The 421,037-nt window shown below is 61.1% G+C and carries 371 protein-coding genes, 1 tRNA gene, 1 other RNA gene and 4 pseudogenes (1 of these 377 running past the window's edge); 210 read left to right on the forward strand and 167 right to left on the reverse strand.

The window, feature by feature from the left end; genetic code table 11:
• A protein-coding gene (gene atpD, locus ACVWYF_RS13960; protein ID WP_457068982.1) for a F0F1 ATP synthase subunit beta crosses the window boundary here: on the reverse strand, positions 1-182 show its start. Its footprint begins 1,324 nt before the window's first position; only the first 182 of its 1,506 coding nucleotides appear in the window; the start codon lies at positions 180-182; the stop codon falls past the left edge of the window.
• Between the two features lie 275 nt (positions 183-457).
• On the opposite strand from atpD, the gene ACVWYF_RS13965 reads away from it, so the two are divergent.
• The 5 genes from ACVWYF_RS13965 to pth all read left to right on the forward strand — a co-directional run bounded on the left by ACVWYF_RS13965 (position 458) and on the right by pth (position 4,292).
• Positions 458-530: transfer RNA gene (locus ACVWYF_RS13965), tRNA-Gln, on the forward strand.
• 145 nt (positions 531-675) lie between these two features.
• Complete coding sequence (locus ACVWYF_RS13970) at positions 676-1,602, forward strand: ribose-phosphate pyrophosphokinase (RefSeq protein ID WP_457068984.1); 927 nt, start codon at positions 676-678, stop codon at positions 1,600-1,602.
• Between the two features lie 155 nt (positions 1,603-1,757).
• A complete protein-coding gene (locus tag ACVWYF_RS13975; protein ID WP_457068986.1) occupies positions 1,758-2,822 on the forward strand; it encodes a DUF6340 family protein in 1,065 nt (354 codons plus the stop codon).
• 121 nt (positions 2,823-2,943) lie between these two features.
• On the forward strand, positions 2,944-3,513 hold the full coding sequence (locus ACVWYF_RS13980; protein ID WP_457068988.1) for a 50S ribosomal protein L25/general stress protein Ctc: 570 nt from the start codon (positions 2,944-2,946) through the stop codon (positions 3,511-3,513).
• 212 nt (positions 3,514-3,725) lie between these two features.
• The gene (pth, locus tag ACVWYF_RS13985; RefSeq protein ID WP_457068990.1) at positions 3,726-4,292 is read left to right on the forward strand and encodes an aminoacyl-tRNA hydrolase; all 567 of its coding nucleotides are present in this window, start codon (positions 3,726-3,728) and stop codon (positions 4,290-4,292) included.
• A gap of 80 nt (positions 4,293-4,372) precedes the next feature.
• On the opposite strand, the gene metG is transcribed toward pth, so the two are convergent.
• Positions 4,373-6,415, reverse strand: coding sequence for a methionine--tRNA ligase (metG, locus tag ACVWYF_RS13990; RefSeq protein WP_457068992.1), 2,043 nt, complete (start codon positions 6,413-6,415; stop codon positions 4,373-4,375).
• Between the two features lie 237 nt (positions 6,416-6,652).
• Between metG and ACVWYF_RS13995 the strand changes: the two genes are divergently transcribed.
• The gene (locus tag ACVWYF_RS13995) at positions 6,653-7,384 is read left to right on the forward strand and encodes a hypothetical protein (RefSeq protein WP_457068994.1); all 732 of its coding nucleotides are present in this window, start codon (positions 6,653-6,655) and stop codon (positions 7,382-7,384) included.
• A gap of 77 nt (positions 7,385-7,461) precedes the next feature.
• Here ACVWYF_RS13995 and ACVWYF_RS14000 read toward each other — a convergent pair whose 3' ends face one another.
• The 3 genes from ACVWYF_RS14000 to msrB all read right to left on the reverse strand — a co-directional run bounded on the left by ACVWYF_RS14000 (position 7,462) and on the right by msrB (position 9,404).
• Positions 7,462-7,833, reverse strand: coding sequence for a hypothetical protein (locus tag ACVWYF_RS14000; protein ID WP_457068996.1), 372 nt, complete (start codon positions 7,831-7,833; stop codon positions 7,462-7,464).
• A 72-nt stretch (positions 7,834-7,905) separates the two neighbouring features.
• Positions 7,906-8,697, reverse strand: coding sequence for a DUF3050 domain-containing protein (locus tag ACVWYF_RS14005; RefSeq protein ID WP_457068998.1), 792 nt, complete (start codon positions 8,695-8,697; stop codon positions 7,906-7,908).
• Positions 8,698-8,855: 158 nt separating this feature from the next.
• On the reverse strand, positions 8,856-9,404 hold the full coding sequence (msrB, locus tag ACVWYF_RS14010; protein WP_457069000.1) for a peptide-methionine (R)-S-oxide reductase MsrB: 549 nt from the start codon (positions 9,402-9,404) through the stop codon (positions 8,856-8,858).
• Between the two features lie 228 nt (positions 9,405-9,632).
• Here msrB and typA point away from each other — a divergent pair, with 228 nt between their 5' ends.
• The 4 genes from typA (at position 9,633) to galB (ending at position 15,191) form a co-directional block, all read left to right on the forward strand.
• Positions 9,633-11,444: a translational GTPase TypA gene (typA, locus tag ACVWYF_RS14015; protein ID WP_457069002.1), complete on the forward strand. Its 1,812-nt coding sequence runs from the start codon at positions 9,633-9,635 to the stop codon at positions 11,442-11,444.
• A gap of 241 nt (positions 11,445-11,685) precedes the next feature.
• Positions 11,686-12,129, forward strand: a complete 444-nt coding sequence (locus ACVWYF_RS14020; RefSeq protein WP_457069004.1) for a hypothetical protein — start codon at positions 11,686-11,688, stop codon at positions 12,127-12,129.
• A 12-nt stretch (positions 12,130-12,141) separates the two neighbouring features.
• A complete protein-coding gene (locus ACVWYF_RS14025; protein WP_457069006.1) occupies positions 12,142-12,666 on the forward strand; it encodes a DUF6630 family protein in 525 nt (174 codons plus the stop codon).
• 74 nt (positions 12,667-12,740) lie between these two features.
• Complete coding sequence (gene galB, locus ACVWYF_RS14030; protein WP_457069008.1) at positions 12,741-15,191, forward strand: beta-galactosidase GalB; 2,451 nt, start codon at positions 12,741-12,743, stop codon at positions 15,189-15,191.
• Positions 15,192-15,212: 21 nt separating this feature from the next.
• On the opposite strand, the gene ACVWYF_RS14035 is transcribed toward galB, so the two are convergent.
• Positions 15,213-16,040, reverse strand: coding sequence for a TrmH family RNA methyltransferase (locus ACVWYF_RS14035; protein ID WP_457069010.1), 828 nt, complete (start codon positions 16,038-16,040; stop codon positions 15,213-15,215).
• An 80-nt stretch (positions 16,041-16,120) separates the two neighbouring features.
• Between ACVWYF_RS14035 and ACVWYF_RS14040 the strand changes: the two genes are divergently transcribed.
• From ACVWYF_RS14040 to ACVWYF_RS14075, 8 genes are all read left to right on the forward strand, one after another.
• On the forward strand, positions 16,121-17,611 hold the full coding sequence (locus tag ACVWYF_RS14040) for a sensor histidine kinase (RefSeq protein WP_457069012.1): 1,491 nt from the start codon (positions 16,121-16,123) through the stop codon (positions 17,609-17,611).
• A 117-nt stretch (positions 17,612-17,728) separates the two neighbouring features.
• On the forward strand, positions 17,729-18,139 hold the full coding sequence (locus tag ACVWYF_RS14045) for a response regulator (protein WP_457069014.1): 411 nt from the start codon (positions 17,729-17,731) through the stop codon (positions 18,137-18,139).
• Between the two features lie 179 nt (positions 18,140-18,318).
• Positions 18,319-19,299, forward strand: a complete 981-nt coding sequence (locus ACVWYF_RS14050; RefSeq protein WP_457069016.1) for a hypothetical protein — start codon at positions 18,319-18,321, stop codon at positions 19,297-19,299.
• 100 nt (positions 19,300-19,399) lie between these two features.
• Complete coding sequence (locus ACVWYF_RS14055) at positions 19,400-20,161, forward strand: endonuclease III domain-containing protein (protein ID WP_457069018.1); 762 nt, start codon at positions 19,400-19,402, stop codon at positions 20,159-20,161.
• Positions 20,162-20,296: 135 nt separating this feature from the next.
• Positions 20,297-20,563: a DUF167 domain-containing protein gene (locus tag ACVWYF_RS14060; RefSeq protein WP_457069020.1), complete on the forward strand. Its 267-nt coding sequence runs from the start codon at positions 20,297-20,299 to the stop codon at positions 20,561-20,563.
• Between the two features lie 78 nt (positions 20,564-20,641).
• Positions 20,642-22,012 (forward strand): AAA family ATPase, encoded by a 1,371-nt coding sequence (locus tag ACVWYF_RS14065; RefSeq protein ID WP_457069022.1) that lies wholly within the window; start codon positions 20,642-20,644, stop codon positions 22,010-22,012.
• Entirely contained in the window at positions 22,012-23,256 is a 1,245-nt protein-coding gene (locus ACVWYF_RS14070) for a tetratricopeptide repeat protein (RefSeq protein WP_457069024.1), read from the forward strand. The genes ACVWYF_RS14065 and ACVWYF_RS14070 overlap by 1 nt, the downstream gene beginning before the upstream one ends.
• Positions 23,257-23,291: 35 nt before the next feature.
• Positions 23,292-24,311 (forward strand): tetratricopeptide repeat protein, encoded by a 1,020-nt coding sequence (locus tag ACVWYF_RS14075; protein WP_457069026.1) that lies wholly within the window; start codon positions 23,292-23,294, stop codon positions 24,309-24,311.
• A gap of 34 nt (positions 24,312-24,345) precedes the next feature.
• Here ACVWYF_RS14075 and ACVWYF_RS14080 read toward each other — a convergent pair whose 3' ends face one another.
• From ACVWYF_RS14080 to ACVWYF_RS14090, 3 genes are all read right to left on the reverse strand, one after another.
• On the reverse strand, positions 24,346-26,172 hold the full coding sequence (locus ACVWYF_RS14080) for a polysaccharide deacetylase family protein (RefSeq protein WP_457069028.1): 1,827 nt from the start codon (positions 26,170-26,172) through the stop codon (positions 24,346-24,348).
• A 92-nt stretch (positions 26,173-26,264) separates the two neighbouring features.
• Positions 26,265-27,467, reverse strand: coding sequence for a threonine synthase (locus ACVWYF_RS14085; protein ID WP_457069030.1), 1,203 nt, complete (start codon positions 27,465-27,467; stop codon positions 26,265-26,267).
• A gap of 63 nt (positions 27,468-27,530) precedes the next feature.
• Positions 27,531-28,436, reverse strand: a complete 906-nt coding sequence (locus ACVWYF_RS14090) for a LysR substrate-binding domain-containing protein (RefSeq protein ID WP_457069032.1) — start codon at positions 28,434-28,436, stop codon at positions 27,531-27,533.
• A 93-nt stretch (positions 28,437-28,529) separates the two neighbouring features.
• Here ACVWYF_RS14090 and ACVWYF_RS14095 point away from each other — a divergent pair, with 93 nt between their 5' ends.
• Together ACVWYF_RS14095 and ACVWYF_RS14100 are read left to right on the forward strand one after the other, a co-directional pair.
• Positions 28,530-29,030 carry a hypothetical protein gene (locus ACVWYF_RS14095; protein ID WP_457069034.1) on the forward strand — a complete coding sequence of 167 codons (501 nt, stop codon included), beginning with the start codon at positions 28,530-28,532 and terminating at the stop codon, positions 29,028-29,030.
• 9 nt (positions 29,031-29,039) lie between these two features.
• Positions 29,040-30,446: a M64 family metallopeptidase gene (locus ACVWYF_RS14100; protein WP_457069036.1), complete on the forward strand. Its 1,407-nt coding sequence runs from the start codon at positions 29,040-29,042 to the stop codon at positions 30,444-30,446.
• Positions 30,447-30,522: 76 nt separating this feature from the next.
• Here ACVWYF_RS14100 and ACVWYF_RS14105 read toward each other — a convergent pair whose 3' ends face one another.
• On the reverse strand, positions 30,523-31,149 hold the full coding sequence (locus tag ACVWYF_RS14105; protein WP_457069038.1) for a CatA-like O-acetyltransferase: 627 nt from the start codon (positions 31,147-31,149) through the stop codon (positions 30,523-30,525).
• A 49-nt stretch (positions 31,150-31,198) separates the two neighbouring features.
• On the opposite strand from ACVWYF_RS14105, the gene ACVWYF_RS14110 reads away from it, so the two are divergent.
• Positions 31,199-31,894: an HAD family hydrolase gene (locus tag ACVWYF_RS14110; RefSeq protein WP_457069041.1), complete on the forward strand. Its 696-nt coding sequence runs from the start codon at positions 31,199-31,201 to the stop codon at positions 31,892-31,894.
• Positions 31,895-31,918: 24 nt separating this feature from the next.
• Here ACVWYF_RS14110 and ACVWYF_RS14115 read toward each other — a convergent pair whose 3' ends face one another.
• On the reverse strand, positions 31,919-32,929 hold the full coding sequence (locus tag ACVWYF_RS14115) for a 2-hydroxyacid dehydrogenase (protein ID WP_457069043.1): 1,011 nt from the start codon (positions 32,927-32,929) through the stop codon (positions 31,919-31,921).
• Positions 32,930-33,060: 131 nt separating this feature from the next.
• Here ACVWYF_RS14115 and ACVWYF_RS14120 point away from each other — a divergent pair, with 131 nt between their 5' ends.
• The 3 genes from ACVWYF_RS14120 to pbpC all read left to right on the forward strand — a co-directional run bounded on the left by ACVWYF_RS14120 (position 33,061) and on the right by pbpC (position 41,528).
• Positions 33,061-38,622: an alpha-2-macroglobulin family protein gene (locus ACVWYF_RS14120; RefSeq protein WP_457069045.1), complete on the forward strand. Its 5,562-nt coding sequence runs from the start codon at positions 33,061-33,063 to the stop codon at positions 38,620-38,622.
• A 198-nt stretch (positions 38,623-38,820) separates the two neighbouring features.
• The gene (locus ACVWYF_RS14125; RefSeq protein ID WP_457069047.1) at positions 38,821-39,132 is read left to right on the forward strand and encodes a hypothetical protein; all 312 of its coding nucleotides are present in this window, start codon (positions 38,821-38,823) and stop codon (positions 39,130-39,132) included.
• Between the two features lie 62 nt (positions 39,133-39,194).
• Complete coding sequence (gene pbpC / locus ACVWYF_RS14130; protein WP_457069049.1) at positions 39,195-41,528, forward strand: penicillin-binding protein 1C; 2,334 nt, start codon at positions 39,195-39,197, stop codon at positions 41,526-41,528.
• A gap of 50 nt (positions 41,529-41,578) precedes the next feature.
• Here the strand turns inward: pbpC and ACVWYF_RS14135 are convergent, their stop codons facing one another.
• The 4 genes from ACVWYF_RS14135 to ACVWYF_RS14150 form a co-directional block, all read right to left on the reverse strand.
• Positions 41,579-42,448: an SMP-30/gluconolactonase/LRE family protein gene (locus ACVWYF_RS14135; RefSeq protein ID WP_457069051.1), complete on the reverse strand. Its 870-nt coding sequence runs from the start codon at positions 42,446-42,448 to the stop codon at positions 41,579-41,581.
• 10 nt (positions 42,449-42,458) lie between these two features.
• Positions 42,459-43,451, reverse strand: coding sequence for a 2-dehydro-3-deoxygalactonokinase (locus ACVWYF_RS14140; protein WP_457069053.1), 993 nt, complete (start codon positions 43,449-43,451; stop codon positions 42,459-42,461).
• Between the two features lie 168 nt (positions 43,452-43,619).
• A complete protein-coding gene (gene dgoD, locus ACVWYF_RS14145) occupies positions 43,620-44,768 on the reverse strand; it encodes a galactonate dehydratase (RefSeq protein ID WP_457069055.1) in 1,149 nt (382 codons plus the stop codon).
• 70 nt (positions 44,769-44,838) lie between these two features.
• Positions 44,839-45,465 (reverse strand): bifunctional 4-hydroxy-2-oxoglutarate aldolase/2-dehydro-3-deoxy-phosphogluconate aldolase, encoded by a 627-nt coding sequence (locus ACVWYF_RS14150; protein WP_457069057.1) that lies wholly within the window; start codon positions 45,463-45,465, stop codon positions 44,839-44,841.
• Positions 45,466-45,571: 106 nt separating this feature from the next.
• Between ACVWYF_RS14150 and ACVWYF_RS14155 the strand changes: the two genes are divergently transcribed.
• The 5 genes from ACVWYF_RS14155 to ACVWYF_RS14175 all read left to right on the forward strand — a co-directional run bounded on the left by ACVWYF_RS14155 (position 45,572) and on the right by ACVWYF_RS14175 (position 50,001).
• Positions 45,572-46,177 carry a 2,3-bisphosphoglycerate-dependent phosphoglycerate mutase gene (locus ACVWYF_RS14155; protein ID WP_457069059.1) on the forward strand — a complete coding sequence of 202 codons (606 nt, stop codon included), beginning with the start codon at positions 45,572-45,574 and terminating at the stop codon, positions 46,175-46,177.
• A 112-nt stretch (positions 46,178-46,289) separates the two neighbouring features.
• Complete coding sequence (locus ACVWYF_RS14160; RefSeq protein WP_457069061.1) at positions 46,290-47,609, forward strand: family 1 glycosylhydrolase; 1,320 nt, start codon at positions 46,290-46,292, stop codon at positions 47,607-47,609.
• Positions 47,610-47,682: 73 nt separating this feature from the next.
• Positions 47,683-48,426, forward strand: coding sequence for an SDR family NAD(P)-dependent oxidoreductase (locus ACVWYF_RS14165; RefSeq protein ID WP_457069063.1), 744 nt, complete (start codon positions 47,683-47,685; stop codon positions 48,424-48,426).
• 120 nt (positions 48,427-48,546) lie between these two features.
• Complete coding sequence (locus tag ACVWYF_RS14170) at positions 48,547-49,317, forward strand: DUF4197 domain-containing protein (RefSeq protein WP_457069065.1); 771 nt, start codon at positions 48,547-48,549, stop codon at positions 49,315-49,317.
• A gap of 216 nt (positions 49,318-49,533) precedes the next feature.
• Entirely contained in the window at positions 49,534-50,001 is a 468-nt protein-coding gene (locus tag ACVWYF_RS14175) for a MaoC family dehydratase (RefSeq protein ID WP_457069067.1), read from the forward strand.
• 103 nt (positions 50,002-50,104) lie between these two features.
• On the opposite strand, the gene ACVWYF_RS14180 is transcribed toward ACVWYF_RS14175, so the two are convergent.
• Together ACVWYF_RS14180 and ACVWYF_RS14185 are read right to left on the reverse strand one after the other, a co-directional pair.
• Complete coding sequence (locus tag ACVWYF_RS14180; RefSeq protein ID WP_457069070.1) at positions 50,105-50,500, reverse strand: DUF779 domain-containing protein; 396 nt, start codon at positions 50,498-50,500, stop codon at positions 50,105-50,107.
• 182 nt (positions 50,501-50,682) lie between these two features.
• Positions 50,683-52,212 carry an aldehyde dehydrogenase family protein gene (locus tag ACVWYF_RS14185; protein WP_457069072.1) on the reverse strand — a complete coding sequence of 510 codons (1,530 nt, stop codon included), beginning with the start codon at positions 52,210-52,212 and terminating at the stop codon, positions 50,683-50,685.
• Between the two features lie 164 nt (positions 52,213-52,376).
• On the opposite strand from ACVWYF_RS14185, the gene ACVWYF_RS14190 reads away from it, so the two are divergent.
• Positions 52,377-53,312 (forward strand): AraC family transcriptional regulator, encoded by a 936-nt coding sequence (locus ACVWYF_RS14190; protein WP_457069074.1) that lies wholly within the window; start codon positions 52,377-52,379, stop codon positions 53,310-53,312.
• A gap of 16 nt (positions 53,313-53,328) precedes the next feature.
• On the opposite strand, the gene ACVWYF_RS14195 is transcribed toward ACVWYF_RS14190, so the two are convergent.
• Both ACVWYF_RS14195 and ACVWYF_RS14200 read right to left on the reverse strand, forming a co-directional pair.
• A complete protein-coding gene (locus ACVWYF_RS14195) occupies positions 53,329-53,952 on the reverse strand; it encodes a response regulator (RefSeq protein WP_457069076.1) in 624 nt (207 codons plus the stop codon).
• On the reverse strand, positions 53,949-55,976 hold the full coding sequence (locus ACVWYF_RS14200; protein ID WP_457069078.1) for an ATP-binding protein: 2,028 nt from the start codon (positions 55,974-55,976) through the stop codon (positions 53,949-53,951). The genes ACVWYF_RS14195 and ACVWYF_RS14200 overlap by 4 nt, the downstream gene beginning before the upstream one ends.
• A gap of 194 nt (positions 55,977-56,170) precedes the next feature.
• Here ACVWYF_RS14200 and ACVWYF_RS14205 point away from each other — a divergent pair, with 194 nt between their 5' ends.
• From ACVWYF_RS14205 to ACVWYF_RS14215, 3 genes are all read left to right on the forward strand, one after another.
• Entirely contained in the window at positions 56,171-57,109 is a 939-nt protein-coding gene (locus ACVWYF_RS14205) for a T9SS type A sorting domain-containing protein (RefSeq protein ID WP_457069080.1), read from the forward strand.
• Positions 57,110-57,238: 129 nt separating this feature from the next.
• Complete coding sequence (locus tag ACVWYF_RS14210; RefSeq protein WP_457069082.1) at positions 57,239-57,943, forward strand: hypothetical protein; 705 nt, start codon at positions 57,239-57,241, stop codon at positions 57,941-57,943.
• Positions 57,944-58,002: 59 nt separating this feature from the next.
• Positions 58,003-58,698 carry a hypothetical protein gene (locus ACVWYF_RS14215; protein WP_457069084.1) on the forward strand — a complete coding sequence of 232 codons (696 nt, stop codon included), beginning with the start codon at positions 58,003-58,005 and terminating at the stop codon, positions 58,696-58,698.
• Positions 58,699-58,748: 50 nt separating this feature from the next.
• Here ACVWYF_RS14215 and ACVWYF_RS14220 read toward each other — a convergent pair whose 3' ends face one another.
• Positions 58,749-59,285, reverse strand: a complete 537-nt coding sequence (locus tag ACVWYF_RS14220; RefSeq protein ID WP_457069086.1) for a GreA/GreB family elongation factor — start codon at positions 59,283-59,285, stop codon at positions 58,749-58,751.
• A 121-nt stretch (positions 59,286-59,406) separates the two neighbouring features.
• Between ACVWYF_RS14220 and ACVWYF_RS14225 the strand changes: the two genes are divergently transcribed.
• The gene (locus ACVWYF_RS14225; protein WP_457069089.1) at positions 59,407-60,618 is read left to right on the forward strand and encodes an MFS transporter; all 1,212 of its coding nucleotides are present in this window, start codon (positions 59,407-59,409) and stop codon (positions 60,616-60,618) included.
• A 3-nt stretch (positions 60,619-60,621) separates the two neighbouring features.
• Here ACVWYF_RS14225 and ACVWYF_RS14230 read toward each other — a convergent pair whose 3' ends face one another.
• The 5 genes from ACVWYF_RS14230 to ACVWYF_RS14250 form a co-directional block, all read right to left on the reverse strand.
• Complete coding sequence (locus tag ACVWYF_RS14230) at positions 60,622-60,909, reverse strand: hypothetical protein (RefSeq protein ID WP_457069091.1); 288 nt, start codon at positions 60,907-60,909, stop codon at positions 60,622-60,624.
• A 101-nt stretch (positions 60,910-61,010) separates the two neighbouring features.
• Complete coding sequence (gene rfbD, locus ACVWYF_RS14235) at positions 61,011-61,874, reverse strand: dTDP-4-dehydrorhamnose reductase (RefSeq protein ID WP_457069093.1); 864 nt, start codon at positions 61,872-61,874, stop codon at positions 61,011-61,013.
• 109 nt (positions 61,875-61,983) lie between these two features.
• Positions 61,984-62,919 (reverse strand): TIGR03915 family putative DNA repair protein, encoded by a 936-nt coding sequence (locus ACVWYF_RS14240; RefSeq protein ID WP_457069095.1) that lies wholly within the window; start codon positions 62,917-62,919, stop codon positions 61,984-61,986.
• 72 nt (positions 62,920-62,991) lie between these two features.
• Positions 62,992-63,267 carry a hypothetical protein gene (locus tag ACVWYF_RS14245; protein WP_457069097.1) on the reverse strand — a complete coding sequence of 92 codons (276 nt, stop codon included), beginning with the start codon at positions 63,265-63,267 and terminating at the stop codon, positions 62,992-62,994.
• Between the two features lie 7 nt (positions 63,268-63,274).
• Complete coding sequence (locus tag ACVWYF_RS14250; protein ID WP_457069099.1) at positions 63,275-64,543, reverse strand: putative DNA modification/repair radical SAM protein; 1,269 nt, start codon at positions 64,541-64,543, stop codon at positions 63,275-63,277.
• 219 nt (positions 64,544-64,762) lie between these two features.
• On the opposite strand from ACVWYF_RS14250, the gene ACVWYF_RS14255 reads away from it, so the two are divergent.
• A complete protein-coding gene (locus ACVWYF_RS14255; RefSeq protein ID WP_457069101.1) occupies positions 64,763-66,694 on the forward strand; it encodes a hypothetical protein in 1,932 nt (643 codons plus the stop codon).
• Positions 66,695-66,777: 83 nt separating this feature from the next.
• Here ACVWYF_RS14255 and ACVWYF_RS14260 read toward each other — a convergent pair whose 3' ends face one another.
• The gene (locus tag ACVWYF_RS14260; protein ID WP_457069103.1) at positions 66,778-67,230 is read right to left on the reverse strand and encodes an energy transducer TonB; all 453 of its coding nucleotides are present in this window, start codon (positions 67,228-67,230) and stop codon (positions 66,778-66,780) included.
• A 366-nt stretch (positions 67,231-67,596) separates the two neighbouring features.
• On the opposite strand from ACVWYF_RS14260, the gene ACVWYF_RS14265 reads away from it, so the two are divergent.
• The 5 genes from ACVWYF_RS14265 to ACVWYF_RS14285 are packed head-to-tail and all read left to right on the forward strand — an operon-like array spanning position 67,597 to position 70,120.
• Complete coding sequence (locus ACVWYF_RS14265; protein WP_457069105.1) at positions 67,597-67,947, forward strand: ArsR/SmtB family transcription factor; 351 nt, start codon at positions 67,597-67,599, stop codon at positions 67,945-67,947.
• Between the two features lie 54 nt (positions 67,948-68,001).
• Entirely contained in the window at positions 68,002-68,463 is a 462-nt protein-coding gene (locus ACVWYF_RS14270; protein WP_457069107.1) for a DUF6428 family protein, read from the forward strand.
• Between the two features lie 42 nt (positions 68,464-68,505).
• Positions 68,506-68,928, forward strand: coding sequence for an arsenate reductase ArsC (locus ACVWYF_RS14275; protein WP_457069109.1), 423 nt, complete (start codon positions 68,506-68,508; stop codon positions 68,926-68,928).
• Positions 68,929-68,957: 29 nt separating this feature from the next.
• Complete coding sequence (locus ACVWYF_RS14280) at positions 68,958-69,464, forward strand: N-acetyltransferase family protein (protein ID WP_457069111.1); 507 nt, start codon at positions 68,958-68,960, stop codon at positions 69,462-69,464.
• Positions 69,464-70,120 carry an MIP/aquaporin family protein gene (locus tag ACVWYF_RS14285; RefSeq protein WP_457069113.1) on the forward strand — a complete coding sequence of 219 codons (657 nt, stop codon included), beginning with the start codon at positions 69,464-69,466 and terminating at the stop codon, positions 70,118-70,120. Before ACVWYF_RS14280 ends, ACVWYF_RS14285 begins: the two co-directional genes overlap by 1 nt.
• Before the next feature lie 86 nt (positions 70,121-70,206).
• On the opposite strand, the gene ACVWYF_RS14290 is transcribed toward ACVWYF_RS14285, so the two are convergent.
• Together ACVWYF_RS14290 and ACVWYF_RS14295 are read right to left on the reverse strand one after the other, a co-directional pair.
• Positions 70,207-70,626 carry a hypothetical protein gene (locus ACVWYF_RS14290; RefSeq protein WP_457069115.1) on the reverse strand — a complete coding sequence of 140 codons (420 nt, stop codon included), beginning with the start codon at positions 70,624-70,626 and terminating at the stop codon, positions 70,207-70,209.
• A 113-nt stretch (positions 70,627-70,739) separates the two neighbouring features.
• Positions 70,740-71,411 carry a helix-turn-helix domain-containing protein gene (locus ACVWYF_RS14295; RefSeq protein WP_457069117.1) on the reverse strand — a complete coding sequence of 224 codons (672 nt, stop codon included), beginning with the start codon at positions 71,409-71,411 and terminating at the stop codon, positions 70,740-70,742.
• 186 nt (positions 71,412-71,597) lie between these two features.
• On the opposite strand from ACVWYF_RS14295, the gene ACVWYF_RS14300 reads away from it, so the two are divergent.
• The 13 genes from ACVWYF_RS14300 (at position 71,598) to ACVWYF_RS14360 (ending at position 81,369) form a co-directional block, all read left to right on the forward strand.
• Positions 71,598-72,827: an AAA family ATPase gene (locus ACVWYF_RS14300; RefSeq protein ID WP_457069119.1), complete on the forward strand. Its 1,230-nt coding sequence runs from the start codon at positions 71,598-71,600 to the stop codon at positions 72,825-72,827.
• The gene (locus ACVWYF_RS14305) at positions 72,824-73,528 is read left to right on the forward strand and encodes a DUF4276 family protein (protein WP_457069121.1); all 705 of its coding nucleotides are present in this window, start codon (positions 72,824-72,826) and stop codon (positions 73,526-73,528) included. Before ACVWYF_RS14300 ends, ACVWYF_RS14305 begins: the two co-directional genes overlap by 4 nt.
• A gap of 51 nt (positions 73,529-73,579) precedes the next feature.
• Positions 73,580-74,416, forward strand: coding sequence for a CvfB family protein (locus ACVWYF_RS14310; RefSeq protein WP_457069123.1), 837 nt, complete (start codon positions 73,580-73,582; stop codon positions 74,414-74,416).
• 11 nt (positions 74,417-74,427) lie between these two features.
• Positions 74,428-74,745: a hypothetical protein gene (locus ACVWYF_RS14315; RefSeq protein WP_457069125.1), complete on the forward strand. Its 318-nt coding sequence runs from the start codon at positions 74,428-74,430 to the stop codon at positions 74,743-74,745.
• 78 nt (positions 74,746-74,823) lie between these two features.
• Complete coding sequence (locus ACVWYF_RS14320; RefSeq protein ID WP_457069127.1) at positions 74,824-75,477, forward strand: NAD-dependent epimerase/dehydratase family protein; 654 nt, start codon at positions 74,824-74,826, stop codon at positions 75,475-75,477.
• A gap of 238 nt (positions 75,478-75,715) precedes the next feature.
• Positions 75,716-76,324, forward strand: a complete 609-nt coding sequence (locus tag ACVWYF_RS14325) for a peroxiredoxin-like family protein (protein WP_457069129.1) — start codon at positions 75,716-75,718, stop codon at positions 76,322-76,324.
• A 23-nt stretch (positions 76,325-76,347) separates the two neighbouring features.
• Entirely contained in the window at positions 76,348-77,037 is a 690-nt protein-coding gene (locus tag ACVWYF_RS14330) for a spondin domain-containing protein (RefSeq protein ID WP_457069131.1), read from the forward strand.
• A gap of 269 nt (positions 77,038-77,306) precedes the next feature.
• Positions 77,307-77,906 carry a hypothetical protein gene (locus ACVWYF_RS14335; RefSeq protein ID WP_457069133.1) on the forward strand — a complete coding sequence of 200 codons (600 nt, stop codon included), beginning with the start codon at positions 77,307-77,309 and terminating at the stop codon, positions 77,904-77,906.
• A 152-nt stretch (positions 77,907-78,058) separates the two neighbouring features.
• Entirely contained in the window at positions 78,059-78,706 is a 648-nt protein-coding gene (locus tag ACVWYF_RS14340; RefSeq protein WP_457069135.1) for a zinc ribbon domain-containing protein, read from the forward strand.
• A gap of 88 nt (positions 78,707-78,794) precedes the next feature.
• Positions 78,795-79,157 (forward strand): glyoxalase superfamily protein, encoded by a 363-nt coding sequence (locus ACVWYF_RS14345; RefSeq protein WP_457069137.1) that lies wholly within the window; start codon positions 78,795-78,797, stop codon positions 79,155-79,157.
• A 319-nt stretch (positions 79,158-79,476) separates the two neighbouring features.
• Positions 79,477-79,896, forward strand: coding sequence for a response regulator (locus ACVWYF_RS14350; protein WP_457069138.1), 420 nt, complete (start codon positions 79,477-79,479; stop codon positions 79,894-79,896).
• A gap of 63 nt (positions 79,897-79,959) precedes the next feature.
• The gene (locus ACVWYF_RS14355; protein WP_457069140.1) at positions 79,960-80,373 is read left to right on the forward strand and encodes an STAS/SEC14 domain-containing protein; all 414 of its coding nucleotides are present in this window, start codon (positions 79,960-79,962) and stop codon (positions 80,371-80,373) included.
• A gap of 528 nt (positions 80,374-80,901) precedes the next feature.
• Positions 80,902-81,369 carry a hypothetical protein gene (locus ACVWYF_RS14360; RefSeq protein ID WP_457069142.1) on the forward strand — a complete coding sequence of 156 codons (468 nt, stop codon included), beginning with the start codon at positions 80,902-80,904 and terminating at the stop codon, positions 81,367-81,369.
• Between the two features lie 101 nt (positions 81,370-81,470).
• On the opposite strand, the gene ACVWYF_RS14365 is transcribed toward ACVWYF_RS14360, so the two are convergent.
• Positions 81,471-82,460 (reverse strand): GlxA family transcriptional regulator, encoded by a 990-nt coding sequence (locus tag ACVWYF_RS14365; protein WP_457069144.1) that lies wholly within the window; start codon positions 82,458-82,460, stop codon positions 81,471-81,473.
• A 193-nt stretch (positions 82,461-82,653) separates the two neighbouring features.
• Between ACVWYF_RS14365 and ACVWYF_RS14370 the strand changes: the two genes are divergently transcribed.
• Genes ACVWYF_RS14370 through ACVWYF_RS14385 form a run of 4 tightly spaced genes read left to right on the forward strand, consistent with a single transcriptional unit; the run spans position 82,654 to position 84,495 of the window.
• A complete protein-coding gene (locus ACVWYF_RS14370) occupies positions 82,654-83,082 on the forward strand; it encodes a DoxX family protein (RefSeq protein WP_457069146.1) in 429 nt (142 codons plus the stop codon).
• A gap of 52 nt (positions 83,083-83,134) precedes the next feature.
• Positions 83,135-83,557: a VOC family protein gene (locus ACVWYF_RS14375; protein WP_457069148.1), complete on the forward strand. Its 423-nt coding sequence runs from the start codon at positions 83,135-83,137 to the stop codon at positions 83,555-83,557.
• Between the two features lie 21 nt (positions 83,558-83,578).
• Positions 83,579-84,112, forward strand: a complete 534-nt coding sequence (locus ACVWYF_RS14380) for a dihydrofolate reductase family protein (protein ID WP_457069150.1) — start codon at positions 83,579-83,581, stop codon at positions 84,110-84,112.
• Between the two features lie 5 nt (positions 84,113-84,117).
• On the forward strand, positions 84,118-84,495 hold the full coding sequence (locus ACVWYF_RS14385; RefSeq protein WP_457069152.1) for a VOC family protein: 378 nt from the start codon (positions 84,118-84,120) through the stop codon (positions 84,493-84,495).
• 7 nt (positions 84,496-84,502) lie between these two features.
• Here ACVWYF_RS14385 and ACVWYF_RS14390 read toward each other — a convergent pair whose 3' ends face one another.
• The 5 genes from ACVWYF_RS14390 to kdpC all read right to left on the reverse strand — a co-directional run bounded on the left by ACVWYF_RS14390 (position 84,503) and on the right by kdpC (position 90,663).
• The gene (locus tag ACVWYF_RS14390) at positions 84,503-85,648 is read right to left on the reverse strand and encodes a hypothetical protein (protein WP_457069154.1); all 1,146 of its coding nucleotides are present in this window, start codon (positions 85,646-85,648) and stop codon (positions 84,503-84,505) included.
• Positions 85,649-85,717: 69 nt separating this feature from the next.
• Positions 85,718-87,514: an ATP-binding protein gene (locus tag ACVWYF_RS14395; RefSeq protein WP_457069156.1), complete on the reverse strand. Its 1,797-nt coding sequence runs from the start codon at positions 87,512-87,514 to the stop codon at positions 85,718-85,720.
• 147 nt (positions 87,515-87,661) lie between these two features.
• Entirely contained in the window at positions 87,662-88,828 is a 1,167-nt protein-coding gene (locus ACVWYF_RS14400; protein WP_457069158.1) for a sensor protein KdpD, read from the reverse strand.
• 126 nt (positions 88,829-88,954) lie between these two features.
• Complete coding sequence (locus tag ACVWYF_RS14405; RefSeq protein WP_457069160.1) at positions 88,955-90,079, reverse strand: porin; 1,125 nt, start codon at positions 90,077-90,079, stop codon at positions 88,955-88,957.
• A gap of 23 nt (positions 90,080-90,102) precedes the next feature.
• Positions 90,103-90,663: a potassium-transporting ATPase subunit KdpC gene (gene kdpC, locus ACVWYF_RS14410; protein WP_457069162.1), complete on the reverse strand. Its 561-nt coding sequence runs from the start codon at positions 90,661-90,663 to the stop codon at positions 90,103-90,105.
• A gap of 28 nt (positions 90,664-90,691) precedes the next feature.
• On the opposite strand from kdpC, the gene ACVWYF_RS14415 reads away from it, so the two are divergent.
• A complete protein-coding gene (locus ACVWYF_RS14415) occupies positions 90,692-91,291 on the forward strand; it encodes a hypothetical protein (protein ID WP_457069164.1) in 600 nt (199 codons plus the stop codon).
• Here the strand turns inward: ACVWYF_RS14415 and kdpB are convergent.
• From kdpB to ACVWYF_RS14485, 14 genes are all read right to left on the reverse strand, one after another.
• Entirely contained in the window at positions 91,254-93,299 is a 2,046-nt protein-coding gene (gene kdpB, locus ACVWYF_RS14420) for a potassium-transporting ATPase subunit KdpB (RefSeq protein WP_457069166.1), read from the reverse strand. The two genes, ACVWYF_RS14415 and kdpB, sit on opposite strands and share 38 nt — an antisense overlap.
• A gap of 126 nt (positions 93,300-93,425) precedes the next feature.
• Positions 93,426-95,129, reverse strand: a complete 1,704-nt coding sequence (gene kdpA / locus ACVWYF_RS14425) for a potassium-transporting ATPase subunit KdpA (protein ID WP_457069168.1) — start codon at positions 95,127-95,129, stop codon at positions 93,426-93,428.
• Between the two features lie 70 nt (positions 95,130-95,199).
• On the reverse strand, positions 95,200-95,280 hold the full coding sequence (kdpF, locus tag ACVWYF_RS14430) for a K(+)-transporting ATPase subunit F (RefSeq protein WP_457069709.1): 81 nt from the start codon (positions 95,278-95,280) through the stop codon (positions 95,200-95,202).
• Positions 95,281-95,629: 349 nt separating this feature from the next.
• The gene (locus tag ACVWYF_RS14435; RefSeq protein WP_457069170.1) at positions 95,630-96,982 is read right to left on the reverse strand and encodes a sigma-54-dependent transcriptional regulator; all 1,353 of its coding nucleotides are present in this window, start codon (positions 96,980-96,982) and stop codon (positions 95,630-95,632) included.
• Between the two features lie 84 nt (positions 96,983-97,066).
• On the reverse strand, positions 97,067-97,444 hold the full coding sequence (locus tag ACVWYF_RS14440; RefSeq protein WP_457069172.1) for a hypothetical protein: 378 nt from the start codon (positions 97,442-97,444) through the stop codon (positions 97,067-97,069).
• Positions 97,445-97,466: 22 nt separating this feature from the next.
• Positions 97,467-98,075, reverse strand: a complete 609-nt coding sequence (locus tag ACVWYF_RS14445) for a hypothetical protein (RefSeq protein ID WP_457069174.1) — start codon at positions 98,073-98,075, stop codon at positions 97,467-97,469.
• A gap of 183 nt (positions 98,076-98,258) precedes the next feature.
• On the reverse strand, positions 98,259-98,552 hold the full coding sequence (locus ACVWYF_RS14450) for a hypothetical protein (RefSeq protein WP_457069176.1): 294 nt from the start codon (positions 98,550-98,552) through the stop codon (positions 98,259-98,261).
• Positions 98,553-98,642: 90 nt separating this feature from the next.
• Positions 98,643-99,632 carry a DUF4249 domain-containing protein gene (locus ACVWYF_RS14455; protein ID WP_457069178.1) on the reverse strand — a complete coding sequence of 330 codons (990 nt, stop codon included), beginning with the start codon at positions 99,630-99,632 and terminating at the stop codon, positions 98,643-98,645.
• 12 nt (positions 99,633-99,644) lie between these two features.
• The gene (locus ACVWYF_RS14460; protein WP_457069180.1) at positions 99,645-102,014 is read right to left on the reverse strand and encodes a TonB-dependent receptor; all 2,370 of its coding nucleotides are present in this window, start codon (positions 102,012-102,014) and stop codon (positions 99,645-99,647) included.
• A gap of 229 nt (positions 102,015-102,243) precedes the next feature.
• A complete protein-coding gene (locus ACVWYF_RS14465; RefSeq protein ID WP_457069182.1) occupies positions 102,244-102,939 on the reverse strand; it encodes an OmpH family outer membrane protein in 696 nt (231 codons plus the stop codon).
• Positions 102,940-103,068: 129 nt separating this feature from the next.
• Complete coding sequence (locus ACVWYF_RS14470) at positions 103,069-104,031, reverse strand: succinylglutamate desuccinylase/aspartoacylase family protein (protein ID WP_457069184.1); 963 nt, start codon at positions 104,029-104,031, stop codon at positions 103,069-103,071.
• 245 nt (positions 104,032-104,276) lie between these two features.
• Positions 104,277-105,230 carry a 30S ribosomal protein S6--L-glutamate ligase gene (gene rimK, locus ACVWYF_RS14475; RefSeq protein ID WP_457069186.1) on the reverse strand — a complete coding sequence of 318 codons (954 nt, stop codon included), beginning with the start codon at positions 105,228-105,230 and terminating at the stop codon, positions 104,277-104,279.
• 100 nt (positions 105,231-105,330) lie between these two features.
• On the reverse strand, positions 105,331-105,807 hold the full coding sequence (locus ACVWYF_RS14480) for an ATP-dependent zinc protease family protein (RefSeq protein WP_457069188.1): 477 nt from the start codon (positions 105,805-105,807) through the stop codon (positions 105,331-105,333).
• Positions 105,808-105,982: 175 nt separating this feature from the next.
• A complete protein-coding gene (locus ACVWYF_RS14485; protein ID WP_457069190.1) occupies positions 105,983-106,306 on the reverse strand; it encodes a 2TM domain-containing protein in 324 nt (107 codons plus the stop codon).
• 220 nt (positions 106,307-106,526) lie between these two features.
• Here ACVWYF_RS14485 and ACVWYF_RS14490 point away from each other — a divergent pair, with 220 nt between their 5' ends.
• Positions 106,527-107,063 (forward strand): O-acetyl-ADP-ribose deacetylase, encoded by a 537-nt coding sequence (locus ACVWYF_RS14490; protein ID WP_457069192.1) that lies wholly within the window; start codon positions 106,527-106,529, stop codon positions 107,061-107,063.
• A gap of 5 nt (positions 107,064-107,068) precedes the next feature.
• On the opposite strand, the gene ACVWYF_RS14495 is transcribed toward ACVWYF_RS14490, so the two are convergent.
• Both ACVWYF_RS14495 and ACVWYF_RS14500 read right to left on the reverse strand, forming a co-directional pair.
• Positions 107,069-107,809 carry a hypothetical protein gene (locus tag ACVWYF_RS14495; RefSeq protein WP_457069194.1) on the reverse strand — a complete coding sequence of 247 codons (741 nt, stop codon included), beginning with the start codon at positions 107,807-107,809 and terminating at the stop codon, positions 107,069-107,071.
• A gap of 50 nt (positions 107,810-107,859) precedes the next feature.
• A complete protein-coding gene (locus ACVWYF_RS14500; RefSeq protein ID WP_457069196.1) occupies positions 107,860-108,915 on the reverse strand; it encodes a hypothetical protein in 1,056 nt (351 codons plus the stop codon).
• Between the two features lie 217 nt (positions 108,916-109,132).
• On the opposite strand from ACVWYF_RS14500, the gene ACVWYF_RS14505 reads away from it, so the two are divergent.
• From ACVWYF_RS14505 to ACVWYF_RS14515, 3 genes are read left to right on the forward strand one after another with little or no spacing between them, the layout of a single operon-like run.
• Complete coding sequence (locus tag ACVWYF_RS14505; RefSeq protein WP_457069198.1) at positions 109,133-109,753, forward strand: class I SAM-dependent methyltransferase; 621 nt, start codon at positions 109,133-109,135, stop codon at positions 109,751-109,753.
• The gene (locus ACVWYF_RS14510; protein ID WP_457069200.1) at positions 109,747-110,253 is read left to right on the forward strand and encodes a hypothetical protein; all 507 of its coding nucleotides are present in this window, start codon (positions 109,747-109,749) and stop codon (positions 110,251-110,253) included. The genes ACVWYF_RS14505 and ACVWYF_RS14510 overlap by 7 nt, the downstream gene beginning before the upstream one ends.
• On the forward strand, positions 110,250-110,984 hold the full coding sequence (locus ACVWYF_RS14515) for a TIGR04283 family arsenosugar biosynthesis glycosyltransferase (protein WP_457069202.1): 735 nt from the start codon (positions 110,250-110,252) through the stop codon (positions 110,982-110,984). Before ACVWYF_RS14510 ends, ACVWYF_RS14515 begins: the two co-directional genes overlap by 4 nt.
• Before the next feature lie 27 nt (positions 110,985-111,011).
• On the opposite strand, the gene ACVWYF_RS14520 is transcribed toward ACVWYF_RS14515, so the two are convergent.
• The 6 genes from ACVWYF_RS14520 to ACVWYF_RS14545 form a co-directional block, all read right to left on the reverse strand.
• Positions 111,012-111,893, reverse strand: a complete 882-nt coding sequence (locus ACVWYF_RS14520) for a 4-hydroxy-3-methylbut-2-enyl diphosphate reductase (RefSeq protein WP_457069204.1) — start codon at positions 111,891-111,893, stop codon at positions 111,012-111,014.
• A gap of 108 nt (positions 111,894-112,001) precedes the next feature.
• Positions 112,002-112,694: a (d)CMP kinase gene (cmk, locus tag ACVWYF_RS14525; protein WP_457069206.1), complete on the reverse strand. Its 693-nt coding sequence runs from the start codon at positions 112,692-112,694 to the stop codon at positions 112,002-112,004.
• 31 nt (positions 112,695-112,725) lie between these two features.
• Positions 112,726-113,130, reverse strand: coding sequence for a hypothetical protein (locus ACVWYF_RS14530; protein ID WP_457069208.1), 405 nt, complete (start codon positions 113,128-113,130; stop codon positions 112,726-112,728).
• A gap of 32 nt (positions 113,131-113,162) precedes the next feature.
• On the reverse strand, positions 113,163-113,747 hold the full coding sequence (locus ACVWYF_RS14535) for a hypothetical protein (RefSeq protein ID WP_457069210.1): 585 nt from the start codon (positions 113,745-113,747) through the stop codon (positions 113,163-113,165).
• Positions 113,748-113,762: 15 nt separating this feature from the next.
• Positions 113,763-113,972, reverse strand: coding sequence for a hypothetical protein (locus ACVWYF_RS14540; RefSeq protein WP_457069212.1), 210 nt, complete (start codon positions 113,970-113,972; stop codon positions 113,763-113,765).
• 34 nt (positions 113,973-114,006) lie between these two features.
• The gene (locus tag ACVWYF_RS14545; protein ID WP_457069214.1) at positions 114,007-114,156 is read right to left on the reverse strand and encodes a hypothetical protein; all 150 of its coding nucleotides are present in this window, start codon (positions 114,154-114,156) and stop codon (positions 114,007-114,009) included.
• A gap of 87 nt (positions 114,157-114,243) precedes the next feature.
• Between ACVWYF_RS14545 and ade the strand changes: the two genes are divergently transcribed.
• Both ade and ACVWYF_RS14555 read left to right on the forward strand, forming a co-directional pair.
• Entirely contained in the window at positions 114,244-115,899 is a 1,656-nt protein-coding gene (gene ade, locus ACVWYF_RS14550; protein ID WP_457069216.1) for an adenine deaminase, read from the forward strand.
• A gap of 71 nt (positions 115,900-115,970) precedes the next feature.
• Positions 115,971-116,480 (forward strand): hypothetical protein, encoded by a 510-nt coding sequence (locus ACVWYF_RS14555; protein ID WP_457069218.1) that lies wholly within the window; start codon positions 115,971-115,973, stop codon positions 116,478-116,480.
• A gap of 145 nt (positions 116,481-116,625) precedes the next feature.
• Here ACVWYF_RS14555 and ACVWYF_RS14560 read toward each other — a convergent pair whose 3' ends face one another.
• Together ACVWYF_RS14560 and ACVWYF_RS14565 are read right to left on the reverse strand one after the other, a co-directional pair.
• Positions 116,626-117,036, reverse strand: a complete 411-nt coding sequence (locus tag ACVWYF_RS14560; RefSeq protein ID WP_457069220.1) for a response regulator — start codon at positions 117,034-117,036, stop codon at positions 116,626-116,628.
• A gap of 74 nt (positions 117,037-117,110) precedes the next feature.
• Positions 117,111-118,085, reverse strand: a pseudogene (locus tag ACVWYF_RS14565) (PLP-dependent cysteine synthase family protein); the annotation flags it as partial.
• Between the two features lie 266 nt (positions 118,086-118,351).
• On the opposite strand from ACVWYF_RS14565, the gene sucD reads away from it, so the two are divergent.
• Together sucD and ACVWYF_RS14575 are read left to right on the forward strand one after the other, a co-directional pair.
• Positions 118,352-119,233 carry a succinate--CoA ligase subunit alpha gene (sucD, locus tag ACVWYF_RS14570; RefSeq protein WP_457069222.1) on the forward strand — a complete coding sequence of 294 codons (882 nt, stop codon included), beginning with the start codon at positions 118,352-118,354 and terminating at the stop codon, positions 119,231-119,233.
• A gap of 210 nt (positions 119,234-119,443) precedes the next feature.
• Positions 119,444-120,580, forward strand: a complete 1,137-nt coding sequence (locus ACVWYF_RS14575; protein ID WP_457069224.1) for a hypothetical protein — start codon at positions 119,444-119,446, stop codon at positions 120,578-120,580.
• An 8-nt stretch (positions 120,581-120,588) separates the two neighbouring features.
• Here the strand turns inward: ACVWYF_RS14575 and ACVWYF_RS14580 are convergent, their stop codons facing one another.
• Positions 120,589-121,323 carry a hypothetical protein gene (locus tag ACVWYF_RS14580; protein WP_457069226.1) on the reverse strand — a complete coding sequence of 245 codons (735 nt, stop codon included), beginning with the start codon at positions 121,321-121,323 and terminating at the stop codon, positions 120,589-120,591.
• Positions 121,324-121,483: 160 nt separating this feature from the next.
• Here ACVWYF_RS14580 and ACVWYF_RS14585 point away from each other — a divergent pair, with 160 nt between their 5' ends.
• Positions 121,484-122,884, forward strand: a complete 1,401-nt coding sequence (locus ACVWYF_RS14585; protein ID WP_457069228.1) for a mercuric reductase — start codon at positions 121,484-121,486, stop codon at positions 122,882-122,884.
• 98 nt (positions 122,885-122,982) lie between these two features.
• Positions 122,983-123,459 carry a hypothetical protein gene (locus ACVWYF_RS14590; RefSeq protein WP_457069230.1) on the forward strand — a complete coding sequence of 159 codons (477 nt, stop codon included), beginning with the start codon at positions 122,983-122,985 and terminating at the stop codon, positions 123,457-123,459.
• A 33-nt stretch (positions 123,460-123,492) separates the two neighbouring features.
• Here the strand turns inward: ACVWYF_RS14590 and ACVWYF_RS14595 are convergent, their stop codons facing one another.
• Together ACVWYF_RS14595 and ACVWYF_RS14600 are read right to left on the reverse strand one after the other, a co-directional pair.
• On the reverse strand, positions 123,493-124,122 hold the full coding sequence (locus tag ACVWYF_RS14595) for a hypothetical protein (protein WP_457069232.1): 630 nt from the start codon (positions 124,120-124,122) through the stop codon (positions 123,493-123,495).
• A gap of 336 nt (positions 124,123-124,458) precedes the next feature.
• On the reverse strand, positions 124,459-124,677 hold the full coding sequence (locus ACVWYF_RS14600; protein WP_457069234.1) for a hypothetical protein: 219 nt from the start codon (positions 124,675-124,677) through the stop codon (positions 124,459-124,461).
• 34 nt (positions 124,678-124,711) lie between these two features.
• On the opposite strand from ACVWYF_RS14600, the gene ACVWYF_RS14605 reads away from it, so the two are divergent.
• Positions 124,712-125,407: a hypothetical protein gene (locus ACVWYF_RS14605; protein WP_457069236.1), complete on the forward strand. Its 696-nt coding sequence runs from the start codon at positions 124,712-124,714 to the stop codon at positions 125,405-125,407.
• An 83-nt stretch (positions 125,408-125,490) separates the two neighbouring features.
• Here the strand turns inward: ACVWYF_RS14605 and icd are convergent, their stop codons facing one another.
• The 3 genes from icd to ACVWYF_RS14620 form a co-directional block, all read right to left on the reverse strand.
• Positions 125,491-126,756 carry an NADP-dependent isocitrate dehydrogenase gene (gene icd, locus ACVWYF_RS14610; RefSeq protein WP_457069238.1) on the reverse strand — a complete coding sequence of 422 codons (1,266 nt, stop codon included), beginning with the start codon at positions 126,754-126,756 and terminating at the stop codon, positions 125,491-125,493.
• Between the two features lie 135 nt (positions 126,757-126,891).
• Entirely contained in the window at positions 126,892-129,945 is a 3,054-nt protein-coding gene (locus tag ACVWYF_RS14615) for a M16 family metallopeptidase (protein ID WP_457069240.1), read from the reverse strand.
• Positions 129,946-130,252: 307 nt separating this feature from the next.
• Entirely contained in the window at positions 130,253-132,358 is a 2,106-nt protein-coding gene (locus ACVWYF_RS14620) for a DNA polymerase III subunit gamma/tau (RefSeq protein WP_457069242.1), read from the reverse strand.
• A 333-nt stretch (positions 132,359-132,691) separates the two neighbouring features.
• Here ACVWYF_RS14620 and ssrA point away from each other — a divergent pair.
• From ssrA to ACVWYF_RS14735, 23 genes are all read left to right on the forward strand, one after another.
• Positions 132,692-133,064, forward strand: a transfer-messenger RNA (tmRNA) gene (ssrA, locus tag ACVWYF_RS14625).
• A gap of 241 nt (positions 133,065-133,305) precedes the next feature.
• Positions 133,306-134,562, forward strand: a complete 1,257-nt coding sequence (locus ACVWYF_RS14630) for a site-specific integrase (protein ID WP_457069244.1) — start codon at positions 133,306-133,308, stop codon at positions 134,560-134,562.
• 356 nt (positions 134,563-134,918) lie between these two features.
• Positions 134,919-136,454, forward strand: a complete 1,536-nt coding sequence (locus tag ACVWYF_RS14635; RefSeq protein ID WP_457069246.1) for a hypothetical protein — start codon at positions 134,919-134,921, stop codon at positions 136,452-136,454.
• 126 nt (positions 136,455-136,580) lie between these two features.
• Positions 136,581-136,862: a helix-turn-helix domain-containing protein gene (locus ACVWYF_RS14640; protein ID WP_457069248.1), complete on the forward strand. Its 282-nt coding sequence runs from the start codon at positions 136,581-136,583 to the stop codon at positions 136,860-136,862.
• Between the two features lie 2 nt (positions 136,863-136,864).
• The gene (locus ACVWYF_RS14645; protein ID WP_457069250.1) at positions 136,865-137,692 is read left to right on the forward strand and encodes a helix-turn-helix domain-containing protein; all 828 of its coding nucleotides are present in this window, start codon (positions 136,865-136,867) and stop codon (positions 137,690-137,692) included.
• Positions 137,689-138,327, forward strand: coding sequence for an ATPase (locus tag ACVWYF_RS14650; protein ID WP_457069252.1), 639 nt, complete (start codon positions 137,689-137,691; stop codon positions 138,325-138,327). Before ACVWYF_RS14645 ends, ACVWYF_RS14650 begins: the two co-directional genes overlap by 4 nt.
• A 207-nt stretch (positions 138,328-138,534) precedes the next feature.
• Positions 138,535-138,966 carry a Fur family transcriptional regulator gene (locus ACVWYF_RS14655; RefSeq protein WP_457069254.1) on the forward strand — a complete coding sequence of 144 codons (432 nt, stop codon included), beginning with the start codon at positions 138,535-138,537 and terminating at the stop codon, positions 138,964-138,966.
• A gap of 534 nt (positions 138,967-139,500) precedes the next feature.
• Complete coding sequence (locus ACVWYF_RS14660) at positions 139,501-139,971, forward strand: hypothetical protein (protein WP_457069256.1); 471 nt, start codon at positions 139,501-139,503, stop codon at positions 139,969-139,971.
• Entirely contained in the window at positions 139,968-140,900 is a 933-nt protein-coding gene (locus tag ACVWYF_RS14665; RefSeq protein ID WP_457069257.1) for a hypothetical protein, read from the forward strand. The genes ACVWYF_RS14660 and ACVWYF_RS14665 overlap by 4 nt, the downstream gene beginning before the upstream one ends.
• A gap of 161 nt (positions 140,901-141,061) precedes the next feature.
• Positions 141,062-141,412 (forward strand): hypothetical protein, encoded by a 351-nt coding sequence (locus tag ACVWYF_RS14670; RefSeq protein WP_457069259.1) that lies wholly within the window; start codon positions 141,062-141,064, stop codon positions 141,410-141,412.
• A 106-nt stretch (positions 141,413-141,518) separates the two neighbouring features.
• The gene (locus ACVWYF_RS14675; RefSeq protein ID WP_457069261.1) at positions 141,519-143,945 is read left to right on the forward strand and encodes a TonB-dependent receptor domain-containing protein; all 2,427 of its coding nucleotides are present in this window, start codon (positions 141,519-141,521) and stop codon (positions 143,943-143,945) included.
• A 68-nt stretch (positions 143,946-144,013) separates the two neighbouring features.
• The gene (locus ACVWYF_RS14680; RefSeq protein WP_457069263.1) at positions 144,014-145,195 is read left to right on the forward strand and encodes a DUF4374 domain-containing protein; all 1,182 of its coding nucleotides are present in this window, start codon (positions 144,014-144,016) and stop codon (positions 145,193-145,195) included.
• 2 nt (positions 145,196-145,197) lie between these two features.
• Positions 145,198-145,899, forward strand: coding sequence for an ABC transporter ATP-binding protein (locus tag ACVWYF_RS14685; protein ID WP_457069265.1), 702 nt, complete (start codon positions 145,198-145,200; stop codon positions 145,897-145,899).
• A gap of 166 nt (positions 145,900-146,065) precedes the next feature.
• A complete protein-coding gene (locus tag ACVWYF_RS14690; protein WP_457069267.1) occupies positions 146,066-147,481 on the forward strand; it encodes a DUF3526 domain-containing protein in 1,416 nt (471 codons plus the stop codon).
• A 171-nt stretch (positions 147,482-147,652) separates the two neighbouring features.
• Entirely contained in the window at positions 147,653-149,086 is a 1,434-nt protein-coding gene (locus ACVWYF_RS14695) for a DUF3526 domain-containing protein (protein ID WP_457069269.1), read from the forward strand.
• Positions 149,087-149,133: 47 nt separating this feature from the next.
• Complete coding sequence (locus tag ACVWYF_RS14700) at positions 149,134-150,921, forward strand: erythromycin esterase family protein (protein ID WP_457069271.1); 1,788 nt, start codon at positions 149,134-149,136, stop codon at positions 150,919-150,921.
• Positions 150,922-150,969: 48 nt separating this feature from the next.
• On the forward strand, positions 150,970-153,417 hold the full coding sequence (locus ACVWYF_RS14705) for an outer membrane beta-barrel protein (RefSeq protein WP_457069273.1): 2,448 nt from the start codon (positions 150,970-150,972) through the stop codon (positions 153,415-153,417).
• 64 nt (positions 153,418-153,481) lie between these two features.
• Positions 153,482-154,591: a WD40 repeat domain-containing protein gene (locus ACVWYF_RS14710; RefSeq protein ID WP_457069275.1), complete on the forward strand. Its 1,110-nt coding sequence runs from the start codon at positions 153,482-153,484 to the stop codon at positions 154,589-154,591.
• A 62-nt stretch (positions 154,592-154,653) separates the two neighbouring features.
• The gene (locus ACVWYF_RS14715; RefSeq protein WP_457069277.1) at positions 154,654-155,064 is read left to right on the forward strand and encodes a MerC domain-containing protein; all 411 of its coding nucleotides are present in this window, start codon (positions 154,654-154,656) and stop codon (positions 155,062-155,064) included.
• Positions 155,065-155,260: 196 nt separating this feature from the next.
• On the forward strand, positions 155,261-156,175 hold the full coding sequence (locus ACVWYF_RS14720) for an NAD(P)/FAD-dependent oxidoreductase (protein WP_457069279.1): 915 nt from the start codon (positions 155,261-155,263) through the stop codon (positions 156,173-156,175).
• Entirely contained in the window at positions 156,172-156,627 is a 456-nt protein-coding gene (locus ACVWYF_RS14725; protein WP_457069281.1) for a hypothetical protein, read from the forward strand. Before ACVWYF_RS14720 ends, ACVWYF_RS14725 begins: the two co-directional genes overlap by 4 nt.
• A gap of 50 nt (positions 156,628-156,677) precedes the next feature.
• Positions 156,678-157,853, forward strand: a complete 1,176-nt coding sequence (locus tag ACVWYF_RS14730) for a GTP-binding protein (RefSeq protein ID WP_457069283.1) — start codon at positions 156,678-156,680, stop codon at positions 157,851-157,853.
• Positions 157,854-157,942: 89 nt separating this feature from the next.
• Positions 157,943-158,377: a Fur family transcriptional regulator gene (locus ACVWYF_RS14735; protein WP_457069285.1), complete on the forward strand. Its 435-nt coding sequence runs from the start codon at positions 157,943-157,945 to the stop codon at positions 158,375-158,377.
• A gap of 69 nt (positions 158,378-158,446) precedes the next feature.
• Here ACVWYF_RS14735 and ACVWYF_RS14740 read toward each other — a convergent pair whose 3' ends face one another.
• Positions 158,447-158,821, reverse strand: a complete 375-nt coding sequence (locus tag ACVWYF_RS14740; protein WP_457069287.1) for a DUF6799 domain-containing protein — start codon at positions 158,819-158,821, stop codon at positions 158,447-158,449.
• A 235-nt stretch (positions 158,822-159,056) separates the two neighbouring features.
• On the opposite strand from ACVWYF_RS14740, the gene ACVWYF_RS14745 reads away from it, so the two are divergent.
• The 5 genes from ACVWYF_RS14745 (at position 159,057) to ACVWYF_RS14765 (ending at position 164,091) form a co-directional block, all read left to right on the forward strand.
• The gene (locus ACVWYF_RS14745; protein ID WP_457069289.1) at positions 159,057-159,443 is read left to right on the forward strand and encodes a hypothetical protein; all 387 of its coding nucleotides are present in this window, start codon (positions 159,057-159,059) and stop codon (positions 159,441-159,443) included.
• 378 nt (positions 159,444-159,821) lie between these two features.
• On the forward strand, positions 159,822-160,424 hold the full coding sequence (locus ACVWYF_RS14750; protein WP_457069291.1) for an RNA polymerase sigma factor: 603 nt from the start codon (positions 159,822-159,824) through the stop codon (positions 160,422-160,424).
• A 95-nt stretch (positions 160,425-160,519) separates the two neighbouring features.
• Positions 160,520-162,646, forward strand: a complete 2,127-nt coding sequence (locus ACVWYF_RS14755) for a TonB-dependent receptor (protein WP_457069293.1) — start codon at positions 160,520-160,522, stop codon at positions 162,644-162,646.
• 105 nt (positions 162,647-162,751) lie between these two features.
• Positions 162,752-163,462 (forward strand): DUF4198 domain-containing protein, encoded by a 711-nt coding sequence (locus ACVWYF_RS14760; RefSeq protein ID WP_457069295.1) that lies wholly within the window; start codon positions 162,752-162,754, stop codon positions 163,460-163,462.
• 41 nt (positions 163,463-163,503) lie between these two features.
• Complete coding sequence (locus ACVWYF_RS14765; protein ID WP_457069297.1) at positions 163,504-164,091, forward strand: RNA polymerase sigma factor; 588 nt, start codon at positions 163,504-163,506, stop codon at positions 164,089-164,091.
• Positions 164,092-164,491: 400 nt separating this feature from the next.
• Here ACVWYF_RS14765 and ACVWYF_RS14770 read toward each other — a convergent pair whose 3' ends face one another.
• From ACVWYF_RS14770 to ACVWYF_RS14795, 6 genes are all read right to left on the reverse strand, one after another.
• Positions 164,492-165,013, reverse strand: coding sequence for a hypothetical protein (locus ACVWYF_RS14770; RefSeq protein WP_457069299.1), 522 nt, complete (start codon positions 165,011-165,013; stop codon positions 164,492-164,494).
• A 37-nt stretch (positions 165,014-165,050) separates the two neighbouring features.
• A complete protein-coding gene (locus ACVWYF_RS14775) occupies positions 165,051-165,986 on the reverse strand; it encodes an NAD(P)/FAD-dependent oxidoreductase (RefSeq protein ID WP_457069301.1) in 936 nt (311 codons plus the stop codon).
• Between the two features lie 99 nt (positions 165,987-166,085).
• Positions 166,086-166,625 (reverse strand): hypothetical protein, encoded by a 540-nt coding sequence (locus ACVWYF_RS14780; RefSeq protein WP_457069303.1) that lies wholly within the window; start codon positions 166,623-166,625, stop codon positions 166,086-166,088.
• A gap of 220 nt (positions 166,626-166,845) precedes the next feature.
• A complete protein-coding gene (locus ACVWYF_RS14785) occupies positions 166,846-167,403 on the reverse strand; it encodes a hypothetical protein (protein WP_457069305.1) in 558 nt (185 codons plus the stop codon).
• 118 nt (positions 167,404-167,521) lie between these two features.
• A complete protein-coding gene (locus tag ACVWYF_RS14790) occupies positions 167,522-169,948 on the reverse strand; it encodes a TonB-dependent receptor (protein ID WP_457069307.1) in 2,427 nt (808 codons plus the stop codon).
• Between the two features lie 108 nt (positions 169,949-170,056).
• Positions 170,057-170,368 (reverse strand): hypothetical protein, encoded by a 312-nt coding sequence (locus ACVWYF_RS14795; protein WP_457069309.1) that lies wholly within the window; start codon positions 170,366-170,368, stop codon positions 170,057-170,059.
• A 206-nt stretch (positions 170,369-170,574) separates the two neighbouring features.
• Here ACVWYF_RS14795 and ACVWYF_RS14800 point away from each other — a divergent pair, with 206 nt between their 5' ends.
• Positions 170,575-171,789: a GTP-binding protein gene (locus tag ACVWYF_RS14800; protein ID WP_457069311.1), complete on the forward strand. Its 1,215-nt coding sequence runs from the start codon at positions 170,575-170,577 to the stop codon at positions 171,787-171,789.
• Positions 171,790-171,793: 4 nt separating this feature from the next.
• Positions 171,794-172,198 (forward strand): MerC domain-containing protein, encoded by a 405-nt coding sequence (locus ACVWYF_RS14805; RefSeq protein WP_457069313.1) that lies wholly within the window; start codon positions 171,794-171,796, stop codon positions 172,196-172,198.
• A gap of 411 nt (positions 172,199-172,609) precedes the next feature.
• Here ACVWYF_RS14805 and ACVWYF_RS14810 read toward each other — a convergent pair whose 3' ends face one another.
• From ACVWYF_RS14810 to ACVWYF_RS14835, 6 genes are all read right to left on the reverse strand, one after another.
• Entirely contained in the window at positions 172,610-172,915 is a 306-nt protein-coding gene (locus ACVWYF_RS14810) for a hypothetical protein (RefSeq protein WP_457069314.1), read from the reverse strand.
• 102 nt (positions 172,916-173,017) lie between these two features.
• Positions 173,018-173,245, reverse strand: coding sequence for a hypothetical protein (locus ACVWYF_RS14815; RefSeq protein WP_457069316.1), 228 nt, complete (start codon positions 173,243-173,245; stop codon positions 173,018-173,020).
• Positions 173,246-173,322: 77 nt separating this feature from the next.
• Positions 173,323-173,604, reverse strand: a complete 282-nt coding sequence (locus ACVWYF_RS14820) for a hypothetical protein (protein ID WP_161787100.1) — start codon at positions 173,602-173,604, stop codon at positions 173,323-173,325.
• Positions 173,601-174,131, reverse strand: a complete 531-nt coding sequence (locus ACVWYF_RS14825; RefSeq protein WP_457069318.1) for an N-acetylmuramoyl-L-alanine amidase — start codon at positions 174,129-174,131, stop codon at positions 173,601-173,603. Before ACVWYF_RS14825 ends, ACVWYF_RS14820 begins: the two co-directional genes overlap by 4 nt.
• Before the next feature lie 126 nt (positions 174,132-174,257).
• Positions 174,258-175,073 (reverse strand): S24 family peptidase, encoded by an 816-nt coding sequence (locus ACVWYF_RS14830; protein ID WP_457069320.1) that lies wholly within the window; start codon positions 175,071-175,073, stop codon positions 174,258-174,260.
• An 819-nt stretch (positions 175,074-175,892) separates the two neighbouring features.
• A complete protein-coding gene (locus ACVWYF_RS14835; RefSeq protein WP_457069322.1) occupies positions 175,893-176,252 on the reverse strand; it encodes an SLOG family protein in 360 nt (119 codons plus the stop codon).
• Positions 176,253-176,418: 166 nt separating this feature from the next.
• On the opposite strand from ACVWYF_RS14835, the gene ACVWYF_RS14840 reads away from it, so the two are divergent.
• From ACVWYF_RS14840 to ACVWYF_RS14875, 8 genes are all read left to right on the forward strand, one after another.
• A complete protein-coding gene (locus ACVWYF_RS14840) occupies positions 176,419-176,748 on the forward strand; it encodes a hypothetical protein (protein WP_457069324.1) in 330 nt (109 codons plus the stop codon).
• On the forward strand, positions 176,741-177,031 hold the full coding sequence (locus tag ACVWYF_RS14845) for a hypothetical protein (RefSeq protein ID WP_457069326.1): 291 nt from the start codon (positions 176,741-176,743) through the stop codon (positions 177,029-177,031). The genes ACVWYF_RS14840 and ACVWYF_RS14845 overlap by 8 nt, the downstream gene beginning before the upstream one ends.
• 52 nt (positions 177,032-177,083) lie before the next feature.
• A complete protein-coding gene (locus tag ACVWYF_RS14850; RefSeq protein ID WP_457069327.1) occupies positions 177,084-177,398 on the forward strand; it encodes a DUF3846 domain-containing protein in 315 nt (104 codons plus the stop codon).
• Between the two features lie 72 nt (positions 177,399-177,470).
• Positions 177,471-178,175: a hypothetical protein gene (locus ACVWYF_RS14855; RefSeq protein WP_457069329.1), complete on the forward strand. Its 705-nt coding sequence runs from the start codon at positions 177,471-177,473 to the stop codon at positions 178,173-178,175.
• Between the two features lie 84 nt (positions 178,176-178,259).
• Entirely contained in the window at positions 178,260-178,943 is a 684-nt protein-coding gene (locus ACVWYF_RS14860) for a PD-(D/E)XK nuclease-like domain-containing protein (protein WP_457069331.1), read from the forward strand.
• A gap of 283 nt (positions 178,944-179,226) precedes the next feature.
• Positions 179,227-183,819, forward strand: coding sequence for an NACHT domain-containing protein (locus ACVWYF_RS14865; RefSeq protein ID WP_457069333.1), 4,593 nt, complete (start codon positions 179,227-179,229; stop codon positions 183,817-183,819).
• Between the two features lie 84 nt (positions 183,820-183,903).
• Positions 183,904-188,241, forward strand: coding sequence for an NACHT domain-containing protein (locus ACVWYF_RS14870; protein WP_457069335.1), 4,338 nt, complete (start codon positions 183,904-183,906; stop codon positions 188,239-188,241).
• 6 nt (positions 188,242-188,247) lie between these two features.
• Positions 188,248-189,066, forward strand: a complete 819-nt coding sequence (locus tag ACVWYF_RS14875; RefSeq protein ID WP_457069337.1) for a hypothetical protein — start codon at positions 188,248-188,250, stop codon at positions 189,064-189,066.
• Between the two features lie 81 nt (positions 189,067-189,147).
• On the opposite strand, the gene ACVWYF_RS14880 is transcribed toward ACVWYF_RS14875, so the two are convergent.
• Positions 189,148-189,903 (reverse strand): hypothetical protein, encoded by a 756-nt coding sequence (locus ACVWYF_RS14880; protein WP_457069339.1) that lies wholly within the window; start codon positions 189,901-189,903, stop codon positions 189,148-189,150.
• A 112-nt stretch (positions 189,904-190,015) separates the two neighbouring features.
• On the opposite strand from ACVWYF_RS14880, the gene ACVWYF_RS14885 reads away from it, so the two are divergent.
• Positions 190,016-190,219 (forward strand): hypothetical protein, encoded by a 204-nt coding sequence (locus ACVWYF_RS14885; protein ID WP_457069341.1) that lies wholly within the window; start codon positions 190,016-190,018, stop codon positions 190,217-190,219.
• 416 nt (positions 190,220-190,635) lie between these two features.
• A complete protein-coding gene (locus ACVWYF_RS14890; RefSeq protein ID WP_457069343.1) occupies positions 190,636-192,753 on the forward strand; it encodes a glycoside hydrolase family 97 protein in 2,118 nt (705 codons plus the stop codon).
• A gap of 20 nt (positions 192,754-192,773) precedes the next feature.
• Here the strand turns inward: ACVWYF_RS14890 and ACVWYF_RS14895 are convergent, their stop codons facing one another.
• From ACVWYF_RS14895 to ACVWYF_RS14930, 8 genes are all read right to left on the reverse strand, one after another.
• Positions 192,774-194,687: a right-handed parallel beta-helix repeat-containing protein gene (locus tag ACVWYF_RS14895; protein WP_457069345.1), complete on the reverse strand. Its 1,914-nt coding sequence runs from the start codon at positions 194,685-194,687 to the stop codon at positions 192,774-192,776.
• A gap of 78 nt (positions 194,688-194,765) precedes the next feature.
• Positions 194,766-195,149, reverse strand: a complete 384-nt coding sequence (locus ACVWYF_RS14900; RefSeq protein WP_457069347.1) for a DUF3037 domain-containing protein — start codon at positions 195,147-195,149, stop codon at positions 194,766-194,768.
• The gene (locus ACVWYF_RS14905) at positions 195,127-195,921 is read right to left on the reverse strand and encodes a HipA family kinase (protein ID WP_457069349.1); all 795 of its coding nucleotides are present in this window, start codon (positions 195,919-195,921) and stop codon (positions 195,127-195,129) included. Before ACVWYF_RS14905 ends, ACVWYF_RS14900 begins: the two co-directional genes overlap by 23 nt.
• A 209-nt stretch (positions 195,922-196,130) precedes the next feature.
• A complete protein-coding gene (locus ACVWYF_RS14910) occupies positions 196,131-198,707 on the reverse strand; it encodes a DUF5916 domain-containing protein (protein WP_457069351.1) in 2,577 nt (858 codons plus the stop codon).
• A 321-nt stretch (positions 198,708-199,028) separates the two neighbouring features.
• Entirely contained in the window at positions 199,029-199,727 is a 699-nt protein-coding gene (locus tag ACVWYF_RS14915) for a hypothetical protein (protein WP_457069353.1), read from the reverse strand.
• A gap of 141 nt (positions 199,728-199,868) precedes the next feature.
• Positions 199,869-200,636, reverse strand: a complete 768-nt coding sequence (locus tag ACVWYF_RS14920; protein WP_457069355.1) for a DUF4097 family beta strand repeat-containing protein — start codon at positions 200,634-200,636, stop codon at positions 199,869-199,871.
• Positions 200,637-200,786: 150 nt separating this feature from the next.
• Positions 200,787-201,635 (reverse strand): zf-HC2 domain-containing protein, encoded by an 849-nt coding sequence (locus ACVWYF_RS14925; protein WP_457069357.1) that lies wholly within the window; start codon positions 201,633-201,635, stop codon positions 200,787-200,789.
• A gap of 4 nt (positions 201,636-201,639) precedes the next feature.
• Entirely contained in the window at positions 201,640-202,188 is a 549-nt protein-coding gene (locus ACVWYF_RS14930) for an RNA polymerase sigma factor (protein WP_457069359.1), read from the reverse strand.
• A gap of 180 nt (positions 202,189-202,368) precedes the next feature.
• Here ACVWYF_RS14930 and ACVWYF_RS14935 point away from each other — a divergent pair, with 180 nt between their 5' ends.
• A complete protein-coding gene (locus tag ACVWYF_RS14935) occupies positions 202,369-205,143 on the forward strand; it encodes a choice-of-anchor I family protein (protein WP_457069361.1) in 2,775 nt (924 codons plus the stop codon).
• Between the two features lie 93 nt (positions 205,144-205,236).
• Here the strand turns inward: ACVWYF_RS14935 and ACVWYF_RS14940 are convergent, their stop codons facing one another.
• The 4 genes from ACVWYF_RS14940 to ACVWYF_RS14955 are packed head-to-tail and all read right to left on the reverse strand — an operon-like array spanning position 205,237 to position 208,430.
• Positions 205,237-206,103 carry a DUF4097 family beta strand repeat-containing protein gene (locus ACVWYF_RS14940; protein ID WP_457069363.1) on the reverse strand — a complete coding sequence of 289 codons (867 nt, stop codon included), beginning with the start codon at positions 206,101-206,103 and terminating at the stop codon, positions 205,237-205,239.
• A 21-nt stretch (positions 206,104-206,124) separates the two neighbouring features.
• On the reverse strand, positions 206,125-207,006 hold the full coding sequence (locus tag ACVWYF_RS14945) for a hypothetical protein (RefSeq protein WP_457069364.1): 882 nt from the start codon (positions 207,004-207,006) through the stop codon (positions 206,125-206,127).
• Positions 206,954-207,889, reverse strand: coding sequence for a zf-HC2 domain-containing protein (locus tag ACVWYF_RS14950; protein ID WP_457069366.1), 936 nt, complete (start codon positions 207,887-207,889; stop codon positions 206,954-206,956). Before ACVWYF_RS14950 ends, ACVWYF_RS14945 begins: the two co-directional genes overlap by 53 nt.
• Positions 207,879-208,430 carry an RNA polymerase sigma factor gene (locus tag ACVWYF_RS14955; RefSeq protein WP_457069368.1) on the reverse strand — a complete coding sequence of 184 codons (552 nt, stop codon included), beginning with the start codon at positions 208,428-208,430 and terminating at the stop codon, positions 207,879-207,881. The genes ACVWYF_RS14950 and ACVWYF_RS14955 overlap by 11 nt, the downstream gene beginning before the upstream one ends.
• A gap of 295 nt (positions 208,431-208,725) precedes the next feature.
• On the opposite strand from ACVWYF_RS14955, the gene ACVWYF_RS14960 reads away from it, so the two are divergent.
• Both ACVWYF_RS14960 and ACVWYF_RS14965 read left to right on the forward strand, forming a co-directional pair.
• Complete coding sequence (locus ACVWYF_RS14960; RefSeq protein ID WP_457069370.1) at positions 208,726-209,070, forward strand: hypothetical protein; 345 nt, start codon at positions 208,726-208,728, stop codon at positions 209,068-209,070.
• Between the two features lie 90 nt (positions 209,071-209,160).
• Positions 209,161-209,574, forward strand: a complete 414-nt coding sequence (locus ACVWYF_RS14965; protein WP_457069372.1) for a hypothetical protein — start codon at positions 209,161-209,163, stop codon at positions 209,572-209,574.
• Positions 209,575-209,648: 74 nt separating this feature from the next.
• Here ACVWYF_RS14965 and ACVWYF_RS14970 read toward each other — a convergent pair whose 3' ends face one another.
• The 5 genes from ACVWYF_RS14970 to ACVWYF_RS14990 all read right to left on the reverse strand — a co-directional run bounded on the left by ACVWYF_RS14970 (position 209,649) and on the right by ACVWYF_RS14990 (position 214,090).
• A complete protein-coding gene (locus tag ACVWYF_RS14970) occupies positions 209,649-209,999 on the reverse strand; it encodes a hypothetical protein (protein ID WP_457069374.1) in 351 nt (116 codons plus the stop codon).
• 65 nt (positions 210,000-210,064) lie between these two features.
• Entirely contained in the window at positions 210,065-211,036 is a 972-nt protein-coding gene (gene uvsE / locus ACVWYF_RS14975) for a UV DNA damage repair endonuclease UvsE (RefSeq protein WP_457069376.1), read from the reverse strand.
• A 120-nt stretch (positions 211,037-211,156) separates the two neighbouring features.
• Complete coding sequence (locus ACVWYF_RS14980) at positions 211,157-211,831, reverse strand: carboxypeptidase-like regulatory domain-containing protein (RefSeq protein ID WP_457069378.1); 675 nt, start codon at positions 211,829-211,831, stop codon at positions 211,157-211,159.
• A 140-nt stretch (positions 211,832-211,971) separates the two neighbouring features.
• A complete protein-coding gene (locus tag ACVWYF_RS14985; protein WP_457069380.1) occupies positions 211,972-212,631 on the reverse strand; it encodes a hypothetical protein in 660 nt (219 codons plus the stop codon).
• Positions 212,632-212,863: 232 nt separating this feature from the next.
• Positions 212,864-214,090: a metallophosphoesterase gene (locus ACVWYF_RS14990; protein WP_457069382.1), complete on the reverse strand. Its 1,227-nt coding sequence runs from the start codon at positions 214,088-214,090 to the stop codon at positions 212,864-212,866.
• A gap of 138 nt (positions 214,091-214,228) precedes the next feature.
• On the opposite strand from ACVWYF_RS14990, the gene radC reads away from it, so the two are divergent.
• Positions 214,229-214,972: a RadC family protein gene (gene radC / locus ACVWYF_RS14995; protein ID WP_457069384.1), complete on the forward strand. Its 744-nt coding sequence runs from the start codon at positions 214,229-214,231 to the stop codon at positions 214,970-214,972.
• Between the two features lie 10 nt (positions 214,973-214,982).
• Positions 214,983-215,594, forward strand: a complete 612-nt coding sequence (locus ACVWYF_RS15000; protein ID WP_457069386.1) for a DUF1684 domain-containing protein — start codon at positions 214,983-214,985, stop codon at positions 215,592-215,594.
• On the opposite strand, the gene ACVWYF_RS15005 is transcribed toward ACVWYF_RS15000, so the two are convergent.
• Together ACVWYF_RS15005 and ACVWYF_RS15010 are read right to left on the reverse strand one after the other, a co-directional pair.
• Positions 215,591-216,334, reverse strand: a complete 744-nt coding sequence (locus tag ACVWYF_RS15005; protein WP_457069388.1) for a ferredoxin reductase — start codon at positions 216,332-216,334, stop codon at positions 215,591-215,593. The two genes, ACVWYF_RS15000 and ACVWYF_RS15005, sit on opposite strands and share 4 nt — an antisense overlap.
• Entirely contained in the window at positions 216,331-216,978 is a 648-nt protein-coding gene (locus ACVWYF_RS15010; RefSeq protein ID WP_457069390.1) for a sulfite oxidase-like oxidoreductase, read from the reverse strand. Before ACVWYF_RS15010 ends, ACVWYF_RS15005 begins: the two co-directional genes overlap by 4 nt.
• 206 nt (positions 216,979-217,184) lie before the next feature.
• Between ACVWYF_RS15010 and pheT the strand changes: the two genes are divergently transcribed.
• From pheT to rny, 6 genes are all read left to right on the forward strand, one after another.
• Positions 217,185-219,620, forward strand: a complete 2,436-nt coding sequence (gene pheT, locus ACVWYF_RS15015) for a phenylalanine--tRNA ligase subunit beta (protein ID WP_457069392.1) — start codon at positions 217,185-217,187, stop codon at positions 219,618-219,620.
• Positions 219,621-219,712: 92 nt separating this feature from the next.
• Positions 219,713-222,724, forward strand: a complete 3,012-nt coding sequence (locus ACVWYF_RS15020) for a M16 family metallopeptidase (RefSeq protein ID WP_457069394.1) — start codon at positions 219,713-219,715, stop codon at positions 222,722-222,724.
• A 197-nt stretch (positions 222,725-222,921) separates the two neighbouring features.
• Positions 222,922-224,481, forward strand: coding sequence for a hypothetical protein (locus ACVWYF_RS15025; RefSeq protein ID WP_457069396.1), 1,560 nt, complete (start codon positions 222,922-222,924; stop codon positions 224,479-224,481).
• 278 nt (positions 224,482-224,759) lie between these two features.
• Entirely contained in the window at positions 224,760-225,056 is a 297-nt protein-coding gene (locus ACVWYF_RS15030) for a hypothetical protein (protein WP_457069398.1), read from the forward strand.
• A 40-nt stretch (positions 225,057-225,096) separates the two neighbouring features.
• On the forward strand, positions 225,097-225,390 hold the full coding sequence (locus ACVWYF_RS15035; protein WP_190922794.1) for a cell division protein ZapA: 294 nt from the start codon (positions 225,097-225,099) through the stop codon (positions 225,388-225,390).
• Positions 225,391-225,522: 132 nt separating this feature from the next.
• On the forward strand, positions 225,523-227,211 hold the full coding sequence (rny, locus tag ACVWYF_RS15040; protein WP_457069400.1) for a ribonuclease Y: 1,689 nt from the start codon (positions 225,523-225,525) through the stop codon (positions 227,209-227,211).
• A gap of 91 nt (positions 227,212-227,302) precedes the next feature.
• Here rny and ACVWYF_RS15045 read toward each other — a convergent pair whose 3' ends face one another.
• Entirely contained in the window at positions 227,303-228,349 is a 1,047-nt protein-coding gene (locus tag ACVWYF_RS15045; RefSeq protein WP_457069402.1) for a hypothetical protein, read from the reverse strand.
• A 98-nt stretch (positions 228,350-228,447) separates the two neighbouring features.
• Between ACVWYF_RS15045 and ACVWYF_RS15050 the strand changes: the two genes are divergently transcribed.
• The 3 genes from ACVWYF_RS15050 to ACVWYF_RS15060 all read left to right on the forward strand — a co-directional run bounded on the left by ACVWYF_RS15050 (position 228,448) and on the right by ACVWYF_RS15060 (position 231,434).
• Positions 228,448-229,416 carry an N-acetylmuramoyl-L-alanine amidase gene (locus ACVWYF_RS15050; protein WP_457069404.1) on the forward strand — a complete coding sequence of 323 codons (969 nt, stop codon included), beginning with the start codon at positions 228,448-228,450 and terminating at the stop codon, positions 229,414-229,416.
• Between the two features lie 79 nt (positions 229,417-229,495).
• The gene (locus ACVWYF_RS15055) at positions 229,496-230,740 is read left to right on the forward strand and encodes a pyridoxal phosphate-dependent aminotransferase (protein WP_457069406.1); all 1,245 of its coding nucleotides are present in this window, start codon (positions 229,496-229,498) and stop codon (positions 230,738-230,740) included.
• Positions 230,741-230,762: 22 nt separating this feature from the next.
• Positions 230,763-231,434 (forward strand): cytochrome b/b6 domain-containing protein, encoded by a 672-nt coding sequence (locus tag ACVWYF_RS15060; RefSeq protein ID WP_457069408.1) that lies wholly within the window; start codon positions 230,763-230,765, stop codon positions 231,432-231,434.
• 209 nt (positions 231,435-231,643) lie between these two features.
• Here the strand turns inward: ACVWYF_RS15060 and ACVWYF_RS15065 are convergent, their stop codons facing one another.
• Positions 231,644-234,004: a M1 family metallopeptidase gene (locus ACVWYF_RS15065; RefSeq protein WP_457069410.1), complete on the reverse strand. Its 2,361-nt coding sequence runs from the start codon at positions 234,002-234,004 to the stop codon at positions 231,644-231,646.
• Positions 234,005-234,086: 82 nt separating this feature from the next.
• Positions 234,087-234,683 (reverse strand): HupE/UreJ family protein, encoded by a 597-nt coding sequence (locus tag ACVWYF_RS15070; protein WP_457069412.1) that lies wholly within the window; start codon positions 234,681-234,683, stop codon positions 234,087-234,089.
• A gap of 316 nt (positions 234,684-234,999) precedes the next feature.
• Between ACVWYF_RS15070 and ACVWYF_RS15075 the strand changes: the two genes are divergently transcribed.
• Positions 235,000-235,224 (forward strand): hypothetical protein, encoded by a 225-nt coding sequence (locus ACVWYF_RS15075; protein ID WP_457069414.1) that lies wholly within the window; start codon positions 235,000-235,002, stop codon positions 235,222-235,224.
• A gap of 6 nt (positions 235,225-235,230) precedes the next feature.
• Entirely contained in the window at positions 235,231-235,821 is a 591-nt protein-coding gene (locus ACVWYF_RS15080) for a hypothetical protein (protein WP_457069416.1), read from the forward strand.
• 356 nt (positions 235,822-236,177) lie between these two features.
• Here the strand turns inward: ACVWYF_RS15080 and ACVWYF_RS15085 are convergent, their stop codons facing one another.
• From ACVWYF_RS15085 to ACVWYF_RS15130, 10 genes are all read right to left on the reverse strand, one after another.
• Complete coding sequence (locus ACVWYF_RS15085; RefSeq protein ID WP_457069418.1) at positions 236,178-236,909, reverse strand: hypothetical protein; 732 nt, start codon at positions 236,907-236,909, stop codon at positions 236,178-236,180.
• A gap of 264 nt (positions 236,910-237,173) precedes the next feature.
• The gene (gene clpB, locus ACVWYF_RS15090; RefSeq protein WP_457069420.1) at positions 237,174-239,783 is read right to left on the reverse strand and encodes an ATP-dependent chaperone ClpB; all 2,610 of its coding nucleotides are present in this window, start codon (positions 239,781-239,783) and stop codon (positions 237,174-237,176) included.
• 105 nt (positions 239,784-239,888) lie between these two features.
• A complete protein-coding gene (locus tag ACVWYF_RS15095) occupies positions 239,889-241,931 on the reverse strand; it encodes a hypothetical protein (RefSeq protein ID WP_457069422.1) in 2,043 nt (680 codons plus the stop codon).
• 243 nt (positions 241,932-242,174) lie between these two features.
• Positions 242,175-242,597, reverse strand: a complete 423-nt coding sequence (locus ACVWYF_RS15100; RefSeq protein ID WP_457069424.1) for a hypothetical protein — start codon at positions 242,595-242,597, stop codon at positions 242,175-242,177.
• Positions 242,590-242,766: a hypothetical protein gene (locus tag ACVWYF_RS15105; protein WP_457069426.1), complete on the reverse strand. Its 177-nt coding sequence runs from the start codon at positions 242,764-242,766 to the stop codon at positions 242,590-242,592. The genes ACVWYF_RS15100 and ACVWYF_RS15105 overlap by 8 nt, the downstream gene beginning before the upstream one ends.
• 227 nt (positions 242,767-242,993) lie before the next feature.
• Entirely contained in the window at positions 242,994-243,428 is a 435-nt protein-coding gene (locus ACVWYF_RS15110) for a hypothetical protein (RefSeq protein ID WP_457069428.1), read from the reverse strand.
• A 128-nt stretch (positions 243,429-243,556) separates the two neighbouring features.
• The gene (locus ACVWYF_RS15115; RefSeq protein ID WP_457069430.1) at positions 243,557-243,817 is read right to left on the reverse strand and encodes a Txe/YoeB family addiction module toxin; all 261 of its coding nucleotides are present in this window, start codon (positions 243,815-243,817) and stop codon (positions 243,557-243,559) included.
• Positions 243,814-244,038 carry a hypothetical protein gene (locus ACVWYF_RS15120; RefSeq protein ID WP_457069432.1) on the reverse strand — a complete coding sequence of 75 codons (225 nt, stop codon included), beginning with the start codon at positions 244,036-244,038 and terminating at the stop codon, positions 243,814-243,816. The genes ACVWYF_RS15115 and ACVWYF_RS15120 overlap by 4 nt, the downstream gene beginning before the upstream one ends.
• A 206-nt stretch (positions 244,039-244,244) precedes the next feature.
• Positions 244,245-244,517, reverse strand: a complete 273-nt coding sequence (locus ACVWYF_RS15125) for a Txe/YoeB family addiction module toxin (RefSeq protein ID WP_457069434.1) — start codon at positions 244,515-244,517, stop codon at positions 244,245-244,247.
• Positions 244,510-244,728 carry a hypothetical protein gene (locus ACVWYF_RS15130; RefSeq protein ID WP_457069436.1) on the reverse strand — a complete coding sequence of 73 codons (219 nt, stop codon included), beginning with the start codon at positions 244,726-244,728 and terminating at the stop codon, positions 244,510-244,512. Before ACVWYF_RS15130 ends, ACVWYF_RS15125 begins: the two co-directional genes overlap by 8 nt.
• A 563-nt stretch (positions 244,729-245,291) precedes the next feature.
• Between ACVWYF_RS15130 and ACVWYF_RS15135 the strand changes: the two genes are divergently transcribed.
• On the forward strand, positions 245,292-245,969 hold the full coding sequence (locus ACVWYF_RS15135; RefSeq protein WP_457069438.1) for a T9SS type A sorting domain-containing protein: 678 nt from the start codon (positions 245,292-245,294) through the stop codon (positions 245,967-245,969).
• Between the two features lie 80 nt (positions 245,970-246,049).
• Here ACVWYF_RS15135 and ACVWYF_RS15140 read toward each other — a convergent pair whose 3' ends face one another.
• The gene (locus ACVWYF_RS15140) at positions 246,050-246,985 is read right to left on the reverse strand and encodes an NmrA family NAD(P)-binding protein (protein ID WP_457069440.1); all 936 of its coding nucleotides are present in this window, start codon (positions 246,983-246,985) and stop codon (positions 246,050-246,052) included.
• Positions 246,986-247,483: 498 nt separating this feature from the next.
• Between ACVWYF_RS15140 and ACVWYF_RS15145 the strand changes: the two genes are divergently transcribed.
• Both ACVWYF_RS15145 and ACVWYF_RS15150 read left to right on the forward strand, forming a co-directional pair.
• Positions 247,484-252,859: a carbohydrate-binding protein gene (locus ACVWYF_RS15145; RefSeq protein ID WP_457069442.1), complete on the forward strand. Its 5,376-nt coding sequence runs from the start codon at positions 247,484-247,486 to the stop codon at positions 252,857-252,859.
• Between the two features lie 113 nt (positions 252,860-252,972).
• A complete protein-coding gene (locus ACVWYF_RS15150; RefSeq protein WP_457069444.1) occupies positions 252,973-255,162 on the forward strand; it encodes a T9SS type A sorting domain-containing protein in 2,190 nt (729 codons plus the stop codon).
• A 70-nt stretch (positions 255,163-255,232) separates the two neighbouring features.
• On the opposite strand, the gene ACVWYF_RS15155 is transcribed toward ACVWYF_RS15150, so the two are convergent.
• Positions 255,233-256,249, reverse strand: a complete 1,017-nt coding sequence (locus ACVWYF_RS15155) for a LacI family DNA-binding transcriptional regulator (RefSeq protein WP_457069446.1) — start codon at positions 256,247-256,249, stop codon at positions 255,233-255,235.
• 307 nt (positions 256,250-256,556) lie between these two features.
• On the opposite strand from ACVWYF_RS15155, the gene ACVWYF_RS15160 reads away from it, so the two are divergent.
• The 9 genes from ACVWYF_RS15160 to ACVWYF_RS15200 all read left to right on the forward strand — a co-directional run bounded on the left by ACVWYF_RS15160 (position 256,557) and on the right by ACVWYF_RS15200 (position 272,060).
• Complete coding sequence (locus ACVWYF_RS15160; RefSeq protein WP_457069448.1) at positions 256,557-259,781, forward strand: SusC/RagA family TonB-linked outer membrane protein; 3,225 nt, start codon at positions 256,557-256,559, stop codon at positions 259,779-259,781.
• Between the two features lie 169 nt (positions 259,782-259,950).
• Positions 259,951-261,453, forward strand: coding sequence for a RagB/SusD family nutrient uptake outer membrane protein (locus ACVWYF_RS15165; protein ID WP_457069450.1), 1,503 nt, complete (start codon positions 259,951-259,953; stop codon positions 261,451-261,453).
• 133 nt (positions 261,454-261,586) lie between these two features.
• Positions 261,587-263,458 carry a glycoside hydrolase family 2 protein gene (locus tag ACVWYF_RS15170; RefSeq protein WP_457069452.1) on the forward strand — a complete coding sequence of 624 codons (1,872 nt, stop codon included), beginning with the start codon at positions 261,587-261,589 and terminating at the stop codon, positions 263,456-263,458.
• Entirely contained in the window at positions 263,455-264,897 is a 1,443-nt protein-coding gene (locus tag ACVWYF_RS15175) for a hypothetical protein (protein WP_457069454.1), read from the forward strand. Before ACVWYF_RS15170 ends, ACVWYF_RS15175 begins: the two co-directional genes overlap by 4 nt.
• Before the next feature lie 3 nt (positions 264,898-264,900).
• Positions 264,901-265,770, forward strand: coding sequence for a sialate O-acetylesterase (locus ACVWYF_RS15180; protein WP_457069456.1), 870 nt, complete (start codon positions 264,901-264,903; stop codon positions 265,768-265,770).
• Between the two features lie 252 nt (positions 265,771-266,022).
• The gene (bglX, locus tag ACVWYF_RS15185) at positions 266,023-268,296 is read left to right on the forward strand and encodes a beta-glucosidase BglX (protein ID WP_457069458.1); all 2,274 of its coding nucleotides are present in this window, start codon (positions 266,023-266,025) and stop codon (positions 268,294-268,296) included.
• Positions 268,297-268,435: 139 nt separating this feature from the next.
• The gene (locus ACVWYF_RS15190) at positions 268,436-269,257 is read left to right on the forward strand and encodes an SDR family oxidoreductase (protein WP_457069460.1); all 822 of its coding nucleotides are present in this window, start codon (positions 268,436-268,438) and stop codon (positions 269,255-269,257) included.
• Positions 269,258-269,339: 82 nt separating this feature from the next.
• The gene (gene uxuA / locus ACVWYF_RS15195) at positions 269,340-270,506 is read left to right on the forward strand and encodes a mannonate dehydratase (protein WP_457069462.1); all 1,167 of its coding nucleotides are present in this window, start codon (positions 269,340-269,342) and stop codon (positions 270,504-270,506) included.
• An 87-nt stretch (positions 270,507-270,593) separates the two neighbouring features.
• Complete coding sequence (locus ACVWYF_RS15200; RefSeq protein ID WP_457069464.1) at positions 270,594-272,060, forward strand: hypothetical protein; 1,467 nt, start codon at positions 270,594-270,596, stop codon at positions 272,058-272,060.
• Between the two features lie 114 nt (positions 272,061-272,174).
• On the opposite strand, the gene ACVWYF_RS15205 is transcribed toward ACVWYF_RS15200, so the two are convergent.
• The 3 genes from ACVWYF_RS15205 to ACVWYF_RS15215 all read right to left on the reverse strand — a co-directional run bounded on the left by ACVWYF_RS15205 (position 272,175) and on the right by ACVWYF_RS15215 (position 275,217).
• On the reverse strand, positions 272,175-273,515 hold the full coding sequence (locus ACVWYF_RS15205) for a PQQ-dependent sugar dehydrogenase (protein WP_457069466.1): 1,341 nt from the start codon (positions 273,513-273,515) through the stop codon (positions 272,175-272,177).
• A 93-nt stretch (positions 273,516-273,608) separates the two neighbouring features.
• On the reverse strand, positions 273,609-274,010 hold the full coding sequence (locus ACVWYF_RS15210; RefSeq protein ID WP_457069468.1) for an NUDIX hydrolase: 402 nt from the start codon (positions 274,008-274,010) through the stop codon (positions 273,609-273,611).
• Between the two features lie 94 nt (positions 274,011-274,104).
• Positions 274,105-275,217 (reverse strand): acyltransferase family protein, encoded by a 1,113-nt coding sequence (locus ACVWYF_RS15215; protein WP_457069470.1) that lies wholly within the window; start codon positions 275,215-275,217, stop codon positions 274,105-274,107.
• A 175-nt stretch (positions 275,218-275,392) separates the two neighbouring features.
• Between ACVWYF_RS15215 and ACVWYF_RS15220 the strand changes: the two are divergent.
• The 5 genes and pseudogenes from ACVWYF_RS15220 to ACVWYF_RS15240 all read left to right on the forward strand — a co-directional run bounded on the left by ACVWYF_RS15220 (position 275,393) and on the right by ACVWYF_RS15240 (position 279,805).
• Positions 275,393-276,151: pseudogene (locus ACVWYF_RS15220) on the forward strand (DUF72 domain-containing protein).
• Between the two features lie 40 nt (positions 276,152-276,191).
• The gene (locus ACVWYF_RS15225) at positions 276,192-276,551 is read left to right on the forward strand and encodes a winged helix-turn-helix domain-containing protein (RefSeq protein WP_457069472.1); all 360 of its coding nucleotides are present in this window, start codon (positions 276,192-276,194) and stop codon (positions 276,549-276,551) included.
• Positions 276,552-276,618: 67 nt separating this feature from the next.
• Complete coding sequence (locus ACVWYF_RS15230; protein ID WP_457069474.1) at positions 276,619-276,966, forward strand: hypothetical protein; 348 nt, start codon at positions 276,619-276,621, stop codon at positions 276,964-276,966.
• 3 nt (positions 276,967-276,969) lie between these two features.
• A complete protein-coding gene (locus ACVWYF_RS15235) occupies positions 276,970-277,155 on the forward strand; it encodes a hypothetical protein (protein ID WP_457069476.1) in 186 nt (61 codons plus the stop codon).
• A gap of 28 nt (positions 277,156-277,183) precedes the next feature.
• Positions 277,184-279,805: a TonB-dependent receptor gene (locus ACVWYF_RS15240; protein ID WP_457069478.1), complete on the forward strand. Its 2,622-nt coding sequence runs from the start codon at positions 277,184-277,186 to the stop codon at positions 279,803-279,805.
• 238 nt (positions 279,806-280,043) lie between these two features.
• Here the strand turns inward: ACVWYF_RS15240 and ACVWYF_RS15245 are convergent, their stop codons facing one another.
• The 3 genes from ACVWYF_RS15245 to nuoK form a co-directional block, all read right to left on the reverse strand.
• Positions 280,044-281,639, reverse strand: coding sequence for an OmpA family protein (locus tag ACVWYF_RS15245; protein WP_457069480.1), 1,596 nt, complete (start codon positions 281,637-281,639; stop codon positions 280,044-280,046).
• Between the two features lie 308 nt (positions 281,640-281,947).
• Positions 281,948-283,900 carry an NADH-quinone oxidoreductase subunit L gene (gene nuoL / locus ACVWYF_RS15250; RefSeq protein ID WP_457069482.1) on the reverse strand — a complete coding sequence of 651 codons (1,953 nt, stop codon included), beginning with the start codon at positions 283,898-283,900 and terminating at the stop codon, positions 281,948-281,950.
• A gap of 93 nt (positions 283,901-283,993) precedes the next feature.
• Entirely contained in the window at positions 283,994-284,338 is a 345-nt protein-coding gene (gene nuoK, locus ACVWYF_RS15255; protein WP_168673615.1) for an NADH-quinone oxidoreductase subunit NuoK, read from the reverse strand.
• 544 nt (positions 284,339-284,882) lie between these two features.
• Here nuoK and ACVWYF_RS15260 point away from each other — a divergent pair.
• Positions 284,883-292,823, forward strand: a complete 7,941-nt coding sequence (locus ACVWYF_RS15260) for a beta strand repeat-containing protein (protein WP_457069484.1) — start codon at positions 284,883-284,885, stop codon at positions 292,821-292,823.
• A 492-nt stretch (positions 292,824-293,315) separates the two neighbouring features.
• Complete coding sequence (locus tag ACVWYF_RS15265) at positions 293,316-293,576, forward strand: hypothetical protein (protein ID WP_457069486.1); 261 nt, start codon at positions 293,316-293,318, stop codon at positions 293,574-293,576.
• A 95-nt stretch (positions 293,577-293,671) separates the two neighbouring features.
• On the opposite strand, the gene ACVWYF_RS15270 is transcribed toward ACVWYF_RS15265, so the two are convergent.
• Entirely contained in the window at positions 293,672-295,795 is a 2,124-nt protein-coding gene (locus ACVWYF_RS15270) for a beta strand repeat-containing protein (protein WP_457069488.1), read from the reverse strand.
• Positions 295,796-296,121: 326 nt separating this feature from the next.
• Here ACVWYF_RS15270 and ACVWYF_RS15275 point away from each other — a divergent pair, with 326 nt between their 5' ends.
• From ACVWYF_RS15275 to ACVWYF_RS15300, 6 genes are all read left to right on the forward strand, one after another.
• Complete coding sequence (locus ACVWYF_RS15275) at positions 296,122-296,691, forward strand: RNA polymerase sigma factor (protein ID WP_457069490.1); 570 nt, start codon at positions 296,122-296,124, stop codon at positions 296,689-296,691.
• Between the two features lie 103 nt (positions 296,692-296,794).
• Positions 296,795-297,175, forward strand: a complete 381-nt coding sequence (locus ACVWYF_RS15280) for a hypothetical protein (RefSeq protein ID WP_457069492.1) — start codon at positions 296,795-296,797, stop codon at positions 297,173-297,175.
• A 107-nt stretch (positions 297,176-297,282) separates the two neighbouring features.
• Positions 297,283-297,537, forward strand: a complete 255-nt coding sequence (locus ACVWYF_RS15285) for an autorepressor SdpR family transcription factor (protein ID WP_342295971.1) — start codon at positions 297,283-297,285, stop codon at positions 297,535-297,537.
• Between the two features lie 27 nt (positions 297,538-297,564).
• On the forward strand, positions 297,565-298,227 hold the full coding sequence (locus tag ACVWYF_RS15290) for an SdpI family protein (protein ID WP_457069494.1): 663 nt from the start codon (positions 297,565-297,567) through the stop codon (positions 298,225-298,227).
• Positions 298,228-298,468: 241 nt separating this feature from the next.
• Positions 298,469-298,873 carry a hypothetical protein gene (locus ACVWYF_RS15295; RefSeq protein WP_457069496.1) on the forward strand — a complete coding sequence of 135 codons (405 nt, stop codon included), beginning with the start codon at positions 298,469-298,471 and terminating at the stop codon, positions 298,871-298,873.
• 245 nt (positions 298,874-299,118) lie between these two features.
• Positions 299,119-299,598 (forward strand): carboxypeptidase regulatory-like domain-containing protein, encoded by a 480-nt coding sequence (locus tag ACVWYF_RS15300; protein WP_457069498.1) that lies wholly within the window; start codon positions 299,119-299,121, stop codon positions 299,596-299,598.
• Between the two features lie 79 nt (positions 299,599-299,677).
• Here ACVWYF_RS15300 and ACVWYF_RS15305 read toward each other — a convergent pair whose 3' ends face one another.
• The 4 genes and pseudogenes from ACVWYF_RS15305 to ACVWYF_RS15320 form a co-directional block, all read right to left on the reverse strand.
• Positions 299,678-303,337: a M1 family aminopeptidase gene (locus tag ACVWYF_RS15305; RefSeq protein ID WP_457069500.1), complete on the reverse strand. Its 3,660-nt coding sequence runs from the start codon at positions 303,335-303,337 to the stop codon at positions 299,678-299,680.
• 68 nt (positions 303,338-303,405) lie between these two features.
• Positions 303,406-304,308 carry an ABC transporter ATP-binding protein gene (locus ACVWYF_RS15310; RefSeq protein ID WP_457069502.1) on the reverse strand — a complete coding sequence of 301 codons (903 nt, stop codon included), beginning with the start codon at positions 304,306-304,308 and terminating at the stop codon, positions 303,406-303,408.
• A 225-nt stretch (positions 304,309-304,533) separates the two neighbouring features.
• Positions 304,534-306,069, reverse strand: a complete 1,536-nt coding sequence (locus ACVWYF_RS15315) for an outer membrane beta-barrel family protein (RefSeq protein ID WP_457069711.1) — start codon at positions 306,067-306,069, stop codon at positions 304,534-304,536.
• Between the two features lie 258 nt (positions 306,070-306,327).
• A pseudogene (locus tag ACVWYF_RS15320) lies at positions 306,328-307,122 on the reverse strand (carboxypeptidase regulatory-like domain-containing protein); the annotation flags it as partial.
• Positions 307,123-307,428: 306 nt separating this feature from the next.
• On the opposite strand from ACVWYF_RS15320, the gene ACVWYF_RS15325 reads away from it, so the two are divergent.
• The 4 genes from ACVWYF_RS15325 to ACVWYF_RS15340 all read left to right on the forward strand — a co-directional run bounded on the left by ACVWYF_RS15325 (position 307,429) and on the right by ACVWYF_RS15340 (position 313,057).
• Positions 307,429-308,226, forward strand: a complete 798-nt coding sequence (locus tag ACVWYF_RS15325; RefSeq protein ID WP_457069504.1) for a 3'-5' exonuclease — start codon at positions 307,429-307,431, stop codon at positions 308,224-308,226.
• A gap of 40 nt (positions 308,227-308,266) precedes the next feature.
• Positions 308,267-308,797, forward strand: a complete 531-nt coding sequence (locus ACVWYF_RS15330; RefSeq protein WP_457069506.1) for a hypothetical protein — start codon at positions 308,267-308,269, stop codon at positions 308,795-308,797.
• Between the two features lie 90 nt (positions 308,798-308,887).
• Entirely contained in the window at positions 308,888-310,432 is a 1,545-nt protein-coding gene (locus ACVWYF_RS15335) for a serine hydrolase (RefSeq protein WP_457069508.1), read from the forward strand.
• An 81-nt stretch (positions 310,433-310,513) separates the two neighbouring features.
• Positions 310,514-313,057: a T9SS type A sorting domain-containing protein gene (locus tag ACVWYF_RS15340; RefSeq protein WP_457069510.1), complete on the forward strand. Its 2,544-nt coding sequence runs from the start codon at positions 310,514-310,516 to the stop codon at positions 313,055-313,057.
• 75 nt (positions 313,058-313,132) lie between these two features.
• Here ACVWYF_RS15340 and ACVWYF_RS15345 read toward each other — a convergent pair whose 3' ends face one another.
• The 3 genes from ACVWYF_RS15345 to ACVWYF_RS15355 all read right to left on the reverse strand — a co-directional run bounded on the left by ACVWYF_RS15345 (position 313,133) and on the right by ACVWYF_RS15355 (position 315,627).
• Positions 313,133-314,185, reverse strand: a complete 1,053-nt coding sequence (locus ACVWYF_RS15345) for an NAD(P)-dependent alcohol dehydrogenase (protein WP_457069512.1) — start codon at positions 314,183-314,185, stop codon at positions 313,133-313,135.
• 157 nt (positions 314,186-314,342) lie between these two features.
• Positions 314,343-315,044 carry a DUF1990 domain-containing protein gene (locus ACVWYF_RS15350; protein ID WP_457069514.1) on the reverse strand — a complete coding sequence of 234 codons (702 nt, stop codon included), beginning with the start codon at positions 315,042-315,044 and terminating at the stop codon, positions 314,343-314,345.
• Entirely contained in the window at positions 315,037-315,627 is a 591-nt protein-coding gene (locus tag ACVWYF_RS15355) for a DUF1990 family protein (protein WP_457069516.1), read from the reverse strand. Before ACVWYF_RS15355 ends, ACVWYF_RS15350 begins: the two co-directional genes overlap by 8 nt.
• A gap of 131 nt (positions 315,628-315,758) precedes the next feature.
• Between ACVWYF_RS15355 and nfi the strand changes: the two genes are divergently transcribed.
• On the forward strand, positions 315,759-316,448 hold the full coding sequence (gene nfi, locus ACVWYF_RS15360; RefSeq protein WP_457069518.1) for a deoxyribonuclease V: 690 nt from the start codon (positions 315,759-315,761) through the stop codon (positions 316,446-316,448).
• A 17-nt stretch (positions 316,449-316,465) separates the two neighbouring features.
• Here the strand turns inward: nfi and ACVWYF_RS15365 are convergent, their stop codons facing one another.
• The 3 genes from ACVWYF_RS15365 to ACVWYF_RS15375 are packed head-to-tail and all read right to left on the reverse strand — an operon-like array spanning position 316,466 to position 318,294.
• Entirely contained in the window at positions 316,466-317,362 is an 897-nt protein-coding gene (locus ACVWYF_RS15365; RefSeq protein ID WP_457069520.1) for a glutamate--tRNA ligase family protein, read from the reverse strand.
• A gap of 15 nt (positions 317,363-317,377) precedes the next feature.
• Positions 317,378-317,773: a VOC family protein gene (locus ACVWYF_RS15370; RefSeq protein ID WP_457069522.1), complete on the reverse strand. Its 396-nt coding sequence runs from the start codon at positions 317,771-317,773 to the stop codon at positions 317,378-317,380.
• A gap of 50 nt (positions 317,774-317,823) precedes the next feature.
• A complete protein-coding gene (locus ACVWYF_RS15375; protein ID WP_457069524.1) occupies positions 317,824-318,294 on the reverse strand; it encodes a GNAT family N-acetyltransferase in 471 nt (156 codons plus the stop codon).
• Between the two features lie 130 nt (positions 318,295-318,424).
• Between ACVWYF_RS15375 and ACVWYF_RS15380 the strand changes: the two genes are divergently transcribed.
• The 4 genes from ACVWYF_RS15380 (at position 318,425) to ACVWYF_RS15395 (ending at position 323,627) form a co-directional block, all read left to right on the forward strand.
• Positions 318,425-319,759, forward strand: coding sequence for a serine hydrolase (locus tag ACVWYF_RS15380; RefSeq protein ID WP_457069526.1), 1,335 nt, complete (start codon positions 318,425-318,427; stop codon positions 319,757-319,759).
• A gap of 103 nt (positions 319,760-319,862) precedes the next feature.
• A complete protein-coding gene (locus tag ACVWYF_RS15385) occupies positions 319,863-321,329 on the forward strand; it encodes a complex I subunit 4 family protein (protein WP_457069528.1) in 1,467 nt (488 codons plus the stop codon).
• A 159-nt stretch (positions 321,330-321,488) separates the two neighbouring features.
• Complete coding sequence (locus ACVWYF_RS15390; RefSeq protein WP_457069530.1) at positions 321,489-322,889, forward strand: NADH-quinone oxidoreductase subunit N; 1,401 nt, start codon at positions 321,489-321,491, stop codon at positions 322,887-322,889.
• Between the two features lie 87 nt (positions 322,890-322,976).
• Positions 322,977-323,627, forward strand: a complete 651-nt coding sequence (locus ACVWYF_RS15395) for a M15 family metallopeptidase (RefSeq protein ID WP_457069532.1) — start codon at positions 322,977-322,979, stop codon at positions 323,625-323,627.
• A 188-nt stretch (positions 323,628-323,815) separates the two neighbouring features.
• Here ACVWYF_RS15395 and ACVWYF_RS15400 read toward each other — a convergent pair whose 3' ends face one another.
• Positions 323,816-324,379 (reverse strand): hypothetical protein, encoded by a 564-nt coding sequence (locus ACVWYF_RS15400; RefSeq protein WP_457069534.1) that lies wholly within the window; start codon positions 324,377-324,379, stop codon positions 323,816-323,818.
• Between the two features lie 171 nt (positions 324,380-324,550).
• On the opposite strand from ACVWYF_RS15400, the gene gndA reads away from it, so the two are divergent.
• The 3 genes from gndA to pgl are packed head-to-tail and all read left to right on the forward strand — an operon-like array spanning position 324,551 to position 328,334.
• Entirely contained in the window at positions 324,551-326,053 is a 1,503-nt protein-coding gene (gene gndA, locus ACVWYF_RS15405) for an NADP-dependent phosphogluconate dehydrogenase (protein WP_457069536.1), read from the forward strand.
• Between the two features lie 35 nt (positions 326,054-326,088).
• Positions 326,089-327,606 carry a glucose-6-phosphate dehydrogenase gene (gene zwf / locus ACVWYF_RS15410; RefSeq protein WP_457069538.1) on the forward strand — a complete coding sequence of 506 codons (1,518 nt, stop codon included), beginning with the start codon at positions 326,089-326,091 and terminating at the stop codon, positions 327,604-327,606.
• Positions 327,607-327,608: 2 nt separating this feature from the next.
• Positions 327,609-328,334, forward strand: coding sequence for a 6-phosphogluconolactonase (gene pgl / locus ACVWYF_RS15415; RefSeq protein WP_457069540.1), 726 nt, complete (start codon positions 327,609-327,611; stop codon positions 328,332-328,334).
• 75 nt (positions 328,335-328,409) lie between these two features.
• Here pgl and ACVWYF_RS15420 read toward each other — a convergent pair whose 3' ends face one another.
• The 9 genes from ACVWYF_RS15420 to purH form a co-directional block, all read right to left on the reverse strand.
• Positions 328,410-331,613 (reverse strand): TonB-dependent receptor, encoded by a 3,204-nt coding sequence (locus ACVWYF_RS15420; protein WP_457069542.1) that lies wholly within the window; start codon positions 331,611-331,613, stop codon positions 328,410-328,412.
• A gap of 393 nt (positions 331,614-332,006) precedes the next feature.
• Positions 332,007-332,879 (reverse strand): EamA family transporter, encoded by an 873-nt coding sequence (locus tag ACVWYF_RS15425; RefSeq protein WP_457069544.1) that lies wholly within the window; start codon positions 332,877-332,879, stop codon positions 332,007-332,009.
• Entirely contained in the window at positions 332,879-333,628 is a 750-nt protein-coding gene (gene rpiA / locus ACVWYF_RS15430; protein ID WP_457069546.1) for a ribose-5-phosphate isomerase RpiA, read from the reverse strand. Before rpiA ends, ACVWYF_RS15425 begins: the two co-directional genes overlap by 1 nt.
• An 84-nt stretch (positions 333,629-333,712) precedes the next feature.
• The gene (locus tag ACVWYF_RS15435; protein WP_457069548.1) at positions 333,713-334,429 is read right to left on the reverse strand and encodes a 3-ketoacyl-ACP reductase; all 717 of its coding nucleotides are present in this window, start codon (positions 334,427-334,429) and stop codon (positions 333,713-333,715) included.
• A 185-nt stretch (positions 334,430-334,614) separates the two neighbouring features.
• Positions 334,615-336,474, reverse strand: a complete 1,860-nt coding sequence (gene mrdA, locus ACVWYF_RS15440; protein ID WP_457069550.1) for a penicillin-binding protein 2 — start codon at positions 336,472-336,474, stop codon at positions 334,615-334,617.
• Between the two features lie 139 nt (positions 336,475-336,613).
• Positions 336,614-337,111 carry a hypothetical protein gene (locus tag ACVWYF_RS15445; RefSeq protein WP_457069552.1) on the reverse strand — a complete coding sequence of 166 codons (498 nt, stop codon included), beginning with the start codon at positions 337,109-337,111 and terminating at the stop codon, positions 336,614-336,616.
• A 26-nt stretch (positions 337,112-337,137) separates the two neighbouring features.
• Complete coding sequence (gene mreC / locus ACVWYF_RS15450) at positions 337,138-338,076, reverse strand: rod shape-determining protein MreC (RefSeq protein ID WP_457069554.1); 939 nt, start codon at positions 338,074-338,076, stop codon at positions 337,138-337,140.
• 126 nt (positions 338,077-338,202) lie between these two features.
• Positions 338,203-339,228: a rod shape-determining protein gene (locus ACVWYF_RS15455; protein WP_457069556.1), complete on the reverse strand. Its 1,026-nt coding sequence runs from the start codon at positions 339,226-339,228 to the stop codon at positions 338,203-338,205.
• Positions 339,229-339,547: 319 nt separating this feature from the next.
• Complete coding sequence (gene purH, locus ACVWYF_RS15460; RefSeq protein WP_457069558.1) at positions 339,548-341,083, reverse strand: bifunctional phosphoribosylaminoimidazolecarboxamide formyltransferase/IMP cyclohydrolase; 1,536 nt, start codon at positions 341,081-341,083, stop codon at positions 339,548-339,550.
• Positions 341,084-341,350: 267 nt separating this feature from the next.
• Here purH and ACVWYF_RS15465 point away from each other — a divergent pair, with 267 nt between their 5' ends.
• From ACVWYF_RS15465 to ACVWYF_RS15475, 3 genes are read left to right on the forward strand one after another with little or no spacing between them, the layout of a single operon-like run.
• Positions 341,351-342,466 (forward strand): acyl-CoA dehydrogenase family protein, encoded by a 1,116-nt coding sequence (locus ACVWYF_RS15465; RefSeq protein WP_457069560.1) that lies wholly within the window; start codon positions 341,351-341,353, stop codon positions 342,464-342,466.
• A gap of 39 nt (positions 342,467-342,505) precedes the next feature.
• Positions 342,506-343,249, forward strand: a complete 744-nt coding sequence (locus ACVWYF_RS15470) for a PIG-L deacetylase family protein (RefSeq protein WP_457069562.1) — start codon at positions 342,506-342,508, stop codon at positions 343,247-343,249.
• Entirely contained in the window at positions 343,246-343,842 is a 597-nt protein-coding gene (locus ACVWYF_RS15475; RefSeq protein ID WP_457069564.1) for a class I SAM-dependent DNA methyltransferase, read from the forward strand. The genes ACVWYF_RS15470 and ACVWYF_RS15475 overlap by 4 nt, the downstream gene beginning before the upstream one ends.
• Here ACVWYF_RS15475 and ACVWYF_RS15480 read toward each other — a convergent pair.
• From ACVWYF_RS15480 to ACVWYF_RS15495, 4 genes are all read right to left on the reverse strand, one after another.
• Positions 343,839-345,077 (reverse strand): glycosyltransferase, encoded by a 1,239-nt coding sequence (locus ACVWYF_RS15480; RefSeq protein WP_457069566.1) that lies wholly within the window; start codon positions 345,075-345,077, stop codon positions 343,839-343,841. The genes ACVWYF_RS15475 and ACVWYF_RS15480 overlap by 4 nt on opposite strands.
• A gap of 216 nt (positions 345,078-345,293) precedes the next feature.
• Entirely contained in the window at positions 345,294-346,559 is a 1,266-nt protein-coding gene (locus tag ACVWYF_RS15485) for a BamA/TamA family outer membrane protein (protein ID WP_457069568.1), read from the reverse strand.
• Positions 346,560-346,687: 128 nt separating this feature from the next.
• Entirely contained in the window at positions 346,688-347,008 is a 321-nt protein-coding gene (locus ACVWYF_RS15490) for a (2Fe-2S) ferredoxin domain-containing protein (protein ID WP_457069570.1), read from the reverse strand.
• A 38-nt stretch (positions 347,009-347,046) separates the two neighbouring features.
• Positions 347,047-347,436 carry an ArsR/SmtB family transcription factor gene (locus ACVWYF_RS15495; RefSeq protein WP_457069572.1) on the reverse strand — a complete coding sequence of 130 codons (390 nt, stop codon included), beginning with the start codon at positions 347,434-347,436 and terminating at the stop codon, positions 347,047-347,049.
• Positions 347,437-347,537: 101 nt separating this feature from the next.
• Here ACVWYF_RS15495 and ACVWYF_RS15500 point away from each other — a divergent pair, with 101 nt between their 5' ends.
• Positions 347,538-348,224, forward strand: a complete 687-nt coding sequence (locus ACVWYF_RS15500) for a carboxypeptidase-like regulatory domain-containing protein (RefSeq protein WP_457069574.1) — start codon at positions 347,538-347,540, stop codon at positions 348,222-348,224.
• A 251-nt stretch (positions 348,225-348,475) separates the two neighbouring features.
• The gene (locus ACVWYF_RS15505) at positions 348,476-349,852 is read left to right on the forward strand and encodes an NAD(P)/FAD-dependent oxidoreductase (protein WP_457069576.1); all 1,377 of its coding nucleotides are present in this window, start codon (positions 348,476-348,478) and stop codon (positions 349,850-349,852) included.
• Between the two features lie 298 nt (positions 349,853-350,150).
• On the opposite strand, the gene ACVWYF_RS15510 is transcribed toward ACVWYF_RS15505, so the two are convergent.
• The 5 genes from ACVWYF_RS15510 to ACVWYF_RS15530 form a co-directional block, all read right to left on the reverse strand.
• Positions 350,151-351,443: a M16 family metallopeptidase gene (locus ACVWYF_RS15510; RefSeq protein ID WP_457069578.1), complete on the reverse strand. Its 1,293-nt coding sequence runs from the start codon at positions 351,441-351,443 to the stop codon at positions 350,151-350,153.
• Positions 351,444-351,538: 95 nt separating this feature from the next.
• Positions 351,539-352,762 (reverse strand): type IX secretion system outer membrane channel protein PorV, encoded by a 1,224-nt coding sequence (porV, locus tag ACVWYF_RS15515; protein ID WP_457069580.1) that lies wholly within the window; start codon positions 352,760-352,762, stop codon positions 351,539-351,541.
• 49 nt (positions 352,763-352,811) lie between these two features.
• Positions 352,812-356,828 (reverse strand): type IX secretion system sortase PorU, encoded by a 4,017-nt coding sequence (porU, locus tag ACVWYF_RS15520; protein ID WP_457069582.1) that lies wholly within the window; start codon positions 356,826-356,828, stop codon positions 352,812-352,814.
• 147 nt (positions 356,829-356,975) lie between these two features.
• Entirely contained in the window at positions 356,976-357,671 is a 696-nt protein-coding gene (locus tag ACVWYF_RS15525; protein ID WP_457069584.1) for a CDP-alcohol phosphatidyltransferase family protein, read from the reverse strand.
• A gap of 108 nt (positions 357,672-357,779) precedes the next feature.
• Positions 357,780-358,421 (reverse strand): MBL fold metallo-hydrolase, encoded by a 642-nt coding sequence (locus ACVWYF_RS15530; protein ID WP_457069586.1) that lies wholly within the window; start codon positions 358,419-358,421, stop codon positions 357,780-357,782.
• A gap of 213 nt (positions 358,422-358,634) precedes the next feature.
• Between ACVWYF_RS15530 and ACVWYF_RS15535 the strand changes: the two genes are divergently transcribed.
• From ACVWYF_RS15535 to ccsA (ACVWYF_RS15575), 9 genes are all read left to right on the forward strand, one after another.
• Entirely contained in the window at positions 358,635-359,711 is a 1,077-nt protein-coding gene (locus tag ACVWYF_RS15535) for an NAD(P)/FAD-dependent oxidoreductase (protein WP_457069588.1), read from the forward strand.
• A 201-nt stretch (positions 359,712-359,912) separates the two neighbouring features.
• Positions 359,913-363,194 carry a hypothetical protein gene (locus tag ACVWYF_RS15540; RefSeq protein WP_457069590.1) on the forward strand — a complete coding sequence of 1,094 codons (3,282 nt, stop codon included), beginning with the start codon at positions 359,913-359,915 and terminating at the stop codon, positions 363,192-363,194.
• A gap of 200 nt (positions 363,195-363,394) precedes the next feature.
• Entirely contained in the window at positions 363,395-364,042 is a 648-nt protein-coding gene (locus ACVWYF_RS15545) for a heme exporter protein CcmB (protein ID WP_457069592.1), read from the forward strand.
• Positions 364,043-364,044: 2 nt separating this feature from the next.
• Positions 364,045-364,710: a cytochrome c biogenesis protein CcsA gene (ccsA, locus tag ACVWYF_RS15550; RefSeq protein WP_457069594.1), complete on the forward strand. Its 666-nt coding sequence runs from the start codon at positions 364,045-364,047 to the stop codon at positions 364,708-364,710.
• On the forward strand, positions 364,700-364,945 hold the full coding sequence (locus tag ACVWYF_RS15555) for a CcmD family protein (protein ID WP_457069596.1): 246 nt from the start codon (positions 364,700-364,702) through the stop codon (positions 364,943-364,945). Before ccsA (ACVWYF_RS15550) ends, ACVWYF_RS15555 begins: the two co-directional genes overlap by 11 nt.
• Before the next feature lie 57 nt (positions 364,946-365,002).
• Positions 365,003-365,431: a cytochrome c maturation protein CcmE domain-containing protein gene (locus tag ACVWYF_RS15560; RefSeq protein WP_457069598.1), complete on the forward strand. Its 429-nt coding sequence runs from the start codon at positions 365,003-365,005 to the stop codon at positions 365,429-365,431.
• A 174-nt stretch (positions 365,432-365,605) separates the two neighbouring features.
• On the forward strand, positions 365,606-366,670 hold the full coding sequence (locus tag ACVWYF_RS15565) for a hypothetical protein (protein ID WP_457069600.1): 1,065 nt from the start codon (positions 365,606-365,608) through the stop codon (positions 366,668-366,670).
• A 67-nt stretch (positions 366,671-366,737) separates the two neighbouring features.
• Positions 366,738-367,070, forward strand: a complete 333-nt coding sequence (locus ACVWYF_RS15570; RefSeq protein WP_457069602.1) for a nucleotidyltransferase family protein — start codon at positions 366,738-366,740, stop codon at positions 367,068-367,070.
• A 15-nt stretch (positions 367,071-367,085) separates the two neighbouring features.
• Positions 367,086-369,680 (forward strand): cytochrome c biogenesis protein CcsA, encoded by a 2,595-nt coding sequence (ccsA, locus tag ACVWYF_RS15575; protein WP_457069604.1) that lies wholly within the window; start codon positions 367,086-367,088, stop codon positions 369,678-369,680.
• 420 nt (positions 369,681-370,100) lie between these two features.
• Here ccsA (ACVWYF_RS15575) and ACVWYF_RS15580 read toward each other — a convergent pair whose 3' ends face one another.
• Complete coding sequence (locus ACVWYF_RS15580; protein WP_457069606.1) at positions 370,101-373,754, reverse strand: choice-of-anchor J domain-containing protein; 3,654 nt, start codon at positions 373,752-373,754, stop codon at positions 370,101-370,103.
• Positions 373,755-373,974: 220 nt separating this feature from the next.
• Between ACVWYF_RS15580 and ACVWYF_RS15585 the strand changes: the two genes are divergently transcribed.
• The 9 genes from ACVWYF_RS15585 to pruA all read left to right on the forward strand — a co-directional run bounded on the left by ACVWYF_RS15585 (position 373,975) and on the right by pruA (position 380,652).
• Positions 373,975-374,769, forward strand: a complete 795-nt coding sequence (locus ACVWYF_RS15585) for a Rossmann-like and DUF2520 domain-containing protein (RefSeq protein ID WP_457069608.1) — start codon at positions 373,975-373,977, stop codon at positions 374,767-374,769.
• A gap of 70 nt (positions 374,770-374,839) precedes the next feature.
• A complete protein-coding gene (locus ACVWYF_RS15590; protein ID WP_457069610.1) occupies positions 374,840-375,175 on the forward strand; it encodes a 2Fe-2S iron-sulfur cluster-binding protein in 336 nt (111 codons plus the stop codon).
• A gap of 109 nt (positions 375,176-375,284) precedes the next feature.
• Positions 375,285-375,521: a Fe-S cluster assembly protein IscX gene (iscX, locus tag ACVWYF_RS15595; protein WP_457069612.1), complete on the forward strand. Its 237-nt coding sequence runs from the start codon at positions 375,285-375,287 to the stop codon at positions 375,519-375,521.
• A 139-nt stretch (positions 375,522-375,660) separates the two neighbouring features.
• The gene (locus tag ACVWYF_RS15600) at positions 375,661-375,855 is read left to right on the forward strand and encodes a cold-shock protein (RefSeq protein WP_457069614.1); all 195 of its coding nucleotides are present in this window, start codon (positions 375,661-375,663) and stop codon (positions 375,853-375,855) included.
• Positions 375,856-376,007: 152 nt separating this feature from the next.
• Positions 376,008-376,946 (forward strand): geranylgeranylglycerol-phosphate geranylgeranyltransferase, encoded by a 939-nt coding sequence (locus tag ACVWYF_RS15605; RefSeq protein ID WP_457069616.1) that lies wholly within the window; start codon positions 376,008-376,010, stop codon positions 376,944-376,946.
• A gap of 86 nt (positions 376,947-377,032) precedes the next feature.
• Entirely contained in the window at positions 377,033-377,725 is a 693-nt protein-coding gene (locus ACVWYF_RS15610) for a YjjG family noncanonical pyrimidine nucleotidase (protein WP_457069618.1), read from the forward strand.
• Between the two features lie 137 nt (positions 377,726-377,862).
• Positions 377,863-378,411: a hypothetical protein gene (locus ACVWYF_RS15615; RefSeq protein WP_457069620.1), complete on the forward strand. Its 549-nt coding sequence runs from the start codon at positions 377,863-377,865 to the stop codon at positions 378,409-378,411.
• Between the two features lie 17 nt (positions 378,412-378,428).
• Complete coding sequence (locus tag ACVWYF_RS15620) at positions 378,429-378,854, forward strand: hypothetical protein (RefSeq protein WP_457069621.1); 426 nt, start codon at positions 378,429-378,431, stop codon at positions 378,852-378,854.
• Between the two features lie 133 nt (positions 378,855-378,987).
• Complete coding sequence (pruA, locus tag ACVWYF_RS15625; RefSeq protein WP_457069624.1) at positions 378,988-380,652, forward strand: L-glutamate gamma-semialdehyde dehydrogenase; 1,665 nt, start codon at positions 378,988-378,990, stop codon at positions 380,650-380,652.
• Positions 380,653-380,694: 42 nt separating this feature from the next.
• Here pruA and ACVWYF_RS15630 read toward each other — a convergent pair whose 3' ends face one another.
• The 3 genes from ACVWYF_RS15630 to ACVWYF_RS15640 all read right to left on the reverse strand — a co-directional run bounded on the left by ACVWYF_RS15630 (position 380,695) and on the right by ACVWYF_RS15640 (position 383,354).
• Positions 380,695-381,276, reverse strand: coding sequence for a Uma2 family endonuclease (locus tag ACVWYF_RS15630; protein ID WP_457069626.1), 582 nt, complete (start codon positions 381,274-381,276; stop codon positions 380,695-380,697).
• Positions 381,277-381,397: 121 nt separating this feature from the next.
• Positions 381,398-381,814, reverse strand: a complete 417-nt coding sequence (locus ACVWYF_RS15635) for a response regulator (protein ID WP_457069628.1) — start codon at positions 381,812-381,814, stop codon at positions 381,398-381,400.
• The gene (locus tag ACVWYF_RS15640; RefSeq protein ID WP_457069630.1) at positions 381,795-383,354 is read right to left on the reverse strand and encodes a sensor histidine kinase; all 1,560 of its coding nucleotides are present in this window, start codon (positions 383,352-383,354) and stop codon (positions 381,795-381,797) included. The genes ACVWYF_RS15635 and ACVWYF_RS15640 overlap by 20 nt, the downstream gene beginning before the upstream one ends.
• Before the next feature lie 232 nt (positions 383,355-383,586).
• Between ACVWYF_RS15640 and ACVWYF_RS15645 the strand changes: the two are divergent.
• The 12 genes and pseudogenes from ACVWYF_RS15645 to ACVWYF_RS15700 all read left to right on the forward strand — a co-directional run.
• Positions 383,587-383,976: pseudogene (locus ACVWYF_RS15645) on the forward strand (NADH-quinone oxidoreductase subunit A); the annotation flags it as partial.
• A 101-nt stretch (positions 383,977-384,077) separates the two neighbouring features.
• Positions 384,078-384,635: an NADH-quinone oxidoreductase subunit B gene (locus ACVWYF_RS15650; protein ID WP_457069632.1), complete on the forward strand. Its 558-nt coding sequence runs from the start codon at positions 384,078-384,080 to the stop codon at positions 384,633-384,635.
• 111 nt (positions 384,636-384,746) lie between these two features.
• Positions 384,747-385,307 carry an NADH-quinone oxidoreductase subunit C gene (locus tag ACVWYF_RS15655; RefSeq protein WP_457069634.1) on the forward strand — a complete coding sequence of 187 codons (561 nt, stop codon included), beginning with the start codon at positions 384,747-384,749 and terminating at the stop codon, positions 385,305-385,307.
• A 93-nt stretch (positions 385,308-385,400) separates the two neighbouring features.
• Complete coding sequence (locus tag ACVWYF_RS15660) at positions 385,401-386,588, forward strand: NADH-quinone oxidoreductase subunit D (protein WP_457069713.1); 1,188 nt, start codon at positions 385,401-385,403, stop codon at positions 386,586-386,588.
• 21 nt (positions 386,589-386,609) lie between these two features.
• Positions 386,610-387,185, forward strand: coding sequence for an NADH-quinone oxidoreductase subunit NuoE family protein (locus ACVWYF_RS15665; protein ID WP_457069636.1), 576 nt, complete (start codon positions 386,610-386,612; stop codon positions 387,183-387,185).
• Between the two features lie 4 nt (positions 387,186-387,189).
• Positions 387,190-387,477, forward strand: a complete 288-nt coding sequence (locus ACVWYF_RS15670; RefSeq protein WP_457069638.1) for a hypothetical protein — start codon at positions 387,190-387,192, stop codon at positions 387,475-387,477.
• A 31-nt stretch (positions 387,478-387,508) separates the two neighbouring features.
• On the forward strand, positions 387,509-388,849 hold the full coding sequence (nuoF, locus tag ACVWYF_RS15675) for an NADH-quinone oxidoreductase subunit NuoF (RefSeq protein ID WP_457069640.1): 1,341 nt from the start codon (positions 387,509-387,511) through the stop codon (positions 388,847-388,849).
• Between the two features lie 114 nt (positions 388,850-388,963).
• Positions 388,964-389,980, forward strand: a complete 1,017-nt coding sequence (locus ACVWYF_RS15680; protein ID WP_457069642.1) for a 2Fe-2S iron-sulfur cluster-binding protein — start codon at positions 388,964-388,966, stop codon at positions 389,978-389,980.
• A 134-nt stretch (positions 389,981-390,114) separates the two neighbouring features.
• Positions 390,115-391,194 carry an NADH-quinone oxidoreductase subunit NuoH gene (nuoH, locus tag ACVWYF_RS15685; RefSeq protein ID WP_457069644.1) on the forward strand — a complete coding sequence of 360 codons (1,080 nt, stop codon included), beginning with the start codon at positions 390,115-390,117 and terminating at the stop codon, positions 391,192-391,194.
• Between the two features lie 6 nt (positions 391,195-391,200).
• Positions 391,201-391,785 carry a NuoI/complex I 23 kDa subunit family protein gene (locus ACVWYF_RS15690; protein ID WP_457069646.1) on the forward strand — a complete coding sequence of 195 codons (585 nt, stop codon included), beginning with the start codon at positions 391,201-391,203 and terminating at the stop codon, positions 391,783-391,785.
• 61 nt (positions 391,786-391,846) lie between these two features.
• Complete coding sequence (locus tag ACVWYF_RS15695; RefSeq protein WP_457069648.1) at positions 391,847-392,362, forward strand: NADH-quinone oxidoreductase subunit J family protein; 516 nt, start codon at positions 391,847-391,849, stop codon at positions 392,360-392,362.
• A gap of 134 nt (positions 392,363-392,496) precedes the next feature.
• Positions 392,497-393,531 carry a phytanoyl-CoA dioxygenase family protein gene (locus ACVWYF_RS15700; protein WP_457069650.1) on the forward strand — a complete coding sequence of 345 codons (1,035 nt, stop codon included), beginning with the start codon at positions 392,497-392,499 and terminating at the stop codon, positions 393,529-393,531.
• Positions 393,532-393,671: 140 nt separating this feature from the next.
• Here ACVWYF_RS15700 and ACVWYF_RS15705 read toward each other — a convergent pair whose 3' ends face one another.
• From ACVWYF_RS15705 to ACVWYF_RS15720, 4 genes are all read right to left on the reverse strand, one after another.
• Complete coding sequence (locus ACVWYF_RS15705; RefSeq protein ID WP_457069652.1) at positions 393,672-393,857, reverse strand: hypothetical protein; 186 nt, start codon at positions 393,855-393,857, stop codon at positions 393,672-393,674.
• Positions 393,858-394,099: 242 nt separating this feature from the next.
• Complete coding sequence (locus ACVWYF_RS15710; RefSeq protein ID WP_457069654.1) at positions 394,100-394,360, reverse strand: hypothetical protein; 261 nt, start codon at positions 394,358-394,360, stop codon at positions 394,100-394,102.
• Positions 394,342-394,554: a hypothetical protein gene (locus ACVWYF_RS15715; RefSeq protein ID WP_457069655.1), complete on the reverse strand. Its 213-nt coding sequence runs from the start codon at positions 394,552-394,554 to the stop codon at positions 394,342-394,344. The genes ACVWYF_RS15710 and ACVWYF_RS15715 overlap by 19 nt, the downstream gene beginning before the upstream one ends.
• Complete coding sequence (locus ACVWYF_RS15720) at positions 394,547-394,759, reverse strand: hypothetical protein (RefSeq protein ID WP_457069657.1); 213 nt, start codon at positions 394,757-394,759, stop codon at positions 394,547-394,549. Before ACVWYF_RS15720 ends, ACVWYF_RS15715 begins: the two co-directional genes overlap by 8 nt.
• 74 nt (positions 394,760-394,833) lie before the next feature.
• Between ACVWYF_RS15720 and ACVWYF_RS15725 the strand changes: the two genes are divergently transcribed.
• Positions 394,834-395,091 carry a hypothetical protein gene (locus ACVWYF_RS15725; RefSeq protein WP_457069659.1) on the forward strand — a complete coding sequence of 86 codons (258 nt, stop codon included), beginning with the start codon at positions 394,834-394,836 and terminating at the stop codon, positions 395,089-395,091.
• A gap of 64 nt (positions 395,092-395,155) precedes the next feature.
• On the opposite strand, the gene ACVWYF_RS15730 is transcribed toward ACVWYF_RS15725, so the two are convergent.
• Together ACVWYF_RS15730 and aspS are read right to left on the reverse strand one after the other, a co-directional pair.
• On the reverse strand, positions 395,156-395,617 hold the full coding sequence (locus tag ACVWYF_RS15730) for a hypothetical protein (RefSeq protein WP_457069661.1): 462 nt from the start codon (positions 395,615-395,617) through the stop codon (positions 395,156-395,158).
• A gap of 4 nt (positions 395,618-395,621) precedes the next feature.
• A complete protein-coding gene (gene aspS / locus ACVWYF_RS15735; protein WP_457069663.1) occupies positions 395,622-397,385 on the reverse strand; it encodes an aspartate--tRNA ligase in 1,764 nt (587 codons plus the stop codon).
• Positions 397,386-397,555: 170 nt separating this feature from the next.
• Between aspS and ACVWYF_RS15740 the strand changes: the two genes are divergently transcribed.
• The 3 genes from ACVWYF_RS15740 (at position 397,556) to ACVWYF_RS15750 (ending at position 399,139) form a co-directional block, all read left to right on the forward strand.
• Positions 397,556-397,996: a hypothetical protein gene (locus ACVWYF_RS15740; RefSeq protein WP_457069665.1), complete on the forward strand. Its 441-nt coding sequence runs from the start codon at positions 397,556-397,558 to the stop codon at positions 397,994-397,996.
• Positions 397,997-398,143: 147 nt separating this feature from the next.
• Positions 398,144-398,698, forward strand: coding sequence for a hypothetical protein (locus ACVWYF_RS15745; protein ID WP_457069667.1), 555 nt, complete (start codon positions 398,144-398,146; stop codon positions 398,696-398,698).
• Positions 398,699-398,701: 3 nt separating this feature from the next.
• Positions 398,702-399,139: a nucleoside deaminase gene (locus ACVWYF_RS15750; RefSeq protein ID WP_457069669.1), complete on the forward strand. Its 438-nt coding sequence runs from the start codon at positions 398,702-398,704 to the stop codon at positions 399,137-399,139.
• Positions 399,140-399,390: 251 nt separating this feature from the next.
• Here the strand turns inward: ACVWYF_RS15750 and ACVWYF_RS15755 are convergent, their stop codons facing one another.
• Positions 399,391-402,606, reverse strand: a complete 3,216-nt coding sequence (locus ACVWYF_RS15755) for an FG-GAP-like repeat-containing protein (protein WP_457069671.1) — start codon at positions 402,604-402,606, stop codon at positions 399,391-399,393.
• Between the two features lie 476 nt (positions 402,607-403,082).
• On the opposite strand from ACVWYF_RS15755, the gene ACVWYF_RS15760 reads away from it, so the two are divergent.
• On the forward strand, positions 403,083-403,697 hold the full coding sequence (locus ACVWYF_RS15760; protein ID WP_457069673.1) for a superoxide dismutase: 615 nt from the start codon (positions 403,083-403,085) through the stop codon (positions 403,695-403,697).
• Between the two features lie 181 nt (positions 403,698-403,878).
• Entirely contained in the window at positions 403,879-405,009 is a 1,131-nt protein-coding gene (locus ACVWYF_RS15765) for an alkene reductase (RefSeq protein ID WP_457069675.1), read from the forward strand.
• An 82-nt stretch (positions 405,010-405,091) separates the two neighbouring features.
• Here the strand turns inward: ACVWYF_RS15765 and ACVWYF_RS15770 are convergent, their stop codons facing one another.
• Positions 405,092-405,892: a hypothetical protein gene (locus tag ACVWYF_RS15770; protein WP_457069677.1), complete on the reverse strand. Its 801-nt coding sequence runs from the start codon at positions 405,890-405,892 to the stop codon at positions 405,092-405,094.
• A gap of 239 nt (positions 405,893-406,131) precedes the next feature.
• Between ACVWYF_RS15770 and ACVWYF_RS15775 the strand changes: the two genes are divergently transcribed.
• The gene (locus ACVWYF_RS15775) at positions 406,132-407,418 is read left to right on the forward strand and encodes a nucleoside permease (RefSeq protein WP_457069679.1); all 1,287 of its coding nucleotides are present in this window, start codon (positions 406,132-406,134) and stop codon (positions 407,416-407,418) included.
• 110 nt (positions 407,419-407,528) lie between these two features.
• Here the strand turns inward: ACVWYF_RS15775 and ACVWYF_RS15780 are convergent, their stop codons facing one another.
• The gene (locus ACVWYF_RS15780; protein WP_457069681.1) at positions 407,529-407,939 is read right to left on the reverse strand and encodes a nucleoside-diphosphate kinase; all 411 of its coding nucleotides are present in this window, start codon (positions 407,937-407,939) and stop codon (positions 407,529-407,531) included.
• Between the two features lie 226 nt (positions 407,940-408,165).
• Here ACVWYF_RS15780 and ACVWYF_RS15785 point away from each other — a divergent pair, with 226 nt between their 5' ends.
• From ACVWYF_RS15785 to ACVWYF_RS15805, 5 genes are all read left to right on the forward strand, one after another.
• Complete coding sequence (locus tag ACVWYF_RS15785) at positions 408,166-409,212, forward strand: DHH family phosphoesterase (protein ID WP_457069683.1); 1,047 nt, start codon at positions 408,166-408,168, stop codon at positions 409,210-409,212.
• A gap of 37 nt (positions 409,213-409,249) precedes the next feature.
• A complete protein-coding gene (locus ACVWYF_RS15790; protein WP_457069685.1) occupies positions 409,250-410,293 on the forward strand; it encodes an FKBP-type peptidyl-prolyl cis-trans isomerase in 1,044 nt (347 codons plus the stop codon).
• 90 nt (positions 410,294-410,383) lie between these two features.
• Positions 410,384-410,983, forward strand: coding sequence for an FKBP-type peptidyl-prolyl cis-trans isomerase (locus ACVWYF_RS15795; protein WP_457069687.1), 600 nt, complete (start codon positions 410,384-410,386; stop codon positions 410,981-410,983).
• 11 nt (positions 410,984-410,994) lie between these two features.
• Positions 410,995-411,516: an FKBP-type peptidyl-prolyl cis-trans isomerase gene (locus ACVWYF_RS15800; protein ID WP_457069689.1), complete on the forward strand. Its 522-nt coding sequence runs from the start codon at positions 410,995-410,997 to the stop codon at positions 411,514-411,516.
• A 45-nt stretch (positions 411,517-411,561) separates the two neighbouring features.
• Positions 411,562-412,515, forward strand: a complete 954-nt coding sequence (locus ACVWYF_RS15805; protein ID WP_457069691.1) for an FKBP-type peptidyl-prolyl cis-trans isomerase — start codon at positions 411,562-411,564, stop codon at positions 412,513-412,515.
• Positions 412,516-412,607: 92 nt separating this feature from the next.
• On the opposite strand, the gene recO is transcribed toward ACVWYF_RS15805, so the two are convergent.
• The 4 genes from recO to ACVWYF_RS15825 form a co-directional block, all read right to left on the reverse strand.
• Entirely contained in the window at positions 412,608-413,327 is a 720-nt protein-coding gene (gene recO / locus ACVWYF_RS15810; RefSeq protein ID WP_457069693.1) for a DNA repair protein RecO, read from the reverse strand.
• Positions 413,328-413,418: 91 nt separating this feature from the next.
• On the reverse strand, positions 413,419-415,773 hold the full coding sequence (porZ, locus tag ACVWYF_RS15815; protein ID WP_457069695.1) for a type IX secretion system anionic LPS delivery protein PorZ: 2,355 nt from the start codon (positions 415,771-415,773) through the stop codon (positions 413,419-413,421).
• Positions 415,774-415,844: 71 nt separating this feature from the next.
• Positions 415,845-416,471, reverse strand: a complete 627-nt coding sequence (locus tag ACVWYF_RS15820; RefSeq protein ID WP_457069697.1) for a thymidine kinase — start codon at positions 416,469-416,471, stop codon at positions 415,845-415,847.
• Positions 416,472-416,621: 150 nt separating this feature from the next.
• A complete protein-coding gene (locus ACVWYF_RS15825; RefSeq protein ID WP_457069699.1) occupies positions 416,622-416,921 on the reverse strand; it encodes a 2Fe-2S iron-sulfur cluster-binding protein in 300 nt (99 codons plus the stop codon).
• A gap of 76 nt (positions 416,922-416,997) precedes the next feature.
• On the opposite strand from ACVWYF_RS15825, the gene ACVWYF_RS15830 reads away from it, so the two are divergent.
• A complete protein-coding gene (locus ACVWYF_RS15830) occupies positions 416,998-418,188 on the forward strand; it encodes a hypothetical protein (protein ID WP_457069701.1) in 1,191 nt (396 codons plus the stop codon).
• A gap of 69 nt (positions 418,189-418,257) precedes the next feature.
• On the opposite strand, the gene ACVWYF_RS15835 is transcribed toward ACVWYF_RS15830, so the two are convergent.
• Together ACVWYF_RS15835 and rodA are read right to left on the reverse strand one after the other, a co-directional pair.
• Positions 418,258-419,163: a hypothetical protein gene (locus ACVWYF_RS15835; protein ID WP_457069703.1), complete on the reverse strand. Its 906-nt coding sequence runs from the start codon at positions 419,161-419,163 to the stop codon at positions 418,258-418,260.
• 431 nt (positions 419,164-419,594) lie between these two features.
• Entirely contained in the window at positions 419,595-420,890 is a 1,296-nt protein-coding gene (rodA, locus tag ACVWYF_RS15840) for a rod shape-determining protein RodA (protein WP_457069705.1), read from the reverse strand.
• Positions 420,891-421,037: the final 147 nt, after the last annotated feature.

Consider the following 421,037-nt stretch of genomic DNA (forward strand, 5'->3'; position numbering starts at 1 on the left):
ATGGCAATGGTCCGAACCCGGTCCTCGCCCAAGTGCTGCTGGCATTCCAGCACTACCACTTGGCCGTTCTCTTTGGTTACTTCGAGGGCGTCGAGGATGTTGGGCAGCTTCGTGTTTTCACCCGCGAAGCTTACGTCCACGACGGGTCCGATGACCTGGGTGATTTTGCCGGTATTGGCCATTTGGTTGTATTTATGATGAAGTTAATGCTCTTTTCAGGCCGCAAAATTACGGTAGAAGCGTGGCTTTTCCAACCATAACGTTTGCGGTACCCGGCCCAATCAGAACCAAACGCAAAATCCCCTACCCCGTGAAAATCAGGCAACAATGAACGGGAAGCCGCTTTCCGGGCTGATACCGCAGATTTTTTCTTCAAATTTTTTTCAAAAAATCCTTGCGCCGAATTTTTCCGGTAGTACATTTGCACTCCCAAACGGCACGTAGCCAACTGGGATTTTGTCCGATGGTGTAACTGGCAACACGCTTGATTTTGATTCAAGAAAGTCCAGGTTCGAGCCCTGGTCGGACAACGACACAGCTCGAGTAAATCGAAAAGGCGCTGGCTTCTCCAATTTCCGGAGTGGTCAGCGCCTTTCGCTTTTCTATCCCTCCCGTTTCCACAGCCTCCCCCGCCGCAGGCTTTCGCGCATCAACTCATTATTAGCACCTTCCCCTATGAAACAGGTCAAAATATTTGCCGGCAGCGCCTCGCGTGAGCTCGGCGAAAAGATTGCCGCCGCCTACGGCACCACCCTCGGCGACCTCAGCCTCCAGCGCTTCGCCGACAACGAGATGGGGCCGAGCTTCAACGAAAGCATCCGCGGTTGCGAGGTGTTCCTCGTGCAAAGCACCTTCCCGCCCGCCGAGCACCTCATGGAGCTCATGCTGATGGTGGACGCGGCCAAGCGCGCCTCGGCCCACAAAGTCGTCATCGTGATGCCCTACATGGGCTACGCCCGGCAGGACCGCAAGGACAAGCCCCGCGTGAGCATTGGCGCAAAAGTGGTGGCCAACATCATCCAGAGCGTGGGCACCGACCGCCTGATGACCTGCGACCTGCACGCTGGCCAAATCCAAGGCTTCTTTGATATTCCCGTCGACCATCTTGACGGGGCCACCGTCACGGCTCCTTACATCAAATCGCTGAACCTGGAAAATCTGATTTTCGCCTCGCCCGACGTGGGCGGTGTGGTGCGGACCCGCGCCTTCGCCAAGAAATTCGGGGCCGAAATTGTGGTCTGCGACAAGATGCGCGTGCGGGCCAACGAGATTGCCTCGATGCAGGTGATTGGCGACGTGAAAGGAATGGACGTGGTATTTGTGGATGACATGGTGGACACCGCCGGCACCATCTGCAAAGCCGCCGACCTGGTGATGGAGCGCGGGGCCAACTCGGTACGGGCTGTCATTACGCACCCGCTGCTCAGCGGTCCGGCCCACGACCGCATCCGCGCCTCTTCCCTCACGGAGCTAATTACTACCGATACCATTCCGCTGGCCCAGGAAAACGAGAAAATCCGGGTGATTTCGCTGGCTCCGCTGTTTGCCGCTGCTATCCGCAACGTGGTGACGCACGAGAGCATCAGCTCGCTGTTCGTGTAAACAAACGTCTGGCTAGGTTCACGCAAGCCCGTCATGCTGCGCACAGTTCGCAGCATGACGGGCTTTCTTTATCCCTGTTGTACTACGGTTTCTCTATAGATTGGCACAGTTTTGTAGAAAGGCTTCCTCAACTGGAACTTTTTTCTGCAAACGTGATGAACAAGCTTTACACTTCCGCCTCCACCCTTTTGGCCGCACTGCTGTTGAGTGCCTGCGCTTCCACCGTCCACATTCGGGCGCTGGCCCCGGCGGCGGTGCCCATGCCGGCCGACCTACAAAGCGTGGCCACCGCCAACCGCATTATTCCGGAATCGCGCCGCGATAAATTCTTCGACGTGATGGAAGGTGCCTTTACCGGCGAAGGCATTGGCGTGGACCGCGCCGGGGCCGACGAGTGCGTGAACGTGGTGGGCCAGGCCCTGGCCAATAACAGCTACCGCTTTAAAGTGACGCAGGCGCAGCTACAGCTACTGGGGCGCAGCCGCGAGTTTTTCCTGCCGCCGCTGGCCCCGCGCTACGTGCAGGATTTGTGCCACCGCACCCAGGTCGATGGCCTCGTGGTGCTCGAAGCCTTCGATTCCGATATGGCTCTGACGCATACCAACGGCACCCGCACCGTGAAAGACAAGGAAGGCAAGGACCACCAGGTGCCCACCGTACACGTCGAGATGGTGATGAAAATTGTGAGCGGCTTCCGCACCTACGGCGCGGCGCAGGGCTTTGTGCTCGACCAGGCCCGGCAAGAAGAACAGCTGGTCTTCACCGGCAACGGCGATAACTACCCCGCCGCCCTGCGCCAGCTGCCCTCGCCCGAGGAGTGCATCCGGCGGGTGGCCCAGCGGGCCGGCGATGGCTACGCCCGCCGCATCGCTCCTTCTTACATCGACCTCAACCGCGACTATTTCACCACGGCCAAGAAAGACGCCCTCATGAAGCAGGCCGCCGTGCGGGCCGATGCCGAAGACTGGCAAGGAGCGGCCACCCTCTGGCAGCAGGCCGCCAAAAACCTCAATCCCAAAATTGCCGGCCGGGCGTTCTACAACCTGGCCGTGGCCAGCGAAGTGCGCGGCGACCTGCCGGGAGCCATCGACTGGGCCAAAAAATCGGCTTATACCTGCAACAATGGCCAGGCCAAAAACTACCTCCGCGTCCTCAACGACCGGCTGCGGGCGCAGGAGCTAGTGCAGGAGCAGCTCAAAAGCGTGCCCGTGATGAACTAGCGCTGGGTTATTTCTTCGTAACACCCTGGTTTTCCAGCCGAATTCACCCTACCTTTGCGGCCCGTTTGCCCCCAATGCTGGAGGCAAACGGGCCATTTTTTCATCCCCAAAAACCACTTTTATGAAAAGCCTCGAGATTGTAGGGTTTAAAAGAGCGAATCTCGGTAAAACGGACGCCAAGGCATTGCGCCTCGACGCCCAAGTACCGTGCGTATTGTATGGCGGCACCGATACCGTGCATTTCTCCGTGCCCGCTATCCTGTTCCGCGAGTTGTTGTACACGCCGGAGGCACACATTGTGGACCTGAACGTGGAAGGCACCTTGTACAAGGCGATTGTGCAGGACGCCCAGTTCCACCCCGTAAACGAAATGCTCCTCCACGTTGACTTCCTCGAATTGGAAGAAGGCAAAGAGGTTAAAATGGACATCCCCGTAAAATACATCGGTGTTTCGCCGGGCGTATTGGCCGGCGGCAAACTGGTGAGCAAGCTGCGCAAAGTGCGCGTGCGTGCCACGATGGACAACCTCCCCGACTACGTGGAAGTGAACATCGGCACCATGGAGCTGGGCAAATCCATCAAGGTAGGTGCCGTGGAGCCGAAGGGCTACACCATTCTCACCAGCGCGGAGGCTCCCATCGCCACCATCACCATCCCACGTGCCCTGAAAGGCGAGCTGGCTGGCAAATAATTCTGAATCGCAGATTTAACGGATTAGATGGATTCCATCGATTCCTTCATCCATTAATTTGCGCTTCAACCAAAAAGCCGCTCCAAACTTTGGAGCGGCTTTTTATTTGCGCTACAAAAAGGTCGCGCTTTGCCATATCGAGTGGCAGCAGCTTCTGAGAATTGACGCCAGAATCTGTGCAATCCGTTAAATCCGTTAAATCTGCGGTTCAGATGAAGTTTCTAGTTCTCTGCCTGGGCAACATTGGCCCCGAATACGCCGACACGCGCCACAACATCGGCTTCATGGTGGCCGATTATCTGGCAGCCAAATTCGACGCGCCCCGCTTCGAAATCGGCCGCCACGCCTTCACCACCGAATTCAAGCACAAAGGCCATACCTACGTGCTGGTGAAGCCCACCACCTACATGAACCTGAGTGGCAAAGCCGCCGCCCACTGGCTGGCCACGCTGAAAATCACGGCCGAAAACATGATTGTGGTAACCGATGACCTCGCCCTCCCCTTCGGCAAACTGCGCCTAAAAGGCCAGGGCTCAGCCGGCGGTCACAATGGGCTAAAGGACATCCAGGCCACGCTGGGCAGTGATGTGTACGCCCGCCTGCGCTTCGGTGTGGATGCAAATTTCCCCAAAGGCCGGCAGGTAGATTATGTGCTGGACCCGTTTTCGAAGGATGAATTAATTGAATTGCCCACGCGCATTGAAAAAGCGGCAGAAGCCGTTTTAGCTTTCGGCGCAATGGGATTGGAACGCGCCATGAACATCGTGAACGTGAAATAACTCGGGCACCGAATCGCGTAAAAAAGGCTCGTCTGCATTGTGCGGACGAGCCTTTTTTTATGCGCAGATAAGTGAATGGCTTACGCCACGCCGCTGCCGTTGCGCACGGGCTTGCTGGGCTGCATCAGGGCGAGGCTGCCATCAGCATTTTCGGCCATCAGCAGCATGCCCTGGCTTTTGATGCCTTTGATTTCTCGGGGAGCGAGGTTGAGCAATACCTGTACCTGCTGGCCAATTAGCGCTTCGGGAATGAAATACTCCGCGATGCCGCTCACGATGGTGCGCTCCTCCAGGCCCAGGTCGACGGTGAGTTTGAGGAGCTTTTTGGTCTTGGCTACTTTCTCGGCAGCCGTGATGGTTCCGATGCGTAAATCCATCTGGCCGAAATCATCGAACGAAATATCATCTTTGGCCGGCGCGATGGGTGTGTTGGCGAGTTGATTTTCTTTTTTAGTATCGAGCAGTTTTTGCACCTGTGTTTCAACCACGGCATCTTCAATTTTACCGAACAGCAATTCGGCTTCGCGTAGCTGGTGCCCGGCGGCGAGGGTGTCGGGACGGCCGGCGCTGGCCCAGTTGCCCAACTCCAGGTTGAGCATGGTGGCCAGTTTTTGGGCCGATTCGGGCAGGAAAGGTTCCAACAGTGGGGCCAGGCTGGCTGCAATTTGCAGCGATACATTCAGCACGGTACCGGTGCGGGCAGCATCGGTTTTGATGAGGTGCCAGGGCTGGGTTTCGGCCAGGTATTTATTGCCGAGGCGGGCCAAGTTCATTACTTCAGCTAGCGCGTCGCGGAAGCGGTAATTTTCAATCAGCTCGCCAACTTTCGCCGGGAACTCAGAAGCCTGAGCCAGAGCGAGCCGGTCAAAATCCTGTAATTCACCCAATTCCGGCACTTTGCCTTCGAAGAATTTGTGCGTGAGCACGACGGCACGGTTCACAAAATTGCCGAGCGTAGCAACCAATTCGTTGTTGTTGCGCGCCTGAAAATCCTTCCAGGTGAAATCGTTGTCCTTGGTTTCGGGGGCGTTGGCGCACAACACGTAACGCAGCACGTCGGCCTGGCCGGGGAAATCGGCTAAATATTCGTGCAGCCACACGGCCCAATTGCGCGAGGTGCTGATTTTATCGCCTTCAAGGTTCAGGAATTCGTTGGCGGGCACATTATCCGGCAAAATAAATTCGCCGTGCGCTTTGAGCATTACCGGAAAAATAATGCAGTGGAAAACGATGTTATCCTTGCCGATGAAATGCACCAGTTTCGAGCCGGCATCTTTCCAGTATAATTCCCATTCATCGGGAAAGGCCTCTTTAGTGGCCGAGATGTAGCCAATTGGCGCGTCAAACCATACGTAGAGCACTTTTCCTTCGGCCCCGGGCACCGGCACGGGCACGCCCCAGTCAAGGTCGCGCGTTACGGCTCGGGGGTGCAGGCCCTGGTCAATCCAGGATTTACACTGGCCGTACACGTTGGTTTTCCAGTCGTTTTTGTGGCCTTCAATTATCCATTCGCGCAGCCAAAGCTCGTACTGGTCGAGGGGCAGGAACCAGTGCTTGGTATCGCGCAAAACAGGTTGCGCGCCGCTGAGCATGCTGCGCGGATTAATTAATTCGGTGGGGCTGAGCGAGGTGCCGCAGCGCTCGCACTGGTCGCCGTAGGCATTTTCGTTGCCGCAATTGGGGCAGGTGCCCACGATGTAGCGGTCGGCCAGAAATTGCTGGGCTTTTTCATCGAAATACTGCTGCGTAGTTTGCTCGATGAATTTGCCTTCGTTATTCAGCTTGGTAAAAAAGTTGCTGGAAACCTCGGCGTGCGTGGCCGATGAAGTGCGTGAATACACATCGAACGAAACGTTGAAATCTTTGAACGAATCCCGAATCAGGGCGTGGTATTTATCCACCACCTGCTGGGGCGTAACGCCCTCTTTCTGGGCCCGAATGGTGATGGGAACGCCGTGCTCATCGGAACCACAAATAAATTTCACATCCCGACCGGCCGAGCGCAGGTAGCGCACATAGATATCGGCGGGCAAATAAACCCCGGCCAGATGCCCGATGTGTACCGGCCCGTTGGCATAAGGCAAAGCAGCGGTAACAGTGTATCGCTTAGGAAGAAGTGACATAAAAATCAGAAGTAAAAAGGCGGGGATGCGAGGATTATTTTTCGCAGAAAATCAGGGCAATTGTTCCCCTTCACAAAGAAACGATTAAAAAAATTACAGAATTAAATCAACAAAAAAACCGAGCAAACCGTTTGACTCTTAAATGATTTTATATTTGAGCGCGCTTAATTAAAATATAGCGCCATCAAATCGACTTCTTTCCGCCTCTTTCACCCTTCACCAACCAATTTTTTTCAGATGAAAAAACCTGCTTCTCCGGTTAAAACGGAAAAACGTGCGAAAAGCACGCCGGAAGAAAAATCAGCCCGTAAATCGGCTAAAAGCGCGGGCCGCGCCTCCGCTGACCTGAACGAAGACCGCGCCAGCAAAAAGGCCAGCCAGAAAAAGTCGCTCAAGTCGGCGGCCAAGCAATTGCAAAAGGAGTTGAACGCCCGCATGAATGAAGTGGTAACACGCATTCGCAAAGAAACGAAGGCCAAGCTGAAGGAAGTGGTGAAAGAGGCTACGCGCCGCCTCGATGGCGACACGGAGCGCATGTTTGAGCAGGCCCTGCACACCATCGTGCGGCATTATGATTCGGTGTCCGGCCCCACTGCCGCCGATAATGGCCAAGCTGCTACTTCCACTGCCACCGGCAAAGCTGCCCGAGGCAGCAAAAAAGGCCCTACGCTGAACAAGGATGGCACGCCCCGCAAGCCCCGTGCCCCCCGCGACGGCGATGAAGCCGCTACCGAAATCACTGCCGCCGCTCCGGCTGCCAGTGGCCGGAGCCGCAAGCCCGCTGCCGCCAAAGCCAAAACGACCGGCGCTAAGCGCGGCCCCAAGCCAGCTGCGGCTACGGCGGCTGCCAGCACGGGTGCCAAGCGCGGCCCCAAGCCGCGCGCTCAGGCCGCACCCGCGCCGGAGCCCGAAGCAACCGGCGTGATAAACTCGGCTGATAGCCCCGGCACCGGCGAGGTGAGCGCATAGCCTGCCCCCGCTTAAGTGGCAAAAAGCCCGCTCCGAAGTATCGGAGTGGGCTTTTTTATTGATGCTACCGGAGGTTTTCAGGGCCGGCGGGCGGTGTCCAACGGCGCGGGGGCATTGGTGTTGAGGCGCTGCAGGCGGGTTTCGGGCGTGGTGTTGTTGGGGTCATTAGTGTTCACGTTTTCGATGCGCTTCTGACTGTTGATGCTGGCCGCCTGCTCGCCGAGGCGCACGCGGTTGGGCGTGGCATCGGGCACGGCGTAGCCATTGCTGATGCGCGCGCCGTTGCTGTTGTAGATGGCGCGGCGGTCGGCATCGGTACGCACTTCAGTGGGCGTGCTGGTGGGCGCGGCGGTTTCCGAGGTTTGCTCCGAAACCGAACAGGCCGAGAGCAGGGCGGCGGTCCCAAGCACCAGCCAGGGGCGGGCAGTAAATAATTGAAAAGTCAGCATGACCTACTAAATAAAAAGGAGGCAGCCAAGCGGCTGCCTCCTTCAAACGGTGAGCAAGGCTCAGTAGTTTACTTAAGCCAGGGTGGGGCTGGCCTGGGTGGGCATGATGCCATCCCAGAGGGCCATGCGGGCTTCCAAGCACTCAATGGTGACCTGTTGAGCTTCCTGCCAGCACTGGGGGTCGTCGGCGCACAGCTCGCGCACCATTTGCTGGGCCAGCGGGGCATGCACTTCCTCATCAAGCTCGATGTGGCGGTCGAGGTAATACACGAACGTATCGAGCTGGCCGGGAAACCGGGCACGCAGCTCGCCCACCAGCTGGCGGAACATGGCCGGAATCAAGTCTTCGCGGCCGAAGGTGAAAGCCGCCGCCATCGCGTGGGCATTGCCGGACTCAATGATGCGGAACGTGGTTTCGACAAACTGACGCACCGAATCTGGGACCTGCGCATCGGTAAGCGCTTGCGAAACCGAGCGCCCCCCCCCCACCGCCGCCACCAGCCGGCGAATGGGACGCGTATTTGCTCCGCATTCTTCCATGGCCCGCACATAGAGTTCGAAATGGCTGGTGGGCTGGCCCTGCGGGTCAAGGTCGGTTTCCTCTTCCAGCACAATTTCGTTGATGAGGCGGCGCGTGGCGGGGTTGGCTGTGGGCATCCACGGCACGTCTACGCAGGTCAGTTCGCGTTGCAGGCCCTTGAGTAGCGACATAAAATCCCACACGGCAAAGACGTGGTGCTCCATGAACTGGCGCAGGTCGGCCATGTTCTGGAGGCGGTAGTATAGCCCATTGTTGAGCAATAGCTGGCGGGTGTTGGCCACTTCATGCTGCAAAAATTCGATGGGGTCCAGCTTAGCTTCCATATGGCGATTTATATTATAACTATTTAAATACAGCCCATTTGCTATTGTTAACAACGGCAGGCTTTCGAAAATGGTTTATACAAACGAAAAACCCTTTGGCCTGGATTGCCAAAGGGTTTCGATTTGTTAATTTTCTCAGGAAAGCACTAGGCTTTCTTCTATTTCTTCTCAAACACCAGTGCGTTGCCGTCCATGCAGTAGCGCTGGCCAGTAGGCTTGGGGCCGTCGTTGAAGACGTGGCCCAAATGGCCGCCGCACTTGGCGCACACAATCTCGTCGCGGCTCATGCCAAACGTATTATCGGAAGCTATTTTTACGCTGGTTGCGGCGGCCGGCGCGAAGAAACTTGGCCAGCCGGTGCCCGACTCAAACTTGGTGTCCGAGGTAAAAAGCAAGTTGTGGTCGGCGGCGCAGTAGTAGGTACCAGCGACGTGGTTGTCGTGGTATTTGCCGGTGAAGGGGCGCTCGGTGCCCTGCTCGCGCAGGATGTAGTATTGGTCGGGCGTGAGGGCTTTCTTCCACTCGGCATCGGTTTTGCGCACCGCGAATTCGTCGGGCTTGCCGGTCACGGGCTGGGGCTGGAAGTAGGTTTTGCCGCCCACGGTGCGGGCGGGCGGAGCCGTGTTGGCGGCTACGTCGCGCTTCTGCGAGCAGGCCGAATTGAGCGAAAGCACCGAAACAAGTAATATCAGCAGGGAAAAACGCATAGTTGGGATGGGGTTGATTGAGAGTTGACCAACATACGGCGGCGGAGCCCGGTTCAGTCGGCCAGGTAGACGAAAGAACGCCGGGAACCTTACGCCCCGGCTAATCGATTTAGGACGACAGGCTTGGCTGCGCGGCAGGGTGCGGCAGCGGGGCTCGGGTTAAGAGTTGAGTACCACAAGGCTTTGCGCGTTTTTATCTGTACCTTTGCACCCGCAAAACCAACCCATATGGCCAACAACATTCGTAACATTGCCATCATCGCTCACGTTGACCACGGCAAGACTACTCTGGTGGATAAGATTATCCACGCATCCAAGATTTTCGACGCGCACCAGCACTTCGACGACCTGATTCTCGACGACAACCCCCTGGAGCGCGAGCGCGGCATTACCATCGTTTCCAAAAACGTATCGGTACGCTACAACGGCACCAAAATCAACATCATCGACACCCCTGGTCACGCCGACTTCGGCGGTGAGGTAGAGCGCGTGTTGAAGCTGGCCGACGGCGTATTGCTGCTCGTGGATGCCTTTGAAGGTGCCATGCCGCAGACCCGCTTCGTGCTCGGCAAAGCCATTGCCCTGGGCCTGAAGCCCATTGTGGTAGTGAACAAAGTGGACAAGGAAAACTGCCGCCCCGACGAGGTGCATGAGCAGGTTTTCGACCTTATGTTCAACCTCGGCGCGTCGGAAGACCAGCTTGATTTCGTGACTTTGTACGGTTCCTCGAAGCAGGGCTGGATGAGCACCGACTGGAAAGTGAAGACCGACAACCTGATTCCGTTGCTCGACGCGGTTATCTCGTCGATTCCGCCCGCACCAACCTTGGAAGGCACGCCCCAGATGCAGATTACTTCGCTCGACTACTCGTCGTTCGTGGGTCGTATCGCCATCGGCCGCGTGCATCGCGGTACGCTGAAAGAAGGTGCCAACATGAGCCTGATGAAAGCTGATGGCAGCATCAAGAAAGTAAAAATCCGCGAGCTGCACGTATTTGAAGGCCTCGGCCGCGTGAAAGTTGATTCGGTAAGCAGCGGCGAAATCTGCGCCGTGTCGGGCATCGAAGGTTTCGACATCGGTGATACGCTGGCTGACTCTGACAACCCCGAGCAATTGGAGCGCATCAGCATCGACGAGCCGACGATGAATATGCTGTTCACCATCAACAACTCGCCGTTTTTCGGCAAGGAAGGCAAGTTTGTGACCTCGCGTCACCTGCGTGACCGTCTATTCAAAGAGACCGAGAAAAACCTCGCCCTGCGCGTGGAGGCCACCGATAAGGAGGACACCTTCCTCGTGTTCGGCCGCGGCATTCTTCACTTGTCGGTTCTGATTGAAACCATGCGCCGCGAAGGCTACGAGCTGCAGGTGGGCCAGCCCCAGGTGCTGTTCAAGGAAGACGACCACGGCAAGCGCACCGAGCCCATCGAGCTGCTCGTGGTGGATGTGCCCGAGGAATCGGCTGGCAAAGTAATCGAGCTGGTGAGCATGCGCAAGGGCGAAATGACCATCATGGAGCCCAAGGGCGACTTGCAGCACTTGGAGTTCACGATTCCGTCGCGCGGTCTGATTGGCCTGCGTAACAACGTGCTGACGGCCACCGGCGGCGAGGCCATCATGAACCACCGTTTTGTGGATTATGAGGAGCATAAAGGTCCGATTCCGGGCCGGATTGCTGGTTCGCTGATTTCGCTGGAAACCGGCGCTGGCACGGCTTACACGATTGACAAGCTGCAGGACCGGGGCTCGTTCTTCGTGGACCCAGGTGAGGAAGTGTATGGCGGCCAGGTTATCGGCGAGCACACCCGCCCCAATGACCTGACAGTGAACATCCAGAAGGGCAAGAAGCTGACCAACATGCGTGCTTCGGGCACCGACGACAACGCCAAAATCACCCCCAAGCGCCAGTTCTCGCTGGAAGAAGCCATGGAATACATCCAGAAGGATGAGTACCTGGAGGTGACGCCGAAGTCGATTCGGATGCGTAAGATTCTGCTCGACGAGAACGAGCGTCTGCGCTACGCTAAGCAGGCTGATTAATTGTCGCCAGCTTTTAATTAAGCAAAACACCCAGCTTCGGACCACGAGGCTGGGTGTTTTGCTTAATAAATTGGTTGTGAATGCGAACGGATTGTTATTTTTACTAATTGTTCGCTAACTATTTTAGTTGATTTTCTTTCCTTTTACACATCCTATTGTGCTCAAAAAATCTACTCTGTTATTTCTATTTGCCTTACTCATTATCGCCCGGCCGGGAAGAGCTCAGTCACCGGCCGCAACGATGACCGAACACCCGGACAAATCCGAATACAAGCTCTCCCGCGCGGGTTTCGAGGATGCTTATGCTTTCAACGACACGGCACGCGCCATTATCCGCATGTACTACACCAAGTGGAATACCGGCCGCAACATCATGCGCTTTGCCGCCATTCCGGTGCCGGTAGTGACGGTGGTTGGACGGCACTACGAGCCCAATCCGGCTACGTACGGTGCCACGCCCAACTACAATGCCTACTACTACGACTCGTGGGTTGCGCCCACAGCCTTCAGCCTATTGGGTGTATCGGTGTTCGGAATGATTCGGGCCATTAATAACGGCCGCGACCAACTGTACCAAGTTATCCGGCAGTACCATGCTACGCGGCGCTTGCCACTGTCGATACGTCCAGCCGCCTTGGTCCCTTACCTAGTGGAGGTGCAGCAGGAGGGGGTGCAGCCTCGCTAATTTTTATTTGTAATGAACTTGAAATCCCCCGAAAATTTGAGCCGCTTCGTGCAGCTTTTTACCCTGAATGATACCGAAGCCACCCAGCGCGTGAGCGAGCAACTGGCGCTGGTACTGCGCGACCCGGCCGCCTACCAAAATCAGTTTGCTGATGAGCTGGAAGAACGCGGCGTCGTGGCGGCGCTACCGGTGCAGGAGCTGCGCGATTTGGCGCTGATTGATGCGCTGTTGGGCGAAGAACTGCTCTGGGAAAGTGACTGGAAAGACCCGGCCGCCGACCTGGTTTATGGCATCAACGAAACGCTGACGCAGCAGAAACGGACGGTGCGGTTGGCCGAGCCAGCCAGTGGGCGCGCCACAGTTGCCGGTCCCGAAGCGCTTGACATCGTGCAGGACCTGGCCGAGCCGGTTGGGCTGGCGGTGGTGCTTTTTACGCTGGATAGTGACTCGTACGCCTTGAGCGTGGTGGCGGATGCGCAGGCCGAGGAAGCCCGCCAGCTGGCACAGGAACTGGGCTTCGGAATAACAGTGTACTAGCCCCGAAGCGCAGAATAATCGATTGTGTAAAGGCAGTGGCGCGTACCTTGCGGGTCCATTACCCCCGCTCAATTATGCTGCTAAAAAACCTGCTGGGTGCCACGCTGCTGCTGGCCGCCACCACCGCCACTGCCCAGAACCGGCACGAATACCTGCTCGACTCCAACTGGAAATTCTCGAAGGGTGACGTGCCGAATGCAGCCAAAACGGACTTTGCCGATGCCAAATGGCAGACGGTGAGCGTACCGCACGACTGGGCCATTGCGGGGCCGTTTGATGGGAATAATGACCTGCAGGTCGTGAAGATTGAGCAGAACAACGAGAAGGGAGCTACCCAAAAATCGGGGCGCACGGGCGGGTTGCCGTTTATCGGCACGGGCTGGTACCGGCGCAAGCTAGTGGTGCCGGGTTTAGGGCCGGGGCAGCGGGCAGTGCTGCTGTTTGATGGCGCGATGAGCAACGCACACGTGTTTGTAAATGGCAAGGAAGTTGGGTTCTGGCCCTACGGCTACAACTCGTTTTCGCTGGATATAACCTCGTTTCTGAAGCCCGGCGACGGCAACGTGCTGGCGGTGCGCCTGGAGAATCAGTCGGAAGCTTCGCGCTGGTACCCCGGCGCGGGCCTCTATCGCAACGTGCATCTGGTGGTGACGGATGACGTGCATATTCCGGTGTGGGGCACTTATTTGACCACGCCCGAAATCACGACCACGCAGGCCAGCGTGCGCTTGAGAACCACGGTGGAAACGCCAGACGGCAAATTCCAGCCATTGCGGCTCGACACGGAAATTCGCGACGCGATGGGCAAGGTGGTAGCTACAACCAGCACGGAGTTGGCCAATGGGCTCACGTTTGAGCAGAACCTGACGGTACCGCAGCCCCGGCTGTGGTCGCCGGAAACGCCGGTACTGTACACGGCTTCGTCGAAGCTGTATGCGGGCAAGGCGCTGAAAGACGCGTACAAGACTTCGTTCGGCATTCGCTCCTTTAAGTTTGAAAAAGACGTGGGCTTCTCGTTGAACGGGCAGCCGCGCAAGTTTAAGGGCGTGTGCAACCACCATGATTTGGGGCCGCTGGGCGCGGCGATAAACACGGCGGCGTTGCGGCGGGAATTGGCTTTGCTCAAGGACATGGGCTGCGACGCCATCCGGACTTCGCATAACATGCCCGCGCCGGAGTTGGTGGCGCTGTGCGACGAGATGGGCCTGATGCTGATGGTGGAGTCGTTTGACGAGTGGAAAGCGCCGAAAGTCAAAAATGGCTACAGCCAGTATTTTGACGAGTGGTCGGAGAAGGATTTGGTGAATATGGTACACCACTACCGCAATAATGCGTCGGTGATAATGTGGAGTATCGGCAACGAGGTGCCCGACCAGAGCAACGCCAACGGACCCATCATCGCGAAGCGCTTGCAGGACATCGTGCATCGCGAGGACCCCACGCGCCCCGTAACCATGGGCCTGGACCGCTTCGACGACGATTTCAAGTACGGCATCGCGAACGTGCTTGACATTCCGGGCTTCAACTACAAGCCCCACCGCTACGCCGAGGCGCTGGCCAAGCTGCCGCAGGGCTTTCTGCTGGGCTCGGAAACGGCTTCGACGGTGAGTTCGCGCGGGGTGTACAAGTTTCCGGTGGAGAAGGCCAAGCAGAAGCAATATCCGGACAATCAGTCGTCGTCGTACGACCTGGAGGCTTGCGTATGGTCGCAGACGCCGGACGAGGAATTTGCTTCACAGGATGACATCCCGAATGTCATGGGCGAGTTTGTGTGGACGGGGTTCGACTACCTGGGTGAGCCCACGCCTTATGACGAAAAGTGGCCTTCGCACAGCTCCCTGTTTGGCATGCTGGACTTAGCGGGGATGCCGAAGGACCGGTACTACCTCTACCGCGCCCGCTGGAACACGGCCAAGCCCACGCTGCACATTTTGCCGCACTGGACCTGGCCCGGTCGCGAAGGCCAGACTACGCCCGTTTTTGCCTACACCAGCTACCCCTCGGCCGAGCTGTTTGTGAACGGCAAAAGCCAGGGCCGCCAGACCAAGGGACCATCGGACCAGCCCCAGACCCGCTACCGCCTGATGTGGAATGACGTGAAATACGCGCCCGGTACCCTCAAAGTGGTGGCCTACGATGCCCAGGGCAAGGCCATGGCGACAGAAGAAGTAAGAACGGCCGGCGCGCCGCACCACATCAAGCTGGTAGCCGACCGTACGGCCCTGGCCGCCGATGGGAAGGACCTGGCCTTTATCACAGCCCGTGTGGAAGACGCGCAGGGCAACCTTTGCCCCGACGCCACGCAGTCGCTCAGCTTCGCGGTGAGCGGCGCGGGCAGCTTCCGAGCCATCGGCAACGGCGACCCAACCAGTCTGGAATCCTTCCAGAAGCCACAGATGAAGTTGTTTCAGGGGCAGCTGGTGGCCATTGTGCAGGCCGGCGACAAGGCCGGGGCGGTGCAGGTGAAGGCCAGCAGCACCGGGCTCCAAGACGGTACCGTAACCCTGCAAACCAAGGCGCGCTAAGCGATAGGCGGCGTTTGTGACTTACGAGGCCGTGCGCTGGCGCACGGCCTCAAAGGCCAGCACGGCCCCAGCCACGCTCACGTTGAGCGAGTCAATGCGGCCCATCATGGGGATAATAATGGTGTCGTCGCAGGCGGCGAGGGCGGCGGGCGTGAGGCCGTCGGCTTCGGTGCCGAGGACGAGGGCCGTGGGTTGGCGGAAGTCGCAGTCGAGGTAGGAATGCGCTTTGGGCGTGAGGGCGGCGGCATAGCTGCGAATGCCCTTTTCGCGCAGAAAAGCAGTGATTTCGGCCATTGGCGCGGCGATGACGGGCACCGAGAATACGCAGCCAATGCTGGACCGGATGGTATTGGGATTGTAGAGGTCGGTGCGCGGGTCGCCGATGAGGACGGCATCGACCGGGGCAGCATCGGCGGTGCGGAGGATGGCGCCGAGGTTGCCGGGCTTCTCCACGGCTTCGAGCACGAGCAGGAGCGGGTTGGCGGGCAGGCGCAGGTCGGCCAGGGTGCGGGCGGGGGTGCGGAGGACGGCCAACAGGCCGTCGGAACCTTCGCGGTAGGCCACTTTCTCGAAGACCGGGCGCGTGACTTCGAACCACTCGGGCGAGTCTTTTTGGCCAGAAAACAGACTTTCCAGCTCGGAAATACCGGCTTCACCGGCCAGCTCGGGGCAGCTGTAGATGGTGGCGACGGGCACGCCGGCTTCCACGGCAATGGTGAACTCGCGCAGGCCCTCGACCAGGGTGAGGCCCAGAGCGCGGCGCTCGGCCGATTTCTGCTGCAGCTTCAGGAGCTGCTTGATGCGCGGGTTTTGGGGGCTACTGAGGCGGTCGAGAGGGGCAAAAGGCATGGGGCAAAGATACCGGCCGGCTGCCGGCCCCAACCATCGCCTGCCCGGCCGCGTAGGGCGGCCGACTACCTTCGCAACTGATGACCTTAAAGACCAACACCAAAATCATTGTGGGCTTTGCCCTGGCTGTAGGCGTGCTGCTGCTCACGGCGGCGGCCTCGTTCTGGAGCATCCGGGGCCTGAGCGTGCAAACCCGGAACGTGGAGCACACTTACCAAGTGCTGCAAGAGGCCGAAACCATCACGGCGGTGCTCAAGGACGCCCAGGCGGGCACGCGCGGCTACCTGCTCACCGGCGACACGGTGTACCTGCGGCCCTACAGCATGGCCACCGGCCAGCTGCCCGCCGCCCTGAAACGGGTGCTGGCCCTGACCGTGGACAACCCCGACCAGCGCGCACGGCTCGACTCCTTGCGCGGCCTGGTGGAGCAGGAATTCCGCATTCTGCGGCCCCTCACGGAGATAAAAAAAGCCATGAGCCAGTCGGCCATGCAAACGCTGCTCGACACCGACCGCCAGACCCTGCGCCAGGTCCGAATGCTGTACGCCCGCATCAAAACCAGCGAGTTGGCGCTGCTGGCCCAGCGCAGTGCGTTGCAGGACGTTTTTGAAAAAGCCACCCCCATCGTGGTGCTGATTTCGGCCGTGCTGGCCGTCCTGATTGTGGTGTGGCTGGTAATAAAAATAGTGAAGGAACTGGACGACAACCGCCGCCTGCAAAGCGAGCTGGCCGACGTGAACGCGCAAGTAGCCCGCCGCATTGCCCAGATTCGGGAACTGGCCGAGCAAGTGGTGCAGGGCGACTACACCGTTAAAATCCCGGATGAGGCCGAAGACAACCTCGGCGGGCTGGGCACGTCGCTCAACCGCATGACCCAGACGCTGGAAAGCAGTTTCAGTGCCCTCGAAAAGCGCAACCAGGAGCTCGACCAGTTTGCTTACGTGGCCTCGCACGATTTGAAAGCGCCCCTGCGCGGCGTGACCACCATTGTGAAGTGGATTGAGGACGAGCTGGCCGCCGAGCTTTCGCCCCAGCTCCACACCTACCTCGACCAGATGAAGGGCCGTTTGGCGCGCCTCGAAGACCTGATAAACGGCCTGCTGGCGTATGCCCGCGTGGGCCGCACCGCGCAATCGCGCGAGACGGTGGACGTGAATCAGCTCCTGAGCGAAGTGGCCGACCTGGTGGTGCCGCACGAGTTCACGCTGCGCATCGGCCCCGACATGCCCACCTTCGAAACCGACCGACTGAGCCTGCAACAGGTGTTCACCAATTTGCTTTCGAATGCCGTGAAATACCACCAGCGCGGGGCCGGCCACCTGGCGGTGACGTGCCAGGACATTGGCCGCTGCTACGAGTTCCGGGTGCAGGACGACGGCCCCGGTATCGCGCCGGAGTATCACCAGAAGATTTTCCTGCTCTTCCAGACCCTGCGCGACCGGCACACGGCCGAAAGCACGGGCATCGGCCTGAGCATCGTGCAGAAAATTATTAACGAGCAGCAGGGCACTATTCGCGTCGAATCGGCGGTGGGGCAGGGGGCTGGTTTTATCTTTACGTGGCCAAAATAAACTCCGGCACCAGCGCCGGGTCTGAGCATTTTGGGGTGCCATTTTAATTACCGGGGTTTACCAGGCGCGTTGCGCGGCCGGGCTTTTTATTGCTTACTTATTTCAGCTAACCATCCTATGCGTTCTGTTTTACTGGTCGAAGACGATATTTTTGATACCATGACGGCGGAGAAATCCTTTGCCAAATTCAACGTGCCGCACCAGCTGCACACCGCCTTCAACGGCGAGGAGGCCCTGGACCTGCTGCTGGGCCGCAACGGCGCGGAGGCCCTGCGTCCGCTGCCCGAAGTCATTCTGCTCGACCTGAACATGCCCCGCATGAACGGCGTCGAATTCCTGACCGAGCTGCGCGCCAACCCCGAATTTCAGCATATTCCGGTGTTCATCACCACCACTTCCAGCATGGAAGAGGACCGCGCCGGTGCCGAAACCCTGGGCGTGAGCGGCTACATCCTCAAGCCGCTGGATTTTGAAACCGGCACCGACCTGTCGGACAGCCTGAGCCTGCTGGAGAAGCTGCTCAAGTAGCGACGGGCTACGCAAGGGCCGTGACGGGTTCACTGGCGCTTCATGATAGAAGCACGGAATTTACCCGCGATTTCCGGCGTTCGATTTTCGCGGGGCGCGGGGTTTTGCGCGGGGTTCGGTATTATTGACGGGGCAAGGGTACCTTGGCCCGCCTGTTGGTCTTTACACTGTCCTTCTGTATGAAAATTCCCGTTTTTCTCCCGGTAGCATTGGTGGTCCTGTTGGGTGGCCGTGTGGCGCAGGCGCAGGACGATGCCCCACGGCAATTGGGCGCGCCGCCCGCCATGCCCACGCCCGCCCGGCCCCGCCCCGCCCCGGCCCCGCGCCAGCTGGAAACCGTACCCGTGGCCCCCCGCGACTCGGCCCGCCGCGCGGCCGTGACGGCCCCGCTGCCCGGCCCCATGGCCGCCCCCGCCCCCGTGTATGCGCCCACGCCGGCGGGCCAGCTGCCGGGTAACAACGCCCGCCCCGCCCGCTTCCAGGTGGGCCTGAAAAATGGCATGGTCTACTCGGCCAACGACGTGGAAACGAAGAATCCGCTCTTCGGCCGCTCCTACCTGCTGCTGGATGGGCGGCAGAAGTTTGAGCTAGCGGAAATCGGGTTTTACGAGGACGAAACCGGCCACTACGTGCGGACCACCCTGCCCAATTCCTCGCGGGAAACCACGCTGCGCCGCGAAAAAACCGGGCGCATCAGCCTTTATTCCATCACCTCTTCGCAGTATAGCTCGGGGCCAGGCGGCTTTGGGGGCTACCCGGGCTATGGCTACGGGGGGGTTGGAATGGGCTACGGCGGGTTTGGCGGCTACCCCTACGGCGGCTACCGCACCGTGAAAACCGAATACTTCTCCAAGGATAACGGCCCCATTCAGAACCTGACCACCAACAACCTCATGCTGGCCACCCGCGAAAACGCCGGGGCCCAGGAGCTGCTCCTGGATTCGCGCCGGTACCAGCGGCTCACGCTGGGCAGCTACGTGGTGGGCGGCGGGCTGCTCGTGGCCGGCCTGTTTCAGTCGTTGAGCTCCGGCGATGGCCGGGCCGGCATTTCACCGCTGGTTTACGTGGCCATTCCGGTGCTCATCGTCCCCATTGTGCTGCAAAGCAAGCAGGCCAACAACCAGCGCCAAGCCATTGCCCTGTATAATTCGACGCGGTGAGGACGCTTTGATTAATCAATAGGGCATGAGCATGACGGGATTTCTCAATCCTCCACCAAGCGCAGCGTAACGCCGCCCCGGCCCACCGCGTAGGCCGGGGATGAAAACGTCCGCCGTTCCTACCGCCACTGCCGAGGCCCTGGCCGCCGACTTTGCCGCTCGCCAGGCCAAGGCGCTGCTGGTACACGAGCGGCTCTGCGCCGAGTACGGGGCTCCGTTCCGCTTCTTCAGCACCAAAGACCCGCTGAGCGAGCTGGTGAGTGCCCTGCTTTCGCACCGCACCAAAAACGCCGACTCGCACCGCGCTTACCAGGAGCTGCGCGCCACTTTCCCCACCTGGGAGGCCGTGCGCGATGCGCCCCCCGAGGCCGTGCAGCACGCCATCCGGGCCTGCACCTGGCCCGAGCAGAAGGCCCCGCGCATCCAAGCCGTACTGCGCGAAATCAGCCAGCGCTGCGGCACCGAGGCCCCGTGCGCCCTGGATTTCCTGGCCGAGATGCCCATTCCCGAAGCGCGCGCCTGGCTGGAAAGCATCAGCGGGGTAGGGCCGAAAACCAGCGCGGCCACGCTCCTTTTCAGCACCCTGCGCATCCCGGCCATGCCCGTGGATAGTCACCACCACCGCGTGGCCCAGCGCCTGGGCCTCATCGGGCCGAAGGTGGGCGAAGGGCCAGCCCACAAGCTGCTTGAAGCCCTACTCCCGCCCGGCTGGGATGCCCAGCAGGTGTACGACCACCACGAGGCCCTCATGTTTCACGGGCAGAAGTGCTGCTATTTCTCGTCGCCGGCCTGCGGGCGTTGCGTGGTGCTGGACCAGTGCCCGTTTGGGCAGGCGCGGCTGGGCGGGAAAGCTGCCGGATGATGTGAGAACGTCATGCAGAGCGTAGCGAAGCATCTTGCCCGCTTCGTTAAATCGATTGGATTGCTATTGCGGTAGAGATGCTTCGACTCCGCTCAGCATGACGTTCTTTATTGCGCATCGTTACCATACAACCCAATGATTCTGCACTTGCGGGCCAAGCCCAACGCCCACCAAAACCAGCTGCTGCGCGCCGCCGCCGGCACCCTGACCGTACGTCTGAAAGCGCCGCCCCAGGAAGGCCAGGCCAACGCCGCACTGCTGGCGTTTCTGGCCACGGTGTTTGCCGTGCCCAAAAGCCGCGTGCGGCTGCTGAGCGGCCACACGGCCCCTTTCAAAAAGGTCGAAATTGAAGGCGTGAGCGAGGAAGACGGCCAGCGGGTGCTGGCTGGGGTGATGAGCTGAATGCCGCGCCAGCCCACGCCAGCGGCCGGCGGGCCTTAACTTCCGGGCCGGTTTCCACTCCCCTCCTCCCCCGCCGCCATGTCTGCCGACTTCCAGCCGCTGCTCGATGCCCTGCAATTCTCGCCCGATAACCTGCCGCTGCGCCAGCACCTGGCCCGCCAGCTCAACGCCGCTGGCCTGCCGCACGAGGCCGAAGCGCTGTGCCGCGAGGGCCTGCGCCAGTACCCCGCCGATGATGCCCTGCGCCTGAGCCTGGCCGAAGCCTACCTGACCACCGGCAAGCACTCGGCCGCTTTTGTGGTGGTAGAAGAATTGCTGGACCAGCACCCCGACCACGCCCCCGCGCACCGGCTGCACGCCCGCCTACTGCTGGCCACCGGCCAGCCCACCGAGGCCCGCGCAGCCTACGACCACGCCGTTGAGCTTGACCCGGACACGGCCGATGCTGACCTAGACCAGGCCCTGACTGCCGCCCTGCCGGCCCCCCGAGTGCCCGCCGCTACCGGCAGCGACTACCCCGCGCCCGCTGCTGCTACCGATGCCCTCAACGTGCAGGCCCAGCTGCTGGGGCTGGAAAAGCCCAAAATCAACTTCGCCGACGTGGGCGGAATGGAGGCGGTGAAGGACGAAATCCGGCTCAAAATCATCCATCCGCTGCAATTTCCGGACCTTTACAAGGCCTACGGCAAGGCCAGCGGCGGCGGGCTCTTGCTGTACGGCCCGCCCGGCTGCGGCAAAACCCACTTGGCCCGCGCCACCGCTGGCGAGGTGCAGGCCAGCTTCATCAGCGTGGGCATTTCTGACATTCTGGACATGTGGCTCGGCAATAGCGAAAAGAACCTGCACAAGGTGTTTGCGCTGGCGCGGGCGCAGGCCCCGTGCGTGCTGTTTTTTGACGAAGTGGATGCCCTAGCCGCCAACCGCCACGACCTGCGCCAGAGCGCCGGGCGCACCGTGATAAACCAGTTTCTGGAGGAATTGGACGGGGCCACGCATTCCAACGAGGGCGTGCTCATCATGGCCGCCACCAATGCGCCCTGGCACCTCGACCCCGCCTTCCGCCGCCCCGGCCGGTTCGACCGCATTACGCTGGTGACGCCGCCCGACGAGCCGGCCCGGGCCGCCATTCTCGACATCCTGCTGCGCGGCAAGCCCCTGGCCCCCGGCGTGAGCCCCGCCGCCGTGGCTGCCCGCACCGCCGGCCTGAGCGGGGCCGACCTGATGGCCCTCGTGGACGGGGCCGTGGATGTATGCCTGCGCGCCTCCATGCGTAGTGGCCGCCCCCTGCCCATCGAACAAAGCCACCTGCTGGACGCCGCCAAGCTGGTAAAACCCAGCACCAAGGAGTGGTTTGCCACGGCCCGCAACTACGCGCTGTACTCCAACGAAGGCGGGCTATACGACGACATTCTGGTGTACCTGGGGGTGAAAAAGCCGGGCGGACTGTAATGGCACAGGCATTGGAAGAAGCGGTGCGGGGGCAGCCCGGCTGGTTCGCGCAGGCCCAAAGCCTGGTCGCGGTGCGTCGCTATGCCCTGGCCGAAGAGCTGACCCGCCGCGAGCTGGCGCAAAACCCGCGCTCGGCCCTGGCGCTGGTGGTGCTGAGCATGTTGCTGAACGAGCAGAAACGCCACGGCGAAGCTGAGGCCGCCGCCCGCACCGCCCTGGCCGCGCAGCCAGGATATGCCGAGGCGTACTACTTCCTAGCCCTCAGCCTCGGCAACCAGGGCCGCAACAAGGAAGCCGGCGAGGCCATTGACACGGCCCTGGAGCTGGACCCCGGCAAGCCAAAGTTTTACGCTCTGCGGAGCTACCTGGAGTTGGTATGGGACTATCCGGTGCAGAGCCGGGCCACGGCTGAAGCCGGCCTGCGCTGGAACCCTGCCAATCTGGAGTGCCTCTATCGCCGGCTGCAGGCGCTGCGCCGGCTCGATGAAAATGACCTAGCCGAAGCCACGGCCCGCACCATGCTCCGCCTGGACCCCAGCCATTGGCGGGCGCACCTGGCCCTGGGCCAGCTGCTATTGCCGCGCGAAGCCTATGCCGAAGCCGAAAGTCATTTCCGCACGGCCTTGCAGCACCAGCCCGATTCGCGGGAAGCCCGCGAGGGCCTGTCGGTGAGTTGGAAACAACGCTACTGGCTGCCGCGCCAGATGGAGCGGCTGGACGGATACATTGTGGCCTACAACGAGTGGTTCGCAGCCCGGCTGGGCACCGCCGGCCACGCGGTAGCAATGCTGGGCCTGACGGTGGCTATTTCGCTGCTGTGCGTGCCCCTGCTGCTGCTCTACGGCTGGGCCTACCTGCGCTGGCGCCTGGCCCCCGTGGTGATGCAGCTGCGCGGCCGCCCCCTGGCTTGGCTGGGGCCGCTGAGCTGGCGGCTGGTGGCGGCCGGCCTGGGCTGCGTGGGCGCGGCCGTGCTGGCCGTGCTGATGCCGGCCCGGCTGCCGGTGGTGGCCGCCACGCTGGCCGGGCTGGCCGCCCTGGGCGTGTGGCGCGAGGTGTGGGGCGAGCCCGAACCCGAACCGGAGCGCCAGCACGCGGAATGGGGCTGGGTGGGCGGAGCCGCCGTTATCCTGTTTCTCTTCTGGCTCGATGATGCCCCACCCTCATTCCGGGCGCGCCTGTTAGTATTTGCTTATACCGGCCTGCTCAGCGCTATGGTATTCCTGCGGCCGCCCACTGCTCAATAAGCTGGAGTCTCCATTCTGTCCTTTACCGCTTGCTCATGGCCCGTTTCCCCCCTGGCACCTCTGCCCTGGCGCGCGTCTGGCTGCTGCTGGAGCACCACCGGCCGCAGCAAGCCGCCCAGCTGGCCCGCCAGTGCCTGGCCGCCGCCCCTGACCACGCGCCCACCCACTTGGCCCTGGCCGAAGCTCTGCGCCAGCTCGGCCGGCTCGATGAAGCCCGGCAGGCCGGGCAAACGGCCCTCGGCCTGGCCCCGGAAGCCGCCCAGGGCCACTACCTGCTGGCCCTTGTACTGGGCCAGCAGGGCCACCTGCGCAAAGCCACCGTTGCTCTGGACGAAGCCCTGCGGCTGGACCCCACCCGGGGCGAATATTTCGGCCTGCGGGCGCAGCTGTGCTACGTGCAGGGGCAGTACCACGCCGCCATTCAGTATGCCGGGCACGGCTTGCGGGCCGATGCGCGCCAGGCCGACTGCCTGCTCTGGCGGGCCCTGGCCCAGGAAAAGCTGACCCGAACAACCGCCGCCGATGCCACCTTCGACCAGGCATTGCGCATAGCCCCCAACAGCGCCCTGGTGCATCAATGGCGCGGCCAGCTGCTGCTCCGGCGCTTCGAGCCCCACCAGGCCGCGCTCCACCTCACCGAAGCCCTGCGCCTCACGCCTACCAACCGCGCCCTGCTGCCCCTGCTGCAACAGGCCCGGCGGCGGCAGCTCTGGCCCACCTGGCTAACGCAGCTGCACCAAAAAAGGCAGCGCGACTGGAGCACCGGCCTGCCGGTGAGCTGGACTGGCCCCGTCGTTGGCATCCTAGTCCCTTTTTTTGAGTTGCGTGGCTGGTGGCAAACGCGCACCGACCCGCTGTTTCGGGAGGATATTGCCGGACAACGCCGGATGGTAGTGCGAAACGGGGCGACAGCGGGAATAGTAGTGGCTTCATTAGGCGTAATGGTTTGCGCCTGCCTTTCTGCCGATATGCCCTTATCCTTTATCCTTTCAGGGCTGTTGATGCCCTTGCTTACATTGACAATTGGGGCGATGATAAAGTCGAAACCGGACTAACGGCGCGGCCCGCACCAATCCGAACCTCCCGGCCCTACTTCCCGCGTTTCCAGCGGTAGTATTTGCGATACCAGGGCGAGGTTTTCTTGAACAGGCTGCTGGCCGACTCATTCGGAAACATATTCACCCGGAACACCTGCATCCGGTCGGCTTCGATGGTCATGCCGCCCGTATCAGTGGCTACGCCGAGGGCGAAACCGGCTTCGCGCACCGCCGCTTTCACGGCCTCGTTCAGGTCGCCGTAGGGATAGGCGAAACTCACGATTTCGGTTTGCAGGGCGGCTTCCAACGCCGTTTTGCTGCGCTGGATTTCGGCAGCGGCGTCGGGCAACGGCAGCGTGGTGAGCCGGGGGTGCGACATGGTGTGCGCGCCGATTTCCCAGCCAGCCGCTACGAAAGCGCGCTTCTGAGCCAGGTCCATTATCTCGGAGCGTGGCTCATCGGGGTCGAAATCCGCGTCCCACTGGTTGTAGCGGATGTCGGCATCGCCCAGCAGGTAGAGCACGCCCCGGTAGCCGTATTGCTGCATCAGGGGCAGCAGGTTGGTGTAGTTATCGGTGTAGCCGTCGTCGAAAGTGAGGATGATGGGACGCAACGGAAAATCAGCCAATGACAATTCACCGTTCGCATATTTTAAATAATCGGCAAAGGTGATGGGCGTTAATTTCTGCTTTTTGAAATAGGCCAGGTGCTTTTCAAAATTCTCCTTCGTGACGTAAATCTGGTGCCTGGTGGCCAGCGGCGCATCCGGGATTTTGTGGTACATGAGCACCGGCACGAAGCCGGGAGCGGCTTTCTGCATTCGCGCGGCCTGATACACTGCCAGCACCCGGGCCGCTACCGTAGTCAGGCTGTAATGCGCCCGCACCTGCTGCCGTAGCGCGGCTGGCACCGGCTGCCGCAAAAAGCCCTGCGCATCGGCCAGCAGCACGGCAAAATCGACTGCCGCAGTGCTTTGCCGGGCCGAGATATCCCCGAAATTGGAAGCCGCCGCCGAGGCAAAAGATTCTTCGGTGACCAGGCCCGCGTAGCTGGCTTCGCCCAAGGCGAGCACGGGCCGGCCCGCGCCCAACGCCTCAATGGCCACCCGTCCCGCCCCAATCACCAGCGTGGTACGGGCCAGCCAGCCCGGCACGTCATCGCTGAAACCGACTACCTCAATCCGCTCGCCAAACGCAGCTTGCAATTGCGCCAGGGCCGTTTTGCCCGCCGCCGGCAGGTGTTGCAGCTCGCCGCCGATGAGCGCCACCCGCAACGCCGGAAACTCGCGTAGCAACACCGGAAACACCTGCGCCAGCAACGCCGCCGCCCGCTCGCCCTTGCCGCCATTGAAGCGCCCGATGAAGGAAATTCGCAAGGTGGAATCCGCGCTTGCTAATTCTTCCGTCCTAAATGCTACCCCGTTGGGAATGGCCACGATTTTGGCGTTATCCATCTTCACTTCGGTGATAAGGTGCTCCCGCAAGTTGGCGCAAATGGCAATGACTTTGTCGCCGTACACGTCAAGCAATGACGTGGAAGTGTGCAGGTGCTGGCGGCCGTGTACGGTGCTCACCAGCGGCACGGCCAGGCCGCGCAGGGCGAAATAACTCACCCAGCTGGCCGCCCGCGAGTGGCAATGCACCACATCAATCTGCTCTTTCTTAACAACCTGCCGGATGATGCGCGCATTGCGCAGCCGCTGCCGGTAGCTGCGGTTGCTGATGCCCGCCCACACCAGCGTGGCCCCTGTGGGCAGCCTATCGGCATCGGCCACCACCCATACCTGGTGGCCCTGGGCGCGGTGGGCTTCGGCCAATTGCACGGCATAGGCCACGGAGCCCGCAAAAAACTCAGCCGACAGAACGTGGAGAATGCGCATGGGGCAAAGGTATTGCCGGGCGCGGCGCTGGCCTTGCTATCCGAACTGCATGACGGCCATTTCCTGACAGTCATTTTCTATTGACAACACCCCTACCCCCGCGCCCGGCCGGCCACGTTGTCCATGTATTTCTGGCCGTTTCCGGTGTTCAGGAGCAGGATTTTCTCGTCCGGATTAATCCAGCCGGTGGCCAGGAGTTGGCGGGCGGCCGTCCAGACCGCGCCGCCTTCGGGGGCCACGAACAGGCCTTCCTGGTGGCCGAGGTCGCGCATGCCGGCCAGCATCCCTTCTTCGCTCACGCTCACCACCGTACCATGCGACTCGTGGAGGACGCGCAGCATCATATTTTCGCCCAGCGGGTGCGGCACGGCCAAGCCATTGGCCAGCGTGGCGCGGCCGTGGTAGCTGTGGCAGTTGGCTTGGCGGCCTTCGTAGGTTTCGAGGAGCGGGCAGCAGTTTTCGGCTTGCACGGCCACCATGCGGGGCAGCTTCACCGTGGGCGCGAGCCAGCCGAGGGCCTTCATTTCCTGAAAAGCTTTCCAGATGCCAATGAGGCCGGTGCCGCCGCCGGCGGGGTAAAGCAGCACGTCGGGCAGCGTCCAGTTGAGCTGTTCGGCAATTTCGTAGCCCATGGTTTTCTTGCCTTCGAGGCGGTAAGGCTCTTTCAGGGTCGAAATGTCGAGGAAGGCACCGTCGGCGTTGCGCTGGCGCACGCGCGCCCCGCAGTCGCTGATGAGGCCGTCGACCAATTCCACTTCGGCCCCGTACCAGAGGCATTCTTCCTGGAACGCCTGCGGGGTGTGGCGGGGCATTACCACCACGGCCCGCAGGCCGGCGCGGGCGCAGTAGGCGGCCAGGGCCACGCCCGCGTTGCCGGCCGTGGGGATGATGCACCCTTCCACGCCCAGCTCCTTGGCCTTGGACACGGCCATGCTCAGGCCGCGCGCCTTGAAGGAGCCGGTGGGGTTCTGGCCTTCGTCCTTGAGCAGCAGGTGGGCTAGCTCGTGGCGGGCAGCCAGGCGCGGCAGGCGCAACAGCGGCGTGAGGCCTTCGCCGAGGGTCACTTTGTTTTCTTCGTGCAGCAGCGGCAGCAGCGCGCCGTAGCGCCACATGGAGGTATCGGCCTGGTCGATTACGGCGCGGCTGAGCGGCTCGTGCAGGTCGTAGTCGGCCACCAGCGGCATGTTGCAGCAGGCCGAAACCCGTTGCAGGTCGAAGGCGGAGTATTCGGTGTCGCAGGCGGAGCAATGCAGCACAGCCAAGCGGGAAAGGGATTCGAAGGCAACCAGTTTCATGGGGCAAAGTACGGAATGACCTTGCCCGTGGTATGCCTGCCAGGGATGGATATTTGGAATAGGCTATGCCCTGCCGGAATAGTAGCGCCGCGTGAATTGCAGGAAATCTTTGTAGGGCGCGTTGTTCTCGGTGCCTTTGCGCTGGATGAAATTGAACTCCCGCTGCAAAGGGAAATTATTGATTTTGACTTCCGAAAACTCACCCGAAGCCAGTTCCTTCACCACCGCCTGCCGGGGCAGGAAAGCCAGGCAGGTATCCACGCGCACGAAGTTCTTAAGGGCTTCGGTGCCGCCTAGGCGCACGCGCACCGGCAGGGCGGCCAGCTTGATGCGGTGCCGGGCCAGCGCTTCTTCGAGCACGGCCAGGGTACCGGAGCCATCCTCGCGCAGGGCCAGCGGCGTGCTGAGCAGGTCGTGGACTTCGAGGGTCCGGTTTTCGAGCGGATTATGGGCGGCGCACACGGCCACCACATCATCCGTAAGCAAGTGCGTGTAAGTCACGTTGCTCACTTTGTGAATGCCTTCGATGATGCCGAGCTCAATTTCGTGGTCAAGCAAAGCGCGCAGGATATTGTCGCTGTTGCGGTTTTTGAGGCTGAGCTGGCGGTTGGGGTGCAGGCGCAGGTAGGCAGACACCACGGGCGGCAACACATACAGCGAAATGGTGGTGCTGGCCCCAATGATGAGGTGCTGGCTGGGCGCGAAGTCTGGGCTCAGCTCGCTCATTTCCTGGTGCAGCTCCTGCTGCAGCTGCTTGGCTTGCAGCAGCTTCTGGTAGAGCTTGAGGCCGGCTGGGGTGAGTTGGATGCTGCTGCCCAGGCGCTCGAACAGGCCGGTTTTGTAGTGTTCCTCCAGCGCCTTCACCTGCTTGCTCACCGCCGATTGGCTGGTGAACAGCGCCTGGCTGGCTTTGGTGAAGCTCAGGCGCTGGGCCACTTCGAGAAAGACTTCGTGCGGGTGCGAAAGCATGGGACAAAGATGCATCCGCGTCTTTTAGGTTTCTTTGGGACAGGCGTCTGCATCAGGCCTAATTAATCATCAACAAAACCCTATATTCAGCCCGTGAACTGCCCCTTCAAGCCTTTGTCGTTGGTGTTGCTGCTGAGTAGCCTGGCCGGCTGCGCCCGCCGCCCGGCCGCTACCTACCAGCCGCTGGCCGCCACCACCCCGGCCCCAGAGGCCGCCCGGCTGCTGTTTCTCAGCTGCCGGCTGACGGCCGCGCCCACCGGCACGCGGCTGGAAGTGCTACAAGCCAAAGCCGTGCCCGGCGAGCTCAAAACCCCGCAAACCGAAGCCGATACGCCCGATTTTGTGCGTGTACTCCAGCTCGACGGCCGGGGCCAGGTACTGAGCCAGGTGCGGGTGGCGCACCCGCTGCGCCGCAGCGTAGAGCACGTAGCCGACGACCATCGCACCTTCCAGCGCAGCGAGGTGGTGCTGCCCACGGCCGAGTTTTTTGTGCGGCTGGCCCTGCGCCCCACCACGGCCGCCATTCGGGTGGAAGAGGTGGTGGCGGGCACCACAACCAAACTTTCTGAATTCCCCATTCCCTCGAAATCATAACCTAAACCCATGAAAAAACTCGCTACGCTCTGGCTGCTGCTGTTGCTTTGCGCCGCGCTGGCCATGCCCGGCCAGGCCCAGACTTTCCCGGTTGATACGCTGGTGAAAACCGGCCCGCTGGCCAAGCGCATCAACCTGGTTTTCATTCCCGATGGCTACCAGGCCAGCGAAATGGCCCTGTTCCGCATCCGGGCCACGCAGGTGATTAACAGCCTGTTCGGGCAGTCACCATTTCTGGAATACCAGCCTTATTTCAACGTGTTTGCCATTGAAGTGCCGTCGGCCCAAAGCGGCACGACGCACCCGCGCACGGCCCCCGACTGCCCGGCAACGTCGGTGGTCTACTCGAACTCCACGTATTTCAACAGCACGTTCGACTTCGGCGGCATTCACCGCTTGCTGGTGCCGCAGGGCAACGCGGCCGTGGGCACCGTGCTGGCCAATAATTTCCCGCGCTACGACCAGGTTTTCGTGCTGGTGAACTCCACCGAGTATGGCGGCTCGGGCGGGGCGCTGGCCACGGCCTCGGCCAACACCAGTGCCACCGAAATTATGGTGCATGAAATCGGCCACTCGATGGCCGCGCTGGCCGATGAGTACTGGGCCGGCCCCCAGTACGCCCGCGAAACATTCAACATGACCCAAACCACCAACCCCACCACCGTGCGCTGGGCCCCGTGGATGGGCACCAGCGGCATCGGCACCTACCCGCACACCACCGACCCCAGCTGGCAAAAACCCCACCAGAACTGCAAGATGCAGTACCTGGGCGTGCCGTTCTGCGCCGTGTGCCGCGAGGCATTCGTGGAGAAATTTCACACGCTGGTGTCGCCGCTGCAGGCGTATTCGCCCGCCACGCTGGCCATCAACGCGCCTACGCAAAACCTGTCGTTCGCCCTCACGCTGCTGCCACCCACGCCCAACACCCTACGCGTGACCTGGACCCGCGACGGCACCGTGTTTGCCCGCAACACCGCCACGGCCACCGCCACGCTGGCCCAGCTACCGGTGGGCACGCACGTCGTGCGCGCTACGGTGGTAGATACCACCGCCCTCACGCGCCGCGCCGCCCACCTCACCCAGCACACTTATACCGTGGATTGGACCATCAACCGCACCACCACCGGCGTGAGCATGGCCTCCACCACGGCCGAATACGAAGTTGAAACCTACCCCAACCCCGTGGCCGACGTGCTGAACCTGACCTACACGCTGCCCCGCCCCGCGCCTGTGTCCTTCACGGTGCTCGACGCGGCCGGGCGCGTGGTGAAAACCATTCGCTACGGCCGCCAGGCCCCGGGCCGCTACCAATACGCGCTCCGGCCCGAGGAACTGAACCTGCGCGCCGCCGGGGTTTATTCCTTGCTGATTGACGTGGATGGCATTATGATGAACCGGCAGCTGGTGAAGGAGTAATCTGCTTTGCAGCTAATGCAAAAGGCCCGGGACAATTGTGTCCCGGGCCTTTTGCATTCGACAGCCCAAGCCTTAGCTATCGCAGCCGCCGCTGAAACGCGGCCAGAAACAGCCCGACGTGGTAGCCGTCGCCGAGTCCGTGGTGCAGGTTGACTGATACCGGCATTTGCCGGGTATCGCCCTCGCTGAATACCTGGCCGAAGGATATTTTGGGGCAGCTGTCCGGGTGCGAGAAACTACGGGCGTGCGAGAGCGCCGTGAAGCGCACCCACGGCAGGGCCGAGCAATGCACGGTGTCGGGCCGGCCGGTGGTGTCGCTCAGGCGCAGGCCGGTGCTGGCCTGCACGGCCGCTATTTCGGCCTCAGCGGCGGCGATGAAGCCCGCCAGGGAATCATGCTGCTCGATAAAGGAGAAGGCAAACGTATGGTCGGACCGGCCGAGGGTAGCGGAGGCGTGAATGCGGTCGTAGAGGTATACCTGGCCGTCTTCGATACGGTAGCGGAAGGCTTCTACTTCGTTGGCCGCCTCCAGGGCATGGTAGAGGTAGTACAGGAAAAACGACACGCCCAGCCGCTTGGCTTCGGCCTGGGCATTGGTGCAATCCACGTTGGCAGTGAGGCCGAAAAAGGGTTCTTCGAAGGCCGAGAAGAAGGCAAAATGCTCGCGGCGGGGCCAGGTTTCGAGGTCAATCAGGTGCTTCATGGCGGGCAAAGGTCGGTAGCTTTGCGGCGTACAAACGCTCTCCTGTCCTATGCCTACGCAAACTTTCATTGCCTTCGACGCCGACGACACGCTTTGGACCAACCAGCCGCATTTCGACCATGTTGAAGCCCAGCTGCTCCAGATTCTCGCGCCGCATGCCGATACTGCCACCATTAATGCCCGCCTCTACGACGTGCAGCGGGCCAACATGCAGCTGTTCGGCTACGGGGCCAAGTCGTTCATGCTGTCGATGATTGAAACCACGATTCAGCTCTCGGGCGGCGCGGTGGTGGGCAGCGAAATCCAGCGGATTCTGGATTTGGGGAAGGACCTGCTGCGCTTCGCCATCGAGCCGCTGCCCGATGTGGTGGATGTGCTGACGGAGCTGAAGGAGCGCGGCCACAAGCTGATTATTCTCACCAAAGGCGACCTGTTCGACCAGGAAAGCAAAATTGCCCGCTCCGGCCTGGGCGACTTTTTCGACCATGTTGAAATCGTGAGCGAGAAAGACGCACCCACATATCAGCGCCTTTTTGCCCGCCTTGGGGCCACGCCGGAGAACTTCGTGATGATTGGCAACTCGCTGAAATCGGACATTCTGCCGGTGGCCAAGCTGGGTTTTCCGGCCATTCACATCCCTTACCACGCCAACTGGATTCATGAGCACGTGCCCGCCGAGCTGCTGGCTGACGTGGAGTTTCGGGCGGTGGAGCGGCTGCGGGAGGTGCTGGAGCTGGTACGGTAGACTGGAAGGCTGCCGTATTGGTATTTAGCCAGGCAGCGAAATAGGCGGCAGCAGTTCCGTAGCCACTGGCTGGCCGGCAGCCCAGCCGTCGAGATTGCTGCGGGTGGTGGCGGCGATGTGCTCCAGCGCCTCCTGCGTCAGGAAAGCTTGGTGGGCGGTGACGAGGACGTTGGGCAGGGTGAGCAGCCGGGCAAACAGCGCGTCGGTGGGCGGGTTTTGGCGGTGGTCGACGAAAAACAGCTTTTTTTCGCCCTCATACACATCGAGGCCCAGGTAGCCCAGCTGGCCGGTTTCCAAGGCCGCGATGGCGGCGGCGGTGTCCAACTCGGCCCCGCGACTGGTGTTGATGAGCATCACGCCGGGCTTCATGCGCGCCAGCCGGACGGCATCAATCAGATAGGGCGCGTGCGGAACCATCGGGGCGTGCAGGGTGATGATGTCGGCCTGCGCGCAGAGGTCGTCGAGCGTGGTGTAGGTGAGACCGAACTGCGTGGTCAGGGCCGGATTGGGCACCGGGTCGTAGCCCAGCAGCCGGCAGCCGAAGCCGTGCAGAATGTCCGCCACCACGCCGCCAATATGACCCAGGCCCACAATGCCCACGGTTTTGCGGTGCATGTCGAACCCAATCAGCTCATCGAGCCGGAAGTCGTGCGCCCGCAGCTGCTGGTCGGCCTGGCGCAGGCGGCGGTTGAGGGCTAGCATGAGGGCCACCGCGTGCTCGGCAATGGCGTGGGGCGAATATTCGGGCACGTTGGCCACCCGCAGGCCCAGTTGCTGGGCGCGGGTCAGGTCCACCTGCTCATGGCCGGTGGCCCGAATGGTGAGGAATCGGACGCCCTGTGCGTGCAAGGCCTCAAGCACGGCAGCAGAAGCGTCATCGGTACTGAAAATGGCCACGGCATCCGTGCCGTGCGCCAGAGCCGCCGTTTCCATCCCGAGGTTTTCTTCTATAAACCGCAGCTCGTGCGCGGTGCCGACCGCCTTGGTCAGATATGGGCGCTCAAATGGCTTCGTGCTAAAGACCGTGGTTTTCATAAGAAAGGAGGACAGTAAGGCGTTTAAGGTACGTCATCGCCACCCGGAAACGGGAAACCAATCCGTACCCAGGCACCGGAACAAAGACTAATTGCTACCTTCCGCCCGGCTTTCCCCCACCCCCCTCCCCCATGCTGGCTCGTTACCGCTTCCTCCCGCTGCTGCTCTTGCTGCTGGCGGCCTCGTCGTGCTCCAAAAAAACTGCCCAGGAGCAAGCCGCCGAAACGGCCCAGACCGACGGCGACGAAATCGACCCGTACTCCAACTTGGTTTTCACCTTCGATGAAAAAGTGGTGGATGAGGGCCAGCAGAACCGCTGGGATACCACGCGCTACGTCACGTTCTCGCCCAAAATCCGGGGCAAGTTCAAGTGGACCGGCGACCGGGAATTGACGTTCTCGCCGCTGGAGCCCTTCCGGCCTAGCACCGTTTTCTCGGCCTCGCTGCGGCCCGAGACGCTGCCCAGTGGCAAGCAAAAGCTGGCCCTCAACCGGCCCAAATTCCACACGCCATACCTGGATATGGCCGCGCCGCAGGTGTTCTACGGCAGCTCGAAGCGGGCGGCGGGCACGGCGGAATTGCGCGCCAACCTGGTTTTTAATTACCCCGTGCGGCCCTCCGATGTGAAGTCGCGCCTGAAGGTGACGCAGGGTGGCAAGCCCGTGGCCGTGGAAGTGAACTCGGCCGAGCCGGACGCCATGGTGGCCGTGACTTTTATGCAGGACGTGCAGCCGGGCACGCCCGTTCAGATTGACATTGCGCCCGGCCTGCGCCCCGCCACCGGCACCAAGGCCACCGAGAAAGTCCTCACCGCCCAAGCCGAAATCCCTGACCAAAGCACATTGGAAGTGCGCGAGCTGACGGGTTCGCTGCTCAACGGCCAGCCGGTGGTGACACTGCTGCTCAACCAGCCCGTGAGTACCACCGACGTGCAGCCCAATTTGAAGGTGACGCCCGCCGTGGCCTTTTCGGTAGAGGCGCTGGAAAGCGGCTTGGCGCTACGCGGCGGCTTCGAGGTGGGCAAAACCTACCAGATTTCGCTGGCGGCCGGCACGCGCGGCCTGCTGGGCGGCAGCCTGGGCGAGGCGTTCAGCCAGGCGGTTTCGTTTGGGGATGAGCGGCCGAGTCTGAGCTTCACGAGCAGCGAAAAGGCCATGTATCTGGATGCGCTGGGGAACCGGAATCTGGGCCTGCGCATCAACGAAGTGGCCAAGGTGAAGGTGACCATTGCCAAGGTCTACGCCAATAATATTCAGCAGCTGCTGCGCGGTGAAAAGCAGTACGGCTACCCCGAATACGACGAGGACGAGCCCCGCGAATCGAACACCGACGAAAACGGAGACTACATCGACCGCAGCTTTCAATATTATGACACCGAGAGCATCGGCAACGTGCTGTCGGAGCGCACCATTTCGGTGGACGGCCTGCCCAAGGAAGGCGGTTTGCGCCTGCTCAATCTCAACCTGAAAGACCTTGAATTTCAGGGGCCGATGAAAGGGATGTACGTCATTCGGGTGCAGGATACCGAGCGGCAGTGGCTGCAGGTGAGCAAGCTGGTGGCGGTGACCGATTTGGGCCTGATTGTGAAGCAGGGCACGACGGGCGGCACGGTGGTGTTTGCCAGTTCCATCCGCACGGCCGAGCCGCTGGCGGGCGTCACAGTGAACCTCGTGAGCTCGAATAACCAGGTGATTGGCACGACGACGACGGACAAATCCGGCGTGGCGCAGTTCGACTCGGCGGCGAGCATGAAGCGCTTCACGCTGGGCATGATTACGGCCGTGAAGGATGCCGACTTTTCCTTTCTGGATTTGACCAAAAGCCGGGTCGAAACCTCGCGCTTCGAGGTGGGCGGGCTGACCTCGAACGCGGCGCACTACCAAGCGTTTCTGTACGGCGACCGCAACCTGTACCGGCCCGGCGACACGGTGCGCACTAACACCGTCATCCGCACCGAAGACTGGAAGAACCCGCCCACCGGCTTGCCCCTAAAAATCCGCCTGCTACTGCCCAGCGGCAAGGAATACAGCAGCTTACAGCAGAAGCTGAGCGCGGCGGGCAGCTTTGAAAGCCGCTTCATTCTGCCGCCCACCATCATGACTGGCCTCTACACGATGGAGGTGCTGACCGGCAACGACGTGCTGCTGACCTCGCAGCAAATCAGCGTCGAAGAATTCATTCCCGACCGCATGAAGGTGACCGTGATGGCCGCGCCCAAAACCGTAAAACCGGGCCAGGACGTGACGGCCAGCATCACGGCCGTGAACCTCTTCGGACCGCCCGCCGCCGACCGCAAGTTTGAGGTCGAATTCTCGCTGAAGCAGAAGGCGTTTTCGGCCCCGAAATACCCCGACTACAGCTTCACCATTAATAGCGGCGAGCGGCGCAAATCGACCAACGAGGACGGCGAATCCAGCGAAAGCGCCCTCACCTCGCGCTTCGAAAAAACCGTGCGCGAGGGTACCACCGACGCCGCTGGCCACGGCACCGCCGCCTACACCGTGCCCGATTTCCACGACCTCGGCACGCTCGAAGGCGTGGCCTTCGCTACGGTGTTCGACGAAACCGGCCGGCCCGTGAACCGCCTCGCCACCTTCGACGTGCAAACCCAGGCCACGATGTTCGGCATCGCCAACCTGCCTGACCTCATCAGCACCAAACAGGCCCTCACGGTGAAGCTGCTGGCCCTCACGCCGGCCGGCAAACCCATCTCGGCGCAGGCCGATATCAAGGTGGTGCGCCGGCTCTGGGAAACCGTGCTGGAGCGCCAGGGCGGCCGCTACGTGTACAATTCGCAGCAGCGCGACCAGGTGATTTTGAGCCAAAGCCGCGCCGTGGGGGCCGAGACCAGCTTCAGCTTCACCCCCATCTACTCGGGCGAGTACGAGGTGCGCGTGAGCCGGCCGGGCGCCAGCAGCTACGTCACGCAGCGGTTTTACGCCTACGGCTACGGCGATACCCAGGCCAATTCCTTCGAGGTGAACAACGAGGGCGAGGTGACCATCGAGGCCGACAAAGCCAAGTATGAACCCGGCGAAACGGCCAACCTGCTGCTGAAATCGCCCTTCGCCGGCCGCATTCTGGTGACGGTGGAGCGGGCCAACGTGCTCGACCATTTCTACGTGACCACCGACGGCAAGGCCGCCGAGGTCAAAATCCCCATCAAAGCCGAGCACGTCCCCAACGTGTACGTGACCGCCACCGCCGTGCGCGCCCACACCGCCCAGGACCGCCTGCCCCTCACCGTGGCCCGCGGCTTCCTGCCCCTGACCGTGGAAAAGGCCGATTCGCGCCTGCCTGTGGCCATTGCCGCGCCCGCCGCCAGCCGCTCGCAAACCTGGCAGACCGTGGAAATCACCACCGCGCCCCGTGCCCAGCTTACCCTGGCCGTGGTGGACGAGGGCATTCTCCAGCTCAAAAACTACCAGACGCCCGACCCGCACGCCTACTTCTACCAGAAACGGGCATTGGAAGTATCGGCCTTCGACGTGTACCCCTTCCTCCTCCCGGAACTTGGCACCAGCAGTAGCGGGGGCGACGCGGCCGACATGCGCAACCGCACCAACCCCGTGCCCAACCGCCGCATGAAACTGGTCTCGAAATGGAGCGGCGTCCTCACCGCCGACGGCGACGGCAAAGTGCGCTACCGGGTGCGCGTGCCGCAGTTCAGCGGGGCGCTCCGCATCATGGCCGTGGCCTACAAAGACGATGCCTTCGGCTCGGCCGAAGCCACGATGAAGGTGGCCGACCCGGTGGTGATTTCGACCGCGCTGCCCCGGTTTATGAGTCCGGGAGATACGATTGACGTGCCGGTGACGCTGACGAATACGACGAAAAACAAGCTCGGTGTTTCCTTCTCTAATGAGCTTACAGGCCCACTTCAAGCCATCGAAGAAACTTATTTCGAGGGAGCACATAGTCCTCCGGCACAGAAAATTGAAGGCTCAAATGTGCTGGTGCCCATTCTGCCTAATGCAGAAAACAGAATCATCTTTCGAGTAGTTGCAAAGCAGTCCATTGGCACAGGCCAAATCCTTATAGTTGCTAAAGCCTACACAGTTGGCACTGGAAAGGCCGAAACGTTTACCGAAACCATCGAACTTCCCATCCGCCCCGCCGCCTCGCTCGAAAAGCGCACCGGCAGCGGCGTAGTGGCCAGCGGGGCCACGCTCCCGCTCAACCTGAAAACCGATTTCCTGCCGTCGTCGCTGACCAGCCGGCTGGTCGTGAGCCGCTCGCCGCTCACGGAGTTCAGCAAGGATTTGCGCTACCTGCTGCAATACCCCTACGGCTGCCTGGAGCAAACCGTGTCGGCCGCTTTCCCGCAGCTGTATTATGCCGATTTGGCCGCCACCTTGCAGCAGAAATCCGGTTCCGGCCCGAAAGCGCAGCGCTACAACCCGAACTACCACGTCCAGGAAGCCATCCGCAAGATTGAGAGCATGCAGCTCTACAACGGCAGCCTGAGCTACTGGCCGGGCGGCGACTACGACAACTGGTGGGCCACCGCCTACGCCGCCCATTTCCTGCAGGAAGCCCAGCAGGCCGGCTTCGCGGTGAACAAATCCGTGCTCGACAAGGTGCTGAAATACCTGGCCTTCCGCCTCAAAAAGCGCGAAACCGAGCCCTACCAGTACTTCGACGCCAACAACCTGGCCCGCCAGCGCACGATAGCCAGCAAGGAAATCGCCTACTCGCTCTACGTCCTCGCCCTGGCCGGCCGCCAGGACCCCGTGGCGATGAACTACTACCGCGCCAACCGCCCCCTGCTGGCCGAAGACTCTAAGTTCCTGCTCGCCTGCACCCAGAGCCTGCTCGGCAACCAGCGCGCCTTCCGCGAACTGCTGCCCACCAGGTTCGGTAGCGAGCGAGCCGCCAAGCGCGCCCTTGATGGCTCGTTCTACTCCCCCATCCGCGACGAAGGCCTCATCCTCAACGCCCTCGTCAGCACCGACCCCAACAACCCGCAAATCCCCGGCATCGCCCGCCAGCTCAGCCGCCAGATGAAAGCCGCACCCTGGCTAAGCACGCAGGAAAGCGCCTTCGCCCTCCTCGCCCTCGGCAAAATAGCCCGCCAGAACGCCCGCAGCACCGCCACCGCCAGCCTGTTCATCGACGGTAAACCAGCCGGCAACTTCGATGGCAAAGACCTTACGCTGCGCAACGTGGCCAACCGCAACGTCAGCATCCGCACCGCCGGCAAGGGCAGCCTCTACTACTTCTGGGAAACCGAAGGCATCTCCGCCAGCGGCCAGGTGAAGGAGGAAGATTCTTACCTGAAAGTGCGCCGCCAGTTCCTGAACCGCGACGGAGCGCCCCTGGGCACCCCCACCTTCCGCCAAAACGATTTGGTAGTGGTAAAAATCACCATCGAAGCGGGCGACGGGGTCGGCGAAATCAAGAACGTGGCCATTACGGATTTGCTCCCCGCCGGCTTGGAAATCGAGAACCCGCGCATCGGTGCCTTGCGGGAATTGGCTTGGGCGAAGGATGCGGCCACGCCGGACTACCTGGACGTGCGGGATGACCGGATTAACATGTTCACCACCGCCACGGGCACGCCGAAAGCATTTTACTACCTGTGTCGGGCAGTGTCGAAAGGCACTTTCAAACTCGGGCCAGTGAATGCGGACGCGATGTACAACGCGGAGTACCACAGCTACAACGGGGCCGGCGTGGTGCGGGTGCGTTGATGGCGCAGGCCTGCGGCCCGTGCCGACTATTGGCGGGCCTCTGGCCCGCAGTCGCCCACGCCGTCATGCGGACATCATTCACCGATTGCAGGCCAGAGGCCTGCTAATAACCGGCACAGACCCAGCGGCCAGCGCCAAATGCGCGTATTGTATGCTCCCTTCTTTCAATCCTAATTGATGTTTTTCAACCGTCGCCTTTTGATAATCCTGTTGACCATGTTTCTTGGCATGGTGCTGTGGATGGCCTACTTCTTCTATTTCCGTACCGATGGCCACGGTCGTGCCATTCAGGAAGCCGATAGCCCCGAGGCCGAAGTCCGGGGACAACAGCTTCTGAGCCGGGTCGATAACCTCGTGAACCAGCGCCAATACGACGCGGCCAAAGTGCTGCTCGATTCCATCCGCGATGCCGATGCCAACCCGACAATTTTCATCAATGACAATTCGCTGGAGCAGCGTTTCGACACCCTGCGTCGCCGCACATACCGGGAGCGGCACACGCAGCAATAAAAAGTGGGCTGATTGCCGGGGCACCTTCAGCGCCGCTCATTCCTTTGCCACCACTCTCAAGCATGAAAAGAAATTTTTGGCGGCGGCTGGGCGTGGGCATCATGGGGGTGCTGCTCCTGGTTTTCCTACTCGACCACCTCTTTCCGCTGCCACCCGCGCCGCGCTACTCCCCCATCGTGCTGGCCGCCGATGGCAGCGTCCTGCACGCCTTCCTGAACCCGACGCAGAAGTGGCGCATGAAAACCGAGCTGACTGAGATAACGCCGGCTTTGCAGCAGGCCATCATCAACAAGGAAGACCGGTATTTTCGCTACCATTTCGGGGTAAATCCGGTGGCAATTATGCAGGCGGCGGGCCGGAATATTTTCAAAAAGGGCCGCACTACCGGGGCCAGTACCATCACCATGCAGGTGGCCCGGCTGCTGGAACCCAAGGAGCGCACCTTCGGCAATAAACTCAAGGAAATGCTGCGCGCCACGCAGCTGGAAGCCCATTACAGCAAGGCAGAAATATTGCAGCTCTACCTGAACTTGGTGCCCTACGGCGGCAATATTGAAGGCGTGAAATCGGCCGCGCTGCTCTACTTCCAGCAGCCGCCCGACTACCTTTCCCTGGCCCAGACCGTGACGCTGGCCATTATTCCCAACCAGCCGCGCCTATTGGTTTTGGGCAAGAATAACGACCGGATTTTGGCCGAAAGAAACCGCTGGCTGCGACAGTTTCAACAGCAGCATCTGTTTCCGAATCAGGATATTGAAGACGCAATCAACGAGCCGCTTGATGCGCAGCGCCACGCTGCGCCCACGCTGGCTCCGCACCTGGCGCGGCGGTTGGTGACGCAGTTTCCGAATCAGCCCATTATCCACTCTACTCTGAGGCGCGCCCCGCAGGCCAAGGCTGAAGACCTGACCAAAAACTACGTGCGCCGCTTGCGTGAATTAGGCATCACCCAAGCCGCTGTACTGGTTGTGAACAACCGTACCCGCGCCGTGGAAGCCTACGTGGGCTCCGCCGATTTTGCCAATGCCGCCAGCAGCGGACAGGTCGATGGCGTGCGCGCCATCCGCTCGCCGGGCAGCACGCTGAAGCCGTTTTTGTATGCGCTGGCGGTGGACCGGGGCATCGTAACACCGAAGCTGAAGCTGCCCGACGTGCCCACCAATTTCAGCGGCTTCCGCCCCGAGAATTTCGACAAAAGCTGCGCCGGCGAAGTGACCGTGGAGCGGGCGCTGACTTACTCGCTCAACATCCCGGCCGTGCGGATTCTGGCCGAGGTGGGCGTACCCGTTTTTACGAATAAACTGCGGGAGGCCGGTTTCAAAAGCGTGGCCAAAGCCGCCCCGCGTCTTGGTTTAAGCACGATTCTGGGCGGCTGCGGCGCGACGCTGGAGGAACTGACGAGCCTGTACGCGGCGCTGGCCGATGGCGGAAATTATCAGCCATTGCGCAATACCGCGCCAATCGAAAAAAAACCCTCAACCCTCAAAACGCAACCCTCAAAACTCCTTTTCTCCCCCGCCGCCGCCTTCCTCATCACCGACATCCTCGCCCAGCGCACCCGGCCCGACCTGCCGATGGGCTACCAAAACAGCCGCCACCTCCCCAAAATTGCCTGGAAAACCGGTACCAGCTACGGCCGCCGCGATGCCTGGAGCATCGGCTACAACCAGGACTACACCATCGGGGTGTGGGTGGGTAATTTCAGCGGTCAGGGCAGCCCCGCCCTCACCGGGGCCGATGTGGCCTCGCCCCTGCTCTTTGACTTGTTCAACACCCTCGCCTACAACTCGCCCAACCGCTGGGCCGTGCCGCCTGCCACCCTCGATTTTCGCCTTGTGTGCGCCGAAACCGGCCTCGTGCCCGGCGAGCACTGCCCCAACCAGCTCATCGACTACTACCTACCCGGCACGTCCTCGGCCCGGCACTGCGAACACCAGAAAGAAGCCCTGGTGTCGGCCGATGGCACCATTGCCTATTGCCGGGCCTGCGTACCGGCGGCGGGTTTCCGGCGGCAATTATTCCCCAACCCGCTGCCCGAAGTGCTGGCTTTTCGCGAAACCCAAGGCCTGCCTAGCCGCCGCCTGCCGCCGCACAACCCCGCCTGCCGCCTCGTGCGCAACACTGACAGCGGCGCGGGCGCGGCCCTGGCCATCACCTCCCCGCTCGACCACGCCGAATACGTCCTCGACCGCCACGACAAGCAGCAAATGCTGCTGAGCTGTGCGGCGGGTAATGAGGTGCGCCAGGTATTCTGGTACGTGAACGACCGGTTTCTGCGTGCGGCTTCGGCCACCGAGCGGGTGTTTTTCCGCCCGCCCAGCGGCACCGTGAAAATCTCCTGCGCCGACGACCACGGCCGCAACGTGGATATTCAGTTGCAGGTAGCCGAGCTGTAGCACAGGCTTTAGCTTGTACGCGTCTGCACAAGTCAAAGCCTGTGCTACAGCTACTTTCCAAAAAAGCAGGCCGGCACTCCGGCCACGCCCGGCCGCCTGGCAAAAACGTCGCCGCTGAGCGGAAATTCGGCCGCCTGCTGGGGCGTGAGGCCGCCCCGGGCCGTGGTGATGAACAGCGTTTCGAGCCCCGCCCCGCCAAAAGCGCACGACGAAGTGAAGGGCGCAGGCACCGTAATGACTTGCAGCAGTGCGCCAGTGGCGGGGTCGTAGCGCTGCACGCGGCCGCCCCCCCACAGCGCCACCCAGAGCTTGCCCTCGGCGTCGATGGTCATGCCATCGGGCCAGCCTTCGGCTTCGACGAACCGGACGACGACGCGGGGATTGGCAATGTTCCCGGTGGCGTTGTCGTAGTCGAAGGCCTGCACGGCGAGCGTGGGCGTGTCGATGTAGTACATCGTGGTGCGGTCCAGAGACCACGCGATGCCGTTGGAATTGGTGATGCGGTGCAGCATGACGTGGGTGCTGCCATCGGGGTCGAAACGGTAGAGGGTACCGGCGTGCGGGCGCAGCATCAGGTCGAAAGTACCCACCCAGAAGCGGCCCGCCGGGTCGCACTTCCCATCATTGAAGCGCAGGTACTGGTCCGTCACGGGTTCGGCGAGGCAGGTGAGCCGGCCGGTGTTCAGGTCGATTTCGTGGATGCCGGTTTGCAGCGCCACCAGCGCCCGGCCGCCGCGCCGGGGCACCACCGTGCCAATGCGCCTGCCCACCGGGTAGCGCCGGTCGTGCCCCGTAGCGGGGTCGAAAACGTGCAGCGCCCGGCCCTCAATATCCACCCAGTACAGCTCCGCCGTCTCCGGGTTCCAGAGGGCCCCCTCGCCCAAAGCCGCCTGCGCGTGAAGGATGGATTCGGCCTGCATAGCGGTTGAATTACACGGTAGGCAAGGTGGCAAGGTGCTGCTTCAGCATGGCCAGCTGGCCGTGCAGGGTCACTTCTTCGGCGGTTTTGGTGGTCACCGGGCATTTGTGAGCGATGCCCAACACCCGCAGCGCCGCGCCGTAGAGCTCCACCAGCGCGGGCTCGCCGGCCAGCACGATGCGGGCCGGCCGGTGGGCCAGCAGCTCGTGGCACTCGCTGCCGATGAGCAGGCCGCTCAGGTAGAAATAGTTTTCGGGCTTGCTGTTTTGGCCGAACAGGTCGTTGGTTCGCACCAGAAAGGCGTTGTGCAGCAAGTTGGCCTGCTGGCCTTCCAGCACGCCCTTGGCAAACCATTGCTGGTGCCGGCCCTCGGCCAGCGGGCCGCCTTCCTCCACCGAGGCCGCGAGGATGCTCTTGGTCGATAAGAGGGAGAAAAACTCGCCCGTCATGTAGGTTTTCAGGGCGGTGGCCTGGCCGTGCTGCACCGTTACGTGCTTGGCGTGGGTGCCGGGATGCAGGAAAAGCTGCTCCTCGGGCGTGTTTTCAAAGCCGCAGCCCACCAGCTGCACTTCCTCGCCGCGCATCACGTCGTCGTCGCTTTTCACGCCCGAAATCAGCAGCACCGGGTGCGGAAATTCAGCCGTTGGGGCAATGGCTTTGGTGAGCAAATCCGAGCCATCCACCGCAAATGGCAGCAGCTTATACGGCAGCTCCGCCATGCCAATGGTGGACGAGGCCATGCCCGAAATCACCACCGGCACGCCCGCCAAATCAGTTTCGGCAGTTGCCTGCAGCTGCTGCAAGTGCCGCCCCACCACGGCCAGGTAAAAGGCCACGCGCCGCTCCGGCGGCTGCCCGGCCTGCTCCCACGCCCCGGCCGTGGCCGCGTTGCCCTCCTTCGAGCTTTCCTCGGCGATGATGTTCAGCGTTTCGCGCTCCACCAGCCGCAGGCGGAAGGCGGTGGTGCCCCAGTCGCAGCTGAGGAAGGTGGTGGGTGGGGTCATGGGTGGGAGGAGCTGGTTAGCGAATGTGTTCCATTAGGTCGTCATGCTGAGCGTAGTCGAAGCATCTCTACCGCAGTAGTAATCAATACCGATTGCAACGGAGCGGTAGAGATGCTTCGACTACGCTCAGCATGACCGTTCTCTTTTATCCATTCTTATCCAAATACATCACCATTCTGCCACACTCCCATCCACATTCCGCCAGATGGGGTTGTGCCAGTTGTGGCCGATGGCGGCCCGCTGCCGCACGTATTCTTCGTTGATTTCGATGCCCAGCCCCGGCCCGCCGGGAATCCGGCAGTGCCCGGCCTCGTAGTCGAACACCGATTTATCGACCAGATAATCGAGCAAATCATTTTCCTTGTTGTAGTGAATGCCCAGGCTCTGCTCCTGAATGAAGGCGTTGTGGCAAGTGGCATCCACTTGCAGGCAGGCGGCCAGCGCAATGGGGCCCAGCGGGCAGTGCGGCGCGGCGGCCACATCAAAAGCCTCGGCCATCGAAATGATTTTCTTGCACTCGGTGATGCCGCCGGCGTGCGAGAGGTCGGGCTGGATGATGTCGACGTAGCCATCAATGAGCAGCTGCTTGAAATCCCAGCGCGAAAACATGCGCTCGCCGGTGGCAATGGGGATGCTGGTGTGCCGGGCAATCTCGCGCAGGGCCTCGTTGTTCTGCGGCAGCACGGGCTCCTCGATGAACATGGGCCGGTAGGCTTCCAACTCGTGGGCCAGCACCTTGGCCATGCTCTTATGCACCCGCCCGTGGAAATCGATGCCGATGCCCAGGCCTGGCCCGCCCGCCGCCCGCACGGCCGCCACCCGCGCCAGTACGGCGTCAATCTTCGCGTAGGAGTCGATATAGGCCATTTCGTCGGTGGCGTTCATCTTAATGGCGTCGAAGCCTTTGGCCACCAGCTCGGCCGCCGCCGCGCCTACGTGCTCGGGCCGGTCGCCCCCAATCCAGGAATAGACGCGCATTTTGTCGCGCACCGGGCCGCCCAGCAACTGGTGAATGGGCGCATCGTGGTACTTGCCCTTGATGTCCCACAGCGCCTGGTCGATGCCCGCGACGGCCGACATCAGAATCGGCCCGCCCCGGTAGAAACCGCCCCGGTACATCACCTGCCAGTGGTCTTCGATGGGGAGCGGGTCTTTGCCGATGAGGGTTGACATGAGTTCCGTCACGGCGGCGGCCACGGTGGCAGCCTTGCCCTCAATCACCGGCTCACCCCAGCCAATGAAGCCGGTATCGGTTTCAATTTTGAGAAACAGCCAGCGCGGCGGCACCTGAAAGAGTTCGAAACGGGTGATTTTCATGGGTAGGGTACGAGGCAAAGGGATGATTTAGAACGAAAAAAGAACGGTCATGCAGAGCGGCCACACCGTTCTACGCTACGACCGCCATAAAACGCCGCGCCCGCTCCGTGAGCTGCGCCAAATACTCGTCCGTCACGGCCTGCTTAGTATCCACCAGCGCGCTGCCTAGCCCGAAGGCCTTCGCGCCCGCTTCCTTAAAACCCTGAATATTATCCAGCGAAACGCCGCCCGTGGGCATGAGCGGAATGAACGGCAGCGGCCCGGCAATGTCCCTGAAATAGCCGGCCCCGCTGGCCCCGGCCGGGAATACTTTGATGATGTCGCCGCCGAACTCGTAGGCTTTCAGAATCTCGGTAGCCGTGTAGGCCCCGGGGATGCTCACGGCCCCATAGCGCTTGGTCATCCGGATGGTCTTCTTGTTGAGGGTGGGCGAGATAATGAACCGGGCACCCGCCAGCAGCGCCGCCCGGGCCGATTCGGAGTCGAGCACGGTGCCGGCTCCCACCAATAACTTGCTTTCCATCGTGCCGGAAATCTCTTCAATCGACGCCAGCGCGCCGGGCGAGTTCAGCGTCACTTCCATCATGCGGACGCCGCCGGCGTGCAGGGCTTGCGCAATGCGCAACAGGCTTTTGGGGTCGGCCCCGCGCACGATGGCGACTACCTTGTGTTCGAGAATGTGGGCGAGCGGGTTCATGGGAGCTTCAGGCAGGCGGCTGCAACCTTGCAGCTTCTCTGGCAACGTAGAACCGCATGGGCAGGTTAGCTAATGGCCGGCTGCTTTCGCATTTAAAATCAATCTCATGGCCAACCTAGTGCTTGTTCGGCACGGCGAATCGACTTCCAACCTGGCCAATGTCTTCACCGGCTGGCTCGACGTGCCCCTGAGCCCCAAAGGTGAAGAAGAGGCCCACACCGTGGCCGAAAAGCTGCGTGGCTACCACTTCGACGCGGCCTACAGCTCCGACCTGATTCGGGCCGAGCGCACGCTCGATATCATCGTAGCGCGGCCGGCGTGGGCCACCATTCCGGTGCATCACATCGAGGCGCTGCGGGAGCGGATGTACGGCGACCTGCAAGGCCTCAACAAGGCCGAAACGGCCCTAAAGTACGGCCAGGCGCAGGTTGATACCTGGCGGCGCAGCTACGCTGTGCCCCCGCCCGGCGGCGAAAGCCTGCAACAGACCCAGGCGCGGGTGGTGAAATTCTTCGAGGCCGAAATTGCCCCGAAGCTGCGGGCGGGCCAGGACATTCTGGTGGTGTCGCACGGCAACACGCTGCGCGGGCTGCGCATGTACCTGGAGCATCTCACGCCGACGCAGGTGGAGGCGCTGGAAATTGTGACGGGCGGTGTGTGCGTGTATGAGTTTGATGCGCAGCTGAAGATTCTGGCGCTGCGGCTGCTATAGCCGCGCCGGCCCCACCGCCCATGAACGTAACGTGAGCCCGACAAAATGAGTAAGCGAAACCAGCCGACCGGGACCATAACCCCAGCCGCTCAGTCTCACCTTTATCTCGCTCATGGGTCCTCAGTTCCTTTTCGCCACTGGCATCGAAAACAGCAACCCCACCATTCAGAACGGCCGGCACCGGGTGGATGAGCTGGAAAAATGCAACCACTACAAGCTCTGGCAGAAGGATTTTGACCTCGTCGATGAGCTGGGCATCAAGTTTCTGCGCTATGGGCCGCCCATTCACACCACGTTTCTAGGGCCGGGCAAGTACGACTGGAGCTTTGCCGACATGACGTTTCAGGACCTGCTGCGGCGCAACATCGCGCCCATCGTGGACCTATGCCATTTCGGTGTGCCCGACTGGATTGGCAACTTCCAAAACCCCGACTTTCCGGCGCTGTTTGCACAGTACGCCAAGGCGTTTGCCCAGCGGTTTCCGTGGGTGCAGCTTTACACGCCGGTGAACGAGATGTACATCTGCGCGCAGTTTTCGGCCCGCTACGGCTGGTGGAACGAGCAGCTGAGCGGCGACCAGCCCTTCGTGACGGCCCTCAAATACATTGTGAAGGCCAATGTGTTGGCGATGGAGGCCATTCTGGAAGTGCGGCCCGACGCGGTATTCATCCAAAGTGAGTCGTCGGAATACTTCCACGCCGAGAACCCCGCCGCCATCGGCCCGGCCGAAACCATGAACTCTGAGCGGTTTCTCTCCCTCGACCTCAACTACGGCCGCCGCGTGAATTCGAGCATGTACGAATTCCTGATGGACAACGGCATGACCCGCGATGAGTACCACTTCTTCCTGAAAACCAAGATGAAGCGGCACTGCATCATGGGCAACGACTACTATTACACCAACGAGCACCGCGTGTCGGCCGACGGCAGCACCCGCGCCTCGGGCGAGATTTTTGGCTACCACGTCATCACCACGCAGTACCACGACCGCTACCGCCTGCCCGTGATGCACACCGAAACCAACATCTGGCAGGGCCAGAACGGCGACGAGGCCGTGAACTGGCTCTGGAAAGAGTGGGCCAACGTGCTGCGCGTGCGCAACGACGGCGTGCCCATGGTGGGCTTCACCTGGTACTCCCTCACCGACCAGGTGGACTGGGACACCGCCCTGCGCGAAAACAACGGCCGCCTGAACCCCGTGGGGCTCTACGACCTCGACCGCAACATCCGGCCCGTGGGCGAGGCCTACAAGCAGCTCATCGCCGACTGGAGCCAGGTGCTGCCCGCCCAAAGCGTATGCCTGCAAGTGCCCATCGTGATGCCCCAGGAAAGCAACGAAGCCTGGGCCAAAGAGCAAAAAGCCGACGTGAAAGCCGCCAGCGCCGATAAATCCACCGACCAGGCCAACGCCACCAACATGGACGCGGCGTAGGCAAATACTGCCATCCTAAGCTTGCGAAGGATGACAGATGATTTTAACCAAGTTCTTCTCAAAACTCCTCCCCATGTCCCTTCGCTTCCAGGATAAAGTCGTTCTCATTACCGGCGGTGCCAGCGGCATCGGCCTGGCCGCCGCCAAGCGTTTCGCCTCCGAAGGGGCCCGCGTGGTGCTGGCCGATTACAACCAAGCCAACCTCGATGCCGCCGCGCCCGAAGTGAGAGCCGCCGGCGCGCCCGCCGTGCTGGCCAGCCTCTGCAACGTGGCCATCGAAGCCCAGGTAGAAGCCACCGTGGCCGCTACCCTGGCCCAGTTCGGCCGGCTGGATGCGGTGGTGAACAACGCCGGCCTCATGCAGTTCAAAGCCCTGGAGGAGCTGACCGGCGACGACTGGCTCCGCATTCTGAACGTGGACCTGCTGGGCGCGTTCTACTTCACCAAGCAGGCTTTTCTGCACATGAAGCCGGGCGGCAGCATCGTGAACGTAGCCAGCATTCACGCCGTCGAAACCAGCCCGCTAGTGGCGCCCTACGCGGCGGCAAAGGCCGCCATGCTTTCCCTCACCCGCTCCTCCTCGCTCGAAGGCAAGTCCAAGGGCATCCGTACCAACGTCATTCTGCCCGGAGCCATCGATACGCCCATGCTCTGGGACAACCCGAACGTGAAATCCGGCGTCGAAATCATTGATAAAGCCGACGTGGGCAAGCCCGAGGACGTGGCCGCCGTTATCGCCTACCTGGCTTCGGACGATGCGGCATTTGTGCAGGGAGCCGAAGTGCGCGTAGACGGCGGCCGGCTGGATAGGCTGTAGCGTGGACTCTGCAAGCCCGCGCAGTTGAACGATTCCCGCACGCACGGACTCAGCAGAGTCCGCGCTACAATCCGGCACGACGCTTGTAATAAGGGCTTCAACCCACGCTCCTTTTGCGCCATGAAAAAACTTGCCCTCGCTGCCCTGTTGCTCGCTACTTCCTTTTCGGCCTCGGCCCAGTTCCGCCTGCCTAATCTCAGCGGCATCAAGCTTCCCGGCGGCATTACGCTGCCCGGTAACAAACCCACCAGCACCGGCAATTCCGGCAGCAGCATCGGCGGCCTCAGCAACGCCGACGCGGCCAACGGCCTCAAGGAAGCCCTGCTGCAAGGCATCGGCAAGGGGGCCGACCAGGCTTCGCAAACCGACGGCTTTTACCTCAACCGCCTCATCCGCATCCCCTTCCCGCCCGATGCCCAGCGCGTGGCCACCACGCTACGCAGCGTTGGCTTGGGCAGCCAGGTCGATAAGTTTGAGCTGAGCCTGAACCGGGGCGCAGAAGACGCGGCCCGCAGTGCCAAACCCATCTTCATTTCGGCCATCAAAAGCCTCACGTTTTCGGACGTCTGGAATATCCTGACCGGCCAGAAGGATGCCGCCACCCAGTTTCTGAAGCGCACCACCTCCACACAATTGGTGACGGCCTTCTCGCCCATCATGCAAAAAAGCCTCGACCAGGTGGGGGCCACGCGCTATTATACTCAATTGGCCAGCAGCTACAACCAGCTGCCCCTAGTGCAGAAAGTGCAGCCCGACCTGAACCAGTATGCCACCGGCAAAGCCGTGGATGGCCTGTTCACGCTCATCGCCCAGGAGGAAGCCAACATCCGCGAAAACCCGGTGGCCCGCACTACTGAGCTGCTGCGCCGCGTGTTTGGCGGCCGTAGCTAGCCGCTTGGCCGGTCCGACCGCCCTAGGCGGTCCGACCAGTCGTCGTTGCTGCGAATAGGTGCTGACGACAACCAAGTGGACCGGCGAGGGCGGTCGGACTGGTGAATGGGCGAACGGAGCCGCCTGACCAACAACCGGTCGGACCGCCTAGGGCGGTCGGACCGGTGAGTGGCGTATGTTTGCGGCCTTTTAGCCGCAACCGTACGTCCCTTTTTTATGCCCACCCTCACCATTGGCAGCCTTGCCGAACTTGAAGCACACACCGGCCAGGAGCTGGGCGTGTCCGAGTATCACACCATCACGCAGGCCCAAATTGACCAGTTTGCCGCCGCCACGCTCGATTTCCAGTGGATTCATACCGACGCCGCGCGGGCCGAAACCGAGTCACCGTTCAGGGCCACTATTGCGCACGGCTACCTCACGGTGGCGCTGCTGCCCTACCTGTGGCAGCAAATCGTGACCATCGAGAACCTGAAAATGCAGGTGAACTACGAAATCGAAAGCCTGCGCTTCAACCAGGCCGTGACCGTGAACAGCGCTGTGCGCCTGCGCGCCAAAATGCTGTCGGTGGCCAATCTGCGCGGTATTGCCAAAACCCGCATCGAGGTATCGTTGGATATTGAAGGCGTGAAAAAGCCCGCTTACACCGGCATAGTGACGTTTTTGTATCACTTCAACGAATAGTTTTCGCACGAAGTTGAAAAGGAGGGAGGGGCGTTTCACAGGGTTTAATCCGCTCCGTGAAACGCCCCTCCCTCCTTTTCAACTTCGTGCGAAAACTATTCGTTCATGCCGCTTCCTCGGGTACTTCATCGCCGGCGTACACCGGCTCCATGTCCTTCTCCTCATCCTCGGTAAACAGCCGCGAGCGAATCAGAAACCGCACGCCCAGCGGGATTTCCAGCGAGAAGCTCGCGCCCCGGCCCTTCACCACATCCACCGTTAGCTGGGTGTGTTTCCAGTATTCAAACTGGCTGGCGCTCATAAAGAAATCGCAGCCGTAGATGCGGCCCAGCCACGTATCGTTGCCGCCCACCCGGAACTCGCCCTTGGCGAAACACATGGGCGACGAGCCGTCGCAGCACCCGCCGCTCTGGTGAAACATAAGCGGGCCGTGCTCGTCGCGGAGCAGGTCGATGGTGGCTTCGGCGGCGGCGGTAACGAGGACGCGAGGGGTGGGCATTAGGTGTGGGATGGAAAGTTGATGAGATTAAAAAACAATAGAACGTCATGCTGAGCGCAGCCGAAGCATCTCGCGTGTGGTAGTAACTCAATCGTTGAAACGGTTTTGATTACTACCACACGCGAGATGCTTCGGCTGCGCTCAGCATGACGTTCTCCTACGTCAGCCAGGTACTTAATGGCCTAAAAGAACCCCAGCTTCTGCTGGCTATAAGAAATCAGCATGTTCTTGTTCTGGCGGTAATGGCTCAGCATCATCTTGTGGTTTTCGCGGCCGAAACCGGAGGCTTTATAGCCGCCGAAGGGCGCGCCGGCGGGGTAATCGTGGTAGCAGTTCACCCACACGCGGCCGGCCTGGATGGCGCGAGGCACTTCGTAGAGTTCGTGGGCATCGCGCGTCCACACGCCGGCCCCGAGGCCGTAGAGGGTGTCGTTGGCAATTTCGATGGCCTCCTCCACGGTTTTGAAAGTCGTCACGGACACTACCGGGCCGAAGATTTCCTCCTGGAAAATGCGCATCTTATTGTGGCCCCGGAACATGGTGGGGTGGATGTAGTAACCTTCGGCCAGCGCACCGTCCTCCTGCGAATAGGCTTCGCCGCCGGTCAGCACTTCGGCTCCCTCGGCCTTACCGATTTCGAGGTAGCTCAGGATTTTCTCGAACTGGTCGTTACTGGCCTGTGCGCCCATCATCGTGGTCATATCGAGCGGGTTGCCGAGCTTGATGGCCTTCACGCGCTCAATGACGCGGGCAATGAACTTGTCGTAGATATCTTCCTGAATGAGCATCCGCGAGGGGCAGGTGCAGATTTCGCCCTGGTTCAGGGCAAACATCACGGCTCCTTCAATGGCTTTGTCGAGGAAGTCGTCGTCGGCATCCATCACGCTCTTGAAGAATACGTTGGGCGACTTGCCGCCCAGCTCCATCGTCACCGGAATCAGGTTTTCGGAAGCGTACTGCATGATGAGGCGGCCGGTGGTCGTCTCGCCCGTGAAGCTGGCTTTCTGGATGCGCGGCGACGAGGCCAGCGGCTTGCCAGCTTCGAGGCCGAAGCCGTTCACCACATTGATGACGCCCGGGGGTACCAGGTCCTGAATCAGCTCCATGAGCACCATGATGCTGGCGGGGGTTTGCTCGGCGGGCTTCATCACCACGGTGCAGCCGGCCGCGATGGCCGGGGCCAGCTTCCAGGTGGCCATCAGCAGCGGAAAGTTCCAAGGAATAATCTGGCCGATGACGCCCAGTGGCTCCTGAATATTGAGCGACAGCGTGGTGCTGTTCAGCTCCGTAGCATTGCCTTCCTCGGCCCGAATCACGCTGGCGAAGTAGCGGAAGTGGTCCACCACCAGCGGCATATCGGCGAAGGTGGTTTCGCGGATGGGCTTGCCGTTCTCCACGCATTCGACGGCGGCGAGGTGGGCGAGGTTTTCCTCGATGCGGTTGGCAATTTTGTTGAGGATGTTGCTACGCTCGGTGGCGGAAGTTTTGCCCCAGGTTTTAAAGGCCTCGTGGGCGGCATCGAGGGCTAAGTCGATGTCCTCCTTGGTGCTGCGGGCTACTTTGGTAAAGGCCTTGCCGTCGATGGGCGAGGGATTTTCAAAGTACTGGCCTTTCACCGGGGCTACCCATTTGCCGCCGATGAAGTTGTCGTAGTGCGTTTTGAACTGAGGGCGGGCCACCACGGTGGTGGTTTCTTCGAGGGTTTCAGCCATGGCTTTGTTGGATGGGAATGAGGTGAACGGGAGTAGGCGTAAAGGTCTGGTTTTAACCGGCGGCCGGGTTGTGGTATTATCGCAAAGAGTGCCGAAATTGTCGCAACTTGCTATCCCATCTCCGTGTTGGGAGTGCGTACTCCCTCACCGTAGCCTTTTCGCCCATGCCCACTCGCGTCTACCTGCCTACCGCCGTTGCGCCGCTCGCGCTGGAGCGCCTGCATTCCCTGGTCGAAAACCGGACCGTGTACAACCTGGAAGGCTTCGAGCTCAACGTGTTCGAAACGCACCATGCCGCCCACCGCGTGCCCTTGCGCCTCGAAGGCCTGGCCCTGACCACCATGCTGCGCGGCAAGAAAGTGATGCACCTGCCCGGCCGCGCTGCCTTCGACTACCTGCCCGGCGAAAGCGTGGTGGTAGACAAGGACGAGCTGATGGAAATCGACTTCCCCGAGGCCTGTCTGTGCCAGCCCACGCAGTGCCTGGCCGTGGCCATCGCGCCCGACACCATTCGCCACACGGTGGAGATGCTGAACGAGCGGTACCCCCGCGCCGAAACCCATCAGCCCTGGGCCATCGAAGGCCCCGAGTACGCCCACCTCACCAACACGCCGGAGCTGACCGACACCCTGGGCCGGCTGGTGGCCGTGTCGCGCACCACCGATGTAAATAAGGACGTGCTGGCCGGTTTCACCTTGCAGGAACTGCTGGTGCGCCTGATGCAGACGCAGGCCCGCCAGCTCATTTTCCACGATTACGCCCGGCACCTCACCACGCACCGCTTCGCGGCGGTGGTGGGCTACATCAAAGACCATCTGGCCGAAAACCTGACCATTGACAAACTAAGCGCGCTGGCTTGCATGAGCAAGGCCACGTTCTTCCGGGTGTTCAAGCGGGAGTTTGGGATTACGCCGGTCGAGTACATCATCCGGGAGCGGCTGGGCGAGGCCAAGCGACTGCTGCGCCACCCGCTGGCCAGCGTGGCCGAGGTTTGCCTGCGGGCGGGGTTCAATAACCTGTCGTACTTCCAGGCGCTGTTCAAGAAGTATGAGGGCGTGACGCCGGGGGCGTACCGGAAGGACGTAGCGCGGACTCTGTAGTCCGCGCTACGTTGCGCTAAATCAGCCCCATTTGCCCGGCCTGGCGGATGAGCAGAGCGGAATTATTCACCCCGAACTTGGTGAGCAGGTTGCGGCGGTGGGTTTCGATGGTGAGCAGGCTCACGCAGAGCGTGTCGGCGATGTGCTGGCTGGTGTGGCCTTCAGCAATGGCGGCCAGGACTTCCTTTTCGCGGCGGGTGAGCAGAGGTGTGGCTGCGGCGGCGGGAGCTTGCAGCAGCAGGTTCTGCACCTCTTCGCTGAAGTATTTTTTGCCGGCAAATACTTTGGTGATGGCCTCGGCCAACTCTTCGGGCAAGGCGTTTTTGAGGACGTAGCCGGCCGCGCCGGCCTGCATCATGCGCGTCACGTACAGCTTTTCGTTGAAGGTGGTGAGGGCCAGCACCTTGATGCCGGGCTGCGCGGCCACCAGCTGCTGGCACACGTCGATGCCGCTCATGTCGGGCAGGTTGATGTCGAGCAGCACCACGTCGGGGCGGTGCTGGCGGGCGGCGGCCAGGGCCTCGGCCCCGGTGGCGGCTATGCCCACCACGGCCACATATTCCAAGGGCAGCAGCAGCACTTTCAGGCCCTCGCGCACCATGGCGTGGTCGTCGACGATGAGAACGTGGATGGGATTCATGCGGCGGAAGGGACGGTGAGAGTGAATTCGATGGTAACGGCGGTGCCCTGGCCGGGCTGCGACTGCATATCCAGAGTGCCGCCCAAGTAGTCGACGCGGGCTTGGATGCTGCGCAGGCCCACCCCGGCGGCCAGGGGCTGCCGGGTGTCGAAGCCCCGGCCATCGTCCTCTACCACCACCTGCACCTGCTGCTCGTGCCGGGTAAGCTGCACGATGACCTGCCGGGCCTGGGCGTGCTTGAGCACGTTGTTGAGCAATTCCTGCACCAGCCGGTACACCACCAGCTCGGTGCGCTGGGGCAGGCGCTCCTCCAGCCCGAACACTTCGCACTGCACCCGCAGCTGCGGGTGCGCCTGCTGAATGGTTTCGCCCAAATCCTGCACAGCGGCGGGCAGGCCAAAAGTGAGCAGGGCCTCGGGCATGAGGTCGCGGGCTACGCGCCGCATTTCCTGAATGGAGCTGTCGAGGTGCTCGATGGAGCGGCTGAAGAGCTGCGCGCTTTCGGGCGTGAGCACGAGGTTGCCACGGGCGCTGCCCAGGTACAGCTTCACGGTGGAAAGCATGCCGCCGAGGCCGTCGTGCAGGTCGCGGGCCAGGCGGCTGCGCTCCTCTTCCTGGCCGCGCAGCATGGCCTCGGTGGCCAGCAGCTGGCGCTCCTGGTGCAGGGCGGCAATCTGGCGGTCCTGCTCGTGCTGGCGCTGCCGCTGCCGCTGCTGCCGCTGCCGCAGCACTAGGTAGCTGAGGGCTCCCAGCAGCAGCAGCCCGCCCACCAGGCTCAGGTAGAGAAAGTTGAGGGTACGCTGGCGCTTCAAATCGGCTTGCTGGAGCTGCTGGGCCTGCCGCAGGCCACGGATTTGCTGCTCCTTCTGGCGGCTCTGGTACTGGTTTTCGAGGGTATTGACCTGGGCTTTGCTGGCGGTGGCGGCCAGGCTGTCCTGCAGCTGGTGGGCCTGCTGGGTGTAGCGCAGGGCCAGCGGGAAGTTGCGAGCCTTCTCTTCGAGGGTAGCCAGGGCGGCCAGGGCTTCGCTTTCGGCCTGGGAATCGTGGGTTTGGTGGAAGTATTGGCAGCTTTCGGCCAGGTTTTGGCGGGCGGCCGGGTAGTGGCGCAGCTGGGTTTCGGCCTGGCCCAGCGCCAGCAGAATCTTGGCGGCGGAAGCGGGGTCGGTTTTGGCGCGCATGAGGGCCAGGGCCCGCTGGAAATCGGTACGGGCCTGGGCCAGGTTGCCGCTCTCCTGGTGGTAGGTGCCCAGCATTGCATAATATTCGCCCTTGAAGGGTTCGGCCTTGCCGGCGGCCACCAGGCGGGCGGCCTTGTCGAGGTAGGCCCGGGCGGCGGGCAGCCGTTTTTCCACCGTCAGCTGCTCGGCCAGGTTGAGGTAGGCCACAATCAGATAGGGAGCGAAGGCGGCGGGCTCTTGCAGCGCGGCGGCCCGTCGCCAGTAGTATTTGGCCTTATCGGGCTGCTTGAGCACCCCAAAGCGGCTGCCCACATTGTAGTAGATGGTGCCCAGCAGGGCGCTGTCGCCGAGCTGGGTGGCGTACCGCGCCCCCGCCAGGTAGGCGGTTATCTCGCCCGTAAAATCCCCCTGCTTGGCCAGCAGCGTGCCATCGTTCACGAACACGAAGGCCAGGCTTTGCAGGGCCTGCCGGCTAGGGTGCTGCCGATTGAGCTGCTCCAGCACGGCGCGGGCGCGGTGGCTGCAGGCACGGGCGCGGACATCCTGCCCCCGCAGGTTATAAAAGGTACTCAGATTCACCAGTGTCTGGGCTTCGCCCAGGGCGTAGCCGCCGTGGCGGCTCCAGCGCAGGGCCTCCAGCAGGTAGCCGTGGGTGCGGGCCGTATCGACGGCTTGGTACTCGGCCGAGAGCAGCAGGCTGTATTTGGCCCGCATGGAGTCGGCCGTGGCGCGGTGCAGCAGACGCGCCAGGCTGTCAACCATCACCGGGTTCTGGGCCTGCCCCAAGGCGGGCAGCAGGCTCAGGAGAAGCAGCAAAGCGCCGCCGCGCAGCATCAAACCAAGCATGGGCCAGCAGAATAAGGGGAATATGAGGACAGACAAACCTAGCGGATTAGCGGGCTGATATTGCCATCGGCCGCCAAAAATACTGGTTTACCAGTAGACCAAAATCCCCGTTTATGAGGGCCTCAGGGCATTTCTGAGGCTATACCTTTGTCGGGCAGCTCAGGGCTACCTTTCCTGGCGCGCCTCCCTCCCCTATGAAAACGCTTACCCTTTCCCTCCTGGCCGGCGTGGCTGCCGCGCTGCTCACCGCCCCGGCGCAGGCCCAAAGCACCGTGGCCAATGCTTCGTTCGAAACCTGGGCCGGTACCCCCGAAAAGCCCACCGGCTGGCTCACCACCGACGACGTGTACGCTTTCGTATTTGGCGCGCCGGTAGCCACGGGCACCGTGCGCAAAAGCTCCACGGCGCACAGCGGCTCGTTTGCCGCGCAGCTGCAAACGGCCACAGACCCGGTATTGGGCACCAACGCCGGCAACCTTATTCTGGGCAGCACACTCAGCCTCGGGCCCAACTTCGAGTTCGAGCACATCGGCCAGGGCTTCACGGGCCGGCCCACCAGCCTGCAGTTCTACTACCGCCTCAGCGGGGCGCTGACGGACTCGGCGGGCGTGGCTCTGGAACTCACGCGCCGCGTGAACGGCCAGCGCGTGGTGGTGGGCTATGCCGGCCAGCCCAACCAGCCCGGCTACGTGCTGCCCGCTCTATCCGCCACCTACACGCTGGCCACGGTGCCCATCCAGTACGTGTCGAGCCTGCAGCCCGACTCGGTGCGCATCGTTTTCTCCTCGGGCAATGCCAATGATATCACGGATGGCACTACGCTGCTGATTGACGACCTGGCCCTGATGGACGGGGCCCTGCCCACCCGCGCCGCCACCCCGGCGGCCTTGGCCGTGCAGGCCTACCCCAACCCCAGCCCCGACGGCCGCTTCACCCTGCAGCTGCCGGCCCCGGCCAGCGCCGCCGAGGTGCACGTAACCGATGCCCTGGGCCGCGAAGTAGCCTACCAAGCTTGGACCAACACCCTGCGCAGCAGCTGCTCCCTCAACCTCTCGGCGCAGCCCACCGGCCTCTACACCGTGCGCGTGCAAACGGCAGCCGGCCGCGCCATGCACAAAATCAGCATCCGATAGGCCTTTTTTGGCACGCGCATTTTCGGGTGCAATTCCATTCGGGAAGCACGCCTGAACGTTGCGGCAACTACCAGCCACGACTTCCACTGTAGCGTTCGCCCTGTTCAATTCTCTTACATCACGTTTTCAATGCTCCCCAAACTCCTTCTTGCCTTGAGCGGCTGCGCCATGGCGGCTACTACCAGTGCCCAAGTAGTGGCTCAAGTTCCTGCCCCCGAAACTCCCAAATGGCAGCTTTTCGTCGAAGCCGGCCCCAAGACCAGCCGGTTTGAGAATGTTGCCCACGGCACCAGTTATGTAAGCTATACCCCAGGGGGATTCCTGTCCGAATACAGCCGCGAGTTTCAGGTCGATAACACTTATGCCGCCTTTGCCGATGTGAAAGCCTTCCGGTACTTGTCGAAGCACCTAGCCGCATCGGGCAGCGCGGGGCTCGACATGCAGCAACTCGACTTTACCACCATCACGCGGTCAACGTCTCCCCCGTTTCGCACCAGCCAGGGCGAGCACGTGGTGCGGCTGCTCACCCGCGTGCGGGTTGATGCCGGCCTGCACCTGGCCCTGGGCCTAGGAGCGGCGGGCCAACTGCTGCCAGGCGTCAGCATCGGCCAGATGGTCAGCGTGTCGAAAAACGGCTACAGTTATTCCTTCGTGCAGCCCGAACTCTGCTACACCCACGGCATCCTGCTGGTGTCGGCCCGGGCTTCGTTCATGCCCTACAACACGGTTCTGCCCGATGTCGAAGCCATCACGCGGCGCGATGAGCGCCCGGTGGTCGAGCGCAACGAGTACCGCGTGAGCGAGCTGACCCTGGGCATTGGCATCCGGCTATAGCCCGGCAGCAGGGTCCCCCGCATCCAAACTGCTTTTCTTCCTACACAACCGGACTAGCTATGCGTTCTTTGCTCGTTGGCGTCTTACTGGGCTTCAGCGCCTTGCTATCGGAGTGCGCCCGGCGCAGCTTCCAGGGCCAGACGCTGGCCCCGACCACACTGGCCACCCACCACACCGTGGCTATTCTGCCCTTTGCGGTGGAGCTGGAACGGCTGCGCGACGTGGTGATGCACGCCGGCGCGTGGTCCGACAGCACCAACCGCCGGCTGGGCAGTACGCTCGAAAACGGGCTGCGGGCCGAGCGCCGACAAATGGGCTACCAGTTACAGACCGCGCTACAGACCGAGTTGATGCGCCAGCAGATGCAACACCCCTCCACCGTCGCCTTCCAGAACCCGGCCGACACCAACCAGCGCCTAGCCCGGGCGGGTATCACCTACGAAAGCCTGCCTACCCGCTCGATGGCTGAGCTGCGCGCCGCCCTCGGCGTGGATGCCCTGCTCACGGGCCGGACCAGTATGCGCCAGTTGCTGCCCGGCGGCGTCAGCATTGCCGTGTTCGTGCTTAGCAACAGCACCAATCCGATGGCGGATAATTCGGTGCGTACCTACCTCGACATTTACGACACCCAAAATGGGCAGCTGGTGTGGCAATTCGACCACGAGCTGGCCGGCAAGCCCAGCGTTAGCCCGGTGGCGCTGGCCAAAGAGCTGGTGCATCGGATGCAGGGCGGGTTCCCGTATTTTAAGCAGTAAAGCCGCTGCGCCGGCCTAGGTCCTGGCCGACCTAACGCGGCCATTCGACCTCAATATGCAATTGAGGTAACTTCCACCACCTCTTCCTGCGGCCCAAGCTTCAGCGATACCTGTTGCTTCAGCTTTGCGCCCTGCACGGCCCGGGCAATGGGGGCCACGAAGGCCACTTTGGCCAGTGCCACATCGGCCTCATCGACACCCACAATCGTGAATTTCCGCTCGAAACCCACCTTGGCTGATGCAGACCCTTGGTTACCGCCGCGCACGGTGCGCAGCGTAATGGTGGCCCCGAAGCGCACCTCTTTGGCCGGCTGGCCGGCTGGCTCCACCACTTTGGCGCTGCCCAGGCGCTCCAGCAGTAGGGCCAGGCGGCCGTTGTAGAGGGAGAGGCGGTGGGTGCGGTCGGTGTCGTTGTCGTGGTTGGCTTCGGCCTGGGTGCGCTCGGCTTCGAGGGTGGCCAGTTCGGCGCGGAGCAGTTCCAGTCCGGCGGGCGTGACGTAGTTGGGCGTGCCCGGCGGCAGGGCCGCCCGGGGCGGGATGATGGGCGGCGTCTGCGCGTCGTCTTCCCTGGTGAATCCTCGGCTCATGCAGGGGCAAACGAAGGCGCGGCGAACGGGTTGCGCGGGCGTGGTGCAACCATCGGGGCTGCGAAGCGGTTAACCCACGCTATTTCGCCGCTACCCTATCCCGATTCGTTCGCGCTATTTAATGTCAAAATTGCTTGTTGAGACTGCTGATTCGGCGGTTGCCTCTCCCCTGCCCACCCGCCGGCTCGACGGGGCCCTCGTCTGGCTCATGGCCCTCACCTGCGGGCTGGTGGTGGCCAACATTTACTACAACCAGCCGCTGCTGGCCGCTATCGGCCGCACGTTTCACCTCTCGGACAGCAGCGCCAGCCTGGTGGCCACGGCCACGCAGGTGGGCTATACCCTCGGCATGCTATTCGTGGTGCCGCTGGGCGATATGCTGGAGCGCAAGCGCCTGATGCTGCTCATGCTGCTGGGCGCGGCGGCCTGCCTGGGACTGGCGGCGTTTGCGCCCAGCTTTGCGTTGCTGGCGGGGGCGAGTATTCTGCTGGGCATCTGCTCGGCGGTGCCGCAGCTGCTGCTGCCCATGGCCGCGCACCTGGCCCCGGAAGCCGACCGGGGCCGCATCGTGGGCCGCATCATGAGCGGCTTGCTGATTGGCATTCTGGCCTCGCGCACGGTGAGCGGCTACGTAGGACTGCACCTGGGCTGGCGGGCCATGTTCGAAATAGCGGCCGGGCTTATGCTGGCGCTGCTGGGCCTGCTGGCTTGGCGCCTACCGCAGGACCGGCCGCATTTCGCCGGCTCTTACGGGGCCCTTATGAAGTCGCTGCTGACCCTGACGGCAACGCTGCCGTCCCTGCGCCGCTCGGCGTTGGTGGGCGGGCTGCTGTTTGCGGCCTTCAGCGTATTCTGGACCACGCTGGCGTTTTTTCTGGAAGGCCCGGCTTACCACTACGGCAGTGACGTGGCAGGTTTTTTTGGGGTCATTGGGGCCGTGGGCGCTTTGGCCGCGCCGCTGGCCGGCAAGGCCGCCGACACGCGCGGGCCGGATTTTGCCATCGGCGTGGGCATCCTGTTGGCGCTGGCGGCTTACCTGTTCATGGGTCTCACCGGCTACCACCTGGCCGGGCTGGTGCTGGGCGTGATTCTGCTGGATGTGGGCGTGCAGTCGGCCCATATTTCCAACCAAACCCTGATTTTTTCGCTGGTGCCCGAGGCCCGCAGCCGCCTCAATACCGTGTACATGACCGGGTACTTCACGGGCGGTTCCATCGGCTCGGTGGCCGGCGGGCTGGCTTGGGTTCACTTCGGCTGGCTGGGGGTGTGCGCGCTGGGGGTGGCATTTGCCGGCGCGGCCTACTTGGTGAGCCGGTTTTACGGGCGCGGATAAGGCTTATTTCAAAGTCGAAATTGCATCCCAGGAATGGCGGCTCAGGTCAGTCGAGAGAAAAGGATTGTAAATACCCACAACGTTAACCGGCATGGCTTCAGCTGTTTGAAAACGCACCGTCACGCTACCATCGGCATTCACGGGCACCAGACCATAGCTGCGGCCGGCCACGGGCAGCGCCGGCGTAGCGGCCACCACCTCCGGGATGAATTTCACTCCCCTCATTGCCAGCACAACCAGGCAGGCCGCAATAATGGTCAGGATGGTTTTGGTATACAGGTCGGTTTTCATGGCAGCGGGGATGAAAGGATTAAAGAATAAGCCAAAATAAGCCCCCGCTGGCAAACCAACGGGGGCTTATTTTGGCAATTCTGAATCTGACAAAGCCAGCGTTATTCAGCCGCTGCCAGCCGGTTCAGGCATATTTTCAGACTTTCGCGCCAATGCGGAATGGCCACGCCCAGCTGGGTTTTGATTTTGGTTTTGTCCATCACCGAAAACGGCGGGCGGATGGCCTTGGTGGGGTATTCGCTGGTGCGGATGGGCGTGGTTTTCACCGGAATTTCGCTCAGCTCGAAGATGGCCGTGGCGAAGTCGTACCACGAAGTCAGGCCCTCGTTGCTGTAGTGGTAGAGGCCGTAGGCCGTGCTGCCGCTTTCGATGATGCCGAGAATGACGCCGGCTAGGTCGATGGCGTAGGTGGGCGTGCCCACCTGGTCCCAGATGACGCGCAGCTCGGCGCGCTCGCGGCCCAACTTGCGCATGGTTTTCACGAAGTTGCCGGCAAATTCGGAATACAGCCAACTGGTGCGCAGCGTGAAATACTTCTCGGTGAGGCCCGAAATCACCTGCTCGCCTTCGAGTTTGGTGAGGCCGTAAATGCCCAGCGGCGCGGTTACATCCGTTTCGAGCAGCGGCTCGTTGCCCGCGCCGGCAAACACAAAATCGGTGGAAACTTGGATGAGCGCGGTGCCGTGTTCGGCGCAGAGGCGCGCCAGATTCTCCACCCCGTCGCGGTTGATGCGGCGGGCCAGGTCTGCCTCGTCCTCGGCCTTGTCCACGGCCGTGTAGGCGGCGCAGTTGATGACGTAGGCCGGGCGGTGCGCGGCAAACAGCGCGGCTAGCGCGGCCGGGTCGAGAATATTCCCCTCAACCTCGGACAGGAATACCAGGCCCGGCGTGTGCCGCTCCTGCGCGACATGCGCCAGGCATTGCCCCAACTGCCCCAAGGCCCCAAAAACCAGTGTCGTACTCATTGCTAAAACTTCGGATTAGCCCGCAAGTTAGGCCGGGCCGCCTTGTAGCACCTGCTTTAGCTTGCGCGTTGCAGGGAGATGCGCAAGCTAAAGCAGGTGCTACAAGAAATTACCCCGCGGGCGGCAGCAGCTTCTGGCCCGCCGATATTTCCTTGCCCACAATGGCCTGCTTGTTCTTGATGGGCTCGAAGCGCACCTCCCGGGGCTGCTTTTCGCTCAGGTATTTCCAGTAGCGCAGCGGCATGTGGCGGCGGTGCAGCTTCAGGTTTTTGCGCTCGGGAATATTGACGTGGTCGAAATAGGCCTGCCAGAGATGTTTGAACAGCGGCTCCCGCTCATCGAGTACGGTGGCGGAAAGGTCGGTGGCTTTCCGACCCGCCGGGTTCTCGAACTGCACGACATCGGTGCGCGTCAAATCATAGTACAGCCCGTAATGGCGGCGGCGGTCATAAATCAGCCAGCGCTGGTCGGCGTAGCGCTTGGTGAAGTGCGCGGCGATGAGCGGCAGCACGTCCATATCCGGCTCAATGGTGGCGTGGAACAGCTCATCAGCCGTTTTCTCGAAGCGCACGAAGGCTTCCATGCGGTGCTTTTCGCGGAACATCATCTGGGCCAGGCGCTGCACGCGGCGCACGTCGGCGTTGGCGTAGTTCTCCGAGACGTCCACGGGCGAGCGCAGCGCCAAATCCACGTAGCGAAAAATCAGCAGCTCCCGGTCGGCATCTTCGCTGAGAAAAACGTGGTAGAGGCGGGCGCGGGCCTCGGCGTCCATCGTTTTTAAGAGCCCATCCCACACGCGGGCGGCCAGCGCCTCATCGGTTTCGCGGTGGGCGGGCTGAACGAACAGGCCACTCTGGGCCGTGGCCTCGGGCTGCACGCTGTTGGGCGGCGACTTGCTCTCGTAGATGCTGAACAGCACCGTGAGCAGGCCCTCAAACGTGCCATCGTAGGTATAGTCCAGCGGCGGAGCGGTGAGCGCGGGCGCGCCCGCCCGGCGCGGGGCGGCGGAGGCTGGCGCGGCAGACGAACGGCGAACGGGTTTCAACAGGAGTAATAAAGCGTAATACGGAACGTCATGCTGAGCGCAGCCGAAGCATGACGTTTAAAGAAACGAACGTTACGCGGCCTGCTGGCGCTGCTCGTCCTGGCGGCGGGCTTCGTGGCGGGCGCGGGCCTCGTCGTGCAGCTGGCGCACCAGCGGCAGCAGCTCGCTGAGGCGGCAGCAACACGAGAGGCGGTCCACTTTGTCGGACTGCGGCAGCAGGGCGGGCTGCGGTTGGGCTTGGCGATGAATGACTTTCATGACAGAAAAAAGAATGTCGTGCTGCACGCCGCCCAGGTGGCCGGGATGCAACAGCGCGGTGGATGAGTCAGCGTTGAAATCAGCTTTCATAACGAAATCAGGAGGCTTGGGCGAATAAATCGAGCTGCTGTGTGACGAGGGCCGAGCGCACCGAGCCGGCCCCGAACAGAATCTGACGGCGCACCTGCTGCTCGGTCAGTTCACCGATGACGGGCTGGTGCTCGCCCCGGCAGGTAAGGAAATATTTGGCCCGTTTGAGCACCACGCCCAGCTGGCGCAGGGTTTCCATATCGAGCGTGGCGAAGCGGCGGGCCGCGATGATGCGCTTGGCCGAGCGTGCGCCCACGCCGGGAATGCGCAGTATCATCTCATAGTCGGCCACGTTCACATCGATGGGGAAAACGTGGCGGTTGCGCAGCGCCCAGGCCAGCTTGGGGTCGATTTCGAGGTCGAGGTGCGGATGGGCGGGGTCGAGGATTTCATCGGCCTGGAAGCCGTAGAAGCGCATCAGCCAGTCGGTCTGGTACAGGCGGTGCTCGCGGATGACGGGCGGCTGCGTGACTTGCGGCAGGCGGGCATCGTCGGTCACAGGAATGTAGCCGGAATAGTACACGCGCTTCAGGCCGTAGCCCTGGTAGAGGCTGTCGGTCAGCTTGATAATCTGCAAATCGGTTTCGGCGCTGGCCCCCACAATGAGCTGGGTGCTCTGGCCGGCGGTAGCAAAGCCGGACACTTTCTTGAACAGCGCCTTTTCCTCTTTATTCTGGATGATGCCGTCCCGAATCTGAGCCATCGGGGTCAGGATTTCCTGGTAGTTTTTTTCCGGAGCCAGTGTGGTGAGGGCCAGCTCGGAAGGCAGCTCGATGTTCACGCTGAGGCGGTCGGCGTAGAGGCCGGCTTCGGCAATGAGCTCCTCCGAAGCGCCGGGAATGGTTTTGACGTGGATGTAGCCGTTGAACCGGTGCTCGGTGCGCAGCTTTTTCACGATGCGAACCAGGCGCTCCATCGTGTAGTCGGGGCTGGAGAAGATGCCAGAACTCAGAAACAGGCCCTCGATATAATTGCGGCGGTAGAAATTGATGGTGAGGTCCACCACTTCATCGACGGTGAAGGCGGCGCGCTTTACGTCGTTCGAGCGGCGCGAGACGCAGTAGGCGCAATCGAAAATGCAGTGGTTGGTGAGCAGAATTTTCAGCAGGCTCACGCAACGGCCGTCCTCGGTATAGCTGTGGCAGATGCCCATGCCTTCGGCGTTGCCCAGGCCTTTGCCTTCGTTTTTACGCTTGCCGCCGCTGCTGCTGCACGACGCATCGTACTTGGCCGCATCGGCTAATATGCTTAGTTTCTCCTGAATGCGCTCGTTCATGCGGCGGGGCGTTGCTTTCGGCCTTAAAAGTAATAAACAGCACCCAATTGGGCACCATGTGTTAAGCTAATTTTATTGGAAATAGTTTCTTTTTCTACAGAAATGCCCGGCTATTATTTCGCAACGCATTAGTAAAATCATCGGCCCAATACCCTTAGCGGGCAGTTGAGGCACCAAAGCCCCGGCTCCTTTTCGTAATTTGCGGCGTTGCGTCCCCAAATGAGCTTTCGCGGTCTGGTCCTGCTTGTGTTTTTGCTGCTGGGCCTGCTGGCCCGGCCGGCGCGCGCGCAGACGTTTGACCCGCGCTCGGCAGTACCGCCCGACTCGCTCAAAGCCAAGCTGGAGGTGCTGCCCCAGCGCCCCGACTCCCTGCGCCAGCGCTTCAACGAGCAGCGGCTGCTGACCCGGCTGCAAGCCTACTCGCGCCGCAAAACCATTGCCGGCCGGGCAGTTTCGGCAATGTTCAACTTCACGCGGCGGCAGGAAGAGCAAGCCGGCCTCGACGTGGTGCTGCTGGACCGGCAGTTTGACCGGCACAACTTCAAAATCGTGCGGCGCATCAACATCCGCACGCTCGACGCCTTCGGCTACAACCTCTCCGACTCCACCCGAGTGCCGCGAACCGTCATCGAGAAAGCGGGCAATGCGCTGCACATCAAAACGTCCCGCTCGCGCATCCGGCAGGTGCTGCTATTTCGGGCGGGCCAGCCGCTGGAGCCCCAGGCCCTGGCCGAATCGGAGCGTCTGCTGCGTCAGACGCCCGAAATCCTGGACGCCCGCGTGCTGGTGAATGAGCGCACCACCACCCGCGACAGCGTGGACATTGAGGTGCTGACCAGGGACGTATTCAGCATCACGGCGGGGGTGGAAGTGGGCACGGCCACGGCGGGCGTCATCACGGCCGGCGACGACAACTTCCTCGGGCAGGGCCACCAGCTGGCCAATTCCTACAGCTACGGCCGCGACCTGCCCCAGAGCTGGGCCTACCAGGGGAGCTACACGGCCCCGTTCCGGCACTTCCTGTTTGCGCAGGCCCGCTACCGCAACGAAAACAACTACCGTTCGGGCGGCGTGTCGCTCACCCGCGACTTTTACTCGCCCAGTACGCGCTACGCCGGGGCCCTCAGCCTGAACGCCTACGACCAGAACGTGGGCTTGCAAGCCCCGCCCGAGGGGCAGCCGTACGTGCTTTACCCGCTGCGCAACTACGTGCAGGATGTCTGGGTGGGCCGCGCCCTGCGCCTGCGTTCCTATGACCTGGGCTATGAGAACCCGGGGCGCATCATCGTGGCGGCCCGCATCATCAACACCAACTACACGGTAGTCCCCCACCCTACCGACGTGCCGCCGCCGGACTACCACAACGGCACGCTGCTGGTGGGCACGGTGGGCTACTCGGTGCGCCGCTACTACAAGGCCCGGTACCTGTTTGGCTTTGGCCGCACCGAGGACGTGCCCACGGGCACACTGTTCAGCTTCACGGCGGGCTACGATGTGAACAGCGTGCTGCCGCGCCGCTACTTCGATGTGCGCATGGCGGCGGCCAGCTTCAGCGCCAGCGGCAGCTACCTTTACGGGGCCGTCGACTTTGGCTCGTTTCAGACCATTAATCAGCCCCGGGTGTGGCAGCAGGGCCTGCTCGGCACCGAGTTCACGGCCTTCACCCGGCTCTACCACGTGGGCAACTGGCAGTACCGGCACTTCCTCAGCAGCCGGGGCACCATTGGACTGAACCGCAACCCCGGCGACCTACTCCAGGGCATCACCAACGACCGGGGCCTGCGCGGGTTTTCGCCGGGGCAGCCCATCATCGCCACCAGCCGCTTCGTGGTGAACTACGAAACCACGCTCTTTACGCCGCTTTCGCTGCTGGGCTTTCGGTTGGCCGGCATTGCCTTCGCCGATGCGGCCTGGGTGAGCGACCAGCCCCGGGGCGGCACGCCCTTCGCCAGCTCGCCCTACACGGCCTTTGGCCTGGGCCTGCGCTTTCGCAACGAGTTCACGGCCCTGCGCACGTTCCAGCTCCTCATCGGCTATTACCCGCGCGGGCTGGCCACGCCCAATGGCATCAAGATGTTTGAGTCGACCCGCGAAACGGTGACGTTCAATGACTTCGGCATTGGGGCACCCGGCACGTCACCGTATCAATAAGCCCACCACCCCAGGCTGGCGATGAATAAATAACGCCCGTGGTGCGGGGCACCACGGGCGTTATCGGCTAGTTTCCAGAAGTATTACCGCTCCGAGTTGAAGGAGATGGGCACAGTGCAGGCCACGCGCACGGGCTGGCCGTTGGAGCGGGCGGGCTCCCACGGCGGCATCAGCCACACCAGGCGCAGGGCTTCGTCGTTGAGGCCGTTGCCGGGGCCGCTCACCACATGGGCATCCTGCACTTTACCCTGGGCGCTGAGAATAAAGTTGACAAACACGCGGCCCGAGATGTGGCGCTGCAAGGCTTGCTGCGGATAGCGAATGTGGTGGCCGAGGTACTCGGCAAAGGCTCTATCGCCGCCCACAAACTGCGGGCGCACTTCCGGGTTAATGAACACCGAATCGGGCTTGATGGCGGCCGGGGCCAGGGGGCTATTTTGGGCGGCCGGGTTGGGGCCGGTCTGGGCCAGGCTCTGGCCGGTGGCCAGCAGGCCCAGCAGCCCAACACCGGATAGGAAGCGTAGAGGATTCAGCATATTGCGAGGAAATAGGGAATAGAGGATAAACGCCAGGCCGGGAAGTCTAGCAACAGACTAAGCTACGAAAGTTTTACCGGAATTGACTTTTGTGAATAAAATAAAAGCCGTCAACAAGCGTATTAAACAATTCAAAAAAGGCACTTCTGGCAAATCACACAAGTAGCAAATCGGCTCAATGAATCTTCAGAGGCAATTACTGCGCCACAAAGATATTGCGCACTTGCATTTTTGAAATAATAACCTAGTTATTATTAGCAATTATTTAATATAATTATTCAATGAAATATCGGGATGACAGAGGCAGGTCCTTAAGAATCAATTATGTTTGTAATCGTAAATCGGCGATAATCAAAATACTATTCTATGGCTACTCACAAGCGGGCCGAATTCACGGCGGCCGAGCAGCGGCTGGCCGCCATTGCCAAAGCCCTGGGGCACCCGGCGCGGGTGGCCATTGTGCGGCTGCTGGCCCGGCGCCGGGCCTGCGTGTGCGGCGAGCTTGTGCTGGAATTGCCGCTGTCGCAGAGCACCGTGTCGCAGCACCTCAAGGAGTTGAAGGCGGCCGGGCTGGTGCAGGGCGAGATAGATGGCCCTCGCGTGTGCTACTGCCTGGACCCGGCCGGCTGGGCCGTGGCCCGGCACCTGCTCGGCGATTTGCTGGCGGAAATACCTACGGCCGCGACCGAAGCCGCCGCTGGCCCCGGCTGCTGCTGAGCAGTCTGACACCCTCGTGTTTTCCTTAAAAACCACTCTTAACCAGGCAATACCATGAAAATATCCGAGATGAAAGAAGCCCTGAGCGGGCTGAGTGCCGTGAGCTTCCGACTGCCCGATGGCACGGCGCTACCGGCCCATTTCCATGTGACGGAGGTGGGGCTGGTGAGCAAGCATTTTATCGACTGCGGCGGCGTGGAGCGGCGCGAAACGGTGGCCAACTTCCAGCTCTGGGAGGCCGGCGACTACGACCACCGGCTGGCTCCGCAGAAATTCCTGCACATCCTGAAGCTGTCGGAGAAAATCCTGGGCCGGGAGGATTTGGACATTGAGGTGGAGTACCAGCAGGCCACCATCGGCAAGTTTGGGCTGGCGTTTGATGGCACCGGTTTCCAACTCACGGCCAAACAAACGGCTTGCCTAGCGCAGGATGCCTGCGGCATTCCGGCCGGCCAGCCATTTGCCCTGCCCCAGCTGCAAATGGCCGGCTGCACACCGGGCGGCGGGTGCTGCTAGGGGCGATTTATCGCGCTGTTCCAACTGCTTGCCTAAAGCCTGATGCCCGCTAAAAAGAACATCCTGGTGCTGTGTACTGGCAACTCCTGCCGCAGCCAGCTGCTGCATGGCTACTTGGCGCAGGCGCTGGGCGAGCGCGCTGCGGTGTATAGCGCCGGCGTGGAGGTCCACGGCCTCAACCCGCGCGCCGTGCGCGTGATGGCGGAGGACGGCGTGGACATTTCAAGCCACACCAGCAACCATGTCGATGAGTACGCCGCCGTGCCCTTCGACTATATTATCACCGTGTGCGACCATGCCAATGAGGTTTGCCCGGTGTTCCCCTCCACGGCGAAAAAGCGGCATCACAACTTCCCCGACCCCGCCAAAGCCACCGGCAGCGAAGCGGAAATTATGGCCCGATTCCGCAGCGTGCGCGATGAGGTGAAGGGGTACGCGCAGGATTTTGTGCGGGCTGTATTCTAATAGCAAAACGTCATCCCAATTCTACTTCTATGAACCTGCTTCCCCTCCTGGCCGCGCACTGGCCGGCCGTGCGCGCCATTTACGCCGAGGGCATGGCCACCGGTACCGCCACTTTTGCCACCGAGCCGCCCAGTTGGGAGGCCTGGGACAGTGGCCACCTGCCCAGCTGCCGCCTGGTAGCCACCGCCAAAACAGGCCAGGTGCTGGGCTGGGTGGCCCTGTCGCCGGTTTCGGGGCGCTGCGTGTACGCGGGCGTGGCCGAGGTGAGCGTGTACGTGGGGGCCGCCGCCCGGGGGCAGGGCGTGGGGCTGGCCCTAATGAAGGCGCTGGTGAATGAATCGGAGCAAAACGGCCTGTGGACCCTGCAAGCCGGCATTTTTCCCGAAAACACGGCCAGCGTACGGCTACACGAAGCCGCGGGGTTCCGGCTGGTGGGGCGGCGCGAGCGCATCGGCCAGCTGCGCGGCGTGTGGCACGACACCCTGCTGCTGGAGCGCCGCAGCGTCGTAGTGGGCACCAATACCGCCGGGGCCTGATGCCGGCGACGTTGCGAACCTGCCTGCTGGCCGAGGTGCTGGGCACGGCCATTCTGCTGATTTTTGGGACCGGCGCGGCCGTAGTCGATGCCCAAACCCACGCGCTGGGGCACGGCGGGGTGGCGGCGGCCTTCGGGCTGGTGGTGTTCATTCTCATCCAAAGTCTGGGCGAAGTGAGCGGCGCACACATCAACCCGGCCGTGACGGTGGCCTTTTGGGCCGGGGGGCGCTTTCCGGGGCGGCGGGTGCTGCCCTATGTGCTGGCGCAGCTGGCGGGCGCGGCGCTGGGCAGCGGGCTGGTGAAGCTGATTGCCGGGCCGGGCTCCGACCTGGGAGCCACGCTGCCGGCCCACGGCCCCTGGCCGGCGCTGGGCATCGAAACCTTCCTCACCTGCTGGCTCATGCTGGTGATTCTGCGCGTCACTGCGGGCTCGAAAGAAGCGGGCATACTGGCCGGGCTGACCATCAGCGTCACGGTGGCGCTGGAGGCGCTGGTGGCCGGGCCACTCACGGGCGCGAGCATGAACCCGGCCCGCTCGCTGGCCCCGGCCCTGCTCAGCGGCAACTGGACCGGCTGGTGGGTGTACGTGGTGGGGCCGGTGGCGGGCGCGCTGCTGGCCGTGGCCGTAGATAAGATTTTGAAATCTGCCGAATAACCGTAGAGTGTGGGGTCGTACCTACCAAAAAAAATGCCCTAACGCGCGGCGTTGGGGCATTTTCGACTTTGAAAACCCAGGCGGCGCTAAGCCGACAGTTGGGCGCGCCGGGTGGCAATGCCGGCCAGCGCGGCCGTGAGTACATCGACCTGGCCCTGCACCTGGGCAGCGTCCACGGTGGCCAGGAAACGGTCGGTGCCGGTACTGACGCGGTTGGCTTTCGCAATTTTCTTGCGCTGGGCCTGGAGCAGCTCCACGGCATCTTCGGCGTCTTGCTGCTGCAAGGGCGTGAGGCCGGCCACGGCGGCCTGGCCCTGGGCCACGAGGATTTCGCCGTCTTTTTTGGCGAGGGCCGCCACGCCGCTGGTCTGGCTGCGGCTGGCCCGCTCGTCGGTAATTTCGAGGCCGGTGTCGCGGTAGCTGAACGTTTTCAGCTCGAAGGTGACATCGTCTTTGGCAGCGTCGCACTCGGCCCAGCTGGTGAGAAAGGAATAATCGGGGTTCATGGGAAGAATGGGGTTAGGGGTTCATGAAAAGAATTGATACCCTCCCCCAACGCAGTGGTGACCGGCCTTAGTATTAGGAATAAAAACAGATGCGTCGGCCTCCGGGCAGGCACTTACGGCTGCCCGGTCGGGGCAGTGGCGGGCGCTGCCAGGGCTTCGGCCAGGGCGGCGGCTTCGGCCAGCAGGCCGGCGGCCTGGGCGCGCAGGCGGTGGTAGCGCGTGGCCTCGGCGGGCGGCAGGGGGCGGGCGCGGGCGGCCAGCCAGCCCCGCAGCCAGCGGGTGTGGTCGCGGGCGCGGGCCGGGTCGGTGGGGTCGGCGGCCTGGGCGAGGGCGGCGGCCAGGGCCTGGGCGGCGGGCCCCTGCCCGGTAGGGGTGTCGGGGGCCGGGGCATCATCGGTGGGGGGCAGCAGGACGGGCAACGCGGCGGCCCAGCGGGCGGCGACGTGGGCGCGGGCGGCCAGGGCGTCGGCCTGGGCCAGCAGGCCGGCGGCGCGGTGCAGGCACTCGCGGCGGCGGAAGTCGAGGTCGGCCGCGTCGGGCGCGGGGGTGCCGGGGGGCAGGGGTACGCCGGGGGGCACGGCGGCGGGCATTTCGGGTGGGGGCAGCTGGAGCAGCAGCGGCAGCAGGGCGGCGCGCACGGCGGGCGTGAGGGCCCGGCGGTTGGACTCCAGGTCGCGCACCAGCGGCGGGCTGATGCCCAGGTACAGGGCCAGTTCGGCCTGCGCGAGGCCAAACCAGGCCCGGACGCGGACTACTAGAGAAGTGGAATCGGGAAGGCGCGGCATGAGTACAAGTTGCGCTGTTATTTTTGATTTCGCACAGAAACAGCGCAGAAATACTTTCCAAAGTTGCGCTGTTTCCGCGAAAAATCAAAAATAACAGCGCAAAGCAGGGCGTGGGGTCGGGCCCGTTAGGGCTTGCCCCCGCGTCCGACGTAGTTTTGCCAGTACCACCGACAGCCCAATCCTCCAATGGCGGAACCAACCCAAGACCCTACCCCGGCCACCCCCGTCCCAGCCGCCCCGGATGTGCGCCTGCTGCGCTCCATTACGCTGCGCAACATCCTCTCCTTCGGCCCCGACACGCCCCCGCTGGAACTGCGGGCGCTGAACGTGCTGATTGGGCCGAACGGGAGCGGGAAATCGAATTTGCTGGATGCGGTGGAGTTGCTGAAAAAAGCGCCGGACGCGGAGAATCTGCGGGCCGAGTTGAAAGCCGACCATTGGCTTTGGAAAGGGAAGCCTGAAGCCTATGATATTATTATTTCTGTAGATACGCGGCTAAAATACAGAGCCGACGTTACTCACTCAATGGAAATAGATACGGTATTTACATTAGACCCATATAGCTGGATTGTAACTGAACTGATTTTATCAAAGAGATACTTAAATAATGATTCTGAATTTAAAGTGGAATTTGAATCGGGTACTGGTACTGGTACTGCTAAAGTAAATTCTCAAGAATCATTGATTGAGGTTCCAAGGGCTGAACTTAATTATGCTGCTTCTAGCCTTTTTCAATTCAGAAATCCACACAGTTACTCAATCCTAACCCACTTAGGAGAGGAATACCGCCGCATTCGCCTTTACCGCGAATGGACATTCGGCCGCAACTCCACGCCGCGCCTACCGCGCCGCACCGACGAGCGCAACGACTTCCTGGCCGAAGACGGCTCCAATCTGGGCCTCGTGCTGAACAAGCTGCGCACCTACCCGGAGGTGAAGGACCAGTTCATTAGTGCCCTGAATGAGCTGTATGAGGGCATCAAGGACTTTGATGTGCTGGTGGAAGGGGGCTCGGCGCAGATATTTCTACGGGAGGGCAACACCAGCATTCCCGCCACGCGCCTCTCCGATGGCACCCTGCGCTACCTCTGCCTGCTGGCCATTCTGCTGCACCCCACGCCGCCGCCGCTCATCTGCCTGGAAGAGCCGGAGCTGGGCCTGCACCCCGATGCCGTGGTGGCGGTGGGCAAACTGATACTGCAAGCCTCGGAACGGACGCAGCTCATTATTACCACGCATTCCGACATTCTGGTAGACGTGCTGGGACAGGTGCCGGAAAATATCGTGGTGTGCGAAAAGCACGACGGCCAAACCCACATGACGCGCCTGAACGAAGCCGACCTGCGCGGCTGGCTGGAACGCTACAGCCTGAGCCAGCTCTGGACGAAAGGCAAGCTGGGAGGAACGCGCTGGTGAAAAAGCCCAACACCCTGACCATTTACGTGGAAGGCGGTAACCGCGACAGCCGGGCGGCCCTCATCGAGTGCCAGCGGGCATTCCGGCTCTTTCTGGAAAAGGCGGGCCTGCCGCCGCGCAGCTTCCGCGTGGAAGCCTGTGCCAGTGGCAACCAGGCGTACGAAGATTTCTGCCTGGCCCTCGCCACTGGTGAAAAGGCCCTGCTGCTGGTTGACAGCGAAGAGCCGGTAGCCGCCGGCTCCCACCCCGGCCAGCCCGTGCCCGCCTGGCAGCATCTGGCCAGCCGGGCCGAAAACCGGCTGGCCCAGCCTCCGCAAGCCACTACTGAGCAGGCCCACCTGATGGTGCCCACGATGGAAGCCTGGTTTCTGGCCGACAAAGACCGGCTGGCCGCCTACTACCGAGGCCCCTACGGCCGCGAAGCCTTCAATGAAAACGCGCTGCCCAAACGCGTCAACGTGGAAGGAGTAGGCAAAAAGCAGCTGGAGGATGCCCTGGCCAACGCCACCCGGCCTAACCAAACCAAGGGCAGTTACCACAAAGGCCGGCATTCGTTCGAAATTCTGGAAACGCTCGACCCCAAGATGGTAGCCCCTGCCTCGTACCACCTGCGCCGGCTGCTGTGCCACTTGAAACAAGCGCTCCAGGCAGCCACCACCATGAGCTGGCTGGATTGCGCCGAATTTGCCCCGGCGGCCTGAAAAGTCGTTCGTGCCCGACCTTTGCCCCTTCACCCCTCAAAATTGCACCCTATGGCCAGCCTCCTCCTCGGCGATTACAACGACCTCGAAGTAGCCCGCGAAACCAGCATCGGCCTCTACCTCACCTCCGACGACGGCGACCTGCTGCTGCCCGAAAAGTACGTGGAGGCCGGCACCCGCGTGGGCGACATCGTGCGCGTGTTCGTGTACCGCGACTCGGAGGACCGCCTCATTGCCACCAACCTGCGGCCCCTGACGCTGGTGAACTCCTACGCCGGCCTCACGGTGAAGGACCACGGCCCGGCCGGCGCGTTCCTGGAGTGGGGCCTGGAGAAAGACCTGCTCCTGCCCTTCCGCAACCAGCGGCGCGACCTGCGCCCCGGCGAGCGGGTGTTCGTGTACGTGTACCTCGACGAGGAAAGCGACCGCCTCGTGGCCTCCACCAAGTGGAAGCAGTTTCTGAGCCAGGAGCCTTTCCGGGGCGAGCCCGGCGACGAAGTGCGCCTCATGGTGGCCGACGAAACCGAGCTGGGCTACCCCGTCATCGTGAACGGGACGCACCAGGGGCTGCTGTTTCACAACGAAGTGTTCCGGCCCCTGCGCCTGGGCGAAATCCTGCCCGGCTTCCTGCGCCAGGTGCGCGCCGACGGCAAGCTCGACGTGCGCCTGCAAAAGGACGGCTACGGCGAAGTAGAATCGGCCACTGATACGCTGCTCAAAGCCATCCAGGCCGCGCCCGGCGGCCGCCTGCCGCTGGGCGACAAGAGCCTGGCCGATGACGTGTACCGCCGCGTGGGCATGAGCAAAAAAGTATTCAAGAAAGCGCTGGGGGCCTTGTTCCGGCAGGGCCTGGTGCTGCTGGAACCGGAAGCGACAGTACTGAAGTAACATCAAACCTGATGGATAATGCGGATTTGATGGATGAATTTTGGGGAATGGAATTCGATTGGTTCGCACTTGAAGAGGCGGGTAACATTGGAGTCTTCAGCTTCGGAGGTTATGGCTTCATCCTAGAAGGAGTACTAGCGCATCACGCAGCTCATTCGCACCTTGCTGATGAAATTCCTCTTCCTCATTTAGGCAGCTTACAAATTTGGCAAGACTTCGCTGAAGCGGGTTTATTTGTATATGACTGGAATGAATACAAAGGCCCTTATTTGCTGAAAGCAGAGCCGATTAAACCACTTGATGCAGCCTTTAAAGACAAAATTCTATAAATCGAAGGGCTGCCTATTCTTCGCCACAACTTTCGCGATAGAGCAGCGGTAAGCATAGCGGATTTAAAACCGATTCCTATGCAAAAAACCGCTTTACTCGCCGGGGCCACGGGCCTCATTGGTTCGCAGCTGCTGCCACTGCTGCTGGCCTCGGAGCGCTACGCCAAGGTGATTGTGGTGGGGCGCAAGGCCGTGCCCACCATCCACCCCAAGCTGATGCAGGTGGTCACGGAGCTGGACCGGCTGGACGAGGTGCGCCTCAAGCTCATTGCCGACGACGTGTTTTGCTGCCTGGGCACCACCATGAAGCAGGCGGGTTCGAAGGAGGCTTTTTTCAAGGTTGATTTCCTGTACGTGGTGCAGCTGGCGGCGCTGGCAGCCAGCAACTTTGCCGCGCAGCTCCTGGTGGTGTCCAGCATGGGGGCCGATGCCGACAGCGCCATCTACTACAGCCGGGTGAAGGGCGAGATGGAAGCCGCCGTGCGCCAGACGCCCTTCCGGGCCATCCACATTTTTCGGCCCTCGCTGCTGCTGGGCGAGCGGGCCGCGCCCCGCCTGGGCGAGCGCCTGGGAGCCGTGGTGCTGCGGCTGCTGCGCCCCCTGCTGCGCGGCCCGATGCTGAAGTACCGGCCCGTAACGGGGGCCACGGTGGCCGCCGCCATGCTTCGCGCCGCCGAGGACGATGGCGGGGGGACCCGGGTGCATTCGTCCGACGAACTGGCCCTGGCCTGAGCATTGGGGGTGGCCCAAAGCCGGGCGCTGCCCCCTTCCGTGCGCCATGCCGTAGAAAGCTTCGCCAGCAGCTAATGAGGCTTGCGGCTTCCTGAGCGGCCCGGGAGCGGCACCGTTCCGGCGAGGACAGGTAGGCGCTGGATGTTTCCATTAAGGAGGTCGCTTTGAAAAAAGGCAGCGACCCAGTGTAAGGATAGCCGCTGGTGAGCGTCTGGCCCCGCAACTATTCTCCATACCTATGAAGCTTTTTTCCAACCTCGCCAGCGCGCTGATGCTGCTGGCCGCCCCGGCGCTCGCCCAAACAACCGCCCCGGCTCCATCGCTCACGGCCTCGGCCCTGGCCGTGGGTAGCACGGCCCCCGATTTTAAAGGCCAGGATGCCGCCGGGCGGCCCGTGGAGCTGCGCCAGCTCCTGAAAAAGGGGCCGGTGGTGCTGTATTTTTATCGCGGGCAGTGGTGCCCATACTGCAGCAAGGAGTTGAGCCAGCTCCAGGATTCGTTGCAGGTGCTCACAGCTAAGGGCGCGCAAGTGGTGGTGGTTACGCCCGAAACCCCGGCCAACATCGGCCAGACGGTGGCCAAAACCAAGGCATCGTTTCCCATCGTACATGACCAGGATTTGGTTATTATGAAAGCCTACAAAACGGCCTTCGTAGTGGACGATGCCACAGCTCAGAAGTATCTTGGCTTCGGCGTAGACCTGAAAAAGGCCAATGCACTCGACCAGAATATTCTGCCCGTGCCCGCCACCTACGTCATCGGCCGGGACGGCAAAATCAAGTTCGTCTACTTTGATGCCGACTACCGCCACCGCGCCAGTGTGCGGCAGGTGGCGCAGGCGCTGTAACTCCACGTTTATTCGTTCGTGCTATGCTTCGTTCACTTCCTCGCCTGGGTTTGTGGCCTGTCTTGTTGGGGCTGGCGGCCTGCACCAAAACTGCCGATTCGATGGAGCAGCCCCCCGCGCCGGCCATTGGCCCGGCGCTTTATCGCGTTACTTTTGAAGCCACCTGGAGCGCCGGCACGCACGCCAACTACCCGGCCGGGGCGCACTTTTCGGCCGTCATCGGGGCTTCACACCGGGCCGATGGCCTCTTGTTCCGGCCTGGCCAGCCAGCCAGCACCGGCATCAAGGACATGGCCGAGCGCGGCAACAACACCGCGCTGCGGGCCGAGATAACAGCCTTACTAAGCAGCGGCGCGGCTTTCCGAATGGTGGAGGGGCACGTCATCAACTCGCCGGGCACGGTGGCCGATACCATTCGGCTGGATGCCGCACACCCCCGCCTGAGCCTCGTCACGATGATTGCGCCGAGCCCGGACTGGTTTGCGGCGCTGGAAGACGAAAATCTGCTTGATGCCAACGGCCAGTGGGTGGCTCAGCGCCGGGTGCCCGCCCGCGCCTACGACGCCGGCACCGACAGTGGCCCCACCTTCACCGCCCCCGACCAGCCCACGCTGCCGGCCGGCGTAGTGGCCCCGCTGCTGCTGCCGCCCGCCACTGGCCCCGCCCCCGAAGGCCCCCCGCTGGGCACCTGGCTCCTGGAGCGCATCAAGTAATCAGGTCCCTTCGCGTTTAAAAGACAGTGAGACAACTGAGAGCAAAATGAGCCACGACGGCAAAATATCGAAGCACAACATGAGCGAAAACAGCAGGTGAACTACCGGCGGCGGGCGTGCCCGCCGCCCCATTGGGCTAAAGCAGAAACGAGCGGCCTAAGCGGGCTGCTCGTTTCTATTTGTGCCGGGGCTGCACCGGGCTGCTGCATACTTCCCGGTCCACTGCTTACTTTTGTCCAAGTTCCATCATTCGCATACAAGGTTTTTTCATGAATTATTTACGTCTTACTGCTTTCCTGCTCCTGCTGCTGCCCGGCCTGGCGGCCAATGCTCAATCGAAGAAAAAAAGTGGCGGTGGCGGCAATGGCAGCGGTTCGGGCTATAGCACGGGCATTGGCCTGCGCGGCGGCGGCTGGTCGTCGGGCCTCACGCTGAAGCACTTTTTGGGCAGCGGCAAAGGTGTGGCCATCGAAGGCCTGCTCACGACGGAGTACAAAGCGCACGGCGGCCGCCTCACCATCCTCGGCGAGAAGCACATCGGCGTGCCCGACGCCAAGGGCCTGCAGTTTTACTACGGCGCGGGCTTCCACGCCGGGGCCTACCAGGGCCGCTACTACTTCGCCGATGACCGGTTTTACTACAACGGCCGTAACGGCGACGCGTACTTTTTCAAAGGCAACAAAGGCGGCTATTACTACGACGAAACCACCTACCTCGCCATCGGGGCCGACCTGATTCTGGGCCTCGAATACAAGCTGCCCGACCTGCCCTTCGTGGTGGGCGTCGACTATAAGCCCTTTTTCGAGGTGTTCCACGGCTACACCGGCTTCTACAACGACGCGGCCGTGAGCCTGCGCTTCACGTTCTAGACTTCCAGCCGCACCAATTATTGCGCTGCAAAAGGCCCTGCCAGCTATTGGCGGGGCCTTTTTTTGTTTGGCCAGCGCCTGACGTGGGCGTGGGCGGCGGGCCGCATAATGAGCTTATTGCCATATTTGCATCTCACTTTCGCCGCCTGCTCATGAGCACTCTGATACAATTCGTAGCCAACTACGACGACCTTTCCACGGACAAAGGCTTCCAGTTCAAGTTTCACTGCGACAAGTGCCGCAACGGCTACCTGTCGCGGTTTCAGCCCAATACGCTGGGCATTGCGGGCAGCCTGCTCAATGCGGCCAGCAGCCTGTTTGGCGGGCTGGGCGGGGTCGAGAACGCGGCTTACCAGATTCAGCAGGCCGTGGGCGGCAAGGCCCACGACACCGCCCTGGAAGCAGCCGTGGCCGAGGGCAAGCAGCAGTTCAAGCAATGCACCCGCTGTGGCCACTGGGTGTGCCCCGATGCCTGCTGGAACCACAGCGCCGGCCTCTGCGAAGACTGCGCCCCCGACGAGCAGGAGGAGCTCCGCGCCCAGCAGGCCCAGGCCACCCGCGAGCAAATCCGCACTCAAACCCGCGCCCAGGACTACACCAAGAACCTCGATTTCCTGAACCGCGACCCGCTGGTGCAGTGCCCCAACTGCCAGGCCAAGCTGGCCCCCGGCCAGAAATTCTGCCCCAGCTGCGGCACCGCCACCGCCGCCCAGACCCAGCCCCGCCACTGCACCAGCTGCGGCGAGGCGCTGAAGCCTGAGCAGAAGTTTTGCCCCGGCTGCGGCACGAAGGCGGGGTAGCCGGGGGTATACGTAGCACGTCATGCTGCGCTACGCTCAGCATGACGTGCTTTAAACTTCTTAAATTCAACACATTCGCCCCAGTCCCATGGCTACCGTCAAGCCCATCCTCCGCATTTTCGACTACGCCAAGGCCCTGGAGTTTTACCTCGACTGGCTGGGCTTTCGCATCGACTGGGAGCATCGACCGGAGGGCAGCCCTGGCTACCTGCAAGTCACGCGTGGCGACGTAACCCTGCACCTTTCCGAGCACCACGGCGATAGTTCGCCGGGCGCACGGGTCTTTATTGATGATTTTGAGCACCTCGCCGCCTACCACACGCAGCTGCTGGCCCGGCAGTACAAGCACAATAAGCCGGGCCTGAACATACCGTTCTACGACCCCACGGCGCTGGAAATGACGGTTATCGACCCGTTCCACAACCGCCTCACGTTCGTGGAGCGCCGGTAACGGCCTGGTTGGGAATTCAGGGTTTATCCCTTTGGTAGCTATTGCGTTAGCGGCCACTTCGCTCCGCAGATGCGGTGGCAGTGCTCGACAAAGGCCCGGGCCTGACCGCAACTGAGCAAACCAAACTGTTCGTGATGTTCCGCCACCGGCACATCCCCGTCGAAAGCATCGGCGTGGGCCGGCATTTGGTTAAGCGCGTCGTTGAGAATAGGGCGGCGGCATTCGGGTGAAAAGCGTGCCGGGCACAGGCTCCCGCCTTGCAGGGCTGCTGCCGAACCGCAGCTAAACTTAGCCACCCGGCCTTACGTAGGGGTAGCTTGTGCCGAAGTTGAGCAGTGTGCTGTTGGTCGATGATGACCCGACGAATAATTTCCTGAACGAGCGGCTGCTCAAGCGGCTGGCCGTGACGGAACACATTCTGGTGGCCGAAAACGGGCAGGAAGCCCTGGCCGTAATTCAGCGGGCCAGCACCGCGTCCCGGCCCAGCTACCCTTCCCTCATCCTGCTCGATATTCAGATGCCCGTCATGAACGGCATCGAGTTTTTGCAGGCCTACCAGCAGTTGCCCCTGGCCCAGCGGTGCGCCACCACCGTGGTGGTCCTCACCACTTCCATGGCCCCACGCGACCTCACCCGCCTCGACGAGTTGCCAACTGCTGGCCGCATCACCAAGCCCCTCACCCTGGAAAAGCTCGATGCCGTGCTCCAACAGCACTTTCAGGCACTTTCCAACCACTAAGCACTTGCGGGCTGGCCAATGGCCGCAACGGGCCTGGCCTATTTTTTAGCCTTACTTTACAATATGATTGAAGAACTGAAAAGTCCCACCGGCCGCGTCTATCTCACCATCGACTCGGATGCCGCCAACCGCTGGATTTTCGTGGATTGGATGGGCTACCTCACCGCCGAGAGCATCAAGACGGGCGCGGCAGCTTACACGGCTGCCCTGGCCAAGTCAAAATTCAGCTGCGTACTCAACGACACCCGCTCCGTACGCGGCCCCTGGGACCACTCCATGGATTGGGTTATCAATACCTGGGCTCCCAACGCCGCTGCGGCCGGCCTCAAATACTTCGCCATGGTATCCACACCCGAATCCCTGGCGGATGGCTCGGCGGCCAATTTCTACGCCCAACTCACCGCCTTTCATGCCGAAGTATTCGACAACCTGAGCAGCGCCCGCGAGTGGCTGCACCGCATGCAGGCGCAGAGCTAGCCGCTACCACCCGCTACACAGACCACGCAAGGGGCCGGCAATTTGCCGGCCCCTTTTTGTTTGGCTCCGGTTTGGCCCCGCCGCAGTCACAAAAAAAGTTTTCCCGGGCTGTAACGTCTGCCGGCAACGGCGGTATCCATTCCCGAAAGCTTTCCCATCCTAATCGCGGCCCGAGTCATGCGCTCCCATCGCAGCCCTCCCCCTTCGCTGTGCCCTCTAGCTGCTCTCCCTGCCGAAGCCGCCGCCACCGCCGCCCAAAGGCAGCGAAATGGCCTCACCCAAACGGCTGTCTACCGGCCAAAATACCTTCAAACGCACCATTTGCTTCAGCAGATAATTTTTTTATAGAATTTTTATCTCTGATAATCAGCAAGTAAACGGATAAGTATCGCGCAAAAGGTATATTAATTGAAACAGTACCTTGTTTTACAAAGTACCTACCATACATTTGTACTGTTCAACGCCCAGTACTATATCAGCCGAGAACGTCGCACTTTTTTCATTTCACCTTTTTTCTGTAAAAAAATCATGAAAGCCTCCCTCAACATCCGCCCCGTTTCCACCATCCAGACTACTGCTGCGCAAGGACTTGCATCGGCACCTTATCTGCGGGTAATGCTGTTGGCTGGCCTGGCCCTTCTGGGCGGTGCCGGTGCTGCCCAGGCCCAGACCGCTCCGTCCGTCACAGCCAAGCAAGGCGATGCCCAGGGCTTGTGGCTCAGCGTGGAAAACCCCACACAGCAACGGATGCAGATGCAGGTCGTTTCCCTGGCCCACCGCGTTTGCCTGGTGAATGAAGTGAACCACCGGGCCGCCTACGGCAGCAAGCTAAACTTTGGCGGGGTGCCCGCCGGCCAGTATGCCGTGCTGCTGCGCGTGGGCCGCGAGCGGTACCGCTACAGCGTGGACGTGCAGTCCAAGGACCAAACCACCATTTCGGTGCGCGAGCTGACGCCGGCCAAATCGCCGGAAGTAGTGGCCGCCGTATCCCGCTAGCTCGCCCGGTTCAGGGGCCGGCAACGCCGCCCTTCATCATGTTCCGGCCCCTGATAGCACTGGCTATCAGGGGCCGAGTCGCGTGCTGGGGGCACGGTGGTTTACGCGGCCAACGGCAGGGCTTTGCGGCTGTACCGGTCGCGGTAAGCCAGCGGCGACACGCCGGTGATGCGCTTAAACAGCGTGCGGAAGGCCTTGGTATCGGAGTAGCCCACCGAGTACATGACTTCACTCACGTTGTCCTGCGATGTTTCGAGGCTCATTTTGGCGGCTTCGATTTTCACGCGCTGCACGTATTCGGCCACGGTGTTGCGGGTGGCTTTTTTAAAGCGGCGCTCGAAGTTGCGGCGGCTCAAGCAGCTTTGGGCGGCCAGGTCGTCTACGGCCAGTTTGGCGGCAAAGTGCTGCTCAATAAAATCCTGCGCCTTTTTGACGGGCTCGTCGTCGTGGTCCTTCTGCCCCCGGAAAATGACGAACGGCGACTGACTGCGCCGGCCAATATCAATCTGAAACACCTTGGCGCAGCACACGGCCAGGTCGCGGCTCACCAGTTTCTCTACCAAGTACAGCACCAGGTTGAGGTAGGAATAGGCCCCGCCGCTGCTGTAGAGGCCGTGCTCGTCGGTTATCACTTGCTCGGCCACCAGATGCACGGCTGGGTACATGGCCGCAAACTGCGCGGCCCCCAGCCAGTGCGTGGCGCACTGCCGGCCATCCATCAGCCCGGTGGCGGCCAGGATGAACGCGCCCAGGCACAGGCTGGCCACCTCGGCTCCGGCGGCGTGCTGGCGCACTATCCAGGGCAGAAAGGCTTGATTGAGGGCCACGGCTTCGGCCAAATCGCCGTGCGGCGCGGGAATGATGATGAGGTCGGTGCGAAAGTCCTCGGCAATGGTGCGGTGGGCATGCAGCGTGAACAGGCCCCGGTTGAACGTCCGATTTTTGGTGAGGCCCACCAACTCAATCTGGAAAGCGGGCGGCTGGCCCATGCTGGTTAGCAATTCATTTACCTGGCTCAGCACCTTGTGCGGCCCTTCGATGCTGCCCACTACCGCGTCGCCGGCCGGCACCAGAATAGAAACGTGTTTCATAGTAGCCCAAATGTAGCGCATTTCCTGCCGCATTCAGCCCCCTAATTAGGCGGAATCGCCCCCTTGCCCCGGTCAATTTTGCTAATACCTTTGCTAAACATGTTAGACGCTATATTTTTTAGCAGCGCAACTATTTTCTCACGCCGACACCCGGCACTCCAAACACATTTTCCACCCTCCAGAACAGCTTACCATGAAAAATCGCACCACCGCCCGCTTCTATTGGACGCTCACTCTGCTCTTCTGCCTGATGATGCTGGCCGACGGCGTGGCCGGCCTCCTGCTGGAGAAAAACGGCCAGGAAGCCATGCGCCAGCTCGGCTACCCACTCTACGTCATGACCATCACGGGCGCGGCCAAAATCCTGGGCGCGCTGGCGCTGCTCCAGAACAAGTACCGCACGCTGAAGGAATGGGCTTTCGCAGGCTTTGCCATCGACTTCATTGGGGCGGCTGCTTCGGTAGCTTTTGCCGGCCTGGGCTTTGGGAGCACCGTTCCGGCGCTGGTGATGCTGGCGGTGCTGTTCGGCCTCTATTTTCTCTGGAAGCAGTACCTGGCCCGGACCACCACTGTTGTGGATAAAATGGCAGGTTTCGAGCCTACGCCTTCGTTCGTTATCTAAAAACGGTCATCCTGTTTTCCTATCAACCAAACCCCTAAACTTCCCCAACGCCATGATTCACTTCAGCCCCTACCTCTTCTTCAACGGCAACTGCCGCGAAGTACTTGCCTTCTACCAAAGCTGCCTGGGCGGCGAGCTCGACCTGATGCGGTTCGGCGACTCGCCCGCGGCGGCGCACATGCCGGCCGAGGCCCAGGATAAGATTATGCACGGCACGCTCACGACCCACGGCTTCATCATCATGGCTGCCGATGGCGGCCGGGTGGGCGCGTCCCTCATCGTGGGCAACAACGTGCGGATGAGCCTGCACTTCGATAACGACGCCGAAATCGAAGCCACCTTTGCACGGCTGAGCGAGGGCGGCCAGGTCATCGACCCGCTGGCGGATATGATGTGGGGCGGCAAATTCGGTTCGCTCACCGACCAGTTTGGCATCCAGTGGTTGTTCAATTTCCAGCGCGCCGCCGGCGCATAAGCAACTCCTGATTCCTGCATTATGAGCAAAGTAATTGCCGCCGAATACCTCACCCTGGATGGCGTGATGGAAAACCCGGCCTGGACTGCCCCCTATTTTAACGACGAGCTGGGCGAATTTCAGAGCGAGCTGATGACTTCCAGCGATGCCCTACTGCTGGGCCGCGTTACCTACGAAGCCTTTGCCGCCGCCTGGCCCCAAATGCCCGACGCCCCCGGCGCCGACCGCATGAACGGCATGCCCAAATACGTGGCCTCGCGCACCCTGCAAACCGCCGGGTGGAACGCCAGCATCATTGGGGGCGACGTGCCCGCCGCCGTGGCCCGCCTCAAGCAGGAGCCTGGCCAGAACCTGCTCATCTACGGCAGCGGCCAGCTGGTGGAATGCCTGCGCCAGCACGGCCTGATTGACGAATACCGCCTCATGGTTTTCCCGGTGGTGCTGGGCAGCGGCAAGCGCCTTTTTGCCGAAGCTCCTACCAACTTCAAACTCGTATCGTCGCACACCACCAGCACGGGCGTGCTGGTGCTCACCTACAAGCCGAATACCACCTGATTTTCATGGACCTGAAACTGGAGCTCATCCCCGTACCGGTGGCCGATATTGACCGCGCCAAGGCCTTTTATACCAACCAGGTCGGCTTCCGGCTCGACCACGACGTGCGGCCCAGCGCCACGGTGCGCGTGGTGCAGCTCACGCCGCCGGGCTCGGCCTGCTCCATTGTGCTGGGCGAAGGCATGGCGGGCATTGTGATGCCCGCCGGCTCGCTGCGCGGCCTGCACCTGGTGGTGGCCGACATTGCCGCCGCCCGCGCCGAGCTGGCCGGACGCGGCGTGGCCATGGGGGCCATTCAGGACCTGGGCAGCATTAAGTACGCCGGTTTTAAAGACCCGGACGGCAATACGTGGACCTTGCAGGAAATTGCGGGCCGCAAGTAGCGCGGGGCTAAAAGTTGAGGTCGTCGGGTTCGCCCAGCAGGCGGCGGCCTTCGCGAATCTGAGCTTCTTGGTGGACAAAGCTGCTGCCACGCTCGCGGTAGCGGTACTGGCCATCGTCAGGGGCAGCAAGGCCGATGCCGAGGCTGGCCCGCTGGCTATAGTCCTCATACACATGCGGCAGCGCGGCGATGAGTTGGTTGAAGTAATGCCGGTGGCCGGCCGCAATCACCGCCTGGCGCCAGTCGGCGTGCGCTTCGATGGGAATCTGCACGGAGTTGCCGGCATTCTGGAGGCGCTCAAGGGCCAGGGGCAGGTCGAGGCGGTCCTCCGATGCGTCGAAGGCTTCGAGCTGGAGCTTGGTTTCGAACTGGCGCAGCCGGGCAACGGGCTCGAAGCGCCGGAGCCAGTCGCGCACGATGTCGTCGTGGTCCGGGCCGTAGGTGGGCACGTAGGGGCGCGGGTCCTCAGGGGCCGGCACGTAAGGATTGAGGCGACGGTGTTCGTCCCGGGCGGCTTCTTCGTAGCGAAACTCGCGCTCGCCGCGCGGGTCGGACAGCTCGCGCAGGTAGCCCGTGCCCTGGTGCAGGTCCCAGAACTCGGTAAAGTCCGTGAGGGGCTCGTCGGCATCGTCGTCGGGGTCGTCGGGGTTGGGGCGCATGTGCGGGTAGCGGCGCTGCATCCAGAAATTGCGGCCCGGGTTACCGGTTTCGATGTCCCGCGAGCTGTCGAGGCGCCCCAGGTAGGCGATGAGCAGTTCCAGCTCGTCCGGCGTAATGGGCGATACCACCGGGCACTCCTCAATGTAGTGGTGCCAGTCCTCAAAATCGGCGGTGAGGCGGGCACCGGGCACTTCTACCAGCTCGGCCCGCCACTGGCATTCCAGGTCGAACAGCTTCTGGTGCTGCACAATCCACAGGGCTTTGTAGGCCACCTTGTCGTGCTGGTGCAGCAGGTATTCCAGGTTCGATTCGTATACCTCGCCGTTGCGGTGCAGCTCGGCCAGCAGACGGGCATAGCCTTCCAGAAAGATGGAGTTGTACAGCGGCTGGTAGCCGGCCAGCAGCTCCTGGTAGCGCGGGTCGGCCAGTACCTCCTCTTTGGTGGGCGGGCCAGGCGCGGGTGGTTTGGGCTCTTCGGAATGATTAGCAGCCATGCAGCAGGGGCCGGCGGGGATGTGGTGAAGCGCCGCCGATACTGCCAAGGTACAATTCTGCCGGATATACTACCCCACCACCGGCAGGGTGAAATTGAACGTGCTGCCGCTGCCCAGCTCGCTTTCCACCCACAGCCGGCCGCCCTGCGTGGTGATGAACTCGCGGGCAATGCTCAGGCCCAGGCCCGAGCCGCCACGGTAGCCGGACTTATCGGGCAATTGGGCGAAGCGCTGGAAGATTTTCTCGTGGTGTTCGGCCGCAATGCCCGGGCCGTGGTCCTGCACGCTCACCTGCACAAAGGCCCCGGCCACGGCGGCGCGCACCGTGAGGGGTGCCCCCGCGGGCGAATAGCGGATGGCGTTGGCCAGCAAGTTGATGAGCACCCAAGTAGTTTTCTCCACGTCGGCGCGGGCTTCGGGCAGGTCGGCGCGCAGCTGGAGCTCCAGGCGCAGGCGCTTGTCGGCGAGCTGGGGCTGCACGGTGGCGGTGGCGTAGCCGATGACATCGGCCAGGCTGGTGGGCCGCACATCGAGCTGGATGCCCGCGCCGGCGTCGAGGCGCGACACGTCGAGCAGCTCGGCTACCATGCGCTGGAGGCGCTGAGTCTCCTGGCGGATGTAGCCCATCACGCGCTGGCGCTCATCGGCGGGCAGGCGCTCATCCTGAAGCAGCTTGGTGTTGAGGTTGATGCTGGAAAGCGGCGTTTTCAGCTCGTGCGATACGGTGGCGAGGAAGTTCGACTTCACCTGGTCGAGCTTCTTAAAATCGGACACGTTGCGCAGGGTCAGGATATGGCCCACAAACTCGGTTTTCTCGGTGGCTTCGTTGAAGGAAACCAAATCCTGCACCGCCAGGCGATAAAACGCCTCCTCGCCGCGCTGGGCAATGTGCAGCAGCGGCGCTTCGGCCACGGCGGCCTCGCGGTTGGGCGCATCCAGCGGCTTGAGCATGGCTTGGAACAAGTCGTTTTCGAGGCGCACGGTGGCGGCCGGGCGGCCCACCAGCTGGGTCACGGGCAGGCCCAGCAACTCGCACAGCACGGGGTTGGCCAGCAGGATGTGGCGGTTTTCATCGAGCAGCAGCAGGCCTTCGTCCAGGGTATTCACGATGCTGGCGGCGCGGTTGCGCTCGGTTATGAGCTCGGCGGCGGTGGAGGTGCGGTATTCGCGTAGCTGGCTCAGCATGCGGTTGAAGGCGCGGGCTACCTGCCCGAACTCATCGTGGCTTTCCTGCGGAATGCTGGCCGAAAAGTCGCGCGCGGTGGCGTGGTCGAGGGCGGCCGTGAGCTTGCGCAGGGGCTGCACGGCGGCTTCGGGCACGCTGCCCACCAAGGCCAAGGCCAGCAGCCCGGCCAGGGTAATGAAGACGAGCAGGTTGCGGTTGGCCTGGTCGGCGCGCTGGTTGGCGGCTTCGGTTTTGCGGTTCAGCGCGTCGGTATTCAGCGCCATCATCTGGTAGGTGAGAGCGCCCAGCCGGTACGGCTCGGCGGCAATGCCCAGCGGACTGGCCGGCCCGGTGGCCACTGCCCGCCGGGCCGCCTGCTGATGCTGCCGCAGCTGCTGCGTCAGGCTCTGCAAGTCATCGACGACCTGCTGCTCGCCGGGTTCGGTCACGTTGCGGGCTTCCGCACGCAGAGCGGCCAGGAAACCGGCCGTGCCGGCGGTATCGGCCAGCGGCTGGCGGGCCAGCTGGTCGAGGCTTTTGAGCATGCGCAAACCCAGATTCACGGAATACAAATTGGCCTTGAGCACGTCGCGCGAGCTGCGGTCGAGCTGCCGCAGCGAGTAGTACGCGTAGCCCCCGATGCTAAGCAGCAGCAGCAGCATGGCCAGGAAGCCAGTGGTTATTTTGGTCTTGAGGTTCATGGGTTTGGGGGGACTTATCTTATCCTTTGAACGTCATGCAGAGCGCCGCGAAGCAGCTTGCCCGCTTCGTTGCTAAAACTATTGATTACTACTGCGGGCAAGATGCTTCGCGGCGCTCTGCATGACGTTCTGGGTTTACTCAGGAACTCAATACGTCACCAGATACACGTCCAAATCAGTGCCATCACCCGCCACGGCTCGCAGCAAATCCGACGTCACGCCGCGCCGCGCAAGCTGGCCCCACAGGCCCTTTTCGCTGGTGATGCCGCACACGAGCAGCGTGGCCTCCTTCTCGTGGGCCACCCGCCGGATGGCGGCTACTACGTCGTCGTCCTTCACCCGCAGAATCTGGGCGCCCAGCTCGGTGGCCAGCTGTAAGTTATTGAGCAGATGGCGTTGCGTGGCCAGCCCGATGCGCTCGGCCGTTTCGCGGCCGGTCTGCACATACAGCACGTACCAAGCGGCCGCCGAGAACCGGTCGGCCAGCCGCGAGGCCTTGCGGATGATTTCGCGGGCGGCCTTGTCATTCGAGTTGATGCAGGCCAGCAGGCGGTCGTCGTTGCGGCGGGCGGGCAGCACGGCGGGCGCGCCGCCGGCTTCGGACTCCACCTGCCGGCCCAGCAGTTGGGCTACCTCGCGCACCGCTAGCCGCCGCAGCTGGAGCAGGTTTTCGGCCTGGAAAAAGTTGGCCAGCGCGGTGGGCACTTTGGCCGGGTCGTATATCTTGCCGTCCTCCAGGCGGGCGCGCAGCTCGCCCACGGTCAGGTCCACGTTCACCACCTCGTCGGCGGTTTTCAGCAGCTGGTCGGGAATGCGCTCGGTCACGTCGGTGCCGGTAATTTTCAGCACCTGGTCGTGCAGGCTTTCGAGGTGCTGCACGTTCACGGCCGTAATCACCGAAATGCCCTGCGCCACGAGGTATTCCACGTCCTGCCAGCGCTTTTCGTGGCGCGAGCCGGGCACGTTGCTGTGCGCCAGCTCATCGACGATGACCACCTGCGGCCGCCGCTGAATGATGGCTTCCACGTCCATCTCCTCCACCGCGTGGCCTTTATAAAAAACCTGCTTGCGGGGCAGCAGCGGCACATGTTGAAGCTCGGCCACGGTGCCGGCGCGGCCGTGCGTTTCCACGTAGCCGAGCAGCACATCCACGCCGTGCTGGTGCAGGTCGTGGGCTTCCTGGAGCAGGCGAAAGGTTTTGCCTACGCCGGCAGCCAGGCCCAGATACACCTTCAGGGTGCCGCGCCGCCGCGCCTGCACCAGGCGCAGAAACCGCTCGGCAGATTGGTCGCGGGGGTCGGCGGCGGGGTTCATGTGATTGGGGAAAATTAGAGCGTAGTGCTTCATCTATCGTCCTTTCTACACCGCGCCAGTCCTTTAGCCCAAATCGTTCAACGACAAGGCGCAAAATGTTGCGTCTCTACATCGTTGAACGACCTGCTAAAACGACAGCGCGATGCTCGTCGTGATGTTGCCGTAGTTGCGGCTCGCATTCGTTTCGTGCTGGAAAATAGCATCCCGGCTGCGCAGGAAGCGGCCTTCTACGCGGAAAGCGACGTTGGACGCGGGCAGGTAGTCGAGGTTGAGGGAACCGCCGGCTGCCCGAAAATCGGCATCGGTGAGGGCGGGCTTGATGCTGTTGATGATGACGCCGCGCTCGGCGTAGTAATACTCGCCGCGCAGGGTGGTCGAAAACTGGTCCGCCAGCTTGTACTTCACGAAAGCCGCGCCCGTGTGCCAGGTATCGTGGGTGGAGTTGTTGGCGCTTTTCTGCTTGCCCACATCAAACACCACGGCTAGGTTGACGCGGTCGGTGGCGGCGTAGGTGATGTAGAAATCGTGGAAGTAGCGGCGGCGGATGAGCGAGTCGGTGGGCTGCTCATTGCCATAAAAGGTGCTGCTGTTGATAAGAATCTTGTCCGACGGCTTCCACTGAAGCTGGGTGCCGAGGGCCTTGGCCTGGTTGGTTTCGCGGATGTTCTGCCAGCCATTCAGCACCAGCCCGGTCAGGGTCAGCTTGGGGCCAACTTCGTAGGTAAAGCGGGCTCCGGCCTCGTAGTAGGGCGAATTTTCGGCCATCAGCGAGCGGGTCAGCGTCCAGTTATCCTTCGAAATGGCCGACTCGAACCCAATATGCGAGCCGAAAATCCCGAAGTCCAGCCACGCCTTTTTGAAGGGCCGGAACCCGGCATACGCCTCGTAGAGGTGCTTGAACACCTGGTCCTCGGCCGCATAGTTGGCCGATACGTAGGAGCCCGCGTGCAGGCCCACGGCCCCGCGCACGTTGCCATCGTCGTAGCGCACCCCAACTAGGCCCTGGTTCACGGTTAACTCATTCTGCCGGTTGTGAGAGTACAGGAAACCGGGCCGGATGTTGGTATTGCCGTGGTTGAAATCGTAGGAATAATACCCGTCCACGAATCCGTAGTAGGTGAGTGGGCCGGGCACAGGCGCGGCGGGAGCAGCGGGTGCCGGCACGGCCAGGTTCGGGTCGGTGGTAGGAGCAGTTTGGGCAGCGGCGGCCAGCGGCAGGGCCGCCAGCAGCAGGAAAGCAGGAAGTTTCATCGGAAATTTTTGTGCAAAAGAAGCTACTTGGCCGTCAGTGCGTCGAGGGCCAGGTTTAATTTGAGAACATTCACGCGGTCGGGACCCACGGGGTTGGTTTCGGTTTGCTGCTGCACCAGCGTTTGCACGCGGGCCACATCGAGCTTGCGGGCCGCCGCCACCCGCGCCACCTGCACCAGTGCCCCGGCCAGCGAAAGGTGCGGGTCGAGGCCCGAGCCGCTGGCCGTAATCAGTTCGGCAGGCACGTCGGCGGCTTTTACGCCGGGGTTTTGGAGCAGGAAGGTATCGAGCCGGGCTTTCACCACGGCCAGATATTCGGGGTTGCTCGGGCCTTTGTTCGAGCCGCTGGAGCCGTCGGCGTGGTAGTCGGCCGCCGAGGGGCGCGAGTTGAAGTATTCGGGCCGGTCGAACTTCTGGCCTACGTTGGCGAAGCCCACCACGCGACCGTTGCGGCTAATTTGGACGCCTTCGCCCTGGCCGGGGGCTGCCTGGGCTACGGCCCACACTAGGGCGGGATAGAGGACGCAGCACAGCACCATCATAGCGAGGGTAAGGCGGAGGGAGGAAATGAGTTGGGATTTCATGAGTTTTACTTAGATGTAATTTTGAGTCATGCCTGACATCCCGATTCCAAATAATGAGACGGTTACCGTGATGGTGGCACAAACCACTTTCGCTGTTTTAACAATGCCTGAAGCACAGTTTCGGGTTGACTTTATCGACAAAGCGGAAGCATATCTAAAGCCCGGTATGCGAGGCAAATTCATTAGTTGCTCGGAGCATCCGCTGCTGCTTAGCTACAACAGCAGCTTGGTGACTCTCTACATTAATTCGCGTCCTCAAGACCCGGAGAAGCTGCTTGGCGAGATTCAGCGAAGAATCGAAGGAGTATTCCAAGGTTGGCGCGACTGGCGTTGCATCTTGAATGGGGGGAAACATCATGGTGAAAATGTGTTGCGGCAAAACCTGCTCGATGGTTCCGGCATGTTTCTCCCTGATGCACCAGCTACAGTGGCCAGAGCTGTTATTGAGGCTTGCAGAGAGTATGGCGCAGCGACGTATTTCCAGGGCGACATGGAGAATACGTCACCCATAAATCCGCTGCGTCACCTGCTGCTAATCGGCACTGGCTACGTCATTGCGCGTGATTTCAGCTTCGTTCAATTGCCGCGTTCTACAAAAATACCCCCACAATCAGGTCCAGAATCTTAATCCCGATAAACGGCACTATCACTCCGCCGAGGCCATAAATCAGCAGGTTCCGCCGCAGCAGGGCCGAGGCTCCTACCGGCTTATACGCCACGCCTTTCAGCGCCAGCGGCACCAGCGCGGGGATGATGAGGGCGTTGAAAATCACGGCCGAGAGAATGGCCGATTGTGGCGACTTTAGGCCCATTACATTGAGCGCGCCCAAGGCCGGAATGGCCACCATGAACAGCGCGGGCACGATGGCGAAATACTTGGCTACGTCGTTGGCAATTGAAAACGTGGTGAGCGTACCGCGTGTCATGAGCAGCTGCTTGCCGATTTCGACCACTTCGATGAGCTTGGTGGGGTCGTTGTCGAGGTCGACCATATTGCCGGCTTCCTTGGCGGCCTGGGTGCCCGAGTTCATAGCCACGCCCACGTCGGCCTGGGCCAGGGCGGGGGCATCGTTGGTGCCGTCGCCCATCATGGCCACCAGCTTGCCCAGCTGCTGCTCGGCGCGGATGTACTGCATCTTGTCCTCCGGCTTGGCTTCGGCGATGAAGTCATCGACGCCGGCTTTTTCGGCGATAAATTTCGCGGTAAGCGGGTTGTCGCCGGTCACCATCACGGTTTTGATGCCCATGGCCCGCAGCCGCGCAAACCGTTCCTGAATGCCTGGCTTGATGATATCCTGTAACTCCACTACGCCGAGCACCCGGTCGTTTTCGCTCACCACCAGCGGGGTGCCGCCGTTGCTGGCTACCGCCTTCACGCGGTCGGCCACGTCGTCGTGGTACACCTGACCGGCAGCTTCGGCCAGCTTGCGGATGGCATCGGCCGCGCCCTTACGGATGCGGGTGCCGCCGGCCAGCGTGACACCCGACGAACGGGTTTCGGCCGTGAACTTGATAAGTTCCGCGCCTTCGAGGCGATTGCGGATTTGGGCGGGGTCCACTTTGTTGTCGCGGGCCAGCTCCACGATGCTTTTGCCCTCGGGCGTTTCGTCGGTGAGGGAGCTCACGGTGGCCTGCTCGATGAACTCCTGCATGCCCACGCCCGGCGCAGGCCAGAAGTGCGTCGCCTTGCGGTTGCCGATGGTGATGGTGCCGGTTTTATCCAGCAGCAGCACATCGATGTCGCCGGCCGTTTCCACGGCCTTGCCGCTCTTGGTGATGACGTTGGCCCGCAAGGCGCGGTCCATACCCGCGATGCCGATGGCCGAGAGCAGCCCGCCGATGGTGGTCGGAATCAGGCACACAAACAGCGCGATAAACGAGGCCACCGCAATGGGTGTTTTCGAGTATTCGGCGAAGGGCTGCAAGGTCACACACACAATCACGAACACCAGCGTAAAGCCGGCCAGCAAGATGGTGAGGGCAATTTCGTTGGGCGTTTTCTGCCGCGAAGCGCCTTCCACCAGCGCAATCATCTTGTCCAGAAACGACTCGCCGGGGGCGGTGGTCACCTGCACCACAATGCGGTCGCTCAGCACCTTGGTGCCGCCCGTGACGGACGATTTATCGCCGCCCGCCTCCCGAATCACGGGGGCCGACTCGCCGGTAATGGCCGATTCGTCAATCGTGGCCAAGCCTTCGATAATCTCGCCGTCGGTGGGAATCAATTCCCCGGCTTCGACCACGAACACCTGCCCTTTCTGGAGCTGGGCCGAGCTCATGGCGACCATCGAACCGTCAGGCTGGCGCACGTTGGCGGGCGTATCCTGGCGGGTTTTGCGGAGCGAATCGGCTTGCGCTTTGCCGCGCGCCTCGGCAATGGCCTCGGCGAAATTGGCGAAAAGGAGCGTCAGAAACAGCACCACGAACACCGTGAAGTTGTAGCCGAAGCTGCCCTGCGCCGCATCGGGCTTCAGTAGTAGGCCGATGGTGACGAGGAACATCACCACCGTGCCGATTTCCACGGTGAACATCACCGGGTTGCGGAACATGATGCGCGGGTCGAGCTTGACGAAGGCCTGGCCGACGGCTTCGCGGACCAGCGCGGGTTGAAAGAGGGATTGGGATTTGGTTGCCATTGAGAATGTCAGCGAAAGGACCGTAGTGGTGTAGCGTAGACTCTGCGAGTCCGCGTTTCCGCGCCGGTCAGGTATTGTTTGGGTATCGTTTTGGCGGAACGCGGACTCGCAGAGTCCACGCTACGGCTATTGATACAGCGTGAAATGCTCGGCCAGCGGGCCCAGCGCCAAGGCGGGGAAGAAGGCCAGCGCGGCGATAATCCAAATCACGAAGAAGACCATCACGCCGAAGGTGGCGGTATCGACGCGCAGAGTGCCGGCACTTTCGGGAATGAATTTCTTGCGGGCCAGTAAGCCTGCTATGACCACCGGGCCAATGATGGGCAGGTAGCGGGCCAGGATGAGCACGAAGCCCGTGCTGATGTTCCACCACGGCGTGTTGTCGCCGAGGCCCTCGAAGCCGGAGCCGTTGTTGGCGGCCGAGGAGGTGTATTCGTAGAGCATCTCGGAGAAGCCGTGGTAGCCGGGGTTGGCCAGCCAGCCGGCGTATTCGGTGGGGTGGCCGGCGTAGAGATGCGTGGCCATGGCCGTGCCCACCAGAATCAGGAAAGGGTGCAGCAGGGCGATGATGATGGCAATTTTCATCTCCCGGGCCTCGATTTTCTTGCCCAGGAATTCCGGGGTGCGGCCCACCATCAGGCCCGAGATAAACACGGCCACGATGATGAAGACGAAGAAGTTGAGGAAACCCACGCCCACGCCGCCGTAGAAGGCATTGGTCATCATGCCCAGCAGGGTGTTCATGCCCGAAATGGGCGTGAGCGAGTCGTGCATGGCATTGACCGAGCCGTTCGAGGTGACCGTAGTTTGGATGGCCCACAGCGCCGAGGCCGCCGCGCCGAGGCGCACTTCCTTGCCCTCCATCGAGCCCAGGCTTTGGTCGATGCCCAGGCGACTAATTGCTGGGTTGCCGTGCATTTCGAGGGCCACAGTGGGCACTTGCAGCAGCAGGTAGCCGGCCGTCATCACACCAAACACCATCCAGCCCAGCTTGGGGCGGCCCAGGTAGAAGCCGAATGCCAGCGCCAAGGCAATGGGGATGAGCACAATCGCGCCGTTCTCCACCGCGTTGGTGAGGTAGGTGGGGTTTTCGAGCGGGTGGGCTGAGTTGACGCCGAAGAAGCCGCCGCCGTTGGTGCCGATTTGCTTGATGCCAATCAGGGCGGCGGCCGGGCCACGGCTCACGCTCACGGAGTCGCCCTGCACGGTCACGATGGGGGCTTTGGCCTGCCAGGTCATGGGCGTGCCCTGGAACACCACCACCAGCGCCACGGCCAGCGACAGTGGCAGCAGCACGCGGGTGATGCTCTTCACGAAGTAGTTATAGAAGTTGCCGAGCTTCTCGGCAGTGCCTTCTTTCAGGGCGTTGAAGACGACGATGCAGGCGGCCATGCCGGTGGCGGCCGTCACGAATTGCAGGAACATCAGGCAGAACACCTGCGAGAAATACGTCACGCCCGACTCGCCGGAGTAGTGCTGCAGGTTGCAGTTCACCAGGAAGGAAATGGCCGTGTTAAAGGCCTGGTCGGGCGTCATCGACGGGTTGTGGTCGGGGTTGAGCGGCAGGCTGCCCTGGGTGCAGAGCACGAACATGGCCCAGATGAACCAGACCAGGTTGATGGTGAGCAGCGCCACCAGGTGCTGCTGCCAGGTCATGCCCCGGTTGGCATCGATGCCGCCGATGCGGAACAGCAGGCGCTCGAACGGCGCGAGGAAATCGGTCCAGCTTTTATCGCCCCGGTAAACGGTGGCCAGGTAGCGGCCCAGCGGAATAGCTAGCAGCACCGTGCTGCCGAAAATGAGCAGGATGCCGAGAAGTTCTTTGTTCATGGGTATTGAGGTTGTGAAGGCGAGGTAGGGCGCGGGGTTGTACCCGGTAGGGCTTGGCCCCGCCCCCACATCAGAATTTCTCTGGTTTCAGCAGCACGTAGCAGAGGTAGCCGAACGTGACCAGGGAGAGCAAAAGCAGGGCGAGCATCATAGCAATAGCGGCAAGGCGATGAGATGAGAAATCAGATGCGGTCGAAGAAGTCGACCGAGCGGTAGAAGAGCCAGAAGGCGGCCAGGCCAAGGGCGGAGAGCAAGGGAACCATCAGAAGGGGATTCATGAGCGGGGATTTTAACAGGGTTGCCCAAGGCCCCTTGCCAATCGGGGTCCACCTCGGATGGACGGAACCAAAATTTTATTTATTAATCTGATAATCAGTATACTATTTTTATGTACACTCTACAGCCCAACCAGCCTAAACGCAGAAAACCGGGTCATTCTGACCCGGTGTGGTGGTCAGAATAACCCGGTATTTGCGGCAGTGGTCAGCTAGTCAGCCCGCCTACAGCCCGTACTCCTGAATCTTGCGGTACAGCGTTTTGGTGCCGATGCCGAGTTGGCGGGCGGCTTCCATCTTGTTGCCGCCGGTATCGAGCAGCACCTGCCGAATCTGGCGTTTTTCCTGGGTGCGCAAGGTGTGGTCGGCGGCTTCGTCGAGGCCCGGGGCGGGCAGGATGTGGTGGAATTCGGGCGGCAGGTCGTCCACGGTTAGCGTGTCGCCGTCGGCCAGGATGGCGGCGCGTTCGAGCACGTTCTTTAGCTCGCGCACATTGCCGCGCCAGTCGTGGGCGCGCAGCTGGGCCAGCACCTCGGGCGCGAGGCCGCGCAGGCGGCGGCGCAGCTTGGCGGCGAAGAATTGCAGAAAGTAATTGGCCAATTCGGGCACGTCGTCGCGGCGCTCGTTCAGGCCCGGCACGGGCACCGTGAACACGGCCAGCCGGTAGTAGAGGTCGGGGCGGAAGTGGCCGGCTTCGGCTTCCTGGCGCAGGTTGCGGTTGGTGGCGGCCACAATGCGGACATCCACGCTGGTGGGCCGGGTATCGCCGAGCTTGGTGAACTGCCGCGTCTCCAGCACCCGCAGGAACTTGGCCTGCACATTCAACTCCAGCTCCCCGATTTCATCCAGGAAAATGGTGCCGCCGCTGGCTTCTTCCAGTAGCCCCTTTTTATCGGCCAGCGCCCCCGTAAAGGCCCCTTTCCGGTACCCAAACAGCTCCGATTCGAGCAAATCGCGCGGAAAAGCCGAGCAGTTCACGGCCACAAACGGCTTGCTGCGGCGCGGGCTGGCCTGGTGAATGGCCTGGGCAAACAGCTCCTTGCCCGCGCCGGTGGGGCCTTCCAGCAGCACGGTACTGTCGGTGGGGGCGGCGCGCTGGGCCAGCTTTTTGGCCTGTTCCAGCGCGGCCGAGTGCCCAATCATCGAATCGAAATCATACTGCGCCCCTACCTTTTTTTCCAAATCGGCCACGCGACGCTGGAGGCGGGCTTTTTCGGCGGCGCGGTCCACTACCACAATGAGCTGGTCGTCGGAATCGCCCTTGGTGAGGTAGTCGAACGCGCCTTCCTTCATGGCGCGCACACCGTCCGGAATGGTGCCGTAGGCCGTCATCAGCACTACTTCGGCCAGCGGGGCGAGGGCTTTGTAGCGGGGCAGCAGGTCGAGGCCACGGCCGTCGGGTAGCTTCACGTCGCTCAGCACCACGAGAATTTCGTCGGCGTGCTCGCGCAGGTCTTCGAGGCCGCGTAGGGCGTCAGGAGCCTGGCGCACGCGGTAGCCTTCCAGCTCTAGGGTGCGGGCCACGGCCTGGCGCAGCATGGCTTCGTCGTCGATGAGCAGAATGGTGCCAGTGGGCATGGGCGGGGGCGTAAAGGATGGGCGCAAAAAGCCCGTCAAAGCTACGCCGGCCGCTGTTTGCACCTTCCTGCTATGGCTGGGCAGCTAGGGCCGGCTGGCCAGTCCCATACGCGCCACGGTTTCGCCCTCGAAGTCGAATTCAATTAGAATGGCGGGCTCGTTGCCCACCACCCAGCCGTCGTGGCCCGGCGCAATGGCTACCGCCTGCGGGGCCGCAAACTCTTCCAGCGCACCGTCGGCGTACTGGATGTTTATCCGGCCACTGGCCAGAAAACCGACGTGCGCGTGCATGCACAGCGGCGTACCCACAATGTCTTTAAGGTTTTTCGACCACCGAAAGCCCACCGGGTACACAATTCGCTTGACGCGGGCGTTGCCGGTGGGCACTACATCAACGTGTACGCCGCCGACTTCGCGGTGCGTGGCACCCTTCATCGGGCCGAGGAGAGAGGACGTTTCCATGCCCTAACCTACGCATTTTCAGCTATTTTTTCGTCATGGCGGCGGCCACTACTTTGGTGTTAGCCGGCAGTGGCACTTCGCGGGAAGTTTCGAATTTGCCGCCTTCGGGAGCAGTTTCCTCCACGCGGCGCTGCACCACGCGCAGGCGGCGGCCATCAACGTGCAGCACGGCCAAATCGGAGCTGGTGCCGGTGGCGGCCGAGTAGCTGCGGAAGCCCATGAGCATGCCGGGCGGGAAGTTGGCGGCTTTGGCCTTGGCGGCGTCCACCACATCGGGCTTGCCCTCGAATTTACCCAGGTCGATATCCATTGGTGCGCTGCCCTGCACCACCAGGTGGGCGCTGGTGCGCGGGTGGGCGGGGTCGTCAGCATCGGGGGCGGGCCGGAAGCGGAACGATGCTTTCAGGGTTTCAACTGCGGTCAGGGCGGGCATGGCAGTTGCTGGCGTAGTGGCCACGGCATCGGGGGGCGGAGCGGCCAGGGCAGTTTTGGCCGAGTCGGCATGGGCCACGGCCGCCGGCGTAGCGGCCGCTTCCGGGGGCGTAGCCATGGGCGTAGACGTAACGGGAGCCGCCTGGTTGCAGCCTGCCAGCAACAGGGCCGCGCTCAGAGTCAGAATCGAGGATTTCATGGAAAACGGGATGACAGGAGTTGGGGCTGTAAGATTAAGCAAAATTGCTGAACCCCGGCTTTTCCAGCGCTCAGCGCAACCCCAGCAGCCAAGAGCAGCCCGGCTCCGGAAGCGCCGCAAAAAGCCCGGCCGCGTTTCCGCAGCCGGGCTTTTCAGGAATTGCTTTTCGAACCGAAACGCGGCCTACCAGCGGCGGCCACCCCGGCCGTAGCCGCGGCCCCGGTAGCCGTAGTACGGCCGGGGTGCGTAGTACACGGGGCGGGGCGCGTAGTAGGGCGCGGGGGCAATAATGACGGGACGCGGCGCAACATACACCACGGCCGGCCGGGGCGGGTAGTAGCGGGGACCGTAATAAGCCCGGGGCGGGCCATAGTAGCCGCCACCCCCGATACGCACCGAAACCTGGGCACTGGCCGCCTGGCTGCCGAGCAGCAGCAGGCATAGACCCAGGGCAAAAAACACTGATTTAGTCCGCATAAGAATTCGCACCGAAGCGCGCTGATTAATGATGGAAGGACGATTTATGGATTTTAGACGCAAACGCCGCCGCAAGGTTTAATGGTTCGGCTAGGGAAGTTGAATGCGGTAGGTGGCATCGGCCGCGCCGCCGAACAGGCCGTAGCCGGGGCGCACGTTGGAGGCCAGCGGGGCGGGCTCGGCAAAGGGGTTGCCGTCGGAGTCGTAGTAGCGTCGGCGCGAGAGGTAGAAGTCATAAGCGTCCTTGGTGATGCTGCTCACCGTGACTTCGATGAAGCCGGGCTGCGGGCAGCCGGGCTGGTAGCAGTAGTTGTAAAACGCCACATCCGAAGCCAAAGCAATGCGCTGGCCGTTCACGTTGGTGTCGGCAAAGGGGTAGATGCTGTACCGTTGGTTGACGCTGGAGAGCTGGAACTGCCCGATGCTCACGGCGCTGCTCTGGCTGTTATAATCAACCGATAGGCTGCCCCAGTTGCCGGGCTGGCCCTGCCGGTCGAGCAGGCGGGCAAAGGCCAGGTAGTAGTTGTCGGTGGCCGGGTCGTCGCGCAGCGCCAGATTGAGCCGGCCGGTGTACTGGCCCGAGCCCGAGGGGCCGGAGCCGGGCACGGTGCGCGGCTCGTAGCTGGCGCTTTCAATCGCGGGCGCGACGGGCATCACCAGGGTGCTCTCGGCGGTTTCGAGGCCGGGCAGGGTAGCGCGCAGCGTGAAGCGCTGGCCGGACTGCGGCCGGAAGCCCAGCACGGGCAGGTAGTAGCCGGGGTAGCCGGCGGAGCCGTACTGCGTGTTGCCGGCGGTGGGCCGGTAGCGCTCCACCACACTGCCGGCGGCGTTGCGCAGCTCCACGGTGGCATCGGGGCGGCCGGTCAGGTTGCGGGCATCAAACACGCGCTGGCTGTTGCTGATGAAGAGCTTGCGCTGCTGAAACAGGTCGGCAAAGGACGAGTCCAGTGGCGCGCTGGTGAGGGTGTACATCAGGGCCACACGGGGCGTGTGGGGCGGCTCGGGCAGGTCCGTGGCGCTTTCGCAGCCGGCCAGGGCAGCGGTGGCCAGCAGCAGGGTCCGGGAGAGGTTTTTTTTCATCGAAAGAAGGCGTTAAAACCGGAACGTTTTGCTGAACGACGGCAGAATGGGAAACAGCGACACCTGCCGGTAGCTCATCTGGGTGGCCCCGGGAGCCCGGCCCAGGTAGATGAAGTAGGGATTGTGGCGGTTGTAGGCATTGTACACGCTCAGGCTGTTCACCACTTCGCCCCAGCGCTTCTTTTTGGTGTGGCTCAGGTCGAGGTCGAGGCGGTGGTAGGCGGCCATGCGGTAGCTGTTGCGGGTGCCGTAGTCCTCAAAGGGCGGCTCGTAGCCGGGGCTCAGCGCGTAGCGGCCCTGCGAGAGCGTCACGGCATTGCCGCTGCCGTACACGAACGTGCCCGAAAGCGTGAGCGTAGGGCTGAACTCGTGAATAACCACGAGCTTGAAATCGTGCCGCCGGTCGTATTTGTAGGGGTACAGCTGGCCCTGGTTCAGTTCCGCAAAGCGGCGGTTGCTCCAGGCCAGGGTGTAGCCAATCCAGCCGGTGGTTTTGCCGGTTTTCTTTTGCAGAAACAGTTCGGCCCCGTAGGCCCAGCCCTGCCCGCTGGTGATTTTGCTCTCGTAGTTATCGTCGGTCGTCCCAATGAAATCTGCCCCTTCCCGAAACTCAATCAGGTTCTGCATGGGCTTGTAGTAGGTTTCCACGCTCAGCTCAAAGTCCTCGTCATGAAAGCGCAGGCTGCGGGCCGCGCCCAGGCTGAACTGCTGGGCTTTCTGGGGCAGAATGTTGGCCGTGGCGGGCACCCACAGGTCGGTGGGCAGGCCGATGCCGCTGTTGGTGAGCAGGTGTACGTACTGCGTGGTGCGGGCGTAGGCGGCTTTCAGGGCCCAGTTTTCGGTGAGCAGGAAGCGGGCCGCCAGGCGCGGCTCTACGCTGGGGTACAGCTTTTTATCGACCAGAAAGCTGTTTACGCGCAGGCCTACGTTCACCTTCAGGCGGTCGGTTAGCTTCACGTCGTCTTCGGCGTAGAGGCTGCCCTCGTTGGCCCCGATGTTGCGGCCGGTGGCCTTGTTATCGGCCGGGTTGGTGCTGCCGTCGGTTTGCATCGCGCCGGGCCGGAACTGGTGCCGGATGTACTGCCCGCCAAAGCGCACGTAGTGGTTGGGATTGGGCACGTAGTCAAAATCGGACTTAATGCTGATATCCTGAATATTAGACAGATAGCTGAGCGCAAAGTTATCGGTCTTGGCCTGGCCGTTGCTGTCCGTGAACCGGTCCTCCTGCGTTACGCCCACATCAAACTGGTAGCGCGTGTAGGTGAGGTGGGTGTTCATGAACAGCCGGTCGTTCACGATGTGGTTCCAGCGCAGGGCCGCGATGCGGTTGCCCCAGCCGAGGGCGCTGCGCTGCTTGGAGTAGTCGCCCTGGTCGCGCTTGGTGTCGTCGTTGGCGTAAAACTCATCGTAGCCCAGGTAGCCGCTCAGGTAGAGGCGGTCGCGGGGGCTCAGCTTCCAGTTCAGCTTGCCGTTGAGGTCGTAGAAGTAGTAGCCGGCCACCAGCCCATCGGCATTGGCTTTGATGAGCGGGCGGGCCAGAATATCGATGTAGGTGCGGCGGGCCGAGAAAATGAACGAGGCCGTGTCCTTCTTTATCGGCCCTTCCAGCGTGAAGCGCGAGGCAATAAGGCCGATGGCCCCCTCGCCGTGCAGCTTCTGCATGTTGCCCTCCTTCATCGTAATGTCCACCACCGACGACAGCCGCCCGCCGTACCGCGCCGGAAACCCGCCCTTAATCAACTCCACGTTCTTGATGGCATCGGCGTTGAAAATGGAGAAGAAGCCGAATAGGTGCGAGGCGTTGTAGATGGGCGTGCCGTCGAGCAGCAGCAGGTTCTGGTCGGGCGAGCCGCCGCGCACGTAGAGGCCGCTGCTGCCCTCGCCGCCGGCCTGCACGCCGGGCAGCAGCTGGAGAACCTTCAGCACGTCGGTTTCGCCAAAAAGCGCGGGCAGCAGCTTTATCTGGTTCACCGGGATGTTGATGGTGCCCATGCGCGTGCTTTCCGCAATTTTTTCCTCCCGGCTGCCCACCACTTCCACCCCGCCCAGCTCGGCGGAGGACGGTTTCAGGCGAAAATCATACGAGAAGCTGCGCTCCGCTTTGCGGGCCAGCCGCAGCTTCTCGTAGCCCAGCGCCGACACCAGCAGCCGCACCGAATCGGGGCTGGCGGCCAGTGTGAGGGAGTAGAAGCCGTAGGTGTTGGTGGCAGTGCCCTGGCCGCTGGCCGGATGCACCACGGCCACGCCGGGCAGGCTCTCGCCGGTGGCCCCATCGCGCACGTAGCCACTGATGGTGAACCGGTTATTTTGTTGCGCGTGGGCGGTAGCAGCCCCCAGCAACGCCACGCCGCCCACGGCAGCCAAGCGGAAAATTGGGTTCATAACGCAGAAAAAAGATGGAAAGGAACCGCACCCGGCGGGCCAGAGCGCTGCCCAAACGGTAGCTGGGCATTTTTATTTTAGGCGCGTGAATGTTGGGTGAAGAGCAAATTTCGGGCAACAGGGTTGCCTAGGGCTGCCAGTAATTCTCAAGAATAAGGACAAAAAAAGAACGTCATGCCGAGCGGAGCCGAGGCATGAAGTTCGCAATCAGCCCAATGGGCCAACCGTTCTACTTCTTCCGGTACCCCGCGTTCAAATAAGCCAGCACGGGCGTGGTGATGTCGAGGTTTTTCTCGCCATAGGCGATGGTACCGCTGGGCGCGGCAATAAGGATGAGCTTGTAGCCGTGGGCTTTGCCGTAGGCTTCCACCTTCTTGTTCACGCTTTCGAGCACGGTTTGGGTGAGCTTGGCTTCCTCCTGCTGAGCCTGCTGTTGCAGCATTTGCTGCTGCTGGGCCACTTGCTGCTGCTGCTCCTGGAGCTTCTGCTCGGTGGCGGCGCGTTGCTCGGCCGTGAGGCTCGGGGCTTGCTTCTGGTAGGCTTCTACGTTGGCTTTGAAGCCGGCCAGCATGGTCTGGTTCTGCTTCTCCCAGCCCCGGGCCTTGCCCTCGAAGGCCCGGCGGGCATCCTTCATGCCCTGGTAGCCGTCCAGCATTTTGCCCGACTCCACGTAGGCCAGCTTGCCCGAAAAGTCGCCGGTCATGTCCTGCACGGGGGCAGCGGCCACGGCGGGCTCGGTGGTGGTGGTTTCGGTGGTAGTGGCGGCGGCGGTATCGGCAGCGGGCTCGGGCGTGGCCATTACGGCCGTGCTACTATCGGTAGCCAGGGCGGGCGCTACGGGTGAGTGATTGAAATGCAGGAAGTACAAACCGGCCACGGCCAGCGCCAGCACGATGTTAATGGTAAGCTGAAGAGGGTTTTTCATTGAAAACGACTGATGAGGAAAGGACAAAAGTAGGGTAGACCGGGAGAAGGTTGAGAGCAGGGCAGGCCGTCATGCTTCGCTGCGCTCTGCATAACGTTTTTTCGCCTCGCCCGCGCAATGACAGCACCCCTACGCCGGCACGGCAATGTGCAGCAGGGCATCGCCCTGGTTCACCACGGGCATGTAGTTCAGCCCAATCACGTAGCCGCTCAGGGGCGACTCCAGCCGCACCGACTGCGCACCGTAGGGGTCGGCCACGGAGCCGTACACCTGGCCTTTCTCGATGTACTGCCCGTTCTCGACGTGCGCCCGGAACAGGCCCGCAAACCGCGCCCGCAGCCACGTATGCCGCCGGCAGATGATGCCCGGCCGGGCGGGCGCGGGCGCTTCCGGCCCCATGCCCAGGTGGTGCATTACCCGCAACGTGCCCGCCACCGCCTCCTCAATGCCGGGCTCATCGAGCCGCAGGCTTTCGCCGGTTTCGTACACGATGATGCGCTTGCCCAGCTCCTGCGCCGCCTCGCGCAATGACCCGCCCCGCAGCCCCGCGTGCAGCGTGAAGGGTGCGGCAAATGCCGCCGCCATGGCATCCACTTCGGGGTCGATGCCCAGCAGGGCGCGCACCTGGGGGAAGTTGGCCCGCGCTGCCCCACCCGTATGAAAATCGATGCCGTAGTCAATCAGGGGCATGATTTCGCGCATGAAGCGGTGGGCCACGCGCCCGGCCAGCGACCCGCGCGGGAAGCCCGGAAACGAGCGGTTCACGTCCTTGCCATCGGGCACGTCGCGGCTGAAATTCAGGAACCCGTAGATATTAAGAATGGGAATGGCGATGACCGTGCCCCGCAGCGGCGTGAGCAGCTCGCGCCGCACCAGCCGCCGGATGGTTTCGATGCCGTTCACTTCGTCGCCGTGCATGCCGCCCATGAGCAGCAGCGTGGGGCCGGGCTCCCGGGCGCGCAACACATGCACCGGCACGTCAATCACCGTGCCCGAGGGCAGCTTCGAAATAACCAGCCGCGTGAGCACCCGCTCGCCGGGCTGAATGGTGAGGCCGTTGAGGTTGATGGCGTTGGGAGAAGCAGGAGGCATAGGCAGAAAGTTGAACGGGAAAACTCCCCTGCTTTTTTAAGGAGGGGATGTTTGAGCCAAAGGCTCGGACGGGGGTAGTGCCCGTCGTTAAACGGTTTGAGCGTAGGACCAAAACGATGCCGGAACATCTTGGTTCTGAGCTGGAGCGCACCAGCCGCGAGCCGTTCAACGACGTTCACCACCCCAGCGTCCGCTGCATGGCCACGTCCCCTTCTTAAAAAAGGAGGGGTGTTTCCCTCACCCGCCTACTTGCCCGTGGGCACGTCCGATTGCGCATCTACGGCCTGCACGGAGCCTTTTTTAGCTTTGGGCTTCTCTTTTTTCTTCGCGGCGAGGTTAGCCGTGTATTCGATGATGCGACCGGCGATGTCCTGCTTGGTGGCTTTTTCGATACCCTCCAGGCCGGGCGAGGAGTTGACTTCGAGCACCAGCGGGCCGCGCTTGCTTTGCAGCATGTCCACGCCGGCAATGCCCAAGCCGAGGGCTTTGGTGGCCAGCAGCGCGGCGGCCTTTTCGGCCCGCGTGAGCTTCACGAGGGTGCCGGAGCCGCCCCGGTGCAGGTTCGAGCGAAACTCGCCTTCCTTGCCCTGGCGCTTCATGGCCCCCACTACTTCGCCGTCCACCACGAAGGCGCGGAGGTCGGCCCCCTTGCTTTCGGCAATGAACTCCTGCACGATGATGCGGGCCTTGAGGTTGTGGAAGGCTTCAATGACCGACTGCGCGGCCTTGGCCGACTCGGCCAGCACCACGCCCAGGCCCTGGGTGCCTTCGAGGAGCTTGATGATGACCGGCGCGCCGCCCACCTGCTCAATCATGGCCGGCACGTCGGCTGAGAAGTTGGTGAAGGCGGTTTTGGGCATGCCCACGCCGGCGCGGCTCAAAATTTGCATCGAGCGGAGCTTGTCGCGCGAGCGCACGATGGCTTGGCTGTCGATGGCCGTCCGCACCTTCATCATCTCAAACTGCCGCACCACGGCCGTGCCGTAGAACGTGACCGAGGCCCCAATGCGGGGAATTATGGCGTCGAAGCCTTCGAGCGGCTCGCCCTGGTAGATGATGCCGGGCTTCCCTTTTTCCAGCACAATGTTGCACTGCAAATGGTCGATGACCACGGCTTCGTGGCCCTGCGCGACGGCAGCCTCTACCAGCCGCTGGGTGGAGTAGGATTTGGGCTCACGCGAGAGAATGGCCAGTTTCATCGTGGAGGATTGGTGAATTGGTTGATTAGTGGGGTGGTGAGATGGTGGATTGACGACTTAAAATTTACCCTCCCACCAATCCACTACCCTGCAAAATTAGTCAGGGACGGGCGCGCCGGGCAGTAGCGCGGGCCAGGAACTTGTAAGAAAGGTTGCGCTTGGCCACATCCACCACAAACCGGCCCTGCCGCAACAGACTGCGCCCCAGCAATACGGGGTATTTCATGTCGGAGCGGTCGGACAGCGAAAAATCGGCTTCAAAAGCCTCGCCGTAGAGCTGCACCACCGCCCGAATGACGTAACGTTCCTGCACCTCGCCGTTGCTGGACCGGATGTCGCGCAGCGCAAACTCCGTGAAAGCCAGCGGCCGGCCGTCGGCCCCCTCGTGGCCGGGGTCGAGCAGGTTCACCATCAGCACGGATGGCTGCCCGGCCGGGGCTTCAATGTGGATATTGGTGCAGTGAATGGCGCTGGTGTACGCGCCGGTGTCCACTTTGGCCTCGACGCCGCCCAGGGCGAAGGCTGGAAAATCAACCAGCTCGCGGCGGCCGAGAATGCGCTTGACGGGACGGTTCATGCGGTGAATATAGAGCCCAGCCGCGATGCGGCGTGTAAAAATCGACCCACCGGCCACAACAAGCCGGCCGAGCCTGTCGGGCCGGCAGGAAGTCCCGCCGCCCCTTTAGCCTCGGCCGGAGCAGAAAAAAGGAAGGAATAGCCGCGACAAAAAGCCGGGCAGTGGCTCGCAGCAATTAGCGGTACTTGTCGAGCGGGTCGATGCTGCCGCCCTGCTCGCGGCTGAGGCGCTCGTACTCGCGCTGGGTGCGCTGCTCGTAGCTGAAGCCGCCGTAGGTCGCAATGCCGCGCTTAATCAAGCCCAGGCCCCAGAAGAAGGTGACCCACAGCGGCCAGGGAATTTCGGAGTGGAAAGACCGGCCGAAATGGTGCGGTTCCGTGAAGGCCCAGATAACCCACAGCGTCGCGTTCACGAACAAAAACGACAGCAGATGCGATTGGAATTTGGCGCGGGCTTTGGCCTTTTGCCACAGGTAGGGGTCGCGTTGCAGGGGTTCCATGAGCTTGGGGATGAGGTTGGTTGGAATTGATGATTAAATATAGCAGCTTAGCTTCACCGTCCGCAAGTAGCAGTTGCCGAACGGTCGGGAAAGGCTTCCCAAGCGTCGAAAGCAGGGGCTGAACTGCGGGCCGCTGCGCCCGAATCGGCATCAACTGTCGCGGCCGGCGCGTAAGGCATCAATCGCCGCTCTTCGCTTTTCATTACAACCCATTCGTTTCATGCCTGCCCCTCCCCTTTCCGCCCGCATCCAGCTCGTGCAGGGCGACATTACGCGCCAGCCGGTTTCGGCCATCGTGAATGCCGCCAACTCCAGCCTGCTCGGCGGCGGCGGGGTCGATGGGGCCATTCACCGCGCCGGTGGGCCGGCCATTCTGGAGGCGTGCCGCGCCATTCGGGCCCGGCAGGGCGGCTGCAAAACCGGCGAGGCCGTCATCACTCCCGGCGGGCGGCTGCCGGCGGGGCACGTCATCCACACCGTGGGGCCGGTCTGGAACGGCGGTCACAAGGGCGAGCCCGCGCTACTGGCCAGTTGCTATCGCAACAGCCTGCACCTGGCCGAGGAAAACCAGCTGGCCAGCGTGGCCTTCCCTGGCATTAGCACGGGCATCTACGGCTACCCCAAGCCGGACGCCGCCGCCGTGGCCGTGCGCGAGGTGCGGCAGTGGCTGGCCGCGCACGCGTGGCCGCAAACGGTGGTGTTCGTAGTGTTTGATGAAGAAAACCGGCGGCTGTATGAGCAGGCGCTGGCGGTGTAGGCGGGCTATTTGGCCGCCGGACGGGTGCGGTACTCGTTGTAGCCCTGCACCAGTCGCACCATGTCGCGGTAGTGCAGCTGGCCGGCATTGAGGACCGATAGCAGCTCGGGGTCGTCGTGGAAATAGGCCGTCATCTGGGCCACAAAATCGCCCCGGTTTACTTTCACCAGGTCCTCACCGGCGCGGCGCAAAAACCACTGCCGGTCGGGATAGCCGCCCAGCCCAGTGGCCCCCACCACCATGCCCCCCGCTACGCCGGCCACCGGGACCATCGCAGCGGTTGTATGCACGATTTCGGTGTAGTTGAACAGTTCCACCGGGCCATTTACCAGGCGCGTGGCGATGAGGCGCTTGCGCTTACCCTTCAGCACCATGTGCTCCTGGTAGAGCCCGTTGACTTTGATGGACTGCACCTTGTCGATATCAATGCTGAACGGCTCGCGGCCAAACCGGTCAAGGTCCTCTTCGTGCCGATGAAAGGGCAGGTATTTGTTGAAACCCATCGGGTTCACCGGAATCCACACGAAATGCGTCTTGCCATCGGGGCCCGTAATCTCGGCCTTGCCAAAGCCGCGAATGGTGTGGTCGAGGTAATTGGTGCCCACGGCGGCGGCCAGCGAATCGTCGGCCACTACCGGCGCGGCCGAAGCCGTGGGCGCGGCAGGAGTTGGCAGAGCTTGCTGGGCGCGGGCGCGGCCGGTAGCCGCCAGCCCCAGCGCAACTGCCAGAACTAAATATGCTCTCATTGGTAACAGGAAAGGGTTTTTACCAAAGTTAAGCACCTGCACACGTTTGCTCAGGCCTGCGGCGGCGGCATGAATGGGCTGGGCACCTCCGTTTGCCGGGCGTTCAGCACAGTTTTATCCGTCTGGTACTTCTCGTAGATGCGCGGGTCAATCTGCTTGCGGTCGATGAAAAACAGGCCGGCGTTGAAGCCCCGGCGGCGCACCCACTCGTTTTCCACGAAGGCCACCAGGCGCTCCACGAAGTGCGAGCCGGGCACCGGCTGGCCGTAGCTGGCCGCAAAATACTGCTCGGCCGCCAGCGGCGCGCGCAGAAAGCCGGACCGGCCCCGGCGCAGGGCATCCACATCGCGCACCCAGCTGCCGTTGATGATGTTCATGGCCGCGTAGGGCGCGGGGTTGCCCCACATCACCTTTTTGCCCGGCCCGTTCACGTTGGCAAACCATGGGAAGTTGGCCATGATGAAGCCCGAAAAGTAGGCGTACTCCACGGGGTCGTATTTGCGCTCGCGGAATACGAGCGTGACTTCGCGCCGCTCGCGCCGCACCACCCGCACAAACTCGCGCCGGAAGCGGGCATCGGCAAAGAAGTGCTTGGCCTCCTCAAAATCGTTAAACAGCAGCCACATGCCGTTGAAATGCACCGAGCCGTGCAGGTAGTTGACCACGTGGGGCATGCGGCGCTCGGGGCCGTGCGGAATCTCCGGCACCGGCGTCGACTTCTTCACCATGTCGGCCAGGAAGCCGCCTACTTTGGCCAGCATGGTTTCGTCGGGCTCGTAGCCCGCGCCGGGCGTGGGCGTGGTGCGGAATACCACGTTCCGGGCCCACACGGGCTGGCCGGTAGCGGGGTCGAGGCCGGTAGCCCAGGCGTGCTCCCGCTCCACCAGGCCCGAAGGCAGCTTCTGCACATGCCACAGCCGCAGCACATGGAAAGCCCCGAAAGTGTTGTGGATAATGTCTCCCCGAATGATGTTGACCAGCCCGCGCACGTTGTAGAGGCCGGCGCGGACCCCTCGGCGGCGGCGGGCGGCGGGCAGCACGGCGGGCGCGGGGTAGCTGGCCTTCAGGGCCGGGCCGATGGGCGAAGTTTCGGGGGAGATGGGCATTTAGTCAGGCTGAATAGTGAATCATTGATAACGAGTGGCAAGTGTTTTTTCGCATAAACAACCAGCCGGATTTCACGCTCTTTCTACTCGCTGCTTCATTCGCACTACTCATTTAAAGATGGTCGGAAATACTATGGCCCCAGGTTCAGTCGTTTGGGGCGGCGGCCCGTAACTTGGCCGTAACATCGCCCCCTCTTTCTGGCCCAAACCCGCCGCCATGAGCACGCAGCTGAGTAATTTCCGCTATTTCTTCCTGGCGCGCATCTACGACGCGGCCCTGCTCTGGTTCTACCAGCCGCTGGTGCGCCGGCTGGTGGAAGCCGTGAATGCCGAAGCCGGCGACCAGGTACTGGAAGTAGGCGTGGGTACCGGTATCTCGCTGCCCTACTACGCCCCGCGCAAGCACGTCACGGCCATCGACTGCTCGCTGTCCATGCTGAAGCTGGCCCGCAAAAAAGCCGCCGACCACCCCGCTGTGCAGGTGGATTTGCAGCACGCCGCTGGCGAGGATTTCCAGCACGAAGCCGGCCGGTTCGAGCACGTCGTGTTCTGCAATTCGCTGTCGGTAGTGGAAAACCCGGGTGCGTTGCTCAACGCGTATTATGCGTCGCTGCGGCCCGGCGGGCACATTTACCTGCTCAACCACTTCACGCCTGAGCGCGGCCCGTTGCGGCAACTCGACCGCCTGCTGACCCCGGCGGGCAAGCTCCTGGGGTTCAAATCGTTCTTTCCCCTAAGCCCCTTGCTGGCCCCCGATGCCACCGTGCAAATCCGCCACGGGCGGGCCGGCTACTGGCGCATCGTGCATATTCAAAAACCCCTCTCGCCCCCATGCTAACCACGCGCCGAATGCTGCTCTACTGCCTGCTGCCGCTGCTCATCAGCTTCACCATCTACGCCGGGTTCCGCTCTCCGGACACCATCGTGAACCAGGTGCTGCTGGCGTTCTGGCCCGCCAAGCCGCCCATGCTGCACCTGCCGCAGGCCGAGTGGTTCGTGTACAACCTGCCCGGCGCGCTCTGGCTGTTTGCCTTCCTCTGGATTGGCACGCTCTCGGCCAGCCGCCGGCTCACGCTGCTGCCGCTGGCCCTGGCGCTGGGCATTGAGGCCGTGCAGCTGCTGCACTTCACCGATGGCACCTTTGACCCGCTCGACGTGCTATTCTACCTGCTGGCCCTGGGCGCGTTTGCTGCCCTCGGCGGCCTGGCCCGGCAAGCGCCCGCTATCACCGCCGAACCCACCACCGAGCCCCTCATGCGGCATCTCTCCAAGCGCTACAAGCTGGCCATGGCCGTGTTTGTGGCCATGGTACTACTTTCCGATGTATGGGTAAAATGAGCCCGACGCCCCTCCTCTCCGTCATTATTCCCACCCTGAATGAGGCGCACAGCATTGCCGCCACGCTGGCCCACCTCCACGCGACCGTGGGCGCGGGCGTGGCCTACGAAGTGCTGGTGAGCGACGGCGGCAGCACCGATGCCACCCTGGCACTGGCTGCCGCCCACGGTGCCCGCGCCCTGCCCGCGCCCAAACCGGGCCGGGCCGCGCAGCTCAATTTTGGGGCCAGCCAGGCCCACGGCACCACCCTCTACTTCCTGCACGCCGATACGCTGCCGCCGGCCGGTTTCGGGCAGCTCATCCGGCGCTACCAGGCGCGGAGCTACCGCAGCGGCTGCTTCCGCCTGCGCTTCGACCTTCGCCACCCGGTGCTGCTCTTCAGCGGCTGGTGCTCGCGCTTCAATGCGCCCGCCTTCCAGTTCGGCGACCAAAGCCTGTTCGTCGAAAAAGCCCTTTTTGACCAACTGGGCGGTTTCAACGAGCAAATGTTGCTGATGGAAGACGTGGACCTGCCCATCCGCATCAAGCACCAAGCCCGCTTCGTGGTAATGCCGCAAAGCGTGGTCACCTCGGCCCGCAAATACGTGACGCACGGCGTGCTGCGCACCGAACTCACCCACCTGGCCGTGCAGACGCTGTTTCTGGCCGGTACGCCGCAGCCCACGCTGCTGCGGGTATACCGCCGGCTGCTCCAGCGCCGCCGGCCGCGCCGGGTGCGCGGAGTCGTCTAAGCAAAAAGCACGTCATACCCTGGCTAACTACGCCGGCTCGCCCACGCCTTCCACGCGCTCGGCCACTTGCTTCATCAGCCACAGCGGGGTGCTGGTGGCTCCGCAGATGCCTACCGTATGCGCGCCGGCCAGCCATTCCTCGGCTATTTCGGTTTCGTTTTCGATGAAGTAGCTGCGCGGGTTGATGGCATTCACTACCGAGAACAGGGCCTTGCCGTTGGAGCTTTTGCGGCCGCTCACGAAGAGCACCACGTCGTATTCGGTGGCAAACTTGGCCAGGGCGGGCTCACGGTTGCTTACCTGCCGGCAAATGCTGTCGTTGGCATCGAAGCTGTCCAGCGTGCCGCCAGCGGCCTGGATGCGGGCTTCCATCAACGCCTTCATCTTATAGAAGCCGGCCGTGCTTTTGGTGGTCTGGCTGAAGAGCGTGACGGGACGGGCGAAATCAATCTGGTCGAGGTCGGCCTCATTCATCACGATGATGGCGCGGTTGCCGGTCTGGCCCGTGAGGCCGGCCACTTCGGCGTGGCCGGGCTGGCCGTATATCACAATCTGGCCGTCCTGCCGCTGGCTCAGGTCGAAGGCGTGCTTCACGCGGTTTTGCAGCTTGAGCACGACCGGGCAGCTGGCATCAATCAGCTCCAGATTGTTTTGCAGGGCCAATTGATAGGTTTCGGGCGGCTCGCCGTGGGCCCGGATGAGGACTTTGGTATCGTGCAGCTGGGCCAGCTGCTCCCGGTCGATGATGCGCAGCCCTTGCTGGTGCAGGCGCTCCACCTCCATGCGGTTATGCACGATATCGCCGAGGCAATAGAGCGTTTTCCCGTTCGCCAGCTCATCTTCGGCCATCTGAATGGCGAATTCAACGCCAAAGCAATAGCCGGAATTTTTATCAATCGTGACCTTCATGCTGTGCCTTTAACATCACTGCGGCGGCGAGGAGTTCGCCGGGCGCAAAGGTACGGCAGTTGAACTGGGGATGATTGGCCGATAGCTCAGCATGACCGTTCTTTTCTGCTACTCCCAGCCCGCCGTGAACAGCGCCGACGACACCCTATCCAACACAAAATCGACCTGCTCGGTGATGGTGATGTGCGTGGTATCGAGCAGCACGGCATCGGCGGCGCGGCGCAGGGGGCTCTCGGCGCGGGTCGAGTCGAGATAATCGCGCTTGCGCAGGTTCTCGATGATGTCTTCCAGCGGCACTTGCTCGCCTTTCTCGGCCAGCTCGTCCTGGCGGCGGCGGGCGCGCAGCTCCACGTCGGCGGTCATGAAGATTTTCACTTCCGCGTCGGGGAAAACGGTGGTGCCGATATCGCGGCCATCCATCACCACGCCGCGCTTGCGGCCCATTTGCTGCTGCTGGGCTACCATGGCGTGCCGCACCATCGGGATGACGGATACTTCGCTCACGGAGTTGGAAATCCGCATCTGGCGAATGTCGTCTTCGCGGTTTGCGCCGTTCAGAAACAGCTCGTTGCGGCCCGTGCGGCGGTGGCGGCGGAAGCTGATGCTGATTTCGCGCAGTACCTGCTCGATGCGGGCTAGGTCGTCGAAGCCAATGCCGTGCTCCAGCAGGTGCAGCGTAACGCCGCGGTACATGGCCCCGGTATCAACGTAGGCGTAATGGAGCAGGCTGGCCACGGCTTTGGCCGTGGTGCTTTTACCACAAGAAGAGTAGCCGTCAATGGCGATAACGAGTTGTTTCATAACGACGCGGGCGGCCATTGGCCCCGCAAGATTACGAAATCCAAGCCTTACGAGCGGCGGGCGGGGTCTTCAGGCGCTGCGGAACGGAGGCAAAGAAGGCCGCCACCGAGGCGCTTTCTCCCTCATTCAGTTGTGCATCGACTAAATAAAAAGGATTAAAAAAAAATCGTCCGCCCAAGCCCACTCCGGTCGTGCGGTCCTTACCAGTACCCCATTCGCCCCGGTACACCTCCACCAGGCATTGCCCCAGGAAGCAGCCCAGCGCCATCACCACGCCCGGCCGCTCAGCCGGCCCCAGAATGCCCCGCTGCGCCCGAATAAAATTATCCAGATGGGCCACGCCTTCGGCATCAAAGGCATTCAGATTGAGCTGCTGTCGCACTTGCTCGGCGGCGGCATTAATCGAATCGAGCGGGGTTGGCGTGGGTTCAGACATAAGGCAAAGTAAACCAGAAACGACCGTTTGGGTTATTTGCGGGCCTGTAGCAGAGCTTCGCGGCGGTGCGTGGCGTAGGTGGCCAGCAGCTGCTGCGCCTCGAAGCGCGAATCCAATTCGCCGGCCCGCAGTCGGGCACAAATTATGGGGTCATCGGCCAGCAGGTGCAGCATGTATTGGCGGTAGCGGCTTGTTTTGGCGGGCAATTCCTGCACCTGGCCCTCATGTCGCAGTAGCACGGTCTGGTTGGCCCGGGGAAACACAAATAAATCCAGCAGCGCCCCGAAAAAGGAATTACTATAGGCATCAGCCGGACTTGCCGGGCTGGCCGGCAAGGCTCCCGCCGAAGATACCGCCGGCCCATTGGGTGCCACCGGCGCATTGAGCGCGCGCAGGGTTTCGGGCGTAGGGGCTTGAAAAAGCAGCACCTCGTAGCCCGCATCGTGGTACAGGCGCTGGGCGTAGCCGGCGGGCGCGAGCTGGTGGTGCTTGCGCCGCACGAAGGCCGGCACCGTCACGAACGTATCGCCCCGCACCACGTAGGCGGGCACCTCGCTGGGCAGGAAGAGGGCGTATTCGGGAAGGTTTTCGGGGCGCAGGCGTACGCGGTCGGGCATATCCGGGCCATATATCTAGGCCGGGTGCCAGCTGCCGTCGGGCAGGCGGTAGGTGCCGGGGTGGCCGCCGGTGGCGTAGCGCGGCGCAGGCGTGAGGGGGTAGTCGTGCGGCTGGCTGGTGGAGGGGGTGCTGATGGCCACCGGGTAGCGCCGGGGTACCTGCGCCTGGGCCGTGGCGGCCGTCAGCAGCAACAGGGCCGTGGCGCGGAGCAGAAAGGTTTTCATGCGAATAAGAGCCAGCAAAGCCGCCAATGGTTGCTTAGTGTCCGCACGGGCACGGCACCGACTTGCCGCCGCTGTGGTGCTTGTACCAGGAGGTTTTTTTCTGTTGGGCGGTGCGGCGGGCACAGCCACCCTCGGCCAGCAGCAGCGGCAGCACGAGTAGCCAAAAGACAAAGTTCTTTTTCACCGGAAGCGGTTTTTTATCAAATATAAGGTTCTTTGCCGACGCAAAACCGGCAGTGGGTCGGTTTGCTTCCCGCTCCAGCCCCATCCCATGACTGTTGATTTCTCGCTCACGGCCAACGTCGTTGACATCTTCGCCCGTTCCATTCAGCCCGCCGTTATTCAGATTGAAGGCGGCCGCATTGCCGCCATCGCCCCTATTGCCGAAGCCGAAGCCGACCCTACCCTGCCCTACGTGCTGCCCGGTTTTGTCGATGCCCACGTCCACGTCGAAAGCTCATTGCTGGTGCCCACCGAGTTTGCCCGCCTAGCCGTGACGCACGGCACCGTAGCCACCGTGAGCGACCCGCACGAAATCGGCAACGTGCTGGGCGTAGCCGGCGTGGAATTTATGCTCGAAAACGCGGCGCATTCGCCATTTAAGTTCTGCTTCGGCGCGCCGAGCTGCGTGCCGGCCACGCCGTTTGAGACGGCCGGGGCCGAAATAACGGTAGCCGACATCAAAAAGCTGTTCGAAAACCCCAAAATCGGTTACCTGGCCGAGATGATGAACTGGCCCGGCGTGCTGCACCGCGATACCGACGTGATGGCCAAAATTGCCCTGGCCCACGCCGCCGGCCGCCCCGTAGACGGCCACGCCCCCGGCCTGCGCGGCGATGATGCCGCTCACTACGCCAGCGCCGGCATCAGCACCGACCACGAGTGCTTCACCGCCGCCGAGGCGCTCGACAAGCTGGCCGTGGGCATGAAAATCCTCATCCGCGAGGGGTCGGCGGCCCGCAACTTCGATGCCCTCATCGAGCTCATGCCCGAGCATTACCACCACCTCATGTTCTGCTCCGACGACAAGCACCCCGATACGCTGGTGCTGGGCCACATCAACCAGTTGGTGCAGCGCGCCGTGGCCCTCGGCAACGACGTGTTCAATGTGCTGCGCGTGGCCTGCATCAACCCCGTGAAGCACTACCACTTGCCCGTGGGCCTGCTGGGCGAAGGTGACCCGGCCGACTTCATCGTGGTAAAAGACCTGCGCGATTTCGAGGTGCTGCAAAACTACCTCAACGGCCAGCTGGTGGCCGAAAACGGCCAGTCGCTGCTGCCCGCCGCGCCCATTGCCGTGGTCAATAACTTTCACGCCCAGCCCGTGACGGCCGCCGATTTCCAGCTGCCCACCACCAAAGAGTCGGCCACGCTGCGCGTCATCGAGTGCTTCGATGGCCAGCTTATCACGGCCCGTGTGGACCTGCCGGCCACCATCGAAAACGGCTTCGTGGTGCCCGATGTGGCCAATGACGTACTCAAGCTGGCCGTTATCAACCGCTACCAGCCGCACGTAGCGCCGGCCGTGGCCTTCATTCAGGGATTTGGGCTGAAGCATGGCGCGCTGGCCAGCAGCGTGGGCCACGACTCGCACAACATCACCGCCGTGGGCTGCGACGACGAAAGCCTGGCCCGCGCCGTAAACCTGGTGATTGCAGCCAAAGGCGGCCTGGCGGCCGTGAGCGCCGACGGCCAGGAAATCCTGATACCGCTACCCGTGGCCGGCCTCATGTCGGACCAGAGCGGCCCGGCCGTGGCCGAAGCTTACGCCGCCGTGGATGCGCTGTCCAAGCACATGGGCTCGCCACTGGGCGCGCCGTTCATGACGCTTTCCTTCATGGCGCTGCTCGTGATTCCAAACCTCAAACTGAGCGACAAAGGCTTGTTCGATGGCCAGCAATTCACGTTTGTGGATGCCGTAGAATAAATGCGTCGCAATTTTTAGCGCGGTTTCTGCGTAGGGTGCGGGACTTGCCCCCGCACCCTACCCTGTTCGTCATGAAACTGCTGCCTTATTTGTTTTTCCCGCGTTTCGTCGGTTGCCTGCTGTTGCTGGCGGCGCTATTGCCTCAAACTGCCGCCGCCCAAAAATACCGCACGGCCGCCGGCATCCGCAGCGACGGCACCAACTACGGCTTCACCATTCAGCAGGTTTTTCTACCCAAATCCACCATTGAAGGCCTGGGCATGTTTGCGCCCCGTGAGCGAAGCTTCACCGTGCTGGCCGAGCGCCACTTCGGCATCCTCGGTCCCAGCCTGAACTACTATTTCGGCGCGGGCGGCCACTACGGCAACAACCGCGACACCGGCGACTTCTGGGGCTTCGACGGAATGGTGGGCGTCGAATACAAAATTGCCTTTATTCCCTTCGTCGTTTCCTTCGATTTCAAGCCCACCATCGAACACGGCTCAGCCGACTGGAATAGGTTTCCTACGGCAGTTTCAGTGCGTTATATTTTCCTCAAAAAGAAGAAAACCGGGATTTTTCGAGCGTTGGATGGATTGTAATGAAAAAGCCCCGGCACTGCGTAATGCCGGGGCTTTTTCGTTTTAAGGATTTGTCACATCAGAAAGCTCAACGCTGAGAATAGGACGGATTAGCTGCGCTGAACTTCGTTTGCTTCGCTGCGCTCGCAATGACAAATGGGGCAGTTTACTGAAAGCGCTTTTCCAGCAGCTTGCGCATCTTCTCCTCGGTGAGGGGCTTGGTGAGGTATTCTACGTTGGGATACTGGGCCACGCGGGCGGTATCGGCCCCGTGCATAGACGTGGTGAGCACGGCCATCACGGTCTGGTCCTGCACGGGTTGGGGCAGGGCATTGTAGAGCTCCAGGAACTCGAAGCCGGATACGCCCGGCATTTTCAGGTCCACGAACACGAGGTCGGGCGCGGGCACGCTGCTCTCGGCGGTGTTGTCGCCCCAGAGCTGCTCGAAGGCTTCGTCGGCACGCGAAAACGTGCTGACGTGGTCGGCCAACGCCAACCGGCCCAACAAGCGGTTGTTGAGAAAGCTCGTGGTTTCGTTGTCGTCAACGAGTACAATGTGATTCAAATTAGTAGACATATTGTAGTGTTAATAAACAAGCTTTTACGAAGATACCTACTTGGGCGCGCCCCGGCAATGGCCCGGCTTACTTACAGCCAGCCCTGGGCGCGCATCCAGTCGTCGTTGTAGATTTTGCCGAGGTAGCGGGTGCCGTGGTCGGGCAGAATGATGACCATCGTGTCGCCCTCTTTCAGGTGCTCGCGGGCGTACTCCAGGGCCCCAAAAACGGCCGAGCCGCAGCTCCAGCCCACAAACAGGCCTTCTTCCTTGGCCAGGCGGCGCGTCATCACGGCGGCGTCCTCGTCGGTCACTTTAATGAACAAATCGATAACATCGAAGTCCACGTTCTTGGGCAGAATATCTTCGCCGATGCCCTCGGTTTTGTATGGATAGATTTCGTTTTCATCGAAGATGCCCGTTTCCTTGTATTTCTTGAATACTGAGCCATAGGTATCGAGGCCGATGGTGACGATGGCCGGGTTCTGCTCCTTCAGGTACTTGCTGACGCCGGAAATGGTGCCGCCCGTGCCCACGCCGGCCGCCCAGTGCGTGATGTTGCCCTCGGTCTGCTCCCAGATTTCGGGGCCGGTGGTGTCGTAGTGCGCGGCGGCGTTCGAGAGGTTGTCATACTGATTGGGGTAGAAGGAATTGGGCGTTTCCTCGCTCAGGCGCTTGGCCACCGAGTAGTAGCTGCGCGGGTCCTCGGGAGCCACGTCGACGGGGCACACGACCACCTGCGCTCCCACGGCGCGGAGAATGTCCTGCTTTTCCTTGCTCTGCTTGTCGCTCATCACGAAGATGGTCTGGTAGCCTTTGGCGATGGCGGCCAGGGCCAGGCCCATGCCGGTGTTGCCGCTGGTGCCCTCAATGATGGTGCCGCCGGGCTGGATGAGGCCGGCCTTTTCGGCATCCTCCAGCATGCGGATGGCCATGCGGTCCTTCACCGAGTTGCCGGGGTTAAAATACTCGACTTTGGCCAGCACGGTGCCTTTTATCCCGTCAGTTACTTTGTTGAGCTTGACGAGGGGCGTGTGGCCGACGGCCTCAATGACGTGGTTGAAATACATCGAAAAATGATGGGTGGGGAGATGGGATGTGAGGGGACAAAGGTACGGATTTCGGCGGCGGGGCGGGGTTGGCCAGTTTTGGGGAAACAATAAAGAATGGCGTGCTGAGTGCGTGCGGTATGCCGTTCTGACCATGCTTCGCATGACGTTCAACCAATTGCCTAACTTCCACCTTGCCCTAGCCCCAAAATCCCCTACTTTTGCACCACCGTTGCCCGTCCGGGCTTCCCTCCCCCACTCCATCAATATCCCAAAAACACCTCCGAATGAGCGTTCTGGTCAATAAAGATTCCAAGGTTATCGTACAGGGCTTCACCGGCTCCGAGGGCTCGTTCCACGCCCAGCAGATGATGGACTACGGCACCAACGTGGTGGGCGGCGTGACGCCCGGCAAAGGCGGCTCCGAGCACCTGGGCCGTCCCGTGTTCAACACCGTGGCCGAGGCCGTGACCCAGGCCGGTGCCGACACCAGCATCATTTTCGTGCCCCCGGCTTTCGCCGCCGATGCCATCATGGAAGCCGCCGATGCCGGCATCAAGGTGATTATAACCATCACCGAAGGCATCCCGACCAAGGACATGATTGCCGTGAAGCAGTACCTCTCGGAGCGCCCCTCGGTAACGATGATTGGGCCGAACTGCCCTGGCGTGATGACCGCCGGCGAGTGCAAAGTGGGCATCATGCCCGGCTTCATCTTCACCAAAGGCAAAATCGGTATTGTAAGCAAGTCGGGCACGCTGACCTACGAAGCGGTTGACCAGCTCACCAAAGCCGGCCTGGGCCAGACCACGGCCATCGGCATCGGCGGCGACCCCATCATCGGCACCACCACCAAGGAAGCGGTGGAAATGCTGATGAACGACCCCGAAACCGAAGGCATCGTGATGATTGGCGAAATCGGCGGCGGCATGGAAGCCGAAGCGGCCCGTTGGATTAAGGAAACCGGCAACAAGAAGCCCGTGGTGGGCTTCATCGCCGGCCAGACGGCCCCTCCCGGCCGCCGCATGGGCCACGCCGGGGCCATCGTAGGCGGTGCCGATGATACGGCCGCTGCTAAAATGGCCATCATGCGCGAGTGCGGCATCCACGTCGTGGATTCGCCCGCCGAGATTGGCGATACCATGTTGCGCGTGCTGAGCGGCAAGTAAGATTATCTGCTTTTTATTCGGAATGGGTCGCTGCCACTTGCTGGCAGCGACCCATTTTATTTGGGCGTACTGCGGTGTTCGGAGCGGGTGACAGTTCGACTTTGGGATGGCCGTTATTTTAGTGTGAAGTCTTATGGGACAGACGCTTTTTTGCGGGTCGGCTTATATCTTTGGGGCCTCTCCACATTCGTTCATCTGCCTGATTGACTTATGGCGTTTCGTCTATTCCACCGCACTGGTCTGCTGTTGCTGGCGGCAATTGTCTTCAGTTTTAGCGCTTGCAAAAAAGAGACTGAGGTTCAGATAAAAGAGGTTGATAAAGTATATAGCTGGCAGGAAGACCGGCACTTTCGGGGCTTTAGCAAAGTCATCCTGGGTATCGGACAGGATGCCTCTTCCCTCTTTCTGCATACCCCCGGCGTATTGAGCCAGCTTTCACCAGGGGTGCGTTCGCGGCCCTATTTCGAAAACCTGAACGGGCGAATGCCTTCAGATGTCGAAATAAGGGTTCCCTTGGCTGCTACCGTGGTTGCCTTTCCAATTGCGGACACGCTGGTTACCGTGGCACCTTATGCCGATGCAGTTGACCCGGAGTATAGCGCCAATATTCGACTACACAAGCTTGACCCGCAGGCAATCACCTACAATGTTGCCGTGGGATATTCGCCCAGAAGCGAATCCCAATTTGCGGCTATCAACAAAAATAATTACCTGTTGCTCAGCTACCGCCGCCCGGGAGCGGCAGCTGGGACGACCGTACTGCGCCTGGTGCTGACCCGCATTACGCTCACGCCCGGGGCATTCCAACGTGTGCAGCTGCAGTCGCAAGTAATAGATTTCCCAACGTCCGCTTTGTCCGGCTCCGGCTACCCCTACATCTCGCAAATCACCGCCATTGACGATTATTTTTTGGTTGGCAAGACCGGCGGCGGCCTCTTCAAGGTCACGGAAAATGGGGCTATTCGGCTGGTTGACCCTGAAAATTCAGTTAAGGCTGTTTATAAGTGGCAGGGCAAAGTATATGCGCAGTCCTTCGGCAGTAGGCTGTTGGTATCGGCCGATGCGGGCGAAACCTGGACTACTTATAACAACACCCCATCCTTCTTATCCAACAGCAGATTCCAGGTGTTGGGCGATAGCCTGATAGGCTACATTGATGCGGGCAATCAACTTTATTCGCTGCGCTGGAATGGTGGCACCGGGCGAATCCGCGAGCTCAAAAATGACGGAATGGGCGAAGCCGCCATCAACGATATCAAGCAGTTGGGCGATACGGTGTACGTGGGCACCACCAGCGGACTGTTTAAACGGCCGGCGAAGGGCTTCTTTGAGAGCAAGCCCCAGTAACGCCGCGCCTACTCGTCCAGCGTGGTGTTCTTGTCGATGTTGATAACAATTCCGACCTGAAACACCGAATTGGCGGCTTTCAGGTACTTATTGTTGCGAAAGCCGAAAATCTGACCGCTGATTAATTGCAGCTGCACGGGGCCGGCAATCTGGGTGCGGGTGAAGGTGATGGGCTCGAAAAAGACGTTGCTTTCGCCGGGGGCGGCCAGGCCGTCGATTTTGAAGTTGTTGAGCTGCATATAGCTCAGGCGCAGGGCCGCGCCGTAGGTGAGCGGGAAGTCGCGGTTGAAGAGGTGCAGGCTGTTCTGCTTCTTCTTGGCGTAATTCACCTGGGCAAAGACCTTGGACAGGCTGCCGTCGAGGGTGCGGGAGGTGATTTGGGCCTCGTTGCGCTCGATGCGCTGGGTGGCCCCGCCGCCGCCGCCCACGTACACTTCCAGCACGCGCTTGTCGGGCAGGCGGGTGAAGTAGCCGAGGCTGGCTTCGGCGAAGTCGATGTTTTCGGTTTTATCGGATTTCTTGCGGTGCAGGGACGAGAAGGTACCGGCCACGGCCAGGTGGTTGGTGAGGCCGTAAGCCCCTTGCAGGGCATAGTTGGTGTGCTGGTTGGTGCTCACGGTGCCGTAGAACTCGCCCTGATGCGTGAGCATGGGCGCGTGCGGCGGCGGCGGAAAATACAGGGAGGCGCAGCCCGTGAGGCCCGAGGAAACCAATAGTATAGTCAGGCGCAGCAAATGCTTCATACGGCGGGGTTGGGCGGGGCAAAGAATGGGGCAGGCAACGCCTGATACGGCAATTTCGTGTTTCTGCCCGACATTCAACCGCATTTCCCGGATTCGGCTCAGTCGTGCGGGTTAGCCGGGCCGTATGTAAGGGCAACCATTCCCCTTATGTTCCTGCCGTATGCCCGCCGATTCGTTTGATGCCATCATTATTGGGGCCGGCCAGGCCGGTACTCCCCTCTCCTACGCGCTGGCCGCTGCCGGCCGCCGCGTGGCCTTCATCGAGAGCGACTTCTTGGGCGGCTCCTGCATCAACTATGGCTGCGCGCCTACCAAGGCACTGCTGGCCTCGGCCCAACGGGCGCACCACGTCCGCACGGCCGGCACGCTGGGGATTGAAGCCCCGGAGCCGGTGGTGAACTTCGGGGCCGTGATTGAGCGGATGCATACGCTGCGCCAAAACTCGCGCGACAGCCTGCACCGCAAGATTACGGAAGACCGCGACGGCATCACGCTCATTCGCGGGCGGGCACAGTTCACGGCCCCGCACACGCTGCAAGTGGCCCTGGTGGGCGGCGGCGAGCAGCAGCTTACGGCCCCGCTCATCTTCATCAATACCGGCACCTGCGCCGCCGTGCCCGACATTGAGGGGCTGGCCGACAGCGGCTACCTCACCAGCGATTCGCTGCTGCTGAACCTGACGGAGCAGCCGGAGCACCTGCTCATTCTGGGCGGCAGCTACATCGGGGTCGAGTTCAGCCAGATGTTTCGGCGGCTGGGCACCCGCGTCACGGTCATCGACAGCAAGCCGCGTCTGATGTCCCGCGAAGACCTCGACGTGAGCCATCCGCTGGAAGAATGCCTCATCGAAGCCGGCGTGGAGCTGGTGCTCAGCGCCGAAACCCGCCGCGTATCCCGCGCCGCCGACGGCACCATCACCCTCACGGTGACGACCAAGGAAGGCGAGCGCCGCCTGCGCGGCAGCCACCTGCTGGTGGCCGTGGGCCGCACCCCCAACACCAAAAACCTTGGCCTGGAGCACACCGGCATCACTCTTGACAAAAAAGGCTACATCAAAGTAAACGAGCACCTGCTCACCGGCACCCGCGGCGTGTACGCGCTGGGCGACGTGAAGGGCGGCCCGCAGTTCACCCACATCAGCTACGACGACTACCGCATTGTGCGCGATGCGCTACTGCACGGCAGCAAGCGTACTACGGAGCATCGGCCCATGCCTTACGTGGTGTTTACGGAGCCGCAGCTGGGCCGCATCGGCCTGTCGAAGAACCAGGCGAAAGAAAAGGGCATTGCCTACCGCGTGAGCCGGCTACCGGCCCGCACCATCGGCCGGGCCGTGCAGACGGGCGAAACCGAGGGTTTCGTGGAAGTGCTGGTGGGCGACGATGACCGGCTGCTGGGCGCGGCCGTGTTCTGCGAACAAGGCGGCGAAATCATGACCATGTTCCAGCTGGCGATGGCGGGCGGGCTGCGCTACCAGGACTTACAGGACATGATTCTGGCCCACCCCACTTGGGCCGAGGTGCTGAACAACGCGTTTCAGCGGTTGAAACCGGGGGAATAGCAGCTGTGGCCATGACCGACCAGCCTCCTTACACATTCTCCCAGAAGCTGAGAAGCTTCGGACTGGCGTTTTGCATTGGGGTGTTTTTTTTGGTCGCTATGGCTACACTGGATTGGGCCTGGCAAGAATACTTTGTGGACCACGAACGGGACCTCAAGCTGGCCCTGGCCGATGCCAGAGTTACGAACATTACGCGTAGCCGGCAGCAATACATGTATTATCTGGACGATAACGAGCTGGAGAGCTACGATTTCAATGGGTTCGTGCATACGAACCCGGCTCTCCGCCAAGACATGAGCGACACCCTCGGATACGACCCCTCGGACCTGGGCCACTACTTGCGCCGCAACGACCGCCTCACCAAGGCCGCCAATTCTCCGCTGGTCACGGTGCATCGGGGCTCTATCGTGACGCACTGGATACTGTATTCCGCCACGCCCGAGAGCAAGGTCCCGCCACCGAAAAAATACGTCGTCATGGATGGTGATACCATCCTGGTACACGAGCTGTCCGAACTGTTCCAGACAGCCAGCAGCCTGCTCCCGGCAGCCCAGCCGGCCCGAAACGAGCGGTAGCCATTGACGCGGCGTAGCCGCTACCGCCGCTGGCTACAGCTTGGCGAGCTTTTCGAGGTCCATGCCGTCGGCTATTTCTTTGAGCAGGGCCATGTCTTTCTGCTTGCCGCCCTTGAGAGTGAGCATAAAGCGGTTGCCCACGGCCAAGCTCATTTCGGCGCGGCCGTCCTTTTTATAGAAGGTATCCATGCCTTTCACGCCGTCGGCTTTCACGGCGCTGGGGCCCATGATGTGCTCGTCGTCTTCCTGCTCGAGGCCCAGGCTCATCATGGCCGCCGCGCCCTGGTAGATGGCGTAGGCCCCGTTGTAGTCGATGAGGGACACTTCAATCTCCTCATCGGGGCCCTTGGTGAAGGTGCGCTCGGCGGTGGAGAAGGCGATGCCGCTCATTTTCTGCGACTGGCCTTTGAGCTCGCCGGGGGTGTAGCCGCTCACGGCGGTGGGCAGGTACTGCTGGAGCTCCTTGTAGGGCAGGGAGAGGGTGTCGCCGCGCTTCACCCGCTCGGCGCGCTCGTCCTGGGCCTTGTCCATTTTGGCGCTGATATCCTTGCCGGCTTCGCTAATCTTTTCGAGGTTGGAATACGACTCCTTGGCCTTCTGGGCCTGCTCGCAGCCGGTGGTGAAAAGCAGGGCAGCGGCCAGGAGGAGGAAGTTCTTTTTCATAGGAGGCAATTGCAGAAGATTGATGATGGCTCAAAAGTAATCGCCCAACTTTACTCAGCATTACATCCATATTAGGACATTTTCTCTCCCAGACTGCCGCTACATGTCAGCGACAGCGGCAAAAGCCTCTACAAAAGCCTCTACAAAAGCCTCTACAAAACCAAGCTCAAGGATTATACCCTGCGCAACGTGCGCCAGCAGGTGCGCAAGGAACAAACCGGTGATGCTGCCGAAACCAAAGGCCCGAAAGAGGCTTAGGTTTCGGGGAGTTATTTGGCAATAGAAAAGGGCACCCGCTTGGCGTGGGTGCCCTTTTTCTATTATTTAGAACTGTACTTATGCTGGTGCATTTGAGAAAAATTCTCCGGCACGGCGGGTGTGCTGCTCGTAGTAGTAAATCAGCGCGGTCAATACCTCAAACTCATCCCGCACATCCTGAATGGGCGAATCGTAGGCATTCGCCGCAATCAACTCATCAAGCCGCAGGTGGGCCTGCGCCAGCTCAGCATCGGTGCGGATGGGCGAAACGGTGGTAATGGTTTGGAGGGCTAGCATAACGGAAGATACTTAAACAACTGCGAAGTTTAACATGCTTATATTTCCCACTTCATCCTTAAATGACAGTAAAATGTACCCCGTTTTATACCCAAACAATACACACGGTGATGCTTCTCAGATTTCAGAATACATTCTAAATGTTTGCAAAGAGCATCGCAAAGAGAATAGAGCTCTTGTATTTGCCTTCATAATTTCTGATATGGCAAATCCTCATGTCAATAAAATGCTGCGTGACCCGGATTATATTCAAGCATTACATGAGATTTCAGGCAAATACATAACCATATTTTTTCTCACTGATTCCTACGTTGACCAAACATTAAATTCCGCTAAGAAGTCTAATTCAATGTGGCTTGAATTAGGTGTTGAACCCGTAAATACTCTTCCTAGCATCAGACCGAAAGAGTTAGCATCCATACTAATTGAGCAGGAATTGACTTCTTCTCCCTCGATTTTATTCTTCCAAGTAGAAGACAATATTGTGACTGATTACTTCACAACTGCATTAAGAGAAAATAAAATTGAAGACGGTTTTCTAGAAGTAAAGAACATCATTACAACGGCTGTTGAAAGCTTGGATAAAGTCAAGGAAGAAAACAGAACCAATTCAAAAGAGCTATTTACCTTACTCAAAACAGGGATTGGTTCATCTGAATTTTGGAAGGGAGCGAAACGCACATACGACAGATTCATTAAGTTTAGGGACTTCATATTTTTCTGGCGCTAACAGTTGCTAAAACGCAAAACCCCCGCGCCAGCCTTGCAGCCGACGCGGGGGTTTCTGTTGGTGCTTAGGCAGCAGCCAAGCTACTACATATTCTTGATAATCTCCTGGCCGAATTCACTCGTTTTGAGGAGGGTAGCGCCTTCCATCTGGCGTTCGAAATCGTAGGTCACGCGCTTGCTGGCGATGGCGGCTTCGAGGCCTTTGTTGATGAGGGCGGCGGCTTCTTTCCAGCCCATATACTCCAGCATCATCACGCCGGAGAGGATAACCGAACCGGGGTTCACCTTGTCCTGGTTGGCGTATTTGGGGGCCGTGCCGTGGGTGGCTTCGAAGATGGCGTGGCCGGTGCTGTAGTTGATGTTGGCACCCGGCGCGATGCCGATGCCGCCCACGATGGCCGCCAGCGCATCGGAGATGTAGTCGCCGTTCAGGTTCAGGGTGGCGACCACCGAGTACTCCGAGGGGCGCAGCAGAATCTGCTGCAGGAAGGCATCGGCGATGCTGTCCTTGATAATGAGCTTGCCTTGGTCCACGGCCTGCTTTTGCAGCGCGTCGGCTACCTGCACGCCCTGCTTGGCCACGATTTTATCGTACTGCGCCCAAGTGAACACCTTGCTGCCAAACTCCTTTTCGGCCAACTCGTAGCCCCAAGTTTTGAACGCGCCTTCGGTGAACTTCATGATGTTGCCCTTATGCACGATGGTCACCGACGGCTTTTTGTGCTCCAGCGCGTACTTGATGGCGGCGCGCACGAGGCGCTCGGTGCCTTCCTTGCTCACGGGCTTGATGCCGAACGAGGACGACTCGGGGAAGCGGATTTTCTTCACACCCATCTCGTCCTGCAGGAATTCGAGCATTTTTTGGGCCTGGGGAGTGCCGTTCATGTACTCGATGCCGGCGTAGATGTCCTCCGTGTTCTCGCGGAAGATGACCATATCCGTCAACTCCGGGTGCTTCACGGGCGAGGGCACGCCGTCGTAGTAGCGCACGGGGCGCACGCAGGCGTACAGGTCCAGTTCCTGGCGCAGGGCCACGTTGAGGGAGCGGATGCCGCCGCCTACGGGCGTGGTCAGCGGGCCTTTGATGCCCACGAGATATTCGCGGAAGGCATCGAGGGTTTCGGTGGGCAGCCAGTTGGTGGTGGCTTTGTAGGCTTTCTCACCGGCCAGCACTTCCTTCCACATCAGCTGCTTTTTGCCGCCATAGGCTTTCTCCACTGCGGCGTCGAACACCAGTTTGGAGGCGCGCCAGATATCCGGCCCGATACCGTCGCCCTCAATGAAGGGAATAGTGGGTTTGTCCGGAACGGTCAGCTTGCCGTTTTTAATGGTGATTTTTTGCTCTGCCATGTGGGGTATTCGTTTATGTAAATCGGTCATCCTGAGCGCCGCGAAGGACCTTATCGCGTCAGGGTCGTGGGGAATAATTCAACTAAGCGCAGGCGGGGTAAGGTGCTTCGCCGCGCTCAGCCGGACAATGGTGGGCTAGTACCCGAAAATCTCTTTCAGCGTGAGCTGCTGCACCTGGCCGTACTTGGCCAGCTCCTTGAAATTGAGCCGGTCCTTCGAGCCGATGACCAGAATAACCTGGTTCTGGCCGTGAATTTTGGCTAGCTGAAACTTCTTCAATTCATCGAAAGTCATTTTCTGCGTGCTGGCGTACACGTCGCGGCGCAGGTCGTAGTCGAGGCCGAGGCGCTTGGCGCGCTCGTAGCTCATCAGGATGTTGCCCTTGGTGATGCGCTCGGTGCTGATGCTGTTGCGGATGGCGTTTTTGGCGATTTCCAGGTTGGCTTCGGCCACGGGCATGTCGGTGAGGAGGGCTTCCATGCCGGCCATGGCCTCGGGCAGCTTGTCGCTCTGCGTGCCGATGTAGCTCAGGTTGTAGTTGGAGCGGCCTAGCTTATCGGCGTTGGTGTACCCGGAATACGCGGAATAGGCCAAAGCCTTACTCTCGCGCAAATCCTGAAACACAATGCTGCCCATGCCGCCGCCGAAATACTCGTTGTAAAGCGCCACCGTTGGGGCCAGTTCTTTGCTATACAGGTCGCCCTTGGTCAGGAACAGGATTTCGGCCTGCACCATGTTGTAGTCCACCCAATAGACCTTTTTGTCCTTCATGGGCTGCTCGGCGAAATCTTTGGCAGCGGGCGCAGGCGTGAGCTTGGCGGGGGTACGGTGCAACTCGGCCAATACACTGACGATATTTTTCTGAGAACCGACTCCACCCGTGGCATCCGTGGCCTTGAAAGCATCGGTGCCCCCATGCTGCACGGGAGCCTTATCGGAACTACGCGGCCCGTAATACAGCACCCGATGCTGGTACGTCTCCAGCTTCTGAATGAGGCTCGTCAGCTGCTCCGGTTTCAATGCCTTCAGCTCTTTCTCGCTCAGGTTATTTGTAAAAGGGTTTTTGGGGCCGTATTTCACGTAGCTCACCATTGCCGCATTCAGGATAACGCGCTTTTCAAGCTTGGCATCCTGGCGCTGCTTGAGCACACCGGCCACCATGTTTTTCAGGGCATCAGCATCGGGCTTGGGCGCGTTCATCAGCTGTTCGAACAGCTTCAGCGCCGGCTCCAGGTTGGCATCGAGGCCGTTCAAAGTCACGAAAATGCGGTCGGGGCCGCTGCTTACGTTAAAGGAGCAGCCCAGCTTGTAGAATTCCTGTTGCAGCTGCGCGGCGGTGTACTTACCGGTGCCGAGGTATTGCAGATAATCGGAAGCGAGGCCCCAACGCGGGTCGTTGTTCTTGCCCAGGTCGAAAACGTAGGACAGGTTGAACAGGACATTTTCGTCGTTGTGGGTATAGTACAGCGGCAGGCCGGGCTTGATTTCCATTTCCTGAATGTCCTTTTTATAATCGACAAACACCGGCTGTAACTCCGTGCTCGCCAGGGCCGTGAGCTGCTTGTAGAAAGCCGAAGACACGTCGCGGTTGGCCGGCACGGGCGTGATAGCAGGCTTCACCACCTTCACCTTGTTGGGGTCGGTGCCCGTGCGCTTGAACACGGTCACGAAGTTCGGGCCGTAGTTGTTGTTGGCGAATTTCACGATTTCGGCCTTCGTCAGCACACCGAAATCATCCTGCTGCTGCAGGTAGTCCTTCCAGTCGATGCGCTCGATGAAGGCCTCATACATGGCGCTGGCGCGGGCCTCGTTGCTTTCGTAGCTCTTGGTGCGCGTCAGCTTCTCGTTGTTGATGATGGCCGGAATCAGCCAATCGGGGAAGTCGCCGGCTTTCACCTTGGCCAGTTCGCCTTGCAACAGGGCGCGCACGTCTTCCAGCTTCTGCCCCTGGCGCGGTGTGCCGTAGATGACGTGCGTGGAATAGTCGTCGTTGAGGTCCGTGAACGAGGCGGCTTCCAGCACCTTCTGTTGCTGGTTCAGGTCGAGGTCGATGAGGCCGGCCTGGCCGTTGGTCAGGATTTTATCCAGCATGCGCAGGCGCACGGCATCTTTCGAGGCCTTGCCCGGCAGGCGGTAGCCCAGCATCACGTTTTCCGACTGCGGCCCAACAATTTCCTTGGTAATCGGGGCCGTAATGGGTTGCTCCACCGGCGCATTGAATACCGGTACCGGCTTGCTCGGCATCGCGCCGAAATATTTATCAATCAGCCGGATGGTCTGGTCGAAATCCAGGTCGCCGCTCAGGCACAGCGCCACGTTATTCGGCACGTAGTACTGGCCGAAATATTTCTTAATCTCCGTGATGGACGGGTTTTGCAGGTGCTCAATCGTGCCGATGGTCGTCTGCGTGCCGTAGGGGTGCGTGGGGTAGAGCGAGGCATTCAGCGCCTCAAACTCCTTGTTAAAATCGGAGTCCAGCCCCCGGTTTTTCTCCTCGTACACGGCCTCCAGCTCCGTGTGGAACAGGCGCGGCACCATCTCGCGCAGTCGCTCGGCCTGAATGGCCGCCCACTTCTCCAGCTGGTTGCTCGGAATATCTTCCTGATAAACCGTTTCCTCACTGGTAGTATGCGCGTTGGAACCCTTCGCACCAATGGCACCCATTACCTTATCGTACTCATTCGGCACGGCGTATTTGGCCGCCACGCCCGAAATCGAATCAATCTGATGATAGGTGCGCTTGCGGGCGGCCGCATCGTTGCGCTGGCCCCGGTACACTTCGTACAGCGCCTCAATCTTGTCGAGCTCTACTTTTTCTTTGGCCCAGTCCTGCGTGCCCAATTGCGAGGTGCCCTTGAATACCATGTGCTCCAGGTAGTGCGCCAAGCCGGTAGCGGCGGCAGGGTCATTTTTGGAGCCCGCGCGCACGGCCAGGTAGGTCTGGATGCGCGGCGCATCTTTGTAGTCCGACAGGTAGACCGTCAGGCCGTTATCCAGCTTGTAGATGCGCACGCCCAGCGGGTCGCCGGGCACCGATTCGTAGCGGTATTCTTTGGGTGCTACCGGGGCCGAAACAGGCGCAGCCATAGCTGCGGCCGAGGCTGTAACAGCCGGCTTGCTCGATTGGCATTGCGTGGTGAGGCCCAGTACCGCCAGGGCGGGGAATAGCAGCAAAAAATTGTTTTTCACGAAGGGCGCAGACGGGGAGCTGGGGGATTCAAAAAACAAAGGTAGCTGGCTGATAGGGGAATAAAAAACAAAATTTCGCCTTATCTTGCAAGGTTGCCAGCCGCCCAAACCAGCGGTTTGGCTTCGGACAAATTCTTTCCCAATCGTTTGCAGAGAATTGCCGGCGCTGACATTCATTCACAATCCTGCTGGCAGTAACAAGGCAGTCCGGAAAATCCACCTGAAGCCCCAAAGCCGCGTGGCAGTATCAGCATTCGTTTGACGATTCTGATACTGCCACGCGGCTTTGGGGCTCAGCCACTTTTACTTAATAGTCGGCTTCCAGACCCAAACGTTGCTTGGCGTCGCGCAAGGCGGGGAATCTTTCGGCCAGGTATTCGAACTTGTCCGAAGTGGTATAGAGGCGCTTGGCCGTGGGGGCAGCCTCCGTCAATACGGGCTGCACGTTGAGGCGCGGGTGGCCGGTGCGACGGCGCAGGTCAGCCAGAAATTCCACCCGCATCTCGTTGAACTGGTCAATCTGGATGGGGTTATCGACGGCCAGCTCAATGTTGTGCTCGGCGTTGGCGGTGACGGGGCGGTTCAGCACCCAGTACTCGCTCATGCGGTCCTGCACGCGGCGCTCCTCGGCTATTTCCTTCCAAACGCGTTGTAGCAGCGCGGGTTCGATGGCTGTCAGCGGGCCGCTGGTCGACTGCGGCTCGGCCAAAGCCGCTGCATTAGCGGCGGCCGACTGGCTGGCGGCGGCGCTGCGACTGTTCAGGTCTTTCAGGCTGGGAATCTTGCTGGCCAGGCTGGGGATTTTGGAGAAGGCGGCGGCCGGCGACGGGCGCGGGGCGGGCTCGATGCCCTCGAAGCTGGGCACGCCGATTTCAACGTGCGGCAGCGTGTCGCGCATCTGGTGGCGCTCGGTGATGGCGGCGGCCGGGTCGGCCTCGATGCTGGGCGTGTCGTGCAACTCCTCCACGCCGTTCTCGACGGGCAGCGGCTCGGGGCCATCGGCCGGGGCCGGGCCGGTGGCGACGGGCGCACCGGCGGGCATGGGCAGCGGAGCGGGCGCGGCAGCCGGGGGCGGCGTAGAATGGTAGGGAGCGGCCGGCGACTCAGTGGCATAAGCAGCTGGAGCAGCGTAGGAAGCGACCGAAACCGGAGCATTTGCTGCTGCTGGGATAGTGCCCGTTGGAGAGGCTGTCAGCGCAGGCTGGATATGGCCGTTGCTGGCCGGAGCGGCAACTGGAGCTTCGTCGCTGCTTAGGCCGCTAGTTTTTTTTTTAGCCTCGCCGTTGCTGGCAGGGCTTAGCTCGCGGACGAACTGCACGGCCCCGTTTAGATAAGCCAGCTTCATCAAGGCCAGTTCGACGTGGAGGCGCTGGTTTTTGGCCTGCTTGAACTCGCGGTCGCACTGGCTGATGAGGTTGAGGGCGGAGAGCAGGAAGGCCAGCGGCGCGGCCTGGGCCTGCTCCACGTATTGCTTTTTGATGCCATCCGAAACCTCCAGCAACTGCACGGTCACGGCATCTTTGCACACCAGCAGGCCGCGCAGGTGCTCGGCGGTGCCTACCACGAAGTTGTGCAGGTCGAAACCGTTCTGCATCACCTCATCGAGCAAAAGCAGGGCGGCCGAGAGGTTTTCGGTCAACAGGCCATCGATGAGGCGGAAATAGTAGTCGTAATCGAGGATGTGCAGGTTTTGCACCACCTCCTTGTAAGTAAGGTTGTTGCCGCCGAAGGTCACCATCTGGTCGAACATCGACAGGGCGTCGCGCAGGCCGCCGTCGGCTTTCTGGGCCAGCAGGTGCAGGGCGTCGTCTTCGGCGGTGATGCCTTCCTGAGTGGCCACGTAGCGCAGGTGCTGGCGCATGTCGTCCACCTTGATGCGGCTGAAATCGAAAATCTGGCAGCGCGACAGGATGGTGGGAATAATCTTGTGCCGCTCGGTGGTGGCGAGAATAAATATGGCGTAGCTCGGCGGCTCCTCCAGCGTCTTCAGGAAGGCGTTGAAGGCCGCGTTCGAGAGCATATGCACTTCGTCGATGATGTAGATTTTGTACTTGCCGGCCTGCGGAGCGTAGCGCACCTGCTCCACCAGCGAGCGGATGTCTTCGACCGAGTTGTTAGAGGCCGCATCCAGCTCATGCACGTTGAAGGAGGCATTTTCCTGGAAGGCCACGCAGGACGCGCACTGCCCGCAGGCTTCCGTTTCGGGGCTGAGGTTGGTGCAGTTGATGGTTTTGGCCAGGATGCGGGCGCAGGTGGTTTTGCCCACCCCGCGCGGGCCGCAAAACAGGAACGCCTGAGCCAGGTGGTGGCTCTGAATGGCGTTTTGCAGCGTGGTGGTGACGTGCTGCTGCCCCACTACGCTGCGAAACGTGACTGGGCGGTACTTGCGGGCCGAAACGACGAAATTATCCATAAGTTCTATCTACAAAGTTACCCAGAAATGGGCGGCTTTGGAAGCGGGTGGAAGGCAGGTTTGGCTTATCAGAGCATTACCGGAACGTCATGCTGAGCGCAGTCGAAGCATCTCTACCGCGTAACTAATTCACTGCTTGCAACGAAGCGGTAGAGATGCTTCGACTACGCTCAGCATGACCGTACTTTTATTCCAGCGCTTCCTTCTTTCCCTCCTAACAAACACCTGCCCCGCCGGAAACCTTCCCTTCTCCCCCATCGTTTCAACTTCACCGCGTACCTTCGTGGCCCGTCTGGCCTTAACCGGACAATCGGGACTCGTTCTTTACCATTTGGGGATGACCGGAATTGACAGCTTGCGCAAATTACGGGTAAGCGTGCCAGGAGTTGATGGAAGCTCTCCTGTCAAAAAATCTATCAACAATCAACTGGCGACTACTCGTACGCCATGGCTGCCTAGTTCAGAATTAGGTAATTGCCATCGTTCCGCCTGGGTAAGTTTCTACACCTGGGAGTTCGGAGCGTCGTAAGTAGAAAATAGCCTTCGAGGAGCTGTGACTCGGGGGCGAAAACCAACTGCAGCTAGGGGGATTTCAAAGGCCTGACTGACGCCTGGAATACCATGAAAATCCAAGTCTGGATACGCACGTAGAAAGCACGTTGATTTCCTTGTCTGGACCAGGGTTCGAATCCCTGCATCTCCACAGTCTGATTAGCAGACACTAACAAAAAGCCTCAAATCGTATGATTTGGGGCTTTTTTGTTTTACTTTGTACCCAAGTCATTCGAGGTTTCTGGTTGTGTACGGGACCTGGCGAGGGACCTGCATTTCAAACGCCTGCTTTAGGTCCCTTCAAATACTGGTAAGCATCATTAAATCAGAGGTATCAATTCGAGATACTATCGTACAATAGCCCTCGAAAAACTCGAAGGCACAACTCTTTCTCCATGAGTTATTCGCTTACGGTCCTCAACTACTTGAAAGTAGCCAAGCGCGATAATACTACCGGGCTGGCTCCGATTTTCTTTCGCGTTACTATCGGCGGCCAGCGTGTAGAAATATCGGCCAAGCGCAGTTGGGACCCCAGCCGATGGGAGACGGAAGCCGGCAAAGCGAAGGGTACCAAGGAAGATGCCCGCACCCTCAATACCTATCTCGATACGCTCCGGGCGAAGCTCAACAAGCAGTTCAATCAACTCCTCAGCGGCGACGAGCCCGTGACCGCGGAGCTGCTGAAGAATACGTTTCTGAATAAGATAGCCCCTTCCAAATCCATCATGGAGGTGCTGAACTACCACAACGAGCAGGTGGCCGCCCGCGTCGGCACCGACTACGCCCCGGCCACACTCCGGCGCTACCGGGTGGGCCTGAAAAAGGTGAAGCTGTTCATGAAGCATCAGTACCAGCGTGCCGATATGCCCCTCGACCAGCTCAACCGGCGCTTCATCACCGAGTTCGAGCACTTCCTCAAGACTGTGGAGGGCATCCAGCACAACACGTCGATGAATTATATCAAGTACCTCAAAAAGACGGTGCTGCTGGCCCTCTCTTACGAATGGCTCGACAAGAATCCGTTTGTGGGCATCAAGCACTCCATTCGGGAGGTCACCCGCGAATTTCTCACTACCGAGGAGCTGGCGCGCATGGTTGAAAAGCCGTTTTCCATCCGTCGGCTCGATGAAGTGCGCGACATCTTCGTGTTCTCCTGCTATACTGGCTACGCTTACGCCGACGTGCTCAAGCTCACGCCTGACCATATCCTGACCGGCATCAACGGCAAGAAGTGGATAATGACCCAGCGCATCAAAACTGAAACCCGCTCCAACGTGCCGCTGCTGCCGCCGGCACTGGCCATCCTGGCCAAGTATGCCCAGGACCCCGAGTGCCTGGCCAAAGAGCGGCTGCTGCCGGTGAAGAGCAACCAGAAAATGAATGCCTACTTGAAGGAAGTGGCTGATATGTGCGGCATAACCAAGCCGCTGACTTTTCACATTGCCCGCCACACCTTCGCCACCACGGTCACGCTCACCAACGGGGTGCCCATCGAAACCGTCAGCTCGATGCTTGGCCACAAGAATCTGCGCACGACGCAGATTTACGCCAAAGTGGTGGAGCACAAGGTCGGTGAAGACATGGACCGGCTGGAAGAGCGGCTGAATGGCAATAGCAAATCAGCCGACAATGTGCGCCTGTTAGGCACATGAGCGTAATTACCCATAGAATCCGCATATGGAAGCACCTCTCAAATCATCATTAGGTGCCGTTGACGGCCGGGTTTGGTAACGGACCTGCTAGACACAAACACCAGGACCATCACCCTCACCCAGCCCGCTCAGGACCTCACATTTCGCTAGCTGCTGGCGGGGTTGGTAAAGCACGCCGAAGCAGTTATGCTATGTCGCGGGTAAGTGAAATTGTTGAGGCTGAATGTAGCAATTAACTGATTGCCAAAACGACGTTTTCGGTAGCCCCATTTGCTAAAAACAAATGCCTGAACCCATCATGTTACGCTTGTGTTACTATTCCTGCCTATGACACAAACCGTAATCTACTGCTTGAAGTGCCCTACGAACTCGACTTGCTAACCCGGCTGGTCACCGGTGATTTATCCCCTACCAGCTTTCACTTCCCCGAACAACCCACCCACCACGACTTTCTGCGCCAACGGTTCGGTACCTACGCTCGGCACTTTAAGATTCAATACTGCAGCCCGGTACCCGGCGAATTCACCTACCAGCGCCACGACGAATTCGTATTTCTCGAACTCAACGACTTGCCGGGCCTGCCCGCCGTCCCCACCGGGCCCGAGCCGCGCACCCTCGGTCTGCTACTGGCCGATGCGCTACCCCACCTCGGCCTCTCCCTGCCCGAGCTGCAGGACGCGACGTGTCACCAGGTAGCGGACCATTTCTTTCTGGAGTTGACGGCCGCGTGCAGCCTTGACAGCTTGCCGCCCGCCAAAGCGCGTTATTATTACTACCATACCCAACTGCTCGACGAGGCCGCCCGCCTGCACCGCGCCCTGCCCGCCTGCTCCCTGCTGTGCCCGGATGCAGCGGCCGTCACGCGCTACGTGCAGCAGCACCAGCGCACGCTGCAAAACTTACTGACCCACACCCAGCAGCAGCTCGAACCCGCCCGGCGTGCCAGTTGCTACGGTGCCCCGCAGCTCTATTCGCTGGCCGAGGTGCACCAACTGCTGTATGTGGAAGTGGAAAAGCTGCTGGCCTATTTTGAGCAGAGCTTCCCAGAACACCTCAACCTCACCACACCGCTCTCATACCGCCGCCGGGTGCAGGCCCTCACCGACGTGCAAACCCCTCTAGCGGCCGTATTGCTGGCCCTGCACAGTGCCGAGGGCCTACCCGAGCCCTTGCTTACGCCCGTCCGGGACTGCCTGAGCCGCCTGCTCATCACCGTTCAGGATACCAGCCTCAGCTACCAGGATTTACTCTACCCCCGGCTGCTGCTCCGCGAGCTGCACGGCCGCCTGCAGCGCGGCTGGCTCCTCACGCCCGAAAATTTGGGCCGCCTGCTGCTACGCTACAATTTTAACTCCCCCGAATTTTTCCGCCTGGTCAAAGACTACGTGCGCGCCGAGGCCGAAGCCGAAGCCGCCGACGGCCACCTTGCCGACCAGCTGCCCGTCATCCTGCGCTACCTCACCCGCTACCGCCAGCTCCAGTCAGCTACCGAAGTCGCTTACATGCCCCTGCTGCCGCCCCTGCGCACTCAGCTTCTCAATTGGCTCGAAGCCGAGCGCGACTACCTCAGCCACTTGGTACGGGCCACCACCGCCCCAGCCCCGGCCGCCGCGTCGGAAGTCGCTCGTATTCTCACCCCGTTGTCCGTTGCCCAAATGGCCCAGCTGCTGCGTACCCTCTACGACGCCGGCGTCTTCGGCCAAGCCAGCCAGCGCGACCTTTTCCGGATGCTGGCTGCCAACTTCCGCACCGCCCGACAGGAGCGCATCTCCGAGAAAAGCCTGGCCACTAACTTCTACAACGCCGAGGATAACACCCGCCAGGCCGTGGAGAAACTGGTAGCCAAAATGCTGCAATCCCTGCGGCAGCCCACCAGCGACCCATCAAATTAATGCTCCCGGTGAAAATTATTTCCCTGTAAATCAGCAGGATTGTTGGGGGTTGCACCACCCCTCCAACTGGCGGCGCATCCCCGCCACGCCTCCCTTTGCCGGCATCATCAAACGCCCGCAAATCGTATGGCCGCCCGCATTATCACCCCCGAAGACCTCCTCGAATTCAAGCAAGAGCTATTCCAGGAGCTGCAAAAGCTTTTCGCCGCCCAAGCTGGCAGCAATCTGCAAAAGAAGTGGCTTAAATCGCCCGAGGTGCGCGAGCTGCTCGGTATCTCGCCCGGTACCCTGCAAAACCTGCGCGTGAATGGCACGCTGGCTTTTACCAAAGTCGGGGGCATGGTCTACTACCAGTCCGACGACATCCTGAAGATGCTCGAGGAAAACCGCAGCAAGAAGGGCCAGTAAGCATGACCCCGCTGCCTACCACCCACGCCGTCATTCCAGCCGCCGTGCGCTACGACACGGCCCTGACACCCGCCGCCCGCCTCCTCTATGGCGAAATCACCGCCCTCTGCGCCCAGCGTGGCTACTGTTGGGCCACCAACGACTATTTCGCCCGCCTCTATCAGGTGCGCCGCGCCACCATCTCGGCCTGGATTCAGCAGCTCACCGAGCGCGGCCACCTCACGGCCACCATCGACCAGACCAAGGGAAACCGTCGCCAGCTTCAACCCGCACTAGAAGGGCCGGAAACCTCGCCCGGTTTTCCGAATACCCTCGCCCGAAATACCGCACCCCCTATCCCGCCAAACCGCACGACCTATCCCGAAATTTCCTTCACGGAAATGGAGGCACTCCTTATAGGTAAAAAGAATGATAACATAGAATGGGAGAGAAGCGCCGCGCCCACGTCCGAAGTTGAAGTGAAAGATGAGCTTGACCCTAACGGCGCGGTCCCGCCGCCCATCCCCCCCGTTGCGCGCCCCCCCCTTCCCGCGCCGCCGGCCGCCGCCGGGGCGTTCAAATGCCCCACCCTGGCCGAGGTAACGGCTTACTTGGCTGAGCAACCCGACATCACCGCCACAGTGGCCACCGCCGAAGCCACCCGCTTCTGCAACTACTACCAAGCCAACGGCTGGCGCGTCGGCCGCCACGCCATGGCCGACTGGCCCGCCGCCGCCCGCAACTGGCTGCTCAACGCCGACCGGTTCAAAGCCTCCACGTCCGGCCCAGCTGCCGGCGCGGCCACCCGCTTGCACTCCGGTGGCACCAAAAATTATCACGAGCCGCTATGAGCCAGCTCCCCGACTTTGAAGCGCGGTGGGCGCACTTCCTCACGCACTTTGCCGCCCAGGTGCCCGGCTTTCAGCTCGACGCCCACAATGAACCCATCTACCGCCGCCTGTTGGCCTACTTCACCACCGACGAGCCCACGCAGGCCGCCCAGGGCCTGGACCCCGCCAAAGGTATCCTGCTACTCGGCCCCGTCGGCTGCGGCAAAACCGCCGCCATGCGCTTCTTCGAGCGCACCGCCCGCGCCCCCTACCGCATCGTGCCCGCCCGCGATGTGGCCCGCCGCTTCCTCACCGAAGGCTTCGCCGTGCTCGACCGCTACGGGGCCCAGGCCTTCACCCACCGCTCCTACGGCTCCGGCCACGGCCCCGACCACCGCCACCCCGTCACTTACTGCTTCGACGACTTGGGCGTGGAGCAAAACGCCCGCCTCTACGGTAACGAGTGCAACGTGTTGGCCGAAATCCTGCTCGACCGCTACGACCGGTTTGTCACCCATCAAATGCTCACCCACCTCACCAGCAACCTCAACGCCCCCGAGCTGGAGCAGCTTTACGGCGACCGCCTCCGCAGCCGCTTGCGCGAGATGTGCAACGTGCTCAGCTTCCCCGCCACTGCCCCCGACCGCCGGCACTGACAGAACTGTTGCAGCGATTCGGAAGCTGCTATATTGGTCAGTTGGCCCGTTTTCTGGGGAGCCCCAAACTGCTAAAACGCCGTGCCTGCAATAAATGCAGTACCTGTTATGCTTTGCATTTTGCAACTTCGTTACTTTTGCAGTTGTTTGCTGGCTCCGCTTGCCACTGTGGTGCAGGCAGCTTGCTTATTCTCATTTTCCTGAAGTATGCCCATTCCCGCCGAGCGCATTGCCCAAACCCTGACCAACCACGCCTTACGCCAAACGCCCGTGCGCCGCGCGGTGCTCCAGGCCCTAGCGGAGTCGCCGTTCGCCTTGTCGGGCGGTGAGATTGAGGCACAGCTCGGCCCCGGCACCGACCGCATCACGCTGTACCGGACCCTGAAATCGTTCGAGGAAAACGGCCTGATTCACCGGGTCATCGACTCAACGGACATCATCCGGTACGCGGCGTGCTCCATCGAGTGTAGCGCCCAGGCCCATTTCGACAACCACGTCCATTTCAAATGCACGGCCTGCCAGCACATCTACTGCCTCAACCAGGTAGCCATTCCGGCCGTGACGCTGCCCGACAAGTTCGAGGCCACTACCCGCGACTACCTGCTGGCCGGCGTGTGCCGGGCCTGCCACCCAGCGTAGGCATACCGGCAATTTGCTCAGAATATCAGCCGCTCCAACTGCATCAGTTGAGCGGCTTTTTTTGTGGCAATGAGAAATTCAACCCTGGTTTTTTTTAGAAACATTGTTGCATTTAACGGTGCAAATGGTTCCAATAAATTACTTTATGAAGCAAGAAAAAGGCATATATGAGCTTTTGGAAACGATAGCAGTTTTGATTTCAACAAATCATCATGAAATCTTAAACGAAACATTGTTGCATTTATAAAATAAGACCTATACATTTGAACCGTTGTTGCAACAATAAGGCGACGCCGAAAACCTTTGACCGAGTAGGCACCCCAACATTCTTTCCTGACCACCATGAAAAAGGTACAATTGACCAACCGCGCTGCTCTCATTGCCCGCATCATGACCCAAAAAGCGCTGGCTCCGGCCGGCTCGGTGCATTGCGTGGGCCACTGCCTGGCTGGTATGTAGGCAACGAAGGAACGGGTAGGGACCTTACCGGGGCCTTACCCGTTTTTTGCCATTCGCGCCCATCAGTCCCTTTTTATGGATTCGCCGCAACTAACCAGCATCCTGGCTTACCAGGACGAGGATGTTATTTCCCGCTTTACGGACCTGCTGGCGGTGGATGAGGCGGAAGCGTTGGACATCTTTCAGGAAACCAAGAAGTTCCTGTACCTGAGCCAGCTGCACCCCGTCTTTATCCCGGATGATTTGCTCATCATCGACGAGATGTGGCACAATTTCATCCTCTTCACGCCCGCCTACCACGCGTTCTGCCAGACCCATTTTCAGAAGTACCTGCACCACCTGCCTGCCACGAAAACGGAGAAAGCTCAGCAAGCCCAACTCCGGGCGCAAGCCCCGGAACAGGTAAAGCAACTGCACCTGACCAAAATGGAGGCGCTGATAGGCGCGACCTACGACCACCTGGGCGAGGAAACGGTGTGCAAATGGTTTCAGCACTACCCGGAGCGCTACGGCAGCGCCCGGCTCCTGGCCCTGCGCAAGGCATGAGCATCTTTCCTAAGCGCACCCGGCGCGGTACCACGGTCACCATTCACTGGAATTTCAATACGACGGGTCTCACGCAGGCGCACATCTACCCCTACGCCCGCATCGGCGTGCGCGCCCCCGACGGACAGCTGACGATGCTGCACGACGGCCACCTGCTCCGCCTGCCCGACCTGAGCACCGAACCCATGCCCGCCGCGGAAGCTGCCGGGCATTATTTGCCCAAAAACGTGCCCCTTCTGGTGCTGGCCAGCTACCTGAGCGGGCGGCATTCGCAGGCTACTTTAGTGGACATGCTGCGCGGCATGCATACCGGCCGGCATTATTACTTCTCGTATCAGGTGGCGGCGGATGCGCCCCTGGGACGATACACGCTGCTTTCGGAGCTGTACACGGATGGGCAGGTGCGCCACTCGGGCACGGCCGACGACGATTTTTTCCTGATAGAGCAGTTGGAACTGGAGCCGGAATTGCCGCCGGCTAGGGGTGGCTGCCGAGCCTTGATAACCAATCCCGGCCCCGAGCCGGTGCCCGTGCGGGTGGTAGAGTACTGGCCCGGCAAGCAGCCCGCCACGGCCAGCTACGTGCGGGAGGTGCCCGCCCTGGGCACCCTGCGGGTGGAATCGGAGGCGGCGCAGTGCTTCGTGCTTTACAACGAAGAGCGGGAAACGCTGCCCGTGCATCCCCCCGCCGAACCCGTTTTCCTGCGCAATCAGCAGCTGCTTTCGCTGGATAAGGTGGTCGGGGACCAGGATATGACCTTCGTGCTGACCGGCACGGACGACGAAGCCTACGAGCTAACCGGCCCCAGCCGAGAAGTGTGGCAGCGTGCCGATGGCCTGACCGGCCGCCACCAGCTCAACGGCCCCGGTGAACAAGCGGCCTACGGCGAAATGCTGGCCGCCGGCCTGCTCATCGAGTTGCCGCGTTAGAACGGTTGCGACGGAGCACTCTTGTCTTTCCGGGTCGTTGCCTACTACAGCGGTTTCACGGTGCGCTCCACTCACCAGAGACAATCGCCTCAATTAATATGCAATGTTGTTGCATATACGCGCCGCTTGTTTACCTTTGAGCTCTTAGCAACGAAACAAGGATGCAGCGTTTACGGAATCGGTTGGGGGCATGGTGGCTATTGCTGCTGCTGGGGCGCGTACTGGCCCCCGAAGCCGCCGTGCTGAGTCTGCACGCCCATCACCACACCGTGGAAGCCGCGACTTCATCGGTGGGGCGCAAGTCCCACGCCTCCCACCCGCAGGTATCTACCCGGCACCAGCACTGCCACGCCGAGCAGCTCTACGATGCGCCCTTCCAGCCGGCCCTACCGCCCCAAATGCCCCGGCTGCAGGTGCGGCGGCGCTACCCAGCTTACCGGGCATTAGCCGCCGTGCGCCCGGCCCGGCATCTATTGCGCGGCGCGGCCCTGCGCGGCCCCCCGATGGCATAGCCCGGCGTGGCACGCCGGGCAGCTGACGAGCCGCGCCAACTGGTGCGGCTACCCGTCACGGGTGGAGTAGCGTGCCACGCTGCCCGCCGGCTCCCTTTTTGTGTAAATGTCTTTTCATCTTCCACTCCCTGCCTGGGAGATAGGCGGTTGGCGGTTGGCGTTGCTGTTGATGGCCCTGCGCTGGCCAACGGCCACCTACGGGCAGGCCAGTGCTGGGGCAGCCACCCCGCCGCCTAGCGTAGCCTGTTCGCTCGTGCTAGCCGTGCGCGTGGCCGACCACGAAACCGGCCAGCCGCTGCCCGGCGCTACGGTGCGTGTGCTCGAAACCGGAGCCGTGGCTATGGCCGACGCAGCGGGCAGCTGTCGCCTACCGGCTTGCCCCGGTCCGGGCCGCGTTGAGGTTCGGCTGGTGGGCTACCGCGTCGAAACGGTCCGGGTGCAGCTGCGAGCGGGGCCGCCGCAGCGCTTGGCGGTGGCCCTGCGGGCCGTGGCGCAGGAGCTGGGCGACGTGCAGGTACAGGGACAGTCAGAAGCAACGACGTTGCGCCAAAGCACCCAGGCCGTGACCGTGCTCGACGTGCGGCCTTATTACGGGCAGGCCTTCGGGCTGACGGAGATGGTGAACCGGGTGCCGGGCATCCGCATTCGCCAGGATGGCGGGCTGGGCAGCAACGCCAATCTGTCGCTGAATGGGCTGGGCGGCAAGCAGGTACGGGTTTTTCTTGACGGCATTCCGCTGGAATTTTACGGCCGGGGCTTGGGACTGAACGTGCTGCCGGTGAGCCTGCTGGAGCGCGTAGACGTGTACCGGGGCGTAACGCCCGTGAGCCTGGGGGCCGACGCGCTGGGCGGGGCTTTGAACGTGGTAACGCGCCGGGAGCAATTCTCCTACCTGGATGCTTCCTATGAGCTAAGCTCCTTCAACACCCACAAAGCGGCGCTGAACGGCCGCTACGTGTTTCCCCAAAACGGCTTTTATGTGGCCGGCAATGGCTTTTATAACCACGCTGATAACGACTATAAGGTGCAGGCCGAAGTTATCAGGGCGAACACGCCGGTAAAGCAGACGGTGCGGCGCTTTCACGACCAGTTCGGCAGCGCGTTGGGCCGGTTGGAAGTTGGCTGGCAGGACCGGCCCTGGGCCGATAAGCTGGCCCTGACCGTGTTCGGGGCCGGGCTCGACAAGCAGTTGCAACACAACGTACAGATGCTGCAAGCGTACGGTGCGGCCAGCTACCGGGAAACCAGCGCGGGCGCGGCGCTCAGCTACCAGAAAACGGCCCTGCGGCCCGGCCTCGACGTGCGGGCCTACGCCGGCTACACCCGCGTGCGGGGGGCGCTGACCGACACGAGCCGCAACGTGTATAACTGGGATGGCAGCATCATCGAGCGGCAACCCGTCAGCTCGGGCGAGCTGGTGGGCATCGGCAGCTTGCTGGCGCTCACGTCGCACACCAGCGTGGCGCGGCTGAACCTGACGCAGGCGCTAGGGGCCAACCGCCGGCTGGTGGCCAACGTGCTGGGCAGCTACTTCCGGCGGGCGGGCGACGATGCCATCGTGGTAGCCCGGCAGGAGCACGACTACGCCCAGGACCCCAGCACGCTGCGCAAGCTAGTGGCCGGCCTGGCCTACGAGCACGAGTGGGCTGGTGGGCGTTGGGGCAGCAGCACGGCGGTAAAATACTTCGGCTACCAGTCCGATGGCTTTGGCAAACAGAGCAGCGGCAGCTACCTAGAAACCCGGCAGGCCCGGCAGCAGCTGGGGGCCAACCAGCTCCTGCGCTGGCAGCCGGCGACGGCCTGGCTGCTCAAGGCCAGCTATGAATACGCCGCCCGGCTACCCGACGAGTATGAGCTATTCGGCGACGGGATACTGGTGCGGGCCAACCCCGGGCTGCGGGCGGAAACCAGCCACAACGCGAACCTCGAAATCCATTACACCCGCCCGAAGTGGGGCGTTGAAATCGGCGGGTTTGCCCGCGAAGCCACCGACATCATTTACCAGCCCCCCGCTACCCGCGACAGCCAGAACAAAAACCTGCTGCGGGCCAGGGTGCTGGGGGCCGAGGCCGCCGTGCGCTACGCCCCGGCACCGGCGCTGCGCCTGGTCCTGAACGCGACGTACCAGGACATCCGCAGCCGCACCCCGCCGGACCTGAGCGGCAACCCGGATACCAAATATTTCAACGCCCGGATGCCCAACACGCCCTCCTTCTTCGGTAATGCCGAGGTGCAACTCAGCCGGGCCAACGTGGGCGGGGCGGGCCGCCGCCTCAGCGGGTGGTGGCAGGCCAGCTACGTGCAGGCCTTCTACCTGTACTGGGCCGACGGCTTCGCGGCCTCCAAGGCCAACATCCCGAGCCAGCTGGTGCAGAATGTGGGCCTGAGCTACGCCCTGGCCGGCGAGCGGCTGACGCTGAGCGCCGAAATCCACAACCTGGCCGATGCCGCGGCCTACGACAATTACAACGTGCAGCGCCCCGGCCGCTCAGCCCATTTGAAGCTGCGCGCTTTTCTGCGCAAAAGCAGCTAGCCATCCGGCTTTTCTCGCCACTTCTGCAAACAAACATTACTCATTTTTCCCTTACCCATTTCAACAGCATGAACACGTTTACTCTTCAAAGCCGGCTTCTGACCGGCGCGCTGGCCGCTACCACGCTGCTGCTTGGCGCTTGCGACAAAGACAAGACCGACGACAGCAAGCCCACCGTGGCCACCAACTATGCCGTGAGCACCGTGGGCGGGGCCTACCCCAGCCAAACCACTTACATCCAGGGCCTGACCGACCTGAATGCGGCCACGCTGGACACCAGGAATGCGTTTGAGCAGGCCAGCTTTGCCTCGATGTGGAACTACAAGCAGGCGCTGTATATGTCGAAATTCAGTGCGCCGGCCACGCTCACCAAATACACGTTCGACCCCGCCACGGGCCGGCCCGTGGAGGCCGGGCGGCTGGTGGTGCCGGGGGCCAATACCTTTTCCGACGTGCAGTTCGTCAGCGAAACCGAAGCGTATGCGGCCGTGGGCGGCGGCCTGGCCCGGCTGGTGAAATTCAACCCCACCACCTTCGTGACCACGGGCGAAGTGGACCTGACCAAGCTCCAGAAAACAGGAGCCCGCCGGGTGTATTACCTGGGCTCGATGGTGCGCGATACCAAGCTGTTCTGGGGCGTGTACTACGAAACCAGCTCGTTCGACCCGCTCACCGACTCGGCCCACGTGGCCGTGATTGACCTGCCCACCGGCAAGCTGGAAAAAGTGATTGCCGATGGGCGTACGGGCACCGTGTTTTCGGCCGGGGCCATCGAGTGCTTCAGCAAGGATGCCAACGGCGACATCTACGTGCAAGGCGACGGCACGAGCCGCGTGCCCAGCGGCGTGCTGCGCATCAAGGCCGGCGAAACCCGCTTCGACCCCACCTATTTCTTCGACCTGAAAGCCGCCACCGGCAAGGACTGCAAGGGCCTCTACTCCTTCGGCAACGGCCTGGCCTTCACCACCCGCATCGAAGACCCCACGGATTCCTACGAGTTCAACGGCCCCAACTACCGCTACTACAAGCTGAACCTGACCGCCAAAACCAGCGGCGGCGCGCTGCCCGGCCTGCCCCTGATTTACGGCTCGCAGTCGTCGCTGATGCGCAAGTTCGACGCGGAGAACATCTTGTTCAGCGTGAACACCAAAACGCAGAACAGCATCTACCAATACAAGCTCAGCGACGGTACCATCAGCAAGAAGACGGACGTACCGGGCCTGCTCACGGGCCTGGCCAAGGTGAACTAGCCATGCTCGAAGCCCGCAACCTGACCAAGCGCTACGGCGACTTTACGGCCCTGCACCCGCTGACCCTGACGGTGCGGCCGGGCGAAATCTACTGCCTGCTGGGGGCCAACGGGGCCGGTAAGTCCACGACTATCAACCTATTCCTGGATTTCGTGCGGCCCTCTGGCGGGGCGGCCTTCGTGAACGGCCTCGACGTGCAAACCCACGGCGACGCCACCAAGCAGTTTCTGGCCTACATCCCCGAAAACCTGATGCTCTACCCCGACCTGACGGGCCTGGAAAACCTCGCGTTTTTCTGCGGCCTGGCCGGAAAGAAGCCCTCCCAGGGTGAGCTGGGCGAACTGCTGCGCGAAGCCGGCCTGCAAGCCGGCTTCGCCAACCGGCGGGTAGCCGCTTATTCGAAAGGCATGCGGCAGAAGGTGGGCATTGCCCTGGCCGTGGCCAAGGATGCCAAAGCCCTGCTGCTCGACGAGCCCACCTCGGGCCTCGACCCCAAGGCCAGCAACGAGTTTTCAGAGCTGCTGCTACGCCTGCGCGAGCGGGGCGTGGCCACGCTCATGGCCACCCACGACCTGTTCCGCGCCCGCGACACGGGCACCCACATCGGCATCATGAAAGACGGCCGACTGTTGGAGTCCTTCGAGGCCAGCCGCGTGGATTACAACGAGCTGGAAGAGCTGTATTTGCAGCACATGCACGCTTGATTTTTTTCTGATTGACAAGTAGAACGTCATGCTGAGCGGAGCCGGAGGCGCAGTCGAAGCATCTCTCCCGCGCAAGTAATTCAATCGGCCGCAATGAAGCGGTAGAGATGCTTCGACAAGCTCAGCCTGACCGTTCAGTTTCGTCCATTCTACAATTCCTTCCCTCATGCTCAAGCGCATAATTATCAAAGAACTCCGCACGGCCATCCGCAACCGGCAGGTGTTCGTGTTCGGGCTGTTGGTGGCGGGGCTGCTGCTGGCGGCGGGGGCGGCCGGCTACGCGGGCCTGCGGCAGCAGCGGGCGCAGGTGGAGCGGGCGCAGGCGGCGCGGCGGCAGGAGTGGCTGGGGCAGGGCGAAAAGCACCCGCACATCGCCTCGCACTTTGGCACGTTCGTGTTCAAGCCCAAGACCGGGTTCAGCTTTTTTGACTACGGGCTGGATGCCTACACGGGCACATCGGTGTACCTGGAGGCGCACTACCAGCACGAGTTCATGTTCCGGCCGGCGCAGGACTATTCAGCCTTGATTCGGTTCGGGGAGCTGTCGGGGGCGCTGGTGCTGCAAGTGCTGCTGCCGCTGCTGGTGATATTCCTGTGCTTCGGGGCCATCACGCGGGAGCGGGAGCGCGGCACCCTACGCCTGCTGCTGAGCCAGGGTGTGAGCGGGCGGCGGCTGGCCTGGGGCAAGGTGCTGGCTTACTACGCGCTGGTGCTGGCCCTGCTGGTTCCCACGCTGGCGCTGGTGGGTGCGCTGGGCATCGGCCAGGGCGCGGCCGGGGCGGAGGTGGCCGGCCGGCTGCTGGGGCTGGAAGCAGTGTACGCGGCCTACTTCTTCGGCTTCGTGTGCCTGTGCGTGCTGGTGTCGGCGCGGGCTACATCGTCGCGCAATGCCCTGCTTACGCTGCTCACCACCTGGATAGTGTTTGCCGTGGTGCTGCCCAAAACCGCCGCCGCCCTCGGCGACCAGCGTCACCCGCTGCCCAGCCTGCAAACCTACCAGGACGGCATCACGAAAGCCGCCGACGAGGGCCTGCCCGGCGACCTGCCCAAGGCCGGCCGCAAGGCCGCGCTGCAAACCGTCTATTTGAAAAAATACGGCGTGGACTCGGTGCAGCGCCTGCCCCTCAACTTCGAGTGGGTGGCCGCCCAGGCCGGCGAAGACTACCACGACCGGGTGCAGGCCCGGCACCGCGCCGGCCTGGTCCGCACCCTGGAGGCCCAGAACCGCCTGAGCACCGCCGCCAGCTTCGTGGACCCCTACCTAGCCGTGCGCAACCTGAGCATGGCCCTGGCCGGCACGGACCTCTACACCAGCCTCGATTTCCAGCAGCAGGCAACCGACTACCGCGCCCGGTTCCTGGCCCGCCTCAACGGTGATGCCGCCCGGCATTCCAAATACGGCCAGTTCTACGAGTACCACCAGGGGGCGGCCCTGTGGGCCACGGTGCGGGATTTTGCCTACCGGCTGCCCGCGCTGGCCGCCGTGCTGCCGCACTACGCGCCCGAAGTGCTGGCCCTGCTGCTGTGGGTGCTGGCGCTGCCGCTGGCGTTGCATGTGGCAGTGCGCCGGCTGGCGCTGTAGCCGGCTGGGAAATCATTCCATCAGTCATCAAAAAGAACGTCATGCTGAGCGAAGCCGAAGCATCTCTGCCGCGCAAGTAATCAAGCTTTTTCAACGAAGCGGTAGAGATGCTTCGACTTCGCTCAGCATGACCGACCCGACGACCTTGCTAGCTCATTCCATCTCTTCCTTATGTTGAAACTAATTCTCAAATACGAGTGGCTGCACTTCCGCCGCAACGGCTTGCAGCTGGCGCTGCTGGCCGGCTTGGTCGGGTTTGGGCTGTACGCCATTTACTATGGGCACCGGCAGCTGGCGGCCCAGCAGACGGCGCTGGCGCAGCTCGAAGCCACTACCCGTACCGAGTGGGAGGGCTACCGGCAGGCTTTCGGAGCCGATACCACGGTGGCGGCGGCGAAGGACAAGTACGAGGAGGCCACCGACCCCGGCTACGCCTGGTTTCGGCAGGGCTACGTGGTGCGGCAGGAGGCCTCGGCCCTGGCCCCGCTGGTAGTGGGGCAGCGCGATTTGAACCCCGGCCACTACCGCCTCACGGGTATGAGCCTGTACTACCAGCTGTTTCAGAATGAGCTGGCCAACCCCCTGAAGCTGCTGGTAGGCAACTTCGACCTGGCCTTCGTGCTGGTGTATCTGCTGCCGCTGTTCGTGGTGGCGTTGGGCTACGGCCTGCTGGCCGGTGAGCAGGAAAGCGGGGTGCTGCCGCTGCTGCGGGTGCAGGCCGCGTCGGTGCGCCGGCTGCTGCTGGGCAAGCTGCTGTTTGGCTTTTTGCTGGTGACGGGGCTGGCCGTGGGCTTGTCGCTGATTGGCTTCGTGGCGGTGGGCGCACGGCCGGGGCACGACGGGGCCGGCCTGGCCCTCTGGCTGCTGACGGTGGTGAGCTACTGCGCCTTCTGGTGGGCGGTGGTGTGGGCGGTGGCCTCGTTCAACCGCGACTCGGCGGTGAACGCGCTGGCCGGCGTGGGGCTCTGGCTGCTGTTTTTGCTGGTGCTGCCGGCCGGCCTCAGCGCCGCGCTGGCCGTGTGGCGGCCCGTGGATAGCGCGGCGCTGGCCCCGCTGGTGCGCCGCCGGAGCCTCGACAACGAGCAGGACGAGCGGGCGGTGCGGGCGGTGGTGCGCCGCTACCTGCGCCAGCACCCCGGCCTGGCCCCGCCCGCCGACACCCTGTTTCAGCCCCACTTGCTGACCAAGGCCTACGCCGCCTTCACCCAGCTTACCGACCACGACAACCAGGCGCTGGTGGCCAATTACCTGCAAGCGGTAACGGAGCGCGATGCGCTGGCCGCCCGCTTCAACGTGGTGAATCCGGCCGTGCATACCCAAAACCTGCTCAGCCAAACCGCCCGCACCGACCTGGGCAGCTACGTCGATTTCCTGGGCCAAATCCCGGCGTTCCACCAGCGCATCGTGGCGTTTTACTACCCGCACCTGTTCCGCAATCAGGTGTTTGCCCTGGCCGACTATGCCCACCGGCCGCACTTTGCGCCGGCCCCGCCGCCCGCCGGCTTCCTGCGCCGCCTGGGGCTGGGCGTGGCGCAGCTGGCCGCCCTGGCCGCGCTGGTGTTCGCCGCCGGCTACTGGAACCTGCCCCGGCATCTGCGCGCCTAGCGCCCGGATTACTTGGTTTCCTTGCCCCCAACTTCATCCCGTCCGCCATGCGCTGCCTTCTTATTCTCTACCTATTTATCGCCAGCCAGCTCGTATTGCGTGCCCAGCAACTCGATTTGGGGTTTGAGGGCCGGCAGAGCCGCGATGCCACCTACCGCACCTGGTTTGCCAGCGGCGAGGGTTTTGCCGCCGCGTCCGATGCGGCCGTGAAGCACGGCGGGCGGCAAAGTATGCGGCTGTTTGCCGTGCCCTTTCGGCACGACCACCTGGGGGCCTGGGGCGCGGTCATTCGGCGGGTGCCGGCCGCGCTGGTGGCCGGGCACCGGCTCACGTTCAGCGCCTGGGTTCGCACCGACAGCCTGCTGCCGGTGGGCGTGGCCCTGTTTTGTGAAAGCAGCAAAGTACATTGGGAAACGCTGGACAATGCCCAATCCGACACGGTGCGGGGCACCACGGGCTGGCAGCGGCTCACGCTCAGCACCCGCATCAGCCCGCAGGCGCTGGACGTGCTGGTGGGCTGCCGCGCCGGCGGCTGGGGCCGCGCCTGGGTCGATGACGTGCGCCTGGCCATCGACGGCCGGCCCTTCGACCCGGCCACCCTGCCGCCCGCGCCCGCGCCCACCACTGCCGAGTTGGCCTGGCTACGCACGGCCGCCCACCCGCTGCGCACCACCGACCCGGCCGCGCCCGACACCACCGATTTGGTCGCCTTCGGCCGCTTGCTGGGGCCGGCCCGCATCATTGCGATGGGGGAGGCCAGCCACGGCACCCACGAAGCCATGGCCACCAAGGCCCGCCTGATTCGCTACCTCGTGGCCCACCACCACCTCGAAGCCATCATTCTGGAAGCCAGCCTGCCCGATGCCGAATACCTGAACCGCTACATACTCACCGGCGAAGGCACCGCCCTGGAAGGCCTGCGCCGGGTGAGCTTCTGGAGCCTGGGTAATCAGGACGTGCTGGACCTGGTGGAGTGGCTGCGCCGCTATAACCAGACCGCCGCCCGCCCCGTGCAGGTGGTGGGCTGCGACATGCAGGACCTGACCGGTGCCATGACCCAGCTGCGCGACATCACCCAGCGGTACGAACCCAGCTACGCCGCAGAATTGGCCCGTGGCCTGGCCACGCTCACCCGCTTCAACGCGGTGTATAACGAGGAGTTTTACGCCACCTACACCAAAGCGCCAGCCCTGACCGACAGCAGCCTGGCCTTGTCTCGCAGCTGGCTGGCGCACTACGCGGCCCTGGGCGCGGCCCGGCCCGAAGCCGCGGCGGCCCTACTCAGCGCCCGCGTTATCAACCAGCTCTGCCGCCTGCTCACGGCCAGGAAAAAGCACGGAATGCGCGACCAGTTCATGGCCGAAAACACTGGCTACCTGCTCGAATCCGTGGGGCCAATGGCCCGCGCCGTGGTGTGGGCGCACAACGGCCACCTGATGCGCGACACGAGCTACGTGTCGCTGGGCTCGGCGCTGAGTCGGCGCTTCGGGCCGGCGCTGCTGAGCGTGGGCTTCTCATTTGGCGAAGGCAGCCTGATTTCCTACTTCGAGTTTGGGCCGACGGCCTTCCGGGCTTGGCCGCCGATGGAAGGCAGCTACGAAACCTGGTTTGCCCAGGCCGGCCTGCCGGGCTTCTACCTCGACCTGCGCCCCCTACGCCGCGCCCCGCCTGCCGCCGCCCGCTGGCTCACGCGGCCCCGCTACGGCCGCGAAAGCTCGGCCGTGGGCGTCACTGAAAGCAACTCCTCGCCCTACGACTACTGCCGCGACTTCGACGTGCTCATCTACAACCAGCGCGTGACCCCGACGGTGATTGTGAACCGCCGGCCAAAATAATGCGCCCTGCCCAGCCGCTGCTACTCCACCTTTCCGCTCGTTTTTATCATGCGAATTATTTACAAAAAAGCCTCCTGGCTGGCCGTACTGGTGGGGCTGAGGTTGGGAATGCCGGGCGCGGCCCTGGCCCAAGCGCCGGCCGCCGCGCCCGGCCCGGTTATCTCGGGCCTCGTGCTCGATGGCAAGGCCCAGCCCGTGCCGGGGGCCACGCTACGCCTGCTGCACCTGCCCGACAGCGCCACCACCGCCGCTACCCAGACCGACCCGGCCGGCCGCTACCAGCTCGCGGGCGGCGCGGCCGGGAGCTATGTGCTCCTAGCCACGGCCATTGGCCTGAAACCGGCCAGCACCGCTGTTGTCCTGCGCCCCGGTCAGCCTACGCTGGCCCTGCCCCCCATCAAGCTGCTGGAAGACAGCAAGCTGCTGCGCGAAGTAACCGTGACGGGCCAGCACCGCGCCACCGAGCTGGTGGACGGCAAGCTGGTGTACAACGTGGACCAGCAGGTGTCCACGGCGGGGAGCACGGCGCTGGAGGTGCTGCGGCGCGCGCCCGGCGTGAGCGTGTCACAGAACGACGAAATTCTGCTGCGCGGCAACGCCAACGTGAACGTGATGATTGATGGCAAGCTCACTTACCTCTCGCCGGCACAGCTGAGTACCTACCTCAAAAGCACGCCCGCCAGCAATCTGGCCCGCATCGAGGTGCTGCTCACGCCCGACTCGCGCTACGATGCGTCGGGCAACGCGGGCATCATCAACATCATCACCAAAAAGAGCACCCGGCCCGGCTACGCTCTCAACCTGACGACCGGCGGCGGGGGCGGCTACTATCCGCAGACGGCGGAAAGCGTGATTGGCAACGTGAAAACCGGGCGCGTCAACGTGTTCGGCAACTACGCCTACACCTACCGGCATTCCTACCTGGACCGCACCAGCTACCGCACCGTGGGCACGGGCGGCGCGGCCACCACGTTCGACCGGCAGTCGCGCGACCCGGAAATTGCCAGCGGCCACAGCTACAAGGCGGGCATCGACGTGGACCTCACGCCCCGCCAGGCGCTGGGCTTCGGGTACAGTGGCTTCCGCAACTGCTGGCAGCGCGACGGGCGCGGCCCCACCTTCATCCGCCAGCCCGGCATGGGCCTCGACGACGTGCTCCGCAACCACAACATCACCGACGAGCCCGCCCACGAGCACATCTTCAACCTCAACTACAAAGCCCGGCTCGACACCGCTGGCCGGCAGCTGACCGCCGATGCTGACTACGCCCGCTACGCCAGCACCTCCGATGGCTACCTGGCCAACGAGCGGTTCACGGCCGGCGGGGCGGTGGTGTCGCCGTATGAGCAGCTGAATTTCGTGCAGCCCACCAACATTACCATCCGCTCGGTGAAGGCCGATTTGGTCTGGCCGCTGGCGGGGCTGAAGCTGGCCGGCGGGCTGAAATATTCGTCGGTAACGGCCGACAACAACTTTCGCTACGACTCGCTGCGCAACGAAACCCGGGTGTTTTCGCCCACCCTCAGCAACCACTTCATCTACCGCGAGCAGATTTACGCCGCCTACGCCACGGCCGGCCGGCAACTAGGCAAGGTGAGTCTGGATGCGGGCCTGCGCCTAGAGCGCACCCGCTCCGAAGGCAACTCCCTGAACCTGGACCGCGTGAACCAGCGCGACTACACCAACCTGTTTCCGTACCTCTCGCTGGGCCGCCAGCTGGGCGAACGCCACGCCCTGAGCCTCTCGGCCACCCGGCGCATCAACCGGCCCCAATACGCGGCCCTAAACCCGGCGCGGTTCTTCTTCGACAAGTTTTCCTACCACGAGGGCAACCCCAATTTGCAGCCCGAAACGTCCTGGAATTTCGCCCTGGCCTACACCTACCACGGCGAATACTCGTTCACCCTCAGCCACACACGCGTCGATAACGCCATTGCCCAGTTTGCCCGCCTCAACGCCCAAACCGGCGAGTTGGTGCTTAGCGACTACAACTACGCCGGGCGCGAAGACTACGACCTGCTGGTGGTGGCCCCCCTGAAGCTGACCGCTTGGTGGACCGTGGAAAATACCGTGGACGTGCGCTACCAGCGCCTCCAGTTCCGGCCCGACGGGCAAACCCTGTTCGCGCCCGCCCGCCTGTCAGTGGACCTGTCCGTCATCCAAACCATTCAATTGCCCTGGCAGCTGGCGCTGGATGTTTCCACGTTTTACCAGTCGCCGATGTTGAGCGGGAGCTACCTGCTGCGGCGCTACTTCGGGGTGCAGACCGGCCTGAAAAAGTCGTTCTTCAACAAGAAGCTCGATGCCAAGCTGGCCGTGGTGGACCTGCTGCACACCGACCATTACTGGGGCTACTCCATCTACGAGCCCGTGAACATTCGCTACAACCACACCGGCGATACCCGCCGCGTCAATTTCAGCCTGACCTACCGGCTGGGCGGCAAGCTAAGCGCCGGCAAACCCCGCCAGCTGGACGAAATCGACCGGGTGAAATGAGGTACCGCCCACCACTCTCCGACCTGCTCCCCGGAAATAATCCGCTGCTTTTCTGCTTTCTGACATGGCTACATTTCCCCTTTCTTGGCTGCTCCGCCCCGAGGTTCTTACCCAACTGACTGAGCTGCGGGAAACCTCAACCGTCCTGCGGTGGACCACCGAGTTGGGCGAAGAGACAACGGCCGCCGCGTGGCTACCCGACCACCAGGCCGTGGTACTGCTCACCGCCACCGGGCAACTGGTGTGCCTGAGCGCGGTCGACGGCCAACCAACTTGGAGCACGGCCGCTCCCAACAACGGGGCCGTGTGCCTGGGCGTGTGCCCGACCGCGCCCCTCGTGGCCACCGGCCACGCCGACGGCAAGCTCTGCCTCCGCGATGCCATGACGGGCGAGTCCGTACGCGAGCAGCTTCTCGGGTCGTACCCAATCGCCCACCTCGGCTGGGCACCCAACGGGCTGCTGCTGGCCGCGAGCTGCGGCCCCGCCGTGCACGTACTGGACAACACGGGCCAACCGCTGGCCCACTACCACGGGTCCGGCATGAATGTAGCGGCCTTGTGCTGGCGGCCCGATTCCGCAGCCCTGGCCGTGACGAATGGCCCCGTGGTCCAGCTGTTTCCGGTGCCGTCGGGGTTGCGGGAGCTGGTGCCGTACCAGACTCTGACCGAGGACGCCCCGCTGCTGGCCGTGGCCTGGAGTCCCACCGGCCACCACCTGGTAGCCGGGTTGCCGGCCGGCTGCCTGAGCAGCTGGCAAATGAGCCATTGGCTGCTGCCCAAGCCTATCAGACGGCGGCAAGGGCAGGTTATTAGTTCAGAAGAGCCGATGAACCGCCTGAGCTGGCACCACGGGGGTGGCTGGCTGGCCACCGCCCACGGCTCCGGCGTTGCCATCTGGCGCAACGCCGCCATCGGCCTGTTGCAGCGCCCGAAGTGCCAGCTGCAGCACCCGTCGCCCGTACAGCAGGTAGCCTTCCAACACCATGGAAACACCCTGGCAACGGCCGATGCGGGCGGCACGCTGGCCTTGTGGAGCCCGCTGGAGCAATCCACGCCCTTGCTTACGCATTTCCTGGGAAGTGGAATCAGCGCCTTGAGCTGGGCACCTGATGACCAGTCCCTGGCCGTTAGTACCATCAGCGGCCGTGTAGTTATGCTAAGCGTAGTCAGCTAAGATGAGGTGTGTATTTTTGCATCATTGTTGCATTTAAAAATTGCGGGCCGTAATTTTAAGCCATGAAGCACTCTTTGCTGCGCCTGACGGCTGATTATGGGGGCATCCTGAACGCGGGTTTGTGCATCGTGCATTGCGCGGCCGGGCCACTTCTGCTGGCCCTGTGGGGAGCACGAGCCGGTACCGGACCAGGGCCGGGCGACGTGCTTTTTTTGGTAGTCAGTGGCATCCTGATAGTCGGGGCCACCTGGCGAATGTCGGCGTGGTGGCTACGGGGTGCGCTGTGGGGATTTTTCACCTTGTTTGCCCTGGCCATGCTGCTGGCGGCCAGGTATCCAGGGATGGAGATGGTGCAGTACGCCGCTTCGGTGGGCCTTATCGGTACCCACTTGCTGAACCTGCGGCACGGCCGCCGCGTGGCCCGAGCCGATGCTATCCAAGTGGCTAAAGAAAAGCACCGGAGCCATGCGTAGCGGGCGTGCCAGTTCCCGGTCGAATACGCAGAGTTGATGGATAACAACTTCATGCCTATGCGCGTGACCGCACCGTCACCTTCCGCGCCTTTGACCGCACGGGCAAGGAACGGTGGCAGCACGTCATCCACGCCCGAGAGCTGCGCGTGCCGTCGCGCCCTTAGCACAACGATTTTATCATTATCCTACTGAAAATATGACCTTTGATTTCATTATCGTCGGCGGCTCCTACGCCGGCCTGAGCGCCGCGATGGCCCTGGGTCGCGCCCGCTGCCGAGTGTTGGTGCTTGATGCCGGCCAGCCCCGCAACCGCACCACCCCGCACGCCCATAACCTGTTGCTGCACGACGGCGACGCGCCCGCCGACCTAGCCGCCCGCGCCCGCCAGCAGGTGGCCGCCTACCCCACGGTACAGCTGCTGAAGGCCGAAGCCACCGCCGCCGAAAAGCTGCCCGACGGCACGTTCCTGGTAACAACCGCCGCCCACGGCACCTTCGCGGCCCCCACGCTGCTGCTGGCCACCGGCCTGCGCGACGAGCTGCCACCCGTTCCCGGCTTTGCCGAGTGCTGGGGCACGTCCATCATCCACTGCCCGTACTGCCACGGCTACGAGGTGGCCGACCAAGACACTGGCCTGTGGATGAACGGCGAAATGGTGGCCCACATGGTGGCCATGCTCCTGAACTGGACCCGCGAGCTGACGGTATTTACCAACGGTCCGGCCACGTTTGGGGCCGAGGTGCGGGCGCTGCTGACGACGCACGACATCGGCCTAGAAGAAACGCCCGTGGCCGCCCTGCTGCACACCGGCCCGCAGCTCGACGGCCTGGGCCTGGCCGATGGCCGCGCCCACCCGCTGCGGGTGCTCTACGCCAAAGTGCCCTGGCACCAGGGCTCCGGGTTGCCCGCGCAGCTGGGCTGCGAGCTGGACGAAATGAACCTGCTGCGCGTGAACGAGCATAACCAAACCTCCGTGCCCGGCGTGTACGCCCTGGGTGATAATTGCACGATGTTGCACCAGTTGGCCAACGCCATCGGAGTGGGCAACCGCGTAGGCGGAATGTTGAGCCGCGACCTGATTCTGGGACGCACCTTGCCGGCCCACGCGTGAGCCCGCTGCTGGCCGGGCTGTGGGTGCTGCTGGCCGCTGGCCCGCCCCATGCTGCGCCGGTCCCGCTGGCCGGCACCTGGCAGCAGCGCCAAACCGCCTTCGTGGCCCGCCGCGAAATATCCCACGCCCTCCAGGAGCAGCTCAACGACTCGGCCACGGCCGCCCTCAATGCCCGGCTCCGGCGCGGCCAGGCCACCATCCGCCTCACCCTGAACCCGAACGGGAGCTACCAGCGCACGCAGGCCGGCAAAGGCCAGGAAGTGCCTACTACCGAAGCCGGCACCTACCGCCTCGGCCGCGACACGCTGTACCTGCGGGCGGCCAGCCCCGGCCCGGTGCTGCCGTCGGCCCTGCGCGTGGTGCGCCTCACCCGCCGGGTACTGGTGCTCGAATTCCTGCTCTGGGAGCCCGCCGACGCGGTATTTGAGCAGCTGGAGTTTCGCCGCCACTGACGGCGGCGGTGCTTCTCGCCCCCTTTTATCCTGCTATTTCTGAAGCGAACATGCCGACTAACTTGACTACCGCTCCTGCCCCGCCCCGCCTGCCCGTCACGGTGCTCACCGGCTTCACGGGCTCGGGCAAAACGGCCGTGCTTCACCACTTGCTGCGCCACCGGGCGGGGCTGAAAATGGCCGTTATCGTGAGCGATGAAAGCGCGGCGGAAGCTGCGCCAACGGCCGGCACCTGGTCACGCACCGAGGAGAAAGTAGTGCGCCTGGCCACCGAAGCCGGCACCCACGAGCTGCGGGCCGACCTGCTGCTCGAAGCCGGCCGACTGGCCCGCGACCCGCAGTTCGATTACCTGCTGGTGGAAAGCCCCGGCCGGGCTGCCCTCGGCCCCGTGGCCAACACCTTCGCGCGGGGCAACCCCGCCTACGGCCTCGACCTGCCCCGGCGCACCCGCCTCGACACGCTGGTGACGGTGGTGGACGCCGGCCGCTTCCTGACGGATTTTTGCCGGCCACCCGACCTGCCCGCCCATCCCGAGGACGAAGACCAAGCCCTCCGCGCCCGCGCCGACGTGCTGGCCGAGCAAGTAGAGCAGGCCAACGTCCTCGTCCTCAACAAAACCGACCAGGCCAGTCTCGCCGACTTGCTCCAACTACGCACGCTGCTGCACCATCTCAACCCCGATGCCCACTTGGTGGAAGCCACTTTCGGGCAGATAAACCCCGCCGAAGTGCTCGACACCCGCCGGTTTGGCCAGCCAAATACGGCGGCCGAGACCGGAGCCGCCCCGGCCCCGGCGCACGGCATCAGCGCCTGCCGCTTCCGCGACGAGCGGCCGTTTCACCCGGAGCGGCTGTGGGAATTCGTGCGCCAGGGCTGGCCGGCGGGCGTGCTGCGCTCGCAGGGCCTGTTCTGGCTGGCCTCGCGGCCCGAGGAAGTATTGAGTTGGCACCAGGCCGGGCCATCGCGCCGGGCCGCGCCGGTGGGTACCTGGTGGGCCGCCGTGTCCGACCGCGACCAGGACCCCACTTTCCAACGCGACGAGCTGGCCCTGCTGGCCCGCTGGCACCCCCAGTTTCAGGACCGCGTGAACACGCTGCACTTCATCGGCCAGGACCTGAACGAAACGCAGCTGCGGGCCGACCTCGAAGCCTGCCTTTGCACCCCGCTCGAAATCGGCCGCTGGCGGCGCGGAGCCATTTTTTCCGACCCCTGGCCGCATGGCTAAGCGCGGCTGAACCACGGCGGCCTCCAACCGACTGAGCCGGCCTGGGTCCGGCCACGTGCTACCACTTTCCTAGTCTTTCTGCCTTCCTGATGACTCCCGAAGCCCCGCCTGCCGACTTGCTGCTGCTGGCCCTGCGCGTCCACGCGGTGCGCCCCACGCCCGTGCGCCAGGCGGTGCTGGCCGTGCTACAAGGCTCGCCCTACGCCCTGTCCGGGGCCGAAATCGAACAGCAGCTGCGTCCGGCCTCTGACCGCATCACGCTGTACCGCACGCTCTGCACGTTCGAGAAGAAGGGCCTGATTCACCGCGTCATCGACCATTCCGAAACCGTGCGCTACGCCGTGTGCCCCGAACCTGCCGCCACCAGCATCACCGACCACGTCCATTTCAAATGCACGGCCTGCCAGCACATCTACTGCCTGGGCCAGGTGGCGGTGCCCGCCGTGAAATTGCCCGGCCAGTACCGGGCCGTGCGGGCCGACTACCTGCTCTCGGGCGTGTGCGCCCGGTGCCAGGCTGGGTGAGCGGTACATACGTCGGCCCACCTGCTACTGGCAAATGGGCCGGCTGAATGGGCTGCGGTATGGGTGAGCTTACATTTTGCCCTTCATTTTGCCGTCGGCCATTTTTTTATCGTGCGGGGTGTCCATATGCATCTTACCGTCGGTGCCAATTTCCTGGCCTTCCTTCAGCATCATTTTTTTGCCGTCCTTCATCATCACGTTGCCGTCGGCCATTACCTGGGTGCCGTTGGCAAGGGTCATGGTTTCGGTCATGGGCATCATCGTGCCGCTCTTCATCATCATCATTTTACCGTCCTTCATCATCATGTGGTTGTGCTCCATCTTGCCGTGGGCCATTTTGCCGGACTTGGCCATTTTCATCTTGGCGGGGGCGCTTTGGGCCTGGGCGGCGCTGGCGCAACAGACGAGGGCGAGGACGGGCAGGAGCTTGAACAGGTTTTTCATGGGGTTGGGGAATGGGTTGGGTTGGGAATTGGATTGAACGGTGAATGTACTTGATTTTGAATTGACTAGCCGGGTTTAGCGGGCCGGGTGGCGTGGGACGGCAGGCCCGCTGTTTGGTCGGCAGCATTTTTTTGCTCACCTAACACCCAAACCCGCCCCTTTTGCCGTACTTGCCTTTGAATGCAGGCGCATGCCACGTCCTGCTTATCCCCAAATCCGCTGACTTCCTGAACCTGTGGTGCGCTCCTACGCCGTGTTGCTGTTGCTGCTCAACTACCTGCTGGTGGTGGGCGGGGGCATGGCCGAGCGGCCGGCGAAGGTGATTGACCGGCCCTTTGCCTACATACACAGCCACGACTGCCAGCTGACGCACACGTTGCGCCTGGCCTGTTTTGACGACTGCAACGGGGTGCAGTACACCGTGAAGAAAAACGGGGAGCGGCCGCCGCTCACCCAACTGCTGACCAGCCTCAAGGGACTGGATTTGCACTGCCTGGCGGACACGCGGGTGGTGTTTGCCGCACCCGTATTCGGGCAAAGCGAAACCCGGCTGATGGCTTGGAATCAGGCCGTGCCGGTGGGCTACCGGGGCCGAATGGAGCTACCGCCCCGGCGGGGATAAGTCGTGCGTGGGCCTTGCGGGGCCTGCTGGTGCCGGGCGCGTGGCGTCCGGGCCATTTCGTCTTATCCATTCCGGACGCTGTTTGCGCGGGCCACTGAGCCGGTGCGGGCGTCGATACTCCTACTTCCCATGAATTTTCTAGCATTTGCTATCCAACCCGTGGCGGGCGCTGCGGGCGTTGTTTCCCGTGTGCAGCTGCCGGTGGCCGGCCGTACGGCCCTCCTGCACCCCGTCTTGCCCCACAGCAAAAGCAGGCCGCCATCTTCCACCACCGATGACCGGAACCGGCAGCGCGATGGCTTGGCCTTGCACCGGGCCCAGCACCGCAACCAATGTCGGGCGGCCTGTTTGAGCAAGTGCAATTAGCGCCGGTTGGTCATGCATGCTCATTCTATTGCCCGGCCCATTGAAGGGCCGGCGGCTGACACCCTGCGCATTGGCGCTACCCTGGACTACCCGGAAAAGGCATTACTCCAGCGCCTGCAAGCCCGCGACGAGCGGGCGCTCAACGACTTTGAGCGGCGCTACGGCGACGCGCTCAAAACACTCGTGCGTCGCCTCGTGCCCGATGCGGGCATGGCGCAAGACGTGTGGCAGGAATGCCTGCTACGCCTCTGGCAAGCGTTTCCGCACTACGACGCCGACCGGGGCGGCCTGGCGGTTTGGGCTCGGGCCATTTGCCGGAACGTAGCCATTGACGAACTCCGCGCGCCGCGCTGGCGCGGCCTGTCCCACACCCAGCCCTTGGAAATGACGGTGGACGCGCACAACTGGCCCGCCCCGGGGGGCTTCCAGCCCGAGTACATAGGCCTGCTGGCCCTGTCCCAACAGCTTAGCCTGCCGCAACAACAGGTCATTGACCTCATTTATCGGGAAGACCTGAGCTTCGAGCAAACGGCGCAGCACCTGCGGCTGCCGTTGGGCACGGTAAAAACCCACGTGCGCGCCGCCTACCAAGTCCTGCGTCAGCTGGCGGCGTAATCCTGGCTGGGGCTGAATACGACGTTTCTGTTTACTGATTTTCTCATTCGGGGGCTTCGCGCTGCAACGCGGGGCTTCCACCTTTTTTCTTTCGAATGAAACCTCTTTTTACGGTTAAGACGGTGGGGCAATTAGTGCCCGTAGGCCTGTTATTCCTGCTTTCGGCCGGCGCGGCGCGGGGCCAAAGCAGCGATGCCCGGCCCCGGGCCGACACGCTGAAAACGCAGCGGTTGGGCGACGTGGAGGTAACCGGCGGGGCGGTGCCCGTCAGCAAAACGGAGCTGTCGACGGAGGCCACGGCCAGCCCGGCATCGGTGACGCTGGTGGGGCGCGACTACGTGGCCCGGCAGGCGGTGAATTCCTACGGCGACCTGCTGCGGCCCCTGGCCGGGGTGACGGTGGCCAACTTCCAGCTCGGGGGCGTGGGCTACGGCGTGTCGATGCGCGGCTACGTGGTGACCGAGCACGCCCGCGACATCCTGTTTTTGATTGACGGCGTGCCGCAGAATCAGGGCTCCGACATCCAGACCAACGGCTACACCGATTTGAACCCGCTGATTCCGGAAACGTTGCGGCGCATCGAGGTGACGAAGGGACCGTTCAGCCCGTTTTACGGCGACCACGCCCTGGGCGGCACCATCCGGTTCGATACCGAGGACCGGCTGGCCAGCAGCGTCTCGCTCACGGGCGGCACCTACGGCTTCGTGCGGGCGGTGGCCATTGCGGGGCTGGGCAGCCAGGACCGCACCAAGGGCGGCGGCTACGTGGCCCTGGAAGAAAACCGCGCCGACGGCTACCGCGACAACGGCCACGACCAGCGCCTGAACGGGCTGGCCAAGTACTCGTTTCCGATGGCCGGCGGCATGGGCGCGGTGCGGGTGCAAGCCTTCAGCAGCCAGTTTGGCTCGGCCAACTACCTGATTCAGGCCGACGTGGAAAGCGGCCGTACGGGGCGGCGGGCGGCGCTGGACCCCACCGACGGAGGCAGCACGCTACAGCAAAACGCGGTGTTTACCTACCGGGGCGACAATGCGGAACACTACTGGACGGCCACGGCCTACGTGCAGCACCACGACTTCACGCGGTTTCGGGTGGGCCAGGACGGCATGACGCGAGCCCTGACGGCGCAGCGCAAGGAGGAAGGCAACCGGGTGTGGGCGGGCTTCGACCTGCGGCGTACGGTGGCGAGCACGCTGGCCGGAATGCCGGTGGAGTACGCCGCCGGGGTGAGCTTCCGGGGCGACGACATCGACCTGACGCGCTTCCAGACGGTGGGGCGGGTAGAAATCAAGCAGGTGCAGGCCCGGCGGGTGCGTACCTACACGCCGGCCGTGTACGGCCTGTTCCAGCTCAAGCCCACCGAGCGGCTGAAGCTGACGCTGGGGGCCCGCTACGACCAGCTGTACTACAACATCACCGCCGAGGCGCTGGATTCGGACTACCCGAACAAGGACCTGAAGCCGCACCCCGGCGTGTTTAGCCCGAAGGCGGGGCTGGCCTACTCGGTATCGTCGGCGGTGAGCGTGTTTGCCAACGCGGCGCGTGGCTTCAAGGCCCCGAGCGGCTACGAGGAGAATATCGACAACCCCGACCTGGGCGTGTCGCGGCTGAACACCTATGAGGTGGGCATTGCCGGGGATGATGCCTCGGGCCGGCTGCACGGGCTGGTGGCGGCCTACCGCACGGACCAGACCGGCGAAATTCAGAGCGACCCGGTGACCAACGCGCTGCTGAACTACGGCAAGACCCTGCGCCAGGGCATCGAGGGCGAGGGCCGCTACCGCTTTGGGGCGAACCCCGGCAGTTTGAGCGTGTTCGCCAACTACTCGGTGCTGCAGGCGGAGCTGCGCAACGGCGACGCGGGCACGCACTACGTGCTAAACGCGCCGAAGTACACCGGCGTGCTGGGGCTGGATTTCACGGCCGGGGCGGCGAGCAACGCGGCCAGCCAGCTAACCCTGTCGGTGTATGACCAGCTGGTGGGGCCCAAGCACCTGAACGACGACGGCTCGCTGGAAAGCCGGGCGTTTCAGCGGATGTCGGGCAAGCTGATTTTCACGCGGCCGGCCGCGTACCCGGGCTTCCGGGTGTTCGTGGAAACGACGTTTTACCCCGATGGCAGCCACGGGCTGGATGAAATGAGCTTCATGTCGGGCGGAGCGCTGCGCACCGCGCCGCAGGCGAAAGCGACGTTTTCGGCCGGAGTGAAGCTGCCGTTTTAGGGGGCTGGTTATGCTGGGCAACGAAGCGGCAGAGATGCTTCGACAAGCTTAGCATGACGTTCTTTTTGTCACCATTCAATCATCAACCGTTTTCAACCATTTACCATGAAAAAGACCACCACCATTCTGGCTGCCTCCGTTGCTGCTTTTCTGACCCTTACCACCCTGGCCCACGATGCGTGGGTGGACCCGCTGGGCGGGCCGGTGTACAAAATCCTGTACGGCCATAAGATTCCGGAGCCTTACCCCACGGTGAAAGTGACGTCCTTGAAGGTGCTGGACGCGGGGCAACAGCCGCTGAAATTTACCCGAACTGAGAGCAAGGAAGGGCTGAGCATTACGCCGGCGGGCAAGCCGGCGCTGTTTGTGACGGCGTTTGACAACGGGTACTGGGTGAAGGTGGGCGACGAGAAAGAGTCGCGCAATGTGCGCAAGTCGGCCCTGCCGGCGGGCACCGTGGGCGGGCAGTCGTCGCACCCGCTGAAGTGGTCGAAAACGATGCTCAGCTGGGCATCGTGGATGGCCAAGCCGATGGGCCAACGCATTGAGTTCGTGCCGGTGGGGCTCACGGCGCTGCCGAAGCCGGGCAGCTCGTTAAAGCTGCACCTGCTGCTGGATGGCAAGCCGCTGGCCAATCAGATGGTGGAGAACAACAGCAACGAAATGGGACCCAAAACCGACGCCAACGGCGACGTGACGGTGACCGTGCTCAAGGGCATCAACCGCTACGCGACGGACCACGACATCATGCAGGCCAACATGCCCGACGCGCAGCGGCTCAGCCTGACGGCGGCGCTGGTGTTCGTCGCCAAGTAGCGGCTGGTGGAGTCAGCTGCCATTCCCTTTTCTACGCTTTTATGGATACGACTCCCGTGGTGCGGGCGCTGCTAAACGAAACGCTGCTGGTGCAGCGACTACTGGCCCGCGACGAGCTGGCTTTTCGGCACTTGTATGAGCGATACGCAGACAACCTGCGGACCGTGATTTGGCGCGTGGTGCACGACGAGGCACTGGCGCAGGACGTGCTGCAGGAGGGCCTGCTGAAGGTATGGAGCAGCATCGGCAGCTACGACCCGAGCCGGGGGCGGCTCTATACCTGGCTGGCGCGGCTGTGCTGCAACTGCGCCATTGATGCGCTGCGCAGCGCCCGGTACCGGTTTCACCACGGCACGCAATCGCTGGACGCGGAGGGGGCGCAGCAGGTGCCGGCCGGGCTCACGTTCCGGCCGGAGCACATTGGGGTGCGTGAGCTGACGCTGCAGCTCAAGCCCCGGCAGCGGGAGGTGATTGACTTGCTATACTTTGGGGGCTACACGCCCACCGAAACGGCCGAGGAGCTGGGCATTCCGGTGCCCACGGTGAAAACGCGGGCGCGGGCGGCCCTGCGGGTGCTGGCCGGACTGGCGCGCTCGGGGCCATCGGCGTTGTTGCTAGGCAGCGCATGAACCGGCATTTGTTGGGGGATGGCGGAAGAAAAAAGTCCGGGTTCGCGCAAGCGGCCCGGCGCAATAAAAGTCCGGGCCGTGCGAGCGGTTCGGCACTACTAACGAGGCCCCGGCAGCGTTAGCGGCATAGCGGTGCAACCAAAACGAGCGGGCCAAATGGTCCGCTCGTTTTGGTTTGTGGTGGATTGATTTGTGATGGAGTTTTCTTGGCCACTATCCCGTAGCTGGAAAACTCGAATAATTCCGGGGTGGCGGGCCACTTCGATGCGGCCGCCGGCATTACTCATCATTTTATCATATAGAGGCCAATACCCGAGGCTTGGACGTGGTCGTGCAGGTGCTAAAACAGGTCGAAAAGCTTTTTTGTCGGGCATTCAAAAGGGGCGCTTATCTACCCCGTTTATTTAAAAAGCGTAGCGTGTTCCTGCTCCATCTGCTGGTGTTCAACCAGTAGCCGGTAGTGCTCCTGCTCCATCTGCCCGTCTTCAGCCTGCATGGCGGCGTGGTCAGCGTGTATCCGGTCGCTGGAGACAATGCCCGAGGCATGCGCGGTTTCCAGCGCGGCGTGGCGAGCCAGCACCTCGGCATGGTACCTCATCACTCGCTGGTGTAGTTTCATAAAAGCGCGGTGGCGCGTTTCCAGCACCTGAAACACGGGCCATTGGTCCTGGTGCCGGGCCTGCGCCTGGGCCAGCGCGGCGGCGTGGCCGGCTTCCATCGCCGAGTCGGCGGCTTCCATGCGGTGGTGGTGGGCTTCCATTTGCTGATGGTCGGCCACGAGTTGGCGGTGGGAAAAAGCGCTGCTTTCGGAGAATGCGGGGCCGGCTTTCATAGCCTCGTCGGTCTTTCTACCCGAAAGCTGGCAGCCGGCAGCCAACCCACTGGCCAGCGCGAAAAGCAGAAAAAACCGATGGGCAGGCATAACCAACACGTCGTTTAGCGATGAGTACCGAGAAAAATCAGGCCGACACGAACGTGCCAAAAACCAGCTCGTGGTTCAGCGCCGTGGCGGCTCGGGTGCCGCTGGCCGCCGCCAGAATAGCTTGGTGAAAAGGCCCGGTCATCTCGCCCACCGCGTACACGCCGGGTACGCTGGTGAGGCCCGTTTCACTCACCTTCACATACACGCCATCTGGGCTTAAGGCGCAGCCCAACTCGGTGGGCAGGTTGCTGCTTTGGCGCTGCACGGGCTCCAGAAACAGCATGTCGAGGGGCAACCGGCTTCCATTTTTAAGTCGAAGCGCTATTGGGCAGCGCGCCGTGCCGTCGAGGGCCGCCACCGGGTGCTCATTCACTGCGATATTCAGGTGAGCCAAGTGCGCGTGCTGCGCCGGGGTGATGCCGGCCGGGCCATCGGTGGCCAGTGTCAGCTGGGGCACCCATTGGCGCACCAGTACGGCCTGCTGGTAGCCGGCTTCCGCGCGGCCGTACACCACTACGCGGCTGTGGCGGCTTTCCCAGCCGTGGCAGTACGGGCAATGGTACACGCCGCGGCCCCACATCGTGGCCAGGCCCGGCACGGCCGGCAGGTCATTCACGATGCCCGTTGCCAGTATCAGGAAAGGCGCGGTCACTTCAACTCCGCCCGCCAGGGTGAGCGCGCTGCCCGCCATCGTGTGGCGCACCCGCTGCACATCGGCCACGCAGATTTCTACGTCGTAGGGTTGCAGGCGTTCGCGCACCGTGCGCAGTAGCTCCTGCAGCGTGGCTCCGCCCCGGGGAAAAGAAAAGTTGTGGGAATGAAAGGATACGGCCTCGCGGGGCAGCTCGCCCCCCAGCACCAGCACCCGCCGGCGCGCCCGACCCAGAACCAGGGCCGCACTCAGGCCCGCGTTGCTAGCTCCCACGACAATGACGTCGTAGCGGGCCAGGTAAGGAAGTGAAAACTTACGCATCGTGAACGAGGAATAGATAAGCAGCGGGTGGTCATGCGAAGCTTTGCGCAGCCTCGCATGACCGTTCTGCGCGGGGTAGCTCAAACTGCTGTTTAACTGTTATTTAAGCATCGCGGCGTGCTCCTGCTCAATGCGCTTATGGTCATCGACCAGCTGACGGTGCTCCTGCTGCATTTGCGCGTCCTCGGTCTTCATGGCGGTGTGGTCGGCTTGCATCTGGGCATCGGTGACGCTACCGGCGGCGTGGTTTTTTTCCAGCTCGGCGTGGCGGGCCAGCACCTCCGTGTGGCGCTGCACCACGGCGCGGTGCTTGGCAAGCAGAGCAAGGTGCTGGGTTTTCATCGTTTGGAAGGCGGGAGTCTGGTCTTTGCCGGCGGCTTTAGCGGTGGCCAAAGCGGTGGCGTGGTCGGCTTCCATTACCGAGTCGGCTTCTTCCATGCTGCGGTGGTCGGCCTCCATTTGCTGATGGTCGGCCGCGAGTTGGGTATGAGTGATGGTGGTGGGGCTGGCAGCGGCCGGGGTATTGGCAGTAGCTGCGGCCTGGTCGGCAGGTTTGCCGGCGTTATCGCAGGCCGTGAGCGTAGCGAAGCCCAGGCCGAGCGCCAGCAGGGTAATAGAGGATGGAAATAGTGATTTCATGACGAAATGAATGGGGAAAATGCGTTGGGGAAAATCAATTAGGGAAGCAAAAAGTAGCCGTAAAAGCGGGGCGTGTTCCGGGGCCAGACCGGGGCCGCCCGCTGCTTGCAGGCAGAGGCGGCCCCGGCGGGCCAAAGTGGACACCCCGCGGCCAGAAACAAGCCTGCCACTCACCAGCAGGCCCGTTTCGGCCAGGGTGGCCCCGGAAATAGTTCGCCGCTTATTGCACCGTCGTCGGGAAAGTCACCTCCACGTCGGTATCGCCGGGGGCGAAGGTGCCGTTCTTCACGCCGGGCTGGTGACGCAGCGTGATTTTGAGCCCGCCCGTGCCCGCCGCTGTGGTCACGAGGCGACTGGTCAGGCCCACTTCCAGGTTCTTCGAGTCCTTGTCGGTGCGCGTAACGGTGAGAAGGCCGGCCGGCGTGGGCTCAAAGAAAAACAGGTGGTCGTCCTTCTCCTTGGCGATTTCGTCGGAGGTGATGACCACCGGGTTTTTCGTTTCGTCGAGCAGCGTGAGCACGCCCGAGTAAGTGGTATTGGCTTTCAAGCCGAGCGCCCCGATGACGGGGGCCGCCCCGCCGGTGCCGTCCACGTCTTTCCAGGTCACGGTGGTGGCCGCGCCGCCGCTAGCGGGCGTCAGCACGTAGGTCACGGTCGTAATCTGCTCGTTGTCGTTGTCGGGCTTGGGGTCTTCTTTGTCTTTTTTGCACGCCGAGAAGACGAGCGGCGTGGCCAGCAGCAAGGCGGCCAGGCGGAAGCGGGATTGGAAAATAGTCATGACGAAAAAAATGTGAGAGATGAAAAAATGTGAGGAATGTGAAAAATGTGGGTTTGTTAAAAAATGAAAGAATCAATAATGGCGATGTCGAAAAACAGCGAATCGGGTTCGCGAAAGGTTATTTCCGGGCCGCGCCGAAGGCCAGCGGCACCCGCAGGCGCAGGGTCACGTTCTGGCCCAGCTCGTCGAGGAAGTAGCGGTAGCGGTTGAGGTAGTCGCGGTAGCGGGTGTCGAGCAGGTTAGTGCCGGTGAGGCTGATTTCGAGCGGGGTGCGCGGCCCCAGGCGCAGCGTGCCGCCTACTTCGGCCCCCAGCAGCCAGTAGCCGGGGGGCGGGTCCTGGTAGTCGCGCTGTTCGTTGTCGCGCGGCACGCGGGTCTGGCGGCGCACGCCCTGCGCGCCCAGCTGGGCATAAAATCCCGAGAGGCGGCGCGGCGCGGCGAGCGGGCCACCGGCCGGCACTTCGTAGCGCAGCCAGGTTTCGAGGCGGTCGGCGGGGGCCAGGATGAGGTAGTCGTTTAGGCGCAGGTCGCGCTCGACCACCGTGGCGGCTTTCAGGCCCAGCGTGAGCGGGCGGGCCACCCGGTAGGCCACCAGCAGGTCCAGGCCTTGCAGGCGGGCATCGGTTTGCTGGTAGCGGTACGACGGAAACAGGCCCCGAATGTCGAGCACGGGCGGAATGGGCGTTTCAAAAATGTAGTTGTCGATGCCGGTTTGGTACACGGTCAGCTCGCCGTTGAGGCGGGGGTGGTCGTGCCAGCTCAGGCCCAGGGCCACCGAGCGGGCCGTTTCCGGTCCCAGCGTGGGCGTACCGGGCGGGCGCGTGATGTCGTAGCCCTCCTCGTAAATGCCGTTGTGCACGCCCTGGCTGGCCCGCTCGTTGGCGGCCGGGGCGCGTTGCATCAGGCTGGCATCGGCCCGCAGCGTCACATGCGGCCCCAGCTCGCGCACCAGCCCCAGCGAGGCGGCCGGCGTGGTGAAGGCGAAGCTTTCGCGCACTACTTCAAACGTGCCGCTCACGCGGGTGGGCCGGCGGGTGTCGAGGGCGCGGCGGTCGAGGCGCAGGCCCGCTTCGAGCAGCCAGGGGCCGGGGTGCCAGCGCCCAATGGCGTACGCCCCGCCCGTCTGGTTGGTGTAGTACGGGATGAAAAAGCGGCTGCCCGGCCGGTAGGTATTGTCCTGCAACGTGCCGCTCAGGCCCAGCTCGCCGCCGAAATTGCCGCGCGGGCGGGGCACCCAGCGCAGGTCGGCGGTGGTGGTTTGGTTGCGGTAGTCCAGCTCGGGGATGTTCTGGTCGGCCAGATTATCGTTGCGGGGGCGGTGCTTGTCGTACTCGCCGCGCTGGTCGGCCTGCTGGGCCAGGGTCAGGTTCAATTCCCCGCCGCAGCCCGGCAGCTTGTAGTAGCCGCTGAGCTTGAACAGCGTGTGCTGAATCTGTTGGTACGGCCGGCCGATGTGGTAGCCGAACGAGGCCGGCAGCGGGGCCGGCGACGAGCCACGGGCCACCGTATTCCAGTTTTCCGGCACCGGGTACAGGCCCAGCTGGGCGTTGTACTGGCTCACGAAGGCCTCTACGCCCCAGCGCTCCCGCCGCCAGCCCACGGCCCCCGAGTAGTTGTATTCGGCCAGGGCCGAGCTGCTGATGCGGTAGTCGGGCGTGCGGCTGAGGCCGGCGCGGCGCACGGTGCCCTGCGCCCGCCAGGCCAAGCCGGGCAGCTTGCCGGGCGAACCCTGCACCGTGGCCGACACCGCGCCCAGGCCGTTGTTGCTGGCCCCCACCAGGTGCAGGTCGGCGGTAGTGCCGGCCGAATCGGGCAGGGCCGCCGGCTGGGCCAGCACTACCCCGCCAATGGCATCGGCCCCGTAGCGCACGCCGGCCGCGCCCTTCACCACCGTCAGCTGCGAGGCCACGAAGGGGTCGATTTCCGGGCCGTGGTCCTCGCCCCACTGCTGGCCTTCTTGCCGCACGCCGTTGTTGAGCAGCGCCACGCGGTTGGAGTGCAGCCCGTGAATCATGGGCTTGAACACGTTCGGCCCGGTCTGGATGGCGGACACACCGCTCACTTTCAGCAGGGCCTCGCCCAGGCTCTGGCCGCGGGTGGCGGCCAGCTCGCGCCCGGCCAGGGTCGCCGTGGCCTGGGTGGGCGTGGCCGGGGCGGCCGCGCCGCGCACCACGGCCCCGGCCAGCTGCACGGCATCGGGATGGAGCTGGAAGTTGCGGACCACGGCCGTGACCACGCGCACCTCCAGGGTTTCGGCGCGGTAGCCCACGAAGCTTACTTCGAGGTGGTAGGTGCCGGGGCAGACGTGAAAGTGGTAGTTGCCGTCGGCCCCAGTGGCGTTTACCTCGCCGGTTTCGAGCAGGCGCACGGTGGCCCCCGGCAGCAGTACGCCGGCTTCGTGGTCGGCCACACGGCCAGCTAACGCCAAGGTGCAGGCTGCGGGCGCCGGAGCAGTTTGCGCCCGGCTTGGCTGGGCCAACAGGCTCAGCAGCACCACGCTCAGCCACGCCGCGATGCGGCCCGGCAGGCAGGAAACAATTCCCATGAAGTAGAAAAGGGGCTGCCTTGCAGGCAGCATAAGCGCGAGCCGGTCCCAGACCGCGGCGCAGTCAGGACAGGGCGTAGCTTAAACTAGCTAAAGTCGGGGTGCCGCTTAGGCCAGTGGCGGCCCGCGCAGCTGGGCGGGGCAGCGCGCAATCCAGGGCGCGGTGGCCACGGTGGGCACGGGCGCGGTGGCAAAGCACGGCTGCGTGGCCGGAGTCGGTACCACCACCGGCGCACCTGGTAAAAAGGGCACGCTATACAGGTCTTCGACCGGGCAGTGCTTGTGCTGGACGCTCACCAGGGCTTTGCCCTTATGGCGGAAGGCCGGGGCCTGGGCGGGCTCCTCGGTGGTATGCTCGTGGCCGTGCAGCGCCAGTATCCATGCCTCCGGCAGCAGCGTCCGCGTGAGGCAGAGCAGCATAAGCAAGGTGAAATACGGGCGGAGAACGAAGCGCAACGGCGTAATATTAAACAGGCTCCCTAATACGCGGAACCGTCGCTAGTAGGTTCCAGGCGACGGACAAAGGTACAAACAAAAGCCAATGACAGATTTTTATTAATGCAACTTAGTTGCATTAAGGTTTGCCTCCCGCTACCTTTGCCTGGCATTTAAATCCCTTTGTTGATATGGTAACTCCCCTTCCCGCACAGCGCAAACTGCCGGTTACCGTGCTCAGCGGCTTCCTGGGCGCGGGCAAAACCACCTTGCTCAACCACGTGCTGCACAACCGCGCGGGCCTGAAAGTGGCCGTCATCGTCAACGACATGAGCGAGGTGAACATCGACGCCAACCTGGTGGCCCGCGAGGGCGGCCTCTCGCGCACCGAGGAAAAACTGGTGGAAATGAGCAACGGCTGCATCTGCTGCACCCTGCGCGAGGACCTGATGCTGGAAGTGGAAAAGCTGGCCCTGGAAAACCGCTTCGACTACCTGCTCATCGAAAGCACCGGCATCTCCGAGCCGCTGCCGGTAGCCCAGACCTTCTCCTTCGTGAGCGAAGACGGAGCCATCGACCTGAGCCGCTACTCGCGCCTCGACACGATGGTGACCGTGGTCGATGCCTTCAATTTCGCCACCGATTTCGGCAGCCTCGACCGCCTGCCCGACCGCCAGCTCAACGAAGCTGACCCACAGGACGAGCGCGCCATTGTGAACCTGCTCACCGAACAGGTTGAGTTCGCCAACGTCATTGTCCTCAACAAGGCCGACTTGGTTGAGCCGCGCTTTCTGGGCGAGCTGCGGGCCATTCTGGGCCAGCTCAATCCCAGCGCGCGCATCGTCGAGGCCACGTTCGGCAAGGTCGGGCTGGAACACCTTCTCAATACCGGCCTCTTCAACTTTGAGGAAGCGGAACAAAGCCGGGGCTGGCAGGAGGAGCTGAAAAAAGCGCATCACACCCCCGAAACCGAAGAATATGGCATCGGCAGCTTCGTCTTCCGCGATAGCCGGCCCTTCCATCCGCAGCGGTTCTGGGACTACATTGCCGACGGCTGGCCGGGCGAGGTCATCCGTAGCAAGGGCCTGTTCTGGCTGGCCTCCCGCCCCGCCGATGCCCTGAACTGGGGCCAGGCCGGCGGCTCGCTGCGCACCGAAAGCGCGGGCTCCTGGTGGGCCGCCATCGAGCGCCCCGAACTCAACCCCACCTTCCGGGAAAACCGAGCCACCATCATGGCCCGCTGGGATACCCGGTTTCAGGACCGCCAGAACGAGTTGGTGTTCATCGGCCAGGACGTGCCCGAGGCGCGGGTGCGCCAAGAGCTCGAAGCCTGCCTCTGCACCGAAACCGAAATCAACCACTGGCAGCGCGGCGGCTCGTTTCAGGACCCCTGGCCCGCCTTCTAAGCCCATGCCTACCTTCTCCTTTCGCCGCGCCGCCGACTACGGCGGCGTGCTCAACGCCGTGCTCTGCGGGGTGCATTGCGCCGTGGGGCCGCTGCTGCTGGTCTGGTGGGGCACCCGCAACCCCGGTGCCACCGCCGAGCGCTGGGAACTGGCATTCCTGGTCTTGAGTGGCGTGCTGGTAGCGCTGGCTACCCGGCGGCATTCCTCCACGGGGCTGCGCCTGCTGCTGTGGGGGTTGTTCGCCGTGTTTGCGGCGGCGGCCCTGCTGGCCGAACGCTGGCCGGCGCTGCAAGCCGTACAATACGCGGCTTCGGCGGGCCTCATTGCCGCGCATTTGCTGAACCAGCGGCATTGCCGCCGCTGCGTGGCGGGCCCGTCCTCCCACCATGCCCATCGAGTTGCTGAGTAACGAGTAGGCCGTCCGCCGCGGCCGCTACCACGTCGTCACCAGCCCGGACGATATCAAAAAAAATACCCCGCTCGCAAACTGCAAGCGGGGTATTCAGCAACAAAATACGGGAAAGGTTGCCCGGAATGGGAAGGTCGGAAGATGAAATTTATGGCTTAAGCTTCGGCTTTTCCTTCCGAACGCCCTTGAACGGCTTCCCGTCCTGCTTCACGTCCATAAAGCGCCCCGTTTCCGTGTCCCGCTTCACGAATTGCTCCGTTACGGGGTTGAAAGTCTGCGAGCGTTTGCGTACGGCCCCTTTGCGGGCCCCGTCGCCAATTGGTGGGTTGGTTGCCATTGGTATGGTGCTGAATGATGTACAAGAAGTTACGGCTTATTTTGCGTACCGCGCCGCCCGGTAACTAATAAGCTTCAGTCGAGCACAGTATTGGCCGGTAGCACCACGCCGCCGTTGCCATCGGGTATCGTCACCTGAAGCAAAACTTCCTCACCGGGCGTGCTTTGGTTGAGCTTGTCGAGCAGTACTTCTTGCCCGGAATTCTCCCACAGCGAGTGCATCAGGATGGTTTGCGTGCTCAAATCCACGATGTACACGCGGTTCAGCTCGTTGATGACTTCAGCGGCATCGTCGCCGGCCCCGATGGCATCCATCAGCCTCTGCGCGTACCCGCGGGCTTTGCGGTCGGCCGTCGCGCGCAGCTTGATAGCCCGTTTCATGCGACGGCGAAATTGGATTTGGTAAGCAGTTAAGCTGGCCATGTTCTGAAAAGTAAAAAGATGAATAAAAAGCCCGAATGGGCAATAGAAAGGGCCGAAAGCTTAGGGTTCCGACCGGGTGGTGAGCTGGCTCACGGCGGCGGCCACGGCCCCGGCCGTAATCAGGTAGCCCCCGACCGCCGCCATGGCCGCCGGTAGCGCCACCGGGCTGGCCACGATGGCCGCACCCACGCCGGCCAGCACCAGGCCCACGCGCCGCAACACGGTGAAAAACTTGGGGGTTGGAGCCTGCAGGCGCTGCAGCATTCCGAGGGATTCGGTTGGTTGCATAAACAATGAGTTATGGTGAGGAAATAGCTGCGTTATTCGCTCCCAGGCAATGCTGGTGAGGTTTATTGCGGATTCCGCTACGGCGGCCGCCGGTTGTGGTCGGCCATGAACAGTGCCTCAATTCGCCGCAAGGAGTCGTTGATGTACTGCAGCTTCACATCGATTTTGGCCTCCAGCTGCGCGATGTCATTCTTCCAGTTGGCCTTCATCTCCGCAATGCTCTGCTGCGCATTCGCCAGCTTCACTTGCTCCTCAATTTGCTTGGCCCGCAGCTCGCGCACCTCCTCATAAAACGCCCGCAGAAAGAACGCAATGATGGCCACCGTAGCCCCGAGTACCCACTGAAACACGTCCATCACAAGGCCGAATCAGGAGTGTGAGCAACCGCCGCCGGCACCGGAAACCGGAACGGGTTACCCGTCCATATCCGCCGGTCGGGGATACCAATTTCGCGACAGAAATCCGGCACCCAGTAGGCCGGGCAGGCTTTTTCACGCACCTGGTTGTGCCCCAGCACCCGCAGGTTGGGATAGGCCGCCACGTAGTCGCGCACCAGCTTGGTCAGCGCCGTGCGCTGCGGGGCGGTGCGGTTATCCACGGCCTGCATCAGCGTGCCCACGCCCCCGGTGTAGCAGATATGTACCGTGTTGCTGTTCGAAACCTTAATGCCCAAGCCCGCATACGGGTAGGTGCCGTTGGTCACCAGCGCGTCGCTGTAGAGCCGCACGGCCCGCCCGTCGGCTTCCACGAGCCAGTGGTAGCCGCCGCGGCTCCAGCCGCGCCCGCCCTCGACCACGGGCCGCATGAAGTAGGCCTGCAGCTCCCGCGCCGTCCAGGCCTGACTGCCTGCCGTGCAATGCAAAATCAGAAATTCAATGGTCCGCATAGTCGTTGTCGCGGGGCCAATTGGAGCCCCACAGTTTCAACGACAAAGCACCGGTTCAGCGCCCGCAAAAGCCAGCGCAAAAACCGGTAGAAACGGCCGGGCCGCCCGCTTCCGGCCGCCTATAACCTACTTCACCTCCTTGCCGCCGGTGCGTTCCATCACCAGTTGGCGCAGCTGCTGCGAATCCTTGGTCATGGCCTCGAGCATCCCCAGCAGCCGCTCGCTGGCGTTGGCCGGAATATTCGTCGTGACCCGCGCCACCACTTCCCACAGTTCCTTCACCTCCTCGAAGGGCAGCAGTTGCGAGCCGTAGAACGAGTTGTCAAACTTCAGCTCCACTGACTCGCCGGTCCGTAGCGGGCCGCCCAGCCGCGCCGGCCGCACGTCCGCCTCCGTCACCACCACGTACAGATGGCTTGGCGGTATGAGGTCCCAGCGCTTCACGCGGCGGCCCACCACAATGTCGCCGTGGCCCACGGTGGACCCCAGCCGGTCGCCTTCCACCTCAAACGCCCGGTGAAACTCGGCCGTGAAGCCCGGCAGCGTCAAGGTTTCAAACGCCCGCAGCCCGTCCGGCAACCCCGCCTGGTGCCAGTACTGGTCCTGCGTCATCGCCGGCACCAGCACCACGCTGCCAGCGCTTGGTGTGGGCACCGCTGCTGCCATCGGCTCAGCGGGCACCGGTTCCGATGCCGTATGCAGCATCGGCGCGGTGCCCGTCAACAGCCATTCGGCCCGCACCTCGGGGTACGCCCGCAGCATGTCCACCAGCGTCTCGAAACCAGGTTTCGCCTCGTGCCGAATCAATGCATAAAGCTTGTTCGGCCGGTCATAGCCCATTAGCCCCGCCATCTGGTAGGCATTCTGGCCGTAATGCGCCAGCAAAGCCGCCAGCCGGTCCCCGAAACGCTCTTGTTGTTCCTGCTGCTGTTCCATACACAAATACTGTACACTAATATACCCACAAACATACCATTTTTGTCCGGTATACTGTACAACACTGTCTACTCCCACTTTGAACCCGCTAACACTTAACAGTTTCAGTTGGGCGGCTCCCCGGCCCTCCGCTTTGCTGCGGGCCGGGGCCAGGCTGTCCAGGGGTCCGCTGACGCTCCCGTGCTGCGCACCGCTCCCTTCGGTCGCGCCCTTCCCATCCTTGCCGCATCCGCCCGATTCAGTTGCTGCTGCTGCGACAACACCCTGCGCTCCGGCCCACTTCACTGCGCTTCCTTCGCAACGCGGCGCTTCGGTCGTTGCTCCTGGCGTCGCGCCTCCCTCCGCTTGCTATGGCTCCGGTCGCTGCGTTCAGCCGGCCTCCGCTACCGCAAAACCACCGCACCCGCCCGGCTCCCGTTAGTCGCCCGGCTCTTTCTCCGCTCCCGGGCCGCGCAGGCCCGAAAAAAGGCCCTGCGCCGCCCGCTCGCTCCCCTACAACAAGGGGCAGGCCACGGGCTAAAAAGAGCCCGCCGCCCGCGCCGTACTATCTGCGTTCAGGCCACGCAGGCCAATAAGCAAGGCCCGCTTCACGGAGTGTTTTATTGGGGAGTACCCCAAGCCCCCGCCATCATGCCCAGGCTTGCCGCCCGGTCATCCTCCTCGGGCTCCACCGCCTCCCGTTGGTCGGCCGCTACTCCCTCACAAGGCCCGCTTCGCGGAGGTTCTACCGGGAGCCTCGAGGCCGGCCCCCAAACCCCCTGGCCGAGGGTATTTAAGGCTTGTTCAGGGGCCAGTGCCCGGTGCTGCCCGGCAGCCGGGGCGGGGCTAGTCCAAGGGCAGCAGCTCGCAGCGGCGGCCCAGGCGGCGGGCGGCTTTCAGGGCGCTTAGGGTCCCCTTGCTGCGCCCGTCCCACACCACCAGCACCAGGCTAGCCCGGCGCACTATTTCGGCGTTGCGCACGTGGGGCGCGGCCGTGGGGCCGTGGGTGGCATAGTCGGGCCGCAGTTCCGTCAGCGGCACGCCGTGCGTCCTGGCCCAGGTGGCGGCCAGCGCGTCCACACCGGCCGCGCCGCCGCTCACCACTTCCGCCGGGTTCAGTTCCGCCAGCCGGGCCAGCAGTGCGGCGCAGCTTTTCACACCCCGGCTGCCCACCACGGCCACCACCTTTTTCTGGTTGTTTTCCATACTCAAATGTACAAAATAATTAACAAACTTTGTGCATTTATCTGTACAGAAGTCTTGTATATTGTACATAGTTTTGTATCTTTGAGTATCAAGTCGGGAGAGGCCCGACTGCCCGCCCTACCCGGAGGCCTACGGCGCGGGGCACCCACGGCTAACACATACAGCCATGCAACCCAATCAACTTCTGCAGCTCGCTGCTGCCGCCTGGAAAGGCCCCGCCCTGTGCTCGTTTTCGGGCATCTATGTTTCGCAGTCCGCCGCTACCTATGGCAAGGGCGGCACCACTTGGCACGTCATGCTTAGCCTGGCCAGCCGGCCGGAGTGCCAGCCTTCCGGTGGGTTCGCCGGCATGTCACCCTGCCCGTTCCAGGCGCTACGCCTGGCCTTTCGTGCCATGCGGGCCGCTGCCCCCGGCTATGCTTTTGTGGCCCTGTGGGAGGTGTTGAAGGCCGAGGATGAATACGCCGGTTGCCCGGTTGCCCTGGCCCGTGGTTAGTGTCGCCGCTCCCATCGTTCAGGTGGGGGCGGCCGTGCCGCCCACCGCCGCCGCCTTGCAGGTGGCCACCGTTGCGCTGGCCACCGCCCGCACCGCCTGGCTGGCCGCCCCTTTCGAAGAGTGCAGCACCGCCGGCGCGTGGTGGGCCGCATTGGAGGCTGCCCGCACCGCCTACTTCTCCGCTTGGTTCGCCCACCGCGCCGCTACTCGTCCGGCTCCCGCGCCGCGTCCGTCGCTGGCCGGCACCACCCCCATGGGCTTGCTGCTGGCCGCCCGTTCCTAATTTTTTCACCAGGGGCCGCCCCGTCGGGCGGCCCCACTAAAGAACCTTCCCCATGCCCCAAACCACCGTTACCTACCAGCCTCAACTGCTCGACCCGCACAGCGCCGCGCCGCAGCCGGTGAGCCCCCGCAACGGCAAAAGCTTCAAGCTGGCCGAATTGTACGAGCTGCTCGATTGCCAGCTTGTCGATGTGGTGCGCCTCACGCCCGAACTGATTTTGATAATCGACGACGAAGGCAAGTTCCGCAACCCGGCTTACCTCAACCTGCTGGCCACCTACCTGTGGCACCAGCACGTGCCCGCCGCCCGCGGCGTCGACTCCATTGTCGGCCGCGTCATTCTGTGCCACGACAAGCAATTCAAATAAACCCAACCTCAATACGGCGCAGGGGCCGACCGCCAACGGGCCCCGCTTTTTCAATTCCAACCAGTTACCACTATGTCAACCGCCACCAAAACCGCCAAAACCACCACTGCAGCCGCCCCGGCCGTTGCCGCCGCTCCCGTCATGGCCATTGTGGCCGCCGCGCTGCGCCCGGCCTACCTTACCGAGAAGGCCGACGAAGCCACTGGCGAAGTGGTGCAGGTGTCGCGCTTTCGCTACCTGCCCGGCCACCCCCGCCAGGTGCGCTTCGATGCCAAAGCTGGCCAGTTCAACATCAACGGCACGGTGCCGCTTGGGGCTTCCATCTCGTTTGTGCCGCTGGCCTGGCGCGTATTTCAAGATGACATTCTGAACATGGGCCGCAAGCTGTGGGCCGAGCTGTTTTTTGCCGACGACAAGGGCGCTGTGTGCGCCGTGCTCTTCCACGGCTACAGCGTTGAAAACCTCTACCGCCTCATTGAGCCCCTGTTTTACGACGACCTCACCCTGGCCGACGTGGTAGTAAAGGCGCAAGCGGTGAAGAAGGAAACCACGAAGGACGGCAAGAAGGCCACGTATTATATCGCAGAGTTCAGCTACGAAGCCGCCGCCGCGGCCGAGGTAGCCGCCCGCCGAGACTTTGCCCATGACTTCCCCATCTGGCGCGCCGAGACGCACACCGGCAAAGCCGACACGCGCATTGTCCATGGCTACGCCGTGCCCGCCGAGGCCGAAACCCCCGCCGAAGACGAGGCTGAAGCCCTGGCCATTGCCGCCTAGCACCTTGCCCGGCCGCCCGCCCCACACCGGAGCGGGCGGCCCTGGCAAGGCCCCTAATTCCTATTCCTAGCTCTTCATTGTCCCATGTTCTATAACCTCACCCAGCACCCCAACCTGACCCAGGCCCAGCACCGCGCCCTGCCTCACGCCAGCAATACCGACCTCTCCAACCTCAAAGCCGAGCTAATGGGCCAACTCCGCCGGCCCAACCCCGACGCCCTGGCCTACGGCTCGGCTTTCCACGCCGCCACCCTGGAGCCGCGCACCTACGCCCGCACCGCCGACCGCTGCCCGTGGGCCCAGCTCGAAGCCCTGGCCCGCCACGTGCGCCGCCACCGCTACTGCCGCGACCTGCTTTACCGAGGCACCGCCGAGCTCACCCACACCGCCATTCACATCGATACCGGAGTCGAAGTCAAAGTGCGCCCCGACCTGCTAGTCGTCAGCCCCGGCGGCCGCGCCCGCACCATCATTGACTTCAAAACCACCAGTTGCCCCGACCTGCCGCACTTCCTGGCCAGCGCCGAGCAGTACGACTACGACCGCCAGGCCGCGCTTTACCTCGACGCGCTGCAAGCCACCCGCTTTCTCATCATCGGCGTGCAGAAACGAAACCCGCACCAGGTATGGGTATATGACGCCACGGCCGCCCCCGGTTTCATCGAGCAGGGCCGCCGAAAATACAACGCCCTGTTACGCCGCTACGCTACTATGCAAGCATCGGAAGTGGAGCAGTATGCAGCCCCTTCATTGACCTTGGCCGCCTGACTCTGAAAGCGTCCCGCTGGCAGCGCCAGCGGGGCGTTTTTGGCCGGTTCGCGCCGGAATCGGCGTGCTGACGCACGGGTCCGTGGCCGGTGGGTCGCACTCCGTTGCTCCTTTCCGCCGCCCCCGGCCCCAACAAGTTTGCGTTCAGGCCACGCAGGCCAAAACCATTCCACTGACCTGTTTCATTTTATTTAGTGGTAAAGCTCGGTAAATGCGGTTGCGGGCTTGCATCTTGCGCCAATTTAAACTCGAGGATAGCAGCAAACAATATTAAGTGTAGGGTATGGCTCGTAGTGGTGGTGCTGGCAATTTTAGTGGGGTTGATTATCAGCTGCTGTTTACGGCCACTCGTTTGGCGGAGGCATTGGTTTCTGACGCGGTTATCTCGGCGCATCCCGAGGTCCACGACCTGTTGCCCCATCCAGGCCTAAACGCGGAAACATTTTCCGGGCTAAAACCTGCCGTCGATGATTTAGTGGTATTGCGCCGCCAGCAGCCGCCTACCCACTACAGCTTGAAGTACCAGGCCAGTCAGCCGCATTGGGACGTGGGCCATCTGAAGTCACGGCAAGTCCTCGCCGATTTTTACCAGCAGCATCAGCAGAACCCCACTGCCAGTATTGTATTAGTCTCCCAAAGCCCTCCGGCCCGCGAGCTGCAAGACTGCTTGGATAGGGTGCAAGGCGCCACGCCCCAAACGCTACTGCACCTGCTTGAATCAACGGCAGCCCAAAAGGCTTACGCCAGCATCGAGACGTTTCTGGCGGACACGTTCAGCTGCTCAACCGTTGAAGTCATTGCTTTCCTCCAACGGATTAGCTTTTTGCACCGGCCCGCCGAGCTCCTGGAATTAGAGCTGAACTACTTACTGGGCCCCCTTGTGGCCAATGTAGCCCTCGTAATGGATGCCTTGAAAGGGCTTGCCCTTCATTACGGAAGAATCCAGCAGCCACTTACGGCGCAGCTGCTGGCCGACGAGCTGGCTCGGCGCGACATTTATCTGATTGCGCCGCCCAATGCGGTAGAAGTCCAACAGCAGCTTGACCGTCTGGCGACAATGCTGACCAGCGCGCCCGCTTCATTGCGACGAGACGGCATCCATCACCACATTATCCGGCCCGAAGTACTGGCCATGGTGGATTGGGTGCAAAGCCCGGTAAAGCCAGTAACCAGCGCCGATGATAACACCGTTGGAGTTACCCCCAGGAACCGCAGCAAAATTGTGGTGGGTGGGGCAGGAGTGGGCAAAACCGTAGTGATGCGCGACATCTACTACGAATTGCGCCGACGGCATATTCCCGTGCTGGCCTTGAAAGCCGACCGGCTACGCACGGCGAGCAAAGGAGAATTGCTGGAGCGAATTCAGCAAGAAGGGCTTGCCCACCCGCTGTTTCAGGCGTTGACCGTTCTGAGCTCTCCCTCGCAGCCTGCCGTGGTGCTGGTCGACCAGCTCGACGCGTTGTCCTTATGCTTATCCACGGACCGCTCGCCGCTGCGGAGCTACGCGGAACTGCTGACCGAGCTCAGCATACTGCCCAACGTGCGGTTCATTATGGCCTGCCGCAGCTTTGATTTGCAGTATGACCCCGATTTAAGCCAGTTCAATTCCGCCGAACGGGTAGAGATTCCGCTGCTCAACGACCAGCAGATTATTGAGGCTTTGCAAGCCTTTGCCAGCACGGAAACCGCCGCGTCATTGCCCGTACTGCTCCGGGAACTGCTTCGTACACCCCTCTATCTCGAGCTGTATACTTCGCTGGAACCAGAAGACCGGGGCGACTCGCCAATAACCACGGCACAGGAGTTATTTCGCCGTTTCCTGAACCAGAAAATACTGCGCGACCTGCCTACCCACCTCACCAGAGAGCAAGTAGAAAGCAGCCTAAACCGCTTAGCTGTTGACTTGCAACGGTTGCAAACATTGGCGTTGCCCGCTCGCCCATACGAGGAGGAGGACAGTGGTGCAATAGAATGGTTGGCCAGCCGGGGAGTGCTACTGAAATTGCCGGGTCGGCCCCAGATGCTGCAGTTTTTCCACCAGTCGTTTTTCGACTTCATTTTTGCACGCCAGTTTGTTCGGGGAAAACAGTCGCTCACCAAGCTAATATTGAACTCGGACCAAGGGCTGTTTTTTCGCGCTACCGTGCGCCAGGTATTGGTCTACCTGCGCGGTACCAACCCACTTGCCTACGAGGAAACCCTGCGTGACCTGCTCACCAGCACCATCCGCTTTCATATCCGTTTGTTGGTTGTCCAGCACCTCGCCACCGTTTCCGACCCAACCCAACAGGAAAAGCAGGTAGTGGCCACCTGCGTTTTGCCTAGCCCTCAACTGTGCGCGCCTTTTCTGGAAAGCGCTATTGTTCGGGCGTGGCAAGAATGGCTGTGCGAGCCCCCAATCTTCGATTCCCTGGTGCCGGAACTGCCAGGTCTGGATGCCTCATCTTCCGCCCACAAACTATTCCATAACCTCACGTATCAGGCACCCGACCTGTGCCTACGGCAGCTGGCTACTATGCCCGAGAGTGAACACAAGGCACCATGGGTGGCCAATACCTTGTTCCGAATTCAAAATTGTGCGGACCCGCTGCTGCCCCAGTTATTCGACCAATACGTCGCTGGTCGCAAGGCAGAATGGGATTATGCCTTTTGGTCTGGCCTTGACAAAGCCACCCGGGCCTATCCTGACTGGGTAGCGGGTCATATGATTAGCTGCCTGGGCGGCGAGGTAAGCGCACCGGTCAGCCAGCACGCGCGGTCAATACTGCGCAAAATCGTCGAAGCCCTGTATACCTGCGCACCTGCCACTGCCCTGGCCATGTGCGCCCAGTTGTTTACGGCGTGGCTCAATCAGGAAGCTAAGCAGTATCGGGTGCCGCGAAAGCATCTGATTCATAGCAGCTTGAACTTCATGCACTTTGACCCCAATGGGAGCAAGAGCAGTAACATTCGGGAGCGTGTCTATGAAAATACCCGCGACTTTTTACGCTCTTCCGCCGCGACTCTTTCCCCCAGCCAGCAACTCTTAATTGAGCAGTGGCTGTGCAGCCGTCAGAGCATTCTTATTCAGTTAGGCTTGGAGGCAGTTGTCGCGGCATCCTTGCTGTTTCAACCTGCTTTTATCCAGTTGCTCACCCAGCCCAGCTGGCTGCATGCTGCCGCTGGAACTCCCCAGATTTTGTATCTAGTTCAGACTATTCTATTTAAAACCTGGGATGGCCTCGATATTATTCACCAAAAACTGCTTGCCGAAGCTTTCCTTGCTGCATTGCGGCCGGTAAGCTACTTTAAAAAAGACCGTGCCCGATATCCGTTCACGGTGTACGGTATCGGCCGGTACGGTCAGGAAACCTATGGCTACCTGGGAGCTATTACATCAGCCCAACTGGCGGCATTCCCCAAGCTGCAACGCCTTCACGCCGAGTTACACCGCCGTTACGGACCACTACTCATTTCTAAGCCGGAGGCACCCATCCGAATGCGGTCTGGCGAACGGTCGCCAGCCTACTCTTGGAAAACCACGCGGGTGAGTACAAAGCAATGGCTTCAGAGCTTGCGTAGATACCGGGCCGTCGATGAAAACGAAAGTTTCTTTTCGGATAAGGGTACCTACCGCGGCCTGGTCAGCCAGCTGGGGGAGTTAATCAAGGGTGACCCGCAAGAATACCTGCCACTGCTCCAGGAATTATTAGCTGCCAACGATGAGAGCGTGATTTCTCTCCTCTCCAATTTGCAGGAAGCAGCCCCAGACCTAGCTGTTCCACTCATCGAGCAGGCATACAACCAGGGCCTTCTAAGTACTGATTCAAGTCAAACCACTTGGCTGCTTCGCGCCGTGCGGGATGCGCATAACGAACAGCCAGCATTCGTCGTGCGGCATCATTTAGCCGTGTTGAGGGCACACTTAGTCGACGACCGTGCCATTGAAGAAGTAAATCAAATACGTATTTCAAGCATCAATACCACTGGCGGCGCGGCGGTGTATGCTTTGCTGCAAGGACGGTTCTCCTCAATTTTATATCCTGAGGTGCTAGCGACCCTGCAGGCAGTTATAACCACCGGCTCCTGGACCGTGCGTGCGGCAGCGTTGCAATACGTGGCCATGCTGCTCAACGTCGCCGATGGCCCCGGTGACGTGGTAGGCCTATTCTGTGGGCTTGTCGGAAAGGATTATCGCCTGTTGGAAGCCGGGACATGGTCCTTAAACTATTTGCTATGGCGCGACTTGCCCCGCATCCTTCAGCTGCTTACAGCCGCATTGACTGAGCCGGATATGCACGAAACCATCGTCCACTACGCCACGGTGGCTTGGATGCACAATGAGGCAGGTGCCCAGGACCTACTGGAGCAAGTTTGGACCTTGTCTCCCAATACCCGCGCATCATCCCTCAAACTGCTGGCTGAGCACTTCAAAAAACCGGCGGAGCGGCCGCGGTTCTTCGAGCTGTGCGAGCGGTTTTTACTGGGGGCCAACGACGAATTACGTCAGGCCTATGATTGGTGCTTCACCTGTCTGACGATACTGGATTTCGACCCGCTTATGCCGAAGTTGGCAGGTTATTTTCAAGCGTTCGGTTACGATTTAGAAAGCGACCATTTTCTTATTGAATACCTGGCCACCTGCGTACGGCAGCGGCCCGTACAATGCATAGAGGCATTGAAGCAGCTTTTCGCCTGCCTCGACCCTCAACGATTTTACCACAGCACCGAAGAATCATTGCAGCTCCTTTTGGAAGCCTATACCGTCTTGCCTACCGGTGAGCCGGGCGCGGTGGCTCGCGGTCAAGCCCTGGACCTTCTTGACCAGTTGCTGCTTCGGGCGGACTATCGTCCCCAAGTCAGAGCCTTGGTGGAGCTATCCGACCGAATGATATAAAGCCTGTTAAAGAAGTGCTAGATATAGCGTGAGTTGTTTTCGAACGGTCTCACTGCTAAAACTATATTCGTCCGAATCCCAACCATGTCTGCCAAATTCTATTCCTGGACTCGTATTTGGGTGCCTATCGATTCGTCTGCTGCTGAAGCCACCCCTTACAGTTTGGACTTTCGCGGCTTTTTCGTCAATAGCCGACACAGTTATGTAAACACCAACTCCGTAGGCAAGCCCCTTGCCGAATGGCAAACGACTTCTTGCCTCGTGCTGCTCGGCGAGCCGGGCATGGGCAAGTCATCGGAATGGAGGCGGCAGCTGGTGGAAACCGGAAAATTAGCGCAGCATTTATTCCTTGACCTCAAGGACTTCGGGTCAGAGTCCAGCTTGCGCGATGCCATCGTGGAGTCAACGGAACTGCAGCAAGCGAAGGAAACAAACACTACGTTTTACCTATGGCTCGATAGCTTGGATGAGGGGCTACTCCATGTGCGCACCCTAACCGCCGAGCTACTTCGCATTTTCAACCGGCCAAGCTTCCCTAGAACCAAATTCCAGCTTCGCATCCTATGCCGCAACGTTGGCTGGCCCCCTGGCTTAACCGACGACCTGGCGCAGCTATTCCCCGAACAGCACGCGGGAGCTCGGGTTCAGCCCTTGCTGCTTGCCCCGCTCTCGTTTGAGCAAGTAGCGGAAGCAGCACGGCAGGAAAAGCTGGACGAAGGAGCATTTTTGGCCGCTGTTGCCAAGGCCAACGCCGTACCGCTCGCGCTGCGGCCGGTCACGTTGAAATTGCTGCTGAACCTATTTCGTCTCCACGGACCCACCTTCGGTAGCGCTGATTCGCCGCGCCGGTCCGATTTGTACGAGCAGGGCTGCCGGGAGCTGTGCGCCCAGCCCGATGCCCGCCGTTCAATCAAAGCTCCCTACGACACAAAGGAACGGCTGCTGCTTGCGGCCCACCTGGCCATACTCATGGTCATAGGTAACCGGCGGGTTGTGCGGCTCGAACCAGACGCTGGCGACTTGCTCCCCACCGAGTTAGGTCTGCACGAAGTCGGGCAGGGGCATACTGCCCAGTGGTCTGGACTGGCAGTGCCCTTGCACGAAGACCGAATCCGGGATGTGCTGGCTAATACGGCCTTATTTGTTCCCGCTGGTCCCGGCCGAGTGGCGTGGGGCCACCCGTACTATGCCGAGTTTCTCGCCGCCTGGTATTTGCACCAGGCACAGGTGCCCGTTGCCCAGTTGCGGCCCTTGTTCCGGTCGGCGGCCGACCCCACCGGGGGCGTCGTGCCCGGTCTGCAGGTAACAGCCGCCTGGTTAGCAGCATTAAATACTGCCTTCTTTGATGAACTGCTGCAACTCGACCCAGTAGCGCTATTGCAATCCGACTTGGGCGCCACCTCACCCGCCCAGCGGGAAAAGGTCACGGCCCGCTTGTTTGACTGGTGTCGCGGGTTATCTATTTTCCCGCAAGGTATTGAGTCCCATTTGCCACAGCTGGCTTACCCAGGCCTGGGGCCGCAGCTTCTGCCGGTCCTCACCGATATAAGCGCATCACGAACCGAATGGGAGCTTGCCTATGAATTGGCGGATGCCTGTGCCGTAGCGGCAGTAGAGCCCGAGCTGGTCCGGCAGTGCCTAGATGCGACTTTTCCTTTTCGTCGGCGACTGACAGCATTGGGAATTCTGGCAAAAATTGGTAGTCCGAGCAGCCTTCAGCAATTGCGGGCCTTGGTTAAGGGCATTCCCGCCGGAGACAAAAACGACGAGTTCCGTGGTAAGCTGTTGGCCATACTGTGGCCAGAGTACCTGAGCGGCGATGAAATGTTCAGCCTGCTGGTTCCCAGCCAAAACCGGAGCCTCTTCGGCAACTATAAATCTTTCCTGACCATCCCCGGCTTCCCCGGCACGTTGGAGTACGGTTTGCGGCCCGAAAACCTGCCATCCGCACTGCGGTGGCTCGAACAAAACCGGGAGGGCTGGACGGAATGGGGCGAATGGCAGGACTCCGATTTTCGTGAAATGGTAGACAGGGTTTTTGAACGTGCTTGGCTCGCCACCAACGAGCCCGGCGTAATTGAAGCCCTAGGGGCCGCCGTCGCCGCCGCCATCGACCGCTGCCACAACATGGTCATCCCCACCGAGCCGGCCACCCGCTACGCGGTAATTGAAGAAATGATTGCAAAGCATATTCTGCCGGAAGGATATATGCTGTTGTTTAATGATGGCGGGCAACCCTTACTTGACGTACAAGATTGGGAATGGGCAATTACGCAACTAGGCAAAGCAAGAAAAGTAAAGCTCAAAAAGTATTTAGCATCGGCAACTTCTCGCTTGTTGTGGAATTCGCTCGGACAAGTTGATACGCCAGTGTTTTTGTCTCGTTTCGCCCAACTGTATCAACTGGCCGGAGCTGAAAATCAAGCTACAGCCGATGCTGCCATCGCTGCGGAGTGCGCCTTTCTCTGGATAGCATCTGACCTGGACGATAAGAATGTGATAAGGCAGCGCGCATGGTACCTCGCGAGGCCAGCTAACCTCGCTAAGACTGAGGCCAACAAGAAAGAAAAGCTCAAGCAAAAGAAGCGGGGCCGCTATTTGCCCGCCCTGCATCGGCGCAATCTTCACCACCTGTTTGATGAGCCTATTACTGGCCCTTGGCGTCAGTGGCGGCGCTTGGTATGGTACCTGAACTACAGCAATAATAAGCGCCAAGGGCACGAGCGCCTGCCTGGGCAAGTAGACGTGCAAAAGTTTCTGACTCGGGCGCGATTGAGCGAGAAACGTCTTGTCCAACTAGCCGAGTTGGCTTGGCAGGTGGTGCAGGAGCAACCTCAAGTGCCTCACCGCCTATACGGTGATGGTTATCAGCAGCCCGGCCCAACGCTAGGCTTGGCGCTGGCCTTATGCCGGCAACAATTGCCCCAGCAAGTGGCAACCCTGCCAAATGATTTTTGGCAGGGTTGGATAGATTTTTTACTCGCTCTATTTGTCTGGTCCGATGACCCCCAGCTAGTGGGCCTGCTACGCCACGCCTCAAGAACTATTCCTGCCGAAGTGCTCGATGCCATCATGCGGCAGGCCGACGCTGCTAATCAGCAGCTGGACCGAACCTACAAGCTAGACCGCATCCTGAATGCCTGCCCGGTTGCGGAATTGCCCGATGCGCTTTTTGCCCGCGTCACCTCCGAAGTATGGCACCCGGAACATAACTGGGTAGTGTTGCTCGCCCTGTTGAAGCATCCCCACCCGGCCGCAAGGGCGCTGGCGGAAAACATCATGAGCCTGCCCGCCATCGGGCCCGCCCATTCCGATGATATCGTGTTGATGTACCGCTGGCACCTATTTGAGCACGAAATTGGCACGCCCGATGATTGGTGGCAGTGGTGGCAAATGCTAACCCGCAGTACCTCACTGACGCGCAACGTCGTCAATGAAGGCATGCACGGATTGCGGCCCAGTCAAATTCCCATCCTGGCAAAACTAAACGAGGACCAATTGCGCGCAGTAACCCACTATTTGGTTCAAAACCTTGGGTTGGCCGAAGACACCAAAGACGAAGACTGGCGGCGAGAAACCATGGGTACCCGGCTGCGCCAGTTCCGCGACACGGTAGTGGGCGAGCTGGCCAGCCGGGGCACGCTGGATGCGGTGGTCGCGCTTCAGCACTTGCAAAAAGATGCGCCCAATGGCCCTTGGCTGCGCTGGCGGCTCGACCAAGCGCGTGCCAACCTTCGCCGCAATGCCTGGCAGCCCGTAGCGCCGGATGTCCTGGTAGAGCTGTGCCGCAGTGCCGGCAGCCGCTGGGTACGAAGCAGCGCCGACTTGCTCGACGTGGTGATGGAGTCTTTAGAGCGGTTGCAGCAGCGGTTGCACGCCGAAACGGCAGAGGCCATTTTCCTGTGGCAACGGGAGCCCCTCAATCCAGCGCCTGGTCAAGGCCAAATCCACGTAGTGCACGACGAAAACTATGTTTCCGACTACATAAAGCGTCACTTGGACGCAGATATATGCCGCCCTGGTATCATTGCGCATCGTGAAGTAGAAATCCGCGCCTCTATCGGCACCGGCACCGGCCAGCGTCCCGATATTCTCATTCGGGCATCCGCACCGGGCAAAGCAGGCGAAACCAGCCAGGAATCCACGGTCATCATTGAAACTAAGCTCAGCAAGCACCGTCACAAAGACTCCGCCCTTGCCAGGCAGTTGGTACCCTATTTACAGGATAACCCCACCTGGCAAGGCCTTTACCTTGTGTGCTGGCATTTCGGCCAGCACGACAGTCCCGGCAAAGCGGCCGAACTCCCGGCGTTGAAGCGGCTGCTTGAACAACAGGCTAACGCAGCATCCGCTCGCGGAACCGCCGTGCGCTCTTTCGTGCTGGACATCCGGCTGCCCAGCGACTCTACCCGAAGTATGTAACGAATCATGACCCCAACAAACGTATTACTCCTGGGTTTGCTAACAGTGGCCTTTTGGGCAGTGGTGGCAGCGGAACGAGCATATTTTTGGCACCAATCAGCCTTGGATTATGAGAACAAATGGAAGGATAGGTGCGATATGCATGGCCTTGTCAATACGCAGATAAAAGAGCTAAAAGCAAGCGTTTTCCATTTGCAATGTGTGGCGAAGACCTGGGAAAACAGCTGGGACTTCACCGCTGATTACTTGGACAAGGGCGGAGCAGTACTTGCGTTGACGACAGTAAGCGCGCAATCAAAATATGTGGCTGTTATAGAAGAAGAGCCAGGCGCTCATCTAGGAAGTAAGGAGAACATATTTCTTCCGATACCAGTCTGTGGCCCCAGGGTTCCTGAGGCTGCCACTGTGCAGGAACCAGTAGTTGTACTTACCAACAAGCCATTTGATGCCTCTGAGAGCTCTTTCCACATTGTGGTCCTTAGAACTCAGGACGCAATAGCAAAAGAAGCGCTACAGCAATTAAGCCCCCTAACCTTTGTAGCCAAAATACACGTTGACATTCTTAACGAGGACAAAGTCAATGCTAGCAAGCGGTACAAATTCGACATAGATAATGTCAGCGGAAAGAGCCGTGGCGCAAACTCCTTGGCGATGGACTGGCTGTTAAAACGTACTAAGCAAGAAGGGGTAAAGGAGATATTTGGCACGCTCACCCAATCAATTATCAACGAAGCACATCGGATACGTCTTTACAATTTTTATATCATCAAGTATGGATTCGTTTATAATCCTGAAAACAATACAATAGCCAAAACAATAAGCTAGAATCTCAAGTACCCAATATGATAATGGGCCGGCCGTCATTGCGACAGTCGGCCCATTATCATTTCAATAAATAAGCTGTGCTTACATACCGAGCACCTTCACCATGGCCAGCGCGTTGTACGCCCCGTTTTTGAGGTCATACATCTTGCTGTTCACCTGTTGCACGAACTCAATACCCAACACCACCACAATGGGGTGCGTACTGGCCGCAGGCAGCGGCAAGGCCAGCATTTGGGCAGCCTGGTCCTGCGGACCGAGCACCATAAACGCCGTTTCAGCCTGCTTTACGTCCCAGGTGCCACTTTCGAAATCAATGCTGGCCGCGGCCGCAATGATTTTGCAGTGCGTAGCTCCACCCGGAGCAGCCACCGCCGAGCCGGGAATAAAGCCCGTCAGGGCTACCTGGTGTGCCCCGCCGACCCGGTCAATGGTCACGTCGTAAGGCGCGAACAACGTGCCCGTGAGCAGCCCGGTAGCGTTGAACTCGAAGCCTTGGAGCATCTCGACCTCGCCGTCGAGCACGTTGCGCAAGCCCCGGTCGCTGGTCTCGTCAGCTTTGATGACGCGCACCATTTCGGCCGTGAGCCGGCTCGACACCCGCGAGTCCGAGGCCTTTTGCATTAGCCCGCGCAGGGCCGTGCGCAACACCTTACCCGCCGAGCCGGCCCGGCCGAACTCGCTGCCGTTTTCGCGGGTGCGGATGAAGGCCGGGTCCGAGGCAATCCGGGCTTTCGATACGCCACCCGCTTTGCGGGCCAGGTGCCCGTCTTTCGATTTGTAGAACGAGATACCGTCAATAGTACCGTTCAATTTGATGATGCTGTCTTGTCTGGCCATGATGATTTTAGGGAAATGGTTTATCGAAGTTTCCCCGTAATTTTCGCTGATTACAAGCTCTCAGGGGCTTTGCCTACCGCAACCGGTCACCTTTTCCGTAACCCGTCACATTATGCCAGCCATCCCCCGCCGCATCTGCATCTACTCCAAAGATGTCAGCAACATCACCGGTAAGAGCGAGCGCCACGCCCGCGCCCTACTCAGCCGCATCCGCACCACCCTCGGCAAAGCCCGCGGCGACCTCGTCACCGTCCACGACTTCTGCCAAGCCACCCGCCTCCGCCCCGAAGACGTAGAACAATTTCTCCTCAATTAACTTCGTCCCAGATGAAGCGCCCATGCCCCGCACATACGTCGGACATAGAGCATGAAAAGCGCCATCCAGGGAGCCACGGGTTCTGATGCCGCCGCCTTCTCACCTTTCCGCTTCAATAGCACCCACACGCCCAAACAATACGCCCAGTAAAGGTCCAGCTTCGCAATTCCCAAAGCGTCTTAGCCAATTTTATTTGGTCTCGAACTAATACTTTTTTCAAGGGACCTCTGAAGGGACCTAATATTTCAAACATGCAGCAACAAACTATGGATAAGCACTTTGCAAACCACTGGTGGGTTCCTGCATCTCCACTTTAAACCCCGTCTGCCTGGTGCAGGCGGGGTTTTTCGGTTTTTAGCTCGGGCCGGAATCAACCGTTTGCACACTTCACTCTTACTTCTTTTTCCCACTCTGCGATGCTGAACTATACCCGCCGGCTGCTGGCGCTTTGCTGCCTGGCTTTGCTTTGGAATACGGCCCAGGCCCAAACCATCAAATCGCCCAACGGGCAGCTGACGCTGCAATTCGCGCTGCAAGATGATGGCGTGCCAACGTACCATCTCACCTACAAGGGCCGCGACGTTATCAAGACCAGCAAGCTGGGGCTGGATTTGAAAGATGCCCCGGCGCTCACCAGCGGCTTTGCGGTGGCCGATAACAAGCAGCGCACGTTTGATGAAAGCTGGCAGCCGGTGTGGGGCGAGGTGAAAACCATTCGCAACCACTACAACGAGATGGCCGTGACGCTCACGCAGGCCGCCACCAGCCGGAGTATTCGGGTGCGGTTTCGGGTGTTTGATGACGGGCTGGGCTTCCGCTACGAGTTTCCGCGCCAACCCAAGCTGGATTATTTCACCATTAAGGAAGAGCGCACGCAATTTGCGCTGGCCGGCGACCACAAAGCCTTCTGGCTGCCCGGCGACTACGACACCCAGGAATACAGCACGGTCACATCGAAGCTGTCGGAGGTGCGCGGGCGAATGAAGGCGGCCGTGACCGGCAACGCCTCGCAAACGACCTTCTCGCCCACCGGCGTGCAGACGCCGCTCATGCTCAAGAGCCAGGACGGGCTGTACATCAACATCCACGAGGCGGCGCTGATTGACTACTCCTGCATGAGCCTGGAGCTCGACGACAAGAACTTCGTGCTGGAATCGCACCTCACGCCCGACGCGGTGGGCGACAAGGGCCGGATTCAGACGCCGGCGCTTTCGCCCTGGCGCACGGTGATTGTGAGCGACAAGGCCGGCGACATTCTGGAATCGAAGCTGGTGCTGAACCTGAACGAGCCCACCAAATTCAAGGACACCAGCTGGATAAAGCCGGTGAAGTACGTGGGCGTGTGGTGGGAGATGATTACGGGCAAAAGCTCGTGGTCGTACACCAACATGGACAACATCAAGCTCGATTCCATCGACTACAAAACGGTGAAGCCCAATGGCACCCACGGCGCCAACACGGCCCACGTCAAGGAGTACATCGACTTCGCCGCCCTGCACGGCTTCGACGCGGTGCTGGTGGAAGGCTGGAATATTGGCTGGGAAGACTGGTTCGGCAAGCACAAGGATTACGTGTTCGATTTCGTGACGCCCTACCCCGATTTCAACGTGGCCGAATTGCAGCAGTACGCCGCCAGCAAAAACGTGAAGATGATTATGCACCACGAAACCTCGGGCTCGGTGCGCAACTACGAGCGGCACCTGGACTCGGCCTTTACCTTCATGAACAAGTACGGCTACAACGCCGTGAAAACCGGCTACGTGGGCGACATCGTGCCGCTGGGCCACCACCACTACGACCAGTGGCTGATTAACCACTACAACTACGTGCTGGAAACCGCCGCCAAACACCACATTATGGTGAACGGCCACGAGGCCGTGCGCCCCACCGGCCTGGCCCGCACCTACCCCAACCTCATCGGCAACGAAGCGGCGCGCGGCACCGAGTACGAATCCTTCGGCGGCAACAACGCCGACCACACCACTATCCTGCCCTTCACCCGCCTCATCGGCGGGCCGATGGACTACACGCCGGGCATTTTCCAGACGAAAATCAGCGTCCTCAACCCGAAGAATAATTCTTTCGTCCACAGCACCCTGGTGCGGCAAATGGCCCTGTACGTGACCATGTACTCGCCCCTGCAAATGGCCGCCGACCTGCTCGAAAACTACAATAAGCACCTCGACGCCTTCCAGTTCATCAAGGATGTGGCCGTGGACTGGGACGACACCCACGTCCTCGAAGCCGAGCCCGGCGACTACATCACCATCGCCCGCAAGGCCAAGGGCAAAAGCAGCTGGTTTATCGGCAGCACCTGCGATGAAAACGGCCGCACCTCCAACATCAGCCTGAGCTTCCTCGACCCCGGCAAAAAGTACGTGGCCACTATCTACGCTGACGCCAAGGACGCGCACTACGAAACCAACCCGCAGGCCTACACCATCCACAAGATGAACGTGACGCGCAAGACCAAGCTGGCGCAGTACTGCGCGCCGGGCGGCGGCTACGCCATCAGCGTGGTGGAGGCGCGGTAGCGGTAGGTGCAGCGAAGACGTTAGTAGTAAGTGGAGTACAGCGTGGGATGCTTGGTATTGATGACTTTGGGGCCAACGCGCAGCCGGCCTTTGCCAGTGGTGACGACCTCGGCCAGCGGGTCGCGGAAAAAGTAGGCCCCGTCTTCTAACACCAACTGTCCGGCAATGGTGACTTTGGTGTGGCGCAGGATTTCCAAAGCGCCGCCCTTTTTCACTACCAGGCGCGAGGTGGGACCAATGTATAGCTCGGGCACTTTACCCGGCATTTCATTGATGACCAACGCATTGTTATTCGCCACAACTACTTTGGCCGAGTCGCGGGTGCGGGCCGGCTGCCGGCCAATATCCAGTCCGCCGACTATCAGATAATAGGAATTGGGGGCCAGAAACTGCAAACTGCCGGGGGCGCGCAACACGGTGGTACCCAGTGCGCTGCTGCTGCCCAGCATGAAATCGGTGCGGTGCGGGCTGGTGCGGCGCGGACCGTTCTGAAATACCGTGTTGCCGCTGAAAACGCCGCCCAGGATTTTATCGAACGAGCCCTGGGGCGGCTGGGCATAGTCGTAGAGAAAGGTGCAACTGCGGAAATGAAACAAGCTGGCGGTATCCGTGGTGGCGGGCACGGCCTGGATGAGGTAGTTACGGGTGCCGATGAAGCGGCAGTCGATGAAGCTCAGGCCGCGGGCGTAAGAGTCGGAATGCAGCGTGAAAGACCCGTAGGCCGGCTTGCCGTGGTAGGACCGGTCCTCGAAAGTGCAGCCCACAAAACGCGTGACATCGGCGGGCTTGGCGGCCTTGCAGCCGTGAACGAATGAGCCGTAGATGCGGCAGTTTTTGAACAACACACCGGGCTGCGTTACCCAGGCCGACCAGTTGGTAAGCCCCCAGACCAAGCCATTGGTTATCACAATGCTCTTGACGGAAGGCGGGTAGTTCCCGTCGGGCCTATCCGAGACGATGCCCTGGCCGGCGTTGTCCACGAAGCGGCAGTTTTCCAGGCTAACGTTGGTCACAAAACCGTCCTGCGGCTCCAGGTCAACACCCGCGCCGGGGTTGGAGAACAAGGCCTTGCCCAGGGAAGGTATCAGCACCTGCCCGGTATGGCTGAAGTTGCAGTTCACAGCCCGGAAGCCATTCACGGCCGTGAGCGACAGGCCCTGGCGGCCGTTGTAGTTGCAGGTCGAGTTTTCGAGCAGAATATCCTCCCGGTTGGGGTCGTCGAGGCTTTTGGCGAGGTGATTGAGGACTTGGATGCCATCGCGCCCGAAGTGGTGCAACGACAGCTTTCGCATGGAAATCCGGCGCGAGTCGTTCACAAAAATACCGTCGAACTGCAGCTGAATACCGGTATCGCCCCAGTGCCCGCCCACTTCCAGCTGCGCGCTGTTGCCGTTGAAGGCGAGGTTGGTAATCTGCACGTTGTCGCAGCCCCGCAGCACGAAGCAGGTGCCGCCGCCAAAGGCATATTTCCCATCGGTGAAATAGGCATTCGGAGACTCAAACGGACGCTTGCTTACAGGGTCGAACGAGCCGTAACGCATGCCGCTGGCGTAGCGGATTTCAGTGGTGGCGCTGTCGTCGCCGGTCACGGTCAGGTTGCGGCAGCCGAAAAGCTGCAACACGTTCACGCCCTGATTATTTGCATCCTGCCGGCCCACCACGTACACGCCCCTGGGAATGCGCAGCACGGCGGCCCCGGTGCCGGCGGGCGTCTGGGCGCGCTGGTTAAAGAATTCGGCCGCGCGCTCGAAGGCGGCCTGGTCATTGGTTTTGCCGTCGCCCACCGCGCCAAAGTCAGTTTTCAGGTCTTTGCGCAACACAACGGGGCCTTGCCCGTGGGCGAGTCCAACGGATAAGACCAGCGCCAGGCCAGCCAGCAGCAGTCGCAGCAGCGGCGCTGAGAAGGCACTGGCAGGTTTTAATAAATTCTTCATGCAGCTATTAACGGTGATACCTAGAGTATCGCCTTTATGGCGTTCCTGTACGGCGCGAAACCTTGCGTCGCGCTACTGTTACTGCACCAGCTGCGCAAACAGGCGCGCCAGCGTCGCGCCCGCGTCCAAGCAGCGGCCGGGGTGTACCGCCGACGACTGCACCACCGTGCTGCGCGTGGCCGTGAGCCAGCGAAACCGCTCGGCAATGGGCAGTTGGCCGATGGTGCCGCCGGTGGCTTTGCCCTGGCAAATGCGCTCAAACGCCTGCAGGCGGGCCGTGATTTCGGCCAAATCCAAATCCGGGGCCACGGCCAGCAGCCGGGCTTCGGGCAGCGCAAACCGGGTTTCGAGGAAGCCCAGTGAGCGGCAGTACACGATGATGCCCACGTTCAGGAATTCTTCGCGCTCCACGCGGGGCACCACGCGCAGCACGGCGTACTCAAATAAGTGCATTGCGGGCATCCTGTGCTTCCTGAACAAAGGTTTCTGAGGCGGCGAGGCGGGCTTCCAGGAAGCCGACGTAGGCGTTGCGCTGCTCCTCGGCGGTGCCGTGGCCGTTGGCCAGCCACGCATCGGGCACCAGCGCCACGATGGCGCGGAGGATATCGGGCGTGAGGCGGGCGCGGCTTTCCACGTCCACGGTGGCCAGCTCGCTGGCCTGCGGCAGCAGGACGTGGGTTTTGATTTGGGGAAACGGGCGCGGGCGCGGCGCGGCCCACTCGGGGCCGGCGTGGTGGACGTAGAGGGCCGCGCCGTGGTCGATGAGCCACAGCTCCTTGTGCCACATCAGCATGTTGGTGTTGCGGGCGGTGCGGTCCACGTTCAGCGTGAGCATGTCAAGCCACACAATTTGGGAGGCCATACGCGGCTCCACGTTGGTCACGAGCGCATCGTAGGTGATGGCACCGGAGAGGTAGTGCAGGGCCAGATTCTGGCCGGTACTGGCTTGCAGCAGGTCCTGGATTTCCTCATCAGGCTCGGTGCGGCCGAAGGATTCGTCGAGCTCGCAGAACACCAGTTCGGGCATGCGCAGGCCCAGGACGCGAGCAATTTCGCCTACAATCAGTTCAGCAATGAGCGCCTTCACGCCCTGGCCCGCGCCCCGGAACTTCACCACGTAGAGGAAGTCGTCATCGGCCTCCATCAGAGCCGGCAGCGAGCCGCCCTCGCGGAGCGGCGTCACGTAGCGCGTGAGCACGACAGTGCGGAGTTCGAGGGCAATGTTTGCCGGCATACGGGAGGATAAAGGGGAATTACTGCGCAAAGGACGGTTTTTTTGAGCAATACAGGCTGATATTAGGCGAACGTCATGCAGAGCGCAGCGAAGCATCTTCACCTCAATAGTAAAATCAGATTACTACTGCGGTAAAGATGCTTCGCTGCGCTCTGCATGACGGGCTTATTTGCCCGTTGGCGTCCTTTGGGGCCCATTACCTCCTGACTCTACCGCGCCGCCATGCGCCCACTCCCCTTCCGCAACGTGAGGTAATCGAGGTAATATAGCACCTTCACCGACAGTGAGTTATTGTGCGGCGTGTTGATGGTGTTGTTGAAATTATCGAAGAATTGGGGGGTAGCCTCATTTGCCTGCAAATAGGTGGAGCCGGCGTTTTTCCAGACCACGCTGATTTGCGAGCCGGGCGCGAACCACCACGAGTACACCGCGTCCACGTTGAAGGCGTTGTAGGTGTTGTCGCGGTTGCGCTGGTAGGCGGCGAACTGCTCCTCGCCATTTTTGCCGAGCGTGGTGAAATCGAGGTAGCGCACGTTGCTGGTGTAGTGGCGCAGGCGCAGCGTGAACGACATGCGGTTGGTGAAGGTGTAGGCCACCGAGGCCACGTTGGCCACCGTGGCCACGTTGCGGCGGCCCAGCAGAATCTGGCCCACGAAGGGCTGGTCGAGGGGTTGGGCCGCATCGAGGCCGCCGTTTACGTAGCCGATTTGGTTCTGGCGCAGGCTCAAGTCCACGCTGTAGCGGAAGGTGAGGTGGGTGTTCACGCGGTAGCGCGGGTAGAAGCCCAGGCTGTAGCCGGTGCGGCGGGCGCGGGCCAGCCGGTCATCGCGGCCGTAGCTCTGGAAACCGGCGTTCCAGTTGATGGCCACCGGCTTGCGCGAGTCGGAGTTGAAGAAGAACGTGAAACGCGTGTTTTCGGGTACCCGCACGTAATAGTCGCCCAGCGTGGCGGTGCGCGGCTCGTAGAAGTCGTGCGTCACGGGGTCCACGTTCAGGTCGAAACCCAGCTGGTTGAAGCTTTTGGTGAAGGTGGTATTGGCCCCGAGGTAGAAGTTGAGCGCCTGATATAAAGTGGGCTTGTAGAGCAGCGAATGCGTCACGTTACCAAACACATACAGGTTATTCACCTTCCAGAACGGCTGGTACTTGCCGTAACTCAAATCCAGCGACTCGGTGATGTTGTTGTTGCCGAACAGGATGCCCAAATCGTTCGGGTTGTAGGTATTCGACTCGATGCCGTGGGTCAGGTTCCAGGTGAAGTTGCCCGAAATTTTGCCCACGCCCACGCGGTATTTGTAGCCGTCCTGGTCGCTGATTTGGTCGGTGCTGCCGAAGCTGGTGCCCCGGCGGCGCGAGTAGATGGCGCGGCCATCGATAGCGTACCGGTTGGCCTTGTTGGCGAAGCGGAAAAGGCCGCCGGTCACGTTGGCGTCGTAGGTGCTGCCGGCCCGCGTCACGTTGGTGTTGATGAGCGAAACGTAGGAGTTATTTTTCAGGCTCTGGTCGAGCACGGCGATGTTGTAGTTCGAGAACGGCTGCGTCAGAATTTGGCGCTCCTGCCCGGTTTCGGTGTTGCGGATGGTGGCGTAGGTGTCGTTGCTCAGGGCGTTGAAAATGCCCACGCCCAGGCCCTTGCTGGTGCGGCCCGAAACTTTGGTGGCGTTCAGCAGCGGCGTTTCGGAGGGGTTGCTGGTAATGATTTCGTTCGCGCCCGCCGTCACGCCATAGAAGCCCACCGGCGTGGCCCCTACCCTTCTCGAATAGAACAAATTGCCCTTGTTAAATAGCTCGGTGCCCTCCGTGAAAAACGGCCGGTTCTCGTTGAACTGCACCTCGAAGGGCGAGAGGTTGAGCACCTGGTTGTCGCTTTGCACCTGGCCGAAATCGGGCACCAGCGTGGCATCCAGGGTGAAGCTTTCGTTGATACCCCACTTCACGTCGGCCCCGCCGTTGAAGCGGGTGGTCAGGCGCTTGGTGCCGTCGGCGCTCAGCGGGTTGTGGTTCACGTAGCCCGACACGTAGGGCGTGAGCGAGAGGCGCAGCGGCGGCTTCACGCCTTGCACGCCCGTCAGGTCGCCCCACTGGTTCACGAAACCGTCCACCTGCGGCTTCACCTCGTTCCAGAAATACGCGGCGTTGTCGCGCTTGCGCTGCCGCATGAAGTTCAGCCCCCAGTGCTGCACATCGGCCGTGCTGAAGCGGATGGCGGAGTACGGAATTCGCATTTCGGCCACCCAGTCGGTGCCGCGCTGGGCGGTGCGGCTTTCCCACACGGCGTTCCAGTTGAAGTCCTCGCCACCGGCCGGCGAGTAGCGCGAATCGAGCTGCACGCCGCTGCTGGTCACGATAAAAGCGTAACCGTTGAGCTGGTCGTGGTAGGTATCGAGGAAGATGCCGATGAAGTCGGAGTTGCCAGTATTGTCACGGGCCGTCAGCTCGCGGGGGATGGAATCCTGCGATACATCGTGCATCACCGCGCCCACGTAAATCGCGGCATCGTCGTAGAGCACGCGCACTTCGGTGGGGTGTTTTTCGTGCGGGCCGGGCTTGGGCCGGTTCTGGATGAAATCAGTGGCCGGGAGGGCCTCGCGCCACGCCACCTCATCCAACACGCCATCGAGCTTGATGGGCTGCGCGATGCGCAACGCCGCCAGCTGGCGCTTGGGCGCGGCCGTAGCGGCGGCGGCAGCAGTAGCCGCCGGCGTTTGGGCCAGGGCGGGCGCGAGGGCCAAACCCAACATTCCAAGAATCAAAAAACAAGCGCGCAGAAAGAAGGCGTGTAGCATAGCGAAGAGCAGTTAAGGGTGATTCCAGGACGTATTGAGCAGGATTTTGCGCCCTGACAGCCCTCCTGAGTCAATGGAGCGGGGCGGGCTGTGGCCGGCGCACACTCACCAGTTGGCCGGGCCATACCGCTTCCATCCGGGCCGGTTTGCAGACCAGCGCGGGCGGTGCCCCAGCTCCATTGTATCAGGTTTTGGCGCAGCCGACGGGCCATTAACACCCCGTCAGCTTTCGCGGTAAAGCATTTTTAATCAGGCAACAAAATCCCATCTGGCAGCCGTTGTGGCTCCATTTCGCGTGGAAACTCCGGATGTTGAAATTGGTTACTTCCGCTTGCGGAAATAAACGTCGTTGCTGATGGATTCGAGCTTGACGAGCGGCCCGCTCCCGCTGAGCGTGCCGTGCAGCTGGTAGCCCACGATGGGATTTTTCGGCCGGGCAGTGCTGAAAGCAATGTCCTGGTCAGTATACACTTCGCCCGAAATGGTTTTGAGCGAGAGCTCCGCGCCTTTTGCGGCCGGCCAAGCCACGTCCACGAAGCCGCTCAACGACTTGGCTTCAATGGAGTTGTTAATCCCCACAATATCCACGTTGCCGCTGTAGGTGTACACGCGCAGGGCCACGTCGGCGGGCAGCGTGATTTCGTAGGTAATGTCGTCGCACACCTGCTGGCCGTACCACATGTTGCGGTCGCCGTTGCGGTTGGGGCAGTCGCCGGGCTGGGCCTGGCGCAGCATTTCCTTATCAAAATCGGCCGTCAAACGCAACTCATCGCCGGTCTGGCTCAGGTCGATTTGCAGGGCATCGTTCAGCCGGTTCGAGTTGATGCTGACGGTGGCTTTCATCGTCATTTTACCCGCCGCCCCGGCCCGGATGCGGATGTTGCTGGCCTGCTTCAGGTTGAGAAACACCCGCTGACCAGCAGTCAGGTTGGCAGATTTTTCGATGATTTTCTGGGCCGAAACCGACTGGTGGCCAACTGCGGCACACACCAGCAAAAGGAGGAACAGGAACTGGCGCATGGCGTTGGAAGAATGGAAGTGAAAGGTGGAGTTTGGGTATTGGTATTCGGTCAAAAAAGAACGGTCATGCTAATCTGGCGTCCGCGCAGCCGAAGCATGACGGCCTGGGTGACGTTCTGGATGACGTTCTATCCGGCTGTTCTACTTCGCCTTCCGCACGTAGACATCGCCGCTCACCGTTTTGAATGACAACGTATTACCGCCGCCATTAATATTACCATCCACCACCTGGCCGCCGATGTGGTTCATGTTGTCCTGGCCTTTAATGTTCATATCGAAATCGGTATAGATTTCGCCCGAAATGGAGCGCAGACGCACGGTGGCTTTCGTGTTGGTGGGCATGCTCACGTCCACATCGCCGCTCACGGTGGAGATGGAAGTGGGGCCCTGGCGCATGGGCGCGAAACGCACCTGAATGTCGCCGCTCACGGTGTTGGCCACCACGGGGCCGGCCACGTTTTTCAGGTTGATATCGCCACTGGTCATGCTCACTTCGATGTCGCCGTTCAAGTCGCGCATCACCAGGTCGCCGCTGCCGTTCCAGCCGGCCTGCTTGTACTGCACCGAGGCGTTGCGTGGTACCCGAATGAGGTAGCTGGCTTCCTTGCGCGAGGCCCGCGAGATGCGTACCACATTGTCCTGCTGGCTCACGGAAAGGCCGATTTTGGTATTGTCCACCGCCGAGTTATAAATGGGGTGTAGGCCCTCGGCCCGCTTGGGCGGCTCTTCAAAGCCGTCGCCTTTTATCACCAGCTCGTTGCCGTCGATGCCTTCCACCATCACGTCGCAGCCCTGCATGTCGATGACGACTTTCGGGTCTTTAGCGTTGAGCTTGGCACGGAATTCCTGGGCGTGGCCGGACTGGGTAAGTAAGAGGCCCGAGAAGGCGAGTAATAGGAGCTTATTCATGGTATTTGAGGGGGATAATCAGAAATGAAAGGCAATGTGGCTGTAGGGCGCGGGGCTTGTCCCTGCCCGTTGTGGCACGTATTGCGGTTGAGTCGTTCTGGTGGCGGGCGGTGACAAGCCCCGCGCCCTACACCGAACAATGGGAATTATTTAAATCAGTTTGCCGATGCCGGCTTCGGCCTGCGCCCGCACCACGGGCAGGGCATCGGCCTTTTTGGCGAGGCGCTGGAGCTGGGGCACGGCGCGGTGTACGCGCAGCGATACCACCATGTCAATCAGCGCAATCTGTACGTTGGGGTCGGTTTGGATGGGCAGCGAGTTGGCCAGTCCTTCGCGCACGCCGGGGGCATCGCGGAGGCGGTAGAGGGCTTCGCAGGCCGCGAGGCGCACGTTGGGATTGGGGTCGAAATTGAGGGTGTTGAGCAGCACCTGCACCGTGGCATCGTCGGGGGCGGCGGCGGGTTTGGTGGAGTTGGTCACCAGTTGAATCCGGTCGCTGGCCGACACGGGGCGGCCGTTGTCGTTGGTCAGCGCGTTGGCCAGGGTGGTGGGCGCATTTTTATCAGTGGTGGTTGCCACGCTGTTGGCATTGCCGCCCCAGTGCAGGTTGCGGCCGAGTAACACGCCGGCGGCAATCAGAACGATGCTGGCGGCGATGCGCAGCCAATTATTGGCGAGCGCCGTGGGCCACATCAAAACCACTTTAGCGTCAGGCTGCACCGGTGTGGGCGCAACGGCGGCGTCAGGGTTAAGGAGCTGCTTTTGCTGCTCAAGCATGGCCATGAAGTTGGCACGCAGGGCTGTGCGGGGCACTTCGGGCAGGGCCGCGTCCAGGTCATCGGAGAGGGCGCGGAGCTGGGTTACCTGCAATTGGCAATTGGGGCAGGTGGGCAGGTGGGCGGCCACGCGCTCGGCCTCGGCGGCCGGCAGGCTGCGCTCGACGTAGGCCGGCAGCAGGGCTTCGAGCTCATGGCAGGCAGAAAGTTCGGGCGTTTTCATAGAATTAATTGGCGAAATAGACTTTGCGCAACGCTTGCAGGGCACGGTGCGCTTTCACGCGGGCGGCTTCGGCGGTGCAGCCCAGCAGCTTCCCGATTTCCTCGTAGCCAAACCCCTGGAAGCGGTTCAGAACCAGAATTTCGCGCTGCGGCACGGGCAGCATGTTGAGGGCTTCGTGCAGGTCGTCGTGGTGGTTGTTCACCCGCATTTGGGAGAAGGCCGCGCCGCTTAGGCCGCCGGTGCGCTCCACTTCGTCCACGTCCACATCGGCGGCGCGCAGCTTTTGTTGGCGCTGCCAATAATCGGCGTGGACGTTGCGGGCCATCTGGTACACCCAGGCCTTGAAGGGCTGGGTGGGCTGGTAGCTGCCACGGTACTTTAGGATGCGCTCGAACACGGTTTGGGTGAGGTCTTCGCTGGTTTCGCGGTCGTTGGTGAGGCGGGTGAGGTAGTTGAACAAGGGCCCGTGGTAGCGCTCGAACAGCGGCACCAGCTGGTCAAGGTCGTCGGCCCGGACGGCGGCCATCAATGCTTCGTCGCTCGTGGTTTCCACGGAAGGTGTTTAGGAGTTGGAATGAAGGGAGTACCCGGAGTTGGGCCAGACGTTACAGCGGCTCCGAAAAAAATATTGACCAGCCCACAAACGGGCGTTTTTGATTCGGTAACAGCCTTGTAATGTTGAGGTAACAGGAGGCGGATAGTTTTGAGCTTTTATTCATCTGGTCTTCACTCTATGTATTTGAAAGCTTACTTTTCCCGTTTTTCAACTGCGTTAGCAATAGCCGTGGGTGCGGCCGGCACTGCGGCCCAGGCCCAGACAGTGGCTCAAAGCTTCGAAGGTAGCGCCGCCGATACCTGGAGCTACACGCCCACGCCCGCCACCTACAACGACCTCGCCGCCACCGACCAGTGGGCGGTACTCACCACCATCGGTACCGCTGGCACGGGTATCACCGTCACTACGCCTTCGGCCGGGACTAACTTGTGGGGCGGGCGTGACTTGGAAGGCCCGCTCACCAACAACCTGAGCATCTGGCACTACCTGGATTTTGCGCCCGTGGCCATTCAGACCGGCAGCACGGCCGCCAATATGGTCACCTTCAAGTATAACAGCACCGCGTTCGACACGCCCGATTCGCTGGCCTACGTGGTGCTGTTCGACAACGGCAGCACCTGGCCCGTGCCGCGCACCTACACGCAGCTCAACAAAAACACCCTGGCCTGGACCGTCGTAACAGTGCCTGTGCCCGCCGGCAGCACCCACGCCCGCCTACGCCTGGCCGTGCGCCAGAACGGCAACGACGACTGGGTGGCGTTCGATGAAATCAGCCTCGGTCGCACCGCTGCCGTGGTAGTGCCAGATTTAGGTTTTACCGGCAGCACCACGCCCATCATCGTGGCGGAAAATGCTGGCACCGTGGCCATTCCGCTCAGCATTCGCAATGCCAACGCTACGGCTAGCACCGTGCAGGCCATCGTGGCCCCGCTGGGAACAGCCACGGCGGGCGCTGATTTTACCTTCGCCACCACTCAAACCATCACCTTCGCGCCGGGCAGCACCACCGCCACGCTCACGCTGCCCATCACGGATGATGCCACGGCCGAGCCTGCCGAATACTTCACCGTGCGCCTTCAAAATCCCACTAACGCCACGCTCACGGCCGGGGCCACCGAGTTTCTGGTGTTCATCAAAGACAACGATACTCAGGCCCCGGCCCGCACCGGCAACCTGGACCTGAACCTGCTGGGCAGCTACCAGAACGGCGCGAGCGGCACCAATTCGGCCGAAATCATTGCCCACGACCCCACCACGCAGCGCTTGTACGTGGCCAATTCTATTGGTGGCAAGCTCGATATTCTGAATTTCAGCACGCCTGGCGCGCTCACGTCGGTAGCGTCCATCAGCATGGCCCCGTATGGCGGCATCAACTCAGTAGCGGTGCGCAACGGCCTGGTGGCCTGCGCCGTGGAAAATACCAACCCGCAGCTCGATGGCAGCATCGTTTTCTTCGACCAGAACGGCACCTTCCTCAAGCAGGTAACGGCCGGCGCGATGCCCGACATGATAACCTTCTCGCCCGACGGCCTGAAAGTCATTACCGCCAACGAAGGCGAGCCCAACACAGCTTACACGACGGACCCGCTCGGCTCGGTATCGGTGGTAAACATTCCTACTTCCGCAAACGGTGGCATCGCGGCGCTGACCCAGGCCAACGTGACTACGCTGGATTTCAGCGCCTACAACAGCCAAGCCGCCGCATTGCGCACGTCCGGCATCCGCATCTACGGTGGCCCGGCCGGCACGCCCAGCAGCGTGGCGCAGGATTTGGAGCCGGAGTACGTGGCCGTGTCGGCCGATTCGCAAACGGCCTTCATCGGCTTACAGGAAAACAATGCCATTGCCACGCTGAACCTCGCCACGCTGCAGTTCACGGCCCTGCGCCCCATCGGCTACCAGGACCACAGCCAGCCTGGCTTTAGCCTCGATGCCTCCGACCAGGCCGCCGACGTGCTGCTGGCCAACTGGCCCATCCGGGGCATGCGCCAGCCCGATGCCATTGCGTCGTTTGAGCTGCCGGCCGCGCTGGGCGGGGGCCGCTACCTCATCACGGCCAACGAGGGCGATGCCCGCGAATACACCGGCATGAACGAGATAAACCGCCTGGGTGATGCGGCTTACGTGCTCGACCCCACGGCTTTCCCGCAGGCTGCGATACTAAAAAACGCCAGCGCCCTGGGCCGCCTCAACGTGACCAACAAGCTGGGCGACACGGATGGCGACGGCGACTTCGACCAGATTTATGCCTTTGGCGGCCGCTCGTTCAGCATTCTCAACGCCGGCACCGGCGCGCTGGTGCACGACAGCGGCGACCTGCTCGAACGCCTGACCAGCACCGATGCCACGTTTGGCAGCATCTTCAACGCCAGCAACACCACCGGCAACCCCGTCCGAAAAAACCGCTCCGACGACAAAGGCCCCGAGCCCGAAGGCACCACCATCGGCATGATTCGCGACACCGTGTACGCCTTCGTGAGCCTGGAGCGCCAGGGCGGCGTGCTGATTCTGAACGTGAACGACCCCGCTAACCCACGCCTCGTGCAGTACATCAACAACCGCAGCCTGACCACCGGCGCGGGCGACGAAGGCCCCGAGGGCATTGTGTTCATATCGGCCGCCAACAGCCCCACCGGCGCGCCCCTGCTGCTGCTGGCCAACGAAGTAAGCAGCACCGTAGCCGTGTACCAGCTTGGCCTGCGCGGCGTAGTGACCGCCGCCAAAAATAGCTTCACTGCCCCCGCCGCCCTCTATTGCTACCCCAACCCCGCTGCATCCGAAGCAGCCGTGCGCCTCAGCCGTCCCGTGGCAGGCACTCTGCTCGATGGCCTGGGTCGCGCCGTGCGCCAGTTGCCCACAGCCACCGATAAGCTCGACGTGCGCGGCCTGCCCGCCGGCCTTTACCTGCTGCGCGCTACTGACGGCGCCACGAGCCGCCTGGTGGTGCGGTAGCAGGTCATTGTAAACCGAATGGAAAAGAACGGGCCGCCTGAGTGTACACTCAGCCGGCCCGTTCTTTTCTGCGCATTAATCCAGTGCCCTCTCCTACTTCGCTTTCCGCAGGAAAATGTCGCCGTTGAATGTTTTCAGCATTACCTCGGGGCCGCCCCCGTTCACTTTGCCGTAGGTCCAGTCGTCGGTACTGAGGCGGGAGAGGCCATTTTGGGTGGTGCGGGTCACTTTGGCCGCGCCTTTGTCCACGGCCACGTCGAAGTCGCTGTACACGTCGCCGCGCTCCGATTTCATCTTGAGCGCCGCTTTGATGGAGCTCGGAAACGTCACGTCCACCTTGCCGTTGAGGGTGGAAAAGGCCATGGGCGCACCCGCCGTCACGCTTTTAAATACGACAATCAGGTTACCATTGACCGTGTTGGCTACCACCGAGCCGGCCACCTGGTTGAGTTGAATGGTCCCATTAACGTTGGTTATTTCCAGCTCGCCGGTCACATTGTCGACGGTGATATCGCCATTATTGACGGTGCTGAGCTTGAGCGAAAAATTCTGCGGCACCTTGATGGTCAAGTCGACGGGGTGCTTGTAGGAATCGGTGGTAATTTCAATTTGGTTATTCTTTTCCTCGGCCGTCAGGTTGAGGCTGTTGGCGGCGGAGAGGCGCTTCATGCCATTGGTTTCGGCTTTGCTGGTGGGGTGCCGGTCACCCTGACGGGCGCGGGCCACAGCGTCAATCACCACATCCTTGCCGCCGTAGCCGGCTACGTGAATGGAGCCGTTCACGAGGCTCAGCTCCAGCGAGCCGGGCTTGCCGGGGGCGCTCAGGGCCACGGTGAGCTGTTCTTTTGCGTCTTTTTCGGTATCCTGCGCGTGGCCGGGCCGTGCGCTGCCGAGCAGCAACAGGCTCAGAACGAGAAGCTGCGAAAGTCGTTGCGGAAACAATTGGAATGAAGTATTCATCGAAAATTATTGATTGGATAGTTAAAGTTTGGTGACCGTCACGTCGCCGTTCAGGGTTTCAAAATGCAGGTCCGGGCCGCCTTTGCCGATGCGGACGGCCGTGTCCTTGCTCAGCTTGTACACCGTGCCGCCACCACGGCCTTCCCGGTTTTTGGTGACCTGCACCGGCAGCATTTCGGCATTGGGAAAATCGGTATAAAACTCGCCGTGCATGCTTTTGAAGTGCATATCAGCCACAAAACTGGCCGGGTATTTCACCCGAATCTGGCCATTGATGGTGTGGTACGAGGACGCGCCGGGCGGATTGGCCGCGTAGCTGGCGTCCACGTTGCCGTTCACGGTGCGGGCTTCGGTGCTGCCCTTCACGTTGGCCAGCGTGATGGGGCCATTCACGTTGAAAATATGCAGCGGGCCGGTCACGTCCTGCACCTTTACGTCGCCATGGTTGATGGTCGAAACCCGCACATTGAGTTGATAAGGCACTTTCACCACGAAGTCGAAATCGTAGCGGTAGTTGATTTCCTTACGGTCCCAGCCGCGACGGTCGTTGTTGTGGGGCCGCGAGTCGTAGGGGCCGGTCAGGTACACCACCACGCTGTCGCCGTGCTGCGTGAATCCCAGCTGCGCTTCCGCTTTGCCAGTTTCCAGTGTTTTGGCGTCGTCGGCCGTGATGGTTTTGGTGGCTTCCACCAGCACCTTGCTGCCGGCGTAGCCCTGCACCGTCACTGAGCCATTGATGTTGTACAGGGCCAGCGTGCTGCGTCCGGCCTCGGCCGTGAGCGTGAATTCTTTGGTAATCTGCTCTTTGAATTGCGGGCGCAGGCTGGCCTGGGCCTGGCAGGCGGTGCCGCTACACAGCAAGAGCAGCGCGGGCAGGCTGGGGAGAAAGTTGGGTCTGGTCATGGCGTTGAGGGGTTGCGGGGGCGGCCGGCGGGCCGTCGCTCAGGGTTTGAATGCTTTGTTCGATTTTGCTTTTTACCATGTCGTCCAGGTTGGCCTGTTTCAGCAGCCGGCGCAGCGGCGGCACCGAGCGGCGCTCCTGGAGCTGCACCATGGCATCGGCCAGGGCGGCCTGCACCAGCGGCGAGTCCTGCCGGGCCAGGGCGTGTACCAGGCCCAGGCGCACGGTGGCATCATCCTGGGCCAGGGGCATGAGGGCCTCCAGAGTGGCCAGGCGCACGTTCACGTTGTCGTCCTGGTTGAGGGTGCTCAGCAGAGCATTCACGACCTTGGCATTAGGGTCGGGCAGCTCCTTGGTGTAGCCCACGGCCCGCAGGCGCTCGGTAGCCGAGGGGTTGTCGATGAGCGACAGCAGCATTACCTGGCGCATTTCGCCCACCTGGGCAGCCAGCGCGGCCAGTTGCTGCTGGTCGGCGGCGGCGGCAGTTTTGGAGCCGCTATTCAGCCAGTAGCCGCCCAACAGGCCCACGCCCAGAAGGCACAGGCTGTAGGCCAGCCGCAACGCCGGGCGCGGGATGGGCAAGGCCCGCAGCCACGCCCACAGGCCCCGGAGCGAATAATCAGGCGTGGTTTCTAACTCCTCTTTGAAGGAATCCAGCATGGCGTAAAACGCGGGCCGGGCCTGCGGGCCGGGCGCGGGCACGGGCACCTGGCCCAGCGTATGCCACACGCGCTCCACGGCTTGCAGCTCGTCGCGGCACTCGGCGCACCCGGCCAGGTGGGTGGCCAGGGCCTCGTGCTCGGGGCCCGACAGTTGCCGACTGAGGTAGTCGACCAGTTGCGCTTTGGTGTCTTCGCAGTTCATGGGCGAGGGGTCAGTTTTCAATGCGGAGGAATGTCGTTTTCAATTCGTTCATGGCGCGGTGTACGCGCACTTTCACGGCCCCTTCTGTGGTGCCCAGCACGCGGGCTATTTCGGCGTACTTAAGCTCCTGAAACCGGCTCAGGACCAGGATTTCGCGGTCTTCGGGCCGGAGGCGGTCCAGGGCCTGGTGCAGTTGGGCCACGTCCTGGGCCTGCTCCAGGCCGGCATCGGCGTGGGTGCCGCCGGCGAGGTGCTCGGCGACGTCGGCCACGTCGGTGTGGTGGACGGCGTGGCGATTTTTCTTCACGAAATCGGCCAGTACGTTGCGGGCCAGATGGTACATCCAGGTGCGAAACTCGCCGTCGCCGGTGAAGGTGTGGCGGTATTTCAGCATGCGGTAGAACACGGTTTGCACCAAGTCGTCGCAGCTGGCGGCCCGGCCCAGCATGTGGTAGAGGAAGCCAAACAGCGGCCGCTGGTAGCGCTCGAAGAGCAGGCCCATCCGGTCCACGTCGCCGGCTTTCACCCGCAGCATCAGCGCATTATCCGTTAGCAAGTCCAAGCTGATACAAGGGGTTTTTGAGGGTATTTGGATGTGGACACCGGTCCCGTTGCGGAAGGTTACAACCGGGAACCAACATTTTTCAGCGCCAACTAACAAACAGCCCAAATCGCACAAGTAATTTCACATCTAATTCTAGCCCTATTGCAATTGTAAACAGTTGAGCTTAAAATAATTGCCCGAATTATTTTGTAACCAAATCCACCCTCCGTCCCGTAAAGGCAGTATCACACAAATGGTGTTTTAGGTGCTTTATAGGCAGCGCCTTCTCACTCTCATCCTTTCAACTTGTATCATGAAAACCACCAAAATCCTTTTCGCCGCCCTCTTGACCTTTGGCATGAGTAACGCCGCCTTCGCTCAAACTACTACCAGTGGCACGATGGGCACCACCACGGGCTCAACGACCGGCACCATGGGTACCACAACCGGAACTACTACTGGTAGCACTACTTCAAGTGGCTCCATGACGTCGGGCACGATGGGCTCGACCACCGGCACGATGAACACCAGCACGAGCGGCTCTATGGGCACCACGTCCGGCACCACCTCGGGTAGCTCCACGTCGGGCCGGCGCATGAAAACCAAAGGCACCATGCCGAACGGTAAAGGCAAGATGAAAGGCAAGTCAACCATGTAGTAACTTTTTGCGGCTCAGCGCCGTAACAAATTGGCAGCCGGCTGTTTCTACCGAAGCAGCCGGCTTTTTTTGGCCCCTCTCCCCACCCTCATGAAATATTCTCTTTTGCTCGCCGGCCTGCTGTTTGCCGTCACGGCCCGGGCCCAGACCGTTCCCTTCGACCCTTCGGCCCCCGTGCGCGGCGGCAGCCAGGGCCAGACCACCGTGCCCCCCGTAAACCCTGCCCTCAACCAAAGCACCATTCAGGGGCCACCGGACATGCAGCGCACGCCCACCAACCGCGACGCCCAGCCCACCCGCCAGCTCGACGACCGGGGTTTCTCGCCCGCTGCCACCCCGGAACAGTCGCCCAATGCCGTGCCCGACATCCGCGAGCAGCCCATCAGGCGTGCCAACCGCCCGCGCCAGTCCACTGACGTAGTGCCCACCCGCTCGCGCCGTAGCAACAGCAGCAACATCGAGCAGAACACCGTGCCTACTTACAACCCTAACACGCCCAAGTAAAGCACGTTACCAAACGCAAATGCCCCGCCTGGTTAGTATCAGGCGGGGCATTTGCGTTACTGGAGGTGGCGCTATTACGCCTTTTTGGCGGCGTGGGCCAGCAGGTCGCCGCCGTGTTTGCGCAGCAGGTCGGCCAGCTCAGTGAGCGGCTTTTTCAGGTCGGCCGGGGCTTGGGCGCTGGCTTCGCTGGTCTGGTCACCCAGCATCGAGAGCGAGTTGCCGATGGCCGTGGCGCTCAGCGTACCGCTACTGAGCAACGACTGCAGGTTGCCGATTTCGCGGGCAATGTCCTGCAGGCCGGGCTCGCCACTTTGCAGGAACTGGTGCTGCCAGGTTTCGGTATTGTCCATGGCCGAGCCCAGGGGCAGGCTGGTGAGACCATTGCGCAGGGCGCTGACGGTGGCGAGGAGGTGGTCGGAATTCATATTCGGGCAGGGAGAAAAAGGTGTTGGTTGAATTGAAACAGCGGGTTGGGCCGGGAGTTTGCCAGCTACCCCATCGTCTTGGTTACGCGCGGGGCTTTGGGCACGGCCGGTAGCGTGAGGGGTGGGCTGGGAACATCGGGCGCGGCGACGCTTAGGCCCAGCTCGCGCAGGATGGCCACGGCGCGCAGGGCGCTGGCTTCCTTGTTTTTTATTTCCAGCATCAGGTCGAAATCGAGGCCGTGCAGGTGGGTGAGAAACGTGCGGAATTGCGCATCTACGAGGTCGTTGGTGTGCTTGCCCTTGCGTTCGCCCACGGCCTGCGAACTGTAGTCCATCATGGGCACGCCGTCGGCGGTGGGGTGCCAGGTGGCGGCGGCCAGACGCAGGGCCTCGGCCATCGGCTCGCCGTGGTTGAGGCACTCGTGGTGGAAATTATCGAACAGGATGGGCACGCCGGTTAGCTGGTGCAGCGTCAGGCAGTCGCGCAGGGGAAACAGCCGGTCATCGTTTTCCACCACCACGCGGGCTTTCACGGCCGGCGGCAAAGTAGCATACACCGCCGCGAAGCGGCTAATGGCCAACTCCCGCTCCCCATACAGCCCGCCCACATGAATCTGGAGTTTAGCAGTACCATCAAGTCCCATCAAATCCAGCATCGAGCCCTGATACACCAGCTCCTGAATGCTGCGCTGCACGATGTCCGGGCTGGGCGAGTTCAGCACCACAAACTGGTCGGGGTGAAAGCTCACCCGCAGGCTATTGGCCCTGATGTAGTTGCCGATGGCCCGGAAATCAGCCGCGAAATGCGTCTGCCACGGAAACGCATTGATGGGGTGCGAGCCAAACGGCACGATGCTGGAGCCGATGCGGAAAAACAGCAGGCCCTGAGCCACGTTCCATTCCAGCATCCGGCGCAGGCAGGCTAGGTTGGCCGTCACGGCCGCAATCAGCCGTTCTTCCGAATACGAGGCCAGCCGGAACGTATTGCCCGAACTGCAATCCATCGCCTCGTTCACGCAGGGATACCCAATTTTCATATTCCGGCTTACGCGGAAAAACAGTCAGCAGTTATAGGGGCAGTTAATAGTTAAAGGTTAGGAGTTAAGAGTTGACAGAACGGCAACTCTTAACTCCTAACCTTTAACTATTAACTCTCCTTACGGCTGGTAACCTCGATTATCCTTAAAGGCCTTGTTGTATTCCGCTCGGGCTTTGCGGGCTTTTTCGGCGCGCAGCCCGGCTTCAATCTCCTCCATTTTGCGGCGCTGCTTGCCCTCGCGCGAGAACTGGTCGTAGAGCAGGCTCACGGGGCTGGCAATGGTGGGAATGGGCGCTTTGGGGGCCGTAGAATCGACGGCAAACAGGGGCTTGGGCTTGGGCGGGCGCTTGGCCCCACTCGCCACCGGCGGCGCGGGCCGCTTTATGTTGCGTAGCGCCCGATTGATGATGGCGCGGTCGGGCCGGTCGGCCACCACCTGCACTTCGCCCAGGCGCACGCTGTCGCGGGCCAGCTGAATGCGCACCACCAGCTGCGATAAGCCCGTGCCACCCAATGCCATACGCTGCGCCTTGTAGCCCAGGGCGCGGAACAGGACAGTATCCGTGGGCAGCGCATCAATGCTGAAATCGCCGGTGGTGGTGGTCACCACGCCGCGTTTTGTGCGCAGCACCTGCACCGTAGCCCCCGGGATGGGCAGCCGCGTTCGGGCTTCCGACACGCTGCCGCTCAGGCGCACCGTGGGAGCCAGCTGGGCCTGCGCCCGGCTGGCCAGCAGCCACAGCGCCAGCAGCAGGCCCAGCGCCCGGCCCAGCTTTGGCCAAATGGCCGGCACACAAGACTTTACTTCAAAAATCATTACTCCTTAAACGCAACGCAACCACAAAGTAGCAACCCAACGAGCCAAAAAAAGCCCGCACCGTTGCAGGTGCGGGCTTTTCGGCGATGATTTGGCCGATTGCATCGACCAAACCCTTAGTTTTTTACTTTGGTGCCATCGGCGTCTTTGGTTTTCATCTTGCCGTTTTCTTTCACCTTGATTTTGCTGCCATCTTCGGCTTTGGCCTTCATTTTCGACACGTCCGTGCCACTCGCCATGCCATTGTCGGTGGTGGTGGTGGTCGAGCTTTCTGTGGTGGTCATCGACGAAGCCGGGGCCATGGAACTCGACGTGGTGTCGCTCATCGACGACGAGTTATCGGACGAGTAGTTGCTGTCGTCGTAAGTCGTGCGGCTCGACTCGTAGGCCTGGTACTGGGTGGGGTCGGTGAATACCGACTTGAACTCGGTATCCTCGGCCATGTTGGCATCGCGCATGGCGGCGGCCATGCCGGTGGTGTCAGTGGTGTACTTGGTCCGCATCTCGTTCATGCGCTTGTAGCGGTTCACGTACACGGTGCGGATTTTGGTTTTCGTGGCCTCGTCCGTGATTTTCATGTTAGCCACCATTTTATCGGCGATTTGCTGGGCGCGGGCCTCAATCTGCGCATCCGTCAGCGGGGCCGAGGTCGTGGTGGTCGTCGTGGTGGTGGTGCCGTCGGTGGGCACGGTGGTCACCTCGGTGGTTTTTTCCTGCGAGCAGGAAGCCAAAGAAAGGGCGGCAGCGCCGGCGAGAATCAACAGGGAATTTTTCATGAATTCAGAAAAGGGAGGTTAAAAAGCAAACCAAAAATGGTTTGGGGGCGCTTTACGGCAATGGTGCCGTGGATGTTACCTCGACCGATAATTCGCCGTGACGAAGAACGTCATGCTGAGCGCAGCCGAAGCATCTCTACCGCGCAACTAATTTCCAATCGAAAGGAATAGTATGGCGGTAGAGATGCTTCGGCTGCGCTCAGCATGACCGTCTTTTCAAATCATATTACCTCTAAGCGCGGCGCAACTCAAATACCGTGATTTCCGGCAGGAAACCCACCCGGCCGGGGTAGCCCAAAAAGCCCAGGCCCACGTTCACGTACAGCTTCTGGCGGCCCTGCTCGTACAGGCCGGCCCACTGCTTGTACACGTATTTCACCGGGCTCCACTTCAAGAAGGGCAGGTTGACGCCGAACTGCATGCCGTGGGTGTGGCCGCTGAGGGTGAGGTCGATGTCAGGGTAGTTGAGCACCTGCGCTTCCCAGTGCGAAGGGTCGTGCGAGAGCAGGATTTTGAAGGGCGCGTCACCGCTGGCGGCATGGGCCTGGGCCAGGTTGCCGTGCTTGGGAAAGTTGGCGTGGCTGCTCCAGTTCTGTACGCCGAGCACTGCTATTTTATCACTGCCGCGCGTGATGGTGTGGCTGGTGTCGTTGAGCAGCGTCCAGCCGATTTTGGCGTGGTTCTGCATCAGGCGCTCCAGGTTGGCGCGCTTGTCAGCGGGGCTTTCCCAGGCCACGTAGTCGCCGTAGTCATGGTTGCCGAGGCTGGAGAAGATGGGCAGCCCGGACCTGATGCCCGCGAGGGCCGGAATGTGCGGCTCCACCTCGGTGGCGCGGTTGTTCACCAGGTCGCCGGTCATCAAAATCAGGTCGGCTCCCTGCTGGTTTATCATAGCCACGGCCCGTTCCAGCGGTTCCGTCGAGTTGAAGCTGCCAGTGTGTAGGTCCGAAATCTGGAGCACTTTGAAGCCGTCGAACGCCGGCGGCAGGTTGGGGTAGCGCAGCGTCACGCGGCGCACCGTGTAGTCGGTGCCGCCCTTCACCATGCCCCACAGCAACGCAAAAAACGGGATGGCCCCGATGCCCAGCGCCACCTTGGCCAGGAACTCGCTGCGCGGAATAGCCGCCACCTCCGCGCCCGCTGGCCGGCTGGCCGAGCTCGCGGCCCAGCGCGCCAGCCGCGTGAGGTCTTCCAGCACCAGCGGAATAAACATGAACAGCTTGGCCCCCAGCAGCAGCACAGGCAGGCTCATGAGGTAGCTTTTGAGCTGAATATTCCCCGATTGCCGGGTTGAGCCGGCCCAGCCCGCAATCATCCAGCTACCCACCGTAAGCAGCCAGTACCCAATGGCCGCCGCCCGCCGCGCCCCCGGCGAGAGATGCTGCACCACCGTGCGTACTGCTTGATACCCATACCATTCGGCCAGTACCACCACGGCCAGCACCAACCATAAAACCAACGGATTTCGCATAAAAACCTTCTCTTCGGATTACGCCGCCGCGCACCAATGCAGCCACGGCCTCGGGGCTTAAACGCGCCCAGCCGGCTTTTGCTTTACATTTAATGCACTTTTTACATTCTACCGCTGCCCCGCCGCATGGAAACCACTGACCAGCTGCCCCAACTCGACGCCCCCTCCCCACCCTACGCCGCCCCTGCTGCTACCGGCATCAAGAGTTGGGCCGAGGACGACCGGCCCCGCGAAAAGCTGATGGCCAAAGGCCGCGCCGCCCTCTCCGATGCCGAGCTAATTGCCATTCTGCTGGGTTCCGGCACGGTGAAACTATCGGCCGTGGATGTGGGCAAGCTCATGCTGCAAGGCGTTGGCAACGACCTCAATGCCCTGGCCCGCGAGAGCGTGAAGCAGCTTTGCCGCCACCCCGGCATCGGTCCGGCCAAGGCCATTACCGTAGTGGCCGCGCTGGAACTGGGTCGCCGCCGCAAGGAAGCCGACGCCGCCCCGCGCACCACCATCACCTGCTCGCGCGACATCTATAATTTGATTCGCCCGAATCTGATGGACTTGCCGCACGAAGAATTCTGGGTAATTCTCCTCAACCGGGCCAACGTGGTGATGCGCAAAACCGCCATCAGCCGGGGCGGCGTGGCCGGCACCGTGGCCGACCCGAAAATGATTTTCAAGGAGGCCCTGGAGCAGCTGGCCAGCAGCATCATCCTAGTGCATAACCATCCCAGCGGCAACCGCAACCCCAGCGCCGCCGACATTCAACTCACCAAGAAACTAAAAGAAGCCGGCAATTTCCTGGATTTGCCCATTCTCGACCACCTCATTTATTCCGACCAGGGCTACTACAGCTTCGCCGATGAGGGGATGCTGTAAACTAAATAATATGATTAAGAAAATAGCCCTGGCCGCCGCCATTATCGGCATTATTCTCTATTCGTTGAACGACACCAAACCGAATAGCAGCGTCTATTTAGCGCAATTAAATAAATTTCGCAGCGAGAAAAACCACGCCTTCCGGCAATCGGAAGAATCGCCAATTTCGGCCGCGCAAAAGGCCCAATTCGATAGCCTGAAATACTACCCCGGCGATTTAACTTACGTGCCGCACGCCGATATTTCGCGCACCGAAAAGCCGGATACTACGCTTATTCAAATGAGCGATAATAAAGCCGAGAAATACCTGAATTGGGGATTGGTGAAATTCAATATTAATAATTCATCGCAGCAATTACGGGTTTATTTGAAAGCCAACGGCCGCGATTCCACGCTATTTATTCCCTTCACCGACCTCACCAACGGCCACGAAACCTACGGCGGCGGCCGCTACCTCGACGCGCCCATTCCCCGCCTGAATGAAACGGAAATCGAACTCGATTTCAACCGCGCCTACAATTCCTACTGCGCCTACAATAACGAGTACAGCTGCCCGGTGCCACCGGCCGAAAACCGGCTGCAAGTCGCCATTCCGGCCGGCGAGAAGTCGTTTCACGACTAACTCCCCGTCGGCCCAAACCGCTCCGTGCGAATATTTTCATCCTCTAGCCCCTGCGCTTGCAGCAGCGTGGCGGCACTTTCCACCAAACCAGTGGGGCCGCACACGTAGCACTGCGGCGGGCCGGGCAGGAGGGCCACGGCCTCGGCCAGCATGGCGGCATCGAGGCGGCGCTGGTAGCCCGACCAGCCGGCCGGCACCTGACGGGTGTAGGTGAGCAGCAGCGTGAACGTGGCATCAGCGGCGGCCAGCGCCTCCAGTTCCTGCCGATATATCACCTCTTCCGGCGTGCGGATGCTGAAAAGCAGCACGGCCGGATTGCGCAGCCCGGCGCGCTGGCGATGGCGCAGCATGGCCATGAGCGGCACTACGCCCGAGCCGCCGGCCACTAGCAGCAGCGGCGCAGCCGGCGGACCGGCGGGCCACACAAAGTAGCCGCCAATGGGGCCGCGCACTTCAAGTTGGTCGCCCACGGCCACGCCATCGAAGAGGTAGCCGGATACTTCGCCTTCGGCAATCAGCTCCACGGTCAGCTCAATTTCGCCGGTTTGGGCCGGGGGCGAGGCGATGGAATAGCTGCGCTCGGCTTGGTAGCCATCGGGAGCGGTGAGGCGCAGGTCGTAGTGCTGGCCGGCGCGGTGGGGCGTCCAGTTCGGCAGGCGCAACGTGAAGGTTTTGACGCGGGGCGTTTCGGGCCGGATGGCCGTGACGGTGGCCAGCTGCCAGTCCAGGAGCCGGCTCACAGGCGGAAGCTAGCGGTATCGGCGGGCGCGTCCTCGTCGTCGCTGCGGTAGCGCTCCTCTTTCCACGGGTCGCCGCGCATGCTGTAGCCATTGTCTTCCCAGAAGCCGGCTTCGTTCTCGGCCATGAAGCGCAGGCCCTGCGCCCACTTGGCGCTTTTCCAGAAGTAGAGGTGCGGCACCACCAGCCGGGCCGGGCCGCCGTGCTCGGCGGCCAGCGGCTTACCGTCGTATTCGAGGCCGATGAAAGCCTGCCCATCGCGTAAGTCAGCCAGCGGCAGGTTGGTGGTGTAGCCGCCATAGGAGAAGGCCATAACGAACTGCGCTTCGGGTTTGAGCTGGACGTGTTCGAGCAGCGTATCAAGGCTGACGCCGCGCCATTTGGTGTCGAATTTCGACCACTTCGTGACGCAGTGAATATCGGGGTTGAACGACTGCATTGGCAGGGCGTTGAACTCGTTCCAGCTCCACTGCATGGGATTTTCCACCAGGCCTTCGAGCCGAAACTCCCAGTTCACCAGCGGAATGCGCGGCGTGGGGCCGGCCGTAAGCACCGGAAAATCGGGGGTTTCGTACTGGCCGGGCGGCAGCTTATGGCCGCCATCGACGGGCCGTTTGGCGTGGAAGCCTTTGTTGACGAAGGGCATGAGCGGAAGGAAAAAGGTAAATGGAAGAGGTCACACGGACGTCATGCTTCGCTGCGCTCTACATAACGTTCGCTGGAGTTGGGACGCTCAAATCGGCCTCAAGCAAATATATGCCAGCACCTTCCAATTCGGTCATTTCACCCCGCCGTACCTTTGCCCCGTCGTCCGTGGCCTGACATTGGACAACCAACAACTGACAACGACCCATGCGTATTTCCCTCGACTGGCTTAAAACCCTCATTCCTACCGACAAACCCGCCATTGAAATTGGCGCATTGCTCACCGGCTCGGGCCTGGAAGTGGAGAGCGCCGAGGAGCTGGAAAGCATTCCTGGCGGGCTGCGCGGCGTGGTGCTGGGCACCGTGCTCACCTGCGAACCGCACCCCGATGCCGACAAGCTCAGCCTGACCACCGTGGACGTGGGCGACGGCATCCCGCGCCAGATTGTGTGCGGCGCACCCAACGTGGCCGCCGGCCAGCGCGTAGTGGTGGCCCTGGAAGGCGCCACGCTTTATCCCGCACAGGGCGAGCCGTTCAAAATCAAGAAAAGCAAGATTCGCGGCGCAGCTTCCGAGGGCATGATTTGCGCCGAGGACGAAATCGGCCTGGGCCAGTCGCACGCCGGCATTATGGTGCTCGATACCGAGCTGCCCAACGGCACGCCTGCCGCCGACTATTTCGGCCTGGGCTCCGATACGGTGTACGAAATCGGCCTCACGCCTAACCGGGCCGATGCCGCCTCGCACTACGGCGTGGCCCGCGAACTGCGCGCCCTACTGCGCCAGCCCTGCCACCTGCCCGACGTGAGCGGATTCGTAGCGCCCACTTCGGCGGCGTCGAATATTAAGGTGACGATTGAAGATGTTGAGGCCAGCCCACGCTACGCTGGTTTGCTGATGGAGAATGTACACGTTGGCCCGTCGCCCGAGTGGCTGCAACGCCGTTTGCGCAGTATTGGCCTGAGCCCGATTAATAACGTCGTGGACGTGACCAATTTCGTGCTACACGAGCTGGGCCAGCCTCTCCACGCCTTCGATGCCGACCAGATTACGGGCGGACAGATTCGCGTGAAGCGCGCCGAGGCCGGCGAGAAATTCGTGACGCTGGATGGCGTTGAGCGCATGTTGAAAGCCGAAGATTTGGTGATTGCCGATGCCCACGGTGCGCCGATGGCGCTGGCCGGCGTGTTCGGCGGCAAGACCTCGGGCGTGAGCGAAAGCACCACCCGCGTGTTTCTGGAAAGTGCCTACTTCGGCCCCGCCGCCGTGCGTCGCACTTCGCAAACGCACCAGCTAAAAACCGACGCCTCATTCCGCTTCGAGCGCGGCACCGACCCAAATATGGTGCTGGTGGCCCTGAAACGGGCAGCGCTGCTGCTCCAGGAAGTGGCGGGCGCTATTGTGGCCGCGCCCATCGTGGACGAGTACCCTGCGCCCGTGCTGCCGGCCACCGTGCGTCTGCGCCTGCCCCGCGTGGAGCGGCTGGTGGGCCAGTACATCGCGCCCGAACGCATTCGCCAGATTCTGACGGATTTGGACATCGAAATCACCGAAGAGAACCCCGACTTGGGCGACCAGGATACCTGGACCCTGACCGTGCCGCCCCACAAAGTGGACGTGACCCGCGAGGCCGACGTGATTGAGGAAATCTTGCGCATCTACGGCTACAACAACGTGGAATTACGGCCGAATAACTCGGCCTCCTTCCTGGCCAAATTCCCGAACCCCGACCCCGAGGTGACGCGCGTGAAAATCGCCTCGCTACTCAGCGGCCAGGGCTTTTCGGAGATTCTCACCAACTCGCTCACCAACTCGCTCTACTTCGAGAAGGAAGGTGAAGCCAACCACGGGCTGGTGCGGATTCTGAACTACAACAGCGTTGATTTGAACGCGATGCGGCCCACGCTGCTGCACTCGGGCCTGGAGATTATCCGGCACAACATCAACCGCCGTCAGCGCGATTTGAAGATGTATGAATTCGGCAAAACCTACTCGCAGAACGAGAATGGCAAATACCAGGAAAAGAACAAGCTGGTGATTTACCTGACGGGCAACGCTGATGGCGAAACCTGGCAGCAGAAGTCGGAAAAGACGGCCTTCCACGACCTGGCCGGGGCGGTGCAGCAGGTGCTGGCTGCCCTGGGCTTCGGTGGCGCGGCTTCGCAGCCGGTGCAGCACGAGTACCTGGCCGGCGGCCTCGCCCTGCTTGTGCATAACCAGCCGGTGGCGCAGCTCGGGGCCGTAGCGGCTTCGGTGCTGAAGCGGCTCGATGTGACGCAGCCCGTGTGGTACGCGGAGTTGGATTGGGACGCGCTGAGCAAGAAATACAAGCCCACGCTGGTGGTCCGCGAGCTGTCGAAATTCCCGGAGGTGCGCCGCGATTTGAGCATCGTGGTGGACTCGGCCGTGACGTTCGACCAGCTCCAGCAGATTGCCCGGCGCACCGAGAAGAAGCTGCTGCAAAGCATCAACGTGTTCGATGTGTACGCCAGCGAGAACCTGGGCGCGGGCAAGAAGTCCTACTCGGTGAGCTTCACCCTACAGGATTTCAGCCAGACGCTCAGCGAGCAGGCCATCGACCAGGTGATGCAGAAGCTGATTCAGCAGTTTGAGAAGCAGGCGGGCGCGCTGATTCGGAAGTAAATCAGCCCGCTTACCTTTCGGCCGGCAATGATGTGCAACTGCGCAGCATTGCCGGCCTCTTTGTTTCTGCTCATCCCCCTTTTTTCCGCAAAATGAACCTTCGTTTCCTGTCCACTCTGGGCCTCGCGCTGATGACTACCGCCAGCTTGGCCCAGCAAAAACCGGCGGCCAAAGCGCCCACTACCAAAGCGGCCCTGATGACCACGCCCGGCGGCACCAGGCTGGTGGAAAAAGTCACCAAGCAGCCCGGCCAGCTCGTCATTCCCTACGAGAAGTATGTGCTGCCCAACGGCCTCACGCTCATCATGAGCGAGGACCATTCCGACCCGCTGGTACACGTGGACGTGACGTACCACGTCGGCTCGGCGCGGGAGCAGATTGGCAAGTCGGGCTTCGCGCACTTCTTTGAGCATATGATGTTTGAGGGCTCCGACCACGCGCCGAAGGGCACCTTCGACAAGGTGATTCTGGGTTCCGGCGGCACCAACAACGGCAGCACCACCCAGGACCGCACCAACTACTACGAAACCGTGCCCAATAACCAGCTGGAGCGGGCGCTGTGGCTCGAGGCCGACCGCATGGGCTTCCTGCTCGATGCTGTGACGCAGCAGCGCTTTGAGGTGCAGCGCGCCACCGTGAAAAACGAGCGTGGCCAGAACTACGACAACCGCCCCTACGGCCTGGCCAGCGAGTACGTGAGCAAAACGCTGTACCCCTACTGCCACCCCTACTCATGGCTCACCATCGGCTACCTCGAAGACCTGGACCGGTCCAATGTGGACGACCTCAAGAACTTTTTCCTGCGCTGGTACGGACCTAATAACGCCACCCTCACCATCGGCGGCGATGTGCAGCCCGCACGGGTGGTGAAGCTGGTGGAGCAGTATTTCGGGCCCATCAAGCGCGGGCCGGCCGTGCCCAAAACCAGACTGCCGGCCCCCGTGCTCACCGCCGACCGCTACGTGAGCTACACCGACAACGTGCGCTTCCCCATGCTGCAAATGGTGTTCCCGACCGTGCCCCAGGGCCACCCCGATGAGGTAGCCATTGATGCGTTGGCCGAGATTCTGGGCGGTGGCAAAACGTCGTTGCTCTACAAAAACCTGGTAAAAAACCAGAAGGCCGTGCAGGCCAGCGCCTCCCACCCCACCGCCGAGCTCGGCGGCCAGCTCACTATCACCGCTCTGCCCTTCCCCGGCAAAGGCCTCGACAGCCTCGAAACCATCGTGCGCAACACCTTCGCCGAATTTGAGAAGCGCGGCGTGACCGACGACGACCTGCTGCGCTTCAAGGCCCAGCGGGAGGCCCAGCAGGTGAACGGCCTGGCCAGCGTGGCCGGCAAAGTGAGCCAGCTGGCCGCCAATCAAACCTTTTACGCCAACCCCAACCACATCACCGTGGAAGCCCGCGAGCTGAAGGCCCTGACCAAGGCCGACGTGCAGCGCGCCTACGACAAGTACCTTCGCGGCAAGCACGCCGTGATTCTGAGCGTGTTGCCCAAAACGGGCGGCGTGGCCGCCGCCCGGCCCGACAACTACACCATTGATAAAACCGGTTATAAGGCCCCCGATTACGGCTACGCCGGCCTGAAATACGTGAAGCCGACTGATACCTTCGACCGCGCCAAGCAGCCCGGCGCGGGAGCCAACCCCGTGGTGAAAGTGCCCGCCCTGTACCAGGAAACCCTGCCCAACGGCCTGAAAGTGGTGGGCACCCGCAACACCGAAATCCCGACCGTCACGATGCGCCTCACCATCCGAGGCGGGCATCGTCTGGAGCAGAATATGCCCGGCAAAGCCGGCATCGCCCAGCTCACGGCCAGCATGCTGAACGAGGGCTCGCAGAAGTACACCGGCGAGGAATTCTCGGCGGCGCTCAACAAGCTGGGCTCCACGGTAGCCGTGAGTGCCGGCGATGCCGAAACCACAGTTTTTGTGCAGAGCATGACCAAAAACCTGCCCGCCACCTTGGCGCTGCTCGACCAGCGCCTGCTGCACCCGCGCTTCGATGTCCAGGATTTTGCCCGCGTGAAAAAGCAGCAGTTGGAGTCGATTGCCGACTTCGTCAACCGGCCGGCCGTCATCGCCGACCAGACCTACAACCGCCTGCTTTACGGCCCCGCCAATATTGCCGGTACGGCTGTGGCCGGCACCACCGCCTCGGTGGCCAGCCTCACGCTTGATGACGTGAAGAGCTTCTACAACACCTACTACGCGCCCAACGTGAGCTACCTCGTGGCCGTGGGTGACGTGGACCAGGCCACGCTGGACCCGCAACTGGGCTCCCTGAAAAACTGGGCGAAGAAGGACGTGACCATCCCAGCCGACCTAGCCGGCGCGCAGCCCGACAAAACCACCATTTACTTCGTGAACAAGCCCGGCGCGGCCCAATCCGAAATCCGGGTGGGCTACCTCACCGACCTCAAGTACGACGCCACCGGCCCCTTCTACCGCGCCTACCTAGCCAACTACCTGCTGGGCGGCGGCTTCAACTCGCGCATCAATCAGAACCTGCGCGAGAACAAGGGCTACACCTACGGGGCCAATTCAGGCTTCCGCGGCACGCGCTACGCCGGCCCATTCACAGCCCAGGCCGGCGTGCGCGCCGATGCCACGGCCGCGTCGGTGAAGGAGTTCATGAGCGAAATCCAGAACTACCCGAACGGCATTTCCGATGAGGAGTTGGCCTTCGTGCAAACATCAGTGGGCCAGAGCGATGCCCTGCGCTACGAAACCGGCCAGCAGAAAGCCGGCTTCCTGGCTCGCCTCGTTGAGTACAACCTCGACCCCAGCTACGTGCAGCAGCAGACCGACATTCTGAAAAACCTGAAGAAGGAAGACGTGCAGGCCTCGGCCAAGCAGTACCTGCCGGCTGACAAGATGTACATCGTAGTGGTGGGCGATAACAAGCAGCTGCCGGCGCTGCAAGCCCTCGGCTACCCGGTGGTGGAGTTGGACCTGGAAGGCAAGCCGGTGGCGGCCGAAATGATGAAAAAGCCCATAACTGCGCCCACGGAAATGGCCGCGCCGACGGATGAAAAAATGAAGAAGCAGTTCGACGACGGCGGTAAAATCAAAACCAAGACCAAAAAGGGCAAAAGCTAGACTATCAGGCCGGGACGAGTCCTGAATTTAGAAGCAACGTCGTGCCGAGCGTTGCTCGGCACGACGTTTTCGTTTCACCGGGTCAGCAACCGTAAATCCGGGATTTATCCGGTAGCAAATCAGGTATTTCTACCCGATTCCGGCAACGAAATTTACCGGAGCTTTGGCTGCATGAATTCTAACATTTTCAGCAGCTTATGAAAAAGCAATACCTTCTACCGGCCGTGCTATGTTTTGGCCTGGGACTGAGCGCATGCTCTACCAACAATTCAAAGTCGGAAACCGGCACCACGGCGGCCAGCCCATCGGCCGACACCGCTTCCAACAAGCTGGGCGGCCGGCCCGGGCCCAACGTGCAGGCCGTGACCATGCCCGACCCGGGCATTCCCGGTTACAAATTCCCAGAAGACAGCACCACCATCAACGGCTGGGTGCAACGGCACGACGCAGCCAGCATCGACCGCCACGGCTGGGGCATCTGGACGGCCTTGTCCTCCGCCACGCCCCAGCGGCTCGGCCAGGACACCCTGCGCGTGTATGAAACCTGGCCCACCCTGGCTGAGGTCGACGCCGCGCAGCAACCCACTCCCAAGGCCAATTCCCGCGCCATGCTCCTGCAACGGCCCCAGCCCCAGCGCCGGCTCAACCGGCCGCGCCAGCTGTTTCGTGACCCGGATTTCCGGCAAAGCCTGTCGCTGAAGCGCCGGATGATGGCCAGCGCCCACGCCATGGTATCCGATACGGCCCAGGATGTATTCGAGTCGGTGAGCTACGACCCGGTGGCCGCCTCCTTCATCGTACAGAACAAGCTGTTCTGGGCTTCCACGCTCCAGGGCATGATTAACAAGGGCGAAGGGGCCATCCCCGAGTTTCCCCGGGAGGCCATTGCCATCAAGCCTGTGTACGAAGTGGTGCCCGCCAAACAGGGCCGCACGCCCTACCAGATGAAAGTGTGGACCGGCACCACCACCGCCCATATCAAATACGGCCAGGGCCGGTGGGGCAGCATTGTCTACGTCGACCTCAATAACCGGGGCCAGGGCAACGGCCAGGTGGGCAAGGCCGGCGCGCCACCCACCGCCGCCACCACCTACAACCTGCGCGATTTCGTCCACTTCACCCTTACCCAGGCCGAGGCTGACGCCATGAACCAGGAGCTGCTGCCCGACACCACCAAGGTGGCCCACGCCGGCGACTACGCTATCCTGGTAGCCATGCACATCTCCACCAAGGAAACCAAGCGCTGGACCTGGCAAACCATGTGGTGGGCCCCCGACCCCAGCCGCGCGCCCCTGCCCAGCAACCCCGCCGTGGTGGCCCACCGGCCGGCCCAGCTCGTGGGTGCCCCGCGCCACTACGCCATGGCCATCGCCTACCAAATGGTGGACCCCGTGCAGCCTTTCGCGGGCGGCAAAAGCGTAGGCCAGTCCATTTATGTCTTCAATCCCTATCTGGAAGCAGGTTTCGGCCCCAAGACCTTCTGGAATTCCAACCACTTGCAGGAGCGTTCCATCGTGCTCACCAAGGGCCTGGTGGTGACCAACGACGTGGGCGTGCGCACCAATTGCATGAGCTGCCACGCACAGGCCAGCTTCACTTCCATTGCCGAAATCAACGCCAAAAAGAAGCTTCCGCTCGGCTACCTCGGCAATACCTATGTCGACATGGGCAGTCCCAAATTCAAAGGCCGCCTGAAAACGGATTTCCTGTGGTCAATTGCCGATATGGCTTCCTCGAAACCTGATTCGCTGAAGTAAGCGCGTGCCTCAGGCCGGGAAGGGCATTCCCGTTTTCAACTCGATAGGCCACCGAACGTCAGGCCGAAATTATTGCAGCCCCGCTAGCGTTCCGCTAATCCTAACTCCCGGATTACGACGACGGTAGCCGGACTTCGACAACTTCGGCCTGACGTTCTTGTTTTCTTCTGTATCCGTGTCCAAATGCAAACTGCGCTGAGCCACAAGCCGCGAGCAAGCCCGGGATAAAGCGTAGCTTTCGGCCCGCCGCTTTATCTTCACCCAAAATTTATTCGCCCGTGGCCTCTTCCCAACAGCTTGCGCAACTCGACCGCCTGGAGCGGCAGCTCACCACCTTAGTGGCTGCCTATCAGCAATTGCGCGAGGAATTGGCCGATGCTAACACCACCGTGCAGCAGCTCCGCGCCGACCTGCGCGAGAAGGACCGCCTGCTGAAGGAGCGCCAAAACCAGGAAAATATCGTTAAACTTGTACACACCATAGCTGGGGAACCCACCCACGCCAACGAACTTAAACTGCGCCTCAACGAATACATCCGCGAACTGGACAAGTGTCTTGCCTATTTGAGAGACTAAACCGAACCAACCCTCACCCCACTGCCTTACCTTTCGCCCTATGAGCGAATTAGCCATAAAAATTCGGATTGCTGACCGGGACTATCCCATGCGCGTTGACGTGCAGGATGAGGAACGGCTGCGCTTGGCCGGCCGCCTCTTGGGCGACAAGCTGCGCGAATTCCGGGAAGGCTACGGCATTCAGGACAAACAGGACCTGCTGGCCATGGTTGCGTTGGCCACGATGGCCGACCAATTGAAAGTGAGCAAGGAAAAGGATGGCACCGATGCGGCGCTAACCGAACGGCTGGCTCGTTTCGACGAGCTACTATCCGGCGTGGTGCTGGCGGGGTAATACCCCCGCCCGGCACCCACACAACTCGTTGGCCCGGCAGGGCGGCGCGGCAATCGGCCGCTTCCGCCCGGCCCGGGCATCTTCGTTCTACCTGGTTATGGTTTTTTCACCCACCCCCAAAACCATAATTACATGTCATCCATCATATTATACTGTTTGCTGACTGCGGTGGTCGCCCTTGTGGCGGGCTTCGTAGTAGGTAAACAGCTGGCCGGCAAAGCCCGGCTGGACCACGAGGGCGAGGCCACGGCCCGCGCCCAGCAAATCCTCCGCGACGCGGAGGAGAAAGGCAACCGTCTTCGCGACGATAAAATCAAGCAGGCCGACGAGCGCCTGGAGCAGTCGAAAAACAAGTTCAAGACGCTGCGTAACGAGTTCGACCAGGAAGGCCGCCGCCTCAAATCCGAGCTGGAAGGCGAGCTGACCCAGCGCCGCCAGGGCGTGGTGGAGCAGGAGCAAGCCATCAAAATGCTGACCGAAACCACGCAGCGCCAGCTGGAGCAATTGCAGCGCAAGGAAGTAGAGTTGGAAAAAGCCCGCGAGAAAAACCAGGCCGATACCCAGCAGCTGCGCGACAAGCTGGACAGCCAGGCCGAAAAACGCCGCACGGACCACGAAGAGGCCATGGCCGAACTGGAAGAAAAGCAGCGCGAAGCCGATGAGCATTTGCACTCGGTGCAGCGCCAGCTTGAAACCATCGCCAATCTGACCGCCGCCGAAGCTCGCGAGCAGCTGGTGGAGTCGCTGAAAAACGAAGCCCAGATTCAGGCTAGCTCCTTCGTGAAGGACACCGTGGCCCAGGCCAAGCTGACCGCCACGAAGGACGCCAAGAAGATTGTGCTGGAAACCATTCAGCGCACCGCGTCGGAACACGCCATTGAGAACTGCGTGTCGATTTTCAACATTGAAAGCGACGACGTAAAGGGCAAAATCATCGGCCGCGAGGGCCGCAACATCCGGGCGCTGGAAGCGGCCACGGGCGTTGAAATCATCGTGGACGACACCCCAGAAGCCATTATCATCTCGGGCTTCGACCCAGTGCGCCGCGAAATTGCCCGCCTCTCGCTGCACTTACTGGTGAAAGACGGCCGCATTCACCCGGCCCGCGTGGAGGAAATTGTGGCCAAAACCCGCAAAAACATCGAGGAAGAAATCGTCGAAATCGGTGAGAAAACCATTATTGACCTCGGCATTCACGGCCTGCACCCAGAGCTGATTAAGATGGTGGGCCGGATGCGCTTCCGCTCCAGCTACGGCCAGAACCTGCTGCAACACAGCCGCGAAGTGGCCAATCTATGCGCCACGATGGCCGCCGAAATGGGCCTCGATGTGAAGAAAGCTAAGCGCGCTGGCCTGCTGCACGACATTGGCAAGGTGAGCACCGAGGAGCCGGAGCTGCCCCACGCCATTCTGGGCATGGAGATGGCCAAGAAGTGGAAAGAGCACCCCGATGTGGTGAACGCCATCGGGGCCCACCACGATGAGATTGAGATGACGGCCATGATTTCGCCGCTCGTGCAGGCTTGCGACGCCATTTCGGGCTCGCGCCCTGGTGCGCGCCGCGAGATGATGGAAAGCTACATCAAGCGCCTGAAGCAGTTGGAAGAAACCGCCAACGGCTTCAAGGGCGTGAACCAGTGCTTCGCCATTCAGGCCGGCCGCGAGTTGCGCGTGATGGTAGACGCCGAGAACGTGACCGACGAGCGCGCCGCCGAGCTGAGCTTCGAGATTTCGCAGAAAATCGAGAAGGAAATGCAGTACCCCGGCCAGATTAAAATCACCGTGATTCGGGAGATGCGCGCCGTGGCCTACGCCAAGTAAGTTATTGCATAAGCTTTATGCGTATGCCTTTAGAAAGTTAAAAAGCCCCCGCAGCGAGAGTTGCGGGGGCTTTTTTTATTTGGGGAATCCATTATTGTTGCTTGTCGAAAAACGATTTTATGGGCCGGACAAACAAGCCGGAGGTAGTGGCCACATACACGGTATCCCGCAGGTACTCGATGCCGGTGATGGTAGCACGCTCCAGCCCATCATTTTTCAACTGGCGTACGGTGTAGCGCGGGCCATTCCACCGCAGGGTGTAGAGGCTGCCCGAGTTGGTGAATACCAAGCTGTCTTTCACCGTGTAGTAGCTGGCCAGGGTGAACTGTTGTGGAGTTCCCAACGACTTTTGCCAGGTTTCGCCATTATCCGTTGAGGTAATAATCTCACCGTATTCGATAGGGCCGTAGAGCGTATTATTCCACTTGTAGATAGCATCGACGGTGGCTGCTCCATACACCTGCCGGAAAGAACCGTCCTGCTTGATTTTGTAGATGCCACCATCGCCGAAACTCGCCAGGAAGTAATCTTCGATGGCCACGAGGTAGCGCAGGTAAGCGCCCGAAAACGATGGCCGGGGAATAACGACGGGCCCCACGTAGGCCATTACCGGCCCGCTGCCTGGCGCGCCGGGCTGCACCGCCGCCAGCACAAAGGTGAAGGCACGGTCGGGGCGCTTGTTGTTGTAGGGAGCCAGCAGGTAGTTATTCTGATTGATGGCCATGCACTTCGACAGGTCGAAAAACTGTGTATCGAAGCGCAGGGCGGCCGGGTCGAACCGGCGCAGGTTGAAATAGAACTGGGAGTTGAGCGGCTCGCGGTTGCGGCAGATGACCAGCGACGTATCAGTGTCGGGGTAGGCAAAAAAATCACGGGCAATGGGCAGCCGAACGTTGACATCGGCCGGCATGCGTCCGGCGGTCGTCTCCAGTCCTTTAAGGGACTTTGGGTTGATTAGGCGCGTGAAGGCATTGGGCTGTTGCAGGTAAATAGCCTGGCCGTCGTTGCCAGCACTCATTATCACCCGGGCTAAACCGTACAGGCTGGGCACTTCGGCCCAACTGGCCTGTTTCTCCACCTCTTTGATTTGTATTTGGGTTTCGACTTCCTTCTTGCAGCCGGCAGTGGCAAAAGCCAACACAGCCAGGGACGGTAAAATTGCCTGGAAAGACCTCATAATGGCAGAACAGCGGGTAGGCTGCGTAAATTGTGCCTCAAAGCTAGATTAAAAAACTATTGCAACGCTTCTCCAAACTTCCTGGCCTGCTAGTGCTGGGCTTCCTCGCCGCCTGCGCCGTTCAGAAGAACCCCTACGCAGCTACCAACCAGTCGTATAAGGCCCAGGTGAAGGCCTATGCCGAGGCCTTGCGCGCCACGCCGGTGACCACGCCGGGGGCCGACAGCCTGCTGGGCAAGTACTGGGTGGGCACCACCAATTTCAACCTGCGCAAGCCCAACTACGTCGTTATTCACCACACGGCGCAGGACTCCACCGCCCAGACGCTCAAGACGTTCACCATGCCGAGCACGCAGGTGAGCGCGCACTACGTGATTGGGCGCGACGGCCGGGTGTACCACATGCTGAACGACTACCTGCGGGCCTGGCACGGCGGCGTGGCCAAGTGGGGCAACACCACGGATATTAACTCCTCGTCCATTGGCATTGAGTTGGACAACAACGGCGCCGAGCCTTTCGCCGAAGCCCAGATTACCAGCCTGATGCACATTCTGGCCGGCCTGAAAAAAGCCTACGGCATTCCCACAGCTAACTTCATCGGCCACGCTGACATCGCGCCCAGCCGCAAGAACGACCCCAGCGCACTTTTCCCGTGGAAGCGTTTGGCTGACAATGGCTTTGGACTGTGGTACGATGCCGGCCTACTGCCCAGCCCCTTTGTGGCCGACAGCGCCGCCGCCCTGGCCGGCCGCCTGCTCACCTTGCCCCTGCCGGCCCCGGACGATGTGCCGACGGCCACCATCCAGCCCGTCGATACCAGCCGGGTAGATGCCCAGCTGGCGCGGCTGAATGGCCCTGTTACGGTGTTTAGCCCGCGCGAGGCGCTACGCATTATCGGGTATGACACGCGGGATTTGCCGGCGGCCATCCGGGCGTTTAAGCTGCACTTCATTCAGCAAAACGTGGGTGCGCCGCTGACGGATGCGGAAAACCGGATTCTGTATAATATGTATAAGAAGTGCTTGTAACTGATTGCGAGCCGTTATATTTAGCCAATTGAGGGGCCGGCGGCCAGTGCCGCGCCGGCCGGGGAGTTAACCTTATTCTATGCCAGAAGTATCCAAGCGCGGGCAAGCCATGCCTGTTTCGCCATTTCGCAAGCTGCTGCCTTATGCTGAAGCTGCCCGCCAACAGGGCAAAATTGTTTATCCGCTCAACATCGGCCAGCCCGATGTGCTGACGCCGCCCGAAATGCTGGCCGCCGTGCGCAATGCCGACATCGCGGTGTTGGGCTACGCCCCCGGCGCGGGCACCGACAGCTACCGCCGCAAGCTGGAAACCTACTACCAGCGCGCTGGTATCCCCGCTCGTTTTGAGCACATCATGGTGACCACAGCGGGCAGCGAGGCTATCCTCTTCGCCATGCTCAGCTGCCTGAACCCGGGCGATGAAGTGATTGTGGCCGAGCCGTTTTATGGCACGTACACGGCCTTCGCCATTGCGGCCGGCGTGAGCATCGTGGCCGTGACGGCCCACATCGAGGACGGCTTTGCGCTGCCGCCACTAGCCGATTTCGAGGCCGTTATTACGCCACGCACCCGGGCCATTCTCATCTGCAACCCCAGCAACCCCACCGGCTACGTGTACCGGCGCGACGAGTTGGAGGCCCTACTGGGCCTGTGCAAGCAGCACGATTTATACCTTCTGTCGGACGAGGCCTACCGCGAATACTGCTACGATGGGGCCCAGGCCACCAGCTCCCTGAGCCTGGCGGGTGGCGAGCGGCACGTAGTGATGGTCGACACCATTTCAAAGCGTTATAGTGCCTGCGGAGCCCGCATCGGCGCGCTCGTCACGCGTAATCCGGACGTGTGGCAAGCGGCTTTTCACTTCGGGCAGATGCGCGTGTGCCCGCCGGTGCTGGAAATGGTGGCGGCGGAGGCGGCCTGCGACCTGCCCCCCTCCTACTTCGACGGCACCCGGGCCGAGTATCAGGCCCGGCGCGACCTCACGGTGCAGGCGCTACGCGCCATGCCGGACGTGGTGTGCCCGGTACCGGGGGGGGCCTTCTACGTGGTGGCCCGCCTGCCCGTGGACGATGCCGAGAAGTTTGGCCAGTGGCTGCTGGAGGACTTTACCCTTGATAATCAGACGCTGATGCTGTCGCCGGCCAACGGCTTCTACCATACTCCGGGCCTGGGCCGGCAGGAAGTGCGCCTGGCTTACGTTATCAACCAGACCGATTTGGCGGCGGCCCTCCACTGCCTGGCGCAGGCGCTACTGGTATATCCCGGCCGTACCGAACCCGTGCCTACTGCCGCCGTAGAAGCTGCCATTGCTTTCACCGTCTGACCCCTTATTCCTCCCCGCCGCTATGAACCCAACCATTGCCCCCGCCGTCGAAGCACCAATCAAGGACTACCGCGCCCCGTTGCGGTTTTGGCACTGGGCCAATGCATTATTGATTAGCCTGCAATTGATTACCATTCTGTTTCAGAAGGTGATAGTTAATTCCCGGTCGGCGGTGCCAGAGTTTCAGCAGGCCATGAGCAAGGCCAACATCACGATAACCACGAAACAGGGCGGCGCTTTTGCCCACATCATCAGCGAGCGCATCTGGGAGTGGCACATTTACTTCGGCTGGGCGCTGGTGGCGCTGTGGGTACTGCGGCTGGGTTTGCAGCTCACGGGGCCGTCGGAGCTGCGCTTCTCGGCGCGGCTTATGGAAATCCTGCGTCGCTACCGCCTCGCCCCACCAGCGGATAAGAGCAAGGCCGGTAAGATTCTGTTTGCCAAAACCACTTACGCGCTATTTTACGTCTTCCTCACCATCATGGTGACAACTGGCGTAATTATGATTTACGAGGATGTTTCCTGGCTGAAGGGCATCCATCATCTGGCGATGGAAACCCACAATTTCACCATGTACCTGGTTATGGGATTCATCGTGATTCATGTGGTGGGCGTGGTGTGGGCCGAGACGACGGAAGACCACGGGTTGGTGTCGCGCATGGTGGGCGGCGAGGCGTCGAATATCAAGGCCTAATTCGGCCGTCTGTCATTGCGAGTGGAGCGCAGCAATCCGTCCGCTCAATGCGACCAGCCCTTGAGATGTGGCAAAGCTTTTTAATCACAAAGCATATTCAACAAAAAGCCCCAACTCTAATCCAGAGTCGGGGCTTTTCACATTATTTAGGTTTGTCGCTTTGAGCGGACGGATTGCTGCGCTCCACTCGTAGTGACAGACGCGAGGCGCTAGTTCCCGGTGCTGCCGGGCTTCTGCTCCAACTTTTGCATGGGGCTGGTGGCTTTGGCGGCCTGCTGCATGGGGTTAGCCGGGGCTTGCGGGCGCTGCTGCTCAAACAGTTCGAAGCGCGAAGCGGCGGGCTGGCGCGGGAAAGCGTTGTTGCTCAAATCCGTATCGGCCGTTTGCTGGAAAGGGTCGATAACGAAGCTGATAACGGGCTTCTTGGTCACGATGACCTTGGTAACCTGGGCGTTGTTTTTGCGCCAGATTTCGGCCGGGATGGTCTGGATTTCCTGGGTGTTGTCGGCGAAGGTCATTTGCACGATGACGGGCATTACAAGGCCGCCCACGTTGCGCAGGCTCAGCTCGTAGAAGTTGCTTTGCGAGTCGTTGAGGCGCTGCTGCTGCTCGGGCGTGAGGCTGCCGAGCATGGCAGTATAGCGCTGCTGGTCGGCGGGCGTCACGGCCAGGGGGTCGTAGTTGTTGTAGAAATCCTTCAGCTCGGGCTTCTCGTCGACCAGGGTTTTGGGGATGTCGGTAGCGTTGCGCTGGGCGGTGATGGACTGCGGCGCGGCGGCTTTCTGCTGCTGCAAACGGGCGTTTTCGACCTGCGGGTTGCGGGTGCTGGCATTGTAGGATTTCACCGATTCGAGGGCAATATCGGTGTGCTCAGTGGTGTAGAACCAGCCGCGCCAGAACCAGTCGAGGTCCACGGCCGAAGCGTCCTCCATGGTGCGGAACAGGTCGGCGGGCGTGGGGTGCTTGTAGGCCCAGCGCTGAGCGTAGGTCTTGAAGGCGTAGTCGAACAGCTCGCGGCCCATCACGGTTTCGCGCAGGATGTTGAGGGCGGTGGCGGGCTTGCCGTAGGCGTTGTTGCCGAATTGCAGCGCCGACTCCGAGTTAATCATAATCGGCGATTGCAGGTTGTCGGCGGTGGCCATGTAGGCCGCTATGTTGCGCGGCTCGCCGCGGCGCGATGGGTAGTTGCGCTCCCACTCTTGCTCAGTCAGGAACTGCACGAAGGAGTTCAGGCCCTCGTCCATCCACGTCCACTGCCGCTCATCGGAGTTGATAATCATGGGGAAGAAGTTGTGGCCCACTTCGTGGATAATCACCGAAATCATCCCGTATTTCACCTGCTGCGAGTAGGTGCCGTCCTTTTCGGGCCGGCCGCCATTGAAGCACAGCATCGGATACTCCATGCCGCCCACCGGGCCGTGGACCGAAATGGCAACGGGGTAGGCGTAGGGGATGGTGTATTTCGAGTAGGTCTTGATGGTGTGGGCCACCACCTGCGTTGAGTACTGGCCCCAGAGCGGGTTGCCCTCCTTGGGGTAGTAGCTCATGCACATCACGGGCTTGCCTTCCTCCTTAATCTGCATGGCATCCCAGATGAACTTGCGCGAGCTGGCCCAGGCGAAGTCGCGCACGTTTTTGGCCACGTAGGTCCAGGTTTTGGTGCCGGTAGCGCGGCTGCTTTCGTTTTTCACGGCCTCGTCCTGGGTCACCATCAACACGGGCTTGGTGGCCGATTTGGCCTGTTCCCAGCGCTTCTGCTGCGTGCTGGTGAGAACCTGGGCGGCATTTTGCAGCGTGCCGGTGGCACCCACGATGTGGTCGGCGGGTGCAGTGATGCTCACCTTATAGTCGCCGAAGGGCAGCGTGAATTCGCCGTTGCCGAGGAACTGCTTGTGCTGCCAGCCCTGGTTATCCGAATACACGGCCATGCGGGGATAGAACTGGGCCATCTCGTAGAGGTAGTTCTTGTCGGCTTCGAAGTACTCGAAACCGCTCCGGCCGCCCTGCTTATACTGGTCGGTGATGTTGTAGTGCCACTTCACGCTGAACGACACGGCCTGGCGCGGCAGCAGCGGCGTGGGCAGGTCCACGCGCATCATGGTGTTGTTGGTGACGGTGCGCAGGGCGCGGCCGTCCTTGCCGGTCACGCTCTCAATCTTGAAGCCGCCATCGAAGCCCGACATCATGCCGTCCACCGCCTGGAACGTCATTTTATCCTGCAGCTGGCCCACCTGCGTAGCGTTGGCGATGGAGTTTTTCTCGAAGATGTTCTGGTCGAGCTGCACCCAGAGGTAGGGCAGCGCGTCGGGCGAGAGGTTGGTGTAGGTGATGGTCTCGCGGCCGGTGAGGGCCTGCTTGGCATCATCGAGGGTGACTTTGATGTCATAGTCAGCCCGCTGCTGCCAGTAGTCGGAGCCGGGCGCGCCGCTGGCGGTGCGGTAGCTGTTGGGCGTGGGCAGCATCGTTTCGAGCTGCGCAAATTTGTCGGTACCGGAGTTGGTGGTCTGGGCAGTGGCGGCCTGCTGGCCCACCACGGTCAGCACCAGACCGGCGAATAAAAGACGACGCATAGAAAAACCGTAAGTGAGAAAAATCAGAAAAAGCGAAAGCTGAGAAAGTCGCTAAAGTTACGTCAAGGTTGCGTGGGGACTACTAGGGCCACAGCAGTTGCAATAGCAGCACCACGGCAATGCCCAGGGCCGCGCCGCTGGTGGTCAGCAGCCAGTCGCGCCGGGCTACGCGCAGGCTGCCCAGCAGCACCGCTCCGACCAGCAGAATGGCCGCCACGATGAGGATTTGGCCCAGCTCCACGCCCACATTGAACGCCAGCAGTTCCTCCACCGGGCGGCTATTTGGGCCGAGCAAAGCCCGCAGATAATTAGAAAAGCCCAGCCCGTGAATCAGGCCAAAGCCCAGCGCTAGGGCATTAGGAGCCACGGCCAGCACCGACGCGCGCCGGGTGATGAGCTGGCCCGCGCCGCGCAGATTCCACAGCGCCGTGGCCATAATAGTGACCGGAATCAGCGCCTCAGTAATAGCCGGCTTAAAAGCCACCAGGCCCAGGGTGGCCAGCGCCAGCGTGAGCGAGTGCCCCACCGTAAAGCTCGTGACCAGCGCCAGTACGCGCCGCCAGTCGGCCAGCACGTAGGGCGCGCACAGGGCCAGCAAAAATGTGAGGTGGTCGGCCGCGCGCGGTGTGCAGATGTGTAGAAAGCCGAGTTGCAGGTAGGTCTGAAAAACGGAAGCCATGCGGCAAAGCTAACAGTACCGGATTTGGGGCGGTGCTTTCTAACTTATGTCGATTCTCAACGCCCTTTTTTCCTTATGCTTAAACGCTACCAGTTTCTTTTGTTCCTGCTCCCGATTGGTGATGCCCGCCACCCCCGCGCCCCAACCGCCACCCCAGCGGCCTAGGTAGCGAGCGTTTCTGCTGACGCCAGCCCCGCCACCCCCCCGCCCCGGCCGCCACCCCAGCGGCACCAGTAGCGGGAGTATCTCCCGGACTTCTGTACCTTTCTTCACGCTGCTGACGTTACTTTGCAACTTCAACTACTTGCCCAACCCGATGGCTATTACATCCGCAATTAATCCCAGTGTTGTTGCGCAGCAGCTTGACAACCTGACAAACATGGCAGAGCGGGTGGCTTCACCGGAGTTCAAACGGAGCTTTCGCGGGTTCGTCAGGGCGCGGGCAAAGGCCGCCGACTCCTCGCTGAGCTACCGCGACGGGCAAGGCCGCCTAGTGCAGGAATGGCCTGGCACTGGCTTCGTAAGCGTGTTGGCCGAGTAGCCGCGCATGGCTTCATCCGCGCCGACCGTTTTTGTATTGGCGGGCCCCAACGGTGCAGGCAAAACGTCGCTTTATCTGCACGAAGCGGCCGATGTGCCCCGCCTAAACGGTGATAATCTGTACCAACAAGGGGTAAACATTTACGCCATTGAGGCGGCCCTGCGCCAAGAGATGGAAAGCTGGCTGCAACAACGGGCCTCTTTCGTTATCGAGACAAACGCGGCTAGTGAGCGGGATTACGCGCTGTTTGGCTCCCTGCAAAAATCCGGCTACCGCCTGGAATGTCGGTTTGTGTGCCTCCGCTCCGTTCGGGATTGCCAGGAGCGGGTAATCCGCCGGGTATTGGAAGGAGGCCATGATGTGCCAGCAGCCCTCATCCAACACCGTTACGACAGTGGCCTGTCGCTGCTCAAGCGAAGCTACCGCCTCTTCGACCGGTTGCAACTGTACGACAACTCCGGCGAACAGCCCGAAGAAGTAGCCGAATTCCTGCCGGGCTCTATTCCTCAGCTTATCGGTCAACCACCTGAATGGGCTGCCTCTGTCGTGGCGCACATCATCAAAATGGAAGCGCTCTACACCAAACTTCCCAAGTAGAAAAGCTTCACAAGCACAACGCCCCCCGCCCCCCGGCCGCCACCCCAGCGGCGCAAGTAGCGACAGTTTCTTCCAGCCGGCCTGGGCGGCTTCCCTAGCTCCCTACGTAAGGCAAAAAAGTCCTTTTGCGGCTTACCTAGGAGTTGGAGAGGCTGGAAGCGGCTGGGCCGGCTTGGATGGAGGCTGGGATGCGCGGGAAGCGGGTAACACCACGTTAATCAGGTCGGAACAAGCAGGCTAGACTATGCCTTGCACTAATTTGGTAATGAAAATATTGGCCAACTCATAACCACTGCGGCACAATCGCAATGAATTATACACCGCTAAATGCTCGTCATACTAGGGAGCCTACACCATCATTTCTTTTTATTTTTTATCTCTACTTGCACCAAAAAACTACCTATATTATCATCAAAGTACAGATTGTCATAACTGCTATTTTTTATTTCAATCCATTTGCTACTCCTTAGCTCATTTGGCTTATCTCCACAATAAGCCATCTCAGACTTAGTGAGATAAGCAGAATTAAATCCAAGGAACACGTCATTTACACAAAGATATATTCTGACTTTTTTATCTGTCATATTTTGAATTGTCTTGCTACTACCAACATCAAATACGTTTGTAGTTAGACTACTCCTATTTTTTGTAAAATATTCTTGAAATTGGTTAGCTTCATCTACAGGCAAGTAATACCCAACTACATTTCCAATATTATCACCAGGTTTCATAAGCAATTGCTTTTTTGCATTTAGCTGAGTATCTGTATCACCGATATCTTCCCATTTATTCCCGTTAGCATCTGTCCAAGGAATTGGACACTTGCTGTCATTTGCTGCACTTTCAACTATTCTTTGAACAGCTAAATGCACTCTCCCGGTAATTTTAAATACACATTCTTGCTCGGGCTTTATTTCAAGACCTGTATCAAACCATACGGCATTACTTGGCAGCAAGAAAGAGGTATATGACCTATCTTCATCTGAAAGGAAGCTCGATTTTTTTGCATTGATTATCAATCTTCCGTCCTTATTAAATTCTGCACTAACATCAGCACTATCTACTATGGATTGAAAGAAAAATGTCAATGCAATAATGAGGGCTGAAAAAAATAGCACTGACCTGAGCAAATGGCCATAAGACTGATTAATGGCCTCCATAAAAGATTTGGTGTTTTGCGGCCCCATTTTTGATAAAATTTAATGACACAATTTTGATTAGTAATTTCATCATTCAAAAGTCGTATTACATCAGTGCTAGCACTGAATTTATGAGATATTCTCATCTATTTTCACACAAAAAAAGCCCCGCCGACTTCACGCCAGCGGGGCTTTCCCATTCCAAACCGACAATTACACCGTCGGCATCTCCACGTTCTCGAACTTCACCGCGCCGTCTTCCAGCACGGCTTCTACCACGGCATCTTTCGTCACGCGGCCGGAGAGAATGTCTTTCGACAACTCGTTCAGAATGACGCGCTGGAGCACGCGCTTCAGCGGGCGGGCGCCAAACTGCGGGTCGAAACCGGCTTCGCCGAGGTAATCCAGGACTTCGGGGGTGGCTTCGAGCTGGATGCCGGCTTCGGCCAGGCGCTGCTGGATTTGCTTGAACTGGATGTCGACAATCTTGCGGATTTCCTTGCGCTTGAGGGGCTGGAACATGACGATTTCGTCGATGCGGTTCAGGAACTCGGGGCGCATGTGCTGCTTGAGGCGCTCCACCACTTCGTCGCGGGTGCGGTCCACCACTTCCTCGTGGTTGTACTCGTTCAGGTCCTTGAAATTCTTCTGGATGATGTCGGCGCCCGTGTTCGAGGTCATGATGATAATGGTGTTCTTGAAGTTCGCCACCCGGCCTTTGTTGTCGGTGAGGCGGCCATCGTCGAGCACTTGCAGCAGGATGTTGAACACGTCGGGGTGCGCTTTCTCGATTTCATCGAGCAGCACCACCGAGTAGGGCTTGCGGCGCACGGCTTCCGTGAGCTGGCCGCCTTCGTCGTAGCCCACGTAGCCGGGAGGCGCTCCTATCAGGCGCGAGGTGGCGTGGCGCTCCTGGTACTCGCTCATGTCGATGCGGACCATGGCGTTTTCGTCGTTGAACAAATATTCGGCTAAGGCCTTGGCCAGCTCGGTTTTGCCCACGCCCGTGGTGCCCAGGAAAATGAACGAACCGATGGGCCGCTTGGGGTCTTGCAGGCCGGCACGGGAGCGGCGCACGGCATCGGAAATGGCCGCGATGGCCTCCGCCTGCCCCGCCACGCGCTTGCCCAGCTCGGCTTCGAGGTTGAGCAGCTTCTCGCGGTCCGATTGCAGCATTTTGCTTACCGGGATGCCCGTCCACTTGGCCACCACTTCGGCGATGGACTCGCTCGTGACGACTTCCTGGAGCATGGCGCCGCCGTCTTTGTTGGCCGCAGCTTCTTCCTGCAGGGTTTTCAGCTTGGCTTCGGCTTCCTGAATCTTGCCGTAGCGCAGCTCCGCTACCCGAGCATAATCGCCCTGGCGCTCGGCCTGCTCGGCTTCCAGCTTGAACTGCTCGATGGCTTCCTTCTGGGTTTGGATGCCGGTCAAAACGGCTTTTTCGCCTTCCCAACGGGCTTTCAACGTGTCGCGCTTGTCGTTCAGCTCGGCCAATTCCTTGCTTAGGATGGCTTCGCGGTCGCGGTTGTCTTCGCGGCGGATGGCTTCGCGCTCAATTTCCAGCTGCATGATGCGGCGCTGGATTTCGTCGAGCTCCACGGGCATGGAATTCAGCTCGATGCGGAGCTTGGCGGCGGCCTCGTCCATGAGGTCGATGGCCTTGTCGGGCAGGAACCGGTCGGTGATGTAGCGGGCGCTCAGCTCCACGGCCGCAATCACGGCGTCGTCGGTGATGCGCACGCCGTGGTGCAGCTCGTACTTTTCCTTGATGCCGCGCATGATGCTGATGGCGTCCTCGATGGTGGGCTCGTCCACCATCACGGCCTGGAAACGGCGTTCCAGGGCCTTGTCCTTCTCGATATACTTCTGGTATTCCTTGAGCGTGGTGGCCCCGATGGCGTGCAGTTCGCCGCGCGCCAGGGCGGGCTTGAGCAGGTTGGCGGCGTCCATGGCGCCCTCGCCCCCGCCGCCGGCCCCGATGAGGGTGTGCATCTCGTCGATGAAGAGCACAATCTGCCCATCCGAGTCGGTCACTTCCTTGATGACGGCCTTGAGGCGCTCCTCAAACTCGCCCTTGTACTTGGCCCCGGCCACGAGCAGGCCCATGTCGAGGCTCATGATGACTTTGTCGCGCAGGTTTTCGGGCACGTCGCCGGCCACGATGCGTTGGGCCAGGCCCTCCACGATGGCGGTTTTGCCCACGCCGGGCTCGCCGAGCAGCACGGGGTTGTTTTTGGTGCGGCGCGAGAGGATTTGCAGCACGCGGCGGATTTCCTCGTCGCGGCCAATCACGGGGTCCATCTTGCCGCGCCGCACCTGCTCGTTGAGGTTCACGGCGTAGCGGTTCAGGCTCTGGTACTGGTCTTCGGCGCTCGGGCTGGTGACTTTGCGCCCGCCGCGCAGCTCCTGAATGGCGGCCTTCAAGTCCTTGTCGTTGAAGCCCGTGTCTTTGAGCAGCGTGGCCACGGCATCGCGACCGGAGAGGATGCCCAGCAGCAGGTGCTCGATGGACACGAACTCGTCGCCCATGTCCTTCATGGCGGCGTTGGCGCGCTGCACGGCGGCAGCCGCGTCGTTGGCGAAGTAGGGCGACCCGCCGCTCACCTTGGGGTAGGCGGCCACAATGGCATCGAGCCGCGGCGTGAGAATGTTGCCATTGGCCCCCAGCTTGTTGGCCAGAAACGAGAAGACGCTCTCGTCGCTCTGGAAGATGCCCTTCAGCAAATGGCCGGTTTCGACGGCCTGCTGCTGGTTTCCGCCGGCAATTTCGGTGGCCTTCTGCACGGCCTCCTGCGCCTTGATGGTGAAGTTTTTAAAGTCCATGTTGCGTTGTCTTCAGTGTAGGTGCTTCGGGTTAGGAAGTCGGTACTGATGACATAGCAAATAACAAGCAAAACACCTATTTCGGACTTTTTGTCAGCAATACTTCTACGACGGCACTTTCAGTAATTTACTATGCAACCACTCGTAACTATTATTAAAATTATCAATATCAGCAACCTCTATTGGCTTAGTATGCGCTTCAAGATTTCTAGCGGTATTAATTGTATCAATATTCATCTCAAACCGCGTTTTATTATTTTCAAACAGGGTTTGAAAAACTTCCCAATTCGCAACTATGATTCCTTTCAAATCATTTGTATAAAGCTCATTTGCAACCTTAGAAGGTTTCATGCTAACGAAAAGGCTCTTTGGTTCAGGTCTATCTTTAAGCTTGCTTAGTCCTCTTATCATTTTACTAGCAATGATATCATCATCCCAGTTAGAGCCCATTCCTAAGTAGAGCAAAATAGTTCGCCGTAACGCAACTTCGACTTTTACTCGCTTGGAAAAAAGCTTACCTAACTCTTCAAGGTCAGGTACTTCCGGCAGCAAGTCTAGTGGAATATCTCCTCTTATAAAAGGTGACACTGCTTTTCTAAATGCATCACCGTTCTTAGCAACAAAGTCTTTTAAATCTACAATTGCAAATTGTAGATTATCGAATTTTCCGTTAGTTATGCCGTAGTTTTCAAACCTAGCTACGATGCTTGGATTATCATCTATGTATTCAGCGACAAATTCACTGTCACCTTTCGCAAGTATTTGCAATAGCTCGTACTCTTCAGGGTACCACCAAATTAATGATAAAATAATATCTTTAAAAGGCTGAGAAAGCCTTCCTAATATCTGTTTGCTTGCTATTTCAAACGAATTATTCGTTATCACAACCAAAGTTTCAGGATGCTTATTAGCATTATTTTTAAGTACCTCGCTGCATGCTATTCGAATTAGAAACGGATGTCCGCCATAGTTGTTCTGCAAGAATGAATACACTTGCTCATCAAACTGAAGACCACAATACCGTCCGATAGTACGGCACATATTTTTAACAGATGCCAAATCAAATGGCTCTAAATAATGCGGTTTAGCTAACTGGAATATGGGATTCTGAAATGTACCAAAGTAAGGATTCTCAACGCTAGCCGGATTAACTCCCGTTACAATAAAATTGAACATCCCGTCTGTCTCTTGCACCACTGACCGCACTGTTTGCCAAAATGGAATAAAGTCTTGGTCCCAATGCTGTCCCAAAGCTCCACTCAACTCTGGTGTAATAAACTCAATTTCATCAAAAAGAATGGTTAGTCTTTGTATTTTCAGAAATGCTATTATCTCTTTTATATCGCTGGAGAATCTCAAGCCTGAGCTTGATTTAGAATAATTTGGATTAATATTAATTATTTTATTATAGTTCAGTTTACAACTATTGACCAATCTAATAACAATATTTTCAAGAAGCTGCCACCAGCGACATGAATGCACGCCAGGATTAGCACAATCTATGTATTCAACCAATGAAGCGCTAGCCTCAGTTCTTCTCTGTAGTGCTTTCAGAACAGACGTTTTACCTGTTTTTCTCAAGCCGAATAACCCGGCACTTTGATTAGAGCCATGTACCCGCGTAATCAATGCCTGAACTAGCGAATCCCTCCCAAAAAAATACTTGTCTGATGTTATTGGCGACGACACACCAAATAAGTCAAACTGACCTAAATAGTCAGAAATAATATTACGCAAAAAGTAGACTCCCCGATTTGGGTTTAATATATCATCGCATTGAATAGGTATAATAATCCTGTCTACGTTGTTAGCAAATAATTCTATTGTTTCTTTTTTATCACCATTATGAACTAAGACAAATATTACCTTTTCTAACCTGCTTTTAAAGTCCTGAACCTTCAGTGTAGCGTCAATTGCTTTCAATACTCTCGCATCTGTTTTAGGAAAGGGACTATATATAACTAAAACCTCTTTTTGAAAACCAAATCTTTCCTTTGTTCTATTAGATGGCGAAGCAAACCATAAAGACATTTCCTCTTTAACTGTTCCAAATCCAATATCAAATGCTTCGTCAAAATTTGTTGCTATCGATTTCTCTTTAGGTCTGCTATTGAAATGGCTTTCTAGTGCATCTTTCTTTATTGCCATGGTAGAGGTTGCTTACTAAGCTTTTTAATTATTTAAAAGGAAGATGTTATGAACATTATCAAAGATGTTTCTGAGAATATCACGCAGCAAGCTACACAGAAGCTCCCGTTTCCTTCAGCGGCGGGGGCAGCGGGCGGGGGTGGGGCGTGAGCGGAAGCTACTCCAGAGCGGTGGTTTCGCTCGGGCGGGACTGACGGGGCGCGTGAGGGGCGGCAGGCGGGGCGGGCGCGCCGGGGAGGTTAGCTACTCTGCTTTGAGCACGTACCAGATGTTGAATCGGTCGTGGCTGATATCGTAGTTCGGCAGGCTCAGATGCTGGCGATAGAAGGCAAAGCGTTGCGGCACCGAAAACGGCTGTTTAATGAGGTGTTGCACGATATCGGGCTCAAACGTGGCCAGATAATAGCGCTTCACCCGAAAAATGGCTTGCCACAGTGCGGCCTTTGCTTCGCGCGGGTAGTGGCTGAAATCAGCCGGAATGCTGCTGCCGAGGGGGAACAGTTGAAAGTCGCTGTGGTAGATGAACCGCCCGTCGTCAGTCATCGAGCGGATTTCATAGGTTTGGGTCAGCACGTCCCAATCGGGGTGCAGGTGCCGGATGCTGTACTCAATGTAGCCACCGTGCCGGTCGCACTCGCACCGCAGGCAATGCCGGTCTTCAAGCACGCTTGCCTGCTTGCAGATTAGTGAACTCCTCGCTGGATTTGACGCCCGTCGCCTTCTCATGTGCTTCGTAGCGCTGGCGCAGGGCTTTGAATGCAGCCCGTTTGCGCGCTTCGCTAAGCACTACATCTGATGCTGAAGCATCTGGCAGGGGTTGGGAGGTCGTTTTCATCGTTACTAAGATACGCTTCACTTTAGAAATCAGTTCGAGGCAGCTACACAGAAGCCCCCGTTTCGCTCAGCGGCGGGGGCAGCGGGCGGGGCGGCGGTGGGGGCGGCTGTGGGGAAGAAGCTGTGGTATCGTTCCAGTGGCGGGGGCAGCGGGCGGGGGCGGGGCTGCCGTGGGGAAGAAGCGGTGGTATCGTTCCAGCGGCGGGGGCAGCGGGCGGGGGGCTTAGGTCACAACTTGCCAGTGTAGTAAAGTCGTTTGGCGCGGTGTCGAATCGGTTGAAAAGAAGAATCAAGTGACAACGACCGGAGAATTGGCAGTAATTCCGGCCATATACCGACTTTTCCTACCCATTGCAGAGCCAACTCAATCCAATACCCGGAGCCGCTGGCTAACCCTAATAGAATCAGGTCTTGTACAGGGAAAGCGGCTAGCCGTTTCGCAGACTCGTTTGGCCCCACATGAGAGAGGCCAGTAACAAGGGACGCCTGAAAATTAGCATAGTCTTGTTCCAGCAAGGGCAGCCAGCTAAGTGTTGTTCGGTTCTTCAGTGCGGAAGTATCAAAGAATTGAGCACCGAATTTTAAGGTCCAGTTGTACCTCTCTGCAACGTATAAGTCGCGTTCGCCGAACGAGGCGACGAAATCAAGTGAAAGCACATTCATAACCTGAATTAAACGACTTCACGGGTTTTTCTCGTTGCTTGTGTTATGCAGAAGCTCTTATATCCCTCAGCGGCGGGCGGGATGGCGGCCGTGGGGCAGAAGCTGTCGTATCAGCGGCGTGGGGGCGACTACTTCTCGTAGTGGTAGCGGCAATACAGAACAAGTATCCGCTCGCTGCTTATTTCATACACTAACCGGTGTTCATCGGTGATACGACGGGACCAGTACCCCCGCAAATCCCCTTTCAACGCTTCGGGCTTGCCCTTGCCAGTGCGCGGGGTACGCAAGCACTCCTGCAATAAGTCGTTTAGCTTGCGGAGCACGGCCTTATCGGTTTCCTGCCAGTACAAGTAATGCTCCCACGCTTTCGGGGTCCAACTCAGAATCATTCGGCCGAAAGCAAGTCGTGGTTGACTACCTCCCCACGCCGGGCCTGCGCAATAGATTCCATCAATTCGCGGGCATTAGCCGGGCTGCTGAGCAAATACTCGGTGGTGTCCTGCTTAGCCGCCTTGCCGCGAATTGGTGTGAGCTTTACAGACGTCACACGCCGCAGGAATTCCAACACAAAATCCGCTTCCTGGTCAGGTATTTCGAGAGTGTATTTCATACTACCCAAAACTACAAAGTTTCCGCTTAGTTCCTAACGCCTGCTTGACGCTACCTCAGAAGCTTCCGTCTCTTCAGCGGCGGGAGCAGCGGGCGGGGGGCGGCGGTTGGGGCAGAAGCTGTGGTATCGTTCTAGCGGCGGGGACAGCGGGCGGGGGGTGGTTGGGGGCGGCCGTGGGGCAGAAGCTGTCGTATCGTTCGGCGGGGTTATTTGTCGCCGTAGTGTTCGCCGCATTGGGCGATGCGCAGGTTGTCGCCTTCGGCTTTATAAATCAAACGGTGCTCCTGCGTGATGCGACGCGACAAATAACCCTTGTAGGCATTACCTTTCAAGGGCTCCGGCTTGCCCGTACCAGCGAAAGGGGTACGGGCGCACTCGCGCAGCAGCGTGTTGATTTTTGCCAGAACCTTGGAGTCGGTGCGCTGCCAATAGAGGTACTGCTCCCACGCTTCGGGCGCCCAGCAGAGCGTCCTATTCATTATCAATCAGGTCGTGTACTTCGCCCTGACCATTTTCGAGCCGTTCGATGGCCGCCAGCACGCGAGCATGATTGGCGGGGTTGCTTTCCAGATGTTGCGTGGCATCCATTGTTTTGGAGCGTATGGGCCGCGCTTTCATATATGGCAAGCTATGCAGCAACTCCATCACAAAGGCAGCTTTTTCGTCAGGAAATTCGAGGGCGACTTTCATACTATCCAAAACTACGAAGAATCAGCTTAGTTCCTGACGCTACTGCAGAAGCTTCCGTTTCTTCATCGGGGCCCGCCGGGCACGGGGGACGACGGGCGGCCGGATGGGGCGGGCAGAACGCCTGGGGTACTCGGCAACTGGGGCGGGGTTGGAATTGGGCGGCGCGCCGGAATGGCCGAATGGGATGGGTATCTGGTTTTACAGTGCCAAGTTGGTAATGTCGGCGAAATGCCAGGGATTATGCTTGAATAAGGGAGAGGCCATGCGCCCGCGCCGTATTACACCACAAGCAAAAAATAGCAGTGAATTTATTTTGTCACATGGCGCTATTTATTTGGCCTTACCCTAGCTAAAGTGCAAACGTTTGTACCACTTCCAAAATGCTTTGAAAACGTATGCAAGCCAACTACTTTCGGGCTATACAGGAACTTAGTAAAGGATATTACAACATAACCATCTTTGCTCAGGCTAAAAAAATTGTATCACGCCGGGTACAATAAAACACAATTCAGCTGTACTTTTGACGCACAATTCCCAACCAACATTTTCAAATAGTACGCATTATGAAAAAATCTACGCTCAAGTTTGGCTCCCTGCTGGCTTTCCTGTTCTCGGCCACCATGTCGATGGCACAAACGGCATCATACGGCACCATAGGCATTATCGGCACGGCCACGAGCCCAACCGGTGCAGCTACCGGCTGGGACAACTCGACCGCCATGAGCCCAAGCGGCACCAGCGGCCACGACTGGACGATTACCATGCAGCTGTCGGCCAACGAAGCAAAGTTCCGCGCTGACAATGCCTGGACAGTAAACTGGGGCGGACCTGCCGCGCCACTCGCTGCCTTCCCGGCCGCTACCGGTACGATGGGCGGCCCTAACATTGCGGTACCCACGGCTGGCCGCTACACCGTTCGCTTCAACGACGTAACCGGCGCTTACCAGTTCGGTGCTGCTTTGGCTACCAAGTCGGCTAGCGGTGCTATCCTGCAACTGGCCGTTTCGCCTAACCCCGCCTCGGGAACCGCGAGCGTTTCCTACGAGCTGCCCGCTACGGCTACGGCCGCCATCACGGTGCAGAACCTGATGGGCCAGTCGGTGCGTCAGTTCTCGGCGGTGCGCCAGAACGCTGGCCTGCAAAGCCAGAACCTGCCCCTGCAAGGCCTCGCCTCGGGTATCTACCTGGTGAAGCTGGAAACCGGTGCCCTGACCCAGACCAGCCGTTTGGTAGTAGAATAGTGTTTGCCACCCGGGCCTGAAAAGGCCTGCGGTTTTAGCCGCCCCCGCCCCGCCCGGAAACGGATGGAGCGGGGGCGGTTCTAGTTGCGGGTGGCCAGCACTGCACGCACCGGCGTCCAGCGGATTTCGGGGTAGCGGGAGTTGTCGAGCGGAGTGAGTTTGGGCTGGCCCGTGAACATGTTGTGCAGATACTGCATACCCTGCCAGGGCGGAAACACGTCATCAGAGGCGGGCATGAGGGTTTTGGTCACGCTTATCATCGTGCCCAGCACCCACAGGCCGCCCACGCGCAGCAATTTGAAGGGCTCGCCAGTAGCGGAGGTGGCGGCTTTTTGCAGGCCCCGGATGCTGGCTACTTCGCCGGCCACGCGCAGATAGCGGGGCGTGGTGGGGTCGAGGGCGGCGGCGGCCGTGAACTCGGCGGTGTTAGCCGTGGTGGTGAAATCGAGGGGTTGGTCGGCATCGCCGTAGTACAGCACCCGCTTCAGGCCGAAGAGCACTACCGGGGCCTGCCCGGTGAGCAGGTCGGTGAACATGCCATTGAGGATGGACGTGGCCTGGATGGGGGCCTGGTCGAGCCGCTGGTTGAACTCGCGGCGCAGGTCAAGGTTGCGGTTGGAGCCGGCGGCGAGTTTGGTGTAGTCGATGCAGTAATCGGAGGGGATGAAGCGGGGCACGCCGGCCGCTACGGCCGCGTCGAGCAGGCGCTTTTGGGTGTCCACAATCACCTCACGCAGGCCCGACAGCGCCGATACGATGCAGGCCGCGCCCGCACAGGCTTTGGTGAGGGCCGTGACGCTGCTGAAATCGACGGCCACGATTTCGGCTCCGAGGTCCTGTAATTCCGTCACTTCGGGCTTAACGTTGCCCGGGCGCACCAGCGCCCGCACAGCCGCACCGCGCTTCAGCAGTTCTTGGGCAATGCGGAAGCCGAGGTCGCCGGTGGACCCGGCCAGCACGATGGGGGCCGACGCGGCAGGCGGGCGGGACGGCGAGGTTGATTGATGGTCTGCCAAAACGAAGCTGGGGGTCTGCTGGGTGAAACCTCCCGGCGGGAGGCGGGGCGTTGCCAGCACGCCGGCGGCAAGCTACGCCCGAACCAAGTTTTTCCGGCGGCACTTGCTTACGGCGTGGCGGTTGCGCCTTAGCCGCGTTACGTGGCGTTTGGTGCCAGTGCTACCCGCTTGCTGCTACCCTTACCGGCCTGGTTTTACCGCAAACGTTTTCGTAGATAAATCCGCTAACATCCTAGCTTTTAGGCGCGGCAGCCCAATACCTTTAGTCACCTGTTCGCATCGAATGGTCAGGTTCTATCCGGCTACGGTGCTCCATCTGAGTCGGGGTGGCGCTGATTCGTTCATTTTTGGCTGATGCGGGCTGCTCCCGTTTCGGCCCCTGTTTTTTCTGGTTTTTCCTCGCCGCCGATGCTTTTCGGCTGGCCGGCGGGGTACACCCTTTTTGGTCGTGCCGCCCCGCTCCTATCAGACACTACAATCAACCAAACTCCCACCCCGATGAAGAAACTGCTATCGATTTTGCTGCTGAGCTGGCTGGCGCTGGGCATCGGCCACGGCCAGGCCATTTCGCCCTACCTAGCCGGCCAGAATGCCTGGCTGCCTACCGCCCTGGGCACGCAGGTATTCAACGGACTGCTCGACCGGCTCTGGCCGGTGGTGAAGCAGTCGAAGGTGAAGATGATTCGCATCGGCGGCAACGGGGTGAATTCCAATCTGGTGACTAATGCGCAGTACATCGCCCTGATTGACTCCATCCGGCGCATCGGGGCCGAGCCAATGGTGCAGGTATCGGAGGGGCGCGGGCGGTTCACGGCGGCCCAGGCGGCGCAGGTGGTGCAGTACGTGAACATCACGATGGGCCGCAACATCCGGTACTGGATTATCGGCAACGAGCCCGACCTCAACAATGCCTCGCAATCGAACCCGGTGAGCGTGGCGGGCGTGGCGGCTTACATCAAGTCCTTCGCCTCGGCCATGAAAGCGGTGGACCCCACCATCCTGACCGTGGGGCCGGAAAATGCCTCCTACGGCGGCGGCTACATGCCCGCGCTGGTGGGCGGGGCTAACGACATCACCGGCACCGATGCCAACGGCCGCTACTACATCGACGTTATTTCCTTCCACACCTACCCGTTCAGCGGCACGCAAACCCGCGCTTCGGTGGTGACGGGCACCAACAACCTGACCACCAACGTCACCAATCTGCTGGGGCTCATGGCCAATGCCAACACCCTGCACAACCGCACCGGGGCCAGCGCCCTGCGCTGGGCGCTCACCGAATTCAACGTGGACTACGCCAACCCCGCCGCCAATACGGTGGAGGGCGTGGGCGTGCATTCGTTCCTGAACGGGCAGTTCTGGGCCGAGGTATTCGGGGTGGGCATGAAGTACGAGGCCGTGTCGATGCAGCCGTGGTCGATTCATGAGGGCAGCGGGGCGCGCGGAACGGGCGATTTGGGTTACCTCGACGGGAGTACCGTGGCGGCTATTAAGCCGCGCTCGGCGTTCTGGCACGAGATGCTGGTGTCGGAAAACCTGCACGGCATCAACCTCAACGCCACCGATAACCAGACGCTGGTGAAGGTGCTCAGCAGCACCGACAACGGCACCACGGCCGTGATGGTGCTGAACGAGAGCGACGTGACGGACTACGACTTCACGGTGCAGTTGGACGGGGCCACGGTGCCCGGCGCGGCAGCCCTGAAAATCAACGTGCCGGCCGGCATCAACAACTTCTACAACGATAAAATCTACGCGCAATCCACTCTGGTGCTACTCTTCAACAGCCAGGGCGCACTCACGCGCAAAATCGTGTACTCGCTGCAACACGCGCAGCAGGCGCTGCCGCCCTCTTACCGATACCCCGGCCGCAACGTGACGCTAGCCTCGTTTTCGTCGGACAAAACCTTTACCTGCGTGGCTCCCGAGGCGGTGAATTTCACGGCCTCGGTGTTGGGCGAAGCCACTTCGCTGACCTGGGATTTTGGGGCGGGGGCCACGCCGGCCACCGGCACCGGCCGGGGTCCGATTGCGGTGACCTACGCCACGGCCGGCAACAAAACCATCTCGCTGACGCTGGTGAACGCGGACACGACCATTGTGACCACGAAGGTGAATTACCTGCCCGTCAGCGCCTGCATTCGCACGCCTTACCCCGCCACCACGCCCGTGATTCCGGGCGTGGTGAAGGCGGTGGAGTACGACAACGGCGGCGAAAACGTGGCCTATCACGACACGGAAACGGCCAACCGGGGCGCGGCTGCCGACCCCACCGTGCCCCGCCCCAACGAAGGCGTGGACACGAGCAACAGCGGCGAGGGCCTGGGCGAAGTGGGCTACACGGCCAGCGGCGAGTGGCTGAAATACACGGTGAACGTGCTGCGCACCGGCCTCTACCGGCTCACGGTGCGGGTATCGACGGGGGCCACGTCCACGGGCTCGGTGCGGCTGTCGGTGAACGACGTGGACCGCACCGGCGTGGTGGCCGTGCCCGCCACGGGCAGCTTTGGCACCTACCAGGACCTGATTATCAACAACGTGTACCTGGAGGCCTCGCCCACTGCCACGCTCAAGTTCGACGTTGTGAGCGGGGGCTTCAATTTCTCGAAACTGACGTTTGTGGAGCAGCCGCTCACCGGCATCGTGGTGAACCGGGCGTACAACGGCAGTTCGACTTCGGACGGCTCGACGGATGCCGTGGAGCTGCTCGTGACGCAGGACCACCTCGATATTCGCGGGCTGGTGATGAAGGACTTCGAAACCAACCTGACCAGCGATACCGGCGGCAAAATTCAGTTTAAGGACCAGGCTTTGTGGAAGGATTTGCGCGTTGGCACTACCATCGTGCTGCGCCGTTTGGCGTCGGGCATCACCGGGTACGCGGCGGACGTGGACGCGTCGGACTTCACGGTGGATATGCTGATGGAGAACGCCACGTACCTGGCGGATTTGTCGGGCGCGGGCCAGAATTTCAACCTGACCAATACCGACATGGTGCTGCTGAAAACCGGCGCGGCGAGCGGCATTGATAATCCGGTCCACGCCCTGGTTTCCAACAACGGCAGCACCAACGCCCTCTACACCGGCCTGGCGGGGCCGAAGCTGGTATTCAACGCCGCCCTCGGTACGGGCGCGTTCCTCTACCCACTGAATCCGGCCCAGACCACCGCCGACTACAACGGCACCAGCGCGGCCAGCAGCACCAGCACCAGCCGCAACTGGGGCTATGGCTTCGGCACGGGCAACATCAACTACGTCCAGCTGCTGCGCAACCAGGCCTTTGCACCGCCCACCATCGTGGTGAACCGCGTGTACAACGGCTCGAACGATGCCAACGGCAACCTCGATGCGGTGGAGCTGCTGGTAGTGCGCGACCACCTCGACGTGCGGGGCCTGATTGTGAAGGACTTCGAAACTAACAACACGGCCGATAACGGCGGAAAGTATAGCTTCAACAACACCCCTTTCTGGAGTGATTTGCGCATTGGCACCACCATCGTGCTGCGCCGCCTGGCCGGCCCCACGGGCTACGTGCCCGATGTGGACGCCTCGGACTTCACGCTTGATTTATTGCTGGATAACCCCACCTACCTGACCAACCTGGCCACCGGCAACTCCTTCAACATCACGCAGTATGACATGGTGATGGTGAAAACGGGCACGGCGGCCGGCGTGGCCGGAGCCATTCATACCTACGCCACCAAGGGCGGCGGCAGCGCGGGCGTGCCCTCCACGCTCTACCTGTCGGTGACGGGGGCCAAAATGACCTCGCCCGATGGCACCGATGCCGGCGGCGGCACCTTCCACTACCCCCTGAATCCCGCCCAGGACCTGACCGACTACAACGGGGCCAAGGGCGCGCTCAGCAAAAGCACGGCCTTCAACTGGGGCTACGGCTTCGGCCAGCCCAACATCGACTACATCCAGAGCTTGCGCAACGTGGTACTGGGGCCTGATTTGGTGGTGGCCAGCGGCCAGCGCCTCACGGCCGGCGGCAGCTACAACAGCATTACGGTGCAGAGCGGCGGGCTGCTCACGCTGCTGGGCGCTACCAGCGTGGCCAGCGCCGTGCAGGTGCAGGCGGGCGGCGTATTCACCAGCAATTGCCAGGCGCTGAGCGGCGCGGCCAGCTTCGGGCTGCAAGCCGGGGCCGAGCTCCAAATCTGCGACCCGGCCGGCATCGCGGTCACGGGCGCTACCGGGGCCGTGCAGGTCACTGGTGCCCGGACCTTTGCTATGGACGCCTCCTACACCTACAACGGCACGACGGCCCAGCTCACCGGCGCGGGCCTGCCCGCCCAAGTGCGCGACCTGACCGTGAACAACGCCCTCGGCCTCACCCTGAGCCAAGCCGTAAATATTGCCCAGGTGGCTCGCCTGCAAAGCGGCAATCTGAGCACCGGCGGCCAGCCGTTCACGCTGCTTTCCTCGGCCGATGGCACGGCCCTGATTGACAACACCGGCGGCGTGGTAACCGGCAGCGGCACCATGCAGCGGGCCCTGACCGGCGGCGCGACGGGCCTGGGTTACCGCCATTTCAGCTCGCCGGTGGCCGGGGCCACGTTTGCCAGTCTGAACACCACGGGCTTCGCACCCACGTTTAATTCGGCCTACAATACCAGCACTACACCGGGCTCAGTGTCGCCTTTCCCCACGGTGTTTGGATACGATGAAGGCCGGATTGCCACCGTTACTTCCAGCTATGGGGCTTTTGACAAGGGCTGGTTTACGCCCGCCGGCGCGGCCGACGTCATGCAGCCCACGCGCGGCTACACCGTCAACATGCCCGCCACCACCGCACCCGCGGCCTTCACCGGCACCTTCAACAACGCCGCCCAAAACTCGGGCACGCTGAACCGGGGCACCGATGCCGACGCCGGCTGGCAACTCCTCGGCAACCCCTACCCCAGCCCGCTCGACTGGAGCACCGTGGCTGCCGCCCAGCGCCCCGGCCTGGACGCCGCTATGTATGTGTACCAGAGTACCGGCCAGTACGCCGGCACCTACCGCAGCTACGCCAACGGCGTGGGCACCTCGCCGCTGGTGGTGGCCGGCTCGGGCTACTTCGTGCGGGTGAGCACCGCCGGCACGCCCGGCGCGGTGAACCTGACCAACGCCAACCGCGTCACCAGCTTCGCGGCGCAGCCCCCGTTCGGGCGCGGCACCGCCGATACCCGCCCCCTGCTGCACCTGCGGCTGACCGGAGCCAGCCTGCACGACGACGCTTTTCTGTACCTGCAAGCCGGGGCCACGGCTGGCATCGATGCCGAGTTCGACGCCACTAAACTATCTAACCCCGCCGGCTTCGACCTGGCGACGCTGAGCGGCACCCGTCCGCTGGCCATCAACGGCCTGCCCCTGCTCGGGGCCACGGAAGTAGTGGTACCGCTGCACCTGCGGGTGCCCCAGGCCGGCAGCTTCACCCTCGAAGTGGCTGATTTGGCCAATTTCGGCACCACGACGGTGCTGCTACGCGATGCCCTGACGGGCACTCAGCAAGTAATGGCAGCGGGCACCAATTACGCTTTCACGCTGGCCACGGCCACGAGCGGCACCGGTCGCTTTAGTCTGGTGCTGCGTCCGGCCACCGTCACGGCCACACGGGCGGAGCTGAGCGACGCCACCGTCAGCATCTACCCGAACCCGGCCCCCGGCCGTTTCACGCTGCTGCTGCCGCCGCTGGCGGGGCAAGCCACCGTGCGCGCCACCTTATTCAACGCGCTGGGCCAGGCCGTGCTCACGCGCACTATTCCCCTAACGGCGGCGGGTGCTACAGCCGAGTTCCGGACTTCGGCGCTGGCGGTGGGCGTGTACACGCTACGCTTGCAGGCCGAGGGCCAGACGCTGACGAAGCGCGTGGTGCTAGCGGAATAACGGCCCGGCCAAATTGGCCATTTTGCTCCTGCTATTATTTGGAATGCCGGTGCCCCAAACGGGGCGCTGGCAACCCTATTGCCTTTTTTTCCTACACCAACCCCAATTCCCACATGAAGAAGCAAGCTACTGTTTTGTCCTTTTTGGCGCTGGCTTTGCAGGCGGCGCTACCGGCGCGGGTCTGGCGCGCAGGCGGCGTGGCGCTGGTGCTGCTGCTGGCCCACGCCGCGGCTTCGGCCCAGGCCATCGACCCGAAGTTTTTTGGCATTAACTACTGGTATTCCGGCGATGCCGGGCCCGGCGGCAGTCAGCCCGGCCCGGCCCTCACCAACGACCTGAAAAAAGCCGATTTGCGCTGGCTGCGCGTGGGCGGCCACGAGTTTGACTGGAACTCCGCTTGGAAGAATCCGGCCAAATATGTTGGCCCCATCCAGTACGCCCGCTCCATTGGGGCCGAGCCCATCGTGCAGATTCCCATCACGCTGACCAAGGACGAGCTGAGCAGCTTCGTGGCCTATTTCAGCACCAACAACATCACCGTCACGTACTGGGCCATTGGCAACGAGCCCGACCCCGGCAACCCCGATTCGACGCCCTACAACGACACCGACGACTGGCGCAACGACGTGGCCGCCCATCCCAATGAGTTTGGCTACACGTATTCGTCCTGGGTGGGCCAGTACAAAACGCTGGCCATCCGGCTGAAAAACGACCGGCCCGGCTGCAAGCTGGTGGGCCCCGATTTTCGCATCTTCGATAACCGGGCCATCAACGACTATTTCTTCCGCTTTATCGACAACCTGGGTAGCAGCTACTGGAACGGCGTGCCCCTGCTCGACTATTTCGCTTTCCATTTCTACGGCGACCAGCCCGAGTCGGTGATGCAGGGGCGCGTGGGCCTGGTGGCCCAGCTGCTGGCCAACGTGAACAACGGCGGCCGCGCCACCAACGGCACGGCGGCTCCCCTGCGCATGGCCCTGACGGAGGTGAATGCGTACACCAAATCGGCCGCGACCGACGCCAAACCCTGGGACTTCGGCGCGGGCCAGTTTGTGGCCACGATGGCCAAGTTGCTCATGAAGCAAAACGCCCTGTGCGTGACGCCCTGGAGCGTGTACGAAAGCAGCGCCAACCACGGCGAGTACGACCAGTCGCTATATGACACCGAGGGCAGCGCCACGGTGAGTCCGGCCCGCCGCTCCACGATGTGGCACCTGGCCATGCTCAGCAACTACCGCCAGGCCAACGTGATGCCCGGCACCCAAAGCGCCGAAACCGACCACCTGGTGGTGCTGGGCATGAAAGGCCCGGCCGGCTTTACGGTGATGATAATGAACACGCAAAACGCCACCAGCTACGGCTACCGGGCCTCACTCGACAACGTGGCGCGCGGGCCGGAAACCGTGCAGATTGCCCTGAACGGCGGCAACGCCCGGCAGCTGTTTGCCACCATTCCGCCACAAACTACCCACCTCTACAACCTCGACGCCAGCGGCAATCTGCTCTCGAAAGTATTTTACTCCCAAGGCAACGCGGCCCCGCAACAGCAGCTGGCGTTCAATTTCGTGAGCAGAAGCTCGGTTGCGGCGGGCACGCAGGGCTTTGCGCGGCCCACGGGCGGCGCGGCCACCGCCGACGTGACGCAGTTTGTGGGCAGCGTGGCGGGCGTCAGCTCGGCCAACTGGCTGCTCAAGCCCGCCGCCCCCGGCTACTATTTCGTGGTGAACCAATACACCGACCGCGCCCTGCGGCCCAAAGGCGCCACCGACGCCGAACGCATTCAGGAAAACCAGCCCATTGGCCAGGAGGCCCTAAACGAAACCAGCCTGGGCCAGGACTACCTGCAGTGGCGCATCAGCTACACCGGCAGTGGCGGCTACTACCGCCTCCAGAACAAGCGCAGCGGCAAGTACCTCAACGTGAAAGGCGGCGGCGTGACGCCCGACCTCCCGCTGGTGCAGTACAGCTACTTTGCCGACTACCTCTCCGAGCAATGGCGTTTCGATGAGGTGAATGTGACTGAACCCGTGCAAGCCCGCGGCGCGGCGCTCGGGGCCAGCACCGCCCCGGCGGCGGGCCCGGGTCTGAGCGCCTATCCCAACCCGGCCACCGGCACCCTCTACCTGGCCCTGGACGCCGACGCCGGCCAGGCCACCCTGCGCGACTTAGCCGGCCGGGTTTGCCTTACGCAGGCCGTGGGCCGCACCGGTCAGGTTGACATACGGAACCTGGCCAAGGGTCTTTATCAACTCACCGTGACCACCGCTACCGGCCAGCACCACCAGAAAATCGTGAAGGAGTAAGCCCCTTGCGCTCAACGCAAAAGAGGCCCGGTCATAGCATGACCGGGCCTCTTTTGCGTTGAGCGCAAGCTTACCGGCTGGACGTGGAACGACGCTCAAACAGTGTCGATTCCAGCACCACGCTTTGGCTGGGAAGCACGGCTTTCTTCTTTTCCACGGCGCGGAGCAGGATTTTGGCGGCTTCGCGACCGATATCGTAGGCGGGTTGGGTGATGGTGGACAGCGGCGGGTCGAGCAGGGCAGCGGCTTCGAGGTTGGAGAAGCCGATGACCTTGATGTCCTGCGGAATGCGGCGGCCCAGCTCGTTGCAGACGTGGTAGGTGCTGATGGCCAGCCGCTCGACGGACGCGAATACGCCGTCGATATCGGGCCGGCGCAGCAGCAGCTCGCGGATGAGGCCCACGTTCTGCTGGTTGTCCATCACGCCGTGCAGGATGAGGTCGGGGTCGGCGGGGCGGCCGTGTGCCGCGAGGGCATCGAGGTAGCCCTGCTGCCGGAACTGACCGATGGACAGGTTGTTGGAAATGAGCAGGTGCGCGATGTTGCGGCAGCCGGCTTGGATGAGGTGCTCGGTGGCCTGGTAGCCGCTTTCGTAGTCGTTGGTCGTGACTTTGGCCGTAGCCACTTCGGCGCACACGCGGTCGAAAAACACGATGGGAATATTGGCTTCGCGTAGGCTCTTGATGTGGGCAAAATCCTCGGTCCCGCTGGCCACGGACATGAGCAGGCCATCGACCCGGCCGCCCTTAAGATGCTGCACGATGGAGACTTCGCGGGCGTAATCGTCGTGGGTGAGATAGATGAGCACGTGGTAGCCGGCTTGCCGGGCGGCTTCTTCTATCCCATTGATGGCCAGCGCGAAGAAGTGGTTGGCCACCTTGGGAATGACCACGCCGATGGTCTTGCTGATGTTGCGGCGCAGGCTGCTGGCGTAGGCATTGGGCTCGTAGTGGCGGGCGGCGGCCAGAGCGCGCACGCGGATTTTAGTGGCTTCCGATACTTCGTGGCTGTCGCGCAGCGCCCGCGACACCGTGGCGATGGACATGTTCAGCTCTTCGGCCAGCGACTTCAGGTTCACGGGCGTCATGGGGAGGGTCGGCTTTGGGACAGAAAAAAGGGGAACCAGCCTTTTTCGGGGCTGGTGAATGTCTGGCAAGTTACAAAGCCCGGCCGCTACCCGCCCAAAACGGCCCGATTTGCTGCAAACGTTTACGTAAATAAAGCCCTGCTATTGCATTAGATAGCAGATTACAATCCGGTAATTCGCAGAGCCAAGCCCGGTTTTAAGCTCCTCCATTGAGCTTCGGACTTGCTACCGCTCCGATGAGCCCGCCCCTGGTGCGGTGCGCCGGCCGGCTTCGTCTCTCTTTGTCACCAAACTCCCACCCCCACTTATGATGGTCACTTTACGACTTGATTTCCGGCGCTGCCTGCGGCCTCTGGTGCTGCTCCCGGCCCTGAGCCTGGGCCTCGGCCTGCATCTGGCCTCGGCCGCCGAACTTGCCCCCACCCTGCACGCTGTGCGGGCCGACATCACGATTACGGGCCGCGTGGTGGATGAAAAAGGCGCGGGCCTGCCCGGCGTCAACGTCATCGTGAAGGGCACCAGCAACGGCACCCAGACCGATGCCGACGGCCGCTACAGCATTAAAGCCGCCGACAACGCCACCCTGATTTTCACCTTCGTGGGCTACGCGGCCAAGGAGGAAGCCGTGGGCGGCCGCACGGCCATCAACGCCGCCCTCGCGCCCGATGCCAACGGACTGGAGGAAGTGGTGGTGGTGGGCTACGGCGTGCAGGAAAAGAAAATGCTGGCCACGTCCATTTCCACCATCTCGGCCAAGCAGGTGGAGCTGATTCCGGTGGCCTCGCCCGCCGAAGCGCTGGTGGGCCTGGTGGCCGGGGCCCAGATTACGGAGCCCTCCGGCGAGCCGGGGGCCAGCGCGGTTATTCGCATTCGCGGCCTGGGCTCGATTTCGGCCGGCAACAACCCACTCTACGTGGTGGACGGCTACCCGCTCAACAACGCCGACAGCTTCTCGCAGATTGCGCCCGGCGACATTCAGAGCGTGCAGATTCTGAAGGACGCGGCGGCCTGCGCCATCTACGGCTCGCGCGGGGGCAACGGCATCGTAATTGTGACCACCAAGCGCGGGGCCACCGACGGCAAAACCCGCTTCAACTTCTCGGCCAACACCGGCATTCAGCAGGTGGCCAAGCGGTTGGAGCTACTCAACCGCGACCAGTTCCTGGATTATTTCCGGGAGTCGGTCACCAACGGGGGGCAGGTCGTCACCGACCCCAGTGTGCAGGCACTGCTGGCCGCCGACCCCAACACCCTGCCCGATACCGACTGGCAGAAGGAGATTTTCCAGACCGGCGTGCAGCAGCAGTACCAGCTAAGCGCCACCGGCGGCACCGATATATCACGTTTCTACATTTCGGGCGGCTACTTCAAGCAGAGCGGCATTGTGAAAGGCTCGGGCTTCGAGCGGTTCTCGCTGCGGGCCAACTACGACGCCCAGCTGAGCAAGAAGCTGAAGCTGGGCCTGAGCCTGGCCCCCAACTTCACCCGCACCGACGTGGTGCCCATTTCGGGCAGCTACAACGGCGGCAGCATTACGGGCGGTGGCCCCGGCGGCGAAACCGGAGCCGTCACGGCGGCCATCATTATGCCGCCCATTGTGCCGGTGCGCCTGCCCAACGGCGACTACGCCAGCCTGAAAACCGGTACCCGGAACGGCATCACCAACCCCGGTGACCTGCTGAGTCCCGTGGCCCCGCTGGACCTCTACCAGGACCGCAACAACGCCGCGCGCATTCTAGGCTCCACTTTCCTCGATTTTGAGGTGATAAGCGGCCTGCACCTGCGCACCAACTTCGGGTCTGAGCTGGTGAATAGCCGCCGCGCCATTTACGTGCCCGCCACGCTGCCCACCAACGGCAACCAGCTCGCCAACCTGTCGAACCCCGTGCTGAACAACATCGACGCCCGCCGCCTCAACAGCACCAACCTGAACTGGGTGTGGGAGAACACCGCCACCTACAACCGCACCTTCGCCACCAACCACAACGTGACCCTGCTGGCCGGCTACGCTGCCCAGTACAACACGGCGGAAGGCAGCACGGTATCGGGCCAGACGGGCACCTACACCAACACCAACATCGAGTACCCCACGGCCGCCGGCCAGGTGTTCGGCTCCGGCCTGTTCAACACCTCCAACGCGCTGACGTCGGTATTCGGGCGGCTCGACTACGCCTTCAAGGAGCGCTACATTCTGACCGCCGCGCTGCGCACGGACGGCTCGTCGCGCTTCGGCCCCGACAACCGGTACGCCACTTTCCCCTCGCTGGCCTTGGCCTGGCGCGTGGCGGAGGAGAACTTCATCAAGCAATTCTCGGCCATCAGCGAGCTGAAGCTGCGCGCCAGCTACGGCGTGACCGGCAACAACAACATCGGCGACTACAACTACCAGAACTACCAGCAGGGGGCCAACTACGTGTTTGGCACCGGTAACGGGACCCGCGCCTTCGGCTTCTCGCCCAACGGGGTGGCCATCAGCAACCTGAGCTGGGAAACCAACAAGCAGGTCGATGCCGGCTTCGACCTGGGCCTGTTCCGCGACCGCATTTACCTGACCGTGGCCGCCTACCAGCGCAACACCACCGACCTGCTGCTGAACCGCAACATTCCCGCTATCCTGGGCTTCTCGTCGCGGGCGCTGGCCAATGTGGGCGAGGTACGCAACCGGGGCCTGGAGTTCCAGCTGAACACGGCCAACATCCAGGGCAGCAACTTTACGTGGAGCACCTCGGCCAACCTTTCCATCAACCGCAACCAGGTGATTGCCCTGGCCGGGGCCAACGAGCAGCTGACCTATGACGCCGTGTTTGGCTACGGCAGTTCCATTCGGGTGGTGCCGGGCCAGCCGCTGGGCGTGTTTTACGGCTACCAGCAGGAAGGCATTTACCTCAACCAGGCCGACGTGGACGCCAGCCCGAAATGGACCGGCAGCGGTACCGTGGTACGGCCCGGCGACTTCAAGTTCAAGGACGTGAACGGCGACGGCCAGATTAATACCCTCGACATCGGCGTTATCGGCAACCCGTTCCCGAAATTCACCTACGGCCTGCAAAACACCTTCGGCTACAAGGCCTTGTCCCTGGCCGTGACGCTGCAAGGCTCGCAGGGAAACGACGTGCTCTATGGGGCCGACCGCTACACCGTGAACGGGGCCGGCGGCACCAACGCCCGCATTGAGGTGCTGAACCGCTGGCGCTCGCCGGAAAATCCCGGCGATGGCAAAACGCCCCTGGCCACCTTCCGGGGCTCCCTCAAGTCGGTGTTCAACTCCTACTACGTACATGACGCCTCGTTCCTGCGCGTCCGCAACGTGACGTTGCGCTACAGCGTGCCCGGCGAGTGGATGAAGCGCGCCAGCCTGCAAAGCCTGGCCGTGTACACCAGCATCCAGAACCTGTACACGTTCACCAAGTACTTCGGCTACAACCCCGAAGCCAACAACTACGGCAACACCACCGCCCCCACCTACGGCGTGGACCAGGGCTCCTATCCCATGGCCCGCACCATCACGCTGGGCGTGCAGCTGGGCTTTTAGCAATCAGCCGCTTATCTGAACAGTCATGCAGAGCGCAGCGAAGCATCTTGCCCGCTTCGTTGCCATCAGCATTGATTACTTCAGCAGTAAAGATGCTTCGCTGCGCTCTGCATGACGGCCTACCGGCATGGCGCTCAGCTAGAACCAACCTCTTAGACTAATTCCCACCATGACTTTCAATAAATTTTTCTCGGGTGCATCCTTCGCCACGCTGCTGGGCCTGGCCGCACTGGGCACCTCGTCGTGCAGCAAGGACTTCATCAACCTGAACGACCCCACCCGCCTGCCCAGCTCCCTGGGCTACTCCGACTCGCTGAGCATCGTGACCGGCGTGACGGCAGCGTACTCCTCGTTGCAGGACATTTATGGCAATGGCAGCAATCGGGGCCTGTTCGTGTACACCGAAATCCCGTCAGACAACAGCTTCGCGGTGACGTCGGGCGAAGCGCTCAACGAGTTCAACGACTTTAGCCTCTCCGGCCTCAACCCGCGCCTGCCCAGCCAGTGGCTGGTAACTTACCGGGCCATCGCGCGCTGCAACATCATCCTGAGTCGGGCCGGCGCGGTGAAGCTCACCGACGCCACGCGCAACCGCCTGTTTGGCGAGGTGCGCTTCATCCGGGCGCTGGCGTATTTCAACGCCGTGCAAATCTGGGGCGATGTGCCGCTGGTAACCAGCGAAATCACCTCCATTGCCGATGCCTACCAGTTTGGCCGCGCCCCCAAGGTTCAGGTGTACGACCAGATTGAGAAGGACCTGGCTTTTGCCGAAGCCAACCTGCCCGCCACCCAAACCGGGGCCAACCTGGGCCGCGCCACCAAAGGGGCCGCCCAGGGCCTGCTGGGCAAGGTACTGCTCACCGAGAAGAAGTACGGCGACGCCGCCATCGCCCTGAAAAAGGTCATCGATGGCAATACCTACGCGCTGCAAGCTACCTACACCAGCATCTTTTTGACCACCAATGAGATGAACACCGAAATCCTGGCCGCCGCCCGCTACACCAAGGGCGCGCTGGGCGTGGGCAGCTACTTCAGCACCTGGTTTATGCCCATTCTGCCCGCGGCCCTGGCCCTCACCGTGAACAACAACGTGAGCCAGGGTCAGCAGTTCAACTCCGTGGACCCCGACCTGGCGGCGGCTTTCGCGGCCAGCGGGCCTACCGACGTGCGGGCCGCCGCCTCCTTCGGCTCGTCGGGCACCGGCGCGGCCACCATCTACTACACCAAAAAGTACAACGACGTGCCCACCAGCGCCTTCGATGCTGAAAACGACTGGATTATCCTGCGCTACGCCGACGTGCTGCTCATGTACGCCGAGGCCGTGAACGAGGCCGGCACCATCACCCCCGCCGCCCTCGATGCCGTGAACCGCGTCATCCGTCGCTCGCGGGGCTTGGCCGTGGCCACCGCCGCCCCCACCGTGGACCTGCCCGCCACCATCAGCCAAACCGACCTGCGCACCCGCCTGGAGCTGGAGCGCCGCCTGGAACTGAATTTTGAAGGCCACCGCTGGTTCGACCTCGTACGCACCGACCGCGCCCTGCCCGTGATGAACGCCCTGTTCACGCGCCTCGGCATCAAAAACATCACCGCTAACAACCTGGTGTTCCCCCTGCCAATTCAGGAAATCCAGACCAACCCGATTCTGACCCAGAACCCGGGCTATAACTAGCAATTTGGTGAGTGCATGAGGGGATGAAGGTTTGGGCGGCACCCCAAGAAGCCACTGCAATGGCCGGTGCCCCGCAAGCTCTCTTCCCTCCGCTATCGCCTGCTTGCCTCTTCCTTGTTTCTTCCCTTTGCCCATGACCCCACCCACCCCGTTGAAGCTGCTGCCAGTGCTGTTTCTGGTTCTGGCCAGCCTCTTCACTGCCCCGCCGGCACACGCCCAAACCAGCCTGATTCAGAATGCGCCGGGCCGCCGCGTGCTCAGCCTCAACGGCAGCTGGAACTACATCATCGACCCCTACGAAAACGGCTTTTATGACTACCGCCGCGAGGCGTTTGATAAGTCGGCCACCGGCAAAGGCGGCTACTACGACAACGCCAAGCCCAGCACCGCGCAGGAGCCCGAGCTGATTGAGTACGACTTCGACCACTCGGCCGCGATGCAGATTCCCGGCGACTGGAACTCGCAGGATACCAAGCTGCTGTACTACGAAGGCACCATCTGGTTCAAGAAGGATTTTAAGCTGAAGCCCACGGCCGGCAAGCGCTATTTTCTCTACTTCGGGGCCATCAACTACGAGGCTCATATCTATCTGAACGGTAAGAAGCTGGGCATGCACCAGGGCGGCTTCACGCCCATCCAATACGAGGTAACGGACAAGCTGAACCCGAGCGGCGAGAACTTCGTGGTAGTGAAGGCCGACAACACCCGCCACCTCGACGCCGTGCCCACCATCAACACCGACTGGTGGAACTACGGCGGCATCACCCGCGACGTGTTCATTGCCGAAGCATCGGAGACGTTCATCGTCGACTACAAAGTGCAGCTGGCCAAGGACAACCTGAGCCAGCTGGCCGGCTACGTGCAGATGGACGGCGCCGGTAAAGCCGGCCAGTCGGTAACCCTGAACATTGCCGAAGCCGGCATCAAACAAACTCTGAAAACGGACGGCGAAGGCCGCGCCACCTTCAGTATTCCGGCGAAGAAATTGAAACTGTGGTCGCCGCAGAGCCCGAAGCTTTACGCCGTGTCGCTGAGCAACGGCAGCGAGACGGTGCAGGACAAAATTGGCTTCCGCACCATCCAGACCCGGGGGCAGGACATTCTGCTGAACGGCAAATCCACGTTTCTGCGCGGCATTTCCATTCACGATGAGAATCCGCTGATTCCCGGCCGGGCGCGCGGCGAGGGCGACCTGCGCATGCTCCTCACCTGGGCCAAAGAACTGGGCTGCAACTACGTGCGCTTGGCCCACTACCCGCACAATGAAATCATGCTGAAGCTGGCCGACGAAATGGGCCTGCTTGTCTGGGCCGAAGTGCCGGTGTACTGGACAATTGCCTGGCAAAACCCCGCTACTTACCAGAATGCCGAAGCCCAGCTCTCGGACCTGATTTCAATGGGGAAGAACCGGGCCAGCATCGTGGTCTGGTCCGTGGGCAACGAAACGCCCCTTGGCGACCCGCGCCTCGTCTTCATGACCAACCTGGTGAAAAAGGCCCGCAGCCTGGACGACACCCGCCTCATTGCCGCCGCCCTGGAGCTGCACCGCACCCCCGATAACGTGGTGCATGTCGACGACCCGCTGGGCGAGTCGCTGGACCTGACCAGCTTCAACGAGTACGCCGGCTGGTACTGGGGTGGCAAGCCCAGTGAAATCACTAAGTACACCTTCGACATCAAATACAACAAGCCGGTGATGATTAGCGAATTTGGCGGCGATGCCCTGGCCGGCTACCACGGCGATGCCGAAACCCGCTGGAGCGAGGAATACCAAGAGGCGCTCTACGTGAACCAGCTCAAGATGCTGGGCGCTATCAAGGGCCTGCGCGGCATGACGCCCTGGATTCTGGCCGACTTCCGCGCCACCCGCCGGCAGCACCCGGTGTATCAGAACGGGTTTAATCGTAAGGGGCTGATTTCGAACACCGGACAGAAGAAAAAGGCGTTTTATGTGCTGCAGGAATATTACCGGCAGCAGGCGGCTAAATATGACGCGGGGAAATGATGATGAATCAAACCAAATGGCTGACGGCTGGACTTCTCCTCTTCACCCTCACCGCCCAAGCCCAATCCCGCGACAGCGCCGAATATACCCTACGCGTCGCCGCCAAAAAGACCATCAACAATTCCACCGTCGACGGCAAAGCGGGATTTTCGGAGTACAAGAACTACCCCACGCGCACCATCGCCACGCTGCAAAACTTCACCCCGGCCACCACCAAGCTGGACAAGTACGGCGGGCGGCTCGATAAGAAAACGAAGGCCACCGGCTTCTTCCACGTCGAGAAAGTAAACGGCCGTTGGTGGGCCGTGGACCCCGACGGCTACTACTTCCTGCACAACGCCCCCAACGACGTGCAGCCCGGCGGCTCCGAGCGCACCCAGAAGGCGCTCAAGGCCAAATACAGCGACCGCGCCGGCTGGATGGCCGCCACCCGCAAGTTCTTTTTTGCGAACGGCTTCAATGGCGCGGGCGCATGGTCGGCCACCAAGGAAATCCAGGCCGACAACCTGAATGCTGACCAGCCGCTGGCCTACACCATCAATCTGGATTGGATGAGTGGCTACGGCAGCAAGCGCGGCGGCACCTACGTGCAGCCCGGCCACAAGGGCTACCCGAACGACGTGATTTTCACCTTCGACCCCGGTTTTCCCGAGTACGTGGAGGAGCAGGCCAAAAAGCTGGCCCTGAACAAGAAGGACAAGAACCTCTTCGGCTATTTCTCCGACAACGAGATGCCACTGCTGCGCAAAAACCTCGACGGCTACCTGAAGCTGCCCGTGACCGAGCCCGGCTACATGGCCGCCAAAAAATGGGCCGACGAGCGCAGCATCACCCTCGAAACCATTACCGACCAGAACCGGGCGGATTTCCTGGCCTACGCGGCCGACCGCTACTTCAGCATCGTGGCCAAAGCCCTGAAGAAGTACGACCCCAACCATATGTACCTCGGCTGCCGCTTCCACGGCGCGCAGCGCTACTACCCAGAGTTGATGCGGGTGGCGGGCAAGTACCTCGATGCCGTGAGCATCAACTACTACAACAACTGGACGCCCGAGAAAACCTGGGTGCGCGACTGGGAAGTCTTCGCCGGCAAGCCCTTCATCGTGACGGAATGGTACGTGAAGGGCGAAGACGCTCCCGGCCTGGCTAACACCGCCGGGGCTGGCTGGGTGGTGAAGACCCAGGCCGACCGGGGCCGCTTCTACCAGAATTTCACGCTGGGCCTGCTCGAATCGAAGAATTGCGTGGGCTGGCACTGGTTCAAGTATCAGGACAATGACCCTACCCTCGTGGGTGCCGAACCCTCGAATACCAACGCCAATAAGGGCATTGTGGACAACAACCTGGAGCCCTACCAGGCCCTGCTCGACCAGATGAAGGAGTTGAATTTCCAGATGTATCACCTGGCCGATTTCTTCGACCAGCGCCAGCCGCAGTAACCCATGAAAACCACCAGCTTACTCCTGCTAAATCTGCTGCTACTGGCTTTGCTGCCAGCGGCTGGTTTGCGGGCGCAAGTGCTGAAACCCCGCCTGCGCCAAGTGGTGAGTCCGCCGGCCCGCCGGGAAAAATTCCAGCTGTACCTATTGATTGGGCAGTCGAACATGGCCGGGCGCGGCGCGGTGGAGGCGCAGGATACGCTGCCTAACCGCCACGTCCTGCGCCTGAACCCGGCCGGACAGTGGGAGGTGGCCAAAGACCCGATTCATTTCGATAAAACCGCGGCCGGCGTGGGGCCGGGGCTGACGTTTGGCCGCCTCATGGCCGCACCGGACAGCACCGTCACCATCGGCCTAATTCCGTGCGCGGTGGGCGGTTCCGGCATTGATGCCTGGATGCCCGGAGCCTACTTCGCCGACACCAAAACCCATCCATACGACGACGCCCTGGCCCGCGCCCGCACCGCGATGCAAACGGGCACGCTGGCCGGCATCATCTGGCACCAGGGCGAGTCGGACAGCAACCCCGAAAAAAGCGCCGTGTACCAGCAGAAGCTTAAGTTGCTCATCCAGCAATTGCGGGCCGATTTACAAGCGCCCGCCCTGCCCTTCGTAGCCGGGCAGCTGCCGGCTTTTCAGATTAATAAAGTTGGCCCCGATGGTCAGCCGCAGATAAACGATTCGGCCGTGCGCCTCAACGAGGCATTGGCCGGGCTGCAAAAACAGGTGTCGAACTACGCCTTCATCACCGCTGAGGGCACAGCCGATGTCGGCGACCATACCCACTTCAACGCCGTTTCGGCCCGGCTGCTGGGGCAGCGCTACGCGGCGGCCATGCAGCAGCTGCAACGCCCGGTTCGGCGCAGGCAATGAGCCTAATTTCCTTTACTAAAACCACCCTTTCTCCATTTCCTACCCCTTCGGGCCTGCCCGGAAACCCTGTGCATACCTGGCGGCCGCTGGCCGTACCGGAGTCCGAAAAACAGCCCTCCCGGCCGGAACTGCGCCTCACGAAAATGGTGGGAACGTATGACTGAGGCCCCGGCCGGGGCGGCTGTGGCCGGTGGCCGCCAGAACGCACAAACTACTTTTCCAGCTGCTGAGGCAGCTTTTTATCGCAACTAAATGACTCTTTCGTTTCCCAAGTTTCTGTTGCCGCTGCTGTTGCTGGGCCTGTTGCCCGGCCCGGCTGCGGTGGCGCAAAAGAAAAAACCGGTGCTAACGGCCACTACCGCCAGCCCGGCCGGTATCGAGCAGCGCATCAGCACCCTGCTCGCCCAGATGACGCTGGAGGAGAAAGTGGGCCAGCTCAACCAGTATTCCGGCCGCGAGGTGACCGGCCCGGCCAGCGACCGCAAAAACACCCTGCTCAGCAGCATCCGCAACGGGCAGGTGGGCTCGATGCTGAACGTGAAGGGCGTGCGGGACACCCGCGCAATCCAGGCCGTGGCGCTGGAATCGCGCCTGCACATCCCACTGCTGTTCAGCCTCGACGTGATTCACGGCTACCAAACCACCTTCCCCATTCCGCTGGGCGAAGCCGCTTCCTGGGATTTGGACGCCATCCGACTGGGCGCGCACGTCGCCGCCCGCGAAGCCGCCGCGTCCGGCATTCACTGGACCTTCGCGCCGATGGTGGACGTGGGCCGCGACCCGCGCTGGGGCCGCGTGATGGAAGGCGCCGGCGAGGATACTTACTTGGGTTCCCAGATTGCCCGGGCCCGCGTGCTGGGCTTCCAGGGCGAGAAGCTGGGCGGCACCGATGCCATCATGGCTTGCGCCAAGCACTTTGCCGCCTACGGGGCCGCCACCGCCGGCCGCGACTACAACGCCGTGGACATCAGTGAGCAGCAGCTCTGGGAAACCTACCTGCCGCCCTTCCGCGCTGCCGCCGAGGCCGGCGTGGCCACGTTCATGAACTCCTTCAACACCCTGAACGGCATCCCGGCCACCGGCAACGCCTATTTGCAGCGCGACATTCTGAAAGGCCAGTGGCAATACCCCGGCTTCGTGGTGAGCGACTGGGGCTCCATCGGTGAGCTGGCCAACTGGGGCTACGCGGCCGATAAAGCTGACGCCGCCCACAAGGCCATCACCGCCGGCTCCGACATGGACATGGAGAGCGACGCTTACCATAAAAACCTGGCGCAGCTGGTGCAGTCCGGCAAGGTCAACATTGGCCTTATTGATGATGCCGTGCGACGCATTTTGCGCAAGAAATTCGAGTTGGGCCTATTTGACGACCCTTACAAGTTCTCGAACGAGAAGCGCGAGAAACAAGTCCTGAGCGACCCACAAAACCGTGCCGCCGCCCGCCAGATGGCCCAGAAATCCCTGGTGCTGCTGAAAAACGAAAACGCCACCCTACCCCTCACCAAAGCCCTGCGCCGCGTGGCCCTCATCGGTCCGCTGGCTAAGGTTAAGCGCGACCTCAACGGCAGCTGGGCCGTGGACACCGACACCGCCCGCATCACCTCGCTCTACGACGGCCTGCGCCAGCGCGCCGGCAAAACCACCGAGCTGCTCTACGCCAAAGGCTGCGCCGTGAGCGGCGACAGCTGCACCGGCTTCGAGCAGGCCGTAGCCACCGCCAAAAACGCCGACCTCATCGTCCTCGCCATTGGCGAAACCTGGGACATGAGCGGCGAGGCCAAATCCCGCACCGATATCCACCTGCCCGGCGTGCAGGAGGAGCTTTTCAAAGCCCTCAAAGCCACCGGCAAGCCGGTGGCCGTGGTGGTTTTCGGGGGCCGGCCGCTCATTTTCGATGCCATATCGGAGCAGGCCGACGCCATTCTTTACGCCTGGTGGCCCGGCTCGGAAGGCGGTACCGCGCTGGCCGACGTGCTATTCGGCGACTACACCCCCGCCGGCAAGCTGCCCATCACCTTCCCGCGTAGCGTGGGCCAGATTCCCATCGCCTACAACCAGCAGTACAACACCGGCCGCCCCATCACCAAGCCGGGCGAAATCCGCTACAAGTCGGCCTACATCGACTCGCCCAACACGCCGCGCTACGCCTTCGGCTACGGCCTGAGCTACACCACGTTCAAGTATTCCGACCTCAAAATCAGCCGCTCAGCAATGAAGTCCGGCGATGCGGCCCAGGTCAGCTTTACCCTCACCAACACTGGCAAAGTAGCCGGCGAGGAAGTAGCCCAACTCTACCTGCGCGACCCCGTGGCGTCCATCGCCCGGCCGCTCAAAGAGCTCAAGGATTTCCGCAAAGTCAGCCTCAAGCCCGGCGAGAGCAAAACCGTCACTTTCACCATCGGCAAAGACAAGCTGGCCTTCTACAACCCGAAACTGGAATGGGCCGCCGAGCCCGGCAAATTCAACCTCATGGTCGGCAGCGCTTCGGATGATATCCGACTCGAAGGAAATTTAGAACTACTGTAGAATCTTTTTCCATACCGTCATGCTGAGCGCAGTCGAAGCATCTCTACTGCGCAAGTGATTAGATCTGTGCAACGGAGCGCTCAGCATGACGACCGGACTGCTTCGGACACCTCCAATTCACTTCTGCCTTAACGAACTTATGCCTTCCCTATCCCAATTCTCCCTCGCCGATAAAGTCGTCATCATCACCGGGGCCACCGGCGTGCTGGGCGCGTCCATGTCGCTGGCTGTGGCGGAGGCCGGGGCCAAAGTGGCTATTCTGGGCCGCAATGCCGAGCGGGCCGAGGCGCGGGCCGCCGCCATCCGGGCGGTGGGCGGCGAAGCGCTGGTGGTGCTGGCCGATGTGCTCGACGTGGCCCAGATGAACGCGGCCTGTGATAAAATCATGAGCACCTGGGGCCGCATCGACGGGCTGGTGAATGCGGCCGGCGGCAACATGCCGGGGGCCACCGTCGGCCCGAGCCAGAATCTGTTCGATGTGGGCATTGAGGACACGCGCCGGGCGGTCGATTTAAACCTGTTCGGTACCGTGATTCCGACCACCGTTTTTGGGCGCGTGATGGCCGACCAGGGCACGGGCTCCATTGTCAATATTTCCTCCATTACGGCCCAACGGCCCCTCACCCGCGTGATGGGTTACACGCTAGCCAAAACCGCCATTGAAGGCTATACCCGCTGGATGGCCACCGAGCTGGGCCTGCGCTACGGCGGCGGCATTCGCATGAATGCCATCGCGCCGGGGGTGTTCCTCACCGAGCAAAACCGCGCCCTGCTCATCGCCGCCGACGGCTCGCACACTGAGCGCGCCCGCAAGTTTATCGACCACACGCCCTTCCAGCGCTTCGGTGAGCCGGAGGAATTGACGGGCACGCTGATTTACCTGCTCAGCAACGCCTCACGGTTTGTGAACGGCGAAATGGTGGTGGTGGATGGCGGCTTCAACGCCTACAGCGGCGTATGATTTTGTTGTTTACTAACGAATAAAAAAGCCCGTCACGCTGAGCGCAGCCGAAGCATGACGTTAAACAGATAACTGGAAAACAATGCCCATCATCCAAAGCTGGCGCTGGTACGGCCCGAACGACCCCGTGCGCCTCGCCGACATCCGCCAGGCCGGCGCTACCGACGTGGTTTCGGCCCTCCATCACATCCCCAACGGCGAGGTCTGGACCCAGGCCGAAATCAAAAAGCGCCAGGAAATCATCCGTGCTGCCGGCCTGACGTGGAGCGTAGTGGAAAGCGTGCCCGTGCATGAAAACATTAAAACCCGCACTGGCGATTTCCAGCACTACATCATCAATTATCAGGAGTCGCTGCGCAACCTTGCGGCTTGCGGCATCTACACGGTGACGTATAATTTCATGCCCGTGCTGGACTGGACGCGCACTGACCTGGCCTACGAAGTAGCCGACGGCTCCAAAGCCCTGCGCTTCGAAAAAGCTGCTTTTGTGGCTTTTGACACGCTGCTACTCAAGCGCCGGAATGCCGCCCAGGACTATACGGCTGAGGAATTAGCCCGGGCCGAAACCCGCTTCGCCGCAATGAGCGCCGAGGAGAAGCAGGGGCTCCAGCGCAACATCATCGCCGGCCTGCCGGGCAGCGAGGAGAGCTTCACGCTGGAGAAATTCCAGCGGGCGCTGGATGCGTACGATGGTATCGACGCGGCGAAATTGCGCGAGCATCTGGTTCTGTTTCTGAAGGAGATTGTGCCAGTGGCCGAGCGCGTGGGCATCAACCTTGCCATTCATCCCGACGACCCACCCTACCCCATTCTGGGCCTCCCGCGCGTGGTAAGCACCGCCGAGGACGTGGCCGCGCTGGCCACGGCCGTGCCTTCACTCAGCAACGGCCTGTGCTTCTGCACCGGCTCCTTCGGGGTGCGGGCCGATAACGACCTACCGGCCATGGTGCGCCGGTTTGCCGACCGCATCCACTTCATTCACCTGCGCAGCACCCAGCGCGACGCGGAAGGCAATTTCTACGAAGCCAACCACCTCGAAGGCGACGTGGACATGTACGCCGTGATGCGCGAGCTGGTGCTGGCCATGCGGCAGCGCAAAACCAACCTGCCCATGCGCCCCGACCACGGCCACCAGATGCTCGACGACCTACCTAAGCAAACCAACCCCGGCTACTCGGCAATAGGCCGCCTGCGCGGGCTGGCCGAATTGCGCGGCCTGGAAATGGGCATCACGCGCGGCCTGGCATAGGGCTTGGGGGTTTCCCGGCCCGGGCTGCCGTAATTTGGCCGGTCTGGGCCGCAGTGGCCGGGCACCTTCTACCCCAACTTGCGCCGTATGCTGAAGCGAAACTGGCATTATCTCCTGCTCCTTTTTCTGATTGGCGATTTAGCGTATTCCGGCTGGCAGTATTTTCAGTTTCCCCTCGATGGCGACCTGGCGGCCATCGTGGCACCGGGCCAGGCCTACAGCATCGTGCTGCACGACCCGTTCGGACTGCGGGCACTGCTGGGGCACGAAATCTACCCGGCCCCCAATCGGTTTTTCGCGCACCTGTTTCTGCATGAATACTTCCGGCACGTCCCCCGGCTGCTGCAAGGCGCGCTGAGCCCCCTCGACAGCGTGTACGCGGCGTGCGCCCTGCTGAAACTGGCCGTACACACGCTGCTAGTGTACGTGCTGGCCGTAGCCATCAGCAATTCGCGCAACGTGCTGGGCCGGAAATTTCTACTGGCGGCGGTGCTCATTACCCCGCTGTTGCAGGCCGAGGGCTACGGCGGCCAGATGGGCGTCATCGACTGGTCGGTGACGTATGCGGCCTTCTACGCGCTGCCCATGAGCCTGCTGCTGCTGTTTTTTCTGCCGTTTTTGCGGGCGGCGCTGCACGACATCCCGCTCCGCTTGTCGGCGCTGGAATACCTTGGGTTGCTGGGGCTGGTAGTGCTGCTGGCCCTGAATGGGCCGATTATTCCGGCCGTGGTGCTGCTGGTGTGCCCCACGGCGCTACTGCTGGCCTGGCGCGGGCATTTTGCCCCGCTGGCCAATAGCCTGGGCTGGTTCCGGCGGGCCACGGTAGCCGTTGGGGCACTGCCCTGGCGCATGCTCAGCCTGTTTGCCCTGTTCAGCGCGCTAAGCCTGTACTCACTCTACATTGGCCGGAACAATTCCGAAAATGAATGGACCAATATCCCGTTGGCCGAGCGCTACGCCCGGCTGCCGTTTGGTGCCTACGATGCGCTTACGGGCAAGCTGGGCCTGCCGCTGCTGCTCATTATGCTGCTGGTGAATACCTGGCTGATAGCCCGTTCCGTACGCACACCAATGGGAGCCAAAGCCCAGCAGGCCCTGCAATGGCTGGGCGTGTTTGCGCTGGTGTACATGCTGCTGCTACCGCTGGGCGGCTACCGCGCCTACCGGGAAAACGTTATCCGGCGCGACAGCATTCTGCCCATTCTGCTGGGTATGATTGGCTGCTTTGCTCTATCGAGCTATTACCTGCTCACGCACCTGCCGGCCGTGGCCCGGCGGCGCTACGCGGCGGCCATGGCGGTTTTCGGGGCCATTTTCACGGTAGCCGACAAGCCCCGCGCCCGCGACTTCAACACCTGCGAACGGCAGCTTTTCGCTATCCTGGCCCAGTCTACCGCACCGGTGGTCCTGCTGCCTTCCGGCTGCACCCTCATGAGCTGGGAACCGCTCACCGACTACCATAATTCGGACGTCAATACCGCGATGATGCACTATTGGGGCATCATCAAAACGCCCCGGCTCTACTATCAGCAGCCCTTGCCGGCCGGAAAATGATAGTGCTGGACAACTAAATCTTGTTCAGAAAGAAGGGCGTAGCGACTTCCTGAATAGCTTTAATTACAAACCCAAAGAACCTGCGGACGAGCTAAGGCACTTGGGCAACCGCAGCTACTTAGCCGCGCTCACGCGCCAGATTTTATCGGCGGCGTCATCGGCCACCAGCAGCGAGCCGTCGGGCAGCGTGGTTACGCCCACGGGGCGGCCGTAGGCGTTTTCCGAGTCGCCGCCGGCCAGGAAACCGGTGAGGAAATCCTCTGGTTTGCCGGGCTGGCCGTTGGCGAAGGGCACGAACACCACCTTGTAGCCCGAAAATTGTGTCCGGTTCCAGGAGCCATGCTCGCCGATGAAAGCGCCGTTGCGGTACCGGGCGGGGAAGGCGTCCTTGTTGTAAAATGTAAGGCCGAGCGCGGCTACGTGCGCTCCGAGCGCCACGTCGGGCACCCGGGCTTTTTTAACCAGGTCGGGCCGCTCGTTTTTGCGGCGCGGCTCCTCATTCTGACCAAAATACGAGTAGGGCCAGCCATAGAAGCCGCCCTCCTGTATGCTGGTGAAATAATCGGGCACCAACTCATCGCCCAGCTCGTCGCGCTCGTTCACCACGGCCCAGAGCTTGCCGGTGCCGGGCTGCCATTGCAGGCCGATGGGGTTGCGCAGGCCGCTGGCAAATATTTTCTCGCCCGTACCGTCGGGGTTAAACTGGAGGATGTTGGCGCGGCGCACTTCCTCGTCAGCCCCATGTTCCTGCACGTTGCTGCCCGAACCCACCGTCACGTAGATTTTGGAGCCGTCGGGCGCGGCCAGCAGGTTGCGGGTCCAGTGGTTGTTGTAGCCGCCCTTGGGCAAGTCGAGAATGCGCTGGCCCGAGCCCGTGATTTTGGTAGTGCCCGGCGGGTAGGGGTAGCGCAGCACGCCGTCGGTATTGGCCACGTAGAAATTATTGCCCATAATGAGCATGCCAAACGGCTGGCTGAGGCCCGCGAGGAAGGTGGTGCGCAGGTCGGGGGTGCCGTCGTGGTTCGTGTCGCGCAGTAGGGTGATACGGTTGGCGCTGTGGTCGCGTAGCGAGCGGGACCTGTCCAATTTAAGCTCAGCGGCCACCTTTTGGGTCATGCCGGCGGGGATGGTGCTGGCTTCGGCCACCAGCACGTCGCCGTTGGGGGCCACGTACAGCCAGCGCGGGCTGTCCAGCTTCCCGGCATATTCCCTTACCGTGAAGCCGGCGGGGGCCACGGGCGTTTTGCCGGCGGGCCAGGGCTGGATGTGTACCCGGTTGGTGACGGATTTGGTGGCGTAGGGCGCGGGCAGATGCACCGACCCGGCCACGGGCGTGGTCACGGTCTGGGCCGGCGTGCTGGCAGCGGCTTCCTGCTTTTCCTGGTTGCTGGGGCCACCGCAGGTGGCCAGCAGGCCCAGGCCGGCCAATAGTAGCGAGGCATTTTTCGATGTCATGATGGGGAGGCAAATAAGCGCGCACGGCCGGTTGGCACCGCACCGGGGCAGTCATTCTTTACTTCCGGCCGGCTAATTGGTTACAGGCAATTCTCAGTCAGCCAATAATCCCTGCTCCTTCAGCCAGTCAAAAATCAGCTGGTCCACGGCCGATACCTGGGCGCGGTGACGGTAGGTCAGCCACGTCACCTCGGCAATTTCAGCGGCTGGTTGCAGCGTACCGCTGTAGCGGGCGTAGTAGCAGGCCATGCGGACCAGCACGCCCGCCGGGTGCCCGTGGGCAGGAGCCTCAAACGTGCCGGCATGTGCCAGGCTGGCCGGGTCGAGGGCTACGGTCAGCTCCTCTTCAATTTCGCGCAGCAGGGTCTGGGCATCGGTTTCGCCGGGTTCGCGCTTGCCGCCGGGGAAGTAGTACCGGTCTTTGCCGTGGCTGCGGGTGCTTAGCACCTGGCCGTCGTGCAGGTGCAGCCAGGCTATTTTGTCGATGACGGACATGAAAGCTATTGGGAAATTTGGTTCGCCGATGCAGAGACGCGTCTCAACGCCGTTCTGGCTAGTTTTTGACCGGACTAATGTTGGGTTGCCTGGCTCAGGCCAGCGCGGCTGCGGGCCGGGCCGGCGGGCGCAGCACGCGCCGCAGCCAGTGGTTGAGGGGCTCTTCCACCAGCCGGTACAACACCATGGATACCGCGTACAGCGCCAGCACCGTCAGCACATCGCTCTGCAACCAGGCATGCAGCAAGCGTTGCAGCACGCCCATGTGCAACAGGTAAAACACGTAGGAGCTTTTGCCCAGCAGCAGCAGCGGCCGGCTGCTGAGCAGGCGGCTCAGCCAGGTGTCTTCCCGCGCCAGCCCCCACAGCAGCGGCCCGATACCCAGCAGCGGCAGCAGCACGTTGTTGAGAAACATCCCCGCCGGCTGCATCACCCCGAAGGCCCCGATTGCCGGGCCGTGCAGCAGGCTCAGCCCCGCCAGGCACAAAAGGCAGCTGGCCAGCCCGAACCAAGTGAGAAAGCGTGGAGCCGCGCGCGCGCCCAGCCGCCGCAGCCACCACGCCAGCGCCACCCCCACAAAAAACTCCACCGCCCGGCCCGGGTAGGTGAACTGAAACAGGAAACCAAACGAGCCGAAGAACCCGTGCCACGCCTGCCCCCGGCCCAGCAGCACCAGCCCCGCGCCCAGCAGGCCCAGCCCGAGCGGCAGCGCCCCCAGCCACCGCGCATTGCGCCGGATGAGCCAGAAAGCCAGCGGGGCCGATAAGTAGAACATTTCTTCTACCGTCAGCGACCAGCCCTGCGCGATGCCGGTGTACAGATAATCCTCAAACAGCCCGCGCAGAAAGGTGATATTAAGCAGGTAGCTGTTGAAGCCGCTTGGGTTGCTGGCCGGGCCGGTCTGATGAATGATGAGAAACGTGACCGTAGTCAGCAGAAAATACATCGGGTAGATGCGCGCAAACCGATTGGCGAAATAAGTGCGCAGCGGTACCCGCTCCTGGCCCAGGTAGCGGTAGCCAATCAGGAAGCCGCTCAGCACAAAAAACACCGTGACGCCAACATGCATCTCGGCCACCAGGCTATGCAGCCGCCAGCCCACCCGCGCCGGGTTCATTGGGTTGAAATGGTGGGCCAGCACCAGCGCGGCGGCCACCGCCCGCAGGCCGGTCAGGGCGGGAAAATAATGCTTACCTGCGGCGCTCATAGCGGCCTGCCACAGTTGGCGAAGGGCTGTCGAAAGTACGGTGGCCGGCTGAGGGCGGTGTTTTTTTCATGGGTAGTACTGAGCTGGAACAGGCGTTGGCTGACGGCCACCACCGAAAGGTAGCAAAGGCTCCATTCAGTCGGCCGCGAGGCCGCTGCCGCGCGTAGAATCCGGCATGAGCTTTGTGCCCTTTCTCTCCCTGAATTCTACTGTCTACATCGGCTGCTCCGGCTTTTTCTTCCGCGACTGGAAGGGCATCTTTTATCCCGAAGGCCTGCCGCCACGCAAGTGGTTCGCCTACTATTGCACCCAGTTCAACACGCTGGAGCTGAACGTGACCTTCTACCGAATGTCGGAGCTAAAGGCCTTCGAAACCTGGTACACCCAAAGCCCGCCCGATTTCCGGTTTGCGGTGAAAGCGTCGCGCTAGGTCACCCACTATAAGAAATTCAATGCCGAGGCGTAGCCCATTCTGGCCGACTTCTACGGCACGGTAGCCGAGGGTTTGAAGGAAAAGCTGGGCCCCGTGCTCTTCCAGCTGCCGCCCAAAGCAGCCTACACCGAAGAGCTGCTCCAACGCCTGCTCGATAGCCTTGACCCAGCCTTTCAGAATGTGGTCGAATTTCGCCACCCCAGCTGGTGGAACGGCGAGGTGCAGCGCACGCTCGCGCGGCACCACATTGCCTTCGTGGGCCAGAGCTACCCGCCACCCCTGGAGCTGCCCGACGAGGTGGTGGCTAATACCGACGTCATCTACTACCGCTTTCACGGGGTGCCGGAGCTATATAAATCGCCTTATAGCCCGGCGTTTCTGGCGTGCATCGCCGCCGAAATCAAAGCGGCTAAGAACGTGCGGGAAGTGTACCTGTATTTCAATAATGGCATCGGCGCGGTGGGGGTAGAAAATGCCCGGCAAATGCAACTACTGCTCTAGCAACGCTCCGGCGAGCTTCGATTGCGTGTATACTTGCCCCATGAAGTCCCTCCTGCTGCCCACCCGCTCCTACCGCCTCAACGGCCGCCTCTGGCTCGAAACCGACGACGGCCGCTTCCTCGGCATCGGCCGGCTCGAACTGCTGGAGCGCATTGCCGAGCTAGGTTCCATCTCAAAAGCTGCGCAGGCCATGGGCATGTCCTACAAGCGCGCCTGGGATTTGGTGAGCTCCATGAATGCGCAGGCCGCCATGCCGCTGGTAAGCACCCAAACCGGTGGCTCAAAGGGCGGCGGGGCGGCGGTAACGGAGGCCGGCCAAGCCGCCATTGTGGCGTTTAAAGCCCTGCAAGTCCGGTTTCAGGAATTTATGGCCCTCGAAATAAACCGGCTGCACGAGTAGTTGCGGAGAAACAGATGCGTTATATCTTTGCAAATATAACGAATTTATTGCTCTCCGGCTCGACTCTATGCTCGTCATTTCTACGCCTGTTTCCCGGTATTTCTTGCTATTCTTCACCGCTGCCGCGCTGAGCTGCGGCTGGCCCCTGACCGCTATGGCCCAAACGCCCCCCGCGCTGGCGGGCGTGCAGGTAATCAGTAACAACCTTCCCCAGCCTGCGCTCCTGAGCCCGGCGCAGCTGGCTAAACTCCCGCGCCAGCAAGTGATGCGGCCCGACCACGACGGCAAGAAACGCACCTACTCCGGCGTGTCGCTCTACGCCGCGCTTACCACGGCCGGAACCAAACTTGGCCCCGACCTGCCTCGCAAAGGCATGGCCCATTACGTGCTGGTGAGCGCCGCCGATGGCTACTAGGCCGTGTTCGCCTTAGCCGAGCTGAACCCGGCCTTCGCCCCGCGCCCCGTGCTGCTGGCCGACCGCTGCGATGGCCAACCCTTGCCCGCCACCGCTGGCCCCTACCAAATCATCGTGCCCAACGAGAAGAAGATGGGCCGCTGCGTGCGCCAGGTACAAAGCCTGCGCGTGGTAGCCGCCCAGCCCTAGAACAACCTCGTTATTAATCCTCTTCATCATGACCCTACGCCTACCCAACAGCGCCCGCCCGGCGTTGCTTGCCACCGCTTTGCTGCCGGCCTTAGCCGCCCACGGCCAAGCGCCCGCCACGGCCGACACTACCCGCAAAAAAGTCGATTTGGAGGAAGTGGTGGTATCCGCTTCCAAAGTCGAGGAGAGCTTTTTGCAGTCGCCGGTGACGGTGGAGAAGCTCAACGCACGAGCGCTGCGGCTCATGCCCGCGCCGTCGTTTTTCGATGCCATTGAGCACCTCAAGGGCGTTCAGGTGATTACACCCAGCCTGGCTTTCAAGGTGATAAATGCCCGGGGCTTCACCAATACCACCAACGTGCGCTTCGCCCAACTAGTAGATGGCGTGGACAATCAGGCCCCGCACATCGGCGGGCCGATTGGAAACGTGTTGGGGCCGAGCGATTTGGATATTATGTCGGTGGAAATCGTGCCCGGCACGGCCGCCGCGCTCTACGGACTGAATGCCATCAACGGATTGGCCAATTTCCGGACAAAGAATCCCTTCAGCTCCGAAGGGCTGAGCGTGCAGCAAAAAACTGGCGTGAACCACGTCAGCGATGCGAATAGCAGGGCTAAAATCTTCTCCGAAACCAGCCTGCGCTATGCCAAAGTGCTGAGCCCAAAGCTGGCTTTCAAGCTGAGTGGCAGCTACCTGCGCGGCTACGACTGGGTAGCCAACGACCAAACCGACATCAACCCCGCCGGCAACGCCAACACCGGCCTGTTCGGGGCCGAAAACCCGGCCCGCGACCCCGTGAACAGCTATGGCAACGAGTCATCGGACCGCAGTACGCTGAACCTGGGCGGCAAAAACTACCAGGTGGCCCGCACCGGCTATGCCGAACAGGACGTGGTGGACTACCACCTGCGCACCCTCAAGGCCGATGCCGCGCTGCACTACCGCTTCCGGCCCGGCACCGAGTTGGCCTATACCTACCGCGTAGCCAGCTTCGACAACGTGTACCAGCGCTCAAACCGCTTTCAGCTACAAAATTACTGGTTGCAACAGCACGCCCTGAGCCTGACCACGCCCGTGGTGCAGGCCCGCGTCTACTTCACGCAGGAGAATACCGGCCAGAGCTACAACTTACGCTCCGCCGCCGAGAATATTGACCGCGGCTACAAGCCCGATGCCGCCTGGAACCGCGACTACACCACCGCCTGTAACGCGGCCATCCAGGCCGGACAACCCATTGCCCAGGCCCACGCCACGGCCCGCGCCAACGCCGACGCCGGCCGCCCCCAGCCCGGCACAGCAGCCTTCCAAAACAGCCTCAGCGCCGTGCAAGGCATCAATAACTGGGACGTGGGCGCGGCCCTGCGCGTGCGCGCCGACCTGCTCCACGCCGAGGGCCAGGTGAACATTGCCGAGGCCCTGCGCCGCGCCGGCCACCGCCTGCCCGCCGCGCTGGACGTGCTGGCCGGGACCGACCACCGCACCTACATCGTGGTGCCCGACGGCAACTACTTCATCAACCCCGAGAAGGGCAAAGACCCGCTCGGCGACAATCTGACCTATTCTAAAACCGGCGGCTTCGTGCAGGCCGGGGCACGTCTGCTGAACGAGAAAATCCGTCTCACGGCTACGCTGCGGGCCGATAAAAACGACTATTTCGACCTGAAATTTAATCCGCGCTTCACGGCGGTGTATTCGCCCGGGCAGCAGGCCAACTTCCGCGTGAGCTACCAGAGCGGCTACCGGTTTCCGAGCTTGTTCGAGGGTTTCAGCAACGTGAACAGCGGGCAGGTGAAGCGCATCGGCGGGCTGCGGGTGATGTCGGATGGCGTGTTTGAAAACAGCTATCTGCGCACCAGTATTGATGCCTTTGGGGCCGCCAACACGGCCTACATCAATGCCAATACGCCGGCCAACGCCACAGCCGCCCAGAAGCTGGTCATCCAGAACCAGGCCATTGCCCGGAACCAGGGCTTGCTGGTGAAAAACCCTTACACCTACCTCAAGCCCGAGCACATCAACTCGCTTGAAGTAGGCTACAAAGCCGCGTTGCTGCCCAAAGGCCGTCTGCTGGTCGATGTCGATTTTTACTACAACACCTACCGCGACTTCATTGCCCAGGTAGAAGCCTACGTGCCCAAAACCCTGAATCCGGACTCCACGGCCATCTATTTAAGCGCTAAATCCACCCAGAACCGCTACCGCCTCTGGACCAATGCCCAGAGCAAGGTTTACAACTACGGCGGCTCATTGGGCCTGCGCTACGAGCTGCCTGATGGCTACCTCGCGGGGGCCAATACCACCTACACCCGCCTCGACCGCACCGAAAGCGGCGACGGCCTCGAAGACGGCTTCAACACCCCGCGCTGGGCCTACAACCTGAGCCTGGGCAACGAAAATGCATACAGAAACCTCGGCTTCGGCCTCAACTACCGCTGGCAGCAGGGGTATTATTCCCAAACCTTCCTGGTAAATGGCACCGTGGCCTCCTACCATACCCTCGATGCTCAGCTCAGCTACACCGCGCCCGCACCCAACCTGCGCTTCAAGCTCGGGGCTAGCAACGTGCTCAACAATTATTACGTGTCCTATCTCGGCGGGCCGAGCGTGGGCGGGCTGTATTATCTGTCGGTAACATACTCGGTATTATAGCACGAATGCGATAGGGTGCGGGGCTCAACCGTTACCCTGCTGCATTCCCAATGGATTTCGATTTAGAACTGGCCGGAAACAGTTATAACTCCCCCCTTTCAGTTTAGAGTTGACCAGTTGTAACTGTTCCCGGTCAGTTTCAAATTCAGCCCATGCAGCGGCCATATACCATAAAAAAAGGCCCGCTCTCATCGAGCGGGCCTTTCTTGATTTATCAGCTACTTGTGCTGACGCTTGTCTACTTCTTGCGCTTGACCGGAGCCTTTTTGGCAGGAGCTTTTTTCACTGGAGCCTTGCCGGCGCTGGGCCGACCTGCAGGAGTTTTCTGCAGCTCCGTGATAGTAGGTGCCGGACCATACTTCACCTCGGCCGAGTTAGGCTCGCCGGTGAGGTAGAGGTCGAATTCAACGCGGCGGTTCAAGGCCTGGCCTTTGGCAGTAGCGTTGTCAGCAACCGGCTTGGTCTCGCCGTAGCCTCGCGATTCGATGCGGTCGGCCGGAACGCTCTGGCTTAGCATGTAGGTGCGGGCAGAAGCAGCGCGGTCGTAGGAAAGACGCAGGTTGTAGTCATCAGCGCCTTTGCTATCGGTGTGGCCAGCGATGCTCATCGTGTAGTCGGGGTACTCGGCCATGATAGCGGCCAGGTCCTTCAGGGTCGGGTACGAGCTGGGGAGCAGCACGGCCTTGTTGAATTCGAAGTTGATGAACTTCGTAGCCTCCTGCAGGCGCTTCTTGGTTTCAGCCTTAATCTCGGGGCAGCCTTTGTTGCTGGCGGGGCCGGCACGGTCGGGGCAACGGTCCTGGTAGTCGGGAACGCCATCACCATCACGGTCAAGCGGGCAGCCATTGGCATCCACTTTCACGCCAGCCGGGGTACCGGGGCACTTGTCGCTCAAATCGGTCACGCCGTCGCCATCAGCATCGGGGCAGCCTTGCAGGGCGGCAATACCGGCCACGTCAGGGCATTTGTCGTCAGCATCAGTGATGCCGTCACCGTCACGGTCGGGGCAGCCTTGCAGAGCGGCCACGCCTTTCACGTCGGGGCACTTATCCTGGTAATCCGGAACGCCGTCACCGTCTTTGTCGAGCGGGCAGCCGTTGGGGTCAACCGCTACGCCGGCCGGGGTGCCGGGGCACTTGTCCTTTTTATCCGATACGCCGTCTTTGTCCTCATCCTTCATTTTGCCTAGCGCCACCGTGATACCGGCCTGGTGCAGCAGGAACCGGTCGTACAGCTTATCGCTGGGGCTGCTGAGGTGGTCAATCCGCTCGGTGAAGGGGTAATGCTGGCTGGTGGTCAGGTCCAGGAAAACGGCGTCGCTGAGCCGCACCCGAATACCGGCCAAGCCGAATACTTCAGGCCGGCGAATCTGGTCGATGCCGAAGCCCGCGCCGCGTACCTGCCCGGAGGTGTTGGCCAAGAACATACCGCCGCCGCCCATCAGGTAGGGCTGGATGCGCGCATCCTCTTTCAAAATCTTGCCGTTGTTGAGCTTGAGCTTCAGGCCCAAGTCCACCATGCCGATGCGGGCATCGAAGTTGGTGCCCGAGAACAGTTCGCTGCTGTACTTATAGGTCTCGTAGTAGCCCAGCAGGGCCACATCGAACGACGGCGACAGGTATCGGGTGATGGTTCCGCCGCCGCCAACAGACAGGTCGTTGCCAGAGCGGTTCCAGAAGTCGGAACCCATGTTGCCGCTGTACTGCAGCAATCCGATGTTGGCACTGAGCGCCGTTTTGCGGTCGGCGGTTTGGGCCTGAACACGCGGAGCGGCCATGCCAAGCACGACTGCTCCCAAGGCGAGGCCACGTAGGAGATTAGGTTTTGAGACCATAAGTTTTAGGTGTGGGGATAGATGCGACATCCGCCGCGAGCCATTCGGCCCATCTTGCATTGGATGTGCTGCTATACCCTTTTCAGCTAAAAAAGTTGCTCCCTTAGCCCCACTGACTTCATTAATTAAAATAAAATAGCACTGCCCATCAGTTGTTTATATTTATAAATATTTGGCTTTATTCTATTGTTAACGGGTTTATACGCTTTATCACCGCTATTTTTCAAGCGGCTACCCCCTATTTTTTACATAAAAAAGCCGCCTGTTTTCACAAGCGGCTTTCCCGATTTTCTAAAGAAAACGGCGGCTTAGAAACGGCCGAAATTTAGCCCCAGAATCAACACGATACCAATAACCATCAGTATCAGATAGGTTTCCACGGCCCCGGTCTGTACGTAGCGCAGCAGCTGGCCACCACCATTCACGGCGCGGCCGAAAACACCCACCACGGGATTGATAACGCCGTTTTCCACGAACTTATACAGGCCCGACGATAGTGCCATGATGGGCCGCGTAAACACGTTGTTGTACAGCTCGTCGATGTAATATTTGTGGTACACTAGGCTTTCGGGGGCCGAGCGCTGGGCCTCATCTTCGGCCGGGCGCTGGGCGCGGGCCACGTACATCAAATAGGCCAAGATGATGCCCAGCAGGCCCGCCGCTACCGAGGCAATCATGAGCATCAACTCCGTGTGCTCATCGGGTTTGGCCGAGAAAACCTCGGGCAGAATACGTTGCGAATAGGTAAAAATCGGGGCCAAATATTCGGCTAGATAATGGTGCCCGCCAGTGAACATGGGCGCACCCATGAAGCCGCCCACGGCCGCCAGAATGGCCAGCACGATGAGCGGAAACGTCATCGAAGCAGGCGACTCGTGCAGGTGGTGCTTCTGTTCCTCGGTGCCCCGGAACTCGCCGAAGAAGGCCAGGAACAGCAGGCGGAACATATAGAACGCCGTGAGGAATGCCGTAAGCAACCCCATGGCCCACAGCACTTTGTTGTGCTCGAAGGCGTGCGCCAGTATTTCATCTTTGGAGAAGAAGCCCGAGAACGGTGGAATGCCCGAAATGGCCAGGCAGCCGATGAGGAAGGTCAGAAAGGTAATGGGCAGCGCCGTGCGCAGGCCACCCATACGGCGCAGGTCCTGCTCGTTGCTCATGGCGTGAATTACGGAGCCGGCCCCAAGGAACATCAGCGCCTTGAAGAAAGCGTGAGTGAGAACATGGAACAGCGCCGTGGAGTAGCCCATCACGCCCAGTGCCAAGAACATATAGCCCAGCTGCGAAACGGTGGAGTAAGCCAGCACTTTTTTGATATCGTTCTGAGCCAGGCCAATGGTGGCGGCAAACAGCGCCGTGGCCGCGCCAATAATAGCCACTACCTGCAGCGTATCGGGCGAGAGGGTGAACAGCACGTTGGCCCGTAGCACCATATAAATACCGGCCGTAACCATGGTAGCGGCGTGAATGAGGGCCGAAACCGGTGTGGGGCCGGCCATGGCATCGGGCAGCCAAGTGTAGAGCGGCAGCTGGGCCGACTTGCCCATCGCGCCCACAAACAGCAGCAGCGTGATGGCCGTGCAAATGCCCACACCATACGTTCCAAACTGGCCAAGCGATGCCTTCTGGAACACCTCGGCGTACTGCACCGAGTTGAAGGTGAGGTAAATCAGGAAGATGCCGAGCAGGAAGCCCAGGTCACCGATACGGTTGATGATGAAGGCTTTCTTGGCGGCGTTGTTGTAGCTGGTGTTCTTGTTCCAGAAGCCGATGAGCAGGTAGGAGCACAAGCCCACGCCTTCCCAACCAATGAAGAGGATGACGAAGTTGGCCCCCATTACCAACAGCAGCATGCTGAAAATGAACAGGTTCAGGAAGCTGAAGAATTTGCCCACGTTCTCGTCGTGGTGCATATAGCCGATGCTGTAAACGTGAATCAGGAAGCCCACGCCCGTCACGAGCAGCAGCATAATCAGGCTGAGCTGGTCAATCTGGTACTGGAAGGGAATTTGCAGCGAGCCCACCGAAATCCAGTCAAACAGCTGCACGGTGTACTGATATTGGAAATTCAAAAACAGCATCACTGAAATCAGGAACGAGCCCAGTACGGTGGCACTGCCGATGAGGCCGGCCACGGTGCCAGAGAGCTTCCTGTTCAGCAGCCCATTCAGCAGAAAGCCCAGAAAGGGCAATAGCGGAATGAGAACGTAGATGAACGTAGCGTAAGGGGCGTTGGCGCCGGGGAGAACGGTTTCTTGCATGTACGTAGGGGCGGGGCTTGTCCCTGCCCGGCTAGCGGAACGATGAAATCAGGATAATAACGGCGCGAACGCCAGGCGGGGCAAGCCCCGCCCCTACCACTTCAACCGGCTCAATAAGTTGACGTCGGTGGTCTGGAAGTTGCGGTAAATCATGACGATGATGCCCAGGCCCACCGAGACTTCGGCGGCGGCCACGGCCATGATGAAGAACACGAAAATCTGGCCGTTGGGGTCGGAGCGGTAGGCCGAAAAGGCCGTCAGCAGAATATTCACGGCGTTGAGCATCAGTTCGACACACATGAAGATGATGATGGCGTTGCGCCGCACCAGCACGCCCGTGACGCCGATGGCAAACAGGGCCGAGGCGAAGAAAACGTAGTACTGGAGCGGAACGGTCCGAATGACTTCGGGGATGGTCTGGGAAACGGTTGGGTCCATACAGGAAGAGCCGGCGAAAGGGCAACGTGCAGCCGGCCGGCCGGCAAAGGTACCCGAAAAACCACCAGTACAAAAACCATAATTCGCGCCCTGCCGCTCCGGGTCGATGCCAAGGGCTTGACCCTGCCCCTGCACTTATTGAAATCAGGGCCGCGCACCGTTTGCGCATGAACCAATAAGGACGACGACGGACTAAAGCGAAATAAACGGATATAAAAATCAATAAAGGGCCAAATCACGAGATTGGTCAAGCATAAATAAATTATATTAAAAATACAATTATCAGTCGAAAGTAATTATTGCATAATATTGCATTAATCAATGATTATGCTAACTCCATTAAAGATAATAAGGCTTTACTTTTCCTGAAAACCAAAGTTGTTTTTTATAACGGATTAATTATGCAAACTTCGTATTGTGTAGAACTATAACCACATTTCTCCAACATCTAACCTCAACCTTTTTACCAAATTATTCACCATTCATTCTTTTCATGAAACCATTCTTACTTGGATTATTATCCATATTTTGGAGTACGTTGGCAATGGGTCAGACCTTGTATACGTTCAATGGTGGCGGAACCAGCGGCGACTGGGATGCAACATACTCCTGGACAACTGACCCTACGGGCTCAACCAGTATCAACGCCCGGGTGCCGGGCAATAATGATAACGTGGTAATTACCAATAGTTTCGTGCTATCTGTAAGAAACCCGGTGGCGGCCACTGGCTTGAATGTGACAGTGCAAAAAGGCGGGGTGCTCAACCTTGTCAACGCTACCAACCAGCTGCCTAGCCTGGCCAGCCTGGGGGGCCAGGGTACGCTGCGCATTGCAGGACCGTATTTTCCTACGGTGGGCACCAACAACTTCGACGATGCCAATACGGGCACCGTCGAGTTTTATGACTGGGCCGCTGGTACCTCGGCCTTGCCGATACCGGGTTCGGGCCTTTATAACAACTTGCGCTTCCTGAACACAAAGGCCGTAGCCTACGGGGTCTCGCTCAACAGCGACCTGACGCTGAATGGTAGCCTGGTAATGTTGCGGACCAACGCCGCGACATTTCCAGCTCCTACCCCGGTCAGTAAGACTCCTGCATCTGCCATCACGTTCAACCTTGGGAACAACGCGACCACGCGCACGCTGAATGTTTTGGGTGACATTACGCTGGGAGTTGGTAATACAATGGGGGCTACGGCTAGCACTACCACGCATACGCTGAACGCCTATGGTAGCCTGACCAATAACGGGGTGATGAAGTTCTTTACTGCCACTGAGGCCGTGCTACTCAATTTTACGGGTACTACCGATGCCAATTTCGCCTGCAACGGCCCAACGGATTTGGGCGCGCTACAGGTAGACAAAGGCGTTGATAGCCAGGTGCTGCTTAATGTAACGTCGTCGAACGACGTGTTAGGGACCATTTTCGGCAACCTGCGGCTGAACTCGACGGTTGCCGGAGACATTCTGATACTTAAGAACGGCATCACCAAGCTAGGTAATAACGTTTACCTGAGCAAGATTCATAATGGCAAGTCCACGCCCAACCTTGCCTATAGTAATGGTTGGTTCGAACTGGGGTCGTCGCTTACTAGTCCAACACTATGGGTGGCAGGTGCCACGGTAGTGAATGACAACGCCTCGCTCTTTGTTATATATGGTATTCTGCGCATCAGCGCGGGCAAGCTGACGAGCGATAACAACGATGGCGGCATGGTAATCCGCGAAGATGCCCAACTGCTGATTGAAGGCAGCGGCAGCCAGCTCATTGTCAACAAATTCCGTCCTTCCAGCACGGCCACTACGCACCGGGGCTCGTTCACGATGACGGGCGGTCTGATGCAGGTTACGGGCAAAGTACTCGCGTCATCTTTCGATGACCAGTTTGCCCGCTTCGCCATCCCCTACACCACGCAGGCCTTCCGCATGTCGGGCGGTACCATTGAGGTGTACAATCCGAACGGTTCCGGCGATGGTTTTTTCCACGTTGGCGTGAACATCAACAATGCCAGCATTACGGGGGGTACTATTAAGCTCTTCCTGCCAAACACGGCAAACAACGGCACCATTCTGAGCACAGCCCCGCTATGGAACCTGAGCATTACCAAGCCCACGGCCGGTGGCAGCAGCAAGGCGTTGCTTTCGGCCATGACGGTGGTATTCGCTGGTGAAACCACGACCATCCAGCCGCTCACGGTGCTGAACAACTTTAACATCGATGGGGCCAACGCGGCCACGTTCGACGCCGCCGGCCAGGACATCACCATTCAGGGCACGCTCAAGGTAGGCCCCAACGGCACGTACCTGCCCGGGAACAACACGACCATCTTCAGCGGCCTCAAAGACCAGCAGTTGGTAAACAACGGCCTCATCGGGGCAACGGCCGGCCGGGCCACATTCAATAACTGGACAATTGACAAAGCGGCGGGCACCCTTACGCTGGGAGGCGCATACAACTACTACGTGCCGGCCACCGCCAAGCTCAACATCCTGAACGGGGTGCTGAACGATGGCGGCCTGGTCATCAATGTGCTGGGCGACATGTATAACAGCGCATCCCACACCGGCAACGGCAGCATCACGATGGCGGGCTCGGCCCTGCAAACCATCGGCGGCGACGGCACGGGGGTATTTGGCAACCTGACTATTGATAACACGATGGGCTCGGGGACTACCACCGCCGGCGTGGTAGCCGTGAAGCTGGCCGCTAACATCAGCGTGGCCAGCACGCTCAACATGAATAGCCTGCATATTTTCTCCATTGGCGCAAACCGACTGTCGCTGACGAATGTAGTGCCTTCGGACGCCCTGACCGCACCAGGGGGCAGCTTTGGCACTCAGCGCTTTATTCAGACGGCTGGCAACCAGAGCGACCTTGGCTTGCAGCGCACCTACGGCAGCAATTCGTCGGTGATATTTCCGGTGGGCACCGGCACGAAATACACGCCGGCCACCATCTCGCTCAACAGCGCCACCAACAATGGTAAATATGGCCAGGTGAGCGTGAGCCCAACCGATAAGCGCAACCCCTTCCTGAGCGGCAGCAACAACGCGTTCAGCTACTACTGGAAGGTGCGCAGCATCGGATTTACCCCCGGCTCCATCCCGGCCAACGGTATCACGGCGACCTTCACAGCCCGACTGAGCGATGCGCTTAACACAACCAACGGCACTACGACCGGTTACATCCCGGGCTATTACACGCCCAGCACTACTTCGTGGAAGGCGACCGGAACAACTTCACTGGTGACATCCAGCAACCCTACGTCAGATATCGCCTTCAGGACCGGAGCCGCGCTCAGCCAGTTTGACGGCGAGTTCACGGCCGGGGTTTCAGCCGCGTTCGGCCCGGTTACGGTGTATTACTCCCGGGGCTCGGGCGACTGGGAAACCCCCGGCACCTGGAGCACTGACCCGACGCTGAAATTTACGGGGGCGGCAGCCACTGTCAAGCCTGGCCCGGGCAACCCCGTGGTGATTGGCCTGGCGGGTACTTACAACCACGTTGTTACCGTGAAGCAGAACACCGCTACGGCGGGCTCGCTGATTATTGACACGGGCTCGACGCTGGACGTGGGCGCTACCACCAGCCATAACTTCGGGGCCCTGCCCGATGGTAAGGCCAGCGGCCTGGGCCGGCTGCGCATCACCTCTGCCACAACGTCAGCGCCCACCTTCCCCGGCGGCGACTTCGGCTCCTTCCTGCTGCCCGGCGGCGGCACGGTGGAGTATTACACCAGTGGCTTCGACTTCACGCTGCCTACCATTTCGACTTCGCTCTCGCTGGGTTCTTACTGCAACCTGCTGCTGAGCCCGGCCAACGGGGCCTTGATTACGCTGCCCAACGTGGATTTGCGCATTTTCGACAGCATGACTTCCGGTATTTCGACCGGTACCACGGGCACCGCATCGCTCAATGGCGCGGCGGCCCGGACGCTGCGCATCGACAACCTGCTGGCCGTGAAATACGGCAAGCTCCGCTTCGCCAATGGCACCGCGCAAACCTTGCAGCTCAACCAGGACATGCAGGTTGATGCCGGGGCCACGTTTGATGCCAGCGGTGGCGGGGCCACCACGACGGCCAACGCCATCACCATCACGGGCTCGGTGACCAACAACGGGACGCTCAACTTTGGCCAAACCAGCAAGGTCAACCTGACCTTCACGGGTACCAGCACCAGCAACATCACCGGTACCAATGCCGGGGCGAACACGACGCTGTACACGCTCACGCTGAACAAGGGCATCGGGCGCGCTGCCCTGCTGAACTTGGACGTGGCCGGTACACTGACCACGCCAACCAGTGGCTGGCTGACGCTGAATAACGGCACCCTGCGCTACGCAAAGGCTACCGGTACGCTGACCGTTCACGACGCCGCCACTACCTACCTCATTACCGATAACGCGGGCCTGACGGTAGATGCTGCCACGGCCAAAGTGACGATTGCAACGGCCAATAACGCGGCTTCGGATTTGAAGCTGGCGGGCGAGATAAACGTGCTGCAAGGCACCCTGAACGTGGGCGACCCGGCTATCGCCGCCGGCAACGACCTTGAATATGCCAGCGCCGGCGCGCCCACCCTGCGGGTAGGCAACAACAACCCCACCTCGACCGCTACCCTGAACGTGAACGGCCAGATTCGCCGCACCATCAACAACCTCGATGGTTCGCTGCGCTATGACCAGAGCGGTGGCATTACCGACATCAAGGGTTTGGGGGCTTCGGCTACTTACAACAACGAGCGCGGCCTGTTTGAAGTGCAGGGTGTGGGCAGCATCTTCCGCATGAGCGACGGCTTCCTGAACCTGCACCGCTCGAACCTGAAGTCGCCTGTCACCACGGCCGACCTTTACCTGGCTCCCGACTCGACGGTGGTAACCGGCGGCGCGGTGGTGCTGGGCAATACGGCTGCCGCTGTCGGCAGCGTGACGCTTACCGTAAACTCGGCCGTTCCGCTTTATAACCTGATTGTAGAGGGTGTATCCAGCGGCACCAACACGAACACGGGCAAGCAGGTGGGCACGGGTGCGTTGAGCCTCAAAGGCTCGCTCACCATTCGCAACGTCAGTTCCTTCTTCAATGCCAACGGCCTGCCGCTGAACATTGACCAGGACCTCATTAACAACAACACGCTGGCCAACGCCAGCCTGACCACGGGCGGCTTCCAGCCCACCCTGGCCACGCAAACCACCACCTTCACCGGCAAGGGCCCCGCCCTACAAAAGCTGGTGAGCGTTGCTGGCAACCTCACGGCCTTCGGGGGCCTGGTGGTGAACAACGCGCAAACCAACGGCACCCTGCAACTGGGTGGCAATGCCCAAGTGTTCGGCACCCTCGCCCTCACCAAGGGCACGCTGGACGATAACGGCAAAACCATCACGGCGCTGGGCGACGTGCTGAACTCGGCCGTGCATACCAGCAGCGGCAGCGGCAGCCTCACTTTAGGCGGCAGCGTAAACCAGACCATCGGCGGCAGCGGCCTGGGCAAATTCGGCAACCTGACCCTCAACAACGCGGCCGGAGCCACCAGCACGGCCAACCAGGAAGTGACCAACGTCCTGACGCTAAGCAATGGCGTATTCTTCATCGGCTCGAACCTCTTATTGCTGAGCAACACGGCCGTTGGTGCCGTGACCGGCACGTTCAGCACCACGCGCTGCATTCGCACCAACGGCATTGTGGCCGACCTGGGCGTGCAGAAGAACTTCCCCTCCGGCGCTAGCCCGGCCTTCACCTTCCCAATAGGCGCGGCCGTGGTGACCAAGTACACGCCCGTGCAGATGACGGTGACGGCCAGCTCGTCGCCCGGTAGCATCACGGTGCAGCCCATCGACCTGGCCCACCCCTCCACCACCGACCCGGCCGCCAAAGAGCTGAGCTACTACTGGAAAGTGGGCAGCACAGGCCTAGCCTCGCCCACGGTGACGCAGGTGTTTACTTACTACGATTTCAGCGCTGGCAACGACGTGAACGGCAACGAAAGCCTTTACAAGCTGGGCCGCTTCCTGAATGGTGCCTGGGTGCCTAACGGCGGCATCTCGACCAGCGCGGTAAACACGACGAACAACACGCTCACCAACACGGGCGTGAACTACATCGACGGCGACTACACCGGCGGCGAGACTTCGGAATTCGGCGCGGTGCCTACCTTCTACAGCCGCAACTCGACGGCTGGCACGGCCGGCGGGGCCAACTGGACCGACCCCCTGGCCTGGACCAGCAACGCGGACGGCTCGAACCCCTCCACGGTTCCCACGACTACGCCTACGCTGGCCAACCCGGTGGTAATTCGCCCCGGCCACTTCATCGTTAGCAACAGCGCAGGCCTTGGGGCCGCTACGCTGAAGCTGGACGGCATCCTCGACCTGGGCACTTACCTCGCCAACAACTTCAACACGGTGAGCGGCACAGGGACAATCCGCATTGGCTCGGCCATCTTCCCGGCCGGCAACTACGCCAATTTTGTGGCGGCCAACACCGGCACGGTAGACTTCACGGGCGCGGTGCAATTGCCCGCCCGCGATACGTATAACAACCTGACCCTGTCGGGCGGCAACGCCAAGCAGCTGACCAACCTCGACCTGACCATCAATGGCCTGCTGTCGGTAGCCGCTAATACGACGGTGGACAACAGCACCAACCAGAGCATTGTCCTGACCTCGGGCACGAGCGGAGCCAGTCTGAATGGCACCCTGAACCTGAACGATGGCACCCTGACCACTGGCGCATCCTTGGCCACCGGCAGCACCGGCCGCCTCAACCTCGGGGCCGGCGCGGTAGCCATTGGCACGTCGCTCGCCAACGCGGGCACGCTCAACATGGGCAGTGGCGCGGTAACGGTGGGCACTTCATTCACCAACACGGGCACGTACAAGGCCAATACCGGCACGGGCAGCGTAGCCGTTGGCACCACTTTCAGCAACAGCGGAACCTACACCGGCGGTATTGGCAGCCTGAACGTGGCCAGCGACTTTACCAACACGGGTACACTCACGACCAGCAGCGGCACCGTGAATGCCCGGAGCACCTTCTCCAACTCCGGCACTTACACCGCCACGACCAGCAACGTGATGCACGTAGACGGCGACTACACCAACCTGAGCGGCGGCAGCTTCAACGCGTCGAGCTCCAACATGGTGCTGCGGGCCAACTTCACCAACCGGGGCACCTTCACTGCGGGCAGTAGCTTGGTACAGTTTATCACGGATGCGAACCACCTCATCAACGGCAACACGAGCTTCTTCGACCTTCAAAAGCTGGGCAGCAATGCCCTTGTGCTGGGCACGGCCACTGACGTGCATGTCGGCAACCTGCTCACCATGCAGAACGGCGTTATCAACACGGGTACCAATACCGGCAACGTTCTGTACCTCGACAACCAAGGCTTCCAGCCGATTGTGGGTAACACACTGACCTCGTACGTAGCCGGCCGCCTGGCCATTACCCTGCCCAATGAAGTAGGTACCCTCCGTGTATTCCCCGTGGGTGCCGGCCAGCGCTACCGCCCGGTTAGCATCAATCAATTGGGCACTCTTTCTAATAGCCCGGTTGTGCTGGTTGAAATTATCAACGGCAAGCCCGCTGGCAAAGTCGATGCCTCGCTTTCGAACCTGTCGGCCAACCGCTACTACCGCATCCAGCTGAAGTCCGGTACCATCGACCAGCCCACCGTGCAGCTCAGCTTCAACAACGATGTGGTGGACGAGGAAGTGAACGTGCCCGGCAACCTGCGGGTAGCTTACACCTCCGCCCCGCTTTTGGGGACCAGCACCTGGATTTCAACCTTGGGTTCCGGGGTGTTCTCGCCTGATTTTCCCCGTGGCTACACCACCTCGGGCCAGGGCACTACCACCATCGATGCCAATTCGCTCTTCACCCTCGGTTCCACCAACGCGGTGGATAACCCCCTCTCCGGCACCGCGCCGCTGCCCGTTGAGCTGGTGCAGTTCTCGGCAGTCCGCCAGGGCACGGCCGTACAGGTTGCTTGGGTTACGGCCTCGGAAAAAAACAGCGACTATTTCGCGGTAGAGCGCTCCGCCAACGGCCAGTTCTTCACCGAAATTGGCCGGGTGAATGGCCAGGGCAGCACCACTGCCCGCCACGAGTACAGCACGCTCGACACGGCCCCCCTGGGCGGCCTGAGCTACTACCGTCTGCGCCAGGTGGACCTGGACGGCAAATTTGCTTACTCGCCCGTGGCCACCGTGCGCTTCGATGGCAAAGCGGCTGCACCGTCCCTGTTGGCTTACCCCAACCCGGCTGCGGGTACCGGCTTCCAGCTGGCTGCCCTCAACCTGGCCGGTGCGGGCGGCACGGTACGCCTGCTCGATGGCGTGGGCCGCGTGGTGCTCACCCAGACGGTAGCCGCCGGCACCGCTGAAATCACCATTCAGCCCACCAAGGTGCTGGCCAGCGGCATGTATATAGCCACCTGGACCACGCCGGAAGGCCTGAAGCTGACCACCAAAGTAGCCGTGGAATAACCTCCGCTGCTCCTTGCTAAAAGCCCCGGCTGCACTTCGCAGCCGGGGCTTTTTTTTGTGGGTTTGAGGAACATGTCTTATCCCTGAAATGACCTTACTAGGGTATTGTGTATGAAAAGAGAGGTAATCAAGCTTCCGTATTTCTGGGCTAATTATGGCAAAATTCTGTACCAGTAATTTTAAAAAATCAAAAACACCTGTACACATTCTTTATGGCCCGCCGCGCTGCTCCTTCGGCTAATTCGCTGGCCCGGACGCGGGCCTTGTTTGGGCTGGACCAGACCGCGCTGGCTTTGTACCTGGGCCTTAGCCTGGAACTGATTCGGTCCGTCGAAACGGGCCGCCGCCGCCTTACATCTGAGGTCTTCATAGCATTCCTTGGTGCAGCACTTGCCGGCCCCCGAAGCCGCCCCCGCGCCGGAGCCCGACGCTTCGGAACTGGATTTTCGGCGGCGCGTGTGCCAGCACTAAGCCATTGGCTGCGCGAAGGAAATGGCTGTCATCGAACAGCAGGCCCGCGTGGCCCGGCACTGGGCTCAAGACCTGCCCGCCCTGCGGCAAGCGGCGGCCGACATCGCCCCCGACCCCGACAACCCCGGCCGGGGAATCTGGCTGACGGGCTGGCTGACACGGCACGCCCGCCCACTGCCGACGGAGTCCACTACGCGCTGGCACCTGCTTCGGGCGCGGCTGGCCGCCCTCACGGCCGAGGCGGCAGCCCTGGCCGTGAGGGCCACAATGCCGGGCGCGTAAGTCGTATACATTTTCATTACCCTTAACGCAAAAAGCCCTTTCCGAAGACCGGAAAGGGCTTTTTAACGAATAACCAGCTATCGTAGCAGCGGCGGCTATTGCTTCTCGATGCGGCGCGTGGCCGTAGCCGCGCCCTGCTTCACTTCGAGCAGATACACACCGGTAGCCAGCGAGGCCGGCAGTAGCAGCTGGTGGTCGGCACCGAGCGCGGCGGGGGCCAGCACCAGGCGGCCGGTCAGGTCGCGCAGGGCCACCGTGGCGGGAGCCGCCGAGGGCAGCTCCACCGTGAGGCGGTCGGTGGCGGGGTTCGGGAACACCGAGAGGCCGGGCAGAGCCGTGGCCGCCGTAGTAGCCGATACCAGGTTGAACAAGGCCGTGCTGGTGGCCGTGCCGCCGGGCGTGGTCACGGCCAGGTAGCCGTTCACGCTGCCCGTGCCAGCCGGCAGGGTGAGGCTAATGCTGGTGGCCGACGTTGCCATGAAGACGGGCACGTTGAAATTGCCGATACGCACGACCGTAGCGCCCGTCAGGTTGGTGCCGGTGATGGCAACAACAGTGCCCGGCCCGCCCGTAGTGGGCGTGAAGCTGGTGATGGTGGGCGCGGCCACAGTTACCGTGAAGGCCACGGCGGCCGAAGTACCTCCGCCCGGAGCCGGGCTCGTCACGGTGACGTTGTAGCTGCCGGCCGTAGCCAGGGCTGCTGCCGGCACCGTGGCCGTAAGCTGCGTGGCCGAAACGAAGGCCGTGGTGAGGGCGGTATTGTTGAAGGTTATCATGGAACCGCTCACGAAGCCCGTGCCGTTCACCGTGAGCGGCAGGCTGGCGCTCCCGGCCACCGCCGTATTGGGTGCGAGGCTGGCAATGGTGGGCATCGGGTTGGGAGCCAGCACCGTGAACGTGCCCGCGCTGGTGGCCGTGCCGCCGGGCGTGGTCACGGCAATGGTGCCCGAAGTAGCGCCAACTGGCACCTCGAAGGTGATGGTATTGGCATCGACCACGGTGAAGGTCGTGATGACCACGCCGTTCAGCGTCACTACCGAGGCATCGGTGAAGAACGAGCCCGTTACCGTCACGGTCGCGCCCACCAGGCCACTTGTGGGACTGATGCTGGCAATGACCGGAGCCGGCGCCACCGGCGCAAAGGCAATGCCGCGAAAGGCCGTATTGGTGGCCGCCCGGGCCGCCGGCGTGGGCAGCGCAGTTTGTGTGGGGGCCACGTTGTAGCCGGTATTGTCGGCCAGAATATAGAGGCTGGCAGGGCTGCTGGCCACCAGCGAAACGCCAGTACCGGCAGCATTGGGGTTGCCATCGATGCCACTCAGGCCCGTGCTCGAAGTGCCGGCAATGGTGCCATTCAACACCCAGCTGCCCGCCACCAGGCTCCATTTCTGGATGCCGTTGCCGGTGCCGCTACGACCATCGGCCACGTACACCACATCCAAACCTGGTACGGCCGGGCTCAGGTCGGCAAAGAAAAAGCCATTGGGGCTGGAGCCCGCCGTGGCTGCCGGAAAGCCGGGCAGCACCGTCACGGCCTGGCCCGCCGCGGTGGGCAGGCCGGTGCCCACCTTGCTGAGGCCGAAGTTGGGGCTGCTATTGGCCGACACATATAGGTCGCCACCGGCGATTCTGACCCCGCGCAGGCTGTTCGGGCCGGCATCTATGCGGGTGGGGCTGAAGGCGCCGAGGGTGGTGTACTCCACCCCCGAGTCGCTGCCCACCACGTAAAAGCTCACGCCATCAGGCGAGGCCACGGCGCGCACGTTGGCCCCATCAAAAGCGTCGCCCAGGCCCGTACTGGTGTCAATGTTGCCGCTCGGCGAAATCACACCCACCACGCGGGCCACGTCGGTAGCCAGCGAAGTAGCTACGGCCGCCGTGCCGGGAACGGCACCGTAACCGGCCAGTACCAGATTGCGGCCATTGCCGGTACGGGATAGGCCCAGTTCCGTAGGGGCATTGCCGGCGGCGGTGAGGCTGCGGCCCGTGCTGCTCACGGACGTGGGCAGCGCTACTGACTGCACCAACACGCCAGCCGGGGTGTATTCGTCCAGAAATACGGCCGTGGCGGCCGCGTTTGCAATGGATGCCGAACCATCGCCCACGCGGGCAATGACGATGTTGCCGGGCGTGAAGGGGTTGGCCAGGGCCGAGACCGCCTGCAGTGCCTGCAAAGCCACCAGGCCCGCCGTGACACCCAGATGATAGAAATATCTCATATGGTAAACAAATAATGATGAATGGTGGAAAGGACCATGGGCGGAGTGCCCAATTCTGGTCAAATATACCGCTTTACCCCCTAACCAATAGGCATTTCGCGCAGATTACGCAGTTGATGGCCAACTCCTGCCGTGCGCCGGCCGATGGTGTTGGCGCAGGCTATTATGCCTCAAGCTGATTACTCCTTTCGCCGTGCCGCAGGGTACGTCTTCGCCAACTTTTTAAGGCCAATCGAATCCAAAACTTAAAGTAATTTCGAGGGGCCAGCGTCTGTTTGTTCAGAATGACAACCATGGCACTTTCGCTCCCCTCTCCCCTCCTGCCAATGACGGCTTCGCAGCAAGACCGCCAGATTGCCGAAGCCGTGCGCCAGCAGCGCCCGCGCCTCCTGCAGTTCATCCGGCGGCGCATTCCCGACGAAGCCGAGGCCGAAGACCTCCTGCAGGATGTCTTTGCCGAACTCGTGGAAAGCTACCGGCTGCTCAAGCCCGTGGAGCAGGCGGCGGCCTGGCTCTTTCGGGTGGCCCGCAACCGCATCACCGACCTCTACCGCCGCAAGCGGCCGGTGAGCCTGGAGGCAGCTTTCGGCGCGGCCGAGGCCAGCGACGACGGCGAAGGCCTGCTGCTGGCCGACCTGCTGCCCGCCCCCGACGACTCGCCCGAAAACCGCCTGCTGCGCGAGACCCTCATGGAAGCCCTCAGCGAAGCCCTGGCCGAGCTGCCGGTGGCCCAGCGCGAGGTATTTATCTGGCACGAACTGGAAGACAAAACCTTCAAGGAGATGGAGGCCGAAACCGGGGTGCCGCTCAAAACGCTCATTTCGCGCAAGCACTATGCGGTGCTGCATCTGCGCAAGCGCCTGCAAAAGCTCTACACCGAATTATTCACCGACTAATTAATTAGTGGTTAACGGTCAATGGTTAGTGGTTAATTTTCTTAGTTAATCAACATCAAACAGCCATTAATCATTAATCACTGGCCGTTAACCACTACTCACCATGGACCGTAAATTCTGGCTGTTACGCGGCCTCCGTTTCTTTTTTTTCGCGGCGCTTTTTGTTGCCGTCGCCGGGTTTGCCACGCAGGCCCTCTGGAACTGGCTGATGCCGGCGCTGTTCCGTTTGCCGGCCATCTCGCTGGCCCAAACCTATGGCCTGCTCCTGCTGAGCCGCATCCTGTTCGGCGGGTTCCGGGGGGGGCGGCCGGGTGTCTGGGCCCGTAAGCGCCGCGAGTGGAAGCAGCGCATGGCCGGCCGCATGGAGCACCTCAGCCCCGAAGCCCGCGAAAAATTTCGCCAGCAGATGCAAAGCCGCTGTAGTGCCGCCTGGGGCCGCCGCCCCGAAACGGCGGCCGAAGCCCCGGCGCAACAGCCGGCCTAGCAGTTGGCCCTACAAAATTATTTTAGCCGCGCGGCTCCTTTTGCAGGAGCCGCGCTTTTTTATTCCGATTTTATTTAGACATTTGTCTAATCATTGAAACACTTCTTATGAATGCCCTTTTCAAAGCCCTGAACGACCCCACGCGGCGCGCCATCCTGGAGCGGCTGCGCGGTGGGCCGGCCACCGCCGGGGCCATTGCCGAGCAGTTCCAGTTCTCGGCCCCCACCATCAGCCACCACCTCGACCTGCTGCGCCAGGCCGACCTCGTCACCAGCCAGAAGCAGGGCCAGTTCGTGGTCTACACCCTCAACATGACTGTTTTTGATGAGCTGCTGGGCTGGCTTTATCAATTCAAATCCTAATTTTTCACTTCCTTTTTTGCGGTACTCATGAAAAAGAATCTACTCCTGTGGCAATTGCTCACGCTCGTGGCGGTGCTGGCCCCGTCGCTGTACCTGCTCTACGTGTGGCCACAGCTGCCCGCGCAGGTCCCCTCGCACTTCGACAGTAGCGGGCAGGCCAACGGCTACACCAGCCGCGACCACATGTGGCTGCTCACGCTGGGGTTTCCGCTGGGCATGGCCCTGTTTTTCAGCATTTTGCCCTACCTCGACCCCAAGCGCCGGCTCGATAGCAGCAGCGTAAACTTCCAGAAGCTGCGCCTGGCCATGGTGGTGATGCTGGGCGGGCTGGCAGGCTATGGCCTGTATATGGGCCTGCACCCCGGCACCGATGGCCGGGGCCTGATGGTGCTGCTAGGCGTGTTTCTGGCATTTATGGGCAACTACCTCACCACCGTGCAGCCCAATTACTTTGTGGGCATCCGCACGCCCTGGACGCTGGAGAGCCCCACTGTGTGGGCGCGCACGCACCGGGTGGGCGGCATGGTTTTCTGCGTGGCCGGGCTGCTGATTGCCGGACTGGCGCTGGTGGTGCCCACCCGGCAGATGCACCTGATTTTCGTGGGACTGCTGGTGCTCACGGCGTTATTTTGCTACGGCTTTTCCTATTTTATTTTTCGGCAGGAAGAACGGCTGCGCAATGTGGCCTGAGCCGTCCTACGCTCTGACAGGTATGGTGGACAAGCCGCCGGGTTATTCCCTGCTCACTAACCAAAAGCCTTCGCATTTATGATGCGGAGGCTTTTTTATGAACTCCAAGTTTAAACACAGACCACCAATTGCGCTTATCCCAGAATAAAAGTGAATTTATTATTACAAAAACTTGAAACATGCTATGATTTTATTGTACGTTTGTATCCTTCAATAAATAATCTCATTAGTGCAATACGCTATGAAATCCGGCCTCACCTCCACCGTTGCTGCCATCGGCCTTTTGTTCGCCGCCCTGCCCAGCCAGGCGCAATACGCCTACACCCAGCCAGGTAGCAAGCCGGAAGAAACAACCGGCACCGACCCCGAGGAAGGCGCTAAAACGGCTACGACCAAGGTTATTCACGGCGTAGTGCAGGGCCGGAAAGGCGTGTTGCCGGGAGCTACGGTATGGCTGCACGGCAGCCGTACCATCGTGGTAACCAACTCGGAAGGCGAGTTTGAGCTGCGCGTACCCAGCAACACCAAAGAAGTGGAGCTGACTTGTGGCTACGGTGGCCTGCACGAAGAAGTAATGCGACTGCCCGCTGTGCAAGCGTTGGGCTCAGTGTACCTGCTCCGTGATAGCGAACCGGCTACCAACTGATTCTTTCACTGCCGCTTTGCGCCTCCTCCTGTTTACCAAACACCTTTTTCTGCAACTCGCTTTCTGAAGAAACCCTGGTCTTTGAGGCCAGGGTTTTTTCTGTTTTCAGCGCCCCGTTACGTCACTGATTTGGCAAATGCAGCCATTCGCCGGGCGTTTGGCTTGATTGGGCTAAGCTGGCCATTAACGCATAAATACAACACGACATTTGTATCATTCAAAATCACCAGATAATTCTTACTCCGATGTGCCTCTTCTCTGTACTCGCCGCCACCGTTTTTACTTGCACTATCAGCTTGGTTTCGCTCACGGCGCAGGCCCAACGGGCTTTTGCCAGCACGGCTTATGCTATGGCCACTGATACCGATGGGGGTACCAACGGCACCAAGCCGGAGAAAATGACGCTCGTCGGCAAAATCACGAACCCCGCCGGCCCGCTGCCCGGCGCGGTGGTCATCCTCACGGGCACCAAGCAAATGGCCGTAACCAATGCTGACGGCGAGTTCGAATTTGAGGTACCGGCCAACGCCGGGGCGCTGCAAGCCACCGTAACCTACGCCGGCTACGCCGATGAGGCGATGACCCTGAATGCCGCCGCTGATGCGTCGACGGTGAGCCTGACCAATGCCCGCGTTATCGTGGTATCGCGCAAGCAGCAGCTCAAGCGCTACCTCAAAACGGCCCACAAGCAAGTGAAGCACGACCTGCGCCAGGTGCGCAAGTAAGTATTCGCATTATCACTAGAAAGCAAAAAATCCCCGGCCAAAGTGGCCGGGGATTTTTTGTGTGCCCGTGTTTCAAAGACTACAGGTCTTTGGTATTGTCATCGAGTTGGCGGTCCATTATCAGATGGTAAGGGTCGACGGACACGGAGGCAGGCTTTTTATTTACCACGAAGCGTAGCTGGTTCTCGCCGGTGCGCAGGCGGCGCTTTGTGAGGAGCAGCGGCGGAACCGGCTTTTTATCCTTGCCCATTTCGGGGAAAATGGCCAGCGGTAGGGCATCGCGGGTTTGGTCGGCGGGCTTCTGGGTGCCCAGGCTGTCGGCGTAGAACTTGGCCGATTTTACCGTGAAATCTACCTGATAGCGGCCATCAGGCAGCTTTTTACTGGTGGCGGCCGTCACGCGGTTGTCGTACAAGGTGATGCGTTCGAACTGGTCGGTGAGGTAGGACTGGAGCGAATCGGGGGCGGCGCGGCGCAGGTAGCCGATGAACTCGGTGGAATTGGTGTAGGGCGGCTGCTGGTAGGCCACGGTGGCCACGTACTGCTTCAGGGCGGCATTCAGGGTGGCCTCGCCCAAGTAGTCCTGCAGGCCGTACATCACCACCGAGCCCTTGGCGTAGTGGATGTACTGTTGATTTTCGACCAGCGCCAGCGGCACTTCCTTCTTCTGCTCGAAGGCGCGGCCGGAGAGGTAGCGGTTCATATCGAACTTGAGAAAGCGCTGCATAGTGGCCGGGCCGTTGTGGGCCCGCAGCACCATCAGGGCCGAGTATTCGGCCATGGCTTCGGCCAGGAGCGTGCTGCCCTGCACGTTGCCGCCAATGACCTGGTGCGCCCACCACTGGTGCCCTACTTCGTGGGCCGTCACGTAGTACGGGTAGTTCAGGTCTTCGGGGTCTTTGTCATTCACGTTGGCAATGAAGCCGATAGCCTCGGAGAAGGGCACTGTGTTGGCAAAGCTCTGGGCGAAGGCCTGGTAGCGCGGAAACTCCAGGATGCGCAGCTGGCGGTGCTGGTAGGGCGAGAAATTCTTGGAGCAATACGCCAGCGCATCCCGTGCGCCCTCGGCCATGCGCCGGAGGTTGTACTCGTGGCCCGGCTGGTAGTAGATGGTGATGGGAATGGTGCGGTGCCCGGCCGTGTCAACCCACTGGCTCTTATCCTCTTTATAGCGCGCCGAGAGGAAGGTGTAGAAGTTGAGCATGGGTCGGTCCATCACGTAGGTGAAGTAGCGGCGGCCGTCTTTCACCCACTCTTTTTGCAGGTAGCCGGGGGCAATGGCGGTCTGGTCGGCCTCGGTGCTCACGGTGGTGCGGAAGCGAATCCAGTCGGCGTCCTGGCTGATGTAGGTGTTCTGGCGGGCATTCAGGTCGTTCACGGGGGCCATGCGGGGCTTGGGCTTCAGGCCGTAGTTTTTGCGGTCCTGGTCGCCGGACAGCTCAGCACCCTCGCGGTAGCCCAGGCCGGGCAGGTAGTTGCTACTGATGAAGGTGCCGTTATACACGATGTCGGTATTGGAGCCCGAGCTGGGAAAGCCGCGCTCCTGATACAGAATGTCCATGCCGAGCATGAGCGAGTCGCCGGGGGCCAACGGCTGGGCCAGGCGGTAGAGGCGCACGCCGTAGGTGGTGTCGTTCAGGGCCAGGGTGGCCTGGCCGGGCCGGCCCAGGGTGAGGGAATGCACGCGGGGATTTTGCTCCACCGGGATGCTCACGATGACGGTATCGAGGGCGCGGGCGTGCTTGTTCACCAGCGTGAACTGCCCGCGAAAGCGCACGGCGCGGGTGCTGGGGAAAATTTCCGTGTTCATATCCACGGCCGTGATGCGGGGCTGGGCCACGTCCTTGAGGCGGCGGTATTGCTGCTCGTAGGCAACCTGGCGCTTCTCGCCTTCCTTGGGCGTCAGGTATTTATTCAACACATTGGTGTTGTAGAAGATGTAGCCGCCCGCACCCAGGCTGATGAGCAGGCCCAGGGCCAGGGCGGTGCTGCTGGCGGGGCTCCAGCGGCGGCGGGCTTCGCGCAGGCGGCCGCTGGTGTCAGTGCCGCGCGTCCAGAGCAGGCTGGCCAACAGCACCAGCAACAGCGCCACACCAGCCCACAGCAGCTTGGTCCACCAGAAGGCCGGCAGGAAGTGTCCGTAGCCATTCATATCCGAATACCGTCCTGGGCTGGAGCCGCCGCCATAGTCCAGCAGCCGGTGCCCCAGTCCAATCTGGCTGCGGAACAGATTGGCCACGTAGTACACCACCATCACCGCGAAGCCCACGTACTTGTTGTTGACCACCACCTGCGTTACCATGCTCAGCACGCATAGCAGCAGCAGGAACGGCAGCTCATACAGGAACAAGGCCTGCAGGTACTGACCAATTTCGTAGTGAAAATACCCTTTGAAGGTCTGGATGAGCAGGCCGCACACCATCACCACGGCCAGCAGCACCACCTGCACCAGCCCCAGCGCGGCCAGCTTGCTCAGCAAGGGCACCCAGCTGGGCACGGGCACAGCATCGGTAATCTGGGCCACGCCGGCCTCGCGCTCGCGCCACACCAGCTCGCCGCTGTAGAAAATAATGATGGCCAGAAAGAAGAGGAAAAACGAGCCGGTGATGGCCTGTACTACCTCGTAGGTGACGGGGTAAGTGGACGTATCGAACGTCTTGCCCACCTGCGACGACGTGGCCAGCAGCAGGATAATGCCCGCCCCCGCAATGGCCGCGAAAGCCCGGCTGCGCACAATGCCCCGGAATTCCAGCTTGGTGAGGCTCCACCACTGGCGCAGGCTCATGCCGCCCGAGAATACCTGCGTCACGCGCGGCAGGTGCAGCTCCGCGGGCTGGGCCGCCGGGCCGGTCCCGAGGTCCGTTTCGGCCACTTGCGCGGCGCGGCGGGACTTTTTCTCCGGCTTCTCGGAAGCGAAAGACGAGAATCGAAACCGGGCGTAGCACAGGCCTAGCAGGCCCAGCCCAACGCCCAGCCACACGGCGCGGTTCAGCAGCACGTAGCTGGAAAGGGGCAGCAGCAAGTGGTTTTTCTCGAACGAAGTCCAGTACCGGGTTGTGAATTCAAGGGCGGCAAAACCGTAGGCATCGAGGGCGGCCACGAGGTGCTCATTTTTGAGGTCCTGTAGGTAATTGCTGGCAATGGTGTATAGGACCAGCAGCAGCACCGAGCCGATGTAAACGGTGAGAATGTTGCGCGTGAGCGTGGCCCCGGTGAAGAAAATAGCCCCCGAAAAGAATAGGTTGGGCAGCACCAGCACGAGGTAGGGCCACACGTAGGTCCCGGCCGGGGCCACGGCCAGAAACCGGTCGGCCGCCACCCAGGGCATGATGCCCGCCGCGGCCGCGCCCAGCCCAATGCCGCTGAATACCAGCACCGCAATCAGGTAAGAGCCAAAAAACCGCCCGCCCAAGTAGCCCAATTTGCTGATAGGCGTGGTGTAGAACAGCGCGTGCGTGCGGTACTCAAAATCGCGGTACACGGGGTTGCCCATCAGCGAGGAGGCGATGATGACCCCAAACACGCTAATTACCGCCGTGATGATGTTGAGCGAGAACGGGGCGTTGATTTTCACCGTCTGGCCATCGCCGCCGATGGCCACCTTCACGCCCGTGCCGAAGCCGCCGCCGGCCGCCGTCACCAGCAAAAAGGCCATGGCAAATAGCAGCAGGAAATAAATCCAGGTGGCGGGCCGCCGGAGGCGGTATTTAATTTCAAAGAGAAGTATGGGAAGAAACATGTGGTCAATTAAAAATTATGAATTAAAAATTAAAAATGAGGTGGACGCAAACCGCCCAGATAAGCTCATTAGGCCATGACGGGGCCATTTTTAACCTTTAATTCATAATTTTTAATTTCCGAGAAATACACGTCCTCCAAATCCGGATTCACCGCCTCAAACCCGCTGTCCGGGGCCGCATCGGCCAGGACGTGGACCACGGTTTTGCCCGCGAACAGGCGCGAGCTGATGACCTGCTGGCTGACTTGCAGGGCCGGCAGTTCGGCCTTCTCAATGAGCTTGCGCCAGATGCGGCCCTTCAGGTTGCTCATCACCGAAACCGGGTCGCCGGTGAGCAGCACTTCGCCCTTATTAATGATGGCCATGTGGCGGCACAGGTCGGCTACGTCGCTCACAATGTGGGTACTGAGGATGACCACCAGGTTTTCGCCAATCTCCGAAAGCAAGTTGTGGAAGCGGTTGCGCTCGGCGGGGTCGAGGCCGGCCGTGGGCTCGTCCACGATGATGAGGCGCGGATTGCCGAGCAGGGCCTGGGCAATGCCGAAGCGCTGCTTCATGCCGCCGGAGTAGCCGCCGACGTGCTTTTTGCGCACATCGTAGAGGTTGGTCTGGTGCAGCAGGGCGGCTACCATCTCCTTGCGTTCCCGGCCGTTGGCAATTCCTTTAAGGGTGGCGAAGTGGTCGAGCAGCTCCTCGGCGCTCACGCTGGGGTACACCCCGAACTCCTGCGGCAAATAGCCCAGCACGCGGCGCACGGCCTCTTTATCGCGCAGCACGTCGATGTCATCGAGCATGATGGAGCCGGTGTCGGCATCCTGCAAGGTGGCAATGGTGCGCATCAGGCTGGATTTGCCCGCGCCGTTGGGGCCGAGCAGGCCGAACATCCCGTTGGGAATGTCGAGCGTGACGTTCTTGAGGGCTTGCGTCCCGTTGGGGTACGTTTTGGAAAGATTGGTAATCGTGAGGGCCATACTTTTTTGCAGAAAAGGTAAAATGTGAGCCGGAAGGTACCGTGTGCCAGCGTAATCGCCGCAGGCGGCGTTTCATTACAGTGCGCTGGCTCAAGAGATGCACGGCCCGGCGGTGGGGTTGCCTGGGTGGGGCGGAGTGAGTTGGTTGACAAAAAAAGAACGTCATGCTTCGCTGCGCTCTGCATGACGTTCTGCGTGCCCTAAATGCTCTGAGCGCTTCCCTCTCTACTGCCCGCCCTGCTTGCTGCCGCCGCCGCCCTTCACGTCGTCGTTCGAGACGGACTTGCGCTGCTTGGTTTGCTGGGCCTGGCCGAAACGGTAGTTGAAGCTGAGGCGGAACGAGCGTTGGTAGGCGTAGTTGCGATTGGTTTCGCTGAAGGCGGTGGTTTCGGTGGTGTTGCGGTAGAGCCAGTAGTTGTTGAAGGGCGCGGCGATGTTCAGCACCACGTCGGCTTTGTCCTTCAGGAAGGTCTTTTTGGCCCCCATCTGGTAGTAGAGGTTGGCCGAGCCCTGGCCCTGCAAATCGGGCGAGGGCAGCGAGGCATACAGGTAGCCCTGAATGGTGAAATTTTTCGGCAGCTTGTAGGAAGAGTTCAGGTTGAGGCCGGCCGTGAAGCCGCGCCGCTCGATGCCCAGCGAGGGGCTGCGGCGCACGATGTACTGCACATCTGGCCCGCCGCTGATGTCCCAGCCCTTGGCCGGCTTGGCCGAGCCGTAGAAATTGAGCTGGTAAAACGCGTTGGAGGCCACGTTGGCGTAGGTTTGGCGGGTAACGCCGGCCGCGTCGGGGCCGAGGCGAATCGACTCGATGGCATTGCCGGTGCGGCGCATGGAGGCCGCGATGTTGAGCGTGCCAGCCTTGCCGTTGGTATTGAAGCTCAGCTCGTAGGAATCGGTCAGCTCGGGGCTCAGGGCGGGATTGCCGTACACGAGGTTCTTCGGGTCGGAGCGGTCCACGAAGGGGTTCAGGTAGTCGATGTAGGGCCGGGTGATGCGGCGGCTGTAAGCCGCGCGCACGCTGTTGTTGTCGCTGAAGGCATACTGGGCGTTGCCGTTGGGCAGCAGCGACAAGTAGCTGCGCACGAAGCTGGTGTCGTTGGTACGGAAATCGGCCGACAGAGCCGTGCGCTCCAGGCGGCCGCCCAGGCTCACGCTCAGCTTCTTGCTCAGCTTGTTGGTGTAGGTGGCGTAGCCGGCCTGCACGTTCTGGTTGTAGCTGAAATCGGTGGAGCGGCCCGGCAGACGCACGAAATCATCGGTCTGGCCCCGGGTCAGGCCATCGACATTGGCCACCGAGCCGGTACTGCGCCAGATGGATTTCAGGCCGGTTTCCAGCGTCTGCTTCTCGCCAAAGGGCTGGGTGAGGTCGGTTTGCAGGGTCACTGTCGAGCCCGGGGTGCGGCCCCGGCTGCGCTCGCGGTAGTCGGCGCGGCCCACTTCCAGGTTGGTAGCGGAGTTCAGATATTGGTCGAAATCGTAGTCGAACGTGCCGCCGTTGTTGGCGTACTGGCCCAGCACGCTCCATTCCTTGCGGGGCAGGGCGAAGGTTTTGGTGTAGGTGCCGGTCAGTTCGCCGTTGAGGCCGCTGAACTTGCTGTTGGTGGCGCGGGTGAATAGTTGGTTGTCCTGCGGACGGGTGGGCGACACGAAGTCGTTCAGCATATTATTGTAGTCGTGGCCAGCGTAGCGGTTCACCGAGGCAGCCAGCGACAGGCTCTGCTTGTCAGTCAGGTCGTAGTCGAGGCCCACCGTGCCGAACATCCACTGGCCGGCGTAGTTGCCCACGCCCTGCTGGGTCAGGGTCGAACCATCGGTCTTACCCAGGCGGATGCGTTCCGACCTGTTCGGTCCGTACCAGCCGCCCGTGCCAGCCGAGGACGTGAAGCCCAGCTTCTTGGTTTTGAAGTTGAGCGAGCCGTTCACGCCCGAGTTGCGGCTGCCGCCACTCGCCCCGATGCGGCCGTTTAGGCCCTGTTCCACGCCTTTTTTCAGCACAATGTTGATGATGCCAGCGGTGCCTTCGCCGTCGTACTTGGCCGGGGGCGTGGTGATGATTTCGACCGATTTAATCTGCTCGGCCGGGATGCCTTTCAGGGCTTCGGCCAAGTTGCTGGCCAGCGTGGGCGAGGGCTTGTTGTTCACCAGCACCTTGAAGTTGCTGGAGCCGCGCATTTTCACGTTGCCGTCGCCATCCACGGCCAGCAGGGGGGCTTTGCGCAGCACGTCGGCCGCCGTGCCGCCGGCGTTGGTGGCGTCCTGGTCGGCGTTGTATATCATGCGGTCGGGTCGAATTTCCACCACCGGCTTCGTGCCGATAATTACGGCCTCGGCCAGCGCGGTGCCGGCCACGGGCAGCCGGAACGTGCCCGCATCGGTGGCCCCGGCCGTGATGGTCACGGCCCGCGTCTGGGTGCCGTAGCCCACGTAGCTAATTCGTAGTCGGAACGGGCCGGGCGCGAGCTTGGTCAGTGAGAACTTGCCAGCATCGTCGGCGGCCACGCCGGTGATGGGCTTGTCGTTGGGCGCGGGCGGCAGCAGCACCACGGTGGCGTAGGGTACGGGCTCTTTCTTGAGCGAATCGAGCACGGTGCCGGTGAGGGAGCCGGTACCGATGGTGGCCGCCGGGGCGGCCGGAGCCTGGGCGTGGGCCAGGGGCTGGGCCAAGGCAAAAGCTGCCAGCAGGCCGAGTAAACGGTAGTGATTTTTCATGAAAAGGAAGAAGGAAAGAGGCTCCAATGATGTCGGGCAGGCTGCATTGGTTGCCCGAAAGGCTGAAATAATTTGAAGCTTAACAGAGAGGAAACGCAGACGCATGAGCCAATATTTTGCAGCGGTGAAGGGAATGGCTCAAAGGTCCGGGCCAGCCTCACGTCCGGCGCTCCAGCCCATGATGTGGGCCGTCCCGGATTATGATTTGAGGCGTTGCCGAGGGTGGAAGTGCGATGAATACTACCGCCGGCCGGCCGATTCGTTACAGCGCCCCCGCGTTATTTTTTTTGGCGATGGCCGGGGCCTGCACAGTTACATCTGCTGGTACCAGCAGATGGACAATTTCATTACTCAACTACCGGCCGCCGGTGTATCTTCGGCTTGGCCTATCCGCTTTTGCTTTCTTCCGCCATGCAGCACCTCCACCGCACGCCGCTCGACCAGCTCTTTGTCATCGACATTGAAACCGTGCCCTGCGTGGACTGCCACGACAGCCTCGATGACATGCTGCGCCAGCTCTGGGAACACAAAAGCGAGAGCCTGCGCCGCCAGCAGGGCTACACCGGCCGCCACCAGGCGGCTGAACCCTTCCCCGACCACCTCAGCGCCGCCAGCTTGTTTGAGCAAGCCGGCATTTATGCCGAGTTCGGCAAAGTGGTGTGCGTGTCGGTGGGCTATTTTGTGTTTGATAAGGAAGAAGAGCTATGGCGCTTCCGTGTGAAAAGCTTTGCCGAACACGATGAAAAGCAGCTGCTGCGCGACTTCGCCGGCTTGCTGGCCAACAAGCCCAAGTTCCTGCTCTGCGCCCACAACGGCAAGGAGTTCGACTTCCCCTACCTTGGCCGCCGCCTCCTCGTCAATGGCCTGCCGCTGCCCCCTCAGTTGGACCTGGCCGGCAAAAAACCCTGGGAAATCCTCCACCATGACACCATGGAGCTGTGGAAATTTGGCGACCGCAAGTCTTACACCTCGCTGAACCTGCTGGCTGCGCTGTTCGGCATTCCCACGCCCAAGGACGACATCACTGGGGCCGATGTGGCGCGGGTGTACTGGGAAGACAACGACCTGCCCCGCATTGCCCACTATTGCCAGAAGGACATCATCACCACGGCCCGAATCCTGCAAAAATTCCGGGGCGAAGAGCCCGTGCGCGACGAACATATTGTGTATGCTGACGCAACCCTGACCCCCATGCGGCGGGTCATGTGAGAAGCAACCGGTTTTTATTCCTTCTTTCATCCCCTCACGCATGACCCTTTCCGTATCCTTGCGCCGCCTAACAGCGGTACTGTCTGTCGCTGTGGCGCTACCCGCCTGCCAAGACATCGCCTGCCCCGCCAACATGAGCGCGCCCCCTGTTCTCATGCTGGCTTTCAGCACCGATACAGCAGCAAGCAGTGGCCTCGGCTTTCGCCGGGCCGAGCTGCGTTCGGCCTACCTCGTGCGCTACAGCACGGCTGATTTTCAGCAGCCCTCCGATACACTCCACCAGCTTAGTCCCAAAAAGCCGAACAGCACCACGCCGGTGCTGTCCATTTACTACCCGGCCGGACACCCACCGCAATTCGCTGTGTCCGATTACGTGAGCCTGAATACGTTTGCCCGCAGCTTCCGGCTGGTGGTGCCGGCCGCCAGCCGCACCTACGACATCAGCAACATAGTGCTGAAGCAGGAGCTCGGCGAAACCCGCTGCGCTGGCGAGCGCATCACGCGCCGCGAAGCTACCGTGAACGGCCAGCTCCGCGACGGCCTCAATACGCCGCCGGAACTCACCCGATAATCAGCGCTCTGGGCTTGCTTAGCTTTGAGCCGGCTGCACTACCCTCGGGTAATGCAGCCGGCTTTTTGTTTGACTTTTCCTGAATCCCTGATGCGCTCACACCTTTTTCTGGCGGCCCTGACTGCGGCCGCCACTTTCTCCCCATCGGCCCACGCCCAAACGACCGGCCCCGGCGCGGGCAATGCCTTCGTACGCGACAGCCTGACCAGCTACGTGCAGCGCGGCCTCAAGCTCTGGAACATCCCTGGGCTGGCCGTGGTGGTGGTGAAAGACGGGCAGGTGGTGGTGTCGCAGGGCTTTGGGGTGCGGGCCGTGGGCAAGACCGAGCCGGTGGACGGCAACACGCTCTTCCTCATCGCCTCCAATTCCAAGCTCTTCACCGGCACCGCCATCTCGCAACTGGTGGAGGAGAAAAAGCTGAAGCTGGACGACCCGGTGCGAAAGTACCTGCCCGATTTCCGGCTCTACGACTCCGTCAGCACCCGCCTGGTCACCATCCGCGACGTGCTGGGCCACCACCTGGGCACCAAAACGTTTCAGGGCGACTTCACCTTCTGGAACTCCAACCTGAGCCGGGCCGAAATCCTGCAGAAAGTGCGCTACCTGAAGCCCACCGGCCTGTTTCGACAGCAGTACGGCTACAGCAACTACGGCTTCCTGACGGCCGGCGAAATCATTCCCGTGGCCTCCGGCGGCACCACCTGGCAGGATTTTGTGCAGCAGCGCCTACTAACCCCGCTGGGCATGGCCAATACCTATACCAGCACGGCCAAGGCCGGCCAGCGGGCCAATATCGCGCTGCCCTACACCACGGCTTTCGGTCCGCTCACGCGGGTGCCGTTTGATGAGGTGGACAATTTTGGGCCGGCTGCCAGCCTGGTTTCCAACGTGAATGACCTCAGCCACTGGCTGCGCTTTCAACTCGATAGCGGCCGATACAACGGCCAGCGCATCCTGCCCTGGGCCACGCTGCGCCGCACCCGCGAGGGCAACACGCTGGTGGGCGTGGGCAAGTCGCCCATTTTTCCCAGCCACTTCCGCACCTACGGCCTGGGCGTGTACTCCGCCGACTACAACGCCCGCCAGATATTCTGGCACACCGGCGGGGCCAACGGCTTCGTGACCAACGTGTGCTTCGTGCCCGAAGAAGGCCTGGGCCTCGCCGTGCTCACCAACCAGGACAACCAGAGCTTCTTTGAGGCCCTGCGCTACCAGCTGCTCGACGCCTACCTGGGCGTGCCCTACGTGGACCGGAGCCGCCAGCTCTACGCCTTCGCTAAGGCCGGCAACGCCGAAACCGCCAAGAACGTGGCCGAGCTGGCCGCCCGCGTGGCCAGAAAGAGTAAGCCCGCCCGCAGCCTCAAAGATTACGCCGGCACCTACCAGCACCCCGTCTACGGCACCATCACGGTGGAGCCGAAGGGCCGGCAGCTGCTGGTGCATTTTTCGCACCACCCCGCCCTCACCACCACCCTAGAATATCTGGATGGCGACACGTTCCGCAGCACCTTTTCCAACGCGGCCTACGGGGTTTTCGCGGCCCCCTTCACCGTGGGGAACGGGCAGGTAAAGACGCTGGAAATCCGGGTGAATGACGGGCTGGAGCAGGACCCTTACGTGTTCAGCAAGCAGTAAATCAGCCGTAGTTTTGCCCCAATAATGCCTGTGTCTATTTCCTGCTTTTCTATTTCAATGCGTCTTTTTTACTCCTTTCTCATGGCCGCTGTGCTGGGCTGCGGCAGTTGGTTTTCTGCCGCAGCCCAGCAGCTTGACCCTGGCTTCGCGCCCAGCACACTCACGGCTCCTGGTGGCGGTGTTTTTGCCTCCCTCAAGCAACCCGATGGCAAGGTGCTCATTACCGGCCAGTTTCAGCTGATGAATGGGCAGCCATCGCCCCGGGTGGCCCGCCTCAATGCCGATGGCACCCCCGACCTCACGTTCCGGGCACAGGCCGGTAGTGGCCCCAGTGCCAACATCACCGCGCTGGCGCTCCAGCCCGATGGCAAGATTCTGCTCGGGGGCGAGTACGGCGTGGTGGGCTACAACGGCACGCCCGTGCAGAACATTATCCGCCTCAACGCCGATGGCAGCTTGGACAATTCTTTCAGTTCGGGTGGCACCGGATGGCAGAGCAGCGTCTTCAGCATTGCCGTGCAGCCCGATGGTAAGATTGTGGTAGGCGGCGTTTTGTCTTCCACTTTCAACGGGCAGCCCACCAAAGGCGTGATTCGACTATTGCCCACGGGCCGGCTCGATACGAGCTTCGCCACCGGAGCCGGGTTCACCAACGGGACGGGAGGCTACGGTGAAATCCGGCGGATTATCGTGCAGCCCGACGGCACCATCATGGTGGCCGGCCAGTTCGATGCCGTGGACGGGCAGTCCTGCCCCGGCGTTGCCCGCCTCAGCGCCACCGGCAGCCGCGATGCCTCGTTCAGCTCGCCGCTGGTCAGCTACGCGTTTGTGTTGGATATGGTGCGGCAGCCCGATGGCAAGCTCGTCCTCGGGGGCAACACGGTGACGAGTTCGACCAACGGTTCCAGTCTGGTGGTGCGCCTGCTGCCCACCGGCGCACTGGACCCGGCTTTCACCCGTGTATCAGCCAGCGGGATAGTGCTGGGCCTCGGCCTTCGCGCCGATGGTAGCATCCTGGTTACGGGTAGCATGAGTTCTTTCGGTGGGCTGCCCAACACCGGCCTGCTGCGCCTGAACGCAACCGGGACGGTTGACGCCACTTTCGCGACGGGCAGCCAGGGCAGCTACGGCGCCGTGATGCGCGCGGTAGAGCTGGATAATGGCCAGTACCTCGCGGTTGGCTTTTTTGATAGCTTCGGCGGGCAGCGCAATAGCGGCGTGGCGCGCCTGCTGGCCAATGGCAACGTCGATACCAGCTATAGTATGATGCTGGAAACAGTCGCCGGTGGGCTCGTCACCCCGCAAAGCAACGGGCAGCTCGTGCTGAGCGCCTACAGCCTCACCACCTTCAACGGCCAGGCGGTGAGCACCCAGGGCTACCCGCGCTTCCACCGCATCAATGCCAATGGCAGCTACAACGCGCTGGTGACCCTGCCCGCCCCTACTCAGCGCCCCGGTGGCGGCGACTTTCTTGCCAATTTTTTCCCGCAGGCCGACGGCACCTTTTATGGTGCCTACCAGACCACCGACAGCACCGCTTTGGTGCGCCGTGTGCTGGCCAACGGGACGTTTGATGCCGCGTTTGCCGCGGCCGAGCTCCGCTGGAGCCGTCCATACCCGCCGTGCTGCCTCGGGGCGAACTTTACTGCCTACCCCGGCGGTGGCGTGCTGATAACCAGCTCTTCCACCAAGGTGAACGGCCAACCGATGAAAACCCTGGCTCACCTACTGGCCAACGGCACGCTCGACACGCAATTTGCCCCGCCCACCGCCGCGTGGCAGGTGCTCAGCGTGGGCGTGGGCAATACCGCCGGCTTCCGCTATGCCGTGGCCGTGGCCAACGGCCAGACACTGGTGCTCTGGAATGATGCTACCCGCAGCTACGCGGCCCGCCTCAACCCCGATGGTACCATCGACAATACCTTCTCGATTGGCACGGGCGGCGGCCCTGGCTCGCTGTTCAGCATCGTGGCCCTGGCCAGCGGCAAAATTCTGGTAAATGGCGATTTCACCACCTTCAACGGCCAAGCCGCACCCTACGGCCTGCTGCGCCTGCTGCCCAGTGGCGCGCCCGACCCCAGCTTCACGGCCGCCAGCGCCGCCCACACCCTGACCGAGCAGCCCGATGGCAAGCTGCTCATCATGGCTCCCGGCACCTCTTCGCAAACTGAGCGCCTAGTGCGTCTTACCACCACCGGCAGTCTCGATGCTGGTTTTCAGCCGGTGATAGTGGGTAATGAGTCCTTCTCGCCCGCCGCAGCGGCCGTCTACCTCCAGCCCGGTACCAATGCCATTATACTCGGCGGCGACTTTACCAGCGTAGCGGGGCAGCCGCGCTTCGGACTGGCCCGCCTTGTAAACACGGCCCTGGCCACCCGCGCCGTCACGGCGGTTCCACTGGCCGATGCTTTTCCTAACCCAGCCCACGACCAGCTCAGCCTGCGCCTGCCCGCCCCGCCTACCGGCCCCGTGCTGCTGGCCGACCTACAGGGCCGCACGGTACGCCGCTGGGTACTGGCGCAGGCCAACGGCACCGTCCCGCTGGGCGGCCTAGCTCCCGGCGTGTACTTACTGGGCATCGCCACTGCGGCTGGCCAAAGCTGGCAGCGCATTGCCATCGAATAAGGATTCAGCCCAGACGCAAAAAGCCGGCCTTCCTCGCGGAAAGCCGGCTTTTTGCGTCTGCCAATCTGGTTGCCGCTAGTTATTCAGCGTGGCTAGGTCAATTACGAAGCGGTACTTCACGTCGCCTTTCAGCATGCGCTCGTACGACTCGTTAATGTCCTTGATGTCGATGACTTCGACATCGGACATGATGTTGTGCTCGGCGCAGAAGTCGAGCATCTCCTGCGTCTCGGCGATGCCGCCGATGAGCGAGCCGGCAATGCGGCGGCGCTTGGCAATGAGGTTGAAGGCGTGGATGTGCGGGGCTTCGGTGGGCACGCCCAGTAGAATCATGGTGCCGTCGCGGCGCAGCAGGTTCACGTAGGTGGCTAGGTCGAGCTGGGCCGATACGGTGTTGATAATGAAGTCGAAGTAGTTGGCTACCGACTTTAGCTGCGCCTCGTCTTTGGTTACCACGAACTTGTGGGCGCCCAACTCTTTAGCATCAGCTTCCTTGCCCGGCGAGGTGCTGAGGACGGTTACTTCGGCACCCATGGCGGCGGCCAGCTTCACGGCCATGTGGCCCAGGCCGCCGAGGCCCATCACGCCCACGCGGTGGCCGGGGCCCACTTTCCACTGGCGCAGGGGCGAGTAAGTGGTGATGCCGGCGCAGAGCAGCGGGGCCACACGGGCCAGGTCCAGCTTCTCGGATACTTTCAGGGTGTACTTCTCATCTACCACAATCTGGCTGGAGTAGCCGCCATAGGTAGGCGCGCCGCTGCCAATTTCGCGGCTGTTGTAGGTGCCCACCATGCCGGTGGTTTCGCAATACTGCTCCAGGCCTTCCTGGCAGCTGGGGCAGGTGCGGCAGGAGTCCACCATGCAGCCCACACCGGCGAGGTCGCCTACTTTGAATTTTTTGACATGGTCGCCCACTTGGGTGATGCGGCCCACTATTTCGTGACCGGGCACCATTGGGAAGATGGAACCGCCCCACTCGTCGCGCACCTGGTGCAGGTCGGAGTGGCACACGCCACAGAATTGAATATCAATCAGGACATCGTGCGGGCCAACTTCGCGGCGCTCGAAATTGAAGGGTTCCAAGGGAATATTGACAGCCGGAGCGGCGTATGCTTTCGTTGGGAGCATCTTTTGGGGTGTTGAGTTTTAAATGTTGAATCAGCACGTCATGCCGAGCGCAGCCGAGGTATCTCGCCTGTGGCAGTAAACCAATCGTTGGAAAAAGATTTGGTGGGGCACGCGAAATGCCTCGGCTCCGCCCGGCATGACAGGCGTTAAGCTTCTTCTAACCGGCCGGTGCCGCCAAAGGTTGCGCCGGCAGCGGCTGGCCGGCCCGGCTGGCACTCACCAGCTCCCGCATCCGGCGCAGCGACTCGCGGGCAAACTTGCGCTGGAGTATTCGGCCAAACAGCTTGAACCCCACCCAATAGAACGGGTTGCGAATCTGGCCGGGCTGCGACACGGCGTGAATGCGGAACTGCACCGCGCCGGAGGTTACGTTTTTGTGAATGGTGAAGTCAATCTGGCCTTTTTCGAAGTGGCCTTCGAGGGTGCGGTAGCCGTAGCCCCACACACGCTCCGGGCCGCCGGGGGTGGCGCGGGCGGCCTCGTCGGTCACCTCGCTCACGCGCACGCCGAAGTAGAAGTTGAACACCAAAAAGTGTGCCCGCAGCACCATAACGCGTTTTTCGAGCGGAATGCTGGGGTCGAAGTAGCCGGTGATGAGGTCGGGCGGCGGGAAGGCGTAGCGGCGCAGCACATCCTGGGCGGCGGCGAAGGAGCCGGCCGCTTCGGGCGGACCGGGGGCTTCGGCGGGCAGGTCGGTCTCGTAGTCGTCGAGGCGCCAGCCGGTGGTGCCGGTGTACTCGTTCTGGCGCGAGAAATCGTAGTTGACCTGGGCGTTGGCGTAGGCATCAAGGCGGGCGCGGTATTGCTCCCAGGCGGGTGGTTTTGCCGAGGTGGGCACGGCGGCAATCGGGTTACTCATGGCGGGTGTGCTGAACGTGGCCGGCCTCGTCGTGCCGGAAGGTTTCGACTACTACGTCGTTCAGGGCCTGGCCGCCGCTGGCTGCCGCCACGCGCCGGCAGAATTCCGTCCAGGCGGCTTCCTGCATCAGCTTGCCACCGCCCAGCGTGTCATAGGCGAAGGCCACCAGTCCGTCGCGCGAGCGGGCCGAGGAACGGATTTCAAACCGCAGCACCTTGGGCCGCTCGTCCAGATAATGCGCCTCGAAGCGGATGCGGCCGGCCTCGGGGTGGCCTTCGAGGGTAATAAACTCGAAGGACGTGGCGCTAACCTCCGTGACGCGCACGCTGCCATTCCAAGGGCCCAGGATGGTGATGTGGAATTCGTCGCCCACTTTGATGAGGCCGTCGTCGCCGTCTTTCTTTTTGAAGTCGGCCAGTGCTTCGGGCGAGAAGTGGGGCACGTCGGCCTGCACGGAGGCCATAAGTTGGGCCGGCGAAAGGCGCGCCCGCGCTATATCAATAAAATAACGGCGCTCCAGCAGTGGGCCAGAGCCAGTGGCGGCGGGTTGTTCGGGGTGATTGGAAGCAGAGAAATCAGACATACCGGACGAAGAAACGTACGCTCCTCATACGCCCTTCAGCGCCGCAGGATGCTACAGTTGAGCTATTCGGGAGGTGCCCATTATAATTTCATAAAATCAACCCTTGCCATTCAACCCTTAGCTATTCATAAATGGCCTACTACCGCCCGCCCGGCCCCCCACCTGACCCCGCCCTCGTTAAAAGCCTCACCGAGCAGCAGCACGAAATGCGCCAGCGCGTGCGCGCCGAGCCACTGGCGCAGGAGCCGCGCCTCATCGCGGGCTGCGACTCTTCGTTCCCCACGCCCGATACGATTCTATCGGTGTTCGTGGTTCTAAAGTTTCCCTCGCTGGAGCTGGTGGAAAAAGTGTACAACTACGGCCCCGTGGACATGCCCTACGTGCCCGGCTTCCTTTCCTTCCGCGAAGCCCCCAACGTGATTCACGCCTTTGCCAAGCTCCAGCATAAGCCCGATGTAATTATGGTGGACGGCCACGGCATTGCGCACCCTCGCCGCATGGGCATTGCCGCGCACTTGGGCGTGTTGCTCGACATGCCCACCTTCGGCGTAGCCAAGCAGAAGCTGACGGGCGTTTTCCAGGAGCCCGGCCTGGAGCGCGGCAATATTGAGCCGCTACTGGATGCAAAATCCGGCGAACTCATCGGCGAGGTTATTCGCAGCAAGGATAAGGTGCTGCCGCTGTTTGTGAGCCCCGGCCACCGCTGCGACCAGGCTACAGCCACGCGCCTAACCTTGGCGTGCCTGCGTGGCTACAAACTGCCGGAGCCCACGCGGCTAGCCGACCACTGGGCCGAGGAGTTTAAGAAGGAGGTGCGGTAGTTTTTCCGCATCAAGATTTAGAGGTGGGAAGAAAGGTCCACCGAGTAGCTAGCTTGTTGGAGCGAGGCTAGTGTTTCAGCGGCATCGGTGGGCAGCTTCAGCAGCTCGGCCACCGCCTGAAATACGGCCCGCCTACCCTCATTCTGCGCCAGAATGCCCGCCTCAAATGGCAGCTGCTGCGACTTAGAGAGCTTCTGGCCGGCTGCATCGGTCAGCAATGGGTGATGTAAAAACTGCACCCGCACCGCATTAAAAGCTGCCGTTTCCGAAAGCTGACTGGATAGCCACAACTGCGCGGCGGTGCTGGGCAGCAAGTCGAGCCCGCGCACGATGAACGTGGTGCCGAGGCGCAAATCATCGACGACCGAAGCGACCTGATACGCCGCTACCCCATCTTTCTTACGGATGATAAAATCCGGCATCAGCGCGGCGAGCGGCACGCTGGTTTCGCCTTGCCAATTATCGAAAAAGTTGATTTCGGTGCCGGCCGGGACGTGCTCCCGCCACGCCGCACCCGGCTTTTCGAGCGGCACGGGCACATCGACAGTGCTTGTTCGGGTGCGCTGACTGGCGTGTACCAGGCCCGGCTGCTGTGCCAGGCGGCGCAGCACGCGGTTGTAATCGGGCAGGTGCAGGAGCTGCGAGTGGTGACGCAGGAAGTCATCGGGGCCACCGGGGCCGTGGTCGTAATCAATACCCAGCCAGTCAATTACGCGGAAGATGTTATCCAGGTACGCCGGGCGCAGGCGGGCACGGTCCAGGTCGTCAATTCGTAAATGCAATACGCCGCCGGCTTGCCGCGTGAGCAGCCAGGTCAGCACGAAGTTCACGGCGTTGCCGAGGTGCAGGTAGCCGCTGGGCGTGGGCGCGAGGCGCGAAACAACGGGCGACAGGAGGGGCGGTTTCGGCGGCATGGGTTTCCTAGGCGGCTACAGGGTCCAGGCGGCTTGTTGCAGCACCACGCGGTAGCCGTCGGGGTCCTCGAAAGTACGGCCCTGCTGGTCCCAATACGGGTTGTAGGCCGGCACGGGCGCGAAGCCAGCCGCCATCATCCGCTGCACGGCGGCCTGCCACTCGGCGGCATCAGGCAGGTAGAACACGAGCAGGTTGTCGGGCGTGGGGGCGTGGCCCACGGCATGACCCATTTGGTGCGTGAACTCCAGGTGGTAAGGGGCTTGCGGGTGGCCCAGCATCACGCCATCGAAGCCGTTGTGGGCGGTAAAGGAGGCGAGTTGCTGCAGGCCGAGGCCGTCGCAGTAGAAACGCAGCAGCGCGGGCAGGTTGTCGGTGGGCCGGGCCACGCGCAGGATAGGGAAAGCTGACATAAGCAGATAGCGGAGCGGGTAACCGTTGGTTTTCAGGCAGATTACCGGGGTCAGGTCAGCAGCAACTCCATCTGCACATCGGCCCGGGCGTAAGGCGACGGATTGGGCTCGGCCAAATCCTGAAAGCCGAGCTTGCGGTACAGTGCCAGCGCCGGCAGTAGCTTGGAGTTGCTTTCCAGGTACACGCGCCGGCCGCCCAGGTCGCGCACCCGCTGCACGGCCGCCTGGCCCAGCAGGAAGCCCAGCTGCTGCCCCTGTGCGGCGGGGGCCACGGCCATTTTGGCCAGTTCGTAGCTGCGGCCGTCGGGCATTCTAATCAAGGCGCAGGTGCCCACTACCTGCCCTTCCACTTCGGCCAGTAAAATGTGGCCGCCCGGCGCCAGAATATATTCTTCGGGATGGTCGAGGGCCTTTAAATCGGCTGGCTCAAGGGTGAAATGGTGCGAAATCCACTCTTCATTGAGCTGGCGAAAAATGGGCTGGTCGCCGGGCTGGAAATCGCGCAGAACAGGAGCAGGCATAATGATAGCAGCAGGAATGGTTGCTGATGGAATGCGGCAAATGTAAAGCAGCGTTTCATGCAGACCGAATTAAACCGGAACCATGGGGCTGGGTCTAGCTAGCTATCCACATAGTAAGAACTTTGCCCCTATGAAAAATCTGCTACTGCTATTTGGGCTTCTGGCCATTTCGATAGTTCCCCAGAGCCCCGCCAAAGCTCAGACTTCCGGCCTCTATTTCCCGCCCCTCACGGGCACCACCTGGGCCACCACCACGCCGGCCAGCCTGGGCTGGTGCCAGCCGCAGCTCGATTCGCTCCTGGCCTTTGCCGGGCGCAAGGGCAGCAAGTCGTTATTAATCCTGAAAGATGGCCGCCTGGTGGTGGAGCAATATTATGGTACCTACACCGCCGATTCGGCCCACTACTGGGCCTCGGCGGGCAAGTCGCTTACAGCTACACTCGTGGGCCTGGCCCGGCAGGACGGTATTTTGAGTCTGACGGACAGCACCTCCAAATACCTTGGCCGCTGGACCAGAGCCACCCGCCCGCAGCAGCGCCAGATTCAACTGCTGCACCAGCTCACGATGACTACCGGGCTCGACGACGCGCCGCCCGCACCCTGCGACAACGAAAGCACCACGCCCGGCTGCCTGCTCTACCTCGCCCCACCCGCCACCTGCTGGGCCTACCACACCGGCGCCTACCGCACCCTGCAAAACGTGCTGGTGCAGGCCAGCGGTGCGGCCAGTATCACGGCCTACACCAACCAGCGCCTAGGCACCCGTATCGGCATGACGGGCCTGTGGGCCAATGACGTGTTCTACAGCAAAGCACGCAGCATGGCCCGTTTCGGCCTGTTCATCCTGGCGCGAGGGGCCTGGAACGGCACCCAGATTATGACCGATACGGCCTACTTCCGGCGCATGACGACGCCCAGCCAGACTATCAACCGCAGCTACGGCTACCTCTGGTGGATTAATGGCCAGAGCAGCTACCGCCTGCCCGGCTCGCAAGTCAACTTCCCCGGCGCAGTCATCCCCTCGGCCCCAACCGATATGATTGCTGCCCTCGGCAAAAACGACCAGAAGATTTACGTGGTACCCAGCCTGAGTCTGGTGGTGGTGCGGCAGGGCAATTCCGCTGGAGCCAGCCGCCTGGCCGCGTCCTCGTTCGACAACGAGCTGTGGATGAAAATCATGGCCGTTTTGGCCTGCCGCCCCACGGCCACGGCCGCTGCTGCCGAAGCCGCCGGTTTCCTCGCCTTCCCCAACCCCGCCGCCGAAATGCTCACCCTGCGTCAGCCCGCCCATGCCGCTGCTTACGTGCGCCTGCTCGATGCCCTGGGCCGCGAAGTGCTACGCCAGCCCACGACCGGCAGCGAAACCTCCGTTGCTGTCGGGACGCTGGCTCCGGGGCTCTACGCGGCGCAGTGGCTCGATGCCAGCGGGCGCGTGCTGATGAGCCGCAAAGTGGCCCGCCCGTAGAAGTTGCACAAAAACGGTGGTGCCTTCCTAACTCCGTGCGTAAGTTTGCGGTCAATTTGCACACGGGTTCCCCCGTGCCGCAACGCGCCCAACCCGCCTGCTGATGCTGACTGCTGTACTGCTTTTTCTCCCTTTGGCCGCCGCTTTGCTGCTGCTAGTCGTTAAGGGAGCCGCCGCCCGCGCCCTCGCCTTCGGGGCCTCGCTCCTTGAATTCGTCCTCGCCGCCTACGTCGCGTTCGACTTCACCCGCCACGGCTCGGCCGCCTACAACCTCGATTACCGCTGGATTCCGTCGGCCGGCATCAACTTCCACATCGGGCTCGACGGCCTGAGTTTGCTGATGGTGCTGCTCACCACCTTCCTGGTGCCGCTCATCCTGCTGAGCGCGTTCAAGCGCGACTACGACAACCCGTCCACGTTCTACGCCCTCGTGCTGTTCATGCAAACGGGCCTGTTGGGCGTGTTCGTTTCGCTCGATGCCTTCCTGTTCTACTTCTTCTGGGAAGTGGCCCTCATTCCGATTTACCTGCTGGCCGGGGCCTGGGGCGGCGAGCGTCGCATTGCCGTCACCCTCAAGTTCTTCCTCTACACCGTAGTTGGCTCGCTGCTGATGCTGGCCGGCTTCGTGTACCTATACCTGCAAACCGGCCCCGCTGCCGGCTCACTGGCCCAGCACTCGTCGGAACTCACTGCTTTCTATAACCTGAAGCTCAGTGCTTCGGAGCAGTCGTGGCTATTCTGGCTGATTTTCGCGGCCTTCGCCGTGAAAATGCCCATCTTCCCCTTCCACACCTGGCAGCCCGATACCTATACCGAAGCCCCCGCCCCGGCCACCATGCTGCTCTCGGGCATTATGCTGAAAATGGGCATCTACGGCACCTTACGCTGGCTGCTGCCCGTCGTGCCCCTCGGCGTGAGCCAGTGGCAGAAGCCGGTTATCATCCTCTCCGTCATCGGCATTATCTATGGGGCCATCATCGCCATTCGCCAACGCGACGTGAAGCGCCTCATCGCATACTCGTCGCTTTCGCACGTTGGGTTGATGGCGGCCGGCGTGTTCTCGCTCACCCAAATCGGTCTACAAGGCGCGGTGGTTCAAATGCTGGCCCACGGCGTGAACGTAGTGGGCATGTTCTTCATCGGCGATGCCATTGAGCGCCGCACCGGCACCCGCTTCATCCCGGACCTCGGCGGCCTCACCCGCCGCACGCCCCTCCTATCGGTTTGCTTCCTGATAATGCTGCTAAGCACAGTGGCGCTGCCCCTCACCGGCGGATTCGTGGGCGAATTCCTGCTGCTGGCCGGTGTGTACCAGTACAACGCCTGGGTGGGAGCAGTAGCAGGCCTAACCATCATTTTCTCGGCCGTGTATCTGTTGCGCATGTTCCAGCGCGTAATGCTGGGCCCCGATTCGTCCTTCTCCGAAACCATCACCGACCTCACCGGCGGCGAGCTGCTGGTGCTGGTGCCGCTCATCGCGCTGGTGTTCTGGATTGGCTTGTTTCCGAATACTTTCCTGCACATCTCAGAGCCGGCCGTGGCGAATATCCTGGCGCTGGTTGGGCGGTAGTTTTTTGCGGGGTGACGGGCCTGTCATCCTGAGCGCAGCGAAGGACCTTATCACGCTTGCGCAGATTTGAAGTAGTAATCCAACGAAGTGGCCATGATAAGGTCCTTCGCAAGCTCAGGATGACAGTTCCTCGCTGTTGTGCCGACTCCAAGTAAGCCCATGACCTCCATCATTCTCCTCTCCGTCTTCGGCATCCTCAACCTGTTCCTGGGCTTTTTGCGCTCGAACAAGGTGCTGCTGCCCGGCGCCATGTTGCTGCTGCTGGCCGTATTCGGGGCCAACTTCGCCGACTGGAACGTGGCGCACGCGCCCTATTTCAACCACATGCTGGTGGTGGATAACTACACGGTAGCCTTCACCGGCATCGTGCTGCTCACTACCATTCTGCTGCTGCCCTTCTCGCGCAGCTACGTGACCTCGGGCGAGCCGAATTTGGCTGAGTACTACGCCCTGCTGCTCTTTTCGCTGGTGGGGGCCATCATGATGATTGGCTATGACCATCTACTCATGCTCTTCGTGGGCATCGAAATTCTGAGCATCAGCATGTACGTGCTGGCCGGTAGCAACAAGCGCGACTCGCGCAGCAATGAGGCGGCCCTGAAATACTTCCTGATGGGCGCGTTTGCCACCGGCATCCTGCTCTTCGGCATCGCGCTGCTGTATGGCGCTACGGGCACCTTCGCCCTCTCGCAGTTGGGCGCGGCCGTGGCCAACCCCGCCAACGCCAGCCTGCAACCCATGCTCTACATCGGCATTCTGATGATGATTATCGGCATCGGTTTCAAAGTATCGGCCGCGCCGTTCCACTTTTGGACGCCCGACGTGTACGAAGGCACGCCCACCTTCTTCACCGCCTTCATGAGCACGGTGGTGAAAACGGCTGGTTTCGCCGCCTTCCTCAAGCTGCTGGCCGTGGCCCTGCCCGCCGCTCAGGGCTTCTGGATGCCCACCATTCAGGCCATGTGCGCCCTCACGCTGCTGCTCGGCAACGTGGGCGCAGCCGCCCAAACCAACACCAAGCGCATGCTGGCCTATTCCAGCGTGAGCCACGCCGGCTACCTGCTCATTGGCCTCGTGGCCAGCAAAGGCATCCTCACCGGTGATGCCGCCAGCGGCATTTTCTTCTACTCGCTGGCCTATTCCATTGCCACGGTGGCCGCTTTCGGGGTGCTGAAACTGGTGGCCGAACACCGCCAGGAAGATTCCTACGCCGGCCTCAACGGCTTGGGCAAAACCAACCCGCTGCTGGCCTTCGTGATGACGGTGGCCATGCTCTCGCTGGCCGGTATTCCGCTCACGGGCGGCTTCTTTGGCAAATTCTTTTTGCTGGCGGCGGCCGTGGGCCAGGGCTACATCGGCCTCGTGGTGTTCGCGGTTATCATGAGCATGGTGGGCCTGTACTACTACCTGCGGCCGATTATCGCCATGTACATGCAGCCCGCCCCCGAGGGTGCCACGCCCGTGCCGGTCGATGGCATCCAGACGGTGACGCTGGTGGTGCTGGCGCTGCTGACCATTGCGCTGGGCGTGGTGCCGGGCTTTATGAGCGGGATTTTGTAGGAAAACTTCTTCGTATAAAAACAGAAAAAAGCAGTCCAATGGGCTGCTTTTTCTGTTTCTTTGACATTCTGCCAGCTGGTTTTCACTATGAATCGTGTCCTGCTATACCTGTGGCTCTCGTGCTGCCTCAGTATCTTCGGCAGCTGCGCGGCCCGGCCGCCGCGCGAAACCGGCCCGTTCCGTCCCGGCAATCTGGTGGAGCTGACCCGGCTCGACCCAACCATCCGCTTGGATATCCGCTACGCTACTACGCGCAACTTCATGGGCCGGGTCTTGTATCCACAGGCGCGGGCATTTTTGCAGCGCCCCGCCGCCGAGGCTTTGGTGCGGGTGAATGCCGAGTTGAAACCACTGGGCTATTGCCTGCTGGTATTCGATGGCTACCGGCCCTGGCGCATTACCAAACAGATGTGGGACCACACGCCGACCGATAAAAAGGAATTCGTGGCCGACCCACAGAAAGGCTCGCGACACAACCGGGGCTGCGCCGTGGACCTCAGCCTATGGGATATCGCAGCCAACCAGGAAGTGCCCATGCCCGGTGAGTACGACGAAATGAGTCCCCGCTCCTACGTCGCTTACGCTGGTGGAACGACGGAGCAACGGGCCCATCGGGAGCTGCTCCGTAGCACGATGGAACGCAATGGCTTCACAGTGCTACCTGCCGAGTGGTGGCACTTTGACTATCAGGACTGGAAATCGTATCCCATTCAAGATGTGCCGTTTAATCAGCTATGACATTGCTACCCCGGGCCGGGTCGGGGGGACAGTATTTCCAGCAGGACGAAGCTGGAATATTATACATACAAACAGTTGCTGAAACCGGTGCGCCGGGAAAGGGCGGGCATTAATGCGGCGCAGAAATAACCGTTGTTTAAAATGGGCTTCTTATGCAAGGGGCTTTTTCTAAATTCAGCAAGGCGAGCCTACTGGTAGCGAACATCGAACCGGCCGTCAGTGATGCGTACGAGCTTGGTAGAGTCATTGCCTTGCCGCAGGGTGCCCTCAAATGTACCGGCGATGATGTGCTCGACAGTATCAAGCTTGGCAATGACAATCGTGGCGGTGCTGCCTTTGTATAGGTAGCTATATACCGTTTGAGTTTCTTTGTTCTCAAATACAAACCCGCGCTCTGCCCGGACGTTGCCCCCTGGAAGGCGGTTTTCACTGGCCTGATAGGTCCCGGTACTGGTCAGGCTGTCTATTGACAAATAGAAGTTCTCGTACACGTCACGGGCAATCTGGCCGGCGTTCAAACTAAAGTTTTTTGAGCCATAGCGAGGCGAATAAGTCGCTCTCAGGTTGTCGCTTGCACCAGCAGTATAGGGCAACCAGCCATAATTCTGCCACACCCGTCCATCAATGAAGAACCCTATAGTGTTGGCTCCGTCTTGCGTGACGGCCGGGAGCTTGAACGTGGGCACAGGCTCCCGTTCGCATTTGCGCATACCCAGCAGGGGGAGGAGTAATAGCAAGTAACGTGCTTTCATGATAGTATCAGAAAAGGAAAGGAATATTGTGTACGAATATAACCGAATCGGTAAAGCCCCGCGGATGCGCACCAGCGCCCCACCTGCCAAAACTTTCACCCTAGCTTCGCCTTTTTCCGGCGCAACTCGTTTCCTTAACCTCACCCCTGCTTCTTAACCCCCTCTTTTCTGATGAGCGCAACTTCTGCTTCCAAGCCTTCTTTTGGCATGATTGGCCTCGGCACCATGGGCCGCAACCTGCTGCTGAACCTGGCCGACCACAACTTTTCCGTGGCCGGCTACGACAAGGACGCCACCAAAACGGCCCTACTGGCCAAAGAAGGTGTGGGTAAGCCCGTCGAGGGTTTCAATGACCTCGCTAGCTTCCTGGATGGCCTGCAAACGCCGCGCGCGGTGATGATGCTGGTGCCCGCCGGCCCCATCGTGGACAGCGTGATTGCCGAACTGCAGCCCCTGCTGGCCCCCGGCGACATTATCATCGACGGCGGCAACTCGCACTTCACCGACACCGAGCGGCGCGCCAAGGCGGTGGAAGCGGCCGGCTTTCACTTCTTCGGCATGGGCGTGAGCGGCGGCGAGGAAGGGGCCCGCTTCGGCCCCAGCATGATGCCCGGCGGCGACAAAGAAGCCTACAGTGTGATGCAGCCCATGTTTGAAGCCATTGCGGCGCAGGTGGATGGCCAGCCGTGCGTGACGTACATCGGCCCCGGCGCGGCCGGTCACTTCGTGAAAATGGTACACAACGGCATCGAGTACGGCCTGATGCAGCTCATTGCGGAAACCTATGCGGTGCTGAAAACGGGTTTGGGAATGGATAACGCGGCCATTGGCCAGGTATTCGCTAAGTGGAACGAGGGCCGTTTGCAGTCGTTTTTGCTGGATATCACGAAGGACATCTTCGGCTTCATCGCCCCGAATACTGACCATTTGCTGCTCGACGACATCAAGGACGAGGCCCGCTCGAAGGGCACCGGCAAATGGACCTCGCAGGTGGCGATGGATTTGGAAACGCCCCTGCCCACCGTGGATACGGCCGTGGCCATGCGCGACTTATCGAAGTACAAGGCCCTGCGTAAGCAGCTGGCCGGGCTTTACGGACCGGCCGCCGGCCCGTTGCCGGTAGAGCGCGAGGCATTTTTGGCGCAGCTGGAACAGGCATTCTACTTCAGCATGGTCATCACCTACGCCCAGGGCATGCAGCTGCTGGCGCGGGCCTCGAAGGACTTTTCCTACGACCTGAACCTCGCCGAGATTGCCAAAATCTGGCGCGGCGGCTGCATCATCCGCTCGGGCTTTCTGAACGAGATTTTCAACGCCTACCAGCATATGCCGTACCTGGCACACCTGCTGCTGGACGCACAGGTGCAGAAACTGGTGAACGAGGCCGTGCCCGGCAGCCGCGCCGTAGTGGCAGCCGCCGCCACCGCCGGCCTGGCCCTACCCGGCTACATGGCTTCGCTGAGCTACTTCGACACCTTCCGCACGGCGCGGATGCCTTCTAACCTCATTCAGGCCCAGCGCGACTATTTCGGGGCGCACACCTACGAGCTGATTGGCAAGGAGGGCGTATTTCACACGCAATGGACGCCTGAACACGAGGCTGCCTCTAACAAGAAAGATGCACAGGTGGAGGAGCACGGCCCGGTGAAGGAGCCGGTAAAACCGAACAACTAGCCTACTCCTTTCTTCTGCTTCATCACGCTTCTGCAATGAATAACAACCACAACATCAAACCCACGGTCTTCGTCATTTTCGGCGGCACCGGCGATTTGAACGCCCGCAAGCTCTCGCCGGCACTGTACAATTTGTTTCTCGACGGCTGGCTGCCCGAGCAATTTGCCATCATCGGCACGGGCCGCACCAAGCTCACCGACGAAGAATTCCGCACCAACCTGCTGGCCGACCTCAACCAGTTTTCGCGTAGCGGCAAGGCTAAAAAAGAAGCCTGGGAAAAGTTTGCTCCCCACATTTTCTACCAGGTCTCCGACGTGAAAACGCCGGCCGCCTACGAGGAATTCAGCCAACGCATCACGGCCTTTGAGCAGGAATGGAATGCGTCGGCCAACGTGATTTACTACCTCGCGGTGGCCCCCGAGTTCTTCCCCATCATTGCCACGGGCATTGCCCAGCGCCATACCGGAGATGACCCGACGCGGGTTCGCATCGTGATTGAAAAGCCGTTTGGGCACGATTTAGAGTCGGCCCGGGCGCTGAATAAGCTGCTGGCCCAGTACTTCCAGGAGTGTCAGATTTACCGCATCGACCACTACCTCGGCAAGGAAACGGTGCAGAACATCATGGCTTTCCGCTTCGCCAACGCCATCATGGAGCCACTCTGGAACCGCAACACCATTGAGCACGTCCAGATTTCGGTGACCGAGCAGTTAGGCGTGGGCGACCGGACCGGCTACTACGACGGCTCAGGTGCGCTGCGCGACATGATTCAGAACCACCTGCTGCAGCTGCTGTGCCTGGTGGCCATGGAGCCGCCCGTGAATTTCACGGCCGACGAAGTGCGCAACCGCAAGGTGGACGTACTGCGGGCCATGCGCCGCTTCACGCCCGAGGAGGTGCGCGAATCGGCGGTGCGCGGACAGTACGGCGCGGGCTGGATTGAGGGCAAGGAGGTGCCCGGCTACCGCGAGGAAAAGGACGCCAACCCCACGTCCAACACCGAAACCTTCGCGGCGGTGAAGTTTTTCGTGGACAACTGGCGCTGGCAGGGCGTGCCGTTCTACGTGCGGACCGGCAAACGGCTGCACCGCTCGGCATCCATCATCAGCATCCAGTTCAAGGATGTGCCGCACGTCATTTTCCCGGCCGAAACGGGCGAGAGCTGGCAGCAAAACCGCCTCATCATCAGCATTCAGCCCGAAATGAGCATTCGGCTGCAAGTACAGGCCAAGCGCCCCGGCCTCGACATGATGCTGAACACCGTAGACATGGTGTTCGACTACCAGGGCACCTACGCCGCCGAAGCTCCCGAAGCCTACGAGACGCTGCTGCTCGACACCATGCTCGGCGACCAAACCTTGTTCATGCGCGGCGACCAGGTGGAGGAAGCCTGGGACTTAGTGATGCCCATCCTGAACTCCTGGCAGGGCCGCTCCAGCCTGAATTTCCCCAACTATTCCGCCGACTCCTGGGGACCGGAAGTGGCCGAGGCGCTCATCGCCCGCGACGGGTTCCACTGGTTCACGCTGCCCCTCAACGGCAAGAAAAAATAGCTATGCCCCAGCACGTTTTTGCTTCCGTAGAGGAAGTGTTGCACCATTTGGCCGACTTCTTCGTGGAGCAGGCCAGCCAGGCCGTAGCGGCGCGGGGCCGGTTTTCGGTGGCGTTATCCGGTGGCAGTTCGCCCCGGAAATTGTACGAGCTACTGGCCTCCCCCGCCTACCGCGAGCAGGTGCCGTGGGCGCAGGTATTTTTCTTTTTCGGCGATGAACGCAACGTGCCAACCACCGACGTGCAGAGCAACTACCTCATGGCCAAAACCGCTCTGCTTGCCCCGCTGGGCATTGCCGACGACCATGTTTTTGCGCTCCATACCGACTTGCCGCCCGCCGAAGCCGCCGCCGACTATACGGTTACCATCAACCAATTTTTCAGCCCCAAGCCGGCCCGCTTCGACCTCGTGTTACTGGGCCTGGGCGACAACTCGCACACGGCCTCGCTGTTCCCGCACACGCCGGTGCTGGCCGCCACCACGGCCGAGGTGCAGGCCATATTCGTGCCCGAAGTCGACATGTATCGCCTCACCTTCACGGCCCCACTCATCAACCAGGCACGGGCTGTGGCCTTCCTGGTCTTCGGGGCCGACAAGGCAGCCGCCGTGCGCCGCGTGCGCCAGGGCCCGCGCAATGCCGAAGAATTTCCGGCCCAGCTCATTGCGCCCTCGGCCGGCGAGCGGCATTGGTTTCTGGACAAAGCAGCGGCGGCCGATTTGGCTAGTTGACCTTCATCGCAACCAACAAAAAAGCCCCCGGCAAATACTGCCGGGGGCTTTTTTAATAATTACCCGAAGCGCAGGCTATTCGAAGATGTAGCGCACGCCCAACTGGGCGCGCCAGCGGCTGGCCAGGTTGGTATCGGTGAAGAAAGTCTGGTTGCCGCCCCGGAAAGTGAAGGCGGGCGTATCGGCGGCAGTGCCGGCACCGTAGGCGGCTTCGATGAGGCGGTTGTTGCCCACAATCTGGCGGTTGCCCCAGCTGCGGTTTAGCAGGTTGCCGAGGTTAAGAATATCGAACGACACTTGCAGGGTATTCTTTTTGCCGCCGTTGGTGGTTACGGTGAAGTCCTGCATCAGCTTGGCGTCGAGCTGGGTGTACCAAGGCGATATAGCGCCGTTGCGGGCGGCGTAGCTGCCGCGGTTGCTGCTCAGGTAGTCGTCTTGATTGATGTAGGCGTCAAGCTGCTGCCACTGCTGGGCGGCCGTTACGGTCTGGCCAGCGCCGTTGGTGTAGGGCACCAGGTTAATTTGGCTCTGGCTGGCGGGCACGAAAATCAGGTCGTTGCCGTCGATGCCGTCGCGGTTTAGGTCGCCGGCGTATGTGTAGCTGAAGCGGTTGCCCTGGCCGGCCTCAAACACCAGCCCGAGGGTAGTGCCGAGCTTGTTATCGGCGTAGGCGAAGCGGCGGCCGGCGGCGGCGATGATGCGGTGGCGCAGGCCAAAGTCGCTGTACGAGAGCTGGGGCTGGTTGGGGTTGCCCACCACCGGCAGGCGCTGGAAGGCATCACCGGCAATCTCGCCGGGGTTCGAGGTGAGGTCCTTGGCCTGCGAGTAGGTGTAGGCTGCCGAAGCGTAGAAACCGTTGGTAAACTCCTTGCGCAGTTGCCCGGTGAGGGAGTACTGGTAGCCCTGGTTGGTGTTTTGGAGGCCGATTACGCCCGCATCGAGGAACGTGAACTTGCCATCGGGGCCGTTGAATGAGTTCAGGCGCGGGCCGCTGGCGGGGTAAATCTGGCGGTTATCGGCCCCGGTCAGGCGCTGAGTGGGCGTCACGAGGTTATAGTTGCGATGCACCACGGCATTGATGTCCTTCGAGTAAATTGCCTCCAGCGTGCCGATAATGCCGCCGGGCAGCTCCTGGTCGATGGCCAGGTTCGAGCGCCACACCTGCGGAAACTTGAAGTCGCGGCCCGTCGAGTTAATCTGGAAAGTGTAGCCTTCGCTAAACGAGGCGTTCGACGCCTGGTTCGAAATCCACACGAACGGGATGCGGCCGGTGAAGATGCCGGTGCCGCCGCGCACCTGGGTTTTGGCCCCCTCAGCCTGCGAGGTATAGTTGAAGCCCAGGCGGGGCGAAAACAGCGGCGTCGACTTGGGCAGCTCCGACACGTCCACCTTGGTGGGGTTGCCGTTGGGGTCGTTGAAGGTGGCCGCCGAAATCTGGGCGCTGGCGGCCACCGTGGTGCTATAGATGGGCATGTCGGCACGCACGCCCAGGGTCAGCTTCAGGGCCGGGTTCACCTGGAACTCGTCCTGCAAATAAAGGCCGAGCTGGGCCACGGTCACATCAACCTGCTTCACGGGCAGCCTCCCCCCGACGGTGGCCTGGGCATTCAGGTCCATAAATCCGGATTGGCCGGGGCGGGTGTTGGCGAAGAAGTCGCTCAGCTCCATCCGGCCGTAGCCGTAGCGCTGCAGGTTGAAGCCGTTCACGAACTGGAACCGCTCGTAGTTGACGCCCGCCGTGAGAATGTGAGCACCTGCAAAATAGCTCAGGTTATCGGTTAGCTGCAGGATGTTCTGGTCCAGGGTGTTATTGGCCGAAAACTGCTCGGTGCCCACCGTGGTGTAGGTAGTGCCGCCCTGCGTAATGTCAATCTGTGGAAAGAACTTGCCCGCTGGCAGCTCGCGGAAGTCGCGGAAGGCCGAGAAGCTGGCCTGCGCCTTGTTGCTGAATTTGCCGTTACCAAAGCTGCTGTTCAGCTCGGCCACCACCGAGTTCAGGTTGTTGTTGATGGTGTAGCCCGAGTTGGCAAACTGCAGGGTGTTCACGCCGGGTACCCGCGACGAGGGCGCGATGGCAATCGGGTGCGGGCCCTGCTGGCGGTAGCTCTTCAGGTAGTTGTAGCGAATGGAGAAGGTGTTGCGCGGGTTGATATTCCAGTCGATTTTGGCCAGAATCTTATCCGAATAAGTGCGGTAGTTGAAACCCTGAAAATCGCCGGGGTCGTAGCCGTACACCGACGTCAGCCGGTCACGGATGGCCTGGAGGTCCGAACCCAGCACCCGGCTCACGCCGTTGAGCTGGCCGCTTTGGGCGGCGGCGGCTTCGCCCGCGCTGCTGGCGGGCCGGAAAGTCTGGCCGGGGTCGGTCTGGCGGGTCACTTCGCCGTTCAGGAAAAAGAACAGCTTGTTCTTCACAATCGGACCGCCCAGGGCAAAGCCCGTCTGGTTGAATTTCAGGCTGGGGTTGTCGATGGTCGCGCCTTCCACCTTCTTGCCAATCAGGCTCTCGTTACGGAAGTAAGTGTACACCGTGCCCTTCACGTCGTTGGTGCCGCTCTTGGTCACGGCGTTGATGCCGGCCCCCGTGAAACCGCCCTGGCGCACGTCGTAAGGGGCCAGGCTCACCTGAATCTGCTCGATGGCGTCGAGACTCACCGGCTGCGAATTGGTCTGGCCGCCGGGTGTGGGCGAGTCGAGGCCGAACGAGTTGTTGAAGATGGAGCCATCGAGCGAGAAGTTGTTATACAGCGTATTGCGGCCGCCGAAGCTTTGGCCGCTGGCCTGCGGCGTGAGGCGCGTAAAGTCCTCCTGCGAACGGCTGATGGTGGGTAGCGTGCGAATGGCCGTCGAGCTGATGTTGGTGACGGCCCCGGTGCGGTCGGGATTAATCTGGCCGTCGCGGTTGCCCTTCACCACCACTTCGTCGAGCTTCTGGCCCTCGCCTTCCTTCAGCGTAATGCGGGTTTCGAAGGTTTTGCCCAGCACCAGCTGCACGTTGTTCTGCACGTAGGTTTCGTAGCCCACGAAGGAAACCTTGATTTCGTAAGGCCCGCCGATGCGCATGTTCAGCAGGTCGAACTGGCCGTTGTCGCGGGTGCCGTTGCCGTAGGTGGTGCCCGAAGGCAGGTGGGTGGCCACCACTGTCGCGCCGGGCAGTGGCTGCCCTTTGCTGTCGAGTACCAAGCCCTTCACAGCCGAGGTGGTAACCCCTTGGGCGGCAGCCTGCAAACCACTATTCAATAAGACAAAGGCAAACAAAAAACGTATCAGGTATTTCATAACACTTTGGTTTTTAATGACTCCCGAAACCAGCCCGGAATTGGAACACAAAGGTAGAGTAACCCAGAAGTGATGCTTGCATAACAATTGGGTAACCTGTAATTGATAATATAAAATTAATGCATTGATAATATATAACCTCTCCCACTCCCCTCTTTCCAAGTGTATATTTTGCCCGCCCGAGCATGAATTCCACTACCCAAAGCCCCCGGCACCCGGCGTAAGCGGCCCGCCGGAAAACGCGCATGAAACAAATACTTGACAACAAACTGAATTAGGGTACGGAGGCCACCCAGCAACTTGACTGCTGAATAGGCCAGTGGGGCTAACCTGGCGCAGTAGCGTGGGGGTGCTATGTCTGCAAATGCAAAACAGCCCGTAATCTCCCGTCGATTAGTCGCCCACCATGGCCGGCGCACCGCGCCGCGCCGTGAGCGTAGCTCCTACGCTGGCCACCACGATGAAGCCCACGGCCAGCCACTGGCCGAAAAGCAGCCGCTCGCCCAGCAACAGCCATCCGGATATAGCCGCCGCCACCGGCTCCAGGCTCATCAGAATGCTGAACGTGCGGGTGGGCAACGTGCGCAACGCCTGCATCTCCAGTGAAAACGGCAACACACTGGAAAACAGCGCCAGCAGCCCGCCCAGCAGCAGCAAATGCGGCGTGAGACCCAGCAAGCTCCCGCTGGCCACACCAAACGGCAGCACCGGCAACGCCGCAAACAGCATCCCGATAGCTACTGCCTGCTGACCCGGCAGCACGGCCGCCGTGCGCTGCCCCAGCACGATGTACACCGCCCAGCACCCGCCGGCCGCCAGCGCAAAAGCCAGGCCCAGCAAGTCGATTCCCTGGCCTTGCCACGGCGCAATCAGCGCGATGCCGGCGGCGGCCAGCATTGCCCATACCGCATCGCCCCAACGGCGTGAACCCGCCAGCGCCAGCCCCAGCGGCCCCACAAATTCCAGTGTGACGGCCAGCCCGAGCGGGATACGGGCCAGCGCGCAGTAAAACAAGAAGTTCATCAAACCCAGCGCCAGGCCGTAGGGCACCACCGCCCGCCACTGCGCCGGCCGCAACTGCCCCAGCTTCGGGCGCACCACCACCAGCAGCACCAGCGCCGATAATCCGATGCGCAGGCTGGTAGTCCCGGCCGCGCCCAGCAGCGGGAACAGGCCTTTGGCAATGGCCGCCCCGCCCTGCACGCTCACAATGGAGAGCAGCACGGCGGGCACCGCCGGGAGCGTAAATCGACCGGAATCAGCCACTACGGCAAAGCGGTAAATTCCGCCGCTGCTACCGCCGCCTGGCCCGGGCGCAACACCTGCGCTACCCCACCCTGCACGATGATGGCCGCCCGCGCCAAGCCCATGAACAAGCCATGTTCTACCATTCCGGGGATGGTTTTCAGTTGACGGGCCAGTTCGGCCGGATTTTCAATTTTCTCGAAATGACAGTCCACCAGTAAATTGCCTTGGTCGGATTGGGTCAGCTCGGCCAGGTTCAGTTTATCTACCCGCACCACCGGCGCGCCACCGAGGGCCGCCACGGCATCCAGTACCCAGGGCAGGGCGAAAGGCACCACTTCCAGCGGCAGCGGGAACCGGCCGAGTTGCCCCACAGCCTTCGAGGAATCGGCCACGATGAGCAGGTAATCAGAAGCGGTGGCGATGACTTTTTCGCGCAGCAAAGCCCCGCCCCCGCCTTTGATGAGGCGCAGCTGCGGGTCAAGCTCGTCGGCCCCATCCACGGTAAGGTCGAAGCGCAGGCCACGCCGGGGCTCCAGCATCGGGATGCCCACGCGGCGCGCCAGTTCATCGCTGGCCCGCGACGTGGCTGTAGCTTGGATGCGTAGGCCGCCCTCGCGCACCCGCTGGCCCAGCAGCTCAATAAACGGGGCGGCCGTGCTGCCCGTGCCCAGCCCCACCACCATACCATCGCGCACCCAGCCGGCGGCGGTGGCGGCAACGAGTTTTTTTTCCTGGACGAGCTGCTGCTGAATTTCGGGACTTGACATGGGATTCGGGGCGTTTGATGATAAACAAAAACGCCCCCGCAGCTTGGCTGCGGGGGCGCTTCGCCAACAATTCAATGCCCGAAATTACGGGTTTGTCGACCACATCCCGGCCTCTTTAATAAAAATGCGGCGGTTCAGCTTCAGCTGCGCCACCATGAACTCGGCCAAGTCCTCGGGCTGCATCACCTTGTCGGGATTGCCGTCGGTAAGCTTGTTTTCGAGGGCCAGCGGCGTGGCTACGGTGCTGGGCGTGAGGGCCGACACGCGAATATTGTGCTTGCGCACCTCCTGCATCAGCGCCTCGGTGAGGCCCAGCACGGCAAACTTGGAGGCGCTGTAGGCGCTGCTGCCAGCGGCGGCCCGCTGCCCCGACGTAGACGAAATATTGATGATATCGCCGGTCTGGCGCGCAATCATCACCGGCAGCACGGCGCGGGTCACGTAGTACGTGCCCATCAGGTTCACCTGAATGATGTGCTCCCACTGCTCGGGCTCCATCTCCAGAAACTTGGCAAACGTGCCAATGCCGGCGTTGTTGATAAGAATGTCAATCGGGCCGAGTTCCTGGTGAATTTTGGCCACGGCGAGATTCACAGCAGTGCGGTCGGCCACATCGGCCACGACGGTAACCACAGTGCCGCCGGCGGCAATTATTTCGCCTGCCACGGCTTGCAGGTCGCTTTCGGTGCGGGCCAACAGGCCTACGTGTACGCCTTCAGCGGCCAGCGCCAGGGCTACGGAACGGCCAATGCCTTTTCCCGCGCCGGTGACGAGGGCGACTTTTCCTTGGAGGGATTCCATTATTTTTTTCGGGGTTGTGAGGGGGTAGAACCGGTTTTGGGGGCGAAAGGTTGGGCTGTTCAGTCCTGATTGACTGTCATGCAGAGCGTAGCGAAGCATCTTTACCTCGAAAGTCATCAGATTTACTATTGAGGTGAAGATGCTTCACTACGCTCTGCATGACGGTTTTCAGCGGCCGATTTGCCCTACATCCCGTGCAGCTTCTTGGTGAAGTCGCCATACATCACCCAATCTTCCCAGCGCTTGCGGTGGGGGGCCACTTTGCCGCGCAGGTATTTCTCAATCATCAGACCGGCGGCCGGCGCGGCGCTGGTACCCCCAAAACCGCTGTTTTCAATGAACACGGCAATGGCAATTTTGGGGTCCTGCACCGGCGCGAAGGCCGCGAAGGTGGCGTGGTCGAAGCCGTGGGGGTTTTGCACGGTGCCGGTTTTGCCGGCCATCGAGATGCCGTATTGCGAGAGCGAGGCCAGGTTGCCGGTGCCGCCGTTGCCGTCCACCACCATCTCCATGCCGGGAATGATGTACTTGAACAGCGTCGTATCCACGGCGGTGTAGTGCTTCTGCTGGAACTCCGGCATTGGGCCGCCATTGCCAATACCGCGCACGAAATGCGGCGTGTAGTAGTAGCCCCGATTGGCAATGGTGGCCAGCACATTAGCCATTTGCAGCCCGGTAATACCGATTTCACCCTGCCCGATGCTGAGCGAGTACACATTGCGGAAGCTCCAGCGGTGCTGGCGGTTGTGCTGCTTGTCGAAAAACTTGTGGTCATAGAAATCCGGCGACGGAATCAGGCCGCGCTTTTCCTGGCTCATGTCCACGCCCAGCTTTTCGCCCAGGCCGAAGGACTTCACCATCTTCTGCCACTGCGCCAGCCCGATGTGGGCATCGTCGTACTTGTTCTTGGCCTGCCCGCGCTGCACCACCGCCCGCAGCACCTGATAGAAATAAGGGTTGCAGCTGTTTTTGATGGCAATGCTCACGTTGCGGGGCGGCTCGTGGCGGTGGGTGCAACGTACCAGTTTCTGGTTGCACTCGAAGCTGGTGCCGGGCTGCACCACGCCCAACTGCAAGGCCACCAGCTCATTCACCAGCTTAAAAACCGAGCCAGGTGGGTATGTCGCCATCAGCGGCCGGTCGAACAGCGGCCGGTCGGGGTTATTCAGCAGGGACATGTAGCGGTTGCCCGAGCCCTTGCCCGTGAGCAGCTTGGGGTCGTAATGCGGAGCCGATACGAAGGCCAGAATCTCGCCCGTCTTGGGGTCGATAGCCACGATAGAGCCGCGCCGGCCAGCCAGCAGCTGCTCACCGTAGGCCTGCAGCTCCGCATCAATACTCAGGTGCAGGTCCTGCCCGGCCACCGACAGCGTATCGAACTCGCCGCCCCGAAACTTGCCTTTTTCGATGCCCCGCACGTTCACCATCTTGTACTGCACGCCACGTCGGCCCATCAGCGTTTGCTCGTAATAAGACTCCAGGCCCGAAATACCCACGTTTTCGCCGGGCTGGTACTTGGCATACTTGGGCTTCTCCAGAAAAGCTGGCGTGATAGCGCCCACGTAGCCCAGGGCGTGGGCCAAGTTGGGCGTGCGGTAGGCCCGCGCCATGCGCGTCTGGGTGCGGAAGCCCGGGAAGTCGCCCAGCTTGTCCAGAATAATGGCCAAATCGGCCGTCGTCAGGTTTTGCAGGATGGGCGAAGGCTTTACGCGCGAGTATTTTTTGGCCGCTATCAGGCTGGCGCGCAGGTCCTCCAGCGGCATTTGCAGCAATTCAGCAAAGCGCAGGGTGTCAAGCTGCTTCACTTCGCGGGGCACCACCATCAGGTCGTACACCGGCGTATTTTGTACCAGCGGTACGTTTTTGCGGTCATAAATCAGCCCCCGATACGGCACCTGCACCAGGCGCTGCAAGGTGTTTTTATCGGCGGCCAGCTTGTACGTCCCGTCCAGCACCTGCATGAAAAACAAGCGGGTGAGGAAGATGAGCGCCACCAGCAAAAAGATGCCCTGCACCACGTACTTACGGCCTTCGAGGTATTGCATGGGTATTTTGAATTCTCCTGAACGTTATGCTGAGCGGAGTCGAAGCATCTCTACTGCGAGAGTAAATAGCATTACTTGTGCGGTAGAGATGCTTCGGCTGCGCTCAGCATGACATTCTATAATTAATCAACTAAAATAACTAGCTTCTTCCCCTCCTTACCGGGAAGAACAGCAGTTGCACAATCAACAGCGAAAGGCTGGTAAAGAGTGCGCTCACTAGCATTTTCCCCATCGTAGTGCCAAAATGCCGGAAGCTGCCCAGCTCCAGTAGGAAAAACGCGGCGTGGTGCAGCACCACCAACAGGGTCATATACACGCCAAACCACTGCCAGCCCATCTGGTGTACGTTCACGGCATCGGCGTTGTCGTAACCATCGCGGGGTGTTAGCAGGCGCAGCACCCACGGCCGCAGGAAACCCAGCAGCACCGCCGCCGCCGCGTGCAGCCCGCCGGTATCATAAAAAATATCCATGGTGAGCCCCATGCCGAACGCCAGCAGCAGTTGCACCACAATGGGCGTGGCCAACGGCAAAAACAGCAAAAAGCCCAGGTAGAAAAAGCACCAGCCCAAATCAAACAGCACCAGCCGGCTGATGAGCATCACATGCACGCCCGCATAGAGCAGAAAGCGCAGCAACTGCACAAAAATGAACCGCAGGCCGCTCATGGTCGCGTCCCTCCTTTCGGCAAAATGCCGGTGTGGGTTTCCACGGTATCGCGCTCGGGCTTGTTGCGGTTGCTCACGATGTAGACGTAGGTCAGGTTGGCAAAATTGACGCCCAGCTTCACCCGAATGGTCCAGAAGTTCTTATCCGGCTCTTTCACGAATGAGTCGATGGTACCAATGAAAATACCTTCGGGAAATACCGAGTTGTAGCTCGATGTCACCACGGTATCGCCCTTCACCAGCTTGGTTTCGCGCAGCACGTTGTCCAGCAGGGCGTGGGTGGGGTCGTCGCCCTGCCACTTGATGGTACCGAAAGTGCCATCGCGCTTGATTTTGGAGGCAATGCGGGTTTGCGAGTGCAGCAGGCTGGTCACGGTGGCGTAGTGTTCGCTCACCACTTTCACGCGGCCCACCACGCCGCCGGCCGCCACCACGCCCTTGCCGGGCACCACGCCATCGGCGCTACCCACGTTTAGCGTAAGGTAGTTATCCACATTATGCAGCATGTTGTTGATAACCCGGGCCGGAATAAGTGGATAACTCGGGTCGCGGGCCGCTATCAGCTGCTGGCCGAGCAACAAGGTATCGGGTTTGGCCGCTGGCCGCCGGTAGCGCACGCGCTTCAACGAATCGGTGCGGGCCGGGGGCAGCGCCACCGAATCAGCCTCACGGCGCACCGAATCGGCTGGGTAGAGCTGCTGGCGAAGCGCGGCGTTTTCGGCGGCCAGCTGCTGGTTCATTTCGGCCAGGTGGAAGTAGTCCAGAATCTGGGTGCGGCGGGCCAGCACCGTGCCGGCATAGCCGTTGGCCGAATTAAAAAACGCCGCCCGCTGATACGAATTACTGGTAATAAATAAATACAGACTTATTATTTCCAACAAGCCAAATACCAGCGCCCCGCGAAAGCGAAATAGGAAAAGAAATAAATTCCGCACGGGGATTCAATTAAAAATCAAGAATTAAAAATTAAGAATTAAGGTTGGCAGAAATCGACGATGCAGAATAGCTGCAAAATCCCACCATTCTTAATTGCTAATTCTTAATTCTTAATTAATTTTCAATTACGTCATCAGCACGCCCCGATAGGCGTTAATGTCCTTAATAGCCTTGCCCGTGCCCAGCACCACGGCCCGCAGGGGGTCGTCGGCAATGTGAATGGGCAGTTTGGTTTTGGCGGCCAAGCGCTTATCCAGGCCGCGCAATAGAGCACCGCCCCCGGTGAGGTGAATGCCGTGCTCGTAAATATCGGCCGACAATTCGGGCGGCGATATTTCGAGGGCTTTCAACACGGCTTCTTCAATTTTCGCCACCGATTTATCGAGGGCAATGGCGATTTCCGAAAAGGTTACTTTAATAACTTTCGGAATGCCCGTCATCAGGTCGCGGCCGCGCACTTCGTGGTCGGGCGGTGGCACGTCGAGTTCGGTGAGGGCCGCGCCTACTTCGATTTTGATGCGCTCAGCCGAACGCTCACCGATGAGCAGGTTGTGCTGCCGGCGCATGTAGTCGAGGATGTCCTGGTTGAACACATCGCCGGCTGTTTTAATGGACTGGTCGCACACGATGCCCGAGAGCGCGATTACCGCGATTTCGGTGGTGCCCCCTCCGATGTCGATAATCATCGAGCCGACGGGCTGCTGCACGTCGATGCCAATGCCAATGGCGGCGGCCATGGGCTCCTGAATCATCCAGACTTCCTTGGCTCCGGCGTGCTCAGCGGAGTCGCGCACAGCGCGTTTCTCTACTTCGGTAATGCCCGACGGGATGCAGATGACCATGCGGTGCGAAGGCTGAAACAGCCGCTTGCGCGTGTCAATCATCTTAATCATGCCCTTAATCATTTCCTCGGCGGCGTGGAAATCGGCAATTACACCATCCTTCAGGGGGCGGATGGTGCGAATGTTATCGTGCGTTTTTTCGTGCATCTGCTGGGCCTGGCGGCCCACGGCGATGACTTTGTTCGTAGTTCGGTCTTTGGCGATGATGCTCGGCTCATCCACCACGATTTTATCGTTATGAATAATGAGCGTATTGGCCGTACCCAGGTCGATGGCGATGTCGCTGGTCAGGAAATTAAAGAAACCCATTGAGTTAGCTGCAATAAGGCGATACCCGGGTTTAGGGCCGGGCAGAATAATGCGCAAAGGTAGGGAAGGTTTGCGCGGGGTTGGTGAACGGGATTATGGGATTCCGCCCGGCCGGCGTCTGTGTGTCGCCTCTCATTACGAGTGGAGCGCCGCGGAACGCGGCCATCCGTCCTCTATTGCCACTTGCTTCAAGTCCCTTTCATAACAAAAGCCCCGGCTCTTGTGCAGAGCCGGGGCTTATCACATCATTAGACTAGGGCTGAGAACAGGACAGATTGCCACGTTCCGTAACGCTCCACTCGCAATGACAGGCGAAAAATTAGTGTTTGAAATGCCGCACGCCCGTTAGCACCATGGCCATGCCCAGCTCGTCGCAGGCCTTCACGGTATCGGCATCCTTGATGGAGCCGCCGGGCTGCACCACGGCGCGAATGCCGGCCGCGCCGGCAATTTCCACGCAGTCGGGGAAGGGGAAGAACGCATCCGAAGCCATCACCGCACCGTGCAGGTCGAAGCCGAAGGTGCGGGCTTTCTCAATGGCCTGACGCAGGGCATCAACGCGGCTGGTCTGGCCGACACCGGAGGCCAACAACTGGCCGGCGCGGGCCAGCACAATGGTGTTGCTCTTGGTGTGTTTGCAGATTTTGCCGGCGAACACGAGGGCAGCCGTTTCCTCAGCGGTAGGGGCCGACTGGGTAACGGTGCGGAAATCGGCGGCCGTTTCGGTCTGGCGGTCGGCATCCTGCTCGATGATGCCGTTGAGCAGGGTTTTCACCTGCTTCTTCGGAAACTCGACCGGCTTTTGCAGCAGTAGAATCCGGTTTTTCTTGCTCTGGAGCACGGGCAGCGCGTCAGCGGCGAAGCTGGGCGCAATGAGAACTTCGAAGAATAATTGGTTGAGTTCGGCGGCGGTGGCCGCGTCTACGTCCTTGTTCACGATGATGACGCCCCCGAACGCGGAGGTCGGGTCGCAACTCAGGGCGTTCACGTAGGCTTCGCGCAGGGTGGCAGCCTGGGCTACGCCGCAGGCATTAGTGTGCTTGAGGATGGCGCAGGCGGGCTCGCCATCCGTGAATTCAGCCATGAGGGCCACGGCGGCGTCCACATCAACGAGGTTATTGTAGCTGAGCTGCTTGCCGTGAAGCTGGTCGAAAAGGGCCGTAAGGTCGCCGTAGAAGGTACCGGCCTGGTGAGGGTTTTCGCCGTAGCGCAGCGGTGTGGCGGGCTGGGCGCTGAGGCGCAGGGCAGTACCGGCTACGGCGGTGCCCTGGCTCATGTATTGGAAAATCTCGGTGTCGTAGTGCGAGGTGGTGGCGAAGGCGGCGGCGGCGTAGTGGCGGCGGTCTTCGAGGTCGGTAGCGCCATTTTTGGCGGTGAGCAGCTCGGTCACGGCCGCGTACTGGTCGCGGCTGCTGATTACGAGTACATCGCGGAAGTTTTTGGCGGCGGCGCGCAGTAGTGAGATGCCGCCGATGTCAATTTTCTCGATAACATCCTGCTCCTCGGCTCCGCTGGCCACCGTTTCTTCAAACGGATACAAATCGACCACCACCAAATCGATGGGTGGAATGGCGTGAAGCTCGGCTTCGGCGAGGTCGCCCGCGTCGTGGCGGCGGTGCAGGATGCCACCGAATACCTTGGGGTGCAGCGTTTTTACGCGGCCGCCGAATACTTCGGGGAAGCCGGTGAGGTCTTCCACGGCGGTTACTTCGGCCCCTTCATCTTCGAGAAATTTCTGGGTGCCGCCGGTGGAATACAGCGTAACGCCGTGCTGGCGCAAAACCTGCACCAACGGGGCCAGCCGGTCTTTGTGATACACGGAAAGCAACGCGGCGCGAATGGGACGGGACGACATAAAACGGGCGAAAAAGCTGGGCATAATTGCCGCCCCAAAGGTACGCCCGGCCTTAGCCCGCTGCCCGTGGGCAGTGTTACCGAATTATTACCACCGTGCCCGGCGGCCACCAAAGCAGTTCCAACCGAACACTACGCCGCTTTGAGAAGTATAGCAAGGTCCCGCTGCTTTCTTCAGTCCCAGCCCATGCCAACCACCGCTTTTCCCCTTGCTGCGAAGCCCAGACCGACTGCACCAGTCGGCGCAACGACGCTACCCGGTGCAGCAATGACACCTACCAATGCTGAAACCGCCGCCGCGCAGCTTGCCTCTCAGTTATTTGCCCAGGCCGCCGCTACCGATGTGGAAGGCGGCTTTCCCACCCAGGAATTTGGCTGGCTGCACGCGGCCGGGCTGCTCACGGCGGCGCTGCCGGGGGCCCTCGGCGGGGCCGGGCTGCACACGCCGGCGGCCACGCTGCCGCTGCTGCGGGTGTTGCAGCACGTTGGCCGGGGCAACCTAGCGGTGGGACGCGTGTACGAAGGCCACGTAAATGCGCTGCTGCTCATTCAGCAGCTGGCCAAGGCAGAACAGGTGGCCCGCTACGCCGCCGATGCCCGCGCCGGGCATTTGTTCGGCGTCTGGAACACCGAAAATCCGGCCGATGGGGTACACTTGGAAGCCTTGCCCAGCGGCCGCTACCGCCTGCGCGGGGCCAAAACCTTCGCCTCGGGGGCGGGCCATCTGGCGCGGCCGCTCATTACCGGGGCGCGGCCCGACGGGCAGGGCTGGCAGCTATTTGTGCTGCCGGCCGATGCGCAGCCGCCCGCGCTGGACCGCTCGTTCTGGCAGCCGCTGGGGATGCGGGCCACGGCCAGCTTCCGGGCCGATTTGACCGGGCTGGAAATCGGCCCGGACGACCTCATCGGCCCACCCAATGCGTATTACCAGCAGCCGGCGTTCAGTGGCGGGGCCATCCGGTTTGCGGCCGTGCAGCTGGCCGGGGCCGAGGCTGTTTTTGACGAAACCGTGGGTTTCCTGCGCAACCTGGGCCGAACCGACGACCCCTACCAGCGCCAGCGCCTCGGCGAAATGGCCATCCTACTGGAAAGTGGCCGCCAGTGGGTGCGCGGGGCCGCCGACAATGCCAGCCGTGCTGGCGCAACTACGCCCGAAGGGGCCGAAACCACCGTGGCCTACGCCAACATGATGCGTACTGCCATCGAAACCATCAGCCTGGAAATGCTGCGCTTGGCCGAGCGTTGCGTAGGAGCGCGCGGCCTGTTGCGCCCACAGCCATTCGAGCGCCTGCACCGCGACCTCACCCACTACCTCCGCCAGCCCGCCCCCGATGGGGCTTTGGCCGACGTAGGCCGGTTCGTGTTGGAGGGCAAGACGTTTTAGTTGTTCGTTTTTTGTTGTCAGTTATCCGGATTTACCAGCGTGCTTCCTTTCTCCGAATATCCGGTGCGGCCCGCCAGCTTTGCGGCCGGCCTGGGCTCCACCGTAGTCATTGCCCCGCACCCCGACGACGAAGCGCTTGGCTGCGGGGGCCTGCTGGTCCTGTTGCACCAGGCGGGGCAGCGCGTGGCGGCCGTGCTGGTGAGCGACGGTACCATGTCGCACCCCAATTCTATGCTGTTCTCAGCCCCGGCGCGGCGCGCTATACGAGAGGCTGAGTTTCGCCACGCCCTCACTATTCTAGGCATAGATGAAGCCGAGCCGCTCCTGCTGGGCCTGCCGGATGGGCGGGTGCCCGCCGGCCCGGCCGAGCCCGGCTTTGCCGAAGCTGCGGCGCGGCTGCGGGCGTTTCTGGAGCAGCAGCAAGCGGCTACCGTGCTGGTGCCCTGGCGGCGCGACCCGCATCCCGACCACTGCGCTACCGCCCGGCTGGTGCAAACGGCGCTGGCGGCCATGGCGCAACCGCCGCGCCGCCTTGAATACGTGGTATGGGCTTGGGAGCGCGCCGCGCCGGAGGACCTGCCCACGACGGCCGATGCCGTGCAGGGCTTCCGGCTGGACATTGCGGCGGGCCTAAGGCCAAAGCAGCGGGCAATTGCGGCGCACCGCTCGCAGGTGGCACCCGGCGTATTTACCGATGATACCGAAGGATTTTTATTGTCGCCGGAGATGCTGGCGCACTTTGCCGGACCGTACGAAGTCTATTTTGAAGCGCTTGAATCATGAACGAGAACCAGCCCAACACCCTGCCGCCGGAGTACTTCGACCAGGTTTATCAGGCCAACCGCGACCCGTGGAATTTCGAAACCAGCCCCTACGAACGGGAGAAATACGCCGCCACGCTGGCCGCCCTTTCCCGCCCACGCTACACGGAGGCATTCGAAATTGGCTGCTCGCTGGGCGTGCTTACGGCGCAGCTGGCCGAGCGCTCCGGGCATCTGTTGGCCGTGGATGTGAGCGAGGCCGCCCTGGCGCAGGCGCGGGCGCGGTGCGCGGGTTTGCCACAGGTTGAAATCCGGCAGCTGCGGGTACCCGAGGAATTCCCCAGTCAATCGTTCGATTTAATTGTGCTTTCGGAGGTCGGCTACTATTGGTCGCCGGCCGACCTGGCCCGGGCAGCCGACCTGCTCATAGCCGGCCTGAACCCCGGCGGCCAACTGCTATTGGTGCATTGGACGCCGCCCGTGCATGATTACCCCCTGACCGGCGACGATGTACACGGATTTTTCCTAGACAAAACCGCTGCCAATGGTCCGTTGCGCCACCTCACTGGCCAGCGCCACGAAACCTACCGGCTCGACCTGCTGGAAAAGCGCTAACCCAGCGGCCGCCACTCCGCCTCCACGCCACTCCTGATGAGACGGGGCAGTACCCGCAGCGCCTGCGACAGCGGAACCAAAGCCATGGTCAGATTGGGGCTGTGGGCCAGCGCCCATTCCCACAATGCGCCGAACGTGGCCGACTGCTGCATTTGGGCCAGTACGGTGGCCACGGGCAGGCCCAGCCGGGCGATGGCAGCGTCCGGTTCAGCTCCCGGGCTGCCGGCCCAACAGGCGCGCAACTGGCGGCGCAGCTGCCACTGCCGCAGCAGCTGCACGGGGTTTTCGACGTGCGGCTCGCGCTGCTGCTGGCTCATGCGCAACCACTCGTTCAGTTGCCAGGAAAGACCCACTTCCACCCTCCCCTGGCGGCGGGCTGAAGTGAGGACGCACACCTGGGGGCTGTGGCGCAATGCCAAATCGTGTCGGCGCAGCTCCTGGCACAAGGCTTCATCCTCCAGAAACCGTACTTCGGGCAGGCCGCCCACCCGGCGGTAAGCGCGAGCCGTAAGTGCCAGGCTGGCCCCGAAATGCTGGTGGTGGCGGGGCCAGCGGTCGGCGGGCGCGGGGTCAATTAGGTCTTCAAGGCGGGCGCAGAGCAGGCGGTAGGCCGCATCGTGCGCTTGGATGCGCTGGAGAGCCGCCGGGCCGCCCTCCTCGATACTAGTGAGAATACGGCCGCCCACAGCATCGGCCCCGGCAGCTATTTCAGCCTGAATGGTGGCCAGCCAGTCGGGAGCTACCCGGGTATCGGCGTCGGTGCTGGCGATGATGCCAGCGGGTTGGCCCACCTGCTCCAGCCGGGCGCAGGCCTCGTCCATCAGCAGGCGGCGGGCGCGGCCTACGTGGGCAGTGTCGCCGGTCAGAAGCAATTCGGCTACGTGCAATACCAGCCCGGGAAACCGCCGGGCTTCGCGGCGCACCACGGCAGCAGTATCATCCTGGCAATTATTGGCCAAGACGATGACCTCGAAAGCATTACCTGGCAATAATTGGCCGTGTTCCGTGACTTGGGCGGCCAACGCAGCTAGGGCAGCGGGCAGGGTAGCGGCCTCGTCTTTGGCCGGAATAATGATGCTGATGCGCAAGCCGGCGCGTGGCGGCGGCAGCTGCTGGCGCAGGCGAGCCGCGCAGTGGTCACGCGGCGGCACGGGCGGCTTCAGCAGCGAAAAAATGGGGGCGGTGGCAGTGGCCTCGTGGGCCGCCAGGAAACGTGCGGGAGTAGCGTGGTCCATTGGGGTGGATGTACGCCGGGCAGTGGCCAAAGGATAAGGCTCAGCTTATTTTCTGAGCACCAGTTGCCTTCGCCTAAAGTCTTGATTATGCGGCAAAAATCACGTAGTCAATACCCTGCTCTTTATAATTGTTCAGATTGCAAATCGTGGTCATTTTCCACTAAAAAAGCCTCTCCTGAAATCAGGAAAGGCTTTTTCTTTACAAAACAGCTGTGCTTAAAAAGCTTCGCCGATGGCAAACAGGATGCCCGGTGAGCTGCCGGTGCCGCCGGCGTAGTCGAGGCGCAGGTTCACGCGGTCGCGGCGGATGAAGTTGAAGCGAATGCCCGCGCCGCCGGCGTATTTGGTATCGCTGAGGCTGAACTTGTCGATGTACTGATTCACATTGCCCACACCGCCAAATACGGCCCCGTCAAAGCGTTTCAATACGCTGCTGTTGGAATTTGGAAACAACTTATGACGGATTTCGGCTTGGAACATTATCATCTGACGGTCGCGGAAACGCTGCTCGTAGATGCCGCGCAGCAGGTTGGCGTTGTTGTAGAGCGTGCCACCCAGGTTGGCCCCCAGGCCGGCCAGCTCGCGGAACGGCACATCGCCGGTGTGGAACTGCCCCAGAAACTGAGTGGCCAGAATGGTATTGGTGGAACCCAGCGGCTGGAAATTGCGGGCATCAAGCTGGTAGCGCACGAAGCGGTAGTCCGAGCCAAGGCCCGTGCCGTTGAACGTAGCGCCGAAATCGAGTAGACTGCCGTGGAAGGCAGCCAGCGGCACGTCGCGGGTGTCATAAGTAATGACCGGGCCGAGGCCCGAAATGCGGGTATCGTGGCGCTCCCGCTCCGTCATGCGCGGGTCGGTGTAGAACACGTTGGTTTTGCCGTCTTTGGTCGCATCCGGCGCTTCAACACTGGTGATGTTGGTGAGGCGATACTGCGCGCCAAAGAACAGTTTGGGAGCAATTTGCTTTTGCAGGCGCTGGTTGATGATGAACAGCTTGTACTTGGTTTTGGACTCGTCGCCACTGACCGTCTGCGGACCCTTGCCGTAATAAAACAGCAGGATATCATAAGCACTAATTTCACCGTTCAGGTAAAATTTCTCGCCCGGCGTGTACACCGAATGCACTAACTGAATGAGCGACTGGCCCTCGGTAGTGGTCCAGTATTGCACCCTGGCGTTGGAAGGCCGGGTGAGAGTATCGGCCGAAAACCGGCCGCTGAGCAGCGCGCCCAGGCCGTAACCGAAGCCGGTTTCAGCTTGGTAGAATATTACCGGAATGGGCAGCAAGCTGAGGGTACCATTTTTACCCAGCTGGCCGAAGGACTTCGTACTGCGAACTTGCTGGCCGGCCATTGGCACGAGGCCAACGCTGCGGGGCGCGGCCGGGGGCGTGGTGTAAACCGAATCGGGGGGGGCAGCCGGCTGGGCGGCGGCGGTAAAGCTCAGCCCGGTGAGGACCAGGGCTGCGAGAGAAAAACGCATGGGAGCGAGAATGAAAAGCAAATGAATTGCCCTATCAACGGATTATGTGGCCCTACGGTTGGCGGCGGCGGCGGCCGGGCTAGCCAAAGGCCTTTCCTGGCCCGCGAGTGTTGGCTTTTGCCGGCCTACTAGTCGCGCAACAGCAGGCGCCCCACCACCTGCCCCAGGCCCAGGTGCCGGGCCACCAGCTCGGCAGCATCGGCAGGGCGCACTTTGCCGTAGGCGGTGCCTTCGGGATATACGATGAGGGCCGCGCCAGGGCCTTTTTTGCACTGCTTGCAGAGGTCGAGGCAATTGCAGGTCTGCACCCGCACACTTTCACGCTCCTCGCCGTGCAGCAGCTTTTTGATGCCCTGAATTTTCAACTCTTTTTTCAGGGCTTTGGCCACGTCCTCCCCCACCCCGGATTTTTGATTGGCACACACAAACAGGCGGCGAACGGTACTCATAAGCGAAAGAAAATAGCCGGCCGCGCCATACCGAAAAGTTACGCGGAGCCATGCCAGTGGCGGTTTTGGAGCTTATACGCGGCCAGCTCGCGGTTCGACCACAGGGTTTGGTACACTTGCTGGTCGTGCAGCAGCTGGGGGTCTTTTTCCATGAAAGTCAGCAACTGCTGGAGCAATTCGGCCGTCTCTTCCTTCAGGAAGTAGTACATCCAGTTGTCGAGCCGACGCACGTTCACCAAACCTGCATTCTTTAAGTACGATAATTGCCTGCTGGTTTTGGTCTGGGTGAAATCCAGCACCTGCTCCAGGTCGGCCACCACCATTTCCTGATTGCGCCACAGCAAATGCAGGATGCGGACGCGACTTTCATCGCCCAGGGATTTAAAAAGTTGCTGCCCAAAAGCAACCGTGAAATGTTTCAAGCGCATCTGCTGTCTGGGAAGGGGAAGTTCGCCCCTCGTTCTTTCTGCCCAAAGGTACCATCGGCCCCGAATCGGATGCCGTATATTTGTTCTTCCGCTATCTGAATATGCCTGATTTCTTGCGCCTTCGTCGCTTTTCTTTCTTTTTGGCCGCCGCCCTGCTGGTCATGCTGTTCGCCACGTCGGGCGCGCATGCCCAGGGCAAGCGCAAGGTGATTCAGTTCACCGGCATCGTGGCTACCGGCGACAGCCTGCTGGGCGTGCCCGGGGCCACAGTGTACGTGCCCAAGGCGGGCCGGGGCACGGCCTCGAACATTTACGGCTACTTTTCGATGGCCGTGCTGGCCGGCGACAGCATCGTGATTCGCTCGCTGGGCTACGCCAACCAGACCATCGTCATCCCGAAGGATTTCCAGCGCCAGAGCTACTCCGTTATCGTGCAGCTCAAGGAAGACGCCACCGTGTTGCCAGAGGTGCGCGTGTTTCCCTATACCACCGAACGCGACTTCAAAAAGGCTTTCCTGGCCCTGCGCCTGCCCACCGAGCGCGGCAGCGCCGCCGCCGACAACCTGAACCAGGAGTTGATGAACCGCATTTTCCGGACCCAGCCCATGGGCGCGGTGGCCAACTTCCGCCAGTCCATGAGCAACCAGCAGCTCGACTATGACCGCCATATGGGCATGGCCCCCAACCAATATTCCAACAACCCGCTGCTCAACCCGTTCAGCTGGCTCCAGCTCATTCAGCAGGTGAAAAAGGGCGAGTTCAAGAAGAAGAACTACGACGACGAATAGGACCACATGAGTTGACCGCAGATTTAACGGATTTCAACGGATTAAACAGATTTTTTGTGGTTGCTGGGCCTGACAGGCCTTTGGCTTTCTTTTAGATGAAACGGGCCGCTTTGCTGCCGATGGGAAGAACCGGCTTTAAACAAAGGCCGGTTTTTTCACGTTTTAACCTGACGGCTTGCCCACAGGGAACCACAAAAAATCTGTTCAATCCGTTGAAATCCGCTAAATCTGCGGTCAAATCATGTGGTCATATGGATACCAACCTCCCCGTTTCGGATAAGCCGCGCGTAGTTATCGTGGGCTGTGGCTTTGGCGGCCTGCGCCTGGCCCAGGCCCTGGATAAAGCACCGGTGCAGGTCGTCGTCGTCGACCGCAACAACTACCACAACTTCCAGCCGCTGCTGTACCAAGTAGCCACGGGCGCGCTGGAAGCGGATAGCATAGCGTACCCGATTCGAAAGATTTTTGCGGGGCAGACCAACTTTTTCTACCGCATGGCCGACGTACAGCGCGTAGACCCGGCCTCCAATACCCTGATTACCAGCGTAGGCGATATCCGCTACGACTATCTGGTGCTGGCCACCGGCTCACTCACCAACTTCTTCGGGCTGGAAAGCATTGAGCGCAACGCGATGCAAATCAAGAGCATCCCGAACGCCCTGAACCTGCGCAGCTTTATTTTCCAGAATTTCGAGAAAGCCCTGCTTACCAGCGACCCCGCTGAGAAGCAGGCGCTGCTGAATATTGTGGTGGTGGGCGGCGGCCCCACGGGCGTGGAAATCAGCGGTTCGCTGGCCGAGATGCGCAGGCACGTATTGCCCAAGGACTACCCGGAGCTGGATTTGCAGGCCATGCAGATTTTTCTGGTGGAGGCCGGGCCGGCGCTGCTCGGGCCGATGTCGCCCGCCTCGCAGGCCGATGCCAAGCGCTACATGGACGACCTGGGCGTGTTGGTCCAGCTCAACACCTCTATCAAGCGCTACGAGGACGGCAAGGCCTACTTCTCCGATACCGAATTTATTCCGACCGAAAACCTGGTGTGGGCCGCCGGCGTGAACGGGGCCGAAGTGCCCGGCCTGCCCGCCGAGGCCGTGACCCGTAACAAGCGCATCACCGTGAACAGCTGGAACCTGGTGCAAGGGCAGTCCAACATCTTCGCCATCGGTGACGTGGCCAACATGGTGACCGCCGACATGCCCAAGGGCCTGCCCATGCTCGCGCCCGTGGCCCAGCAGCACGCCGACCACCTCGCGGCTAACTTGCAGCGCATGTTACGCCTCGAACGGCCTCGCGACTTTGTGTACAACAACAAGGGCTCGATGGCCATCGTGAGCCGTAATAAGGCCGTAGTCGACCTGCCCAAGAACATCCACTTTAACGGATTCTTCGGCTGGCTCACCTGGCTATTTGTACATCTTTTGACGCTGGTGGGCTTCCGCAATAAGGTGGTGGCGCTGGTGGACTGGGCCTTCAGCTACTTCAGTTCCGACCAGGCTTTGCGGCTCATTATTCGCCCCTTCAGCCGCCGCGATGTGAAGGACGACCAGGGCAAAAAAAGCGCGGAGCACCGCACCGCTACCACTGAATACAACGCCACGCCGCCCGCCATCCAGGAACCGGCATTATAACAGGCACCCACTGAACGGTCATGCTGAGCGCCGCCGAAGCACTTCTACCGTGTAAGTATCCAAGTTGCCGCGTAGCGGTGGCAGGTTTGTAGAACTCCCAGTGCCACGTCAAAAAGCCGCGTAGCGGTGACAGATTGCCTAGCATTTCTGTCACCGCTACGCGGCTTTTTCGCTGCTTCATTCGATTACCTCCAAACCTGACGCCGCTATGCAGCTATTCCGCAAGTTGGTTCATACAACTGATTTTCTGTCAAATACAAAATGCAGAGGCTGCGCTTGCAATACCTTTTCCTGTTGCTTATGCTTCGAGTTTCAGCGGCGGACCGGCAATAACCACCTGCATGGCTTCCGGCGCGAAATACGTTTGGGCCAGGGCGCGCAGGGTTTCTGCATCAGCGGTTTCAACCTGCTGCACGAATTGGGTGTAATAATCGGCGGGTAAACTCAGGAACACGAGCGACTTGTATTTATCGCACTGCTCGAACACGGTGGATAGCTCGTTGGCAAACTTGCCCAGGATGTAGTTTTTCACCGTTTCCAGCTCTTCGGCCGGAATTAATTCCTCCTGCAGGCGGCGCAGCTCCAGTTCAATCTCGCTCACGGCGAAGTCGGCGCTTTCGCCCTTCACATCGGTGCCGATAACGAGCGACGTGCCGAACTCGCGCGGGGCCACGCTGGCATAAATGCCATAGGTTAAGCCTTTGTCTTCGCGGATATTCCGCATCAGGCGGGAGCCGAAGTAGCCACCGAACACGTTCACCAGCAGCTTGAGGCGGTGGGTGTCGGGATGCGTGGGCGCGGGCCAATGGCGACCCATGCGAATGGACGCCTGCAAGCTGCCGGCCACGGCCACCCGGTCGGGCAACGCGGAAATGATAGGCTCGTCAATTACGGGCGCGGCAGCTGGGGGTATTTCAGTATCGGAAGCCGTACCAAACGCGGTGGCGACCATTTCCTGCTCGGCGGCCACATCGCCGCAGAGGAATATTTCGGCATTGCCAAACGAATACATTGCCTGATGAAAAGCCTGGGCTTCCTCCGCCGTCAGGGCTTGGTAGGCCTCGGCATCGAAAGGCTGGCCGTAAGCCGTGTGGGCACCAAATTGCAGCTCATTGAACCGCTCGGAGGCCAGAAAGCTGGTCTTTTTGCGCTCGACCCGCACGTTCTGCACGGTGCGGGTTTTGAGCTGCTCCAGCTCGGCCGCCGGGAAGGCGGGGTTGCTGAGTACGTCAATTACCAGGGGCAGCAGCGTGGGCAGGTGCCGGCTGAGGCAGTAGAGCGTGAGCGTGGAGCGGTCGAAGCCGGAGTCGCAATCCAGTGAAGCGCCGTAGAAAGCTAGTTCGTCGGCAATCTGGCGGGCGGTGCGGGTAGTGGTGCCCTCCAGCAGCATGCGGGCGGTGAGAGAGGCCAGGCTGGGGCGGTTTTCGGCCAGCTTGCCGGCCCGGAACACGGCTTGCAGGCGCACCACGGGCTGGGCATCGTTGGCCAGTACGTGCAGGCGGGCACCGCTGGGCAGGGTCCGCACATCGGCAGTGGGCAGCGTGACGCGGGCCAGAGGCTGAACGGGAGGGGCAACGGTACGGTCGAGCATTGAAGCAGAAATCGAAGAAGCAGGCATAAGCAATAATAACAAACTCCCCTTCTCGGCCGAGAAGGGGAGCTGTGGGGTAACTAAAAAAGGCGGGGTTAGTTCGAAGGCGTGCTGCCGCTGGTGCCACCGGCCCCGTTTTCGTCAAAAGCTTCGGACAGCTTGTTCAGGTTGAAATGCAGCGACACCCGAATGGTCTGGGCCAGGGGGTTGGCCTGGCTGTTCTGGCCCGTGGGCACCAGGTAGGTGCCATCGATGCCGAATACTTGGTAGCGTACACCCAAGCCCAGGCTCACGTACTGGCGGCCACCCTTGTCGAGGTTTTCGTAGAAATAACCACCCCGGGCGTACAGCAGGTCGTTGTAGTTGTACTCCAGACCGGTGGAGAGGTTGATTTCGCGCAACTCTTCCTTGAAGCCGCCGGGCGCGTCGCTGAACGAGTTGAACAAGCCGCTCACGATGCTTTGGTTGCTGCGGCGCGCGTTTTCGTCCACAATGTCCTGGCGGTTAGTCGGCACGCCATCAATGTAATACGGCGAGGGGACCAGCAGCTTACTGGCATCGAACGCCAGCGTAATTTTGTTGTACTGGTCGATTTCGCGGGTAATTGCCGTGCCCAGCTTCAGCGTGGTGGGCAAGAAACTCGGATTCTCGATATCGTTGTAAGTAATCTTGTTGCCGATGTTGGTTATCGAAGCCCCAAAAGCCAAGTTGTAAATGCCGGTGCCAATGGTTGCGTCCTTGGAGTAGTAGGCGCCCAGGTCGACAGCCGCCGCGTTTCCGGGACGGGCATCATTGCCGTTCACAGTACCCACAAGGTTGGAGCGAATGTAGCGGGCCGAGACACCCACCCCAAAATAATCGGTCAGCTGAATGCCATAAGATACCGAAAGGGCGTATTCTTTGGGGTTGAACGAGCCCTGGGGTAGGTTCTGGCCATTGCGGTAGTCGATGGTGCCCAGGTCAAAATACATCAGCGAAGCACCAAATGCCGAGCGCTGGCCCACTTTGCTATAGCCTGAGAGGTACGACAGGCTCATGTCGTCGGTGATGTTGCGCAGCCAGGGCGAGTACGACACCGAAGCCGCGTACTTATAAGGCACGAAGCCCAGCTTGCCCGGGTTGAAATACGCCGAATTCGCATCGGGCGAGGTTGCCACACCGGCTTCGCCCAGCGACGATGACCGCGCATCGGGGCTAAGGGTTAGAATGGGCACGGCCGTGGTAATGGTGTGGGGATTAGTCTGGCCCTGAGCCGAAGCCGCGATAGCCAGCAAGCCGGCTGAAAGCGCCACGCGCGAACGGAAAAAGAGAGGCTGCATAGAGTGGAAAAAGGGAGCCAGGCGTGGCCCGGGCGCAAATAAAAGCGGATTAATTGAGGATGACGAGTTTTTCGTATTTCGAAGCCACCGAACTGTTGCGTTGCGAACGCACCGTGAGCCGGTAAACGTATACGCCGCGGGCCAGTTGGTCGTCGTAATCGTCGCGGCCGTTCCAGCTGATGCTCTGCTGGTGGGATACGGTGCTGGGTACGATGGCGTTGAGCGTTCGCACCAAGTGGCCGGCCACGGTAAAAATCTGCACTTGCACGTCCAGGTTGTCGGGTTCGCTGCCGGCCTGGTTGTGGTCGAAGAAGAACGTAGTGGAGTGGGCAAATGGATTGGGGTAGTTGAGGACGTGGTCGAGCGCCAGCTTAACATCGTGGGCCACTACGAATTCAATCTCCTTTTCGGACGAGTTATTATAAGTGTCCCAGGCTTTGACGGTGAGCGAGTGCGGACCCGTCGCAAGGTCTTTGAACAGATTCTTCACGTTGCCCGAGGTGAAATCGCCAACGTTGGACACATAGCTCTCGTTCAGGACCAGCTGTTTACTAGGGTCGTGGTCGAGAATGGCCGTGATGTCGTGGCCAATGCCCGTGCCCGTGGTGTTAATGCCGTTTTCGTCGGCCAAATCGGCCAGCAGCGTGGTGGTCTGGCCCGTGAGGCCGCCAAACACGAACGCCTTGCTGTCCATGAACAGGCTGATGCGCGGCGGCAGGTTGTCCTCGGGGGCATTGCGGGCCGCGCCGCCTATTAGCCGGGGCTGGTAGCCGTTGGCATCAATGCTGTGCGTACCATCGGAAGCGTAGAGGCTGATTTTGCCCATTCCTACCTGGTAGTTGATGTCCTTGGGTACCACAAACACCAGGCTGAATTTACCATTCACCACATCGGCCTGCCCACCATAAATCACGCTTTCCTGAATGCTGACCGGCACCGAAGTATCATCGGGCTCATTGGCCAGGGTCTTCACGGTGGTGGGCTTGTCGTAAATCGTGACTTGAGCCCGGCCGGTAAAGGCCGCGTTCAGGCTGCCATTGTTCAGCAGCTGGCCGTGCAAGTAAATGCGCGCCAGCGCGTGCAGCGTATCGGCATCCGCCCAACCTTTCCCGTTGCGCTGGCGCACGCTGTCGAGCACCACGGTTTGCTTGGGGTAGGCCAGCACCATGCTGGGGTCGGCCAGCAGCGAATAGTTGCGGTTGTTGATGCCCCCGGCCTGGTAGTCGTTCTTGCTCATCATCACAATGGTACCGATGTTGGGCATGCGGCCATTGATGGGCTGGAGCACCCGGTTGAAGTAGCGCTGGTTGAGGCCGGCGTTGAGGCCGGCTTCCACTACGCGGGTGGTGGTGAAAAGGCCAACCGCCCCGCTCGTGGCATTATCGGTGAGCGACTGCTCGCCAGCAGAGGTGAAGTCGGGGTTATCGTAGGTGCTGAAATCGCAGGTACCGGTGGTGAAGAACGTCAGGTTGTTGGGGTTGCGCAGGGCCAGCACCGAGGCATTGGTCACAATTTGCTCATCGGCCAGGCCCTTGGGGCCGCCGTGGCCCAGGTAGTTCACAATCAGCGAGCCCTGCTCTATCGACTGGTCGATGGCGCGGTTAGCATCGGGCGAGCGTTGGCCGGCGGCCACTGCCTGCTGGGCGTACAGGTCCAGGTACACTTTATGCACATTGTAGGCCGGCGCGGTGGCGTTGATGATGTTGGCAATGCCATCCGACCCGTAAGTATTGTCGATGAATATGTTGCCATTGCCATCATCCGACACCAGGGTAATGCGGTTGCGCCACTTGCCATAGGCCGCAGCAGCATCGTAGCCAATCACCTTGTTCACCGTCTGCTGGGCCTGGGTGGTGTTGTGCAGCTCCCCCTTGGGCATCCGTACCGGCAGGCGGCCTACGCCAATATCAAACAGCTCACTGCCAAGGTTCTGCTCGTCCCATTCCCCTTCGTTATCATCCAGCAGGGTGTAAAAATCATCGGAGGAGTAGCTGGCCGTGCCGTAAAAGCCCGGGTATGAGTAGGGCGACTGCGACTCCCGCGACTCGTAGGTGGGCACGTAGTTCTGGTTGAAAGCATCAAAATCGGCGTCGGTTTTGAAGGGCACCCGGTTTTTCCACCAGGCCGGCTCGGCGCTCTTGTCGTTGGAAGGGTCCGATTTGTAGTCGTACGAGGCATCGCCAAGCAGCAGCAGCTGCATGTTTTTGCCAGCCGGGGCGCGGTCATACAGCATCTTCATAAAGTCGCGGATGGCCGACACGTCCTGCCCACCCGACCCGAACTCGTTGTATACCTGGCCGGGCGTTACCACTTCCACCCGCAGGTTGTCGTGCGTGCTGCGGTGGGCGGCCAGCTGCTTTGCCTGGGCGATGAACGCCGGATGCGTCACAATAACCAGGTCCAGCATGGGCGCGCCGGCAGTGTTGTTTAGCGCGTGCAGGTCCTGGTTAGCTACTTTGCCGAAGGCCCGCACCGGGTGGTCACCAAAGTCGCCGCCCGGCTGCAGGGCCACAAACTCGCGCACCGTATCGGCCGGCGCGATAAAGCTGTTGCCATCGAGCGTCACAGCCATTGGGTGGCGCGGATTGGTTACGTCCCATACGACGGCTCCCGCTGGCAGGCCGGCAAAAACGTAGCGGTTCTGCGCGCCAAGGCCCACGTTGGTCAGCGTCCGGAATTCCATCTGCGCGCCGTTGAGCTTGAGCAGGCGCTCGGCATTGAGGTCAAAAAAGTCGAGGTAGCCGCTGGCCCCGGGGTCACCGCTGCCGTAGGTCAGCCCCAGCCGCAACTCATTGCCCGGCGCGCTCAGGCTCACTTGGTTGGTTTCTGAGGTTGTAATAGCATCGGGCGAGTACGGCTGGCCGGAACGGGCAGGAATAGACTGTGCGCCGAGGGATTGTCCGTTCAGCGTGAGCTGAAAAGCACTGGGGTTCGGCCCCGCGGAATTGGCCAGCAGATTCGTGGTGACGCGCACCGGGCTATTCGCCACCAAATCACTGATGCCGCCCAGCACAAACTCCTGCTTGCCGCCCACCTGAAAGCCCTCGCCCACCCAGTTGCGGCCCGAGTGTAGCAGGTTCACCAGGTCGTGCTCGTAAAAGTCGCGGTAGGTGAAAGTGGTGATGCTCGCGGGCTGGCCCGTGACCGGCACGGCCGCCTTCGTAGGCACCCGCAGGCCCGGCCGCGCATCCACTTTCACGAAGTAATAGGCCGTATCGGTGTAAATGTTGTTGCGGTGGTGGAACATGCCGCCCTGCGCCGCCCAGGTATGCGCGCCAGGCGAATAAAACAGAAAATACTCGTTGTCCTGGAGCGTGTTGTCTCCATCGCCCACGAACTGAATGTTATTTTCCACCAGGTCATCGGGCCGGAACACGGCGTTGGCCTGGGGCAGAATGCCCATGGAGTTGCCGTACAAATGCAGGTTATTGGGGTTGAAGCCCGCCGGCAGGCCCAGCTTGCTCAGCGCGGCTTTATCGAGCTTGTAGATGCCGCTTTTGGTGTTGCCGGTTTCGGCCACGCCCAGCTTGTACCAATCGCCGCTTTGCAGCACCGAATGGTTGGCATAATTTCGGATGGAAGCGGTGCCCCGGGCGGCCACGCCCGCGCCAGTGGGCGCGTAGCGGTAGTCGAACGAAACCAGGCGCTCGGGCTGGCCGCTCTGGGGGCTGCGCCGCACGGGCCGCAGGCGCAGGAAAGTCACGGCCTGCTTCATTTCGACACCCGTGATGAGCTGGGCCTCGGGGCCGGCCGGCAGCTTGCTGACGTTGAACATCTTGGCGTCGGCCGCCGAGAACGGCTCATACACCATATTGAGAAAATCGCCCTGGCGCACGGCTCCGCTCAGGCGCATGCTAAACCAGCCTACCTGGTCATCGAGCACCAACTGAGCTTCGCTGAAGCCGGGCACTTTCTGCTTGCGCGGGTTCAGGCTGGGCACGTTAATGTAGCCGCCCCATTTCACTACTCCGTGGGCCGTGGTACCGTCCGACTGGGCCTGTACCGCCGGGGCCGCCGCCCCCACGATGATTCCCACGCATGCAACAAAGAGGAAAGAAAGACGCATACACCTTGATAAATTGAAACCTGTTTCCTGTCTGCCCGTCCGTCACGTAGTGGCTCCCGCAACAGCACCACCGGGCAGCAGGTTCACCCGGCGATGGCTTCTTAACAACCAAATAATCTATTTATTGCGTCCCTGCATCCAACAATGCTACCGAACGGCCGTTTTCGGCACCGAGAGCAGCACGTAGAGCAGCACCACCAGCGGCACGGCGGCGGCGCGCAACACCAGCAATAATCCTGCCGCCAGCAGCAGGAAAATAAATCGCCGCCGATTATCGGCCCAGCGGAAGGTCTTAAACTTGAGGGCAAACAAGGGCAATTCGGCCACCAGCAGCCCCGACAGCAGCGCCGTGAGGCCCAGTAGCAGCCAGGGATTCAGAATAATCGGGGCGATTCCGAATTGGTCGTACGCCAGAATGAGCGGCAGCGAAGCCACCACCAACGTGCAGGCTGGCGTGGGCAGGCCGATGAATGAGGTCGTCTGCCGGGTATCGTTGTTGAACTTGGCCAGCCGCAGAGCCGAGAAGATGCTGACCGCGAAGCCGAAGTACGGTGCCCACTCCGGCAGCCCGCCCGCGCCCACGCTGCGCGTGAGCAGCTCGAAAAAAATCGCGCCCGGCACCACCCCGAAGGAAACCATATCGGCCAGCGAATCGAGGTCTTTGCCGATAGCGGAGGATACGCGTAAGGCCCGGGCCAGCAGGCCATCGGCGAAGTCGGCGGCGGCGGCGGCGGCCACAAACCAGGCCCCGATTTCCAGCCGGCCGGCAAAAATATTGGTCAGCGCCAGGCAGCCGCAAAGAAGGTTGAGGCAGGTTACGGCGTTGGGCAGATGTCTTTTCATTTAACAGTTATCAATTAACATTCATCATTTTAACAACTTCGTCTATCTTCTTCAGCCTTCACTTGGCAGCACAATTGGTGCCCACTAATGGCTGTTAAATGATAAATGTTAAATGAGAAACGGGTTGCCGCGCCGCTCCTCGCCGATGGTGGTGGCGGGGCCGTGGCCGGGGTACACGGTGGTGGCATCGGGCAGGGTCATCAGCTCGGTTTCGATGCTGTGGAGCAGTTCGGCGTGGTTGCCGCCGGGCAAATCGGTACGGCCAATGCTGCGCTGAAACAATACGTCGCCGCCGATAACGGTGGCCGTGGGCGCGTGGTAGAATACGACGTGGCCCGGCGCGTGGCCCGGCGTGAAACGCACTTCCAGCTCGGTTTCGCCGATATGCACGGGCTGGCCGGCCACCAGCTCGCCGGTGGGCTCGGCCGGCTGGTACTGCGGAAAGCCGTAGTTGCCGGCGTAGGTGGGCACGGCACGTAGCGTGGGCAGGTCGAGGCGATGCAGCAGAAACGGCGTGCCGGGCCAGGTGCTGAGCACATACTGATTGCCCAGTACATGGTCGATGTGCGCGTGGGTATTCAGCAGCAATACTACCTGTAAATCATTGTTTGCCACGTACTCCCGCAGGGCCTGCTGCTCGGCGGGCGCGTAGCAGCCGGGGTCCACGATGGCGCATTGCCGGGTGGCCTCGTCAATAAGCAGGTAGGTGTTTTCGGAAAAAGCGTTGAAGGTGAAACCAGCGACAGTCATAACAAAATAGAGGTTCTGAGCAATGCGGAAAGGTACGGCAGAAAAGAAATGCGGAACGGGAAAAGCTGTCATCCTGAGCGCAGCGAAGGACCTTATCGCGCCAGAACGGTTTGCCGTAATTGGTAAATACGATGTGAACATGATAAGGTGCTCCGCTCAGGATGACAGCCCCCCTCATTCCTCATTCAGCCCTGTGTCCTTACCTTGCCGGCCATGACGGACTGTGATTTTCTGGTAGTGGGCCACGGCATTGCGGGCGCCACGCTGGCTTACGTGTTGCGCGAGCGGGGCCACCGGGTGCTGGTGTACGACCCCGGCCAGGAGAATTCGGCCTCCAACGTAGCGGCGGGCCTGATGAACCCCGTGGCCGGCAAGCGCTTCGCCCTCACCTGGCGGGCGGCCGAGCTACTGCCCTTTGCAGCGGCTTTCTACCGCGAGTTGGAGCAGCGCTATCAGCAGTCGTTTTTCAGCGAAGCGCCCATTTTCAAAATCTTTGGCTCGGTAGAGGAGCAAAATGCCATGCTGGCCCGCAGCGCCGACCATCCGTGGGGCGACTTCGTGGCCACCCTCGTCACCACCGACCCCGGCCTGCCCGGCGTACAAGCGCCCTTTGGCGGAGCCTGGCTGCGGCACGGCGGCCACGTAGCGGTGCGCGAGTTGCTGGCCCGCATGGCCGCCGAGGGCACCCGCGACGGCTGGCTGCGCCGCGAAACGTTTGACTGGACCCAGCTGGTTTTCGAACCCACCGGAGCTGAATACGCCGGGCAGGTGCGGGCGCGCCACGTCATCTGCTGCGAGGGCGCGGCGGCCGTGCATAATCCGTATTTTAACTGGCTGCCCCTCACGCCCAACCAGGGCGAGGTGCTGGACGTGGAATGCGCGGGCCTGAGCCAGGGCCAGGTGCTCAACCGGGGTGCCTACGTGGTGCCGGTGGGCGCGGGGCGGTTTCGGGTGGGCGCTACCTACCGCTGGCCGCCGTTTGCCGACGGCCCCACAGCCGTGGGCCGCGAGGAGTTGGCCGCCCGGCTCACCGTGGTCACCGACCTGCCGTTTGCCGTGACGGGGCAGTTGGCCGGGGTGCGGCCCGCCGTGCGCGACCGCCGGCCGCTCATTGGCCCCCACCCCACCGTGCCGGCGTTAAGCTTTTGCGGCGGCTACGGGTCCAAGGGCGTGATGCTGGCCCCCCGGCTGGCAGTGATGCTGGCCGATTTTCTAACCAATCAGGCCGAGCTTTGGCCCGATGCCAGCTTGCAGCGTTACAAGGCTTTGCAGCCGGCAGGCGTACATTGAAACCTCATTGAGCACGGCTCCGGGCGGGACGGCGGCGCTTCGTTTGACCGGCTGAATTGTGGCTGGATAATAATTCTCCGTTAACTACTTTTATTGCAGGCCGGGCGGGCGGTTTGGCATTCGCTTAACTGCCTAGCGCAGGCCGCAAATTTTTTAGCGTTTCGGCGGATTAATTTTTGTCTTTGCTCGTTGGCTCTCATTATGACCATTCCACTATCCACTACTACGAAGCGTACGCTGGGGGTCCTGGCGGTGCTCCTGCCGATGCTCTGCCCGCCCACGGCCCTGGCCCAGACGGCGCAGGAGCCCTTTGGCCGCGTGCGCGTGCAATACAAGGATTTCCGCTGGCAGCAACTTAGCACGCAGAATTTCAACGTGATGTACTACGACGGCGGTGCGGCCAGCGCCCGCCGCGCCGCCGAGTACGCCGAGAAGGAATTGCAGCGCATCACGGCGCTCATCGGCTACTATCCGTACTCAAAATCAACGCTGCTGTTTTACAATTCGGTGGGCGATTTGCGCCAGAGCAACATTGGCCTCACCGCCACGCAGCAGCAGATAAACGGCGGCGAAACCCCGCTGGCCCGCATGAGCAAGGTCCAGATTGCCTTCACCGGCGAGGAAACCGAGTTCAAGCGCCAGCTCAGCACCCAGATTACCGAGGTGCTGCTCAACGACATGATGTACGGCGGCTCGCTTAAGGAAGTGCTGCAAAGCAGCTACCTCTTGCAACTGCCCGACTGGTTCATCGGCGGGGCCTCGGCCTACGCCGCCGAGGGCTGGAGCGTGGACATGGACGGCTACATGCGCGACATGACCAAGCAGTACCCCACCGGCAACCGCACGGCCCCGTTTTTTCTGCGCAACTCGAAGCTCGCCGGTCAGAGCATCTGGAACTACGTGGCCGAGCGCTACGGCTACACCACCATCCAGAACATTCTGAACCTCACGCGCATCACCCGCGATGTGGAGGTGGGCATCAGCTCGTCGCTGAACGTGCCGTTTAAAGTGTTTCTAAAAGACTGGCTGACGTACTACCGCGAGCTCAACGGTCAGCCCGTGGCCACGCTGGTGGAGCCCGACAAGAAATTCCGCCAGAGCGGCCGCAACCGCCATTCCGATGTGTTCTCGCAGCCCATCGTGAGTCCCAATGGCCAGCAAGTGGCTTATGCCCAGAACGAAGGCGGCCGCTACCGCGTGATGGTGGTGGACCGCGACGGCCGCCATCGCCGCACCCTGAGCCGCGGCGGCTACCACACCCCCGACCAGCAGGTGGAAACCCGCCTGCCCGTGCTGGCCTGGCGCGGCAACTCCCAGGTGGCGGTGGCCGAAATGAGCCGGGGCGAAATGGCCCTGCACCTGCGCGAGGCCGACGGCAGGGGCATCGTGCGCCGGGTGCGCGAGGCCATTCGGTTTTCGCGGCCGGCTTCGCTGTTCGCCGCCTACGACCAGATACTGAGCATGAGCTACTCGCCCGATGGCAAGGCCCTGGCATTTAGCGCCGTGCGCAACGGGCAGAACGATATTTACCTACTGCGCGCTGGCAGCCGCAAGGTGGAGCAGCTCACCGACGACCTGTTCGACGACGTGCAGCCGGTATTCCTGCCCGGCGGACAGGCATTGGTATTCAGCTCCAACCGCTACCTCGATTCGCTGGGCCGCGCCCGGCCGGCCACGTTCCAGAACGTGGTGAACAACTACGATTTATTCCAGTACCACCTCGACGGCCGCCCAATACCAGTTGAGACGCTGGTGAGCACGATTTCAAACGAAACCCGGCCGCGCGCCATTTCCGACGATGAAATTCTGTACCTCGGCGAGGAAAGTGGCGTGCGTGCCCTATATCGGTATTCACTGAAAACCAAACAGCACGCGCTACTGACCAACTGGCTACCCAATACGCAGGATTTTGACTACAGCCCGCAGACGTCGGCGCTGGTATTTGTGGCCCCCGCGCAGTCCCGCGACATTCTGTACGTGTACCCCGAGTATCCGCTGCCGACGACGCTGCCCCTCACCAAAACCGCCCGGCAGCAAACGTTGGAAGAACGGTCGGCCGCGCCACGGGCCGCCACTCCCAAGCCGGCTGCGCCGGTAGTTACGCAGGCAGTTGCCCCCGTAGCGCAACCAGCTGATTCGACCGATAATCAACCTGCTACCCGCCGCGAACGCCGCAAAGCCACCGAAGCGGTGAACACCAGCGACTATCAGTTTGAGGAAGATGAGCCCGTGCAGGCCGCAGCGGCCAAGCGGCGCCGCCTCACCCCTACCGCCGCTTCCACGGCAGCAGCGGCTACGGCCAGAGCGCAGGCCGACGCCCCGGCCCTCACCGGCCCCTTCCGCTACGACACGCGCTTCATGGCAGATAACGTGTCGACTTCGCTGTACATGGACCCGCTGCTGGGTCTCGGCCTCCAGTTCAAAGCGGCCCTGACCGATGTGCTGGAGAACCAGCGCATCGACGCCAGCCTGTTTGGCTTGTTCGACCTGCGCACCAGCAACATCCGCGCATCCTATACCAACCTGACCAAGCGCTACGACTGGAGCATTTCCTACCAGAAGCAAGCCTATTTCTTCGACATTGATGGCAACTACAACTACCGCTACGGCCGCCACGAAGTAGCCCCCACCATCGCCTACCCGCTCACCCATAACCTGAGTGTGCGCGGCGGCCCCCGCTTCGTGAGTATTTCGCGCACCCGGCTGGGCGATGTATCGACGGAAACCGACCAGAGCTACAACTACTTGGGCTACAACGGCGAGTTGGTATTCGATAACAGCATCACCACCGGCGTGAATATGGTGAGCGGCACCCGGCTGAAAGCCAGCGTGTTGAATCTAACCAACTTGGGCGACAAGGGCATGAGCTTCGGCAAGTTCGTTATCGATTTGCGCCACTATCAGAAAATCAGCCGCTCCATTGTGTGGGCCAACCGGGCCAGCTACGGGCAGTTTTTTGGTCCCCGGCCGCAGGTGTTCCGCATCGGCGGCATGGACGACTGGCTGAACGGCGGCTACGCCGGCAGCCGCTTTCTGAATGGCTACACGGCCCCTGACCAAGTGTTCAACCAGGAATTCGTAACCAACCTGCGCGGCTTCGATTACAGCGCCCGTAGCGGCCCGCGCTACGTGCTGTTCAACAGTGAATTGCGCGTACCCATCGTGCAGTATTTCGCGCACCGGCCCATTTATTCGGGCTTCTTTCGCAACCTGCAGCTGGTGGGTTTTGCCGATGCCGGCACGGCCTATTCGGGCACCAACCCCTTCGGCACCGACAACTCGGCCAACACTAAAATCACCCAGTTCAATAATTATTTTGGGGCCACGGTCACTAATTTCAGCAACCCGCTGCTGGTAGGCTACGGCGTGGGCGCGCGCACCACGCTGCTGGGCTTCTACGGCAAGGTGGACGTGGCTTGGGGCCAGGAAGACTACGTGACCCACGGCCCGAAATTTTACTTCACGCTAGGCTACGATTTCTAGAGCGCAAACGTGAAGAACGTCATGCTGAGCGCAGCCGAAGCATCTCCCCCGCAGATAGTAAATGAATACTTGAACGGTAGAGATGCTTCGACTGCGCTTAGCATGACGTTCTTTTTTCGTGTCCATACCGGCCCGTTCCGGTCGTATCTTTGCGGCCCGAAACCGACCCTGTGCCTGTGCTGCTCCGCGAAATTTCAACCTTGTTAGCCAAAGACTTCCGCCTGGAATGGCGGCAGCGGGCGGCGCTGGGCGGGCTGCTGCTCTACGTGGGCAGCACGGTGTTTGTGTGCTTTCTGAGCTTCAGCCTGCGCGGCGGCACGCCCCCGCCCCCGGCCTGGAACGCGCTGCTGTGGGTCATTCTGCTCTTCGCCGCCATCAATGCCGTGGCCAAAGGCTTTATGCAGGAAAGCCCCGGCCAGCGGCTGTACTACTACACGCTGGTGCGGCCACAGGCCGTTATCCTGGCCAAAATCCTCTACAACACCCTGCTGCTCATGGCAGTGGCGTTACTGGCTTTGTTCCTATACACCGTATTTCTCGGCAACCCGATTCAGGATGCGCCGCTGTTTGTGGCCAACCTGATGCTGGGGGCGGTGGGCTTTGCCACCACGCTCACGCTGGTGTCGGGCATCGCGGCCAAGGCGGGAGGCAACGGCGCTACGCTCATGGCCATCCTCGGCTTCCCACTGATGGTACCTATGCTGCTGCTGCTCATCAAGGTGAGCAAGAATGCGCTGGACGGGCTGGACCGTAGCGTGAGCCAGCAGTCGCTGCTCACGCTGCTGGCGCTAAACATGTTGGTCGGTGCGGTGTCTTATTTATTGTTTCCTTTTTTGTGGAGAGGTTGAGTATGAAATGGACCTGGTGGAAAGTATTGACCGTGGTGTTCCTGCTGTATTCGGCGGCGGCGGGCTTTTTGCTGCCCGTGCCCCGGTTGGCCATCGTGAATGAAAGCATTCGGAACCTGTATTTCCACGTGCCCATGTGGTTTGCCATGATGGTGATTCTGGGCACATCGGTATTTCGCTCGATGCAATACCTGCGCAATCCGTCGGCCCGGTTGGATATTCTCAGCCACGAGGCCGCCAAGTCGGGCATCGTGCTTGGGCTGTTGGGCCTGGCCACGGGCAGCCTGTGGGCCAAGTACACCTGGGGCGCGTGGTGGACGCCCGACCCGCGCCTGAACGCCGCCGCCGTGGCCATGTTAATCTACGGGGCTTACCTGGTGCTGCGCGGCTCGTTCCGCGACGAGCAGCAGCGGGCACGCGTGTCGGCCATCTACAACATTTTCGCGTTTGCGGCGGCCATTCCGCTGCTATTCATTCTGCCACGCCTGGCGGGCAACAGCCTGCACCCCGGCCAAACCGGCAACCCCGGCTTCAACAAGTACGACCTCGACAGCACCATGCGGATGGTGTTTTACCCCGCCGTCATCGGCTGGATTCTATTTGCTTTCTGGATGACTCAGGTGAGCAGCCGGCTGGCCTTTTTGCAATTGAAACTCGATGAAAAATAACATTCTGGCCCGCTTGTTCGGCGCGTTTGGCCTGCTGCAAATTCTGCTTTTCACCGCAACCACGGCCCTGGCCCAGGCCCCCGGTGCCGAAGCCCCCGAAATGGCCGACGCGTTGCGGGCCAACGGCAAAATCTACGTGGTAGTGGCAGCCGTGGTCATCATTGTGGCCGGCTTGCTGTTCTACCTTATCTCGCTCGACCGCAAGGTGAGCAAGCTGGAGAAAGAAATAAAGTAGCCCCAAACCGTGTCCCAGCGGCACCCGAACGTTGTTACTGCTGTTAGCTATATCCTTATGAAAAAGTCGCACCTCTTCGTTCTGGCCATCATTGCGGTGGCCGCTGCCATCATCCTCAGCACCACCGCCGATGCCAGCGTGTACGTGGGCTTCGGCGAGGCCCGCACCCGTGCCGCCGAGGGCAACACCACCAAAGTACACGTAGTAGGCAAGCTCCCGCGTGATGCCGCTAAGCACCCCCTGGGCCTGGAATACGACCCGGTGGCCGACCCCAACTACTTCGCCTTCACGCTGGTGGACACCACGCACCTGGCCCAGCGCGTGGTATACAACAACCCCAAGCCCCAGGATTTCGACGCTTCCGAGCAGGTCGTTATCACCGGCTGCATGAAGGGCGACGTGTTCATGGCCGATAACATCCTGCTGAAGTGCCCCAGCAAGTACGTGAAGAAGGATTTGAAAGGCGCGACGGCTTCGGTCAATTAGATTAGAACAGTATTGGTAGCCAGCCCGACGGTCATGCTGAGCTTGCCGAAGCAGCTCTCCCGCATAAGTAATTCATTTACTTATGCGGGAGAGCTGCTTCGGCAAGCTCAGCATGACGTTCTTTTTTTCGGTGGTCGGGGTCAGCTATTGGTTTTGTTGTTGTTGTTCATTTCAGTGTCTGGCGCAACCGCGCAGGTGCCGAACGACAACCTTGAGAACCGCCGTGTGCTGCGGCTGGAAGAAACCATTACCTCCAGCACCACTGGCTGCACCGTGCAGCGCGGCTGTGTGGATGAGCGCCTGACCGGCAAGTGCATCGAGTACCATAACGACCAGTGGTTTGAGTTCACGCCCCGTAATTCCGGCCGGTACTTCATCAACATTGGCGGCCAGAAGTGCCGCGATGTGCGCGGGGTGCAGCTGGTGGTACTCATCGGGACGCCCTGCCAGCCGGCCACGTACAGCGTACTCAGCTGCACTTCGCTGGGCACGCAGGACGACGTGTTTGTGACCCTGGATTCGTTGCACGCCGGCCAGCCTTATTTGTTGGATGTAGACGGCTACCTCAAGGATTTTTGCCAGTTTACGCTGCAAGTGAGCCAGGTAGCGGCGGGATTACCGGCCGTGCCGCCGCCCGCTTCGCTGGCCGGAGCGCTGCCGGGCAGCAACCGGGTCGTGAACCTCGAATGGACGTTGCCCGACTCGCTGGCGGCCACTGCGCGCTGCCGGGTGTTGCGCCGCGAGTTGCGTGAGTTTCGGAGCAGCGAGCGGGCGCGGGTGCCGGTGGGTCGCAACACCTTGGGCGGCCAGCCGGCCATCTACACCGCCACCGATACCCTGCCCCAGCCCGGCTACTACCTCTATCAGATAGTGGCCGATGCCAGCTCCGACGGCCAGCCGCCCGCGCTGCTGCGGCAACAGTGGGTATCGTTCAGCCAGTTAAACCCGCTGCTGGCCCCGCCGCCCGCCGCCCCGCACATCGTGCTGCCACTCGACAAATACCCACGCAACGCCCGGCTGTCGGTCATCATCACCAACCCGGCCAATGGGCAGGTGCTGCTCTCGCGACAACTGGTGAGCAAGCCCGGCGACAAAAGCCAAGGTTGGCTGCCAGTTAGCAAGTGGCAGGCGGCGGGCCTGGAAAAAATTGCCGTTGAAATTACCTGTCATCCACCGCGCGGCGACTTTTTCACCGACCGATTGTTATTGAAGCTGCCGGCTCCAGCGGCGCGGCCGTAAATTTGCCCGATATTCTTCGGCCGAGCAGTAATCGTTGCTGTTTGCTCTTCTGCCTACTATCATTCCTATGCTCGCCCTTAATCCACGCTACGTGGCCATGCTGCAAGACCTGATGGCCCGGCACCTGCCTGCCGAGGTGGCCGTGTGGGCCTACGGCAGCCGCGTGAACGGCGACCATTACGAGGCCAGTGACCTGGATTTGGTACTGCGCACCCCCGACCTGACCCCGCTGCCGGGCCGCCCGCTCGCCGGGTTCCGCGAAGCGTTGACCGAGAGCAATCTCCCGATTTTTGTGGATACGCACGACTGGGCTACCCTGCCTGAGTCGTTTCATCCGAGAATTCTTAGCCGCTACGAAGTGGTGCGCCCCGGCACGCCCGCGCCCGCGGTTACCGTCTGATTTTACTTGTTGCTTATGAACTTATTAGTAGGACAAATCGGCCACCTCAGCGTCATTCTGGCCTTTGCGGCGGCGCTGGTGGCGGCGTATAGCTATTTCCAGGCCTCGCGGGGCCGGGCGCTGGGCGAGGAAGACCCGAGCTGGCTGCGACTGGGACGCGGGGCGTTTTTCGTGCATGGCGCGGCCATCGTGTCGGTGATTGTGTGCCTGTTCAACATCATCCACGCGCACCGCTACGAGTATTACTACGCCTGGAGCCACAGCTCGAACCACCTGCCGGTGCAGTACATGATTTCCTGTTTCTGGGAAGGTCAGGAGGGCTCGTTTCTGCTCTGGATTTTCTGGCACGTTGTGATTGGCCTAGCCATCATGCGCTACAACAAGAAGTGGGAAGCACCGGTAATGGCCGTATTCAGCGGCGTGCAGGTGTTTCTGGTGAGCATGATTGTAGGCGTGGTACTCGGGGGCGTGAAGATTGGCTCCTCCCCGTTTATCCTGCTGCGCGAGTTCCTGACGGACCTGCCGGTGTGGAAGATGAACCCCAACTTCGTGCCCAAGGACGGCACCGGCCTCAACGCCCTGCTCCAGAACTACTGGATGGTGATTCACCCGCCCACGCTGTTCCTGGGCTTCGCCCTGACCCTGGTTCCCTTTGCCTTCGCCATTGCCGCGCTTTGGAAAAAGGAGCTCACGGCCTGGGTGAAACCGGCTTTGCCCTGGACGCTTATTGGCGGTGGGGTGCTGGGCGTGGGCGTGGTAATGGGCGCGTACTGGGCCTATGAAACGCTAAACTTCGGCGGCTACTGGAACTGGGACCCGGTCGAAAATGCCGTGTACATTCCGTGGCTGGTGCTGGTGGCCTCGCTGCACGGCATGGTGCTGTGGCAGAAGCGCCGCACCGGCCTGCGCACCGCGTTTGCGCTGGTGGTGGCCACGTTCGTGCTGATTTTGTACGCCACGTTCCTCACGCGGAGCGGGGTGCTGGGCAATGCCTCGGTGCATTCGTTTACGGATTTGGGCCTGTCGGGCCAGCTGTTTATTTACCTGGCGGCCTTCACGGTGCTTGCGGTGGTGCTGCTGGTGTGGCGCTGGAAGGAGATTCCGATTTCAGCCAAAGAGCTCAATGCCTACAACCCCGAACTATGGGTGTTCGTGGGGGCCACGGTGCTGTGCCTCGGTGCGTTCCAGGTGCTGTTCACGACCAGTATTCCGGTCTATAATTCCTTTATGGGGCTGCTGGGCATCAAGACCAACGTGGCCCTGCCCGCCGACCAGATTGCCCACTATTCCAAACTCCAGCTCTGGATGGGCGTGGGCGTGGCGTTGCTCTCGGGCATCGCGCAGGTGATGTGGTGGCAGCGCAATACCAAGGAAACGCTCATCAACTCCCTGACCGCGCCCACGCTGCTGGCGCTGCTGGGCACGGCGCTGGTGGTGCTGCTGGTGCGTTACAACGACCTCACGATTTCGCCGGCTTACGTGGTGCTCACGCTGGCGGGGCTGTTTGGAGTGCTGGCCAATTTCGGCACCATCTTCACGCTGCTGCGGCGCGGGGTGCGGCTCTCGGGCGGGGCGGTGGCCCACCTGGGCATCGCGCTGATGCTGCTGGGCATCCTGGCCTCGTCGGGGTATTCGAGCATTATTTCGCGCAACGTGTCGGGGCTGCTGTATTCACGGGAGTTCACCGAGGATTTGAACCGCGACAACGTGCTGCTGTGGCGCAACGAAACCGCGCCCATGCACGGTTACCAACTCACCTATACGGGCCAGTTCTTTGAGGTGCCGGGCGTGCCGGGCTACGTGGACAAGCAGTTCCTGTACCGCACCGACGACGACTACAAGGCCGTGGCCCGCGCCCCCATTGCCGTGGATGGCAAAACCTACTACGCCACCGGCGACACGGTCGGGATTCTGCCCGAAAACACCTACTACCGCATCAATTACCGCGACCAGAAATCGGGCGAGCAGTTCACGCTTTACCCCCGGGCGCAGGTGAACGAGGAAATGGGCGGCCTGCTGGCCTCGCCGGCCATCCAGAAATTCTGGGGGCACGACATCTACACCCACATCAGCTCGGTGCTGGACCCGCGCAAGGAGAAGCCCTGGAGCGAAGCCAAGGAATCGGTGCTGAGCGTGGGCGACACCATTTTCCTCAACGACTACTTCGCCGTGTTCCGGGCCGTGGAGGCGGCGCACGAAACCGCCGGCCTCAACCTGCAAAAAGGCGACCTCGCCCTGCAAGCCGACATGATTGTGTACGGTGAAAAGCGGCAATACCACGTTCATCCCGTGTTTGTGGTGCGCAACCGCATGGTGGGCAGCCTGCCCGACGAGGCGGAAGACCTCGGCGTCCGCATCACCTTCAAAGCCGTGGACCCGGCCAAGGGTAAGTTCACCTTCGGCGTGAGCACCACGCAGAAGGACTACGTGATTCTGAAAGCCATGGAAAAGCCCTTCATCAACCTGCTCTGGAGCGGCACGCTGCTCATGGCCCTCGGCTTCGGGCTGAGCGTGCGGCAGCGCGGCGGCAAGGGCGTGCTGGCCGATACGTCGGCCGAAGCCCCGGCGCAGGCCAGCGGGCGGGCTGTGCGGCCCCAGCCGGTGGGCTAGCGGGCAGCGGTTATTTTATCAAAAGGCCACTCCGGGAAACGGGGTGGCCTTTTTTTGTGGCTGGCCGGGGCACTGGCATTGGCGAGGGCATTGAATGGGAGTTGACACGAGCAAAGTGCGGGCTGACATGGCCCAAGTATGAGTTGACATGCCCCAAATGCAGGTTGACAGGAGCAAAGTGTAGGCTGACATGGCTCAAATGCAGGTTGGATAGTATCAAATGCAGGTTGGTAGGCATCACGAGCGTGCTGGATGGTCCCAAATGCAGGTTGGATAACATCACGAGGAGGTTGGCTTGTCCCAAATGCGGGTTGGATAGTCCCAAGTGCAAGTTAACGGGCTCCAAACGTGAGCTGGCAGGCTCAAAAAAAGGGCCGCCCAATGGGCGGCCCTTTTGCCGAAGTGCAGCGCAGCCGGGGCTTACTTCACTATCGAAATCTGCTGCTGGGTGTACTCCTCGCCGTTGCGCACTTTGATGGAGTAGATGCCCGAAGCGAGCGCGGACAGGTTCACGCTGTTGCTGAAGTTGTCCTTGGCCGAGCCCGTGTAGACGCGCTGGCCGAGCATGTTGGTTACTTCCACGCTCATGGCCTGCTTGGCGTTAGCCCCGTGAATTTCGAGGTTGAACACGCCCGTGTTCGAGGGGTTCGGGAACACGCTCACGGCGCGCTTCAGGGCCTCCGAGGTAGCCAGCGGGCCGGCCGTAATCGAGAGGTCGTCCACGGCCAGGAAGCCTTGGTTGGCCAGGCTGATGGCGTGGAAGCCCACGTAGTAGTTGGCCGCCGTGGTGGGCGTGATGTCGAGCACGGCCGGGGTGGTGGCGTTGCTGGCCAGCAGGTACGCGGCGCTGGCGATGGCCGTGTTGGTGTAGAGCAGGCTGGTCTGGCCGGCGGGCGTTGCGGCGGTGCCGTACTTCACTTCCAGGCCTTCGGTGTAGCCACCGCTGGCCACGCGGTAGTAGAACGACACGCGGTAGCGCTGGTTGGCCACCAGGCTCAGGGCCGGGGTGAAGAACCAGTCGTTGGCCGCCACCGTGGGCGTCGGGCCCAGGTTGTTGTAGGAGTACACCATGGCATTGGGAGCCGAGCGGGCCACGCTGGTGGTGCTCAGGGTGGCATCAACGGTGCCGGTGGCGCGCCAGGTGAAGCCGTCGTTGTTCACGTCGGTCACGGTGATGCCGCAGGGCAGCGCCTGGTTGGCGGCCACTACGTCGAAGTTCTGGGCGTAGGGGAAGGCCGCGATGGTGGGCGGCGTGCAAGCCGTGGTCAAGCGGACCGGGCCGCCAAAGCCGCTTTGCGACGTGGCGCTGCACACGGTCTGGATGTAGAAATCGTAGGTCGTGCTGGCCGACAGGCCAGCCAGCGTGTAGGTGGTGCCGGTGAAAGTGGGCGAGGTGGTGCTGCCCGCGCCGCCCGGCGTGAAGCCCTGCGCACCGTAGATAATCTGGTAGCCCGTAGCGCCAGCGGCAGCCGTGAACGAGAAGGAAGCCGACGTAGCCGTGCTGCCCGTGATGGCCAGGCCCGTGGGCGTGGGGCAGGAGTTGGGCGCAGCGGTTTCGGCTTCCAGCATGAAGCGGATATTGTTGGCCGCAGCGTCGTTTGGCGTAGAAGCCACGGTGGGGGTGAGGTTTACCGAGTAGAAAGTACCCGTGCGGGCGGGAGTTTCGGCTTCATAACCCATGGGGCTCACTTGGGTGCCGTTGGCGGGCATCACCTGGGCCAAGCCCACGAGGAAGTCACCGGCGGGCACGTTGCCAGTCAGGCTGAAGGTGTGCAACTGGCCAAGGTCGGCAGTGGTAATGGAATAATCAGCCGAGCGGGCAATCACGGCTCCGGTCGTAGCATTCAGCACCACGCCATACACGATAGTAGCGGTGGTAACCAAGGTGGGGTCATTGCCAATCACGGCCCGAACGGCCGTCACGTCGCGCGTCACGTTGGTCGTGAATTTGCCGCAGAAGGCCAGCGTACGGGCCGCTGCGTTGGGCACGAAACCAATACCGCCGGCCTGCGTGGCCCCGGGCGTGATGAACGAATAGCGGGTGGGACTGGTGGTCAGGGTTTGCGCCACCGAGTTGTTGCCGTTCACGTCGTCGTTGGGCACGTTCACGGTCACGGTGTTGGCACCAGCATTGGCCAGGCTGATGTTGGCGAAGGTCACGACGTTGGTTGCGCCCACGGCCAGCGAGGTCACGGTTTGGGTCAGGGTTAGGGTGTTGGCCCCGGTGATGTTCAGCGTAACCACGGTGGGGGTGGTGATGGCGGCGGCCCCGGCGTTGCGCACCACGGCGCGCAGGCTGAAGGGATTGCCGGCCGGCACGGCCACCGAGCCATAGCCCTGAATTTCATTTACGGCCACGTCACTGTTGGCCGGAGCGGCCGTCACGGCCTCTACCAAATAGCGGCTGGTGCCGGCGGCAGCATCCGTCGGGGTTCCTCCGGCGGGCGAGAAGCGGTAGAAGGTACCCGGGCGGGTGGGCGACTCGCTCTGCACGCCCATGGGGAAGAACGAGGCGGCCCCGTTGCTGGCCGGCGATACCTGCACCATGCCCACGATAAAGTCGCCGGCCGGCACCGTTACCGGCGCGGTCAGGGTGAAGGTGTGCATGGCATTGATGTCGGCCGCAGTCACCACAAAATTGGCCGAGCGGCCCAATACGGTGCCCGTCGCGTCGAGCACGATGCCGTAGAGCGTCTCACCCACCGTCGTTTTCTGGGTAGGCGGAATGGCCGCCGCATCGTACACAAACGCCCGCACCGCCGTTACCGAACGAGCCGTGCTCAGCGAATACTTGGCTCCGAAGCCCAGCTCACTGCCCGAGGGGTAACCCACGGCACTGGAAGCCCCCACGCCCGGCGAGACGTAGGAGAAGGTAGTAGTGTTCACCACCTGGGTTTCGGCCTTGGAGTTGTTGAGGGTGTTATCGTCGCTCGGTACCGAAACCGTGACAGTGTTGGTGCCCTGGTTGGCCGGGGTGTAGGCGGCAAACGTTACCGTGGCGCTAGCACCTGGGGCCAGCGAGGCCACGGTCTGGGCATTGGTGAAGGTGTTGGCTCCGGTCACGTTCAGCGTCACTGCCAAGTTGGTCAGGGCATTGGTGCCATTGTTGCTCACCAGGGCTTTCACCGCGTGCGGAGCCGTACCGGGCACCGCCAGCTGGTTGATGGTGTAGAGCAGCGACACGCCGGCATCGTTGGGCACGGTAGGCACAAAGCGGAAGGTGCGGCCGTTGTCCGGCGGCACTGCCTGGCGGAAGTTGAATGCGCCGGTAGCGCCGGCCGTCACGGGGCCGCTGGCAAAGGTTACGGCCGCGTCGCCCCACGGGGAAACGGAACCCTTGGTAACCCGTACAATTTGCGTAGGCCCGTTGCCAGCGCCCTTCAGTCCCGTCTGGGCATATTTGAAGTTGTTGTTGGCAGCGGCGGCCACTGTCGGGGCTGCATATACAAACTCAATGGTGCCGTTGGCTTCGTAGAGCTTCACCTGGAACGCCAGGTTGGCGTACTGGTTGGCCACGTTGGTACCGCCCACATCCGACAGTTGCGCCTTGTCGGCCACGTTTTTCCACTGGATGGTGCATACGCGACTGCCGGCCGTGCCGGTGGTAACCATGCGGTACTCGGCGGCACTGGTGCCGCTCAGCAGGTCGTAGTTGAAGGGCGACACCAGGTTGATGTCGTTGGCCGCCGTACCCAGCAGCGCGCCGCCGTTGTTCGACTCGGCGTAGGCCGTGTACAGGCCCACCGTGGGGGCCGTCATGCCAGCCGCCGCACCCAGCTTCAGAAAGCCGTTGGTGTTCAGAATGAAGCGGTCCATCATCGCGCCATTATAGGCGAAGTTGAACCCGATGAGCTGCTCGCCCGAGTTGGCGTCGTCGGTGCTGGTCGTGCTGATGACCGTGCCGTTCGTGCCCAGGTCGGTGTAGGTGCCGGCCACGTTCTGAGTATTGGCTACCGGGTAGTTAAGCGTGGTTTGCGCCTGCGCGCCCACGGCGGTGCCCGTCGCCAGCAGCGCGGCCAGGGCCAAGTGCCGCAGAGGCACATTTGGCCCACGGTGATTGTATTGGTGATTCATTGAAAAGAGGGAGTAAAATGGATGAATAAGAGGATGACAAGGGTGAGCGAATGAGCCAAAGTGTCCGGCGTGCCAGGTCAAACGGTAGCTTTGGGGCTACAAGTTGCTAAACTTTAAGCACAAATCATTGAGCCCGCTCCTTTTTGCGGCCACCTCAACCACTGCGTCGGCGGCAGCAGGACTGTCAACCATTTATCCTTATTTATTTCATCATTCATTAATGACGAATAATTCTCCGGCTTCCCTGCGGATTGGCCTGTTTGGCACCGGCCGCGTAGCCAGCCAGCTGGCCCCGGCGTTGGTGGCCGCCGGCCACCGGCTGGCCTTCGTGTGGAGCCGCACGGCGGCCGCTGCCACGGCGCTGGCGGCCACGCTCCCCGGTACGCCGGCCCTGGTTACCCTGGCCCCGCCCCTGCCCCCGGCCGATGTGTACCTGTTGGCCGTGCCCGATGCCGCCGTGGCCCCACTATTTGCCAGCATCAACTGGCCCACCGGAGCCTTGGTAGCGCACTTGGCCGGGGCCCTGCCGCTGACCATATTCGCCGGGCAGCCGGCGGTGCGCGGCGGCGTGCTCTACCCACTCCAGACCTTCAGCCCGGGCCGGGCCATCGACTGGCCCACGGTGCCGCTGTGCATTGAGGCGGCCACGCCGGCCGCCGAGGCCACGCTGCTGGCGCTGGCCGGCAGCCTCAGCCGGCACGTATTACAGCTCGACTCGGCCCAGCGGCTCAAGCTGCACGTAGCGGCCGTATTCGCCAACAATTTCACCAACCACCTGTTGGGCATTTCTGATGCCCTCCTGGCCGAAGCCGTCCTGCCGCCGGAATTGCTGGCCCCGCTGGTGCGCGAAACCGTGGCCAAAGCCCTGGCCCACCCGCCCTTCAGCGTGCAAACCGGGCCGGCCGTGCGGCGCGACGCGCCCACGCTGGCCGCCCACCACGCGGCCCTTGCGGCGCACCCGGCCTGGCAGGCGCTGTACGCGCAGCTCACGGCCAGCATTCAGGCCCAGCTTTGATGCCGGGACCGGGGGCAGTACCTTTGCGGCGGCAAATGCCGTGTATTTTTCGACTTATCCGCTTCTCGTTTTGTCCGTTTCCGCCACCACCATCACCTTCCAGTTCAACGACGGCCAGCCGGCCCAAACCCATGTGGCGGCCTCCGGCGAGTCGGTGCTCGACGTGGCCCTGAACAACGGTATTCAGCTCCAGCACAACTGCGGCGGCGTGTGCGGGTGCAGCACCTGCCACGTTTACATCAACGCCGGCGGCGACGACCTGCCCGAGATTTCCGACAAGGAAGAGGACTTCATCGACCGCGCCGAGAACCCGCGCATCAACTCGCGCCTGGCCTGCCAGTGCGTGGTGGAGGCCGATATGCAGCTCGTCGTCACCGTTCCGCCCCAGCACTTTCTGGGGCACTAATTGTGGAGTTATGAGTTAAAAGTCAGGAGTTATGGGTTGCACGACGACTCATTGCCCTAGCTCATTGCTCAACTCATAACTTTTAACTCATAACTCTTAACCCCAAGAAATGCCCCATTTCGAGCCGCCCATGCACTGGGCCGACCACGAGGATATTGCCATGGCCCTGTACGAGAAGTTCGGCGACGACTTCACGGAGGCCAAAATCTACCGCATCCGCTTCACCGAGCTGATTGAATGGGTACTGAGCCTGAACAACTTCGACGGTACCCGCGAGCAATCGACCGAAGGCCATCTGGAGCAGATTCAGGCCAAGTGGGTGTACGAGTGGCGCGATAACCAATAACGGACAAGCCTGAACCGCCGGCCGGCCAACCCCGCGTTGGCTTCCCGCGTAAGCGGGTTTGAAATGGCACTTTGGTGCGGTTTCAGGCCTTTCCGCAGCCTTTACCCGGGCGGTTTTTCTTTTCCTTTTTGTTTCTTGCATGAAAACCGGCATCATCAAATTTTTTAACGAAGCCAAAGGCTATGGCTTCGTGACCGACGACCAAACGAAAGAAGACTTTTTCGTACACGTAACGGGCCTGAACGGGACCACAGTGGAACAAAACGACCGGGTGGAATTTGAAACCCAGGAAGGCCGCAAAGGCATCAACGCCGTGAACGTGCGCAAAATCTGAGCTTGAAAACGCCCTGATGGCTGCCCCCGCGCCATCATAAAAGCCTCTCCTGCCCCGGAGAGGCTTTTTTTTGCCCGGCGCGGGTCCACTGCCCGTAAGCAGCCCGCCACTTCTGCCGACCTTTGCCCCTAGCCTGCCCCGCGCTTCTGCCGATGAACCCGCTGCCCCCCAAGCCGCCTGCCCCCGCCCTGCCCCTGCCGCCGCCCCCGGAGCGGCTGCGCACGGCCCTGCCCACGCTGGTGCGCTGGCCCAACCTACTCATTATGCTGCTGTGCCTGGCGCTGGTGCGGGCCGGCCTGCTGCTGCCGGGCCTGCCGCTGCGTGCGGCGCTGCTGGACCGGCGCTTCGGGCTGCTGGTGTGGGCGGCGCTGCTGGTGGCGGCGGCCGGCTACATCATCAACGATTATTACGACGTAAAAATTGACGCCATCAACCGGCCCGACCGGCTGGTGATTGGGCGCGTGGTGAACCGGCGCATGGCCATGCTAGCCCACATGGTGCTGAGTGGCGTGGGCGTGCTGGTGGCGGGCTGGCTGCACCCGGTGCTGGGGGCCGTTACGCTGGGCACGGCGCTGCTGCTGTGGGGCTACTCGGCCCGCTTCAAGCGGGTGGCGCTGGTGGGCAACCTGAGCATTGCCACACTCACGGCGGCGCTGGTGCTGCTGCCCGAGCTGCAATTGCAGCTGGAACGCCACGACAGCCACAGCGTGGTGTGGCCCTACGCGCTGGCCGCGTTCCTGCTCACGATGGTGCGCGAAATAGTGAAGGATGTGGAAGACATGCGCGGCGATGCCCAGCACGGCTGCCGCACGCTACCGCTGGTGTGGGGCGTGGCGCGCACCAAGTGGGTGGCAGGTTTTTTCCTGGCCTGCCTAGCGTTGCTCACGCTGGGAGCCACGGGCCGGCTGCTGCTGGGCGGGCACTGGCCGCTGGGCCTGTGGCTGCTGTTACTGGTGCTGCTGCCCATGGCGCAGCTGGCGCGCCTACTTATCCGGGCCGACCGGCGGCGGCACTTTCGACACCTGAGCACGTTTTGCAAGGGCATTATGCTGGCCGGTGTGCTGAGCATGGCCCTGGCGGGGGGGCTGTGATGAAAGAACTATGTTAGAAGACCGTCATGCTGAGCTTGCCGAAGCATGACATTCCAAGTTGTTAAATATTAATTGATAACTGTTAAATGAAATACCGTCACCTCTTCTTCGACCTCGACCACACGCTGTGGGACTTCGAGAAAAACGCCAACGAAACGCTGCATACGCTGTATGAGCGCCACAATTTTGCCCGCTACGGCACCTTTTCCGTGGACGAGTTTATCAGGGTCTACAGCGACATCAACCACGCCCTTTGGCGCTTGTATCAGAGCAATAAAATCACCCAAAGCCAGTTGCGCGAGGCACGCTTCAGCCGCACACTGACGCGGCTGGGCGTGCCGGAAGCGGAGATACCGGCCACCATCTCAGCCGAATTCACCGATATTCTGCCCCAGAAATCGGCGGTATTTCCCTTCACCCACGAGGTGCTCGACTACCTGAAACCCAGGTACCGGATGCACCTCATCACCAACGGCTTCAACGACGTGCAGGGCATCAAGCTGGCGTCGTCGAACCTCACGCACTACTTCGAAGAAGTCATCACCTCCGAGCACAGCGGCTACCTCAAGCCCGACCCGCGCATGTTCCGCCACGCGCTGGAGCGCACCGGGGCCACCGCCGCCGAAAGCCTGATGATTGGCGACAACCTGGAATGCGACGTATTGGGAGCCTACAACGCTGGTATCGACCAAGTGTATTTCAACCCCGACAAGCGCCGGCACTTCAACCAGATTACCCACGAAATCAGCTGCCTAAGCGAATTGAAAGATATTTTGTAAAACACCCGAATCAAAAGAACGTCATGCCGAGCGCAACCGAGGCATCTCGTTTGTGGTGGTAATTCAATCGATTGGATTAGTGCAGCACGCGAGATGCCTCGGCTGCGCTCGGCATGACGTTCTAATTCATCTCACTCATGGTACATCTCATTGGCCTCTCGGGCCGCCGGGGCAGCGGCAAAGACACCGTGGCCCGCATCCTGCAAGAGCTGCAGCCTCAGCGCATCTGGCAGATTCGCTCCTTCGGCGACTCCATCAAGTCCGTCTGCGCCGCCCTCACGGGCGAGGACGTGGGGCCTTATTACTCCCAGAAAGGCAAGGCCGAGCGGGTCCCCGCCTTCCACCGCACCCGGGGCGAAATGCTCCAGCAGGTGGGCCAGGCCCTGCGCGAGTGGGAGCCGCTGGTCTGGGTCGATGCCTTCTTCGCCGCCCTGCCTGCCGATGCGTTCGTGCTGGTGCCCGACGTGCGCTTCGCCAACGAGGCCGACCCCATCCGCAAGCGCGGCGGCCTGATGCTGCGCGTGGAAGGCGACCCGCTCCAACAGCGCGGCGACGGCACCCGCGACGACAACCATCCCAGCGAAATTGCGATGGACGACTACCCGCACTTTGCCGCCACCCTGCACAACACCGGCTCGCGGGACGACCTCACCCGGCAGGTGCGCGAGCTGCTGGCGCGGCTGTAGCATTCATTTAAGCCTATATGAACCGAACCGCGTATTTCGGACTATGGCTGCGGGCCAGCGTGCTTTTGCCCTTCTCCGTCCTCATGCTGCTGTTGGTGCTCTGGCGCGGCGTGCAGCAATACCGGATTCTGCAAAACGTGCCTGTAGCGGCGACGGTGTACAAGCCTTTTACGCGCCAAGGCCTATTTGCCAAGTCGCATTTTCTGATAATCCGCTATCAGGAGCCGCAACACGGCCAGCAATTCGCCTGCATTGCGGCGAATACGCAGCTGCTGCTTGATTTGCCCCCTTCTACTCCCCTCACGGTGTGCTATGCTGCTGAAAAGCCCAAAATTGCGCTGTTGTCGAACGAGCCCGTTCTTAATGAGCCTCTTGCTTTTGGGCTGGTAGTATTCGGTTTCCTTGTGTTCAATGGCGTATTAGCCCAGCGCAAAATAAAATAACAGTTGACTGATTATTAATACCAAACACTCGCCAGGCACGCATTGCGGCCGACCGCGAATAGTAGCAAAACGTGGTGAGGAATTTGGCTCCCTACCTTTGCCTCACGCCCACCTTATAAAACCCATTCGACCTATGGCCAACGGCTTTTTCAACGTCCCCGTCCCCATCAACGAACCCGTCAAAGGCTACGCGCCCGGCTCGAAAGAGAAACTGGAGCTTCAGCAGGAGCTTGCGCGCCTGAAGAAGCTGGAGCTGGACATTCCCATGCACATCGGCGGGCAGGAAGTCCGCACCGGCGACCTGCGCCGCATGAGCCCGCCGCACGACCATCAGCGCACCCTCGGCCACTTTCACTACGGCACAGGCCAGCACGTTACGCAGGCCATTGAGGCCGCCCTGGCCGCCCGCACCGCCTGGGCCGAGCTGCCCTGGGAGCACCGCGCCGCCATTTTCCTCAAAGCCGCCGACCTGCTGGCTGGCCCCTACCGCGCCCGCATCAACGCGGCCACCATGCTGGCCCAGAGCAAGAACGCCTTCCAGGCCGAAATCGACGCCGCCTGCGAGTTGATTGACTTTTTCCGCTTCAACGTGCATTTCATGCGGCAGGTGTACGAGCAGCAGCCCGAGAGCCTGCCCGGCATGTGGAACCGCCTGGAGCAGCGCCCCCTCGAAGGCTTCGTGTTCGCCCTCACGCCGTTCAACTTCACCTCCATCGCCGCCAACCTGCCCTCCTCCGTGGCCATGATGGGCAACGTGGTGGTCTGGAAGCCCGCCGATACCCAAATCTACTCGGCCCAGGTGCTGATGGAATTGTTCGAGGAAGCCGGCGTGCCGGCTGGCGTCATCAACCTGGTGTATGCCGACGGCCCCGTGGTGGGCGACGTGGTGTTCAAGCACCGCGACTTCGCCGGCATCCATTTCACCGGCTCCACCAAAGTATTCCAGACCATCTGGCAGGAAATCGGCCAGAATATCGCCAGCTACAAGTCCTACCCGCGCATCGTGGGCGAAACCGGCGGCAAGGACTTCATCGTGGCCCACCGCTCGGCCCACGCCAAAGCCGTGGCCGTGGGCATCTCGCGCGGTGCGTTTGAATACCAGGGCCAGAAATGCTCCGCCGCCTCCCGCGTCTACCTGCCCAGCAACCTGGCCGATGAAATCCTCGGCTATGTGAAGGAAGACCTCGCCTCTTTCAAAATGGGCGACGTGGAGGATTTTGGCAACTTTATCAACGCCGTCATCAGCGAAGTTTCCTTCGACAAGCTCGCCAAATACATCGACGGCGCGAAGGCCGACCCAAACGCCGAAATTATCGCCGGCGGCGGCTACGACAAGTCGAAAGGCTACTTCATCGAGCCCACCGTCATCGTGGCCAAAGACCCGAAATATATCACGATGTGCGACGAGCTGTTCGGTCCCGTCGTCACGGTGTACGTCTACGACGCCGACCAATTCGAGGAAACCCTGGAGCTGGTCGATTCGACTTCGCCCTACGCCCTCACCGGGGCCATATTCGCGCAGGACCGGTACGCCATTGACTTAGCGTCGAAGAAACTGATGCACGCTGCCGGCAACTTCTACATCAACGACAAACCCACCGGCGCGGTCGTGGGCCAGCAGCCCTTCGGCGGGGCCCGCGCCTCCGGCACCAACGACAAGGCCGGTTCCATCCTGAACCTGCTCCGCTGGGTATCGCCCCGCGCAATCAAGGAAACCTTCGTGCCCGTCACCGACTACCGCTACCCCTTCCTCGGGGCCGTCCCGGCCGAGGATTTGAACCGCGACACCGGCTTGTAAGCCGAAATAAAAAAGGCCCGCATCGAATGATGCGGGCCTTTTTTATTTATCCTCACGGTCGCGGTAATCGGGGTCTTCTGAGTCGAAGCGGATATTCAACTGGGTGATGCCGGTGTCTTCGTAAACGTCGTGCAGGCGCAGCGTCAAATCCAACTCCGGCAGGAATATTTCATCAGTAAACTCGGCCAGAGCCGTGAACGACCACATGCCGCTCTCCTCGCGCCGGTACCATTCCACCAGGCAGGTTGCCTGCGAAACCAGTAAATAATGCTTCAGCGAAGGCAACTGCTTGTACTGATTAAACTTCCAGCTACGGTCCCGGATTTCGGTCGATTTCGAAAGCACTTCAATCACTAAGATGGGCGATTTCATTGTGCGCTCGGCCAGTAGGTCAGCTGGCTCGCAGGTTACCTGTACATCAGGATAGTTGTAGTATCGCCCTGATTCCACGGCCAGTTGCACGTTTTCGGTAAATACCCGGCACGACTTGCCCCGTAATCCGGCTCGCATGGCAAAAGCACAGTTCAATACCAACGTGTTGTGCTTTGCCGTGCCTCCGGCCATCGCAAATAATTCGCCCTCAAAAAACTCATGGCGCACGCCGCTCCGCGTTTCGAGGGCCATGTATTCTTCTACCGTATATAACCGTTGCCGTGCCTGTTCCATAAGTTTCTGCCTGATACCCAAAGATACTCCCGAACCAGCCGGGCATTCCCAGTTCCACGGTCCCGCGTAAAGCTGCTAATCAGCAGTCGCAGGGTTGCCCATCGTCCAAGCCATCATCGCCAAAACGCGACTGAATGGCCCGGATTTCCTCGCCATCCAGCGGCTTATGAATCAGACCGGCTACCAGGCCATATTGCTTGGATTTTTCCAGGTCCTGCAACGCCAATGATGAAGTGAGGATGTATATGTGGCAGGTGCCGCGCAACGCCTCCTGGTGGGGAGCCAGGGCATCGAGAAACTGCCAGCCGCTCATCATCGGCATGTTCAAATCAAGAAATACGACCCGGGGCAGGCGCTGCTTTTTACCCACCAGCTTATCCAGCGCCTCCTGCGCCGACTGAAACGTGCAGATGCAGTTGGAAAACCCTTCGACCCGCAACAGATTTTCGGTGAGATAGTTGGCGAGGCCATCGTCATCAATGAGGTAGGTTTTCATCTGCATGGGGCTTGAAATAGAGCGTGAATTCGGTTCCGGCATCGGGGCGGCTGGCCACGGCCACCTGCCCGCCCATGGCCTCTACGTGCGCCCGCACCAGGTACAGGCCAATGCCGCGCCCGGCCTGCCCCGTGTGGAAGCGCCGGTAGAGCTGAAAAATATGGTCGCCGGCCTGCTCCCGGTCAAACCCCGAGCCATTATCGCGCACCGTAATGGTCAGCCCCTCAGCCGGATTCGCGGTGGCCGCGATGGCAATTACCAGCGGCCGGGCATCGGCCCGGTACTTGATGGCGTTGGAAATCAGGTTGTGAAAGATGCTGTGAAAATAGGCCCGGCTGCCAGACACGCGCAGGTCGGCCGGAATAGCAATACGGAGCTGGCCGCTCGCGGCTTGCAATGCCCCATGCAAGCCCTGCAATGCCTGCTGGCACACAACGGCCAGCGCCACCGGCTCGGGCCGGTAGCCGGCCTGCTCGTCGCGCACCGACAGAATCTCGTTCATGTCGGTCAGCACCCCGTTGAGCAGCCGCAGGCTGGTGCGCAGGTTCTGCAGAGAGGTGTCAAACACCGCCGACTGTTTGTCCACGCGGGCCAGCAGGTCGCTAAAGCCCAGGGCATTGGCCAGCGGTGCCCGCAGGTTGTGCGATACGATGTAAGTGAACTGCTGCAAGTCGGCATTCTGGCCAATTAGCTTCTCGGTCAGCAACTGCCGCTGCCGTTCGGCCTGCTTGCGGGGCGTGATGTCCTGCATGGCCCCAATCATGCGCACGGCCTGCCCCGCCGCATTGCGCAGCAGGTAGCCCCGGTCAAATACCTCGGCCCAGGTACCATCGGCCCGCCGGAACCGGTATTCCTCCTGCCAGAAAAGGTTTGTGGTTTCAAAGGCCGCGTGCCGCAGGCCCGCCACCACGCGTGGGCTGTCGTCGGGATGCACACAGTCGGCCCACTTGCTGAAGGGCGTGGGGTTTTCGATGAGTTGGTACCCGAATAGGTTTTCAAACCCCTCGCCCCAATACAGCGTGTCGTCGCTGACGGTCCAGTCGTAGATGGCGTCGCTGGTGGCCTTCAGGGCGTAGGCCAGCCGCTCGTTGCTGAGGCGCAGGTCTGCTTCCACCTGTTTTTCCTTGGTCAGGTCATGCACCACGCCCACCAGCTGGCAGCAGCGGCCCCGCTCATCGGGCACCGGCGTCACGCTCACTTCGCCCGTCACCTGGCCCGTGGGGTAGTCAGAAGTCTCCTGCCACACCACGCGCTCCATGCGGGCAATGGCCTCGCGGTACTTCGTGAGCACCAGGCTGAGCGAGGGCTCTGGAATAATATCCTCCACGTAGCGGCCCAGCACCTGCGCTAGCGGCAGGCCGGTGGTTTTCTCAAATGCTTTGTTGGCAAAGATGAATCGGTAGCGTCCTTCCCCCTCCACATTCAGCACAAACGTAACATCGGCAATGGTGTCAAAAAGGACCGAAAGCTGGTGTTCCCGTTCCGCCAGGGCCGCATTAGCCGCCGTGAAGTCGCTCAAAGAATCAGCAGGATTATACATGGAGAGGAAAGAATAGCGTCCAGCTTGCCCCTAAAGAAAGCACATTCAATCCAAACAAAAGCCCGTAATGCGCCGAATATTTCCGCTCGCTGTTATACCAGCAGGCCGTCATCACCGGCCCAAACTGTTCGTCCTCCCAGCGGTTCACGTTTCAACATTGCGCCCCAACCCCGTGGGCGCTACCTTTGCCCTTCAGCGCCCGTGAGGCCTGAATGCTATATAATTGACCTCTATGTACCTAGCCCTGCCGGCTGCCAATTATCAGCCTTCCGATTATCTGCCCATTGTCATCCAATTTGGTCTGGCCCTGGCTTTCGTAGCCTTCGCCATGATTGTTTCGCACATGGTGGGCCCCAAGCGCCACAGCACGGTGAAGGACGCTTCCTTCGAGTGCGGCATCGAATCCGTGGGCAACGCCCGCACCCCCATTTCGGTGAAATACTTCCTCACGGCCATTGTTTTCGTGTTGTTTGATGTGGAAGTCATCTTCATGTACCCTTGGGCGGTGAACTTCCGCGAGCTCAACAAGGACGGATACTACGGCTTCATCGAGATGCTCATCTTCATGGCGCTGCTGCTGGCGGGTTTCTTCTATATCATCAAAAAGGGTATTCTGCGCTGGAATGAAGCGCCCGCCGGCCAAACTTTCGCCAATGCCCCGGTGTTGGAAAACCGGCCCGCTCAAGTAGCGAAAGCCGCCTAATCTGCTTGTCTCTTATAACTATGGCTGATAACCGAGTTCCTGAAATAAAAACCGTTGACGCTCCCGAGGGCGTCGAGGGCGCTGGCTTTTTCGCTACCTCGCTGGAGAAGGTAGTGGGCATGGCCCGTGCCAACTCGCTCTGGCCCCTGCCCTTCGCCACGTCCTGCTGCGGCATCGAGTTCATGGCCACCATGGGCTCGCACTACGACATCTCGCGTTTCGGCTCCGAGCGCCCCAGCTTCTCGCCCCGCCAGGCCGATTTGCTCATGGTAATGGGCACCATTGCCAAGAAGATGGCCCCCATCGTGAAGCAGGTATATGAGCAGATGGCCGAGCCCCGCTGGGTGCTGGCTATGGGTGCCTGTGCCTGCTCGGGCGGCATTTTCGACTCGTACTCCGTGCTGCAAGGCATCGACCGCATCATCCCGGTCGACGTGTATGTGCCCGGCTGCCCGCCCCGCCCCGAGCAAGTCATCGACGGCCTGATGCGCGTGCAGGACCTGGCCCGCAACGAGTCCTTCCGCCGCCGCAATGCCCCCGAATACCAGGCCCTGCTGGCGTCTTATAACATTAAGTAGATTTTTCTTTAGAACTCAGAACGTAGAACTCAGAGCTCAGAATTCAAGGCTTCACCTTCATATCTGACTCCCTATTTCTAAGCTCTATGTTCTAAGCTCTGAGCTCTGAATATGACTCCTCAAGATGCTGCCGCCGCGCCCGAAGCGCCCGTTGCCGAAGACCCGATAAAGGCCCAGAATGCGCAGGTGCTGGCGTTGCTCACCCGCCTGTTTGGCGACAGCACCTTCACCGACGTGCATGAGCCCTACGGCCTGCTCACGGCGACCACCACGCGCGAGAAAATCCACGAAATCATCGCCGGTCTGCAGCAGGACCAGGAATTGAAATTCCACTTCCTGACCACGATGTGCGGCATCAACTACCCCGAGAACCTAGGCCAGGAGCTGGGCATGATTTACCACCTGCACAGCATGACGAAGAACATCCGGTTGCGCCTGAAAATCTTCTTTCCAGTTGCCGACCCGGTAGTACCGACCCTAACCGACCTCTACAACGCGGCCAACTGGATGGAGCGCGAAGCCTACGATTTCTTCGGCGTCATCTTCACTGGCCACCCCAATCTCATCCGCATCCTCAACGTGGAGGACATGGACTACTTCCCGATGCGGCGCGAATACCCCGTGGAGGACGGTACCCGCGAAGACAAAACTGACCTGTTTTTCGGCCGCTAGGCCCCTGATAATCATATCATGGCAGTAAACGACGCCCTGGCAGGCACCCACAAAATCATCGAAGAGGCCGCTGCCCAGCGCCCCGGTCAGTTGATGCCCATTCTCAACGACTTCAGCCAGGAGCTGACGACGCTGAACCTGGGCCCGACGCACCCCGCCACGCACGGCATTTTCCAGAACATCCTGCAAATGGATGGCGAGCGCATCGTGTCCGGCGTGCCCACCATCGGCTACATCCACCGGGCCTTCGAAAAACTGGCCGAGCGCAAGCCGTTCTACCAGATTACCACGCTGACGGACCGGATGAACTACTGTTCGTCGCCCATCAACAACCTGGGCTGGCACATGACGGTAGAGAAGCTGCTCGGCGTGACCGTGCCGAAGCGTGCGCAGTACATTCGAGTGATTATGATGGAGTTGGCCCGCATTGCTGACCATCTTATCTGCAACTCCATTCTGGGCGTGGACACGGGGGCTTTTACCGGCTTCCTTTACGTGTTCCAGGAGCGCGAGAAGATTTACGAGATTTACGAGGAGGTGTGTGGTGCCCGCCTCACCACCAACATGGGCCGCGTGGGCGGCATGGAGCGCGACCTTTCGCCGGTTGCGCTCGACAAGCTTCGCGCCTGGCTGAAAAGCTTCCCGGTGGTGATGAAGGAGTTCGAGAGCATGTTCAACCGCAACCGAATTTTCATGGACCGCGTGGTAAACGTGGGCCCGATTTCGGCGGAGAAAGCGTTGAGCTACGGTTTCACCGGCCCCAACCTACGGGCCGCCGGCGTCGACTACGACGTACGCGTTATGAACCCGTATTCGAGCTACGAAGATTTCGAGTTTGATATTCCGGTGGGCACCAACGGCGACACTTATGACCGGTTCATTGTGCGCAACGAGGAAATCTGGCAGAGCCTGCGCATCATTAATCAGGCCCTCGACAGGCTGCCCGACGGCCCCTACCACGCCGATGCCCCGCACTACTACCTGCCCACCAAGCCGGAAGTATACAAGAACATGGAGGCCCTGATTTACCACTTCAAAATCGTGATGGGCGAGATTGATGCGCCTGTGGGCGAGGTATATCACGCGGTGGAAGGCGGCAATGGCGAGTTGGGTTTCTACCTGGTTTCGGACGGGGGCCGCACGCCGTATCGCCTGCACTTCCGCCGGCCCTGCTTCATTTATTATCAGGCTTACCCTGAGATGGCCGTGGGCACGACCCTGTCGGACGCCATCGTTATTCTCTCGTCCATGAACGTCATCGCTGGCGAACTGGACGCTTAGTTTTTGTTGAAATTGACTGCTATGGAGCCGACGACCTCGCCCAAAAAATTGCAATTCTCTCCCGCTGGCCAGGCGGAAATCAAGCGCCTGCTCACGCACTATCCGGAAGACCGGAGCAAGTCGACCCTGCTGCCGATTCTACACATCGCGCAGGCTGAGTTCGGCGGTTGGGTGAGCCCCGAAGTGCAGGACTTGGTAGCCGAAACCCTTGGCATCAAGCCGATTGAAGTATACGAGGTGTCGTCATTTTACACCATGTTCAACCTCAAGCCGGTGGGCAAGCATGTGCTGGAAATCTGCCGCACTGGCCCCTGCATGCTACGCGGCTCCGACGAGCTGACGGCCAATCTGGAGCGCATCACCGGGGCCAAAGTGGGCGGCACTTCGCCCGACGGCAATTTTACCCTGAAAGAAGTGGAGTGCTTGGCTGCCTGCGGCTTTGCCCCCGTGGTGCAAGTGCGCGAGCAGTATTACGAAAAGCTCGACACGCCCGAAGCGGTGGATGCCATGCTCAATGAGTTGCGCGGTCAGGTTCATCGCCCCATCCTGTCGTGGGAAGAAAACAGCAGCCTGCCCAACTCCCTGAAGAACAACTAAAACGATGGCCGACCAAAATCAGGATTTGCCGCTTATCATTTCAGAAATTCTCATCGAAATGCATGAGATGAAAGATGACATCCGGGCCATGAAGGAAGCCTTGAATCGTACTGCTTCGGTTGTTTTAAAGCAACAAGAGCACACAAACAGCATCCTGACTGTTTTTCAAGAGGAAAGCAAAAAGAATATGGAATTCATGACTTATTCCATTAGCAAAGCACTGGGGCAGCAACAAGCTACCAATCAGGATTTTGAATCCCGATTGAAGCGTCTGGAACAGCAGCACCAATAGCTTAAAAGTCATCAGCACAACGCTTAATCTTATGGGCCGCAAGCTATTAACCGAACATATCAACGTCGAAGGCATCAATACCTTCGAGGTGTACCGCAAGCACGGCGGCTACCGCTCCGTGGAAAAGGCGCTCAAAACCATGACGCCCGACGAGGTAACGGAAGAAGTGAAGAAGTCGGGCCTGCGCGGGCGCGGCGGCGCAGGCTTCCCCGCTGGCATGAAATGGGGTTTCCTGGCCAAGCCGGAGGGCGTGCCGCGCTACCTCGTTTGCAACGCCGACGAATCGGAGCCGGGCACCTTCAAGGACCGTCAGCTGATGACGAAACTGCCCCATCTGCTCATTGAGGGCATGATTACGGGCAGCTACGCCCTGGGTGCGCGCACCAGCTACATCTACATCCGCGGCGAGCTGTTGTACGTGCTGCGCATTCTCGAAAAGGCCATTGCCGAAGCTTATGCGGCCGGTTTCCTGGGCGAGAACATTCTCGGCTCGGGCTACTCGCTCGATTTGCACGTGCATCCCGGTGGCGGGGCTTATATCTGCGGCGAAGAAACCGCGCTGCTGGAATCGCTGGAAGGCAAGCGTGGTAACCCGCGCAACAAACCGCCATTTCCCGCTGTGCAGGGCCTCTACGCCCGCCCCACGGTGGTGAACAACGTGGAAACCATTGCGGCCGTGCCGGTTATCGTGAACGAGGGCGGCGACGAGTACGCCAAAATTGGCATCGGCAAAAGCACGGGCACCAAGCTGATTTCGGCCTGCGGCCACCTCAACAAGCCGGGCATCTACGAAATTGAGCTGGGCCTGCCGGTAGAGGAATTCATCTACTCCGATGAGTACTGCGGCGGCATCTGGAAAGGCCGCGACCTGAAGGCCGTGGTGGCCGGTGGTTCGTCGGTGCCGATTCTGCCGAAAGAGTTGATTCTGAAAACTGCCACTGGTGAAAACCGCCTGATGACGTATGAGTCGTTGAGCGACGGCGGCTTTGTGACGGGCACCATGCTTGGCTCGGGCGGCTTCATTGCGATGGACGAAACGACGTGCATTGTGAAGAACACCTGGAATTTCTCCCGCTTCTACCACCACGAGTCGTGCGGGCAGTGCTCGCCCTGCCGCGAGGGTACGGGCTGGATGGAAAAGGTGCTGCACCGTTTGGAGCACGGTCACGGCTCCATGCACGACATCGACCTGCTGGTGAGCGTGGCCAAGCAGATTGAAGGCAACACCATTTGCCCCCTGGGCGAAGCAGCCGCGTGGCCAGTAGCGGCCGCCGTGCGCCACTTCCGCCACGAGTTTGAGTGGCATGTGATGAACCCGAAAGAAGCTACGGCTCCCGGCGCTGCATATCGTGGCGCGGCCGTGCTGGCGTAATTATTAGAATTTAGATATCAGAGCTTAGAACTTAGAAGGACATTGTATTTAACATCAGGAGCTTCAATCCTCTTGATTCTAACATCTTGGTTCTAAGTTCTCAAATCAAAGACAATGGCTAAAATAACGTTCGACGGCATTGAGGTGGAAGTTCCCGATGGAACGACCATCATGAACGCGGCCCGCCAGATTGGCGGCAGCATTGTGCCGCCCGCCATGTGCTACTACACTCCCCTGAAGGGCTCGGGCGGCAAGTGCCGCGCTTGCTTGGTGAAGGTGTCGGCCGGCTCGGCCAAAGACCCGCGCCCTATGCCCAAGCTCGTGGCTTCATGCATTACGACGGTGCAGGACGGCATGGTGGTGGAAAACACCATCAACCAGCAGGTGATGGACGTGCGCAAAGGCATCGTGGAGATGCTGCTCATCAACCACCCGCTCGACTGCCCGGTGTGCGACCAGGCCGGCGAGTGCAGCCTGCAGGATTTTGCTTTCGAGCACGGCCTGAGCACCACCCGCTACGAAGAAGAGCGCCGCACCTTCGAGAAAATCGACATTGGACCGCTCATTCAGCTGCACATGACGCGTTGCATCCTGTGCTACCGTTGCGTGTACACTGCCGACCAGCTTACCCCCGAGCGCGTACACGGCGTGCTGGGCCGCGGCGATGCCTCGGAAATTGGCACCTACATCGAGAACATCATCGACAACGAGTTCAGCGGCAACGTTATCGACGTGTGCCCGGTGGGCGCGCTGACCGATAAAACCTTCCGTTTCAAGCAGCGCGTATGGTTCACGAAACCCGTGGATGCCCATCGCGACTGCCAGACCGACAAGTGCAACGGCCGCGTAACCCTGTGGTACAAAGGCAAGGATGTGCTGCGCGTAACGGCCCGCAAGGATGCCTACGGCGAAGTGAAGGAGTGGATTTGCAACACTTGCCGCTTCGACAAAAAGGAAACCTCGGACTGGGTCCTCGAAGGGCCGGCGCACATCAGCCGCGCCTCGGTGATTGCCCAGAACCATTACGAATTGCCGGTGGTGAACCCGCAGGTAATTCAGGATTTGCCCGAAAGCACCACCCGTGAACTGGAGCGCAACCCGCCGTTGCGGCTGGGCGGTTTGAATAACTAAGCAGAACGATAATAGACAGCACATTATGCTGAACGCAGCGAAGCATTTCTACCGCAACAGTAATAGCTACTTTCCCGGTAGAGATGCTTCGGCTTTGCTCAGCATGACGTGCGAAAAGCTTCAAATACTATAACATGACTCTCCCCGCTCTGGGCTGGCAAGGCCTCGTCGTTCTGGTAACCTTCGGCGTTTCGCTGCTGATTGCCACGTATTGCACCTACGCCGAGCGCGTAATTGCCGCATTTCTGCAGGACCGGGTAGGCCCGGACCGCGCCGGTCCGTTCGGCCTGCTTCAGCCCCTGGCCGATGCCGTGAAGCTGTTCACCAAGGAAGAATTCTTCCCCGCCGGGGCCAACCGGGCGCTGTTTGTGTTCGGCCCTTCGCTGGCGATGGTCACGGCGCTGATGTCGTCGGCGGTTATTCCGTTCGGCAATTTTCTACAGTTCGGTGATACCATTATTCACCTGCAAGGCATCGAAATCAACGTGGGTATGCTGTATGTGTTCGGTATGGTTTCGCTGGGCGTGTATGGGATTATGATTGGCGGCTGGGCTTCGAACAACAAGTTCTCGCTGCTGGGGGCCATCCGCGCGGCTTCGCAGAACATCAGCTACGAGCTGGCCATGGGCCTCGCCCTGATTGCCGTGCTGATGATGTCGGGCACGCTTTCGCTGCGCGAAATCACCTTGCAGCAGTCGGTAGCCGGCGAGTGGCACTTCTGGAACATCGCCAAGCAGCCGCTGGGCTTCGTCATCTTCATCGTCTGTGCTTTTGCCGAGACGAACCGCACGCCCTTCGACTTGCCCGAGTGCGAAACCGAGCTCATCGGCGGCTACCACACCGAGTATAGCTCCATGAAAATGGGCCTATACCTGTTTGCCGAGTACATCAACGTGTTCGTGGCTTCGGCCGTGATGAGCGTGCTTTATTTCGGCGGCTTCAACTTCCCCTTCCAATACGAGCTGCGCGATTGGTTCGTATCGAACCGTGGGATGGAACTGGTGACGGCTCAGAATATCATCACCATTCTCGGGCTGGTGGGCTTCTTTGGCAAAATCTTCGCCTTCATCTTCTTCTTCATGTGGGTGCGCTGGACGCTTCCGCGCTTCCGCTACGACCAGCTGATGCGCCTGGGCTGGACCATCCTCATCCCTCTGGCTATTTTCAATATCCTGCTCACGGGCGGCCTGATTACGTTCGGCGTAATTAAATAACGACCTATGGAATCCTTAAGCAAACGCGCCAAAGTCCTCGAAAAGAAGCCCATGACCCTGGCCGAGCGGGCTTACCTGCCGGCTATTTTCCAGGGCTTGTCTATTACGATGCAGCACTTTTTCCGGGCTGCCACCAAGAAGCAGGTCACCATTCGCTACCCCGAAGAAACGCGTCCATTCTCCCCTGTTTTCCGCGGGCTGCACGTGCTGAAGCGCGATGAAGCCGGCCGCGAGCGCTGCACCGCCTGCGGCCTCTGCGCCGTGGCCTGTCCCGCCGAAGCCATTACGATGGTGGCTGGCGAGCGCAAAAAAGGCGAGGAAGGCCTCTACCGCGAGGAGAAATACGCGGTGAGCTATGAAATCAACATGCTGCGCTGCATCTTCTGCGGCCTGTGCGAAGAAGCCTGCCCCAAAGCCGCCGTGTACCTGCAAGCCGATAAAATGGCCCCACCGCGCTTCGAGCGCGACGAGTTCATCTACGGCAAAGACCGGCTGGTGGAGCCCGTGACGCCGGACAACCGCTCGAAACGCGGCATCCAACTCACGCCCGAGCAGGCTGATAAGCTGCGCACGCAAATTCAATCGGCGTGATATCAAATTTAGTTGCCATAAGGACTGCTAAACCCAGAAGTGAAACCACTTTTTAATCATCATGCTCACTAGCTCCACATTCTATTTCTTTGCTTTTTTAGCACTGTTGTTAGCAGTAGTTGTCGTGACTGCGAAGAATCCCATCTATAGCATTCTTAGCCTAATAGGTGTCTTCTTCTGCTTATTTGTTCACTATTTGATGTTGAATGCGCAATTCCTCGCAGCTGTAAACATCATCGTGTATGCTGGAGCCATCATGGTGCTGTTCTTGTTCGTGATTATGTTCCTGAATTTAAACGTTGAAACAGAACCTCATAAACCATTAATGGCCAAGGCTTCTGGTGTAATTGCCGGTGGTTCGCTGCTGCTGATTCTGGTAGCTGCCATGCGCAACGTGAACCCCGCCGGCTATGACCCCACCAGCTTCAATTCGCAGATTGGCATGGTGGACAAGCTGGGCATGGTGCTGTTCAAGGAATATGCACTGCCGTTTGAGCTAGCTTCCATCCTGCTGCTGGCGGCCATGGTAGGCTCGGTGATGCTGGGCAAGCGCGAAACGGGCGAGCGGAATTTCTAAATACCACTAATTTTAAAAAAACCGGCAGCTGAAAATTCAGTTGCCGGTTTTTTTGTGTCTGCCCGTAATTTGCTACGGACTGGCCAAGGGTTGCTGTTGTCTTAACCGTCTATCTACTGACATTTTAACATACGATGAAAACTCAAAATGCACTTGCCAGCTCAGAAGAAATCGGAGAACTGGGCGTACAGCATTTAAAGCGCTTTTGGTCGCATTCGCTGGCGAAACGCAATGGCGTGTTCATCGAGCAAGATGAACGGAACTGGCGTTTTGACAACGTGATTCTGAACGGCCTTTGCTTGCCGCTGGAGGAAACCACGCGCTACCTGATGCAGGTGGCTCCAAGCTTTGCGGAGTTTGAAAACTGGATTCTTTCAAAAAATAACGGGCAGATTGACCCATTACAAATTGAACGACTCAATAGCATCATTTCTCAGCAGCCTTATCCGGAGAGCCTGAAGCAGAATCTCCGCAAAATTGAGAGCGAGGAGGATGTTTTGAGCGCTGAAGATTTAGCTTTCTGGGATGAGCATGGCTATGTAATTCTACGCGCTGCCGTTTCGAAAGCGCAAGCGCGGGCGACCGAAAATGCCGTTTGGGAGGTACTGTCAATGGACCCGAACGATTCTGCCACTTGGTATGAAAAGCCCATTGGTAAAGGAATTATGATGGATTTCTACCATCACCCCACACTGCTCGAAAATCGTCAGTCGAAACGAATTCAGAAGGCTTTCGCCCAACTGTGGCAAACGGCCGACTTATGGAAAACGACCGACCGCACCAGCTTTAATCCGCCCGAAACGGCTAGCTACCACTTTCAGGGGCCGCACTTGCATTGGGACATGAGCCTGGAGCCGCCGTTGCATTTTGGTACGCAGGGCCTCCTGTATCTGTGCGACACGCCGGCTGAGCAGGGCGCATTCTGCTGCGTGCCGGGTTTCCACCGCAAACTGGAGGACTGGTTGGCCGCGCTGCCCAAAGGCACCGACCCGCGCCAGGTGAACCTGGATGCGCTGACCGTGCCCATTGCGGCCGAAGCCGGTGATTTCGTTATCTGGCACCACGCCCTGCCGCACGGCAGCAGCCCCAACCACGGCACCTACCCGCGCATCGTGCAGTACCTGAATATGTACCCGGTCGAGTTCAAGGAAAATATAGCTTGGCTGTAATTGGGCAACACAGCACAATATTTCCGTCTCCGTCAAAACAGCCGCGCCGAACCCAATGGGTTCGGCGTGGCTGTTTAACATTAATTCTAAATTGGAATAGCTTGCTTGACGAATAGAATATCCTAATAATCAGAGGACCATTAATTGTATACAGCAGCAGCAGTCGTATTAACCTGCGCAACAACCGTGGCGCGGATGGGCACGGAACGGTAGGTGGGCACGCGCATTTTGTGCATCGGCGAAGCCACCAGCTGCACTTGCATCAGGGAAGCAGCAAGGGCACTCCAGAACAGGAAAACGGCGGCGAAGATGGACAGCTTAGACATATATGCGAGTGGTGAAGTGCTTAACTGATGCAAACCTACTAGACCGGGGCTCGGTCGGATTTTCAACTTCGCCCAAATAGGTTCGCCGTTCGACCAAGGCGCTTGATTGCCCGGCAAACGGTTGGTTTTGCGGCACCAATACCAACTACCCTGACTAGAAGCACAGAAACTACTGCGCCCTAATCTTCCTTCCCATACTTAAGCAGCAGCGGCGACTGAAGTATCAGTCGCCGATTCTATTTCTACCGCACCAGGTTTTCCAGGTCGTTTTGGTCGCGCGGGCGGCCGGCGGCGCGTTTGGCTTGTAGCAGGTGCTGGTACTGAATCAGCCGCACGTTTATGCCGTCCTGCTCAACATCGGTGGCGGCGGCGTAAGCTTCGGAAAATTCCAAGCCTTTGAGCTGGGTAATAACGTCGATAGCAACCGGCGGGCGGCCGAAGGTGAAAACGTCCATGGCCGGATTGTGGAGGAAGTTGTGCGCCGTCATGTCAAAAACGGGCATCCCGAAGTGCTGGAAGGCGCGCACCAGCCGCTCATAGTTTTCGGCCGATTTCTCGACCCACAATCCAGGTCGCCGGTGGTGCAGCTGTAGCCGTGCATGATGACCGAATAGCCGCCCACCAGCACGTAGCGCACCTCGTGCAGCCACAAGGCCCGCAGGAAATCCTGAAAATCGGGGTTTAACAGATTACCCATTGCGGTGGGAGTGCCGGCGCGTGGCAAACGCCGTGCGGTCGAGCCGGGGCGGGTTATCGAGGTCGTAACCGTAGGCCACGCTGTTGAGGTAGGCGGCGGCACGCAGCCGCTCGGCCATCGTGGCGGGCTGATGGCGGGCGTGGTATTGGGCGGCCTGCTCGTGGGTGCCGGCGTGGTGGGCGGTGCGGTCGAGGCGGAAGGGCATTATCAATAGATTTGAGGCATTATTCAATTTGAAGCATTAATATGACAAGTCCAACTAAAAAAACACTTTTCACTATGTTCTGGCTATCTGTAGCCATTAACATCATAATTCAAATTGTTTTTCATCCTTTCATTGCCGGTGGGAATGATGCTGTTTCACTTGCCAGCGCACTTATTGGGCGTGCTGTTGCCTTTTTACTGCTTCCACTCATCGCGCTTGGGATTATACGTCTGATAACATACTTCACAAAGCGCCCTATCAGGCAGGAAACAATTATCTTATGGATTGCATGGGCTATTTTTTTTGTAGTCAGTACGCTGAGCTATTTATGATGAATAAACTGGAATAACAGCAGCGGCGACTGATGCATCAGTCGCCGCTGCTGTTATTCCAGTTTCAAAGTTGCTTTGGTGCATACTTGTTTAAGCAGGCTTGCAGTGTGCGTTCATCAATATCCAGTGCTCGCGTTGACAACCTTGCGAACTCAGTTTTTCGCTCTGGGTAGGTCCTGTCTAAGATTACCAAATAGGTTGAAGTAGAGCGGTAGCCTATTTCGGTTTTAATGATTGGTAATGCTTTTCCCCAAGAGAGAAACCCGAATTCAGCAGACCATATTCCGCTATGCCCGATTTTGAGTTGTGGCCCTTGGTCGAAACCTCTTTTAACTGCCTGCCATATGGTGAATAGTCCTAATAAAGGAACAGCTAAGGCCCACCACGACTCAATCCAATAAGCGAACACAGAACCCCCTAATAGAACCGCTAATCCAATCAGAATATCAAACAGAATTACGCTTTGAGAAAACCCTATTTCGAGTTCGAAGCTGGTTTGTTTCTTGCCGAATTTGGGCTTTTTCATTTAGCTACTTCGCCACCACCGCCGTCTTAATGCTCAGTTCCTTGAGCTGCACCTCCGAAATAGGAGAGGGCGAGTCAATCATCACATCACGCCCCGAATTATTCTTCGGGAAGGCGATGAAGTCGCGGATGGAATCGGAGCCGCCGAAGAGGCTGCACAGACGGTCGAAGCCGAAGGCGAGGCCGCCGTGGGGCGGCGCGCCGTACTCGAAGGCGTCGAGCAGGAAGCCGAACTGGGCCTGGGCTTCTTCGGGGGTGAAGCCGAGGAGGCCGAACATGCGCGACTGCACGGCGCGGTCGTGGATGCGGATGGAGCCGCCGCCTATTTCTACGCCGTTTATCACGAGGTCGTAAGCGTTGGCGCGGGTCTGGCCGATGGTGGCCGGGTTGTCGAGCAGGGCCAAATCCTCAGGCTTGGGTGAGGTGAAAGGGTGGTGCATGGCGAAGTGGCGGTTTTCCTCTTCGCTGAATTCGAGCAGCGGGAAGTCAATCACCCACAGCGGCGAGAAGGTATTGGCGTCGCGAAGGCCCAGGCGGCGGCCCATTTCGAGACGTAGCTCGCTCATGGCTTTGCGGGTTTTGGCTTCGGAGCCGGCCAGCAGTAGGATGAGGTCGCCGGGGTTGGCGTGGAAGGCGGCACTCCACTTCTGCAATTCCTCCTGCGAGTAGAACTTGTCGACCGAGGATTTCACCTGGCCGTCGGCTTCCACGCGGGCGTAGATGAGGCCGGTGGCCCCAATTTGGGGGCGCTTCACCCACTCGGTCAGCTCGTCGAGCTGCTTGCGGGTGTAGGCGGCGCAGGTGGCGGCGTTGATGCCCAGCACCAGTTCGGCGCTGTCGAATACGGGGAAGCTTTGTCCTTTCACGGTTTCGGTGAGGTCGGCGAACTTCATTTCGAAGCGGGTGTCGGGCTTGTCGTTGCCGTAGTCGCGCATGGCGTCGGCGTAAGTCATGCGGGGTACGGTGGGGAAATCGAGGCTTTTGATTTCCTTGAAGAGGTAGCGCACCAAGCCCTCGAACATGTCGAGGATGTCTTCCTGGGTCACGAAGGCCATTTCGCAGTCAATCTGCGTGAATTCGGGCTGGCGGTCGGCGCGCAGGTCTTCGTCGCGGAAGCACTTCACAATTTGGAAGTAGCGGTCGAAACCCGACACCATGAGCAGCTGCTTGAACGTCTGGGGCGACTGCGGCAGAGCGTAAAATTCGCCGGGATTCATGCGGGAGGGCACCACGAAATCACGCGCGCCTTCGGGCGTGGACTTAATGAGGACGGGCGTTTCGACTTCGATGAAGTCCTGGCCATCGAGGTAGCGGCGCACGGCCTGGGCCATTTTGTGGCGCAGCATGAGGTTGTTGCGCACGGGCGTGCGGCGCAGGTCGAGGTAGCGGTACTTCATCCGCAGGTCGTCGCCGCCGTCGGTATCGTCTTCGATGAGGAAGGGTGGCAGCTTTGCGGGGTTCAGAATCTCAACTTTCTCGGGGCGGATTTCGATGCCGCCGGTCGGGATTTTATCGTTTTTGGAGTAGCGCTCGGTCACTTTGCCGGTCACGCTCAGCACGAACTCGCGGCCGAGGTGGCGGGCGGTTTCCCGCACGGCTTCGGCCTCCACGCCTTCTTCGAGGGTGATTTGGGTAAGGCCGTACCGGTCGCGCAGGTCAATCCAAAGGATGCCGCCTTTGTCGCGGGTGCGCTGCACCCAGCCGCAAAGCGTGACGGTTTGACCAATGTGTTCGGGGCGGAGCTCGCCGCAGGTGTGGGTACGTAGCATGGACCGCAGATTTTAACGGATTTGACGGATAAGAACGGATTCGTTCGGTTCCGCTTTTTTGTGCGAAGGTAGCCACTGGGCGGGCGGGGCAAAACCCAAACTTTGGTACGGAGTATGCAAAGGCTGCTGGCAACTGCGTTCCTTTGTTTTCTCAATCCCTTCAAATACCCATGAAATTCTTCCCCGCGCTCGCTCTGGCAACCGCTCTGCTGGCTGCCGGCACTGCCCAGGCTCAGACCAAAATCAAGACCAAGAGCAAGTCCGACAACTCAGGAACCGTCATTAAGTCTAAGTCCTCGGGCGATGCCGTGACGCTGGACGGCCCCATCAAGCGCATCGAAACGCTGTCGGGCATCGACGTATTTCCCAAGGCGAACTCGACCGATATCCTGCTCAGCTTCACCCAGCAGTTCACCAAGCCCGGTACGCTGGTAATGACCGACTACAAGAACAAGGTGATGTACCAGACCGAGCTGGACCCCGCCAACAACACCGGCGCGCCCGTAAACCTGGGCAAGATTCCGGCCGGCACCTACCTGGTAGAGGCCAAAACCGGCAACTACGTGTACTGGAAAAAGGTCCGGATTAAGTACCCCACCATTCGTCGGTAGGTAATCCTGTTTTCGAAAAAAGAACGTCATGCTGAGCTTGCCGAAGCATCTTATACCGCGCAAATAATCTATTTACTGCAGCGGTAGAGATGCTTCGGCAAGCTCAGCATGACGTTCTTCTGTATTGTTACCTATTCCTGCTCCGCTATGAAATTCGCCTCCCTCCTGCTGCTGTTTTTTGGCCTCACGGCTTTCGGTCCCGCGCCCAAGCTTACCACCGTGAAGCTGGCCTCCACCCTGAGCGTGGGCGTACCGGCGGGCTTTGCGCCCCTGCCCGACGATGGCATTGCCGTGAAATACCCATCGCCACGCAAGCCGCTGGCCGTATTTTCCAACCCCAGCGGGCGCGTGGATTTTAGCGTGGCCGTGCGCCCCACCACCTTCGAAAGCTTCGATTACGGCGTGCTGATTAAGATTTATAAGTCCAGCATTCAGCGCCTTTACACCAAGGTTGACTTCATCAAGGAAGACATTCGTACCGTAAACGGGCGCGATTTCATCTATTTCGAATTCGTTTCGACGGTGGCCGACAGCCGGCGCACCGGCAGCCAGCTGGCCCCAATCAAGCGCTATCAGGCGGTGCAATACGCCATTGAGGGCACGCAATTATACGTGTTCACCTTTGTGGCCCCGGCCGAGGAGCAGGCGCAGTGGCAGCCCACGGCCCAGGCCGTGATGGGGGCCATTGTGATGAAGAAATAAGCCGTGCCGGTCACCGACGAATATTTTATGGCCCAGGCGCTGGCCGAAGCCGAAAAAGCCTTCGCCGCCGATGAAATTCCCATCGGGGCCGTCGTCGTGTTCGAAAACCAGATAATCGGCCGAGGCTACAACCAGACCGAGCGCCTGCGCGACGTAACGGCCCACGCCGAAATGCTGGCCCTGACCGCCGCCGCCAACTACCTCGGCAATAAATACCTGGCCGACTGCACGCTCTACGTCACCATCGAGCCGTGCGTGATGTGCGCCGGGGCCAGCTATTGGGCGCAGGTGAAAGCCGTAGTTTTCGGGGCCGACGAGCCGAAAGTGGGCTTCCGGCGGCATGGGGCGCTATTGCACCCGCGCACCAAGCTGCGCGGCGGCGTGCGGGCCGAAGAATGTGCCGCCTTAATGCGGCGATTCTTCAGCTTGAAGAGGAAATAACACGGTACCAGGGCCGGGCCACCGTCAGGTTGGGGAATACGTTCCAAGCTTTGCCACATCCAACTCGACGCTTGAAGAGCACAAAAACCCGCTCCAGGTTATCGCCCCCATTGAAGAAAAGAAGTGCGGCAGGCCACATCGGCGCAGCGGATTAGCAAAGTCATTGATTTGTTGCGAAATCGATAATCCCAAGTAAAAAGCCCCGCCAGCAATGCCAGCGGGGCTTTTTAATGGCCTTGTTGAAGCAGCTACTATTGGCGCACCAAGCGGTGCGTTTGCACCCCTTCGGCGTTGCTCAGGCGGAGGAGGTAGACGCCAGTGACCACGCCCGTCAGGTCGAGGGTGCGGGTAGCAGTACCACCGTTGGCCAGCAGAAGCTGGCTGATGACCACGCGGCCCAGCGCATCCAGCACGGTCAGTTGGGTAGCCGAGCGGAAGCCAGTCAGCTCCAGCGTCACCGCGCCGGTGGGTGTAGGGTTGGGATAGAGCCGGAGGCTGGCCCCGGCAATACCGCTGGTTTTGCTCGCCGTTACCACGAGCACCGTCGAGGGCAGCGACACGCAGCCTTGCGCACTGGTCACCGTCACGGTGTAGGAACCCAGCTGGGCCGGCTGGCCGGTTACCACGTAGGTCTGGCCAGTGGCCCCCGGGATGGCCACCGAGTTCAGGTAGAACTGGTTGCCCGTGGCCGTGCCCGAGGTGAGCGTGGTCGTCGTCCCGTTGTAGGTCGCGGTCAGGGTCGGCGCGGCTGGGCGCGGGTTCACCGTGAGGGTGGCGGTGGCGGTGGCCGTAGCGCAACCGCCGGCAGCGGCTACGGTGTTGGTCACCGTGTAGGTGCCCGCCGAAGAAGTGGCCAGGGTAATGGCCCCGGTGCCGGCATTCAGACTCAGGCCCGCCGGCAAGGCACTGAATGTGCCGGCCGTAGCGCCCGTGCCCAGCGTGGGAGTAATGGCTGGCCCCGCCACCGGGCAGTAAGCCGGAGCGCCGTAGGCAAATGCCGCCGAGGGAGCCGCCGTGACCGTCACCTGCGCCGTCGCGGTGGTGGGGCAGCTGGCCGTGCCCCCGGCGTAGCTGATGGTGTAGGTGCCCGGCGTAGAAGAAGCCAGCGTGATAACGCCGGTCGTCGAATTAAGCGTCAGGCCGGAGGCCGAAGTGAAGCTGCCGCCCGTGGGGCCTGTCAGGGTAGGAACGGGATTGGCGCTGGCGGTCTGGCAGTAGCTAGCGGCTCCGTACGCAATGGTTGCCGTGGGGCACGTCACCGTGAAAGTCAGCGCATTGGAGGTGCCGGCCGGGGTGGTAACCGTGACGGGACCCGTGGTGGCCCCGCTAGGCACCGCCAGCACCACCTGCGTCGCCGAATTGCTGGTGAAGGTGCTGGTGGCCGTGCCATTGAAGCTGACCTGGGTGGCCCCGCCCAACAAGGTACCGGTGATGGTGACGCTGGTTCCCACGGTTCCGCTATTGGGCGAAATGCTGGTGAGCGTGGGCACGGGCACCGTAAAACTGGTGGTGCTGGTAGCAGTGCCTCCGGGCGCAGTAACGCTGACAGGCCCCGTTTGAGCACCGCCGGGCACTACCACGCCCGTGATTTGGGTACCGGCCGCATTCACCGTAAAGCTAGCCGTGACCGTGTTGGCCCCCGTGCCGCCGAAGGTGATGACGCTGGTGCCGGTCAGGTTGGTGCCGGTGATGGTGACCGTGGTGCCCGCGGGGCCGCTGGTGGGGGTGAAACTGGTAATGGTGGGAGCCGGCGCGGCCGCATTGAGCAGAATGCTCACCGATTGCGCGTCCTTGGGATTGGCCGATACCACGTCCAAATCGCCGTCCCCGTCCACGTCGGCCAGGGTGATGTAGTACTTCTGGTCGCCAAGGCGCAGATCGTAGCCGCCGCTGAAGGTACCGCTGCCATTGTTGAGGCGCACGCTCAGCGAGCTGCGCAGGTTGACGTTGCCGGTTATCATATCCAGGTCGCCATCAGCGTCCACATCGGCCGCCGCCACGTAGCCGCCAAAATCCGGGGCCGGGTCCGAGCCGCCCCCGAAGGTGCCGCTGCCGTTGGCCGTGTTGAGGCGCACGCTGGCTTCGGTAAGAATATCGAGGTAGCCATCGGCGTTGACATCGGCCAGGGCCAGCCCTGCGGCCGAGAGTACCGCCACGGTACTCCCGCCGACGTATGTACCGTTGCCGGCGTTCAGGCTAACCCGGACGCTGCCGTTGCCCGCTGCGTCAATAAGCGTGGTCACCAGGTCCAAGTCGCCGTCGTTGTCCACGTCGCCCAGGGCCACCACGTAGGGACCCGTGCCCACCGTCACGCTGCTGCCATTGCTGAAAATCCCGGTATTCGAGCCCGAGGCGTTGCCGCCGTTGAGCATCACGCGCACCGCCGTGCCATTGCCCGTCGTGCCGTTCAGGGACACGACAAAGTCCAGGTCGCCGTCGCCGTCCACGTCGCCCAGCGCTACGGTGTTGGGACCGTTGCCCACCGTTACATCGGAGCCGCTGCTAAACGTGCCGGTGTTGGAGCCGCTGGCATCGCCGCCGTTGAGCCGGATGCTGACGGTGGTGCCCGTGCCATTGCCCCCGCCAAAGCTGGAGGCGACCACGTCCAGGTCGCCGTCGCCGTCCACATCGCCCAGCGCCAGGGCCGTAGACCGTTCGGGCAGGTTGGTGCTCGTGGCGATGGTGTAGGTGCCACTGCCGTTGTTGCGCAGTATGGTTATCGTGCTGGCCGCGCTGTTGGCCGTCACCAGGTCTAGGTCGCCGTCGCCGTCCACGTCGCCGGCTGCTACAGCGGCGGGCATGTTGGGCACGGCCAAGCTGCTGGTGGGCGCAAACGTGCCGCGACCAGTGCCGTCCACGGCCGCCGTAAACTGCTGCACCCGGGGCTGGGCCAGTGAGCCGCCCGCGCTGGCCTGCGCCGCCGTGGTGATGGTGCTGAACACCGTTTCGCCCGGCGAGAAAGCGTACGCGCCGGGGCTAAACGCCACACTGCTGCCGCTCACCACGGCCGGGGTGGTGCCGCGCGTGCGCAGTCCGCCGCGCTGGGCAGAATAAACCTTCAGCGCGGCGGCCGAGCCGGCCGTCAGCGGCTGGTCGAAGGTGACCGTGACCGGCGTGGTGCGGGCCGCTGCCCGGGCATTGGCCGTTGGCGATACGGCCGTAATGGCCAGCGCCGGGCCGGCTGCAAGCACGGTAAAAACGCCGCTGCTGGTGGCGGAGCCCCCCGGCGTCGCAACGCTAATTTGGCCCGTTTGAGCCCCGGCTGGCACAATAATGCCGGTAATCTGGGTGCCGTTGGCATTTACGGTGAAGCCGGTGCTTACCGTGTTGCTACCGGCACCCACAAAAGTGACGAGGCTGGTGCTGGCTAGGCTGGTGCCGTTCAGCGTCAGGCTGGTGCCCACCGGCCCGCTGCTGGGTGTAAAGCTGGAAATGGTTTGGGCCAGGGCCAGGCCTGGGATAACCAACAGCAAGAGCAGTACCGCTATCCATCGGGGTATTGCCGTGGCTAATGGAGAATACAAATGGGTCATACAAATAGTGGGAAGAAAGATAATTGATTAGGAGTTAGACGAATCAGCTGGGCAAAGGTAACCCCGGCACCGTCCCCTAGGGGTCGTTTTACGCCGGGTTCACTAGCGGCCTGAACGCGCCAAAAGATTGTATATGCAACATCCAAATACCGGAAAGGACCAACCGAACGGCCGTTTTTTTTGACGCTTTTGGCGAATAACGGTGCTACTTTGCGCCAATGAAGCCAGCTGGCAGCTTTCGCCTCCCTGCGTTGCGGCTATTTACCGGTATGTTCCGGAAAATACCAGAATTAAGCCTGAATAATCTACTTTTGATAGCGAATGAGCGACTACCCAAACCAGCCGCTGGTCTAGCTGTTTTCATAGCTACTCATTTCACGCACTCTTCACCACCCAAACCCTTTTTAGTTATGGCTTTCGAACTCCCCAAACTTCCGTATGCTTACGACGCGCTCGAACCCACGTTTGATGCGCAAACCATGGAAATCCACCACAGCAAGCACCACCAGGCTTATGTGACTAACCTGAACGCGGCCATCGCGGGCACGGAAATGGAGAACCAGTCCATCGAGGAAATCCTGCACAACATTGCCAAGGCTCCGGTAGCCGTGCGCAACAACGGCGGCGGCCACTACAACCACTCCCTGTTCTGGACCATCCTCTCGCCCACCGGCGGCGGGCAGCCCACCGGCGCGGTGGGCGAAGCCATTACCACGGCGTTCGGCACATTCGACAAGTTCAAGGAAGACTTCACCAAAGCCGCCACCACGCGCTTTGGCTCGGGCTGGGCGTGGCTGTGCAAGCAGCCCGACGGCTCGGTGCAAATCTGCTCCACCCCAAACCAGGACAACCCGCTGATGCCCGAGTCGGGCTGCAAGGGCATACCCATCCTCGGCCTCGACGTGTGGGAGCACGCGTATTACCTCAAATACCAGAACCGTCGTCCCGACTACGTCGCCGCCTTCTTCAACCTCATCAACTGGGAGGAAGTGAACAAGCGCTTTGCCGCTGCCTACGCCGCGTAGCCTCAGGCGTAACGATTTCATATCATTGCCCTAAAGGCCTGTCTCCTACCGGAGGCGGGCCTTTTTTTATTATCAGTGAAGTTGCTAAACTCAGTCGAAAACAATTCGTGTACGTACCTGCTTTATCACCGCGCTTCATCAAACCCGGCGGCCCGCGCAATCCGTCACTTCATCTGCACTTATGTCAAGCAAAGCTTTTGAGCCCGCCAAACTCGGCAACCTCACCCTCGCCAACCACATCGTAATGGCCCCCATGACGCGCAGCCGCGCCCTGGGCAACGTGCCCAACGAGCTGATGGCCGAGTATTACCGCCAGCGCGCCACCGCCGGCCTCATCGTCTCGGAAGGCGTTTCGCCCTCGGCCAATGGCCTGGGCTATGCCCGCATTCCCGGCCTGTTCAACCAGGACCACGTCACCAACTGGCAGCGCGTCACGGAAACCGTGCATCACCACGGCGGCCATATTTTCGTGCAGCTGATGCACGCCGGGCGCGTGTTCCACCCCCTCAACCTGCCCGACGGTGCCGAAGGCATTTCTCCCTCGGCCATAGCCGCCCAGGGCCAGATGTGGACCGACCAGCAGCAGATGCAGGACCAGCCCACGCCCCGCGCCCTCAAACTGGAAGAAATCGCTAAAGTGCGCGACGAGTTCGTACACAGCGCCAAGCTGGCCCTCGAAGCCGGTTTTGACGGTGTGGAACTGCACGGAGCCAACGGCTACCTGCTGGAAACCTTCCTGAACCCCGCCAGCAACCAGCGCACCGACGAGTACGGGGGCAGCATTGAGAACCGCGCCCGCTTCGTGCTCGAAGTAACCAAAGCCGTGGCCGAAGCCATTGGGGCCGAGCGCACTGGCATTCGCCTCTCGCCTTGGGGCGTGTTCAACGACATGGCGAACTACCCCGAGATTGACGAAACCTACGCCTACCTGGCCGAGGAGCTGCAGAAAATCGGCGTGGTATACCTGCACCTTGTCGACCATGAAGCCATGGGCGCGCCGGCAGTACCGGCTGCAACGGTGGCTACTATCCGCGAGAAGTTTACCAACACACTCATCCTGAGCGGCGGCTACAACACCGTAGCCCAGATTGACGCCGCTCTCGAAGGCAAAGCCGACTTGGTGGCCATCGGCCGCCCGTTCATTTCGAACCCCGACCTGGTAGAGCGCCTCGAAAAAGGCCTGCCCCTGGCCGAAAGTGACCAGGCTACCTACTACGCCCCCGGTCCCAACGGTTTCGCCGACGGCTACACCGACTACCCCACGGCCGACGGCCAGCCCGCCGGCACGTTCTCGCCCACTTACGAAGCGTAAGCTGCAAGCGCAGATTTTCTGAGCTGGTGCGAAAATTCAAACCCCCTGGCCTGTAAAGCCGGGGGGTTTTTGCTTTAATGCTTTATAGCGCCACCCCGGCCGCCAGCAGCCGAAACACTGTGCCCACCACCACCAATGCGGCTACCGCCCAGCCTAAGTGCAGTTGGTTCAGGCGTGGAGCAGCTGGCGCGGGAGCATCGTCGGAGTAAGGGCTGCCCATGGCTTTGCCCCAGGCTGCCCCCAGCACCATATTGCTCATAATGGGATAAATCAGGCTAATGGGCGTAGGCCAGGGCCAGCTCAGCGCAGTTATCAGGATGGAGCCCAGCAGCCACGGCACGGCAACCAGGCCCTGCATCAGCTGCCCCCGTAGCGGGCGGGCGAGGCTGCCCAGGCCAAAATCAAGGAACAACGAGGCCGTCCGGCCCACCACCCACTGCACCCCAAATCCCGCCACTACGGCCACCCCCACGGTGGCCCAGATGGGCAACTGCCAGTTGGCTTCTACCTGGCCAATATCACCGTAAGGCACCATTGGCCCAATCAGCAGGTAACCCATAAAGTTAATGAGGCCGAACAACCCCAGATAGAGCCGCCACAAAGCCGAATCGCCGGCACCCCGCTGGCTCCACGCCCAGCTCAGAAACCCAATGCCCTGCACCAAGCTGAGAAGAGGCCCGGCCAGCGCAATAGCTACCTCGGTGCTGGCCGGCAGGTGCTGGGCTAGGTTTTCGACGTGCGTATTGTAGAGCATGGGCTGCCCGCCCAGGTGCTTCGACACCAAGGCATGGCCCAACTCATGCACCAAGGTGGTGAGCAAAAAGGCAGCCGTGTAGTGCAGAGCCGCCGCAATGGCACCCCGCCAGGGAAAAACTGTTTTCATAAGACGCATTGAATGCGGGAACGGAGGCCGTCCCAACCGCAATAAACAACACGTTTCAGCACCGACCCGCGCACTTGCACCCAACTCCCGCGCTGGCACTTCAGCAACCCGCCGGCGCTCTGTTCAGCCGTTACAAGTACCTCCGCTTTGCAGGAGCTTTTTTATTTATCTTTGACGGTCGCGGGCCGTGCGCCGCGCTTGCATTTATCTTATCCCACCCCCTTTTGCCCCGTTCCCGCATGAATACGAAGCTGCGCCTTACCATCCTGAGTTTCCTCCAGTTCTTCATCTGGGGCTCGTGGCTGATTACGATTGGCGCTTATTGGTTTCAAACGAAGCAATGGTCTGGTGCCCAGTTTGGGGCTATTTTCTCGACCATGGGCATTGCTTCCATCTTCATGCCCTCGCTCATGGGCATTGTGGCCGATAAGTACGTGAATGCGGAAAAGCTCTACGGTATTCTGCACATTCTAGGCGGCATCGTGCTGCTCACCATCCCCATGGTGGGCGACCCGACCACCATGTTCTGGGTGATGCTGCTGAACATGATTTTCTACATGCCCACGCTGTCGCTGTCCATTGCGGTGTCGTTTTCGGTGCTGAAAACCGAAGGGCTCGATGTGGTGAAGGACTACCCGCCCATCCGCGTGTGGGGCACCATCGGCTTCATCGTGGCGCTGTGGACCGTTAGCCTGCTCGGCTTTGAGAAATCACCCAACCAATTTTACGTGGCCGCCGGGGCCGCCATCCTGCTGGGCCTGTATTCCTTCACGCTGCCTAAGTGCCCCCCGCAGTCGTCCAATTCTTCCAGCCAGAGCCTGGTCGAAATTCTCGGCCTCAAATCCTTCGCCCTGCTGCGCGACCGCAAGATGGCTACCTTCTTCATTTTTGCCCTGTTGCTCGGCGCTGCCCTCCAACTCACCAACGCTTACGGCGATACTTTCCTGCACGATTTCGACAAAACCCCGGCCTACCAGGACACTCTCACGGTGAAGCACCCGGCCATCATCATGTCCATCTCGCAGATTTCCGAAACGCTGTTCATCTTGGCCATTCCATTCTTCCTGCGCCGCTTCGGCATCAAGCAGGTGATGCTGTTCAGCATGGTGGCCTGGGTGCTGCGCTTCGGCCTGTTCGCCTACGGCAACCCCGGCCAGGGCCTCTGGATGATTATCCTCTCGTGCATCGTGTACGGCATGGCCTTCGACTTCTTCAACATTTCGGGCTCGCTGTTCGTCGAAACCCAGACCCAGCCCAGCATCCGGGCCAGCGCGCAGGGCTTGTTTATGATGATGACCAACGGCTTCGGGGCCGTGCTGGGCAGCTCGCTCAGCGGCCTCATCATCCAGCACTACTTCACCGATGCCAATGGCGTGAAGGACTGGCACAGCATCTGGCTCACGTTTGCGGGCTACTCGCTGGCTATCGCGGTGCTGTTCGTGCTTATCTTCAAACACAAGCACACCACCCAGCCGGCGGAGGACACCGCACACATCGAGCCGCTACTGTCCATTGAGCAAGCATAACTAAGCTCAACAATATAAGATTGGTATAAAAACAGTCTGTTTTTGGTATAAAGAAAAAGCCCGCTCTGCGCATGCAGAGCGGGCTTTTTACTGTCCTGCGGCAGCCGGGACTACTTGGTGCCGAAGAAGAATTCGCCTTCAATCTGGGCGTTTTCGTCCGAGTCCGAGCCGTGGACGGCGTTGGCTTCGATGCTCTTGGCGTACTTTTTCCGGATGGTGCCGTCCTCGGCGTTGGCCGGGTTGGTAGCACCGATGAGGGTGCGGAAGTCAGCCACGGCATTTTCTTTTTCGAGAATAGCCGCCACGATGGGGCCGCTCGACATGTATTTCACGAGGTCGTTGTAGAACGGACGCTCGGCATGCACGGCGTAGAACTCGCCGGCGCGCTCGGCGCTGAGGTTGATTTTCTGGAGCTCCACGATGCGGAAGCCGCCGGCCTCAATCATGCTCAGGATACCACCAATGTGGTTTTCCTGAACGGCATCGGGCTTAATCATCGTGAATGTGCGGTTGGTGGCCATTGCGTTGGTCGGGGGAAATTGAATGTTGAAAAAACGTATTGAGCCACAAAAGTAGCGACAAAGCCCACGGGTTGCTTTGGCCGGGTCCGGCCGGCAGTTGAGATACTTGAAGAGAACCTTCCGGGGGGAGTGCGTTGTTGGGAACGGATTTATGCCGACTTTTGCCGCCCCAATTATTCGTAAGCCACCGGCCCTCAGTTCCGTTTCCGGGCCATTCACGTTGTCGATGTCTAGTTCCATTTCCGCGCTGCAAGCATTGCTGGCGCAGCCCAAACAGGTTGTTATTACCACCCACCACAAGCCCGACGCCGACGCGCTGGGCTCGTCGCTGGCCTGGGCCGGTTATCTTAAGCAGAAAGGCCACCACGTCACGGTGGTCACCCCGTCCGATTATCCGGCCTTCCTCAATTGGATGGAGGGCAACGACGAGGTAGTTATTTACGACAAGCGCCAGAACGACCGCCAGGTGCGCGACCTCATCGCCCGCGCCGAAGTCATCTGCTGCCTCGATTTTAGCTGCCTGGGCCGCATCAATGAGCTGGGCGAGTACATCCGGACAGCCAGCGCCACCAAGGTGCTGGTCGACCACCACCAGGAGCCCGAGGACTTTGCCGACATCACGTTTTCGGTGCCCACGGCGGCGGCCACGGCCGAGCTGATTTTTGAAATCATCCGCGACCTGGGCGACCAGGACCTCATCACCAAGGGCATGGGCGAGGCGCTGTACGCGGGCATCATGACCGATACGGGCTCGTTCCGCCACCCCAGCACCTCGCGCAACGTGCATTTGATTATTGCCGAGCTGCTCAAGGTCAACATCGACTTATCGTCGGTACACCGCCGCATCTACGATTCGCATTCTGAAATCCGACTGCGCTTCCTGGGCTTCATTCTGAAAGACAAGCTGGTGGTTAACCGCGAGTTTAACACCGCCTACATCGCCATCACGCAGGACGAGCTGCGCCAGTACCAGAGCAAAACCGGCGACACCGAAGGCCTGGTAAACTACGCGCTGAGCATCGAGGGCATCGTTTTCGCGGCGGTTTTCATTGACCGGGGCGTGGCCGTCAAAATTTCTTTCCGCTCGGTGGGCAGCTTCTCCGTGAGCAACTTTTCGCGCAAGCATTTCGACGGTGGCGGGCACCACAATGCCTCCGGCGGCATCAGCTACCTGCCTCTCGATGCAACCGTGGAGCGCTTCCTTGGCATCCTGCCCGAGTATAAGGAGCAATTAACGGGGGTGCCCGCTGCCGTAGCGCCGCCGGTGGCGTAACTTTGAACCGTATCTGACCCTCACTTTTTTAATTTTCATGCGTTTTACCTCCCGCTCTGCGCGGCAGCTGGCCCTGGCGGCCGGCGTGCTGAGCTTCGCTTCCCTCACCGCCTGCAACAAAGGCGGGGGTGACTTTGCCAAGACCAAGTCCGGCATCGAGTACAAGATTTTTAAGAAAGTCGGCACCAGCTACGAGCGGCGCGAAATCGGCCCCGACGGCGACCCGACCTACAAGGACCGCGTGGGCAAGTTCCTGCTGGGCAACATGCAGTACCGCACCGGCAAGGACTCGGTGCTCCAGAACACCCGCCGCGACGTGGGCCTGCCCGTACCCCTGCCCCTGCAGGAGCTCAAGCAGAAAGGCATGCCCGACGAGGCACTATCCATGCTCCAGCCCGGCGACAGCGGCGTGTTCCGCTTCCAGGTCGATTCGCTGATTAAGCCCAAGTCGGGCCAGCCGGTGCCCCCGTTCTTGCGCAAAGGCGGCAACGTAGTGCAGATGTTCGTGTCGACCACCGACAAACTCATCACTCAGGCCGAAGCTCAGGCCATGCAGCCGGAGCTGCAAAAGCGCGCCCAGGCTGCTCAGATGAAGCAGCGCATGGCTTCGCCCGAGTACGCTAAGCAGATGCAAGCCCAGAAGGATGCCCAGGCGAAGGCCATGGCCGAGCCGGCCGTGCAGGCCCAGCTGAAAAAGGACGATGCCGTGTTGCAGGAATACATCAAGAAAAACGGCCTGACGGTGCAGAAAACGCCCTCGGGTGTTTACTATCAGGTGCTGAAGCCCGGCACCGGCGCTATGCCCAAAGCCGGCCAGACCGTGAGCGTGAACTACAATGGCACGCTGCTCAGCGGCAAGCAGTTCGACTCGTCGGACAAAGCCGGCAAGCCGATTGACTTCCCCCTCGGCCAGGGTGCCGTGATTCCGGGCTGGGACGAGGGCATTGCCCTGCTCAACAAGGGCAGCCGCGCTATCCTGCTCATTCCTTCGCCGCTGGCCTACGGCACCCGTGGCGCCGGGGCCGACATTCCCGCCAATGCGCCCCTGCGCTTCGAGGTGGAACTAGTTGACGTTCAATAATCTTTCTTAGTAGTGCCGGATTCCGGCCAACGGGCGGCGCAGCATTGCTGCCCGGGCTCCGTTGGTCGGAATCTTTTTATCCTCTTCGCCATGAATAACCCCCTGCTCCGCGCACACCATTGGGTGCTGGCCGCCTGCCTGCTACTGGCCGCTCCGGCCCTCTGGAGCTGTAACTCGCAAACCACCTATCAGAAGCAGCTGGCCGAGCACCAGAATCAGCTAAAGGCCATCGATGAGGACACGATTCACAAGTATCTGGACAAGCATAACCTGCTGAAGAAAGCCCACCGCACCAATTCCGGCCTGTACGTAGTGGATAGCGTGGCGGGTACCGGCACGCCCATCACCACGGGCAAGCAGGTGCGCGTAAAGTACATCGGACGATTTTTGAGCACCGGCGCACATCCGGCTTCCACCGGCTACCCTGCTTCGTACGGCAATCCCGGCATTCTACAGGGCACCGTGTTCGACAATTCCTCCGAGAACCATACCAAGTGTGGCTGCCTGGTGTTCACGGTTGGCAGCGCGTCCAACGTACCCGGGTTCAATGAAGGCCTGCTGCTGATGCGTCAGGGCGACCGGAAGCTACTGCTCCTGCCCTCCTACTTGGCTTATGGCTCCACTAGCTCAGCCACCATCCCCGCCGACGCGGCCCTGATGTTTGACGTGGAAATTCTCGAAGTACTCTAAGCATTTCGCTTATGCACGGCACCACGGGCATTGGATGGGGAATGGGCGGCCTACTGCTCCTGTTGACGCTTGGTGGCCCGGCTGCGCTGGCTCAGGCCAGCCCCAAGCCGGTCGTACCCACTATGCCCACCGCTCCCGCCGCCGGGGCCAGCCCCGACACCGCGCACCTCGCTCCGCAGTTTACGCCGGGCGGGGTGCGCTTTGTTTTTCGGGAGCGCGGCGCGGGGCCGCTGCCAAAGCCCGGCCAGCGCGTGGCCGTGCGCTACACCGGCTTCCTGCCCGATGGGCATATTTTTGATGCCACGGCCGCCTCGGGTGGGCCGGTGCGGTTTCGGGTGGGCCGCAAGGAAGTCATCGCGGGGTGGGATGATTTGTTGCCCCTGCTGCCCGTGGGCTCCCGGGTGCGCGCCTCCATCCCGGCAGCCTTGGCCTACGGCGCGGCCGGCGTGCGCGACCCCGACGATGATTCCCGCTATCTGATTCCTCCCAATACCGACCTGGTCTTTGAGTTGCAGGTGTTGAGCGCACGGTAAGCCCTAATTCCGCAGCTTGCCCTTCCCGAATCTTGCTTAAAAATAATGCGAAACCTGATTTTTGCCGCATTCGGCACCTTGTTTAGTTTGGCCCAACCGGCGCGCGCGCAGGCCCCGGCCACTGGCTTTTCCCGCCTGCCCACGGGCACGGAGTACCGTCTTTTCCGCAAAGATGCCGCCGGGCGCTACCAGCCCCGCGCCCTGGCCCCCACCGATGCACCCTACGCCAGCCGCGCCGGCCAGGTGCTCACAGTGTTCATGGAATTCCGCACGGGCCGCGATTCGGTGCTCATGAACTCGCGCCAGATGCAGCCGCTGCCCCAGCCGGTGGCCCTGCCCGCGCAGGCAACTCCGGGCGGCCTGGAGGAAGCCCTGGGCCTGCTACTGCCCGGCGACAGCGCCATTTTCCGCTTCCCGGCCGATACGGTGTTTGCGAAGACTTTCCGCCAGCCCGTGCCGCCGTTTCTGCGCCGGAGCGGCAACACGCTGGTGGTGCTGGCCAGCGCCCGCGAACTGGTTACAATGGCCGAAATGACGGCCCGCCAGCAGAAGCTACAGGAAGAAAACGCTCGGCAGGGCAAAGCGCTGGCGGCAGCCCAAATGACCAAGGACGTAGCCACCATTCAGGCTTATTTGACCAAGAACAAGGCCACGGCAAAAAAAACGCCGGGCGGCACCTACTACATCTTCAAGAAGCTCGGCACCGGCCTGTCGCCCAAAACCGGCCAGACCGTGCGCGTGCTTTACCGGGGTACGGTGCTGGCCACGGGCCAGGAGTTCGACTCTTCGGCCAAACACGGCAATGAGCCCATTTCCTTTGTGCTGGGCCAGGGCCAGGTCATTCCGGGCTGGGACCAGGGCATTGCCATGCTCAACAAGGGCAGCAAAGCAGTGTTGCTCATCCCGTCGCCCCTGGCCTATGGCCCGCGCGGTGCCGGCGCCGACATTCCCGCCAACGCCGTGCTCCGCTTCGAGGTGGAGCTGGTTGACTTCAAATAACTCGTTATATTTGAAGAACTTCAGGCCTTTGTTTGCAGGAAATCAGGATGTCCCACGGGCAACTGGTTTCCTGCAAACAAAGGCCTGACTGCTTAGTTGAGTACCTGCGACAGGATTTCGAGGGAGCGAATTTCGCCCATCTGCTCTACGTGCAGCTGGTAGTAGCGAATGAGCACGTTCAGCAGCTCGTGGCGCACGCGGCCGTTGGGAATGGTGCTGGTGGCGGGGTCGCGCAGCAGCTCGTCAAAATAGCCATCGAACTCGTGCAGGCGCAACGTGGCCGGGCCAGTCACGCCTTTGGCGGTGGCCGCGTGGCCGGCCATAATTACCTGGTCCGTTAGCTCAGCCCCAGAACTGATGCCAAAACCCAGATAAGCCGCCAATTGCAGCAGAAACGCCAGCGCAAAATTCTCGCTGCCCGCCGCTTGCCGGTCAAAGTCCAGAATGGAATCGTGCAGAAACTGAAACAGGGGTTCGTTCTGCTCTTCCTCGCGCACGGCCCGGCCCACTACTTCCGACAGAAACAGCACCACGCTGCTCTTATGCACATCGTAGGGCAGCGTCTGGAAAGGCTCGGCGCACCGGAATTCCGACAGCCGGGTGAGGCCGCCGCTGCCCCGGGCCACATAGGCTACCAGCTCCAGCAGCGTGAAGGGCTGAAACAGGGCAATGCGCCCCGGCGGCTTGGCCTTGCGCACGCTGTTCACTACGTAGGTCTGCACGCCCAACCGCTCGGTGTACACCCGCGCAATAATGCTCGTTTCGCGGTATTTAAGGTAATTGAGGACAATGCCCCGCGTCTTAATCAGCATGCTATTTAATGGGGCAAAGGGAGGGTAGGCAGGTTTTCAATTGGCTTGCTAATGGCAGTACGCACATTCCCACATTCCACCCATTCTGCGCTCATTTGCTAAGGACGGCTACTTTGCTCACGCAACCGTTTTTGCCGTCGGCATCCGATGACAGCACGAGGTAAATGCCCGAGCGCACGCGCTGGCCATCGGGCATGGTCAGGTTCCAGGTAACGGCCCCGCCGGTAGCCGTGGTGGCGTACACGAGGTGCCCCGCCACGTCGGTAATTTTCACCAAGGCGTTATTGGCCAGGCCACTGATGCCTACGGTGCCCTGAAAATCGGGCCGTACCGGGTTAGGAAATGCGGCCGTGCAGTGGGGCTCGCCTTCGGTCACGGTGGCCGAGCCCCGATAGGCCACCACGCCGGCATCGGTGGCCACCCATACTTCGCCGGTTTTGTCGTTCACCTTCACGTCCACGATGCGGTTGGACGGCAAGGGGCTGTTGGCAGTGGTGAAATGCAGCAGCGCCTCGTCGGCATCGGGGCTGAACAGCCACAGGCCATTATCGGTCCCGAACCATTTGCGGTCGGCCCCATCAACGGCCAGCGTCCGCACGGCTTCGCTGAACAGCGCCGGAAAGCCCGTGCCTTCTCCGCGCCGCACCACCGGCAGCGTGAACCCGGCCGCCGACAGGAACGGCCCGCTCGGGTCATTAAACAGGGCCACGCCCTTGATGGTGGCCGCCCAGATGTAGCCGCGCCGGTCTTTCACCAGCTCGTAAATCTGGTTATCGGGCAGGCCGGCAGCGGTGCTGAACAGGCGCGGCGCATTGCCGGAAGCGGCGTTGGGGTCTACGGCGTACAGGCCAATGGCCGCCCCGGTGGCAGTGGGCTTGCGCGATACCGACACCCATACATACCCATTGTCATCCAGTGCGATGCGCTCCAGCGCTTCCATGCCAAATGCATACGGTGTGGTTTGCCACGTGGTGGTGGCCGGGTCCAGCAGGAACAGGCCCGAAGTACCCGGCAGCAGATGCCGGTTCACCACCCACACCTTGCCATCGGCAGTTGAGGCCAGGTCGGTGATATCCACGCGGGTGGGGTCGCCAAACGTGCCCAGCAACGGGCTGCCCGACGGCTTGCCTACGCCAAACTGCCGGAACTTGCCCGGCCCCTCCCACTCCAGCAGGCCGCCGTTAAAATGGCCAACGTAGAGCTTGCCGTCTGGTGTGCGGGTGCCCCGCACCGGGCTGATTGGGTTGGGATAATCCGTTGGATTGGGATAATTGGTAGCGTCGAAGTTGGTCCATTGTCCCGCGTTATACTCGTAGAAACCAGCCCGGTAACCCGACACATCGTACCGCTCCCCATACCGGCCCGTAAAAATGTCAACAATGTTCGTCCGCGCATCGGCCAGCACGCTGAAGGCCAAGTTACTCGCCGGGCCATTGGCCACGAACGACTCGGTGACAGTACCGGTCCCGGCCTGCACCCGCAACAAGCCTTTGGAATAATTGGCAACGTAATAGCTGCCATCGCGCGCACGCACCGCGTCGGCGGTGCCGGCCGGCGCGGGCACCACGGTAGTCACGCCGTTGCTGTCTACCCGCCGCACGCCGCCATCGTCAATAATAAACACGCCGCTGCTGCTGGTTCGCAGGTTGTTGAACCCGACCGAATAGCTGCCAGGCACCAGCTGCCAGGCGGCGGGCGTATACTTGTAAAGGCCTGAGTTATCCACCGCAGCATACACCTGGCCCTCATACGCGGCCAGCAGCCGGTACACCGGCCGGTTGGCCACCAAAGGCACCGGCAGGGAAACCGTCCAGTTGTTGTAGTCCAGCAAGTTTGTGTTGAGCGCTCCGCGCAACAAACCCGCCGAAGTAGCCAGATACAGGTAACCGCCCGTCGAGACGGCATCATACACGCTCACGATTGCGCCGCCCGGGCCAATGCTGCTGTACGTGTCGGTTATTTCCAGCTTGAGCAAATCAATGACGACCACGCCAAAGCTGGCCGATACATACGCCTTACCATTGCCAATGGATATGCGGTTGATGGGTCTGTTACCGACCTGAATTCCTCCCTGCGCTATTTTGCGCATCACATCGTTCAGGTTGCGCACGCTGCCATCGGGCCGGAGGACGTCGATATTGGCATTGAGATATCCCAGCACCGTTTGTTGCGTCACCGAGTCGTAGGCCAGCGCAGTTACGCCCACATCATTCAGGCCGTCGCGGCGCGAAAGCACCTGCGTAGTGGCCTGCTTCTTATCCAGAAAATAGAAGTTGTTTTCCGTGGCCACGTATAGCCGGTTGCCGGCATCGGCCAGCAATACGGGGTGGTTAGTGGGAAGGTGCAACTGCCAGTCGCCGTAGCCGGCCGTGTTTTGGGCCGAGGCGGCACCCGCCCACAAAACCAACCCGGCTAACCCAAACAAACAACGGAAAAAGTGGGACATACGCTCAGCAAAAGCTCAAAGTAAGGATAGGAAGCAGCGAGGCTGCCGTTGCCAACGCTGCACCCCGAAATTTAGTGCGTAGCGGCCGAGCGGGCTTCCGGCGGAGTCTCCCTGGCTTGCATCCCTTCCAGGAAACACGGCCGGCAGCGCGCTTCATAGGAGTCTGTTTCGCCCAGCAACACCTGGCTGGCGCTGGCCACAATCCGGTAAGAATACGAAGCTATTTCGCCGCAGCACACGCACACGGCATGCACCTTGGTCACGAATTCGGCCGTGGCCAACAGCGCCGGCATGGGGCCGAAGGGCCGCCCCAGGTAGTCCATATCGAGGCCGGCCACGATGACGCGGGTGCCGTTATTGGCCAGTTGCTCGCACACATCCACCAGCGAGCTGTCGAAAAACTGGCCTTCGTCGATGCCCACCACGTCGGACCCGGCCGCGAGCAGCAGGATTTCCGAGGCAATGGCCACCGGCGTCGAACGAATGCGGGCGGCATTGTGGCTCACCACATCTTCGGCGTGGTAGCGGGTATCGAGCGCGGGCTTAAAGATTTCGACCCGCTGCCGCGCAATGCGGGCACGGGTGAGGCGGCGAATCAGTTCTTCGGTTTTGCCCGAAAACATGGAGCCGCACACCACTTCAATCCAGCCCCGGCGGGGGGCATTGTGGCGGTTTCCGACGCGAGGTTCAATAAACAAAATACGGGCGGGCTTGGGTGGTTTTGAATCCTAAAGTTAGGAACGAACTGTCAAGGTCAACGCCCAACGTTTGCGCCCGCCCCGGCCCCGCACCAGCAAACACGCTGACCGCCTGCCTTTCCCATCAGCGCGGGACAGCCAATATTTTGGTTAATTGGCGGCTGGTCCTTCGCCGTATCGTACATGGGGTAATTTAGTGGCCTCGGGCACCCGGCCGGTGGCCTCGCCCGCGAGCAGTTGGGCCTGGCAGGTCAGGCGCTCATCGGGCAGCAGGCGGCCGGCGGCCTGGTAGCGCAGCTCGGCAGCGGTGAGCGGGCTCAGGTTTTCCTGGCCTGCCCGCAGCTGTAATCGGCAGGTGGTGCAGCGCCCTTTGGCTCCGCAGGCGTGCATCCAGTCGTGGCCTGCGGCTTGCAGGGCCGCCAGCAACGTAGCGCCAGCAGGTACGTTCACGGCCGCACCGGGCAAGTTTTCAATCGTCAACAGGGGCATTTGTGCCTAACTTCGGCCACCGAAACCCGGCCTTTTTATGAACGACAAATATAGCCTCGCCAAGTGTGTACAGTATGGCTGCCGCCTGGCTGCCCGGCTTTGCGACCAGCATTTCGGCCCCCAGCCCACCGCCACCCTCGACGGCCCGGCCGTGCTCAAGTTCACGCCCGTTCGCCAGCTCAACTTATTGGTTATCCGCCAGCTATTGGGCCAATGGCAGGCCGAAACCGCACGCCTGCGCAGTACCTATTTCGATTTTGAAGCCGCCCCCGTGCAGGCGGCCCTCGCCCAGTTCATGAATGTCCTTTCGCGCCATATCGGCCTAAACCGCGCGGCTTTTGAGCCCCTGCTGGCCCAGGCGGCGGCTGATACCCTTGGCATTGTGGCCGACCCGGCAGGCAGCTTCCAGCGCCTGCTGCTCGGCAATGCCGCAACGCCGGCCTTGGCTGGGCTGCGCGACAACCTGCGTTATTTTGACATCGACAAAGCTTTTTACCAAGGGTTTGTCGACAGCCTACCCGTTAGCGACGACCTCAGCCGCGATTTTCTCGCGCATCGGTTCGAGCTCTATCACGCCGCCAACTACAAGGCGCATCAGTCCATGCAGCGGCTCGTCACCGAGCTCAGCGCCCTGCTGCCCCTCACCACCGCCGACCTGCTCGAGGATGGCCCGGTATCCGCAGCTACAGCGCCTTTGCGGGCTGAAGCACCTGTTGCCACCCCGGCACCGGTTCCGGCCCCAACTCCGGCTTCGGTAGCACCTCCCACGTTCGTTGCGCCCCCCCAGGAAGAGTTGCCACCGCCACTTATGCCAGTTGCTCCCAATCCCGTTCCCACTGCCAAAGCCCCGGCCCGCCCGTTGTCAGATGCCGACTCGGCCAGCGTCCCCCTGCACGAAAAGCTAAAGGCCGGCCAGCAAGGCACACCTCTTTTGGCCGAAACCCTCCGGGCCACGGCAGCCCCCGCTTCGCTGGCCGAACGCGCCGGCCCTAAAGTTGACACCCTGCGCGAAGCCATTTCCATCAACCAGCGTTTCAGCTTCATCAATGAGTTGTTTAATGGTGAAAACATGGATTACCACGCCGCCATCCAGCACCTCGATTCCCTGCCCACCATCGACCAGGCCCGTGCTTACGTCACCACCGACCTCTCACAGCGCTACGACTGGAGCCGCAAAGAAGAACACGTCAACAAGCTCCTAAAGCTGATTGAGCGCAAATTCGCTTAGCAATACGCCCGACGCTTGCCCGTGTCGAGTCGTTTTTTTTTTAATTCACGAAGGCTAGCCGCATCCCGGCTAGCCTTCGTGAATTAGCGGTGTTGGCTGTGCCCACCTGAGCCCTGCCAGTACCAGCGCCAGCAACAGAGGCCATACGGGCACCAGAAACCGCGCCGCCCCCAATGGCCCGGTCAGGGTTGCCACGTACAGCAATAGCCCCACTGCCACCCAGCGCCCGTAGCGCACAGCAGGACTGCCGCATTGCAACCGACGGAAGCCGCGCACGGCAAATACTACCCGGGCTACGTTCGCGAGCAATAGCACTCCCAACAGGCCCAATTGCCCCCAGGGCAGGCTGGTGGCAGCCTGCCATAGCCGGCCCTGCCGCGCCTGCGTCAGCAAGCCGCCCCCGGCGGGTGAGGGCCAGCCCAGAAGCTGGCTCAAATCGAACCGGCCCGGGTCCAGGAACAACGCCACCATCCCCTGCGCGTGCTGCCGCGCATACAGGCCAATGTGCGCGGTCAGCATTGCCCCCGCCTGGGCCTGAATAAAATGCTGCCGCGTCGCAAAATCCGGCGTCGCATTCGCTTGGTCTAGTACCTGGGTCACCCATTTTTCTTCCACCTCCGGCCCAGCAATTTGCCGCAATACGCCTGCGGCATTGTACTGTAGCAAGTTTATTTCCGCAATGCTGGAGAAATGAAAGTACCCCGTTCGCTGCTCATTCCACAGCATATACAACCCTACCACCAGCACCGGCACAAAGCCAATAGCCGCCACCGCTGGCCGGCGATAGCGCCATCCCACTACCACGGCCAGTATCGCAATCCCCAAAGCCAACGGATAAAAAACCGGCTTTAGCAGCAAAGCAGCAACCACGCTCCCTACCACGCCCGCACAGTATCGCATTCGGGGCAACTTAATAAACGCTAAAGCCGCGACAGCAATGCCAAGCACCGCCGTTTGCAGCAGCGTTTCGCTCATCACGGCACTCGCATAAATGAATTGAGCCGGGAAAGTCAGCACGGCCACCACTGCCAGCGCCCAATCCCGGGAGCTTGGACATGCCCACCGAGCCCACCATCGCAGAACCAGCCCAAGGTTCAGCAGACTAAGCATGTTCTGAACCACTAGCAGCATTGCCGGGTGCCCACCGCTCCCTCCCAGTCCCAATATCACCAGCGGATAACCAGCCGGTCGAATCGTGAACTCCTGCACTGCTTGCCCACGAGGTGCCATTACAGGCCAGGGCCGGGCATAAAGCTCCCCGTGCTGCCATAGGTTCTGCGCCGCCTGCATGTAGCGCCCGGTATCCACGAAGGACCAGTTTCCTTGGTGCAGAACCCACGCCAATGTCAGGACGTGAGCGCCCACCAGTACCGCCCACACCCAGCCCGGCACGCGTGCGTTCCTCATCAGCGTACCAAATCCTGCTTACGGTAAGCATCCAGCGCCAGCAGGCTAAACAATAGAATGGTAAACGACCACAACGAAGACCCTCCGTAGCTGAAAAATGGCAACGGAATTCCCACCACCGGAGCCAGACCCATCGTCATGCCCATATTCACCGTGATATGGAAGAACAGCACACTGGCCACGCAATACCCGTATGTGCGCCCAAACACAGATTTTTGCCGTTCAGCCACATAAATAATGCGCCACAACAACGTCAGATAAAGCCCGATTACCACTGCACTACCAATCCAGCCAAACTCTTCCCCAACCGTGCAGAAAATAAAATCGGTACTCTGCTCAGGCACAAAATCAAATTTAGTCTGCGTCCCCTGCAGAAACCCTTTCCCCACCAATCCTCCTGACCCAATGGCAATCTTGCTCTGAGTCACGTTCCATCCCTTCCCCAATGGGTCCGAAGACGGGTTAATAAGTATTTCGATTCGCTGCCGCTGGTGGGGCTGTAATACGTGGTTATAAAAGAAATCCACCCCCACTACCATGCCAATAACGGCCACCCACACCCCAATTGCTAGCGGCAGGTGGTGTCTCAAAATTCGTCTATTCAATCCCAATACAGCCAGCAGCATGACCGTAAATGACGCCACTAGCCATATTTTTGGCACCACCAAAGCCAGTACCAACACAACACCCGCCACTGCCAGCAGAAGTAAAATTAACGGCGACATACCCTCCCGGAAATAAGCCAGCAGTAGCGCCCCAAACACCAATGCCTGCCCCGATTCGTTCGACGCTACAATAAGTAATGGTGGCAGCAAGGTAATCCCCGCCAATACCAACTGGTCCCGCCAATCCTGGTACCGCAGGTTAGTACTCGCCATAAAGCGTGAAGCCGCCAACGCAGTCGTAAATTTTGCAAACTCTGCCGGTTGCAGTCTCACTGGTCCCAATTCAAGCCAGGAGCGCGACCCAGCAATTGGCCGCGCCACCACCATGGTAACCAACAGTAGCACAATCATCCCGGCATATAAAGCATAAGCCAGCGTATCGTATGCTTTATAATCCACAACCAGTAAAACGACAATTAACATAACAGCCGTCCCAATCCACAACAATTGCTTGAACCAGTTAAAAGCCATCAGCTTATCGAAGCTTAAATTGCTCAAAGGGTTTGCTGGTGCATCCGGCGAATAACTCGATGCATAAATACAACCCCAACCAATCCCAACCAATATTACATAGAGCAATACCGTGACCCAATCTATACTTCGACTATGACGTGCGGGAGAGACTTGCACAAATAATATAAAAAGGGAATAAGGGGACAAAAGTACATCCGTACGGTCACCGGCCGGTGGGGTACAGCAAAAATCCTCCCGCGGGTGCTGGTGAAAGCATCCACGGGAGGATTTTCCTTTGTAAAAGGTTGGCGGCGACCGACTCTC

This window comes from Hymenobacter sp. UYAg731, from assembly GCF_054061335.1.

Coding starts and splice junctions, on each gene's coding strand:
- dgoD (WP_457069055.1), bottom strand. CDS start 44,768: ATGAAAATCACCCGTTTCGAACTCTTTCAGGTGCCGCCGCGCTGGCTG.
- ACVWYF_RS15630 (WP_457069626.1), bottom strand. CDS start 381,276: ATGGCCCTCGAAACGCGGAGCGGCGTGCGCCATGAGTTTTTTGAGGGC.
- ACVWYF_RS14470 (WP_457069184.1), bottom strand. CDS start 104,031: ATGCCTCCTGCTTCTCCCAACGCCATCAACCTCAACGGCCTCACCATT.
- ACVWYF_RS14005 (WP_457068998.1), bottom strand. CDS start 8,697: ATGGAAGCTAAGCTGGACCCCATCGAATTTTTGCAGCATGAAGTGGCC.
- kdpB (WP_457069166.1), bottom strand. CDS start 93,299: ATGGCAACCAAATCCCAATCCCTCTTTCAACCCGCGCTGGTCCGCGAA.
- ACVWYF_RS15260 (WP_457069484.1), top strand. CDS start 284,883: ATGGGTCAGACCTTGTATACGTTCAATGGTGGCGGAACCAGCGGCGAC.
- ACVWYF_RS15780 (WP_457069681.1), bottom strand. CDS start 407,939: ATGGCCACCAACCGCACATTCACGATGATTAAGCCCGATGCCGTTCAG.
- kdpC (WP_457069162.1), bottom strand. CDS start 90,663: ATGAAATCCCAACTCATTTCCTCCCTCCGCCTTACCCTCGCTATGATG.
- ACVWYF_RS15770 (WP_457069677.1), bottom strand. CDS start 405,892: ATGAAAACAGTTTTTCCCTGGCGGGGTGCCATTGCGGCGGCTCTGCAC.
- ACVWYF_RS15170 (WP_457069452.1), top strand. CDS start 261,587: ATGACCCCACCCACCCCGTTGAAGCTGCTGCCAGTGCTGTTTCTGGTT.
- ACVWYF_RS14465 (WP_457069182.1), bottom strand. CDS start 102,939: ATGAAAAACCCTCTTCAGCTTACCATTAACATCGTGCTGGCGCTGGCC.
- ACVWYF_RS15325 (WP_457069504.1), top strand. CDS start 307,429: ATGCAGCACCTCCACCGCACGCCGCTCGACCAGCTCTTTGTCATCGAC.
- ACVWYF_RS15075 (WP_457069414.1), top strand. CDS start 235,000: ATGGCTATTACATCCGCAATTAATCCCAGTGTTGTTGCGCAGCAGCTT.
- radC (WP_457069384.1), top strand. CDS start 214,229: ATGGAAACCACTGACCAGCTGCCCCAACTCGACGCCCCCTCCCCACCC.
- ACVWYF_RS15285 (WP_342295971.1), top strand. CDS start 297,283: ATGAATGCCCTTTTCAAAGCCCTGAACGACCCCACGCGGCGCGCCATC.
- ACVWYF_RS14080 (WP_457069028.1), bottom strand. CDS start 26,172: ATGCGCATTCTCCACGTTCTGTCGGCTGAGTTTTTTGCGGGCTCCGTG.
- ACVWYF_RS14815 (WP_457069316.1), bottom strand. CDS start 173,245: ATGCAACCAACCGAATCCCTCGGAATGCTGCAGCGCCTGCAGGCTCCA.
- ACVWYF_RS14710 (WP_457069275.1), top strand. CDS start 153,482: ATGGCTACATTTCCCCTTTCTTGGCTGCTCCGCCCCGAGGTTCTTACC.
- ACVWYF_RS15395 (WP_457069532.1), top strand. CDS start 322,977: ATGAATCGTGTCCTGCTATACCTGTGGCTCTCGTGCTGCCTCAGTATC.
- ACVWYF_RS14225 (WP_457069089.1), top strand. CDS start 59,407: ATGTCAAAATTGCTTGTTGAGACTGCTGATTCGGCGGTTGCCTCTCCC.
- ACVWYF_RS14885 (WP_457069341.1), top strand. CDS start 190,016: ATGCCAGCCATCCCCCGCCGCATCTGCATCTACTCCAAAGATGTCAGC.
- ACVWYF_RS14050 (WP_457069016.1), top strand. CDS start 18,319: ATGAAAATTCCCGTTTTTCTCCCGGTAGCATTGGTGGTCCTGTTGGGT.
- ACVWYF_RS14435 (WP_457069170.1), bottom strand. CDS start 96,982: ATGCCCACTGGCACCATTCTGCTCATCGACGACGAAGCCATGCTGCGC.
- metG (WP_457068992.1), bottom strand. CDS start 6,415: ATGTCACTTCTTCCTAAGCGATACACTGTTACCGCTGCTTTGCCTTAT.
- ACVWYF_RS14215 (WP_457069084.1), top strand. CDS start 58,003: ATGCGTTCTTTGCTCGTTGGCGTCTTACTGGGCTTCAGCGCCTTGCTA.
- uxuA (WP_457069462.1), top strand. CDS start 269,340: ATGCCCATCATCCAAAGCTGGCGCTGGTACGGCCCGAACGACCCCGTG.
- ACVWYF_RS14915 (WP_457069353.1), bottom strand. CDS start 199,727: ATGCGCCAGTTCCTGTTCCTCCTTTTGCTGGTGTGTGCCGCAGTTGGC.
- bglX (WP_457069458.1), top strand. CDS start 266,023: ATGACTCTTTCGTTTCCCAAGTTTCTGTTGCCGCTGCTGTTGCTGGGC.
- ACVWYF_RS15300 (WP_457069498.1), top strand. CDS start 299,119: ATGTGCCTCTTCTCTGTACTCGCCGCCACCGTTTTTACTTGCACTATC.
- ACVWYF_RS14825 (WP_457069318.1), bottom strand. CDS start 174,131: ATGCGGACCATTGAATTTCTGATTTTGCATTGCACGGCAGGCAGTCAG.
- ACVWYF_RS14360 (WP_457069142.1), top strand. CDS start 80,902: ATGAAAGCCTCCCTCAACATCCGCCCCGTTTCCACCATCCAGACTACT.
- ACVWYF_RS14575 (WP_457069224.1), top strand. CDS start 119,444: ATGGCGTTTCGTCTATTCCACCGCACTGGTCTGCTGTTGCTGGCGGCA.
- ACVWYF_RS14390 (WP_457069154.1), bottom strand. CDS start 85,648: ATGGCTGCTAATCATTCCGAAGAGCCCAAACCACCCGCGCCTGGCCCG.
- ACVWYF_RS15110 (WP_457069428.1), bottom strand. CDS start 243,428: ATGAATGTGCTTTCACTTGATTTCGTCGCCTCGTTCGGCGAACGCGAC.
- ACVWYF_RS14355 (WP_457069140.1), top strand. CDS start 79,960: ATGATTGAAGAACTGAAAAGTCCCACCGGCCGCGTCTATCTCACCATC.
- ACVWYF_RS14850 (WP_457069327.1), top strand. CDS start 177,084: ATGCCCCAAACCACCGTTACCTACCAGCCTCAACTGCTCGACCCGCAC.
- ACVWYF_RS15725 (WP_457069659.1), top strand. CDS start 394,834: ATGTTCTGGCTATCTGTAGCCATTAACATCATAATTCAAATTGTTTTT.
- ACVWYF_RS15135 (WP_457069438.1), top strand. CDS start 245,292: ATGAAAAAATCTACGCTCAAGTTTGGCTCCCTGCTGGCTTTCCTGTTC.
- ACVWYF_RS14405 (WP_457069160.1), bottom strand. CDS start 90,079: ATGAAACTTCCTGCTTTCCTGCTGCTGGCGGCCCTGCCGCTGGCCGCC.
- ACVWYF_RS14700 (WP_457069271.1), top strand. CDS start 149,134: ATGCGCTGCCTTCTTATTCTCTACCTATTTATCGCCAGCCAGCTCGTA.
- ACVWYF_RS14555 (WP_457069218.1), top strand. CDS start 115,971: ATGAAACTGCTGCCTTATTTGTTTTTCCCGCGTTTCGTCGGTTGCCTG.
- ACVWYF_RS14685 (WP_457069265.1), top strand. CDS start 145,198: ATGCTCGAAGCCCGCAACCTGACCAAGCGCTACGGCGACTTTACGGCC.
- ACVWYF_RS15485 (WP_457069568.1), bottom strand. CDS start 346,559: ATGCGTTTTTCTCTCGCAGCCCTGGTCCTCACCGGGCTGAGCTTTACC.
- ACVWYF_RS14140 (WP_457069053.1), bottom strand. CDS start 43,451: ATGACCCCACCCACCACCTTCCTCAGCTGCGACTGGGGCACCACCGCC.
- ACVWYF_RS14715 (WP_457069277.1), top strand. CDS start 154,654: ATGAAGCACTCTTTGCTGCGCCTGACGGCTGATTATGGGGGCATCCTG.
- zwf (WP_457069538.1), top strand. CDS start 326,089: ATGAATAACAACCACAACATCAAACCCACGGTCTTCGTCATTTTCGGC.
- ACVWYF_RS14835 (WP_457069322.1), bottom strand. CDS start 176,252: ATGGAAAACAACCAGAAAAAGGTGGTGGCCGTGGTGGGCAGCCGGGGT.
- ACVWYF_RS14660 (WP_457069256.1), top strand. CDS start 139,501: ATGGATTCGCCGCAACTAACCAGCATCCTGGCTTACCAGGACGAGGAT.
- ACVWYF_RS15790 (WP_457069685.1), top strand. CDS start 409,250: ATGCGTTTTACCTCCCGCTCTGCGCGGCAGCTGGCCCTGGCGGCCGGC.
- ACVWYF_RS14460 (WP_457069180.1), bottom strand. CDS start 102,014: ATGAACCCAATTTTCCGCTTGGCTGCCGTGGGCGGCGTGGCGTTGCTG.
- ACVWYF_RS14785 (WP_457069305.1), bottom strand. CDS start 167,403: ATGACTATTTTCCAATCCCGCTTCCGCCTGGCCGCCTTGCTGCTGGCC.
- ACVWYF_RS15705 (WP_457069652.1), bottom strand. CDS start 393,857: ATGTCTAAGCTGTCCATCTTCGCCGCCGTTTTCCTGTTCTGGAGTGCC.
- ACVWYF_RS15465 (WP_457069560.1), top strand. CDS start 341,351: ATGACACCTACCAATGCTGAAACCGCCGCCGCGCAGCTTGCCTCTCAG.
- ACVWYF_RS14155 (WP_457069059.1), top strand. CDS start 45,572: ATGGCCAACCTAGTGCTTGTTCGGCACGGCGAATCGACTTCCAACCTG.
- ACVWYF_RS14645 (WP_457069250.1), top strand. CDS start 136,865: ATGACCCCGCTGCCTACCACCCACGCCGTCATTCCAGCCGCCGTGCGC.
- ACVWYF_RS15115 (WP_457069430.1), bottom strand. CDS start 243,817: ATGATTCTGAGTTGGACCCCGAAAGCGTGGGAGCATTACTTGTACTGG.
- ACVWYF_RS14170 (WP_457069065.1), top strand. CDS start 48,547: ATGAAAAAACTTGCCCTCGCTGCCCTGTTGCTCGCTACTTCCTTTTCG.
- ACVWYF_RS14870 (WP_457069335.1), top strand. CDS start 183,904: ATGTCTGCCAAATTCTATTCCTGGACTCGTATTTGGGTGCCTATCGAT.
- ACVWYF_RS14750 (WP_457069291.1), top strand. CDS start 159,822: ATGCATGCTCATTCTATTGCCCGGCCCATTGAAGGGCCGGCGGCTGAC.
- ACVWYF_RS14665 (WP_457069257.1), top strand. CDS start 139,968: ATGAGCATCTTTCCTAAGCGCACCCGGCGCGGTACCACGGTCACCATT.
- ACVWYF_RS14040 (WP_457069012.1), top strand. CDS start 16,121: ATGACCTTAAAGACCAACACCAAAATCATTGTGGGCTTTGCCCTGGCT.
- ACVWYF_RS14580 (WP_457069226.1), bottom strand. CDS start 121,323: ATGAAGCATTTGCTGCGCCTGACTATACTATTGGTTTCCTCGGGCCTC.
- ACVWYF_RS15620 (WP_457069621.1), top strand. CDS start 378,429: ATGAACCGAACCGCGTATTTCGGACTATGGCTGCGGGCCAGCGTGCTT.
- ACVWYF_RS15240 (WP_457069478.1), top strand. CDS start 277,184: ATGACCCTACGCCTACCCAACAGCGCCCGCCCGGCGTTGCTTGCCACC.
- ACVWYF_RS15120 (WP_457069432.1), bottom strand. CDS start 244,038: ATGAAATACACTCTCGAAATACCTGACCAGGAAGCGGATTTTGTGTTG.
- ade (WP_457069216.1), top strand. CDS start 114,244: ATGACTGTTGATTTCTCGCTCACGGCCAACGTCGTTGACATCTTCGCC.
- ACVWYF_RS14480 (WP_457069188.1), bottom strand. CDS start 105,807: ATGAACCGTCCCGTCAAGCGCATTCTCGGCCGCCGCGAGCTGGTTGAT.
- ACVWYF_RS15695 (WP_457069648.1), top strand. CDS start 391,847: ATGCTCACTAGCTCCACATTCTATTTCTTTGCTTTTTTAGCACTGTTG.
- ACVWYF_RS15070 (WP_457069412.1), bottom strand. CDS start 234,683: ATGGCTTCCGTTTTTCAGACCTACCTGCAACTCGGCTTTCTACACATC.
- ACVWYF_RS15535 (WP_457069588.1), top strand. CDS start 358,635: ATGACGGACTGTGATTTTCTGGTAGTGGGCCACGGCATTGCGGGCGCC.
- ACVWYF_RS15420 (WP_457069542.1), bottom strand. CDS start 331,613: ATGAAATACCTGATACGTTTTTTGTTTGCCTTTGTCTTATTGAATAGT.
- ACVWYF_RS14495 (WP_457069194.1), bottom strand. CDS start 107,809: ATGAGAGCATATTTAGTTCTGGCAGTTGCGCTGGGGCTGGCGGCTACC.
- ACVWYF_RS15680 (WP_457069642.1), top strand. CDS start 388,964: ATGGCTAAAATAACGTTCGACGGCATTGAGGTGGAAGTTCCCGATGGA.
- pbpC (WP_457069049.1), top strand. CDS start 39,195: ATGAAAAGAAATTTTTGGCGGCGGCTGGGCGTGGGCATCATGGGGGTG.
- ACVWYF_RS14105 (WP_457069038.1), bottom strand. CDS start 31,149: ATGAAGCACCTGATTGACCTCGAAACCTGGCCCCGCCGCGAGCATTTT.
- ACVWYF_RS15555 (WP_457069596.1), top strand. CDS start 364,700: ATGAAAAATAACATTCTGGCCCGCTTGTTCGGCGCGTTTGGCCTGCTG.
- ACVWYF_RS14370 (WP_457069146.1), top strand. CDS start 82,654: ATGAAAAATCGCACCACCGCCCGCTTCTATTGGACGCTCACTCTGCTC.
- ACVWYF_RS14380 (WP_457069150.1), top strand. CDS start 83,579: ATGAGCAAAGTAATTGCCGCCGAATACCTCACCCTGGATGGCGTGATG.
- ACVWYF_RS14970 (WP_457069374.1), bottom strand. CDS start 209,999: ATGAATTCCGACCACCTCCTCGCCACCGTCAGCGCCCTGCGCAATGGT.
- ACVWYF_RS14905 (WP_457069349.1), bottom strand. CDS start 195,921: ATGCCGGCAAACATTGCCCTCGAACTCCGCACTGTCGTGCTCACGCGC.
- ACVWYF_RS14605 (WP_457069236.1), top strand. CDS start 124,712: ATGCTTATATTTCCCACTTCATCCTTAAATGACAGTAAAATGTACCCC.
- ACVWYF_RS14790 (WP_457069307.1), bottom strand. CDS start 169,948: ATGGGAATTGTTTCCTGCCTGCCGGGCCGCATCGCGGCGTGGCTGAGC.
- ACVWYF_RS15525 (WP_457069584.1), bottom strand. CDS start 357,671: ATGAAAAGACATCTGCCCAACGCCGTAACCTGCCTCAACCTTCTTTGC.
- ACVWYF_RS14560 (WP_457069220.1), bottom strand. CDS start 117,036: ATGTCTACTAATTTGAATCACATTGTACTCGTTGACGACAACGAAACC.
- ACVWYF_RS15475 (WP_457069564.1), top strand. CDS start 343,246: ATGAACGAGAACCAGCCCAACACCCTGCCGCCGGAGTACTTCGACCAG.
- ACVWYF_RS15080 (WP_457069416.1), top strand. CDS start 235,231: ATGGCTTCATCCGCGCCGACCGTTTTTGTATTGGCGGGCCCCAACGGT.
- ACVWYF_RS14395 (WP_457069156.1), bottom strand. CDS start 87,514: ATGAACCTCAAGACCAAAATAACCACTGGCTTCCTGGCCATGCTGCTG.
- ACVWYF_RS14855 (WP_457069329.1), top strand. CDS start 177,471: ATGTCAACCGCCACCAAAACCGCCAAAACCACCACTGCAGCCGCCCCG.
- pheT (WP_457069392.1), top strand. CDS start 217,185: ATGCGTATTTCCCTCGACTGGCTTAAAACCCTCATTCCTACCGACAAA.
- ACVWYF_RS15600 (WP_457069614.1), top strand. CDS start 375,661: ATGAAAACCGGCATCATCAAATTTTTTAACGAAGCCAAAGGCTATGGC.
- ACVWYF_RS15765 (WP_457069675.1), top strand. CDS start 403,879: ATGTCAAGCAAAGCTTTTGAGCCCGCCAAACTCGGCAACCTCACCCTC.
- ACVWYF_RS15385 (WP_457069528.1), top strand. CDS start 319,863: ATGCTGACTGCTGTACTGCTTTTTCTCCCTTTGGCCGCCGCTTTGCTG.
- ACVWYF_RS14045 (WP_457069014.1), top strand. CDS start 17,729: ATGCGTTCTGTTTTACTGGTCGAAGACGATATTTTTGATACCATGACG.
- iscX (WP_457069612.1), top strand. CDS start 375,285: ATGCCCCATTTCGAGCCGCCCATGCACTGGGCCGACCACGAGGATATT.
- ACVWYF_RS15305 (WP_457069500.1), bottom strand. CDS start 303,337: ATGTTTCTTCCCATACTTCTCTTTGAAATTAAATACCGCCTCCGGCGG.
- ACVWYF_RS15160 (WP_457069448.1), top strand. CDS start 256,557: ATGATGGTCACTTTACGACTTGATTTCCGGCGCTGCCTGCGGCCTCTG.
- ACVWYF_RS14540 (WP_457069212.1), bottom strand. CDS start 113,972: ATGAAAACCTTTCTGCTCCGCGCCACGGCCCTGTTGCTGCTGACGGCC.
- ACVWYF_RS15710 (WP_457069654.1), bottom strand. CDS start 394,360: ATGCCCGTTTTTGACATGACGGCGCACAACTTCCTCCACAATCCGGCC.
- ACVWYF_RS14335 (WP_457069133.1), top strand. CDS start 77,307: ATGAATTATTTACGTCTTACTGCTTTCCTGCTCCTGCTGCTGCCCGGC.
- ACVWYF_RS14065 (WP_457069022.1), top strand. CDS start 20,642: ATGTCTGCCGACTTCCAGCCGCTGCTCGATGCCCTGCAATTCTCGCCC.
- ACVWYF_RS14875 (WP_457069337.1), top strand. CDS start 188,248: ATGACCCCAACAAACGTATTACTCCTGGGTTTGCTAACAGTGGCCTTT.
- ACVWYF_RS14070 (WP_457069024.1), top strand. CDS start 22,012: ATGGCACAGGCATTGGAAGAAGCGGTGCGGGGGCAGCCCGGCTGGTTC.
- gndA (WP_457069536.1), top strand. CDS start 324,551: ATGAGCGCAACTTCTGCTTCCAAGCCTTCTTTTGGCATGATTGGCCTC.
- kdpA (WP_457069168.1), bottom strand. CDS start 95,129: ATGAACAAAGAACTTCTCGGCATCCTGCTCATTTTCGGCAGCACGGTG.
- ACVWYF_RS14415 (WP_457069164.1), top strand. CDS start 90,692: ATGCCTGACATCCCGATTCCAAATAATGAGACGGTTACCGTGATGGTG.
- rimK (WP_457069186.1), bottom strand. CDS start 105,230: ATGAAACTGGCCATTCTCTCGCGTGAGCCCAAATCCTACTCCACCCAG.
- ACVWYF_RS14110 (WP_457069041.1), top strand. CDS start 31,199: ATGCCTACGCAAACTTTCATTGCCTTCGACGCCGACGACACGCTTTGG.
- ACVWYF_RS14805 (WP_457069313.1), top strand. CDS start 171,794: ATGCCTACCTTCTCCTTTCGCCGCGCCGCCGACTACGGCGGCGTGCTC.
- ACVWYF_RS15345 (WP_457069512.1), bottom strand. CDS start 314,185: ATGCTCCCAACGAAAGCATACGCCGCTCCGGCTGTCAATATTCCCTTG.
- ACVWYF_RS14515 (WP_457069202.1), top strand. CDS start 110,250: ATGAGCCCGACGCCCCTCCTCTCCGTCATTATTCCCACCCTGAATGAG.
- ACVWYF_RS14810 (WP_457069314.1), bottom strand. CDS start 172,915: ATGAAACGGGCTATCAAGCTGCGCGCGACGGCCGACCGCAAAGCCCGC.
- ACVWYF_RS14705 (WP_457069273.1), top strand. CDS start 150,970: ATGCGAATTATTTACAAAAAAGCCTCCTGGCTGGCCGTACTGGTGGGG.
- ACVWYF_RS14910 (WP_457069351.1), bottom strand. CDS start 198,707: ATGCTACACGCCTTCTTTCTGCGCGCTTGTTTTTTGATTCTTGGAATG.
- clpB (WP_457069420.1), bottom strand. CDS start 239,783: ATGGACTTTAAAAACTTCACCATCAAGGCGCAGGAGGCCGTGCAGAAG.
- ACVWYF_RS14690 (WP_457069267.1), top strand. CDS start 146,066: ATGCTCAAGCGCATAATTATCAAAGAACTCCGCACGGCCATCCGCAAC.
- ACVWYF_RS15355 (WP_457069516.1), bottom strand. CDS start 315,627: ATGTCTGATTTCTCTGCTTCCAATCACCCCGAACAACCCGCCGCCACT.
- ACVWYF_RS15280 (WP_457069492.1), top strand. CDS start 296,795: ATGGACCGTAAATTCTGGCTGTTACGCGGCCTCCGTTTCTTTTTTTTC.
- ACVWYF_RS14055 (WP_457069018.1), top strand. CDS start 19,400: ATGAAAACGTCCGCCGTTCCTACCGCCACTGCCGAGGCCCTGGCCGCC.
- ACVWYF_RS14185 (WP_457069072.1), bottom strand. CDS start 52,212: ATGGCTGAAACCCTCGAAGAAACCACCACCGTGGTGGCCCGCCCTCAG.
- ACVWYF_RS14960 (WP_457069370.1), top strand. CDS start 208,726: ATGAAAACCACCAAAATCCTTTTCGCCGCCCTCTTGACCTTTGGCATG.
- ACVWYF_RS15315 (WP_457069711.1), bottom strand. CDS start 306,069: ATGTTCGGCACGGTGGGCCTCGACTACGACCTGACTGACAAGCAGAGC.
- ACVWYF_RS14770 (WP_457069299.1), bottom strand. CDS start 165,013: ATGCCTGCCCATCGGTTTTTTCTGCTTTTCGCGCTGGCCAGTGGGTTG.
- ACVWYF_RS14275 (WP_457069109.1), top strand. CDS start 68,506: ATGCCCGCTAAAAAGAACATCCTGGTGCTGTGTACTGGCAACTCCTGC.
- ACVWYF_RS15530 (WP_457069586.1), bottom strand. CDS start 358,421: ATGACTGTCGCTGGTTTCACCTTCAACGCTTTTTCCGAAAACACCTAC.
- ACVWYF_RS14195 (WP_457069076.1), bottom strand. CDS start 53,952: ATGAATCCCATCCACGTTCTCATCGTCGACGACCACGCCATGGTGCGC.
- ACVWYF_RS14330 (WP_457069131.1), top strand. CDS start 76,348: ATGCTTCGTTCACTTCCTCGCCTGGGTTTGTGGCCTGTCTTGTTGGGG.
- ACVWYF_RS15190 (WP_457069460.1), top strand. CDS start 268,436: ATGCCTTCCCTATCCCAATTCTCCCTCGCCGATAAAGTCGTCATCATC.
- ACVWYF_RS15660 (WP_457069713.1), top strand. CDS start 385,401: ATGCCCATTCTCAACGACTTCAGCCAGGAGCTGACGACGCTGAACCTG.
- ACVWYF_RS15760 (WP_457069673.1), top strand. CDS start 403,083: ATGGCTTTCGAACTCCCCAAACTTCCGTATGCTTACGACGCGCTCGAA.
- rpiA (WP_457069546.1), bottom strand. CDS start 333,628: ATGTCAAGTCCCGAAATTCAGCAGCAGCTCGTCCAGGAAAAAAAACTC.
- ACVWYF_RS14740 (WP_457069287.1), bottom strand. CDS start 158,821: ATGAAAAACCTGTTCAAGCTCCTGCCCGTCCTCGCCCTCGTCTGTTGC.
- ACVWYF_RS15795 (WP_457069687.1), top strand. CDS start 410,384: ATGAATAACCCCCTGCTCCGCGCACACCATTGGGTGCTGGCCGCCTGC.
- ACVWYF_RS14730 (WP_457069283.1), top strand. CDS start 156,678: ATGCCGACTAACTTGACTACCGCTCCTGCCCCGCCCCGCCTGCCCGTC.
- ACVWYF_RS14440 (WP_457069172.1), bottom strand. CDS start 97,444: ATGGAAACGTCCTCTCTCCTCGGCCCGATGAAGGGTGCCACGCACCGC.
- ACVWYF_RS15370 (WP_457069522.1), bottom strand. CDS start 317,773: ATGTCAGCTTTCCCTATCCTGCGCGTGGCCCGGCCCACCGACAACCTG.
- mrdA (WP_457069550.1), bottom strand. CDS start 336,474: ATGCAATACCTCGAAGGCCGTAAGTACGTGGTGCAGGGCATCTTTTTG.
- ACVWYF_RS14535 (WP_457069210.1), bottom strand. CDS start 113,747: ATGCCCGACCGCGTACGCCTGCGCCCCGAAAACCTTCCCGAATACGCC.
- ACVWYF_RS14400 (WP_457069158.1), bottom strand. CDS start 88,828: ATGAACCCCGCCGCCGACCCCCGCGACCAATCTGCCGAGCGGTTTCTG.
- nuoL (WP_457069482.1), bottom strand. CDS start 283,900: ATGCAAGAAACCGTTCTCCCCGGCGCCAACGCCCCTTACGCTACGTTC.
- ACVWYF_RS14270 (WP_457069107.1), top strand. CDS start 68,002: ATGAAAATATCCGAGATGAAAGAAGCCCTGAGCGGGCTGAGTGCCGTG.
- ACVWYF_RS14285 (WP_457069113.1), top strand. CDS start 69,464: ATGCCGGCGACGTTGCGAACCTGCCTGCTGGCCGAGGTGCTGGGCACG.
- ACVWYF_RS15495 (WP_457069572.1), bottom strand. CDS start 347,436: ATGCGCTTGAAACATTTCACGGTTGCTTTTGGGCAGCAACTTTTTAAA.
- ACVWYF_RS14260 (WP_457069103.1), bottom strand. CDS start 67,230: ATGCTGAATCCTCTACGCTTCCTATCCGGTGTTGGGCTGCTGGGCCTG.
- ACVWYF_RS15640 (WP_457069630.1), bottom strand. CDS start 383,354: ATGTATAATCCTGCTGATTCTTTGAGCGACTTCACGGCGGCTAATGCG.
- ACVWYF_RS14310 (WP_457069123.1), top strand. CDS start 73,580: ATGGCCAGCCTCCTCCTCGGCGATTACAACGACCTCGAAGTAGCCCGC.
- ACVWYF_RS14655 (WP_457069254.1), top strand. CDS start 138,535: ATGCCCATTCCCGCCGAGCGCATTGCCCAAACCCTGACCAACCACGCC.
- ACVWYF_RS14150 (WP_457069057.1), bottom strand. CDS start 45,465: ATGAACCCGCTCGCCCACATTCTCGAACACAAGGTAGTCGCCATCGTG.
- nuoH (WP_457069644.1), top strand. CDS start 390,115: ATGACTCTCCCCGCTCTGGGCTGGCAAGGCCTCGTCGTTCTGGTAACC.
- rfbD (WP_457069093.1), bottom strand. CDS start 61,874: ATGAGTACGACACTGGTTTTTGGGGCCTTGGGGCAGTTGGGGCAATGC.
- ACVWYF_RS15615 (WP_457069620.1), top strand. CDS start 377,863: ATGGTACATCTCATTGGCCTCTCGGGCCGCCGGGGCAGCGGCAAAGAC.
- ACVWYF_RS15490 (WP_457069570.1), bottom strand. CDS start 347,008: ATGAGTACCGTTCGCCGCCTGTTTGTGTGTGCCAATCAAAAATCCGGG.
- ACVWYF_RS15295 (WP_457069496.1), top strand. CDS start 298,469: ATGAAATCCGGCCTCACCTCCACCGTTGCTGCCATCGGCCTTTTGTTC.
- ccsA (WP_457069594.1), top strand. CDS start 364,045: ATGAAATGGACCTGGTGGAAAGTATTGACCGTGGTGTTCCTGCTGTAT.
- ACVWYF_RS14315 (WP_457069125.1), top strand. CDS start 74,428: ATGGATAATGCGGATTTGATGGATGAATTTTGGGGAATGGAATTCGAT.
- aspS (WP_457069663.1), bottom strand. CDS start 397,385: ATGCTACGTACCCACACCTGCGGCGAGCTCCGCCCCGAACACATTGGT.
- ACVWYF_RS15570 (WP_457069602.1), top strand. CDS start 366,738: ATGCTCGCCCTTAATCCACGCTACGTGGCCATGCTGCAAGACCTGATG.
- ACVWYF_RS14160 (WP_457069061.1), top strand. CDS start 46,290: ATGGGTCCTCAGTTCCTTTTCGCCACTGGCATCGAAAACAGCAACCCC.
- sucD (WP_457069222.1), top strand. CDS start 118,352: ATGAGCGTTCTGGTCAATAAAGATTCCAAGGTTATCGTACAGGGCTTC.
- ACVWYF_RS14720 (WP_457069279.1), top strand. CDS start 155,261: ATGACCTTTGATTTCATTATCGTCGGCGGCTCCTACGCCGGCCTGAGC.
- pruA (WP_457069624.1), top strand. CDS start 378,988: ATGGCCAACGGCTTTTTCAACGTCCCCGTCCCCATCAACGAACCCGTC.
- ACVWYF_RS14765 (WP_457069297.1), top strand. CDS start 163,504: ATGGATACGACTCCCGTGGTGCGGGCGCTGCTAAACGAAACGCTGCTG.
- ACVWYF_RS14680 (WP_457069263.1), top strand. CDS start 144,014: ATGAACACGTTTACTCTTCAAAGCCGGCTTCTGACCGGCGCGCTGGCC.
- ACVWYF_RS14860 (WP_457069331.1), top strand. CDS start 178,260: ATGTTCTATAACCTCACCCAGCACCCCAACCTGACCCAGGCCCAGCAC.
- ACVWYF_RS15690 (WP_457069646.1), top strand. CDS start 391,201: ATGGAATCCTTAAGCAAACGCGCCAAAGTCCTCGAAAAGAAGCCCATG.
- ACVWYF_RS14300 (WP_457069119.1), top strand. CDS start 71,598: ATGGCGGAACCAACCCAAGACCCTACCCCGGCCACCCCCGTCCCAGCC.
- ACVWYF_RS15310 (WP_457069502.1), bottom strand. CDS start 304,308: ATGGCCCTCACGATTACCAATCTTTCCAAAACGTACCCCAACGGGACG.
- ACVWYF_RS14485 (WP_457069190.1), bottom strand. CDS start 106,306: ATGGAACCCCTGCAACGCGACCCCTACCTGTGGCAAAAGGCCAAAGCC.
- ACVWYF_RS14775 (WP_457069301.1), bottom strand. CDS start 165,986: ATGCGTAAGTTTTCACTTCCTTACCTGGCCCGCTACGACGTCATTGTC.
- ACVWYF_RS14250 (WP_457069099.1), bottom strand. CDS start 64,543: ATGAACGAGCGCATTCAGGAGAAACTAAGCATATTAGCCGATGCGGCC.
- ACVWYF_RS15805 (WP_457069691.1), top strand. CDS start 411,562: ATGCGAAACCTGATTTTTGCCGCATTCGGCACCTTGTTTAGTTTGGCC.
- ACVWYF_RS15635 (WP_457069628.1), bottom strand. CDS start 381,814: ATGAAAACCTACCTCATTGATGACGATGGCCTCGCCAACTATCTCACC.
- ACVWYF_RS14940 (WP_457069363.1), bottom strand. CDS start 206,103: ATGAATACTTCATTCCAATTGTTTCCGCAACGACTTTCGCAGCTTCTC.
- ACVWYF_RS14115 (WP_457069043.1), bottom strand. CDS start 32,929: ATGAAAACCACGGTCTTTAGCACGAAGCCATTTGAGCGCCCATATCTG.
- ACVWYF_RS14200 (WP_457069078.1), bottom strand. CDS start 55,976: ATGCTTGGTTTGATGCTGCGCGGCGGCGCTTTGCTGCTTCTCCTGAGC.
- ACVWYF_RS15835 (WP_457069703.1), bottom strand. CDS start 419,163: ATGAGCGAAACGCTGCTGCAAACGGCGGTGCTTGGCATTGCTGTCGCG.
- typA (WP_457069002.1), top strand. CDS start 9,633: ATGGCCAACAACATTCGTAACATTGCCATCATCGCTCACGTTGACCAC.
- uvsE (WP_457069376.1), bottom strand. CDS start 211,036: ATGAAAATTGGGTATCCCTGCGTGAACGAGGCGATGGATTGCAGTTCG.
- ACVWYF_RS14840 (WP_457069324.1), top strand. CDS start 176,419: ATGCAACCCAATCAACTTCTGCAGCTCGCTGCTGCCGCCTGGAAAGGC.
- ACVWYF_RS15145 (WP_457069442.1), top strand. CDS start 247,484: ATGAAGAAACTGCTATCGATTTTGCTGCTGAGCTGGCTGGCGCTGGGC.
- ACVWYF_RS15700 (WP_457069650.1), top strand. CDS start 392,497: ATGAAAACTCAAAATGCACTTGCCAGCTCAGAAGAAATCGGAGAACTG.
- nuoF (WP_457069640.1), top strand. CDS start 387,509: ATGGGCCGCAAGCTATTAACCGAACATATCAACGTCGAAGGCATCAAT.
- ACVWYF_RS13975 (WP_457068986.1), top strand. CDS start 1,758: ATGAACAAGCTTTACACTTCCGCCTCCACCCTTTTGGCCGCACTGCTG.
- ACVWYF_RS13980 (WP_457068988.1), top strand. CDS start 2,944: ATGAAAAGCCTCGAGATTGTAGGGTTTAAAAGAGCGAATCTCGGTAAA.
- ACVWYF_RS15800 (WP_457069689.1), top strand. CDS start 410,995: ATGCACGGCACCACGGGCATTGGATGGGGAATGGGCGGCCTACTGCTC.
- ACVWYF_RS15215 (WP_457069470.1), bottom strand. CDS start 275,217: ATGAGCGCCGCAGGTAAGCATTATTTTCCCGCCCTGACCGGCCTGCGG.
- ACVWYF_RS14800 (WP_457069311.1), top strand. CDS start 170,575: ATGGTAACTCCCCTTCCCGCACAGCGCAAACTGCCGGTTACCGTGCTC.
- ACVWYF_RS14320 (WP_457069127.1), top strand. CDS start 74,824: ATGCAAAAAACCGCTTTACTCGCCGGGGCCACGGGCCTCATTGGTTCG.
- ACVWYF_RS14255 (WP_457069101.1), top strand. CDS start 64,763: ATGAGCTTTCGCGGTCTGGTCCTGCTTGTGTTTTTGCTGCTGGGCCTG.
- ACVWYF_RS15455 (WP_457069556.1), bottom strand. CDS start 339,228: ATGGGTTTCTTTAATTTCCTGACCAGCGACATCGCCATCGACCTGGGT.
- ACVWYF_RS14590 (WP_457069230.1), top strand. CDS start 122,983: ATGGCTACACTGGATTGGGCCTGGCAAGAATACTTTGTGGACCACGAA.
- ACVWYF_RS14230 (WP_457069091.1), bottom strand. CDS start 60,909: ATGAAAACCGACCTGTATACCAAAACCATCCTGACCATTATTGCGGCC.
- ccsA (WP_457069604.1), top strand. CDS start 367,086: ATGAACTTATTAGTAGGACAAATCGGCCACCTCAGCGTCATTCTGGCC.
- ACVWYF_RS15270 (WP_457069488.1), bottom strand. CDS start 295,795: ATGAGATATTTCTATCATCTGGGTGTCACGGCGGGCCTGGTGGCTTTG.
- ACVWYF_RS15210 (WP_457069468.1), bottom strand. CDS start 274,010: ATGTCCGTCATCGACAAAATAGCCTGGCTGCACCTGCACGACGGCCAG.
- nfi (WP_457069518.1), top strand. CDS start 315,759: ATGGCCTACTACCGCCCGCCCGGCCCCCCACCTGACCCCGCCCTCGTT.
- ACVWYF_RS15665 (WP_457069636.1), top strand. CDS start 386,610: ATGGAGCCGACGACCTCGCCCAAAAAATTGCAATTCTCTCCCGCTGGC.
- ACVWYF_RS14935 (WP_457069361.1), top strand. CDS start 202,369: ATGTATTTGAAAGCTTACTTTTCCCGTTTTTCAACTGCGTTAGCAATA.
- porV (WP_457069580.1), bottom strand. CDS start 352,762: ATGCAGCCTCTCTTTTTCCGTTCGCGCGTGGCGCTTTCAGCCGGCTTG.
- ACVWYF_RS14505 (WP_457069198.1), top strand. CDS start 109,133: ATGAGCACGCAGCTGAGTAATTTCCGCTATTTCTTCCTGGCGCGCATC.
- ACVWYF_RS14245 (WP_457069097.1), bottom strand. CDS start 63,267: ATGAAAGCTGATTTCAACGCTGACTCATCCACCGCGCTGTTGCATCCC.
- ACVWYF_RS15340 (WP_457069510.1), top strand. CDS start 310,514: ATGGCCGCTGTGCTGGGCTGCGGCAGTTGGTTTTCTGCCGCAGCCCAG.
- ACVWYF_RS15150 (WP_457069444.1), top strand. CDS start 252,973: ATGAAGAAGCAAGCTACTGTTTTGTCCTTTTTGGCGCTGGCTTTGCAG.
- ACVWYF_RS15165 (WP_457069450.1), top strand. CDS start 259,951: ATGACTTTCAATAAATTTTTCTCGGGTGCATCCTTCGCCACGCTGCTG.
- ACVWYF_RS15670 (WP_457069638.1), top strand. CDS start 387,190: ATGGCCGACCAAAATCAGGATTTGCCGCTTATCATTTCAGAAATTCTC.
- ACVWYF_RS14965 (WP_457069372.1), top strand. CDS start 209,161: ATGAAATATTCTCTTTTGCTCGCCGGCCTGCTGTTTGCCGTCACGGCC.
- ACVWYF_RS15035 (WP_190922794.1), top strand. CDS start 225,097: ATGAGCGAATTAGCCATAAAAATTCGGATTGCTGACCGGGACTATCCC.
- ACVWYF_RS14340 (WP_457069135.1), top strand. CDS start 78,059: ATGAGCACTCTGATACAATTCGTAGCCAACTACGACGACCTTTCCACG.
- ACVWYF_RS14175 (WP_457069067.1), top strand. CDS start 49,534: ATGCCCACCCTCACCATTGGCAGCCTTGCCGAACTTGAAGCACACACC.
- ACVWYF_RS15715 (WP_457069655.1), bottom strand. CDS start 394,554: ATGGGTAATCTGTTAAACCCCGATTTTCAGGATTTCCTGCGGGCCTTG.
- ACVWYF_RS14325 (WP_457069129.1), top strand. CDS start 75,716: ATGAAGCTTTTTTCCAACCTCGCCAGCGCGCTGATGCTGCTGGCCGCC.
- ACVWYF_RS15585 (WP_457069608.1), top strand. CDS start 373,975: ATGACGAATAATTCTCCGGCTTCCCTGCGGATTGGCCTGTTTGGCACC.
- ACVWYF_RS15785 (WP_457069683.1), top strand. CDS start 408,166: ATGTCTAGTTCCATTTCCGCGCTGCAAGCATTGCTGGCGCAGCCCAAA.
- ACVWYF_RS14190 (WP_457069074.1), top strand. CDS start 52,377: ATGCCCACTCGCGTCTACCTGCCTACCGCCGTTGCGCCGCTCGCGCTG.
- ACVWYF_RS15060 (WP_457069408.1), top strand. CDS start 230,763: ATGAACCCAACCATTGCCCCCGCCGTCGAAGCACCAATCAAGGACTAC.
- ACVWYF_RS15010 (WP_457069390.1), bottom strand. CDS start 216,978: ATGCCCTTCGTCAACAAAGGCTTCCACGCCAAACGGCCCGTCGATGGC.
- ACVWYF_RS15175 (WP_457069454.1), top strand. CDS start 263,455: ATGATGATGAATCAAACCAAATGGCTGACGGCTGGACTTCTCCTCTTC.
- ACVWYF_RS14345 (WP_457069137.1), top strand. CDS start 78,795: ATGGCTACCGTCAAGCCCATCCTCCGCATTTTCGACTACGCCAAGGCC.
- ACVWYF_RS14060 (WP_457069020.1), top strand. CDS start 20,297: ATGATTCTGCACTTGCGGGCCAAGCCCAACGCCCACCAAAACCAGCTG.
- ACVWYF_RS14210 (WP_457069082.1), top strand. CDS start 57,239: ATGCTCCCCAAACTCCTTCTTGCCTTGAGCGGCTGCGCCATGGCGGCT.
- ACVWYF_RS15400 (WP_457069534.1), bottom strand. CDS start 324,379: ATGAAAGCACGTTACTTGCTATTACTCCTCCCCCTGCTGGGTATGCGC.
- ACVWYF_RS14180 (WP_457069070.1), bottom strand. CDS start 50,500: ATGCCCACCCCTCGCGTCCTCGTTACCGCCGCCGCCGAAGCCACCATC.
- ACVWYF_RS14375 (WP_457069148.1), top strand. CDS start 83,135: ATGATTCACTTCAGCCCCTACCTCTTCTTCAACGGCAACTGCCGCGAA.
- ACVWYF_RS14880 (WP_457069339.1), bottom strand. CDS start 189,903: ATGGCCAGACAAGACAGCATCATCAAATTGAACGGTACTATTGACGGT.
- ACVWYF_RS15105 (WP_457069426.1), bottom strand. CDS start 242,766: ATGAAAACGACCTCCCAACCCCTGCCAGATGCTTCAGCATCAGATGTA.
- ACVWYF_RS14455 (WP_457069178.1), bottom strand. CDS start 99,632: ATGAAAAAAAACCTCTCCCGGACCCTGCTGCTGGCCACCGCTGCCCTG.
- ACVWYF_RS14085 (WP_457069030.1), bottom strand. CDS start 27,467: ATGAAACTGGTTGCCTTCGAATCCCTTTCCCGCTTGGCTGTGCTGCAT.
- ACVWYF_RS15605 (WP_457069616.1), top strand. CDS start 376,008: ATGAACCCGCTGCCCCCCAAGCCGCCTGCCCCCGCCCTGCCCCTGCCG.
- ACVWYF_RS14650 (WP_457069252.1), top strand. CDS start 137,689: ATGAGCCAGCTCCCCGACTTTGAAGCGCGGTGGGCGCACTTCCTCACG.
- ACVWYF_RS15275 (WP_457069490.1), top strand. CDS start 296,122: ATGACGGCTTCGCAGCAAGACCGCCAGATTGCCGAAGCCGTGCGCCAG.
- ACVWYF_RS15505 (WP_457069576.1), top strand. CDS start 348,476: ATGGATACCAACCTCCCCGTTTCGGATAAGCCGCGCGTAGTTATCGTG.
- ACVWYF_RS15655 (WP_457069634.1), top strand. CDS start 384,747: ATGACTCCTCAAGATGCTGCCGCCGCGCCCGAAGCGCCCGTTGCCGAA.
- ACVWYF_RS13995 (WP_457068994.1), top strand. CDS start 6,653: ATGAAAAAACCTGCTTCTCCGGTTAAAACGGAAAAACGTGCGAAAAGC.
- ACVWYF_RS15435 (WP_457069548.1), bottom strand. CDS start 334,429: ATGGAATCCCTCCAAGGAAAAGTCGCCCTCGTCACCGGCGCGGGAAAA.
- ACVWYF_RS15225 (WP_457069472.1), top strand. CDS start 276,192: ATGAAGTCCCTCCTGCTGCCCACCCGCTCCTACCGCCTCAACGGCCGC.
- ACVWYF_RS14100 (WP_457069036.1), top strand. CDS start 29,040: ATGAAAAAACTCGCTACGCTCTGGCTGCTGCTGTTGCTTTGCGCCGCG.
- ACVWYF_RS14020 (WP_457069004.1), top strand. CDS start 11,686: ATGACCGAACACCCGGACAAATCCGAATACAAGCTCTCCCGCGCGGGT.
- ACVWYF_RS15610 (WP_457069618.1), top strand. CDS start 377,033: ATGAAATACCGTCACCTCTTCTTCGACCTCGACCACACGCTGTGGGAC.
- nuoK (WP_168673615.1), bottom strand. CDS start 284,338: ATGGACCCAACCGTTTCCCAGACCATCCCCGAAGTCATTCGGACCGTT.
- ACVWYF_RS15720 (WP_457069657.1), bottom strand. CDS start 394,759: ATGCCCTTCCGCCTCGACCGCACCGCCCACCACGCCGGCACCCACGAG.
- ACVWYF_RS15480 (WP_457069566.1), bottom strand. CDS start 345,077: ATGGACCACGCTACTCCCGCACGTTTCCTGGCGGCCCACGAGGCCACT.
- ACVWYF_RS14900 (WP_457069347.1), bottom strand. CDS start 195,149: ATGCCCGCAATGCACTTATTTGAGTACGCCGTGCTGCGCGTGGTGCCC.
- ACVWYF_RS14385 (WP_457069152.1), top strand. CDS start 84,118: ATGGACCTGAAACTGGAGCTCATCCCCGTACCGGTGGCCGATATTGAC.
- ACVWYF_RS14165 (WP_457069063.1), top strand. CDS start 47,683: ATGTCCCTTCGCTTCCAGGATAAAGTCGTTCTCATTACCGGCGGTGCC.
- recO (WP_457069693.1), bottom strand. CDS start 413,327: ATGCTGATTAAGACGCGGGGCATTGTCCTCAATTACCTTAAATACCGC.
- ACVWYF_RS14450 (WP_457069176.1), bottom strand. CDS start 98,552: ATGCGGACTAAATCAGTGTTTTTTGCCCTGGGTCTATGCCTGCTGCTG.
- ACVWYF_RS14365 (WP_457069144.1), bottom strand. CDS start 82,460: ATGAAACACGTTTCTATTCTGGTGCCGGCCGGCGACGCGGTAGTGGGC.
- ACVWYF_RS14585 (WP_457069228.1), top strand. CDS start 121,484: ATGCCCGCCGATTCGTTTGATGCCATCATTATTGGGGCCGGCCAGGCC.
- pgl (WP_457069540.1), top strand. CDS start 327,609: ATGCCCCAGCACGTTTTTGCTTCCGTAGAGGAAGTGTTGCACCATTTG.
- ACVWYF_RS15330 (WP_457069506.1), top strand. CDS start 308,267: ATGACCCTTTCCGTATCCTTGCGCCGCCTAACAGCGGTACTGTCTGTC.
- ACVWYF_RS14985 (WP_457069380.1), bottom strand. CDS start 212,631: ATGAAAAATTCCCTGTTGATTCTCGCCGGCGCTGCCGCCCTTTCTTTG.
- ACVWYF_RS15200 (WP_457069464.1), top strand. CDS start 270,594: ATGCTGAAGCGAAACTGGCATTATCTCCTGCTCCTTTTTCTGATTGGC.
- ACVWYF_RS15380 (WP_457069526.1), top strand. CDS start 318,425: ATGAAAAATCTGCTACTGCTATTTGGGCTTCTGGCCATTTCGATAGTT.
- ACVWYF_RS14670 (WP_457069259.1), top strand. CDS start 141,062: ATGCAGCGTTTACGGAATCGGTTGGGGGCATGGTGGCTATTGCTGCTG.
- ACVWYF_RS14205 (WP_457069080.1), top strand. CDS start 56,171: ATGAAAACGCTTACCCTTTCCCTCCTGGCCGGCGTGGCTGCCGCGCTG.
- ACVWYF_RS14780 (WP_457069303.1), bottom strand. CDS start 166,625: ATGAAATCACTATTTCCATCCTCTATTACCCTGCTGGCGCTCGGCCTG.
- ACVWYF_RS14520 (WP_457069204.1), bottom strand. CDS start 111,893: ATGAAGGTCACGATTGATAAAAATTCCGGCTATTGCTTTGGCGTTGAA.
- ACVWYF_RS15265 (WP_457069486.1), top strand. CDS start 293,316: ATGGCTGTCATCGAACAGCAGGCCCGCGTGGCCCGGCACTGGGCTCAA.
- ACVWYF_RS15580 (WP_457069606.1), bottom strand. CDS start 373,754: ATGAATCACCAATACAATCACCGTGGGCCAAATGTGCCTCTGCGGCAC.
- ACVWYF_RS15390 (WP_457069530.1), top strand. CDS start 321,489: ATGACCTCCATCATTCTCCTCTCCGTCTTCGGCATCCTCAACCTGTTC.
- ACVWYF_RS15650 (WP_457069632.1), top strand. CDS start 384,078: ATGGCTGATAACCGAGTTCCTGAAATAAAAACCGTTGACGCTCCCGAG.
- porU (WP_457069582.1), bottom strand. CDS start 356,828: ATGCGTCTTTCTTTCCTCTTTGTTGCATGCGTGGGAATCATCGTGGGG.
- ACVWYF_RS14290 (WP_457069115.1), bottom strand. CDS start 70,626: ATGAACCCCGATTATTCCTTTCTCACCAGCTGGGCCGAGTGCGACGCT.
- ACVWYF_RS15365 (WP_457069520.1), bottom strand. CDS start 317,362: ATGCCGCCGAAACCGCCCCTCCTGTCGCCCGTTGTTTCGCGCCTCGCG.
- ACVWYF_RS14600 (WP_457069234.1), bottom strand. CDS start 124,677: ATGCTAGCCCTCCAAACCATTACCACCGTTTCGCCCATCCGCACCGAT.
- ACVWYF_RS14445 (WP_457069174.1), bottom strand. CDS start 98,075: ATGAAATCCTCGATTCTGACTCTGAGCGCGGCCCTGTTGCTGGCAGGC.
- ACVWYF_RS15500 (WP_457069574.1), top strand. CDS start 347,538: ATGCCTGATTTCTTGCGCCTTCGTCGCTTTTCTTTCTTTTTGGCCGCC.
- ACVWYF_RS15290 (WP_457069494.1), top strand. CDS start 297,565: ATGAAAAAGAATCTACTCCTGTGGCAATTGCTCACGCTCGTGGCGGTG.
- ACVWYF_RS14000 (WP_457068996.1), bottom strand. CDS start 7,833: ATGCTGACTTTTCAATTATTTACTGCCCGCCCCTGGCTGGTGCTTGGG.
- ACVWYF_RS14280 (WP_457069111.1), top strand. CDS start 68,958: ATGAACCTGCTTCCCCTCCTGGCCGCGCACTGGCCGGCCGTGCGCGCC.
- ACVWYF_RS15065 (WP_457069410.1), bottom strand. CDS start 234,004: ATGCGTCGTCTTTTATTCGCCGGTCTGGTGCTGACCGTGGTGGGCCAG.
- ACVWYF_RS13970 (WP_457068984.1), top strand. CDS start 676: ATGAAACAGGTCAAAATATTTGCCGGCAGCGCCTCGCGTGAGCTCGGC.
- ACVWYF_RS14890 (WP_457069343.1), top strand. CDS start 190,636: ATGCTGAACTATACCCGCCGGCTGCTGGCGCTTTGCTGCCTGGCTTTG.
- ACVWYF_RS15350 (WP_457069514.1), bottom strand. CDS start 315,044: ATGAGTAACCCGATTGCCGCCGTGCCCACCTCGGCAAAACCACCCGCC.
- ACVWYF_RS15540 (WP_457069590.1), top strand. CDS start 359,913: ATGACCATTCCACTATCCACTACTACGAAGCGTACGCTGGGGGTCCTG.
- icd (WP_457069238.1), bottom strand. CDS start 126,756: ATGGCAGAGCAAAAAATCACCATTAAAAACGGCAAGCTGACCGTTCCG.
- porZ (WP_457069695.1), bottom strand. CDS start 415,773: ATGTCCCACTTTTTCCGTTGTTTGTTTGGGTTAGCCGGGTTGGTTTTG.
- ACVWYF_RS15025 (WP_457069396.1), top strand. CDS start 222,922: ATGAAAAAGCAATACCTTCTACCGGCCGTGCTATGTTTTGGCCTGGGA.
- ACVWYF_RS15775 (WP_457069679.1), top strand. CDS start 406,132: ATGAATACGAAGCTGCGCCTTACCATCCTGAGTTTCCTCCAGTTCTTC.
- ACVWYF_RS14500 (WP_457069196.1), bottom strand. CDS start 108,915: ATGCCCATCTCCCCCGAAACTTCGCCCATCGGCCCGGCCCTGAAGGCC.
- ACVWYF_RS14920 (WP_457069355.1), bottom strand. CDS start 200,636: ATGAATAAGCTCCTATTACTCGCCTTCTCGGGCCTCTTACTTACCCAG.
- ACVWYF_RS14595 (WP_457069232.1), bottom strand. CDS start 124,122: ATGAAAAAGAACTTCCTCCTCCTGGCCGCTGCCCTGCTTTTCACCACC.
- ACVWYF_RS15020 (WP_457069394.1), top strand. CDS start 219,713: ATGAACCTTCGTTTCCTGTCCACTCTGGGCCTCGCGCTGATGACTACC.
- ACVWYF_RS15125 (WP_457069434.1), bottom strand. CDS start 244,517: ATGAATAGGACGCTCTGCTGGGCGCCCGAAGCGTGGGAGCAGTACCTC.
- kdpF (WP_457069709.1), bottom strand. CDS start 95,280: ATGATGCTCGCCCTGCTTTTGCTCTCCCTGGTCACGTTCGGCTACCTC.
- ACVWYF_RS14630 (WP_457069244.1), top strand. CDS start 133,306: ATGAGTTATTCGCTTACGGTCCTCAACTACTTGAAAGTAGCCAAGCGC.
- cmk (WP_457069206.1), bottom strand. CDS start 112,694: ATGAAACAACTCGTTATCGCCATTGACGGCTACTCTTCTTGTGGTAAA.
- ACVWYF_RS15245 (WP_457069480.1), bottom strand. CDS start 281,639: ATGGTCTCAAAACCTAATCTCCTACGTGGCCTCGCCTTGGGAGCAGTC.
- ACVWYF_RS15000 (WP_457069386.1), top strand. CDS start 214,983: ATGATTAAGAAAATAGCCCTGGCCGCCGCCATTATCGGCATTATTCTC.
- ACVWYF_RS15205 (WP_457069466.1), bottom strand. CDS start 273,515: ATGACATCGAAAAATGCCTCGCTACTATTGGCCGGCCTGGGCCTGCTG.
- ACVWYF_RS15740 (WP_457069665.1), top strand. CDS start 397,556: ATGAAATTCTTCCCCGCGCTCGCTCTGGCAACCGCTCTGCTGGCTGCC.
- ACVWYF_RS14120 (WP_457069045.1), top strand. CDS start 33,061: ATGCTGGCTCGTTACCGCTTCCTCCCGCTGCTGCTCTTGCTGCTGGCG.
- ACVWYF_RS14025 (WP_457069006.1), top strand. CDS start 12,142: ATGAACTTGAAATCCCCCGAAAATTTGAGCCGCTTCGTGCAGCTTTTT.
- ACVWYF_RS14510 (WP_457069200.1), top strand. CDS start 109,747: ATGCTAACCACGCGCCGAATGCTGCTCTACTGCCTGCTGCCGCTGCTC.
- ACVWYF_RS15130 (WP_457069436.1), bottom strand. CDS start 244,728: ATGAAAGTCGCCCTCGAATTTCCTGACGAAAAAGCTGCCTTTGTGATG.
- ACVWYF_RS14075 (WP_457069026.1), top strand. CDS start 23,292: ATGGCCCGTTTCCCCCCTGGCACCTCTGCCCTGGCGCGCGTCTGGCTG.
- ACVWYF_RS15375 (WP_457069524.1), bottom strand. CDS start 318,294: ATGCCTGCTCCTGTTCTGCGCGATTTCCAGCCCGGCGACCAGCCCATT.
- ACVWYF_RS15095 (WP_457069422.1), bottom strand. CDS start 241,931: ATGGCAATAAAGAAAGATGCACTAGAAAGCCATTTCAATAGCAGACCT.
- ACVWYF_RS15830 (WP_457069701.1), top strand. CDS start 416,998: ATGAACGACAAATATAGCCTCGCCAAGTGTGTACAGTATGGCTGCCGC.
- ACVWYF_RS14620 (WP_457069242.1), bottom strand. CDS start 132,358: ATGGATAATTTCGTCGTTTCGGCCCGCAAGTACCGCCCAGTCACGTTT.
- ACVWYF_RS14490 (WP_457069192.1), top strand. CDS start 106,527: ATGCCTGCCCCTCCCCTTTCCGCCCGCATCCAGCTCGTGCAGGGCGAC.
- galB (WP_457069008.1), top strand. CDS start 12,741: ATGCTGCTAAAAAACCTGCTGGGTGCCACGCTGCTGCTGGCCGCCACC.
- ACVWYF_RS14755 (WP_457069293.1), top strand. CDS start 160,520: ATGAAACCTCTTTTTACGGTTAAGACGGTGGGGCAATTAGTGCCCGTA.
- ACVWYF_RS15180 (WP_457069456.1), top strand. CDS start 264,901: ATGAAAACCACCAGCTTACTCCTGCTAAATCTGCTGCTACTGGCTTTG.
- ACVWYF_RS15230 (WP_457069474.1), top strand. CDS start 276,619: ATGCTCGTCATTTCTACGCCTGTTTCCCGGTATTTCTTGCTATTCTTC.
- purH (WP_457069558.1), bottom strand. CDS start 341,083: ATGTCGTCCCGTCCCATTCGCGCCGCGTTGCTTTCCGTGTATCACAAA.
- ACVWYF_RS15510 (WP_457069578.1), bottom strand. CDS start 351,443: ATGCTCGACCGTACCGTTGCCCCTCCCGTTCAGCCTCTGGCCCGCGTC.
- ACVWYF_RS14865 (WP_457069333.1), top strand. CDS start 179,227: ATGGCTCGTAGTGGTGGTGCTGGCAATTTTAGTGGGGTTGATTATCAG.
- ACVWYF_RS14735 (WP_457069285.1), top strand. CDS start 157,943: ATGACTCCCGAAGCCCCGCCTGCCGACTTGCTGCTGCTGGCCCTGCGC.
- ACVWYF_RS14090 (WP_457069032.1), bottom strand. CDS start 28,436: ATGCTTTCGCACCCGCACGAAGTCTTTCTCGAAGTGGCCCAGCGCCTG.
- ACVWYF_RS14795 (WP_457069309.1), bottom strand. CDS start 170,368: ATGCTGCTCTGCCTCACGCGGACGCTGCTGCCGGAGGCATGGATACTG.
- ACVWYF_RS14695 (WP_457069269.1), top strand. CDS start 147,653: ATGTTGAAACTAATTCTCAAATACGAGTGGCTGCACTTCCGCCGCAAC.
- rny (WP_457069400.1), top strand. CDS start 225,523: ATGTCATCCATCATATTATACTGTTTGCTGACTGCGGTGGTCGCCCTT.
- ACVWYF_RS15745 (WP_457069667.1), top strand. CDS start 398,144: ATGAAATTCGCCTCCCTCCTGCTGCTGTTTTTTGGCCTCACGGCTTTC.
- ACVWYF_RS15335 (WP_457069508.1), top strand. CDS start 308,888: ATGCGCTCACACCTTTTTCTGGCGGCCCTGACTGCGGCCGCCACTTTC.
- ACVWYF_RS14760 (WP_457069295.1), top strand. CDS start 162,752: ATGAAAAAGACCACCACCATTCTGGCTGCCTCCGTTGCTGCTTTTCTG.
- ACVWYF_RS14530 (WP_457069208.1), bottom strand. CDS start 113,130: ATGTCTGAACCCACGCCAACCCCGCTCGATTCGATTAATGCCGCCGCC.
- ACVWYF_RS15155 (WP_457069446.1), bottom strand. CDS start 256,249: ATGACGCCCGTGAACCTGAAGTCGCTGGCCGAAGAGCTGAACATGTCC.
- ACVWYF_RS15055 (WP_457069406.1), top strand. CDS start 229,496: ATGCCAGAAGTATCCAAGCGCGGGCAAGCCATGCCTGTTTCGCCATTT.
- ACVWYF_RS14295 (WP_457069117.1), bottom strand. CDS start 71,411: ATGCCGCGCCTTCCCGATTCCACTTCTCTAGTAGTCCGCGTCCGGGCC.
- ACVWYF_RS14640 (WP_457069248.1), top strand. CDS start 136,581: ATGGCCGCCCGCATTATCACCCCCGAAGACCTCCTCGAATTCAAGCAA.
- ACVWYF_RS15560 (WP_457069598.1), top strand. CDS start 365,003: ATGAAAAAGTCGCACCTCTTCGTTCTGGCCATCATTGCGGTGGCCGCT.
- ACVWYF_RS14675 (WP_457069261.1), top strand. CDS start 141,519: ATGTCTTTTCATCTTCCACTCCCTGCCTGGGAGATAGGCGGTTGGCGG.
- ACVWYF_RS14265 (WP_457069105.1), top strand. CDS start 67,597: ATGGCTACTCACAAGCGGGCCGAATTCACGGCGGCCGAGCAGCGGCTG.
- ACVWYF_RS14925 (WP_457069357.1), bottom strand. CDS start 201,635: ATGAAAACGCCCGAACTTTCTGCCTGCCATGAGCTCGAAGCCCTGCTG.
- ACVWYF_RS14035 (WP_457069010.1), bottom strand. CDS start 16,040: ATGCCTTTTGCCCCTCTCGACCGCCTCAGTAGCCCCCAAAACCCGCGC.
- ACVWYF_RS14895 (WP_457069345.1), bottom strand. CDS start 194,687: ATGAAGAATTTATTAAAACCTGCCAGTGCCTTCTCAGCGCCGCTGCTG.
- ACVWYF_RS14945 (WP_457069364.1), bottom strand. CDS start 207,006: ATGACCAGACCCAACTTTCTCCCCAGCCTGCCCGCGCTGCTCTTGCTG.
- msrB (WP_457069000.1), bottom strand. CDS start 9,404: ATGCGTTTTTCCCTGCTGATATTACTTGTTTCGGTGCTTTCGCTCAAT.
- ACVWYF_RS14220 (WP_457069086.1), bottom strand. CDS start 59,285: ATGAGCCGAGGATTCACCAGGGAAGACGACGCGCAGACGCCGCCCATC.
- ACVWYF_RS15730 (WP_457069661.1), bottom strand. CDS start 395,617: ATGAAAAAGCCCAAATTCGGCAAGAAACAAACCAGCTTCGAACTCGAA.
- ACVWYF_RS14135 (WP_457069051.1), bottom strand. CDS start 42,448: ATGCAGGCCGAATCCATCCTTCACGCGCAGGCGGCTTTGGGCGAGGGG.
- pth (WP_457068990.1), top strand. CDS start 3,726: ATGAAGTTTCTAGTTCTCTGCCTGGGCAACATTGGCCCCGAATACGCC.